The sequence below is a fragment of the Citrobacter sp. CK185 genome, assembly GCF_030333565.1.
Taxonomy (GTDB): domain Bacteria; phylum Pseudomonadota; class Gammaproteobacteria; order Enterobacterales; family Enterobacteriaceae; genus Citrobacter_B; species Citrobacter_B koseri.
Map to the genome: position 1 here is coordinate 1 of NZ_JAOWFR010000022.1, position 406,565 is coordinate 406,565.

A 406,565-nucleotide genomic window follows, 5' to 3' on the forward strand; every position below is an offset into this window, starting at 1 on the left:
TTTCCTTTGACTCAACACGAGGAATTCCAATGAAGCCTTACAACGCCAATCCCAACTACGTCATGAACGGTCCTCTCCTGGAGGACATAAACGCCCACATGGAAGCGATGTTTCAGCGTTTTGCTAAGCTGTTACCCTTCAGGATTGATTTTGCTTACCGGAAAAACACTGCCAGTTTCGGGCATGCCTGTAAACACACTATGTGTACAGAAATCCGTCACCTGCTTGCCGAAACAGAAAACGCCCTGGCAGGTTTTTACTGGGTGATGGAATACACGCCGAAGAAAGGTCTGCATATCCATTTACTCGGTTATCTGAACGGGCAATATCACCAGAACCCTTACCTGCTCTCCCGAACGATGGGGAATATCTGGAAAAGTGCAACCGAAGGAGACGGATACCACTACCTGTGCCGGACTAAAGAGAATTACCCGGTCCGAGTCGACCAGGTTATCCACTATACCGATACCCCTGCAATTAAAGCCCTGCGGTATGCCATCAGCTATCTCGCGAAAGTTAAACAGAAAGAGAATGGCCTGATTCTGGGGCGAAGTACGGTACCGGATAAAAGCAGCAGGGGCAGGCCGCGGCAGGGCTGAATGTCTGCAACCGTTACGATGTTAAATTTGTACCTGCATCAGCATGCCCGACATGACCACAACCCGGTAAAAGCATGGCCTTCTGCTCTGCGGCTGCAATGAAGTACCACCGCGCCAACTGACGGGACGACCACGATGCAGGAGATGATCATTTTTTACGTCAGTGCACCATAATGTGACAACTAACAGACAGTCACGACTGCTAACGCAGACTTACTCCCCTTCTGATACTTCTTAACTGACCCGCCATTCACACCCTGACCACACTGCCCGGACCGGGACGGCTGACGCCTGCGTGTTGTCTGGCGGTAAGGAACAATACTATGTACGCAAAATCCTTTATCGCTCTCGATGGTAATGGTCGTCTGATTGGTGCACGTACCGCGCAGACAGCCCCTTATGACCGCTATACATGCCACCTCTGCGGCAGCACGCTGCAATACCATCCAGAATACGACACGGAGCGCCCATGGTTTGAACATATCAGCCACAACTTGACGGAAAATGGACAGCAACATTGCCCTTACGCAAAGCCTGACAAGAATGAGATTAGATTGGTACATCGTTTGCGAATATTTGTGCCTAACGTCACCCCTATAGTGTTAAGAGACAGCTGGCATTGTTCGCTATGTGATTCAGATTATCATGGGGAACGTTACTGCCTTAGCTGCCAAACAGGGCGTTTTAGCCTCAAGCTGAGAGCAGAATCATGCTATGTGTGATGCCCTACCAGCAGTGGAACAGCCCTTCAACTCTGGCTAAACATAGTAACCACTGGAACCTCCGTTGCAGATTAAGTCGTTTCTCCAGCTCGACTCTCAGGCATGTTGACTATGGTTTCCTGGGAAAATAAGTTATTATTTCTATAATTCCGGAAATATAGAAATGAGATGCAAATGGAGCTTTCGAAAGCAGCAGAAACCCTGAAAGAACTGGGTCATCCTACGCGCCTGAGCTTGTATAGAGAGCTGGTTAAAGCCGGGCATGAAGGTCTACCGGTTGGTGAGCTGCAGAAGCGGCTCGAAATCCCAGCGTCTACGCTGAGCCATCATCTTTCCTCGTTGATATCAGTTTCTCTGATACGGCAGGAACGTCAGGGTAGAACGCTCTTTTGCCATGCTCGATATGAAAACCTTGAGGCTCTGATTGCCTTCCTGACAGAAGAATGCTGCTCAGGGACTGACGACTGCCTCACCATGCCCCAGAAGACGGAGAAGTAAAATGACAGGTGATCTTAAGAATGTTGATTCGGGTTTGTTCGACACTTCAATCACAGAGGCAAGATTAGGTGTCCCTGCCGTTCCTCATCCTCCGCGAATCCTCATGTTGTACGGCTCTGTGCGCGAACGTTCCTACAGCCGACTGGCAACGGAAGAAGCGGCAAGGTTACTGACCGCAATGGGCGCAGACGTGCGGATCTTCAATCCTTCTGGCTTGCCTCTTCCTGATGATGCACCTGACTCGCATCCTAAAGTCATGGAACTGCGCGAGCTGGTTCGTTGGTCCGAAGGGATGGTGTGGTGTTCCCCTGAACGCCATGGTGCGATGACCGGCATCATGAAGGCCCAGATTGATTGGATACCGTTATCAGAAGGTGCAGTTCGCCCTTCGCAAGGTAAGACGCTGGCCGTAATGCAGGTCTGCGGTGGCTCTCAGTCTTTCAATGCCGTAAACCAGATGCGCATTCTTGGCCGCTGGATGCGGATGATCACCATCCCGAATCAGTCCTCTGTCGCAAAAGCCTGGCAGGAGTTTGATGAAGATGGACGCATGAAGCCGTCGTCTTATTACGACCGGATCGTGGATGTGATGGAAGAACTGGTGAAATTTACTCTGCTGACCCGAGGTAACTTAGCCTATCTCGTTAATCGCTACAGCGAACGGAAAGAGTCTGCAGAAGAACTTTCCCGGCGGGTTAATCAGAGCAAAATTTGAGGGCGGGTATGAGTGATGTAACAGCATTCAACAACTGCATGAGCGTGTTCTGGCGACAACATGAAGCAGAACTCTCTCGTTTTCTGACATCAAAGACTGGCGATAGCGAAAAAGCAGCTGACCTTCTGCAAGAGCTATTCCTGCGTGCACGTGCTCATTCAGACAGTTTCTGCGAGATGGAGAATCCGCGAGCCTGGCTGTATCGGGTGGCGAGGAATCTGCTGATTGATGAGTACCGCACCACCAGGGAGTTTGTTGAGCTGGAAGAAGTTACCCCATTAACAGACGCATCCCCTGATGCAATCTCAACGCTGGGTATTTGCCTGCCTGAAACATTACAGGCTTTACCCGAAGATGAGCGGTGGTTGATTGAAGAGTCCGACCTTAACCGGCGTCCCCAGCAGTCTCTGGCCGATGAACTGGGAATCACGCTTACGGCGTTTAAATCCCGTCTGCTTCGGGCCAGAAAGCACCTGAAAGAAACGATGACAGAACTTTGTCAGATTGAGGCGGATGACACGTCTCCCGTCTGCTGCCACAAAAAAATGAATTAATCGCGCATCTTTTTCCCACCACCTTCGTTTACCTCAGTGTAAAGCCAATCGACTAAACACTGAGGTAAACAGTCCATGTCAAAAATTGAGATCTTTGAAGCTGCAGGCTGCTGCGCAACCAGTAGCGTTGTGGTCAGTGACGAAGCCGTCAAATGGAACGCCAGCGCCGAATGGGCAAAAAAAAATGGCGTCGATATTCAGCGCTACAGCCTTGCGAAAAACCCGCAGCAGTTCCTGAATAACCCTGTCATCAAAGAGTTTCTGAACACTTCGGGACTAGAGTCCCTTCCAGTGACCTTGCTCGACGGCAAGCTCGTAATGGCAGGCAAACTCCCGACTCGTGAAGATATCGCCCGTTGGGCCGGTATTCAGCTTCCTCAGGACTGGAGTGAAGACAGCACGCAACCAAGCTGCTGCTGCATTCCACGTATGCCTTAATTACAGAGGAGCTATCACTGATGAATATGCCATTTTTAAAAGACATTCCCCCGTTCATCTTCTTCACCGGTAAAGGTGGAGTAGGTAAAACATCTCTGGCCTGTGCTACTGCGGTATGGCTGGCCGATCAGGGCAAGAGAACACTTCTGGTGAGTACCGATCCGGCTTCCAATGTCGGTCAGGTATTTAGCCAGACTATCGGCCACCGAATAACAGATATCAGTACCGTCCAAAATCTTGCGGCGATGGAAGTTGACCCGATGGCTGCTGCACAAGCCTATCGTGACCGAGTGCTCGACCCGGTTCGCGGGCTGATGTCAGCCGAGGTGGTAAGCAGCATTGAAGAACAGCTTTCAGGTTCATGCACCACGGAAATCGCGGCATTTGATGAGTTTACAGGTCTTCTTACCAACCATGAGCTGCGGGAAAAGTATGACCATATCGTATTTGATACTGCGCCAACCGGTCATACAATCCGTATGCTTGAGTTGCCGGGGGCCTGGAGCGGTTATCTCGAAGCGAACCCTGATGCCGCCGCTAACCTCGGGCCGCTGGTGGGGCTGGAGAAACAACAGCACCAGTACTCAGACGCGGTTAAGGCGCTCTCTGATGCTGCACTCACGCGTCTGGTTCTGGTTGCCCGCGCCCAGGCTTCGACACTAAAAGAGGTTTCCCATACGCATGATGAGCTGTCTGCTATCGGTTTGCAGCATCAACACCTTGCCATTAATGGTGTCTTGCCACCATTTGTGGGTGAAAATGATCCGCTGGCGCAAAGTATTTTGGCTCGGGAGGGAAAAGCACTACTTGCTATGCCAGAGAATCTGGCGAACCTTCCCCGCTCGCAGCTGTTTCTGAAGCCATTTAATCTGGTCGGTCTGGAAGCCCTGCGGGAGCTATTTACGGAGAGCAAAGCCTCACCGGTTCTCGCTGCTACCACGCTGAATGCTCTGGATTTACCGAAACTTGCCTCGCTGGTAGATGAACTCAGCCAGACAGGTAAAGGGCTGATAATGACGATGGGTAAAGGCGGAGTGGGTAAAACGACCGTAGCGGCCTCGGTAGCGGTATCGCTGGCTAAGCGCGGTCACAAGGTCCACTTGACCACATCCGACCCGGCAGCTCATCTGTCTTATACGCTGGATGGCTCGCTACCAAATCTTCAGGTCAGCCGTATCGACCCGAAGGTAGAGACAGAGCGCTATCGCCGCTTTGTTCTGGAAAATCAGGGGAAAGGGTTAGATGCAGAAGGGCTGGCGGTGCTGGAGGAAGATCTCCGCTCACCCTGTACTGAAGAGATCGCCGTCTTCCAGGCATTCTCGCGGATCATCAAAGAGGCCGATGACCATTTTGTCATTATGGACACAGCGCCAACGGGTCACACGCTTCTGCTACTGGATGCAACAGGAGCCTATCACTGGGAAATGGTGCGCCAGATGGGGCAAACGCATGATCATGTGTTGACGCCAATGATGCAATTGCAGGACCCGGAGAAGACGAAGGTGATTATCGTGACGCTTGCCGAAACGACACCTGTACTGGAAGCAGCAAACCTGCAGCAGGATTTGCGTCGGGCCGGAATTGAACCATGGGCATGGGTAATCAATAGCAGTCTGGCTGCTGCGAAACCGTCCTCACCGTTCCTCGTAACCCGAGCCAGTCGCGAACTGCCGCTGATAAATGACGTTACAGAGCAGTTTGCAAAGCGTATTGCATTAACACCACTGCAGAACGAAGAACCAGTGGGTGCGGCTCTGCTGGCAAAAATGGCAGACTAATAGATGGGGCTGCGGCCCCATCTTCTGTAGCCAAACTTTTGCTTATACAGATTATAAGTTTAAGTGCTTAACCTGCTGTCGCGAATTCCGGTAGTTTGTAAAACACCATTACTGGAGCAATTCGATGCACATTATCAAAGCTGAAGAACAGCACATTACCGCGATACGCAATATCTATGCTCACCATGTTCTGCATGGTACAGGTAGCTTCGAAACCGAACCTCCGGATACGCAGGAAATGCTTAACCGACTGAGGAGCATTCAGTCTCGAGGATTCCCATGGTATGTCGCCCTGCAGGGCGATACGATCATCGGCTACTGTTATATTTCCCGTTACCGCGAACGCCATGCTTATCGGTTCACGGTTGAAAATTCGATATATATTGATCCGGCTTATCAGCGACAGGGGGTCGGAAAAGCACTGCTCGATCATGCATTAAAATGGGCCGAATCTCAGGGATATCGTCAGATGATTGCTGTTGTGGGTGACAGCGCTAACGTCGCTTCTGTTGCGCTGCATATTCGCGCAGGATTTACTGAAATAGGCACATTAAAGGACATTGGTTTCAAACATGGCCGCTGGCTTGACACGGTTTTGCTGCAAATGAAACTTGGTGAAGGGAATAGTACTCTGCCAGAAGATTCAGATCTTATGCTCTGAGGCAGGAATAAGGGGGCGTCTGCCCCCTTTATGTTTATTTCAATCGCTTACCTGTTTCATCAACGACTTTCTCGCCGTCTTCCTTAGCAAATGCGCCTTTTTGCGCATCCGGAAGAATATCCAGTACCACTTCGGAAGGGCGGCAAAGGCGCGTTCCCAACGGTGTCACCACAATCGGGCGGTTAATCAGGATCGGATGCTGAAGCATAAAGTCGATGAGCTGGTCGTCAGTAAATTTATCTTCTGCAAGACCCAGTTCCTCATACGGCTCGACGTTCTTACGCAGCAAAGCACGGACGGAAATGCCCATATCCGCAATGAGTTTGACCAGCTCATCGCGTGAAGGTGGAGTCTCAAGGTAAAGAATAACGGTCGGCTCGATACCGCTGTTGCGGATCATCTCCAGCGTATTACGCGACGTGCCGCAGGCTGGGTTGTGATAAATGGTGATGTTGCTCATATCAGTATCTCATTACAAAGTGAAAGAGAGACGTAGCGCCAGCGCTGCCAGCGTTACAAACAGCACAGGCAGAGTCATGACGATCCCGGTGCGGAAATAGTATCCCCAGGTGATGGTCATATTCTTCTGTGAAAGGACATGCAGCCAAAGCAGCGTTGCCAGGCTACCAATCGGTGTGATTTTCGGCCCCAGATCGCAGCCAATCACGTTGGCATAGATCATCACCTCTTTGATAACGCCTGTTGCGGTGCTGCCATCAATAGAGAGAGCGCCAACCAGCACGGTAGGCATGTTGTTCATGATGGAAGACAGGAAAGCCGTCAGGAAGCCGGTACCAAACGTCGCAGCCCAAAGTCCTTTCTCTGCCAGTACGTTCAGTACGCCAGAGAGATAATCTGTTAGACCGGCGTTACGCAGGCCATAGACCACCAGATACATCCCCAGAGAGAAGATGACGATCTGCCATGGCGCACCGCGAAGCACTTTGCCAGTGTTAATGGCATGGCCTCGTTTCGCCACCGCAAACAGAATGGCAGCCCCTACAGCAGCAATCGCGCTTACCGGGATACCCAACGGCTCAAGGACGAAAAAGCCAACCAGAAGAAGGATCAACACGATCCAACCGGTTCTGAAGGTTGCCAGATCTTTAATCGCTTTTGCCGGTGCTTTCAGACGAGCCAGGTCGTAAGTCGGCGGAATATCTTTGCGGAAGAGCAGATGCAGCATCACCAGCGTGGCGATAATGGCGGCGATATCCACCGGCACCATAACAGATGCATATTCCGTGAACCCCAGACCGAAGAAATCAGCCGATACGATATTCACCAGGTTCGACACGATAAGCGGCAAGCTGGCCGTATCGGCAATAAACCCGGCGGCCATGACAAATGCCAGTGTCGCGCCTTTGCTGAACCCTAATGCCAGTAGCATGGCGATGACTATCGGCGTCAAAATAAGTGCCGCACCATCGTTGGCAAACAGTGCCGCCACAGCTGCGCCGAGCAGGACGATATAGGTAAAGAGCAAACGGCCACGACCGTTACCCCAGCGGGAAACGTGCAGCGCTGCCCATTCGAAAAAGCCGGACTCATCAAGCAGCAGGCTGATAATAATTACGGCAATAAAGGTCGCCGTCGCGTTCCAGACGATATTCCACACCACCGGAATATCGCCCACATGCACAACGCCAGATATCAGAGCCAGACCCGCGCCCAGCATTGCACTCCAGCCGATCCCTAATCCCTTTGGTTGCCAGATAACCAAAACAATGGTCAGGACAAAAATAGCGCCTGCCAGTAACATAAAACCTCCTGACAGGGCGACTTTGCCGCCCTGTATATGCAAAAAAATTAACTCATCAACTCTCTGAGCTTTTCAATACCAGCGGGCTCTGACGCCAGCACCGGAACAAGCGCTATACGGTTAGCGTACTGATTCTTAACAGCCTCAATCTGAGGCTGTTCCTGATGAGCGCGCTGGCAAAGCAACGGAGAACGCGTATCCGCAATGGAAAGGCTGTTATTGATAATCCAGCCCCACGGATGAATTCCCGCTCTTTCAAGATCAGCCTGCAGGTTTGCCGCTTCCAGCACCGGTGTGGTTTCAGGAAGCGTAACCAGCAGAACTTTGGTTCGTTCCGGGTCCTGAAGCTGCATCATGGGGGTAGTAAAATGACCTTTACTCCCCATTTTTTTGGCAATCTCTCGGTGGTAAGCCCCGGTCGCATCCAGCAGCAACAGCGTGTGTCCGGTAGGGGCGGTATCCATAACAACATAGCGCTTACCCGCTTCACGAATCACGCGGGAGAAGGCCTGAAACACGGCAATTTCTTCAGTACAGGGAGAGCGTAAATCCTCTTCCAGTAGCCGTTTCCCTGCTTCGTCCAGATCTCTTCCCTTCGTCTCAAGAACATGCTGGCGATAGCGTTCGGTTTCATCGTGAGGGTTGATGCGGCTGACCTGCAGATTTTTGAGGCTGCCGTTCAGCGTTGTACTCAGGTGCGCAGCAGGATCAGAGGTCGTGAGATGCACGTCAAATCCTATGTCTGCCAGCCTGACGGCGATGGCAGCAGCCATCGTGGTTTTCCCTACGCCACCTTTGCCCATCAGCATAATCAGGCCGTGTTCACTGCGAGCGATATCATCGACCAGGCCAGAGAGCGATAAGTTTTCAGGCGTGTACAGGACGTTCGTTACCGGGAGCGGTAATGCCTCAGAACGGGTATCCAGCAGTCCCTTCAATGCTGAAACACCAACCATATTGACTGGCTGTAGTAATAGGGTATCTGTCGGTAGCTCAGATAAACCGGCAGGAAGATTTGCCAGTGCCTCCTGCTCACGTTGCCATATCGCAGCGGCCAGGGCGTCATATTCAGTTTCGGCTTTAGGCAGCACACCATTAATCACCAGATACTGGTTTTTCAGGCCAATTGCAGCCAGTTCTTCATGGGTGCGGGCGACTTCCTGCAGCGTAGATTTTTGCAGTCGTGAAACCAGAACCAGGCGGGTACGTTCAGGATCGGATAACGCCTCTACTGCATGAGCATACTGCTCACGCTGCTTTTCCAGCCCGGCCATTGGGCCAAGACAGGAAGCACCATCTGGATTACTTTCAATGAAGCTACTCCAGGCACCGGGAAGCTGGAGAAGGCGAATCGTGTGGCCCGTCGGCGCTGTATCAAAAATGATGTGATCGAAGCGGGTCAGCAGGGAAGCGTCAGTCAATAAGCCGGTGAACTCATCAAACGCTGCAATCTCAGTGGTACAGGCTCCTGAAAGCTGCTCGCTGATACTGTCAACAACATCATCAGGCAGAAGACCTTTGATAGGATCAACGATTCTGGCGCGGTATTGCTGGGCAGCTTCCTGCGGGTCAATCTCCAGAGCAGAAAGCCCAGGAACTGCCGTTACAGGGTGAATGGTGTTACCGATAGCCTGATCGAATACCTGGCCGACATTGGAGGCCGGATCGGTACTGATCAGCAAAACCCGCTTACCCTGTTCGGCAAGGCGGATAGCCGTCGCGCAGGAAATAGAAGTTTTTCCTACACCTCCCTTACCGGTAAAAAACAGGTAAGGCGGGATATTCTGTAAGAATTTCATATGTCCTCCTGACATATTCAGCAACAGGAAGTATTACCACCACAGCAGCTGGTGGGAGCTAACCCTATCTTCTCCAGCGGAATACCGAACCAGCGAGCCAGCTCAGCACGTTTTGGGTATCGCCCTGCCATCACCGTTTCACCGTTCAACAGCAGTAGCGGAAGTCCTTCAGCTCCAGATGCTTCGAGGAATGCTTTCGCTTTCTCGTTCTGAACAAAGCTCATGGGCTGCTGCGCCAGGTTGTAACGTTCAACCTGTACGCCACGTCCTTTCAGCCACTGCACATCAGCAGAAAAATCAACCAGAACCTGATCGACATCTGAGCCACATACGCCGGTACTGCAGCACATTGCCGGGTCAAACACCGTTAACGTCTTCATTCTGAATACCTCACATTCGAAAAATCATATATGTTCAGGCAAATTTTTTAGATGCAAACAGCCTTACCACTACCAGAGCAGTTTGCCGATGCCAGCTTACGGGCGATGGCCTGTACGTCGTCCTGTTGGCTTAACCAAGCCTGCTCAATTACCTGAGCAGCCCAGAAAGAAATATGCGGAGATAAGCGGTAATGAACCCATTTCCCCTGCTTGCGATCCAGCAATAGGCCACTTTCCCGAAGCATTGCCAGATGGCGGGAGATCTTGGGCTGTGACTGTTCTAGCGCAGTGCAAAGGTCGCACACGCACAGCTCTCCCATCTCTCTAAGCAGCAGTACGATCCCTAGACGGGTTTCATCGGAGAGGTTTTTGAAGAGTTGTAAGGATGTTAGTGACATCTGGCCTCCTGTCCTATTGAAGTTAGGATACTCCCATAAGGACCAAAATCAATATTCACATTCGAAAAAACATATGTGTTATTTAGAAGGATTTTTTTTGCTAACGATCAATAATTACGGCTAACACACTAAAATCTAGTGAATTAAAGTGTTATACAGTTCCTAGAATACACACTTCATTGTTGGTTTAGCTGGCTTATGCGCCAAGGAATAGAATGTGATAAAAAAGATTAAAATCTCAGGTTACAGAATCTACAAGCAATTGATTTTAGAGCCAAATTCAAAGCTCAACCTGATAGTTGGGGGGAATGAGGTTGGAAAATCAACCCTAATGGAAGCAATAGCCTTAGCGCTAACAGGCAGAATCAACGGAAAAGGAGCTAATGATGAATTAAATCCGTATTGGTTTAATACAGAGCTAGTCGCTGATTTTGTTGAAAGAAGACAAAGAGGTGAAAACATTAGTCTACCTGAGATTAAAATTGAGCTCTTTTTTGATAATACGCCAGAATTACAAAATCTATGTGGAGCTATTAATAGCGACCATCCAACAAATGCATGCCCTGGTGTATTATTCCATGTACTGCCCAATAGTGAATATAATGAGGAGATAGAGCAATGGCTTATAAGCCCTACTAAAATATTACCTGTAGAATTCTACCGTATAGAATGGCGTTCTTTTGCTGATGAGAAACTTCTCAATAGGCCTCGGCAATTAACAACTGCCATCATAGATTCTAAAACTGTTAGGTCCTCCACATCAATCGACTATCATTTAAGGCAAATAATTAATGATCATCTTGCTCCAATAGAAAGGGCAAAAATATCCTTATCGTACAGACAAGTTAAAGCATCTATGGCCGGAGGTGTACTTGGTGATATCAATGAAAGAATAAGCAAATTAAATGCCTCATTACATGATAAAACCATCATTTTAGATATGGATCAAAGTAGTCGAACCTCTTGGGAAGGCGTTGTATCCCCTCATGTCAATGAGGTCCCTTTTTCTATGTCTGGGCAAGGTCAACAAGCTGCCATCAAAATTTCTCTGTCTATGGGACGTCACGCTGAAAAGACAAAATTTGTGATGATAGAAGAACCAGAGAACCATCTTTCACATACCAGTTTATCAACACTACTTTCTCGAATCGAAAAGTTATCCAGTACTAGTCAGCAATTGTTCATTACAACGCATAGTACTTTCGTATTGAATAGACTCGGACTAGATTCGTTAATTTTAATTGGCAATGAATCTGTAAGCAGAATCAATGGCCTATCTCCAGATACTGTTTCTTATTTCCAGAAACTGCCTGGTTACGACACACTCAGAATGGTCTTGGCAAAAAAAGTGGTATTGGTCGAAGGCCCATCTGACGAAATAATTTTCGAACGTTTTTTCAAAGATACATACCAGCTGCGCCCTATGGAGGTCGGTATTGATGTTATAAGCATGAGGGGACTATCACTAGCAAAATGTTTGGAGTTATGTGCCGCTCTCGATAGGCCTGTTGCCTCTCTCCGAGATAACGATGGAATTTCACCAGAAGATCTTGCGCTCCCAGTTCAAGGATGGCTGAAAAAAAACAGAAGAGAGCTATTTATTGGAAGTGTAGTTTCAGGGACAACATTAGAGCCACAACTAATTCACCACAATGGTGAAAAGTTACTTCGTGAAGTATTAAACATAGAAGATAGAGCAGATCTTTTAACATGGATGAGTAGAGAAAAAACAGAAGGGGCCTTGAGAATTTCGGTCTCAAAAAAGGCACTCACACCACCTAAATACATGAGCGATGCGATAAGGTTTATTTATGAACAATGAGTTAATCTTGGCTGTAGCAGGTTCAAGAAAAACACAAGGAATCATTGATCATTGTGCGAGAATAGATGGTCAAAAAAGAGTATTAGTTTTAACATTTACTCAATTCAACCAAAATGAAATTCGCAATCGGTTATCTCATTGTGCAGGAAACAGCTCACATATTGAAGTGCTTGGGTGGTACACTTTTTTAATCCGACATTTTGCCAAACCGTTCCTCCCCTATAAATTCCCTGGACAAAGAATTTTGGGATTTAACTTTGATGGAAGGCCATACATGATGGCAAAGGGTATCAACAGATTTTTAGATAAAAACAACCATGCTTACGCTTGTGAGCTAGCTCGACTAAGTGCAGAACTGATTAATGCAAGCCAAGGGGCATTAATTTTTAGACTTGAATCTATGTATGATGAAATACTTATTGATGAAGTTCAGGATTTGAGCGGCTACGATTTAGACATATTAGATTCTTTGTTAGCAACGGCTATCAATTTGAAAATGGTTGGAGACATGCGGCAAGCTGTTCTTTCAACCAATCCAAGAGGAAGTAAGCATAAAAAATATCAAAATACTAATATGCTTTCTTGGTTTTTGGAAAGAGAAGAGAAAGGAATAATAAAGATAATTGAACGTTTTACAACCTGGAGATGTCATCATTTAATATCTGATTACGCCGATACTATTTTTTCACCTGAATGGGGTTTTCCTAAAACAAAATCTGAAAATCACACTGTTACATGTCATGATGGGGTTTTTCTTGTAATGAAGGAGCATGTTGAAGATTACATCAAAGCATTTAAACCGCAATGCTTGAGAAACTCAAAAAGCAGCGGTAAGGCCTATAATTTCGATTTTATTAATTTCAAAGCATCTAAAGGTTCAACTTTTGAACGAATCCTAATAATTCCGACCTCAGGAATTGAAGCCTTTATTCAGAAAAATGAGTATCTTGAAAGCACTGCAGCCGCAACATTTTACGTAGCAGTTACAAGAGCTCAGCAAAGCGTGGCAATCGTTGTAGGGAAGCCTGGTCAATCAAAATTACCGATATGGAAACCGTAATTCTTAATATATTAAATAGGTGAATTTTGTTCATATGTTAAATTAAAACAATAGCAAAAGAGATAAGATTAATAATGAAATTTGTCAAACTCATTGCAAGAATAAATATTAATAGCTTTTTTATCACCCCAACTTGAGAGGAGAATATATTAAATTTACCCTTAGCTTCAGATAAATCTACAGAGTCTAACTCTGCTTCAAAACGATTAAGCAACCCTAAAAACTCATCTCTTGTTATATTTAAAAAACTCAATTGAAATTTAACTGTGAAGTATGTTGTAAAAAGCACAAACAAAGCAACAAAAAAAGTCCCTGAATTCAACAAGATATCCTGCACTATACTATCTGGATTATTTTTTATCGCAGTAAACGTTAAAACTGTAGATGCAGGAATTGCTAATGACCTTGTTAGGGATTCAGTAAGAACGGTGTTTATTTTTGATAAATAATCCCTAAACTTTTCTTCATACTCTTTTCTTATCTTTTCGAAACTAAATCCGACTGCAAAAGCATGATAGTTTTCTTCAAAACGTTCAACAAATATCGAAAATCGTTTCAATATCGTTCTAAATCGGAAATCAATATCTTTATTAGATGTAAAAGAATATATAGTATTTGATAGAATTTTATTTTTTTCTTCTTTGTGATCCTCGCTCTCCATTAATTTCATTAATTTAGAAAAGCCATCCAAATCATAGTCTAAATCATTAAAATCATATTGCAATGTAACAAATGATTTTCTGGCACCAAGAAATGTACAAGAGTTACCATCACTATCATCAGATGAGTTAACTAAAACATCCCAAACTCGACTTATTTGTATGTAATGCAGCACTTTACCTTTTACTATTTCATCTGGGTATAACTCTATCTTTCCTTCGGGTGATCTCAGTAATATAAATTTTTCTTTAGCCTTAGGGTTTAAATTTATCGCCTCGTTTAGATCTTTATAAATAGCCATCCCCAAAGAGCGTAGATGATTCATATCCACACTTACGATCATTGTGAAATTTTTATCAAAAAACTTTGCATTAAAATTTTCCAAATCAACAAATTCTTTTTTTAGATCACCTCTATCTTTTATCGAAAAGATTGAACTTATTAATGACACTCGACTATATTCAAGGCAAAATAAGTAATTATCTAAATTTAATTGTATAAGTCCTTGGGCAAGATCTCCCTCAAAGTAGTATGTTTCAAACCGCTTAAAAAGCAGTGTTATATGCTCAAGTACATCGCAAGAATAGCCAATCATTTAACCATCCTTATTTTACATTTTCTCTTTTATCGAGCTCGGCTTTAAGATCTATCGGAATTTCTGTAAACAGTAATCCTTTATCACTATAGAATACTTTAGAACCCAATAAGTCAGAATCGAAACTAATACTCATTTTTTTCGTTTTTCCCTTATAACGAACAAGCCCTCTTAACTCACTTTTATCAATACTGACCTCAAAGCTTAAATTAAATGGCTCATTTTGAATGATTTCAAGAAGAAATCCATCATTTTCTGGAAAAAGGAATCGCCCTAAATTCTCAACATTAACTTTACCTTCTTCATTAATATTATCTCTACAGTATGAGTTCGCTAATATTAACTTTTCATTTATAGCATCTAAATCATCAATATAAAGATCATCACAACATTTTTTTATAGCACTTACGAGTGTTGCTGTTTCAATCTTCGATGCAGTAAATTCCTTGCAACCAATAAAACGAGAAAAGTAGTCTCTCATTTCAGAATTTCGTCCTATCCTAAATGAAATAAATCTTTCGGCCAACCCCTCAGACCATGCTGTTAGATTTATTCTTGCACCAAGATGAAGACGATCAAGATCTAAGCGCTCAATATACTTGAAAGAGAGATTTTCTAAAATCATCCCCTGAGTTTCTTGTAAAGTGACGATAGATAAGAATCTGTTCCCGTTGGTTTCATAGTTAAAAAAAACAATATATCCTGGTTTGGCTGCTTTACCTGAACCCTGATTTAACTCATCCAATAAAAGATAAGACATTTCAACCGTCATTTTTCTGAAATCAACAAACTCTTTTTGCTCATCATAGTTTCTTTCAAGTGTCTGCTCAAATTTTGTAAGTCCACCTTCTTGATCAAAAAAACCTGACTTAAGCCCAGTTTTATTAAATAAATTAAGAAGCGTAATCCCCACTTCGTCGGTGATCTCATCAAGGTTATTTTCCGCAGGCCGAGGTTTAAGTGATGCATGTTTCCCTGCGTCTCGCGTAAACTGATGAACAATAAATCTTTTTATTTTCGCCATGTTATTATTAAATTCCTCATTTAACTTCCACCCAAAGTGGTGGTACAGATTTTACATTTATAACGCCATTCATTATCAAATATTATTGATATATTATCTAAAACTGTGAGCCACATTATATTTAATATCTAATCTGACTCACAAAACAATATACAAACTAACCAATTGATTTAAATATAAAATCCCCATACCACTGCATCATCTCCTTCCTCCCCTCCAGATATTGAGCATGGTTATACGTTCCACGAATTGAGTTCTTATCGACGTGAGCCAGTTGTAACTCAATCCAGGCCGAGTTGAATCCCTGCTCATGCAAAATGGTACTCATCGTGTGGCGGAATCCATGCCCTGTAACGCGCCCGGCATAGCCGATACGCCTTACCAACACAGTTAATGCCATATCACTCATCGGTTTCTTAGGATTATTACGTCCTGGGAACAGCAACGTTCCTGCCCCAGTCATGGGTTTAAGCTGATTAAGCAGGTCAATTGCCTGGCTTGATAACGGAACCAGATGAGGTCGGCGCATTTTCATTCGCTCTGCTGGTACGTTCCAAACCTTCCGCTCAAAATCAAACTCCTGCCACTCCGCTTGCCTCAATTCCCCAGGCCTTACTCCAGTCAAAATAAGTAATTGCATCGCAATCTTAACAATCACACTACCGGCATAGGTATTCAGAGTCCGAAGAAACTCAGGCAGTTCATCCTGGGTTAAAAAAGCATAATGCTCTTTCTCATGAGGAGTCACGGCGCTGGCTAGATCAGGTGCTGGATTGTACTCGGCCCTGCCGGTCACAACGGCATACTTCCAGACCTCTCCACAACGCTGGCGAACCTTGCGGACTTTCTCTGTTGCCCCTCGTGCTTCTATCTTAGAAAGGACTGCAAGCAACTCCATCGGCTTGATATCTTTGATTGGCCGGTGACCGATATAAGGAAACACATCCTTTTCAAAGGTTCTCAGCATCTCTTCACGGTAGGAGACAGACCAGCGGTCATAGCGGCGCTGATACCACTCCCGCGTGATAGCCTCAAATGAGTTTTCTGCGTCTTGTTGACGACTAAGTTTTTCAATTTTTCGTTCAAGAGAAGGATCGTTGCCAGCCGCTAATGTCCTTTTTGCATCCTCACGCTTACTTCTGGCCTCAGCTAAAGAAACATCGGGGTAAACGCCAATAGCGAGCAGCTTCTCTTTACCTAGCGAACGGTATTTGAGTCGCCAGTATCTTTTACCGTTGGGATTAACCAGAAGGTAAAGACCACCACCATCAGCGAGTTTGTAAGGCTTATCTTTAGGTTTTGCAGTTTCAACCTGACGAGCTGTCAGCTTCATTGGGGGTACCTCTCAGCAGGGGGTACAATTATACCCCCATCCATACCCCCACATTGAGCTTGACCTTGGGGGAGTACAATTGAGTTCCATAGACTAATAGAATGCTATAACCGCTGATTTATCAAGGAAAAGTTGAGTTTGGTAGACTTCAGGGGAGTTGAGTTTGGAGCGGGCGAAGGGAATCGAACCCTCGTATAGAGCTTGGGAAGCTCTCGTTCTACCATTGAACTACGCCCGCTTCGAGATGCGTAAGGCATTATAAACCTTACGCTCTTATTGACAAGGTGCTTGCTCACTGACTGGCGATTAATTCACCGTCAGCATTTTGGTTTGCTCCCCTGCGGCGGTAAATAACGCAGCGGATCAATCGCTGTTGCGCGGTAGCGAATCTGGAAGTGCAAGCGAACGGAATCCGCATCAGTGCTCCCCATTGTGGCAATTTTCTGCCCGGCTTTCACGCTCTGCCCGTTGTTAACTAACAGCGTGTCGTTGTGGGCATAAGCGGTGATGTAATCCTCATTATGTTTAATCATGATGAGGTTCCCGTAACCGCGTAACTGGTTGCCGACATAAACCACCTTCCCTGCCCCTGCCGCATAAATCGGCGTGCCGCGCGCGGCGGATATATCAATGCCTTTGTTGCCGCCTTCCGCCGTTGAATAAGGCAAAATGACTTTGCCGCTGGCAGGCCAGCGCCAGCAACGTTGCCCTACCGGAGGCCAGGAAGATTGCGGCACAGAAGAGGACGGTCTGACTGCCGCCGTTTTCGTAGAGGATTTCGCCGTGGTCGCACGCGATGAACCGGAACGCTTTGCCCCTCCGCCCAGTTTCAGTTTTTGCCCTACCTCAATGGTGTAAGGCGGGGAAATACCGTTCAGGCGGGCAAGTTCTTTCACGCTGGTTCCCGTCGTGCGCGAAATGCGGTAGAGCGTATCTCCCCGCTTAACGGTATAGACGGAACCCGAATCAGAAGATTGATTGCTGGAGCAGCCCGCTAAAAGCAAGCCTGCACAAAGCAGCATCACAATACTCAGGCTCTTGTTGTTCAGGCGTCCTGCACTCAAAACTATTCCTCGCAACATTTCAAACGCCTTATCATAGCAGCCAAAAGCCAGATGCCCAATGTATTGCCATCGGTGTCACGATATCTCCTTCTTGCCACCGCTACTTTTGGTAATGCCTTTCCACCCTATATAGACTACGCTAGTTGCCAGAGTATATGGCTTGCAGCAGTATGCGGCTATTTTCATATTCAGGAGTTTTTATGACCGGGGAACATGTCATATTGCTGGATGAGCAGGGTAATCCTGACGGCATACTGGAGAAATATGCGGCTCATACCTCTGATACCCTTTTACATCTCGCCTTCTCATGCTGGTTGTTTAACGCGCAGGGGCAATTGCTGGTCACTCGCCGCTCGCTCAGTAAAAAAGCGTGGCCGGGAGTCTGGACCAACTCAGTATGCGGACACCCACAGCAGGGAGAAAGCACTGAAGCGGCAATTATCCGACGCAGCCGTTATGAGCTTGGCGTCGAAATTACCAACCTGACGCCCGTCTATCCAGATTTTCGCTATCGGGCAACTGACCCGAATGGCATCGTGGAAAATGAGGTCTGTCCGGTATACGCCGCGCAGGTGACCAGCGCGCTACAGGTAAACCCGGATGAAGTGATGGACTACCAGTGGAGCGGCCTGGAAACCGTACTGCAAGCATTGAGCGCGGCGCCGTGGGCGTTCAGTCCGTGGATGGTGTTGCAGGCGTCTGACGACCAAGCGCGTGAGTTGTTGCGGGAGTATAACCAGGGGTAATTTACTGGCTTTGTGCCCGGTGGCGCTACGCTTACCGGGCCTACAGAGGTGCAAAACGTAGGCCGGATAAGGCAAAGCCGCCATCCGGCATCTCACGTCTTATTTTACCGGACGCATCGCCGGGAACAGAATCACGTCGCGGATGGTGTGGCTGTTGGTGAACAGCATTACCATGCGGTCGATACCAATTCCCAGACCCGCTGTCGGCGGCAGGCCGTGCTCCAGAGCGGTAACGTAGTCTTCGTCGTAGAACATCGCTTCGTCGTCACCGGCTTCTTTCGCGTTAACCTGATCCTGGAAACGCTGCGCCTGATCTTCTGCATCGTTCAGCTCGCTAAAGCCGTTACCGATTTCACGGCCGCCGATGAAGAATTCAAAGCGGTCGGTGATTTCCGGGTTCACGTCGTTACGGCGCGCCAGCGGAGAAACCTCTGCCGGATATTCGGTAATGAAGGTCGGCTGAATCAGGTGCGCTTCCGCCACTTCTTCGAAGATCTCAGTTACGATGCGGCCCAGACCCCAGCTTTTCTCAACCTTGATGCCGATAGATTCAGCGATCGCTTTGGCGGAGTCGAAGTTATCCAGATCGGCCATATCCGTTTCAGGACGGTATTTCTTGATAGCCTCGCGCATGGTCAGTTTTTCGAACGGCTTGCCGAAGTCGAACACTTCATCGCCGTAAGGCACTTCAGTTTTGCCCAGAATATCCTGCGCCAGCGTACGGAACAGCGATTCAGTCAGTTCGATCAGGTCTTTATAGTCCGCATACGCCATATAGAGTTCCATCATGGTGAACTCTGGGTTATGACGAACGGAGATCCCTTCGTTACGGAAGTTACGGTTGATTTCGAACACACGCTCGAAGCCACCAACTACCAGACGCTTCAGGTACAGTTCCGGCGCGATACGCAGGTACATGTCCAGATCCAGCGCGTTGTGATGGGTGATAAACGGACGCGCTGCCGCACCGCCAGGAATCACTTGCATCATCGGAGTTTCCACTTCCATAAAGCCGCGGCCCACCATGAACTGACGAATACCCGCCATAATCTGTGAACGGACTTTAAAGGTGTTACGGGATTCATCGTTAGAGATGAGATCCAGGTAACGCTGGCGATAGCGCGCTTCCTGATCCTGCAAGCCGTGGAATTTATCCGGCAGCGGACGAAGCGCTTTGGTCAGCAGCCGCAGTTCGGTGCAGTGGATGGACAGCTCACCGGTTTTGGTCTTGAACAGCTTCCCTTTCGCGCCGAGGATATCGCCCAGATCCCATTTTTTGAACTGCTCGTTGTAAACGCCTTCCGGCAGATCGTCACGGGCAACGTACAGCTGAATACGGCCGCCGACATCCTGCAACGTAACGAAAGACGCTTTACCCATAATACGACGGGTCATCATACGGCCCGCAACGGACACTTCGATGTTCAGCGCTTCCAGTTCTTCGTTCTCTTTCGCGTCGAAGTCAGCGTGCAGTTGGTCTGAGGTGTGATCGCGACGAAAATCATTCGGGAACGGAATACCCTGCTCGCGCAGGCTAGCCAGCTTCTCGCGGCGCGTTTTCAGTTCATTGTTAAGATCGGTTACCGCGTCAGCGCCCTGTGCGTGTTGTTCAGACATGTTGGTTCCTCATAACCCTGCTTTCAAACTTGCTTCGATAAATTGATCCAGGCTGCCATCCAGCACCGCCTGCGTGTTGCGGGTCTCAACCCCGGTACGCAAGTCTTTAATGCGGGAGTCATCAAGGACATAAGAACGAATCTGGCTGCCCCAGCCGATGTCGGATTTGTTATCTTCCATCGCCTGTTTCTCGGCATTTTTCTTCTGCATCTCCAGTTCATAAAGCTTCGCTTTCATCTGCTTCATGGCCTGGTCTTTGTTTTTGTGCTGGGAACGGTCGTTCTGGCACTGCGTCACAATCCCGGTCGGGATGTGCGTAATACGTACCGCAGATTCTGTACGGTTAACGTGCTGACCGCCCGCGCCGGATGCGCGATAAACGTCGATACGCAGGTCTGCCGGGTTGATCTCGATATCAATATCATCGTCAACTTCCGGGTAGACGAACGCGGAGCTGAACGAGGTATGACGACGACCGCCGGAATCGAACGGGCTCTTACGCACCAGGCGATGGACGCCGGTTTCGGTACGCAGCCAGCCATAGGCGTATTCGCCGGAAATCTTGATGGTGACGGATTTGATCCCCGCGACTTCACCTTCAGACTCTTCAATAATTTCGGTTTTAAAGCCGCGCGCTTCTGCCCAGCGCAGATACATACGCTCCAGCATGCTTGCCCAGTCCTGCGCTTCAGTACCGCCGGAACCTGCCTGAATATCGAGGTAGCAATCCGCGCTGTCATACTCACCGGAGAACATACGACGGAATTCCAGCTGCGCCAGCTTTTCTTCCAGCGTATCGAGTTCAGCTACGGCTTCGTTAAAGGTTTCTTCGTCGTCGGCTTCTACAGCCAGCTCCAGCAGCCCGGAAACATCTTCCAGACCCTGAGTCATTTGGTCGAGGGTGTCGACAATCGCTTCAAGGGAGGAACGCTCTTTGCCCAGCGCCTGCGCGCGTTCGGGTTCGTTCCAGACATCCGGCTGTTCCAGCTCGGCGTTTACTTCTTCCAGACGCTCTTTCTTGGCATCGTAGTCAAAGATACCCCCTAAGAACGTCAGAGCGTTCCGTGAGGTCCTGAATGCGGTTATTTACCGGGTTAATTTCAAACATGGTCTGATTTCTTTTATTGGACTAGTCAAAATGCAGTGATAAGAGCGGAATTCTACCGGATTCGCGCTCTCATTAATATACTGTTGTCAATTTGGCCAGAGGTGATCAATGATCAGCTGTAGGCTACGGTTGCCGCGAAACTCATTGATATCCAGCTTATAGGCAAGCTGAACTTCGCGTACGCCGTTATCCGGCCAGCAGGCGGTATCAACGTTAAACGCAATGCCGTCCAGCAGCGGGCCGCCGCCAACCGGTTCGACCATCACTTTCAGGTGGCGTTCGCCGACCAGCCGCTGCTGCAACAGGCGAAAACGTCCGTCAAACAGCGGTTCCGGGAACATCTGCCCCCACGGCCCTGCGTCACGCAGCAGTTGCGCCACTTCCATCGTCATCTCAGCCACGCTCAGCGGGCCATCAGAAACCACTTCGCCCTGTAGCAGCGATGGGTCGAGCCACTCGGTCACCAGCTCGCCAAAACGCTGCTGGAAATGTTCAAACTGCGCCTCTTCCAGTGACAATCCTGCCGCCATCGCATGGCCGCCGAATTTGAGCATCATCCTCGGATACAGCGTATCCAGACGCTCCAGCGCATCGCGCATATGCAGCCCCTGAATGGAACGACCGGAACCTTTCAGCGTACCGTCACCGGCGGGCGCAAAGGCAATCACCGGGCGATGGAAGCGCTCTTTAATGCGCGAAGCCAGAATGCCGACCACGCCCTGATGCCATTCTGGATGATACATCGCCAGGCCGCCTGGCAGCGTTTCACGGCTGCGTTCCAGTTTCTCGCACAGGGTCAGCGCTTCCGCCTGCATCCCCTGTTCGATCTCTTTACGCGTCTGGTTCAGCGCATCCAGTTCATTCGCCAGCACCCGCGCTTCACCGATGTTATCGCACAGCAGCAACGCCACGCCGACGGACATATCATCCAGCCGCCCTGCGGCATTCAGACGCGGCCCCAGCGCAAAGCCTAAATCGCTGGCCGCCAGCTTCTGCGGATCGCGGTTCGACACCTCAAGCAGCGCCTTAATGCCTGGGCGACATTTTCCGGCGCGGATACGGCTCAACCCCTGCCACGTCAGGATGCGGTTATTGGCGTCCAGCGGCACCACGTCCGCCACCGTGCCTAACGCGACCAGGTCGAGCAATTCCGCCAGATTCGGCGGCGTAATGCCACGCTCATCAAACCAGCCTTTATCACGCAGGAAAGTGCGCAGCGCCAGCATCAGATAGAACGCCACGCCAACGCCTGCCAGCGACTTCGACGGGAAATCGCAATCTCGCAGATTCGGGTTAATGATGGCTTCTGCGTCAGGTAGCGTATCGCCCGGCAGGTGGTGATCGGTCACCACCACCGGAATCCCCAACGCTCTGGCATGTTCCACACCGGTATGAGAAGAGATACCGTTATCCACCGTCACAATCAGCTGCGCGCCGCGGGCATGCGCCTGATCGACCACTTCCGGGCTTAATCCGTAGCCGTCTTCAAAACGGTTTGGCACCAGGTAGCTGATATTGTTACAGCCCAGCGAACGCATACCGAGGACGCTAAGCGCCGTACTGGTGGCGCCATCCGCGTCAAAATCGCCCACGACGACGATGCGAGTCCCCTCGCGAAACGCGTTATAGAGGATCTCAACCGCCTTTTCGACGCCGCTAAGCTGCTGCCACGGCAGCATCCCTTTTACGCTACGCTCCAGCTCCTGCGCGCTGCGTACGCCCCGGCTGGCGTATAAACGGCGCAGCAGCGGCGGCAGGTCAGCAGGCAGCTCAGCTGTCTCGTCGGCCTCACGCCGACGAAGTTGTATCTGTTGTTTCACGCGAATTATTTACCGCTGGTCTGTTTCTGGTGCGCGTCAAGGAACGCCTTCATCTCTTTCGGCCCCTGATAGCCAGGCACCACATAGCCGTTACTCAGCACAATCGCTGGCGTGCCGCTCACGCCGAACTGCACGCCCAGCGCATAATGATTGGCGATATCGATATCGCAGGTGGCGGCTTTCACGCCTTTGCCCGCCATCGCGTCATCAAAGGCTTTGTTTCGGTCTTTCGCGCACCAGATGGACTTCATATCCTGCTCGGCCTGGCTTTCCAGCCCCTGGCGCGGGAAGGCCAGATAACGCACGGTAATCCCCAGCGCGTTGTAGTCTTTCATCTCTTCATGCAGCTTGTGACAGTAGCCGCAGGTGATGTCGGTAAAGATGGTGATGACGTGTTTTTCCTGCGGCGCTTTGTAAACAATCATCTCTTTTTCCAGCGCATTCAGGTGTTTCATCAGCAACTGATTGGTGACATTTACCGGCGACGCGCCGCTGACGTCATACATCGGCCCCTGAATAATATGCTTGCCATCGTCGGTGACGTACAGCACGCCGCTGTTGGTCAGCACGGTTTTCATGCCTGCAACCGGCGCGGGTTGAATTTCCGTGCTCTGCACGCCCAGCTTAGTCAGCGACTGGTGAATGGCTGCATCGTCCGCATGGACCATTCCCGAAAATGCCGCTGCCAGCAGGGTGAACATCATAAAACGTTTTTTCATAACCTATCCTTTCCTGTCAGCACTCACGCTCGCGGGTGATGCTGTTGATGAAGTTGACGCAAGCGCTCCGTTGCGACATGAGTATAAATTTGTGTGGTCGAGAGATCGCTATGCCCAAGCAGCATCTGTACAACGCGTAAGTCAGCGCCATGATTCAGCAAATGGGTGGCGAAAGCGTGACGCAAAACGTGCGGCGACAGCTTTTCGCTGTCGATTCCCGCCAGCACGGCATAGTGTTTAATGCGGTGCCAGAAGGTCTGACGCGTCATTTGTTGCGCCCGCTGGCTGGGAAATAAAACGTCAATCGACACGCCGTTCAGCAGCCACGGGCGCCCGTGCTCCAGATACGTCTCCAGCCAGTACACCGCCTCTTCGCCCAACGGCACCAGACGTTCTTTATTGCCTTTACCGATAACCCGCACGACGCCCTGGCGCAAACTGATATCGCTCATGGTCAGCCCGACCAGCTCAGAAACGCGCAGGCCCGTCGCATACAGCACTTCCAGCATTGCTTTGTCGCGTAATTCCAGCGGTTGGTCAACAACTGGCGACTGTAATAATCTCTCAACTTGTGCTTCGCTGAGATCTTTTGGCAAACGCTGCGGAAGTTTGGGCGACGCGAGCTGCGCGCTCGGATCGTCCTCACGAAATTTTTCACGGTACAGATGCTGAAAGAAGCGCCGCGTAGCGCTCAACAACCGTGCGGAACTGGTGGCTTTATACCCGCCATCCATACGTTCCGCCAGCAGCGTTTGTAAATCATCGCTCTGCACCGTCGCCAGCGTTTTTCCACGATGATGCAACCATTCGACCACCATCGACAAGTCGCGCCGATACGCGCTCAGCGTATTTTCCGCCAGATTACGCTCCAGCCACAGGGCATCGAGAAACTGCTCGATACGCGCCAGATCCTTATCCATCTCGGGCCCCTCTGCGTGTTAAATCAACGCCATTATGCCTGAAGCCGACGCCTTTCTGGTACACTAGCCGCATCGTCATCGCAAGAATCGAGAGCAGTACGTCATGAATATCGGCCTTTTTTATGGTTCCAGCACCTGCTATACCGAAATGGCAGCGGAAAAAATTCGCGACATTATTGGCCCGGAACTGGTCACATTACACAACCTCAAGGATGACTCTCCGACCTTAATGGAGCAGTACGATGTGCTCATTTTAGGCATTCCGACCTGGGATTTTGGTGAAATACAGGAAGACTGGGAAGCCGTCTGGAATCAACTGGACGATCTCAAGCTGGAAGGCAAAATTGTCGCGCTCTACGGCATGGGCGACCAGTTGGGCTACGGCGAGTGGTTCCTGGATGCGCTGGGTATGCTGCATGACAAACTTGTCACCAAAGGCGTTAAATTTGTCGGCTACTGGCCTACCGAAGGCTATGAGTTCACCAGTCCGAAACCGGTCATTGCCGATGGGCAACTTTTTGTCGGCCTGGCGCTGGATGAAACCAACCAGTACGATCTCAGCGATGAGCGCATCCAGGCCTGGTGCGAGCAAATTCTCGGTGAGATGGCAGAGCACTATTCCTGCTGACCGTTTTGCCGGATAGCGGCGTGAACGCCCTGTCCGGCCTGCATGGCGCACCGAACCGTAGGCCTTAAAGCTGCGCGCCATCAGGCCTTCGTTGGCGTTACCCCTGCGTCGCCTGTTGCAGCATTAACCGCCGTAAATCCCGCCACTCGGCGTCATCCATGCTGTCCGCCGCCAGCCACAAGTGCTGACGCTTCCCGCTGTCGGCGCGCAAACGCAGCATCATGCCGGTTTTAAGCATCCAGGGCGGGCCCTGAATCGTCCAGTCTTGCCCTTGCCAACGTAAACGCCCATCCATCAGCAGTTTAATTTCGCCCTGCCGGGTATTAATCCGCCGCTGACTGCGCACACAGTCGAACACCACCAGCGAAAGCAATATCAGCCAGAGCGGCGTGTAGCTCAATGGCCAGGGCATCAATAAAACCAATGCGGCGACAAGCCCATGAATGAGCAAAGAGAGCCATTGTGCGCGCCAGGAGACGCGTAAATCAGATTGCCACAGGACCACGTTCCCGATTCCGTGTCTGGATGAGTTTCACCATTTGTTCCAGCTCTGCATCACCCGGTTTACCGTGGTTCATCAACCAGTTAAATAAATCAGGATCGTCGCATTCCAGCAAACGAACAAAGATGCATTTTTCTTCATCGCTTAAGTTATCGTACTCATGTTCGAAAAACGGCATGATGGAAATGTCGAGCTCACGCATACCGCGACGGCATGCCCAATGAATACGTGCTTTGTTATTAATATCCATGTTCTTCTTCCTGTCTCGCGAAAATGAAGTACCCGGCTATTGTAACGTGTTTTTCATGTTCTTTTACGGGAATCTCCATAAACGGAAGCATGATCGGCAAATAAAACCACATTAAGTCAAAGGGTTCATCGATTTTGCATCGCGCCTCGCAAAGCGGGCGATAAGGCACAAATGGGATGTTTAAACCGCTTGCAATGGGCTATAGCTCTTTTACCATTAGTCACTATTACTGCGTTAAGCAAATCAGGACATTATTATGGCTTTTACACCTTTTCCTCCTCGTCAACCGTCCGCGTCAGCCCGTTTGCCTCTGACGCTGATCACTCTCGATGACTGGGCGCTGGCCTCGATCACCGGCGCCGACAGCGAGAAGTATATGCAAGGTCAGGTCACCGCGGACGTCAACCAGCTTACCGAACAGCAACACTTACTGGTCGCCCATTGCGATGCAAAAGGGAAGATGTGGAGCAACCTGCGTCTGTTCCGCGACGGCGACGGTTTTGCCTGGATTGAACGCCGCAGTCTGCGTGAGGCCCAACTGACCGAGCTGAAAAAATACGCCGTGTTCTCTAAAGTCGCGATCGTGCCTGACGATGAGCGTGTTCTGCTCGGTATCGCTGGTTTTCAGGCTCGCGCAGCGCTGGCAAATATCTTTAGCGAGTTACCAAACAGCGAAAAACAGGTCGTGAGCGAAGGGGCGTCCACCCTGCTTTGGTTTGAACATCCGGCGGAACGTTTTCTGCTGATTACGGATGTCGCCACGGCTGAATCCCTGACTGAAAAACTGCGTGGCGAAGCGGCGCTGAACAACAGCCAGCAGTGGCTGGCGCTGGATATTGAAGCGGGCATTCCGGTCATTGACTCCGCGAACAGCGGGCAATTTATACCGCAGGCAACCAACCTACAGGCGCTGGGCGGCATCAGCTTTAAGAAAGGCTGCTACAGCGGGCAGGAGATGGTCGCCCGGGCAAAATTCCGCGGTGCGAACAAACGCGCGCTCTGGTCTCTGGCAGGTAAAGCCAGCCGCGTACCGGAAGCCGGAGAAGATCTGGAGTTGCAGATGGGTGAGAACTGGCGTCGTACCGGCACCATTCTTGCGGCAGTGCAACTGGATGACGGCCAGGTTCTGGTGCAGGTGGTCATGAACAACGATATGGAAGCTGACAGCGTATTTCGCGTACGCGATGATGCGAATACCCTGCACATCGTACCGCTGCCCTATTCGCTGGAAGAGTGAAAAGAATAACGCCTGATGGCGCTGCGCTTATCAGGCCTACGGTTCAGTACGCCATGTAGGCCGGATAAGGTATTAGCCGCCATCCGGCAGTTGGGTTTCAGGCCCCATCCCTCGTAGGCCGGATAAGGCGTAGCCGCCATCCGGCAACAGTGTGTCAGACCTGCCCTACATACAGATAGATCGCCAGAAAGTGGCACACGCTGCCGCCCAGCACGAACCCGTGCCAGATTGCATGGTTATAGGGAATGCGTTTGCAGACGTAGAAAATCACGCCTAGCGAATAGACCACGCCGCCGACCGCCAGCAGCGTCACGCCTCCCGCCGCCAGTTTGATCGCCAGTTGATAAACCACAATCAGCGACAGCCACCCCATCGTTAAATACGTTACCAGCGAGAGAACCTTAAACCGGTGGGCAATAGTCAGCTTGAATAAAATACCGAGCAGCGCCAGGCTCCAGATGACAATCATCAGCCCACGCGCCAGCGGCGAATCCAGCCCCACCAGCAAAAACGGCGTATAGGTTCCGGCAATCAGCAGATAGATAGCGCAGTGGTCGAATTTTTTCAGCCAGATCTTCGCCCGCTGATGCGGAATCGCGTGGTAGAGGGTTGAAGCAAGAAACAGCAGGATCATGCTGCCGCCGTACAGGCTGTAGCTGGTAATGGCCGTTGCACTGGCATTCGCGTCTACCGCCTGAACCAGTAACAGCACCAGACCGACAATACCAAACACCAACCCAATACCGTGGCTGATGCTATTGGCAATTTCCTCTGCCAGCGAATATCCCTGTGCGATTAATGGTTTCTGCACCATAGCTTACTCCAAAGAACGTTCACAATCGTGATAGCGTTCCTAGCGTAACTGAGAATGGTTCCAGTGAACACCTGTTAGCTAAAATAAATATCAACTTAAGATTAATCCTTGTAAATCATGATGTTGAAACTTACTTTTCAACTAACAGTTGTCCATTAAAATCAAAGGCATTTAAAATCAATCACATAAAATTGCGTCTGATCCGGGTAAATCCCGGCAATCACATGTTTAAGTTCTTCAAGCGTCATGTTTTCCTGCCGGGCATGTTTTTCCGTCAGCGTGTCCAGCGTGACGGTTGAAGTGCCAACAACCTCAATTGTGCAGAAGTAACCCTCATCTTCGAAGCGTCCAACCCGTAGAATATCCCCGGCTTTGAAGTGTGATTCGGACTCGTCACGAATGGTGATAGTTTTGCGTCCGGCCAGAATGTCATCCTGGAAACGCTGAAAAAAAGTGATGTCATTTGGCTGCATGTTATTATTCCCTGTAGATGAAGTCTGATGAGTGAGTTTTGCCATTGTGAGTATGTTCTCCCACGCTGCCATCGCCAGTCTCAACAATCTTGAGATGCTGGTCTACAACTATGTCATCAAAAACCGTGACAAAGTCATGTACATGACCATTCGCGAACTGGCTGATGCCGTGGGCGTTTCCACCACCACCGTACTGCGCTTTTGTCGCAAACTTCACTGTGACGGCTACTCTGAATTCCGCGTGCGCTTTAAATTATATTTAGAGCAGGATGAGCCGCAACAGGCTAATTTTGGCGCCAGCGAAATTATCAGTTTCTTTAAAAGCGTCAATAACGATGAGTTTGATAAATTACTCGATCAGGCTGTCGATATCATTTTATCTTCCGAACGTATTATATTTGTCGGCGCAGGAACTTCCGGCGCGCTGGCAAAATATGGTGCACGTTTTTTCTCTAACGTCGGGAAATTCAGTAATCATATTGACGATCCTTATTTTCCGGTCACCAACGATATGGCAAAAAACGCGCTGGCGATTGTGCTTTCAGTATCGGGAGAGACTGCGGAGATCCTGCGCTTTGCCAGCCAGTTCAGCCTGCACAACTGCAAAGTGCTGTCGATTACCAGCCATGAACACTCGGCGCTGGCAAAGCTGGCCGATTTTAATCTCTCCTGGCATGTACCACAAACCCGTATTGCTGGCGTTTATGATATTACAACGCAGATCCCCGTTATCTATATTCTTGAATCATTAGGCCGTAAGCTGGCGAAAAAATTAGCGTAAAAAAACAATTTGTTTTTTGGGCGTAACAAATTACACCAACGCTATTTTGTTATATCGTGACTTTTTGCCTTCCTTTGTTAGACTCAAAACCAGATTGTATTAATTTGAGATTGAGCAACAATGAAAAAACTCACCTTACCAAAAGATTTCTTATGGGGCGGCGCAGTTGCCGCTCATCAGGTTGAAGGCGGCTGGAACAAAGGCGGCAAAGGGCCGAGCATCTGTGATGTGCTGACCGGCGGAGCGCATGGCGTACCGCGTGAAATCACCCGACAGGTCGTAGCGGGTAAATATTATCCGAACCATGAAGCGGTCGATTTTTACGGTCACTATAAAGAAGACATTAAGCTGTTCGCCGAGATGGGGTTTAAATGCTTTCGCACCTCCATCGCCTGGACCCGCATTTTCCCGCAGGGTGACGAGACGCAACCGAACGAAGAAGGGCTGAAATTCTACGATGATATGTTCGATGAGTTGCTCAGATACAACATCGAACCGGTCATCACCCTCTCCCACTTTGAAATGCCGCTGCATCTGGTACAGCAATACGGCGGCTGGACCAACCGTAAAGTGGTGGATTTCTTCGTCCGCTTCGCGGAGGTGGTATTTGAGCGCTACAAGCACAAAGTCAAATACTGGATGACCTTCAACGAGATCAACAACCAGCGCAACTGGCGCGCGCCGCTGTTTGGCTACTGCTGTTCTGGCGTGGTGTATACCGAGCATGAAAACCCGGAAGAAACCATGTATCAGGTGCTGCATCACCAGTTCGTCGCCAGCGCGCTGGCGGTAAAGGCGGCACGCCGCATCAACCCGGAGATGAAGGTCGGCTGTATGCTGGCGATGGTCGCGCTCTATCCGTTTTCCTGTAAGCCGGAAGATGTCATGTTCGCGCAGGAATCCATGCGTGAGCGCTATGTGTTTACCGACGTTCAGCTACGCGGCTACTACCCGTCTTACGTGCTGAACGAATGGGAACGTCGCGGCTTTAACATCAACATGGACGCTGGCGACGCGGAGATTCTGCGCGAAGGCACCTGCGATTACCTTGGCTTCAGCTATTACATGACTAACGCAGTAAAAGCGGAAGGCGGTAGCGGCGATGCCATTTCCGGCTTCGAGGGCAGCGTGCCGAATCCGCACGTCAAAGCCTCCGACTGGGGCTGGCAGATTGACCCGGTCGGCCTGCGTTATTCCCTGTGCGAGCTGTATGAACGCTACCAGAAGCCGCTGTTTATTGTGGAAAATGGGTTTGGCGCCTACGACAAAGTGGAAGAAGACGGCAGCATCAACGACGATTACCGCATCGACTATCTGCGTGCTCACGTAGAAGAGATGATGAAAGCGGTGACGTATGATGGCGTGGATCTGATGGGCTATACGCCGTGGGGCTGCATCGATTGCGTGTCATTCACGACCGGACAATACAGCAAACGTTACGGTTTTATTTACGTGAACAAGCATGACGACGGCAGCGGCGATATGGCGCGCTCGCGGAAGAAAAGTTTTACCTGGTATAAAGAGGTTATCGCCAGCAACGGCGAGAAGCTGTAATTTTTTGCCGGATGGCGGCTAATACCTTATCCGGCCTACAAGTTCTGTCTCCGAATAAAAAAAAGCCGGGTAGCGCTTGCGCTTACCCGGCCTACAGTATGGCAGAGAGATTACTGATATTCGCTCATCGGTACGCAGGAGCAGAACAGGTTACGGTCGCCGTAAACGTCATCAAGGCGTTTCACGGTCGGCCAGTACTTGTTCGTTACCCCCGCCGGGAACACCGCGACTTCACGGCTGTATCCGTGGTTCCACTCCGCGACCAGCTCATTCTGCGTGTGCGGCGCGTTAACCAGCGGGTTATCCTCCAGCGGCCACTCACCGGCTTTCACGCGATCGATTTCCGCGCGAATCGCCAGCATCGCATTGATAAAGCGATCCAGCTCCATCTTGCTTTCAGACTCCGTCGGTTCAACCATCAGCGTTCCCGCCACCGGGAACGACATGGTCGGCGCGTGGAAGCCGTAGTCGATCAAACGCTTGGCAATATCCAGCTCGCTGATGCCGGTCTCTTCTTTCAGCGGGCGGATGTCGAGAATACACTCGTGCGCCACGCGGCCATCGCGACCGGTATACAGCACCGGATACGCGTCTTTCAGGCGGCTGGCGATATAGTTGGCGTTCAGAATCGCCACCTGGCTCGCCTGCTTCAGCCCTTCCGCGCCCATCATGCGGATGTACATCCAGCTGATCGGCAGAATGGATGCGCTGCCGAACGGTGCGGCGGACACCGCGCCCTGACGGGTCAGCATCCCTTCGATCTGCACCACGCTGTGACCCGGAACAAACGGCGCCAGATGTGATTTCACGCCGATCGGCCCCATACCCGGGCCGCCGCCGCCGTGCGGAATGCAGAAGGTTTTATGCAGGTTGAGGTGTGAAACATCCGCGCCGATGAAGCCCGGAGAGGTAATGCCAACCTGCGCGTTCATGTTTGCGCCATCGAGGTATACCTGGCCGCCGAACTGATGCACGATCTCACACACTTCACGAATGGTTTCTTCGTACACGCCGTGGGTGGATGGGTAAGTCACCATGATGCAGGAGAGATTGTCACCCGCCTGCTCGGCTTTAGCGCGCAGATCCGCCAGATCGATGTTGCCGTTCTTATCGCATGCGACCACCACCACCTGCATACCCGCCATCTGTGCGGAAGCCGGGTTGGTGCCGTGAGCGGAGGCCGGGATCAGACAGATATCGCGATGCCCGTCGTTGCGGCTTTCATGATAATGACGAATCGCCAGCAGGCCCGCGTATTCGCCCTGCGCGCCGGAGTTCGGCTGCATGCACACGGCGTCATAGCCCGTCAGTTTCACCAGCCAGTCAGAAAGCTGGTTGATCATCTGATGATACCCTTCCGCCTGATCTGCCGGGCAGAACGGATGCAGTTCCGCAAATTCCGGCCAGGTGATGGGGATCATCTCCGCCGCCGCGTTCAGCTTCATGGTACAGGAACCCAGCGGGATCATTGCCTGGTTCAGCGCCAGATCTTTACGCTCCAGCGAGTGCATGTAGCGCATCATCTCCGTTTCGCTGTGATAACGGTTGAACACCGGGTACGTCAGGATCGCGTCATCACGCAGCATACTCTCCTGGATAGAGCGGCTATCGTGCGCCACGTCTTTATCCAGCGTATCAATGTTCAGACCGTGGTCGTCACCCAGCAGCACAGAGAACAGTTGCAGCACGTTTTCGCGGGTTGTCGTTTCATCCAGCGTGATGCCGACAGCATTGTGGATGTCGCTGCGCAGGTTGATCTCTGCGACCTCCGCGCGCGCCAGGACAGCGGCTTTATCGGCCACCTCTACGCACAGGGTGTCGAAGTAATGCGCATGGCGCAGTTTCAGCCCTTTTTGTTGCAGGCCCGCCGCCAGAATGTCGGTCAGGCGGTGAATGCGATTAGCAATGCGCTTCAGCCCAACCGGACCGTGATAAACGGCATACAGGCTGGCGATGTTGGCCAGCAGCACCTGCGAAGTACAAATATTGGAGTTCGCTTTCTCGCGACGGATATGCTGCTCGCGAGTCTGCATTGCCATGCGCAGTGCGGTATTGCCCGCCGCATCTTTCGATACGCCGATAATACGGCCCGGCATGGAACGTTTGAATTCATCTTTGGCAGCAAAGAACGCCGCGTGTGGGCCGCCGTAGCCCATCGGTACGCCGAAGCGTTGCGCAGAGCCGAACACAATGTCCGCGCCCTGTTTACCCGGCGCCGTCAGCAGCACCAGCGCCATAAAATCGGCGGCTACGCTGACGACAACTTTACGTGACTTCAGTTCGTTAATCAGCGCGCTGTAGTCGTGGACTTCACCGGTGGTGCCAACCTGCTGCAACAGCACGCCGAACACATCCTGGTGATCCAGCACTTTTTCCGCGTCATCGACGATCACATCAAAACCGAAGGTCTCCGCGCGGGTGCGCACGACGTCCAGCGTTTGCGGGTGAACGTCAGAGGCGACAAAGAAACGGTTGGCGTTTTTCAGTTTACTGATGCGTTTTGCCATCGCCATCGCTTCTGCGGCAGCGGTTGCTTCATCCAGCAACGAAGCAGAGGCCATATCCAGCCCGGTCAGATCCAGCGTCACCTGCTGGAAATTCAGCAGCGCTTCCAGACGCCCCTGCGAAACTTCCGGCTGATAAGGCGTATACGCGGTGTACCAGCCCGGATTTTCCAGCATATTGCGCAGGATAACCGGCGGCAGCTGCACCGCGGTATAACCCATGCCAATGTAAGACGTGAAGCGCTTGTTGCGACCGGCAATCGCTTTTAATTCGGCCAGCGCGGCGTATTCCGTCGCCGCTTCACCTACCTGCGGCGGCGTGGCAAGCTGAATGTCTTTCGGCACAATCTGGCCGATCAGCGCGTTTAACGACTCGGCGCCAACGGTATTCAGCATCTCTTGCTGCTGTGCGGCGTCCGGTCCAATGTGGCGTTCAATGAAAGCGCCGCTGTTTTCAAGCTGGCTTAGCGTCTGTGTCATGGGCGATGGTTCCTGAAACGTGCAGTGAATCGTGATTGTCTCTGGCTCAATTGCCCGGTGGCGCTAACGCTTACCGGGCCTACGCGTGCGAAAACGAATACGCAAAATCATTCACGTTGCAGGACGGCGGCGACGCAGAGAACCCCCAGGAGCTTACATAAGTAAGTGACTGGGGTGAGCGAGGAAGCCAACACACCTGCTGCGTGAAGGATGAAGCGTATTTATTCGTCTTCTAACAATGCTTCGTATGCGGTTGCATCCAGCAGCGAGTCGATTTCGCTTTCGTCGCTGGCTTTGATTTTGAAGATCCAGCCACCCGCATACGGCTCGCTGTTGACCAGTTCAGGGGAGTCGCTGAGCGCGTCGTTTACCGCCACAATCTCACCGCTCACCGGCGCATAAATGTCAGAAGCGGCTTTTACCGATTCTGCTACCGCGCAGTCATCGCCCGCCGCAACGGTGGCGCCGACGTCTGGCAGATCGACAAAAACCATATCACCCAGCAATTCCTGAGCGTGTTCCGTGATGCCAACCGTGTAAGTACCGTCTGCTTCTTTGCGCAGCCATTCGTGTTCTTTGCTGTATTTCAGTTCTACAGGTACGTTGCTCATCAATAAATCTCCAAAAAAGGATGAATCACGCGACGGCTTTGCCGTTACGCACAAAAACAGGTTTAGTGACTTTTACTGGCATTTCGCGGTTGCGGATCTGCACGATCGCCGTCTCGCCAATACCCGCCGGAACGCGCGCCAGCGCAATGCTGTAGCCCAGCGTTGGAGAGAAAGTGCCGCTGGTGATAACGCCTTCCAGCTGATTCCCCTGGGCATCGGTAAAGCGTACCGGCAGTTCATTACGCAGTACGCCTTTCTCGGTCATAACCAGACCCACCAGTTGTTCGGTGCCTTTTTCACGCTGGACTTCCAGCGCCTCGCGACCAATAAAATCGCGATCGGCCGGTTCCCAGGCGATGGTCCAGCCCATATTCGCCGCCAGCGGAGAGACGCCTTCATCCATCTCCTGACCATACAGGTTCATACCCGCTTCCAGACGCAGCGTATCGCGCGCGCCCAGGCCACACGGCTTCACGCCGGATTCCACCAGCGCACGCCAGAAATCCGCCGCCTTTTCGTTTGGCATCGCAATTTCATAGCCTGCTTCGCCGGTATAACCGGTTGTTGCAATAAACAGATCGCCTGCCTGCACGCCAAAGAACGGTTTCATGCCTGCCACCGCCTTGCGCTGTTCTTCAGTAAACAGCGTGGCCGCTTTCGCCTGCGCATTCGGCCCCTGTACCGCAATCAGCGACAGGTCGTCACGAACGGTGATGTCGATGGCGTAAGGTTCGGCGTGTTGAGTAATCCAGGAGAGGTCTTTTTCGCGGGTGGCGGAGTTTACAACGAGGCGGAAGAAATCTTCAGTGAAGTAATAGACAATCAGGTCATCTATCACGCCGCCCGAGGCATTGAGCATACCAGAGTAGAGGGCTTTACCAGTCTTTGTGAGTTTCGCCACGTCATTCGCCAGCAGATAACGCAAAAACTCCCGGGTGCGGCTGCCGCGTAGATCGACGATGGTCATATGCGACACATCAAACATACCGGCATCAGTGCGAACTGCATGGTGCTCATCAAGTTGAGAACCATAGTGCAGCGGCATCATCCAGCCATGGAAATCCACCATGCGCGCGCCACAAAGCGTGTGTTGTTCGTATAAAGGAGTCTGTTGAGCCATCTTGTCCTCATTGAATAAGCGGGGCTTACAACCATTTCATGGTGAAATCTTCGCCACGAAACCCGGCGTCGCAGCCACTCCAGGGCTTCGACGCAAACGTTCTCTTTTACCTGAACTTACCACCGAAGCAGACGCTAAACCATAAGGCAAAATTAACCATCACATTAGCTTATGGCCAAAAAACGCCAAACCCACCTCAGCATAAAAAACCATGAAATAAACAAAAAACCTCCATAAACGATAATCAAATACGCAACCACCCCGCACACATCAATATTAAATGTGGAAAAAATGTCAAAAATGACGATAGTTGAAAATCGTAATATTAAAAAAACTAATGCGAAAAGAGAGGTGAAATTAGATTATTTCAAATGAGGAAAGCGTCCCGGCGCGAAGGCCGGGAGAGGAAAATGTGACGGGTTTCAAACTCTCAGAAGCAGGAGGGAAATGCTTAGCGGAGCCACTCAGGCAGATCGTTCAATCCCATCGCCTGACGAATCAGTTGCGGTTTTACGCCCGGGAGAGTATCGGCCAGTTTCAGACCAATATCGCGCAGCAATTTCTTCGCCGGGTTCTCTCCGGCAAACAGTTCGCGAAAACCTTGCATACCTGCCAGCATCATCGCGGCGCTGTGCTTACGGCTGCGCTCGTAACGACGCAAATAGAGGTATTGACCAATGTCTTTGCCCTGGCGTTGCAGACGTTTGAGTTCATCGATCAACTCTGCGGCGTCCATAAAGCCGAGGTTCACCCCTTGCCCCGCCAGAGGATGGATGGTATGTGCGGCGTCGCCCACCAGCGCCAGCCGGTGTGCGGCAAACTGACGCGCATAGCGTCCCGTCAGCGGGAACACCTGGCGTTCACTCTCAACGCGGCATAAGCCGAGGCGGTTATCAAACGCGACGTTCAGCGCCCGGTTGAACGCATCCTCACTCGCCTGCTGCATATGCTCAGCGTCCTGCGGAGACAGCGACCAGACAATGGAACACAGATGCGGATCGCTTAATGGCAGGAACGCCAGGATGCCTTCGCCATGAAACGCCTGACGCGCAACGGCGCCGTGCGCTTCTTCGGTGCGGATGGTCGCCACCAGCGCATGATGACGGTAATCCCAGAAGGTCAGCGGAATATCCGCTTTGTTGCGCAGCCAGGAGTTCGCGCCGTCTGCGCCAATCACCAGCCTTGCCGTCAGCATCGCGCCATCTTTCAGGGTCAGGAAGGTTTCATTTTCTCCCCAGGCGACCTGCTGCAATTCAGCCGGCGCCATCAGGGTAATATCCGCTGACTGCTGCGCCTTTTGCCATAGCGCGTAGTGGATCACCGAATTTTCAATGATGTGCCCCAGGTGGCTGTATCCCATGCTTTTGTCATCAAACTCGATGCGGCCAAAGCTGTCTTTATCCCAGACTTCCATACCGTGATAGCAGCTTGCGCGGCGAGCAAGAATGTCTGACCAGACCCCAAGACGCGTAAGCAGTTTTTCACTGGCGGCATTGATAGCCGACACGCGTAATGCCGGGGGAGCGTCGCTCGCCAGCGGCTGTGGAACGCGCTGTTCCAGAACGGCAACGCGTAAACCGCTGCCCTGCAAACCGCAGGCGACAGCCAGGCCTACCATGCCTCCGCCAACAATGGCTACATCAACACTTTGCACTGTGTACTCCTGAAAATAGGACAATCAAAAACCGTAGGCCGGATAAGGCAAAGCCACCATCCGGCATTACATTACTTCCGCGGCATTGCCTGATGGCGCTGCGCTAATCAGACCTACTTCTTTATTCCGACCTACCGGTGAATTATCGTGCGACCCAGCCCAACGTCCGTTTTGCCAACGTGTCGCGAAGGGGAGGCAATAACTCCATCGCCATTAAGCCGACGTTGCGCCCGGCAACCAGCGGCGCCCAGCGGTTAGCAAACAGATGCACCAGGCTATCCGTTATGCCAACCGTCGCCTCTCTGTCAGCCTGACGGCGCGACTGGTACTCAGAAAGCACACCGTACTCGCCGACGTCCGCCCCAGACTCATGCGCCTGCACCAGCGTTTCGGCAAGGCTCATCACATCGCGCAGCCCCAGGTTAAACCCTTGCCCGGCGATAGGATGCAGCGTCTGCGCCGCATTGCCGACCAGCACGGTGCGATGGGTTATCGCTTTGGCCGCCGTGGTGAGCGCTAACGGATAAGCGCTGCGCTTACCCGCATGGGTGATACGTCCCAGCCGCCAGCCAAACGCCGACTGTAGCTCATGGCAAAAGCGTTCATCCGACCAGCGCATGATCTCATCGCGCTGTTCAAGCGGATGGCACCACACCAGCGAACAGCGACCTTCGGACATCGGCAACATCGCCAGCGGGCCGTGTTGGGTAAAGCGTTCAAACGCACGTCCGTCATGCAGGGTAGCGGTCGCAACATTGGCAATCACCGCCAGTTGTTCATAAGGCTGCTGCTGCCAGTCCACGCCGCAGGCGGTCGCCAGGGCGGAGTGCGTACCGTCGGCCGCCACCACGACATGACCAGAAATCACGTCGCCGTTTTCCAGAGTGACATTCACCTTTTCTTGCGTCCGCGCCACGCTGGCAACGCGATCCGGGCAATGCAGCGTCACGCCCGGCGCTTTGCGCAACAGCGCAAACAGTCGCTGACCGACATCATGCAGCTCCACAACCTGCCCCAACGCAGCGATGCTGTAATCCTGCGCGTCCAGAGTGACAAAACCGGCATGGCCGCGATCGCTGACATGTACCGTGTTGATCGCCGTTGCGCAATCAGCAATCGCCTGCCAGACGCCAATCCGCGCCAGTTGCTGACAGGAGCCTGCCGCCAGCGCGATCGCCCGGGCGTCGAACCCGGGATGCGCGGCGGTTTCAGGCGCGCTCGCTTCAATCAGGTGCACGGCCAGTTTGCCGTGGCTGAGCTGAGAAAGCGCCAGCGCCAGCGTCGCGCCCACCATACCGCCGCCAACAATAATCACGCTCATAGCTGACGCGCCGCCCCCATTAAGGCTTCAATATCGTCCGCTTTTTTCACCACGCTGGCGGTCAGGTTTTCGTTGCCCGTTTCCGTAATGACGATGTCATCTTCAATACGGATGCCGATGCCGCGATACGCTTCCGGCACGTCGGCGTCCGGCGCGATGTACAGACCCGGCTCAACGGTGAGCACCATACCCGGCTCCAGCACGCGGGAGCGATCCTGCCCGTAAACGCCAACATCGTGTACGTCCAGCCCCAGCCAGTGGCTAAGACCATGCATAAAGAATGGACGATGGGCGTTTTCCGCGATCAACTGCTCCACGTCGCCCTGCAAAATGCCCAGATTCACCAGCCCCGCGATCATGATGCGCACCACTTCTCCCGTGACCTCCTGGATAGACGTTCCCGGACGAAACAGGCGTAAGCTGGTTTCCAGCGACGCCAGCACGATATCGTAGATTTCGCGCTGGGCGGGCGTAAATTTGCCGTTCACCGGGAAAGTACGCGTAATGTCGCCAGCATAACCTTTGTATTCGCATCCGGCGTCGATCAACACCAGATCGCCGTCGCGCATTTCGCTTTCATTTTCGGTGTAGTGGAGGATGCAGCCGTTCTCACCGCTGCCGACAATGGTGTTATAGGACGGATAGCGCGCGCCGTGACGGTTAAATTCGTGGTGAATTTCACCTTCCAGTTGATATTCGAACATCCCCGGACGGCATTTTTTCATTGCGCGGGTATGCGCCAGCGCGCTGATCTCGCCCGCGCGACGCATGACGGCAATCTCTTCCGGCGATTTAAACAGGCGCATCTCGTGCACCATTGGCCGCCAGTCGGTCATCGTCGCTGGTGCAGTCAGGTTCTGTCGGGAACCTCTACGCAGTTTATCCAGCGCGGCGAAAACAATCTCGTCGGCATACGCATATTCGCCCTGCGCGTGGTAAACCACGTCAAGGCCATTGAGTAACTGATAAAGCTGCTGGTTGATTTCGCTGAACGCCAGCGCGCGATCCACGCCCAGTTTTTCCGGCGCGGCGTCCTGCCCCAGGCGGCGGCCAAACCAGATCTCCGCCGTCAGATCGCGAACGCGGTTAAACAAAACGCTGTGGTTATGAGTGTCATCGCTTTTAATCAGCACCAGCACCGCTTCCGGTTCGTTAAAACCGGTGAAATACCAGAAATCACTACTCTGGCGATACGGATATTCACTGTCCGCGCTGCGCGTGGCTTCCTGAGCTGCAAAAATCAACGCGGCGCTGCCCGGCTGCATTTGCGCCAGTAATGCCTGGCGGCGACGCTGATACTCCTGCTGAGATATATCGCTCATAACACTCTCCATTGCGTTTACGTTCTTAGTGCAGAGTCGGTTTCTGGACTTCCGGCGCCGTCGGCTGCTGACGCGTAAAGGTGTCGTGGCACAGCAGCGCCGCAACCCGCACATATTCGATGATCTCTTCGAGCGACATCTCCAGCTCTTCCTGATCTTCGTCTTCGTCATAACCGAGCTGGGCGATGTTGCGCAGATCGTCAATGGCTTCACCGGTTTCGCCGGTCACTTTATCCAGCTTAGGCTGCGTGACGCCAAGCCCCAGTAAAAAGTGGTTAACCCAGCCGGCCAGCGCATCAGCGCGATCGAACACGCTCACGTCGTCGCCTTCAGGCAGAAAAAGCTGAAAAAGGAAGCCGTCGTCTTCCAGCGCGTCGCTGGTTGCCGCATGCATTTTACGCAGCGCCTGCGCCAGTTCGTGACCAAAGGCCAGCCCCTCGTTCGTCAGGTCGTGCAACAGCGGCTGCCATGAGCTGTCGTTGTTGCCGCCGCAAATCATCCCACTGATCAAACCGTGCATTTCGGCCGGGGTTAACCCCGTCCCCTGTTGGTTCAAAAACTGGTTCATTTCGTTGTAACCAGGCATTTCGTTCTGTATAGACATAAGCATTCGTCATCAAAGGGAGGATATTCATGATATGCTACCACTTTGGACCCTGGTGAACCAGAAAAGGGCTTGTATCTTCACACCGGGGTAGCTATAGTGTCGCCCCTTCGCCGACCCAGGGTCTGGAGGCGAAGGCAGCGCAGTCAATCAGCAGGAAGGTGGCATGTCTGCACAACCCGTCGATATCCAAATTTTTGGCCGTTCACTCCGCGTGAATTGCCCGCCTGAACAAAGGGATGCGTTGAATCAGGCTGCGGACGATCTGAATCAGCGGTTGCAAGATCTAAAAGTTCGCACTAGAGTCACAAATACTGAGCAGCTGGTTTTCATTGCCGCATTGAACATCAGCTATGAATTAACTCAGGAAAAAGCGAAGACCCGCGACTACGCGGCGAGCATGGAACAACGAATTCGGATGCTTCAACAGACCATTGAACAGGCGTTGCTTGATCAGGGTCGCATAACCGAAAAAACGGGCCAAAACTTTGAATAACACTTTTCGGTTTACTATGGTAGAGTGACCGTGAAGACAAAATTTCTCTGAGATGTTTGCAAGCGGGCCAGTCCCCTGAGCCGATATTTCATACCACAAGAATGTGGCGCTCCATGGTTGGTGAGCATGCTCGGCTAGTCCGAGAAGCCTTAAAACCGTGACGACGCATTCACCTTGAACCAAGGGTTCAAGGGTTACAGCCTGCGGCGGCATCTCGGAGATTCCCCTTCTACCTGGCGACAGCCATGACGCAACTTCCTGAACTTCTTTTATCCCGACAAGAAATCCGCCAGATGATTCGGCAACGTCGCCGTACGCTGACGTCTCAACAGCAAACCGCGTTCGGTCAACAGGCCGCCACCAGAATGCTTGCTTATCCTCCCGTAGTTCTTGCCCACACCGTCGCGGTGTTTCTTTCATTTGATGGCGAGCTGGACACGCAACCCTTGATTGAGCAGCTCTGGCGCGCGGGAAAACGCGTGTATTTACCGGTTCTCCATCCGTTCAGCCCCGGCAATTTGCTGTTTCTGCATTATCATCCGCAAAGCTCGCTGGTGATGAATCGTCTGAAAATTCAGGAACCGAAGCTGGACGTGCGCGACGTGCTGCCGCTCTCTCAGTTAGATGTGCTGGTTACACCGTTAGTCGCTTTCGACGAAGACGGCCAGCGTCTGGGAATGGGCGGCGGGTTCTACGACAGAACGTTGCAGAACTGGCGACAGCATAAGATCCAACCGGTGGGTTATGCGCACGATTGTCAGTTAGTGGAAAAGTTGCCTGTCGAAGAGTGGGATATCCCGCTGCCTGCGGTGGTGACGCCGTCAAAAGTGTGGGAGTGGCCGCAGTGAATTGCCTGATGGCGCTCGCTTACCCGGCCTACGAACCGATCTCACAGGCCGGGTGAGGCATAGCCGCCACCCGGCACAGTATACAAATTAGTACAGCAGACGAGCGCGAATCGTACCCGGTAGCGCTTTCATCGCCAGCAGGGCTTTCTCCGCCACATCTTCATCCGCTTCGATATCAATCACCACGTAACCGACCTGGGCAGACGTTTGCAGATACTGCGCGGCGATGTTAACGCCCTGCTCGGCAAAAATCTGGTTAAGCGCGGTCAGCACGCCTGGACGATTTTCATGGATGTGCATCAGACGACGACCGCCGTGCAGCGGCAGGGAGACTTCCGGGAAGTTCACCGCAGACAGCGTAGAGCCGTTATCAGAATACTTCGTCAGTTTGCCCGCCACTTCAAGGCCGATGTTCTCCTGCGCTTCCTGGGTAGAGCCGCCGATATGCGGCGTCAGAAGCACATTGTCGAATTCACATAGCGGAGAAGTAAACGGATCGCTGTTGGTCGCAGGTTCCGTCGGGAACACGTCGATAGCTGCGCCCGCCAGGTGTTTGCTCGCCAGCGCATCGCACAGCGCCGGGATGTCCACCACCGTACCGCGAGACGCGTTGATCAGCAGCGCGCCCGGTTTCATCAGTGCGATTTCCGTCGCGCCCATCATATTTTTGGTGGAGGCGTTTTCCGGCACATGCAGGCTCACAACGTCGCTCATGTTCAGCAGATCGGAAAGATGCTGTACCTGGGTCGCGTTGCCCAGCGGCAGTTTGTTTTCAATATCGTAGAAGAAGACGTGCATGCCCAGCGATTCCGCCAGAATGCCCAACTGCGTGCCAATGTGGCCGTAACCGATGATCCCCAGCTTTTTGCCGCGCGCTTCAAACGAACCGGCCGCCAGTTTGTTCCACACGCCACGGTGCGCTTTCGCGTTCGCTTCCGGCACGCCGCGAAGCAGCAGCAGCAGCTCGCCAATCACCAACTCCGCAACAGAACGCGTGTTGGAGAACGGCGCGTTAAACACGGGGATTCCGCGTTTTGCCGCTGCGCTCAGATCAACCTGGTTGGTGCCGATGCAGAAACATCCAATCGCCACCAGTTTCTCTGCGGCGTCAATCACATCTTCGGTCAGATGGGTTCGGGATCGCAGGCCAATGAAATGGGCATCACGGATGGACTCTTTCAACTGCTCAGTATCCAGAGCGCCTTTGTGAAATTCGATGTTGGTATAACCTGCCGCGCGAAGGTTTTCGAGTGCCTTTTGGTGCACACCTTCAACCAGCAGAAATTTAATCTTGTCTTTCTCCAGTGATACCTTTGCCATTTCCCCGACCCTGTCTTTTTATCGAAACTGATGTGTTGTATGTGGATTTGTATCCGCCTTTCAACATATCAAAAAAAACTATTGCGGCAATATGAACGTTTGCGTCGCCACTCTGAAGAAATATCATTCAGCGTGAAATGGCAGAGGAAAATGCTGGGGATAAGATTTTCTTTGGAGAGATCGGCAGGGCAACACCCAAAACGTGACACAAGTCACCAAATTTGCCCTGCCAAATTTTTTTAACGCGGGATGAATCACCCTCGCCAGATCATTTTACGATAGTTTTTACGCCGTCTGCCGTACCAATCAGCGCCACATCCGCGCCACGGTTGGCGAACAGGCCGACGGTCACGACGCCCGGAATGGCGTTAATCGCGTTTTCCATCGCGATCGGATCAAGAATTTCCATGCCGTATACGTCGAGGATCACATTGCCGTTATCAGTGACTACGCCCTGACGGTACTCAGGACGACCGCCCAGCTTCACTAACTGGCGTGCGACAGCGCTGCGCGCCATCGGGATCACTTCCACCGGCAGCGGGAATTTACCCAGAATATCGACCTCTTTGGAGGCATCCGCGATGCAGATGAATTTCTTCGCCACCGAAGCAATGATTTTCTCACGCGTCAACGCCGCGCCGCCGCCTTTAATCATCTGCATGTGGCCGTTGATCTCATCCGCGCCATCAACATAGACGCCCAGGCTGTCCACTTCGTTCAGATCGAAAACGGTAATGCCGAGGCTCTTGAGTTTTTCAGTAGATGCATCCGAGCTGGACACCGCCCCTTCAATCTGACCTTTCATTGTGCCCAGCGCATCAATAAAGTGCGCGGCTGTTGAACCGGTACCTACGCCCACAATGGTGCCGGGCTGTACATACTGAAGTGCCGCCCATCCTACTGCTTTTTTCAGTTCATCCTGCGTCATGATCGTTTCGCCTGTGGTGTGAAAATTCAGGCGCATTATAGATCATTGTGCGAAAAAATCCCTCCGACCCCGCTCGCAAGCGGCGGATTTCGTCTGTACCTGAGTGAAATTTATGTCATAGTGCGGGATAAGAAAAATTTCAGGAGTACCTCAGAGCAATGAAACGTCCAGACTACAGAACACTACAAGCGCTGGATGCGGTGATTCGTGAACGGGGATTTGAACGCGCCGCACAGAAGTTGTGCATCACACAATCCGCTGTCTCACAACGCATAAAACAGCTTGAGAATATGTTTGGGCAACCGCTGCTGGTACGTACCGTTCCGCCGCGTCCTACCGAACAAGGACAAAAATTGCTGGCGCTGCTGCGTCAGGTAGAGCTACTGGAAGATGAGTGGCTTGGCGATGAGCAAACCGGCTCCACGCCGCTGCTGCTGTCGCTGGCGGTCAACGCCGACAGTCTGGCGACCTGGCTGCTTCCGGCGCTGGCGCCGGTTCTGGCCGACTCGCCTATTCGCCTCAATTTGCAGGTGGAAGATGAAACCCGCACCCAGGAACGTCTGCGTCGCGGCGAAGTGGTTGGCGCGGTGAGTATTCAGCACCAGGCGCTGCCAAGCTGCCTGGTAGACAAACTTGGCGCGCTCGACTATCTGTTCGTGGGATCAAAACCCTTCGCCGAGCGCTACTTCCCCAACGGCGTCACCCGTTCCGCGCTGCTGAAAGCGCCCGCAGTGGCGTTTGACCATCTGGACGACATGCACCAGGCCTTTTTACAGCAGAACTTCGATTTACCGCCGGGCAGCGTGCCGTGCCATATCGTTAACTCTTCCGAAGCCTTCGTACAGCTCGCGCGTCAGGGTACCACCTGCTGTATGATCCCGCATTTGCAGATCGAGAAAGAGCTGGAGAGCGGTGAGCTAATCGATTTAACGCCGGGCCTGTTCCAGCGTCGGATGCTCTACTGGCACCGTTTCGCGCCGGAAAGCCGTATGATGCGCAACGTGACTGACGCGCTGCTGGAGTATGGGCATAAGGTTTTAAGGCAGGATTAACGCGCCGTGCCTGATGGCGCTACGCTTATCAGGCCTACAGGTTATTTTGTAGGCCGGATAAGGCGTTTACGCCGCCATCCGGCAATTTGCCCGGGGCGCTGCGCTTGCCGGGCCTACGATGGTTTGTAGGCCGGATAAGACGTTTCAACAACGCTTACTGTGCTTTCGTCTCTGCTGCTGGTTCTAACTGGAACACCACATCGACCTGATCAGCAAACTGAATTGTCGGCTGCTCATAGGTTTCCTGGGCCGACACCGCAGGCGCCGCGTCCGCTTTCATCATTCGCACCACCGGGCTCGGCTGATAATTAGAAACGTGGTAACGCACGCTATAAACCGGCCCCAGCTTGCTGTTAAAGCCCGCAGCCAGTTGCTCAGCCTGGTGAACCGCGTCGTCAATCGCCGCTTTACGCGCTTTATCTTTATAGGCATCCGGTTGCGCAACGCCTAATGACACCGACCGGATCTCATTCAGACCCGCTTTCAGCGCGCCATCCAGCAGAGAGTTGAGTTTGTCCAGCTGGCGCAGCGTAACTTCAACGGTTCGCACCGCGCGGTAGCCTTTCAGCACACTTTTACCATTCTGGTAGTCATAGTCCGGCTGAGTGCGCAGGTTTGCAGAGCTGATGTCTTTCTTGGCAATCTGATTTTGTTCAAGGAAAGAAAGGTATTGCGCAACACGCTCATCGGCCTGTTTCTTGGCGGAAGCGGCATCCTTTGCCGACACATTGACTTCAATCGCCAGGGTGGCAATGTCAGGCGTCGCATCCACGCTTGCCGTCCCGGAAGTCACGATGTGCGGTCCATTCGGCAACTCATTTGCCTGTACCGGGATTGCGCTAAATCCGACTAATGCCGCAAGGGCCATCACTTTGAACTTCACTGTCGCTCCTCCATGTTACGTTAATCGCCCTGAAACTCAGGGCGCATGCAGGCAAGCTTAGCGGGTATCTGCGCGTTGTCCATCAGACAACGCTTAGTTGAACAATGCGTGAACGTGTGCAACCCCTTCTTTTGCCAGTTGAAAAGCGATAAACCACATCACCAGCCCTACCAGAGTATTGATGATACGCTGGGCTTTGGCGGTACGCAGTCGCGGCGCCAGCCAGGCGGCCAGCAGCGCCAGACCGAAGAACCACAGGAAAGAGGCGCTGACGGTTCCCAAAGCGAACCAACGCTTCGGCTCCATATCCAGTTGCCCGCCCAGGCTACCCAGTACCACGAAAGTGTCCAGATAAACGTGCGGATTCAGCCACGTCACCGCCAGCATCGTGGCGATGATTTTCCAGCGCCCCTGCTTCATCACCTCGGCGCTGGCCAGTTCCAGGTTGCTGCTCATTGCCGTTTTTAACGCGCCAAAGCCGTACCACAATAAAAACGCCACACCGCCCCAGGTCACTAACGCCATCAGCCAGGGGGACTGCATGAGCAATGCGCTGCCGCCAAAGATACCTGCGCAGATAAGCACTAAATCGCTGATCGCGCAAAGCAGCGCAATCATGATGTGATACTGCCGACGAATCCCCTGATTCATCACAAACGCATTCTGCGGGCCGAGCGGCAGGATCATGGCCGCGCCAAGCGCAAGACCTTGAAAATAATAAGATATCACGATAATTATTCCGAACTGTTTCTCTTAAGCGCAGACTATAGCGCGAGAGAATCATTAGCGGAAATTGATAATTTTAATCGCAGATTAGGGGAATTAATAAAGGGGGAAGGAAATGCCGGATGGCGGCTAACGCCTTATCCGGCCTACAAAACAAACCTGTAGGCCCGGTAAGCGACAGCGCCACCGGGCGAAACGGCAAACGGCTTATTCCGCGTTTTCTTTCACTCGTTTGAAATTCACGTCCATCTGCGGATACGGGAAGCTAATGCCTGCGGCATCGAACTCACGTTTAATACGTTCCAGCACATCCCAGTAAACATTTTGCAGATCGCCGCTTTTACTCCATGCGCGCACCACGAAATTAATGGAGGAGGCGCCCAGCTCATTCAGGCGCACCGTCATTTCACGGTCTTTCAGAATACGCTCGTCGGACTGGATAATATCGGTCAGGATTTTTTTCACCTGGTCGATATCAGAGTCATACGCCACGCCAATGATAAATTCGTTACGACGCACCGGCTCACGGGAAAAGTTAATGATATTTCCGGCAATAATCTTGCCATTCGGGATCACCACAATTTTGCCGTCCACGGTACGCATGGTGGTCGAAAAAATTTGTACGTTCAGTACCGTACCCGCGACGCCGCCGAGATCGACATATTCTCCCGCGCGGAAAGGACGGAACATCACCAGCAGTACGCCTGCCGCGAGGTTAGACAAAGAACCTTGTAAGGCCAGACCGACCGCTAAACCGGCGGCACCCAACACAGCGATAACGGAAGCCGTTTGTACGCCAACGCGCCCCAGAGCGGCAATCAGCGTAAAGGCAATAATGCCGTAACGCACCAGCGCAGACAGGAAGTCAGCCACGGTCGCATCAATATGGCGCGCCAGCATCAGGCGATTAACGGTATTGGAAACAATACGCGCCACGATCATCCCGATGATGATGATAGCGATAGCCGCAACGATGTTAACCGCATAACTCAGCAGCAGCTCCTGGTTGCGCACCAGCCAGGTGCCCGCACCATTTATGCTGTCGACAACATTCAAATCTTCCATTCAATATTCCTTGGTCATATCAAAAAAACGCAAATGAGATCATTCTCACGAAAACGACCTTTTAAAGGTAAACAAAAACAGTCGAATATGCCATTTTTCAACATGATCCCATCAAGGAAACGCGCAGCGTTAATACTCCGCAGGTCGATCGACCATTCTGAGAAATCCGCTCACTAATGCACTCTTCTGCTTAAAGACGTCGGCGATTTCACTCACCACTTTTCCGCTGCCCGCATTCTTCCAGGCGATAGAAAGCGGCGAAGGCTGGCGTGGATTGACCACTGAGCGGGCAACCAGCGCCCCGGACTCGACATACGGACGGCACAATCGCTCCGGTAAAAAACCGACGCCGAGGCCGCTTAAATGGCAGGCCAGCTTGGTGCTGAGATCTGGAACCTTGATCTCCTTTTGTCCGCTCAGCAACCAGGCAACACGGCGCGTCAGCGTTCGCGAAGTATCTTCAATATTAATGGCGGGGTAACGGCGCAGCATATCGTCAGACAATACCGGCGCAGGATGGCTCGCCAAAGGATGACTTTGCGCCACCACAAACTGCCAGCTGATATCCCCCAGCGGCAGCAGAGAGATGTTATTGGAGAGCGACTCCGAGCCCGTCACGCCAATCGCTAACTGGAAGTCGTCATACAAAAGCGAATCCCACACGCCCATGTAGACCTGACGGGAAATTTGAAAACGGGTAAACGGAAACTGTTGATGTAACCACGTCAGTAAGTCCGCCGTGGTCTGCGGCTGATACAGCAGGTTATTGATAACGATATTCACCTGCCGCTCAACGCCTGCGTTGATCTGCTGAAGCTCGTCCGGCATTGCATCCAGCCAGTTAAGCCACTGGCGGCAATGCTCAAGCAGGTGCTGCCCGGCAAGAGTCAGGCTGACCGATCGGGTCGTACGTAAAAAGAGCTGCGTTCCCACCTGCTCCTCCAGCGTTTTTATGCGATAGCTGATCGCCGCTGGCGTTTTATGTAGCGAGCTGGCCGCGCGGGAAAAGCTCTCCGTCTCCGCAACCCGAATAAATGTGCGTATTGTTTCCTGATCGAGCATGCCTTCCCCTTGAGTCGACCATCTGTAACCACCGTTGCGCTATTGCTATCCCCAGTAATGTATCGGCGCCTGAAGTGTGTCCAACCGCGAGCAAACGCTGAATCGCGGGCTGCGGGTCGCGCCCTGACTGTAAACGGCGCATCACCTTCAGCACCGGTATTGAAAATTCCCCCATTCTGGCGCTGTTCAGATAACTGCAACTTACCGATGTTGTAAGTTGCGCAAGCTGATCCGCCGGAGGTAAGAAATGCCCCAGCCGCGCAGAAAACCCGGCGGCATACAGCACGGCAAGCATACCCGTCAGCATATCATCGCCGCTGGGCGTCAGTCCTGGCCCGCACCCGATAAGCCAGCGCCAGTCTGGCATCATGCCATGATGCCAGCATGCAAGCTGCTTAATTATTTCAGGATAGTGCGGCATAGCCGTCAGCGGTTGATTTAACGCCCCGGAGAAGCCGCTGCGTTGCGTACAGAATGAGAGATCGACAGGAGCGACAGCAGCAGAACTCAGCGACACACGAAGTATGCGACGAGGGTCAAGCATTATGCCCTGCCCCCACAGGGTGTTCCCCTGTTTGATGAGTCGTTCAACATGGGCCACGCGGGAAAACTGCGCGGTGCTCAGTAACACGCCCGTCGGCCCCATTCCTTTCCCATAGCGAAACAGCGTCAACAGCTCGCCACCGGAATGGCAAAAGTTAATCGCCTGCGAGAAGCGGCTGTGTAACGACCACTCACCATCGGGAAGTCGATAAAGTCCGGCACAGGCCAGGGGATTGATAATGCTCATCGGTACACTCCAGTATGCCGGATGGCGGCGTAAACGCCTTTACAGCATTGCCAGACCGTAGGCCCGGTAAGCGTTGCGCCACCGGGCAAAGCGATTACGCCGTGATGTGATGCAACTCCGCCAGCGCTTCCAGCGCTTTTTCAAAGCAAAGCAGCGGAGCGCGTACGGTTCCCGCCCCCACCTGCCCAATTCCCGCTTCACGATGGGCAATACCGGTATTAATCAGCGGCGTGATCCCCGTTTCAACAACGCGGCGAATATCCAGCCCCAGGCAGGCTCCCCTGAAATCCCAGGACGGAATCTGGAACAGCGGATTGCTGGACAGATAGATTTCGGCCATCTCTTCCGACGTTTCCAGCGCCGCCCCCATACCGCCTGCGCCGACAAAACGCGTTACGCCAGGCGCGGCAATCATTGCCGCGCCGCCGATCCCCAGCGTTTCCGTGATGGCGCTGTCGCCAATATCCGGGTTCGCATCGGCCTGACTGTAACCGGTAAAAAACAGCCCCTGCGGCGTGTTCACCGGCGCGGTAAACCAACGGTCGCCGGTGCCGCTTACGCGAATACCAAAGTCGCGACCGTTACGCGTCATGGCCGTAACGACCGATCCGGCTTTAATTTCCGCCGCCGCATCCATCACCGCTTTACTGTAGGCCATCGCCAGGTTGAGGAAGAACTGGTCGGTGACACTGAGGAATTGCAGCACATCAATGATTTCAGCCTTCGGACGATCCAGTCCGGCGATCACCGGCGACAACGTGCGCAGCAGCAAAGAAGAGGCGGCAATATTACGCTGGTGGAACTCATCCCCCATAGTGATCGCCTGCGCCATCAGCGCCGTCAGATCGACGCCGTTTTCCATCCGCGAGAGCGCTTCCTGCAACACCGGCGCCAGCACATCACGCATCCAGCGCAGGCGTTTCTGGACGTCATCGCCGTAAGCGCCGAAACGCATCACTTTGCCGATCCCTTCATTAAGGTTGCAGCAGGACAAGTTGCCATGCACCACGTCACGCACCACCAGCACCGGCATACTGGCGGAGGTGATACCGCCCATCGGCCCCACCGCGCCCACATGATGACAAGGAATAAACGCCACCTCACCTTGTTCCAGCATGCGTACGGCCTCTTCCTCACTGGCCGCCCAGCCTTCAAACAGCGACGCGCCGATACAGGCGCCGCGCATCGGGCCGGTCATCTCTTCCCAGGCGATCGGCGGGCCGGCGTGCAGTAATTTACGTCCAGACGCTAATTCGGCCACCGCGTCTTTCGCCGGGCGTACCGCAACCCAATGTGGGCGCGCGGCTTTGATTCGTTCAATAATGGCTTCGTTGGCCTGTGCAATAGATGAATACATATCCGTACCTCTGAACTTAATGTAACTGTTTGAGTAGACTGGCGAGACGGGCGTTGCCACCGGCAACGGGCGCCCACTGATAATGCACAACCGGCGTACCGCTGCTTTGCAGATCCAGCGCGAAGCTGCGCAACCCGGCGTTGATGACCTGCACGCCATCAAGAAGCGCGCTATGTGCTTGCGGTATACCGCGCTCCTGATGGCGTGTAAGACTGATGGCGAGCAGGACGGCTTCTTCCAGCGTTTCCACCACCGCAATCCCGGCCTCGCGAAGTTTTTCCGCCTGCCCGCTGCGCCCCTGCGGGTCGGCATCAGTACCGGTCAGGGTGGCAATCACCACCAGCGGCGCGGCGCGTTTGGCGCGCACTTGCTCTATCGCCTCAACGACCGCTCCCGCCGGGTCGGCACAAGCGCCATAGCCCAGCACCACATCCAGCAGCAGCACACCCACTGCCGGCATTGCAGTCAGTTTTTCGATTTCAATACTGCGGGTTGTTGGATCAATCATCGGATGAGGTCTGCCCAGGGTGTAACTGTCATCACCAAGGTCGACAATGCGATGGCCGCCAGCCTCCAGCATCACGCCCTGGTCGTGGCTTTCGCTGACGGGGACGCCCAGCCCGGCGGAGAGCAGCATGGCGGCTTCGGCTGCCAGCGTGCCCCCGGCGTACAGGCCATAAATACCTTTCCCTGCCACTTCCGGCTGAATCCGTCGCTGTTGCGCCACGCGCATCAGCAGCACCGCCAGTTGGGCGGCATCCGACAAGGAGTTCGCCAGCCAGACGTTACCTTCACGGCGCTGTTCCGGTTGACGCCCGAGGAACAACGCGACCACCGGTTTCCCCACGTTTTGCATGGCCGCAATGATGCGGGTTCGCACCTGCGGCGACGGCGGTTTGGAGACAAAAGCAATCACCCGCGTGGCGTCATCCGCAGCCAGCATGTCAAGCGCGGTCAGTGCGCTGATGCCGCCCACTTCCGCGCTCAGGTCGCGCCCGCCCAGACCTATTGCATGGCTGATTCCCTGCTGATGCAGCGCAATCTGCGACGTCACTTCCTGAATCCCCGTCCCCGATGCGCCAATTACGCCAATCCCGCCTTCAGGCAGTACGTTGGCAAACGCCAGCGGACTTCCGGCAATCATCGCCGTGCCACAGTCAGGCCCCATCACAATCAACCCCCGCTCGCGCGCCATTGTTTTCAGCTCGACTTCCTGTTCCAGCGGCACGTTATCGGAAAACAGCATCACGTTTTTATTCGCCAGCAGCCCCTCTCTGGCAACCGATGCGGCATATTCCCCGGCAACGGAAACTAACAGCAGATTGGCCTGGGGTAATTTTTGACATGCGCTCTCCCAGCGGCGCGCTTTAATCAACTGGTGCGAGCTGCCCGAGGCATTCGTCATCGCATTCAGTTCTTTCTCCAGTTGCTCACGAATCAAATCCAGAATGCCGGGCTGTTCGCCTTCGGTTCGCACCGCCACGCAAATATCGTTTGGCGTGGCATCGGCAAAATCGTCATGCCAGAACCCGGTTGAATCCAGCATCGACTTATTCGCTGGCGTGCCCATCATCACCGAGACCTGATCAACTTCCGGGCATTCACTGAGTTTTCGGGAAATAATCATCAGGCTGACGGAGTCCTGAAAACTTCCCTTTTTAATAAAGGCGTAAATCATTACCGCTACCTCTTTATGTGCGTTTTTCTTTTAAAAACAACATGGCGAATAAACCGACAGCCAGCAGCGCGGCTGAAACATAGAAACTGGAAGCCAGACTTCCGGTGATATCACGCGCTGCGCCTGCAATAATGGGTGCCAGAATGGATGAACTCATGCCGATAAAATTAAATAAGCCAAATGCCGTGCTGTAATTATTTTCATCGACGCTATCCGCCACCAGAGCGACCAGCACCGGGTCCAGCGCCAGTTTCCCGACAAGGCCATAAACGCACAGAGCGATAATGACGCCGGTCATATTTGGCATCCAGATAATTGACAGCATGCTGAGAATGGCAACGGGCACCAGGAACATAATTAATGGTTTACGCTTACCCAGTTTGTCAGACAGGCTGGAGAATAACAGCGCGCCAGGAATTGAAATCCACGCCACCAGCGAAGAAATAAATCCGGTTTCACTGCCCGCGATGCCACGTTCACTTTGCAGATAATAGGGAAGCCAGGTCAGAATAACGAAGAAACCAAACAGGCTACAGAACACCATAATATAGGTGATAATTAAATTACGGTTTTTCAGAAGGTCGCTGAAATTCCCTTTTTTTACCGGTTTGCCATCGGCTTCGGCCGTGCGCTTCTTCTCTTTCACAAACAACCAGATCGCAATCCCAACCAGCACGGAGGGGATCGCCATCGCGTAAAATGGCATACGCCATGAATACCCCTGGTCGTACACCAGCCAACTGGAGGTCATCAGGCCCAGCGCAATACCAAAGGCCATCCCGCTATTGATGATGGCGCTGCCCAGCGAACGGTATTTTTTGGGGATCTGCTCGGAAGACAAGCCATACTGCGGGCCATAGTAAGTCCCTTCCCCCGCTCCCGTAACCACGCGGGCAAACAGCAGCGTATACCAGCTTTTCGCCCAACCGGTGACGGCGGTGAATACGCCAAAAAGAATAAACCCCGGCACCAGCACTTTCTTTTTGCCAATCTTATCGCCCAGAATGCCTGCCGGAACCTGAAGCAAAGCATAAGAAAAATAGAAAACTGAATTAAGAATACCTAATTGCGTACCACTTAAGCCAAATTCTTTTTCCAGTTCTCCCATTACCGGATTGAGTATCGTGCGGTCAGCGTACATAAAAATCCACCCTAACCAGAACAGGAAAACGGTGACCCACCAGGCCGGTATTCCTCTTTTATTCGTGACCTCAGTCACTTCATATGATCCAGACATAAGCAATCTCCCGGTAATATTTACCGCTGAACACCTCATGCTATCTGACATGATACGTGAGGTTTGATGTTTTAACTGAGGCTACCTTATCGGGGGAAAAATCCATTTCATTTGAACAAAATCACACAAAATCCATTGTTATAAATTCCTGGGAACTGACCGCTGCATTATTAAAAAAAGTCTAATAATCATTTTTAAAACAATTTAAATAAAAGAGATAAAAACGCTAAGGATTAGCGAGATATTTTTGTGGGTAAATGAGCTGTCGGTTACATCACATTATGAAAATAACAAGACGATATTTTTACCGCGAGATATTTCGCACAATGAGGTCATCATGAAAAAGAAAATCGTCATTGCCCTTGGCGGCAATGCGTTATTACAGCGCGGAGAAATTCTTAGCGCGGAAAATCAGCAGCGTAGCATTCAGGTATTCGCCAGAATGGCATCCATACTGGCCCGGGATTATCAACTGGTGATTGTTCACGGCAACGGCCCGCAGGTGGGTCTGCTGGCGTTACAGAATGCGGCCTGTACAGACTCCCCCGCCTGGCCGCTGGATATTCTGGTCGCCGAAAGCCAGGGAATGATCGGTTTTGCTATCGCTCAGGAACTGGCGTCATGCACCGGCGGCGCGCCTGTCACAACGCTGATGACCCGTGTGGCGGTCGATCTGCGAGATGACGCCTTTGCAACGCCCGGCAAGTATATCGGCCCGGTATATCAACCGGCGCAGCAGGCGGAGCTGGAAGCGCGCTACGGCTGGCTGATGAAAGCTGATGGCAACTATATTCGTCGGGTTGTTCCCTCTCCAACGCCATTAAAAATTCTCGACAGTGACGCAATACAAACGTTGATAGATGCCGGACATACGGTAATTTGCTGCGGTGGCGGCGGCATTCCGGTTATCGCACAAGACGAGGGATATCAGGGAGTCGAAGCGGTCATTGATAAAGATTTAACGGCCTCGGTGCTGGCGCAGTCTCTCCACGCCGATCATCTGTTGATCCTGACGGATGCGGACGCTGTGTATGAGAACTGGGGAACACCACAGGCGCGCGCGCTGCGCCATGCAACGGTGGAAGAACTGGCGCCGTTCGCCGCCCCCGATGGTGCGATGGGCCCCAAAGCCGCAGCGGTGATGCAGTTTGTTAAACAGACCGGGAACACTGCGTTTATCGGCGCGCTAAAAGATGCGCCACAGATTCTGGCGGGGGAAAAAGGCACCTGCGTGACGCGGTAAACCTCTTTTTGCCGGATGGCGACGCGAAAGCGTCTTATCCGGCCTACGGGAAGCACGGTTGCCAATCGTAGTCGCCATCCGGCAAAAAAAATGGCTTCCCGAAGGAAGCCATCTTTACAATCAGCAGGCTGAATTACAGAACGTCAATCGCGTTCAGTTCTTTGAAAGCCTGTTCCAGACGCGCGATCATGGAAGTCTGGCCGGCACGCAGCCATACGCGCGGATCGTAGTATTTCTTGTTCGGCTGATCTTCGCCTTTCGGGTTGCCCAACTGACCCTGAAGATACGCTTCGTTATCTTTGTAATACTTCAGAACACCTTCCCAGGTCGCCCATTGGGTATCGGTATCGATGTTCATTTTGATTACGCCGTAGCTTACGGAGTCTTTGATTTCCTGAGCGGTAGAACCGGAACCACCGTGGAATACGAAGTTCAGGCTGTTGTGCGGCAGGTTGTGTTTCTTAGAAACATATTCCTGAGAGTCGCGCAGGATGGTCGGGGTCAGAACCACGTTACCCGGTTTGTAAACACCGTGTACGTTACCGAAGGAAGCTGCGATGGTGAAACGCGGGCTGATTTTGCTCAGCTCAGTGTATGCGTAATCAACGTCTTCCGGCTGGGTGTACAGTGCAGAAGCGTCCATGTGGCTGTTGTCCACGCCGTCTTCTTCACCACCGGTGCAACCCAGTTCGATTTCCAGAGTCATGCCCATTTTGGCCATGCGCGCCAGGTATTTGGAGCAGATTTCGATGTTCTCTTCCAGAGACTCTTCAGACAGGTCGATCATGTGAGAAGAGAACAGCGGCTTACCGGTCGCAGCGAAGTGTTTTTCACCCGCGTCCAGCAGACCGTCGATCCACGGCAGCAGTTTCTTCGCGCAGTGGTCGGTGTGCAGAATTACCGGAACACCGTAGTGTTCAGCCATCTGGTGAACGTGATGCGCGCCAGAGATAGCGCCCAGGATTGCCGCGCCCTGAGGAACGTCGGTTTTCACGCCTTTACCCGCGATAAAGGAAGCGCCACCGTTGGAGAACTGGACGATGACCGGCGCTTTAACTTTCGCAGCGGTTTCCAGAACGGCGTTGATGGAATCGGTGCCCACGCAGTTAACTGCTGGCAGAGCAAAGTTGTTTTCTTTTGCTACCTGGAACACTTTCTGTACGTCATCACCAGTAATTACGCCTGGTTTTACGAAATCAAAAATTTTAGACATGTTTCGTTGTCCTGTATCGTCGGGCCTTAGAAAAAACACGGGCCGCCCTGAATGTCAGCACGGCAATAAATCAACGGGCAGGAATCCCTGCCCGTAACGATTACTTCTTAGCGCGCTCTTCGAGCATTGCTACTGCTGGCAGCACTTTGCCTTCCACGAATTCGAGGAATGCGCCGCCGCCAGTGGAGATGTAGGAGATTTTGTCAGCAATGCCGAACAGGTCGATTGCCGCCAGAGTGTCGCCGCCGCCTGCGATGGAGAACGCTTCGCTGTCTGCGATCGCGTTGGCAACAATTTCGGTGCCTTTACGGAAGTTCGGGAATTCGAACACGCCAACCGGGCCGTTCCACAGAATGGTTTTCGCATTCTTCAGGATGTCAGCCAGTTTCTCAGCGGAGGTATCGCCCAGGTCCAGAATCTGCTCGTCGTCTTTGATATCGTTAACAGATTTCAGGGTCGCGGTAGCGGTTTCGGAGAACTCGGTTGCTACGCGTACGTCAGTTGGAACCGGGATATCACAGGTGGTCAGCAGGCGTTTCGCTTCGTCAACCAGGTCAGCTTCGTACAGGGATTTGCCCACATTGTGGCCCTGAGCGGCAACGAAGGTGTTCGCGATGCCGCCGCCAACGATCAGCTGGTCAGCGATTTTGGACAGGGAGTCCAGAACGGTCAGTTTGGTAGACACTTTAGAACCGCCAACGATAGCCACCATCGGGCGAGCCGGTTCTTTCAGCGCTTTACCCAGCGCATCCAGTTCTGCCGCCAGCAGCGGACCTGCGCAAGCGACGTCGGCGAATTTACCGATACCGTGGGTAGAAGCCTGAGCGCGGTGCGCAGTACCGAAAGCGTCCATCACGAATACGTCGCACAGCGCAGCGTATTTCTTAGACAGGGCTTCGTCGTCTTTCTTCTCGCCTTTGTTAAAGCGAACGTTTTCCAGAACCACCAGTTCACCAGCAGCCACTTCAACGCCGTCCAGGTAATCTTTTACCAGGCGAACCGGATTGGACAGTTTGTCTTTCAGGTAGTTAACAACCGGCAGCAGAGAGAATTCTTCGTTGTACTCGCCTTCGGTAGGACGACCCAGGTGGGAAGTAACCATCACTTTCGCACCCTGTTTCAGGGCCAGTTCGATGGTCGGCAGGGAAGCGCGAATACGCGCGTCGCTGGTTACTTTCCCTTCTTTAACTGGAACGTTCAGATCCGCACGGATAAAAACACGTTTACCAGCAAGATCCAGATCGGTCATCTTAATTACAGACATGGTGAATCCTCTCATTGATTCATAAAGTTTTGCAGACGTCATGCGCTTCATCCTTTTGAAGGATTTTGCGCATGGAATGTCCTACTTGAAACCAACTGCGGCCATCGCTAACGTCGTGTCGAGCATTCGGTTAGCAAAGCCCCATTCATTATCGCACCAGACCAATGTCTTGATCAGGTGGGCGCCACTGACCCGTGTCTGGGTGCCATCAACGATGGCGCTATGCGGGTCGTGGTTGAAATCTATCGAGACCAACGGCAATTCCGTATAGTCAACTATACCATGAAATGCCCCATGTGCTGCTTTTTGCAGCAACTGGTTGACTTCATTGGCTTTTACCGGCTTTTTCACCGTCACGCTTAAGTCGATCGCCGTCACATTTATGGTCGGTACGCGTACCGCAATCGCCTCAAAACGGTCGTTGAACTGCGGGAAAATTCGCGTAATGCCCGCCGCCAGTTTGGTATCAACCGGAATAATCGACTGGCTGGCGGCGCGGGTGCGTCGCAGATCGGAATGGTACGCGTCGATCACCTGCTGATCGTGCATGGCGGAGTGGATCGTCGTGACGGTTCCCGACTCAATGCCGTATGCATCATCTAACAATTTAATGACGGGGATGATGCAATTCGTGGTACAGGACGCATTCGATACGATGCGGTGTTCCGCACGCAATTGCTCCTGGTTCACGCCAAACACGACGGTGGCGTCAAGATCGTGGCTGCCGGGATGTGAAAAGAGCACTTTTTTCGCGCCAGCGGCAAGATGCGCCTCGCCGTGTTCACGATTACCGTACACGCCCGTGCAATCCAGCACGACATCAATACTCAGTTCGCGCCAGGGCAGCGCATCCAGCGTTCGCTCGTGCAAAATGCGAATCGTGTCGTCGCCGACGATGAGCTGCTCGCGCTCCTGGCGAACATCCCATGCAAAACGTCCATGGCTGGTGTCATATTTCAACAAATGCGCCATGCCCGCGGCATCCGCAAGTTCGTTGATTGCCACCACGCTGATTTCCGCCCGGCGTCCTGATTCATACAAAGCACGAACCACGTTACGCCCGATGCGACCAAAGCCATTAATCGCTACGCGTACGGTCATAGGTCTCCTGCAAGGCTATCCCGATTCAGATGAGGCTGACAGAGTAATCCAGCAAATCGTCGAGGAAAACCTTACCTGTCGCAAACTGCGACTGATTGATTATTTGTCGAACATTTAATCGACTGAAACGCTTCAGCTAGAATAAGCGAAACGAGGAATAAAAGGAATGATTGTCCAGTCAAAGAAGCCAGTTATCTGACCTGCATCACACTTTCGCCCCCTTCAGCGCCCGATTTATTCCATATTCCAGAATGGCGAATAAGCGTAGCAATATCTTTTCGTTGCCGCGTCACAAATCCTGATTTATATCAGGAAGTACGTGAGCCAGCGTCTATATTATCAGCGCTACGTCCGAGTCTCGGAGTCCCCAAACCATGACAATGCCGCCAGTTCCCTCATCTGCCGCACGCTTTTATGCGCTGCGCCTGCTTCCCTGCCAGGAAGTTTTTTCACAACTACACGCGTTCGTCCAACAGCACCAACTGCGCGCCGCGTGGATAGCCGGGTGTACCGGCAGCCTGACTGACGTCGCGCTGCGATTCGCCGGGCAAGAGGAAACCACCCTGCTCACCGGAACGTATGAGGTCATCTCCCTGAACGGCACGCTGGAACTCACTGGCGAACACCTTCATCTCTCTGTTTCCGACCCAAAAGGCGCAATGCTGGGCGGCCATATGATGGCAGGCTGTACCGTTCGCACCACGCTTGAGCTAGTCATCGGAGAGCTTAACGCGCTGGCGTTTAGCCGCCAGCCCTGCGCTGTTTCCGGTTATGAAGAACTGGTTATCTCACCCCGTTAACGTTTCACTCAGTAAGAGGTTTTCTATGGCGCATCGCCAGTTTTCCAGCCAGTCCCTGGCTTTGATCGTGATTGCTATCGCCATCAATATGATCGGCGGACAGCTCATCAGCATGTTGAAGTTACCGGTTTTCCTCGACTCCATCGGGACGTTGATCAGCGCCGTCCTGCTCGGCCCGATTGTCGGCATGTTAACCGGGTTGCTCACCAACGTACTCTGGGGATTATTAACCGATCCCATCGCCGCCGCCTTTGCGCCGGTCGCGATGGTGATTGGTCTGGTCGCCGGTTGGCTGGCGCGTGCCGGATGGTTTCGCACCCTGCCAAAAGTGGTGGCCAGCGGCGTGGTGATTACGCTGGCGGTCACAGTTGTCGCCGTGCCGCTGCGAACCACGCTGTTTGGCGGTGTGACCGGAAGCGGCGCCGACCTGTTTGTCGCCTGGATGCACTCTGTCGGTCAGAACCTGGTGGAGTCCGTTGCGATTACCGTCCTGGGGGCGAATCTGGTCGATAAAATCCTGACCGCGATTATCGTCTGGGTGCTGTTGCGCCAGTTGCCATTACGCACCACGCGCCATTTCCCAACGATGTCGCCCGTGCGCTAATGCACCCTTTTACCTCGTTAACGCTCTGGGCGCTGGCCGCCTGCACCACGCTGCTGCTTCCTGCCGGCATGGCGCTCACGCTGTACAGCGCGGCGACGTTTCTCTGTTTACTGGGGATAAGCGCCACGCGCCCGCGGGCGAAATATGTCGCGTGGCTGATGTTTTCTCTGGGATTCGGCCTGTGGCTGGTACACGGAGGCTGGCTGACCGAGTGGATCAGCGGCCAGCCGCGCGATCCGCAACGCTGGCAACACGCCGTCACGCTCTGGCTACGGATTCTGGCGATAGTCTCCACCTCACAGTTGTGGATGCAGTACGTGCCGGTTCGCCAGTTTATTCGCGCCCTGTTCGCCTCACGCCTGCCGCCGGGCATCGCCTACCTGTTTGCCGGCCCACTGCTGGTTGTCGAACAGCTAAAACGCCAGTTGTCGATCATTCATGAAGCCCAGCGCGCCCGCGGCGTGCCGCTGGACGAACGTTGGTATCAGCGACTTCGCGCCATGCCTGCGCTTATCGTTCCGTTAACGCACAATGCGCTCAACGATCTGGCGGTTCGCGGCGCGGCATTGGATATGCGGGCGTTTCGTTTACATCGCCGTCGCACCACATTGTGGGCGCCGGAGGACAGCGCCCGGCAACGGGTCGCACGCTACAGCATGATACTGGCGATGCTGGTCGAAACCGGAGTGTGGATATGGTTACGCTAGAGCAGTTCCGTTATCACCCGACACATGCGACGCGCGCCCCGCTGTGCTTCGATTTTCATTACGACACGCCCGGTATCGTGGCGATTTTTGGCAATAACGGCAGCGGAAAAAGTACGCTGGCGCAGTTAATGGCGGGCTGGTTTCCCGATTTTCTTCCCGGCACGATCGACGGCAAAGGCGAACTGTTATGCACGCCCATAGGGCAGCGCTCCCTGGCGGAACACGCGCAAACCATCCAGCTTGTCCAGCAGTCGCCCTGGCTGCAACTTTCCGGCTGTACCTTCAGCGTGGAGGAAGAGATCGCGTTCGGCCCGGAAAACCTTGCGCTCAGCGAGGCGGAGATCCTGCGCCGCGTTGATGCCGCGCTCTCGCTGACGGAATGCCAGCCATTGCGTCATCGCCACCCGGGTACGCTCTCCGGCGGGGAAACTCAGCGAGTGGTGATTGCCAGTGCACTCGCTATGCAGCCGAAACTGTTGATTCTTGATGAAGCGTTCAGCCGTTTAACAGCTCAAGCCACGGCGCTGCTGCTGACGCGTTTACAGGACTGGGCGCATACGCAACAGGCGTTAATCATTCTTTTTGAGCGTGACCCCGCCCCCTTTCTCGCCTATTGCGATCGCACATGGCAGTTGCACAACGAAGGATTATCTTTACGATGCTGACGCTAGAACAGGTGACTTTTCGCTGGCCGGGCGCCGCTACTCCCTGCCTTCACGATATCTCACTGACGCTGAACGCAGGGGAATGGCTGGCGCTGACCGGTGATAACGGCGCGGGGAAATCGACGCTTCTGCGCATCATGGCTGGCTTACTCACTCCGTCATCCGGCGACGTGCTGCTTCAGGGAACGCCGATTGCGCAACGCAAAAACCGCGAACGCGCGCAGATTCTCGGCGTGCTGTTTCAGGAAGCGGAAAACCAGCTTTTTCACAGTAATGTCGCCGAAGAGGTCGCTTTTGGCTTGCGGCTACAAAAGTTGCCGCCGACCGAAATTGCGCAACGCACCGCTACGGCGCTGAAATTATGCGCTCTGGAAGAGGTCGCGGATATGCATCCGTTAGATCTTCATACGGCGCAACGCCGTATGGTCGCCGTTGCCAGTCTTGACGTCATGAGACCAGCAATTCTGATGCTTGATGAACCCAGCCGGGATTTTGACGCCCACTGGCTGGCAATCTTTGAAAACTGGCTCGCGGTTTGCCGACAACGGGGAACCAGCGTGGTGGCGATCAGTCATGACGCCGCTTTTACGCAGCGCCATTTTTCCAGGGTGGTTCGTCTGCATAACGGAGCCATTACTGAGGCTCGTCAGGCAACGCCTGTGCAAGACGATACTCACCCTTTGCCGTCATCTCTAACGTAAGACTCGCAGGTAAGCTGTTTTCCAGCACCCGACAAACGTTAGGCCCGTCGGTACGGTCAAAAAATATCTGCGCCTGCTCTTCGCTCAGTCCTCCTGCCTGTTTACGTGCGATTAAACGGCCGCGCAGCACATCGGCAGGCGCACGGATAAACAGTGAATAATCGCAATACTGCCGTAGCTCGCGCCAGGACGGCGCGTTATACAACAGCCAGTTTCCTTCAATAATAACGACAGGCGCCGTCACCTGAATGGCATTTTCGACAGGGTCATGCAACTGGCGATCATATTGAGGCCAGGTTGCATTCTGCTCATGGAGCTGACGTAAATTACTCGCCAGTTTTTCAACGTTAAAGGTTTCAGGAGCACCTTTAGCGGCGCGCAGTTCATGCTCATCCAGCCAGCGATTATAATGATGGAAGCCATCCATCGGCAGCGTCTGGATCGTCGGTAATTCTGGATCGTTACGCGACAGATATTCCCAGAAGGTGGTGAGCGTTGACTTTCCTGTTCCTGGCGGGGCGCTCAGAAAAATAACGGTGCGGCGCTCAGGTGTTTTCGCGTTTAATGTTGCCAGATGCCGTAACAGCGGTTTATGGACATTTTCTACTTCATCGTCATCATACCAGGCGTCGGTCATCAGCCCATTAATCTGGAGCGATATTTTCACGGTGTTAATTCCCTTAATATCGTCGTTACCGCTAAAGCCAGCCCGGTTTTGATCATGGTGACAAAACGTATTTCTGAATAGATGGCGAAATCTGCAAACTTCATTGATTTCAACGAATTGTAGAGTGTAGCATTCGTCGTTATGCTATTGACGTTACTCATAAAATCCCAGGTGATATCATCAGAAAAACGGGGGATTTCACGCTGTTCACGTAAATACTGATAAAACTGAGAAAAGTGAATCACATCGGCATACAGCCATTTATCCATTTTTCCCAACGCATAAATCAAACGTATTGCCACATCAATGTCATCAAGCGGGCCGCTTTGAGCCAGTAACGGCTTCACTGCATATTCGACGATTTCTTCATCGTTATTGACGAATAATGACGGCAGAAAATTTTTGATGGCCTGCAACAGGATGTCATTTGCGGTTGCCATAAACGAAAGTAAATTATCCTGAGCGTCCAGTTGCTCAAGTACATCATCTTCTGTCAACGTCGTCATGCGTTTCTCGATAAATCACCAGCAATGCAGAGAGTCTATTATATTACACGTTCGATCGATGCCGCCGATCAGTAATGTTTGCGTACTGACGCCATTTTCCGTTTTCTGCACGCCATGTAACAGATCGCCTCCCGTTACGCCCGTTGCTGAAAACAGAATATCCTGGCTTCCCACGAGTTCATCCAGCGTATAAACCCGGTTCACCGCTACCCCCATTTGCTTACAGCGGCGTAACTCATCGTTCGCGATCAATCGGTGTTCCGCCGTTTCACCTTTCGCCTGACAAAAGTCAATCAACTCAGCCTGCATATCACCATCAAGCGCCTTCACGGCGCAGGCTGATATCACCCCTTCCGGCGCGCCGCCAATAGCGTACATCACATCGAACGGATGATGTTGCTGGCAGGTTAATACGCTGGCGGCGACATCGCCATCCGGCAAGGCAAACACCTTGACGCCAAGCTGCGCGGCCTGCTGAATAACCGCCTGATGGCGCGGTTTATCCAGCGTCGCCATACGCAACGACGTGAGCGGCTTATTCAGCGCAGCGGCAATATTACTCAGGTTCTCTTCCAGCGATAACGCGAGGTTAATCGCCCCTTTCGCCTGACGGTTAACCACCAGTTTGCGCATATACATGTCAGGCGCATGCAGCAGGCTCCCCTGCGGCGCCAGCGCCATCACGGACAACGCATTATTCTGCCCCATCGCCACCATGCGCGTTCCCTCAATCGGGTCGACGGCGATATCCACGCTCGGCCCTGTCCCGGTTCCGACCTCTTCACCGATATACAACATCGGTGCATGGTCGATTTCGCCTTCGCCGATAACAATTTTGCCCCGCATGGCGACTTCATTTAATGACTGACGCATGGCTGTCACCGCCAGTCCATCGATTTTGTTTTTATCGCCGCATCCGGTTTGCGGCCAGGCAGCAAGCGCTGCCTGTTCCGTAATCCGAAAAAGCGGCCACGCCAGAGACATCATGCCGCCGCCTCCCCAATATCTACGCCAAACTGCGCCAGCAAATATCTCTCCGCGTTTTCATTCCAGATGCCGTGCGTCTCTTCAACCAGACGCGCCAGCGCTTTGAATAACGGGTCGGTTTTTCCTTTTTCGGCAAAATCGGCGATAGCGGTCAGCGGCATGGTCACACCGTTATAAATGAGTTTTTTCCCGCCCGGAATATTGGGCAGGTTAAGCACCGTTTCCGGGACGGCATCCAGCCCGCCAATGTGCGTTACCATAAATGAAGGCTGTAGTTGCCCTGTGGCGCTCAACGCAATGGCCTCTTTCATGTCATCAGTCGAACCGCCGGACGTTCCCACAACATGGGTACTGTTGTAATGCACGTTGTAGAAGTTAAACGGAACCTTAAAATCTTTATCCGTTGGGCCCGCGAAAAAGTTCAGACAACCGTCTTCAGCCAGCAGTGTATCGGCCATTTCCACCACCGCCGGGACGGCGGCGTAAACGAAAACGTCATCGAAACCCGCATCTTCCGTTAGCGCACGCAGTTTTGCCGTCGGGTTTTCCATGCCGCAGGTATTCACATAAACAAGCTCAATCCCCTTCGCCGCCGCCAGCTCGACCGGCAGCAGTTTTTTCGCTTGTGACAGACGGGCTTCATCAATATCGACCACCACCACTCGCGAAGGCTGGATACCACCGTTGATGGCATAATCAATGGCGCCGATCCCCATCGGCCCGGCACACGCCAGAAGCGCAATATTACCGCCGGGTTTCACCCCCATACGGTGCTCATAAACATAAGGCGTCGTGTGGTAGTTCGCATTGTATGCGCCGATAATACAGCACATGGGTTCTGCCAGTGACGCCGCCGCGAAATAAGAGCCGTGATACGGTAAAACACAGCCGAGGTTAATCGCCAGCTCAGGAATAATCATATACGTCGCATTGCCGCCAAAATATTCATAGCTATATCCCGCTGAATATCCGCTGGGCAACCCCATCGCCGGTTGCAACACAAAACGTTGTCCCTTTTTATATTTATCGGTCAGGTTTTTCCCCACCTCAACAATAATACCTGCGCACTCATGACCAGTAATAACCGGGTGATTATCTAAGTCATCAGGCACACGTTTATGCTCGCTACCTAACGTGGCGGCTTTCCATGTCGATAAACACACGCTGTCTGATATTACACTCACTAACAGTTCATTATCTGTAATTTCAGGCAATTCAAACTCGCGGATGCGAACATCCTGCTTACCATAAATAGCAGCTACTTTGGTCTTCATAGTTACTCCGAAAAATTGATGATGCTAATCCGCGATGAGTTTTTTAAATAATTCATCCAGCAGTGGGTCACCGATGTAATTTTTAATTAACACCGTGGGCTTATTACTCACACGCTTAACGCGGCCCTCAAGGCTGGCATGCGTCACGATAATATCGGCGTCATCAGGAACATTTTCGATAGCATGATGAGCCACCGCAATCACCAGACCGGCTTTCTCCAGACGCTTACGGAATGTCGTTGCCCCCATCGCGCTGGAACCCATTCCGGCATCGCAGACAAAAGCGATACGTTTAATATTCTTATAAGAAAATGCGCCTTCCTGTTTCATTGCTTTCACGGCTTTCGCAGACTCTGCGAAATGGTCTTCTTCATTCTCCGTTTCAACGCTCTTTTCCATTTTCAGGATGATCGAAGTCACGATGAAGGTCACCAGCGTTCCCGCCGTTACACCCGCGATCGTAGCCAGGAAAGATCCTTTCGGCGTCAGCGCAAGGTACGCGAAAATCGAACCCGGACTTGGGCCTGCAACCAGTCCGCCGCCTAACAGATTAAATACCCAGGTTCCCGTCATCCCGCCAGCGATCATCGCAATCAGCGTTAACGGTTTCATCAATACATACGGGAAGTACAGCTCGTGAATCCCCCCCAGGAAGTGGATGATCATCGCTCCCGGCGCGGATTTTTTGCTCATACCACGGCCAAAGAAGGTAAAGCCCAGCAGCAGCCCTAATCCCGGGCCAGGGTTAGAGGCCACCATGAAGAAAATCGATTTCCCCGTCTCCGACGCCTGTTGCATCCCCAACGGGTAATAGACGCCCTGATCAATCGCGTTATTCAGAAAGAGAATTTTCGCGGGTTCGTTAATAAGCGACAGCAGCGGCAGATAACCGGCATGCACCAGCGATTCAATACACTCTTTCACAAAATTATTCGCGATGAGCACTGCCGGGCCAATCACCTCAAACCCCAGCAGGCACAGGAGCATCCCGGCAATACCCAGAGAGAAGTTATTAATCACCATCTCAAAGCCAGCGGGAATACGCTTGTCCAGCAGTCGGTCGATATGTTTAATCACCAGTCCACCAAGTGGCCCCATGATCATTGAGCCGAGGAACATAGGAATATCCGCGCCGATAATGACGCCAATCGTACCAATTCCCCCCATCACCGCGCCTCGTTTCCCACCCACCAGATGGCCGCCAGTAGAACCGATCATTACTGGCAGCAAATAGGTGATCATAGGGCCAACTATTTTGGCGAAATGTTCATTCGGTAGCCAACCGGTTGGAATAAATAAGGCAGTAATAAACCCCCAGGCAATAAATGCGCCGATATTGGGAATGACCATTGCAGTCAAAAAGCCCCCAAAAGCCTGGACCTTTGCACGAGCAGACTTGTGTTCCATAATAATATCCTGTAGAGGAGAAATTAATTATGCGCGAGCAATAATATCCGCTAGCTGTTTTTCAGATGTCGCTGTTAACAACTCAGTAAGAATTTCATCTTCACATAATAATTCACTTAACGCCTGAATAGCGCCAATGTGAGAGTCCGCATCTGCGGCGGATAAACCGATTAATAGTTTGATCGGATCATCTTTTGTAAACTTCACTTCTTGCCGGAGGAGTGTTAACGACATCCCCGTTTTTAAAGCACCACATTCAGGGCGCGCATGCGGCATTGCGACGCCTGGCGCCAGAATATAATAAGGTCCATTGGTTAATGTGGACTCTTTAATGGCCTGAATATACCGTGAGTTAACATAATCATGAGAAAGCAGAGAGGACATGGAAAAATCAATTGCTTCGCGCCAGTCAGTCGCTGCATTTTTTATTGCTATTGACGATTCAGGGAAATAATCAATCAGCCGCATAAATTATCCTTATTTATATAGGGTACTGCTTATCGTTAAAAACAAAATACTCGCGCGGCAAAGCGAAATCAATCGAGGGGAAAAATGCGAAGAAGGAGAAAGTGTTTTTTTAGAACTCAATAAAAACAGATAGTTAAAAACATAAAAATAAAAAGCAACTGCATTTATGTGCTATTTATCACAATTACATCAAATCACTAAATATCAAATATGTGAATTAGATCATATATAGCCACTTGTCTGAACGAAATTATTTATAATTCCTTTATAAAAAACGGGCCGCCTGAGCGACCCGTTCGGAGTTGTATCGTGATTACAGCAGTTCTTTTGCTTTCGCGACAACGTTATCAACGGTAAAGCCGAACTCTTCGAACAGCAGCTCAGCAGGCGCAGACTCACCGAAGGTGGTCATGCCGACGATAGCGCCATTCAGGCCCACGTATTTGAACCAGTAGTCAGCGATACCCGCTTCTACTGCCACGCGAGCGGAAACCGCTTTCGGCAGTACGGCTTCACGGTAAGCGGCATCCTGCTTGTCGAACGCGTCGGTAGACGGCATGGAGACCACGCGCGCTTTCACGCCTTCGGCAGACAGTTTGTCCCATGCGGCAACGGCCAGCTCAACTTCAGAACCGGTTGCGATGAAGATCAGTTCCGGCTGACCGGCGCAATCTTTCAGCACATAACCACCGCGTGCGATGTTCGCCAGCTGCTCTTCGGTACGTTCCTGCTGCGCCAGATTCTGACGGGAGAGGATCAGCGCGGTCGGGCCGTCCTGACGCTCAACGCCGTATTTCCACGCCACTGCGGATTCAACCTGGTCACACGGACGCCAGGTGCTCATGTTCGGCGTTACGCGCAGAGAAGCCACCTGCTCTACCGGCTGGTGAGTCGGGCCATCTTCGCCCAGACCGATGGAGTCGTGGGTGTAGACCATCACCTGGCGCTGTTTCATCAGCGCAGCCATACGCACCGCGTTACGGGCATATTCCACGAACATCAGGAAGGTAGAGGTGTACGGCAGGAAACCACCGTGCAGGGAGATGCCATTAGCGATGGCGGTCATACCGAACTCGCGCACGCCGTAATGGATGTAGTTACCCGCAGCATCTTCGTTGATGGCTTTAGAACCCGACCACAGGGTCAGGTTGCTTGGCGCCAGGTCAGCGGAACCGCCGAGGAACTCAGGCAGCAGCGGCCCAAACGCTTCAATCGCATTCTGAGACGCTTTACGGCTGGCGATTTTCGCCGGGTTAGCCTGCAACTTAGCGATAAATTCATTCGCTTTCGCGTCGAAGTCAGACGGCATTTCGCCTTTCATACGACGGGTAAATTCAGCGGCTTCCTGCGGGAAGGCTTTTGCATAGGCGGCGAATTTCTCATTCCAGACCGCTTCTTTTGCCTGACCGGCTTCTTTCGCATCCCACTGCGCATAGATTTCAGACGGGATTTCGAACGGCGCGTATTTCCAGCCCAGCTGTTCGCGGGTCAGTGCGATTTCAGCATCGCCCAGCGGCGCGCCGTGAGAGTCGTGCGTACCCGCTTTGTTCGGGGAACCGAAACCGATGATGGTTTTGCACATCAGCAGGGACGGTTTGTCAGTAACGGCGCGCGCTTCTTCAACCGCGCGTTTAATCGCTTCAGCATCGTGACCGTCGATACCGCGCACAACGTGCCAGCCGTAGGCTTCGAAACGTTTAGCGGTGTCATCAGTGAACCAGCCTTCAACGTGGCCATCGATAGAGATACCGTTGTCATCGTAGAACGCGATCAGTTTGCCCAGCTTCAGCGTTCCTGCCAGAGAGCAGACTTCATGGGAAATACCTTCCATCATGCAGCCATCGCCCATGAAGGCATAGGTGAAGTGATCCACGATATCGTGGCCTGGACGGTTGAACTGCGCCGCCAGTGTTTTTTCCGCAATCGCCATACCGACCGCGTTCGCAATCCCCTGGCCCAGCGGGCCGGTGGTGGTTTCAACACCTGCGGTGTAACCCACTTCCGGGTGGCCCGGCGTTTTGGAGTGCAGCTGACGGAAGTTTTGCAGCTCAGACATCGGCAGGTCATAGCCGGTGAGGTGCAGCAGGCTGTAGATCAGCATGGAGCCGTGGCCGTTAGACAGCACGAAGCGGTCACGGTCAGCCCAGGAAGGGTTCTGCGGGTTGTGGTTCAGGAAATCACGCCACAGGACTTCGGCAATGTCAGCCATACCCATAGGGGCACCCGGGTGACCGGATTTGGCTTTCTGTACTGCGTCCATGCTCAGCGCACGAATAGCATTGGCAAGCTCTTTACGTGAGGACATTTTGACTCCAGATCGGATGATGAAGGCCATGCCCTTAACGACTTGACGACAGCGCGTTTTGGGCTACGCCGGAAAAAAGTGCCAACAATGTAACCCAAGCCGCGAGCCATGTACATGGAGCATCCTTTCGCCGCTTCAGAAATCTCCGGATCGTGTTCGCATGTTGCGCAATCTGCTCACCCCCTTGTCGTTCTTTTCTTTATACTTAGCGTGGCGCTGGTTCATCGACACAAGGCGCACTTTTAGAACAATCCTGATTTCGTGCGGAAGAGAAAACATGAAAATTCGCGCTTTACTGCTTGCTATGAGCATGGCGACGGTTCTGACCGGTTGCCAGAATATGGACTCCAATGGACTGCTCGCTTCAGGTGCAGGCGCTTTTCAGGCTTACAGCCTTAGTGATGAGCAAGTAAAAGCGCTCAGCGACCAGGCATGTACGGAAATGGACAGCAAGGCGACGATCGCCCCGGCCAGCAGCGAATACGCGAAGCGACTGACCAAAATCGCCTCTGCGCTCGGCGACAATATCAACGGCCAGCCGGTGAATTACAAAGTCTATGTGGCGAAAGACGTTAACGCGTTTGCAATGGCGAACGGCTGTATCCGCGTCTATAGCGGCCTGATGGACATCATGACCGATAACGAAGTGGAGGCGGTCATCGGCCACGAAATGGGACACGTTGCGCTCGGCCATGTGAAGAAAGGGATGCAGGTTGCGCTGGGGACTAACGCGGTTCGCGCCGCAGCCGCTTCCGCTGGCGGTATTGTCGGCAGTCTGTCGCAGTCGCAGTTGGGCGATCTTGGCGAGAAACTGGTGAACTCACAGTTCTCCCAGCGCCAGGAGTCCGAAGCGGATGATTACTCCTATGAGTTGTTGCGCAAACGCGGCATCAGTCCGGCCGGTCTGGCAACCAGCTTTGAGAAACTGGCGAAACTGGAAGCGGGACGTCAAAGCTCCATGTTTGACGATCACCCGGCCTCCGCCGAACGTGCCCAGCATATTCGCGACCGAATGGCGGCAGACGGTATTAAATAAAAACGAGAGCAACATGTAGCTCTTGTTAGCTGTTCCGTTCGCCTTATGTTCGTTACCTGCCTGAAACCATAGCATTTGCGAACGTGTTAAGGAGGCTCGTCGCCGCCTCCTTAACAATCCTGGCTCCCGGCGGGAAAATTGTTGCTTCGCAATACCCTCCGCTTATTCCTCCAGGCTACCGGGCGGGCGCGAGGTAGCGTCCCTGCAAAACGCGCCCTGAACCCGCATCCATGCGGGTTCCTCCGGCCTTACGGAAACACGTCGGCAATTTTCAGCCGGACCCGCCCACACCTGACCATTTCCACGGTTTTTTTTTAACAGCAAAACCGGTGCGGCTGAAAATCAGAGCATTGCAGCAATGCCCCTGTTCCGGCTGAAAATCGATGAGACGTTGACGGCTGACCGGGTCCGCCCGCAAGGACGCGGGCGGAGGGGACGGCCTGCCGGGACGCAGGCTCGGCCCCGACCCGAAAGGCAGACGGAATAAGGCGAATGAACCGCGCAGCGGCGATTTTCCTTGCCGGAGAGCCTGGGTTGCAAGGGAGGCGGCGGCGAGCCTCCCTTGCACGTTCACGAGTACTGAGTTTTCAGAGTAATGTTGAACATCAGGTGAACGGAAACAATCTTCCTGGCTAAATATTCTCCCGGCAGACAGAATAGCGTTCAAATGGTAATTCCCCCCCATTCTTATAACGCATAAATTGATAACTTAAGCGCACAGAACGTTAAATATCAGAATATAAACAGTAGCGATATATTCGACGTTTTATTCTCTGATAGAGGATTATTTTAGTATTTATATTCCCCGGCATGTTTTATCACTTTTTTTAACGCCACAGACAAAATATAAAATAGTCCAGCCCCGATATGGCCGGCACGCCAACGGCTGTAAGCCTTTGTCACAAAATGTTTGCAATCAATAATTATTCAGGTAACTATCCGTAACGCAGCAATTCAATTTGATATTATCCATAAAGAGAAGTTCCCTCAGTGAAAAAAGAAATATCGTTAATCGCATTAAGTTTATTCGCCGCATTGCCTGCCATTGCCAGCCAACAATCCGACAGCCAGGGTTTTGTTAATGACAGCCATTTAAATCTCTTTTTACGCAACGCCTGGATTAACCGTGATTATCAGGGTGGCGTACAGGACAAAGCCGAATGGGGCCAGGGCATTGTCGCCACCTTTGAATCCGGCTATACCGAAGGTCTGATCGGCTTTGGCGTTGACGGTATTGCGCAGTATGGCGTGCGTCTGGACGGCGGCCGTGGCCGCAGTGGCGCAGGCGGTATCGACTTCTTCAAACAAGACAGCGACGGCCGCGCGAAATCCGATCTGGCAAAATTTGGCGCAACCGCCAAAATGCGCATCTCCAACACCGTCCTGAGCTACGGCAACCAGCGTCCGCAGCTCCCGATCGTCTACGCCGACGATTCCCGTCTGCTGTTTGAAAGCTTCACCGGCACCATGTTGACCTCCAGAGAGATCGACGGTCTGGAGATTAATGCCGGTTACTTCACCGACGAGCAGCGCAAAAGCGACGACCGCCACAACAGCGGCCTGAAAAGCCTCTCTTTCGGCGGCGCGAGCTACCAGTTTAACGATCAGTTCAGCGGCGCCCTGTATGCCTCGCACGTCGAAGATGTGCTGAACAAACAGTATCTGGGGCTGAACTTCAAACAGCCTTTCAGCACCGGACAGCAGCTGGTGCTGGACTTCAACGGCTACAACTCACGTCTGGATTCCGGTTACGCCGATAGCCTGAATACTGGCCGCAGCAACAGCATCTGGAGCCTGGCGGCAAGTTATATCTGGGATATTCATACCTTTAAAGTGGCGTATCAGCAAAGCAGCGGCAGCACCGGTTATCACTACGGCAGCTATCGCGATCAGGGCGGCGTCGGCGATGGCGGCAACACCATCTGGCTGGCGAACTCTTACTGGTCTGATTTTAACGGTGAAGACGAACGTTCCTGGCAGGCGTCATATGGACTGGATTTTGCCGGTCTCGGTTTACCGGGGCTGAGCTGGACAACCGCTTATGTTCGCGGCGATAACATCAAAACATCGGCAACCAGCAACGGCAAAGAGCACGAGTGGTTCAACCAGGTGCAATACCAGGTTCAGGACGGCATGGCGAAAGACCTGAAACTGAAGCTGCGCTATTCCGTATTACGCGTGTCCAGCAACGCCAGCGACTATAACGTCAGCGGCAACGAGATTCGCGCTTACGTGGAATATCCGTTTAACATCTTTTAAGTTAAAACCCCTCTCCTGATGACGGAGAGGGGAAGCACTTATTCGCCTTTTTTCGCCGCCTGAATGTAGAGCATTTCCAGCGCCAGGGTCGCCGCAGCCAGCGCGGTGATTTCGGACTGGTCATAAGCCGGAGCCACTTCCACTACGTCCATCCCGACGATGTTCAGATCTTTCAGACCGCGCACCAGTTTAATGGCGCGATCGGAAGTCAGGCCGCCGATCACCGGTGTCCCTGTGCCCGGTGCGAACGCCGGGTCCAGACAGTCGATATCAAAGGTCAGGTAGACCGGCATATCGCCAACGATCTGATTAACCTGCGCGATGATGTCATCCACGCCGCGATCGTTCACCTGGCAGGCATCCAGCACGGTGAAACCGTTGTCTTTATCAAATTCAGTACGAATACCAATCTGCACGGAGTGGTTCGGGTCAATCAACCCCTCTTTCGGCGCAGTGTAGAACATGGTGCCGTGATCAAACTCGCAGCCGTTCGCGTAGGTGTCGGTATGCGCGTCAAAATGCACCAGCGCCATTTTGCCAAAGTGCTTTGCATGAGCGCGCAGCAGCGGCAGGGTCACGAAGTGGTCGCCGCCGAAGGAGAGCATACGTTTACCGGCTGACAGCAGTTTCTCCGCATGCGCCTGCAATTTTTCACTCATCTCGCGCGCGTCGCCAAACGCATAGACCAGGTCACCGCAGTCCACAACGTTCAGGCGCTCGCGCATGTCGAAGTTCCACGGGAAGCGGTTGTGCTCCCAGGCCAGGTTAGTGGAAACCTGACGGATTGCCGCCGGGCCGTGGCGGCCGCCCGCACGACCGGAAGTCGCCATATCAAACGGTACGCCGGTGATAACCCAGTCGGCGTCGCTGTCATAAGGCTGGAAATTCAGCGGCAGACGCAGAAAGCCAAAGGCGTTGGAAACCAGGGAGTTATCGTACTGATGACCTAAAGTGCTCATGTCCTGACCTCTTTTAAAGTCGATACATTAAAAACAGATGAAAAAAAATCCCCTCCGCGTCGTTAAACCCGACGAGGAAGGGATTGATTCGTAAATCGCTTATTGGGGCGAATTATCGCCGTTAATTCATACGGGTTCAAGTGAGTATAGCATTCTGCCGGATGGCGGCTTCGCCGTATCCGGCCTACATTCGTAGGCCCGGTAAGCGCAGCGCCACCGGGCATCAGCGGCTACTCGTCTTCCAGGTAAGTGTACCCGTACAGCCCCGTCTCAAACTCTTCGAGGAACTGCTGTTGCAGCGCATCGTCCAGACCGGTCTGTTTCACCTGATCGCGGAAGTGGGTCAGCAGCGTGTTCGGATCGAGCTGTACGTATTGCAGCATATCCGCCACGGTGTCCCCTTCGTCAGACAGCTCAACTTCCACGCTGCCATCCGGGAAGACAAACACGTCAACCGCTTCGGTGTCGCCGAACAGGTTGTGCATGTTGCCAAGGATCTCCTGATAGGCGCCGACCATAAAGAAACCGAGCATCGGCGGGTTCTCTGGATCGTACTCCGGCATCGGCATAGTGGTGGCGATGCCGTCACCGTCGATGTAGTGATCGATCGCGCCATCGGAATCACAGGTGATGTCCAGCAGCACCGCGCGGCGCTCAGGCACCTGATCCAGCCCTTCTAGCGGCAGCACCGGGAACAGTTGATCGATACCCCACGCATCCGGCATTGACTGGAACAGCGAGAAGTTGACGTACATTTTGTCCGCCATACGCTCCTGCAACTCATCGATGATCGGACGATGCGCACGGTTCTGCGGGTCCAGCTGTTTCTGTACTTCGTGGCACATGCTCAGGTAAAGCTGTTCCGCCCAGGCGCGTTCCTGCAAACTGAACGTCCCGGAAGAGTAGCCAATGTGAATGTCGTGCAGGTCCATCTGGCTGTCGTGTAGCCATTCACGCAGCGAGCGACGGGTGCCCGGCTCGTGCATCTCCTGCCAGGTTTCCCACATGCTCTGCAACGCGCGCGGCGCGTCGTCGGCAGGCGCGGTGGGCACGGTATATTCGTTACGCTCCACGCCGATGATGTTCGATACCAGCACGGTATGGTGCGCAGTTACCGCACGGCCAGACTCGGTGATCACCGTTGGGTGCGGCAGACCGTGTTCTTCACACGCGTCGCCAATCGCCCAGATGATGTTGTTGGCGTATTCGTTCAGGCCGTAGTTCACGGAGCAATCAGACTGCGAGCGGGTTCCTTCGTAATCCACGCCCAGACCGCCGCCGACGTCGAAACACTGAATGTTGACGCCCAGCTTATGCAATTCAACGTAGAAACGGGCGGATTCGCGCACGCCGGTGGCAATGTCGCGGATATTCGCCATCTGCGAACCGAGGTGGAAATGCAGCAGTTGCAGGCTGTCCAGTCGCCCGGCTTCACGCAGGGTTTCAACCAGTTGCAACACCTGCGTCGCCGCCAGGCCGAATTTGGATTTTTCGCCGCCGGAAGACTGCCATTTACCGGAACCCTGCGAGGCCAGACGCGCACGCACGCCCAGGCGCGGGATCACGTTCAGACGCTCGGCTTCATCCAGCACGATAGCGATTTCTGACATCTTCTCGATGACCAGGTAGACCTTGTGGCCCATCTTTTCGCCAATCAGCGCCAGACGGATGTATTCACGGTCTTTGTAGCCGTTACAGACGATCACGCTGCGGGTCATTCCGGCGTGCGCCAGAACCGCCATCAGCTCCGCCTTCGAACCGGCTTCCAGCCCCAGCGGTTCGCCGGAGTGAATCAGCGATTCAATCACCCGGCGGTGCTGGTTGACCTTGATCGGATAAACGAGGAAGTAGTCGCCGTTATAACCGTAGGATTCACGCGCGCGTTTAAACGCCGCGTTAATGGAGCGCAGACGGTGTTGCAGGATCTGCGGGAAGCAGAACAACGCAGGCAGACGCTGGCCTTGCGCTTCGCGAGCTTTCACCAGTTTGGCGAGATCGACGCGCGCCTGAGGTACGTCAGGGTCCGGGCACACGCTGATGTGTCCCAGTTCGTTGACGTCGTAGTAGTTATTGCCCCACCAGGCAATATTGTAAGTACGCAGCATCTTGCTGGCTTCCTGGGAGCTCATTGCAACCTCCTGCATGGAGCGTAGTACACCCTGTTCGCCTGCTGACGAAGGCGAACCCATAGACATGTCGTCAGACATAGCGAACCTCAAATTTTATTAACAAGTGTAAAACAGTTGACTACTATCGCAATCCGTAGACGCGATAACAACCCATAAACAGACGTATTTTCCAGCAGATAGTGCTGACGCTCCGCCTGCGCGACCGGTTTCTTTTTCATATCATTGTAAAACACGTAACCGAACTTAAGTATGACGGTTCGGCGAAACCACGAGAAAACTCTTGTTTCAACAAGAGCGCCCTTGTTCAGTCTTCCGTTACCGACCGGCTCTGGAGTCCTGAGAAGCGCCGAGATGGGTATAACATCGGCAGGTATGCAAAGCAGAGATGCAGATTGCGGGGGACATGCGCACACCAGAACGGTGCGACAGATTCAGCAGAATACAACGGTTCATTATCTCGTATCACCTCCACGGCCGCCCCGTAAGACAAGCCTTTAAGCCAAAGCAACGTTTTAGCCCGGCTGGAAGTGGCGACACGAGGAATCCGTCGTGTGCTTTTTAGTATGAGCCGCGCGCCGCGTTTTATACCGACAAGAGGGGAAAAATGCAAAGCATAAATGCGCACATTGCCAGCAGTGTCCTGAAAAATTTCCAGTCGTGTTTTCAACGCAACGAGAGTTGATTCAAAAAAAACTGGAAATCGGGTGAAGAAGTGACCTAAAATAGCCATCCAGATGTTAATCCATCCATACTGATTAACACTCAGACTGCCAGTGTCATCAACCTGCAAGCCTTGGTAGAATCCTCTGCTTTGGCTATTCCACACAACAGTTTGAGCTAACCAAATTCTCCTTAGGTGAAATAAAACATGGCAAAACACCTTTTTACGTCCGAGTCCGTATCAGAAGGGCATCCTGACAAAATTGCTGACCAAATCTCTGATGCCGTGCTGGATGCGATCCTGGAACAGGATCCGAAAGCGCGCGTCGCATGCGAAACCTACGTTAAAACCGGTATGGTTTTAGTTGGCGGTGAGATCACGACCAGCGCATGGGTTGATATCGAAGAGATCACCCGTAACACGGTCCGTGAGATTGGCTATGTGCATTCCGACATGGGCTTTGACGCCAACTCTTGCGCCGTGCTGAGCGCTATCGGCAAACAGTCCCCGGATATCAACCAGGGCGTTGACCGTGCCGATCCGCTGGAACAGGGCGCGGGCGACCAGGGCCTGATGTTCGGTTACGCGACCAATGAAACTGACGTGCTGATGCCAGCGCCGATCACCTACGCGCACCGTCTGGTACAGCGTCAGGCTGAAGTGCGTAAAAACGGCACGCTGCCGTGGCTGCGCCCGGATGCGAAAAGCCAGGTCACTTTCCAGTATGACGACGGCAAAATTGTCGGCATCGACGCGGTAGTGCTGTCTACTCAGCACGCTGAAGAAATTGACCAGAAATCGCTTCAGGAAGCGGTGATGGAAGAGATCATCAAGCCGATCCTGCCGTCAGAATGGCTGAACGCGTCGACGAAATTCTTCATCAACCCAACCGGTCGTTTTGTTATCGGCGGCCCGATGGGCGACTGCGGTCTGACCGGTCGTAAGATTATCGTGGATACCTACGGCGGTATGGCGCGTCACGGCGGCGGCGCATTCTCCGGTAAGGACCCGTCTAAGGTTGACCGTTCCGCAGCCTACGCCGCGCGTTATGTTGCGAAAAACATCGTTGCCGCAGGTCTGGCTGACCGTTGTGAGATTCAGGTTTCTTACGCTATCGGCGTGGCTGAACCGACCTCTATCATGGTTGAAACCTTCGGTACTGAAAAAGTGCCTTCTGAACAACTGACCCTGCTGGTACGCGAGTTCTTCGACCTGCGTCCGTACGGCCTGATTCAGATGCTGGATCTGCTGCACCCGATCTACAAAGAAACCGCTGCATACGGTCACTTTGGCCGCGAACATTTCCCGTGGGAAAAAACCGACAAGGCGCAGCTGCTGCGTGATGCCGCAGGTCTGAAGTAATTTACTGACGTTGCTTTTTTTAAGGCCAGCCTCGTGCTGGCCTTTTGTATTTGTGCGCGCATCTTTTGCCCGGAGTCGCTTCGCTTGCACGGGCCTACGGGTTCTGTCGTTTTGGCATAGCCGTCACCCGACGATTAATGAAACCGTTTACTCTCCATTCTATAAGCCACGCGTTGAAAATAATCCTTTTTCATGATCGTTTTTCTTCTGACGTTACATTTTTTTCAGTTAAGTCTTAAATGTGCGCATTCGTGATACAAACTGCCTCACTTACCTCTATGTTTTCAAAGTATTAATTACTTTCACCATAAAATGTTAGTGTAAACGATTACACTAACGTGATTTTAATCACATATTTTTACGGGCTACTCACCTACCCTTAGCATCAACAAAACTGGCAACCCAACCGGAGGCATCATGCCTGACAATAAAAAACAGGGGCGTTCAAACAAGGCCATGACATTTTTTGTCTGCTTTCTTGCAGCCCTGGCAGGATTACTTTTTGGCCTGGATATCGGCGTTATCGCCGGTGCTTTACCCTTCATCACTGACGAATTCCAGATTACCGCGCACACTCAGGAGTGGGTGGTCAGTTCGATGATGTTCGGCGCCGCCGTCGGTGCCGTCGGCAGCGGCTGGCTCTCCTTCAAATTAGGTCGTAAGAAAAGCCTGATGATCGGCGCGATCCTGTTTGTGGCCGGTTCGCTGTTTTCCGCCGCCGCGCCTAACGTTGAGGTGCTGATCGTTTCCCGCGTGCTGTTAGGCCTGGCCGTTGGCGTCGCGTCCTACACCGCCCCGCTGTACCTGTCTGAGATCGCGCCGGAGAAAATTCGCGGCAGTATGATCTCCATGTACCAGTTGATGATCACCATCGGTATTCTTGGCGCCTATCTGTCTGACACCGCGTTCAGCTACAGCGGCGCATGGCGCTGGATGCTGGGCGTGATCATCATTCCGGCCATTCTGCTGCTGATCGGCGTGTTCTTCCTGCCGGACAGCCCGCGCTGGTTCGCGGCGAAACGTCGCTTTATTGATGCCGAACGCGTACTGCTGCGCCTGCGCGATACCAGCGCAGAAGCCAAACGCGAGCTGGATGAGATCCGTGAAAGTCTGCAAGTAAAACAGAGCGGCTGGGCGCTGTTTAAAGAGAACAGCAACTTCCGTCGCGCGGTGTTCCTCGGGGTGCTTTTGCAGGTGATGCAACAGTTCACCGGGATGAACGTCATCATGTACTACGCGCCGAAAATCTTTGAACTGGCAGGTTATACCAATACCACCGAGCAGATGTGGGGCACCGTTATCGTTGGTCTGACGAACGTGCTGGCCACCTTTATCGCTATCGGCCTGGTAGACCGCTGGGGGCGTAAACCAACGCTGACGCTGGGCTTCCTGGTCATGGCTATCGGCATGGGCACTCTCGGCACCATGATGCATATCGGCATTCACTCGCCGTCAGCGCAATACTTCGCTATCGCCATGCTGCTGATGTTTATCATCGGGTTCGCGATGAGCGCCGGCCCGCTGATTTGGGTACTGTGCTCTGAAATTCAGCCGCTGAAGGGCCGCGATTTCGGTATCACCTGCTCTACCGCCACCAACTGGATCGCCAATATGATCGTCGGCGCAACGTTCCTGACCATGCTCAACACGCTGGGCAACGCAAACACCTTCTGGGTCTATGCCGGTCTGAACCTGTTCTTCATCATCCTGACCATCTGGCTGGTTCCTGAAACCAAACACGTCTCTCTGGAACACATTGAACGTAACCTGATGAAAGGCCGTAAGCTACGCGAAATCGGCGCTCACAACTAACGCTGATAATTAGCGGTAAGTGCCCGATGGCGTAAGCTTATCGGGCCTACTGCACTCAGTTGAACGCAGCGCGGTTTGTCGGCCGCCATCCGGCAAAACTTAGCGGGGTGAAGCGTCCCTCTTGCAGTCTCCATCACCTCCCATTATCCTCTGTCGTTATGAAAACCTCCCGTCTCCCTATCGCTGTCCAGCAAGCCGTCATGCGCAGCCTGCGGGAAAAACTCGCCCAGGCCAATCTCAAACTGGAACGTCTTTACCCGGAACCCAGGCTGGTTTATCAACAACGTGGAACTACCGCGGGAACAGCATGGCTACAAACCTACGAAATCCGTCTCAATCCTGTGCTATTGATGGAAAACGTCGACGCGTTCGTTAATGAAGTGGTGCCCCATGAACTGGCGCATTTGCTGGTCTGGAAACATTTTGGCCGGGTTGCGCCGCACGGCAAAGAGTGGAAATGGATGATGGAAAGCGTACTGGGCGTCCCTGCCAGACGCACGCATCAGTTTGAACTGCAATCCGTTCGCCGCAATACCTTTACCTACCGCTGTAAATGCCAGCAGCATCAGCTCACCGTGCGCCGCCATAATCGCATCGTGCGCGGTGAAGCCACCTACCGCTGCGTTCACTGCGGCGAACCGCTTATTGCTGAATAATCGCCAGAATAATCAGGAACTTTTCTGATCTGCCTGATTGCATACAAGAACAACTTTCGCTACGTTGCGGGCTCGTTTTGACACGGAGTTCGTGATGTACCGTAATTTCTCTTTTGCCGCAGCGTTGTTGGCGATGATGCTCTCAGGACAGGTGCTGGCTACAGGCATCAACAGTTTTTCTCAGGCCAAAACCGCCGGGGTCAAAGTCAACGCCGATGTTCCCGGTGATTTCTACTGCGGGTGTAAAATTAACTGGCAGGGTAAAAAAGGCGTCGTGGATCTCGCCTCCTGCGGCTATAAAGTCCGAAAAAATGAAAACCGCGCCAGCCGCATTGAATGGGAACACGTCGTGCCCGCCTGGCAGTTCGGCCACCAGCGTCAGTGCTGGCAGGACGGCGGGCGAAAAAACTGTGCGAAAGATCCTGTCTACCGCAAGATGGAGAGCGACATGCACAATCTGCAACCCGCCGTCGGCGAGGTGAATGGCGATCGCGGCAACTTCATGTACAGCCAGTGGAATGGCGGCGAAGGTCAGTACGGCCAGTGCGCCATGAAGGTCAATTTCAAGGAAAAAATCGCCGAACCGCCTGCTCGCGCCCGTGGTGCGATCGCCCGTACCTACTTTTATATGCGCGATCAGTACAATCTGACGCTCTCCCGTCAGCAAACGCAGCTTTTCAACGCCTGGAACAAGCTGTATCCGGTCACGGACTGGGAGTGCGAGCGCGACGAACGCATCGCCAGGGTACAAGGGAACCACAATCCATACGTGCAACGCGCTTGCCAGGCGCAAAAGAGCTAACCTACACTAGCGGGAATATTTTTAACCCAGCCCCACGCGATCAGATGGCGTGGGGAGATGACGCGGATTTTTCTATTATGCGCATTCCCCGCATTTATCACCCTGAACCCATCACATCCGGCAGCCAGTTCTCCCTGTGTGAAGACGCCGCCAACCATATCGGACGCGTGCTGCGTATGGGGCCTGGCCAGGCGCTCCAGCTGTTTGACGGCAGCAATCAGGTGTTTGACGCCGAGATAACCAACGCCAGCAAAAAAAGCGTCGATGTAAAAGTGCTCAGCGCCACCCTCGACGATCGTGAATCCCCGCTGCATATTCACCTCGGCCAGGTGATGTCGCGCGGCGAAAAAATGGAATTCACTATCCAGAAATCGATCGAACTGGGTGTAAGCCTCATTACGCCACTTTTTTCTGAGCGCTGCGGCGTTAAACTGGACAGCGAACGTCTGAACAAGAAGCGCCAGCAGTGGCAAAAAATCGCTATCGCCGCCTGCGAACAGTGCGGTCGTAACCGGGTGCCGGAAATTCGCCCGGCAATGGATCTGGAAGCCTGGTGCGCCGAACAGGACGAGGGGCTGAAACTGAACCTTCACCCGCGCGCCAGCGCCAGTATCAACACCCTGCCGCTCCCCGTGGAGCGCGTGCGCCTGTTGATTGGCCCGGAAGGCGGTTTGTCGGCAGATGAAATCGCCATGACCGCCCGCTACCAGTTTACTGATATCCTGTTAGGACCTCGCGTTCTGCGTACTGAGACAACTGCGCTCACCGCCATTACCGCGCTACAGGTGCGTTTTGGCGATCTGGGCTAACGGAGAAGAACAATGATCAAGCTCGGCATCGTGATGGATCCCATCGCAAGCATCAACATCAAGAAAGATTCCAGCTTCGCTATGCTGCTGGAAGCACAACGTCGTGGCTACGAACTTCATTACATGGAGATGGCCGATCTGTATTTGATCAACGGTGAGGCTCGCGCCCGCACGCGTACCCTGAGCGTAGAGCAGAACTATGACAACTGGTATACGTTCAACGACGAGCAGGATCTGCCGCTGGCCGATCTGGACGTCATCCTGATGCGTAAAGATCCGCCGTTCGATACCGAATTTATCTACGCCACTTATATTCTGGAGCGCGCGGAAGAGAAAGGCGCGCTGATCGTCAATAAGCCCCAGAGCCTGCGCGACTGCAACGAAAAACTGTTCACCGCCTGGTTCTCCGACCTGACGCCGGAAACGCTGGTCACGCGTAACAAAGCGCAGCTGAAAGCCTTCTGGCAGAAGCACAGCGACATCATTCTCAAGCCGCTGGACGGCATGGGCGGCGCGTCTATCTTCCGCGTGAAGGAAGGCGACCCCAACCTCGGCGTGATCGCCGAAACGCTGACCGAACATGGCACCCGCTATTGCATGGCGCAGAACTACCTGCCTGCCATTAAAGACGGCGACAAACGCGTGCTGGTTGTTGACGGCGAACCCGTTCCGTACTGCCTGGCGCGGATTCCGCAGGGCGGCGAGACCCGTGGCAACCTGGCGGCCGGTGGTCGCGGCGAACCGCGCCCGCTTACCGACAGCGACTGGGAAATCGCCCGCCGCATTGGCCCAACCCTGAAAGCGAAGGGGCTGATTTTTGTGGGTCTGGATATCATCGGCGATCGTCTGACGGAAATTAACGTCACCAGCCCAACCTGTATTCGTGAGATCGAAGCGGAATTTCCCGTCTCTATTACCGGTATGCTGATGGATGCCATTGAGGCGCGTTTGCAGAAGTAAATTAGTTGCCGGATGACGACGCCTTCGCGTCTTATCCGGCCTGGAATTTCACCCCACAGGCCGGATAAGACGAAACTGCCATCCGGCAAAGCTATTTTCAGAGGGTGACATCTTCGCGCTTTCCCCACATACTGGACGCTGTTGCTTTTTTGAACCCGGATACAGAACCTCTGACAATGAATTTACAGCATCACTTTCTTATTGCCATGCCTGCTCTCCAGGACCCAATTTTCCGCCGCTCCGTGGTGTACATTTGCGAACACAATGAAGATGGCGCAATGGGGATTATCATTAATAAGCCTCTGGAAAATCTACAGATTGAAGGGATTCTGGAAAAACTGAAGATTACGCCTGAACCGCGCGATCCGGCGATTCGTCTGGATAAAGCCGTAATGCTCGGCGGACCGCTGGCGGAAGATCGGGGATTTATTTTACATACCCCGCCCTCCCGCTTTTCGTCCAGTATTCGTATTTCTGACAATACGGTGATCACCACGTCCCGCGACGTGCTGGAGACGTTAGGCACACCGGAGCAACCCTCTGAGGTGCTGGTGGCGCTGGGTTATTCATCATGGGATAAAGGTCAACTGGAGCAAGAGCTGATGGATAATGCCTGGCTCACGGCCCCTGCCGATCTCAATATTCTGTTCAAAACGCCGATTGCCGACCGCTGGCGCGACGCGGCCAAATTAATCGGAATTGATATTCTGACCATGCCTGGCGTGGCGGGGCATGCCTGATGAGCGGAACCTTACTCGCATTTGATTTCGGCACCAAAAGTATCGGCGTAGCGATAGGACAGCGCATCACCGGCACCGCCCGCGCGCTGCCAGCGATAAAAGCGCAGGACGGAACGCCAGACTGGAACATTATCGAGCGTTTGCTGAAAGAGTGGCAGCCGGATGAAATTATTGTCGGGCTACCGCTCAATATGGATGGCACAGAGCAGCCCCTCACCGCTCGCGCCCGCAAGTTCGCCAACCGCATTCATGGCCGTTTTGGCGTATCGGTTACGCTGCATGACGAACGCCTGAGCACCGTAGAAGCGCGCTCTGGCCTGTTTGAACAGGGCGGTTATCGCGCACTCAACAAAGGCAAAGTGGATTCCGCCTCGGCCGTCATCATCCTCGAAAGCTATTTCGAGCAGGGTTACTGAAGCGAATTGCCTGATGGCGCGCAGCGTTAAGACCGACAAATTAGCTTCCATATCAACGCCTGATGGCGCTTCGCTTATCAGGCCTACGGGCACGCTTGTAGGCCGGATAAGGCCATCGGCCGCCATCCGGCACAACCGTTCGCTAAAGCCTGCCCTGCGCCTGCCGCTGTTGCAGACTCTGGGCAAACGTCTGCATCCCCGCCTGTTGGCTGGTCTGAATAACGCCGGGCAACTGGTGAATCTTCCCCTCCCGAATAAGATTGCCAACCGCTGGCGTGTTGATGAGCAGTTCGAATAACGCCACGCGTCCGTCCTGCCTGTCGGTTTCCAGCTTCTGCGACAACACGGCGCGCAGGCTGCCCGCAAGTTGACTGCGTACCGGATCTTTCTCCTGCGCCGGAAAGGAGTCGACCAGCCGCTCTACCGCCTGTGCCGCGCCGCGCGTATGTAGCGTCGCCAATACCAGATGCCCCGTTTCCGCCGTCGTCAGCGCCAGGCGAATAGTCTCGCTGTCGCGCAGTTCGCCTAATAAAATCACATCCGGATCTTCACGCAGCGCAGCGCGTAACCCGGCGGCAAAGGAGCGACAGTGTACGCCAACCTCCCGCTGCTGAATCAGGCAGCGCTGGCTGGTATGGCGGTACTCAATAGGATCTTCCAGCGTCAGAATATGACCATCGAGATGCTGGTTGAGGTATTCCACCATTGCCGCCAGCGTGGTGGATTTCCCGCTTCCCGTCGCCCCGGTCACCAGAATCAGTCCGTTCTCGCCGCCAAGGAGCGCGGGTAGCGCGGCTGGCGTCTGGAGCGCGTCCAGTTGCGGGCACGTAGTGGGCAACAACCGCAGCGCCAGCGATGCGCCCTGCTCGTGATGAAAAGCGCTGGCGCGTAACCGCAGTCCGCCCGGCAGCGACACCGCAAAGTCGAGCTGACCATCCGCCTGCCACGCCCGGAGCTGCGCGTCGTTAAGCCATTGTGACAGCAAAACCTCGACATTCGGGCTGCTAAACGGGGCTATTTCCACTTTTCCCCGTTTACGCCAGCGTGCAGGCCATGCGTTGCACAGGTGTAGATCCGAGACGTTATGCTTTACACTAAGGGCCACTATTTCTTCCATATCCATACGAACATCCTCGGAAAATGAACGATATCGCGCATAACCTGGCACATGTCCGGGACAAAATCTCAGCCGCCGCGACGCGTTGCGGGCGGTCTTCAGAAGAAGTTACGCTGCTTGCAGTGAGTAAAACCAAGCCTGCGAGCGCCATCGCAGAAGCCATCGCGGTCGGGCAGCGGGCGTTTGGCGAAAACTATGTTCAGGAAGGGGTAGAGAAAATTCGCCACTTCAAAGAAAGCGGCGTCGAAGGGCTGCAATGGCACTTTATTGGCCCCTTGCAGTCCAACAAAAGTCGTCTGGTGGCAGAGCATTTTGACTGGTGCCATACGATCGATCGTCTGCGTATCGCCGCCCGTCTGAGCGAACAGCGCCCGGCAGATCTGCCGCCGCTGAACGTGCTGATTCAAATTAATATCAGCGATGAGAACAGCAAGTCCGGGATTCCGCTTACGGAACTGGACGCTCTGGCGGCAAGCGTGGTTGAGCTTCCCGGTATCAGGCTGCGCGGACTGATGGCGATCCCCGCCCCTGAGTCAGATTATGTAAGGCAGTTTGAAGTTGCACGCCAAATGGCTGTAGCATTTGCCGGGCTGAAAACGCGCTATCCTGGCGTTGATACCCTTTCTCTGGGTATGTCGGATGATATGGACGCCGCAATTGCGGCAGGTAGCACGATGGTGCGCATCGGCACCGCTATTTTTGGTGCGCGTGATTACACAAAAAATTAAGGAAAACTGAGGAACGCCATGAAGACGTTGACCTTCCTGCTCTCAACGGTAATTGAACTGTATACCATGGTGCTATTGTTGCGCGTATGGATGCAGTGGGCTCGCTGTGATTTTTACAACCCTTTCTCACAGTTTGTGGTGAAAGCGACTCAACCCATTATCGGGCCGCTGCGTCGTATTATTCCGCCAATGGGGCCGATTGATAGCGCCTCCATGCTGTTGGCATTTATTCTGAGCTTTATCAAAGCGATAGTGCTTTTCATGGTCGTGACGTTCCAGCCGATTATCTGGATCGCCGCCATACTTATCGTCCTGAAAACCATCGGCCTGCTGATTTTCTGGGTACTGCTGGTGATGGCGATCATGAGCTGGGTGAGCCAGGGCCGCAGCCCGATTGAATACGTTCTGCTTCAACTGGCGGACCCTTTGCTACGCCCGATTCGTCGTCTGCTCCCTTCGATGGGCGGCATCGACTTCTCGCCGATGATCCTGGTTCTGCTGCTGTATGTTATCAACATGGGCATCGCTGAAGTCTTACAGGCGACAGGCAATATGCTGCTGCCGGGGCTGTGGATGGCGCTATGAGTGCCGTTACACCCTGCGCTGACGGTCTGATTTTACGGCTCTATATTCAGCCGAAAGCCAGCCGTGACAGTATTGTGGGTTTACATGGCGACGAAGTGAAAGTCGCCATTACCGCCCCGCCGGTTGATGGCCAGGCCAACAGCCATCTGGTGAAGTTTCTTGGCAAACAATTCCGCGTGGCGAAAAGCCAGGTCGTCATTGAAAAGGGCGAACTGGGCCGCCACAAACAGGTTAAAATCATTCATCCGCAACAGATCCCGCCAGAAATCGCGGCGTTAACTGATTAGGTATCCTATGCAAAAAGTTGTCCTCGCTACCGGCAATGCCGGTAAAGTGCGTGAGCTTGCCTCACTGTTGAGCGATTTTGGGCTTGATGTCATCGCGCAAACCGAACTGGGCGTTGATTCAGCCGAAGAGACCGGTCTGACGTTCATCGAAAATGCGATCCTGAAAGCGCGTCATGCCGCAAAAGCTACCGGTCTGCCCGCCATTGCCGACGACTCCGGCCTGGCCGTTGATGCGCTGGGTGGCGCGCCGGGTATTTACTCCGCCCGTTATTCCGGCGAAGACGCCACCGACCAGCGTAATCTGGAAAAACTGTTGCATACCTTGCGGGAGGTGCCGGATGAGAAGCGCCAGGCGCGTTTCCACTGCGTGCTGGTCTACATGCGCCATGCAGAAGACCCGACGCCGCTGGTGTGCCACGGAAGCTGGCCAGGAATGATTACCCGCGAAGCGGCGGGCAATGGCGGTTTCGGCTATGACCCTATTTTCTTTGTTCCGTCTGAAGGTAAAACGGCAGCTGAGTTAACCCGTGAAGAAAAAAGCGCGATCTCCCACCGTGGGCAGGCGCTGAAGCTGCTGCTGGACGCCTTACGCAATGGTTAAGCTGCCGCCGCTGAGTCTTTATATTCACATCCCGTGGTGCGTGCAGAAATGCCCGTACTGCGATTTCAACTCGCATGCGCTGAAAGGCGAAGTGCCGCACGATGATTATGTTCAGCACCTGCTGAGCGATCTCGATACCAACGTGGCATATGCGCAGGGACGCGAAGTAAAGACCATTTTTATTGGCGGCGGTACGCCGAGCCTGCTCTCAGGCCCGGCAATGCAAACGCTGCTGGACGGCGTGCGGGCGCGCCTGCCGCTGGCGGCGGATGCAGAAATCACGATGGAGGCGAATCCGGGGACGGTAGAGGCCGACCGTTTCGTTGATTACCAACGCGCCGGGGTAAACCGTATCTCCATCGGCGTGCAGAGTTTTAGTGAACCGAAGCTAAAACGCCTCGGGCGCATTCACGGCCCGGAAGAGGCGAAGCGGGCAGCGAATCTGGCGAGCAGTCTGGGGCTGCGCAGCTTCAACCTGGACCTGATGCACGGCCTGCCGGATCAAACGCTGGAAGAGGCGCTGGGCGACCTGCGCCAGGCCATCGCGCTCAATCCGCCGCATCTGTCGTGGTATCAGTTGACTATCGAACCTAACACGCTGTTCGGCTCACGCCCGCCGGTATTGCCAGACGATGACGCGCTGTGGGATATCTTCGAGCAAGGCCACCAGTTGCTGACGGCGGCAGGTTATCAGCAGTACGAAACCTCCGCGTATGCCAGGCCGGGTTATCAGTGTCAGCACAATCTGAACTACTGGCGCTTTGGCGATTACCTCGGAATTGGCTGCGGCGCGCACGGTAAAGTGACCTTCCCGGACGGGCGCATCCTGCGCACCACCAAAACGCGTCACCCGCGCGGTTATATGCAGGGGCGCTATCTGGAAAGCCAGCGTGATGTCGAACAGGCCGACAAGCCGTTTGAGTTCTTTATGAACCGTTTTCGGTTACTGGAAGCGGCTCCCCGGGCAGAGTTTACGCAGTATACCGGGCTTGCCGAAGCGGTAATTCGTAAGCAGCTCGACGAGGCCATCGCCCAGAGGTATCTCACCGAATGCGAGCAGCACTGGCAGATTACCCAACACGGCAAGCTGTTTTTAAACTCCCTTCTGGAGCTGTTTCTGGCGGAGTGATGGCGGGGGAAGATGTAGGCCGGATAAGGCCTTGAGCCGCCATCCGGCAAATTGCCTGATGGCGCTGCGCTTATCAGGCCTACAGGGTTAGGGCGATAAGCGCAGCCACCTTCACCGATTAATACTGATTAAACATCGTCTGGATCTGTTGCGGATCTTTGGTTTGCGTCAGCGCCAGTTGCAACAGCACGCGCGCTTTTTGCGGGTTCAACGAACCGGAAGCGACAAACCCGTATTTCGCGTCATCGACTTCAGCATCCTGCGTGGTGGCGCCAGTCGGTACACGAGAAGAACGCACGACAACCGTGCCTTTATGCGCAGCAGTCGCCAGCGTATCGAAAACCGTTTTGTACAGGTTGCCGTTACCCACACCCGCGCTCACTATCCCTTCGTAACCCGCATCCACCAGCGCTTTCGCCGGCAGATCGGACGCATTCGCGTAATTATAAATAATCCCGACTTTCGGCAGCTCAGTCAGCTTAGAAACGTCAAACGGCGTGGAAGTGGTGTGCTTGCGCGCTGGCGTACGCTGATAATCGATTTTACCGTTGTGAATGTAGCCCAGCGGCCCGTAATTCACAGACTTGAAGGTGGCGACATCGGTGGTATTGGTCTTGGTGACGTCACGGCCGTCCAGCACAGTGTCGTTCATCACCACCAGTACGCCGCGATTCGCGGACGCTTTATCCGCCGCAGTAACCACGGCGTTATAGAGGTTGAACGGGCCGTCGGCGCTCATTGACGTCGACGGACGCATCGCCCCGACCAGCACTACCGGTTTATTACACTTGACGGTCAGGTCGAGGAAATAAGCCGTCTCTTCCATCGTATCAGTACCGTGGGTGATCACGAAGCCATCGGTGTTATCGCAGTCGGTATTGATTTTCTTCGCCAGCGTTAACCAGACTTCATCGTTCATATCCTGCGAACCGATATTGACGACCTGCTCACCTTTTACAACTGCAATATCCTTTAACTGAGGCACCGCGTCCACCAGGCTTTCGACGCCAACTTTACCCGCCGTATAATTTGATTTTGTCGCGGAGTCACCGCCACCGGCAATGGTTCCCCCGGTCGCCAGAATAGTGACATTCGGCAAAGCCAGCGCCGCGCCGCTGCAACCCATTACCAGAGCGGCGAGTACCGTTTTCCTGAAAAACTCCATGTTATTTCTCCAGTTACGTGAATTTGACGCATTATCCCAATGTCGAAGATGAATAATGTGACGTCTTCCAATTAACCAGATAAATATCTTTTTACGTTTGTGGTTTTTAGAGATGGATATCAAAACGGCGGGGTATGACAACATAAAACGGCACAGCAGGCGCTGTGCCATAGACAAGAGTTTTATTTCAGGCTGCTCACCAGCGCTTTGCGGCTGTCTTCCAGCGTCACAACGCGACTGCACACATCTTTGCCGAACTGCTGGAAGTCTTTTTCCTGATTCTTCCATTCATTCTGAATCGACGTTTGCAGACCGCCGAGGCTACCCAGCACGCCCTGCAACGGATTACCGCCACCTTTGAGCACCGCTTTCGCGCCCATTTCGTTGATGCTGTCCTGCAAAATGCCGCCCATCGCCTGATTCACCAGTTGCTGGCCGTCGGCGCGCACCTGATCAATCGCCTTGTAGTGGAAGGTCAGGCCGTCAGTACGATGCTCAATGATGCGGTTCATCTGCTCTTTCAGTTGTGCATCGAGCTTGGTCAATCGACCACGCATATTGCTGCTTTCGCCCACTTCCTGCGCGATGATTTTATCCAGCGCCACGCGGCCTTTCTCGACGCGGCTTCTGGCGCCCTCATCGATCCACGGCAGCGCGCTGCGCAATTCCGCCTGGTAATCTTTCGCCTGTTCGCGCTGCGCGGCGCTAAGGGTGTACTGTTTGCCGTTAAACATTACGTTGCCGTCCGGCGCGATCACCAGGTTGCCGTTTTCGCCTTTTACCTGAACCGTTTGCGGGCTGAGAATCACATCGTCACGCGGAGTGACGCTGCATTGATAATCTGCGTGTGCGGCCATCGCCGTCAACGAAAGAACTGCCGCCAGCAGCGTTTTGCGCATCATAACTTTCCCTCAAGACAAATCGGGCCAGCAAATGCTGGCCCCGTATGCTTTATTAGTCCCACCAAACGTCGAAAAGTTCGCTGGTGCGCACGTCTTCAAGTTTGTGTTCTTCCAGCCACTTACGCACAATCGCCTGATGTTCTTCGGTGCATTTGCCGATTTCCTGCATGCAGATCAGCCCTTCCCAGGACAGATAACCGCTGCCGTCAAACGCCAGTTTATTTGGCTCAATAACGTCATTGATAAAGTCATCGACAATTTTATCAACCTGCTCTTCAGAAGTGCCTTCCGGGAAACGCCATGCAACCGAAAACCCTAATTCCTGGAATTCGTCGATATGCATTTTTTTACGCAAACGACGACTACGGTTCTTTGCCATTATTTCACCCTCTCGAACATTAAGTCCCATACGCCGTGGCCAAGACGATGACCACGTTGTTCAAATTTGGTTACCGGGCGCGATTCCGGGCGCGGTACATAATCGTTACTCTCTGACAGGTTTTTGTACCCGTCGATGGAGGACATCACTTCCAGCATATGCTCCGCATAGGCTTCCCAGTCGGTCGCCATATGGAACACACCGCCCAGCTTCAGTTTGCTTTTCACCAGTTCGGCAAACGGAACCTGAACGATACGGCGTTTATTATGACGCGCTTTATGCCACGGGTCAGGGAAAAAGAGCTGAACCATCGATAAAGAATTGTCAGGAATCATTTTATGCAGCACTTCAACCGCGTCATGACACATCACACGCAGGTTCCCCACGCCTTCTTCGTGCGCAGACGCCAGACATGCGCCAACGCCAGGCGAATGCACTTCAATACCGAGGAAATTTTGTTCCGGGCGGGCTTTCGCCATCGCCACCAGCGAGGCGCCCATACCAAAACCAATCTCAAGCGTAACCGGCGCGTCGCGGCCAAACAGCGTGGCGAAATCCACCGGTTCTTCGCTGAATTCAACGCCCATCACCGGCCAGTAGTTTTCCAGCGCGTGTTCCTGCCCTTTCGTCAGTCGCCCCTGGCGACGAACAAAGCTACGAATTCGGCGCAACGGGCGGCCGTTTTCATCAAATTCCGGTGAAATGACGTCGTTCTTCATAAAAGTTAAGTCTGCTTGTGATTGAGTTCCGAAAACGGGCATTATCCAAAGTTAGTTGCCGGATGCAAGTAAAGGAAGAGAGTGATCACAGGAAAGTTCCGGTTTACACCTCGTTGCCTCTGTGCTGCAATCTTGCCCCCAGCAATTTTAAAGCGATGACCATGCAAGCGTCTCAATTTTCGGCTCAGGTTTTGGGCTGGTACGATAAATACGGGCGGAAAACCCTGCCCTGGCAAATTGACAAGACGCCCTACAAAGTATGGCTCTCGGAAGTGATGTTGCAACAGACGCAGGTTGCGACAGTTATCCCCTATTTCGAACGTTTTATGTCGCACTTTCCAACGGTGACGGATTTAGCCAACGCGCCGCTGGATGAGGTTCTGCATTTGTGGACGGGCCTCGGCTACTACGCCCGCGCGCGCAATCTGCATAAGGCGGCGCAACAGGTGGCGACGCGGCACGGCGGCCGGTTCCCGGAAACGTTCGACGAGGTCGCCGCCCTGCCTGGCGTAGGCCGCTCCACCGCCGGCGCGGTTCTCTCGCTCTCTTTGGATAAACATTTTCCGATTCTCGACGGCAATGTTAAACGCGTGCTGGCACGCTGCTATGCTGTCAGCGGCTGGCCGGGGAAAAAAGAGGTTGAGAAACGGCTGTGGGATCTGAGCGAACAGGTTACGCCTGCCAACGGCGTGGCGCGTTTTAACCAGGCGATGATGGATTTAGGCGCTATGGTGTGTACGCGCTCCAGGCCGAAATGTTCGCTGTGCCCGCTCCAGAATGGCTGCGTTGCCGCCGCGAACGAGAGCTGGTCGCTGTACCCCGGTAAGAAGCCAAAACAGACGCTGCCGGAGCGTACAGGCTATTTTTTGCTGTTGCAGCATAATGACGACGTGTTTCTGGCGCAGCGTCCGCCGAGCGGCTTATGGGGCGGATTATACTGTTTTCCTCAGTTTGAGGATGAAGATGACTTGCGTCAGTGGCTGGCGCAACGGCATATTCAGGCCGATAATCTCTGTCAACTTAATGCTTTTCGCCACACGTTTAGCCATTTCCACTTAGATATTGTGCCTATGTGGCTTCCCGTGTCTTCATTCACCGAGTGCATGGATGAAGGCAACGCGCTCTGGTATAACTTAGCGCAACCGCCGTCGGTCGGACTGGCGGCCCCCGTGGAGCGTTTGTTACAGCAGTTACGTACTGGCGCGCCGGTTTGAGCACCCCGGTCGATAAAGAGGATTTTTTATGAGCAGAACCATTTTTTGTACTTTCCTGCAACGTGAAGCGGAAGGCCAGGATTTTCAGCTGTACCCGGGCGAACTGGGGAAACGCATCTACAACGAGATCTCTAAAGAAGCGTGGGCGCAGTGGCAGCATAAGCAAACCATGCTGATCAACGAAAAGAAACTCAACATGATGAACGTCGAGCACCGCAAACTGCTGGAGCAGGAGATGATCAACTTCCTGTTTGAAGGGAAAGACGTGCATATTGAAGGCTATACGCCGGAAGAGAAAAAATAAGCATCTCTTGCTGGCAATCTCGTAGGCCGGATAAGGTGCTTGCACCGCCATCCGGCAAAACGATACAACAACAAACACAACACGCACTCCCGGAATGATGAAAAAATTTTTCGCGCTTGCTCTTGTTGCGCCGTTGCTCATCTCCTGTTCCAGTTCGACCAAAAAAGGCGATACCTATAATGAAGCCTGGGTCAAGGATACCAACGGTTTTGATATTCTGATGGGGCAGTTTGCCCATAACATTGAGAATCTGTGGGGGTTCAAGGAAGTGTTGATCGCGGGTCCGAAGGACTACGTGAAGTACACTGACCAGTATCAGACCCGCAGCCACATCAACTTTGACGACGGTACCATCACCGTCGAAACCATTGCCGGAACAGAGCCCGCCGCGCACCTGCGTCGCGCGATCATCAAGACGCTGTTAATGGGCGACGATCCCGGTTCGGTCGACCTCTACTCCGACGTCGATGATATTCAGATCTCCAGAGAGCCGTTCCTGTATGGTCAGGTGGTCGATAATACCGGGCAACCCATTCGCTGGGAGGGACGCGCAACCAACTTCGCTGACTATCTGCTGAAAACGCGTCTTAAGAGTCGCAGTAACGGTCTGCGCATCATCTACAGCGTGACGATCAATCTGGTGCCGAACCACCTGGATAAACGTGCGCATAAATATGTTGGCATGGTTCGCCAGGCCTCACGCAAATACGGCGTTGATGAGTCGCTGATTCTGGCGATTATGCAAACCGAGTCCTCTTTCAACCCGTATGCGGTCAGCCGTTCCGACGCGCTGGGGCTGATGCAGGTAGTACAGCACACCGCCGGGAAAGACGTATTCCGTTCACAGGGGAAATCGGGCACGCCAGGCCGCAGTTTCCTGTTCGATCCTGCCAGCAACATTGATACCGGCACCGCTTATCTGGCGATGCTCAACAATGTCTATTTAGGCGGCATTGATAATCCAACATCGCGTCGTTACGCGGTGATCACCGCCTATAACGGCGGTGCAGGCAGCGTGCTGCGCGTTTTCTCTAACGATAAGGTTCAGGCGGCAAACATTATCAACAGTATGTCCCCGGGCGATGTGTACCAGACATTAACCACGCGACATCCTTCTGCGGAATCGCGTCGCTATCTGTATAAGGTCAATGCCACCCAGAAATCCTACCGTCGGAAGTAATCTCGCCGTTCCCGCCCCCGATCGCACTGGGGCGGGAAGGCCGAAAAGTGTTAACTCCATCACTCTTTTGCTTTGCAATTAGAAATTGTTTGCAAATATTTGTCACAGGTAACAAAAAATACCCTTTCCTCATTGATAGAATCACATCATATTGCAACGGCAAATGTGCCTTTTAAAACATTCATCCGCTATATGGTGTGAGGAAATTAACATGAATCTTAAGCTGCAGCTGAAAGTCCTCTCCTTTCTGCAGTTCTGCCTGTGGGGAAGCTGGCTTACCACCCTCGGCTCATATATGTTTGTCACCCTTAAATTCGACGGTGCATCCATCGGTGCTGTGTATAGCTCGCTGGGGATTGCCGCCGTCTTTATGCCCACGCTGTTAGGGATTGTGGCCGACAAATGGTTGAGTGCGAAATGGGTATACGCCATTTGCCACGTCGTTGGCGCTGCAACATTGTTCATGGCTGCCGAAGTGACCACGCCAGGCGCCATGTTCTTTGTGATCTTGCTTAACTCGCTGGCCTATATGCCAACGTTAGGGTTGATCAACACCATCTCCTACTACCGCCTGCAATCCGCAGGGATGGACATCGTCACCGACTTCCCGCCTATTCGTATCTGGGGCACCATCGGCTTTATTATGGCGATGTGGGGCGTAAGCTTCTCTGGCTTTGAACTGAGCCATATGCAGCTGTACATCGGCGCGGCGCTTTCCGTCATTCTGGTACTGTTTACGCTTACGCTGCCGCACATTCCGGTTGCCAGACAGCAGAAGAACCAAAGCTGGACTTCAATGCTGGGGCTGGATGCTTTCGCGCTGTTCAAAAACAAACGCATGGCGATTTTCTTTATCTTCTCCATGATGCTGGGCGCCGAGCTGCAAATTACCAATATGTTCGGTAACACCTTCCTGCACAGCTTTGATAAAGATCCGCTGTTCGCCAGCAGCTTTATCGTGCAGCATGCCTCGGTCATGATGTCGATTTCGCAAATTTCCGAGACGCTGTTCATCCTGACCATTCCGTTCTTCTTAAGCCGTTACGGTATTAAGAACGTCATGCTGATCAGTATCGTGGCCTGGATGCTGCGCTTTGGCCTGTTCGCTTATGGCGACCCAACGCCGTTCGGTACCGTGCTGCTGGTTCTGTCGATGATTGTTTATGGCTGCGCCTTCGACTTCTTCAACATCTCCGGTTCGGTGTTTGTGGAAAAAGAGGTACGCCCTGAAATCCGCGCCAGTGCGCAGGGCATGTTCCTGATGATGACTAACGGCTTCGGTTGTATCCTTGGCGGCGTCGTGAGCGGTAAAGTGGTGGAACACTACACCCTGAACGGCATTACCGACTGGCAGACCGTGTGGCTGATTTTCGCAGGCTACTCTCTGGTTCTGGCCTTTGCGTTCGTGGCGCTGTTTAAATACAAACACGTTCGCGTTCCGGCAGGCGCGCAGACTATCGCGCATTAATCTTTACGCCGGATGGCGCTAATGCTTATCCGGCCTACAAGGGAGTCGCCCCATAGGCCGGATAACGCGAACTTATTTCAGCACATAGCCATACAGACGTTTAATCCCATCGGCATCAGTTTCGCTGTAAACTCCCTGCAACTCAGGCGAGAAGCCGGGTAGCAAATTGACGCCCTCTTCCAGCGCCAGGAAGTAGCGCTGCACCGCCCCACCCCACACTTCACCCGGCACGACGCACAGCACGCCCGGAGGATATGGCAGCGCACCTTCTGCCGCGATACGCCCTTCAGCGTCACGAATACGAACTAACTCAACATCGCCGCGAATAAAAGCGCTATTGGCATCCTGCGGATTCATCGCCACCGCAGGCAGGCTCTCTTTGCGGAACATCGCTTTTTGCAGATCTTTCACGTCAAAACTGACGTACAGATCGTGCATCTCCTGGCATAACTGGCGCAGGGTGTAGTCGCGGTAACGTACCGGATATTTGTTAAAGATGGTCGGCAGCACATCCGCCAGCGGCGTGTCGTCTTCGATATGTTGTTCGAACTGGGCCAGCATCGCCACCAGTTGCGCCATTTTGGCTTCGCTTTCGGCAGGCGTCAGCAGGAACAAAATCGAGTTGAGATCGCATTTTTCCGGCACGATGCCGTTCTCACGCAGATAGTGCGCCAGAATGGTGGCCGGGATACCAAAGTCGGTATAGCGCCCGGTTTCAGCATCAATGCCCGGCGTGGTCAGCAGCAGTTTGCACGGATCGACAAAATACTGATCCTCCGCATAGCCTGCAAAGCCATGCCATTTCGCCCCGGGTTCAAAGCTGAAGAAGCGTCGATCGCTGGCAATCAGTTCCGTTGGATGATCCTGCCACGGTTTACCGTCCACAAGCGGCGGAATGAATGGCTGAAGCAGTTTGCAGCGGGCGAGTATCGCCTTGCGCGCCTCGATGCCCAGCGCCACGCACTCTGCCCACAGGCGGCGACCGCTCTCCCCTTCATGGATTTTGGCATTGACATCCAGCGCAGCAAACAACGGGTAGAACGGACTGGTGGAAGCATGCAGCATAAAGGCGTTATTCAGGCGCTTGTGCGGGCAAAAACGCGCCTGACCGCGAATGTGGTTGTCCTTTTTGTGAATCTGCGAGGTTTGCGAGAAACCAGCCTGCTGCTTGTGTACCGACTGCGTAACAAAAATTCCCGGATCGTTTTCGTTCAGCGCCAGCAGTAGCGGCGAACCGTCCGCCATCATCGGAATAAATTGCTCATACCCGACCCAGGCGGAGTCAAACAGGATGTAATCACACAGACTGCCGATTTTGTCGATGACCTGACGGGCGTTGTAGATCGTGCCGTCATACGTCCCCAGTTGAATGACGGCCAGACGAAACGGGCGCGGCCGATCGGCTTTCTGCGGGGCGACCTCGCGGATCTGCTCACGCAGGTATGCCTCGTCAAAACAGTGCTCATCAATGCCGCCGATAAAACCAAACGGGTTACGCGCGGCTTCGAGATAGACCGGCGTGGCGCCCGCCTGAATCAACGCCCCGTGGTGGTTTGATTTATGGTTGTTACGATCGAACAGCACCAGATCGCCGCGCGTCAGCAGCGCGTTGGTCACAACCTTATTCGCCGCCGAGGTGCCATTCAGCACGAAATACGTTTTATCCGCATGAAAGACTTTCGCCGCAAACTTCTGCGCATGCTTGGCCGATCCCTCATGAATGAGCAGATCCCCCAGCTTTACGTCGGCGTTGCACATATCCGCCCGAAAGAGGTTTTCGCCGAAGAAGTCATAAAAATGCCGACCGGCCGGGTGTTTTCTGAAAAACTCACCGTGCTGATGGCCCGGGCAGGCAAAGGTGCTGTTACCCATATCGACATACTGGGTCAGCGTGTCATAAAACGGCGGCAGCAGATTCTCTTCATAACGGCAGGCGGCCGACTCCAGTTCCAGCCAGTCCTGCGCGTTGCCGCTTATCACCGCCTCAACACCGGCAGGCGCATCAACATGATCGTCAGAGAGAATAAACACCGGCAAATGAAAACCGGTGCGTTTAAGCAATGCCAGGATGCCGCTGCGACTATCCGCAACGGTAATGACGACTGCCGCGACATCAGTAAAGTCAGTGCCGTCCAGCGCCACCACATGGCGGTGGGTAGACAGGCGGGAGACCAGTTCACCACTGGCGGCAATATTCATTGATTTCATAAGCGCAAAAACCCGTTTCGGGAGAATAGAAGTCCCGGGCAAGGTAACATTACCCTGCCCCACGAAATGTTGGGTCAAACTGGTCACCAGCTCCGACCGCCAGACATCAGTAAAAGCAGACAGCCTCTGATCTTACTGTTGTCCCGCAGTGAGCGTGCGCTGCCCTCACCGCATGGTGAGAGAATGAAGGGAGATCAAAGAAAGGGGCAATCGTCGCGCAGAAAGGCGAAGTTGAAGGCGATGTAAGGGTAATATGGTCATCCCAGGCAGCCCCGTACAAACAGGAGAAAATTCGCGCAATCATGGCACCTTTCCCCTGGGGGCGCAAGATCAAATCCCGGACATACGCGCCATCGACAAACGCGCATAATGCGTGATATTCGGGGCATAATAATGCAATCAGATAAAACAAATAACAGGAGCGACTGTGGTAATCGGGCCTTTTATTAACGCCAGCGCCGTTTTAGCTGGAGGCGTGCTTGGCGCGCTTCTCAGCCAGCGTTTACCGGAACGGATTCGTGTCTCAATGACCTCTATTTTCGGGCTGGCATCGCTGGGGATCGGTATTTTACTGGTCATAAAATGCGCTAATCTTCCGGTGATGGTTCTGGCAACAATCATCGGCGCGCTTATCGGCGAGTTTTGTTACCTGGAAAAAGGCATCAACACGGCGGTGACGAAAGCGCAGCAACTGATTAAGAAACCGGGGAAGAAAGCCGTCCACGACATCTTTATTCAGAACTATGTCGCCATTATTGTTCTTTTTTGCGCCAGCGGAACCGGCATTTTCGGCGCGATGCATGAAGGCATGACCGGCGACCCGAGCATTCTCATCGCAAAATCGTTTCTCGATTTCTTCACGGCCATGATCTTCGCCTGCTCGCTGGGAGTCGCCGTCGCCGTTATTTCCGCCCCTATGTTGGTTATCCAGCTATTGCTCGCCACCTGCGCGGCCTTAATTTTACCGCTCACCACCCCGGCGATGATGGCAGATTTTAGTGCCGTAGGCGGATTACTGCTGCTGGCGACCGGTCTACGTATTTGCGGAATCAAGATGTTTGCGGTGGTCAATATGCTCCCCGCCCTGCTCCTGGCGATGCCGCTTTCCGCCGCGTGGACCGCGTTTTTTGCCTGAAAATGCGTGCAATACCAACAATCTGGTGATAGATTGTGCAGTCTGCATGGATTTGAAGAAATTTCGTTGACGAAACGAAGCGAATCGGTTTTAATGCGCCCCGTTGCCCGGATAGCTCAGTCGGTAGAGCAGGGGATTGAAAATCCCCGTGTCCTTGGTTCGATTCCGAGTCCGGGCACCAAATTCATATCAACGGACCTCCACGGAGGTCCGTTTTTGCTATTCCTCTTCCTTTGGCTCATAACTGTCTTCCCCATGTTCACATGAACACCGCCGTTGCCTCTGACAGCGACAACAGCGTTTGCATTGGTCGATTCAAATTGTTAGCGACCCGGAGACAGCTTTGCACCATGCCAGAAACTGGCTCCTTGTTTTGAAACCTGCCTTTTTTCTAATATTCGATTGATGGGTATATACCGTTTTTCTGCTTATTCTTGTCATTAGACGAACTCCTGGCATGCTGTCAGAATATTTCATCAACCGAATGATACCGAGTTCCCTTAATGTTAATTCACTGATGAGCTGGCAGTATCGACATGTTTCATCAGATTTTCTTTGTAGCGTACATTTTAACGCCTCACGAATATCTGAAGTATTATCCTGCAACGATATAGTTCCGCAGGAAGATATTCCCCACGAACTAAGTGGTATAATCACAACATCATCAGATAACTGTCGGCAGTAACATGCAGTGATCAAATCAATATCTTGCACAAATAACATTCTTCTTTGTTCTGTTGCAGGAATAATGGATTTAACCAGTTCATTTAAGCCTGACAGCGCGAATTGATCTAATGGCGTTGTTATCATATTGAAAAAACCTATAGGCTGAAGGCCCCCTATGGGGCCTTTACTGATACGGCACACGAAAGTTAAAACTCATAGCGCATGCTAATACCGCCACCCGTGTCACGGTAATTATCGCTGCCGAAGCGGGAACTCACGCCAACCTGTACGCTCAGCTTCTCTATCAGGCTGGCTTCAACACCCAGCTTAGCTTCTCCAATGTCCTTACGGCCCTCGTCGTACAGCGTCACGTCATCCATTCTGACCCCACTTTTCTCACTGTTATGCAGCCAGTTCGCTGCCAGGTAAGGTTTCCAGACGCTCTCCTTACCGGAGCGATGTTCCATAAAGGCCTTCACGCCCAACCGGGACTGCGTATTATTTTCACCCTTACCAGCTACTCGAGTTCCGTTAGTTTCACGGTGCTCATCCATCGTCACCCCGCTCCACACCACCTGTGCCTGTGGCTGGATGAAGACATCATTATGTTTATCTCCCCACAGATGGAATGTATATCCGCCCTCAACTGAGGCCAGCAGGCCATCCGAGTCATACTTCTCTTTCGCAAGTCCTTTTCCCTGCACTTCGTTGTCATACCACGCATATTGCAGCCATGTGTCGATATACGCGCCAGTACGCTGATCCGCATTCCTGAACCAGGTTCCGTATAGCCCAACGCTGTAGCCGCTGACGTTTCCTTCTGAGCGATAACCCGTCAGGGAGGAGTCCGTGGTACTGTGGCTGCTGCCGTAGCCGGCCATCAAACCAGTCCGCCAGATGTCCGTGCCGGTGTAGGTGCCGCTGGCAATATCACCGCCCATCTGGATGACATAGCGATTCTCGTCCGTATTGAGTTGACCGCTGCTGTCCCGGCTGTCAAGGTGTCGCCCTTCCGTACGTATCCACATACTGGTCAGCTTCTTTTCACCAGTGAACGGATCGGTGTACATGCGGTCACCGCCACGGTCCTCAAGCCTGGTCATGAACATCTCATTTGCCGCTGCGAGGTTGGTCATGTAACTACCGGCCTCCGGGCGGGAGATGCTGGTATTCGGGAATACAGGTGGTGACGGTGGTTCTGTCGGATCAACCGGCCCTATTGGGTCCACAGGTTCTGTCGGATCAACCGGCTCTGTTGGGTCTACGGGTTCTGTCGGGTCAACCGGCTCTGTTGGGTCCACAGGTTCTGTGCTGCTGGTCAGGTACCAGTTATTACTGTTACCTCCATTGCCGCCCTGCACAAGGTTATAATCATAAGCGCCGGCAACAATACGACCGCGCTGGATAAATTGACCATCTGAATTACCATCAACGCGAATAATCTCAATGCCTTCGACAGTTTGAGCGCCTTGCCCACCCAGATTATTTACTGTTACGTAGCTGCTACCGTCTGTATCACCTGTGATATGCATACTATCTGTAATAGAAGCATCGCCTGCCAGCTGAGAATTAAAGACCAGAGTTCCTCCCTGACCATGATAATCACCATCGACAGTCAACGTAGTGCCAGCAGATGAAGCGGCTTCATTCATGTAAATGGTACCATCGTGATAGACAGTACCCACCGTTTGAGCATAACCATTTAGATCGAGAACACCATCTTTACCGATGTTAAAATCAGAACCAGCACTAAATGCGTTATCGCTACCAGCGCGTAAATACCCACCATGAAGATTAGTGTTTCCTGTGTAGTCATTACCACCCTGTAAAGTCGTCGAACCACTCCAGATATTTACCGTCCCGTCACCTGTAATTTGGGAAAGAAATTTATAATCATCGCTGGTATGTGAGAAATTGATCATACCAGCTCCATTGCCAAACTTAATAACTCTGGAGTTAACGTAACCTGGGGCGCTGTTGTTACCTATATTCAACACACCGTTACTGCCTTGCTGATCCGCAATCAAAAACTCACTGGTAGTATTTATCTCGCCACCATCTGAAACAGTCATTATTGCCGATCCAGATTGAGCAAGAGTCAGAGAGTTAGTACTCAGGGAAGAGTTTTGACCAGAAACATTTATTTCACCATGCCCCCCTAAGACGCTTGACAAAAGACGAAAAGATGTAACAATACCACCATTAGTAATATTAAGTACCCCATCACCTCCTGCCCGCTCACCGACTATCGCTATTGTCCCCGGCCCAAAAACATTGACTCTCGAGTTGTCAACATTAACAATCCCTTGCCCCATCGTGTAACCAATATATAAATAAGTGGTACTGACCTCAGAATTGCGGATATCCAGCTGCCCGGTCCCCCGATTAGTACCCACAAGGATCGCCTCAGTCGACAGACTGGACTCACTAAGAGTCCCATGGCCGTTACCATACAGATAACCAATTAACAGATTTTTTGTATTAATTTCTGAAGATACTGCGTTAAGAAATCCAGTATATTCCGTACTCCCGCCGCCAACTGTAATTTCAGAGGCATCGACTGTTGCATTTAAAAGGGAGAGTCTTCCTGTCAAGCTCTCCCCTCCAAGGTCCGGTTCGGCAATGCCTACGCGAAGCGTGTTGGCGACGACGAGCTTCGCATCATTAACGGCAAGGTGATAGTTATTATCAATACTACTGACTGAGATATCATCAGTAATTATTGGAAAGTGTCCATTAGGACCATCTATATATACCTCATCATTTTCGCCAGGCAATATTCCGATATCCCAGTTTTGGCTATCTGACCAGTCACTGGTATTTCCTGTCCAATAGACAGGAGCAGCTTCTGCTCCTACAGACAACACAAAAGAGACAGCACAACTCAGATACTTCTTTTTCACAATTACTCTCACTCCAGACAAAAGAGACGACTATTGCTTGATAGTCATCAATCCGAAAAAAAATTACAGATAATTACTGCAACGACAGCTAAATCATAAATGAAAACATGTCTCATATAATCTGTAGCAATAATATTATAATCTCACACAATTGTTGGATTTAATTGCAGCAACATTTGACATTTTCACTTCTTAGTTATTAAGAACAGTTATAACTCCATTAGCTAACATGCTGTTTATTAAAACAGTAAAGCCCTTGATATCTCTGGGTCGCAACAAAGATTGCGGAGATGCTGGACATGACTGTTAAATTTCCGCCCTATTACTCCTGTGATATTTCGTAAAGTAGTCTATTTATATGTAAAGCTAGCATGAACCAGATACAAAGCACTGTGGTAAAGTATCAAGCCAGTTTATTAACATCAGGATACAGGAATAATATAGCGATATTCAGTAAATCTGTTATGAGTTAAAAAACATTCCAGATCCCAATTACAGTTCCATCCGGTGAATAATTCCGACATACTTTTCATGTTAGCTGACAACGCTATATAGAAAGGGTTAACAAACATTCCCTCTGCATAAAAACAGGCTATTTTATTTGAGTGTAAGCAAAATTCAGCATTCTCCAGTCCAGCAATACCATCAGGTTGTTCTGCTAATCCAACAAAATATTTTATATCTACTTCTCTCTCGCTTCGCCATGAAGGTGAATATTGGGAAGTGGCATAATAATGCTCGGGTGTATATCCCAGATGTTGAAAGAACTTTTTCCTAAAACGCTTCCGCTGATTGAAGTGCGGTTTATCAAAATCAATAGCATCTACACTATAGTTAAAATATTGACCGTATAATCTGATACTGGCATTATCAATCATACTGATAGTTTTAATTTCACATGGAATCTTAAACACTTCGGCCTTTGCAATCGTGTTGCTGACATTTAAAACTCCTTTTCTCCTGAAATCCTGGGGGGAAACCCCAAAAGTATTTTTAAAAGAACGTGAAAAGGCACTTATTGAATTAAACTTTAAAACCTCAGAAATATATCCAACACTGGCTCTGGTAAAACATAGAAATACGCCAGCCTTAAACATTCGTCGACCACGAACATATTTTGATAATGAATCACCGGTAATATCTTTAAATACTTTTTGTAAGTAGCTACTGCTATACCCGGATTTTTGACTAAGCAATTCTATCGTTAACTCTTCGGAAAGGTGATCTTCGATCCACTGCAACAATGCATGCACATGTATTAAATAATTTACATTCATAATACCTCCCATCAGGCAATGAGGTGGCGTAATTATTAGTATAGCTCACTAATCCCCATTTTGATTTTCATTATATTGGTTCCCGATAACAGAGTTCATTAGCCCAGAAACAGATCTCTCAAGTTAGAAAACAAGGATGGCAATGCAACCAAACATAGTAATTACATCCGGTTGCGTTCGCTGATTAATATTAATGATCAAGATAAATATAATGCATCCAGCTTGTCATACGCAAAAGCACCTTACGTAATACGGAAACATGCGAGAAATGTTCCGAATATGCAGCTACCTGCGCAGAAACACCGTCGGGTAACACATCAATATATTCATTATGTTCAAGTTCAATAGTTACCATCACCCCATCCATTGCCGGTGTAACGGTTAGTGCCTGTAGTGTGCCCTCGGCCTGGTAAGCTCCCCCGGCACAACAGGAAGAATACTCATTAATTTCCCTTCAAACACTTTTCCTGGCAGGGCGTTAAACACGACTTCAGCTTCGTCACCAGGTTTCAGACGCAACAATGAGTTCTGACGAAACTGCGCTACAACCTGTCGTTTCTGTTCCGGGATGAAGACCATCACGGGACGAAGCGGTAATGAAGACGCATATGTGCCGGGCTGAATCAACAACTGAGTGACGTATCCATTTCCAGGGGCCCGGACGATTGTTTGTGCAAGATTATATTTCGCTTCAGCAAGTTGCGCTCTCAGACTAACAATCTGGGACTGTTCGCCATTTACCTTACTGTCCAGTTGACTCTGAATCTGAGCCTGTTCGGCAACAGAAGCTTTTACTACTGCATCCTGAGACAGATAACTTTGTCGGGCATTGTCTATATCTCTTTCAGAAAAGGGATTTACCTTAGCCTGGCTCCCCTTCACATAGCGTTGATAATCTTTATAAAGACGGTCGCGTTCAACTGAGACTCGTATGGTATTTTCCTGAGCTTCAGACAACTGGGCCTTTAGTACCTCAACATTATGGATGGCCGTGACTAAATCTGCCTGTAAACGCTCGACGCGAGACTGATATTTATCAGGCTCAATTTTAAAAAGTACTTCTCCTTTTTTAATTAGTTGATTTGGTTTGTCAATGACTTCAATTACCCTTCCCGTAACCTGAGGGATCACAGGAACAGAAATCACTGCTTTTTGGGCAGTAAATGTATAGGGATGGTTATAGTTCATTAATAAAATAAGCCCACTAACCAGCCCTATACCGCCCAGAGCAGCTGACGAAAGTGTCCACTGATTTACTGGTATCCTGAATAATTTAAAAACTGTCCATGCCAGTGCAATATAGGTCAGTATAATAAGCAAATCCACAATTAAATCTCCGATGATTCTTTATCTATTTTGTTATGTGTTTTATTTACCAATGTCTCCAGATCTGCAATACGTTTTGTTAATGCGTCTATATCAGGATTTCTTTCAGACTGAGCGGCATTCGCCTGCATGCCCCACCCACGTTCTGGTTGATAGAGCGTGGCCCAGATCCACAAAAAAGGCCAGATGATATGCAGTGTAAACAAGCTAACCCAGCCAGCTGTATGGATCGCGTCAGCATGAGGATGATTACGTTTTTTTGCAATAATATAAGGAATATCATGAATCATGATGACCCCATAAAAAATTATCAGGAATACAAAAAACAGCATTCCTAAAGAGAAATAGTTCAGGAACATACACCCTCACTGAATTATATTTTAAAAATGTAATTAACTACATTATTTCAAATAAATGGATTCTCAGTTTATAGCTAAGGTACTTATGATGGCGCTACAATGAAATAAAATATCCAGGGCCGTAGCCCTGTTCTTGTCTACAACATAACCCAAAATTACAGGTTAAAAACAGCTGCATCGGAAGCCATTTTATCAATCACCGCTTTCAAATCATCAACTGTAAGTAACTGGTTACTGTTCGGAAGATCTTTACCCTGCCCCTTTCTCAGCACTTTAGCTACGGCATTTCCACTTTGTGAATCAATCAATTCACCTTCAAAGTAGAGTCTGGTTTCCTGAGTCCTGTATCCGCTAATTACCTGTGTTCCTGCCAGCACCATCGCTATCGGGATTACCTCATAAAACTGTAATCCCATATTACTGGTATCAACAGCAGTAATTGCCCCTCTGAAGATCAAGGTGCCAGAGCCTGGTTTATCAACCAGCATAAAGCGCTTTGCGGCGGCTGTTTTCATACTCTGATTAGTGTAATCCAGAATCCCCTGTAGAACAGCTTCACCTACCTGAGTTGATGAGCGAGGCTCAGGATAATAGACAACAGGTTCATAAATAATTTTGGAATAATTTTCCAGATGAGCATTAGAATCGATCCAGCGCATAACTGGCACACCGGTAGTAGAAATGGCTGGTTTCAAGGATGAATAATCCTTCAGGAACCCTGAATATTGCTCTGGTTTTACTCTGTCATTTGCACAACCAGTTAGTAATGATGTTACCACTATGATGGTAGCAACATATTTCATACTCATTATAACCTCCATGAAAATAATCCTGTGTTGTGTGCTTCCCGGTTCAGACTGATTGAACAAATAAAAGAAGAATAGAAAACAGGAATAAATAATAATATATAAAGTTACATAACATAATTACTTTTTTGGGATACAGACACACAGCCCCGAGCCTTTAAAATAACGTATCATATTGATTTAAATGAAATAAATTCATATATACAGATGTTTTCATACCACAAATTCCCATACAAAAAAGTTGAAAATGTAAAATCGAACTTTTCAACGCCAGAGAATATCTGATAGCTGGAGAATAATAACTCCCGATATCTCCTGGTAGCCATATCCCGGCTTAAAGCCGGATAAATCAAATTCATCTACTCATCTTTTGACAGCGCGTCCATTGCAGATGTGGCTGCACCAACGCCCGGCAGAGCCCCAGATCCGCTACCGACCCGTCGATCACAGCAGTACGTCTGGTAGCCAATGACCACCTGAGTCATCACGATATAAATCCATCTCCCGTCTCGTTTAGGCTATTATCGTTAGTATATATTGTATTCAGAATGACAACTTTCAGGATGAATATGAGTAAGTTACGCACTGCAATTATCGTGGATGATCATCCCCTCGCGCGTCTGGCTATCCGTGGAGTGCTGGAGAAACAGCGCATTACTGTAATCAACGAATATGAAGACGGGGCGACTGCGCTGGAAGCGTTAACAAAAACGGCTGCGGATATTGTTGTCGTGGATGTCGAGATCCCCGGAGTGAATGGCGTCGAACTGGTAGAAAAGCTCAGAGCACGGCAGTTCACCGGAGTGCTGATCGTCGTGTCCGCGAAAAACGATCGTTACTACAGCAAACGTTGCGCTCAGGTGGGCGCTAACGCTTTCATCAGTAAAAAACAGGATATGGAAAACATTCTGGCCGCCATTAACGCAGCGCAAAATGGTTATAGCTATTTTCCTTTTTTCCTTGAAGCCCCCTCAGTTGCGTTAACCGATGCACAACGCCTGGAATCCCTCTCGGCACAGGAGATGAAGGTGATGGGCTATATGCTTAATGGTCTTGATAATTCACAAATTGGCGATGCAATGCATATCAGCAGCAAAACGGTCAGCACCTATAAAACACGGTTAATGGAAAAGTTAGGCTGCAAATCATTAATTGAGCTGCTCTCATTTGCCCACCAAAATAAGCTGACCTGATGATGAATAAATGGCCCATATTCGTGCTCATTGTTTTATCGATTACCGGGCGTGGCGTTCATGCCCAGGATGAGCTACCCGTTGAGCTGGAGTTGTCGGGCTACAATTACATTACGCCGGTTCCTGTTTATCTGAGTGAGGATGATAAGCGCTGGCTGAAGCAGAAAAAAACGCTTAAGGTTGCGGTTTATCAACCAGAGCAATCGCCCCTCGTGCAGACCACGCTTACAGGACGTTACCGTGGGATGAATGCCGATTATCTTGCGCTGATTCAGCATTCACTCAACACCCACATCAGCGTGACGGCCTGGAAAAATCAGGAATCGGCAATTCATGCGCTGAAAGCGGGCGAAGTCGATATGGTATTGACCGGTCTGGAGAGTCGCCCTTTCACCGAAGAAGGCATTCTGTCCTCGCAGCCGCTGGTACATTCCTGGCCAAATTTAGTGACGTCGTTAGCCAATGTCATGGTTCCCTTGCAGAGTGCGCAAAGCACCCGTGTCGCTACTGTGAATCACTATCCTGATGAGGGGTTTATTCAGCAGTCATTTCCTAACGCAGAGATCATCAATTATCCCACCTATCAGGAAGCGCTCAGCTCCGTCGCGCATGGGCAAAACGCCTGGTTTGTTGGCGACTCACTGACAACCAGTACCTGGCTATCGCAGGAATTTAGCCTCGCGTTGACGACGGTGAAATACTGGCCTGAACCACAGAAAAAAAGCGCCTTTTTATTTTTGCCAACGCAGGAACGTCTGCTGACAATTGTGAATAACACGCTCAGCGCCATCGATGAAAATGTGCATGGGCAAATAGCCCAGTCAATGATCGATAAAGGCAATCTGTCCTTTCTGTTAGAGCCGCTTAACCTGACCAACCGAGAGAAACAGTGGCTGAAAAGTCATAGCACACTGCGTGTCATCATTAACCCGTGGTTTGCGCCTTACACTATGGTCGACAGTAACCAGGAAACGCGGGGCGTGGTGGGGGATATCCTGAATCTGATCGGTCTGCAAACCGGTATGCAGTTTGAAACCATTGTCGTCAAATCGAACGAAGAAATGGTTTCTGAAATGAAGAAAAACAACTGGCATATTGTGCAGGCCGCAACCTACGACTTGAGCCGTGAAAACGCGCTCTCCTTTACCCATCCCTTTATTACCACCCAATTCGTCACCGTTGTCAGAAAAGAGAATACGCAGGAGACCACGCTACGGGCGGGGATGAGTGTGGCGATCGGCGCCGACCACGCGTTACTGGAAAAGCTTAAAGCCCAACACCCCGGCATCCAATGGAAAGAGGTGGAAAACTCCAGCGTAGCCTTGAATCTCGTGGCGACGGGAAAGGTGGACGCGGCCATTTCAAATCAGCTGACGGCCCGCTATATGAGCGAGCATTATTATCCCGATCAGCTCGCCTGGCTCCCGATTGCTGGTGAAGCGCCGGCGGCAATCAGTTTTGCCGTTCCCCGTTCCGAACCGGAACTTCGGCAGATCCTGGACAAAGCCCTGGATGATATCCCGCAAAAAGAGATTTTCCAGATCGTCAGTAAATGGATACGCCTGCCGGACGTCAAAATTGATACCTGGGAGTTGTATAACAGACCGTTTTATCTGGTGGCGATACTGGCGACGTTGCTGGTGGTGAGCAGCTTGCTGTGGGCCGTTTACCTGTCGCGGAAAGTCCGCCAAAGGAAACGTTCTCAACGCTTACTGGAGGCGGAACGAAACAAGGCACAGCAAGCCAATGAAGAGAAGCGGGAGTTTCTTTCCCATATGAGCCACGAGATCCGAACGCCGGTCAGTGCAATTATGGGATTTCTGGAACTCTTGCAGCTCTCCCCCGCTCGCTTCAGCCCTGAGGATAAAGCATCGGTGGATCAGGCTGCCCAGGCCTCGCGATCATTGTTAAAACTGATTGGCGAGATCCTCGATCTGGAAAAGATTGAATCAGGACTCTTAGACACCGTTCCGCAGTGGGTAAATGTTGATGCTCTGATAAAAGAAAAAATGACGCTGTTTAGCGCACTGGCGGCCCAAAAAGGGATCGACCTGCGTTATGACTCGCAGCTGGACCCGCAAGAGGCGATGCTTCTGGACCCCCAATTGCTGGGGCAGGTACTCACCAACCTCATTGGCAACGCGGTTAAATTTACGCAGCAAGGGTATGTCAGGATTTCGGCGACAAAGTCCAACGCGATGCTGGCGCTCTCGGTAAGTGACTCCGGTCCGGGTATTAGCACTGAAGAACAGAACCGTTTATTCACCGCCTTTAGTCAGGGGAAAGCGGGTAAGCATCATCGCGGTTCGGGCCTGGGGTTAGCGATCAGCCGGGCATTGATGACGCAAATGGGGGGAACCATCGCGCTGCAAAGCGAAATAAACCGTGGAACCACCCTGACGCTGAACCTGCCCGTGCAAACCTCGCGTGATATCACGCCGGTATCTATTGACGCGCCCCCGCCCCCTCCCGTTATTCAGGGGACGCTGCGGGTATTAATCGTTGACGATCATCCCTCCAGTCGACTGCTCCTGAAACGCCAGCTTGCAACGTCAGGTATTGTTGCGGATGAAGCCGAAAACGGCGAAGAGGCCTTACGACACCTTCAGCAACAGCATTATGATTTGCTTATTACCGATCTCAATATGCCCACAATGGACGGCATTGAACTTACCCGTCAGGTACGGAAATTTAATCGCGACCTCACCATCTGGGGGTTGACCGCCTCAGCGCAAGAACATGAACGCGAACGCTGTCTTGCGGCAGGCATGAATGCCTGTATTTTCAAGCCGATTACGTTATCGCAAATCTCGCACTTCCTTTCAGGAATGTGTGAGACAGCCAATACGATGTTTGATATCGAAATGCTGGGTATGCTGGCGCAAGGCAACCGGGCGCTCATGCTTACAGCGTTAAAAGATGCACAGCAGGAGAACCGCCGTGATTTAGTCGCCGCCCGACAAGCGGCGCATACTGAAGATTATCTGACCGTGAAGCGCCATATTCATCGCATTAACGGGACTGCCCAACTGCTGGGCGTTAAGGCATTGATGAAAGTAGCGCAGTCGCTGGAAGACAAACTACCTGACGCCATTTCCGCCGCAGACCTTGCCACAGACCTTGATCGCATCGACGCCTTACTTGATGAATTAGATCAGGCTATCGCAACATTCATTCCATAACCTTCCTACACGCGTAGGCGGCGCCTGACAGAAAAATAAGGTGCCGCTGATGTTGTCCCGTTGTTAACCAGGTAAAATTAGCCTTGTTCTGACGGAATATATTTCGTTAATTAAACCTGGGATATTTCCTAAGAAAAATCCATTTTTACCGTCATTTCAAGTTTCAACTATCAAATGACATCAAACCATTAAACCACACCTATCAATAGCGATAGTGTTAAATTTCATCTTTATGGCACATAAATAGTTTTTTATTTCAATAAAGACGGCAATCACTGGATCGTTGTTCTTTTGAAAGGGAACAAATAGAAGAAACGATCGTTTTTATGATTATATTCGAAATCCATTATTTTTGTGGTGTCATCTGATTTTATTTTCTGTAAATTTCACAAAGAAACATGAGGTGAATTTCTGGCGTTAAATAACCAAAGAGGGCATGCCAAAAAGGGAAGTTTTATGGATTTGTCAAACTCCGTTTTTTCTGATGATTATTTTTTTATCGTCGGTATCAGTACGCTGTTAACATCGGAGTTGATTGATGAAAATTACTACATAGTAGATGTTGAGACAACAAACCTCCTGCAGGTTAAAGAGCATTTTTTTGCAGACAGGAAGATTATTGCGTTTATAAGCAATGATCTTGACTACTATGCATTAAAACATCTACGGAGTATTACGTTTGTTGATAAGCGAAGCCGACTTAATGAAATTCTGTCCTGCCTGTTTGTCAATGATTCCCGATATATTTATCGGGTGAAGTACACGCTTTCAATGCGAGAAAGCGAAGTGCTCTCATGTATGCAAAAAGGGCTTGATGCGAATGAGATTGGTAAACAATTAGGTATGACGGTTAAGACATTTTATGCCCACCGGCGCAGTTTGGTTTTTAAACTTCAGGTCGGCAATCGTATATCTTTGTACCGAACTATCGCACGAGTAGAAAGTTATAAGCAGGACACCTGCGAACACAGTATTTCGTTAATCAGACAATGTCATTCGTCAGATAAGTATTTCACTGGAGGGAATTAGCACATTATTAATTAACATTTAAAGCATCAGTATATTATTTCTTAAATATTAACTTAACTAACTGGATCTTATATGAAAAAGATTGCACTGATTTCCGCGATTTTATCGCTCTCTGTATTTCAGGCGGCAAATGCTGCTGACGGCGTAATTAGTTTTACTGGCAGCATCACCGGTACGGCCTGTGTGGTGGATACCTCCGCGATTGCGCAGCCTGTCAACCTGGGGACTGTCGCGACAACCGCATTCTCAGGCGGTAGCGGAGCAACGGCGGCAGCGAAGCGTTTTAATATTGTGCTGAAATCCTGCCCGGCCAGCATTTCCAACGCCAGTATTCGTTTTGATGGCATCACCGACACGATTAACCCTTCTATTTTAGCGCTGAGCAATGGGCAGACAGCGTCGAATGTTGGTGTCGCGATTTATGAGCAGGACAACTCAACGCTGATCCCCGTGGGTTCCGCATCCTCCAGCGTAGCGCTGGAAGAAGATGTTGATAACACACTGACTTACTTTGCCAAATATATGGCAACCGGCGCTGTTGGCGCGGGTACGGCAAACTCTTCAACCGCGTTTACCGTTATTTACCAGTAAAAGCAGGGCCCTTCGCGGCCCTGAGTAATTCACTCAGGATCTCTTCATGTTTCAGAAAATCTATAAAAAGATTGCCGTTGGTCTTTTGTTTATCTCCGCAACGGCAATAAGCGGTGTGGAAATAGGCGGCACCCGGCTTATTTATAACGGCAGTGGCAATCAGGCGGCAATCAGCGTTAACAATCCAGATAACAAGCCGTATTTAATTCAGTCATGGGTAAGCAAAAGTGAAAATGGCGACGACAGTGACAATGCATTCATCACCACACCGCCTTTGTTCAAATTAAATTCGCAGGCGCAGAATTCAGTACGCGTTATGTTATCAGGCGACACGCTCCCTACGGACAGAGAAAGTGTTTACTGGTTGAATATTAAAGCAATCCCTTCGTCATCACCGGATGCTAAAAATGAATTATTGATTGCGGTCAAAAGTAAAATGAAGCTGTTTTATCGTCCGGCAGGATTAAAAGGCGACCCTTCGCTTGCATATCAGCAGCTAACGTTTTCAAGCGTGGGTGGAAAGTTAAGTGTGCATAACCCCTCGCCGTATAGCGTGTCGCTATACGACATCAAGGTGAATGGGAAACAACTAGCAAAACCTCCAATGGTTTTACCATTTCAAACGGTATCGCTACCTCAGTCGGCGATAACGGGTGGTGAAGTATCGTGGCGTGCGATTAATGACTTCGGAGGCATTACGGCTGAACATAAATTTAAAATGTAGGTTACAAAGCCATGTTTCATGTCAATGCAGTTTCGGGTTTTGCTAAATTAACTCGGTTATCCACACTTATTTATCTGTGTACGCATACTCCTGCTGTGCTGGCTGGCGATTATTTCTCTCCAGATTTTATTGAAACCCGTGGAAATATCCCGCGTGATATTGATATTTCTCGTTTTAATGAAGCTGACGGGCAGGTGCCTGGCGTCTATCACGTTGATGTCTATGTAAATGGAAATTATCTGGCATCACAGGATATTTCATTTATTGACAGTAAGAGTGGGTTAATACCGGTGTTGACTCGTGCAGATCTGGTGCAATGGGGCGTTAAGCGCAATGCACAACCTGAATGGATGCACATGGCAGATACCGCGAACGTTGAACACCTCAGCAAACTGCTTCCCGGCAGCCAGCTTATTTTCCAGTTTGACGGGATGCGCCTGGATCTCTCTGTACCGCAGGAGTATCTACAGCGCGATCCCCGGGGGTCGGTATCGCCTGAGCGGTGGGATGACGGACTGAATATGCTGTTCCTGAACTACAACTTCTCAGGCGCTAACACGCATGGCAGCGACAAGTCGAGTAACGACAGCTATTTGAACCTGCGTAGCGGTATTAACGTTGGGCCCTGGCGATTGCGTCATTACGCCACTTATAACAACAACGATGGCGCTGGTCACTGGAACACCCTTGGCACATCGCTGGAGCGTGACATTAAGGCTCTGAAAAGTCAGTTCAGCATAGGCGATGGCTATACGCAGGCCGGTGTGTTCGACAGCGTGAATTTTCGCGGCGCGCAGCTTTATTCAGATGACAGCATGATGCCGGAAAGCGTCCGTGGTTTTGCTCCCGTGGTACGCGGTATTGCACAAACCAACGCGCAGGTCACCATTCGTCAGGGTGGCAACGTTATCTGGCAATCTTATGTGCCGCCAGGCCCGTTCGCGATTGACGACCTGTACCCGACCACCGCCAGCGGCGATCTGGAAGTGGCGGTACGTGAGGCGGATGGATCGGTGCATCAGTTTATTCAGCCATTTTCCGCGGTGCCGGTGATGCAACGCGAAGGTCAGTTCAAATATGCGCTGGCAGCAGGGAAATATCGCGCGGCAAACAGCAAAGATAAAGAGCCGGAATTTCTACAGGGCACGCTGAGCTACGGTTTACCCTGGGATAGCACGATATATGGCGGCACGCTGGTATCCGCAGATTACTGGGCCGGAGCACTGGGGATCGGAAAAGGGTTCGGTGAATTCGGCTCGCTCTCTTTTGACGCCACTTTCGCCCGTACGCAACTGCCCGGCAAGACAGAAGAAGGCGTGTCGTTACGCGCGCAATACGCCAAAGACTTTGCTTCGACAGGCACCTCATTCAGTTTGATGGGCTATCGCTATTCCTCATCAGGTTTTCGTGATTTCCAGGAAGCGAACGGGGACGTGAATACCTTTCGAATGGGGAGCGACACAATACGTGAAGGCAACAGCTGGCGCTATGAACGGAACAAACGCAGCAAGGCGCAGGTGACGCTGAACCAGCGACTTGGCGACTGGGGAAATATAAACCTCTCCGCCTGGCAACAGGATTACTGGGGCGGCGACACCGAGCGCAGCGTTAACGTGGGTTACAACACCAGCATAAACAATATCAACTACGGCCTGAACTACAGCTATTCACGCGGCCCCTGGCACAATGAAAACGATCATATCGTCTCTCTGACGATGCAGATTCCGCTCTCACGTTTCCTGCCAGACAGCTGGATGACGGTATCCGGGAACAGCAACAAAAAAGGCGATACGACTTCGCAGGTGGGGTTATCCGGTTCAGCGCTGGAAGATAAAAACCTGAGCTGGAACGTGCAGCAGGGCTACAACAGCAAAGGCTCGGATGCGATGGGAAGCGCTTCCGTCAATTACAAAGGCCGTCATGGCGAGTATCAGCTTGGTTACAACTACTCTCGCGATAACCGCCAGATGTCGGTTGGGGCGATGGGCGGCATTGTGGTTCACCCTTACGGCGTCTCGGCCACGCAGCCTCTTGGCGAAACTATGGCACTGGTGAAAGCGGACAACGCGGCGGATGTAAAAGTGGCGAATAACAGCGGGATTTACACCGACAGCAGAGGTTTTGCCGTGGTGCCGTATGTCACGCCGTATCGGCAGAACAGTCTGTCATTGGATACCGCGTCGCTGAACCCGCATACCGATGTGCTGAATGACACCTACACCGTTGTACCGACCAAAGGCGCGCTGGCGCTGGCTGATTACCCTACCGTCACCGGTTATAAGGTCATGCTTCAGTTCACCGGGAAAGAGATTCCGTTTGGCGCGACGACCCGTATTAAAAATCACGACAACATTCCAGAAGGAATGGTTGACGATCGCAAACGCGTCTGGCTCAACGGCGTACCGGAAAAAGGAAGCGTGATCGTTAACTGGGCCGAGGGAAGTTGTCAGGCAACGTATCAGATAACGCAGATCGCTGACAAACCGCAAACAGTCATCGCGCAATGCCACTGATCTGGAGAGAAAGAAAAATGTATCGAATTTTAATCAGCTTAATTTTTACCTCGCTGGGATTATTTTCACACACCGCCCTGGCGTGGAACTGCACTACGGTTACGTCAACAACAACGATCTCACCGCAGAATGTAACTATCTCGCGGGATCTCCCTGTGGGCTCAATAATAGGAACACAGGTTATTACACCGACAATTAATGCCTTTAACTGTTGGGACTCCGCTGAGGGCGTTATATCCAGGCAGATTTTTGGTATCAGAGCCATTGGCACATTCGATTCGTCACTCAACGGGCGTCAGATATACAAAACGAACATTAGCGGCGTGGGGTATTCCCTGTCCGCCGCAACGACAAAATGTGCCGCAGGCATCGTGACCGTTACGGGAAGCAATACCATACGGGGAGACATAAATACCGCTAAGCTCTGTGAAAATATGGCGGGGATGGTGAACAGCAATTTGGATGGCGTGGTTATCGTGACGTTTTATAAGACGGCAGCCGAAACCGGGTCTGGAACCATAACGGCAAGAACCGTGGGATCGCTGGTTATGTTAAATAACGCGCTGCTGTGGCATTCACCCGAATCTTCCGTCAATATCAATGCGTTCACGGTTACCACGCCAGCCTGTAATCTACAAACGACGTTTATCCCCGTAAATATGCAGGACGTGGATAAACAAGCCTTTAATGGCAAAGGCACCACGCCGGGAGACGCACACACGCAGTCTTTCGATCTGCCGATGGTTTGTAATGCCGGAACAAAGGTCAGCGTTAAGATGGAAGGCGATATTTTTGATGCGAGCAAAGGCGTGCTGAAAACCATTGGCGGAAATAATGCCGCCACGGGCGTGGGAATCCAATTACTTTATAACAATCAGCCGATGGCGCTGGGTTCAGATGTCGCTGTTGGCACCTCATCCTCCGGCGGCGGATTCACGGTGCCGCTGAAAGCGCGTTATTACCAGACCGGAGACACCATCACGACCGGTGCAGCGAATGGCGTTTTGTCATTTACCATGACATACCAATAAGACAGTGAGGGGGCGGCAAGACCGAAGCTGAACCACGTCCCCTCGCCATTTATTTTACCGGTTTTCCGTGGCGGTCGCCGGATTACGCAGTTGCCCTATCAGCCGCTGCATGTTGTCCTCACAGGAAATCCCGTCAGGCCGGTTTGCAATACTGGCGATCAGACTCAGCAACTCGCTCTTGCTCTCTTCAAGCTGCTTCTGCATGAGTTCGATCTCCGCGATACGCCTCTCCAGGGATTGTATCAACCCCTCGTGATCCCACTTTTTCTGCTCCTGCGGTAAAAAGCAGCGGATCTGCCCAAGTGAAAAACCGGCACGCTGAGCGTTATCAATAATCTTCAGCAGATTCGCCACCTCCGCCGAATAATTACGATACCCGTTGCTCTGACGCTGAGGAGGACTGATCAGCCCTTCTGCTTCGTAAAACCGAATACGGGAGGGCGTAAGCCCCGTTACTTTTGCCAGTTCACCAATCTTCATACCGTTTACAGACCTCCCTTGACCTTAAAGTTAACTTTAAACTTATACTCTCTAAACGGTCAACAGAAGATCGTTGCCGGACGAGCGCGCAGGCCCTGACGTTTCTCCTTTTTCCGGGAGCCGACGTCCTGGCGCTACGCGCAAGACAAGTCTCTCCCTTTAACAACTTACTGAACCGGAGAAACGATATGGGTTACGTAACAACCAGCGATGGCGTTGACATTTTCTATAAAGACTGGGGACCGAAAGAGGGAAAAGTGATCTTCTTCCACCACGGCTGGCCGCTCTCCAGCGACGACTGGGATGCTCAAATGCTGTTTTTCGTGGACAAGGGGTTCAGGGTCGTCGCGCACGACAGGCGTGGTCATGGACGTTCCAGCCAGGTGTGGGACGGTCATGACATGGATCATTATGCCGATGACGTTGCCGCAGTCGTTAAGCATTTAGGCGTCCAGGGCGCAATGCACGTCGGGCATTCAACCGGCGGTGGCGAGGTCGTGCGCTATATCGTGCGTCACGGCGAGGATAACGTCTCCAGAGCCGTGCTGATCAGCGCAGTTCCGCCATTGATGGTAAAAACCGACAGCAATCCGCAGGGTACGCCCCTGTCGGTGTTTGACGACTTCCAGGCACAGCTGGCCGCCAGTCGGGCGCAGTTCTATTACGATATCCCTGCGGGTCCTTTCTATGGCTACAACCGTCCGGGTTCCAGTCCGTCTGAGGCGGTCATCTGGAACTGGTGGCGTCAGGGAATGATGGGGGGAGCCAAAGCGCACTACGACGGTATCGTCGCGTTCTCGCAGACGGATTTCACGGAAGATCTCAAGCGCATCACTATCCCGGTTCTGGTTATCCACGGCGATGACGATCAGGTCGTTCCCTACCATGATTCCGGCGTACTTTCAGCCGGGCTGCTCAAAAACGGTACGCTGAATACGTACAAGGGAGCCCCGCACGGCATCCCCACCACGCATGCAGATCGGGTCAACGCCGACCTGCTGGCCTTTGTGAATAGCTGATATACCAACCACGACGGATGAGCTGGCAAGGCAATTAGCAAAAAAAGGAGTCGCGGGCGGCTGCATTCCAGTTTAAAACATACGAACCTATGTTGAGGAGTCTGACCATGCTGGATCACCGCCCGAACTCACAGGATGATCGCCTGCGGCAGGACACCGCATCGCTGCGCCACGAAATTACCGCAAAAGTCAGAACATATACCGAACATCAGGAGCGGGTCGTCTGCCCGTTCCCCGGTCTGAGCGTTGCTGAACTCCACGGCCCAATGCCGCCGCTTTCTTATATTTACCAGCCCAGCGTGTCGCTGATCCTCCAGGGAGAAAAGCGCGTCACGTTAGGCGATACGGCCTATGTGTACAACGAATCCCGTTTTCTTCTGACGGCGGTCAATCTGCCAACCGTCGCCGAAGTGATGCAGGCCAGCGCCGAGCGTCCTTTTATATCGCTGTTGCTGGAACTGGATTTATCTGTTGCGCGTGAAGTATTGGTTGATATGGAACAGCACGGCAATGACGTGGGATTCGCAGGCGAAGGACTCTCGCTCAGCCATGCCGACCGCTTTTTATTTGACGCCATACTGCGCTACATCACGCTCGCAGAACGCCCGCAGGATAAGGGGTATATCGGCAACCTGATTCAGCGAGAAATTCTGTATCGCATTTTAACCAGCCCGGCAGGTATGACGCTGCGGGAAACCGTACTAACGGGATCGAGCAGCCAGAGGATATCTTCCGCAATCAACTGGTTACGCACGCACTATTCCCAACCGTTAAAAATGGAGGATCTGGCCGGGATTGCAGGAATGGGCGTTTCGACGCTGCATCACCACTTTCGTCGCATGACCAACATGAGCCCGTTGCAGTATCAGAAGCAATTACGGCTCCATGAAGCCAGACGCCTGTTGTTGTCAGATAATGTGGATGCCTCGACAGCGGCCATCAGAGTGGGTTATGAAAGCGTCAGTCAGTTTCACAGGGAGTACAAACGCCTGTTCGGCATCACGCCAATCGGCGATAAAGTGCAGTCGCTGAAAGGCGCAGAACGCGTCCGGGAAGCGGGAACGTTGACCGGGATACCGCGCTGATACACGCATATCGGACCGCAAAACAGCCGATCCGATATGCGTTGCCTACTGTCAGTTCGACAGTGAAGCCATATCAATCACAAAGCGGTATTTCACATCACCCCGCTCCATACGCTCAAAAGCCTGGTTAATCTGCTGGATATCGATGATCTCACACTCCGGGTACACACCTTTACGGGCGCAGAAATCCAGCATCTCCTGCGTTTGTGCAATCCCGCCAGACGGTGAACCCGTGATGCGACGACGCCCCAGAATCAGCGGCAAGGTGCTGAACCCTTCCATATTCCCCAGATTACCGACAATAACCAGCGCCCCTTCCACATCAAGTAGCTGAACGTAGGGCGAAACATCATGGCGCGTCGGGATGGTGTCAATAATCACATCAAAAGAGGACGCCGCGTTATTCATCGCCTCTGCGGAGGTCGAGAGCAGAACGTGTTCGGCGCCCAGCTCATGCGCCTCTTTCGCTTTTGACTCACTGCGGGTGATAACCGTCACCTCTGCGCCCAAAGCGGCCGCCAGACGAACCGCAAGGTGCCCCAGGCCACCGATGCCAATCACCCCAACGCGCGATCCGGGGCCAACGTTCCAGGTCCGCAGCGGCGAGTAAACGGTGATGCCCGCGCAAAGCAACGGCGCCGCTCTGGCCGGATCAAGGCCTTCCGGCAGATTCAGGACAAACTCCTCGCGAACCACGATATGTTTTGAGTAACCGCCGTAAGTGACGTCTCCTGAGATGCGGTCACGCCCGTTATAGGTCACCGTCGGAAACTCACGGCACATTTGCTCTTCGTGCCTGCGGCACTGATCGCACTCCTGACAGCTATCGACAAGGGTTCCGACCGCCACCTGTTGCCCGACCTGATAACGCGTCACTTTACTGCCGACATCAATCACCCGGCCAATAATTTCGTGTCCGGGAATACAGGGGTAAATCGTCGCGCCCCACTCTTTCCAGTCGTCACGGGTTTGATGCAGATCGCTGTGACAGACGCCTGACCACAGGATCTCGATCGCCACATCATTGGCACGCAATGCGCGTCGTTCAAACGTAAAAGGGGCCAGTGGCGTAGTCGCGTTTAATGCAGCATAACCGATGGTTTTCATAGCAGCTCCAGTTGTTTGTTTTCCACCTGAAACTGTAGCGGCTTGATGAATGGCAGAGTGAGCCTAATCCTGCCGGATGATTGCCTGATACTCCCGACAGAACGTCTGTCACGCATCCCCTGGCATTGAATGGCCAGGGCGGACGCTGGCGCATCACGCCCCGGGCTCTTTTTCAGAAGAGGCTATTCCCCTTTCTCCACAATTAACGGCTCGATATCGCTCTCTTTTTTGATAACCAGCGAATCATCGCCACGCAGACACGTACCGCCATAGTTGCCGCCAACGGTGAAAGTGCAGACCTGAATATACTTCCCGGCCACGTTTGGCAGGCACCACAACTGCTGGTAAATGTTTTTCTGCGCGGCAAATTTCCCACTGGTTTTATCGAGTAACTCTTCCTGATGGCTCACCAGATCGATATTGCTGCCGCAGCGCCCGGCGATCGGTTTCACCGCATAACCGGTGCGCGCCAGTTCGTCATTAACCGTGAAATCGGTATCCAGCAAATAGCGGTGATGCGGGAAGAGCGACCACAGGATAGGCAAAATAGCCTTATTGCCGGGGATCACCGTCCACAGCGGTTCAAACACCAGCACTTCCGGTCGCAATAGCACATCAATCAACCGCACTTCATTTTCAGGATGGCCGGTACGAATCGGCACGGCGGCGTATTCCGTCTCGCTGACTTCACGCACCTGTTCAATTGCGGTTTCCCACGCCCAGGTTTTCCAGACGCAGTTCACCAGGCGGCCATCGCCGTCAATCAACTGACCGGCATCGTCCCAACGCAGCGCATCCAGTCCCCGGAGAATTTTGCTTTCAAACCCGGCCTGGCGCAGCGCCTGCTGCATAAACTGGGCGTGATAGTTCTCCTCAATGTCCTTATCCTGCATGATGTGGACGAAGGGACGCGCGAGGCTGTGTTTCCATGCGCCCGCCAGTTCGTTGATCAACCCTTCCGCCGGATTATGCCCCTTCCCGGTGTAGCCCTTTTCGGCCCAGCGTTCGAGGATCAGCCCCGCTTCGGTATGGCATGATGCGGAATCGGCGTTGTACTCGTACACCTTCAGGCCGCGTTCATCCATACAGAAATCCATACGACCGGTGATCATATGGTGGCGACGACGCTGCCAGGAGAGGCGCAAACGCGGCCAGAGGATTTTCGGAATGTCGAACAGCGCCAGCAGGTTATCGTCTTTCAGCACCTTGTCGGTGGCATGCAGGTACATCAGATGCAGCTCGTTGGTGGCTTTAATCAGCTCCTGCTCGGCGCTTTCCGTAATGGTGAAATACTGATGCGGGTCCTGATTAATCACATGTCCGTTCGCCAGCACATAGGCTTTTTGCAGCGGGTCCCGCTCATCCAGCCATTTGCCGTCAAACTGCCCTTTCTCTTCCAGCCGCGCGCCGCGAATCTTCAGTGAATCGTTGGCGATGTCTGGTTGAGGCAGGCTGTACTGCGTGTCCTCGGTCTGAATCATCCAGCCGAGGATCGTGGTGTCGTCAAAGGTATCGCGCAGGGTATAGCAGCCATTTTCCACCACCATATCCAGCTCGCGGGTCCACTGTTGCCCTGGGGGCAGCGGCGTGTGGATCACATTCTGTTCGGCGATACGGATCTTGTTGTCCAGCAACTGGGTAATGATCGCCACATGGCCGGTATCTTTAAACTCGCCGCCGTTTTGCCAGATAAGCAGCGCGCCAGCGACCGGCGCGCGGGGCGAACCATTGGGGAACGCCTGTAACGGCAGGATGTTGTCGTTCACCACTTCGCGCAGGAAACGCAGCGAGAAGATCTCCCACGCCATGCCGACATCCGTGAACACAACCCCATAATTGAGAAAGAGAAAGCGGCGGGCGAACTCAACGCACTGCCATTTATGGCCCATATACTCATTGCCGATATAGCTGCGAAACGCGGCATCATTGCTGTATTCCCGTGGGTCGAGGGAGCTGTAATCTGAAGAGTAGATTGCTACGCCACCGGGGGCGTAGCCCAATAATGTCCCGAATGGGGCATCCTGACGGGTCGTTCCTTTGCTCATGCACCTTACCTCAAAACAATACAGCCTGAGCAGTATGGCGTGAATTTTTCGCTCTGCTTGCCTGCTCAATAACACTAACCGGACAGAGGTCGATTCATCATACACCTCTACCCGGCCAGACGGCGCACAGAGACAAAAAATTCATAGCGGGAACGATGTTATGTTTTATTGATAACCACCGGCACGCTCTTATAGGCTGGCGTCAGGCTTTCGCTATCGACCGCATCCAGAGACAACAGCACATTCGCTTCCGGCAGATAGGCGCCAATCGATCCTGCCGCCATGTTGTAGATCACGACCGTCAGCCCGCACATCGCGCGATCCTCACAAGGGCGGCCATGATCGTCCAGCGCCTGAATGGTCACCACATCGCCCTGCGCCAGACCGCGCGCTCTGGCTTCCGCCGCATTTAAAAACACGACGTCACGGCGGCCGGTAATGCCGCGATAACGGTCATTCAGGCCATAAATGGTGGTGTTGTACTGATCGTGGCTGCGCAGCGTTGCCAGCAGCAGCGCATCTGCGGGTTGCTGCTGACGCTCAACGGCGCGCTGCTGGCTAACGACAAAGTTGGCTTTGCCATTCCCGGTATGCCACTCACGGCGCGAGGCAGGCGTGTCCATGCGAAATCCGCCCGGCGCGGCAATGCGGGCATTGTAGTCATGAAACGCCGGAATAACGGCTTCAATAGCGTCGCGGATCAGAGCATAGTTTCCCACCATCTCTTCCCAGTTCACCGGCGAACGCGTAAGCGTGGCGCGTGCCATTCCCGCCACAATCGCAGGTTCCGATTTCAGCCACGGCGAAGCCGGTTTCAGAGAGCCGCAGGAGGCGTGCACCATCGACATCGAATCCTCGACGGTGACGGACTGAATCCCCGTCGCCTGAAGGTCGCGCTCCGTTCTGCCCAACGCGGGCAGCAGATAGTTATGCTTCGCCAGCAGCAGGTGCGAGCGGTTCAGTTTGGTTGCCACATGCACCTGCATATCCAGCTTTTGCATCGCCGCAAACGTCCGCTGCGGCTGCGGCATCGCCACGGCCAGATTGCCGCCCATGCAGATTAACGCCTTAGCCTCGCCCCGCTCTATCGCCCGAATGCTCTCCACGCTGGCGCGGCCGTGTTGACGAGGAACGGTAATGGCAAAACGCGCTTCAAGGCGTTGCAGGAAGGCGTCCGACGCTGCTTCGTTAATCCCTACCGAACGGTCGCCCTGCACATTGGAATGCCCACGCAACGGGCAGATACCCGCGCCCGGCTTTCCGATATTGCCTTTCAGCAACAGCAGGTTAACCAGTTGCTGCACATTCCCGGTGCCGTTTTTATGCTGGGTGATCCCCAGGCCGTAGCAAATGATGGTGGCGCGCGATTTATTGTAGCTGTGCGCTAAATCTTCCATCTGGCTGCGCGTCAGACCTGAATCCGCTTCCAGTTCCGCCCAGTGGCACTGGCGCAGGTCATCATACAGCGCCTGATAACCGGCGGTATGCGCAGCAATAAACTCATGATCGAGGCAAGGCTGCTGGTTTAGCAGCACCCGCGCCTCATCCATTTCAATCAGCGCCTTCATCATGCCTTTGAGCAACGACGCATCGCCGCCCATTTTCACCTGGTAGTAGCTGCTGCTGAGTTCGGTCGCCTGGCCGGTGAGCATCTCTTTAGGGCTTTGCGGGAAGCTAAAGCGTTCAAGTCCTCGCTCCGCCAGCGGATTGATAGCGATAATTTTGGCGCCGCGCTTTGCCACATCGCGCAGCGTGGTCAGCATACGAGGATGGTTGGTTCCCGGATTATGCCCGATGCAAATCACCAGATCGCAGTGGTCAAAATCCGCCAGTTCAACGGTGCCTTTCCCCAGACCAATAGCGCGCGTCAGCCCTGCGCTGGTCGGGCCGTGGCACATATTGGAACAGTCCGGGAAGTTGTTGCTGCCGTATTCGCGGGCAAACAGCTGATACAGGAACGCCGCTTCATTCGAGGTTCTGCCGGAGGTATAAAACTCTACCTGTTCCGGGGAATCGTAGCTGCGCAGGCGTTCGCCGATTTCCTGAAACGCGATGTCCCATTCCACGGCTTGCCAGGTATCGGTTACGGCATCATATTTCATCGGGTGCGTCAGGCGGCCAATATTTTCCAGCTCGTAATCACTGTACTGCCATAAGGTGGACACCGGATGACGACGGAAAAACGCCGGTGAGGCTTTCTTGCTGGTGGTTTCCCAGGAGACCGCTTTGACGCCATTCTCACAAAGTTCCATCGGCGCCCGATGGCCAGGGTCAGGCCATGCGCAGCCAGGGCAGTCAAAGCCTTTGACCTGATTCATTTTGAACATCGCGATAATATCGCGCGTGACGGCCTTTTGGGAAAACACCGACGCAGAGACCGCCTTCACGGCTCCCCAGCCGCCCGCCGGGCCCTGATAACCGCTTACTCCTGGAACACCATTTTTCATTGTTACTGCTTATTCACTGCCAATTTTTAATGGCGAGTACGGTAACAATTTCCGCTTGATATTGATTTCCTCTTGATGGAGTACAGGCGGGCTACAATTAACGAGTTATATTGTGTTCCCCTTCCAGCGAAAAAACCGGCGCTTAATGTCCCAATCTGTTAAACCGCATGGCCTCCGACTGCTACACTGCTTCAACACACCAACCCAGAAGGCAGGTCAACATGTCAGAGAATACTTATCAACCCGCAAAAGTATGGACGTGGGATAAATCCGCAGGCGGCGGCGCATTCGCCAATATCAACCGTCCCGTTTCTGGCCCGACTCACGACAAGACGTTGCCCGTCGGCAAGCATCCGCTACAGCTCTACTCCCTGGGAACGCCAAACGGCCAGAAAGTGACCATCATGCTGGAGGAGTTGCTGGCGCAGGGCGTGACGGGCGCAGAGTATGACGCCTGGCTGATTCGCATTGGCGACGGCGATCAGTTCTCCAGCGGTTTTGTCGATGTGAACCCAAACTCAAAAATCCCGGCGCTGCGCGACCACTCGCAGAACCCGCCGCTGCGTGTCTTTGAGTCCGGCGCAATTCTGCTCTACCTGGCGGAAAAATTTGGTTATTTCCTGCCGCAGGATCTCGCTAAACGTACCGAAACCCTGAACTGGTTGTTCTGGCTCCAGGGGGCGGCGCCGTTCCTCGGCGGCGGCTTTGGTCACTTCTACAACTACGCGCCGGTGAAAATAGAGTACGCGATCAACCGTTTTACGATGGAAGCCAAGCGTCTGCTGGACGTGCTGGATAAGCAGCTGGCGCGTCATCCGTATGTGGCGGGCGATGAGTACACCATTGCCGATATGGCTATCTGGCCGTGGTTTGGCAATGTCGTGCTCGGTAACGTGTATGACGCCGCAGAATTTCTGGATGCGGGAAGCTATAAGCACGTACAGCGCTGGGCGAAAGAGATTGCGGAACGCCCGGCGGTCAAACGCGGACGCATTGTGAACCGCACCAACGTGCCGCTCAACGAGCAGCTTCATGAGCGTCACGACGCCAGCGACTTCGACACACAAACCGAAGATAAGCGTCAGAGCTAAACCGTGATGCCGGATGAGATTTTAATGTCGCCATCAGGCGTTATATTGCCTGATGGCGCTCCGCTTATCAGGCCCACGGGTTTGTGATAGTCGGCGTTTAATTAAACCCATGTTGCACGAGAATCAGTCCTGCCGGAGTGGAAAGCAGAAATTCGGCAAGCGGTTTTCCGCGCGCCGTCAGACAGGCAAACGCGTACTCAGCGATCGGATTATACGGTTCAGGAATATCAACCACGCGCAGGGTACTGATTTGCCGCAGTCTGGGGGCATAGCTGGCATAACCAATAAAAACATCCGTGTGATCGTGGTCGATTAACCATTGCGCCGCCAGCGCTCCGGCGGGAAGCGGCAAAGAATCCCGGCCGCCGACCAGCGCCACAGCACGCGAGCGGATCGCCTCGCCGTCGGCTCCCATTCGCGAAAAAAGCTGTTGCGTGTAATCACCGGAAGGATCGCAGCCCGGCGTTGATGTGCCAATTCGCAGATCCTCGCGCATCAGCAACGACCGCCAGTTGTCGCCCTCCCGCATAGCGTCAGCACGCACGGTCAGGCAGAGGCGATTCAGCGCAAAGGACGAAACCGACAGCGCCCGCCCGCTCGCCAGCAGCGCCTGCGGATGCGCCACATTAGCCGAGGCGAAAAAGTCGCACGGCTCACCGGCTTCAATCCGTTCACGCAGCAATCCCGCCGGGCCAAAATCACAGCGGATCGTCTCTGCCTGAAAACAGGCCATTAGCGGTTGCCAGACGGCACGCAGGCTGCCTGCGGCAAGGATTTTCATCAGTCAACGCCCTGATAGTCAGTGCGATAAAAACGCTGATACCAGTCATTCGCGACCTTGCGCATATCAATATCCTGGAATTTCTGCGGATAGAGTTTTTTCGCCATCCACAGCTCGCCAATGCCCATCGCTTCCGGCATCGGATAGCCCCAGGCCTTCGCGTAGTCCGGCATCAGATAGACACGATGATTTTTCACCGCATCAATCACCTGCCACTGCGGGCTTTGCAGGATCTCATCCACCACTTTCGGATAGCGATCCTGAACAAAAATCACCTGCGGATTCCAGGCGATAACCTGTTCCATTGCGACCTGCTTAAAGCCTTTAATGGTCGATGCCGCCACGTTCAACGCCCCCGCGTGCGCCATCATCAGGCCAGTATATTTACCGGAGCCGTAGGTGGTCAGTTCCGGGTTCGCCATATAGGCGCGAACGCGTTGATCTTCCGGGATGTTTTTCAGGCGATCGCTCACCATCTTGCGCCCCTCATCCGTTGCGGCAATCAGCGCTTTTGCTTCGTCAGGTTTATTGACGATATCGCCAATCAGCGTGATCCCTTCACGCAACCCTTGATCGTAAGCCTGCTCTTCATCCGTCATTGTCGGGTTCATTTTAGCCTGTTCGCCCGCCGCATCATGGCGCAGAGAAATCGCCACCACCGAAATACCCAGGCTGCTGATTTTGTCGATCATTTCCTGCGGCGCATAGTTAGTGACAAACACCACCTGCGGATGCAGCGCGACCAGTTTTTCCGCATCAACGTGGGTTAAATCACCCAACGCGGCTTTCGTTGTCAGCTCCGGCGCCAGGCGGACATAACCGTCGCCAAGCTGTTGTTTCCAGTTCGCCATCACGCCAACAATTTTGTCGGTAGCATTCATCTGCACCAGCAAATTCAGCGTTTGATGCTGGAGTACCACCACGCGATCCACCGTATCCGGGACGGTAACCTGGCGACCAATCTGATCGGTAAACGTACGCTCGGCCTGAGCCATAAACGGCAGGGAAAAAAGCAACGCCAGCAGGGAGAGCTGGCGTAAGGATTTAAACATGGGAGATGTCCTCACAATCGATATATATATTAGTATACAACGATTGCAAGGCCGCTTGATAGATTGCCTTCAGGGATTATCAGGCGCTGGTAACGTCATACTCCATTCGGCGTAGCGCGTCTAATGTGGCTTTGGCTTCTTCTTCATCAATGATGCTCATGGCAAATCCCACATGCACCAGCACCCACTGCCCCACCAGCGTTGCAGGGCTGTCTTCGCAGATCAGGGCAATATTCACATCACGCTTGATGCCGCACACTTCAACCTGCGCAAGCTGGTGAATATCTTCACCAACGGACAGAACCTGTCCCGGGACTCCAATACACATAGTTAACCACCTGGACGTTATTCCACTTCAATACTTTTCACTTTCAGCGAGTCGCCGGTATCCACCCGTAGGCGATCGCCCTGACAGTGTGGGCACTGCGCGTCATGCTGCGTGATTTCAACCGCCTGGCTGCAATCCCAGCACCACGCCTGAGCGGGTTTATAGTCGATGTGCAACGCACACCCCTGCGCGAGCGTACCCTGGCAAACGATATCAAAGCTGAAGCGCACGGCGCTCTCTTCAACGCACGAGAGCGCGCCAATTTCCAGCCATACGCCGGTGACTCGCGTCACGCCATGCTGTTCCGCCTGCTGCTGGATAATCTCAACCGCGCTCTGGCACAGGGACAGCTCATGCATGCTCGCCGCTCCGGCGTCCAAACAGCAACGCACGACGCCCTGCCAGCTGCGGCGCATCGGGATCTCTGACCGGCAGCGACAGCAGCATCCGCGCGCAGTCGTCCGCCAGACGCATCCCCTCCTGCGCCGACATACCGTGATTGAGCGGCGACATCAGCGAGCAGGAGAGGTATTGCGAAACCCCGTCCAGTTCGCCAACGGTAAAGGTCATCGCGCCATACGGCAGACGCAATCCGAGTTTTTCACTGACTTTGCGTACCGGCCAGAGCTGATCGGGGCCGGGGAAAATCAGCGCGCTCAGCATCCACGGCGCGATCACGCTGCCCGTCCACTGCCCTTCAAACAGGGTGAAGTCAGAGACATACACCGGCATATTCGGGTGCAAAAACGAGAGATCGTGCATTGAACGTCGGGCAATCTCTTCAAACGCCGCCTGAACCTGCATTCTCGGGGAGGACGGGAACCCTGAAATCTCCTCAGACATGCGCAGCCTCCCGTGGAATAGCCTCAACGCCTGACTCGCGCAGCGCGGCAAGAACCTGCGCCAGAGCAGGTTCAATCATCGCTTCAACCGTTGGCGTCAGGCCGATATGCGGCTCCAGCGATTCCGGGATCACGCCGATCAGCGTCAGCTTTTTCGGAAACTCGCCAGTGAAGCGCAGGGCCGACAGAACGTCGGCCAGGCCAAGCTGATGCGGTGAGATTTTGTTGGTGAACAACGCAGGCACCTCATCATCACGCAGGATCATAAGGGTTCCCGGCGTGTTCTTTCTCGACACAATGGCGTCCGCGATGATCAGGTGATCTCTGTCCGCCATATCGCCGAGAAGCTCCATTCCCGCCGTGCCGCCATCAAGGATCTCCACGAAATCCGGCAGGATGTACCGCTGTTCTAATGCTTCAACGATACGCACCCCGATGGCTTCATCGGTCAGCAAAATATTGCCGACCCCTAACACTAAAATCCGCATTACAGAACCTTAACTGAGACGACTTCGTTCCCGTCAGCGTCCACTACGTGCACCGCGCACGCCATGCAAGGGTCGAAGGAGTGAATGGTACGCACCACTTCCAGCGGTTTTTCTGGATCGGCGATCGGCGTCCCCACCAGCGACTGCTCGTACGGCCCCACTTCATCGTTAAAGTTACGCGGACCGGAGTTCCAGGTGGACGGAACCACCGCCTGGTAGTTGCTGATAATGCCGTCTTTAATGACCATCCAGTGAGAAAGCATACCGCGCGGCGCCTCAAGGAAGCCCACCCCTTTAAACTCACCCGTCGCCGGGATATCCGGTTTGACGAACGTGGTGTGGTCGCCTTTCCCGATATTGGCGATCAGCGCGCTGTACTGATTTTGCAGAATACCCTGCAATTCGCAGCAGTGAACGGTGCGGCCAATGATACGCCCCAGCGTGGAGTGCAGTTGCGCCACTTCCAGCGTTTTACCGGTCAGTTTCTGGTAGATCGCGATGATTTCATTCAGTTTGGCCTTCGTGGACTCGCGTCCCGCCGCCAGTTTAACCAGCATATTGGCCAGCGGCCCCACTTCAACGGTTTTGCCGTAAAAGGTCGGGGACTTAACCCACGAGTATTTACCGTCATCAGACCAACCGGTGTATTCCGGGACGGTAGTCCCTTCCCACGGTTCCTGCGGCGCTTCGTCTTTGTACCAGGCGTGCTTCGCGCTCTCCTGAATCCCTTTAATCAGGTATTCATCGGAATGCGAGGCGATCGGGCGATACGTCGACAGATCCGCATTCTGGATATAGCCGCCAGGGAACAGGAAGCTGCCGTTTTTACCGTCGGTCGGAAATTCCGGCGCGCTCAGGTAGTTAACCGCGCCTTTACCGCGTTCCAGCCATTCTGGATAGAACGCCGCGATTACCGCCGTATCCACCTTGTAAACCTGCTCAACAAAGTCGCTTAGCTTGTCGATGAAGGACTTGATGTACATCAGGCGTTCAAGGTTCAGCACGCCGAGACCGTCGAGGTTGATCGGGTTCGCCACCCCGCCCACCGCTAGGTTCTGGATGTGCGGCGTTTTACCGCCCAGCAGCGCCACCACGCGGTTGGCGTCACGCTGGCATTCCAGCGCTTGCAGATAGTGCGCGACCGCAATCAGGTTCACTTCCGGCGGCAGTTTCATCGCCGGGTGTCCCCAGTAGCCGTTAGCGAAAATCCCTAACTGGCCGCTGGCAACGAGGTCTTTGATCTTGTTCTGCACCTTCGTGAACTCTTCCGCGCTATTCAGGTGCCAGCTCGACACGCCGTTCAACAGCGCCGACGCTTTCGCCGGATCGGCCTTCAGCGCAGAGGTGATATCCACCCAGTCCAGCGCAGAAAGCTGGTAGAAGTGCACAATATGGTCATGGGTAGTATGCGCCGCCAGAATGATGTTACGGATGTACTGCGCATTGACCGGAACGTCAATCTTCAGCGCGCTCTCCGCCGCACGAACGGAAGAGATCGCGTGGGTCGTGGTACATACGCCACAGATACGCTGCACAATCATCCAGGCATCGCGCGGATCGCGATTCTTCACGATCTCTTCCATGCCGCGCCACATGGTGCCGGATGCCCATGCTTTTGACACCACACCGTTCTCGATTTCGCAGTCGATGCGTAAATGACCCTCAATACGGGTTACCGGATCAATAGTAATTCTCTGGCTCATGCTTTGCTCGCCTCATGACGATTGTGATCGTTTTGTTTTAATGGAGGAAGTATCGGCAGTAGACGAATGAGTAAGATGTATGCACAAATCTCAATAGCCACAAAACCAATAGAAATCAGCAGTTCTTCCCAGGTGGGAAAGTAGTGGTAGCCGCCGCCGGGATTGAACGCCACCAGCGAGTAGGACATACGCCACGTTGCGCAGCCCAGCAGCATACTGAGGGCGGACAGATACAACATCCGCGAGTCGCCGCGCAGTTTCGGCAGACGGAGCACCACCAGCGGGAAGACCATCAGCAGGACTTCAACCCAGAACAGCAAGGAGTAGTAGTCACCGGCAAACGCATAAGAGAGCTTGTCGCGGTAAATCAGTTCACCAAAACGGCACACGAGGAACAGCGCGATGAAAACGCTGATAGTACCGGTCAGCTTGATAAACAAACTTTTCTCATCCGGGCCGTTGCCTTTTAAGCCGCTCTGCACCAGAGAGCCTTCAAAAATAACGATGGAAAAGCCCATGATGAAAGCGGTGAACAATGAGAACAACGGCAGCATTTCATAGCTCTGCCACAGCGGATGTACTTTAATACCGGCGGCAATCATCAACGATCCCATTGACGACTGGTGCATGGTCGGCAGCAACGCCCCGAGGGCGATAACAAAGAACATCACTTTGTTCAGACGCTTAAGCGAGACTTTCCAGCCCAGGCGTTCAAACAGCGCGGGGGCAAACTCCAGCGCCATCACGCCGATGTAGATGGTCATACAGACCGCCGTTTCAAACAGCACCGAGTTCACATTGAAGTGCCCTGGGATGTAGAAATACGGCAGGTTCCAGTAACGACCAACGTCAATGGTGATCGACAGCCCGCCCAAAGAGTAACCGAACAGGCTTGCCAGCAGCGCCGGGCGCACCAGCGGATGGTATTGCCCCCGGTTGAAGACATACACCGCCCACGCCAGCGCCCAACCGCCGCACGCGAAGCCGGTGCCGATCAGCAGGTCAAAAGCGATCCACACGCCCCAGGGGAAGCCGCCGTTCAGATCGGAGACCGATCCCAGCCCGAAGACCAGACGTTTCACAATGAGAAGCATGCACAGGACGACAAGCGGCCCGAAGATGATGATCGGTTTACTGATTATTTTCCCGCCCAGCGGTTTAGGATCATGACTCATGATCGTCTCCTCCGTCGTGATGCTCGTTTTTCGTGTTACGACGAACCATCACGGTTAAGCCCGCCAGCACAGCCAGTGGCAGCATCATGCCTTTATACAGGGTGTGTTGAATGTGTTCAGAACGCGCGCCAGTTGACAGATCGGCCAGTTGAGGGAGATCCAGATTCTGGTAAGGAACGCCGGTCAGCACCAGCACCTGCGTGCCGCCGCCCTCTTTTTCACCGTACAGATGCGGGTAATACTTCGGTACGGTATGCAGATACGTATCGCCAGTCTGCAACGTCTGGCGCGGATAGTGGTATTCGCTGCCAGGCTTCAGCGCCAGGCGCTTTTGCGCCTCCGCCATCAGCTCTTCTCGCGTACCAAAAATCACCGCGCCCGCCGGACATACCTCAACGCACCCCGGCAGACCGCCTTTGTCCAGGCGTTCAACGCCCTTCTGGTTGCACAGTTCACACTTGTGCAGCGCGCCAAACGGGTTGTTGTAGTCGTATTTCGGCACGTTGTACGGGCAGGCGACCATGCAGTAGCGACAGCCGGTACAGACGTCTTTGTTGTAATGAACGATGCCGGTTTTCGGGTCTTTCTTCAGCGCGGATACCGGGCAAACGGAGACGCAGTTAGGGTCAACGCAGTGCATACACTGTTTCTTAATGTACGCGTAGCCGTTCTCTGTCTGATCTTTATTGACGCCACTTCCGCTATGCCACACCTGAATGATGTTATTGGTGTAAGGAGACAGCTTGTCGTTATTCGACCAGGTTTGCGCCCCTTCCGGGTTACGCGCCGGGAAGTTGATATCCTGGCATTTGGTCACACACGCCTGACAGCCCACGCACAGCGTCGAGTCATACAGCATCCCCAGGGAACCCGGGATAGGCGGACGGTTTTCCGCAGCCGCATGGCTGATGGACGGCGACGCGCCCAGCAGCAATGCCCCGCCAGAGGCTGCTTTAATAAAGTTACGTCTGTTCACGGTTATTCTCCCCGTGAGTCAGCGTTATCTTTCTTCTGCTGACGCCCCAGTTCACGTACCGCCATCACGCTGACACCGGCAACCAGCCCAACCACGCCGCCAAGCAGCCCAACGGCGCCTGCGGAAATGTGGCCACCCTCTTTCAGGTTGACATCCGGCTTCTCGGAACGCGGGGTTTGATTTTCCACATGGGCGAGTTGGTGGATGCCTTTATGAAAGCCAACGCCTTCCTCGTTACAGCCGTAGCAGGGGTGTCCAATCGCCACCGGCCATACGCCGCCGACATCGCAGAACTGCAACGTCGAACAGTTGCCGTAGGTTTCAGGCCCTTTACAGCCCAGATGGTAGAGGCACCAGCCTTCACGGTGGCCTTCATCGCCGAACTCTTTGGCGAAGCGACCGGCGTCAAAATGCGGGCGGCGTTCGCAGTGTTCGTGAATCAGACGGCCATAAGCGAAGGTTGGACGGTTTTTGGCATCCAGCTTCGGCGGTTTACCGTAAGTGATGATGTGGGCAACCGTTGCCAGGAAGTTATGCGGGTTCGGCGGGCAGCCCGGGATATTGATAACGGTTTTGCCCGGCAGGACTTCCTGCAACCCGACGGCGCCGGTCGGGTTCACGCCAGCGGCAGCGACGCCGCCCCACGCGGAACAGGAGCCGATCGCGATAATCGCCGCCGCGCCTTCCGCCGCCTTGCGGATGTGATCCACAATCGGCTCGCCGGCAACCATGCAGTAAATACCGTTATCTTTTAATGGGATGGAACCATCGACAACCAACACATACTGCCCTTTATACTTCTCCAGAGCGTTATGCTTGTTCTCTTCAACCTGATGGCCGAAGGCGGCGGAGAGGACCTCGTGGTACTCCAGAGAGATCGTTTCCAGAACGAGGTTTTCTACCGTTGGGTGGGTCGCGCGAAGGAGCGATTCGGTACATCCCGTACATTCCTGAGCGCCGATCCAGACGACGGGCGGGCGCTGCGGACGGGAAACCGATTCGGCCATTTCTGCGGCGGCTTTGCTACTGAGCCCCATGGTTGCGGCCAGTGCTGCACAAAGCTTCATGAAATCACGACGATTAACGCCGTGAGAAGTGATGAGAGTATTATCTCCAGTCATTTTATTGTTATTCCGTTGCAAAGACCTGGCTCTATTTTGCACCGTTCACAAATAACTTATTGCGATCGGCGCGCCATTTACCACACTTTCTTTATGGTTATTGAACCATGATACTTTGACGGAACAACAAAACGAAGGAGTAAGACAATAGTGTAATTAATTAAACCGGGGTAATACCCCCTTCGGATCAATTTTCGAGACGATAACCCGCCATAAAGAACCGGATAGTCGTATTCGATTGATTCTCCCGAAAGAAGTCCATCACCATATCTTTGTCCAGGCCATAACGGCGCGTCAGAATCCCCGCTTCCCAGGCGCTTAATTGTCGATCGCCGGTTTTTTCAAACATGCGATGCGAAAATCCTAATACGAATCCGCGCTTATAATCAGAACAAAAACCCGCCACGTTACGCGCGCTATCGGCACACGTTGCGTTTAATCCGGCCATCAGGCCCTTACCAAAATGATTGTCCATGATACCTCCAATCGCTATATAATAAATTATATAGCGATTTTTTAAGCGAACGCCAGAGGTATCACATACTTTTTTTTACCGGATCAGAAGGCGACCCATTCATCGCCTGACTTCGCGGCAGACGCCCCACGCGGACTGGCTGGAGAGACCGTTTTCGCCGGGCTGGTTTGCGCGTCATTATGAGAAAGCCGGAACTGTTGCACAGAGCGTTGCAGCTCTTCCGTTTGCCGTTCCAGCGCCGCGGCTGCCGCAGAAACTTGCTCCACCAGCGCGGCGTTTTGTTGGGTCACGCTGTCCATCTGGGTTATCGCCACGCCAACCTGAGAGATCCCTTTGCTTTGTTCCTCGGAAGCGGCGGCGATCTGCTTCATGATGGTGGTGACTTCAGTTACTCCGCGCAGAATGGCCTCCATTGTCGCGCCCGTCTCCTGCACCAGCTGCGCACCCTGCTCGACGCGACGCACGGATTCAGCGATCAGCGTTTCAATCTCTTTGGCGGCCCCGGCGCTACGGCTGGCCAGATTACGCACTTCACCGGCGACGACCGCAAACCCACGCCCTTGTTCACCGGCTCTGGCGGCTTCAACGGCGGCATTCAGCGCCAGAATATTGGTCTGGAAGGCAATACTGTTGATGACATTCGTAATTTCGGCGATCTGTCTGGAGCTGGCTGAAATACCGTCCATCGTCTCGACCACCTCAGAAACCAGCGTGCCGCCTTTTCCAGCCGTCGCGGAAGCGGCATCAGCAAGCTGACTGGCCTGGCGCGCATTATCCGCATTCAATTTCACCGTCGCGGTGAGCTGTTCCATGCTTGCAGCTGTCTCTTCCAGCGCCGCTGCCTGCTCTTCCGTACGGGAAGAGAGATCGTTGTTACCGCTGGAGATCTCTGTCGCGCCGCGCCAGATATTGTCACTGCCTGAACGAATCGAACTGACCGCTTCCCGCAGGCTATCCTGCATCGCGCTCAGTAGCGGCACCAGACGACCGACACAGTTACGGCCAAACTCTTCAATCGGCTGGCTCAGATCGCCTTGCGCAATCTGGCGGAACTGTTGGCGAATGCGCGCCAGCGGTTTCACTAACATCGTGACCAGGTAACGGTCGGTAAAGAAGAGAATCACAATTCCCAGAATAACGGCGGTGATAATCAGGGTGCGGATAATTGACGTTTTGCCGTCCACCATCACGCGGGTGCTGTCCAGCATCGTGCCGGCCGCGCTGTTAAAACGTTCTGCGCTGGCGCCGAAGGCGCGGCTCAGAGCGGGGGTGACATTATTAGCCTGTTCTGCAAATTCGGTGAGCGTACCCTGCTGCGCCAGTTGCATCTGCGGCGCGACGCCCTTATCAAGCAACGCCTGCCAGTTTGCCAATACCGCAGCGGCGATCTCCGGGTCCATCGGCCCTGGAGAGAGCGTTTTCATCTCTTCCAGCTTTTTGCTCATATTGTCCAGCGCCTGCTGTACTGGCACAAAATCGGGCGTACCGCCGCCGATTTTAACGTCCATCGCACGGCTTAAACGCGTGACAAAACGAAAATACTGATCGTTCCCCTGACTTAGCACCGTCATCTGACGCACAATATGACGATCGATATCATTCCCTTCCGCCACTTTAGATAATGCATGGACGCTGAATAAACCAACGCCCGACCAAAGAAGACAGAAGAGCCCCAATATTGTCAGCATGACAATACGAATAGTGAAGTTTTGCAGCAAACGCATAAGAATTTCCTTGCCGTACTTGAGGGATTCGCCATCAGGCGACACTTATCCTCGTTATCGGCAGAGAATGCAGAATATATACTTTCTTTATTGTTTTTTTACTTAACTAAGTATACGAATCATCGTCAGCACGCTATTCCTGTGAATGCTTATAAAGCATAACGGCATTATTATGCCGCAAAGCAATATGCCGCACCTGAAATAATCGTTTGTTTTTCATTGTAAATATTTCTCAAACCAGGCCAGAGTGCGCGCCCAGGCCAGATCCGCTGCGGCCTTATCATAGCGGGGAGTCGAATCATTATGAAAACCATGATTCACCCCAGGATAGATATACGCTTCATAGACTTTATTATTCGCCTTCAGCGCCGTTTCGTAGGCAGGCCAGCCTTCATTAATTGAGGTATCTAACTCGGCGTAATGTAATAATAAAGGCGCATTAATTTTAGGTACATCTGACGCCGGAGCCTGACGACCATAAAAAGGAACGGCGCACGCCAGTTCTGGATAGGCCACCGCCGCCGCATTTGATACGCCGCCGCCATAGCAGAATCCCGTAATAGCCACTTTTCCACTGGCCGCCGGATGACGCTGCATAAACTCAATCGCGGCAAAGAAATCATTCATTAATTTTGTGGGATCAACCTGCTGCTGTAATTCCCGCCCCTTATCGTCATTACCGGGGTATCCGCCTACTGAGCTTAATCCATCAGGCGCCAGCGCAATATAACCCGCTTTCGCCACGCGTCGTGCGACATCCTCAATATAGGGATTCAGCCCCCTGTTCTCGTGTACGACCACGACCGCAGGCGTTTTACCCGTCGCCTTCGCCGGTTTTACCAGATAGCCGCGCACCTCGCCATGCCCGTTCGGTGACGGATACGTAATGTATTCCGGCAAAATGTCCGGGTCGGTAAATTCCACCTGCACCGCCAGCGCGTAATTCGGCTTCAGGAGATTAAACAGCGCAAGCGCGGTCACGCCGCCGACGGCATACTTTGCCGCGAGGTTAAGAAACTCGCGTTTAGAGATTTTTCCATGTGCATAGTAGTCATAGTAATCGAGCAACTCCTGCGGAAAGTCTTTGGCAGTCAGACGCGGCATAGTTTCACTCCTGAGTTGATGTTTTTTTAAGCAAAGCATAACGACGTGTTTTTGCCCAATTTTTCGCATCAATGTGACCTGACGAACGGGATAAACTCCGCTGAGCCGCTAGAATAGAAACGTTGTTTTGAAATTCACTTTCTCTAAGGAGATGACATGGCCTGGTTAGCCAACCCCGAACGTTATGAGCAGATGCTTTATCGCTACTGCGGTAAAAGCGGTTTGCGTTTACCCGCGCTATCGCTGGGTTTGTGGCACAGTTTCGGCCACGTTCAGGCGCTGGATTCACAGCGTGCGCTGCTGCGTAAAGCCTTTGATTCAGGCATCACCCATTTTGATTTAGCCAATAACTACGGCCCGCCGCCGGGAAGCGCAGAAGAGAACTTTGGCCGTTTGCTGCGGGAAGATTTTGCGCCGTATCGCGATGAGCTGATCGTTTCCACCAAAGCGGGTTATGACATGTGGCCTGGGCCATACGGCTCCGGCGGGTCGCGTAAGTACCTGCTCGCCAGCCTCGATCAGAGCCTGAAGCGGATGGGGCTGGACTATGTCGATATCTTCTATTCCCACCGTGTCGATGAAAACACGCCAATGGAAGAGACCGCATCCGCGCTGGCGCAGGCGGTACAAAGCGGTAAGGCGCTTTACGTCGGCATCTCCTCCTATTCGCCTGAGCGAACTCAACGAATGGCGGAACTGCTGCGCGAATGGAAAATCCCGCTGCTGATTCATCAGCCGTCCTACAATCTGCTCAACCGCTGGGTGGATAAAAGCGGCCTGCTGGATACGCTGGCGGCCAACGGCATGGGTTGCATTGCGTTCACACCGCTGGCTCAGGGATTGTTAACCGGAAAATACTTAAACGGTATCCCGGAAGGTTCACGTATGCAGCGTGAAGGGAAAAAAGTTCGCGGTCTGACGGAGAATATGCTGACGGAAGCGAATCTGAACAGCCTGCGTTTACTCAATGAGATGGCGCAACGTCGCGGCCAGTCAATGGCGCAGATGGCGCTTAGCTGGCTGTTGAAAGATAATCGCGTAACGTCGGTGCTGATCGGCGCCAGTCGACCAGAGCAGCTGGAAGAAAATGTGCAGGCGTTGTCGAACCTGACATTCAGCGCTGACGAGTTAGCGCAAATCGATAAACATGTCGCGGACGGCGAGCTGAACCTCTGGCAAGCCTCATCGGATAAATAACGCTTTCGGGCACGCGCGCCGGGTGGCGGTCTCGCCTTACCCGGCCAACGTCAGGCACATTTATTAAACCTCTTCCGGTTTGATTAGCGGCCGCTGATATTCAGGCCACACCAGAGCAACCAGGGAGGGATACGCCTCCAGGCTAAATTCCCGGAAACATTGCCGCAAGTTAAGCACATCCAGATCGGAATGCGGAACTTTTTCCCCGTTCAGACAACGCTTTTTAACGTTGTCATAATATTTATAGACCGCAGAGTTGAGATCGCTGCAACGGCGCTGCGCATCAAATAACCCCGGCGTTCCGTTTAGTTCCGCCATCGTCATCCGCTTTATCGTTGCGTGAAGAAAATCAATATATTCGTGATTGACTCGCCAGTACCATACCGGTGTAATAGTATTCATGAGCGACGAAAAATGATCTTCGCCCTCCTCTTTGGACAAGGGTTCCGCTTGATTTACTGGATTAGACGCCTCAGCAGAGCGCTGTTTATTAAATTCGTGCATCAAGAAAAGCACGCCGCCAGTGAGTAATAGCAGAGTGATAATAGAATAAAAAATGCTGTTCATATGCCGACTCCATTTTTTTTGATTTTAAAATTACACCATGCTATTGTCAACGAGACCTGCCTTATAAAAAACAATATACTATTGATAGTAAAGGACATTCCAACATGCTTCCCGAGCATCTTGTGCCGACTCGTTTTCATTTATCTGCCTCGCCAGGCGATGCTGAGACCGTAGAAAATAGTGAAAATTTGACTCAGGGAAAGAAAACGCTGAGCGATTACGAGCCAGATATTTTAATTAGCGCCACACCGACTGGTCAATCTAAAAACATGTTACTTGAAGAACGTGACCGTCATTTAAAAGACCGGCTTTATCGCGTAGCTAAAATTGAGACGTTTGCTCGTCTTATTAATAGCCTACAGGCGGAAGGCGATGTTGATGCTCAGGCATTAAGTAAAATTCTGGCAGATGCCACAACAAAAATAAACGATCACGGCAATGAAATTTGGCTTAATCTCATAACCAGAGAGAAAAACTCTCCCGTTTTTTATTCTCTGGAAGAGAAATAATATGAAAGACGTTGAAGATAATAATGTTTATTTAGCTTTAGATAATAATAAAAGCGATGAATTTATCTTAAAGCAAAATCTTAAAGCGCTTATCGCCAATAAAAACGCGACCCTTGAACAGGTGGCGCAGGAGATCGTGTCGATTCCCGCCGCGTTAGTGCGGCTGAAATGGCAAAATCGCCGTGAAATCTATGCGCTCCAGGTCAAAGAAGAGATCTACGGTTCGGTTATCAATACGATTATTGAGCAACATCCCGAGATGCGGGACAAAATCATGGCGCGCCTGGAGAGCACATATCAACACTTACTGGCGCGAGAAACGGCGACCCTGCGCCTGACCCGTAAGCTATCCGATGGCGATTACCGAACGACCAATATCACCACCGTCGCGCTGAATGAAAAACGTTTTCCCACGACGAAGTAATCTGGCGAATCAGCAATCCCAGCGATTGCCGCATCATGCAGGCCTGGTAAGCGCAGCGCCATCAGGCAATAAAAAAAACCGGGTACGGCTTGCGCCCTACCCGGCCTGTCTGTCAGCCCATCAGCAACAACGATTACTTCGCTTTTGCGACCTCTTCACCCACGAGACCAATTTTCAGGTAACCCGCCTGGTGCAGCGTATCCATCACTTTCATCATTGTTTCATAATCAACGGTTTTATCCGCACGGAAGAAGATCGTCGTGTCTTTCTTCCCTTCGGTTAACGCGTTCAGCTCGCCGATCATGGTTTCATCCGTTACCTGATCGTTGCCGATAAACATGCTGTTGTCGGCCTTCACGGACAGATAAACCGGTTTTTCCGGGCGCGGCTGCGGGGTGCTGGTGGACGCAGGAAGATTCACCTTCACGTCCACCGTTGCCAGCGGCGCGGCCACCATAAAGATAATCAGCAGAACCAGCATGACGTCGATAAACGGCGTCACGTTGATTTCATGCATTTCACCGTTATCGTCCAGATTTTCATTAAGACGCATTGCCATGGAACATTATCCTACACGTAATTTCTGCGCGGTACGTACCGGCTGAGCGGAAGCGCTCGCGTTCAGATCCAGATCGCGGCTTTGCAGCAACAGAATCTGTGCCGCCACGTCGCCCAGCGTCGCTTTGTAGCTGCCGATCTGACGTGCGAAAATGTTGTAAATCACGACCGCAGGGATTGCCGCGACCAGGCCGATCGCCGTAGCCAGCAACGCTTCCGCGATACCCGGCGCGACAACCGCGAGGTTGGTGGTCTGGGTTTGCGCGATGCCGATGAAGCTGTTCATGATGCCCCATACCGTACCAAACAGACCGACAAACGGAGAGATGGCGCCGATGGTCGCCAGGTAGCCATTGCCGCGTCCCATATGACGGCCAACCGCCGCTACGCGACGCTCCAGGCGGAACCCGGTACGCTCTTTAATACCTTCGTTGTCTTCACTGCCTTCCGACAGTTCCAGCTCGTTCTGCGCTTCATAGAGCAACTGTGAGCTTAAACTTTTCGCCGCGAATGCGGAGGCAATATTGCTGGCCTGGTCTAAAGAACGCGCTTCAGCCAGCTGCTGTTGTTCACGCTTGAGCCGACGCTTCTGCGTAAAGAACTCAAGACTCTTACTGAAGAAGATAGCCCAGGTGACTACTGACGCCAGAATCAGACCAATCATCACGCACTTAACCACGATGTCGGCGTGCTGATACATACCCCAGACGGAGAGATCCGTCTGCATCAAATTATTACCCACTCTGTATCTCCAGGACGCAAATCACAAATTCTGAGCGTAATAATATCAAAACGACGTCGAATTGATAGTCGTTCTCATTACTATTTACATAGTGCCGCACCTTTGGTTTCTTTTCCTTGCGCTTACGCAGTAAAAAAGTCACCAGATGTCATTTTGAGAAAATTTTCTGCTTTATGCCGATTCTTCAGGATGCGTCACTCATCATTCATGATAGTTTAGACATCCAGACGTATAAAAATGGGTACTCCAACATGGCAGAAAAACATCTTGAAACCAAACTGGTGAGCGCAGGACGCAGCAAAAAATACACGCTGGGATCGGTGAACAGCGTCATTCAGCGCGCCTCCTCGCTGGTATTTGACACCGTAGAAGCCAAAAAGCACGCCACCCGCAACCGCGCCAATGGCGAGCTTTTCTATGGACGTCGCGGAACGCTAACCCATTTTTCGCTACAGGAAGCCATGTGCGAACTGGAAGGCGGCGCCGGATGCGCGCTCTTCCCCTGCGGCGCGGCGGCTGTCGCCAACACGATTCTGGCCTTTGTGGAACAGGGCGATCACGTCCTGATGACCAACACCGCTTACGAACCCAGTCAGGATTTTTGCACCAAAGTTCTCGCCAGACTCGGCGTGACGACCGGCTGGTTTGATCCGCTGGTCGGCGCGGATATCGTGAAGCATATTCAGCCCAATACGAAAGTAGTGTTTCTCGAATCTCCTGGCTCCATCACGATGGAAGTGCATGACATCCCGGCGATTGTCGGCGCGGTAAGACGCGTTGCGCCAGACGCTGTCATTATGATTGATAACACCTGGGCGGCGGGCGTGCTGTTTAAAGCGCTGGATTTCGGGATCGATATCTCCATCCAGGCAGGAACGAAATACCTGATTGGTCACTCGGATGCGATGGTCGGCACGGCCGTGTCTAATGCGCGTTGTTGGGAGCAATTACGCGAAAACGCCTATCTGATGGGGCAAATGCTGGACGCGGATACCGCTTATATGACCAGCCGTGGGCTACGTACGCTGGGCGTGCGCTTGCGCCAGCATCATGAAAGCAGCCTGAAAGTCGCCGAGTGGCTGGCGAATCACCCTCAGGTCGCCCGCGTTAATCATCCCGCCCTTCCTGGCAGCAAAGGCCACGAATTCTGGAAGCGCGATTTCACGGGCAGCAGCGGGTTGTTCTCGTTTGTGCTGAATAAAAGGCTGAGTAATGAGGCGCTTTCCGCTTATCTGGATAATTTCAGCTTGTTCAGCATGGCCTACTCCTGGGGCGGCTTTGAATCCTTAATTCTGCCTAACCAGCCGGAACATATCGCCGCCATTCGTCCCGAAGGCGACGTTGATTTCACCGGCACGCTGATCCGTTTGCACATCGGTTTAGAGAATGTTGACGATCTGATTGCAGATTTAGCCGCAGGATTCACGCGTATTGTGTAAAGTTTCCGGTCATGGACAGAATTGCAGACACTCCGGGCAGAAAAGTCTGCATTTGTTGCGTCCGGGATCAAGGCATCCCGGGCAATTCAGGAGTACAATAGCCCCATAAACGCGGTTCCACAGGAAAGTCCATGGCTGTCATTCAAGATATTATCGCTGCGCTCTGGCAACACGATTTTGCCGCGCTGGCGGACCCACACGTTGTTAGCGTTGTCTACTTTGTGATGTTTGCCACGCTATTTTTAGAAAATGGCCTGCTCCCGGCCTCTTTTTTACCCGGAGACAGCCTGCTCTTACTGGCAGGCGCGCTGGTTGCACAAGGTGTCATGGACTTTGTCCCCACGATCCTTATTCTGACGACAGCTGCCAGTCTCGGCTGCTGGCTGAGCTATATTCAGGGGCGCTGGCTGGGAAATACGCAAACGGTGAAAGGCTGGCTGGCGCAGCTTCCCGTTAAATACCATCAGCGCGCGACCTGTATGTTCGACCGGCACGGCCTGCTGGCGCTGCTTGCCGGGCGCTTTCTGGCGTTTGTGCGCACCCTGCTGCCCACAATGGCGGGGATTTCAGGGCTGTCCAGTCGCCGGTTTCAGTTTTTTAACTGGCTGAGCGGGCTGCTGTGGGTCGGCGTGGTGACCAGTTTCGGCTACGCGCTCAGCATGATCCCGTTCGTGAAACGTCATGAAGATCAGGTGATGACGTTTTTGATGATCCTGCCGATTGCCCTGCTGGCCGCCGGTTTGATCGGCACATTATTCGTCGTGATCAAGAAGAAGTATTGCAGCGCCTGATTTGCTGATTGCCGGATGGCGCTTACGCTTATCCGGCTTACACATGATTAGCTTCCCTGCATCATTCTCATTCGTGCCGCATCCTCCCCCGGCGTTACGCCAAAATAGCGTTTGAACTCCCGACTGAACTGCGACGCGCTCTCGTAGCCAACGCGCATCGCAGCGGCGCTGGCTTTCATCCCGTCGTGAATGATCATCATCCGCGCTTTATGCAGACGATAGGTTTTCAGGTACTGCAACGGCGAGGTACTGGTAACGGATTTAAAATTATGATGGAACGCCGAGACGCTCATGTTGGCTTCCGCCGCCAGTTGCTCAACGTTCAGGTTCTCGGTGTATTTGGTTTCAATCCGCTTCAGCACCCGGCTAATCAGGCTGAAATGGGTCTGGCGGCTGACCAGCGCCAGCAGCGCGCCGCCACGCGGCCCCATCAGAACGTGATACAGAATTTCGCGAATAATCTGTTTCCCCAGAATACGCGCATCCAGCGGCCTTTCCATCACATCTAACAGGCGTTCCGCCGCACAAAGAATGTCATCCGACAGCGTGGCGGAGTTAATCCCGCTTGCCGCCATCGACGGTTGAAACAGATCGTCCTCGCCAATGTCCATCAGCAACTCCTGCAATTGCAGGATATCAACATTCAGACGAATCCCCGCAAGCGGTACTTCCGGCGTCGCATAAGTTTCACATTCAAAGGGTAAAGGTACTGTCAGCAGCAGATATTCATTGGCATCGTACTGAAATACGCGTTCATTGATATAACCGATCTTATGCCCCGAAAAGAGAAATATGATGCCAGGCTGATACATCACAGGCGTGCGCAACCCCGGCTCCGTGCCGTAGAGCAGACGCACGTCGGGCAGGCAGTCATTCAGGTTATTTTGATTGTTTATCAGCTGCTTAATTTTATCTGTCAGCAACAGGCAGATGGCTTCACGGTTCATGGCGCGCTTTTTTCTCATCGGTTTACGACGCGTTGATTGTGCGCAAATTTATCTTTTTTCTCCAGCGCTCTGGAGAAATGGGCAAGACATTGGCAGAAATGAGCATTGAGAGGAAGGCGGCTGGCGACCACAATGTTCACCATCAGGCAGACATTCGCCTGCCCACTTTTTTACCCACATAAGGGAACGAGCAATGAACAACTTTAATCTGCATACCCCAACCCGCATTCTGTTTGGTAAAGGCGCGATTGCCGATCTGCGCGATCAAATCCCTCAGGGCGCCCGCGTATTGATCACCTACGGCGGCGGCAGCGTGAAAAAGACCGGCGTACTGGATCAGGTACATGACGCGCTGAAAGGTCTGGACGTGCTGGAATTTGGCGGCATCGAGCCAAACCCGTCTTATGAAACGCTGATGAACGCCGTCAACATTGTACGTGATGAGAAAGTGACGTTCCTGCTGGCGGTCGGCGGCGGTTCCGTGCTGGATGGCACTAAATTTATCGCGGCGGCGGCGCAATATGACGAAGGCGTGGACCCGTGGCGCATTCTGGAAACTCGCGGCAACGACGTGAAAAGCGCCGTACCGATGGGATCGGTGCTGACGTTGCCGGCAACGGGTTCAGAATCTAACTCCGGGGCGGTAATTTCCCGTAAAACCACCGGCGATAAGCTGGCCTTTATGACGCCGTTCGTCCAACCCGTGTTTGCGGTGCTCGATCCGGTTTATACCTACACCCTGCCGCCGCGCCAGGTTGCTAACGGCGTTGTGGATGCATTCGTTCACACCGTTGAGCAGTATGTCACTTACCCGGTTGACGGAAAAATTCAGGATCGCTTCGCCGAAGGTATCCTGCTGACGCTTGTCGAAGAAGGCCCGAAAGCGCTGAAAGAGCCGGAAAACTACGATGTCCGCGCCAACGTAATGTGGGCGGCCACTCAGGCGCTGAACGGTCTGATCGGCGCGGGCGTCCCGCAGGACTGGGCAACGCATATGCTGGGTCATGAGCTGACGGCGATGCACGGCCTTGATCACGCGCAGACGCTGGCTATCGTCCTGCCTGCGCTGTGGAATGAAAAACGCGATACCAAACGCGCCAAACTGTTGCAGTACGCAGAGCGAGTCTGGAATATCACCGACGGTTCCGACGATGCGCGTATTGATGCCGCCATCGCCGCCACCCGCAGCTTCTTTGAGCAAATGGGCGTACCGACTCGCCTGTCTGATTACGGTCTGGACGGCAGTTCCATTCCGGCATTGCTGGCAAAACTGGAAGCGCACGGCGGCACAAATCTGGGTGAACATCAGGACATTACGCTGGATGTCAGCCGTCGAATTTACGAAGCGGCTCGCTAAGGTTTTTTCGCCTCTGGCTTTCGTTTTTGGACATTTCGTCCAGACTTAAGTCACACAACCTCACCGGAGTTTGCTCCGGTGAGATCGCATAAAGGAGGAACGCATGGCTAATCCAACCGTTATCAAGCTACAGGATGGCAACGTAATGCCACAACTGGGCCTGGGAGTCTGGAAGGCAAGCAACGAGGAAGCAATTTCCGCCATTCATAAGGCGCTGGAAGTGGGATATCGCTCCATTGATACCGCTGCGGCGTACAAGAATGAAGAAGGCGTCGGAAAAGCGTTAAAAGATGCCGGTATCGACCGGGAAGAGCTGTTTATTACCACCAAACTGTGGAATGACGATCAGAAACGCCCTCGAGAAGCCTTGCAGGAAAGCCTGGATAAGCTCCAGTTGGATCACCTCGATCTCTATCTGATGCACTGGCCCGTTCCGGCTATCGACCATTATGTTGACGCCTGGGAAGGGATGATTGAACTGCAAAGAGAGGGGCTGGTGAAAAGCATCGGCGTGTGTAACTTCCAGGTAAACCACCTCCAGCGTCTGATCGATGAAACCGGCGTTACACCGGTGATCAACCAGATCGAATTGCATCCGCTGATGCAACAGCGTCAGCTGCATGCCTGGAATGCGACGCACAAGATCCAGACCGAGTCCTGGAGCCCGCTGGCGCAAGGCGGCGCAGGCGTTTTCGATCAGAAAATCATTCGCGATCTGGCGGATAAGTACGGTAAATCTCCGGCGCAAATTGTGATCCGCTGGCATCTGGATAACGGGCTGGTGGTGATCCCTAAATCCGTCACCCCTTCACGTATTGCGGAAAACTTCGACGTCTGGGATTTCCGTCTCGACAAAGACGAATTAAGCGAAGTGGCCAAACTTGACCAGGGTAAACGCCTGGGGCCGGACCCGGATCAGTTCGGCGGCTAACCTTCCTTTCCGGCCCGACATTTCTGTCGGGCTTTTTGACTACCTGGCGGGTTTGGTAGAAAGTGTTGAGTCGGTACGACGCGAATTGTGAACTCAGCAACGGAGAAAAGGAATGAGCTGTATTTTTTGCCAAATCGTTGAGGGTAAAGCCCCCTGCCATAAGATCTGGGAAGACGAGCATCATCTGGCCTTCCTCTCCATCTTCCCGAACACCGACGGTTTTACGGTGGTGATCCCGAAGAAGCATTATCCCAGCTATGCGTTCGACTTGCCGCCGCAGGCACTGGCCGATCTGATGCTTGCCACCCAAAAAGTGGCGAAAAAGCTGGATAACGCCTTCCCGGACGTGGGGCGTACGGGAATGTTTTTTGAAGGATTTGGCGTGGATCATGTGCACAGCAAGCTCAGCCCCATGCACGGCACCGCTAACCTGAGCGAATGGAAGCCTATTGAATCGCGGCAGGCGAAATTCTTTGAACAGTACGAAGGCTATTTGTCATCGCATGACCACGAGCGGGCGGATGACGAAAAACTGGCAGCGCTGGCCGCCAGAATTCGTGAAGCGAACGCGTAATCCGTCTGTTTGCCGGATAGCGGTGCAGGCACCTTATCCGGCAAACAGCTAACGGGTTTAACGTCCGGCTACCTTGCTGCGTTTTTTATTGCCCGCAGGCGTCTGACGCTGATGCGCCACTGGCGTATGCTTAGTCAACGCCGGGCGCGTGTTGCGGTTCTGACGACGGGCTTCACGCATCTCGTCCAGCGTAGGCGCCGGAACCAGACACTCGCGACGACTGCCAATCAGATGCTTTTTCCCCATCTCTTCCAGCGCCTGGCGAATCAGCGGCCAGTTCGCCGGATCGTGGTAACGCAGCAGCGCTTTATGCAGACGACGCTGTTTGTCGCCTCTCGGCACCACCACGTCTTCACTCTTATAGCCAATTTTACCCAGCGGGTTTTTCCCGGTGTAATACATGGTCGTTGAGTTCGCCAGCGGCGACGGATAGAAGTTCTGCACCTGATCCAGACGGAAGCGATGGCGTTTCAACCACAGCGCCAGATTCACCATATCTTCGTCCCGCGTACCGGGGTGCGCAGAGATAAAATACGGGATCAGGTACTGCTCTTTCCCGGCCTGTTTTGAGTAAAGGTCGAACAGTTCTTTGAAGCGATCATAGCTGCCCATGCCCGGCTTCATCATCTTCGACAGCGGCCCTTCTTCGGTATGCTCCGGCGCAATCTTCAGATAGCCGCCCACATGATGGCTCGCCAGCTCTTTGATATAACGCGGATCTTCAACGGCAATGTCGTAACGCACGCCGGAGGCGATCAGGATCTTCTTGATGCCTTTCAGATCGCGGGCGCGGCGATAGAGGTTAATCGTCGGCTCATGGTTGGTATCCATATGCGAGCAGATATCCGGGTACACGCACGACAGGCGGCGGCAGGTTTGTTCCGCGCGCGGCGACTTACAGCGCAGCATATACATGTTGGCCGTCGGCCCGCCGAGATCGGAAATCACGCCGGTAAAGCCCGGTACGGTATCGCGGATCGCTTCGATCTCATTGATGATCGAATCTTCTGAACGGCTCTGAATAATGCGGCCTTCGTGTTCGGTAATCGAGCAGAACGAGCAGCCGCCGAAACACCCGCGCATGATGTTAATCGAGAAGCGGATCATTTCGTAAGCCGGAATGCGGCTGTCACCGTATGCCGGATGCGGCACGCGCTTATACGGCAGCGCAAAAACGCTGTCCATCTCTTCGGTAGAGAGCGGAATGGCGGGCGGGTTGATCCAGATATAGCGATCGCCATGCTTTTGCATCAGCGCACGCGCGCAGCCAGGGTTGGTTTCGTGATGCAGAATACGCGACGCGTGCGCATACAGCACCTTATCGCCCTTCACCTTCTCAAAGGACGGCAGCAGCACGTAGGTTTTCTCCCACGGCTTCGGACGCGGCGGCTGAACGGTCACGGCTTTGGCTTCCTGCTTTTTCGGCGCAACCGGTTTGTTATCCGCGCATGGCAGATCTTCACCATACGGATGGGGGATCGGATCAATTTTCCCCGGCGTATCCAGACGCGTGGAATCAACCCCACTCCAGCCCGGCAGGGCTTCTTTAACAATAATCGCGGTGTTACGCACATCGCGGATCTGGCCGATCGGCTCCCCCATTGCCAGGCGGTGCGCAACTTCAACCAGCGGGCGCTCGCCGTTGCCGAACATCAGCATATCGGCTTTCGCATCCACCAGCACCGAGCGGCGTACGGTATCAGACCAGTAATCATAGTGCGCGGTACGACGCAGGCTGGCTTCAATACCGCCAAGGATCACCGGCACGTCTTTCCAGGCCTCTTTACAGCGCTGGGTATAGACCAGCGTCGCACGATCCGGGCGCTTGCCCGCCACGTTATCCGGCGTATAGGCGTCGTCATGGCGCAGTCGGCGATCGGCGGTATAACGGTTGATCATCGAGTCCATGTTGCCCGCTGTGACGCCGAAAAACAGATTCGGTTTCCCCAGACGCATAAAATCATCTTTGCTGTTCCAGTCCGGCTGGGCAATGATGCCAACACGGAAACCCTGCGCTTCCAGCATACGACCGCAAATCGCCATCCCAAAGCTCGGATGATCGACATACGCATCACCGGTAACCAGAATAATGTCGCAGCTATCCCAGCCAAGTTGATCCATTTCGTCGCGTGACATCGGCAAAAAAGGCGCGGGACCAAAACAGGCCGCCCAGTATTGAGGCCAGGAGAAAAGATCTCTGTCTGGCTGGATCAGGGATATTGCGCTCATAATGCTTCCAAAAAAATGGTAAAAAAATAATCAAAGGCCGGGATTATATGCCGGAACGAAAGAGAAAGGTATTCACTTCTCGCCCTTACGGGCGAGGGAAGATTTACGGCGCCGGGTTCACCAGCATTTGTCCGATAGACCCCCGGTCGGCCATTTCCAGCGTCTGGCTGTTGAAGTAGAACGGGAAGTGCGCCCAGGATGGCTGTCCGTAATAAACCAGCAATTCCACCTGTCCGTCCACCCATACCGTATCTTTCCAGCCCCGATCTTCCGGGAACGGCATGGCGCCATTGACGTTGCGGATCAGGAAAGAGACACCCTCAATATGGAAGGGTTGCGGCATATCGGCGCGAACGGTCCAGCGCTCCCAGGAACCTTGCTGGGCGGTGATATCAATGCGGTTGACGTCCCACAATTGCCCGTTGATGCCGGGATCGTCCCCGAGGCTGATATCCCGGCTGCGAATCGGCGCGCCGCTGACAATCTCCGTGGGCAATAAACGCATCGGCAGGCTGTCAGTCACCAGCGGCAGCAGCCCGGTTGGCCGTAAGGTCAGCACCAGCGTAGAGACCAGAATGCTGGAAGGTTCAAAGAAGCCACGGATGCGATCGACAATACTGGCCGCTTCCCCGCAGGTGATCGACACCTCATCGCCGTTGGTCATATCGACCAGAATTTCCCGGCGTTCACCGGGCGCCAGCGACAGTTGTTTGACGGACACCGGCGCGGGTAAAAGTCCCTGATCGCCAGAAATAACATGCAGCGCGCGACCGTCGCTCATTTGCAACTGGTAACGGCGAGAGTTCGACGCATTCAGCAAGCGCAGTCGTACCCAGCCGCGGGAAACCTCCACGTAAGGACTCTGTGCGCCGTTGACCAGCAGCGTATCGCCAACAAACCCGCCGCTGCCCGGTTCGCTGTACTCCGGCGTACCGAAATTATCCAGTCGCTTATCCTGGATAATGATCGGGAAATCATCCACGCCGTAATGATTGGGGATCGGCAGCGATTTGCTGACCTCATCCTCGATCAGCCACATCCCGGCAAGGCCGTTATAGACCTGCTGCGCGGTACGGTTTGGCGTATTGGCGTGATACCACAGCACGGCGGCGTTCTGACGAATCGGCAATACCGGCGCCCAGTCAGCGTTGGGCGACATCATCCGCGCAGGGCCGCCCATCAGCGGCCCCGGCACCTGCAATCCGCTGACGGTCATGGAGACATTTTCAGTCAGACGGTTGCTGTAGATGAGCTTAACGTCATCCCCTTTCCAGACGCGAATCGTCGGCCCCAGGTAACGCCCGTTAATCCCCCAGACGGGCGCGCGCGTACCCTGCGTAAAGGACCAGTGCGCGCGCTGCAACGTCATAAACAACGGCTGCCCGCGACGGGACTCCAGCAGCGGCGGAACGGGCAGAGGCTGCTGCTGACCGGCTGCATTAGCCTTCAGCGGAACGGCACCGGCACACAGTGCGATCCCCGAAGCCTGAATGAACTGACGCCGACTGAGTGACATATAAGCTCCATTTAAAACAGACAAAGAGTGCGCAGGAAGTCGTTTCCCACAAAAACGCGATCACACTGATTCAGACTTTGCCGGTCGCTTCGCGCTCTGCAATTTCCTGATCGAGTTCTGCAATTTTTTGTTCCATCAACGAGCGGCAATGCGCCGCCAGTTCACGAACCTGATCCTTACCAAACTGGCTGATGTCCACCGGCGGCAGCATCTCTACAATCACCAGACCGTTATTCAGTCGGTTAAGCTTAATTTTATTCGATGTATTGGAAACACACACTGGAATCACCGGAACACCGGCGGCGATAGCGGCATGAAAGGCGCCGGTTTTAAACGGCAGCAGGCCACGGCCACGGCTGCGCGTTCCTTCCGGGAACATCCAGATAGAGATACGGCGCTTTTTAAAATGGCTCACCACTTCTGCGATTGTGCCGTGCGCTTTGGCACGATTATTTCGGTCAATCAACAAGTTACCGGTTAACCAGTACAGCTGGCCAAAAAACGGGATCCAGACCAGGCTCTTTTTGCCGACCGTCACCGTAGGCGGTTGCACAATGTTGGCTGCCGTCACCATATCGTAGTTGTTCTGATGGTTAGCGATATAGATAGCGTTGCCATAGCTTTCGGCATCAGCAGGCTTACGGCACTCCACCTTCAGGCCATAAAGCGGCGCCAGACGGCCAAACATATGGCCAAACGTCGCGACATGCTTCGGGTTACGCGGGCTGAAAAGGCAGTAGATCGAACCGAAAATGCAGACAAGAATGCAGTAAATAACGGTAATGATTAGACGAAAGATATATAGCATAACAACCTCTGAAGGCCTAAGAGCGTCGCATTCTACGTCACCTGATATCAGGTTAGGGCTTTGTTAAGAGCGGCTCTCTGGAAAAGCGTATTGTTAATCGCAATGCGCGAATAAACAACGGTTTTACGGGAAATTTTATTGTTAATCCGGCCTGACAGCATCGTTAAAACCGCAGGCCGGACAAGGCGTTTACGCCGCCATCCGGCACAATGAGATGGCCTGATGGCGCTTAAAATCGCCTTATTCTTCGCTGTCGCCGTCGCGGGCGCGTCGTGGCGAGTCAATCTCAATACGATCGATGCGCTGCAAACCGCGCATCAGCGTACCGCGACGACCGCGCTCGCCGGTCACTTTTTGCAGCTCTTCAGGGCGCAGTTTGATTTTGCGCTTGCCGACATGAATCGTGAGCGTGCTTTGCGGCGGCAGAACGTAGAGCTGGGCCAGCGTATCGTCGCCTCTGGCCGCTTCCGCAGACGGAATGTTGATGATCTTGTTCCCTTTCCCCTTCGACAACTGCGGCAGATCGCTGACCGGGAACATCAACATACGCCCGGCGGCGGTGATCGCCAGCAGCATATCGGTTTCATCTTCAATCACCACCGGCGGCATAACGTGCGCGTTTTCCGGCAACGTGATCAGCGCTTTACCCGCGCGGTTGCGGGCGACCAGATCGTTAAAGGTACAGACGAAACCATAGCCGGCGTCCGAGGCCATCAGCAGTTTCTGCTCATCCCCTTCCATCAGCATATGCTCTACGGTCGCGCCCGGCGGCAGCGTCAGCTTACCGGTCAACGGCTCGCCCTGACCACGCGCCGACGGCAGCGTAATCGGGTCGATGGCGTAGCTGCGCCCGGTCGTGTCGATAAACACCACCGGCTGGTTGCTCTTGCCTTTCGCCGAGGCTTTCCAGCTGTCGCCCGATTTATAGTTCAGACCCTGTGCGTCAATATCATGGCCTTTGGCGCTACGCACCCAGCCCATCTGCGACAGCACGATCGTCACCGGTTCAGACGGCAGCATGTCATGCTCGCTCATCGCTTTAGCTTCTTCACGCTCGCGCAGTGGGGAGCGGCGATCGTCGCCATACGCGTCTGAATCCGCCTGCAACTCTTTCTTCAGCAGGGTGTTCATTTTGCGCTCGGAGGCCAGAATGCCCTGCAATTGATCGCGCTCTTTCGCCAGCTCATCCTGCTCGCCGCGAATCTTCATCTCTTCCAGTTTGGCGAGATGGCGCAGTTTCAGTTCGAGGATGGCTTCGGCCTGGGTTTCCGTGATGCCAAAACGCGACATCAGCGCCGGTTTCGGTTCATCCTCATGGCGGATTATCTCAATCACTTCGTCGATATTGAGAAACGCCACCAGCAAACCTTCCAGAATATGCAGGCGCTTGAGGACTTTCTCCAGACGATAGTTCAGGCGACGACGCACGGTATCGCGACGGAACGCCAGCCATTCGGTCAGGATCTCCAGCAGGTTTTTCACCGCCGGGCGACCGTCCAGACCGATCATGTTCAGGTTGATGCGGTAGCTCTTTTCCAGGTCCGTGGTCGCAAACAGGTGGTTCATCACCTGCTCCATATCCACGCGGTTGGAACGCGGCACGATCACCAGACGGGTCGGATTTTCGTGATCGGACTCGTCGCGCAGATCGTCAACCATCGGCAGCTTTTTGTTCCGCATCTGGGCGGCGATCTGCTCCAGTACGCGAGCGCCGGACACCTGGTGCGGCAGCGCGGTAATCACCACCGCGCCATCTTCTTTTTTCCATACCGCGCGCATACGCACGGAGCCGCGACCATTTTCGTAAATCTTACGGATTTCCGCACGGGAAGTGATGATTTCCGCTTCGGTCGGGTAGTCCGGCCCCTGCACGATATCCAGCACCTGCTCAAGCGTTGTTTTCGGCTGCTCAATCAGGGTGATCGCGGCTTTCGCCACTTCGCGCAGGTTATGCGGCGGAATGTCTGTCGCCATCCCAACGGCGATGCCGGTGGTGCCGTTGAGCAGAATATTGGGCAGACGCGCAGGCAGCATCTTCGGCTCTTGCAGGGTGCCATCAAAGTTCGGCACCCAGTCCGCCGTCCCCTGACCGAGTTCACTCAGCAGGACTTCCGCGTATTTCGACAGACGGGATTCGGTATAACGCATCGCCGCGAAGGATTTCGGATCGTCCGGCGCGCCCCAGTTCCCCTGCCCGTCAACCAGCGGGTAACGGTAAGAGAACGGCTGCGCCATCAGCACCATCGCTTCATAACAGGCGCTGTCGCCGTGCGGATGGTATTTACCCAGCACGTCGCCGACGGTACGGGCGGATTTTTTAAATTTGGCGCTGGCGTTCAGCCCCAGTTCAGACATCGCGTACACGATGCGACGCTGAACCGGCTTCAGTCCGTCACCAATAAACGGCAACGCCCTGTCCATGATGACGTACATGGAGTAGTTCAGATAGGCGTTTTCCGTGAATTCATGCAGCGCAAGGCGCTCTGCCATATCGCTCATTAATCGTGGTTCCTCAACTGTTAGCCTGAACAATAACCCAGTATCCGTCAGGCAATATTGCCGCAGATACTACCTTATCTGGCGCGTTGAGTCACAAAGAAAAAGGGCCGCGAGTGCGGCCCTGATGGGGTTTATTTGGCGACTTTGGTGATTTGCTTCACGTCGATTTCAACGGAATTCCAGTCTTTATCCACTTCGCCCTGGATTTCAACCAGGTCCTGCGGCGTTACGGTAACGCCGTTCCAGCGTTTGTGGTCGATATCGACATTCACCGTCCCGGTGGCATCCTTGAACAGATACAGATCGTCGGAGATACGCTCAACGATGTTACCGCGCAGGGTGACCCAGGCGTCATCACGCATTGATTTCGCGCTTTCTACGGTCGTATTACTCCCGTTCGGGCCAACAAACCCGCCGCCCTGACTTTGCGTCGCCGTCGGGCCAGAAAATCCACCTTGCTGAGCCGCCAGAACCGGAGCGGAACACAACGCCATTACGGCAACCATTGCAGCCAATTTTTTCATGACTCTCTCTCCCTTTTTACGCTGTTTCGTCTCAATTAAATAAGGTAATCCTTAACAACTTCTTAAGGCAAAAAAAGATACTTTTTTTTCTGTACAACGCGCGCCACGACAGGGTTTACTGGCGAGAGAAAGAGTCACCGCAGGGATGAACATATGCGTATTTTACTGGTAGAAGATGACGCGCTGATTGGCGACGGCATCAAGGCGGGTTTAAGCAAAATGGGGTTCAGCGTCGACTGGTTCACCGAAGGTCGTCAGGGTAAAGAAGCGCTCTACAGCGCGCCTTATGATGCGGTGATCCTCGACCTTACGCTACCGGGGATGGACGGGCGGGATATCCTGCGCGAATGGCGTGAACAGGGAAAACGCGAACCCGTACTGATTCTGACGGCGCGCGATGCGCTGGCGGAGCGCGTGGAGGGGCTGCGTCTGGGGGCGGACGACTATCTGTGCAAACCTTTCGCGCTGATTGAAGTCGCCGCCCGCCTGGAGGCGCTGTTACGCCGCGCTAACGGCCAGGTGAGCAACGAACTGCGCCACGGCCAGGTTACGCTCAATCCCGGTAATCTGGTCGCGACGCTGGCAGGCGATCCGCTGCCCCTGAAGCCGAAAGAGTTTGCCCTGCTGGAGCTGCTGATGCGCAACGTCGGGCGCGTGTTGCCGCGTAAGCTCATCGAAGAGAAGCTGTATACCTGGGACGAAGATGTCTCCAGCAATACCATTGAGGTACATGTTCATCATTTACGCCGTAAGCTGGGCAGTGATTTTATCCGCACCGTACACGGGATCGGCTACACCCTGGGCAACCCATGAAACTCACACAACGTCTCAGCCTGCGCGTCAGGCTCACGCTTATTTTTCTGATACTGGCCGCCATCACCTGGGTGGCCTCCAGCTTCGTGGCCTGGAAACAGACGACCGACAACGTCGACGAGCTGTTTGATACCCAGCTCATGCTGTTTGCGAAGCGCCTTATTACTCTGGATGTCAACGAAATCTCGGCGCCTGAACGGATGGCGCAGACGCCGAAAAAATTGAAGCATGGTCATGTCGATGACGATGTGCTGGCCTTTGCGGTGTATACCGCCGACGGCAGAATGGTGCTGAACGATGGCGATAATGGCCGGGATATTCCCTACAGCTACCGTCGGGAAGGTTTTGATGACGGATACCTGAATGGCGATGATGATAAATGGCGTTTTGTCTGGCTGACCTCTGCGGATGGCAAGTACCGTATCGTCGTCGCTCAGGAGCTGGAGTACCGCGAGGATATGGCGCTGGCGATTGTCACCGCGCAGCTAACGCCGTGGCTGATCGCGCTTCCGCTGATGCTGCTCATCCTGATTGTACTGCTTAGCCGGGAACTCAGGCCGCTGAAAAAGCTCGCCCAGGCGCTGCGTTTGCGCTCCCCGGAATCGGAAGAGCCGCTTGACGATAAGGGTGTGCCAAGTGAGGTTCGTCCGTTAGTCAGCGCGCTCAACCAGTTATTTGCCCGTACGCATTCGATGATGGTGCGCGAGCGGCAATTCACGTCGGACGCAGCGCATGAGTTACGCAGCCCGCTCACTGCGCTGAAAGTACAAACCGAGGTGGCGCAGCTCTCGGACGACGACCCGCAGGCGCGTCAAAAAGCGCTCATGCAACTGCATACGGGGATTGAGCGCGCCACGCGCCTGGTGGACCAGCTCTTAACCCTTTCACGGCTCGACTCGCTCGATAACCTGCAAGATGTCGCGGAAGTCTCGCTGGAGGCACTATTGCAATCCGCCGTGATGGATATCTGGCAACCGGCCCAGCAGGCGCATATTGACGTGCGTCTGCACGTTAACGCCCACAACGTCACGCGCACGGGCCAACCGCTGCTGCTCAGCCTGCTGGTGCGCAATTTGCTGGATAACGCCATTCGTTACAGCCCACAGGGCAGCGTGGTGAACGTGACGCTGAATGCCCGGTATTTTACCGTCCGGGATAATGGCCCCGGCGTTTCGCCGGCGGTGCTGGCGCGTATCGGCGAACGATTCTATCGCCCGCCAGGGCAGAGCGTCACCGGCAGTGGTCTGGGTTTGTCGATTGTCCGCCGCATCGCCTCGCTGCATGGGATGAGCGTCTCGTTTGGCAATGCGCCGGAAGGAGGCTTTGAAGCCGTAGTAACCTGGTGATCGCAAGATTATTGCGCAATGAGCAAAAGACTTTGCACATTTTGCTCATTTCACCGGGCCGCTCATCTGCGTAAAATCTGTTTCAAACGCATTCCTGAGAGGACAAATAATGAGCAACATTCTGATTATCAACGGGGCGAAAAAATTTGCGCACTCCAATGGTCAGTTGAACGACACCCTGACCGAAGTGGCGGATGGCCTTCTGCGCGACCTCGGGCATGATGTCAAAATCGTCCGCGCTGAAAGTGATTACGATGTCAAAGCCGAAGTCCAGCACTTCGTCTGGGCTGACGTGGTTATCTGGCAGATGCCTGGCTGGTGGATGGGCGCGCCGTGGACCGTAAAAAAATACATGGATGACGTCTTTACCGAAGGCCACGGTACGCTGTACGCCAGCGATGGCCGCACCCGTTCGGACGCGTCAAAAAAATACGGCTCCGGCGGTCTGATTCAGGGGAAAAAATACATGCTTTCTCTGACCTGGAACGCACCGATGGAGGCTTTCACCGACAACGATCAGTTCTTCCACGGCGTTGGCGTGGATGGCGTATACCTGCCGTTCCACAAGGCCAATCAGTTCCTCGGAATGGAAGCGCTGCCGACCTTTATCACCAATGACGTCATCAAAATGCCGGATGTCCCGCGTTATATCGCAGAATATCGCAAGCATCTGAGCGAGATTTTTGGTTAACTAGTAGCCTGGAATTAGAAGGAGTTAACCATGCTTACTGTCATTGCTGAAATCCGTACCCGTCCAGGTCAACATCACCGTCAGGCGGTACTGGATCAGTTTGCCAAAATCATTCCGACCGTGCTGAAAGAAGAGGGTTGCCACGGCTACGCGCCGATGGTCGATCACGCTGCGGGCGTGGCCTTTCAGACGACCGCACCTGACTCAATCGTGATGGTTGAACAGTGGGAAAGCGTTGCGCATCTCGAAGCGCATTTGCAAACCCCACATATGAAAGCCTACGCCGAAGCCGTTAAAGGCGACGTGCTGGAAACAAGTATCCGTATTCTGGAGTCAGGCGTTTAAGTTTTGCGCTAAATGCCGGATGGCGCTTCGCTTATCCGGCCTACAGCACTACACTAACGCCGGATGGCGCTCCGCTTATCCGGCCTACAGCACTACACTAACGCCGGATGGCGCTCCGCTTATCCGGCCTACAGCACGACAGCGCATTCCCTGAATGTAGGCCCGGTAAACGCAGTGCCACCGGGCAATTCCAGGCAATTCCGGGCAATATGGTTACCAGTACAGCTTCCAGCACTGGGTAAAACGCGTTAACGCTTCCACGTAGAAATAATCCCCCCAGCTAGCACACTCATCGACCCCTTTGTTGCTCGAAAGGTGGTACACCGAATGTTTCAACAGCCCGTTCCCCTTCTCATTTTTCGCCATCAGATAGCGCTTCGTTAGCGATGACATGATTCCCATCGCCCACTGCTGATAACGCTCACGATCCGGATCGGTCACGGGCAGGTGTTTGATCAACTCCAGCAGGCCGCACACGGCAATCGCCGCCGACGAGGCGTCACGCAGCGCGTCTGTCCCCACCAGCGCCAGATCCCAATGGCAGACCGCGTCTTCCGGCAGGCGATTAAGGAAATAGTTCGCCAGCTTTTTCGACAGCGCCACCATCTCTTTGTCGCCCGTGTAGATATAGCTCAGCAGGAAGCCATAAATCCCCCACGCCTGACCGCGCGACCAACATGAATCATCCGCATAACCCTGCTGGGTGTTGCCGTAACGCGGCGCGCCGGTTTTCACATCCATGTAGTAAGTATGGAAGGTGGACGCATCTTCACGAATCAGGTATTTCGCGGCCTGCGCCACATGGGCTTTTGCCGCCTCGGCAAAACGCGGATCGCCCGTCTGCTCGCTCGCCCAGTACAGCAGCGGCAGGTTCATGTTGCAGTCGATGATCATCCGCCCGGCCTGTTCGGGATCGTTAAGATCGCCCCACGCCTGGATAATCTGCGCCTTTTCATGGAAACGCTCCAGTAGCGCTTCCGCCGCCATCAGCGAAAAACCACGCGCATCACGGTTGCCCGTCAGTCGCCAGGCTGCGACGCAGGACAGGGTATAAAGGAACCCCAGATCGTGGGTGTTGGTGTCGTGGCGTCCGGCAATACGCAGGCCAAAAGAACGCACATGTTTTTCCGCCAGTTCACGATATTTCGCCTCGCCGCTCATCTCCCACGCCAGCCACAGCTGCCCGGTCCAGAAGCTGGTGGTCCACTCAACATTGTCAGTTAACGGGTAATAACCGTTAACGCAGGTTTCGGCAGGAAATTTTTCACCGAATTCCGTTAAATGACGGCTAATCAGTTCGAGGACGTGTTCACGCGCGCCGATCATTTCATCCTGAAAAGTTCCGGCGTCAACCGGGCTGCCAGGAAATGCGCGCAACGTTTCCTCAACGATATGATTTAACATATTTCGGTTCCTTCTAAATTAAACCCAATGAAATTTAATGCGCCGTATTATTTTCGGCGATCTCAATAGCAGTACGATGGCGGGATTTACTCTGACATGCCGATAAGGTAAATGCCGAAATAAGCGTAAAGGTCAGCGCAATAATCCCCATGATGATATACGTTTTCTCAAAACCAATTCGGTCATACATTAATCCGGCAGGTGAAGAGATCACCACATTGCCGACATACAGCATCGCCTGATAGCCCAATAAATACATGGTCGCATTGACGCGTTTATCAAAGTGTTCAGCAATGTATTTAAAGACCGAAACCAACAGCAGACAGATTTCCAGACCATACAGCGGCTTCAGTACAGAGATGAGCAGGTGTGAATCACACAGCCCGGAAATAATCAGACGCGCGCCAACCAGCGCCCCCACAATCAACAAACCGCGTTTAGCGCCGATCGCGTTAACAAATAATGGAACCACCATATACATGACAAATTCCATTCCCGACTGCACGGTTCCCAGATAGCCAAACACCGCGTTGCCTTCATGAACGTCAGAGAAGAAGGTGACAAAGTAGCGGGAGAACTGCTGCTCTGCGATAAACATCATCCACGCCACGCCGGCGACGTACAGACAGAACGCCCAGAACTTACGGCTGCGCAACAGCGCGTAGACATCCGCCGGGACGATTTTCTCTTTTGTCAGCACGTCCGCTGCGTTTGCCGCATTCACATTCACTTTCAGACTCAGCAGTACCACCAGCATCACTACCGACGCCACGCTGCCCATAATGAAGTTATACGCCGGAGAGAGGTTAAACAGCAGGCCGGAAAACGACGACGCCACCGCCCACCCCAGCGAGCCCCACATGCGGATTTGGCCAAACTCCATGCCGTTAAGACGGCTGAAGCGGTCAGAGTAGGATTCACAAGCCGCCACGCCAGCATACCAGGCAAAGCTCAGGTAAATCGCGCCGATAACAATGCCCAGCATGGTGTTTGAAAGCAATAATGGCTGATAAACATAAATAAAGAATGGCGCCATTAGTGCCGACATCATCACAACAAAATAGAGCAGGTATTTGCTCATGCCGATTTTATCGAGAATGTAGCCATAAATGGGCTTCAGAATGACCGCAAAAATACCGTTTACCGCAAACACCGTACCAATAACCGTGCCGCTTAGCTGTGCTTTCTGCCCCAGCCAGATGGCCAGTAAACCAATACTGGCAGACCAGGTAAAGAAATAGAGGAATATAAAGCTACTGATTTTATAATATTCAGTTCTGTTATTTGTTGAACAATTTTTCATACCATCCTCGCCAACGTGTAGGGGCCAGAGTTTTATAAAAAGAACGATAACTGGCGTGCGCTTTCTGGTTCGCGAATAACCACCTGGTTATCGTTTATTTGCAGTTGCGGAATTGCCGTATATTTTTTCTGTTGCCCGGAAGCAGAAACCGCGCAACACAGCCAGCTTTCGCCCTGTGCAATTTCTGCGGTAAGCAGTGGAATCGCGGCGCATTGTGCAAACATAATGCTGCTGTTCGGCGGCGTAATAATGCTGTCCGGTTGGCGGGCCAGCGCGGGCGACAGATCGACGATCGTGCTGCATCCGTTTTCCGCCGCCAGGTAGCATCCGCGCTCACTGAGCTGATGCGCCGTTTTCATCACCGCAAAGCCGCCTTCCACGGTTTGCAACGTTCGCGCGCTGTGGATGCGGTGCAGGCGGAGATGCCACTCGCCGAAGGGCGCCAGCCAGGTCTCGACAGTGACGTCATGCCACGGAGACCAGCGGGAAAAAATAAAATTCTCATCGACCCGCACTTCGTCGCAGCGACGGCGGCCACGGAAATAGTTGTCGCCATCCGCCAGCAGCAGCATGGAGTCGCACGCCGCATGTTTAAGGCCATAGCGTCCGCGTTCAATGGTGAAACCAAAACGGCTGGAGTAGGCAAACTTCGTGTATTTCGCTTCGGTGTTAACGTAGTTATTCAGTTCAAGCTGGCCCGAAGTCAGCATCGTGACATGGTCTGAATTCTCACTGTGCTGCAAAATTTGTGCGGCATGGGGAATAACGTGTTTTTCTGCGCATTGCGGCAGCGGGAGTTCTTCGGCCTGCCAGAAGGCGTGATCGTCCGGCAAGGCGAGGATCAAAAAGACCTTCAGCGCCCAGTAAGGGGAGCCCGGCGAGTTGTAATCTTCACACATCGCCAGGTTCGGATAAGCAAACCCCAGCGTCAGAATGCCGTCACGATCGACAATCGGCTGCTGCCACCACCAGCGCAGATGCCGCAGGATCACCCCTTTAATCACGCCCGGCGAGAAGACATCCAGCTCAGCAAACGCCGCCGCGCTCCAGAACGCGACCATCGCAAAGCGATAGGTCAGACTGCGGCCAAACGGTACGGATGCGCCATCTGCTGCCGACATGTAGATAAAATCAGCGGCAAACAGGCGAGCGCGTTCGCGCAGGGTGGCGGCACGGGCAGCATCTTCCGGGTTCAGCGTGGCGTACAACAGCCCGTAAAAATGGAAAGCCATCGAGATGTAGTAATCTTTTGGGCGACCGGGGCCATCGGCATACCAGCCGTCACCCAGGTAGTACGCTTCCATCATCGTAAAACGGCGGTCGATCGCCGCCTGATCGAACGGCAGCCCGGCACGTTTGAAACCCAACTGGACGATAATCGCAAAGTAGTTCCAGTTGCTGTCCGGCATTTGCGCGTCGGTAATCTGGTTTAGCCAGCGATGAACATTCGCCAGTTCCGTTTCGCTGAACTTGTCGGTTAAACGCGTTTGCAACAACGCCAGGCCGAGGCCGTAGGCGGCCATCTCAACCAGGCGCTGATCGTAAGGGTCGGTATCGCCCCAGTAGTGCGGACTGAGTGGATCGGTGCCGAGTTTAATCGCCTGAATATACTTATCAGCAAACGGCACCTCAGCGCCGCCAGCCATCAGAGGAAACAGACCCCATAACGCTCTGGAGAGCCCTTCCATGCAGGCGATATCCACACTGTAGTGCGCGCAGGTGTCACCCAGTGAAAACTGCGCCGCCCCTGCGGGAAACTGTTTATCCAGCGCGCTCAGCATCGTTGTGACGGCGCTGATTACGTCTTCACGGAATGACAATGGATTTGATTTTTCTTCAGTTGCCGACCACATACTCTGCCCCTCTGAATTAAGTGGCTAAAGGATAGTGAATCGCCGACAAGCGGAAATGTTATCTCAATCACACCAATAGAATTAAAATAAAACAGTGATTGAAAAAATTTAAAAACAAGGTTTATAAACCAGAATTCAGCGGCAAAAATTTAAATCTGTTGCACTATGAATGCACCCTCATCTCAGGAACATCTGGAACTGATCGCGCTCAATGACGCCATTGCGTCATTTAGTCGATTATTTGCTAATTCGGTTCGCTATCACCACTGGCATCAGTGTCTGGAGGTGCTGTATGTGGAGGAAGGATTTGGCGTGGTGATCGTCGATCACCAGCAATACACCATGCGGCCAGGTCGATTGTTCTTTTTCCCGCCCTTTACCCTGCATAAAATCATGGTGGATGAGCAGGCGCAAGACCACTACCGCCGAACCATTATTCACCTCGATCAGCATGCGGTACTGAAAGTGCTGCGCGATTTTCCGCTTAATCAACAGCGTCTGCAAAGTCTGACCGTACGTGGCGGCGAGGCCAGAGTATTCGATGTGGCGGATATTCACCCGCACGTTGATTTTCTCTTCAGCCGTTACGAAAAAATGGCAGCGCTCAAGCCGCTTAACGCCGAACAGATTTCCTGCCTGTTATTGAGTTTATTTAGCCTGTTGCCCGAAGATAACGTCAATATGACGGAGATTGGCACCGGAATAGCAAGCCAGGTGATGTTCTGGCTGGATGAGAATTACACCCGTAAATTCAGCCTCAGCGAGCTGGCAGAAGAGTCAGGAAAATCAAAAAGCTACATTTCCCGGCGCTTTCATTTTGAAACCGGTGAAAGCATCCTCAATTACCTCAATACCCTTCGGTTACGCAAAGCCTGCGAAGCGTTGTTACACAGCGAGGAGAGTGTGCGGGAGATTGCCCGACAGGTGGGGTTTTCAGACGTGACGTACTTTATTAGCGCCTTTGGCAAAGGGATTGGCGAAACGCCGTTGCAGTATCGCAAGCGGCATAGACAGTAACGCCGGATGACGCTTCGCTTATCCGGCCTACGGGCACAATGCGAGCGTAGGCCGGATAAGGCATTCAATGGTCGATTACGCGTCGAGATCCGCCATATCGCCTTTTTCCTGCAACCAGTTGCGACGGTCTTCGGAGCGTTTCTTCGCCAGCAGCATATCCATCATGGCGTTGGTACGCTGATCGTCTTCGTCGCTGATAGTGAGCTGCACCAGGCGACGGGTGTTCGGATCGAGCGTGGTTTCACGCAGCTGCATCGGGTTCATTTCACCCAGACCTTTAAAGCGCTGCACGTTCGGCTTGCCTTTCTTACGCTTCAACTGTTCCAGCACGCCCGCTTTCTCTTCTTCCGTCAGCGCATAGTAGACCTCTTTGCCGAGATCGATACGGTACAACGGCGGCAGCGCAACATAGACGTGCCCGTGCTTCACCAGCGTGCGGAAGTGCTTCACAAACAGGGCGCAGAGCAGCGTGGCGATGTGCAGACCATCGGAGTCCGCATCCGCCAGGATACAGATCTTGCCGTAACGCAGCTGGCTCAGATCGTCGCTGTCTGGATCGATGCCGATCGCCACAGAAATATCGTGTACTTCCTGCGATGCCAGCACTTCATCGGAAGAGACTTCCCAGGTGTTGAGGATCTTACCTTTCAGCGGCATGATCGCCTGATATTCACGATCGCGCGCCTGCTTGGCGGAACCGCCCGCCGAGTCCCCTTCCACGAGGAACAGTTCGGTACGATTGAGATCCTGCGCGGTACAGTCCGCCAGTTTACCCGGCAGCGCCGGGCCACTGGTCAGCTTTTTGCGCACTACTTTCTTCGCCGCGCGCAGTCGACGCTGGGCGCTGGAAATGGCCATCTCCGCCAGCAGCTCCGCAGACTGAACGTTCTGATTCAGCCACAGGCTGAAGGCGTCTTTCACCACGCCCGACACAAACGCCGCACACTGGCGCGAAGAGAGACGCTCTTTGGTCTGCCCGGCGAACTGCGGGTCCTGCATCTTCACCGAGAGCACGTAAGCGCAGCGATCCCAGATATCTTCCGCAGACAGCTTCACGCCGCGCGGCAGAATATTGCGGTATTCGCAGAATTCACGCATCGCGTCCAGCAGACCCTGGCGCAGCCCGTTTACATGGGTGCCGCCCTGCATCGTCGGAATCAGGTTAACGTAGCTTTCGGTCAGCAGCTCGCCGCCTTCCGGCAGCCACAGCAGCGCCCAGTCTACGGCTTCCGTATCACCGGCAAAATTACCGATAAACGGTTTTTCAGGAAGGGTCGGCAAGCCGTTAACCGCTTCGCCCAGATAGTCGTTCAGGCCATCCTGATAGCACCAGCGCTGCTCGCTATTGTTGACCTCATCTTTAAAGGTGATTTCAACGCCAGGGCACAGCACCGCTTTCGCTTTCAGGATATGGGTTAAGCGAGAGACGGAAAAACGCGGGCTGTCGAAAAAGGTTTCATCCGGCCAGAAGTGAACGCTGGTGCCGGTATTACGTTTACCGCATGTCCCGACAACCTGAAGATCCTGCACTTTCTCGCCGTTTTCAAAGGCGATGCTATAGACCTGAGCATCACGACGCACGGTGACTTCCACGCGTTTTGACAAGGCGTTGACGACGGAAATCCCCACCCCGTGCAGACCGCCGGAGAACTGGTAGTTCTTGTTGGAGAACTTACCGCCCGCATGCAGTCGGCAGAGGATCAGTTCAACCGCCGGAACGCCCTCTTCCGGGTGGATATCCACTGGCATCCCACGGCCATCATCAATCACTTCCAGTGACTGATCGGCATGTAAAATCACATCCACGCGTTTTGCGTGACCCGCCAGTGCTTCATCCACACTGTTATCAATCACTTCCTGCCCAAGATGGTTCGGGCGGGTTGTATCGGTGTACATCCCCGGGCGGCGGCGTACCGGCTCTAGCCCAGTGAGTACCTCAATGGCATCAGCGTTATAAGTTTGCGTCATGATTTAAATTAGCAATTCGAATTGATTGTCAGAAACTGTGCAGTCCAAGGAAATCGACAATCTGGTTGAAATAATCTTCGAAGCCCGTGAATGCATGGTTTCCGCCCTCGATAACGGTCTGGCGGCAGGAGGCGTAATACGCCACCGCCTGGCGGTAGTCCAACACTTCATCCCCCGTCTGTTGCAGCAACCAGATCAAATCCGGCGCTTCCAGCGGGTCAATCTGCATGACTTTAAGATCGTAAATATGGCGAGACTCTAGCACATATTGCTGCCCGGTGTAGGGGTTCTCGTTCTGACCGAGGTAGTCGGTCAGCAGTTCAAACGGCCGCACCGCCGGGTTCACCACCACCGCAGGCAACATAAAACACTGCGACAGCCAGGTGGCGTAATAGCCGCCCAGCGACGATCCGACGACGCCGAGCGGCGCTCCACCGTGTTCAAGCACGATAGATTCCAGCAACTCTGCCGCATCGGCAGGATACGGCGGCAGTTGCGGCACGATCATCTCAACATGAGGGTGGCGCTCCGCCAGCCAGCTTTTAAGCTGACATGCCTTTGCCGAACGCGGAGAGCTATTAAACCCATGCAGATAAAGAAGCGTAGACATCAGTATCCTTCCGAAGCGGTATCGGGTCGGAATTGAGTCCCCGGCAGACGATGCACTTGCGTTTCCAGAGAACCCTCGGCGTACAGTTCCAGCGTCCGCCAGCCTGGCCCTATCGTGTCCAGCGTGAAGTTCGCGCAGTGCGGCTTGAACTGGACGCAGGTGGACGGCGTCGCCAGCAGGCGGCGGCCATTCCAGTCAAGATCCAGCTCCTGATGAATATGACCGCACAGCAGGTATTTGACGCGTGGATAGTTCGCCAGCACGCTGTCCAGTTCGGCCGCGTTACGCAGGCTGTGCTGATCCAGCCAGCTGCATCCCGAAGGCAATGGATGGTGATGCAGAAGCAGCAAGGTGTGGCGCTCCGGCGCATCGGCAAGTTTGCGCTCCAGCCATTCAAGCTGAAAGTCGCTCAATTCACCATGCGGTACGCCAAAAACCTGGCTATCCAGCAGCAAGATTTGCCATTGATCGCCGATAAACACGCGTTTGGCCGGGGAGATCCCCGCTTCCTGCAACGCGCTGTACATCGCGGGCTGAAAGTCATGGTTACCCGGCAACCAAACGCAAGGCGCGCGAAAGCTTGCGATACCTTCAGCAAAGTGCTGATAGGCCGCAGCCGTTTGATCCTGCGCTAAATCACCTGTCGCCACGATCAGATCGTATTCGTGCTGCCCGGCATGAATCGCATCCAGCACCGCCTGGTAACTTTCCCAGGTATTCACGCCCAGCAGCGTTTCATGTTTTTCGGCAAACAGGTGAGTATCGGTAATTTGTAAGATCCTGACTCTGGCCTCACCAGCCAGAGGAAGGGTTAACAGGCTTTCCAAATGGTGTCCTTAGGTTTCACGACGCTAATAAACCGGAATCGCCATCGCTCCATGTGCTAAACAGTAACGCAGCCAGTCGGCCAGAAACTGATTAATTTGATGCTTTTCGTCGCGTTGATGCAACTTTTTATTTGGATAATCATACCGCGCTTTGAAGCGAAAGATCTGCTGACTTGAACACACTTCGGCCACCATCGCGTCATGGTACAGGCGCACCGTAAGTGACGGCAGGCTCCAGTACGTAATGGCTGGCGCCGTCTGCTCGATCGCAACAAGCGTAGTGTATCGGGTCGATTCAACGATCGTTAACCGATATTGCGCGTTGGCCACCTGATAGCTTACTGTTTCGCCGGGTGCGTCATTGCGCGGCAACAGGCGGCGCAATTGCGAAAAATTAGTTTCGCACAGGCGCATCATTTCAGGGAAGTCAGGTGTGTAACGCTTCATTTTTTCCACTCGTGTTTTAACTCTTGATAGTGCAGTTGCAGCCATTGCAAAGCGATGACAGAAGCCGCGTTGTCGATTTTCCCCTCTTCTACCCACTGGTAAGCCTGCTCCCGACTTACCACATGAACACGAATATCTTCGTTTTCATCGGCCAGACCATGAATCCCGTTTGCGGTCGTGGCATCCACTTCGCCCACTAAAATAGAAAGACGCTCGCTGGTGCCGCCGGGGCTTGCCAGGTAACTCATGACCGGTTTCGTCCGTTTGACCTCAAGTCCGGCCTCTTCCATTGCTTCGCGACGAGCGACCTCCTCAACGGTTTCGCCCTCTTCGATCATCCCGGCGACCATTTCCAGCAACCACGGCGTCTCGCTGGTGTCATACGCCGCGATACGAATCTGTTCGACCAGTACAATTTCGTCGCGCTCAGGGTCAAAGGGTAGCAACACTGCGGCGTGGCCGCGCTCAAAAATTTCGCGTTTCACTTCACCGCTCATTTCACCGTTGAACAGGCGGTGGCGGAAACGATAGAGATCCAGTGAAAAAAAACCGCGATATAGCGTTTCTCGTGCAATAATTTCTACATCGTTTTTGGAGAAAGTCATTGGCGAGTTGTCTGGTTTATGCATTGTGCTGTCCTGGTACCAATAGTGATTAAAATGTGAATTTCAAGGGCGTTTGACTGCCGTTTCAGCGACCTTGTGATAAATTGGTGCAAATTAACGCCGGATGGCACGTAACGCCAACTTTTTGCAGTGGCGGATTCTGCTAGAATCAGCAATTATTTTTACAATTTGATCAGCGCTAAATACTGCTTCACAACAAGGAATGCAAATGAAGAAATTGCTCCCCATCCTTATCGGCCTGAGCCTGACGGGGTTCAGCACACTGAGCCAGGCAGAGAACCTGATGCAAGTTTATCAGCAAGCACGCCTGAGCAACCCGGAATTGCGTAAATCCGCCGCCGATCGCGATGCTGCATTCGAAAAAATTAACGAAGCGCGTAGTCCTTTACTGCCGCAACTGGGTTTAGGTGCCGATTACACCTACAGCAACGGCTATCGTGATGCGAATGGCATCAACTCCAACGCCACCAGCGCCTCTCTGCAATTAACCCAGACCCTTTTTGATATGTCAAAATGGCGCGCGCTGACGTTGCAGGAAAAATCCGCAGGTATCCAGGACGTCACGTTCCAGACCGATCAGCAAACGCTGATCCTCAATACGGCGAGCGCCTACTTTAAAGTCCTGAACGCCATTGACGTTCTCTCTTATACGCAGGCGCAGAAAGAAGCCGTTTATCGTCAGTTAGATCAAACCACCCAGCGTTTTAACGTCGGCCTGGTCGCTATCACTGACGTGCAAAACGCCCGTGCACAATACGATACCGTGCTGGCGAACGAAGTCACCGCCCGCAACAATCTGGATAACGCCGTAGAAGAATTGCGCCAGGTCACTGGTAACTACTACCCGGAACTGGCTTCGCTGAATGTCACGAACTTTAAAACTGACAAGCCGCAGGCCGTTAACGCGCTGCTGAAAGAGGCCGAAAACCGTAACCTGACGCTGTTACAGGCGCGTCTGAGCCAGGATCTGGCGCGCGAGCAAATCCGCCAGGCGCAGGACGGCCATCTGCCAACGCTGGATTTAACCGCTTCTACCGGCGTGTCTGACACCTCTTATAGCGGCTCTAAAACCCATAACAGCACGCAGTATGACGACAGCAATATGGGCCAGAACAAAATCGGCCTGAGCTTCTCGCTGCCGCTGTATCAGGGTGGGATGGTCAACTCTCAGGTGAAACAGGCGCAGTACAACTTTGTTGGCGCGAGCGAACAGCTGGAAAGCGCGCACCGCAGCGTCGTGCAGACCGTGCGCTCTTCCTTCAACAACATTAATGCTTCTATCAGCAGCATTAACGCTTACAAACAGGCCGTTGTTTCCGCGCAAAGCTCTTTGGATGCAAACGAAGCCGGTTATTCCGTGGGTACGCGTACCATTGTTGACGTGCTGGATGCCACCACCGCGCTGTATGAAGCGAAGCAACAACTGGCGAATGCGCGTTATAACTATCTGATTAACCAGCTGAACATCAAGAATGCTCTCGGTACGTTGAACGAGCAGGATCTGGTGGCGCTGAACAATGCGCTGGGTAAACCGATCTCGACATCCCCGGACAACGTCGCGCCGGAAACCCCGCAGCAGGATGCAGCGGCGGATGGCTATAATGCCAGTACGGTTCAGCCTGCTTCAGCACGTTCCACCAGCAGCAACGGTAACAACCCGTTCCGTAACTGATGAATTGCCCGATGGCGCTTCGCTTATTGAGCCTACCTGATTCCAGGCAGGGTAAGCGTCGCGCCACCGGGCGCTAAACCTTGTCTGAACGTAAGGCAACGTAAAGATCCCGCCATTCTGCCGCATTCTCGCCTCTTCTCGCTTCAATTTCGACCAGCCATCCACTATCCTGAGCATTATTTATTGTGTTTACCACTGGGTCCTGGAAGACAAAAATGAAACGGACAAAATCTATACATCACGCCTCGTTCCGCAAAAGCTGGAGCGCACGTCATCTTACTCCGGTTGCGCTGGCGGTTACCGCTGTCTTTATGCTGGCCGGCTGTGAAAAAAGCGACGAAACGGTTTCGCTGTATCAAAACGCCGACGACTGCTCGGCGGCGAACCCGGGCAAAAACGCTGAATGTACGACCGCATTCAACAATGCCCTGAAAGAAGCGGAACGTACCGCGCCGAAATACGCGACGCGTGAAGACTGCGTGGCTGAATTCGGCGAAGGCCAGTGCCAGCAGGCGCCGGCTCAGGCTGGCATGGCGCCGGAAAATCAGGCGCAGGCGCAATCCAGCGGCAGCTTCTGGATGCCGCTGATGGCGGGCTACATGATGGGCCGAATGATGGGCGGCGGCGCGGGCTTTGCTCAGCAACCACTGTTCAGTTCAAAAAACCCGGCCAGCCCGGCCTACGGTAAATACACCGACGCCAGCGGCAAGAACTACGGCGCCGCACAGCCTGGCCGTACCATGACTGTACCGAAAACCGCGATGGCGCCGAAGCCCGCTACAACCACAACCGTTACCCGTGGTGGTTTTGGCGAGTCAGTGGCAAAACAAAGCACGATGCAGCGTAGCGCCACCGGCACCTCGAATCGTTCGATGGGCGGCTAAGACGCATGGAAAGAATCAGTATTACTGAGCGCCCGGACTGGCGCGAGAAAGCCACCGAATACGGTTTTAATTTTCACACGATGTACGGGGAACCGTACTGGTGTGAAGACGCGTACTACAAGCTGACGCTCGACCAGGTTGAGAAGCTGGAAGACGTCACCGCTGAACTGCACCAGATGTGCCTTAAGGTCGTGGAGAAAGTGATCGCCAGCGATGAGCTGATGACGAAGTTTCGCATTCCTAAGCATACCTGGGGCTTTGTACGTCAGTCCTGGCAAACGCAGCAGCCGTCACTCTATTCCCGCCTCGATCTGGCGTGGGATGGCACGGGTGAGCCTAAACTTTTAGAAAATAATGCCGATACGCCGACCTCACTGTATGAGGCCGCGTTTTTCCAGTGGATCTGGCTGGAAGACCAGCTCAATGCGGGCAACCTGCCGGAAGGCAGCGATCAGTTTAACAGTCTGCAAGAAAAGCTGATCGAACGCTTCGCCGAGCTGCGTGAGCAGTATGGCTTCCAACTGCTGCACCTCACCTGCTGTCGCGATACCGTGGAAGATCGCGGGACGATCCAGTATCTACAGGACTGCGCCGCCGAAGCTGAAATCGCCACCGAGTTCCTCTACATTGAAGATATCGGCCTGGGTGAAAAAGGTCAGTTTTCGGACTTGCAGGATCAGGTGATTGCCAATCTGTTTAAGCTCTATCCGTGGGAATTTATGCTGCGTGAAATGTTCTCCACCAAGCTGGAAGATGCTGGCGTTCGCTGGCTGGAACCGGCCTGGAAGAGCATTATCTCCAATAAAGCGCTGCTCCCAATGTTATGGGAAATGTTCCCGGATCACCCTAACCTGCTGCCGGCTTATTTTGCGGAAGATGACTATCCGCAAATGGAAAAATTCGTCGTCAAACCGATCTTCTCGCGTGAAGGCGCTAACGTCTCCATCATTGAGAACGGGAAAACGATCGAAGCGGTGGAAGGCCCTTACGGCGAAGAAGGCATGATTGTGCAGCAGTTCTGTCCGCTGCCGAAGTTTGGCGACAGCTATATGCTGATTGGCAGCTGGTTGATCAACGATCAACCAGCCGGGATCGGTATTCGCGAAGACAGAGCGTTGATCACCCAGGATCTGTCCCGCTTCTACCCGCATATCTTTGTCGAATAGTTTCTTGTGCCGGGTGGCGGCTCCGCCTTACCCGGCCTACAATTCGTGCCGTAGGCCCGACAAGCGTAGCGCCATCGGGCATTAATCATCCCACCTGTACCGACAGCATACTCAGGCTGCCCATCTCGATGCCGTCAACCGGGATCGTCACCGGCTCTTTGCCATCCCATGCGCCTAACACATACAGCAGCGGCAGATAGTGATCCGGCGTTGGGTTCGACAGCGATCCTCCTTCATGATCGAGGTAATTAACCAGCGGATGCTGTTCTACCGGCCCCTGCCATGTCAGATTCGCTTTCACATACTCATTGAATGACGTTGCCCACGGGTAGGGCGTATTCTCGCCATGCCAGCGCGCCGTGCGCAGGTTATGCACCACATTGCCACTGGCGACCAGCATAATGCCTTCGTCCCGCAACGCCGCCAGTTTGCGCCCTGTTTCAAAATGCCAGGCCGCTGGTTTGGTACTGTCGATGCTCAACTGCACCATCGGGATATCCGCATTCGGGTACATCTTGATCAACACGCCCCAGGAGCCGTGATCAAAGCCCCACGCCTCTTTATCCAGCGCGACCGGCGTCGGCGACAGCAACTCAACCAGATGTTGCGCCAGTTCCGGCGAACCGGGCGCAGGATAGTGCGTGTCATACAATGCCTGAGGAAAGCCGCCAAAATCATGGATCGTCTTTGGCGCTTCCATCGCCGTCACGCCCGTCCCTCGCGTGAACCAGTGCGCCGAGACAACGACAATCGCTTTTGGACGCGGCAATGTATCCCCCAGATGCCGCCAGGCGCGGGTATACACATTATCTTCCAGAACGTTCATCGGGCTACCGTGACCTAAAAACAATGCTGGCATACGTGTTGAAGACATGATGATATCCTTACTGAGGGAGTCATTTTGATATCATCACAATACGCTTTTTCGATGGATGAAGAACTCAGATAACCATGATGAAGATCATCAGTTATTTTGAAGGTCAGGTTCGGACAGTTGAATCATAAGGAGTTGTCGATGTCAGTACCTTTAATTCTGACCTTACTGGCGGGCGCCGCCACCTTTATTGGCGCGTTTCTTGGCGTGCTGGGGCAAAAACCGTCCAACCGCGTGCTGGCGTTTTCACTGGGATTCGCCGCAGGCATTATGCTGTTGATCTCGCTGATGGAGATGCTGCCAGCCGCGCTGGCGGCGGACGGCATGTCTCCGGTGCTGGGTTACGGCATGTTTATTATCGGCTTGTTGGGTTATTTCGGTCTCGACAGGCTGCTTCCCCACGCCCACCCACAAGATTTAGTGCAAAAAACCGCGCGCCCTCTCCCCGGCTCGATAAAACGCACCGCCATCCTGCTGACGCTGGGCATCAGTCTGCACAACTTCCCGGAAGGTATCGCCACCTTCGTCACCGCCAGCAGCAACCTCGAATTGGGTTTTGGCATTGCCCTGGCGGTCGCCTTGCACAATATTCCTGAAGGATTAGCGGTCGCCGGGCCAGTCTACGCCGCAACCGGTTCAAAACGGACAGCGATTTTCTGGGCCGGTATCTCCGGGATGGCGGAAATTCTTGGCGGTGTAATGGCGTGGCTTATTCTGGGCAGCCTGATCTCACCGGTCGTTATGGCGTCCATCATGGCCGCCGTCGCGGGAATTATGGTGGCATTATCCGTTGATGAGCTGATGCCGCTGGCAAAAGAGATCGACCCTAATAATAATCCCAGCTACGGCGTACTGTGTGGAATGTCGGTGATGGGGTTGAGTCTTGTCGTGCTTCAGGCGATGGGAATCGGATAACAGAGGCAGCAGGAAGCGCTTATTCCTGCTCTTTGGTCATAACGCGTTCTTCATCATCGCGACGAAGTAATTTATTGCGGATTTCCAGCAGCGCATCTCTGTCCTGCCGAAACGCCTTACAATAGCGTTTCATATGGCAAAAATACCCTACGATCACCAGAAAAATTAAGACGAGCCAATACCAGGCGATAAACATCCTCTTACCCTTAAAATCTAATATTACCAAACAATTAGCGTTATAACCTTTTCTACCTATATTGAGGTAGCCCTATATACTGGCACAGTATGAAATCGAGAATATGATTTTGATCATAGAGAAAAAGGTTGGGCTTTTATTAACAGATGGGATGTTTAAAAAAGCAAAATATAAGGGATAAACGGCGGGATTAATGACCTCTGTAAACACAAAAAACCGAAGCCTGCGAACCGGCTTCGGTTTTTATTATCATCTCATCGCCTGATGGCGCTTCGCTTATCAGGCCTACAGAATTAGCTGGCTTTACGCTCGTGCGCCTGGCGGTAAGCCACCAGATCTTCGATCGTCACTACTGCCATGTTGTGTTTACCGGCAAACGCGATGCATTCCGGCGCGCGCGCCATTGTGCCATCGTCATTCGTCAGCTCGCACAGTACGCCAGCAGGTTTGAACCCGGCCAGCGTCACCAGATCGATGGTGGCTTCAGTATGGCCGCCGCGGGTCAGAACGCCACCCGGCTGCGCGCGCAGCGGGAAAACGTGGCCTGGACGGTGCAGATCGGCAGGTTTCGCGCCATCGGCAATGGCTGCGCGAACGGTCGTTACGCGGTCTGCGGCAGAAACGCCGGTAGTCACGCCTTTTGCGGCTTCAATGGTCACGGTAAAACCGGTGCCGTAGGCGCTGGTATTGTTCTCCACCATCATCGGCAGATCGAGCTGCTTGCGACGATCTTCAGTGATGCACAGACAAACAATGCCGCTGCCGTGGCGAATGGTCAGCGCCATCTGCTCAACGGTCATGGTCTCGGCCGGGAAAATCATATCGCCTTCGTTTTCGCGATCTTCATCGTCAAGCACCATCACACCGCGTCCTTCACGCAGCGCGGATAGCGCATGTTCCACACGTTCAAAAGGCGTACCAAAAGAGGAAAGTAGCGTCTGATTCATGGTAAAAAAACCTCATTAAAATTATGGTTACCAGAATCAGGGCAGTCTTAGGAGTACCGACAAGCGGCAAAAAAATAACGTGAGCGGGCCCATGCCCGACTGGATCGTTACTCTCTCCCATCCGGACTTTAACCGTCGGCCCCGGAATTACACCGGATCTGCTGACCTTCAGATTTGCACCTGAAGCGCTCGCGGGCTTTCAACCTGTCCTTCATCTTTCACGCCGCTGCTGCATTGTCGCAACGCGAAATCTTTTGGACATACGCTGATTTACCGCCGGTGGGGAATTTCGCCCCGCCCTGAGAATAAGCGAGTTAACTATAACGCTATTGATTACCTTCATCAACGCCTTTACTCCGCTAAGCGACACACAATTCTGGTTTATGACGCCTGCATATCGCACTACAATGTGTTCTGACACTTACCAGTTCAGGGAAACCACAATGATTGACCCGAAAAAAATTGAGCAACTCGCTCGTCAGGTTCACGAGTCGATGCCGAAAGGGGTTCGGGAGTTCGGGGAAGATATCGAGAAGAAAATCCGTCAGACGCTGCAATCGCAGCTGACGCGTCTCGATCTGGTGAGCCGTGAAGAGTTTGACGTGCAGACTCAGGTCTTACTGCGCACCCGCGAAAAGCTGGCGCTGCTGGAGCAACGCCTCAGCGAGCTGGAAGCGCGTGAGAAACCTGTAGATGTTAAACCTGCGCCCGCCATCCCACCTGTCGATCCGCAAGAGTAAAAACCACAACGGGCCGTAAGGCCCGTTGATATTTTCAGTGTTCGAGTTCTAGCTTCTTAGCCTGTGTCGCCTGTTGGCAGTAAAGCGCATAGCGTTTGCAAAACCAGCTGCGGTGCGCCTCATCCATATTTCCGGTAACGGCCTGGATATCAACAGGATGGCCCTCAGCCTGCATCCTGGCGAAACTGCGCGCCAGAAAATCAAAATTGTTTAACGAATATACGTTCTTGTCGTTCATCAGCATACCCTCCAGTTATCAAATATCTGTTAAGGCCATATGCTTTTTCTAATTTCAGTATTCTCTTATATGTGTTGAACGGTTGTGCAAAAAGTGCGCATATCAGTTGCCTGACATCACACTTTGGGAACAAGCCAGATGCCCGATGGCGCTGTGCGTATCGGGCCGTCTGTTCAGCGGTTATTTATCGCTGTCTTTCTGGATTTTCTTGATGATATTGGTGGTCGAACAACCGTCTTCGAAGTTAAGCACCAGCACTTCGCCGCCGTTGGCCCAGACTTCTTCGCTACCGGCAATCTCTTCTGGCTTATAGTCACCGCCTTTCACCAGCAGATCCGGCAGCACGCCAGCAATCAGCCGCTGCGGGGTGTCCTCGTCGAAAGAAACCACCCAGTCAACGGACTCCAGCGCACCCAGCACGATCATTCGCTGTTCCAGCGGATTCACAGGGCGAGTTTCGCCTTTCAGACGTTTGGTGGAGGCATCGCTGTTCACCGCGACGATCAGGCGATCGCCCAGCTTGCGGGCGTTCGCCAGGTAAGACACATGTCCGGCATGCAGAATGTCGAAAACGCCGTTGGTCATGACCACTTTCTCGCCGCGTTTACGCGCGCTGGCCACGGCCTGTTTCAGTTCGGCTTCCGTCATCACGCCGAAGCCGGTATCCGCACGACCGCGCACCGCATTTTCCAGTTCGATTGGCGAAACGGTTGATGTTCCCAGTTTACCGACGACAACGCCTGCTGCCGCGTTCGCGAAATAGCAGGCCTCTTCCAGGGAGTTCCCCGCCGCTAATGTGGCCGCCAGTACGCCGATCACCGTATCCCCGGCACCGGTAACGTCATACACTTCCTGCGCCTGGGTCGGCATATGCAGCGGCGCTTTACCCGGTTGCAGCAGCGTCATTCCCTGCTCGGAACGGGTCACCAGCAGCGCAGAAAATTCGAAATCGGCAATCAGCTTCATGCCGCGTTCGACAATCTCTTCTTCACTTTTACATTTACCCGCCACCGCTTCGAACTCAGACAGGTTCGGCGTCAACAGCGTGGCGCCGCGATAACGTTCGAAATCGGTGCCTTTCGGGTCGATCAGCACCGGGACGCCCGCTTTACGCGCAAGCTGAATCATCTGCTGAACGCTGGCCAACGCGCCTTTGGCGTAATCAGACAACACCAGCGCGCCAATTGAGCCCAGCGCCTGGTTAATACGCTCGTGCAATGGCAGCGGATCGACGCCTTCAAAGCCTTCTTCAAAATCCAGGCGAATCAGCTGCTGGTTACGGGAAAGTACACGCAGTTTGGTAATCGTCGGATGCGTAGGCACAGAAACGAAGTCGCATTTTACGTTCACATCCGCCAGCGTTTTGCTCAGCGCGCGCGCCGCATCGTCAATACCGGTCAGACCCACCAGACGCGAATTTGCGCCCAGAGAAGCGATGTTCATCGCCACGTTCGCCGCGCCGCCCGGACGTTCTTCAATGGTGTCCACTTTGACAACGGGCACCGGCGCTTCGGGGGAAATACGGCTGGTCGGCCCGTACCAGTAGCGATCCAGCATCACATCACCAACAACCATGACTCCTGCACGTTCAAACTCTGGCAGCGTTACTTTCATTCCTGTCTCCTGAGAGATTCTCTGAGGGTCTTAAAATTTGCGCGCGATAATAGCACACTTCACCCGGCAACCAGCCACTTCTGCCAGCTTGCCCGTACCAGCGCGCGTTCCTTGCTGAAGCACTCTTGCGCCACATGCCCCGGAAGCTCCTGTAGCGCAAGGTGATGAAGCTCATCGCGCAGCGTGGTATAGGCCAGCGTCAGCGCATGCGCTTCCTGTTCGTCCATAATGTCGTTTTGCGCCAGCAGTTCCAGAATGCGCACGTTATCGGACCAGCGCGTCAGCTTCGGCTTTTCATGCGCATAGCGCAGCACCAGATATTGGGTAATAAATTCAATATCGGTGATCCCGCCTTCGTCGGCTTTGATATCAAAACGATCGCGATGCTTGTTGCCCAGATGCGCGCGCATTTTCTCACGCATTTCGCGCACCTCGGTCTGCAACGTTTTGCCTTCGCGAGCGAGGGTCATGATATCGCGACGCACGGCGTCAAACTGCGAGGTCAGTTGCGGGTCGCCATAAACCACACGGGCGCGCACCAGCGCCTGATGCTCCCATGTCCAGGCTTCGTTTTTCTGATAATCGGCAAAGGCTTCCGCCGACGTGACCAGCATTCCCGCCGCGCCGGACGGGCGCAGCCGCGCGTCCACTTCATACAAGATACCGGAAGAGGTGCGGGTGCTGAACAGGTGCATAATGCGCTGCGCCAGGCGTAAGTAGAACTGGCGGCCGTCGATTTCACGCTCGCCGTCGGTCATCACATCCATTGGGCAATCGTGCAGGAAGATCAGATCAAGATCGGAGCTGTAGCCCAGCTCCCAGCCGCCCAGCTTGCCATAACCCACCACCGCAAACCCGCGTCCGGTGCGCTCAGCAAGGTGCGTCGGCTGCCCATAGCGCGCCACCATTTGCCCCCACGCCTGCTGGACAACGGCGTCAATAATGGCCTCCGCCAGCCAGGTCAGGTGATCGCTGACCTTCATCACTGGCAGCGTACCGGCGATATCCGCCGCCGCAATGCGCAACAGTTGCGTTTGTTTAAACTGGCGCAGCGCTTCCAGCTGCTGCTCTTCGTCATCTTCCGGCACACGCAGCAAATACTGGCGTAACTCATCGCGATAAGCGTCGGTCGCCGTTGGCTGATACAGCGTATTCGGGTCCAGTAGTTCATCGAGCAACAGTGGATAACGCGCCAGCTGGCTCGCCACCATCGGCGAAGCGGCGCACAGCGAAATCAGGTGCTTCAGCGCGCCGGGAAATTCGCTCAGTAATTCAAGGTAGGTGGTACGCGTAACGATCCCCACCAGCAGCGGCGTAATACGCGACAGCGGCACAGAGGCATCTTCGCGCGAGCACACGTCGCTAAGCAGATGCGGCATCAGATGGTCGAGCACCTGCCGCCCGCGCGGGCCAATGGTGCGCTTATCCAGCTCTTTACGAAAGTCGGCGATTAACGCCAGCACGCGTCCGCGATCGTCGTCGGACAGATGCGCCAGCACTGGCGTGGTATCATCTTCCTGTAGCGCATCCTGCCACAGTTCGCGCCAGTGTTCCGACAGCGTATCTTCCTGAGTATCGGTTTCGTCATCGCCAATCAGTTCGTTAAATACCCGACGCACGTTAGCCATGTGCGCCGCCAGAATGTCGGTGAGCTGCGACCAGTCATCCGTGCGCATTCCCCAGGCCAGGCGCGCCCGGTTCAGTTCATCGCCCGGCAGCGTCTGGGTCTGCTCATCATTGATGCTTTGCAGCAGGTTTTCCAGACGGCGCAGGAAGAGATAGGCCGCGCGTAACTGTCCGGCGTCATTTTCTGGCAACAGGTGCAGCGCATCAATCGCGCTCAGCGTCGGCAGCAACGAGCGCGATTGCAGCGAGGGTTCCCGTCCGCCGCGAATCAACTGGAACACCTGCACGATAAACTCAATTTCACGAATACCGCCGGCGCCAAGCTTAATATTGTCTTTCAGACCGCGACGGCGCACTTCACGGGCAATCATCCCTTTCATATTACGCAGGGACTGGATCACGCTGAAATCGATATAGCGGCGGAACACGAAAGGTCGCAACATGGTGCGCAGTTCATCGACATACGCACTGTCGGCAGCGCCCATAATGCGCGCTTTGACCATCGCATAACGCTCCCAGTCGCGCCCTTGTTCCTGGTAATAATCTTCCAGCGCGGCAAAACTCAGCACCAGCGGGCCACTGTCGCCAAACGGGCGCAAGCGCATATCCACCCGGTACACAAAGCCGTCCATCGTCGGCTGGTCCAGCACTTTGATCAAACGCTGCCCCATGCGGGTAAAGAACTGCGCGTTATCCAGCTCGCGCCGACCGCCCCGGGTGGAACCGTGCTCCGGCCAGGCGAAGATCAGATCGATATCCGAGGAGAAATTCAGCTCGCCGCCGCCCAGTTTTCCCATCCCCAGAATCAGCAACGGTTGAGGTACGCCATCATGGTTGCAGGGCGTCCCCCATTCGCGACAGCAGGCGTCATACAACCAGTCGCGCGCGGCGACGATCAACGTTTCCGCCAGATGGCTTAGCTGTTGCAGAATGTTTTCTTCTTCCACCAGCGACAGCGCCTGCGCCCAGGCGATACGTACCATGATGCGGCGACGGAATACGCGAAGCTCACGCATCAGCGCCGCTTCATCAGTCACCTGCGCCAATGCGTCCTGTAACCACGCGGCATAATGCCGCCACTCATCGGCCTGCGGCGGCGCGCTTTCCAGCTCAGTCAGCCACTCGGGATGCGCAATCACGCTGTCCTGCACAAAGTCACTAAATGTAAGTACTGACTTCGCCTGAACGCTAAGCGTGGCTTCAGCCAGGATTTCTGGTAACCGCTCAACCACGGTCTGCCAGTGCTGCTGTAACGGTGAAGAAAGCGGCTTCATTTAAGGTGTGTCCTCAGATGGCTAACTAATCCCGATGAGTGTTGCCGGATGGCGGCGTAACGCCTTATCCGGCCTACAAAACCTGTGCGCCGTAGGCCTGATAAGATGCGCAGCATCGCCATCAGGCGTTACTGGTTATCGTTTTCCGCTATGCAGCCAGAACGGTTCCTGAAAGATCGCCTCATTGCGGAAGTGTTCAATTTCAATGCGCTGCCCTGTCACAATCGCGTGGCGCAGACCCTGCCAGTTCTCCAGCCAGGCCTGTACCGCATTCGCGTCGTAATAACCTGCCAGCAGCAAAATGCTGTCGATATCGCGGGTCAGGCGCGGAAGCTGATCGCGATACCGATCGCCCAACGGCTGCCCGAAAGTCGCTTTCAGCTCCGCCGCATGGCGCGACAGGTGAATATCGGCAAAGCGTTTGAAAGAATCGGCCATTTTCGCCTGCGCTTTGGCATCGAGGAACGGTTGCCAGGCTTTGGTGACCAGCCATTCGGTCAGCGCCAGTTTAGCCATCGCCGTTTGCGTGCTATAGATAGCCGTGATGGCTGAAACCTCAGAGACAAGGGTCGCTTCCGACTGCGTCAGCAAATCGCGTAAGTGAGCGCTTGCTTTACGCGGTACAATGCCGCCAAACAGCATCAGCGCATGGCGAACCAGCCCCATCGCCGCCAGTACATCCGCTTTGGCGGCGTCATTTCCACGCACCCACAGCTCTTCATGGTACTGCCATTGCGACAATGCCAGCTCCAGCGCCGCTTCCAGCCCCTGCTCAATGCTGGCTTTGGCTGGCGCTTTCAGCACCGCAGTAGGTCTGATCCCACGCGGAGCATTCCCCTGCGCCAGATGATATCCCCGTGCGGCCTTGCTCAGGCTGCCCTGACGCAGACCCGCTTGCGATACCAGTTGGTTTGCCAGTTTCAGCACCGCACGGGTCTCGCCGCTTAACAGTTCCAGCTCCAGCTCGCAAATTGGCTCGGCACATTCTCCGGCCTTCACTTCGCCAAGATCGAGCGCGATTTCAATACGGCTGCCGTCAACGTCCACCAGCCATTTCTCACGGTAAAAATCGGTGCTGAACAGCGGCTGCACGCGTGAAGCGAGATCCGCGGGCAGCTCGCCGTTCGGCCAGACCTCCTGCGGGAGCAGTGCGAGATCCAACGTCGGCTCGCTCAGCGCAACATTGTATTCCGGCCGTTGATGCAGGCCCCCCGTAACCCGACCGGCGATTTTCATGGTCATTTCATAACGACCATTCTCGCCACGGATGCGCAGACCCATATCATGTCCACGCAACCACTTGTCCGGCGTTTCGTAGTAAATATTCTGTAACTGGCTGGGCGCATGGTGCTCGCCGCCGAGTGTTTGCAGATGGTCACGCAACGCGTCTACAGCGTCGTGATTAACGATAAACTTTAATTCGATTTCCTGAGCCATTGCCTTGTACTTATGGGTTATGTCACATATGGGAAGAATGACGGCGAACTTAACGCGTTCTTTTTTGTCAGTAGATAGTATTTTGCGCCAAATTGCCATGCAACGAGCAATTTGACGGGCGTAAAAGTTTAAAACAGTGGCAAAGATGACACAGATGATTCCGATTGATGTCGAATGCTTTGCGTAGAGACACTGATGCCACTACTATCGTTCCACTTTTTATGACAAAAACGACAGCCTGATGCCAAAATTACGCCTGATTGGATTAACTTTACTTGCACTTAGCGCCACTGCCGTCTCCCACGCAGAAGAGAAGCGCTATGTCTCTGACGAACTGAATACCTGGGTCCGCAGCGGTCCGGGAGATAATTATCGCCTCGTGGGTACGGTGAATGCCGGCGAGGAAGTGACATTATTACAGACTGACGCCAACACAAATTACGCTCAGGTGAAAGACAGTACAGGTCGTACTGCCTGGATCCCGATGAAAGAGCTGAACAGCTCGCCCAGCCTGCGTATCCGCGTACCGGATCTGGAAAATCAGGTTAAGACGCTGACCGACAAGCTGAACAATATTGATACCACCTGGAATCAGCGCACGGCCGACATGCAGCAAAAAGTGTCGCAAAGCGACAGCGTGATTAACGGGTTGAAAGAAGAAAACCAGAAGCTGAAAAACGAGCTGATCGTGGCGCAGAAGAAAGTCAGCGCCGCCAATCTGCAACTTGATGACAAGCAGCGCACCATCATTATGCAGTGGTTCATGTATGGCGGCGGCGTGCTGGGGCTCGGCCTGCTGCTCGGCCTGGTTCTCCCGCACATGATCCCAAGCCGTAAACGCAAAGACCGCTGGATGAACTAAATCGCCTTCTCTGCCGCACTGACATATGATTAAGGGATGATTTTTTTCAGGAAGGGAAAGTGGCGTGAAGATTTATCTGGTCGGTGGTGCTGTTCGGGATGCGTTGTTAGGGCTACCGGTCAAAGATAAAGATTGGGTGGTGGTTGGCGCCACACCGCAGGAGATGCTTGACGCGGGCTACCAGCAGGTAGGCCGCGATTTTCCCGTGTTTCTTCATCCGCAAACGCGTGAAGAGTATGCGCTGGCGCGCACCGAGCGTAAATCCGGTTCAGGCTATACCGGCTTTACCTGCTATGCCGCGCCGGACGTGACGCTGGAAGAAGACCTGCAACGTCGCGACCTCACCATTAATGCCCTCGCGCAGGATGACGACGGCCATATCGTCGATCCCTACCAGGGGCGTCGCGATCTGGACAATCGCCTGCTGCGCCATGTTTCCCCCGCCTTTAGCGAAGATCCGCTGCGCGTGTTGCGCGTGGCGCGTTTTGCCGCCCGCTACGCGCACCTCAGTTTCCGCATCGCTGATGAAACCCTGGCCTTGATGCGCGACATGACCGCCGCAGGCGAACTGGAACACCTCACGCCGGAGCGCGTATGGAAGGAGACCGAGAACGCCTTAACCACGCGCAATCCGCAGGTTTTCTTTCAGGTGCTGCGCGACTGCGGCGCGCTACGCGTTCTGTTCCCGGAAGTGGACGCGCTGTTTGGCGTTCCGGCTCCGGCAAAGTGGCACCCGGAAATCGATACCGGCATCCACACATTGATGACGTTATCAATGGCCGCCATGCTCAGCCCGAACGTTGATGTGCGTTTCGCCACGCTCTGTCACGACCTTGGCAAAGGGTTGACGCCCAAAGCGCTCTGGCCGCGCCATCATGGTCACGGCCCGGCAGGCGTAAAGCTGGTCGAGCAGTTATGCCAGCGTCTGCGTGTGCCGAATGAGATTCGGGATTTAGCCAAACTGGTGGCGGAATTCCACGATCTCATCCATACCTTCCCGATTTTGCAGCCGAAAACGATCGTGAAGCTGTTCGATTCGATTGACGCCTGGCGTAAGCCGCAGCGCGTAGAGCAAATCGCCCTGACCAGCGAGGCCGACGTGCGCGGTCGTACCGGTTTTGAGGCGTCTGACTATCCGCAAGGCCGCTGGCTGCGCGAAGCGTGGCAGGTCGCGCAGGCGGTGCCGACAAAAGAGGTGGTGGAGGCAGGCTTTAAAGGCGCGGAGATCCGCGAAGAACTCACCAGACGGCGAATTGCAGCGGTGGCTAACTGGAAGGAACGGCGTTGCCCGAAACCCGAGGCGTAAGCTCACCGTTTTGTTGCCGGATGGCGCTCCGCTTATCCGGCCTACAAAATCGAACCGTAGGCCGGATAAGGCGTAAACGCCGCCATCCGGCATCAAGCGTTATCAGAAGAAAACAACGTAGACCGCAGCAGCCACGATAAAGCGGTAAATCGCAAACGGAATGAACGAGATGCGCTTAATCAATTGCAGGAAGGTTTTGATGGCGATCAGCGCCACAATGAACGCAGTCACAAATCCCACGGCGAACATGGGGATATCTTCCACCGTCAGGAACGACCAGCTCTTGTAGAGATCCAACGCCGTCGCGCCCATCATCATCGGAACAGCCAGCAGGAATGAGAATTCCGATGCGGCATAGCGACTCACCCCCATCAACATCCCACCGGAAATGGTCGCGCCGGAACGGGAAAAGCCCGGCCACAGCGCCAGACACTGGAAGCAGCCAATCATAAACGCCTGACGATACGTCATATCGTCCAGGCCCGGCGCGCGCGGCTCTTTCGGCTTCAGGCATTCCGCGGCAATCAGCAGCAGACCGCCCACGACCAGCGCATACATCACGTTAACGGGATTAAACAAAGACTTAATGGTGTCATGGAACACCAGGCCCAGCACCACGGCCGGGATCATCCCCAGCACAATATGCCCTAACGTCAGCCGCCCTTTTCCGGTGCCTTCATGCGGTTGTTTGCCAAAGTGAATGCCGATCAGGCCGAACAAACGCCGCCAGAACATCACCACCACCGCCAGGATCGATCCCAGCTGAATTACCACCTCAAACGTCTCTGCCGTATCGCCTTCAAAACCCAACAGGTGACCAACAATGATCATATGGCCCGTGCTGGAGACGGGCAAAAACTCCGTCAATCCTTCGACCACACCCAAAATTGCCGCCACCAGCAGCGAGTGTATATCGCTCATCAATAAACCCCTAAATCAAAAAAAACGAACAGCAGTTATGACTCCAGCTTTAAGACCCATATATCGCCGTTTGGTTTAAAAACTATGAAGTTAATTATTTTCTTTCAGATTATTGCCACGCTCAATGATAACGCCAACATTCGCCGCACGCGCTACGGCGCCGGGCTTACTGAGCTTGATGCGCACCCACGGAGAGTTAAAGCGGCTGAGCAGCAGATCTGCCACCTCTTCCGCTACGCGTTCGACTAACGCAAAACGGCCGCCCTCCACATGGCTGACTACCGTATCGGCAATGTCGGCATAGCTCAGACAATCCGCAACGTCGTCGCTTCTGGCTGACTTACGGTTGTCCCACGCCATTTCGATATCGAACACCAGTTTCTGTTCGATAGTTTGCTCCCAGTCGTAAACACCGATAGTGGTGATTACCGAAAGTTGCTCTATAAATACAATATCCATCACGACCTGCCTGCTTTTTGGCTAACCCGGATACCACTTCCGGCGAAATATGCGTATTATCCACAGAAGTAGCGTTTAACACGACATTTTCAAAACGGAACAGCTTATGAGTGCAATCGCGCCTGGAATGATCCTCTTCGCGTACCTCTGCGGCTCAATTTCCAGTGCCATTCTGGTCTGCCGCATTGCAGGTTTACCCGACCCGCGTCAGAGTGGCTCCGGTAACCCTGGCGCGACCAATGTGTTACGCATAGGGGGCAAGGGAGCAGCCGTAGCGGTACTGATTTTCGACGTCCTCAAAGGCATGCTGCCGGTCTGGGGCGCTTATGCATTAGGCGTAACCCCTTTCTGGCTGGGCCTGATTGCCATCGCCGCCTGTCTGGGGCACATCTGGCCGGTCTTTTTTGGCTTCAAAGGCGGGAAAGGCGTCGCGACCGCATTCGGCGCGATCGCGCCCATCGGCTGGGACTTAACTGGCGTGATGGCGGGCACCTGGCTGCTGACCGTCTTACTGAGCGGTTACTCGTCATTGGGCGCGATCGTCAGCGCGCTGATTGCGCCATTCTACGTGTGGTGGTTTAAACCCCAGTTCACCTTCCCGGTCTCTATGCTGTCTTGCCTGATTTTGCTGCGCCACCATGACAACATCCAGCGCCTGTGGCGTCGTCAGGAGACGAAGATCTGGACGAAACTCAAGAAGAAGCGCGAGAAAGATCCGCAGTAGTTTTTTGCACCACGCCGTAGGCTGGATAAGGCGAAGCCGCCATCAGGCACATACGCATCGCCGGATGGCGACGCAAAGCGTCTTATCCGGCCTACAGATTGGTTCACCACGCCACCTGATATCCCTCGTCTGGCTTGCCGAGTCGCTTCTGGCACCATGCCGCCAGAAACTCCACACATACCCGTAACTTTACGCTGCGGTACAGCGGTTCCTGATAGACCGCCCAGATATTGGCGCTCTGCGCATACTCCGGCAATACCCTCACCAGTTTACCGCTCGCCAGAAACGGCTGCACATCCCACTCTGAACGCAGCATGATCCCTTTGCCCTCCAGCGCCCACTGCAAAACAATTTCACCGCTATTGGAAGAGAGGTGTCCGGTTACTTTCACTGATTTTTTCTCTTGCCCGTTCCCCAGTTCCCATATGCCGTGGGTCATATCACGTTCTTTTGTCACCAGACAATCATGACCGCTTAATTCTTGTAAGGTTTTCGGCTCAGGATATTTCTGGAGATATGCGGGAGACGCGCATAATATTCTTTTATTCTTTGTTAACAAATGCGCAATATAATAATCAGGAATTTCATCGTTAATCCGAATATCCAGATCGATATTATCCTGTACCAAATCAATTTGCCGATCGAAGAGTTCAAAGTGAACCTGTAATTCAGGATAATTGCGCATCAGGTCGGTAATGGCAGGTGCAATATAACTGCGGCCAAAACCAAAACTACAGCCAATGCGAATCATTCCCTCCGGGCGCGTTTTAATTTGCGTCACCTCATCCACCAGCCGCTGATAGTGCGTGAGGAGCTTCAGCGCATGTTCATAGCAGCGTTGCCCGCTTTCCGTCAGCGCAACACCCCTTGCCGAGCGGTTCAGCAGCGTGGTGGCAAGGGTTGTCTCAAGAATCTGAATCCGTTTCGTCACGAACGCGGGCGTTTGCCCCAGCGCCGCCGCTGCCGCACTAAAGCTTCCCGTATGGACAATTTCAACCAAAACCTGTAGGTCTTTGGCTAAGGGATAGTTGTTCAGCATCTGTCGGTTATCCGTGATTTTAATACACGCAGTGTAAATCTCTTAACGTCGTTAAACCCTGCCTTTGCTCAATTTTCATCACCTTTCTGTGGTGTGATTCACGAACTGTTAATTGCATATACACAGTGACAAAAAATATAAAACCACACCTTTAGTGGTAGTTTACTCCAGAGAATTTATTTCCAGATTAATAAAAGAACTGGAGTTGATATGATGAGCAATCAAAATAACCAAAATGCGGTTACTACGTTGACGGATATTGTCGCTAATTTTACCGCCATGATCTCTACCCGAATGCCCGACGACGTCGTCGATAAATTAAAACAGCTGCGTGATGCCGAAACCTCATCGATGGGAAACATTATCTACCACACGATGTTCGATAACATGCAAAAAGCAATCGACCTGAACCGCCCGGCCTGCCAGGACACGGGTGAAATTATGTTCTTCGTGAAGGTCGGTTCCCGCTTCCCGCTGCTGGGCGAGCTGCAAAGTATTCTTAAGCAGGCCGTGGAAGACGCCACCGTAAAAGCGCCGCTACGCCATAACGCGGTCGAAATTTTCGACGAAGTGAATACCGGCAAAAACACCGGCAGCGGCGTGCCGTGGGTCACCTGGGAGATTATTCCCGATGGCGACGATGCGGAAATTGAAGTTTATATGGCGGGCGGCGGTTGCACGCTGCCGGGGCGTTCCAAAGTGCTGATGCCTTCCGAAGGCTACGAAGGCGTGGTGAAATTCGTCTTTGAAAACATCTCCACGCTGGCGGTCAATGCCTGTCCGCCGGTACTGGTCGGCGTGGGCATCGCAACCTCCGTCGAAACCGCCGCCGTGCTTTCCCGCAAAGCGATTCTGCGCCCGATAGGCACCCGTCATCCGAATCCAAAGGCGGCAGAGCTTGAGCTGCGGCTGGAAGAAGGGCTAAACCGCCTGGGAATCGGCCCACAAGGGCTGACCGGCAACAGCTCGGTGATGGGCGTACACATCGAATCCGCCGCCCGTCATCCGTCAACCATTGGCGTGGCTGTCTCCACCGGCTGCTGGGCGCACCGTCGCGGTACGCTGCTGGTTCATTCTGACCTCTCCTTCGAAAACCTGTCCCACACCCGGAGCGCGTTATGAAAAAGATCCTCACTACCCCGATCAAAGCCGAAGACCTGGAAGATATCCGCGTTGGCGATGTGATCTACCTGACCGGAACGCTGGTGACTTGTCGCGACGTTTGTCACCGCCGCCTGATCGAACTCAAGCGCCCTATTCCTTACGATCTCAATGGCAAAGCGATTTTCCACGCCGGGCCGATTGTGCGTAAAAACGGTGATAAATGGGAGATGGTCTCCGTCGGCCCGACCACCAGCATGCGTATGGAAGCCTTTGAAAAAGAGTTCATTGAGCAGACCGGCGTGAAGCTGGTGGTCGGAAAAGGCGGTATGGGGCCGCTGACCGAAGAAGGCTGCCAGAAATTCAAAGCGCTGCACGTCATCTTCCCGGCTGGCTGCGCGGTGCTGGCGGCAACCCAGGTCGAAGAGATAGAAGAGGTGCACTGGACGGAACTCGGCATGCCGGAATCGCTGTGGGTTTGCCGGGTGAAAGAGTTCGGGCCGCTGATTGTTTCTATCGATACCCACGGCAACAACCTGATCGCCGACAACAAAAAACAGTTCGCCGAGCGTCGCGGTCCCATCGTTGACGAGATCTGCGAGTACGTGCACTACATCAAATAACCCTTCAGGAGAGGCGCTACGCCTCTCCCTTTTCTCAGGGATACGACAATGGCACCTTTATCTGGTTGGTGGCGATACCTGGCTCCACTGGTGGTCATCGCCATTATTGCTGTTTTGCCCGTCCCCACCGGTCTTGAGAGCCACACCTGGCTCTATTTTGCGGTCTTTACCGGCGTCATTGTGGGACTCATTCTGGAACCTGTACCGGGCGCGGTCGTGGCGATGATCGGGATTTCGATCATTGCCGTTCTGTCGCCGTGGCTGCTGTTCAGCCCCGATCAGCTCGCGCAGGAAGGTTTTAAATTTACCGCCAAAGCCCTCTCGTGGGCGGTGTCTGGTTTTTCTAACTCGGTTATCTGGCTGATTTTCGCCGCCTTTATGTTTGGCACCGGCTATGAAAAAACCGGTCTCGGTCGGCGAATTGCGCTGATGCTGGTGAAGAAGATGGGCCATCGCACGCTGTTTCTTGGCTATGCGGTGATGTTTTCCGAGCTGATCCTCGCCCCGGTCACGCCGTCTAACTCCGCGCGCGGCGCCGGGATCATCTACCCGATTATCCGCAACCTGCCGCCGCTCTATAACTCGCAGCCTAACGACGCCAGCTCCCGCTCCATTGGCTCGTATATTATGTGGATGGGCATCACCGCCGACTGCGTTACCAGCGCCATTTTCCTGACGGCGATGGCGCCTAACCTGTTGCTGATTGGCCTGATGAAAAGCGCATCCCATACGGCGCTAAGCTGGGGCGACTGGTTCTTAGGAATGCTGCCGCTAAGCATTCTGCTGGTCTTGCTGGTTCCGTGGCTGGCCTACGTGCTGTATCCGCCGGTACTGAAGTCGGGCGACCAGGTGCCGCGCTGGGCGGAGGCTGAGCTAAAGGAGATGGGCCCGCTCTGCTCGCGCGAGAAAAAGATGCTAGTGCTGATGGTCGGCGCGCTGGTGCTGTGGATCTTCGGCGGCGATTACATTGATGCCGCGATGGTCGGTTACAGCGTGGTGGCACTGATGCTGGTATTACGCATCATCTCCTGGGATGACATCGTCAGCAATAAAGCGGCATGGAACGTTTTCTTCTGGCTGGCTTCGCTGATTACGCTCGCCACCGGACTGAACAATACCGGCTTTATCACCTGGTTTGGCAAACTGCTGGCAAACGGGCTAAGCGGCTATTCGCCGATGATGGTGATGGTCGCGCTCATCGTGGTGTTTTATCTGTTACGCTACTTTTTTGCCAGCGCCACCGCTTATACCTCCGCGCTGGCGCCGATGATGATTGCCGCTGCGCTGGCGATGCCGGACATCCCCTTACCGGTGTTTTGCCTGATGGTCGGCGCCGCCATTGGTCTGGGCAGCATTCTCACCCCCTATGCGACCGGCCCAAGCCCCATCTATTACGGTAGCGGTTATCTGCCGACGGTGGATTACTGGCGGCTGGGCGCTATTTTTGGCCTGATCTTCCTGGTTCTGCTGGTAATAACCGGCCTTGTCTGGATGCCTCTCGTTTTGCTGTAAACCTCGTTGGGGCGGCATGACGCCGCCTCTTTTTTCCATAAGCTTCTCGTATGACCGTTTTCCCGATGCGCTGAGGCATACTTTTTTGTATGCACTCCCCTCACGCTGATAAGGGAAACGCTCTGGACACCGTTGCGCATAAGACTCTCACACGGGGCTGGCAGGCCGAACTGGATCTGCGGTTTACCCGCGCCGCGCATAAAACAGTGCTCACTTCGGCGCGACACGTCGGCCCGCTGACGGTACAGCGTCCGTTTTACCCGGAAGACGACGTTTGCCACCTCTATTTGCTTCATCCGCCGGGCGGTATTGTCGGGGGCGATGAACTCACGATTTCCGCCACGCTTGCAACAGACAGCCATGCGTTAATCACCCAGCCTGGCGCAGGGAAGTTTTACCGCAGTCGCGGCCCTCAGGCGCAGCTGCGGCAGGATTTTTATCTCGCCCCGCAGGCCACGCTGGAGTGGCTGCCGCAGGATACGATCCTTTTTCCCGGCGCGAACGCTAACATCCAGTCGGTCTTTCATCTGGCGCAAGAGAGCCAACTGCTGGCCTGGGATCTGCTCTGTTTGGGGCGACCGGTGATGCAGGAAACCTTCAGCCACGGCACGCTGCGCAACCGCCTGGAAGTATGGCGGGACGGTACGCCGCTATTAATAGAAAGGCTGCACCTTGAGGGAGGAAACCTGCACACCGTCGCCAGACATCCCTGGAGCGGTACGCTGCTCTGTTATCCCGCCACGGAAAAGATGCTGGACGGCGTACGCGAGCAAATTGCCCCCCTCGGCGACTACGCTGGCGCGACGCTGATTGATTCACTGCTGGCCCTGCGCTTCCTCGGGCACGACAACCTGCTTATCCAGCGCGTTATGCGCGCCGTCTGGCAATCCTTACGACCACAACTGACCCAAAAACCGCCATTCCTGCCCCGTATCTGGCAGACATAAGAGAATCACTATGGAACTGACTCCCAGAGAAAAAGACAAGCTGTTGCTCTTTACCGCCGCGCTGGTGGCGGAGCGTCGTCTGGCGCGTGGACTGAAGCTGAACTACCCGGAATCGGTGGCGCTGATCAGCGCTTTCATTATGGAAGGCGCCCGCGACGGCAAAAGCGTGGCGTCACTGATGGAAGACGGTCGCCATGTGTTGACCCGCGATCAGGTGATGGAGGGCGTGCCGGAAATGATCCCGGATATTCAGGTTGAAGCCACCTTTCCAGACGGCTCGAAACTGGTCACCGTTCATAACCCGATCGTATAAAGGAGGAACCATGATTCCAGGCGAATACAGGATCTCCACGGGAAACATCGCGATCAATACAGGCAGAGAAACCTGCACGATCGTGGTTGAGAATCATGGCGATCGCCCGGTTCAGGTCGGATCGCACTATCACTTTTACGAGGTCAACCCCGCATTACGCTTTGACAGGCAAGCCGCACGCGGTTTTCGCCTGAACATCCCCGCAGGCACGGCGGTGCGTTTTGAGCCGGGGCAAAAACGCGAGGTCGAACTGGTGCGCATCGCCGGGGCACAGCGTATTTTTGGTTTTCGCGGCGAGGTAATGGGCTCTCTGGAGGCAGACAATGACTGAGATTTCCCGGCAGGCTTATGCCGACATGTTTGGCCCGACGACCGGCGACCGGGTGCGTCTGGCGGATACCGAACTGTGGATCGAAGTCGAAAACGATCTCACGACCTACGGCGAAGAGGTGAAATTCGGCGGCGGTAAAGTGATCCGCGACGGTATGGGCCAGGGGCAAATGCGTGCTCGCGCGTGTGTGGATCTGGTGATCACCAACGCGCTGATCGTCGATCACTGGGGGATCGTCAAGGCGGACATCGGCATCAAAGACGGCAGGATCTTCGCCATCGGCAAAGCCGGTAACCCGGATATTCAGCCCAACGTGACGATCCCGATTGGCGTCGGCACGGAGGCGATCGCCGGCGAAGGGAAGATCGTTACCGCAGGCGGCGTGGACACGCATATTCACTGGATCTGCCCGCAGCAGGCGGAAGAGGCGCTGGTCTCTGGCGTGACGACCATGATTGGCGGCGGCACCGGCCCGGCGGCGGGCACCAATGCCACCACCTGCACGCCTGGCCCGTGGTACATCGCCCGCATGTTGCAGGCGGCGGACAGCCTGCCGGTGAATATCGGTTTTCTCGGCAAAGGGAATGGCTCGAACCCGGACGCGCTGCGTGAGCAGATTGCCGCCGGCGCGATCGGCCTGAAGATCCACGAGGACTGGGGCGCGACGCCTGCGGCGATCGACTGTGCGCTGACCGTGGCTGAAGAGATGGATATTCAGGTCGCGCTGCACAGCGACACGTTAAACGAGTCCGGTTTCGTCGAGGACACGCTGGCGGCAATTGGCGATCGCACGATCCATACCTTTCATACCGAAGGGGCGGGCGGCGGTCACGCCCCGGATATTATCACCGCCTGCGCGCATCCCCATATCCTCCCCTCCTCCACCAACCCGACGCTGCCTTATACCGTCAACACCATTGACGAGCATCTCGATATGCTGATGGTCTGCCACCATCTCGACCCGGATATCGCCGAAGATGTGGCGTTTGCCGAGTCGCGTATTCGTCGGGAAACCATCGCCGCCGAAGATGTGCTGCACGATCTCGGCGCCTTTTCCCTGACCTCGTCGGATTCCCAGGCGATGGGACGAGTGGGCGAAGTCATTCTGCGAACCTGGCAGGTGGCGCACCGGATGAAAGTACAACGCGGCCCGTTAGCGGAGGAGACGGGCGATAACGACAACCAGCGCGTAAAACGCTACATCGCCAAGTACACGATAAACCCGGCGCTAACCCACGGCATCGCCCATGAGGTCGGTTCTGTTGAGGCGGGAAAGCTGGCGGATCTGGTGCTCTGGTCTCCGGCCTTTTTTGGCGTAAAACCCGCAACACTCATCAAAGGCGGGATGATCGTCTGCGCGCCGATGGGTGATATCAACGCCTCGATTCCTACCCCGCAACCGGTGCATTACCGGCCGATGTTTGGCGCGCTTGGCGCGGCGCGTCATCACTGTCGCCTGACCTTTCTTTCTCAGGCTGCGGTTGAAAACGGCATTGCGCAGCAGCTCAACTTACGCAGCGCCACCGCCGTCGTGAAAGGCTGCCGGACGGTAAAAAAAGCCGACATGATCCACAACAGCCTGCAACCCAACATCACCGTTGACGCCCAGACTTACGAGGTGCGCATTGACGGTGAGCCGATCACCAGCGAACCGGCAGACGTGTTGCCGATGGCCCAGCGTTATTTTTTATTTTGAGGAGACGACATGCTGTATCTGACGCAACGTATTGAAACACCCGCCGCCGTCACGGCAACGCTGACGCTCCCCATTGATGTCCGCGTCAAAAGCCGGGCGAAGGTAGTGCTGGGCGACGGACGCGAAGCCGGTTTACTGCTGCCGCGCGGTTTGCTGTTACGCGGCGGCGATCGCCTGAGCACGGAAGATGGCGCAGAGGTGGTGGAGATCATCGCCGCAAACGAAGCCGTTTCGGTCGTGCGCTGCGCCGATCCGTTCCTGCTCGCCAAAGCCTGCTACCACCTGGGCAACCGCCACGTTCCGCTGCAAATTCTGCCTGACGAGCTGCGCTATCACCACGATCACGTACTCGACGACATGCTGCGCCAGTTCAGCTTAGAGGTGACTTTCGCGCATCTGCCCTTTGAACCGGAGGCGGGGGCATATGCCAGCGAATCTCACGGCCATCACCACGGCCACGCCCACTGATGACTGACGCCAGACAACGGCTACGCCTGATGCAGCTCGCCAGCAGCAGTTTACCGGTGGGATCGTTTACCTGGTCTCAGGGGCTGGAGTGGGCGGTGGAGATCGGCTGGGTGAAAAACGCGGAAGACTTTGCGCACTGGCAAACGCAACAGCTGGAGCAGAACTTTTTTACCGTCGACCTGCCGATTTTCGCCCGGTTGTACCACGCCTGTGAACGGAATGACGTTACCGCCGCTCGCCGCTGGAGCGCATATCTGCTGGCCTGCCGGGAAACCCGGGAACTGCGTGAAGAAGAGCGCAGCCGGGGGGCGGCGTTTACACGCCTGGTGGTGGACTGGGTGCCGGACTGCCCGCAGACGTGGCGTCCGCTTTTTGCCGACAGCCAGCTCTGCGGTATGGCGTGGCTGGGCGTGCGCTGGCGCATCCCGCTGACGGATCTGGCGTTAAGCCTCGGCTACAGCTGGTTAGAAAGCGCGGTGATGGCGGGGGTGAAGCTGGTGCCCTTCGGACAACAGGCGGCGCAGCAGCTCATTCTTTCGCTTTGCGACCATTACGCGCAGGGTATGGCGCAGGCGCTGGCTCGCCCGGATGCGGATCTGGGCTCATCCACGCCGCTGTCCGCCATCGCTTCTGCCCGTCACGAAACACAATATTGCCGATTATTTCGCTCCTGAGGAGACACGATGAACAACTATAAACATCCCCTGCGCGTCGGCGTGGGCGGTCCGGTGGGTTCCGGTAAAACCGCCCTGCTGGAAGCGTTATGCAAAGCGATGCGCGATACGTATCAACTGGCGGTGGTGACTAACGATATTTATACCAAAGAGGATCAGCGCATTCTTACCGAAGCGGGCGCGCTGGCGCCGGAAAGGATTGTCGGCGTGGAAACCGGCGGTTGTCCGCATACCGCCATTCGCGAAGACGCCTCAATGAACCTGGCGGCGGTGGAAGCATTAAGCGAGACATTCGGCAATCTGGATCTGATCTTTGTCGAGAGCGGCGGCGATAACCTGAGCGCCACCTTCAGCCCGGAGCTGGCCGATCTGACGATCTATGTGATCGACGTGGCCGAAGGCGAGAAGATCCCGCGTAAAGGCGGGCCGGGGATCACCAAATCCGATTTTCTGGTGATCAACAAAACGGATCTGGCGCCGTATGTGGGCGCGTCGCTGGAGGTAATGGCGCGCGATACAATGCGCATGCGCGGGGATCGGCCGTGGGCGTTTACCAACCTGAAAGCCGGTGACGGCCTGGCGACGATTATTGCGTTTCTGGAAGATAAAGGGATGTTGCGGGTGTAGCGTTTTTTATCGCCGGGAGGCGGCTTCGCCTGACCCGGTCTACGGTATTGTAAGCCCGGTAAGCGAGCCGCCACCGGGCAAAACATCACGCCGCAGGCAGCTCCGCCAGCGGCCAGCGAGGACGCACGCTCACGCCTAAATCCGCCGTTGCGCCGGCTTTGAAGCGCACCATACCGGCGTAGGCGATCATCGCGCCGTTATCGGTGCAAAACTCTGGCCGCGCGTAGAACACTTCGCCACGCCGTTTTTGCATCATTTCCGCCAGCTTCGCACGCAGCGTGCGGTTGGCGCTCACCCCGCCGGCCATCACCAGACGCTTAAAGCCGGTCTGATCCAGCGCTCGCTTACACTTGATCATCAACGTATCCACCACCGCATCTTCAAACGCACGGGCAATATCGGCGCGGGTCTGTTCATCATCACCGTTGCTGCGGATCGTGTTTGCGGCGAACGTTTTCAGCCCGGAGAAGCTGAAATCCAGCCCAGGACGGTCGGTCATCGGACGCGGAAAGACAAAGCGACCTGCGGTGCCCTGTGCCGCCATTTTCGACAGCATCGGGCCACCAGGGTAATCCAGTCCCAGCAGTTTGGCGGTTTTATCAAACGCTTCACCGGCCGCATCGTCAATGGATTCGCCTAACAGCGCATACTGACCAATCCCGGTCACGCTGATAAGTTGGGTATGACCGCCGGAGACCAGCAGCGCCACGAACGGAAATTCCGGCGGATTGTCTTCCAGCATCGGCGCCAGCAGGTGCCCTTCCATATGGTGTACCGGAATTGCCGGAACATTCCAGGCAAACGCCAGCGAACGGCCAACGGTCGCGCCGACCAGCAGCGCCCCCACCAGACCCGGCCCTGCGGTATAGGCCACGGCATCAATCTCTTTCGCCGTCAGACCCGACTCTTTCAACGCCGCCTGGATCAGCGGTACGGTCTTGCGTACGTGGTCGCGCGAGGCCAGTTCAGGCACTACGCCGCCGTAGTCAGCGTGCAATTTCACCTGACTATACAATTGGTTGGCTAACAGACCTTTTTCGTCGTCGTAAATAGCGATGCCGGTTTCATCGCAGGATGTCTCAATACCCAGTACACGCATGACTTGTTTTACCTCACTCTGATACCGCGCAGTGTAGGGCCAATGCGGGTTGATGTAAAACTTTGTTCGCCCCTGACGACAGCCTCGTGTATACTCCTCACCCTTATAAAAGTCCCTTTCAAAAAAGGCGTCGGTGCTTTACAAAGCAGCAGCAATTGCAGTAAAATTCCGCACCATTTTGAAATAAGCTGGCGCTGATGCCAGCGGCAAACCGATTTAATCAAAGGTGAGAGGCACATGCCGGTAATTAAAGTACGTGAAAACGAGCCGTTCGACGTAGCTCTGCGTCGCTTCAAGCGTTCCTGTGAGAAAGCAGGTGTTCTGGCGGAAGTTCGTCGTCGTGAGTTCTATGAAAAACCGACTACCGAACGTAAGCGCGCTAAAGCTTCAGCAGTGAAACGTCACGCGAAGAAACTGGCTCGCGAAAACGCACGCCGCACTCGTCTGTACTAATGCGTTGAGGGCGTAAGCTCTCGATTCAGACCGAGTTGTAGTTGTAAGGCCGTGCTTCCGAAAGGAATGCGCGGCTTATTTTCGTTTATGCATTGGCATATATACAAAATCATTCAGGATGCGGCAAAGCGGCGCCTGAAAGATGAAGTGTATAAAAGGGGCATATGGCTGGACGAATCCCACGCGTATTTATCAATGACCTGCTGGCACGCACCGACATCATCGATCTGATCGATGCGCGGGTGAAGCTGAAAAAGCAGGGCAAGAATTTTCACGCGTGCTGTCCGTTCCATAACGAAAAAACCCCCTCTTTCACCGTGAACGGTGAAAAACAGTTTTACCACTGCTTTGGCTGCGGCGCACACGGCAACGCGATCGATTTCCTCATGAACTACGACAAGCTCGATTTCGTGGAAACCGTCGAAGAACTGGCTGCAATGCACAACCTGGAAATTCCCTACGAAGCAGGGACAGGTCTTAGCCAGATAGAGCGCCATCAACGGCAAAACCTCTATCAGTTAATGGACGGGCTGAATGCGTTTTATCAACAGTCGCTCGCCCACCCCACAGCAGAGCCTGCGCGCCAATATTTGCAAAAACGCGGCCTTAGCGCTGAAATCGTTCAACGCTTCGCGATTGGTTTCGCTCCGCCAGGCTGGGATAACGCATTAAAACGTTTCGGTAATAATAGCGACAACAGAGCGCTGTTACTGGATGCCGGAATGCTGGTCAACAATGACCAGGGCAGAACCTACGATCGTTTCCGTAATCGGGTGATGTTCCCGATTCGCGATAAACGAGGACGGGTGATTGGTTTTGGTGGTCGCGTACTCGGTAACGATACGCCGAAATACCTGAACTCCCCGGAAACCGATATTTTCCATAAAGGTCGACAGCTGTATGGCCTTTATGAAGCTCAGCAACATAACGCTGAACCGCAGCGGCTGCTTGTTGTTGAAGGCTATATGGACGTTGTCGCGCTGGCGCAGTACGACATTAACTACGCCGTGGCATCGTTGGGGACATCGACAACAGCCGACCATATCCACATGTTATTCCGGGCGACTAACAATGTGATTTGCTGTTATGACGGCGATCGGGCCGGACGCGATGCGGCATGGCGAGCGCTTGAAACGGCAATGCCCTATATCACCGACGGACGGCAGTTGCGTTTTATGTTCCTGCCTGATGGCGAAGACCCGGATACGCTGGTGCGTAAAGAGGGCAAAGAAGCATTCGAAGCACGGATGGAGCAGGCTCTGCCGCTCTCTCTGTTTCTCTTCAATAGCCTCTTGCCGCAGGTTGATTTGAGTACGCCGGATGGAAGTACGCAGCTTGCCGCGCTGGCGCTGCCGCTGATTAACCAGGTTCCCGGAGATACGCACAGGATCCAGCTACGACAGATGCTGGGGCTGAAATTAGGCATCTTTGACGATAGCCAGCTTGACCGCTTAATGCCAAAACAGGCAGAAAGTGGCACGGTACGCCCTGCTCCGCAGCTAAAACGCACGACCATGCGTATACTTATAGGGTTACTGGTACAAAACCCGGATTTGGCGCCGTTAGTACCACCGCTAGGCGGCCTGGATCAAAAAAAGCTGCCCGGGCTTGGCTTATTTGAAGAACTGGTCAACACTTGTTTGTCTCAACCAGGTCTGACCACCGGCCAACTTTTAGAACATTATCGCGGCACAAATAGTGCTGCGACCCTTGAAAAATTGTCGATGTGGGACGATATAGCTGATAAGGACATTGCTGAAAAAACCTTCACCGACTCACTCAACCATATGTTTGATTCGATGCTTAAGCTGCGCCAGGAAGAGTTGATTGCTCGCGATCGCACACACGGTTTAAGCAACGAAGAACGCCGGGAACTCTGGACGCTGAACCAGGAACTGGCCAAAAAATGAATTGATAGACAAAACCATTCAAGTTGTATTAAGGCAGCAAGAGAACGCAGCTAACGCAGAGACAACTTGAAGGATGACGTATTTAACGGCTTAAGTGCCGAATAGCGATCGGGAAGCCCCCGACAGCCGCACTGAGAGGCAGCGGCAAAAATATAAGTACGCCCTCGCTTTAAAGGTTGGCAGATACACCGCCGACACCAATCAAACGAAATAAGTGTGGATACCGTCTTATGGAGCAAAACCCGCAGTCACAGCTGAAGCTTCTTGTCACCCGTGGTAAGGAGCAAGGCTATCTGACCTATGCCGAGGTCAATGACCATCTGCCGGAAGATATCGTCGATTCAGATCAAATCGAAGACATCATCCAAATGATCAACGACATGGGTATTCAGGTGATGGAAGAAGCACCGGATGCCGATGACCTGCTGCTTGCTGAAAACACCAACAACACCGACGAAGACGCGGAAGAAGCTGCTGCTCAAGTTTTATCCAGTGTTGAATCTGAAATCGGTCGTACCACTGACCCGGTACGCATGTACATGCGTGAGATGGGTACGGTTGAACTGTTAACCCGTGAAGGCGAAATCGACATCGCTAAACGTATCGAAGACGGGATCAACCAGGTTCAATGCTCCGTTGCCGAATACCCGGAAGCGATTACTTATCTGCTTGAACAGTACGATCGCGTTGAAGCCGAAGAAGCTCGCCTGTCAGATCTGATCACCGGCTTTGTTGACCCGAACGCTGAAGAAGATATGGCGCCTACCGCCACGCACGTCGGTTCTGAACTCTCTCAGGAAGAGATGGACGACGACGATGATGAAGACGAAGAAGAAGACGACGACAGCAGCGATGACGACAACAGCATCGACCCGGAACTGGCGCGCGAAAAATTCGCAGAGCTGCGTACGCAGTACGAAGTCACCCGTGACACCATCAAAGCGAAAGGTCGCAGCCACGCCGATGCGCAGACCGAAATTCTGAAGCTGTCTGAAGTGTTTAAGCAGTTCCGCCTGGTGCCGAAGCAGTTCGACTACCTGGTGAACAGCATGCGCGTCATGATGGATCGCGTTCGCACGCAAGAACGCCTGATCATGAAGCTCTGCGTTGAGCAGTGCAAAATGCCGAAGAAAAACTTCATCACCCTGTTCACCGGCAACGAAACCAGCGAAACCTGGTTCAATGCCGCCATTGCGATGAACAAGCCGTGGTCCGAAAAGCTGCACGATGTCACTGAAGACGTTCAGCGCAGCCTGCAAAAACTGCAACAGATTGAAGAAGAAACCGGCCTGACCATCGAGCAGGTAAAAGACATCAACCGTCGCATGTCCATCGGCGAAGAGAAAGCCCGCCGTGCGAAGAAAGAGATGGTTGAAGCGAACTTGCGTCTGGTTATCTCTATCGCCAAAAAATACACCAACCGTGGTCTGCAATTCCTGGATCTGATTCAGGAAGGCAACATCGGTCTGATGAAAGCGGTAGACAAGTTCGAATACCGTCGTGGTTACAAATTCTCCACCTATGCCACCTGGTGGATTCGTCAGGCGATCACCCGCTCTATCGCGGATCAGGCGCGCACCATCCGTATTCCGGTGCATATGATTGAGACCATCAACAAACTCAACCGAATCTCCCGCCAGATGCTGCAAGAAATGGGTCGCGAGCCGACGCCAGAAGAGCTGGCCGAGCGCATGCTGATGCCGGAAGACAAGATCCGTAAAGTGCTGAAGATCGCCAAAGAGCCTATCTCCATGGAAACGCCGATCGGCGACGATGAAGATTCGCATCTGGGGGATTTCATCGAGGATACCACCCTCGAGCTGCCGCTGGACTCTGCCACCACCGAGAGCCTGCGTGCCGCAACGCACGACGTGCTGGCTGGCCTGACGGCGCGTGAAGCAAAAGTGCTGCGTATGCGTTTCGGTATTGATATGAACACCGACCATACGCTGGAAGAAGTGGGTAAACAGTTTGACGTTACCCGCGAACGTATCCGTCAGATCGAAGCGAAGGCGCTGCGTAAACTGCGTCACCCGAGCCGTTCTGAAGTGCTGCGTAGCTTCCTGGACGATTAATCTCGCCGCATAAGCATCAACGCCACCGCAAGGTGGCGTTTTTTTACCGCTTACAGCCCATCAACCACCAGCGATTCATCAAGTTCCCGATACGCCTCCACCAGCTTTTCCGTCCTGATGCGATTTAAGCCGCTGGGATTCGGCAACACCCAGATCTGCGTATCGCCAATGGTCATCGTCTGTTTTCCCCACTGCGCGCCGCGCTGGCTAAATCCCTGCTCAAACGCCTGCTTGCCCAGAATCGCCAACGCCGCAGGTTGATAGTGCTCAATCTTCTCAATGAGCTTATGGCCGCCGCTACGCATCTCCTGAAGCTTAACTTCATTCGCCTGCACGGTAGGCCTGTCGACAAATTTGGTAACGCCACAGCGGAAATCCAGCAGATGCTGCGCCTCTTCCGGTTTCAGTTGACGCCCGGTAAATCCGGCAAGGTGGATTACCTTCCAGAAACGGTTGGCAGGATGCGCGAACGGGAACCCTGTCCCCGCAGAAGAGAGGCCGGGATTGATGCCGCAAAATACCACTCTCAGCTCCCGCGCCAGTATGTCCTTAACCATGTTAACTCCTGAACGATACATCAGGCTGAAAGTATAACGGATTGAAAATACGTTGTTTATAAAAACAGCATCCGTACGGTTATGGCTGGATTGCAACACGGAGTTACTTTATAATCCACCGCCACGGCCCCTTAGCTCAGTGGTTAGAGCAGGCGACTCATAATCGCTTGGTCGCTGGTTCAAGTCCAGCAGGGGCCACCAAGTTTTAGCTTTAAAATCATATAATTAGGCCACTCTTGCGAGTGGCTTTTTTGTTTTCTCGTTTTCGAGTGGCGATAAAATGGCGGTAGATTTTATACCGACATTTTCCTGAGCGTATAAAAAAACCGCACACGGCGGGCATTTAGCGGAAATCTTTCAGAGCCACAGTGGCCGCTGACCACCGACAGTCAGGTGCGGCGGTGCCGGGTCGATGCCTCCCGGAGTAACAATAAAGCGCTCTATCGTTTCCATTGTCATAAACGTACAACTACAGTTGATGTCCTGGCACTGGTGGTAGCGCTCTTTCGTGTTTTCGGTTAGATAGCGGCTTGTTCACGCATGTGCGGCATGATGGCACTTCGGACAATGAAACATAACCCGCTCACTATTCTCAAATCGTGAAGAAATGATAATCATCAATTCATTTTTTGTGAATATATTTTATTCATCATCCGATTCCGCGCTGTACTCCACATCAGAGAGTTTAACCTCAAACTCTAAGCCCGTCGTGAAGCCACTATTATTCAGATTGTGAGTCACCTTACTGATTAACCAGTCTATGACGCGCTTAAAGCCGACACGCGTACAGGTGTCTCAGGAAATAAATCAGCCCGACCGAGCGCCAGCGTAATTGAAAACTCCGCAACGCCTCGCTGCAACTTATCCCACTTAGCCCATTCGCCTGCGCTCTGCCGTGCATCACAGCTCACCGATTTACGTTAAACGCAACGTGCTCGCGAGCACCTACATTCCGCCCCCGTTGTTATCCCGTCAGGATTTCAGCCGCTTTGCACTCGACTACCTGGTATTCGGCAACGCCTTTCTTGAGCAGCGCCACAGCGTCACCGGCCAGTTAATCAAACTTCTTGCCTCACCGGCCAAATACACCCGACGTGGGGTCGACGATTCTATATTCGGGTTTGTGGAAAACTTCACTCTACCTCATGAGTTCGCGCCTGATACCGTATTTCACCTGCTGGAGCCCGACATTAATCAGGAGATTTACGGCCTGCCCGAATATCTCAGCGCGCTTAATTCCGCCTGGCTGAATGAATCCGCGACGCCGTTCCGCCGCAAGTATTACCAGAACGGCGCGCACGCGGGTTACATCATGTATGTGACCGACCCGGCGCAGAGTGCGACCGACGTCGAATCGCTGCGCGAGGCGATGCGCAACTCGAAAGGGCTCGGCAACTTTAAGAATCTGTTTTTCTATGCCCCCGGAGGAAAACCGGACGGCATTAAAATCGTGCCACTGAGCGAGGTCGCCACAAAGGATGACTTTTTCAACATCAAGAAAGCCAGCGTAGCCGACCTGATGGACGCCCACCGCGTACCGTTCCAGCTCATGGGCGGCAAGCCCGAGAATATCGGCTCACTCGGCGACGTTGAGAAGGTGGCAAAGGTATTCGTGCGTAACGAGCTGTCACCCCTTCAGGACAGGTTCAGGGAGGTAAACGACTGGCTCGGCATGGAGGTCATCAGGTTCGACAACCCGGAATAATCCCCATCAGGCCGCCAGCATGGCGGCTTTTTCATACCCCTCCACCATCACGCCTCAGACGCGCCATGCGCGCACGACCGCACCCGACCAACGAGCCGACCACAACCACGGCAGCGCCATCACGACGCGCTCAGACGATAATTTTTATTTACGCACCACCGCTGGCGCGCAATGCTTTCCCCGCCACGCCTGCCCGCTTTATGGGGCGGTTTTAATGCAGTTGCATAACCACTCTGGATCCGCGCCAGCTGTGGCGACGCACGGCCAGAACGGGCAACCCCGGCGCATGCAAAACCATGCACCTGTTGCATGCATGGCTAAAATTGAGAATTAATTTGACCAATTAATGATTTCATCCAACCCGGAAAGCAGCGCAGGGAAGTAGCTTTCATCCATTCCCATACTATCACTGACAACTACACTTTCGGCTGGATTTTCCGGTCTGAGGGTTAATGTCAACAGCACGCCTTGCCCTGAGGGTAGTGGTGAAAAAATCAGATTCAACTGATTTTCTGTGCTATCAAAAACCACCTCCTGCGCTTTACCGCTATTCACTAAATTTATATGTAACTCTATGAGTTTATTTTTAAGGGTATTAAGCTCACCGACATTAAACGAAGCCTGATATTGAGATTTTAGCTCAGGAAGTTCGTATTCCACGTAAGTCTGTATCCAGTCATACTCAGGTATGTCGGGCGTATTATCTCGCTCAAAGGGGGTAATCCGTAGTATTTTCTTGCCGTTAATTATTTCAATCATATTCCCCCCATTATTTGTATAAGAAATGAGTTATTGTCCAGTCCTTCTCACGCACCAGAACCTCTAACATGTATTTCTTATAGAAATAGGTTCCTTTTTGGCCTCGATTCTCTACAAGCTTATACATCTCTGCCTCGTAACGAAAAAGTCCGGGGGCCCTTTGAGGATCAGGCATTCTTTTACCGTATCGAATAACTTTTTCCTGTAGTTGCAAAGGAACGTATCGCCCCGGATTAAGCATATGTTTAGCCGGTGTTGCAGTCATCTTGAGGGCACGAGTTGATAAGCCTATTTTAAGGCGACCACGCAAGATGCTAATGGTAGCCTGACTAAGTTTCACCGTTACAGCCGTTTTAACGCTACTTTCCAGCAATGCCTTCCCCACCCGAAAAAGTCGAAATGCACCAAAGGCGATTAAAGCGAGGTCTGTAGGGTCAATAAGAGGAGCTTCTAATGGCGCTTCTTCCATTCTGACAAACACGCCATCGGCATCATAAATTTGCCACAAACCGGGAGCTTGAGCGACGGAATAACCAATACACATCCCACTTTCATCGTCTACGATGGGCTTAGAATTCAGGGGGGGATTGCGGGGGCGAAACTCGAAGTATTCACCTGATGGCAATTTTGACTGGAAGGTGTAAAAACGCCCTGGCTCGCCTGCAATAAATCCACCGGTCATGTCATTATTTCCTTTTTAGCGTTCCTTTAGGCCATCATAAGGAACATTTTTGCTGTAATCTACTTTGTATGGGCCGTATTTGTATGGCTCAGGTTTCTTTTGGCTCGTTGCGATATTCTTTGAGGGTTTTATCTGCGTACTCAAACGTTGGTGTAACCGGCACGCATGGCAGGCAATGAATCTGCGCCAGAAAACCATCAACGAGTGTTGAGTCTTCGGTCAGGTCAGTCGCTCCTACCCGGTAAAAAGTTACACGTTGCGGGCGGCAAAGTACCGTTTGAGTGCGGGATAGATGAGATAAAAACGATTGGCCGTGTCGTGGGTGTATACAGCGAGGTTAAGTGATGACTGTCCGTAAAAATCCGGCTGGCGGTTGGATTTGTGAGATCTACCCAAACGGTGCAAAAGGCAAGCGTATCAGAAAGAAATTCGCTACTAAGGGCGAGGCTCTGGCGTTTGAACAGTACACCGTTCAAACCCCGTGGCAGGAAGAAAAGGAAGACAGGCGCACGTAAAAAGAGCTGGTTGATTCATGGTACAGCGCTCATAGCATTACACTTAAAGACAGTTTGAAACGCCAATTAGCCATGCACCATGCTTTTGAGTGTATGGGCGAACCACTCGCACGCGATTTCGATGCGCAAATGTTTTCCCGCTACCGTGAAAAACGGTTAAAAGGTGAGTATGCCCGTTCAAACAGAGTGAAAGAGGTATCGCCTCGCACGCTTAATCTTGAGCAGGCCTACTTCCGGGCTGTGTTCAATGAGCTAAACCGCCTCGGAGAATGGAAGGGTGAAAACCCACTGAAAAATATGCGACCTTTCCGCACAGAAGAAATGGAAATAGCCTGGCTAACTCACGACCAAATTTCGCAATTGCTCGGAGAGTGTAAACGGCATGACCATCCTGATTTAGAAACCGTGGTCATAATCTGTCTCGCCACTGGCGCCCGGTGGTCTGAGGCCGAGAGTCTGAAAAAAAGCCAGCTCGCGAAATACAAAATCACATTCACCAACACGAAAGGCAGAAAAAACCGCACCGTTCCCATCAGCAAGGAGCTCTACGACTCTCTGCCAGAAGGAAAAAAAAGTCAGTTGTTTAGCGATTGTTATGGCGCATTCCGGTCTGCACTGGAAAGAACAGGCATAGAGTTACCGGCAGGACAACTTACCCATGTTTTACGCCACACCTTCGCCAGTCACTTTATGATGAATGGTGGTAATATTCTGGTTCTTCAACGCATACTCGGTCATACCGATATAAAGATGACGATGCGTTACTCACACTTTGCACCTGATCATTTGGAAGATGCAATTAAACTTAATCCCTTAGATTATAAAAGTTAATTTTTAATGAAATCGAGGGGTAGATATGCCTACCCCTTAACAATGGAATAATACTAACTATCTTTTTTTGCGTTTGCTTTTGCTTTTCTTCTTATTTACTAAAGGTTCCATTTTAAAAATATCATACATATTTACTGACTGATTCATTGGGATATACCCAGAGTGTATTTGAGTAAAGCCTAATTCTTTATTCGGTTCATTTTTAGGGGGAGATGTTTTTGGTTTGTTTTTATCAAACATAGTAATACACTTGGACTGTGCTCTATCGACAAAAACAACCTTATCAAATGGAAAATCAGACTTACTTAACAAATAATTTGTCCATGAAACATGGTAGTCACTGAAATGTTTTTCATCACATCCAAATAACTGACTAAAGACCAATATAATCACCCCATCAAAACCGCCATCATTTTTATAACCATCATATTTATCGCGTTTTTTCTCAATGGCTTCATAAAAATAGTCTTTTCCTATCGCAATTGAAGCTTTTTTCATGGGTTGGGTTGGAACAACTCCATTTATACAATCGTCAATTTGTTGTTGAGTTATATCTCGAGAGAATTTTTCGTCATTGAAGTATTGCAAATCACCTTGTTTATCGACACAAGTTATTTCTATTCCTATGGTTACATCAACACTATCTACTTTTTGTGATAGCCTAATTGCGGCATCAGGCTTGTCTTTCTGCTCATCAATGCGTGTGAAGTCGCCATATAAATCATGTAAGTAACGTTTAGAGGCTTGAAAAACACTATCTTCGATTTTCAACTTATCCATGTGTGCTCCAAAGTCTTGAGGTTCTTGCATAAGATACTCTTTTCTCGATAACGAGACACTAGATTTCAAAGTGGCGATAAAGTGGCGGTAGAAACGGCGAAGAATGGGTAATCTTTGGCAAACAGATGCAAACTATGTCAATGAAAAATAACGTAAACCATTGATTCCCGGTTGTTCTGGTAGGAACTCATAATCGCTTGGTCGCTGGTTCAAGTCCAGCAGGGGCCACCAAATATCAAGGACTTGCGAGAAATCGCAGGTCCTTTTTTCTGGGCGGCCGGAATAGATGCTCCCGAATTGAAGGCGAGAGCATCGGGGCAGATAGATCTTTTTGCGCGTGCTCAGCTTATACCAGTGCCCGAAGCTGCTCACGCATATATAAAGAAAAATATTCAGGGTTTTTAATAAGCACCCGCTCTCCTGACGCAATTTTTTCAGCCCACCCGACCAATTTTTCCGTAAACCCGGCATTCCACCCTTCCCGATCGCCTCGGGCTGCCACATCTTCTGCTCTCGCCGGAACCCCCAACTCGTTCAAATATTTAAAAATCCCCTTGGCTGTACTTTCATCCATTGGGTGTGGGACTGAAGCGGATGTATTCATACCGTTAATGAAATCTAAGGCTTTATCAATGACTGCTGGCATACTTTTATCCTTAAAATTAACCATCTGAAAAACACCTCTCTAATATGCCCCTGGATTGAACTTAATATCAAAGAAATCATTAAATTTATCCTTTTCTTTCAACCAGGTTTCGAGGTGAGTCACAACACCATCCGTCTTCCTCTCCACAGATCAACCAGATAGCCCGCAAGGCTGGAAACAACAAGCGCAGCAAGTGTGGGGGATTAGACGTCTGGTGAGGAGGCGGTCAGTGCCGGGTTCACCGAGAGAAAAAACAAAATTAATTACGCTCCAGTTTGATACGCCTCTAAAAATATGAGTTTCAGTATGAAACACAAATAATGGTCTGTAGAGAAAAGTGTGATCATGTCGAATGACATTAATCAAAAAATACGTCTGGAAGATAATTGCGTTATCAATTGAGCAATTTTTATCCTGTTGACTTAATACCTGAGAGCGACAAAATAAAGAACATGAAATAAAACATTTACCGCCGCGCGATAATTCATCACGGCCTCAGCCCTGTACGTCGTAGCAGGATATGTTATTGGCAGAAACTGCGTTGCGCTGTTTCTCTGAATGCTCATTCGAACCCGGGAAGGTCTTATTATGAGCTATCGTATGTTTGATTATCTGGTGCCAAATGTGAACTTTTTCGGCCCCAATGCCATTTCGGTTGTGGGCGAACGCTGCAAACTGTTGGGCGGGCTGTAACCCGGAAAAATTTGCGGATATCGCCGGGAGCCCCCGGCGAAAGCCGGTCTAGTCGTGATGCTTGCGCTTGAACTGGCTGGCGTCGATGTCGTACTGCTTCATCTTACGCCACAGCGTAGTGCGGCCAATGTTCAGCAAATGAGACATTTCCTGCACCCGTCCGCTGGTGACGCGGGCGGCATGGATAATCGCCTCTTTCTCGATAGCCGTAAACGTCAGGCTGGCGGGTAACAGCGATGATGTCGTATCCATGCCGGGGCGTTCAGAAAACAGATATTCCGGCAGATTACTCAGGCGGATGTGGCCGTTATCGCTGCTGATAGCGATGTTTTCGATGACGCTGTTCAGCTCGAAGTCATTGCCCGGCCAGGAATAGGCCACCAGTTGCGCCAGCGCATCATCATCCACCTTCAGGCTGGTTGAAAAGCGTTTTTTCAGGCCGTTCAGCCGGTTATAGACCAGCGAAGGGATGCTGTTACGCCGCGCGCGCAGCGGAGGAATAATAATTTCAAACGAATGCAGGGCATAGTAAAGCTGACGGCTAAAGCGGTTCTGCTCGACCAGATTCGCCAGATCAACCGTGGTCGTCGCGATCACTTTCACATCCACCGGGATCAGACGTCGCGCGTCAAGGCGGGTTAACACGCCCTGCTTGATCACTTGCAGCAGCGCAGACTGTAACTCCGGCGCCAGATATTCAATTTTTTCCAGAAACAGCGTGCCACCGCTCGCCAGTTCAAGGCGGCTCAGACGACCATTTTCATCATCGGTTGGCGCACTGCCCATAAAATCCTGCCCCAGTACGCTATTGGCATAGAGCTGGCAGTTTACGGCGATATAAGGCCCGCTCGCGCGCTCGCTTTCGTTGTGGATAGCCTGGCTGAGAAGCTCTTTGCCCACTCCTTCTTCACCACACAGCAGAACCGGGAAGCTCCCCCTCGCAGCCTGGCGGCCAAAGTGGATCAACCGACGCGTTTCTGGATCGTCCGTCGACATCTGTTCAAAGGTATGGCTCACTTTCCCCAGTTGACTGGTCATCAACTGGCGCATTTGCTCCACCGGGTGCAGCAGCAGAATAAAGCTGTTGCCCTGCTCCTCAACTATCGGTTTCAGGGTAATGACGGCATCAACAAACTGATGCTGACTTTCAAAAGTCACTTCGACATGGCTCAACCCGCGGGCGTGTTTAATGGCGCGACGCAGCAAGGCAGGCAAATTGACCAGATCATGGATGTTTTTCCCCTGGCTGGCCTGCGTATCCAGATGCAGCATCGTGGCCGCCCGCGCGTTGAGAAACTGCAACACGCCCTGCTCGTTCCACGCCATAACGCCATCGTCCATGCTTTCCAGCAGCCCGTACATCTGATTCAGATGACGATTAGACTCGGCCAACAGGCTATCAGTTAACAGTGAATTTCCCACTTCACGGGCGATCGCCAGCGTCAGCGATAAATCAGAGACTGACTGGTGCTCCACCAGACAGCAGAGCGAAATGGAGCCAAACAGGCGGCCGTGATTATCAAATACCGGGGTTGAGCAGAATGACCACGGGTGCAGCGCCTGTTTAAAATGCTGCTCTCCGGCCGTTTTGGTTGGCTGCCCCGGCATGGTCGCCAGCGACAGCGCACAGCTGCCGATGATGCTTTCCGCACAGTAGCTGCCGTCGAGAAAGCCCAGTTCCGCCAGTTTCTCCAGCGTCCCGGGATCGCCGCAGCGGTTTAAGATACAGGCGGATTCATCCAGGATAAACAGCGCGCAAGGTCGTCCATCCATGAACTCCCAGGCATCTTCCAGCGCAGCCTGGCCTATCGTCAGCAACGCCGTTTTGCGTCGGCAAATCGATTCAAAGGTCAGCCCTTGCGCCTGGTGCGGCGTCTGCCAGGTTTCTCGCTGCATAAACTTGCTGCAACGATGCCATGACTGAGCGATGACGGAAGATACTTCCTTCCCGATGTCCTGCGTCTGAGCCGTCATATCCTTTTCCGCTGTTTTACCATAGACAACCCCTCCGGCCGGAACGGTCAGAGGGGAGGAGAAACTGCCTGTTTATCTCGGGAAGGGAACGTAACTAAAGGCGGATTAACGCGCCAGCCACTGCTGGCCTAACAGATCCGCCGTCAGAATCGCGGCATAAACGCTGTCCGGCGTCACCTCAAACGGCATATTGTGGATGGTTTCGCCTTCCGCGCAGGTCGCTTTCGCCACCGCCTGAATTTTCCCTTCAATGCCGTCTTTCACGCCCATCTGCGCGAGGGTAATCGGCAGCCCCACTTTCTCGCAGAACCCCAGAACGGTTTCGATCTCTTCCATCGGGCTGTTCTGTAATACCAGTTGCGCCAGCGTGCCAAACGCGACCTTTTCGCCGTGATACAAATGGTGGCACTCTTCCAGAATAGTGAAACCGTTGTGAATCGCATGCGCCCCGGCCAGACCGCTGCTCTCAAAGCCAATGCCGCTGAGATAGGTGTTGGCTTCAACGATACGCTCCAGCGCATCAGTCACAACGCCAGCCTGAGCCGCCAGACGCGCTTTTTCACCTTCTGCGAGCAATGTATCATAACACAGGCGCGCCAGGCTCAAGGCCGCCGCCGTAGACTGCCCGCCCGCCATGCTGGTCGCTCTGGCGTCATAGCAGGCTTTCGCTTCAAACCAGGTGGAAAGCGCATCCCCCATCCCGGACACCAGTAAACGCACCGGCGCTTTGGCGATGATTGCCGTGTCCATCACCACCATATCCGGGTTTTTCGGGTAGATCAGATACTCTTCAAACTCGCCCGCTTCGGTATAGATAACCGACAATGCGCTGGTCGGGGCATCGGTGGACGCAATAGTCGGAATAATAACGACCGGCAGTTTCTGGTAGTAGCCAATGGCTTTTGCCGTATCAAGCGTTTTCCCGCCGCCGATCCCCACCACGCCACGGCAGCCTTTTTGTTTCAAAATGGCCATCAGACGGTTGATTTCAACATGGCTGCATTCGCCATTGAAACGTTCTGCGTGGCAACGGATTTTGTGGCTATTCAGGCCATTCAGCACCTTCTCTCCCGCCAGCTTCATGACGAAGTCATCTGCAATCACGAAAAAGCTGTCCGCCAGGTCTTTGGCATATTGACCGAATAAGACAGAAGCATCAGGTCCCTGGAGATATTTGGCTGGAGATTGAATAACTTTTAGCATTCCTGTCATCCTCAAATAAGTGCATGTATTTACATAGTGAGCCCTGGCGTTATCCTGTTTGGCCCTGTGTTAATGGCGAAAACGGAGCGATACCGGAGCGATGCAATCACTGTAGGACGAGGCATCGCCAAAAAAATCTTTCCTCTTTTTGTTCTGAAATGGAACACAGAAAAATTCATCACGTTTCATAGTGGAACAACAAACCCTAAAAAACGGCAGGATTGCGATCCCGATCCGTTCAGCCTTCTCATAATGCGTCTGAAAAAAGGGGAATCATGCGTGGTTTTCGCCGTCGATTGCCGACAAGACAGGAAAATATTTTTCTGTCCGGCCAACTTTTCTGCATGAATAAGCGGGAAAAAGGCGCGCTCCGGCTCGCATTTTGGCTTTTTTCCATCAGAAAACGTTTCATTACGGAACATAAAATAATAATTTCGTTTCGTAATGAAACTCATTTTCCTCAAATTTTTTTCTTCATGAACTCAGCCAGAATCTCCTCATCGCCGACCTGCCCCGCAGCGTCCCGATGATGAGCGCCTCCGCAACCATAATGTGCAGCCGGGGGTGTGTTTTTCCCACTCTCCAGGAACCGTTATGACTCAATTCTTTTTTAACCAGCGACCCCATCTCGTCAATGACGTCATTGAAGGAACGATTATCTCCAGCCCGTGGAACAATCTGGTGCGCCTGGAGAGCGATCCGGCGATTCGTGTCGTGGTTCGCCGCGATCTGAACCGTAACAACGTCGCGGTGATTTCCGGCGGCGGCTCCGGGCACGAACCTGCCCACGTTGGTTTCATCGGGAAAGGCATGTTAACCGCTGCCGTCTGCGGCGATCTGTTTGCCTCCCCCAGCGTCGATGCAGTGCTGACCGCTATTCAGGCGGTCACTGGCGACGCCGGCTGCCTGTTAATCGTAAAAAACTATACCGGCGATCGTCTGAACTTCGGCCTTGCGGCAGAGAAAGCGCGCCGTCTGGGCTACAACGTTGAAATGCTGATTGTCGGGGATGACATTTCGCTGCCAGACAATAAGCACCCGCGCGGTATCGCGGGCACCATTCTGGTTCATAAAGTCGCCGGCTATTTTGCCGAACGCGGCTACAACCTGGCGACCGTCTTGCGTGAAGCGCAGTACGCCGCCAACAATACCGTGAGTCTTGGCGTTGCGATTTCCAGTTGCCATCTGCCGCAGGAGACGGAGAACGCACCACGCCATCATCCTAATCAGTCTGAGCTGGGCATGGGGATCCACGGTGAACCCGGCGCATCAGTCATTGATACCCAAAACAGCGCGCAGATTGTGCGCCTGATGGCCGACAAACTCCTCTCCGCTCTGCCTGAGACCGGTCGTCTGGCGGTGATGGTCAATAACCTTGGCGGCGTCTCCGTCGCGGAAATGGCCATCATCACGCGTGAACTGGCGCGCAGCCCGCTGCATAAACGCATCGACTGGCTTATCGGCCCGGCTTCGCTGGTGACTGCGCTGGATATGAAAGGTTTTTCACTGACGGCAATGGTGCTGGAAGAAAGTATCGAAAAAGCGTTGCTCTCCGGGGTGGAAACCAGCAGTTGGCAAACGCCGGTGCCGCCGCGTGAGATAACCATTATGCCATCCTCACTGCAAAGCGCGCGGGTAGAGTTTCAGCCTTCAGAGAACGCGTTAGTTGCCGGGATTGTTGAGCAAATCACCCGCACGCTGTCCGATCTGGAAATGGATCTTAACGCGCTGGATGCCAAAGTCGGCGACGGCGATACCGGCTCAACCTTTGCGGCAGGCGCGCGTGAAATCGCGGGCCTGCTACACCGCCAGCAGTTGCCGCTCGACCATCTCGCCACGCTGTTCGCACTCATTGGCGAACGCCTGACCGTCGTCATGGGCGGCTCCAGCGGTGTGCTGATGTCCATTTTCTTTACCGCTGCGGGGCAGAAACTGGAGCAAGGCGCCAGTGTGGCGGCAGCGCTGAATACCGGTCTGGCGCAGATGAAGTATTACGGTGGCGCGGATGAAGGCGATCGTACCATGATCGATGCTTTACAGCCGGCCCTGACATCGCTGCTTGCGCAGCCACAGGATCTGCACGCGGCCTTTTCCGCCGCGCAAAATGGCGCAGAACGTACCTGTCAGTCCAGCAAAGCCAACGCCGGACGCGCATCCTACCTCAGCAGCGAAAGCCTGCTTGGCAATATGGACCCTGGCGCACACGCCGTGGCAATGGTGTTTAAAGCGCTGGCGGAAAGTCACAACGCCTGATAGTCAGCAGAAAACCGGGCCCGCTGTGGCCCGGTTAAGCTTCCAGCTATAAGGAATGATTAAGCCGGCTTACGATGCCAGTATGCTGCGGCGCGCACCCGTTGCGGATCAAACTGTTCCGTCTCAAAGCGACGGCTCAGATGCTTAACCACTTTCCCTTCGCCCGTGATCCAGATGAAATAATCCGCCTCCGGCACCGTTAATTGCGCCAGTCGCTCATCAATCGCCTGCTCATCGTGTCCGACCACCCATTCAATGGCAAAGCCATCAAGATGCGCCAGATAATCCTGATATGCGGCATCCTGTACGCTGACCAGCGCCGTAACATGCGGGCGAACGGACAAGCGATCGAGCGCTTCCAGGCGGCGGCACAGCGCTGGCATCCCTGACTCATCGCAGACATAAACCTGATATGCATAGTCTTCCGGCACCACCAGCGATCCACGCGGCCCACCGATGGTGAGCGTGTCGCCTTCGCGAGCGTTTACTGCCCATGTGCTCGCCACGCCGCCGTCGTGAATAAAGAAATCCAGCGCCAGCTCGTGCCGCTCTTCATCATATAAGGGCGTGTAATCGCGGGAAGCAGGACGTACGCCCTCTCCCCAGACAATCCCTTCGTCCGTCACCGTCGGAGGAACGAACAGGCTGCCCGGTTCAGGGAAAAACACTTTGGTGTGATCGTCAAAGCCGCGCGAGCTAAAGCCTTCCAGCGCTTCACCGCCAAGAACAATGCGCTGAAAACCGGCGCTAATACGCTCGACGCGCAGAACGGTAAGTTCACGAAAACGCAGTTCGTTACGAACGCGCTGTGGGTAGCGTGAGGATGTATTTATCATTTTTTCGCCTTCATGCAGATAATACGATATATCTAAATTAAATTTTAAATGATAATGATTGTTAGTTATGAAGATTGCAAGCACTTTTTTGATACAGTAACTTTCGATATATCTCACGATACAAAATAATTTTAATTACTTTAAAATCAATAAATTAAACAAAATAAAAATCGATCGACTTGCAAGATCACAAGTTTTAGATATAAATTAGATATATCTAAATAAAACAGGAGTACATCATGCGACATCATCATGAAGGTTGCGAGAGAGAACATCACCACGGCCATGAACATGGCTGCGAGCACCGTCATGGCCGGGGCGGCGGCGGCGGACGTCGCCAGCGCTTTTTTGGCCACGGCGAACTACGCCTGGTGATTCTGGAAATTTTGACCCGCGAGGCCAGCCACGGTTACGAATTGATTAAAGCCATCGAGAACCTGACGCTGGGCAACTACACCCCAAGCCCAGGCGTGATTTACCCAACGCTGGATTTTCTTCAGGATCAGGAATTTATCACTATCAAAGAAGAGGACGGCGGGCGTAAGCAGATCACCATTACAGAGCAGGGGCAACGGTGGCTGGAAGAGAACCGTGAACACCTGGAGCACATCCACGAACGCGTGAAAGCGCGCTGCGTCGGCTTTGAACTGCGTAAGAACCCGCAGATGAAACGGGCGCTGGACAACTTCAAAGCCGTGTTGGATCTGCGGGTGAATCAGGGCGGGATCAGCGACGCGCAGCTTAAGCAGATCATTGGCGTTATCGATCGCGCGGCGCTGGAAATCAGCCAACTGGATTAAGCAGGCGGTACGTCCTCCGCACGGATGCGGAACACTTTCACGATCTCTTTTAAGTGCCGGGCCTGCTCATTCAGCGACGCCGCTGCCGCAACGGACTCCTCAACCAGACACGAGTTCTGTTGCGTGGTGGCGTCAATCAGCCCAATCGCGCTGTTGATTTGCGAAATCCCATCGGTTTGTTCGCGACTGGCCTGACCGATTTCACGCAGAATCACATCCATCTCTTCAACGTTATCCACCATACCATTAATCAACGCACTGGCTTTTTCCACCAGTTGCATCCCCTCCTGCGTCTGGCTGGTAGAGTCTTCGATCAGGTGGCGGATCTCACTGGCGGACGACGCACTTTTTTGCGCCAGTTGACGAACTTCTCCCGCCACGACCGCGAAGCCACGCCCGTGTTCCCCGGCGCGAGCGGCTTCCACGGCGGCGTTAAGCGCCAGAATGTTGGTCTGGAAGGCAATAGAATCAATCAGGTTGATAATGTCGGACATACGGTTAGAGGTCTCATTTATCACGCGCATTTTTTGCGTGACCTGACGCATCATCTCACCGTTATTTTTCACCACGCTGGCCGCATCGGCAGAAAGATGGGTCGCTTCGCTGGTGTGGTCCGCCGTATTTTTGACGGTGGCGGTAATCTGCTCCATAGAGGCCGCCGTTTGCTCAACAGAACTGGCCTGTTCTTCAGTACGCGCCGCCAGATCCTGGTTGCCCGCGACAATTTGCGCCGCCGCGCTGGAGATATTTTCAGAGCCGTTCTGAACTTCCTGCACGATCACCAGCAGACGGTTTTTCATCTCCATCAGCGCCTGCAACAGCACGCCGGTTTCATCTTTTTGCGCGATATGAATCGTGCGGGTCAAATCCCCCTCCGCAATCGCCCCGGCAAACTGCACGGCGTCATTAAGCGGTCGGGTAATGGAACGTACGATGTACCATCCCATTATCACTCCGGCGGCAATGCTGATAAGCGCCAGGAGAATCAGCTGTGCCCGGTTGGTGCGAAAATCCTGGTCAACCGACGCGCCCGCGTTGCGCATCAACGTATCTTCAATAGCGATCAGCTCCTGTACTTTGGCTTTATACGCCTGCTGTATGTTGACGGTGGTCGTCATCATTTCCTGTATCGCCGCCGGACGATTATGGTTCTGAATTTCCTGCAAAATACGGAACCGGGAGGCCAGATACTGCTGACGCACATCGCGAATTCCGGCGATGATGGCCTTTGAGGCCTCGTCATGACGGCTGGCGGACAGTTCATCGAGCAATACCGTAATGCGCTGGCTAATCGCATCCAGCTGCTTTTGCGACTCCTGGCTCCAGCGCCCTTCTTCATCCAGCAGCATCAGCTGCTGCGTGCTAACGAAATTCTGAAAATTATCGATCAGCAGGTTGGCTTTCACCGTTGTGGGATAATCGTGAGTAATGATGTTCTGCATACTGGTATTCGTTCGATCCAGGCTGAACAACGAAAGGCCAGAACTCACGATCATCAGTACAATAAACAAACCAAACGCAATAAATAATTTCGAACGGATCTTCATGTTATGCAAAAGCATATTTCCCCCTGGAGATTGTTTTTCCTCTATACAGGGTTCGTTATCGGTTACGGCTTCGCTAACTTTATGATATTGATCGTTTTTTATTTCAAGTTATTACGGTAAATAGTTTTCAACGATGAATATCGGCAGACCGATCGTTATACAATTCATTTTTCAGGTTCGGGAAAATGAAGAATCACACAAAATAACGCAGCGGGTTTAAATAAGGAAATAGCTCGAAATGGTAAATATTTAATATGTGCTTAACATTGTTAGCCCAATATTATGACAAAACGCTTATCGGCTTCGATAAGCGTTTGTCGGCAGAAATAAAGGGAATTTGGTTTAATGCAGAACCGTTACCGCGTCTTCCAGACGGCTGGCGCGATGTTTAACCATCGCTGAAACCTGAGCGCTCTCCTCCACCAGCTCGGCATTTTTCTGCGTGATATGGTTTAACTCATCCACGGCACGGGTCAGGCTGGAGAGTCCGTCCGCCTGTTCCAGCGTCGAGTGGCTGATTTGCGCAATAAGCTGAGTGACGTTTTGCACCTGAGCCACAATATCATCCATCGTGCGTCCTGCCGCATGAACCTGTTCGGAGCCGGACTGTACCCGGCTTGCGCTGGCGTCAATGAGCTTACGAATATCATTCGCCGCGCTGGCGCTTCGGCTGGCAAGATGGCGAACCTCCCCGGCGACAACGGCAAATCCTTTACCCTGCTCGCCCGCTCGCGCTGCTTCAACCGCCGCGTTCAGCGCCAGGATATTCGTCTGGAAAGCAATATCGTTAATCAGCGTAGTGATTGTGCCAATCTGCTGCGTGCTGTCAGCGATGTCATCCATCGTTTTAATGACGGTTTCCATCGCCTCTCCGCCCTGCGTCGCCGCACTGCTGGCCGCGCTGGATAATTTATCGGCGGCGGACGCGGTGGTGGAATTTTTCTTCACGGACTCAGCCATCTGGTTCATAGTCGTCACCGTCTGCTGCACATTCTCCACCGTCTGGCGGGTGTGTTTATTCAGATCGTCATTGCCTTTCGCTAACGTCTCGCTGCCGTTTCTGACGCTGGAAACCTGGCTTGAGACATCATTAATCAGCCAGCGGCACATAAGCCCAAGCTGGCCTACCGCGCGCAACATCAGCCCCAGTTCGTCACTACGGTTAAGATGCGATACGCTATTACGCTCGCCCGTTGCGACTTTCAACGCCTGCCGGGCGACATTTTCGATCGGACGCACAATCTGCCATTCAAACACCGCCGTTCCCGCCAGCATCAGCAGGGCGTTCACGAATAGCGCTGGCCACGCAACGCCCATTTGCGCCATCGCCGCCATCAGCACCACGCCCGTTAGCGCCATAACGCTGCGTACACGCCAGCGAATGGGGATTGCCGGCAATTTCCCCAGCCAGCCTTTACGCACCACCAGTCCTTTGTGGATACGTTTGTTGCTGCGGCCTTCATTCAGCGCCTTATACAAAGGCTCAACGGCCGCAATCTCTTCGTCTGTCGCGCGGGTACGAATCGACATATAGCCGGTCACGCGCCCTTCCCGCACCATCGGCACCGCATTCGCCCGCACCCAGTAGTGATCGCCATTCTTCCGTCGGTTTTTCACGATGCCGCTCCACGGCTCACCCTGCCTGAGGGTGTACCACATATCCGCAAACGCGGCTTTCGGCATGTCCGGGTGGCGTACCAGATTATGCGGTTGCGTAAGCAGTTCATTCAGCGTAAAGCCGCTTACCTGAACGAAGGTATCATTTGCATGGGTGATATAGCTTTGCAGGTCAGTTGTGGACATCAGGGTTGTATCATCATCCAGCGGATAATTATGCTGGCTGACGTAGGGATGAGAAGACATGGTTGCGTCCTGTGCAGGTTACTTGAATGTTAACTTTTCTGTCAGATGTTATTTCGGCGATAATTGGTTTATCTTTAGTTGTTAAATTTGATTTAGATCGCAATTTGCGTTTAAACCGTAATATTTGTATGTTTTCTAATTCATTGATTTAAAATACTTTCGTTAAGTAACTATTCAGTTCTGCTATAACTTCCGCCCCATATACGCACACCGCCCGCACCGTTCTGGTGCGACTGCCCGCTGGTCAGCCCCGCTTCCCCCGCACACGCATTGCGCAAAACATCACCAATTGTTAATGAATGAGATTAAATATTGCACACTTGATATTTTCCCTGGTGTTTATCCCGATTTTCATGATCCACGCCGATATGGCGCAATCCCTGCAATACTTAACTCAGTATCATGTGATACGCGAGTTCCGGGAGCACATTTTGAACAGGTTACCTTCCAGCGCATCGGCCCTGGCCTGTAGCGCACACGCACTGAATCTCATTGAAAAGCGAACGCTTGATCATGAGGAAATGAAAGCACTGAACCGAGAGGTGATTGATTACTTCAAAGAGCATGTTAATCCGGGGTTTTTAGAGTATCGAAAATCTGTGACCGCTGGCGGGGATTACGGAGCCGTAGAGTGGCAAGCGGGAAGTCTGAATACGCTTGTCGACACCCAGGGACAGGAGTTTATTGATTGCCTGGGTGGTTTTGGCATTTTCAACGTGGGGCACCGTAATCCAGTTGTCGTATCCGCCGTACAGAATCAACTCGCAAAACAACCTCTGCACAGCCAGGAGTTACTGGACCCGCTCCGGGCCATGCTGGCTAAAACGCTCGCAGCGCTCACGCCTGGAAAACTGAAGTACAGTTTTTTCAGCAACAGCGGCACCGAATCGGTGGAAGCGGCGCTGAAACTGGCGAAAGCGTATCAGTCGCCGCGCGGTAAGTTTACCTTTATCGCTACCAGCGGCGCGTTTCACGGTAAATCGCTGGGGTCGCTTTCCGCCACGGCGAAATCCACGTTCCGCAAGCCGTTTATGCCGCTGCTGCCGGGCTTCCGCCATGTACCGTTTGGCAACATTGAGGCCATGCGTACTGCGCTTAGCGAGTGTAAAAAAACCGGCGACGATGTAGCAGCCGTCATTCTGGAACCAATCCAGGGCGAGGGCGGCGTGATCCTGCCGCCGCAGGGCTATCTGACCGCCGTGCGTAAACTCTGCGATGAGTTTGGCGCCCTGATGATTCTGGATGAAGTCCAGACCGGCATGGGGCGCACCGGTAAGATGTTCGCCTGCGAACATGAAAACGTGCAGCCTGACATTTTATGTCTGGCAAAAGCGTTGGGCGGCGGCGTGATGCCGGTTGGGGCAACCATCGCTACCGAAGAGGTGTTCTCCGTTCTGTTCGATAATCCGTTCCTGCACACCACAACCTTTGGCGGCAACCCGCTGGCCTGTGCGGCAGCATTAGCGACCATTAACGTGTTGCTGGAGCAGAATCTACCGGCACAGGCGGAGCAGAAAGGCGATATGTTGCTGGACGGCTTCCTCCAGCTTGCCAGGGAATACCCTGACCTGGTGCAGGACGCTCGCGGAAAAGGGATGTTGATGGCGATTGAGTTTGTTGACAACGAAATCGGCTACAACTTCGCCAGCGAGATGTTCCGCCAGCGGGTACTGGTTGCCGGGACGCTCAACAACTCGAAAACGATTCGCATCGAACCACCGCTGACATTAACAATTGAGCAGTGTGAACAGGTATTAAAGGCGACCCGCAAGGCTCTGGCGGCGTTACGGGTGAGCGTGGAGGAAACATAACACACCGCCGGATGGCGCTACGCTTATCCGGCCTACAGGAATCCGATCCGTAGGCCGGATAAGACGCGCCAGCATCGCCATCCATGTTCACACAACCACCCGCCTGTAGGCCGGATAAGATGCGCCTGCGTCGCCATCCGGCAGGTTCACACAGCCCGCACACCCGCCTGTAGGCCGGATAAGACGCGCCAGCGTCGCCATCCGGCAAGTTCACACAACCCGCACACCCGCCTGTAGGCCGGATAAGATGCGCCAGCATCGCCATCCGGCAAGTTCACACAACCCGCACGCCCGCCTGTAGGCCGGATAAGACGCGCCAGCGTCGCCATCCGGCAAGTTCACACAACCCGCACGCCCGCAGGCATTACGCGTTCCGGCGTCAGCAATACGCTTTCACTGCCGTCATCGGTTTCGGCGCACAGCAACATGCACTCTGACGTTTCACCACGCATTTTGGCTTTTTGCAGATTGCACAGTACCACCACCGTTTTCCCCATCAGCGCATCCTCACGGTAATAAGGTACGAGGCTGGTTACCGTTTGCAGCGTACGCTCGCCCACATCCACCTGCACAATGTAAAGCTTATCGGCATTATCATGACGCTTTACCTGTACAATCTTTCCAACACGCAGCTCCAGTCGGGCAAAATCCGCAAAGGCCACCGTCTCCATCTTTTTCTCCTTCTGGTAAAAATTTACTAAATCATAGCAATAATTTTTCCAGGCACTGTTCTTAAAAAAGGGGAAATGCTGCGTTTATCACACTCTTTAAGCTGAAATTTACCCCTGGCACGTCAAATAAACGCGCTTTATTTACTGAAAACAGATGCATAGATAAGCACTTCCTTTACAATGAAAAGGCTACTCAGGGGAAAGTCGGAAAAGGTAATCATGGCAACACTTAAAGATATCGCAATTGAAGCTGGCGTATCCCTGGCGACAGTGTCGCGGGTCTTAAACGACGACCCCACGCTGAATGTCAAAGAAGAGACCAAACACCGCATTCTGGAAATCGCGGAAAAGCTGGAGTACAAAACCAGCAGCGCCCGTAAGAGCCAGAATAGTACGGTCAGCCTGCAACACATCCTTGCCATCTACAGTTATCAGCAAGAGCTGGAAATTAACGATCCCTACTATCTGGCAATCCGCCACGGGATTGAGACACAGTGTGAAAAATTGGGGATTGAACTGACCAACTGCTACGAACACAGCGGGTTGCCGGATCTTAAAAACATCACCGGCATTCTCATTGTCGGCAAGCCCTCAGCCGCCTTACGCGACGCCGCCGCCGCGCTGACTGACAATATCTGCTTTATCGACTTTCACGAATCAGGCAGTGAATACGATGCCGTCGATATCGATTTGTCCCGCATCAGCAAAGAGATCATCGACTTTTTCATTGCTCAGGGCGCAACCCGTATCGGTTTTATTGGCGGGGAGGATGAGCCCGGCAAAGCCGATATCCGCGAAGCCGCGTTTGTCGAATATGGCCGCCTGAAGCAGGTCGTGCGTGAAGACGATATCTGGCGCGGTGGTTTTTCCAGTTCATCAGGTTACGAACTGGCGAAACAAATGCTGGCTAAAGCGGATTATCCGCGCGCGCTGTTTGTCGCCTCCGACTCGATAGCCATTGGCGTGTTACGCGCAATCCATGAGCATGGCCTTGAGATCCCGCGCGACATCTCCCTGATAAGCGTGAATGACATTCCGACGGCGCGATTCACCTTCCCACCGCTTTCCACGGTGCGCATTCATTCCGAAATGATGGGCAGCCAGGGCGTAAATCTGGTGTACGAAAAAGCCCGTGACGGGCGTGCACTGCCGCTGCTGGTCTTCGTTCCCAGTAAACTTAAACTGCGCGGCACCAGCCGCTAACTCCCCTTTTCCACCGCCCGGTTTTCCTGATAGCCGGGCGCATTCCGCTTTTCGCCGTTTTTCTTCTCACTGCTTATTTTCGTGATCCAGTTAAAGTAAATCATTTTACCCACTACATTTTAGTAAAAATTTTACTAAAATCATTTCCCATAACGCACACTTACCATCGCCTTGAAGGGTTCCGACTTCGCTCCACAGGGAGGCATTATGAATCGCTGGGAAAACATTCAGCTGACCCACGAAAACAGACTGGCGCCACGCGCCTACTTTTTTTCTTATGACTCAATAGCTCAGGCTCGCACATTCGCCCGCGAAACCAGCAGCTATTTTTTGCCGCTAAGCGGTCAGTGGAACTTTCAGTTCTTCGACCACCCGCTTCAGGTGCCGGAAGCCTTTACCTCAGAGTATATGCGTGACTGGGGAACAATTACCGTTCCGGGGATGTGGCAAATGGAAGGCCACGGCAAGCTGCAATATACCGACGAAGGCTTCCCGTTTCCGATCGATGTGCCGTACGTCCCCAGCGATAACCCCACCGGCGCTTATCAACGCATTTTCACGCTGAGCGAAGGCTGGCAAGGAAAGCAAACGCTGATTAAATTCGACGGCGTCGAAACGTATTTCGAAGTTTATGTGAACGGCCATTATGTGGGATTCAGCAAAGGCAGCCGCCTGACGGCAGAGTTCGACATCAGCGCAGTCGCGAAGACGGGCGACAACCTGTTATGCGTCCGCGTGATGCAGTGGGCAGATTCCACCTATGTTGAAGACCAGGATATGTGGTGGTCGGCGGGCATCTTCCGCGACGTTTATCTGGTTGGTAAACACACCGTCCACATTCAGGACTTCACCGTTCGCACCGATTTTGACGACGATTATCGCAATGCCACCCTCTCCTGCCAGCTGGTTCTGGAAAACCTGACCGCCGACCCGGCAATCGCTTCTCTGGAGTATGCGCTGTTTGACGGTGAGGATGTTGTACATGCAGGCGCCATCAACGCACTGACCATTGACCAGCGCATCAGCACCGACTTTGCTGTTGGCGTTCGCACTCCGCACCAGTGGTCCTCTGAGTCGCCGTATCTCTACCACCTGGTGATGACCCTGAAAGACGCTAACGGCAATACTCTTGAAGTGGTGCCGCAACGCGTGGGCTTTCGCGATATTCAGGTTCGCGACGGGCTGTTTTACATCAACAACCGCTACGTGATGCTGCACGGCGTCAACCGCCACGATAACGATCATCTTAAAGGTCGGGCTGTCGGCATGGATCGCGTTGAAAAAGATCTGCGGTTAATGAAACAACACAACATCAACTCGGTACGAACCGCGCACTACCCTAACGATCCACGTTTCTACGAGCTCTGCGATATCTACGGCCTGTTTGTGATGGCGGAAACTGACGTCGAGTCACACGGATTCGCTAACATCGGCGATATCAGCCGCATCACCGACGACCCGGCGTGGGAAACGGTCTACGTCGAGCGCATCGTGCGCCATATCCATGCGCAGAAAAACCACCCTTCTATCATCATCTGGTCGCTGGGCAACGAATCCGGGTACGGCTGTAATATTCGCGCGATGTACCACGCCGCCAAAGCGCTGGATGACACGCGCCTGATTCACTACGAAGAAGACCGCGACGCCGAAGTGGTGGATATCATCTCCACCATGTATACCCGCGTGCCGCTGATGAACGAGTTTGGTGAGTACCCGCATCCGAAGCCGCGCATCATCTGCGAATACGCCCACGCGATGGGCAACGGCCCCGGCGGACTAACCGAATATCAGAATGTCTTTTACCAGCACGACTGCATTCAGGGGCACTATGTCTGGGAATGGTGCGATCACGGTATCCAGGCGAAAGACGACGATGGCAACGTGTGGTACAAATTTGGCGGCGATTACGGCGACTACCCGAATAACTACAACTTCTGCCTTGATGGTCTGATTTACCCTGACCAGACGCCGGGCCCAGGTCTGAAGGAGTACAAGCAGGTCATTGCACCTGTAAAAATCCACGCGCAGGATCTGGAACGTGGCGAACTGAAAGTAGAAAACAAACTGTGGTTCACCTCCCTTGACGACTATACCCTGCATATTGACGTTCGTGCCGAAGGGGAGACGCTCTCCACGCAGCAGATCAAACTGCGCGACGTCGCGCCGAATAGCGAGGCGTTACTGCACTGCACGTTGCCAGCGCTGGATGGGCGAGAAACGTTTCTTAACGTCACCGTGACCAAAGACTCCCCCACACTCTACAGCGACGCAGGGCATCATATCGCCGCCTGTCAGTTCCCGCTGAAGGCCAGAACGGCGCCTCCTGTACCGTTTAGCCAGCCAAACGCGCGCGCGTTGACGCTGGAAGACGATCGTCTGAGCTGCACCGTGCGCGGCTACAACTTCCATCTGACGTTCTCAAAACTGAACGGGAAGCCAACCGCCTGGAACGTTAATGGTGAAGCGCTGCTGACCCGCGCGCCAAAAATCAATTTCTTTAAGCCGACAATTGATAATCACAAGCAGGAGTTCGAGGGACTCTGGCAACCAAACCATCTGCACATCATGCAGGAGCATCTGCGGACGTTTACCGTCGAGCAAACGGAAGATGCGGTACTGATTACCAACCACACCCTTATTGCTCCGCCGGTATTTGATTTCGGCATGCGCTGTACGTATCGCTGGCGCATTGCGATGGATGGTCAGGTAAACGTCGCGCTTTCCGGCGAACCCTACGGCGAATATCCGCACATTATTCCGTGTATTGGCTTCACGATGGGAATCAATGGCGCCTTCGATCAGGTTGCCTGGTATGGTCGCGGCCCGGGAGAAAACTATGCCGACAGTCAGCAGGCCAACATCATCGACATCTGGCGCTCCACCGTGGATGGCATGTTTGAGAATTACCCGTTCCCGCAGAACAACGGTAATCGCCAGCATGTACGCTGGGCGACGCTAACCAACCGCCACGGCAACGGTCTGCTGGTGGTGCCGCAACGCCCCATCAACTTCAGCGCCTGGCACTACACGCCAGAAAACCTCTTTGCCGCGCAGCACTGCAATGAGTTGCAGCGCTGCGACGACATCACTCTGAATCTGGATCATCAGTTGCTTGGGCTGGGTTCCAACTCCTGGGGAAGCGAAGTGCTCGATTCCTGGCGCGTCTGGTTCCGGTCATTCCGTTATGGCTTTACGTTGCTACCGGTGTCCGGCGGCGAAGCGACCGCCCAGGCTATCGCCAGTCATGCCTTCGGCACGGACTTCTTTTCCACAAATTTGCATAGCGAGAATGAAAAATGAGGCTCCTCGATAACTTAGAACAGTTCCGGCAGGTCTACGCCTCTGGTCGAAAATGGCAGCGCTGCATTGAAGCGATTGAAAATATCGACAACATTCAGCCCGGCGTCGCTCACTCCATCGGGGATTCTCTGACGTATCGCGTGGAAACCGACTCTGCCGCTGATGCGCTGTTTACCGGGCATCGCCGTTACGTTGAAGTGCATTACTACCTGCAAGGGCGACAAAAAATTGAATATGCTGCCAAAGATACGTTGCAGGTCGTTGAATATTATCGCGATGAAACCGATCGCGAATATCTGAAAGGTTGCGGAAACACCGTAGAGGTTCACGAAGGACAGATGGTGATTTGCGACAACCATGAAGCCTACCGTTTTATCTGTAATCACGCTGTAAAAAAAGTCGTACTCAAAGTGACCATTGAAGATGGTTATTTTCATAACAAATAAAAATAACGGGCGGCACCTGTGATGTGCCGCTGACTACCCTACAAAAATCAGGAATCGGAGATGTGTTATGTCTGATACCAAACGTAATACAATCGGCAAGTTCGGCTTACTCTCGCTTACCTTTGCCGCCGTTTACAGTTTTAATAACGTTATCAATAATAATATTGAGCTGGGGCTGGCATCGGCGCCGATGTTTTTCCTGGCAACGATTTTCTACTTTATCCCCTTCTGTTTAATTATTGCAGAATTCGTTTCATTAAATAAAAACTCTGAAGCAGGCGTTTATGCTTGGGTAAAAAGCTCCCTCGGCGGACGCTGGGCATTTATTACCGCCTACACCTATTGGTTCGTTAACTTGTTCTTTTTCACCTCGCTGCTCCCGCGCGTAATTGCCTATGCCTCTTATGCGTTCCTGGGCTACGAATATATTCTGACGCCGGTCGCAACAACCGTATTGAGTATGGTGCTGTTCGCCTTCTCAACCTGGGTTTCCACCAACGGGGCAAAAATGCTGGGGCCAATCACCTCCGTCACCTCCACGCTGATGCTCCTGTTGACGCTTTCCTATATTTTACTGGCCGGTACGGCGCTGGTGGGCGGCGTTCAGCCTGCCGATCCGATCACCGTGGAGGCGATGATCCCAAACGTTAACTGGGCGTTCCTCGGTATTACGACCTGGATCTTTATGGCCGCAGGCGGCGCGGAATCCGTTGCGGTGTATGTTAACGACGTAAAAGGCGGATCAAAATCATTTGTAAAAGTGATCATCCTGGCCGGGATTTTCATCGGTGTGCTTTATTCCATTTCGTCGGTACTGATCAACGTATTCGTGAGCAGTAAAGAGCTGAAATTTACCGGCGGTTCAGTACAGGTCTTCCACGGTCTGGCAGCCTGGTTTGGTCTGCCCGAACTGTTGATAAACCGCTTTGTCGGTCTGGTTTCTTTTACTGCGATGTTCGGCTCCCTGCTGATGTGGACTGCAACGCCGGTTAAAATTTTCTTCTCCGAAATTCCCGCAGGGATTTTTGGCAAAAAAACCGTCGAACTGAATGAAAACGGCGTCCCCGCCCGCGCCGCCTGGATTCAGTTCCTGATTGTCATTCCGTTGATGATTATCCCGATGCTCGGCTCGAATACCGTTCAGGAATTAATGAACACCATCATTAATATGACCGCAGCGGCCTCCATGCTGCCTCCACTGTTTATTATGCTGGCCTACCTGAATCTGCGGGCAAAAATGGAGCACTTACCGCGAGACTTCCGTATGGGATCGCAAAGAACCGGTATTATCGTCGTGTCGATGTTAATTGTTATATTTACCATCGGATTTATTGCCTCCACTTTCCCAACCGGCGGCAATATTATGACCATTGTTTTCTATAACGTGGGCGGTATTGTTATTTTCCTCGGATTCGCCTGGTGGAAATACAGCCGATACATTAAAGGACTCACAAAAGAAGAACAGGATATTGAAGCCGCACCCGCATCAAACATTAATTAACAGATTGATTTCATAACTATAAGAACCATTTTCACATTGGCTATAACAATAAAAAATATTTATTTTGGCTTAGGACAGAAGCATGAAAATGATGAAAAATATTCGCAGGGCAATGATTGCCCTGCCCTTCCTCTGTGTTTTTCCCCTGGCTGCGGAAGACGTTCATCCGGCAGAACACGACGACACAAAAATGCCAGCCGTCACCTCTCCCTCCTTTCGTTTTTACGGCGAGATGGGGCTGGGGGGATATATGGATTTAGAAGGACAGGATAAACATAAATACAGTGACGGCACCTATATTGAAGGCGGCCTGGAGATGAAATACGGCTCATGGTTTGGCCTGATTTATGGCGAAGGCTGGACGGTGCAGGCCGACCATCAGGGGAACGCCTGGGTTCCCGATCATAGCTGGGGCGGGTTCGAAGGCGGTATCAACCGTTTTTATGGCGGTTATCGTACTGATGACGGCACGGAACTGATGCTGAGCCTGCGTCAGGATTCCTCGCTGGATGACCTGCAATGGTGGGGCGATTTTACGCCGGATCTGGGCTACGTCATCCCCAATACCCGTGACATCATGACCGCGATTAAGGTGCAGAATCTGAGCGGCGCCTTCCGTTATAGCGTCACCGCCACGCCAGCCGGGCATCACGATGAGGGGAAAGCCTGGCTCCATTTCGGCAAATACGATCGCTATGACGATAAATACACCTATCCGGCGATGATCAACGGTTATATCCAGTACGATCTTGTCGAAGGCGTCACCTGGATGAACGGTCTGGAAGTTACCGACGGCACCGGGCAACTGTTTCTGACCGGCGTTCTCTCTCCCAACCTGGCCGCCCGCGCCTGGCACCACACTGGTCGCGCCGACGGTCTGGACGTGCCGGGCAGCGAAACCGGCTTTATGGTCAGCGCCATGTACGAAGCGCTAAAAGGCGTTTATCTCTCTACGGCCTACAGCTATGCCAGACACCGGCCAGACCATGCCGCAGACGAAACCACCTCTTTTATGCAGTTTGGCGTCTGGTACGAATACGGCGGCGGGCGTTTCGCCACCGCCTTCGACAGCCGGTTCTATATGCAAAACGCATCTGGCGATCCCAGCGACCAGATTTTCCTGATGCAATATTTCTACTGGTAATAAGGACATGAACACCATGAAAATCACGACGACCCTGACGCCGCTGACCTGCGCTTTACTGATAAGCCTCTCCGCACATGCCGCCACTGCGGACGATTATAAAAATGTCATTAACCGCACCGGCGCGCCGGGCTATATGCATGATTACGATTACGATGATCACCAGCGTTTTAATCCGTTTTTCGATCTCGGCGCGTGGCATGGATACCTGCTGCCAGACAGCAAGGCCACGATGGGCGGCTTTCCCGGCGTCGCACTGCTGACGGAAGAGTACATCAACTTTATGGCCACCCATTTTGACCGTCTGTCGGTGTATCAAAACGGCCAACAGGTTGACTTTGCGCTTGAGGCTTACAGCATTCCCGGCGCGCTGATCCAAAAATTATCCTCAAAGGACGTGCAGGTTGAGATGACGCTGCGCTTCGCCAGTTCGCGCACCGCCCTGCTGGAAACGAAAATCACCAGCAAGACGCCGCTGGATCTGGTGTGGGACGGCGAGTTACTGGAAAAACTGGAAGCGAAAGAGGGAAAAGCGCTCTCCGATAAAACCATTGATGGAGAATACCCGGACTATCAGCGAAAAATCATCGCCACCCGTGATGGTCTGAAAGTCACCTTCGGCAAAGTGCGTTCCACCTGGGATCTGCTCACTTCCGGCGAATCTGAATATCAGATACATAAGTCCCTGCCGACAGACACAAAGGTCAACGGCCACCGCTTTACCAGCAAGGCGCACATCAACGGTTCCACCACGTTTTATACTACCTGGTCGCATCTGCTCACCGCGCAGGAAGTGGATAACGAGCAGGCGCAGATCCGCGACATTCTGGCTCGCCCGGCTGACTATCTCAACGCATCACAAAAACGCTGGGAGGGCTATCTGCAAAAAGGCTTAACCAACCCGGACGCCACGCCAGAACAGACGCGGGTTGCGGTTAAAGCCATTGAAACGCTGAACGGCAACTGGCGCTCGCCAGGCGGCGCGATCAAACACCATACCGTGACGCCATCGGTCACTGGCCGCTGGTTTTCCGGTAATCAGACCTGGCCGTGGGACACCTGGAAGCAGGCCTTTGCGATGGCGCATTTCAACCCGGAAATCGCCAAAGAGAATATTCGCGCCGTCTTCTCCTGGCAGATTCAACCCGACGATCCGCTTCGCCCACAGGATGCAGGTTTCGTTCCCGATCTGATCGCCTGGAACCTCAGCCCGGAACGCGGCGGCGATGGCGGCAACTGGAACGAGCGCAACACCAAGCCAAGCCTTGCGGCATGGTCAGTGATGGAGGTCTACAACGTCACCAAAGACAAAGCCTGGCTTGAAGAGATGTACCCGAAACTGGTGGCATACCATGACTGGTGGCTGCGTAACCGCGATCACAACGGCAATGGCGTCCCGGAATATGGCGCAACCCGCGACAAAGCCCACAATACCGACACCGGCGAAATGCTGTTTACGGTAAAACAGGGCGACAAGGAAGAGACGTTATCCGGGCTGAGAAACTATGCCCGCATCATCAGCGAAGGCCAGTACGACAGCCTGGAAATTCCGGCGCAGGTCGCCGCCTCCTGGGAGTCCGGGCGTGATGACGCCGCAGTGTTCGGTTTTATTGATAAAGCGCAGCTGGATAAATATGTCGCAAACGGCGGCAAACGCAGCGACTGGACGGTGAAATTTGCGGAAAACCGTCGCCAGGACGGCACGCTGCTGGGCTATTCGCTGCGACAGGAGTCAGTCGATCAGGCGAGCTACATGTACAGCGACAACCACTATCTGGCGGAAATGGCGACCCTCCTCAATAAGCCGAACGAGGCGCAGCACTATCGCCAGTTGGCGCAAAAGCTCGCGGATTACATCAACACCTGCATGTTCGATCCGGCAACACACTTCTTCTATGACCTGCGGATTGAAGAAAAGCCGCTGGCAAACGGCTGTGCGGGGAAACCGATCGTTGAGCGTGGCAAGGGGCCGGAAGGCTGGTCGCCGTTGTTTAACGGCGCTGCGACGCAGGCTCACGCCGATGCGGTTGTGAAGGTGATGCTTGACCCGAAAGAGTTCAACACTTTCGTACCACTCGGCACCGCCGCGCTGACTAATCCGGCGTTCGGCGCGGATATTTACTGGCGCGGACGCGTGTGGGTGGATCAGTTCTGGTTCGGATTAAAAGGCATGGCGCGTTACGGCTATCGTGATGATGCGCTGAAGCTGGCGGATACTTTCTTCAGGCATGCGAAAGGGCTGACCGCCGACGGGCCGATTCAGGAAAACTACAACCCGTTGACCGGCGCACAGCAGGGCGCGCCGAACTTCTCCTGGAGCGCCGCGCACCTGTATATGCTGTATAACGACTTCTTCAGGAAACTGTAATCCGAAATGCAATGCCGGATGGCGCTACGCTTATCCGGCCTACAGGAATCCGATCCGTAGGCCGGATAAGACGCGCCAGCGTCGCCATCCGGCAAATTCGTTCTCTGGCCCCGCTCCTTTTTTGAATCCCATCACAATCATCGCATTCCCCTTTTCCCTTTTACGCCGCGACGGCTAAATTATTAACTCATCCGACCACATAACAATAATTTTACATACTGGACACACTTATGAGCTATCCGTCGCTTTTCGCCCCGCTCGATCTGGGTTTTACCCGGCTTAAAAACCGTGTGCTAATGGGTTCGATGCATACCGGGCTGGAGGAATACCCCGATGGCGCCGAACGGCTGGCGGCTTTCTACGCCGAACGTGCGCGGCATGGCGTCGCGCTGATCGTCACCGGGGGGATTGCCCCTGCACTGTCCGGGGTGGGAATGGAAGGCGGCGCTACATTAAATGATGCCAGTCAGCTGCCGCACCACCGCGTGATCACGGACGCCGTTCATGAGGAAGGCGGGAAAATTGCGTTGCAGATCCTGCATACCGGACGCTATAGCTATCAGCCGCATCTGGTCGCCCCTTCGGCGATCCAGGCGCCCATCAACCGTTTTACGCCGCACGAACTCACGCACGATGAAATCCTGCAACTGATTGACGATTTCGCCCACTGCGCCCAGCTGGCGCGGGAAGCGGGTTACGACGGCGTCGAGGTGATGGGTTCGGAAGGCTATCTGATCAACGAATTTCTTACCGTGCGCACGAACCAGCGTGACGATGAATGGGGCGGCGATTACGCCAGGCGTATGCGTTTCGCGGTGGAAGTGGTGCGGGCGGTACGCCAGCGCGTGGGCAGCGATTTTATCATTATCTACCGTCTGTCGATGCTCGACCTGGTGGAAAACGGCGGGACGTTCGACGAAACCGTACAGCTGGCGCAGGCCATTGAAGCGGCTGGCGCGACGATCATCAACACCGGTATTGGCTGGCACGAAGCGCGTATCCCGACGATCGCTACGCCGGTTCCGCGCGGCGCCTTTAGCTGGGTGACGCGCAAACTGAAAGGCCACGTCACCGTTCCGCTGGTCACGACCAACCGGATCAACGATCCGCAAGTAGCGGACGATATTCTGGCGCGCGGCGATGCGGATATGGTGTCGATGGCGCGCCCGTTCCTGGCGGATGCCGAGCTGCTGTCGAAAGCGCAATCAGGGCGGGCGGATGAGATCAACACCTGTATCGGCTGCAACCAGGCCTGTCTGGATCAGATCTTCGTGGGTAAAGTCACCTCTTGCCTGGTGAATCCACGCGCCTGCCACGAAACCAAAATGCCGATAGTTCCGGCTGAACATAAGAAAAGCCTGGCCGTCGTCGGCGCAGGCCCGGCGGGTCTCGCATTTGCCATTAACGCGGCGGCGCGCGGGCACGACGTTACGCTGTTTGATGCCCTGGCCGAGATCGGCGGGCAGTTCAACATCGCTAAACAGATCCCCGGCAAAGAAGAATTTTATGAAACGCTGCGCTATTACCGTCGGATGATCGAAGTGACCGGCGTGACGCTGAAGCTCAACCGGTTTGTCACCGCAGACGATCTGCAACCGTTTGATGAAGCGATCCTCGCTTGCGGGATCGAGCCGCGTAAACCGTCGATCGAGGGCATCGATCACCCGAAAGTGCTGACCTATCTTGAGGTGCTGCGCGATAAAACTCCCGTCGGGAAACGTGTCGCGATTATCGGCTGCGGCGGGATTGGTTTTGATACCGCGATGTACCTCAGCCAGCCAGGCGATCCCAGCAGCCAGAGCATTGCCGAGTTCTGCGTGGAATGGGGGATCGACACCAGCCTGCAACAGCCCGGCGGGTTACGCCCGGAAGGGCCGCATCTGTCTCGCAGCCCACGTCAGATTGTGATGCTACAGCGTAAAGCCAGTAAACCCGGTCAGGGGCTGGGGAAAACCACCGGCTGGATCCATCGCGCAACGCTGTTGTCCCGCGGCGTAAAAATGATCCCGGCGGTCAGTTATCAGAAGATCGACGATGACGGATTGCACGTATTGATCAACGGCGAACCGCAGCTTCTGAACGTCGATCATGTCGTGATCTGCGCGGGGCAGGAGCCACGGCGCGAACTGGCGGAGCCGCTGCGCGCGTCAGGGAAAACGGTACACCTGATTGGCGGATGCGACGTGGCGATGGAGCTGGATGCGCGGCGGGCAATTGCGCAGGGAACAAAATTAGCGCTGGCGATTTAAGGGCATTGCCTGATGGCGCTACGCTTATCCGGCCTACGGGGTAGCACGTTGTAGGCCGGATAAGGCGTGTTAGCCGCCATCCGGCACACGCTATTAGCGGCGGCGACCAGTTTTGACCGCTTTCAACACCACGAATTTGTTATTGGTGGCGATGGTGGTGCAGTTACCGAAAATCTTCTTCAGCTTGTGGAAATAATCCAGGTGACGGTTAGCCACAATGTACAGCTCGCCGTTGATCTTCAGGCAACGGCGCGCATGGTGGAACATCTCCCAGGCAACGTTATCCGTCAGCGCATGTTTCTGATGGAACGGCGGGTTGCACAGCACGGCGTTAAAGCGGAAAGGCTCCACGCCGGACAAAGCGTTGTTAATCATAAACTCGCAGCGATCCAACGCTTCCGGCATGTTGGTTTCCACATTCAAACGGCTGGACGCGACCGCCATCGGCGATTCATCGACAAACACGACGCTCGCCTGAGGGTTCTTCGCCAGCAGCGTCAGGCCAATCACGCCATTGCCGCAGCCGAGATCGACGATCTCCCCTTCCAGATTTTCCGGTAAATGCTGCATAAAGAAGCGCGCGCCGATATCCAGGCCGGTACGCGAGAAAACGTTCGCATGATTGTGGATAGTCCAGTCGGTGCCGTCCAGTTTCCAGCTCAGCGTCTGCGGCGCATCCGCCAGTTCAGGCTTACTGAAGGTACAGTTGATCAGGCGCGCCTTTTTCCAGGCCAGCGTCGTGGTCGTGGGGCCGAGCACTTTTTCGAACAGTTCCAGCGTGGAGGTATGAATGTCACGCGCCTTTGCTCCCGCAATAATACGGGTCTGCGGAGTCACGACCTGGCGCAACGCGCGCAATTGTTGCTCCAGCAGCGCCAGCGTTTTCGGCACCTTAATCAACACGACGCCCGGCGCCGGCGGGTACGCGGCGGTGCTGTCGAGAAACTTCACGCTGGATTCGGCGATATCGTTGTGGCGTAAATTTTCGCGCGTCGCCAGCTCGCTTAAATACGAGTCGCCGATGCTGTATGGTGTATGCTCAGCCAGCGCGCAGCTTAATGCGCCAAAGGCATCATTCAGGATCAGCAGCGAGCCGCTGATTTCCGTGTCGTCTAACTGTTGCAGCAGATATTCATCCGCCGCTTCCCACGCCTGAAGTGGGTTAACGTCATCCGTTTCCGGGAAACGTTTCAGTGTCAGTGAACGGAAACCGTTGTCTACGTGGCTCATCGGCCCTCCTGAATGGTAAAATTTCGCTGTTATCCCTGAAAGGGTGCGTGAGTATACTCTTTTTTTAGATTTAATTTGGGGCTTTGATGGGTCAACTTACTTATCTCCACGGCTACCCGGAGAATTTACTGTCTCAGGTACGCACGCTCATTGCTGAACAGCGTCTGGGCGCAGTGCTGGAAAAACGCTATCCGGGAACGCATGATTTTGCGACCGATAAAGCGCTCTGGCAGTATACCCAGGATCTGAAAAGCCAGTTTCTGCGTAACGCCCCGCCGATCAACAAAGTGATGTATGACAACAAGATCCATGTGCTGAAAAATGCGCTGGGGCTGCATACCGCCGTTTCGCGCGTACAGGGCGGCAAGCTGAAGGCGAAAGCCGAGATCCGCGTCGCTACCGTGTTTCGCAATGCGCCGGAACCTTTTCTGCGAATGATCGTGGTTCACGAACTGGCGCATCTGAAAGAGAAAGAGCACAACAAAGCGTTTTATCAACTGTGCTGCCATATGGAGCCGCAGTACCACCAGCTTGAGTTTGATACCCGCCTGTGGTTAACGCATCTTTCGTTAAAGCAATCTGAGCAGTAGCGCACTGGCTTTGTCATAAAGGCATGCTAAATTGACGAAAGAATCCCTTTATGGAGCCTGAAGGCGTTTATGATACGTTTCGCTGTTATTGGCACAAACTGGATCACCCGCCAGTTTGTCGATGCCGCCCATGAAACCGGCAAATATAAGTTAACCGCAGTCTATTCCCGTCGCCTCGAACAGGCGCAAACCTTCGCCAATGATTATCCCGTCGAGCATTTATTCACTTCGCTTGAAGCAATGGCGCAAAGCGACGCCATTGATGCGGTGTATATCGCCAGCCCGAACTCGCTGCATTTCCCCCAGACTCAGCTCTTTTTAAGCCACAAAAAGCATGTGATCTGCGAGAAGCCGCTGGCCTCGAATCTGGCCGAAGTCGACGCTGCCATCGCGTGCGCGCGTGAAAATCAGGTCGTCCTGTTCGAAGCCTTTAAAACCGCCAGCCTGCCTAATTTTCAGTTGCTACAGCAGTCGCTGCCGAAAGCAGGAAGAATGCGCAAAGCCCTTATCAACTACTGCCAGTATTCTTCGCGCTACCAGCGCTATCTGGACGGCGAAAACCCCAATACCTTTAATCCGGCCTTCTCGAATGGCTCCATTATGGATATCGGTTTTTACTGTCTGGCGTCAGCGGTTGCGCTCTGGGGAGAACCGCAAAACGTTCAGGCGTCCGCCAGTCTGCTGGAAAGCGGTGTCGATGCGCATGGCGTGGCGGTGCTGGATTACGGCGACTTCAGCGTCACCCTACAGCATTCCAAAGTGAGTGATTCCGTACTGCCCAGCGAAATCCAGGGCGAAGCCGGTTCTCTGGTCATCGAGAAAATTTCGGAATGTCAGAAAGTGTGCTTCATTCCACGCGGCGGAAAAACGCAGGATTTATCCGTTCCTCAGCATATCAATACGATGCTGTATGAGGCGGAACGCTTTGCACACCTGGTCGAGACCAACGAGGTGAACCATCCCGAGCTGACCGTCAGCCGTATCACGGCCAAACTGCTCACGGAGATTCGTCGGCAGACGGGTGTCGTCTTCCCCGCTGATGACGCCACAGCGTAAAACAATGTAAAACAGATGTAACAGGCCATTGACTGATCGTATGGCCTGTCATATTTTGTTACGTGCAAAGGGGAGTAACTTCATTGTCGGCCGATCGTCATTACGATGTGTGAAAAACCACATCCGGTCGCCGGGCAATAAGAAAGTGATGTGCCTTCATGTCTTTGATTGATGACGAAGCCGATTCGCCATCACCCGTGGAGTGAGTACATATCACTTTCTTGTTGTAAGTGAGACCTTGCCGGAAGGCGAGGTCTATGCATATAAAAAGCAGCGGCTGACGTCTTTCGACGTTGGCCGTTTTTTTTATGTGTAAGGAAATTCTATGAATACTGTCGGCACACCGTTGTTATGGGGCGGATTCGCTGTCGTTGTGGTGATTATGCTGGCTATCGACCTTCTGTTGCAGGGGCGTCGTGGCGTACATACGATGTCCATGAAGCAGGCGGCGGCCTGGTCTCTGGTCTGGGTGACGCTTTCACTGCTGTTCAACGCCGCCTTCTGGTGGTATCTGGCGGAGACCCAGGGCCGGGCGGTGGCCGATCCGCAGGCGCTGGCGTTTCTCACCGGTTATCTGATCGAAAAATCGCTGGCCGTTGATAACGTCTTTGTCTGGCTGATGCTGTTCAGCTACTTCTCTGTTCCGCCTGCCCTGCAACGCCGGGTTCTGGTGTATGGCGTACTTGGCGCCATTGTTCTGCGTACGATTATGATTTTCGCCGGTAGCTGGCTGATCGCCCAGTTCGACTGGATACTGTACCTGTTCGGCGCTTTCCTGCTGTTTACGGGCGTGAAGATGGCGCTGGTGAAAGAGGACGAATCCGGCATCGGCGACAAACCGCTGGTTCGCTGGCTGCGTAGCCACCTTCGCATGACCGATACCATCGAAAACGAGCATTTCTTTGTGCGTAAGAATGGCTTGCTGTTCGTGACGCCGCTGATGCTGGTTCTGATTCTGGTGGAACTGAGCGATGTGATTTTCGCCGTCGATAGCATTCCGGCCATCTTTGCCGTGACTACCGACCCGTTCATCGTCCTGACCTCCAACCTGTTTGCGATCCTGGGTCTGCGCGCCATGTACTTCCTGCTGGCAGGGGTAGCAGAGCGCTTCTCGATGCTCAAATATGGTCTGGCCGTCATTCTGGTCTTTATCGGTATTAAGATGCTGATCGTCGATTTCTACCACATTCCGATCGCCATCTCGCTGGGCGTGGTGTTCAGTATTCTGGTGATCACGCTGATTGTTAACGCGTGGGTAAATCGCCAGAACGATAAAAAGCAGCAGCTACAGTAAGACCCTGCCCGGCAGCGCTATGTCTGCCGGGCTTACAAAAACCACAGTCGTGGGTTGAGTACACGCAGCACTACCCGATAACATGTAAATACTTAGTTAAAAAATATGACGTAGTACGTAAATTCCAGCATTTTACGCTTTCCCAATCCCCATCTTTCCTTATACTCACTCAGGCAAACACTTTGTTACATCCTGAAAGATGCGCCAACAGAGCGTACAAAGGATGAACAACATCACACTGAAAGGATCATGAAATGACTACGCAACGTTCATCGGGGCTACTCCAGCGTTTGGTTCAAGGGAGCCTGGTTAAACAAATTTTAATTGGGCTTATACTGGGAATTTTACTGGCTTTAGTTTCAAAACCTGCCGCAGAGGCAACGGGTCTGCTGGGCACCCTGTTCGTTGGTGCGCTGAAAGCTGTCGCGCCGGTTCTGGTACTGACGCTGGTGATGGCGTCTATCGCCAATCATCAACACGGTCAGAAAACCAATATTCGCCCGATTTTGTGGATGTATCTGCTCGGCACATTTTCAGCCGCGCTGACGGCGGTTGTGGTGAGCTTCCTCTTTCCGTCCACGCTGCAACTGACGACTGGCGCCACGGATATCACGCCGCCGAGCGGCATTGTCCAGGTTATACACGGGCTGCTGATGAGCATCGTTGCGAACCCGATCCATGCGCTGATCAACGCCAACTACATCGGTATTCTGGTGTGGGCTATCGGCCTGGGCTTTGCGCTGCGCCACAGTAATCAAACCACCAAAAATCTGGTGAACGATCTGTCCGACGCCGTCACCTTTATTGTGAAACTGGTGATTCGTTTCGCGCCGATCGGTATCTTTGGCCTGGTCGCCTCAACGCTCGCCACTACGGGCTTCTCAGCGCTGTGGGGCTATGCGCAACTGTTACTGGTGCTGATTGGCTGTATGGCGATTGTGGCGCTGGTCATCAACCCGCTGCTGGTCTTTTTACAGATCCGCCGCAACCCGTATCCGCTGGTTCTCACCTGCCTGCGTGAAAGCGGCGTGACCGCCTTCTTTACCCGTAGCTCCGCTGCAAATATTCCGGTGAATATGTCGCTGTGCGAAAAACTGAATCTGGACAGAGATACCTATTCTGTTTCCATCCCACTGGGAGCAACCGTCAATATGGCCGGTGCGGCAATCACAATTACCGTGCTGACGCTGGCGGCGGTGTATACGCTGGGTATTCCGGTTGATCTGCCGACGGCGCTGCTGCTGAGCGTGGTGGCATCGCTGTGCGCATGCGGCGCTTCCGGCGTGGCGGGCGGTTCACTGCTGCTGATCCCGCTGGCGTGCAACATGTTCGGTATTCCGAACGAAATCGCCATGCAGGTGGTTGCGGTTGGCTTCATTATCGGCGTGTTGCAGGACTCCTGCGAGACCGCAATCAACTCCTCTACCGACGTTATGTTTACCGCCGCAGTATGTCAGGCGGAAGACGCGCGTTTAGCGAAAAGCGCGCTGCGTAGCTAAATAACCACAAGCCTGATGGCGCTATGCGTATCAGGCCTACAACGACTCCCACTCGTAGGCCGGATAAGACGTTTACGTCGCCATCCGGCATTTTTCATTGCCTGATGGCGCTGCGCTTATCAGGCCTACAACAGCCCCACACATAGGCCGGATAAGACGTTTACGTCGCCATCCGGCATTTTTCGTTGCCTGATGGCGCTACGCTTATCAGGCCTACAACGCCCCACACGTAGGCCGGATAAGACGTTTACGTCGCCATCCGGCATTTTTTTACAGCGTTACGCCGCTTTTGAAAATCGCCAGCTCGCGGAAATCATTGCGTTCATTGCAGGTCTGCTTGCCGTTGGCAAACGCCACAATCGTATCCACAAATTCATTCAACAACTGCGGCATCGCCTTACCGTGAATCAACTGCCCGGCGTCAAAATCGATCCAGTGCTTCTTCTTCGCCGCCAGTTCGCTGTTGGTGGCGATCTTCACCGTCGGGACAAACCCGCCATATGGCGTACCGCGGCCGGTACTGAACAGCACCATGTGGCAACCCGCGCCCGCCAGCGCGCTGGTGGCGACCGCATCGTTGCCTGGCGCGCTTAACAGATTCAGACCGCGCGTTTTCAGGCGCTCACCGTAGCGCAGCACATCCACAACCTGGCTGGAACCCGCCTTCTGCGTGCACCCCAGAGACTTGTCTTCCAGCGTCGTAATCCCGCCCGCCTTGTTACCCGGCGACGGATTCTCATAAATCGGCTGGTCGTGAGCGATAAAGTATTGCTTGAAGTCATTGACCATTGTCACCAGTTTTTCAAACGTCTCTTCATCGCGGCAATGGCTCATCAACAGCTGTTCTGCACCGAACATTTCCGGCACTTCCGTCAGCACCGTCGTCCCGCCGTTGGCGATAACATAGTCGGAGAAGCGACCCAGCATCGGGTTCGCGGTAATACCGGACAGCCCATCTGAACCGCCGCATTCCAGACCAAACTTAAGTTCGCTCAGTTTGCCCGGCACGCGTTTGTCATGGCGCATCACGTTATACAGCTGATGCAGATGCTCAACGCCCGCCTCCACTTCATCGTCCTGCTGTTGGCAGGTCATGAAATGAACGCGTTCAGGGTCGAACTCGCCCAGCGTCTCGCGAAAGGCATCCACCTGATTGTTTTCGCAACCCAGTCCAATCACCAGCACCGCCCCCGCATTCGGGTGACGCACCATGTTTTGCAGCATGGTGCGGGTGTTGATGTGATCGTCGCCAAGTTGAGAACAGCCGTAGGTGTGGCTGAAGAGGAAAACGCCGTCAGTTCCTTCGGCATCAAAAGTCTCTTTCAGGAAACGGTTCTGGATCTGCCGCGCAATGCCGTTGACACAGCCGACGGTCGGCAGAATCCACAGCTCATTGCGCACGCCGACATCTCCGTTGGCACGGCGGTAAATCTGTACATCGCGATCCGCCGGTTGTACTTCAGGGGCCTGAAAATCGGGTTGATAGCTGTACTCATCCAAATCGCTGAGGTTAGTCCGGGTATTGTGGGCATGAATATGCTCACCCGCCGCGACGTCCACCAACGTATGGCCGATAGGCAGACCATATTTGATGACGTTCTCCCCCTGCGCAATATCGCGTAAGGCAAACTTATGACCGCGTACGACATCCTGGCGTAGCGTCACGGTATGGTTATCGACGCTGACCTCAGCGCCCTGCGTTAAATCGGCCAACGCTACCGCAACGTTATCCAGCGTATGGATCCTGATGTATTGCATATCAACCCCAGACCTTAGTTCAGTTCAATGGCGAAATAGTCGCGCGCATTGTTGAAGCAGATGTTTCGTACCATTTCACCCAGCAACTGGATATCCGCCGGTGCTTCGCCCGCATTAACCCAGCGGCCTATCATCTGGCACAGGATGCGACGGAAATATTCATGGCGGGTATAAGACAGGAAGCTGCGGCTGTCGGTCAGCATACCGACGAAGCGGCTCAGCAGGCCAAGCTGCGCCAGTTGCGTCATCTGACGCTCCATCCCGTCTTTCTGATCGTTGAACCACCAGCCGGAACCAAACTGCATCTTGCCCGGCATCCCTTCGCCCTGGAAGTTGCCGATCATGGTGCCCAGCACTTCGTTATCACGCGGGTTCAGACAGTACAGGATAGTTTTCGGCAGCAGATTTTCTTCATTCTGCTTGCTCAGCAATTTTGACAGCTCTTCCGCCAGCGGACGATCGTTGATGGAATCGAAGCCGACATCCGGCCCCAGCAGTTTGAACTGGCGCTGATTGTTATTACGCAGCGCGCCGATGTGGTACTGCTGTACCCAACCGCGACGCGCATATTCCGCGCCCAGCCACACCAGTACGGCCGTTTTGAACTGCGCGACCTCATGCTCGCTCAGGGTCTCGCCCGCCAGACGGCGCGCCAGAATGCTGTCCAGTTCAGCGTCGCTGGCTTCAGCAAACATAACGACGTCAAGCGCGTGGTCAGAAACCTTACAGCCGTGGGCGGCAAAGTGATCCAGACGCTGAGTCAGCGCGGCTTGCAGATCGGTGAAGCGGCGAATATCGGTATCCGATACTTCGCCCAGCTTCGTCATGTAATCGCCAAAGGTTGCCTGCTCAATGTTGAACGCTTTATCAGGACGCCAGCTCGGCAGCACTTTAACGGTGAACGTGCTGTCTTTCGCGACCGTGGCGTGGTGCTCCAGCGAATCGACAGGATCGTCGGTAGTGCCGACCATTTTTACATTCATCTGCTGCATGATTCCCCGCGCGGAGAATGCATCCTGCGCCAGCAATTCATTGCAACGATCCCAGATCTCATCTGCCGTCGCAGGCGACAGCAGCTTACCTGTAATACCAAATGGGCGACGCAGTTCAAGGTGCGTCCAGTGATATAACGGGTTGCCGATCGTGTGCGGCACCGTGGCGGCCCAGGCGTCGAACTTCTCACGATCGGACGCATCGCCCGTACACAGACGCTCAGCAACGCCATTGGTGCGCATCGCCCGCCATTTATAGTGGTCGCCTTTCAGCCAGATATCATACAGGTTGTTAAAACGGTAGTTTTCCGCGATCTGCTGCGGCGGCAGGTGGCAATGATAGTCGAAGATGGGCTGATCTTTTGCGTAATCATGGTACAGACGGCGGGCAAACTCGGTATCCAGCAGAAAATCTTCAGTCATAAACGGGGTCATTATCGTCTTCCTCTCAACGAGTGCGTCAGATTGCTTATGTTTTGATGCTGTCAAAGTTATCACACCAATTTCCAGACCCTGAAGATATTTTCGTGAGTTGGATCAATAAAAACCAACAAATAAATTACCCCTAAAAGAGTAAACAGCGCTCCAGGCCGCGCCATTGCTGGTATTTCTAAATCGAAATAATGACCACACTAAGAATCCTGCATTTGTGATGTCACTCACCTTTTGAAGTTGTATGACAAGTTATCTTTCTGGCCGTCGCGATACATAAGCCGACGGAATGCAAAGTTATCGATGGTTAAGACATCGAATTGACCGGTACGGAAACCGAATTAGCACGATGACTCATGGCAACGTTCGGGGCGTACCGGCTTTTTTTCGGTTATCCCGTCGTCAATAACTTCCCCGCTCAGCGCAGGAAGATAACCGCGATTGTTGCGGAAATAACAAAACGATGAGGTTTTACATGCGTAAAATTAAAGGGTTACGTTGGTATATGATTGCACTGGTGACATTAGGCACCGTGCTGGGCTATCTGACGCGTAACACTGTGGCGGCGGCTGCGCCAACGCTGATGGAAGAGTTACACATCTCCACACAACAGTATTCCTATATCATCGCAGCCTATTCTGCTGCTTACACTGTCATGCAACCCGTAGCCGGTTACGTACTGGATGTTCTCGGTACGAAGGTGGGTTACGCCATGTTCGCCGTTCTGTGGGCCGTATTCTGCGGCGCAACCGCACTGGCTGGAAGCTGGGGCGGCCTGGCGCTGGCGCGCGGCGCGGTCGGCGCTGCTGAAGCCGCGATGATCCCGGCTGGCCTGAAAGCCAGCTCTGAATGGTTCCCGGCAAAAGAACGCTCCATTGCGGTCGGCTACTTCAACGTCGGCTCTTCCATCGGCGCGATGATTGCGCCTCCGCTGGTCGTCTGGGCTATCGTGATGCACAGCTGGCAGATGGCGTTTATTATTTCCGGCGTGCTGAGCTTCATCTGGGCAATGGCCTGGCTGGTGTTCTATAAACACCCGCGCGATCAGAAAAAGCTGACGGATGCAGAACGCGACTACATCATTGGCGGTCAGGAAGCGCAGCACAAAGACAATACTGCGAAGAAAATGTCTCTCGCGCAGATCCTGCGTAACCGCCAGTTCTGGGGTATCGCCCTGCCACGTTTCCTGGCGGAACCGGCATGGGGAACCTTCAACGCCTGGATCCCGCTGTTCATGTTTAAAGTGTACGGCTTTAACCTGAAAGAGATCGCCATGTTCGCCTGGATGCCCATGCTGTTTGCCGACTTAGGCTGCATCATCGGCGGTTATCTGCCACCGCTGTTCCAGCGCTGGTTCGGTGTAAACCTGATCGTCTCCCGTAAAATGGTCGTTACCCTGGGCGCGCTGCTGATGATTGGCCCAGGCATGATCGGCCTGTTCACCAGCCCGTATATCGCCATCATGCTGCTTTGCATCGGCGGTTTCGCTCACCAGGCGCTGTCCGGCGCGCTGATTACGCTCTCTTCTGACGTCTTTGGCCGTAATGAAGTGGCTACCGCGAATGGCCTGACCGGGATGTCCGCCTGGCTGGCGAGCACATTGTTTGCTCTGGTGGTCGGCGCGCTGGCTGACACCATCGGCTTCAGCCCGCTGTTCGCGGTACTGGCGGTGTTCGACCTGCTCGGCGCGCTGGTTATCTGGACGGTGCTGCAAAACAAACCGGCCAGCGAGGCGGGGCCAGGGTCGCAGGTCAATCACCCCGCAACGCAAAGTTGACCTGACCTGCGCCATCATCCAACAAGGTTTACTCATCCAAAGCCGCCTGTTAAACAGGCGGCTTTTTCAACGGTACAAGTGGAGCCAGCCTCGCAAAAGTGGTATAACAAATATAGTCTGCCGTCTTATGCCTGGAGCGCATATGGAAATCACCGAACCACGACGTTTGTATCAACAACTTGCTGCTGACCTGAAAGAGCGCATCGAACAGGGCGTCTACCTTGTGGGCGATAAACTCCCTGCCGAACGCTTTATTGCCGATGAGAAAAACGTCAGCCGTACGGTGGTTCGTGAAGCGATTATCATGCTGGAGGTCGAAGGCTACGTAGAAGTCCGCAAAGGTTCCGGCATCCACGTCATTTCAAATCAACCGAAATATTATGTCGCCCCGGATGAAAACCTTGAGTTCGCCAATTATGGCCCGTTCGAACTTCTCCAGGCGCGCCAGTTGATAGAAAGCAATATTGCCGAGTTTGCCGCCACGCAGGTGACGAAACAGGACATCATGAAGCTGATGGAAATCCAGGAGAAAGCGCGTAACGAAAAATGTTTCCGCGACTCCGAATGGGATCTCCAGTTCCATGTGCAGGTCGCGCTGGCGACGCAAAATACCGCGCTGGCCGCCATTGTCGAAAAAATGTGGACTCAGCGCGTACATAACCCGTACTGGAAAAAACTGCACGATCATATTGATTCACGCACCGTCGATAACTGGTGCGACGATCATGACCATATTCTCAAGGCGCTGATTCGCAAAGATCCTCATGCCGCGAAACTGGCAATGTGGCAGCATCTGGAGAACACCAAACAGATGCTGTTTAACGAAACCAGCGACGATTTCGAATTTAATGCCGACCGCTATCTTTTTGCTGAAAATCCCGTTGTTCATCTGGACACCGCCGCTAACGGGGCAAAATAGACAATCTTACGCTGGCAGGCGCATCAGGGCGCCTGTCTGCGACGCCGCTCAGTAAGCGTAAGATATAAAGTGTCAGCCTGTGTAAATCCTCTCGCCACCCACCTTTGTGATAAGCAAAATCATATTTTAACGACGTGCGATTTCTATAACGGACTACGTCGACCTTTGTTACAATTAGATGCATTTTGAATTTTTGTGTGTTAGTGCTTGCTTACTTCACAACTTAACAAGGAATGGTTCAGGCCGCGATTTTGCGCCCGTCCGCAACCCAAGTAAAAAATGAATAATGTTGCGGTATTGCAAACTCAAAAAACCGGCGTGACGTTAACCGATTCTCCAGGAATACTGAATGGAACTACTGACTCAATTACTGAATGCCCTGTGGGCTCAGGATTTTGAAACACTCGCCAACCCTTCCATGATTGGCATGCTTTATTTCGTACTATTTATGATTTTGTTCCTGGAAAATGGGTTGCTTCCTGCCGCCTTTTTACCTGGTGACAGTTTGCTGGTGCTGGTCGGCGTACTTATCGCCAAAGGCGCAATGGGGTTTCCGCAAACGCTCCTGCTGTTAACCGTGGCCGCCAGCCTGGGCTGCTGGGTCAGTTATATTCAGGGGCGATGGCTGGGCAACACGCGTATTGTACAAAACTGGCTGTCGCATCTGCCCGCGCATTATCATCAGCGCGCTCACCATTTGTTCCATAAACATGGCCTGTCCGCGCTGTTAATTGGCCGTTTTATCGCTTTCGTTCGTACCTTGTTACCCACTATCGCGGGTCTGTCCGGCCTTAATAACGCGCGCTTTCAATTCTTTAACTGGATGAGCGGGTTGTTGTGGGTCCTGATCCTGACCTCGCTGGGTTACTTGCTGGGCAAAACGCCTGTATTCCTGAAGTACGAAGACCAACTGATGTCATGTCTGATGCTGCTGCCGGTGGTGCTGCTGGTCTTTGGGCTGGCGGGTTCGCTGGTGGTGCTCTGGAAAAAGAAATACGGAAATCGGGGATAGAGTATGGTGAAACCACGCATAACGCTTCGACAACTGGCCTGGACAACCTCTTTTCTCATGCTGATGAGCGTGCTTTTTCTCGTCTGGTCGACCATTCGCCAGCAGGAATCCACGCTGGCCATTCGCGCCATCCATCAGGGCGTCAGTATGCCGGACGGCTTTTCCATCTGGCATCATCTGGACGCTAACGGCATTCGCTTCAAAAGCATCACGCCACAAAATGACGCGCTGCTCATTACGTTTGACTCCAGCGCGCAAAGCGCGGCGGCTAAGGCCGTGCTGGACAGAACGTTGCCGCATGGCTATATCATCGCCCAACAGAACGGCGACAGCCAGGCCGTACAGTGGTTGACCCGCTTACGGGATAACCCACATCGCTTCGGTTAATGTCCAGGAATCCGAATCATATCACCCACTTTGGTGATTTCGCCGTTTACTGACTATGATTAATAAGGCGGACTTATTGTCCGCCGTGTTATGACCTGGATCATCGTCCCCCGGTAACGGGTTCGAATCACAATGGAAGGTTCAAGAATGAAATACCGCATCGCTTTCGCCATTACCCTTTTCACGCTCAGTGCAGGCAGCTATGCCAATACCCTCTGTCAGGAAAAAGAGCAGGATATACAGAAGGAAATTAGCTACGCCGAAAAGCACAACAACCAGAACCGCATTAATGGTTTGAATAAAGCGCTCAGCGAACTCAGAGCAAACTGCACCGACAGTAAACTGCGTGCTGACCATCAGAAAAAGATCGCAAAACAAAAAGATGAGATTGCTGAACGTCAGCGTGATCTGGTCGAAGCAAAACAAAAAGGCGATGCGGATAAAATTGCGAAACGTGAACGCAAGCTGGCTGAAGCTCAGGATGACCTGAAAAAGCTTGAGGCACGCGACTACTAAGTCAAATCAAACGTTAACGACTCACTCACCTGGAGAAAACTATGTCGAAAGATAACACTACGGAACATCTGCGCGCTGAGTTGAAATCCCTGGCTGATACGCTCGAAGAGGTGCTTAGCTCCTCTGGCGATAAGTCGAAAGAAGAGTTGAGTAAGATTCGTAGCAAAGCCGAGCGTGCGCTGAAAGAAAGCCGCAACCGTCTGGGCGAAACCGGCGATGCGATTGCCAAACAAACCCGCGAAGCCGCAGCACGCGCTGACGACTATGTACGCGAGAACCCGTGGACGGGCGTCGGCATTGGCGCAGCCGTTGGTGTGGTGCTGGGCGTACTGCTGACGCGTCGTTAATTATGGCGGATTCTCATCACGCGCAGGGGCCAGGCAAAAGCGTTCTGGGCATCGGGCAGCGGATTGTCACTATCCTTGTTGAGATGGTAGAAACCCGACTGCGACTGGCGGTTGTGGAACTGGAAGAGGAAAAAGCGAATCTCTTTCAGCTTCTGCTGATGCTGGGGCTGACCATGCTTTTCGCGGCGTTCGGTCTGATGAGCCTGATGGTGCTTATCATCTGGGCGGTTGACCCTCAGTATCGCCTCAATGCAATGATCGCCACCACCGTTGTGTTGCTGGTTCTGGCGCTGATCGGCGGACTCTGGACGTTACACAAAGCCCGCCAGTCAACGCTGTTACGCCATACGCGTCATGAACTGGCTAACGACCGGCAAATTCTGGAGGATGATAAGCCGTGAGCAGTAAAGTCGAACGTCAAAAGCGTAAGGCGTTGCTGCTCAGCCAAATCCAGCAGCAAAGGCTGGACCTTTCAGCCAGTCGTCGCGACTGGCTGGAAGCGACGGACAGCTGGGATCGCGGCTGGAACACGCTGATCAGCCTGCGTTCCTGGGCGCTGGTCGGCAGCAGCGTTATGGCTATCTGGACAATTCGCCACCCGAATCTGCTGGTGCGCTGGGCAAAACGCGGTTTTGGCATCTGGAGCGCCTGGCGGCTGGTCAAAAGCACGATCCGAAAACAGCAGCTGCGCGGCTGATTCCTGCACCCTTCCTCCTCGCCATCCGGCATAACGCCCGATGGCGCTACGCTTATCGGGCCTACGTATTGTTGTTGATCCAATAAGGTGTTTACACCGCCATCCGGCAATCTGTGCCCTGTCACTCAAAATTTTTGAAAATTATTGACAGTTTTCCTTGCTAACAATTGTTACATGTCACGTTTATGATTCTCTCCATCAACCGCAACGACGCGACATTCCGCGTGATTGCACAAAAAATGAAATCAGCAGCCTGAGTGGTTCCCTGGAGAGTAAAATGAAAAAATTAGAAGATGTTGGTGTACTGGTAGCGCGCATTCTGATGCCCATTCTGTTTATCACCGCAGGTTGGGGAAAAATCACCGGTTATGCGGGTACCCAACAATACATGGAAGCGATGGGTGTTCCGGGGTTCCTGTTACCGCTGACTATCCTGCTTGAGTTTGGTGGCGGTCTGGCGATTCTGTTCGGTTTCCTGACCCGTACAACGGCGCTGTTTACCGCAGGCTTTACCCTGCTGACCGCGTTCATCTTCCACAGCAACTTTGCGGAAGGCGTGAACTCACTGATGTTCATGAAAAACCTGACCATCGCAGGCGGTTTCCTGCTGCTGGCCATCACAGGGCCGGGCGCATTCAGCATCGACCGCGTCCTGAATAAAAAGTGGTAAGCACGCTATACTGAATCAAAAAACGAGGGGATATTCTCCTCGTTTTTGCTATCTGGAGGAGAGAGAAAATGGGACAACTGATTGACGGCGTATGGCATGACACCTGGTATGACACCAAGTCTACGGGGGGGAAATTTCAACGTTCTGTATCGGCTTTCCGTAACTGGCTCACCGCTGATGGCGCGCCGGGTCCGACTGGCGAAGGGGGCTTTACCGCCGAAAAAGATCGCTATCACCTGTATGTTTCACTTGCCTGCCCGTGGGCGCATCGCACGCTGATCCTGCGTAAGCTCAAGGGGCTGGAACCGTTTATCTCCGTTTCTGTTGTGAATCCGCTGATGCTGGAGAATGGCTGGACGTTTGATGATAATGTCCCGGCGGCAACCGGTGATACGCTGTATCAACACGAGTTTCTGTATCAACTCTATCTGCATGCCGATCCGCACTACAGCGGTCGCGTCACCGTACCGGTATTGTGGGATAAAAAGAATCACACCATCGTCAGTAATGAATCGGCGGAAATCATTCGTATGTTCAATACCGCATTCGATGCGCTGGGCGCCAAAGCCGGGGATTACTACCCGACGGCCCTGCGCGGAAAAATTGACGAGCTCAATAGCTGGATTTATGACAACGTCAACAACGGCGTGTACAAAGCCGGGTTCGCCACCAGCCAGCAGGCCTATGATGAAGCCGTAGAGAAAGTGTTCGAGTCACTGGCGCGTCTGGAGCAAATCCTGGGGCAGCACCGTTACCTGACCGGCGACCAGTTAACCGAGGCGGACATTCGCCTGTGGACCACGCTGGTGCGTTTTGACCAGGTTTACGTTACGCACTTCAAGTGCGACAAATACCGCATCAGCGATTACCTGAACCTTTATGGTTTCCTGCGCGATATCTGGCAGATGCCCGGCATTGCGGAAACCGTCAACTTCGACCATATCCGTAACCACTACTTCCGTAGCCACAAAACCATCAACCCGACGGGGATTATCTCCATCGGCCCGTTGCAGGATCTCAATGAGCCTCACGGACGCGACGTCCGCTTTGCAAAAGCGGGATAATCCCTTTACGCCGCCACCAGGAAACAGTCTGGTGGCGGCGCTAACTCGCCTTACCCGCCCGATGCATTAAACATTAATCATTCGAATATTTACCACCATTCCATTCACGGCTATTCTTATTTAAAAACAAGTGATTGACCGTATGTTGAGGCGAAAATGGACTGGTATTTAAAAGTATTGAAGAACTATATCGGCTTTGGCGGCCGCGCGCGTCGTAAAGAGTACTGGATGTTTATTCTGGTCAACGTCATTTTTACGTTCGTGTTGGGCGTGCTGGACAAGATGTTCGGCTGGCAACGCGCCGGGGGCGAAGGCGTGCTGACAACCATTTATGGCATTCTGATTTTCTTACCGTGGTGGGCAGTACAGTTCCGTCGGTTGCATGATACCGATCGTTCCGCATGGTGGCTGTTGCTGCTCCTCATCCCTGTTATTGGCTGGCTGGTCATCATCCTCTTTAACTGCCAGAACGGTACGCCAGGCGAAAACCGCTTCGGGCAGGACCCTAAAATTCTGCCCTGAAGTGAAGCCGGTAGATGCCTGATGGCGCTGCGCTTATCAGGCCTACGCGAGCGCCTGCACCACCATCCGGCTAAACCGGGCTTGCGCTCTTATCTGCTGGCAAACAGTTTCGGGATTTCCCGCAGGCACCAGGCTTTCGCCTCGCCCATGCTGTCGCGTCGCCAGGCCATAATAATATCAATTTCACTGGTCGATTCCGGGCTGACGACCCGCAGTCTTCCTTGTGCAATATCCTGTTCGACCAGCGGATACGGCATGGTCGCGACGCCCAGCCCGGCCAGCAAAGCCTGACGTTTGTCTTCAATGGTACTCACCGTCAGGCGCGGCTGTTTGTCCAGCAGCTGCACGGTCAATACCGGTCGCTCGCGGGCGGTATCCGCCACCGCCACACCACGATATTTCACGCGGGTCACTTCAGACAACGGCTCCGGCTCCTGATGAATCGGATGGTCCGGCGCCGCCACGTAGACGTTCATCAGCGTATACAGCTTGCGGGAGTTAATTTCTGACGACGAGCGGAAATGCATATCCGGTGCAATCACAATATCGGCCCGCCCCTGCTCCAGACGCTCCCAGGCGCCCGCCAGCACTTCCGTGATCACCGAAAGCTGGGTGTTGGCTTTCGCGGCCAGTCGGTCAATCAGCGGGAAGAAGGCTGAGGTCGGCACCAGCGCTTCTGTCACCAGCGTCAGGTGCGTTTCCCAACCGCGCGCCAGCGCTTCGGCATCGGTGGTCAGCTTGTCTGCCGCTTCCAGCAATACGCGCCCGCGTTCCAGCAGCATACGCCCCACGTTGGTGAATTTTGTCCGATGGCCGGAGCGGTCAAACAACACCACATCCAGCTCTTCTTCCAGTTTTTGCATGGTGTAGCTGAGCGCGGATGGTACGCGACCTAACTCATCTGCCGCCGCCGCGAAGCTCCCGCGTCGATCTATTGCGTCCATGACGCGTAACGCTTCCAGTGTTAACGCCCTTTCTTTGGCCATATCGTTCTCATTCAGGAAATTTGAACATACCGGGCAGAATATCTGGCTAACAATGCAGCGTCCAGCCCCTTAACATAAAAGGAAGTAAAGAGAGGTCAAGAATTATGATTACTACCCGAACAGCCAAACAGTGCGGACAGGCAGACTACGGATGGTTGCAGGCCCGTTATACCTTCTCCTTTGGACACTACTTCGACCCTAAACTGCTGGGCTATGCCTCCCTGCGCGTACTCAACCAGGAAGTGCTGGCGCCAGGCGCCTCCTTCCAGCCGCGCACCTACCCGAAGGTGGATATTTTAAACCTGATTCTGGAAGGCGAAGCGGAATATCGCGACAGCGAAGGCAATCATGTCCAGGCGAAAGCGGGCGAAGCCCTGCTGCTCGCCACGCAGCCGGGCATTAGCTATAGCGAGCATAATCTCAGTAAAGATAAGTCGCTTACCAGGATGCAGCTATGGCTGGACGCCTGTCCTGAGCGGGAAAACCCGTTGGTACAGAAAACCACGCTAACCGCGAGCAAACAGCAACTCCTCGCCTCCCCGGATGGAGAGCATGACAGCCTGCAATTACGCCAGCAGGTCTGGGTGCACCATATTGCGCTGAAAAAAGGCGAGTCGCTGAGCTTTCAACTGCATGGCCCACGCGCCTATTTGCAGTCGATTCACGGTACGTTTCATGCGGTAACGCATAACGAGGAGCGAGAAGCGCTTACCTGCGGCGACGGCGCATTTATTCGTGATGAAGCTAACATAACGTTAGTTGCCGACACGCCATTGCGCGCTTTACTGATAGATTTGCCTGTGTAGTCAGAAAAAATAAGGGAGTTATGACTGTGAGCAAAAAATCGGCTAAAAAGCATCAATCCGTAACCCAACCCGCAGCACAGGATGCGGCAAACGCGCCCGGGAAGTTTGGCTACGAGGAGATGCTAACCGAACTGGAAGCGATCGTCGCGGATGCAGAGATCCGGTTAGCGGAAGAAGATGAAGCCGCCTGAAAAGGCGGCTTCTGATTATCGACAAACGTAATGCCGGATGGCGGCGTAAACGCCTTATCAGGCCTACGAACGCAAGTTACCGTAGGCCTGATAAGCGCAGCGCCATCAGGCAAACCCGCGCCACAGGGTTAATGCGCCTTACTGGCCATAATTTCGATAACCTGACGGTCGGTTTGCTGCATTGCATGACAGGCCAACGCGCATAAATTCGAAATAGATTGCTCGACGTTATGCGCCACAATCCCTTCGTTGCCGGTTACCGCCGTATCATCCAGCGCCATTAACACCGCTTTCCAGGCCGCAGACGCGCTGGTCGATACCTTCATCGCACAGCTATTCGATGCGCCGTCGCATATCATCCCGCTCACGTCGCCGATCATACTGCTGATCGCCATCGCAATCGTGTTATAGCGGCCATCCATCAGCCACGCCATTCCTGCCGCCGCCCCCATTGCCGCCGTGGTCGCCGCACAGAGCGCTGACAGGCGTGGAAGCTGATGGTGAATGTAGATCGCGCTCAGGTGCGAGAGCATCAGGGCGCGCGCCAGACGTTCGTCATCCGCCCCCACATGCTCCGCCACCACCATTACGGGAACCGTCGCGGTGATCCCCTGATTGCCGGAGCCGGAGTTACTCATGGCTGGCAGCGTCGCGCCGCCCATCCGCGCATCCGAGGCTGCGCTGGTGCGGATCAGGATCGCCGTCGACAGATCGTCCGCCAGCAGACCGCGTGCGCACTGCTTTTGCAACGTCGCCCCGATATGCAGCCCCCAGGTGCCGCGCAATCCTTCCTGCGACAGCGCGCCGTTCAGTCTGGCAGCCTCCAGAATAAAGCGGATTGACGCAAACGGCACCGCATTCACAAACGCCAGAATCTCTTCCAGCGAGGTCTTTGATAAGACCGACAGCGGCGATTCTTGCGCCTCCCCCTGCACGCTTTCGGTCTGCGTAAAGATCACCCCAGTGTGAGTTTCAATGCGCACGATATTGGTGTGCCCGCCGACGATCGTTACGCAGGCCCACGCATCGCCGCTGTACACTTTAGCGCGTGAGAAGAGGATGTCGTCGCATGGCTCCTGCAACATCACCGACACCTTCCCGGCAGCCAGCATCGCTTTCGCATCCGCAATCGCCCCCGAAGAGGCGTTTTTCAACACTTCCAGCCCCGCGCTGGCATCGCCGCCAAGCGCCCCCAGCGCTGCCGCAATGGGAAGCCCAACCATCCCGGTGCCCGGTACGGTGACGCCCAGGCCATTCTTCATCAGGTTCGGCGAGACCCACGCGTCAACGCGTTCAACTTCGCCGTCAAGTTCAGCCGCGGCAACCGCCGCCGCCAGCGCCAGAGAGACAGGTTCCGTACATCCCAGTGCCGGTTTTACCTCTTCCTGTACTGCGAGGATAAAACGCTGCCATAACGGATTTTCTGTAGACTCAAACATAACAACAACCTTACTTTCAGGAAGATCAAGCAAATGCCAGGAACGGAGAAACGCACAGCAGCAAACCCGTGACGATAATCAGATACAGAGACGCGCCCTTGTATTTGTGCAGTGCAGGAACTTTGTAGACCAGCCAGGCCGGGATCAAACATCCCACCATGCCGAAGATCGGGCTACAGATAGAGGTGAAACTCAGCACCGGCGCATTCAGCACAATGGCGCTCCAGGCCAGTAAGATGGCGAAAACCATAATGCCGCGCTGCACGAAGCGTTCGTTAATCTTCTCGACAGGCATTCTGCGGCGCAGCAGGTTCATCACAATTCCCTGAGTCGCTTCGCGAAAGCCTAAGTAAACGCCGAAGAACGCGGTCATAACGGCAAAGATATTCAGGATCACACTGACCACTTTCACCCAGCCCGCACCCGCGCCGCTAATAAACTGCGCGGCGATCGCCAGTGCAGAGATGTTCTGCTCGTAGGCTTTGACCGCTTCGTCATGCCCCATCGCCAGGGTGAAAGAGACTGCGTAGAAAAAGACGGTAACAAACAGAATGCCGAACGCGATGTTCATGGCGCGCAGCGCTTTATGCCGTGCGACCTCAATGGATTTTTCGCGTGAACGATAAGAGATCACCATCGGACTCAAGGTCTGGATAAACAGAATGGAGGTCAGCGTAAACGGCAAGGTGATGATGGCGTTTTTAATCAACAGCGCCATCGGCGGCAGCGCGCCAATGTTGTACAAATGCCACATCCCGATCATTGAGACGCCGAGCGCCGCGACCACCAGCAGTTTAGTCAGCACCATGCCGGTCGAAATCTTGAACAGAAGCTGCTCGCCGCGTGACGAGATCGCCACCAGAATGCAAATCAGCACCAGTCCATAGAACGGGCTGTCGGAGAGCAAACCTTCCGTGACGCCAAAGGTGTGCAGATAAGAGGCGCTGTCGTTAGTGATGGCGGTGGAGTAGACAAACATCCAGATCACCAGCATCACAAAGTAGAGTGCGCCTAACAGGATGCCCCAGTTTTTCCCCAGATAGCCGCTGATGACGCTCGGGTAGTCTTTACATTCCGGGGACTCCGCCAGCGTGTTGATGAACAGGCGCTGGAACAGATACATCGCGGGATAGCCGATAATAGAGGAGAGTAAAAAGACCCACAGCCCCATTAAACCGACCTGCACCGGGAGAAAAACAATCCCCGCGCCGATCGCCATACCAATACTCATGATGACCCAGCCCGTGTCGGTGCTGTCGAATTTAATGGCTTCGCGCCATTCGCTTTCGGTCATCCCTGCCCGGCGCGCCGGAGCTGATGCGTCGAGTATTACGCTGTTATTCGTTGCCGTTTCCATTACGTTCTCGCTTAATATGTAGGTAGAGTTTTTTATTATTTTTCCGTGCCGCATCAAGGCGATACGCGGTACGTCGTGCGCAGGCGAGTTATTGGAGTAGTGAGGGAATCATACGCGCAGGATCAGAGAAAAACTTCACAAACAAACCCCTGTAATTTCTAAAAGTTAAGAAATATTTTCTATTTTACATCCAAATAAAGAATTGAATTTCTATTCTTGAAGCAGATCACAACAAAAAAGGTGCACTAAAGTGCACCTTTTTTATCATGCCATGTTGATTAATTCATTGCCGGATGGCGGCGCTTGCGCCTTCTCCGGCCTGCAAACGTACGTAAACCGTAGGCCTGATAAGCGCAGCGCCATCAGGCACGGCTATTCACCTCAGGTACAAACGACCTTAATCGCCAGCCCACCGCGCGAAGTCTCGCGGTACTTATCGTTCATATCCTTGCCGGTTTCATACATCGTCTCGATCACTTTATCGAGCGACACCCGTGGCTCAGACGTCCGCCGCAGCGCCATTCGCGCCGCATTCACCGCTTTTACCGCATTAATCGCGTTACGTTCAATGCAAGGAATTTGCACCTGCCCGGCCACCGGATCGCAGGTCAATCCCAGGTTGTGCTCCATCGCGATTTCCGCCGCAATGCAAACCTGCGATGGACTACCGCCCAGCAGTTCCGTCAGCCCTGCCGCAGCCATCGAGCAGGCGACGCCAACTTCACCCTGACAGCCCACTTCCGCACCGGAGATAGACGCATTCATCTTATACAGCGCGCCAATCGCGCCCGCAGCCAGCAGATAGCGGGCAATCGAGTTGGCATTCACCGGACGGCGGAACTTATCATAATAGGCCAGTACAGCAGGAATAATGCCGCATGCGCCGTTAGTTGGCGCCGTTACGACCCGTCCTCCTGCCGCGTTCTCTTCGCTGACGGCCAGCGCAAACATGTTGATCCAGTCGATAACGTTCATCGGGTCGCTGGAGAGGCTGTCGCTGGAGACCAGCAGACGCCTTAACGCAACGGCACGACGCGGCACATTCAGCGGCCCCGGCAGTACGCCCTCGGTGTTCATGCCGCGTTCAATCCCGGCGTGCATCACATCCCAGATGCGCGCGAATCCGGCGTCAATCTCCTCTTTGCTGCGCAGCGCCAGCTCGTTTTGCATCATCAGGCCAGAGACCGAAAGCCCGTTTCGCTCACACAGTTTCAGCAGTTCGCTGGCCGAGTGAAAATCATAAGGCACAGGCGTTTCGACATCATGCGCCTGCCCGAAACGCTCCTCTTCGACGATAAACCCGCCGCCGATGGAGTAATAGGTTTTGCTCAATAGCGTCTCTTGCCCGTTCCATGCCGTAATACGCATCCCGTTTTCATGGCGCGGTAGCGTTTCGGCGTGAAAGAGAATGCTGTCTGCTACCGGGAAATCAACAACGTGCGCTCCCTCGGCCACCGGCAGGCGTCCGCTGCGCGTTACGTCTTCAATAAAGGTGGGAATCGCGTCGATATTCACGTTTTGCGGGCTGTTGCCTGCCAGCCCCATCATGATGGCGGTATCCGTCGCATGACCTTTCCCGGTCAGCGATAACGATCCATACAGATCAACCGTAATACGCGTCGTGCGAAGTAAATCACCCTTGCAGGTCAGTTGATCGATAAAACATTTTCCTGCATTCATCGGCCCTACGGTATGGGAGCTGGAAGGTCCAATGCCAATCTTAAAAATATCGAATGCGCTAATCATATCCAGAACCTCGGATTGCCGTTCAGTGGAGACCAGACATCAAATAGTTTCACACTCGTTTTTGGGATCGGGGCGATCCTGACGATCGCCCCGCAGGGGGTTACAGCGTATCGCCACGCACCGCGATAGCTTCAATCTCCAGCTTCACATCCTTCGGCAAACGGGCGACCTGCACACAGCTGCGCGTAGGGTAAGTCGCCTGATGCTCATCAAAGAACTGCTGATACACCTCGTTGATGGTGGTGAAATCGTTCAGATCGGTAATGAACACAGTGGTCTTTACGATATCGCCCACTTTCAGGCCCGCAGCTTCCACAATCGCTTTGACGTTTTCCAGGCTCTGACGCGCCTGATCGACGACATTTTCCGCGACCTCGCCCGTTTGCGGGCATACCGGGATCTGACCTGAGGTCAGCACCATACTGCCCAAATCCACACCCTGTACGTAGGGGCCGATGGCTCCCGGTGCATGTTGGGTGGCAATAATCTTTCTCATAGCGCCTCCGGCGTTATATCGCCTGGGTAAAGGTACGTGAAATCACATCCTGCTGTTGCTCGCGGGTGAGCGCATTAAAGCGCACGGCGTAGCCGGACACGCGGATCGTCAGGTTCGGATAGCTTTCCGGGTGCTCGATGGCATCCAGCAGCATTTCACGGTTCATCACGTTGACGTTCAGGTGCTGGCCGCCTTCCACATGCGCTTCATGATGGAAGTATCCGTCCAGCAGGCCGACCAGATTGGTTTTCCGCACGCCGTCATCTTTGCCCAACGCCGCAGGCACAATGGAGAAGGTGTAGGAAATCCCGTCTTTGGCATAGGTGAACGGCAGTTTCGCGACGGAAGTCAGCGAAGCGACAGCGCCTTTACGGTCACGGCCGTGCATCGGGTTCGCACCCGGCGCGAACGGCGTACCGCCACGACGTCCATCCGGCGTGTTCCCGGTTTTCTGGCCGTACACCACGTTCGAGGTGATGGTCAGAATGGACTGCGTCGGCACCGCGTTGCGGTAGGTTGGCAACACTTTAATTTTCTTCATAAAGCGTTCAACCAGATCGCAGGCAATGCTGTCCACGCGCTCGTCGTTGTTGCCGTACTGCGGATATTCGCCTTCGATGACAAAATCGACTGCCAGCCCGTTGTGGTCGCGCACCGGTTTCACCTTCGCGTACTTGATGGCGGACAGCGAATCCGCCGCCACGGACAGCCCCGCGATGCCGCATGCCATCGTGCGATAAACGTCACGATCGTGCAGCGCCATCAGCGACGCTTCGTAGCTGTACTTGTCGTGCATGTAGTGGATGATATTCAGCGCGCTGATGTACTGCACCGCCAGCCAGTCCATGAAGTGGTCAAGGCTCTCCATCACCGTGTCGTAATCCAGTACTTCATCCATTAATGGCGCCGTTTTCGGCCCGACCTGGATTTTCAGCTTCTCATCCACACCGCCGTTGATTGCATACAGCAGCGTTTTAGCGAGGTTGGCGCGGGCGCCGAAGAACTGCATCTGCTTACCGATGACCATTGGACTGACGCAGCAGGCAATGGCGTAATCATCGCTGTCAAAGTCAGCGCGCATCAGATCGTCATTTTCATACTGCAAAGATGAAGTGACGATCGACACCTGTGCCGCATACTTTTTAAAGGCGACCGGCAGCGCTTCTGACCACAGCACGGTCAGGTTCGGCTCTGGCGCAGGCCCCATCGTGTGCAGGGTATGCAGATAGCGGAAGGAGTTTTTGGTCACCAGCGTGCGGCCATCCAGCCCCATACCGCCGATCACTTCGGTTGCCCAAATCGGATCGCCGGAGAACAGCGTGTCAAATTCCGGCGTGCGCAGGAAGCGCACCATGCGGATCTTCATGATGAAGTGGTCGATCAGTTCCTGCGCCTGTTCTTCCGTTAAGATCCCGGCCTTGAAGTCTCGCTCAATGTAGATGTCGAGGAACGACGCGGTACGGCCCAGCGACATTGCGCCGCCGTTCTGCGATTTCACCGCTGCCAGATAGGCGAAGTAAAGCCACTGGACGGCTTCCTGCGCGTTACGCGCCGGACGGGAGATATCGCAACCGTATTTAGCGGCCATTTCCTGCATTTGCAGCAGCGCACGACGGTGTTCGGCCAGCTCTTCACGCAGGCGAATCGTCGCTTCAAGGTTCTGCCCCCACTCCAGATTTGACTGGAGGTCGGCAAACTGCAACTCACGCTCGCGCACCAGATAACGGATACCGTACAGCGCAACGCGGCGATAGTCGCCGATAATGCGCCCACGGCCGTAGCCATCCGGTAAGCCGGTCAGCACCCCGGATTTACGGCAGCGCAGCATATCCGGCGAATACGCGTCGAATACCCCCTGGTTATGGGTTTTACGCAGCTCGGTAAACTGATATTCAAAATCAGCATCCATTTCACGACCATACGCCTGGAATGAGCTTTTGATCATGTTGATGCCGCCAAACGGATGCAGCGCGCGCTTGAGTGGCTTATCGGTTTGCAAACCGACGATTTTTTCCAGCTCCTGCTCAATATAACCCGCGTCATGGGCAGTAATGGTGGTCGCAATATTGGTATCGAAATCGACTGGCGCATGCGTCGAGTTTTCAATACGAATACCCGCCATAACTTTTTCCCACAATGCGGTAGTCGCAGGCGTGGCTTCCGCGAGGAAGGATTCATCTCCCTCATAGGGCGTATAGTTGTGCTGAATAAAATCACGGACATTAATTTCTTCTTTCCAGTCCGTACCTTTAAAGCCAAGCCAGGCTTCGGCATACAGCATATCGCTGGTATCGATATTTACCTTCATGAAAAATAGTCTCTCTACAGAACAACAATAAATTATGCAAATTCCACAGGTGCGTTAACTTTGCCTAAATGAATAGCGTCGAGGGCAATCATCTTTTCTTCATTCGTTGGAATGACGGCACAAATAACGTTGGTGTCTTTGCTGGAGATAATTCTTTCACCGTGAGAATTAGGCAGGCTATTCATCTCGTGATCTAATTTCACGCCCAGAACAGCCAAATGTTCAATGACCAGACGGCGAATTAACACGGAGTTTTCGCCAATCCCCCCGGTAAAAATAATACCGTCCAGACGGTGTAACGATGCGGCATGCCCGGCAATGTGGCGGGCAATACGGTGCACAAAGGTTTTAATCGCCAGTTGCGCACGTTCATGCCCTTCATGCCAGGCTTTTTCCAGCACACGTAAGTCAGATGACAGACCGGAAATCCCCAGCAAACCAGACTCTTTATTCACCACGCGTTCCATATCGCCCAGCGTCTGGTTGGTTTCGCTGGCAATCCACGCCATCGCGCCGAAGTCCACATCGCCGCTGCGGGTGCCCATCATCAGCCCTTCCAGCGGGGTCATCCCCATAGAGGTATCGACGCTTTGACCGTTACGAACGGCACAGATAGAAGCGCCATTGCCCAGATGCGCGACAACCAGACCCGAGTCCTCTTCCTGTAGCGCAAGAAGGTCATGCGCACGCTGCGAGACATAGCGGTGCGAGGTGCCATGAAAGCCATAGCGCCGGACGCCCAACTCCTCAAAATATTTCCACGGCAAGCCGTACAAATAGGCTTCAGGCGCCATCGTTTGATGGAAGCTGGTATCAAATACCGCCACCTGCTGTACGCCCGGGAAAAGATGCTGCGCCGATTCAATTCCGCTTAAATTGGCGTAATTATGTAACGGCGCTAAAGGAGAAACCCGGCGGATATTCTCGATAACTTCATCCGTAATAATGGCTGATGCCGTAAAGATATTTCCGCCGTGGGCAATACGGTGGCCAATTAAGGCCACGCTGTCGATTAAATTACGTTTTTCCAGTTCAAACGCAATCGCCTTTAATGCGCCTTCGTAGCTGTGGTGAGCCAGCTTAGCTGGCTCTCCTCCATTTACGGATAAAAACGCATCTTCAGAATTAATACCGTCCGCAATTCCTGCCATTAACACATCGCAATGGGTTGCATCCAGTACTGAAAACTTAATGGAAGACGATCCACAGTTAATCACCAGAACTACCGGAAATTCATTCATTTCACTACTCCGCTCATCCTGAGCTAAAGGATTAGAACAGTTTGTACACGATATTCAGGATGGTCAGCAGACCAATCACGGTCACAAACACGTTATCCAGACGACCACGGTATTTCGCCAGTGACGGCGCTTTACGGATGGCGTACATCGGCAGCAGGCAGAGCAGCGAGGCAATGATCGGCGCACCCATTGCTTCAATCAGGTCCAGAATGTTCGGGTTGGCGTATGCCACAACCCAGGTGGAACCCATGATGAAGATCATGCTGATGGTGTTGAGTTTGCCCAGTGAAACTTTGGTTTTATCGCCTTTGTAACCAAACTTCAGCACCAGACCGTTCAGGCCTTCCAGCGTGCCCAGATAGTGACCGAAGAACGATTTGAAGATAGCGACCAGTGCGATGATGGAAGCCCCGTACTCCAGAACCGTAGCAAACGTTGATTTAGTGCCAGACAGCGACGCAAAGTGGTTCGCCAGATATGAGAGCACCGGAATGTTCTGCGCTTTCGCATCCGCCATGTTGGCCGGAGAGAGCGTGAACAGGCAGCTGAAGGCGAAGAACATCACCACGGCCACCATCAGCATGCTGGCGCGGGAGATGATCTGTGAACATTTACGCTCGGTAAATTCACGACCAAAGTCTTTCTCATACTCTTCACGTTTGGAAACCACGAAAGAAGAGACGATAGGCGAGAAGTTAAAGGAGAACACCATGATGGAGATACCCAGCCACACGGTAACCAGAATGCCGTCATGCCCGGTTAACGCGATATTGCTGAGATCCACCTGATCGATAACCGCAGAGTTCCAGTAAGGGATCAGCGACAGAGAGATCAGCACCAGGCTGGCAATGAACGGCCATACCAGGTAGCTCATCACTTTAACCATCAGGTCTTTACCAAACCAGATAACGAAAGCCATCAGCAGCAGCAGGAACAGCGCCACAAAGCCACGGTTAAGCGCCGGCATCTGCAACTGGTTTTCCCAGAAGGTCATAAAGGTGTTGGTAATGGTTACGCCATAAATCCACAGCAGCGGACAGATAGCGAAGAAGTACAGGAACGTGATGACCACGCCGCCTGTTTTACCAAAGTGCTCTTCTACCGTTTCTGTGATGTTGCCGGAAGGGTTAGAACCGGAAAGACACAGGCGCGCCAGCGCACGGTGGCAGTAAAACGCGATGGGGTAGGCCAACACCAGCATCAAAAGAATCGGGATTAGCCCGCCAAACCCTGCGCGAATAGGGAAGAACAACACCCCGGCGCCGATGGCAGTACCAAATAGTCCCAGTGTCCATGTGGTGTCCGATTTACGCCAGGACGACTGTTTTGTCTGGCTGGATACAATGCTATCAGTAGTACTCATATCCTATCCTCAACGAAAAGATTAATAGCCGGGTTTAAGCGTCAACTAAGCCCGTAATTTGCGATACACGAGAAAGATCGATATTGCCGCCAGAAATAATGCTGACCGTTTTTCTGTTCTGGATATAGCTATCTAATTTCCCGCTTAATAATGCGGCACATGCCAGTGCGCCAGCGCCTTCAGTGACGACTTTATTGCGCTGAATTAATGCAATCATGCTGTTACGAATTTCATCTTCGCTGACCAGGACAATGTCATCCACTAATTCACGAACAATCTCATACGTTAAATTACCCGGGCGAGAAACATCACAACCATCCGCCAGGGTGCCGGTCGTTCGGTGAGTGGTTATTTCTCCTGCATGATAAGATGCCGCCATGCCGTGTACGTTTTCGGACTGTACGCCAATAACTTTAATTGTCGGGTTAATGGATTTAATAGCAATCGCGACACCGGCAATCAGACCGCCGCCGCCAATTGGTACAATGACGTTATCGACATCATACAGATCTTCCATAATTTCCAGGCCAATCGTTCCCTGCCCGGCAATCACTTTCGGATCGTCATAAGGTGGAATAAAAATGCGGCCTTCAGTCTCAACAATTTCGCTCACTTTGGCGATGGTATCGTTGAAGTTGTCACCGTGCAGCACCACTTCAGCGGAGTAGTCGCAGGTGGCCGCCACTTTGGACTTCGGCGCGCCTTTCGGCATCACGACTTTGCCGTCGATACCGAGCATCGCGCAGGAGAGAGACACCCCTTGCGCATGGTTACCGGCAGAGCAAGCCACCACGCCTTTACGTTTTTCTTCTTCCGTTAATGAACTGAGTTTGTTAAACGCACCGCGGATTTTAAAAGAGCCCGTGCGTTGCATATTTTCGAACTTAAGGAATATTTCGCCTTTGCAGCGCTCGCTGAAATAGTTAGAGCGCGGCATACCTGTTTTATAAATTTTCCCCGCAAGTCTTTTTTTCGCTTCGAGGATATCTTCAATCGCAACCGGGAGATCGTATGTAATATGCATTATAACCTCTTAACCTGGGTATTAAGGTAAAATAAATAGTCAGTACCAACGTCTGATATTCAGACAGATGGCATCAGTTTTTGATTAAATTAAATTTAATCCGTTACTTAATTTCTATTAATTGCTTTCGTCTGCAACCATTATAAGATGAATATTCTTTGGCTAATTCCACCAAAACCGATGCTGCTTTTTTAATCCGATAATTTTTAGACCAGATCGCGGCATAACGCGCGACCGGTAAGTCTTCCTCTACTGGAATCGTAATAAACTGGTTTGAACCGAATGGAGATGTCATATCGCAGGGAATGACGGTCAGAAAATCAGCATTGAGAACAAGATTATAAATAGTGACAACGGAATCTGTTTTAACGATGTTTTCACTGCTGATGCCATTTCTTTGTAACGTGGTGAGGAGTTCGCTGTAGTAGCCCATATTCGTTTGTGGCAACACCCACTGTTCGTTCTGCAACGATTCCAGTGTGGTGATGCCGGTGCATGTTCGGGACTTACTGGCCACCAGGACAAACTCTGACTCAAAAAGCGGCTCCACGTGTAGATCCTGTAGTTTCATCTCATCACTGAGCGTGCCGATAGCGAAATCCAGGCGTCCGTCGCGAATCGCGGGCAGGAACGAGGAGAGCTGCGCTTCATACATCGACACCTGCGCTTTTGGGAACACCTCTTTAAATTTATGAATCATGTCAGACATAAAGGTAAAGCCAATCAACGAAGGAAAACCAAACGAAACGTCGACCACCGTGTTGCAGGTCATGCTGTTCATCTCGTTCACCATGTTTTTCATTTCACGGGTGATGGATTCAGACCAGGTAAGCAGCACCTGACCTGCGCTGGTTAACGTGACACCGGTATTTTTGCGAACGATTAACTCAACGCCAAAATAGGCCTCAACATCATTGATAATTTTACTTACAGCAGGCTGAGTTAACCCTAACTCTTTTGCGGCAGAACCGATAGAACCACTTCTAATGACTTCCTGAAAGACCACCAAGTGCTGTGTTTTAGGGAGAAGAATAGTATTCATATCGACCTGCACTAATTACTTTGTTGACGGCATGAAGTGTACCAAATAAAGGTTACATGGTTATGTGCGACTACTCACAAATTAACTTACCTTACACTTTGTAAGCTTATTTTTTAAAAAATAAATCATTTATTATCAACAAGTTGAAAGAACACGACTGCACTTTATCATGATTTTTGTCAAAAAATCATGAGGGGATAACAATATTTTATGGCGATAACATATGCGTTTCATTCGCTATTTTACAAATTCGGGAAAGACGATAATTCAATCAATTATCGCATAATTAACACGCAGATTTACGTTTAAATTTAACGGACAATTAATCAAAAATAAGTACAATTACGCCCTTATTGGGATTAAAGATTGTGGCATATCACATTTTTTCTTCTTATTTGTTTGTAAAAAAACATTACACACACGAATATTTAATTCATTTAATACACACCATTATCATTACCAACAATATATTAACACTGTGATTGTCAATTTTTGTAGCGCGTAATTTTGTGATAGCGATCAACAGCCAATCTTTTATCCGGTTAAAAAATCACCACACAGCGTTTTGTGTTAGTGGTCACAGAACAAGAAATATCTTTTGGCGGGGAAATTATGTTACGCAGCGCGATCGGGCACCTTCTGCGGGGAATCCGCCGGATAGCGACGCTCACGCGTCTTATCCGGCCTACCAAAGCGCTCTGCCATCAGGCAGTACCGGGAACCCAAACGCTATGAAAGCAAAAACCCGCCGAAGCGGGTTTTTACATGAAGAGGTGAAACTGACCGATAAGCCGGGTTCTGTCGTGGACAGTCATTCATCTAGGCCAGCAATCGCTCACTGGCTCAAGCAGCCTACCCGGGTTCAGTACGGGCCGTACCTTATGAACCCCTATTTGGCCTTGCTCCGGGTGGAGTTTACCGTGCCGCGAACTGTTACCAGCCGCGCGGTGCGCTCTTACCGCACCCTTTCACCCTTACCTGATCCCGCTTGCGCGGGCCATCGGCGGTTTGCTCTCTGTTGCACTGGTCGTGGGCTTGCGCCCCCCAGGCGTTACCTGGCACCCTGCCCTATGGAGCCCGGACTTTCCTCCCCTCCGCCCGTCTCCCCCGAAAGGGACGACGACGAAGCGGCGACTGTCTGGTCAGCTTCGGCGCGCAGTATAGAGGGTTTGCACGCCATTGTCACCCTGCACTGCGCATTCCTATCGCCAGCGTTGCGGCGATGTTTCGCGAGGCGCGGTAGATATTATCAAACGCGCCGCGAAAGGCTTCATCCAGCGTGCCAATGCGGGTAAGCACGCTGAACACGGCATCAATGCCATGCTGATGCACCACTCCCACATCATGCGTCAGACTCCCCGCGATCCCAATCACTGGCTTATGATACTTTTTCGCCACACTGGCGACGCCTATCGGTACTTTGCCGTGAATACTCTGGCTGTCGATACGCCCTTCGCCGGTGACGACTAACGCGCAGTCGTGGATATGTTCTTCCAGATTGAGCGCCGTGGTGACTATCTCAATGCCGCTGCGTAACTCTGCGCCGAGGAAAGCCATTAAGGCCGCCCCCATCCCGCCAGCCGCGCCCGCGCCGGGGACATTTTCCACATCCACGCGCAGCGACTTTTTAATCATGTCGGCATAATGAGCAAGATTGCCATCCAGTTCATGAATGAGCTTTTCGGTCGCGCCTTTCTGCGGCCCAAAGATTCGCGACGCGCCATTTTCGCCCGTCAGTGGATTGGTCACATCGCAGGCCACCCGGATAGCACACGTTTTTAAACGCGGATCGAGACCAGAGATATCAATCGCATTCAGGCTGTTCAGGCTGCCGCCGCCGTTCCCAATTTCAGTACCGTTCGCATCCGTTAATCGGGCGCCCAGCGCCTGCACCATGCCCGCGCCGCCGTCATTGGTCGCGCTGCCGCCAATGCCGATGATAATGCTTCTGGCACCGTGCTCCAGCGCATGCAGGATCAGCTCTCCGGTGCCGCGCGACGTAGTAATCAACGGATTACGCTTTTCTGGCGGAACCAGCGCCAGCCCGCTGGCCGCCGCCATTTCAATAAACGCGGTGCTGCCGTCCCCGGACATGCCCCAGTTGGCCATGACGGTCTCCCCCAGCGGCCCCGTCACAAAAGCGGTATACTGCGTTCCATGCGTGGCGGCAATCATGGCTTCGACCGTTCCCTCTCCGCCGTCAGCGACCGGGATAGAAACATACTGCGCATCGGGAAAAATTTCCCGGAATCCTTTTTCTATCGCCTGCGCAACTTCAGCGGCAGAAAGGCTTTCTTTATAAGAGTCTGGGGCGATTACGATTTTCATAGTTGTAGCCTGTTACTGCACAACGCCGGATGGCGTTTCACTTATCCGGCCAGGGTCATAGGCCCGGACCGCCGCGCGCGACCGGGCATGACGTCATTAGCGAGCGATTTCCACTTTCGCCAGTTTTTCGTAGTAGCAGGCCAGGGCGCTATGGTCGGCCGAGCCCAGACCATCGGCACGTAGCGCCTGCATCATTTCCATCACGGCGGCGGTCAGCGGCAGTTGCGCGCCTACGCCATGAGAGGTGTCCAGCGCATTCGCCAGATCTTTAATATGCAGATCGATGCGAAAGCCCGGTTTGAAGTTCCGTTCCATCACCATCGGCGCTTTCGCATCCAGCACGGTGCTACCCGCCAGACCGCCGCGAATCGCCTGATACACCAGATCCGGGTTCACCCCCGCTTTGGTCGCCAGCGTCAGCGCTTCAGACATGGCTGCGATGTTCAGCGCGACAATCACCTGGTTAGCCAGTTTGGTCACGTTGCCCGCGCCAATATCACCGGTATGCACCACGGAACCGGCCATTGCTTTTAGCAGATCGTAATATTTATCGAAAATCGCTTTATCGCCGCCGACCATCACCGACAGCGTGCCGTCGATCGCTTTCGGCTCGCCGCCGCTTACCGGCGCATCCAGCATATCGATACCTTTTGCTTTCAGCGCATCGCTGATTTCACGGCTTGCCAGCGGAGCGATAGAGCTCATATCGATCAAAACGGTGCCTGGCTTCGCGCCTTCAATAATGCCGCCTTCGCCCAGCGCCACTTCTTTCACATGCGGCGAGTTCGGCAGCATGGTGATAATCACATCGCACTGTTCGGCAACGGCTTTTGCCGTGGTTGCGGTTTCTGCGCCTGCGGCAATAACTTCGGCAATCGCGTCAGGGTTACGGTCAGAAACCACCAGCGAGTAACCGGCTTTGAGGAGGTTTTTGCTCATTGGTTTACCCATGATGCCCAGGCCAATGAAACCTACTTTCATCGTCATAATCTTCTCTCTCTTGTTTCAGTGGTGGTTATTTCTTAAAGGCGTCAGCCAGCTTTTGCGTGGCGGAGCGGAACACGCCCAAATCGCTCCCCACGGCAACGAACGTCGCGCCCCATTCCAGATAGCGGCGCGCGTCGGCTTCGACCGGCGCCAGAATGCCGCACGGTTTACCGTGGGCTTTGGCGCGGGCAAAGATATGCTGAATGGTTTTCTGTACTTCCGGGTGAGAGGCGTTACCAAGATGACCTAACGCCGCAGCCAGATCGCTTGGGCCGACAAAAATACCGTCAACGCCTTCAGTGGCCGCGATAGCATCAACGTTATCCACCCCCTGCTGGCTTTCGATCTGCACCAGAATGGTGATGTTCTTATTTGACTGGGCAAAGTAATCCGGCACGGTGCCAAACATATTGGCGCGATGGGAAACGGAGACCCCACGGATGCCTTCCGGCGGATAACGCGTCGAGGCCACGGCGCGAACGGCTTCTTCTTCCGTCTCGACAAACGGGATCAGGAAGTTATAGAAACCGATATCCAGCAGACGCTTAATGATGACCGGCTCGTTCGTCGGCACCCGTACCACCGGCGCGCTGGCGCTGCCTTTCAACGCCATCAGTTGTGGAATAAAAGTTGAGATATCGTTCGGCGCATGTTCGCCATCCAGCACCAGCCAGTCAAAACCTGCCAGCCCTAACACTTCCGTACTGATAGGGTTTGCCAGCGCGGACCAACAGCCGATCTGAATGCGTTGCGCTGCCAGCGCAGCTTTAAATTTGTTTGGGAAGATATCGTTACTCATCATTTATACCCTGGATGAATCATTATTTATTTCCGCAATTCCGGGAGATATTTCGATTTGCTCATCTAAGGAATTACGCTGATATTTTATCGATAGCGGATAATGAAAGTCGTGAATCAGTATAATCATACTTACGCCGCTAAACATTGTTGTATTGCTCAATTTTAATATTCACAATGAATAATATTTTGAGCATTTGCACAACGTCATGGGCGGTGATGCACAGATTTGTACATTACTCGCCCAGCTCCCGTACCATCGGGAATAATGGCCGATCGCGATCACATTTTTAAACAAAAACTCCTGGCATTCTTTATTTAGCAGCAACGTATTTTTAATTCTGACAATAAAAAGCAGTTGTTCTCTTTAACACATTTATTATCACCACCTGGCTGGAGAATACTGGACAATGGCCGATATCGAAATTAGACAAGAATCGCCAACCGCGTTTTATATTAAAGTGCATGACACCGATAACGTGGCAATTATTGTTAATGACAATGGTCTGCAAGCCGGAACGCGTTTCCCGGACGGTCTGGCGTTGGTTGAACATATTCCTCAGGGGCATAAAGTGGCGCTGGAGGCGATTCCTGCCCACGGCGAAATCGTGCGTTATGGCGAGGTGATCGGCTATGCCGTTCGCGACATCGCACGCGGCAGCTGGATAGATGAGTCACTGGTTGAGCTACCGAAAGCGCCGCCGTTACACACCCTGCCGCTGGCGACGAAAGTGCCGGAACCGCTGCCGCCGCTGGAAGGCTACACGTTTGAAGGCTACCGCAACGCGGATGGCAGCGTCGGCACCAAGAATCTGCTCGGCATCACCACCAGCGTACACTGCGTGGCGGGCGTCGTGGATTATGTCGTGAAGATCATTGAGCGTGACCTGCTGCCCGGATACCCGAACGTAGACGGCGTTGTCGGTCTGAACCACTTGTACGGCTGCGGCGTGGCGATCAACGCGCCTGCGGCCGTGGTGCCTATCCGCACCATTCATAACATCTCGTTGAACCCGAACTTCGGCGGCGAAGTTATGGTCATCGGCCTTGGCTGTGAAAAACTTCAGCCGGAACGTCTGCTGGAAGGCACGGAAGATGTGAAAGGGATTCCGGTGGACAGCGCCAGTATTGTGCGTTTGCAGGATGAGCAGCACGTCGGCTTTAAGTCGATGGTCGAGGATATTTTGCAGGTGGCCGAACGCCACCTGGCGAAGCTCAACCAGCGCCAGCGTGAAACCTGCCCGGCTTCCGAACTGGTGGTCGGAATGCAGTGCGGCGGCAGCGATGCGTTTTCCGGTGTGACGGCCAACCCGGCGGTGGGTTACGCCTCGGATCTGTTAGTACGTTGCGGCGCGACGGTGATGTTCTCGGAAGTCACCGAAGTCCGTGATGCAATCCACCTTCTCACGCCACGCGCGATTAACGAAGAGGTCGGCAAACGCCTGCTGGAAGAGATGGCCTGGTACGATAATTATCTTGATATGGGGAAAACCGACCGCAGCGCCAACCCGTCGCCAGGCAACAAAAAAGGCGGTCTCGCGAACGTGGTGGAAAAAGCGTTGGGCTCTATCGCAAAATCCGGGCAGAGCGCAATTGTGGAAGTGCTGTCCCCCGGTCAGCGACCGACAAAACGCGGTTTAATTTACGCCGCCACGCCCGCCAGTGATTTTGTCTGCGGCACGCAGCAGGTCGCTTCCGGGATCACCGTCCAGGTGTTCACAACCGGTCGCGGAACGCCATATGGCCTGATGGCGGTTCCGGTAATCAAAATGGCGACCCGCACAGAACTGGCGAATCGCTGGTTTGATTTGATGGACATCAACGCGGGCACCATTGCCACAGGGGAAGAGAGTATTGAGGACGTGGGCTGGAAGCTGTTCCACTTTATTCTGGACGTCGCGAGCGGTCGTAAGAAAACCTTCTCAGACCAATGGGGGCTGCATAACCAGCTGGCCGTGTTTAACCCCGCGCCAGTGACCTGATGACGAAAAAAGGCCGGATGGGATCGCATCGCCATCCGGCCTTTTATAGATAACTGAATTACGCGTTCACCAGAATCACTTCAATACCGCTCTTGCGTAAACCTTCCAGACTGTCGACAGGAATACCTTCATCCACAATGATGGTATGAATACGCTGCGTATCAATGATCTTATGCAGACTGGAGCGGTTAAACTTCGTGGAGTCCGTGACGACAATGATGCGCTCGGCCACTTCACACATCCGGCGGTTAAGTCTGGCTTCATCTTCATTGTGCGTGCTGACGCCACGCTCTAAATCAATGGCATCGACCCCCAGAAACAACATATCGAAATGGTAATTCTGTAGCGACTGCTCTGCCTGGTCACCATAAAATGACTGCGACTGGCGGCGCAGATGCCCACCAGTCATCAGCAGTTCCACTCCCTCAGCTTCCAGCAATGCATTGGCGACATTCATGCCATTGGTCATGGCGATGATATCCGTATGCTGGCGCATCATGCGCGCGATTTCATATGTCGTGGTGCCTGAGTCAAGGATCACCCGGTGTCCGGGTTTAATCAGCGAAACCGCTGCCTGGGCGATACTGCGCTTTACAGCGGTATTGAGTGAACTTTTATCTTCCACCGAAGGCTCAATACCCGGAGTATTGCTGTCGCAAATTAACGCGCCGCCATACGCACGCACGGCAATCCCCTGTTTTTCGAGAAAAGCCAGATCGTTACGGATGGTCACGGTGGAGACGCCGAATAAGACGGAAAGATCGTTAACCTGTACGCTTCCCTGCTGTCGCAACCGCTGGATAATTTGCTCCCGCCTTTCGCTGGTAGCGGTAATGCGCTTATCCGCAGAAGAATCAGTACTGCTCATAAAAAATCCTTTAATCAAATCTTTCGTTTCATTTCGATTTTTCTATTAACGCCTTTCTTTTACTGGAATGCAAGCCCCCATACCTGCAAGCCATAAGACGACGTATCGCTGAAACCTTTCATTATGTTTCTTTTGTGAAACAGATCCGAAAACCAATATCTTTCGTTTTATTTTTATAGCGTCTTGCACCAGTATCAGATGAAACAAAATGAAAGACACTTGTCTTAAGCATTCAACCTGGAGAGGAAAGTGAAACATCTAACAGAAATGGTGGAGCAGCATAAACGAGGGAACACAAATGGGATTTATGCCGTTTGTTCTGCGCATCCACTGGTGCTGGAAGCCGCTATACGTTATGCCCATGCAAACCATACCCCACTGCTGATTGAAGCCACCTCTAACCAGGTTGACCAGTTCGGGGGTTATACCGGCATGACGCCCGCCGATTTTCGCGGCTTTGTTTACCAGCTGGCCGACTCACTTAATTTTCCACAATCACAGTTGATTCTGGGCGGCGATCACCTCGGCCCCAACCGTTGGCAAAATCTGCCTGCCGCCCAGGCGATGGCAAATGCGGATGATTTAATAAAGAGCTACGTGGCGGCCGGGTTTAAAAAGATCCATCTCGATTGCAGCATGTCCTGCGCCAACGATCCGATACCGTTAACCGATGAGATCGTTGCTGAGCGCGCCGCGCGACTGGCGAAGATCGCAGAAGAAACCTGCCGTGAGCATTTTGGCGAATCCGATCTGGTTTACGTGATCGGTACTGAAGTTCCGGTTCCCGGCGGCGCGTATGAGACATTGACTGAACTGGAAGTAACAACACCTGACGCGGCACGAGCCACGCTGGAAGCGCATCGTCATGCATTTGAGAAACAGGGACTGAGCGCCATTTGGCCTCGCATCATCGGGCTGGTTGTACAACCGGGCGTTGAGTTCGACCATACGCATATCATTGATTACCAACCGCAAAAAGCCATCGCGTTGAGTGCAATGGTAGAAGCGTATGACACGCTGGTGTTTGAAGCGCACTCCACGGATTACCAGACGCCACAGTCGCTGCGCCAGCTGGTGAAAGATCACTTTGCGATTCTGAAAGTCGGCCCGGCCCTCACCTTTGCCCTGCGCGAAGCGTTATTCTCGCTGGCCGCAATTGAAGAAGAGCTGTTACCCGCCAAAACCAGCTCTGGTCTGCGCCATGTGCTGGAAAGCGTGATGCTCGATCGCCCGGAATACTGGCAGAGTCACTACCACGGCGACGGCAACGCACGCCGCCTGGCGCGTGGTTATAGTTATTCCGATCGCGTTCGCTATTACTGGCCGGATCAGCAGATTGATGAGGCGTTTGCACGGCTGGTTCGCAACCTGGCGGATGACCCCATTCCACTGCCGCTCATCAGCCAGTATTTGCCGCTACAGTACGCCAGAGTGCGCGAAGGGGATCTCAACGCAACGCCGCGAGAGCTCATTATCAGCCACATTCAGGACGTACTACAGCAGTACCACGCCGCCTGCCAGGGCGTTACATCCCAAAACGCATAACAACGAAGAGGAAACGCTATGCCAAACATTGTATTGAGTCGAATTGACGAACGTTTAATCCACGGCCAGGTCGGCGTGCAGTGGGTTGGGTTTGCGGGGGCAAATCTGGTACTGGTCGCCAATGATGAAGTGGCTGAAGACCCGGTACAGCAAAACCTGATGGAGATGGTGCTGGCGGAGGGGATCGCCGTACGTTTCTGGCCGCTGCAAAAAGTGATCGACAATATCCATCGCGCTGCCGATCGACAGAAAATTCTGCTGGTCTGCAAGTCGCCAGCGGATTTCCTCAAGCTGGTGGAGGGCGGCGTTCCCGTAACACGTATCAATGTAGGCAACATGCACTATGCCAATGGCAAACAACAAATTGCCAAAACGGTTTCTGTCGATGCTAACGATATTACGGCATTTAATGGCCTGAAAACCGCCGGTGTCGAATGCTTCGTACAGGGCGTTCCGACAGAACCCGCTTTGGATCTCTTTAAACTACTCTGAGGGATTCACAATGGAAATCAGTCTGTTGCAGGCTTTTGCGTTGGGTATTCTCGCCTTTATCGCAGGCCTGGATATGTTCAACGGGTTAACGCATATGCACCGTCCGGTGGTGCTTGGGCCGCTGGTCGGCCTGATTCTGGGCGATCTGCATACCGGTATTTTGACGGGTGGTACGCTGGAACTGGTGTGGATGGGCCTGGCACCTTTAGCTGGCGCACAGCCGCCAAACGTGATTATCGGCACGATCGTGGGAACGACGTTTGCGATTACGACCGGCGTGAAACCCGATGTCGCCGTGGGTGTCGCCGTACCGTTTGCCGTCGCCGTACAAATGGGGATTACCTTCCTGTTCTCAGTGATGTCTGGCGTAATGTCCCGATGCGACCGTATGGCGGCTAACGCTGACACCCACGGCATTGAACGAGTCAACTATCTGGCGCTGCTGGCGTTAGGCATCTTCTACTTCCTCTGCGCCTTCCTGCCGATTTACTTTGGGGCGGAACATGCGAAAACCGCCATTGATGTGCTACCGGAACGTCTGATTGACGGGCTTGGCGTCGCAGGCGGCATTATGCCTGCTATCGGTTTCGCCGTACTGCTGAAAATCATGATGAAAAATGTCTATATTCCCTATTTCATCATCGGTTTCGTTGCCGCGGCCTGGCTCAAACTTCCGGTGCTGGCCATCGCCGCTGCGGCCCTCGCAATGGCATTGATCGACCTGCTGCGTAAATCTCCTGAACCGACTCAACCTGCGGCACAGAAAGAGGAATTCGAAGATGGCATCTAATCAAACCACGCTACCAAACGTCTCCGACACTGACGAGACGCTGCTGTCCGGCGTAAACGAAAACGTCTATGAAGACCAAAGTATCGGCACTGAACTGACGAAAAAGGATATCAACCGCGTGGCCTGGCGTTCCATGTTGTTGCAGGCTTCCTTTAACTACGAGCGTATGCAGGCATCTGGCTGGCTGTACGGTTTACTGCCCGCCCTGAAAAAGATCCATACCAACAAACGCGATCTGGCGCGTGCCATGAAAGGCCATATGGGTTTCTTCAACACCCATCCATTTCTGGTGACGTTTGTGATCGGCATTATCCTCGCGATGGAGCGCTCCAAGCAGGATGTGAACAGCATTCAGAGTACCAAAATTGCCGTTGGCGCCCCGCTCGGCGGAATTGGCGATGCGATGTTCTGGCTGACATTGCTGCCCATTTGCGGCGGTATTGGAGCCAGTCTCGCACTGCAAGGTTCTATCCTCGGCGCCGTCGTCTTTATTGTTCTGTTCAACGTGGTTCACCTCGGCCTGCGTTTTGGCCTGGCGCACTATGCTTATCGGATGGGGGTCGCGGCCATTCCGCTTATCAAAGCGAACACCCGGAAAGTGGGTCATGCGGCGTCTATCGTTGGGATGACGGTGATTGGCGCGCTGGTGGCAACCTATGTTCGTCTGAACACCACGCTTGAAATCAAGGCCGGTGATGCGGTTGTTAAATTACAGGCCGATGTTATCGATAAGCTCATGCCCGCGTTTTTACCGCTGGTCTATACCTTGACCATGTTCTGGCTGGTACGCCGCGGCTGGAGCCCGCTACGCCTTATTGGCATCACCGTCGTTTTGGGTGTAGTCGGTAAATTCTGTCACTTCCTGTAAAGACAAAGAGGTTTGAGATGTTAGGCATTATTTTGACGGGGCACGGCGGATTTGCCAGTGGGATGGAAAAAGCGATGAAGCAGATCCTTGGCGAGCAGTCGCAATTTATCGCCATCGACTTCCCGGAAGCATCAACGACCGCGCTGCTCACCTCACAGCTTGAGCAGGCCGTTGATGAACTGGACGACCGGGAGGATATCGTGTTTCTGACTGACCTGTTGGGCGGTACGCCTTTTCGGGTGGCATCAACACTGGCGTTACAGAAACCGGGACGGGAAGTGATCACCGGCACGAATTTACAGCTCCTTCTGGAGATGGTGCTGGAACGCGAAGGATTAACCAGCGAAGCCTTTCGCCAGCAGGCGCTGGAGTGCGGGCATCGCGGCCTGACCAGTCTGGTGGATGAGCTGGGGCGCTGTCGCGAAGAAAACGCCATAGAGGAAGGGATATGAGCCAGTTGCTGCGCGCCCGACGCGTGTTGACCGAGCAGGGCTGGCTTGACGATCACCAACTCCGTATTGAGAAAGGCGTTATTGCGGCAATAGAGCCCGTTCCCCCAGGAATCACAGTGCGTGATGCAGAGCTACTGTGCCCGGCATATATTGATACTCATGTTCACGGTGGCGCAGGTCTGGATGTCATGGACGACGCGCCGGAGACGCTCGATAAACTGGCGTTGCATAAAGCGCGCGAAGGCGTGGGAGGTTGGCTTCCCACGACGGTCACTGCACCGTTGGATGCTATCCGCAATGCGCTGGAACGTATTGCCCGGCGCTGTCAGTCCGGCGGCCCCGGCGCGCAGGTGCTGGGTAGTTATCTGGAAGGTCCCTGGTTCACGCCGCAGAACAAAGGGGCTCATCCGCCTGAACTGTTTCGTGAATTGGATCTTGCCGAGCTGGACGACCTGATAGCCGTCTCACAGAACACCTTGCGCATCATCGCGCTGGCGCCGGAAAAACCTGGCGCACTGCAAGCAATTCAACATCTCAAACAACGCGGCGTACGCGTCATGTTAGGCCATAGCGCGGCAACGTACGAACAGACCTGCGCCGCATTTGATGCCGGTGCAGACGGGCTGGTGCATTGTTTTAACGGTATGAGTGGATTACACCATCGGGAACCAGGAATGGTGGGCGCCGGGTTAACCAATACGCGTGCGTGGCTGGAGCTTATCGCCGACGGGCACCATGTCCATCCTGCGGCACTGCGTCTGTGCTGCGGCTACGCGAAAACGCGGGTTGTATTAATCACCGATGCGATGCGCGCAGCAGGTATGCCTGACGGGCAATATGATATTTGCGGCTACGACGTCGAAATGCGTGGCGGCATTGTACGCACCGCGTCCGGTGGGCTGGCGGGCAGTACGCTCTCGATTGATACCGCCGTGCGAAATATGGTCAAACACGCTGGCGCGACGCCAGAAGAGGCTATCCATATGGCCTCACTGCATCCTGCCCGCCTGCTTGGCATCGATCGTCAGTTGGGATCGATCGAGCCAGGCAAATGCGCCAGCCTCATCGCGCTGGACAATGGCCTGCATCTCCAGCGTGTCTGGATTCAGGGGCAGCCCTTTGCCTTGTAGACCTTTCATTCTCTGTCATATTGGCCTTAGACGTAACGTCATGAGGCCTTTCTTTTTCTTTCGCTAAGGAAATCCTTAGATAACGTAAGTTAAAGCCAACACGTTATATATCAATGAGATAACCACACCCTTCGTTTCACCGATCACATTTTTCGTTTTATTTCACTTTGCATCATTGAACTTTCGATTTCTTTTCTATAGATTTTATTTAACTGAACAGCAGAACAAGTGAAACGAAACGAAAGTCACAGGCACAGTACCAACGGCTGAGTGGAGTTCACAAGACTAAGGACTATGTTATGCCAGAAACTCGCACCTCCGTTACCGGCACCTGGACGGAAGAAGAGATCCGTCAACAACCGGCCAGTTGGATCCGCTCACTCAATAACATCAGCAGTATTCGATCGGCCATTGATCGTTTCCTGACGCCATTGCTGTGCAAAAACGATCTGCGGATCATACTGACCGGCGCAGGCACTTCCGCGTTTATCGGCGATATCATCGCCCCCTGGCTTTCACGCCACACCGGGAAAAACATCACGGCCGTACCCACCACTGACCTCGTCACAAATCCAATGGATTACCTGACGCCCGCACATCCGTTACTGCTGGTCTCCTTCGCCCGCTCCGGCAACAGCCCGGAAAGCGTTGCCGCCGTTGAGCTGGCAAATCAGTTTGTGCCTGAGTGCTATCACCTTTCGATCACCTGCAATGAAGCCGGAAATCTGTATCAAAATGCCGTCGACAGCGATAACGCCTTCGCATTGTTGATGCCTGCTGAAACGCACGATCGCGGCTTTGCGATGACCAGCAGCATCACCACCATGATGGCGAGCTGTCTGGCGGTGTTCGCACCCGATATGATCAACAACCAGACCTTCCGCGATGTTGCGGATCGCTGCCAGACGATCCTCACCTCGCTCGGTGATTTCAGCAAAGGTGTTTTTGGCAATGAGCCCTGGAAACGGATCGTTTACCTCGGTAGTGGCGGGTTACAGGGCGCTGCGCGTGAATCTGCGCTCAAAGTTCTGGAGCTGACAGCCGGTAAGCTGGCTGCATTTTACGACTCGCCGACGGGTTTCCGTCACGGCCCGAAATCGCTGGTTGATAACGAAACGCTGGTCGTGGTGTTTATCTCCAGCCATCCCTACACCCGTCAGTACGATCTCGATCTGTTAGCGGAACTGCGACGCGATCAACAGGCACTGCGCGTCGTCGCAATCGCCGCTGAAAGCGATCCTGTCATCGACGCAGGCCCACATATCCTGCTGCCGCCATCGCGCGCTTTTATTGATACAGAACTGGCTTTCTGCTTCCTGATCTACGCGCAGGTGTTCGCACTCACGCAATCCATCAGCGTCGGAAACACCCCGGACACCCCATCCGCCAGCGGCACGGTTAACCGTGTGGTGCAAGGTGTTGTTATCCATCCCTGGAATGCCTAAGAGGATCGCATCATGAGCATTATTTCCACCAAGTACCTCCTGCAAGATGCCCAGACGAAAGGTTACGCTGTCCCTGCATTCAACATCCATAACGCCGAAACGATCCAGGCGATCCTCGAAGTTTGCAGTGAAATGCAATCCCCCGTGATCCTCGCCGGGACGCCTGGCACCTTTAAGCACATTGCGCTGGAAGAGATCTACGCGCTATGCAGCGCTTACTCCGACAGCTATGACATACCGCTGGCGCTGCATCTCGATCACCATGAGTCGCTGGAAGATATCCGCCGCAAGGTCAATGCCGGCGTACGCAGCGCCATGATCGACGGTAGCCACTTCCCGTTTGAAGAAAACGTGAAGCTGGTGAAATCGGTGGTGGATTTCTGTCACGCGCGCGATTGCAGCGTGGAAGCTGAACTGGGACGTCTGGGCGGCGTGGAAGACGACATGAGCGTCGATGCAGAAAGCGCCTTCCTGACCGATCCGCAGGAAGCGAAACGTTTTGTCGAACTCACCGGTGTCGACAGCCTCGCTGTGGCAATCGGTACTGCACACGGCCTTTACACCAAACGTCCTAAAATCGATTTCCAGCGTCTGGCTGAGATTCGCGAAGTGGTTGATATCCCACTGGTGCTGCACGGCGCAAGCGATGTACCTGATGAGCTGGTGAGACGGGCCATTGAACTCGGCATATGCAAAGTGAACGTTGCAACGGAGTTGAAAATCGCTTTCGCCGCAGCGGTTAAAAAATGGTTCAGTGAAAACCCTGATGGCAACGATCCGCGTTATTACATGCGCGTAGGCATGGATGCGATGAAAGACGTCGTCAGAAGTAAAATAACGGTTTGCGGATCCTACAAAAAGTTACTGCAACCTTCGCATTGTTAATCTTTGTTTTCGAATTGAATCAATAAACATATAAAAACAACTTACTTCGCAATTTCAAAAGGTCATGATTAATTCCTCATGACCTTCATATTATACTGATGAAAATCATGGAGTACTCTACATGACACAGGAAAAGTCCTTTAAATCGAGGTTATGGGAATTCTTTCAAAGCCTGGGTAAAACATTTATGTTCCCCGTATCGCTGCTTGCATTTATGGGGTTATTATTAGGTGTAGGCAGTTCAATTACCAGTCCGTCGACAATAAAAAGCTTTCCATTCCTGGGAGGAGAACTTACCCAATTAACTTTTGGTTTTATTGCAATGGTAGGTGGATTTGCTTTTACTTATTTACCTGTCATGTTTGCTATTGCTATTCCAATGGGAATGGCTAAACGAAATAAAGCCGTTGGCGCTTTTTCAGGTTTTGTCGGCTATATGCTGATGAATATGAGTATCAATTATTACCTGACCGCAACACACCAGATTGCGGATGCCGCGACAATGAAACAGGTCGGGCAATCCATCGTATTAGGCATTCAGACATTAGAGATGGGCGTGCTGGGCGGCATCATCGCTGGCGTTATCACCTATTTCCTGCACGAGCGTTTCCAGGATACCGTCTTGCATGACGCTTTCGCTTTCTTTAGCGGCATTCGTTTCGTCCCTATTATCACCTCGCTGACAATGTCTCTGGTGGGGTTAGCGATTCCATTACTCTGGACCTACGTCGCGATGGGTATTGCCGGTATCGGGCATATCATTCAGAGCACCAGCGTATTTGGCCCATTCTTATACGGTGTAGGCGTGCTGCTGCTCAAGCCTTTCGGCCTTCATCATATCCTGTTAGCTATGGTGCGTTTCACCCCGGCTGGCGGAACGGAGTTCGTTAACGGCCATGAAGTCGCCGGGGCGCTCAATATTTTTTATGCCGAGCTGAAGGCTGGCCTCCCCTTCAGCCCACATGTAACGGCCTTCTTATCTCAGGGCTTTATGCCGACATTTATTTTTGGTTTGCCTGCCGTAGCATATGCTATCTACAGAACGGCCAAACCCGAAAACCGCCCGGTGATTAAAGGACTGTTACTTTCCGGTGTTTTAGTTTCGGTTATCACTGGTATCTCCGAGCCTATTGAATTTTTATTTCTCTTTATTGCCCCAGCGCTGTATGTCTTCCATATTGTAATGTCTGGGTTGGCTTTGATGGTCATGGCAATTCTTGGTGTCACCATTGGTAATACGGACGGCGGCATTCTGGATTTGTTAATTTTCGGTGTGATGCAAGGAACATCAACGAAATGGTATTTATTATTCCCGGTTGGTATCGTTTGGTTTGGGATCTACTTCTTTGTTTTCCGCTGGTACATTCTTAAGCATGATATTAAAACACCTGGCCGTGAGGACTCTTCAGATGATGCAGCCCAGGCTGTTGCAGCAAATACCAAAGCACGCGGCAAATCAAAATATGATCACGGTGTTATTTTGAATGCGCTGGGTGGGAAAGAAAATATCGATTCTCTGGATAACTGTATTACCCGTTTACGCCTGGTGGTGAAAGATATGTCCAAAGTGGATCAACAAACATTAAAAAACGCCGGGGCGCTCTCCGTCGTTGTACTGGATGCGCATAGCGTTCAGGTCATTATTGGGCCACAGGTGCAAAGCGTGAAAACAGGCATTGAAGCCTTAATCTAACAGGAGTCTGGAATGTTCGATTTCGACAGTATCATCGAGCGTCAAAGTGATAAATGCCGCAAGTGGGATCATCCGTTTGTCTGCTCGCGGTTTGGCGCCGTACCAAAAGACTTTATTCCGCTATGGATTGCGGACATGGATTTCACCTCACCTCCTGCGGTGATTGACGGCTTCCAGCGTATCGTCCAGCACGGAACATTTGGCTACACCTACTGTTTCGATGCGTTTTATGACGCGGTCATTACCTTCCAGTATGAGCGCCATCAGGTAAATGTTCAGCGTGACTGGATCACGCTAACCTACGGCACCGTTTCTACACTGCACTACACGGTTCAGGCATTCTGCCAACCGGGCGATAGCGTGATGATGAATACGCCGGTCTATGACCCTTTTGCGATGGCGGCGCAGCGGCAGAATGTGCATGTTCTCGCCAGCCCGCTTCGCGTGGAAGAGAACCGCTATCATCTTGATGTTGAATTGATCGAAGACCAGCTTAAAACGCATCGTCCAAAGCTATGGTTCTTCTGTTCGCCGCATAACCCTTCAGGAAGGATCTGGCGTGCGGATGAGATCCGTCTGGTCTCTGATTTATGCAAACGCTATGGCGTAATCCTGGTCGTTGACGAAGTCCATGCCGAGCACATTCTTGATGGTAAGTTCGTCAGTTGCTTGTCATCGGGGTGCGCCGCACTGGATAACGTTATTGTCCTGACCTCGCCCAACAAAGCTTTCAACTTAGGCGGGCTGAAAACCTCTTATTCCATCATCCCGAATGAGACGCTGAGGCAGCGTTTTCGCCAGCAGCTTGAGAAGAACTCCATCACCTCGCCGAATATCTTCGGTGTCTGGGGAATCATTCTTGCCTATCAGCAGGGGCTTGCATGGCTGGATGCGCTGAATGGATATCTGCGCGGCAACGCCGTATATCTGGCTGACGCCATTAAGACCCACTTTCCCGACTGGAAAATGATGACACCGGAATCGTCATATCTCGCATGGATTGACGTGAGTGCGGATGAGCGCAGCGCAACGCAACTGACACAGCACTTTGCTCAACAGGCAGGAGTGGTGATCGAAGATGGCAGCCACTACGTGCAAAACGGTGAAAACTATTTACGGATTAACTTCGGCACCCAGCGCTATTGGCTGGAACACGCCATCGACAGGATGCTGAAGCATTACTAATCCTTGTACAAACAGTGTTACCCCACCGGGTAACACTGTTTTTCCTCTGATGCGGCCAGCCAGGGCAGTAAATGGCGGCCGCCCGACTTTCACACTTACTCCCCCTGCTGCTCCAGCGCATACTTATACAGCGCGTTCTTTTTCACGCCGTGGATTTCGGCGGCAAGGGCGGCGGCCTTTTTCAGCGGCAATTCCGCCTGTAATAACGCCAGCGTTCGCAGCGCGTCGGCAGGAAGCGCATCGTCCTGGGCTTTGTGCCCTTCGACAATCAGTACCATTTCCCCCTTGCGGCGGTTTTCGTCCTCTTTCACCCATGCCAGCAGTTCGCCGACCGGCGCGCCGTAAATGGTCTCCCAGGTTTTGGTCAGCTCACGCGCCAGCACCACGTAGCGAGATTCTCCCCACACGGCGACCATATCTTCCAGGCTGTCCAGCAAACGGTGTGTGGATTCATAAAAAATCAGCGTCCGTGGTTCTGCTTCAATCGCTTTCAGCGCATCACGGCGGCCTTTCGATTTCGCGGGCAGAAAACCTTCATAGCAAAAACGATCGGACGGCAACCCGGCGGCGCTCAGCGCGGCAATCGCGGCGCACGGTCCCGGCAACGGAACCACACGGATGCCGGCTTCACGACAGGTGCGCACCAGATGGTAACCCGGATCATTGATCAATGGCGTTCCGGCATCAGAAACCAGCGCAATGTTCTGCCCCTCTTTTAGCTTCGCCACCAGCGTCTCGGCTTTTTGCTGCTCATTGTGGTCATGTAAAGCGAACAAACGGGCGTTAATCGCGAAATGTTGTAACAATAGTCCGGTATGACGAGTGTCTTCAGCGGCAATTAAATCAACGGCTTGCAAAACTTCGAGCGCTCGTTGGGTAATATCAGCCAAATTCCCGATAGGAGTAGGTACAATATAGAGTTGGCCCTGAGAATTATCCGCCGATTCGTTTTGTTTCATTGTGTCGTCCGTATTGCCGATTTAATATTGAGCATTGCGTAAAAAATATCACTGGATACAGTATGGTACCCTCAACATTTTCTCGTTTGAAAGCCGCGCGCGCGCTGCCTGTCATTCTGGCAGCATTGATTTTCGCGGGCTGTGGCACCCAGGCGCCGGATCAAAGTGCTGCCCATATGCAGGGCACGGCACAAGCTGATTCCGGCTTTTATCTGCAACAAATGCAGCAAAGTTCAGATGATAGCAAGACCAACTGGCAATTACTCGCCATTCGTGCACTGCTGAAAGAAGGCAAAAGCCAGCATGCCATCGAATTATTCAACCAGTTGCCGCAAAACCTGAACGATGCGCAGCGTCGCGAACAGTCGCTGCTGGCGGTTGAGATCAAACTGGCGCAGAAAGATATCGCCGGCGCGCAGGCGCTGCTGGAAAAACTCACTCCGGCTGATTTGGATCAGAACCAACAGGCGCGTTACTGGCAGGCGAAAATTGATGCCAGCCAGGGCCGCCCTTCTCTTTCACTGCTGCGCGCGTTAATCGCCCAGGAGCCGCTGCTGTCTGCAAAAGACAAGCAGAAGAACATGGACGCCACCTGGCAAGCGCTCTCCTCTATGACCCAGGAACAGGCTCAGGCGCTGGTCATTAACGCAGATGAAAACGTCCTGCAAGGCTGGCTGGATTTACAGCGTGTCTGGTTCGATAACCGTAACGACCCGGACATGATGAAAGCCGGGATTGCTGACTGGCAAAAACGCTATCCGCAAAATCCAGGGGCAAAACTGCTGCCCACGCAACTGGTCAATGTGCAAAGCTTTAAACCGGCTTCCACCAGCAAAATCGCCCTGCTGCTGCCGTTGAACGGCCAGGCCGCCATTTTTGGCCGCACCATTCAGCAAGGTTTTGAAGCGGCGAAAAATCTGGGGACGCAACCGGTGGACGCGCAGCCTGCCACTGCGCCTGTCGCGGAACCGACAGCGTCGGCAGAACCTGCCCAGCAGCAAGCCGCTGACGGCGTCGCCAGCCCTTCCCAGGCGGCGGTGAACGATTTAACCGGCGACGAACAAACGCAGCCTGCCGAACAACCGGTAAGCGCCCCGGCGCAGACCGCTACGGCGAGCGCACCGGCCAACCCTTCCGCTGAACTGAAAATCTACGACACCACCTCTCAACCGCTGGATCAGATCCTCACGCAGGTTCAGCAGGACGGCGCCAGCATTGTTGTCGGGCCGCTGCTGAAAAATAACGTTGAAGAGCTGATCAAAAGCAATACGCCGCTGAATGTCCTGGCGCTTAATCAGCCTGAGAAGGTGCAGAACCACGCCAATATTTGCTACTTTGCCCTCTCACCTGAAGATGAAGCCCGCGACGCGGCGCATCATATTCACGACCAGGGCAAACAAAATCCGCTGTTGCTGATTCCACGCAGCGGGCTGGGCGATCGCGTGGCGAATGCTTTCGCTCAGGAGTGGCAGAAGCTGGGCGGCGGCACGGTGTTGCAGCAGAAATTCGGTTCTACCGCTGAGCTGAGAATGGGCGTCAACGGCGGCTCCGGCATTGCCCTGACGGGCAGCCCTGTCGCCGCCAGCCAGCCCTCACAGCCGGGCGTCACCATTGGCGGCCTGACGATTCCAGCACCACCGACAGACGCGCAGATCACTGGCGGCGGCGGTCGCGTTGACGCGGTCTACATTCTGGCGACGCCGGAAGAGATCGGGTTTATTAAACCGATGATCGCCATGCGTAACGGCAGCCAAAGCGGCGCAACGCTGTACGCCAGCTCGCGCAGCGCGCAGGGCACTTCCGGCCCCGACTTCCGTCTGGAGATGGAAGGCTTGCAGTACAGCGAGATCCCAATGCTGGCCGGTAGCAACATGCCGTTAATGCAGCAGGCGCTCGGCGCCGTACGCAACGACTACTCCCTTGCCCGTATGTACGCGATGGGCGTAGACGCGTGGTCGCTGGCGAACCACTTCTCGCAGATGCGCCAGGTGCCGGGTTTTGAAATTAACGGTAATACCGGGGCGTTAACCGCCACACAGGATTGCGTGATTAACAGGAAGTTATCATGGCTCAAATACCAGCAAGGGCAAATCGTCCCCGCCAGTTAACGAGTAAACAGACCGGCGACGTGTGGGAAGCCGCCGCACGCCGCTGGCTGGAGAGCAAGGGACTGCGTTTTGTTGCCGCCAACGTGCGTGAGCGCGGCGGCGAAATCGATCTGATAATGCGTGACGGAAAAACCACGGTCTTTGTTGAGGTTCGTTATCGCCGCTCGGCACAGTTTGGCGGCGCGGCCGCCAGTGTGACCTGGAGCAAACAACACAAATTATTACAGACCGCCCGCTTGTGGCTTGCTCGCCACAATGGGAGTTTTGATACTGTGGATTGCCGGTTCGATGTGTTAGCCTTCACCGGAAATGATGTTGAGTGGTTTAAGGATGCCTTTAACGACCGCTCATAATTGAAGATTTAAGGATTAGCGTGCTCGATAGAATTAAAGTCTGCTTTACAGAAAGCATTCAAACGCAAATTGCTGCGGCAGAAGCTCTCCCGGATGCAATTTCCCGTGCCGCCATGACGCTGGTTCACTCCCTGCTCAACGGCAACAAAATTCTCTGTTGTGGTAATGGTACTTCCGCCGCCAACGCACAGCATTTTGCTGCCAGCATGATCAACCGTTTTGAAACAGAACGTCCCAGTTTACCCGCTATTGCACTTAATACCGATAATGTGGTCTTAACAGCGATTGCCAACGATCGCCTGCATGATGAAATCTATGCAAAACAGGTCCGTGCGCTGGGCCATGCCGGTGATGTTTTATTGGCGATTTCTACGCGTGGCAACAGTCGCGATATCGTTAAGGCCGTTGAGGCCGCCGTCACTCGGGATATGACCATTGTGGCGTTGACAGGCTATGACGGGGGCGAGCTGGCCGGGTTATTAGGGCCGCAGGATGTTGAAATCCGTATTCCCTCGCACCACAGCGCGCGCATTCAGGAAATGCATATGCTGACGGTAAACTGCTTGTGCGATTTGATCGACAACACGCTTTTCCCTCACCAGGATGATTAAGGAGTACATATGAAGGCATTTTCGCCACTCGCAGTCCTTATTTCTGCGTTGCTGTTGCAAGGTTGCGTCGCTGCCGCGGTGGTTGGAACCGCCGCTGTGGGTACGAAAGCCGCAACCGATCCACGTAGCGTTGGCACCCAGGTGGATGACGGAACCCTGGAGCTGCGCGTAAACAGCGCGCTGTCGAAAGACGAACAAATCAAGAAAGAAGCGCGCATCAACGTAACGGCGTATCAGGGCAAGGTATTACTGGTGGGTCAGTCGCCGAATAGCGAACTCTCCTCGCGGGCAAAACAGATTGCGATGGGTGTCGATGGGGCGACGGAAGTGTATAACGAAATCCGTCAGGGCCAGCCGATTGGTCTTGGTACAGCTTCGAACGATACCTGGATCACCACCAAAGTGCGTTCGCAGCTGTTGACCAGCGATCAGGTGAAATCGTCCAACGTAAAAGTGACGACCGAAAATGGCGAGGTTTTCCTGTTGGGTCTGGTCACCGAGCGTGAATCAAAAGCCGCTGCGGACATCGCCAGCCGGGTCAGCGGTGTGAAACGAGTCACCACCGCCTTTACGTTTATCAAATAACCCGCCGTTTTAGCCGGATGGCGGCTAACGCCTTATCCGGCCTACGGGAAGTACCATTTGTAGGCCCGGTAAGCGCCAGCGCCATCGGGCATTGAGCCGGATGGCGGCTTTGCCTTATCCGGCCTACAGGAAGTGCCGTTTGTAGGCCGGGCAAGCGAAGCGCCCCCGGCATTTCCACTTCACACCAGCGCAATACTTCCCACTATCACCCCAGAAATCGCCACCAGTACGCCTGTAAGCCACAACGCTTTTGCCGGGAAGGCTTTACGCAGCATAATCAGCGACGGCAGACTCACCGCCGGCAAGGTCATCAGCAGCGCCAGAGCAGGCGCGGTTCCCATTCCTGCCAGCATCATCGTTTGTACAATCGGAATCTCTGCGGCGGTAGGGATCACAAACAGGCATCCCGCGACGGCCATCGCAATAACCCACATCAGCGTATTATCAACTGCGCCATCGGCATGCGGGAACAGCCAGACGCGCGCCGCGCCTAATACCAGTACCGCTAGGATATAAACCGGGATCGTACTCCAGAACAGCGACCACAATGCCTTTCCCCAGCGAGCAAAGAATCCGCCCTGCGGTTCAGATACGGTGATCTCCTGAGGAATGTCTACCTGCGGCGACTCTTTCACCCATTTCTGCACCAGCGTCGCCACCACCAGCACCATCGCCAGCCCGGCAACCAGACGAATAGCCGCAAAATGCCAGCCGAGCACAAAGCCCATAAACACCAGCGTTGCCGGGTTTAACAGCGGATTACCCATCCAGAACGCCAGCGCGCCGCCCATAGAAACCTGCTGGCGACGCATTCCCGCCGCCACCGGCGCGGCGCAACAGGTACACATCATGCCAGGCAACGAGAACAGGGTGCCAAACAGCGTGCCGCGAAAACGCGACTGCCCCAGCGTACGTAGCAGCCAGTCGCGCGGGATCAACACCTGAATCAGCGAACCGAGGATCACCCCCAGCACCGCCGCCTTCCAGACCGCGATAAAATAGATCATCGCGTAGTCCCAGGCAGCTCGCCACGGGTTCGCATCCGCCTGCGCCAGAATAGATTTACCGATACTGTGCGTTTCCGCAGCCGTGAAGGCTTTGCCGTAATAAGGCTGCCATTTCACATACCAGAGGCCAACGATAACGACGAGAAAGAAGAGTGCGGGTTTCCACCATTGAAATGGCGTCACCGCCTGAGATGAAGACTGACCAGCCATAGCATTCCCCAGGAAGTTATTGAGACAATTAAGCCCGTGAATACTACGCCTTTGGGAAATGTTTGGAAACGTCGTTTTTTATCGGATGGGGGCAAAATGCCCGGTGGCGCTCGCGCTTATCGGGCCTGGAGAACGCCACGAAATCCCATGTCGGATAAGGCGTTAGCCACCATCCGGCAGTGAACAGATGCTATAACGCCCTTTCCCGCAACCGGGATGAGGTCAGGATGGTAACGCCTTCTTGCTCCGGCGCCAGAGCCTCCTCCAGCATCGCACGCGCCACATCTCTGGCGTCGATGGATTTCCAGTTTCCCGGCAGCAGCCGGAACAGCGGCGCAAACAGCGTTTCATTCATCCGGTGTTTAGCTCTGTCGCCAAGCAACATGGAGGGACGCGCAATCGTCAGGCGCGGCCATTGCTGGGCGATTAACGCCTCTTCCATTTCACCTTTGACCCGGTTATAGAAAAACGGCGATCGCGCATTTGCGCCCATCGCGCTCACGACCAGCATATGTCGGGCGCCCAGCCGCCGCCCCGTCAGCGCGGTATCCACCACCAGCGTATAATCCGCATGAATAAACGCCTCTTTGCTTCCGGCCTCGCGGCGAGTCGTTCCCAGACAGCAAAAAACAATGTCCACCGGATCGGTCACCTGCGCCAGCGCATCGGTCAGTTGAGGATCGTGAGGATTATAAACGCCGACCATATCCGCCAGAGGGCGGCGTGTGGGCGCGGCTATCGAATGAATCCTGGGTTCATTAAGCAACATCCGCAGGAGGTGTCCTCCCACCAGCCCCGTCGCCCCTGTAATTAACACCTGAGTCATCGCGCGCTCCATAACCTCAACCATTCATCTAACTATAGGCTACGGATCGGGCTGCGTAGCCAGTGCATTTTTTTGCCAAATCCCAACGTGTTGTCAGTGAATTTAATTTCATCCAGGCGGATTTCCCATACTGGCGCAGGCAACATTCTGGCGACAGGAAAGCGGCGGAGATAGGCCTGACGCGCCGCATCGCTTTCCTCGCCCTCAAGCTTGCGGATCTCCCCTTTAAACTGTATTCCGCGAATCCGCGCCACCGTTTTCGGCTGACCGTTGACCGTTCCGGCAACGGGCGCGCGCGGGCCGGACATCTGCGCATGGCGCGTTTTCTCTTCCGTGAGTACATAAAACGCAACCTTTTGCGCATCAAACAGATAAAACGCGTTTGCGCACCAGAGTTCGCCCTCATGCTGAACGCACCAGGTGACCACATGCTGCTTTGCCAGCCAGCGGCTTATCGCGGTGAGTGTTTCCATCGTTATTCTCTCTTATACTGGGCATCTGAAAATTAACACGCTAATGGTCATGATGACACCCTGGTATCTGTATCTGATCCGCACCGCAGACAATGCCCTCTACACCGGGATTACGACCGATGTAGCGCGCCGCTATAAGCAGCATCAAAGTGGTAAAGGCGCAAAAGCGTTGCGCGGAAAAGGGGAACTCACCCTGGCGTTTTCGGCGCAGGTCGGCGAGCGCTCGCTTGCCCTGCGCATGGAGTATCGCATCAAGAGACTCACAAAGCGCCAGAAGGAGCGCCTCGTGACAGAAGGTGAAGGGTTTGAGGCGCTACTGGCCAGCCTGCAAACCCCAACGCTTAAAAGCGATTGAAATGGTCGTGGTATTCCACCAGGCCCGTCACGCCGTCCAGCGCGTCTTCTGCCAGGCGGTGTACCTGGAAAGCGCTTTCGGTGCCCGGCCAGCGGCAGTGAAGATCGTAATGCGCCGCCAGTTCAAAACCTAAACGGCTGTACAATGCCGGCTCGCCTAGCGTGACGACCGCCGCATAGCCAAACTCGTTGAGTGAATCCAGTCCTTCGTAGACCAGTTGGCGCGCAAGCCCTTGTCCACGGTAGTTTTCATCTACCGCCAACGGCGCCATTCCCACCCATTGCAGGTCTTCACCCTGTACATCGACCGGACTAAACGCCACATAGCCAACCACCTGACCTTCGTCGTCAGTGGCGACCAGACCCAGCGTCAGGAAGCCATCTTCGCGCAGGTCATGCACCAGCTTCGCTTCCGCATCGCTTTCGAACGTGCGGCGCAGCAAAGCGTCGATACCGGGCGCGTCAATGGGAATTTCAACTCGAATCAGCATGGTTCACCTACCGAGGTCTGTTTGGTTTCTGGCGAGGTTTTCATACCCGCCTCAACAAAATCCGCCAGTTGCAGCAGCATAATGCGTAACGCTTTCGGCATCTGCTCCAGTTCGATGGCGTCCATCAGGTTTTTCACATACAGCCCTAACTCTGTATCGCCTTCAATGACCAGACGACGCTGGAAGAAGAGCGTATCAGGGTCCTGCTTACGCGCCGCAATCATCAACAAGTCGCTGGCATCGGCGCTAAAGCTCACGTCGGCCTCAGCGTTCTGACTGACAATCAGTTTGCCGTTCTCAACAGAGGTGTACCATCTGAGGTCAATATCACGCACCGTAATACTTAACCAACGGCCTTCGAGGAACTCAAGCTCCCCATCTGCCAGCGCCTGACGAAATTGCCAGCTCAGAACCTGTTCCAGAACCTGGCGCTTCAGCGCAAAGGGCGTCAGTTTAACCGGAACACTCATCAGAGACGGGCCAAAATGTACTAAGCGTGAACGCAGTTTATCCAACACGAGCTTTACTCCCTGTTTCAATAATCCCGTTATTTTGCCATATCAGATAAACGACATAGCGGCGTAAATCAACAATTCGATACGAAATTGTTACCCAGTTATAGGTGTAACCAATACGCCTTTAACTGCCTTAAATCAAAAATTGTCGCAGCAAGGTTAACTAAAATCTCTCTTCGTTAACAATTTTGCGGCCTGGACGGCGCAACATTCAGGAATAATTATGGAGCTGCTCTGCCCTGCCGGAAATCTCCCGGCGCTTAAGGCGGCCATTGAGAACGGTGCTGATGCCGTTTATATCGGGCTAAAAGATGATACTAACGCCCGTCACTTCGCCGGTCTTAATTTTACTGAGAAAAAATTGCAGGAAGCGGTGAATTACGTCCATCAACATCGCCGTAAACTGCACATCGCGATTAACACGTTTGCACACCCGGATGGATATGTTCGCTGGCAGCGTGCCGTGGATATGGCGGCGCAACTGGGCGCAGATGCGCTGATCCTGGCCGACCTTGCTATGCTTGAGTATGCAGCAGAACGCTATCCGCATATTGAGCGCCATGTCTCTGTTCAGGCATCGGCAACGAATGAAGAAGCAATTAACTTCTACCATCGCAACTTTGACGTTGCGCGCGTCGTCCTGCCGCGCGTGCTTTCCATTCATCAGGTGAAACAGCTCGCCCGCGTCACGCCCGTGCCGCTGGAGGTCTTCGCCTTCGGCAGCCTGTGCATTATGGCGGAAGGCCGTTGCTACCTCTCCTCTTATCTGACGGGTGAATCCCCCAATACCGTCGGCGCCTGCTCTCCGGCCCGCTTCGTGCGCTGGCAACAGACCCCTCAGGGGCTGGAATCGCGCCTGAACGAGGTGCTCATCGACCGCTATCAGGACGGTGAAAACGCCGGTTATCCAACGCTGTGTAAAGGTCGCTATCTGGTTGATGGCGAGCGCTACCACGCGCTGGAAGAACCTACCAGCCTCAACACGCTGGAACTGCTGCCTGACCTGCTGGCGGCGAATATCGCCTCGGTGAAAATTGAAGGGCGTCAGCGCAGCCCGGCGTATGTCAGCCAGGTGGCAAAAGTGTGGCGTCAGGCGATCGACCGCTGCATGGCCGACCCGCAAAACTTCGTCCCGCAAAGCGCCTGGATGGAGACGCTTGGCTCCATGTCCGAAGGCACTCAGACCACGCTTGGCGCGTATCACCGTAAATGGCAGTGAGAGAAGCAATGAAATATTCCTTAGGGCCGGTGCTTTACTATTGGCCGAAAGAGACGCTGGAAGCATTTTATCAGCAGGCCGCCACCAGCAGCGCCGACGTGATTTACCTTGGCGAAGCGGTATGCAGCAAACGCCGCGCCACCAAAGTGGGCGACTGGCTTGATATGGCGAAATCCCTTGCCGGAAGCGGCAAGCAGGTCGTGCTCTCCACGCTGGCGCTGGTACAGGCCTCCTCTGAATTAGGCGAACTAAAACGCTATGTGGAAAACGGCGACTTCCTGCTGGAGGCCAGCGATCTCGGCGTCGTGAATATGTGCGCCGAGCGCAAGTTGCCGTTTGTCGCCGGTCATGCGCTTAACTGCTATAACGCGGTAACGCTGCGTCTGCTGCTTAAACAGGGCATGGTGCGCTGGTGCATGCCGGTCGAGCTTTCCCGCGACTGGCTGGTGAATCTGCTGAACCAGTGCGATGAGCTCAGCATCCGCAATCAGTTTGAAGTGGAAGTGCTGAGCTACGGTCATCTGCCGCTGGCGTACTCCGCCCGCTGTTTTACCGCACGTTCGGAAGACCGCCCGAAAGACGAGTGTGAAACCTGCTGCATCAAGTACCCGAACGGGCGCAACGTGTTGTCGCAGGAGAATCAGCAGGTGTTCGTGCTTAACGGTATTCAGACCATGAGCGGCTACGTTTATAACCTCGGCAACGAACTGACCTCCATGCAGGGGGTGGTCGACATTGTGCGCCTTTCCCCGCTGAGTACGGAGACATTCGCCATGCTCGACGCCTTCCGCGCCAATGAAAACGGCAGCGCGCCGTTGCCGCTGGCCGCGCACAGCGACTGCAACGGTTACTGGAAACGCCTGGCCGGTCTGGAACTACAGGTGTAACTGAACCTTGCCGGATGGCGGCATAAATGCCTTATCCGGCCTACGGTTGGACTGATAAACTTTTGCCGGATGGCGGCATAAATGCCTTATCCGGCCTACAATGCGTTTGTAGGCCTGATAAGCGAAGCGCCATCAGGCAGTTGATGTTTGCGCCCCGCCTTATACCGCTCACTTTGTTAACAACGGTAATCAAATTTTAATGCAGTATTAAATGATTCACCGACGACAAAGTGAGCCGTTATGACTGACAAAACCATTCCATTCTCGCTGCTGGATCTGGCACCGATCCCCGAAGGCTCCTCTGCGAAAGAGGCCTTCTCACACTCACTGGATCTCGCCCGTCTGGCAGAGCGGCGCGGCTATCACCGCTACTGGCTGGCGGAACATCACAACATGACCGGTATCGCCAGCGCGGCGACATCGGTGCTGATTGGCTATCTGGCCGCCAATACCACCACATTGCATCTGGGTTCTGGCGGGGTGATGCTCCCCAACCACTCGCCGCTGGTTATCGCCGAGCAGTTCGGTACGCTGAATACGCTCTATCCTGGACGGATTGATCTGGGCCTGGGGCGCGCGCCGGGAAGCGATCAGCGCACCATGATGGCGCTACGTCGCCATATGAGCGGCGATATTGATAATTTCCCGCGCGACGTCGCTGAACTGGTGGACTGGTTCGACGCGCGCGATCCCAATCCACATGTACGCCCGGTTCCGGGCTATGGCGAGAAGATCCCGGTGTGGCTGCTGGGTTCCAGCCTGTACGGCGCACAGCTGGCGGCGCAGCGTGGTCTGCCGTTCGCCTTCGCCTCCCACTTCGCGCCCGATATGCTGTTCCAGGCGCTGCATCTCTATCGCACCCAGTTCAAGCCGTCCGCGCGGCTGGAAAAACCGTATGCGATGGTGTGCATCAATATCATCGCCGCTGACAGCAATCGCGATGCGGAATTTCTGTTTACCTCTATGCAGCAGGCGTTTGTGAAACTGCGTCGCGGCGAGACCGGGCAGCTACCCGCGCCAATTCAAAATATGGATCAGTTCTGGTCGCCGTCCGAGCAATATGGCGTGCAGCAGGCGCTGAGCATGTCGCTGGTGGGCGATAAAGCCAAAGTACGTCACGGGCTGGAATCTATTCTGCGCGAAACGCAGGCGGATGAGATTATGGTCAACGGGCAGATTTTCGATCATCAGGCGCGGCTGCATTCGTTTGACCTGGCGATGCAGGTGAAAGAAGAGTTGGTGGGGTAGTACGTTGTTTTGCCCGGTGGCGCTTCGCTTACCGGGCCTACGAGATTGTTCAGGCCGGATAAGGCGTAGCCGCCATCCGGCACAACAAACTTACTGGTACACTGGTAGCAAGTTCACGCTCGACAGAATATGCACCAGCGCGTTGCCGATACCGAATACCAGGATCAGCGCAATCATCGGCTTGCCGCCCCAGACACGGAATTTCGGGCTGCCGAAGCGTTGGCGTGAAGCTCGCGCCAGCAGAGCCGGAACAATGGCTGCCCAGATGGTTGCCGCCAGCCCCGCATAGCCGATAGCATACAGGAACCCGTTCGGCCACAGCAGACCGCCAATCACCGGCGGCAGGAAAGTCAGCAGCGCAGTTTTGAAGCGCCCCAGCGCCGAATCATCAAAACCAAACAGATCCGCCAGATAGTCAAACAGACCGAGCGTCACGCCGAGGAACGAACTCGCCACCGCAAAGTTAGAGAACACCACCAGCAGCAGATCCAGACTGCGGCTGTTCAGTACGCCGCTCAGCGCCTGTACCAGCACATCAATATTACCGCCCTGCTGCGCAATACCGATAAACGCCGGGCGCGGAATATTACCCATCGTACCCAACAGCCAGATGGTATACAGCACCAGCGCCATCAGCGTACCGTACACCAGGCATTTCACGATGGTACGCGGATCTTTACCGTAATACTTCATCAGGCTTGGCACGTTGCCGTGATAACCAAACGACGCCAGGCAAAACGGCAATGTCATCAGCAGGTACGGCGTGTAAGACGCGTTGCTTTCGGCCACGTTAAACAGCGTCGCCGGCGTGACGTGCCCCAGCAGACTGCCGAACGTCAGAAAGAAGGTGATGACTTTCGCGCCCAGCACAATCGCCGTCATCCGGCTAACCGCTTTGGTACTTAACCAGACAACAAAAGCCACCAGCAACGCAAACGCAAAACCTGCCGCCCGCGCCGGAACGTTCAGCGACATTTCAGCAAAGGTATGATGCAGAATCGAGCCGCTCGCCGAGATATAGGCGTAGGTCAGGATATAGAGCACAAAGGCAATAGAGATCCCATTCACCACGTTCCAGCCTTTACCCAGCAGGTCTTTGGTGATGGTGTCAAAGCTGGAACCAATCCGGTAGTTGAGGTTGGCTTCGAGGATCATCAGCCCGGAATGCAGCATACAGAACCAGGTAAACACCAACCCCGCCATCGACCAGAAGAACCACGCACCGGACATGACCACCGGCAGGGAGAACATTCCCGCGCCAATAATGGTGCCGCCGATGATCACCACGCCGCCAAGCAGCGAAGGTGACGTTTGGGTGGTGGTTAGTGTTGCCATTCAGCCCTCTCTCCAGTGAATAATATTGCGACTACATTTTATTGTGTCGCACTGTACCAGTACGCGAGTACAAAGGAAATAAAAAAAGCCCCGATCGCAATCATCGGGGCTGTATATTTTACTTTACGGTGCGAGACCGCGATTTAGCGTGAATTACGCATCACCGCCGAAACGACGACGACCGGTGGAGTCGTCACGACGCGGCGCACGGCCTTCACGACGCTCACCGCTGAAACGACGACCATCACCACGGCCACCTTCACGACGTTCGCCGCCAAAACCACGACCGCCTTCACGACGCTCGCCACCGAAGCTACGACCACCGCCACGACGCTCGTTACCGGAATGCGGTTGCGCATCGCCCAGCAGTTGCATGTTCATCGGCTTGTTCAGGATGCGGGTGCGCGTAAAGTGCTGCAACACCTCACCCGGCATACCTTTCGGCAGCTCAATGGTGGAGTGGGAAGCAAACAGCTTGATGTTACCAATGTAACGGCTGCTGATGTCGCCTTCGTTAGCAATCGCGCCAACGATATGACGCACTTCAACACCGTCATCACGGCCCACTTCAATGCGGTACAGCTGCATATCGCCAACGTCACGACGTTCACGACGCGGGCGATCTTCACGGTCACCACGATCAGCACGCGGGCCACGATCGTTACGATCGCGCGGACCACGGTCATCACGGTCACGGAATTCACGTTTAGGACGCATCGGCGCATCCGGCGGTACGATCAGCGTGCGTTCGCCCTGCGCCATTTTCAGCAGTGCGGCAGCCAGCGTTTCGAGATCCAGCTCTTCGCCTTCTTCGGTCGGCTGGATTTTCGCCAGCAGTGCGCGGTACTGATCCAGATCGCTGCTTTCCAGCTGCTGCTGAACTTTCGCTGCAAATTTTTCCAGACGGCGTTTGCCCAGCAGTTCTGCGTTCGGCAGTTCCACTTCCGGGATGGTCAGCTTCATGGTGCGTTCAATGTTGCGCAGCAGACGACGCTCGCGGTTCTCAACGAACAGCAGCGCGCGGCCAGCACGACCCGCACGACCGGTACGGCCGATACGGTGAACGTAAGACTCGGAGTCCATCGGGATATCGTAGTTTACAACCAGGCTGATGCGCTCAACGTCCAGGCCACGGGCCGCAACGTCAGTTGCAATCAGGATATCCAGACGACCGTCTTTCAGACGCTCCAGAGTCTGCTCACGCAGCGCCTGGTTCATGTCGCCATTCAGCGCGGCGCTGTTGTAACCGCTACGCTCCAGCGCTTCAGCCACTTCCAGGGTCGCATTTTTAGTACGAACGAAGATAATCGCCGCATCAAAATCTTCAGCTTCCAGGAAACGCACCAGCGCTTCGTTTTTACGCATGCCCCAGACAGTCCAGTAGCTCTGGCTGATGTCAGGACGCGTGGTCACGCTGGACTGAATGCGAACTTCCTGCGGCTCTTTCATAAAGCGGCGGGTAATGCGACGAATCGCTTCCGGCATGGTGGCAGAGAACAGTGCGGTCTGATGACCTTCAGGAATCTGCGCCATGATGGTTTCAACGTCTTCGATGAAGCCCATACGCAGCATTTCGTCGGCTTCGTCCAGCACCAGACCGCTCAGTTTAGAGAGATCCAGCGTGCCGCGTTTTAAGTGATCAAGCAGACGTCCCGGCGTACCGACAACGATCTGCGGCCCTTGACGCAGGGCGCGTAACTGCACGTCATAACGCTGGCCGCCGTACAGGGCAACCACGTTCACGCCGCGCATATGTTTAGAGAAATCCGTCATGGCTTCAGCAACCTGAACCGCCAGTTCGCGGGTCGGTGCCAGCACCAGAATCTGAGGTGCCTTCAGCTCAGGATCAAGATTGTTAAGCAGCGGTAAGGAGAACGCTGCGGTTTTGCCGCTACCGGTCTGGGCCATACCCAGAACATCGCGACCGCCCAGCAGATGCGGGATGCACTCTGCCTGGATTGGAGATGGTTTTTCGTAACCCAGATCGTTAAGGGCGTCAAGGATAGGAGCCTTCAGGCCCAGATCTGCAAAAGTGGTTTCGAATTCAGCCATGTAGTACGTGTGCCTCAAAATTAATGGCGGCCAGTCTACATAACTCATCATGAAATTGATCTGCAATTTTCATTGAAAAGTGTGAACCGGCTCAAAGTAGGTGTATTAACGAACAACAACGCCCTCACCCGTGAAGGTGATGGCAATCAAAAAGATTACGGGCTGATGTGTACGTCAGCTATTGCTGGTCCGATTCTGCCAGGTCATCTTGGTCCTGGCCCAGGAGCGATAATTCCAACAATGCGTATCGGTGCTCAACAAAGTTATGAACGTTGTTAGCCACCGCCAGTTTGAACAATGCCGTAGCGTTGTCCAAATCCCCCAGACTTAGGTAATACTTACCTAAATAGAAGTTGGTTTCACTGAGATGCTCAGCGAGCGAGGTGTTATCCGTTGCGTCCGCCTTCAGGCGTTCCATCAGCGTTGCTTCGCTAATGTTGCCCAGGTAGAACTCGACAATGTTCCATCCCCATTGTTCTTTATCCGATTTCTCGAAGCGTTGCTTTAACGCTTCTTTCGCCTGCTTCTCATCGAGCTTCTGCTCAGCGAGATAAAGCCACAGGCTGCGGAAAGGATCATTGGGATCGTCTTGATAAAACGCCAGCAGATCATCTTGCGCTAACTTGTCGCGACCGCCGTAATACAATGCGATACCGCGATTTAAGTACGCGTAGTTGTAAGTTGGATCAAGCTCAAGTACAGAATCAAACGCTTCATAGGCAGCATCAAAATTGCCTGCCTGCGTTAAATAAATGCCTAAGTAATTGAATACTTCAGGCATATCCGGTCGGATTGCCAGCGCTTGTGAAAAATCATTTCGCGCTAATGCCCTCAGACCCAGACTATCATACAACACTCCGCGCTCATATAAAAGCTGTGCGCGTTCGTCATCGGTTAAAGCCCGACTGGCAAGAATTTGTTCCATGCGTGCCAGAATCACTTCCTGCTGCAAAGTCGGTTGCAATGGCACCGCGAGGACTTCACTCTTACGCCAGGCAGAGTTGCTGCATCCTGCCAGCGTGAGTGCTGTCGCAACGAAACACCAGCGCAAAAAAGGCTTCATTTCCCACTCCCGAAGACAACGATTGAATGAACGTCCTGTTCCCCGGTTGCTGACAAGGCGTCCTGCCGGGTCAAAGGCCCTCCGCCAAAGCGGAGGGCAAATGGCAACCTTACTCGCCCTGTTCTGCTGCCGGAGCTTCCGGCGCAGCAGCTGGTTGAGACTGCTCAGTTGCTTCTTTAATGCTCAGACGTACGCGGCCCTGGCGATCAACTTCCAGAACTTTAACCGGTACTTCCTGACCCATTTGCAGGTAATCGGTCACTTTCTCTACGCGCTTGTCAGCGATCTGAGAGATGTGTACCAGACCTTCTTTACCGCCGCCAATGGCAACAAACGCGCCAAAGTCAACGATGCGGGTCACTTTACCATTGTAGATACGGCCCACTTCGATTTCCGCAGTGATCTCTTCGATACGACGGATAGCATGTTTCGCTTTTTCGCCGTCGGTCGCCGCGATCTTCACCGTACCGTCATCTTCGATTTCGATGGTGGTGCCAGTTTCTTCGGTCAGAGCACGGATAACAGAACCGCCCTTACCGATAACGTCTTTGATCTTGTCCGGGTTGATCTTGATGGTGTGGATACGCGGAGCGAACTGAGAAATATCGCCACGCGGCGCGTTGATCGCCTGTTCCATCACGCCCAGGATGTGCAGACGCGCACCTTTTGCCTGGTTCAGCGCAACCTGCATGATCTCTTTGGTGATACCTTCAATTTTGATATCCATCTGCAACGCAGAGATACCGTCGCGGGAACCCGCCACTTTGAAGTCCATATCGCCCAGGTGGTCTTCGTCGCCCAGGATGTCAGACAGAACAACAAAGTTGTCGCCTTCTTTCACCAGACCCATCGCGATACCCGCAACGGCCGCTTTAATCGGCACGCCTGCGTCCATCAGCGCCAGGGAAGCGCCACACACGGAAGCCATAGAGGAAGACCCGTTGGATTCAGTAATTTCAGACACCACGCGAACGGTGTACGGGAATTTGTCCATTTCCGGCATAACTGCCAGAACGCCGCGCTTCGCCAGACGACCGTGACCAATTTCACGACGCTTCGGAGAACCGACCATGCCGGTTTCACCAACGGAGTACGGAGGGAAGTTATAGTGGAACAGGAAGCTGTCAGTGCGTTCGCCCATCAGTTCATCAAGAACCTGCGCGTCACGAGCGGTACCCAGCGTCGCCGTGACCAGCGCCTGCGTTTCGCCACGAGTGAACAGCGCGGAACCGTGAGTACGCGGCAGCACGCCAGTACGCACGTCCAGGCCACGGATCATGTCTTTTTCACGGCCATCAATACGCGGCTCGCCGGCCAGTACGCGGCTACGAACAACGTTTTTCTCGATAGCGTGCAGGATTTCGCCCAGTTCGTTTTCGTCCAGGGTTTCGTCTTCTGCAACCAGCGCAGCGATGGTTTCAGATTTGATCACGTCAACCTGAGCATAACGCTCCTGTTTGTCGGTGATACGGTAAGCGTCGCTCAGGCGAGCTTCGGCCAGTGCAGCAACGCGCGCGTTCAGCACTTCGTTTACCGCTTCCGGCTGCCAGTCCCAACGCGGTTTGCCTGCTTCTTTCACCAGATCGTTGATGTTCTGAATCACAATCTGCTGCTGCTCGTGGCCGAATACCACGGCGCCCAGCATGGTGTCTTCGCTCAGCAGTTCTGCTTCGGATTCAACCATAAGAACAGCCGCTTCAGTACCGGCAACCACCAGGTCCAGCTTACTTTCTTTCAGTTCGTCCTGAGTCGGGTTCAGTACATACTGGTCATTGATATAACCAACACGCGCGGCGCCAATCGGGCCGTTGAACGGAATGCCGGACAGAGACAGCGCGGCAGAAGCACCGATCATCGCGACGATATCCGGGTTAACCTGCGGGTTAACGGAAACGACGGTTGCGATAACCTGAACTTCGTTAACGAAGCCTTCCGGGAACAGCGGACGAACCGGGCGGTCAATCAGACGCGCGATCAGGGTTTCGCCTTCGCTCGGACGGCCTTCACGACGGAAGAAGCTGCCCGGGATACGGCCAGCAGCGTAAGTACGCTCCTGATAGTTAACGGTCAGCGGGAAGAAATCCTGGCCCGGCTTCGCTTTTTTCTGACCAACAACGGTAACGAATACCGCAGTGTCATCCATGCTTACCATAACGGCGGCAGTTGCCTGACGCGCCATCATGCCAGTTTCCAGCGTAACGGTATGCTGACCGTACTGGAATTTACGAACGATCGGATTAAGCAAAATAATACCCTTTCTTAATTTTTGACGGCACACTCAGGCGCCATCGTTAATACCCGATCTTCTGCGCATCCTCGCGACTAATGACAACCCTAACCCATGCTCTTTGGGTGAAGCCTCTCATTAGCCGCGCGAACCTCTGCAACGGAAGATCATCCATAGCAACAATACATTAGTTTCCAGTGAATTGCTGCCGTCTGGTTGAAAAAAGGGGCCATGAAGGCCCCCTCTTTCTGAAACTCGCAAGAATTAGCGACGCAGACCCAGACGCTCGATCAGCGCGGTGTAACGTGCAACATCTTTACGTTTCAGGTAGTCGAGCAGTTTACGACGCTGAGAAACCATGCGCAGCAGACCACGACGGCTGTGGTGATCTTTTTTGTGCTCTGCAAAGTGGCCCTGCAGGTGGTTAATCTGTGCAGTCAGCAGAGCAACCTGAACTTCGGTAGAACCGCTGTCGTTAGTACCACGACCAAACTCAGAAACGATTTTAGCTTTAGCTTCAACGCTTAGAGACATGATGAACTCCAAAAATAATAAAGAATGAAAGGGTGCCAATCTCTAATTCAGCGACCCCATGTAAACGCCGCGCGAACTTGTTAAAAAATTTACGTGACGTTAAGCGGCGGTATTCTACTCGTAGCGTCCTGTTATCGCAAGACGGAGCAGCATTACGCCGGGTACTCAACCACTAACCGACGAGGCGCCACGCGGCCTTCATCGTCGATTTCGCCCATGCCAATAAATTTTTCGTCATCACCTTCCGTCACGCGAACCAGTCCTTCAAGCGGCACGCCTGTCGTCCGTACCGGGTTACCGTTTTTAAAGTAAACCGATGACGTTAAAGGAAGATTGACAACTGGATAGTCCGAAGCCGGACTGTCCATCGGCATCAGCAGCGGATCTAACAGTTGCGCAGCCGGAATATCCTGCCGTTCCGCCTGTTCAACAAGCTCACGTAGCTGTTCCAGCGTGACCATACGGTCAACCGGATATTTACTGACCGCCAGACGTCGCAGGAAGATCACATGCGCGCCACACCCAAGTTTCTCACCCAAATCATCGATAATGGTGCGAATGTAGGTGCCCTTCGAGCAGTGAACCTCCAGTTCCAGTTCATCCCCTTCGTGGCGAATAAACAGCAGTTCGTAAACGGTAATCGGGCGGGCTTCACGGGGAACTTCAATCCCCTGACGCGCATATTCGTAGAGCTTCTTGCCCTGATACTTCAGCGCCGAATACATCGATGGAATCTGCTCGATATCGCCACGGAACGTCTCCAGCGCGGCAGCTAACTGCTCTGCGCTGAAGGTTACCGGACGTTCCTGCACGATTTGACCATCGGCATCGGAGGTGTCGGTACGCTGCCCCAGGCGGGCAATCACGCGGTAACGTTTGTCAGAATCCAGCAGATACTGCGAAAACTTTGTCGCTTCCCCGAGGCAGATGGGCAACATGCCCGTCGCCAGCGGGTCCAGCGCGCCGGTATGTCCGGCACGGTTGGCGTTATAGATGCGTTTTACTTTCTGCAAGACGTCATTGCTGGACATGCCCTGCGGCTTATCCAGCAGCAGGACGCCGTGAATGTCGCGACCACGACGACGAGGACGACTCATTAGTCCTCCTTGCTGTCGTCCGGGTTCACACGACGTTCTTCGTCATGTTTCACCACGTTAGTCACCAGGTTAGACATACGCATCCCTTCAACCAGCGAGTTGTCGTAGAAGAAGGTCAGTTCCGGCACGATACGCAGACGCATCGCTTTCCCCAGCAGGGTACGGATAAAGCCAGACGCTTCCTGCAACGCTTTGATGCCCGCTTTTACCGCGTCTTCATCTTTGTCGTTCAGAAAGGTGACATACACTTTGGCATAGGCCAGATCGCGGGACATCTCCACACCGGAAACGGTGGTCATCATGCCAAGACGCGGATCTTTAATTTCGCGTTGCAGGATGATAGCGATCTCTTTTTGCATTTCCTGGGCTACGCGCTGCGGGCGACCAAATTCTTTCGCCATAATAAATTCTCCAGAATAAAGACAAAAAAGGGGCCAAAAGCCCCTTTTTAAATTTCATGCCGGGTGGCGTGGGCTATAAACTGTAGGCCTGATAAGCATGGCGCCATCAGGCATTACATTGCCGGATGGCGGCGTAAACGCCTTATCCGGCCTACAACCCGGCCGACCTTACGCAATCGTACGTTGGATCTCGATGATCTCGAACACTTCGATCATATCGCCAACGCGAACGTCGTTGTAGTTCTTAACGCCGATACCACATTCCATGCCGTTACGGACTTCGTTAACGTCATCTTTGAAGCGGCGCAGGGATTCCAGCTCGCCTTCGTAGATAACCACGTTGTCGCGCAGTACGCGGATCGGGTTGTGGCGTTTAATCGTACCTTCAGTAACCATACAGCCTGCGACAGCGCCAAATTTCGGTGATTTGAACACGTCACGGACTTCAGCCAGACCAATGATCTGCTGTTTCAGTTCTGGAGACAGCATGCCGCTCATTGCCGCTTTCACTTCGTCGATCAGGTTATAGATGACGGAGTAGTAGCGCAGATCCAGGCTTTCCGCTTCAATCACTTTACGCGCAGAGGCATCGGCACGCACGTTGAAGCCAACCAGGATCGCGTTGGATGCAGCAGCCAGGGTTGCGTCGGTTTCGGTGATACCACCTACGCCGGAACCGATGATCTTCACTTTCACTTCGTCGGTAGACAGTTTCAGTAAAGAGTCGGAGATCGCTTCCACAGAGCCCTGAACGTCCGCTTTCAGTACGATGTTCACTTCATGAACTTCGCCTTCGGTCATGTTAGCGAACATGTTCTCAAGTTTAGATTTCTGCTGACGCGCCAGTTTAACTTCGCGGAATTTACCCTGACGATACAGCGCAACTTCACGGGCTTTCTTCTCGTCACGAACCACGGTCACTTCATCACCGGCAGCCGGAACGCCGGACAGACCCAGGATCTCAACCGGAATGGACGGACCCGCTTCCAGCACTTCCTGACCCAATTCGTTACGCATTGCACGAACGCGGCCATATTCGAAGCCACACAGGACGATGTCGCCTTTGTTCAGCGTACCTTCACGAACCAGGACGGTTGCAACCGGACCACGACCTTTATCCAGGAAGGATTCAATTACCGCGCCGCTCGCCATGCCTTTACGAACTGCTTTCAGTTCGAGGACTTCAGCCTGCAACAGGATTGCATCCAGCAGTTCGTCGATGCCAGTACCCGCTTTTGCAGATACGTGGACGAACTGGCTTTCGCCGCCCCACTCTTCCGGCAGGATGCCGTACTGGGACAGTTCGTTTTTAACACGATCCGGATCGGCTTCTGGCTTATCGATCTTGTTCACCGCAACCACAACCGGCACACCCGCCGCTTTCGCGTGCTGGATAGCTTCGATGGTCTGCGGCATCACGCCGTCGTCTGCCGCCACAACCAGAACAACGATATCCGTTGCCTGCGCACCACGAGCACGCATAGAGGTAAACGCGGCGTGACCCGGGGTATCCAGGAAGGTGATCATACCGTTGTCGGTTTCAACGTGGTAAGCACCGATGTGCTGGGTAATGCCGCCCGCTTCGCCAGAGGCAACTTTCGTAGAACGAATGTAGTCCAGCAGAGAGGTTTTACCGTGGTCAACGTGACCCATGATGGTCACAACCGGAGCACGCGGTTCTGCCGCCGCACCCGTGTCACGGTCGCTCATTACCGCTTCTTCCAGCTCGTTTTCACGACGCAGGATAACTTTGTGGCCCATCTCTTCAGCAACCAGCTGTGCGGTTTCCTGGTCGATGACCTGGTTGATAGTTGCCATCGCGCCCAGTTTCATCATCGCTTTGATGACCTGAGAGCCTTTTACCGCCATCTTGTTCGCCAGCTCGCCAACGGTGATGGTTTCACCAATCACAACGTCACGGTTAACAGCCTGAACCGGTTTCTGGAAGCTCTGTTGCAGAGCAGAACCTTTACGGTTTTTACCGCCTTTACCGCCGCGAACGGCCGCACGGGCTTCTTCACGATCGGCTTTCGATTCAGAGTGTTTGTTGCCTTTTTTCGCCGGACGCGCTGCTTTCGCATTGCGACTACGACCACGGCCGCCTTCAACTTCACGGTCGTTTTCGTCTTCGGCCTGGCGGGCGTGTTGAGACGTGGTAACGTGATAATCGCTGGTGTCTTCAGTCGGTTCCGCGTTATCAGTCCATTTGTTCTCTTCCGCCATGCGGCGAGCTTCTTCTGCTACGCGACGCGCTTCTTCTTCAAGTTTGCGACGCGCTTCTTCTTCCGCTTTACGCTTCAGCTCTGCTGCTTCATTTTCACGGCGGGCTTTTTCGGCCTGGGCGGTCTTGGTCATATCGTCAGTCTGTTGATTGCTCACTTTGTCTTTTTCCGCAGCTTCACGTTTCGCTTTTTCAGCGGCGTCACGTTTAGCTTGTTCTGCGGCCTCACGGTCAGCTTTTTGTTGCGCCTCGCGTTTGGCTGTTTCTTCTGCCTCACGACGGGCTTGCTCTTCCGCTTCACGCTGCGCCTGCTCTTCCGCAGCGAGACGTTCTGTCTCTTGCGGATCGCGTTTCACAAAGGTGCGTTTCTTGCGGACTTCGATTTGTACCGATTTACTTTTTCCACCGGTACCTGGAATATTCAACGTGCTGCGCGTTTTACGTTGCAGCGTCAACTTATCCGGCCCTGAACCATTTTCACGATTCAGGTGCGCCAGTAAAGTCTGTTTTTCTTGTGCGGACACAGAGTCATCAGCAGACTTCGGGATACCGGCATCAGCGAATTGCTGTACCAGGCGATCCACGGAGGTCTGTATCTCTGCGGCCAGCGCTTTTACGGTTACATCTGTCATGCTGTTCCTTCCTGCTACAGTTTATTACGCTTCGTCGCCGAACCAGCAAATATTACGGGCAGCCATAATCAGCTCACCGGCTTTTTCGTCGGTCAACCCTTCGATATCAGCCAGATCATCAATGCCCTGCTCAGCGAGATCTTCCAGCGTACAAACACCACGGGCAGCCAGTTTGAATGCCAGGTCGCGACCCAATCCTTCCAGATTCAGCAGATCGTCAGACGGTTTGTTATCACCAAGGCTTTCTTCCTGGGCCAGTGCCAGAGTGGTCAGTGCGTTTTTGGCACGCTCGCGCAGCGCTTCAACGGTCGGTTCATCCAGCCCGTCGATTTCCAGCAGTTCTTTCATTGGCACGTAGGCCAGTTCTTCCAGCGTCGCGAAACCTTCTTCAACCAGTACGGTTGCGAACTCTTCATCAATATCGAGATATTTGGTGAAGGTATCGATAGCTGCATGTGCTTCAGCCTGATGCTTAGCCTGCAAGTCATCAACCGTCATCACGTTAAGTTCCCAGCCGCTCAGTTGCGCAGCCAGACGGACGTTCTGACCATTACGTCCGATCGCCTGAGCCAGATTACCGGCTTCAACAGCGATATCCATGGTGTGTTTATCTTCATCCACCACGATAGAAGCGACGTCTGCTGGCGCCATCGCGTTAATCACGAACTGCGCCGGGTTATCATCCCACAGGACGATATCGATACGCTCGCCGCCCAGTTCAGTAGAAACGGCCTGAACGCGCGCACCACGCATACCCACACAGGCGCCGACCGGATCGATACGCTTGTCGTTGGTTTTCACCGCGATTTTCGCACGGGAACCCGGATCGCGAGCCGCCGCTTTAATTTCGATGACTTCTTCGCCGATTTCCGGTACTTCAATACGGAACAGCTCGATCAGCATTTCCGGTTTGGAACGCGTCACAAACAGTTGCGCACCACGCGCTTCCGGGCGAACGGAGTACAGAACGCCACGAATACGGTCGCCAGGACGGAAGTTTTCGCGCGGCAGCATATCTTCACGCAGGATCACGGCTTCAGCATTGCTGCCCAGATCCAAAGAGATGTTGTCGCGGTTTACTTTCTTCACCACGCCGGTGATGATTTCGCCTTCGTGCTCGCGGAACTGATCGACCACCATCGCACGCTCGGCTTCACGTACTTTCTGTACGATAACCTGTTTTGCCGTCTGGGTGGTGATACGGTCAAAGGTGACAGATTCAATCTGATCTTCAACGTAGTCGCCCAGGTTCAGGCTTTCGTCTTCAAAACGCGCCGCTTCCAGCGTAATTTCTTTTGTCGGCAGCGTGACTTCTTCTACGATTAACCAACGACGGAAGGTATCGAAATCACCGCTTTTACGATCGATTTGTACGCGAACATCGATCTCTTGTTCGTATTTTTTCTTCGTTGCTGTAGCCAGCGCACTTTCCAGCGCTTCAAAAATCTTCTCGCGTGGCAGCGCTTTCTCATTGGAAACGGCTTCAACAACGGCCAAAATTTCTTTGTTCATCGCGGGCTTTTCACCTCAATCCAGACTATTAAAAGTGGGGAACCAGGTTCGCCTTCTGGATATTACTCAGCGCGAACACTTCATCTTTACCTTCGACTGTGACAGTGATCATTTCACCGTCAACCGCTTTGATAACGCCCTGCCATTTACGACGGTTTTGTACCGCCATACGAAGTACCAGCGTCACTTCTTCACCCAGGAAACGCGCGTAGTGCTCAGCCGTGAACATAGGACGGTCGAGACCTGGCGAGGAGACTTCCAGGTTGTATGCCACAGTGATGGGATCTTCGACATCCAGCACCGCGCTCACCTGGTGACTCACATCAGCACAATCATCAACATTGATGCCATCTTCACTATCAATATAGATGCGCAGTGTGGATGTGCGACCGCGAATAAATTCGATGCCGACCAGTTCGTAACCTAAGGCTTCAACTGGCGCTGTAATCATCTCTGTTAATTTTTGCTCTAATGTGGACAAGCCCACCCCCAAGACATAAAAAAAGGGCCTAAAGCCCAGTTATTCTGTAGTCAGATAACAAAAAACCCCGATAAATCGGGGCTTTAGATAACTGAACCCTATAACCGCAACTGCGGTCTGGAGAACCTTCCGAAAGAATTTTTTTCAAATCCAGCTACGAAGGCCTAAGTCTTCACAGTATATTTGAAAAAGAACTCTAAGGGAAAGTGGTTGCGGGGGCCGGATTTGAACCGACGACCTTCGGGTTATGAGCCCGACGAGCTACCAGGCTGCTCCACCCCGCGCCTGAAACGTGGCAAATTTTACTCGCTTTGGGTAAAAGATGCAAATACTGCTGGGATTTGGTACCGAGGACGGGACGTAAAATCTGCGCGTATTATATTGATTCAATATGCGATATGTCAACCGCGTTAATAATATGCACATGAATGAATACTAACCCGGCCTCCGTTAAGAAGCCGCACCAGTCAGGAAAGAAGCCACCCCATACCGTTTTTTAACGAAATTATCACTAAACTCTTCCTGTCATCCGTAAAAGATGATTAAATGAAAACTCATTTATTTTGCATAAAAATGCACTGAGAGCAGAAAGCCGATCTCTTCATCAGTCTATCAAGCAGGGTTTTATTTATGACGACGATTCTCAAGCATCTTCCGGTAGGTCAACGTATTGGTATCGCTTTTTCCGGCGGCCTGGACACCAGCGCTGCACTGCTGTGGATGCGACAAAAAGGCGCTGTCCCTTATGCATATACTGCGAATCTGGGTCAGCCGGATGAGGATGACTATGACGCCATTCCTCGTCGCGCAATGGAATACGGCGCAGAGAACGCTCGCCTGATTGATTGCCGTAAACAGCTGGTTGCCGAAGGGATCGCCGCGATCCAGTGCGGCGCTTTCCATAACACCACCGGCGGACTGACCTATTTCAACACCACGCCGCTGGGCCGCGCCGTTACCGGCACGATGCTGGTCGCCGCGATGAAGGAAGATGGTGTTAACATCTGGGGCGACGGCAGTACCTATAAAGGAAACGACATCGAGCGTTTCTACCGTTACGGCCTGTTGACCAACGCGGAGCTACAGATTTACAAACCGTGGCTGGATACCGACTTTATTGATGAGCTGGGCGGTCGTCATGAGATGTCCGAGTTTATGATTGCCTGCGGTTTCGACTACAAGATGTCCGTCGAAAAGGCCTATTCCACTGACTCCAACATGCTCGGCGCGACCCATGAAGCCAAAGATCTGGAATTCCTGAACTCCAGCGTCAAGATCGTCAATCCAATCATGGGCGTCAAGTTCTGGGATGAAAACGTGAAAATCCCGGCGGAAGAAGTTACCGTGCGCTTTGAACAGGGGCATCCTGTCGCGTTGAACGGTAAGACCTTCAGCGATGATGTTGAACTGATGCTGGAAGCCAACCGTATCGGCGGCCGTCACGGTCTGGGTATGAGCGATCAGATTGAGAACCGTATCATCGAAGCGAAGAGCCGGGGTATCTATGAAGCGCCGGGGATGGCGCTGCTGCATATTGCCTACGAGCGTCTGCTGACCGGCATCCACAACGAAGACACTATCGAGCAATATCATGCGCATGGCCGTCAGTTAGGCCGCCTGCTGTATCAGGGCCGCTGGTTTGACTCCCAGGCGCTGATGCTGCGTGACGGTCTGCAACGTTGGGTGGCCAGCCAGATTACTGGTGAAGTCACGCTGGAGCTGCGTCGTGGTAACGACTACTCGATCCTGAATACCGTCTCTGACAATCTGACCTACAAACCAGAGCGTCTGACGATGGAAAAAGGTGACTCCGTGTTCTCGCCGGATGACCGTATCGGTCAGTTGACGATGCGCAATCTGGATATCACCGATACGCGTGAAAAACTGTTTGGTTATGCGCAGTCAGGCCTGCTTTCCGCCTCTTCCGTGACAGGTTTGCCGCAGGTTGAGAATCTGGAAAACAAAAGCAAGTAAGTTAACGGACAACGATTAAAGGCCGCATAAGCGGCCTTTTTTGTGGGCGGTGTAGGCCTGATAAACGAAGTGCCATCAGGCACATTACGTAACATGTCGGATGGCGGCGTAAACGCCTTATCCAACCGACAAAAACAAAGTCTATAACCCCCGCGAAATACAGACGAAAAAAAAGACGCTTTTCAGCGTCTTTCTTTAGGAATATTGGTACCGAGGACGGGACTTGAACCCGTAAGCCCTATTGGGCACTACCACCTCAAGGTAGCGTGTCTACCAATTCCACCACCTCGGCACGGAAATCTTAGTGTGGGATATCGCTGCTCGGCTGTGCCGGTGCAACTGGCTGAGTCTGCTCGGTTTTTGCCGGAGCGCTCAGATTTTCCCACTCACTTCCTTTATTGGTCTTGTTGCTGTTGATATTGCCCAGCGCCAGACTGATGATGAAGAACAGCGTTGCCAGCACAGCCGTCATACGGGTCATGAAGTTACCAGAACCACTTGAACCAAACAGCGTAGCGGAAGCGCCTGCTCCAAAGGAGGCTCCCATATCAGCGCCTTTACCTTGCTGTAGCATGATCAAGCCTACCAGGCCAATTGCCACAATAAGGAAAACTACCAAAAGAGCTTCGTACATAATCAACCTGTTCCTTGCGGAGTTGCCGCATACCAATGCTTCAACCAATAAAGCGGGATAATTTACTGTTTCCCACTGAAGCGGGTGTGAATACTAACCAAAGCGAATGACCTTCGCAAGGGCAATTTTAGTGCATTGTATCAACTGCGGAAAAAAACAGCAAAAAGGTCTTTTTCCTGCAACAAAAAGGCGGCAAACGCCGCCTTTTTAGTCACTTATCACCAGGATTAAACCGCTTTTACGGCGTCCGCAATACGATGAGCAAACTCAGTAACCTGCGCTTCATCCTCGCCTTCTACCATTACGCGAATTAACGGTTCAGTACCGGACTTACGCAGCAGCACGCGACCACGATTTCCCAGCGCCGCTTCGACTTCCGCCGTCACCGCCTTAACGTTGTCATTCTCCAGCGGATCGCCGCTACCGGCCGCATAACGTACGTTAACCAGAATCTGCGGGAACATTTTCATGCCGCTGCACAAATCGTGCAGACTCATGTGGTTACGCACCATCGCCGCCAGAACCTGTAGCCCCGCGACAATACCGTCACCGGTGGTGGTTTTATCCAGCAGAATAACGTGGCCGGAGTTTTCCGCCCCAATACGCCAGCCTTTTTCTTGCAGTTTTTCCAGCACGTAGCGGTCGCCGACTTTAGCACGCGCGAACGGAATGCCCAGCTGTTTCAACGCCAGCTCCAGGCCCATGTTGCTCATCAGCGTACCGACTGCGCCACCGCGCAGTTGACCCTGACGCAAACCTTCGCGGGCGATGATATACATGATCTGATCGCCATCGACTTTATTCCCTTCATGGTCAACCATGATCACGCGATCGCCGTCGCCGTCCAGCGCGATCCCTAAATCGGCTTTCTCCGCGATCACGCGCGCCTGTAGCGCACGCACGTCCGTAGCGCCGACTTCTTCATTAATATTGACGCCGTTCGGCTCACAGCCAATCGCAATGACATTCGCACCCAGTTCACGCAGGACGTTCGGTGCAATGTGATAGGTCGCACCGTTGGCGCAATCCACAACAATCTTCAGCTCATTCAGGCTCAGTTCGTTCGGGAACGTACCTTTGCAGAACTCAATGTAGCGCCCCGCAGCATCCACAATACGGCTGGCTTTACCCAGCTCAGAGGAATCCACGCAGGTGATCTCTTTTTCCATCTCTGCTTCAATGGCCTCTTCAACTTCATCAGGCAGTTTGGTGCCGTCAATGGAGAAGAATTTAATCCCGTTGTCATAAAACGGGTTATGCGAAGCGGAGATAACGATCCCGGCCTCTGCACGGAAGGTTCGGGTCAGGTAAGCCACCGCAGGCGTCGGCATCGGGCCGGTAAAAGAGGCAGACAATCCCGCCGCCGCCAGACCGGCTTCCAGCGCAGACTCCAGCATATAGCCAGAAATACGCGTGTCTTTACCGATAATGATTTTACGTGAACCATGACGCGCCAGCACTTTCCCTGCGGCCCAGCCCAGCTTAAGCACAAAGTCAGGAGTAATGGGCGCATCGCCTACACGACCACGGATCCCATCGGTGCCAAAATATTTACGATTACTCATAGCGTTTATTTTCCTTTGCAGACAGGGTGGCTTCTACCACACGCATCGCTTCTACGGTTTCTTTAACGTCATGGACACGAATGATATGCGCCCCCTGCATTGCGGCGATAACCGCACACGCCAGGCTCCCGCTCAAACGATCGGAGGGCCCGACGTTGAGCAACTGACCAATCATCGATTTACGTGACATTCCCACCAGCAGCGGCAGGTTAAAATGATGAAACTCCGCCAGACGTGCCAGTAACGTATAGTTATGGGAGAGATTTTTACCGAAACCGAACCCCGGGTCGAGCAACAATTTCTCTTTTGCGATGCCAGCCCTTTCACAGCGTGCTATTTGGTCAATAAAGTAGCGATTGACCTCCGCAAAAACGTCTTCGTACTTTGGCGCTTCCTGCATTGTTTTAGGCTGCCCTTGCATATGCATCAGGCAGACCGGTAAACCAGTCTCAGCCGCCGCCTCAAGCGCGCCCGGTTCAGAGAGAGAGCGGATGTCGTTGATGATGTGAGCGCCCACTCTTGCCGATTCCCGAATCACCTCCGGTTTTGAGGTATCCACTGAAATCCATACCTCAAAACGCTGGGCGATGGACTCAACTACCGGGATCACGCGTTCCAGTTCTTCTTCAACGCTGACATCCGCCGCTCCCGGTCGCGTTGATTCGCCGCCGACATCAATAATCGTCGCTCCGGCGTTAATCATCAGATTAGCGTGCTTCACCGCCTCCACCAGCGTATTGTGCGTCCCGCCATCGGAGAAAGAATCCGGCGTGACGTTCAGGATGCCCATTACGTGTGGGTGAGAGAGATCCAGCGTGGAGCCCTGGGCGAAGAGTTTCATAGCTAATCCTTCTGATGTTATTTCAAATATAAAAAACCCCGGAGCAAGCCCCAGGGTTTCGGTGAAGCAGAGTCATCAATAACAGATAACTTATTTGTCGCCTAACTGCTCTGACATGGTGTTGCCTGGGTTCGGCGTACGCGGTTCATCAACCGGGCGCGGCGCACGAGGCGTGCCATTGTTGTCAGAGTTGTTGGTGCCGTTCGGATCTTCCCAGCCAGCCGGCGGGCGAACTTCGCGGCGCGCCATCAGGTCATCAATCTGCGGCGCATCGATGGTCTCATACTTCATGAGCGCATCTTTCATTGCATGCAGGATGTCCATATTGTCATTCAGGATCTGACGAGCACGATTGTAGTTACGTTCAATCAGCGCTTTCACTTCCTGGTCGATGATACGCGCGGTTTCATCAGACATGTGTTTGGCTTTCGCAACGCTACGCCCCAGGAACACTTCACCCTCTTCCTCTGCATACAGCAGCGGGCCGAGCTTATCGGAGAAGCCCCACTGGGTGACCATGTTACGCGCCAGGTTAGTCGCGACTTTAATGTCGTTCGACGCACCGGTAGAAACATGCTCTACGCCATAGATGATCTCTTCCGCCAGACGACCGCCGTACAACGTGGAGATCTGGCTTTCCAGTTTCTGACGGCTGGCGCTAATCGCGTCGCCTTCAGGCAGGAAGAAGGTCACACCCAGCGCACGACCGCGCGGAATAATCGTCACTTTATGCACCGGATCGTGCTCTGGAACAAGGCGACCAATAATCGCATGGCCTGCTTCGTGGTAAGCGGTAGATTCTTTCTGCGCTTCCGTCATCACCATGGAGCGACGTTCCGCACCCATCATGATTTTGTCTTTCGCTTTCTCGAACTCAACCATGGATACCACACGCTTGTTGCCACGGGCAGCAAACAGCGCCGCTTCGTTCACAAGGTTCGCCAGATCGGCGCCAGAGAAGCCCGGCGTGCCGCGTGCGATGATTGCCGCATCGATATCCGGCGCCAGCGGTACGCGACGCATATGCACTTTCAGGATCTGCTCACGACCACGCACGTCTGGCAGACCTACCACGACCTGACGGTCGAAACGGCCAGGACGCAGCAGCGCAGGGTCAAGTACGTCTGGACGGTTAGTCGCCGCGATAACGATGATACCTTCGTTACCTTCGAAGCCGTCCATCTCAACCAACATCTGGTTCAATGTCTGTTCACGTTCATCATGACCACCGCCCAGACCCGCGCCACGCTGGCGGCCTACGGCGTCGATTTCATCGATGAAGATAATGCACGGCGCCGCTTTCTTAGCCTGCTCGAACATGTCACGCACACGAGATGCGCCAACACCGACGAACATTTCGACGAAGTCAGAACCGGAAATCGTAAAGAACGGGACTTTCGCTTCGCCTGCAATAGCTTTCGCCAGCAGGGTTTTACCCGTACCCGGAGGGCCGACCATCAGGACGCCTTTCGGGATTTTACCGCCCAGCTTCTGGAAGCGGCTTGGTTCACGCAGATACTCGACCAGCTCAGCCACTTCTTCTTTCGCTTCGTCACAACCTGCGACATCGGCAAAAGTGGTTTTGATCTGATCTTCCGTCAGCATGCGCGCTTTACTCTTACCGAACGACATGGCGCCTTTGCCACCGCCGCCCTGCATCTGACGCATGAAGAAGATCCAGACGCCGATCAGCAACAGCATCGGGAACCAGGAAATAAAGATTGAAGCCAGCAGGCTCGGCTCTTCAGGTGGTTCGCCAACAACCTTGACGTTTTTGGTCAGCAGGTTATCAAGCAGCTTCGGATCGTTAACCGGAATGTAGGTCGTGTAACGGTTACTATCTTTCTTGGTAACGTTGATCTCACGTCCGTTGATACGCGCTTCACGAACCTGGTCCTGGTTGACCTCTTGCAGGAAGGTAGAGTAATCCACCTTACGGCCATTAGACTCGCTGGGCCCAAAGCTCTGGAATACTGACATCAGCACAACGGCAATGACCAGCCAGAGTATTAGGTTTTTCGCCATGTCACTCAAGGGATTAACCTCTTATTACAACTGTGTTAAAAACAGCGTCAGGATACTCTATATCCAGCTTCTTTCAAACTTTCGTCTGAAATCCCCCGGTTATGGTTTTCGCCCGGTCGCTACAATATACACTTCGCGTGAACGCGCACGCGAAGAGTCCGGCTTACGAACTTTAACCTTCGTAAACAGGGAGCGAATTTCCCTTAGGTACTCATCGAAACCTTCGCCCTGGAACACCTTCACTACAAAACTTCCACCTGGCGCCAGCACATCACGACACATTTCTAACGCCAGTTCCACCAGATACATGGCGCGGGGGATATCCACCGCCGGTGTTCCGCTCATGTTTGGTGCCATATCTGACATGACAACTTGTACTTTACTGTCACCCACGCGTTCCAGCAGCGCTTTCATAACAAGTTCATCACGAAAGTCGCCCTGAAGAAAGTCCACACCAACGATAGGATCCATAGGTAAAAGATCGCAAGCGATGATACGGCCTTTGCCGCCAATCTGCGTGACCACATACTGTGACCAGCCTCCTGGCGCAGCACCGAGGTCGACAACTGTCATCCCCGGCTTAAAAAGTTTGTCACTTTGCTGTATTTCATCAAGTTTAAACCAGGCACGGGAACGTAACCCCTTTTTCTGCGCCTGTTGAACATATTTATCGCTAAAGTGTTCCTGAAGCCAGCGACTCGAGCTGGCAGAACGCTTTTTACCTGTCATTTAACTTTCCCGTCGGGGCAATTCATCGTTACCCGTAGCGTAAATTTTTACGCGCTCATTTGGTGATATATGGGAGATGGCGGTAGAATGACCCGTTTTCAATCCCAACGTAAGCAAAAATATACGATGAATCTGAGTACTAAACAAAAACAGCACCTGAAAGGTCTGGCACATCCGCTCAAGCCGGTAGTTATGCTTGGCAACAATGGTTTGACCGAAGGGGTACTGGCCGAGATTGAACAAGCGTTAGAGCACCATGAACTTATCAAGGTGAAGATCGCCTCGGAAGATCGCGAAACCAAAACCTTGATCGTGGAAGCTATCGTACGCGAAACCGGCGCCTGTAACGTACAGGTCATCGGTAAAACGCTGGTACTTTATCGCCCAACTAAAGAACGTAAAATCTCGCTGCCACGCTAAGAATATCCTAAAGTCGAACACAAAATCTGTGTAAAACGAGGGGTTTTCCGCAAGCAGGAGAGCAAAATGCCACGCTCTCTTCGTTGATAAAAGGCCGCATAGCGGCCTTTTTCCTTTCTTTACAATACATCAACATCTTGAGTATTGGGTAATTCTTACAGGTATTCCACCTTAATCACTTCGTATTCCACTTCGCCGCCAGGCGTTTTGATGGTCACGACGTCATCCTGCTCTTTGCCAACCAGGCCGCGCGCGATAGGTGAATTCACGGAAATCAGGTTCTGTTTAAAATCCGCTTCGTCATCGCCGACAATACGCCAGGTCTGCTCTTCATCGTTATCGAGATTCAGAACAGTTACCGTTGCGCCGAAAACAACACGTCCGTTGTTCGGCATCTTCGTCACGTCGATCACCTGCGCATTCGACAGCTTCGCCTCGATATCCTTGATACGTCCTTCGCAGAAACCCTGCTGTTCACGCGCAGCGTGATACTCGGCGTTCTCTTTCAGGTCGCCATGCTCACGCGCTTCCGCGATAGCGGCGATGATTTCAGGACGGCGCACAGATTTCAGAAAATCCAGCTCTTCGCGCAGTTTTTCGGCACCACGTAAAGTCATCGGAATAGCTTGCATTTGTTATACCTCTTGAACATTCCTGTAGGGGGTGATTGACCCCGCCTCGGCTGCTAAGCCTGCTCCGGTATGCGTTCTACCAAAGCCAGAAGCAAAAAAATACCGACCCGGGTACAAAGCCCCAGGTCAGCTACAATTCTCAATTTGATACGTATTTTACCCTGGAGTTCCCTATGGGTCATCGTTTACTTTCCAGGGCATTGCGCCGTAGTATGACGGCTTGTTTCCAGGTTGTTAGCGCGAGATTATGCGATTTTCCAGATTTATCATCGGATTGACCACCAGTATAGCGTTCAGCGTCCAGGCCGCGAATGTTGATGAATACATCAATCAGCTCCCTGATGGGGCCAACCTTGCTTTCATGGCTCAGAAGGTCGGCGCGTCCACGCCCGCGATTGATTACCATAGCCAGCAGATGGCGCTGCCCGCCAGTACGCAAAAAGTGATCACGGCCCTCGCGGCATTGATTCAGCTCGGCCCCGATTTTCGTTTTACCACCACGCTGGAGACAAAAGGCAACGTGGACAATGGCGTCTTAAAAGGGGACTTAGTGGCGCGATTTGGTGCCGATCCGACGCTAAAACGCCAGGATATTCGCAATATGGTCGCGACGCTGAAAAAATCCGGCGTGACGCAAATTGCGGGAAATGTGCTCATCGACACCTCCATTTTCGCCAGCCATGATAAAGCGCCAGGCTGGCCCTGGAATGACATGACGCAATGTTTTAGCGCCCCCCCCGCAGCCGCCATTGTCGATCGCAACTGCTTTTCCATCTCCCTCTACAGCGCGCAAAAACCGAATGACTTAGCGTATATTCGCGTGGCGTCCTATTACCCGGTGACCATGTTCAGTCAGGTTCGCACTCTCCCACGCGGCTCTGCGGAAGCGCAATACTGTGAGCTGGATGTCGTTCCGGGGGATTTAAACCGCTTCACGCTGACAGGCTGTCTGCCGCAGCGCGCCGAACCGTTACCGCTGGCCTTCGCCATTCAGGACGGCGCCAGCTATGCCGGAGCAATCCTGAAAGACGAGTTAAAACAGGCAGGTATTACCTACAGCGGTACGCTGTTACGCCAGACGCAGGTCAACGAACCCGGAACGGTGGTTGCCAGCAAGCAGTCTGCGCCGCTGCATGATTTGCTTAAGATTATGCTGAAAAAATCGGACAACATGATTGCCGATACCGTCTTTCGCATGATCGGCCACGCACGCTTCAACGTCCCCGGCACATGGCGGGCGGGATCTGATGCCGTACGCCAGATCCTGCGTCAGCAGGCTGGCGTTGATATTGGCAATACCATCATCGCTGACGGTTCGGGCCTCTCTCGCCACAACCTGATTGCCCCGGCCACCATGATGCAGGTGCTGCAATACATCGCCCAACACGACAACGAGCTGAACTTTATCTCCATGCTGCCGCTGGCGGGATATGACGGCTCTCTGCAATACCGTGCGGGTCTGCATCAGGCTGGGGTCGATGGTAAAGTTTCGGCGAAAACAGGCTCGCTGCAAGGGGTCTATAATCTGGCGGGATTTATTACAACGGCAAGTGGGCAACGGATGGCGTTTGTTCAGTATCTTTCCGGGTATGCCGTTACGCCAGCTGACCAGCGCAATCGTCGTATTCCGTTAGTACGTTTTGAAAGCCGGTTGTACAAAGATCTTTATCAGAACAACTAGGTGAGGATAGTGCCGGATGGCGCTGACGCTTATCCGGCCTACACACTAGATGGGTCATTTAATTGCCGGATGGCGGCGCTTTGCGCCTTATCCGGCCTACTATCCGTAGGCCCGGTAAGCGTAAGCGCCACCGGGCATTTGAACCAGATTAACGCTTGTAGATGAACTCGACGCCTTCTTCGTCGTCTTCGTCCCAGTCGTCATCCCAGTCATCTTCTGCTTCATCTTCGACTTCAGCGAGCTGCTGACGGTGATAATCGTCCCACATGAACTCCACTTTCTCCGGCTGCTTCGCTTCATCAGCCTGAACGATGGGGTTCTCGATGATAAAGGTCATCACATCCCAGCAGAGATCTTTCACGCCAGTCTGGCTGGCTGCGGAAATCATGTAGTACTTATCTTCCCAGCCCAGCGCCTGCGCGATAGCTTTCGCTTTTTCTTCCGCTTCGGCCTGGTCCAGCAAATCAATTTTGTTGAACACTAACCAGCGCGGCTTAGCAGCCAGATCCTGACTGTATTTTTCCAGTTCGCCGATAATGATACGGGCGTTTTCCACCGGATCGGAACCGTCGATCGGATCGATATCAATAAGGTGCAGCAGTACGCGGCAACGTTCCAGGTGCTTCAGGAAGCGAATCCCCAGACCCGCGCCTTCCGCCGCGCCTTCAATCAGCCCCGGAATATCGGCAACCACAAAGCTCTTTTCGTTGTCCATACGCACAACGCCAAGGCTCGGCACCAGAGTGGTAAACGGATAGTCCGCCACTTTCGGTTTTGCCGCAGATACCGCGCGGATAAAGGTTGATTTACCGGCGTTTGGCATACCCAGCATACCCACGTCCGCCAGCAGCATCAGCTCCAGCATCAAATCGCGCTTATCGCCCGGCGTACCCATCGTTTTCTGACGCGGAGTACGGTTAACAGAGGACTTAAAGCGGGTATTGCCCAGGCCGTGCCAGCCGCCTTTGGCAACCATCAGACGCTGACCGTGTTTGGTCATATCGCCCATGGTTTCGCCGGTGCCCTGATCGATAACACGCGTACCGACAGGCACTTTGATCGTGACATCTTTCCCACGTTTACCGGTGCAGTCACGGCTTGCGCCATTCTGACCACGTTCAGCGCGGAACGATTTTTCAAAGCGGTAATCGATCAGCGTGTTCAGGTTTTCGTCGGCCTCCAGCCAGACGTCGCCGCCATCGCCGCCATCACCGCCATCCGGGCCGCCTTTCGGGATGTATTTTTCGCGGCGGAAGCTCACGCAACCATTGCCGCCATCGCCAGCAACGACCAGAATCGATGCTTCATCAACAAACTTCATTTTACTCTCCGTAAATCATTCGCCTGAGCGGGGTTGCGAAACCACCGTTTCATGCTTGCGTAAACCGCCCCAAATACGATGACCAATGGCGGAATACATCGCGCCCGCAACCACGACAAACGCACCGAGATAACCTAAAAGGTTTAACATCGGTCTGGCGAAGAAATCGGGCCAGGCCATAGATAATAGATCTGAAAATAACAGCGTAAACAGCGGAGTGAGCGTGATTAACGCACTCACCTGCGCTGCCTGCCAACGCGCCATCGCTTCCGCCAGGGCGCCATATCCTACCAGCGTATTCAGCCCACAGAAAATCAAACACGCGAGCTGCCAGTCGCTTAACTGCGAGATAACCCCCGGCTTCGCCAGCGGCAATAACGCAATCGTACATAAAGTGTACAGTAAAAACAGGATCTGCTGTGAGGCCAGACGACGCAATAACACCTTTTGCGCGACGCCATAACTCACCCAGACCGTCGCCGCACCGACCCCAAAGATCACACCCCAGGTGTAATCGGTCAGTTTGGTAAAAATCTCGACCAGACTGGTATTAAAGAACATCACCAGCCCACAAAGCAGCATGAGCGCGCCAATCACCTGCGTGCCGCGCATCTTTTCTTTCAAAATAAAGACGCTGGCGACCATCATGCCAACCGGTGACAGCTGACCGATAACCTGCGATGCCGTCGGACTCAAATATTGCAGGGAAGAGCTGAACAGGATGAAATTCCCGAAAAGTCCACCTGTTGCAATCGCCAGCAACACCAGCCAGCGCGGTTTGCGAAAAATACGCAATGGCGGGAGCTTTCTTTTAACTGCCAGGATCGCGCCGAGGCCGATACTCGCCATTAAAAAGCGATAGAAGACAATGGTTGGAGGTTCCATCACCTCCAGCACCTGCTTCATTGCAATTGGCAAAGCGCCCCAACACATTGCAGTGGTGAGTGCTAAAAGGATGCCAATGCCAGCCTGCTGCTTCATGCCCGTTTTCCCTACAAGAAAATTTTCCGGGTTTTCAATGTAAAAAGCCCCGCAACACGTTGCGGGGCTTTAATCCGTTACCGGACCACGAAGAACTTACTCAGCAACGATGCTGATGTATTTACGGTTGTTCGGGCCTTTAACTTCGAATTTCACTTTACCGTCTGCTTTAGCAAACAGAGTGTGGTCACGACCGCAACCTACGTTAGTGCCAGCGTGGAATTTGGTGCCACGTTGACGAACGATGATGCTACCCGCCAGAACGGTTTCGCCACCGAAACGCTTAACGCCCAGGCGTTTAGCTTCTGAATCGCGACCGTTACGAGTTGAGCCGCCAGCCTTTTTATGTGCCATTTAAATCTCTCCTCAGGTCTTAGGCGCTGATGCCAGTAATTTTCACATCAGTGAACCACTGACGGTGGCCTTGCTGCTTACGATAGTGTTTACGACGACGAAACTTAACGATTTTAACTTTCTCGCCACGACCGTGAGCAACAACTTCAGCTTTGATTACGCCGCCATCAACGAAAGGAACGCCGATTTTGACTTCTTCACCGTTTGCGATCATCAGAACTTCAGCGAACTCAATAGTTTCGCCAGTTGCGATGTCCAGCTTTTCCAGGCGAACGGTCTGACCTTCGCTTACTCGGTGTTGTTTACCACCACTTTGGAAAACCGCGTACATAAAAAACTCCGCTTCCGCGCACGCCTTTTCAATGATTCAGAGTGCGCTATAAATATTCACAATAGGGCGCGAATATTACGCAAAACGCGAGCCTTTGACAAGTGCTACCGTCAATACATGAAGAAAAAAAACACAACGTGTACGGTAACGTTTATCTGCGCCGTTTTTTCAGTACAATCAGCATATATTCCTAACCCTAAACCCTTAGTTATCTCATCCCATGATGAGTTAATCGGGGCGATAAGCCCGGCTTTTGCGATGAATTTAGAAAAAATCAATGAGTTAACCGCGCAAGATATGGCGGGTGTCAATGCGACAATCCTTGAACAGCTCAATTCCGACGTCCAACTGATCAATCAGTTAGGGTATTACATCGTTAGCGGCGGCGGAAAACGTATCCGCCCGATGATTGCCGTACTCGCTGCGCGCGCCGTTGGTTATCAGGAAAATGCGCACGTCACGATCGCTGCCTTAATCGAGTTTATCCACACCGCCACCCTGCTACACGACGATGTTGTGGATGAATCCGATATGCGTCGTGGGAAGGCAACGGCGAATGCGGCATTTGGCAACGCCGCCAGCGTCCTGGTCGGTGATTTTATCTACACCCGCGCGTTCCAGATGATGACCAGCCTTGGCTCGCTGAAAGTGCTGGAGGTAATGTCAGAAGCGGTGAACGTCATCGCCGAAGGCGAAGTGCTGCAACTGATGAACGTCAACGACCCGGACATCACCGAAGAAAATTACATGCGCGTGATTTACAGCAAAACGGCGCGCCTGTTTGAAGCTGCGGCGCAGTGTTCCGGTATTCTTGCAGGCTGCACTCCTGAGCAGGAAAAAGGGTTGCAGGATTATGGTCGTTATCTCGGTACGGCCTTTCAGCTGATTGACGATTTACTCGATTACAGCGCTGATGGCGAGCAGTTAGGTAAAAATGTCGGCGATGACCTCAACGAAGGAAAACCAACGCTGCCGCTGCTGCACGCTATGCGTAACGGTACGCCAGAGCAGGCACAAATGATCCGTACCGCCATTGAACAAGGCAATGGTCGCCACCTTCTGGAACCCGTTCTGGAAGCTATGACCGCCTGCGGTTCACTGGAATGGACGCGTCAGCGTGCAGAAGACGAGGCCGATAAAGCCATCGCCGCCCTACAGATTCTGCCTGATACGCCGTGGCGCGAAGCCCTGATCGGTCTGGCGCACATCGCCGTACAACGCGATCGTTAACCCGCCTTTCTCATCCCGTGCTTTGCGCGGGATGAATCTTTAAGTTCCAGTAAATTCCAGTTACTCATTTCTTTTCCGGCCCTTTTCCCATCGCACGTATGCTGTCACATTTTATGAATATGCATACTCTTTACAGGAACATATTAGAGCAATACTATCACCTGGCGTATAGTATTTCTCACAGGCTGATTATCCAGGCCGCAAGCGACTGACTGACCGAAGGAGTGAGGGAATAATGGAAAATAAACTCATTGACTGGCATCCCGCAGACATCATTGCCGGATTACGTAAAAAAGGGACATCTATGGCGGCGGAATCACGCAAGAATGGATTAAGTTCCTCGACGCTGGCAAACGCCCTGACCCGACCGTGGCCGAAAGGAGAGCTCATCATTGCGAAAGCGCTGGGTACAGAACCCTGGGTGATCTGGCCGTCGCGCTATCATGACCCAGAAACCCATGAGTTCATTGACAGAACGCGTCTGATGCGGGCTCGAAAAGGGAAATAGAGAAGTAAGGAACGGATAACGCTCTGAACAGTAGCCCCCGAACAGGGGCTACCAGTGCATGCGGAAAAAATTACTCGCCTTTCACACGCTCAATATTCGCGCCCAGCGCGCGCAGTTTGTCTTCAATGCGCTCATAGCCACGATCGATGTGATAAATACGATCGACCAGCGTCGTGCCTTCTGCAATGCATCCCGCCAGCACCAGGCTCGCAGACGCACGCAAGTCGGTCGCCATCACCTGCGCCCCGGAAAGTTTTTCAACGCCGTGGCAAATCACGGTGTTGCTCTCGATTTCCGCGTGCGCGCCCATACGGATCAGTTCAGGCACATGCATAAAGCGGTTTTCGAAAATGGTTTCCGTGATGAAGCCCGTCCCTTCCGCGACAAGGTTCAGCAGCGTGAACTGCGCCTGCATATCGGTCGGGAAAGCCGGGTGCGGCGCGGTGCGCACATTCACAGCTTTCGGACGCTGGCCATGCATGTCCAGGCTGATCCAGTCTTCACCGGTTTCAATATCCGCTCCGGCGTCACGCAGTTTAGCCAGTACGGCATCCAGCGTATCCGGCTGCGCGTTACGGCAGACGATTTTACCGCCGGAAATCGCCGCCGCGACCAGGAAGGTGCCGGTTTCAATGCGATCGGGCAGAACACGGTATACGCCGCCGCCCAGACGCTCAACGCCCTCAATGGTAATACGATCGGTGCCCTGACCGCTGATCTTCGCTCCCAACGTCACCAGGAAGTTCGCGGTATCGACGATCTCCGGCTCACGCGCGGCATTTTCAATCACGGTGGTCCCTTCGGCCAGCGTTGCCGCAGACATGATGGTCACCGTCGCACCGACGCTGACTTTGTCCATCACGATATGCGCGCCTTTCAGGCGACCATTAACAGACGCCTTCACATAGCCTTCTTCCAGCTTGATCTCAGCGCCCAGTTGTTCCAGGCCAGTGATGTGCAGATCGACCGGACGCGCGCCGATGGCGCAGCCGCCTGGCAGAGAAACCTGCCCCTGACCAAAACGCGCCACCAGCGGCCCCAGCGCCCAAATCGACGCACGCATGGTTTTTACCAGTTCATAAGGCGCGCAGAAGATGTTGACCTGGCTGGCGTCGATCCAGACAGAACCGTTACGTTCCACTTTCGTTCCAAGCTGGCTGAGCAGTTTCATCGTCGTATCGATGTCTTTCAGCTTTGGAACGTTCTGGATCTCTACCGGCTCTTCTGCCAGCAGCGCCGCGAAAAGGATCGGCAATGCGGCATTTTTAGCGCCTGAAATTGTGACTTCGCCCTGGAGCGTTGTCGGCCCCTGTACACGAAATTTATCCATTATTCTGTTCTCTGTTAAGAATTCATATCTGCTACCGGCGTGTCGCCCGTCGCTCAAAAACCGTTAAGTTTGCGATCGCGTTCCCATTCCGCTGGGGTATACGCTTTGATCGATACGGCATGGATACGGTTATCCGCAATAAACTCCATCAACGGGCCGTAAACAGACTGCTGCTTCTTGACCCGGCTCATGCCGTCAAACATCTCACCCACGGCGATAACCTGAAAGTGACTGCCATCGCCAGAGACGTGGACTTCCTGGAGGGAGAGTGCGCTCATCAGCACGCTCTGAATTTCATGATTTTCCATGGGCTCTTCATTCGTCAAATAGGGAAAACAGCCCAACATCTTAGAGCAAAGTGGCGCTGTCATAAATAAGCAAAAAGCCCAGCTGATAAATCAGGCAAGGCTTTGGTGGCAAATCCCACTTAGGGGTTTTGCCGGATGGCGGCACAAGGCCTTATCCGGCCTACAAAAATTAACGTGGAAGCACGTCAGCAGGCAAATTATAGAGCTTCGCCAGCGTGTAAACCTTCTCGTTTACCCCTTGCAGCGAAACGCTGTTGCCCTGTCGCTTCGCCTGATCGACAAGATGCACCAGTAACGCCAGACCACCGGTATCCACCCGGGAGACCTGGCTCAGATCGATGCAGGTTACGCCTTTCATCGCATCAACGCGCGCATCCCACAGCGGGTTCAGCACGTCCTGGTCCAGCTCTCCCGCTAATGCCAGCGTGTCACCTTCGCGCGTCCAGCTAAGTGACTGCGTCATTATTTTTTCTCTTCCAGCGAAATTTTCTGACGAGAAATTGACTGCAACTGCGCGGTCAGGCCGTCGATGCCTTTAGTACGCAGCAAATCGCTCCACTCATTCTGTTTTGTGGTGATCATGCTGACGCCTTCCGCGATCATGTCATAAGCCTGCCAGTTACCGGTCTGGGTGTTTTTACGCCACTGGAAATCCAGTCGAACCGGAGGACGGCCATTCGGATCGATGATCGTCACGCGGATCGGCACGATGGTCGCATTGCCCAGCGGTTGTTCCGGCGCAATCTGGTAAGTCTGGCCGTGGTACATCGCCAGCGCCTGACCATAAGCCTGTTTCAGGTATTCACGAAACGCCGCGAAATAGGCATCACGCTGCGCCGGCGTCGCCTCCCGGTAGTAACGACCCAGTACCAGCGCGCCCGCGTATTTCACCTGCACATACGGCAGCAGTTCCTGGTCAACGACGTCGCGCAGGTAATCCGGGTTGGCACGGATTTTCGGCTGTTCGTTTTTCAGACGATCGAAGGTTTTCTGCGCCGCCTCATTCATCAATTTATACGGGTTAGTCTGGTCCGCCGCGGTTGCCGCGCTCAACGGTGCAATGACCAGCAGCGCTACCATCATTAATCGCTTAAACATACATCGATTCTCCTGTGATTAATTTGTTGCGCCCGCAGGCGGTGTCGCTTCATTATTGCCTTCAGTTGGCGCTGGCGCATCGCCAGAATTCTTATTGTCGTCCCCTTTACTGTTGTAAAGGAACTGACCAATCATGTCTTCAAGCACCATCGCGGACTTGGTGTCCTGAATAGTGTCGCCATCTTTGAGGATAGACGTTCCCAGTTCAGGATCTTCAAACCCAACGTTTAACGCCAGATATTGCTCCCCCAGGAGACCAGAGGTGCGGATACTCAGCGAACTGGTATCAGGAATGTGGTTATAGCGCTCTTCAATATCCAGCGTGACGCGCGGCAGGTAGGTTTTCGGATCCAGCGAGATATCCGCAACCCGGCCGACAACCACCCCGCCGATGCGCACCGGAGAGCGCGCTTTCAGGCCGCCAATATTGTCGAAGGTCGCATAAATCGTGTAGGTCGGCTCCGTGCGCATTGAGGTGACATTGGCCGCTTTCAGGCAAACAAACAGCGCCGCCAGCAACGCAACCAGCAAGAAGATCCCTACCCAAATTTCACTTTTTTTCGTTTGCATGAACTCAATTCCCAAACATCAGTGCGGTCAACACAAAATCCAGACCCAGAACGGCCAAAGACGAGTGCACAACGGTGCGCGTGGTTGCGCGGCTAATCCCGGCAGAGGTCGGAATCGCGTCATACCCATTGAACAGCGCAATCCACGTTACCGTGATGGCGAACACCACGCTCTTAATCAAACAGTTCACGAGATCCAGACGCCAGTCGACGGCATCCTGCATCGCCGACCAGAAGAAACCGGCATCGATCCCCTTCCAGCTAACGCCAACCAGCGATCCTCCCCAGATGCCAACGGCCACGAAGATAATCGTCAGCAGCGGCAGCGAAATCACCCCCGCCCACAGGCGCGGAGAGATCACCCGGCGCAGCGGATCGACGGCCATCATTTCCATACTGGAGAGCTGCTCAGTCGCTCGCATAAGACCAATTTCCGCAGTCAGCGCAGACCCTGCGCGCCCGGCAAACAGCAACGCCGCGACAACCGGCCCCAGTTCACGCAGCAATGAAAGCGCCACCAGCATACCCAGGCTGGTTTCCGCGCTGTAGGTCGTCAGAACCAGATAGCCCTGCAACCCGAGCACCATGCCGATAAAAACGCCAGAGACGATAATAATGAGCATCGACAAGACGCCCACATTATAGAGCTGACGCACCAGCAGCGGCGCATGCTTGCGAAATTCCGGCTTACCAATCACCGCATTGAATAACATTAACCCGGCACGCCCGAACGTTCTGAGGGTTTTGATCCCCCGGTGTCCAAGCGATGCCAGCGCATTTAACAGCATGAGTGGCTTAACTCCCTGTTTCGAGTAAATCGGAGTGATAATCGCCCGCCGGATAGCGGAACGGAACCGGCCCGTCGGCAATACCGTCCAGGAACTGGCGGACGCGCGGGTCGGCATTTTCTTGCAGTTCCTTCGCGCTACCGTGCGCCACGATTTTTTTGTCCGCCATAATCCAGGCGTGATCCGCGATGCTCAGCACCTCCGGCACATCGTGGGACACGACAACGCAGGTTACGCCCAGCGTGCTGTTCAGTTCTGAAATCAGCTTCACCAGTACGCCCATCGTAATCGGGTCCTGACCCACAAACGGCTCATCGAACATAATGAGGTCGGGTTCCAGCGCAATAGCACGGGCTAATGCCGCACGCCGCGCCATCCCCCCGGACAGTTCAGAGGGCATGAGCTTTGCCGCGCCGCGCAGACCAACGGCTTCCAGTTTCATCATCACCGTGCTTTTCAACAGCGGCGCGGGTAAATTCGTGTGCTCCCGCAGCGGGTAGGCTACGTTATCAAACACGTTCATGTCGGTGAACAGCGCCCCCGACTGAAACAGCATGCTCATCCGTTTTCGTACCGTGTACAACCGCGAGCGAGACATAGCAGGTACGTTTTCGCCATCAAACAGTATTTCCCCGCTATCCGGCGGGATCTGTCCGCCAATCAGTCGTAACAGCGTGGTTTTACCGATCCCCGATGGCCCCATGATCGCCGTGATCTTCCCGCGTGGCACGGTCAGGGAAATATTATCGAAAATGCAGCGGTCGCCACGCGAAAAGCTGACGTCGCGCATATCGACTAAATTCGCCACAGACTGACCCATTGATTCATCCTTTGTATCGCCTTGTTGATCTAAGCATGGCGCTGAATTTAGCCATGAACCCAACATATTTACAGAATATTACCTGCCCTAGTTAGCTAAAGCTGGCATTTGTTTTACTTTTTAGCCGCATAAAGTCAAAATTAAGACTTCGTTACGGCTTCCAGAAGATCCCTCCAGTGGACCGGCGAGTATACCTGAAGAAAGGACTTTAGATGCTTTTAGCTACGGCGCTGTTAATTATTGGTTTACTTCTGGTGGTCTACAGCGCCGATCGTCTGGTGTTTGCCGCATCGATTTTGTGCCGGGCAGTGGGGATTCCTCCGCTCATTATCGGGATGACGGTCGTCAGTATCGGAACATCATTACCGGAGATAATTGTCTCAGTTGCCGCGTCGCTTCACGGGCAACTGGATTTAGCCGTGGGCACCGCGCTCGGCTCCAACATCATCAATATCTTGCTGATTCTGGGCCTGGCGGCGCTGTTTCACCCTTTTACCGTGCATTCTGATGTTTTGCGCCGCGAATTGCCGCTAATGTTATTTGTCAGTGTGCTGGCGGGTTCCGTCCTGCACGATGGCGAGCTGAGCCGTAGCGACGGAATCTTTCTTCTGCTGCTGGCCGTGCTATGGCTGCTGTTCATTGTTAAGATCGCGCGCCTGGCGGAGCGGCAGGGAAATGACAGCCTCACCCGGGAGCAGGTGGCGGAGCTGCCGCGCGAAGGCGGCTTACCCGTCGCGTTTTTGTGGCTGGGTATCGCGCTGATTATTATGCCGATGGCGACGCGGATGGTGGTTGATAACGCCACCGTACTGGCGAACTACTTCGCCATGAGCGAACTGACTATCGGCCTGACGGTAATTGCGATTGGCACCAGCCTGCCGGAGCTGGCGACGGCGATCGCGGGCATCCGCAAAGGTGAAAATGATATCGCCATTGGCAACATTATCGGCGCCAATATTTCCAATATCGCCATCGTACTGGGGCTGCCTGCATTGATTACGCCAGGCGACGTCAACCCGCTGGCGTTTGGGCGTGACTATAGCGTGATGCTGTTAGTGAGCATTGTTTTGGCATTGCTGTGCTGGCGGCGTCCGCGCCAGATTGGTCGGGGCGCAGGCGTGCTGCTGACCGGCGGTTTTATCGTATGGCTGGCGATGCTGTACTGGCTATCGCCGCTTCTTATTGGATAACGGGAAAACGGACTATGTCGCACTTAGCGTTACAACCGGGTTTTGACTTTCAGAAAGCAGGCAAAGACGTCCTGGAGATTGAACGTGAAGGCCTGGCGGAGCTTGATCAATACATCGACCAGAACTTCACGCTCGCCTGTGAAAAAATCTTCTCGTGCACAGGCAAAGTCGTTGTCATGGGGATGGGAAAATCAGGTCATATCGGGCGGAAAATGGCCGCCACCTTTGCCAGCACCGGCACTTCCGCCTTTTTTGTTCACCCGGGCGAGGCCGCGCATGGCGATCTCGGCATGGTCACCTCGCAGGATGTGGTGATCGCGATTTCCAACTCTGGCGAATCCAATGAGATTGCCGCATTAATCCCGGTTCTCAAACGCTTGCAGGTGCCGCTGATTTGTATCACCGGGCGGCCAGAAAGCAGCATGGCGCGTGCGGCGGATGTGCATCTGTGTGTTAAAGTGCCGAAAGAAGCCTGCCCGTTGGGTCTGGCGCCGACCAGCAGCACCACGGCTACGCTGGTCATGGGCGATGCGCTCGCAGTCGCGTTATTAAAAGCCCGCGGCTTTACCGCCGAAGATTTTGCGTTGTCGCATCCGGGCGGCGCACTTGGCCGTAAACTTCTGCTGCGCGTTAACGATATCATGCACACCGGCGATGAAATCCCGCATGTGAATAAAAACGCCAGCCTGCGTGATGCCCTGCTGGAAATTACGCGTAAAAATCTCGGCATGACCGTCATTTGTGATGACACAATGAAGATTGACGGCATCTTTACCGATGGCGACTTGCGTCGTGTTTTCGATATGGGTGTGGATGTTCGCCAGTTAGGGATTGCCGACGTCATGACGCCAGGGGGAATTCGCGTTCGCCCCGGTATTCTCGCCGTTAACGCCCTGAACTTAATGCAGTCCCGTCATATCACCTCCGTTTTGGTTGCTGATGGCGACCAGTTACTGGGTGTGTTACATATGCATGATTTACTGCGTGCAGGCGTAGTGTAGAAACTCAAGGATAAAAGAAATGAGTAAAGCAGGTGCGTCGCTTGCGACCTGTTATGGCCCCGTCAGTACACAGGTTATCACCCAGGCGGAAAACATCCGTCTGCTCATCCTCGATGTGGATGGCGTGCTGTCTGATGGTCTGATTTATATGGGCAACAACGGTGAAGAGCTGAAGGCCTTTAACGTCCGTGATGGCTACGGCATTCGCTGTGCGCTCACTTCCGGGATTGAGGTCGCTATTATTACCGGACGAAAGGCTAAACTTGTAGAAGATCGCTGTGCCACCCTGGGGATCACGCATCTCTATCAGGGGCAGTCGGACAAACTTATCGCGTTTGGCGACCTGCTCGATAAGCTGGGCGTTGCGCCTGAAAATGTGGCTTACGTCGGTGACGATCTGATCGACTGGCCGGTGATGGAAAAAGTGGGTCTGAGCGTTGCGGTCGCTGATGCGCATCCGCTCCTGATCCCCCGCGCCGACTATGTGACGCATATCGCCGGTGGACGCGGCGCGGTGCGGGAAGTGTGCGATCTACTCTTGCTGGCGCAGGGTAAGCTTGATGAGGCCAAAGGGCAATCGATATGAGTAAAACCAGACGTTGGGTTATCATTCTACTGTCGTTGGCCGTACTGGTGTTGATCGGAATTAATCTGGCGGATAAAGACGATCCTGCTCAGGTTGTGGTGAACACCAGCGATCCGACTTATAAGAGCGAGCATACCGATACGGTCGTCTATAGCCCGGAAGGCGCGTTGAACTATCGTCTTATTGCGCAGCACGTTGAATATTATTCAGAACAGGCGCTTTCGTGGTTTACCCAACCGGTATTAACCACCTTTGATAAAGATAAAGTCCCGACATGGTCGATTAAAGCGGATAAGGCGAAATTGACCGAAGACCGGATGCTCTATCTGTATGGTCACGTTGAAGTCAATGCGCTGGCGCCTGACGCTCAACTACGCAGAATCACGACGGATAACGCGACGATCAACCTGGTGACGCAGGATGTCACCTCTGAAGATCTGGTCACGTTATACGGAACAACATTTAACTCCAGCGGACTGAAAATGCGCGGCAACTTACGCAGCAAGAACGCCGAGCTGATTGAAAAGGTTAGAACCTCCTATGAAATTCAAAACAAACAAACTCAGCCTTAATCTTGTGCTTGCCAGCACACTTCTGGCCGCCAGTCTTCCGGCGTTCGCGGTCACCGGCGATACCGAACAACCGATTCATATTGAATCGGACCAGCAGTCACTGGATATGCAGGGTAACGTGGTGACGTTTACCGGAAATGTCGTCGTGACTCAGGGCACCATCAAAATCAATGCCGACAAAGTGGTCGTCACCCGTCCGGGCGGCGAGCAAGGCAAAGAGGTGATCGACGGCTTCGGCAACCCGGCGACGTTTTATCAGATGCAGGACAACGGCAAGCCGGTAAAAGGCCATGCCCAAAAAATGCATTATGAGCTGGCGAAAGATTTCGTCGTCCTGACCGGTAACGCCTACCTGGAGCAGCTCGACAGCAACATCACCGGCGATAAGATCACTTACCTGGTGAAAGAGCAGAAAATGCAGGCGTTCAGCGAAAAAGGCAAACGTGTAACGACGGTTCTGGTGCCGTCGCAGTTGCAGGACAAAAACAAAGACCAGACCCCGGCACAGAAGAAGGGTAACTAATTCGTTATGGCAACATTAACTGCAAAGAATCTTGCGAAAGCCTATAAAGGCCGTCGCGTGGTGGAAGATGTCAGCCTGACCGTGAATTCCGGGGAGATCGTCGGTCTGCTCGGGCCGAACGGCGCAGGCAAAACCACCACCTTCTACATGGTGGTGGGCATTGTGCCACGCGACGCTGGCAACATTATTATTGACGATGAAGACATCAGCCTGCTGCCGCTGCATGCCCGCGCGCGTCGCGGTATTGGCTATTTACCGCAGGAAGCCTCCATTTTCCGCCGTCTGAGCGTGTTTGATAACCTGATGGCGGTGCTGCAAATTCGTGACGATCTCACGACCGAACAGCGTGAAGACCGCGCCAATGAACTGATGGAAGAGTTCCACATCGAGCATCTGCGCGACAGCCTCGGACAAGCGTTGTCCGGCGGTGAACGCCGCCGTGTGGAGATTGCCCGCGCACTGGCCGCAAATCCGAAATTTATCCTGCTGGATGAACCGTTTGCAGGCGTTGACCCGATTTCCGTCATCGACATCAAACGCATTATCGAGCACCTGCGCGACAGCGGCCTCGGCGTTCTGATTACCGACCACAACGTTCGTGAGACGCTGGCGGTGTGTGAACGCGCGTATATTGTCAGCCAGGGGCATCTGATCGCACACGGCACACCGACAGAAATCCTGCAAGACGAGCACGTTAAGCGCGTATACCTTGGGGAAGACTTCAGACTCTGATAGGGTAGAAGACTGCGACGTCACAGCGGGAGAAAACGACTCTGAACATGAAGCAAGGTTTGCAACTCAGGCTCAGCCAACAACTGGCGATGACGCCCCAGCTACAACAGGCCATCCGTCTGTTGCAGTTGTCTACGCTGGAACTTCAGCAGGAACTTCAGCAAGCGCTGGAGAGTAATCCGCTGCTTGAGCAAACCGATCTTCACGATGAAATCGACACGCGCGAAACCCAGGACAACGAAGCCCTGGATACCGCAGACGCGCTCGAACAAAAAGAGATGCCCGAAGAGCTGCCGCTTGACGCCAGCTGGGATGAGATTTACACCGCAGGTACGCCGTCCGGCACCAGCGGCGACTACATCGACGACGAGCTGCCGGTGTACCAGGGCGAAACCACGCAGTCCCTCCAGGACTACCTGATGTGGCAAGTCGGGCTGACTCCGTTCTCGGATACCGATCGCGCGATTGCCACCTCAATTGTCGATGCCGTTGATGATACCGGCTATCTCACCATTTCGCTGGATGACATTCTCGAAAGCATCGGCGATGAAGAGATCGGCCTCGATGAAATAGAAGCGGTACTCAAACGCGTTCAGCGCTTCGATCCCATCGGCGTGGCGGCGAAAGATCTCCGTGACTGCCTGCTGATCCAGCTCTCACAGTTCGATAAATCCACGCCCTGGCTGGAAGACGCCCGGTTGATCATCAGCGATCACCTCGATCTGCTGGCCAATCATGACTTCCGCACCCTGATGCGCGTTACGCGGCTGAAAGAAGAGGTGCTGAAAGAGGCGGTCAATCTTATCCAGTCGCTCGATCCCAGACCGGGTCAGTCTATCCAGACCGGCGAACCTGAATATGTGATCCCGGATGTGCTGGTGCGTAAGCATAACGGTTACTGGATGGTGGAGCTGAACGGCGACAGCATTCCCCGTCTACAGATCAATCAACATTATGCCGCCCTGTGCAACGGCGCGCGTAATGATGCCGACAGCCAGTTCATTCGCAGCAACCTTCAGGATGCGAAGTGGCTGATCAAAAGTCTGGAAAGCCGCAACGACACCCTGTTACGCGTGAGCCGCTGTATTGTTGAGCAGCAGCAGGCCTTCTTCGAGCAAGGCGAAGAGTTTATGAAACCGATGGTGCTGGCGGACATCGCCCAGGCCGTCGAGATGCACGAATCGACGATTTCCCGTGTGACCACGCAGAAGTATCTGCACAGTCCACGCGGCATTTTTGAACTGAAGTATTTCTTTTCCAGCCATGTGAATACCGAAGGCGGAGGCGAAGCCTCTTCCACGGCGATACGTGCGCTGGTGAAGAAATTAATTGCTGCGGAGAACCCCGCGAAGCCGCTGAGCGACAGCAAGTTAACCTCTATGTTGTCGGATCAGGGTATCATGGTGGCGCGCCGCACCGTTGCGAAGTACCGAGAGTCTTTATCCATTCCGCCGTCCAATCAGCGCAAACAGCTGGTTTGAACCAACCGATAAGGAAGACACTATGCAGCTCAACATCACTGGAAATAACGTCGAAATTACTGAAGCCCTGCGCGACTTTGTCTCAACCAAATTCGCCAAACTTGAGCAGTATTTTGACAGGATTAATCAGGTCTACGTTGTTTTGAAAGTGGAGAAGGTAACACACATCTCGGATGCGACACTGCATGTAAACGGTGGCGAAATTCACGCCAGCGCGGAAGGTCAGGATATGTATGCCGCCATTGACGGTTTGATCGATAAACTGGCAAGGCAGCTAACGAAACACAAAGATAAACTGAAACAACACTAATTGTCCGGGCAGTTAGCGAGTGCAGGACGGCCTGTTGTGACGCACAACAGGCCATTTGTACAGTTAGCGCTCCGAATCTGCCTCATCAGGAATCATCCTGATGGAACAGGTTCTTAGGTGAAATTATGACAAATAACGATACGACTCTACAACTGAGCAGCGTACTTAACCAGGAATGTACGCGCAGCGGCGTTCACTGCCAGAGCAAAAAACGTGCGCTGGAGATTATCAGTGAACTGGCGGCAAAACAGCTCAGCCTGCCTCCGCAGGTGGTATTTGAAGCAATCCTGACGCGTGAGAAAATGGGCAGTACCGGCATTGGCAATGGTATCGCCATCCCGCACGGCAAGCTGGAAGAAGATACGCTGCGCGCCGTCGGCGTGTTCGTCCAACTCGAAACGCCTATCGCTTTCGATGCCATTGATAATCAACCGGTCGATCTGCTTTTCGCCCTGCTGGTGCCCGCAGATCAGACCAAAACGCATCTGCATACACTGTCGCTGGTCGCTAAACGTCTGGCGGATAAAACCATCTGCCGCCGTCTGCGCGCCGCGCAGAGTGACGAAGAGCTGTATCAAATCATCACTGACACCGAAGGTGGAAAGGATGAGGCATAACCACCCAATGGCATCTGTTGTGAGGAGAAACGGTACATGGTACTGATGATCGTCAGCGGTCGTTCAGGGTCAGGGAAATCTGTCGCCCTGCGTGCGCTGGAAGATATGGGTTTTTACTGCGTGGACAACCTCCCCGTGGTGCTGTTGCCCGATCTGGCTCGTACGCTGGCCGATCGCCAGATTTCTGCGGCCGTCAGCATTGACGTGCGTAACATGCCTGAGTCCCCTGAAATTTTCGAGCAGGCGATGAACAACCTGCCCGATGCGTTTTCACCACAGCTTCTGTTCCTTGATGCCGATCGCAACACGCTGATTCGCCGTTACAGCGATACGCGCCGTCTGCATCCGCTTTCCAGCAAAAATCTCTCCCTGGAGAGCGCCATCGACCAGGAAAGCGATCTGCTGGAACCGCTGCGTTCCCGCGCCGATCTGATTGTCGATACCTCTGAAATGTCCGTGCATGAACTGGCGGAAATGCTGCGTACCCGTCTGCTGGGCAAACGCGAGCGCGAGCTGACAATGGTGTTCGAGTCCTTCGGCTTCAAGCACGGTATTCCAATCGATGCCGATTATGTTTTTGACGTGCGCTTCCTGCCTAACCCGCACTGGGACCCGAAACTGCGTCCAATGACCGGCCTCGATAAACCGGTTGCGGCATTCCTCGACAGACACACAGAAGTACACAATTTTATCTACCAGACTCGCAGCTATCTTGAGTTATGGTTACCCATGCTGGAGACAAACAACCGTAGCTATCTCACCGTAGCCATCGGCTGTACCGGCGGGAAACACCGTTCGGTGTATATTGCAGAACAGCTGGCAGACTACTTCCGCTCACGCGGTAAGAACGTGCAGTCACGCCATAGAACGCTGGAAAAACGCAAAACATGACCGTGAAGCAGACTGTAGAAGTCACGAACAAGCTGGGTATGCATGCCCGGCCTGCCATGAAACTGTTTGAATTAATGCAGGGTTTTGAGGCCGAAGTGCTGTTACGCAATGATGAAGGCACCGAAGCCGAAGCCAATAGCGTCATTGCCCTGCTGATGCTGGACTCTGCTAAAGGTCGCCAGATAGAAATTGAAGCTACCGGCCCGCAGGAGGTCGAAGCGCTGGCGGCGGTGATCGCGCTGTTCAATTCAGGATTCGACGAAGATTAGGCCATTTCGCTTTCGTCTCTTCCTCTCCCCCAGAAAACGCCACCCGGCGTTTTTTTTATTCCCTCGTCTTTCTGCCTGCGTCGATATTGTACATTCCGTGCGCTTTTCCGTCCTGATTAAACCTTAAGAAAACCTTAAGAGGGGTTGTTTACGTTCTATTTAAGTTGAGCGTTCATACTGGTTCTATTAGCAACATTACCAGGAGATCTCATGATACTTTTATCTGAACAAAATCCCCTGGGCACCGGACGCCATCGTAAATGTTATGCGCATCCGGGCGATGCCCAACGCTGCATTAAGATCATTTACAATGCCGACCGCAGCGGCAAGAAAGAGATCCGCCGTGAGCTGAAATATTACGCGCATCTGTCACGTTACCTGCAAGACTGGAGCGGCATCCCGCGCTATCACGGTACGGTAGAGACCGATTGTGGTACGGGCTACGTCTACGATGTGATAACCGATTTCGATGGCAAACCGTCCGTCACGCTGACTGAATTTGTGGCGCAGTGCCGCAATGACGAAGATGCCGCCGTCCTGCGCCAGTTGCTGAAAACGCTCAAGCGTTATATCTACGATAACCGCATCGTCACCATGACCCTGAAGCCGCAAAATATTCTGTGTCACCGCATTAGCGAATCCGAAGCGATCCCGGTGATCTGCGACAACATCGGCGAGAGCACGCTGATCCCGCTGGCAAGCTGGTCAGCCTGGTTTTGCCATCGCAAACAGGAAAGACAGTGGGAACGGTTGATCGCCCAACCGGGTCTGGTGGCGGCGCTGAAGATGAACCGCCAGGAAGAAGACAAAAGCGCGCTGCCGCTCCCCTCTCTTGAGGCCGCGCGTCAGCACAATCTTAATACAGATGGTTACGCGTCATAAACGATTCGCCGCCCAACTGGCGCATTTGACGCAAAATCCACGCCTGACGGCTACGCACGTAGCCTGAAGGCGCGTTCGCTTTAAAGCGTAAAGGGTTTGGCAGCACCGCCGCTAATAGCGCGGCTTCTGACATACTTAACCGGCTGGCTGGTTTATTAAAATAGCGCTGCGACGCCGCTTCCACGCCAAACACGCCATCGCCAAACTCCGCAATATTCAGGTAGACGGTCAGGATGCGTTTTTTACTCCAGACGGTTTCCAGCCCGACGGTGAGCCCGGCCTCCAGCCCTTTGCGCAGCCAACTGCGGCCATCCCATAAAAAGAGATTCTTCGCCGTTTGCTGAGAAAGCGTGGACGCCCCACGAATTCGGTTTTCATTACGCTCATTGTGCGCCAGCGCCTTCTCAATGGCCGAAACATCAAATCCCCAGTGCTCCGGGAATTTCTGATCTTCCGCCGCAATCACCGCCAGCCCCATCCACGGCGAGATCTCATCCATGCCAGCCCAGTCGGAATGCGCAACATAGCCGAAATCGCCTTGCAGCCACGCGCTAATCTGCCGCTCCACCATCACTGCGGAAAAAGGCACCGGAACGACGCTGAACAGCGCGATGCCGCCGCCCCAAAAAACCGCCAGCACCACAAGGATGCGCAGGAGCAAACGGCGCAGGGACGCCAGCGGAGTGAAACGCCCTTTACTCATTCAGCCAGAACCAGTACGCGAGACACCAGTTTTTCAATGCCGGTCGCCGCCTGTGCAATATCCTGCGCCAGCATGTAAGCAGGCGTGGTGACAATTTTGTTATCTTCATCCACCACAATATCGTCAACCGGACATGGCACATGCTCGGCCCCCATATCTTCCAGCACTTCCGCCGTATCGATATCGGTGCCAATCGTCAGACGAAGCGGGAAACCAAAAATCCTGGGCAGCATTGCCGGGGCAATGCACATAAACCCTAACGGCTTACCCGACTGGTGCATGGCGATTGCCAGCGCGGCCAGGTCGCTATCTACCCGGCACTCACTGCCCTGGCTGGCAAAATTACTCAGGTTTTTCGCCGCGCCAAATCCACCCGGAACAATCAGCGCGTCCAGATCGCTGGAGACCGCCTGGGCGAGTGGACGAATTTCCCCTCGCGTAATGCGCGCGGCTTCGATCAGGACATTTCGCGTCTCCGCCATCGCTTCGCCCGTCAGGTGATTAATCACATCAGCCTGCTGTTTATCCGGCGCAAAGCAGATGGCCTGCGCGCCGCTGCGGGCAATCGCCAGAAGGGTCAGAACGGCTTCATGAATCTCGGCGCCGTCGTATACGCCACATCCACTGAGCACTACGCCAATTTTTTTCATCGTGATGATCCTTTTCGCAACTTACTGAAGCGTATTAATAATTCTGATTAAAATGCTGCGCTTCACACATTTAACTGATTCATGTAACAAAACATTTAAGATTTGCTATCTTAACTGCGTGCGGCCTGAAAAGCAGAGCTGCGCCTGTGTAAAAAACAATCATAACTTACGGCGCAGCCACGATTTCCCTGGTGTTGGCGCAGTATTCGCGCACCCCGGTCAATCCGGGGTCATTTTTTTTCCGCGTTTGCCACCCAGGCTTTCAGCACCGCGACGTCGTGCTGCCACTCCTGCTTCATCTCTTCAAGCCATTCCCCCACGTTATCTTCCCAGGCAGGAAGATCCGGCGACTGAATTTGCTGACCCAGTTGCTGTAGATGACGCAACCCGACGGAGCCCGCCGCGCCTTTAATTTTGTGGCCTTCTTCAACAACGCCTTTGGTATCCCGCGCCGTCAGGTTGGACTCCAGAATGCTTAAGTAACCCGGCATCATTTTTTCGAACACCGCCAGTCCATCCGTAATTAATTTCGGGCCGACCAGTTCGATATACTGCTCTAACATCGGGATATCTAACAACGCTTGCGATTTACTGCTCTCTTCAGATGTCACAGTGCTCTCCTCTTCGTTACGGGTATCCCAGTATTTTTTAATCATGGCGGTTAACGCCGGAACCGACAGCGGCTTGCTCAACACATCATCCATTCCCGCGTCCAGATACTCTTTCTTGTCTTTCAGGACGTTAGCAGTGAGTGCGACCAGCGGCGGTAATTCTTCCCGCGCATAGCGGCGGGTAAGTTCTCTGGAGATATCCAGACCCGTCATATCCGGCAGTTGAATATCCAGCAGCAGCAGATCGTATTCACCCGGGGTGAACATTTCCAGCGCGGCTTTCCCGGTCATCGCCACGTCAACGCTGTTGCCCAGTTTTTCCAGCACTGAACGCGCCACAATGACGTTCAGCTCAATGTCCTCGACCAGCAGCACATGCAGCGCAGGCAGCGGCATGTCATTATCTTCCAGCGTGTCCTCGACCTCTTCCGCCACGGCTGGCGCATGTACGGTTAACGTAAAGACGGAACCTTTACCCGGCTGGCTGGAAACGGTGATGTCGCCGCCCATATTTTTTGCCAGACGGCGCGATACCGCCAGGCCAATCCCGGTCCCCGTCGCGGGTTTACCGCCATGACTGTCTTTCACCTGATAATACATGGCGAAGATTTTATCCTGCTCATCCTGCGGAATACCGATGCCGGAATCTTCCACGTCAAAATGCAGCACATCGCCTTCGTCATAGCGTACGCGCACCGTCACCTGCCCTTGCTGGGTAAACTTCACGGCGTTGCTGATCAGGTTCCACAGAATTTGGCGCAAACGTGTGCCGTCGGTGATCACCTTATGCGGCAGCGGCAACGTCGGATCGAGCACAAAGCGTAGCCCTTTTTGCTGCGCTTGCAGGCCGGAGAGATTCTCCAGATCCGCCATGAAACTGGTGAAATCTACCGGCTGGTTATCCAGTTGGACTTTACGCCGCTCCATCTTATCCATATCAATGATATCGTTGAAAATATTCCCCAACGTGACCGCAGAGACATGGATGGTTTTCAGGTATTTTTCCTGCTCGCTGGTAAGGTCGGTATCCAGCAGAATGCGGCTTAAGCCGACAATGCCGTTCAGCGGCGTACGCAGCTCGTGGCTGATCGTAGAGATAAACGTGGTCTTGTCGCGGCTGGCGCGTTCAAGCGCGTCCTGATAACGCTTACGTTCCGTAATATCGCGCCCAAAGCCCATCAGGCCATGACGTTTACCAACGCGGTCGTAATAGGGCACCTTGCGAATTTCAAAGCACGCTTTGCGCCCGTCCGGGTAATCGAGCCACTGTTCATAGGTCAACGAGACGTTATGGCGGAAGACTTTTTCGTCGGTCTCAATCACTTTTTCCGCCGCTTCGGGAGAATAGACGTCAGCCGGTTTTAAATGGACGAGCTGTTTTTCACTCTTGCCGGTCAGCAGTTCCATCGCGCGGTTACAGCCGGAAAACTCTTTATCCTCATTGCGATAAAAAACCAAATCCGGCGACGCATCGAGGAAAGAGCGTAAGAAAGAGGATTGCTGTTCAAGCTGAATCTGCGTCTCTTCACGCTCCTTGATTTCCACTTTTAGCTGTTCGAAGGTCGACTGGCGCTCAGCCTCCGCTTTTTCGCGATCGGCAATTTCCTGATTAAGCTGAGCAATATTGTCTTTCAGTTGTACCGTGAGTTTGAGATCGCGCTCGCGCATCTCTTCCAGCTTTTGTACCAGCCGTGACAGGCGCTGCCTGGACTCCTCCAGTTGCTCCACCACCACCGACAAGAAATAGACGGCCCAGGGCGTGATTAACAGGCCAAAAAAGATGGAGCGGATGACATCAATACTTTCGACCTGACCATGCAACACCATGGTGACCGCCATCTGCACCACTATCGCCAGCACCACCAGCGCTAATGCCAACAGCATCGAAAAGCGCACCAGACCCAGCTTCATCATCAGGTCGACATAGTATTGCGCCAGCATACGAATTTGCTTCATAGGGGATTCCTTCACGACAACTTCGCACAATAATACTCAATTCTGAGCAGTACGTTGAAAATTGTGCAATAAATGCGGAGGTTATCGGTGAAATGACCGGGTAGGCGGTAGGCCGGATAAGGCATAGCCGCCATCCGGCAATGTGCGCCAGGCTGCCTGATGGCGCTTCGCTTATCAGGCCTACACGCCTACGGATGGTTAGCTCTCCGGCTGCACCCACGGAGTGCCAAGCGCAGAGCCTTGCGCGCCATGTTCGTTAAGATAGCGGTCCAGCTCCACCATACCCGTCCAGCGATTTTCACACCATAGCGGGGCGAGCAACGTCGGACGACGGGCGCTGGCGGAAATGCGATGATAAATAACCTCCGGCGGCGTACGACGAATCATCTCCCCCGCCGTCAGCGTGTACGCCTCCAGCGCAATGCCGTTCAGGCGTCCCGCCTCCCAGGCTTTCGCCATAATGCTGCCTTTTACAATATGCAGCGGGTGCAGCTTAATGCCATCCACGCCCGTTTCCACCACGCGCTCCAGCGTTTGCAGGCATTCCGTCTGCCCTTCGCCGGGTAAACCCACAATCAGATGCGAGCACACTTTCAGCCCGCGTTCGCGCGCCAGTTGGGTGGTTCGCTGATAACAGGCAAAATCATGGCCGCGATTAATACGGCGCAGCGTTTTGTCATGCGCGGTTTGCAATCCCAGTTCCAGCCACACTTCATAGCCCTGGTCTTTATATTCGCAGAGCAGATCGAGCACCGCATCCGGCACACAGTCGGGGCGCGTACCGACGCACAGCCCGACAATACTGGCCTGGCTTACCGCCTGCTGATACATAGAACGCAGCACCTGCACTTCGGCAAAGGTACTGGTGTACGCCTGGAAATAGGCCAGATAACGTTTGGCGCGATTGACCAGATGCGCCTGATGCGCCAGTTGTTCGGCAATAGAGCGATACTGCTGCGCCTCATCGGCGAAAGAGGCGACATTACAGAAAGTACACCCGCCACGTCCGATGGTGCCATCGCGGTTTGGACAGCTAAATCCGCCGTGCAACGTCAGTTTATGAACTTTTTGCCCATAACGACGAGAAAGATCCCCACCAAACATATTGACTAATTTCTGTAACTGCATAATCTGATAGACCGCGCCTTGAAAAGAGGCCAAAGCCTGCCATTTTTAGCCTTTGTCGGCGATGACCTGGATCAATCGCTCCGGCAGGCTTTTATTTATTGCATAATCAAGCAAAATTACCGCAATTTCATTCACTCCATAGCTAATTACTTTTCCTTATAACTGCACACTTTTTTTATCTTCTGATGACACTGGCTAAAAAACAGTATCATGAAATGCCTGCGCCGCTTAAACCAGCATAAAATGCTAAGCATTACGGATAATCAAGGTGAGATAAGGGTTAACAGGCCGTTATGATAGTGAGACAGATCACACTCTCCCCTGCGCTTATGCCGCATCAAATCAATGTAAAAAAGTCATTATTTTCAATACATTCATAAAGTTAATCGACCTATAGCACATTTTTGCATAAATAAGATTGCCATTTGACCTGTGTGTGGATTCCCGATAAGTTGGAAATCCGCTGGAAGCTTTCTGGATGAGCAGCCTGCTCATCATATTTATGCAGTAATTGAGATTCCCTCTTAAACGTATTTACCGATGCGAAAAGGATAAAAGAGGGCGAATGCGAGGTAAGCGTATGATACGCAACCCCCGTCGCCACGCTCTTTCTGTGCCCGTGCGCAATCGGTATCGGATGGGAGTCCCGCAGAGCCTGGGGAGGTTCACTGATATGTTGTACGATAAATCCCTTGAGAGGGATAACTGTGGTTTCGGCCTGATCGCCCACATAGAAGGCGAACCTAGCCACAAGGTAGTGCGTACCGCCATACACGCACTGGCCCGTATGCAGCACCGCGGCGCGATCCTCGCTGACGGTAAAACCGGCGACGGTTGCGGTTTGCTGCTGCAAAAACCCGATCGCTTTTTTCGCATCGTTGCAGAAGAGCGCGGCTGGCGTTTAGCCAAAAACTACGCTGTCGGCATGCTCTTCCTGAATAAGGACCCTGAGCTGACGGCGGCATCACGTCGTATCGTCGAAGAAGAATTACAGCGGGAAACCCTGTCGATTGTGGGCTGGCGCGATGTGCCGACCAACGAAGGTGTCCTCGGTGAAATCGCCCTCTCCTCCCTGCCACGTATTGAGCAAATTTTTGTTAACGCCCCTGCGGGCTGGCGTCCCCGGGATATGGAACGCCGCCTGTTTATCGCCCGCCGCCGCATTGAGAAACGCCTTCAGGACGATAAAGACTTCTACGTTTGTAGCCTGTCGAACCTGGTGAACATCTATAAAGGTCTGTGTATGCCGGCGGATCTGCCGCGCTTCTACCTGGACCTGGCGGATTTGCGTCTGGAATCGGCCATTTGCCTGTTCCACCAGCGCTTCTCCACCAATACCGTGCCGCGCTGGCCACTGGCGCAGCCGTTCCGCTACCTGGCGCACAACGGCGAAATCAACACCATTACCGGCAACCGTCAGTGGGCGCGCGCCCGTACTTATAAATTCCAGACGCCGCTGATCCCGGATTTACAATCCGCCGCGCCGTTCGTCAACGAGACCGGTTCCGACTCCAGCTCGCTGGATAACATGCTGGAACTGCTGCTGGCAGGCGGGATGGACATCGTGCGTGCCATGCGCCTGCTGGTGCCGCCCGCATGGCAGAACAACCCGGATATGGACCCGGATCTGCGCGCCTTCTTTGACTTTAACTCCATGCACATGGAGCCGTGGGATGGCCCGGCGGGCATCGTGATGTCCGACGGTCGTTTCGCTGCCTGTAACCTCGACCGTAACGGTCTGCGTCCGGCGCGCTACGTCATCACCAAAGATAAACTGATCACCTGCGCCTCTGAGGTGGGGATCTGGGACTACCAGCCTGACGAAGTCGTGGAAAAGGGCCGCGTCGGCCCCGGTGAACTGATGGTGATCGACACCCGTGGCGGGCGCATCCTGCACTCTGCGGAAACCGATGACGATCTGAAAAGCCGCCATCCGTATAAAGAGTGGATGGAGAAGAACGTCCGCCGCCTGGTGCCGTTTGAAGATCTGGCCGACGATCAGGTCGGAAACCGCGAGCTGGACGACGACATGCTCGCCAGCTATCAGAAACAGTTTAACTACAGCGCCGAAGAGCTGGATTCCGTCATCCGCGTACTGGGCGAAAACGGCCAGGAAGCGGTCGGTTCAATGGGTGATGATACCCCCTTCGCCGTGCTTTCCAGCCAGCCGCGCATTATTTACGACTACTTCCGCCAGCAGTTTGCGCAGGTGACCAACCCGCCAATCGACCCGCTGCGTGAAGCGCACGTCATGTCGCTGGCCACCAGTATTGGCCGCGAGATGAACGTCTTTTGCGAAGCGGAAGGACAGGCGCACCGTCTGAGCTTTAAATCGCCAATTCTGCTGTACTCCGATTTCAAACAGCTCACTACCATGAAAGAGGAGCATTACCGCGCCGATACGCTGGATATCACCTTCGATGTGACGGAAACCTCGCTCGAAGAAACGGTGAAAGCGCTGTGCGATAAGGCTGAACAGATGGTGCGTAACGGCACCGTCTTGCTGGTGCTCTCTGACCGTAACATCGGGAAAAACCGTTTACCGGTTCCGGCGCCGATGGCTGTCGGGGCGGTACAGACTCGTCTGGTGGATAAGAGCCTGCGCTGCGATGCCAACATCATCGTAGAAACCGCAAGCGCGCGTGACCCGCACCACTTTGCCGTGCTGCTGGGCTTTGGCGCCACGGCGATCTATCCGTATCTCGCCTATGAAACGCTGGGCCGTCTGATCGACACCCAGGCCATCGCCAAAGACTACCGTACCGTGATGCTGAACTACCGTAACGGCATCAATAAAGGTCTGTACAAGATCATGTCCAAAATGGGCATTTCGACCATCGCCTCATACCGCTGCTCCAAACTGTTTGAAGCGGTCGGTCTGCATGACGACGTGGTGAGCCACTGCTTCCAGGGTGTAGTCAGCCGCATTGGCGGCGCCGGTTTTGCCGACTTCCAGCAGGATCTGCTGAACCTCTCGAAACGTGCCTGGCTGGCGCGTAAACCGCTGGATCAGGGCGGCCTGCTGAAATACGTGCACGGCGGCGAATACCACGCCTATAACCCGGATGTGGTGCGCACCCTGCAACAGGCGGTGCAGAGCGGCGAGTACCGCGATTACCAGGCGTATGCCGCGCTTGTTAACGAACGTCCGGCGGCAACGCTGCGCGATCTGCTGGCGCTCAATCCTGGCGATAACGCCATCAGCATCAACGATGTTGAACCGGCAAACGAGCTGTTTAAACGCTTCGATACCGCCGCGATGTCCATCGGCGCGCTGAGCCCGGAAGCGCACGAAGCGCTGGCGGAAGCGATGAACAGCATCGGCGGTAACTCCAACTCCGGCGAAGGCGGCGAAGACCCGGCGCGCTACGGCACCAACAAAGTGTCGCGCATCAAACAGGTCGCTTCCGGCCGCTTCGGCGTAACGCCAGCGTATCTGGTTAATGCTGACGTCATTCAGATTAAAGTCGCTCAGGGCGCGAAGCCGGGCGAAGGCGGCCAGTTGCCGGGTGACAAAGTGACCCCGTACATCGCCAAACTGCGCTATTCCGTACCGGGCGTGACGCTGATTTCTCCGCCACCGCACCACGATATCTACTCTATCGAGGATCTGGCGCAGCTGATTTTCGACCTGAAACAGGTCAACCCGAAAGCGATGATCTCCGTGAAGCTGGTTTCTGAACCGGGCGTCGGCACCATCGCTACCGGCGTGGCGAAAGCCTATGCGGATCTGATCACTATCGCCGGATATGACGGCGGCACCGGCGCCAGCCCGCTCTCTTCCGTGAAATATGCGGGCTGTCCGTGGGAGCTGGGTCTGGTGGAAACCCAGCAGGCGCTGGTGGCTAACGGTCTGCGTCACAAGATTCGTTTGCAGGTGGACGGCGGCCTGAAAACCGGCCTCGACATCATCAAAGCGGCGATTCTCGGCGCGGAGAGCTTTGGCTTCGGCACCGGCCCGATGGTGGCGCTGGGCTGTAAATACCTGCGTATTTGCCACCTGAACAACTGCGCGACGGGCGTGGCGACTCAGGATGACAAACTGCGTAAGAACCACTACCACGGCCTGCCGTTCAAAGTGACCAACTACTTTGAGTTTATCGCCCGCGAAACCCGCGAGCTGATGGCTCAGCTTGGCGTGAAGCGTCTGGTGGATCTGATTGGCCGTACCGACCTGCTGAAAGAGCTGGAAGGGTTTACCGCTAAGCAGCAGAAGCTGGAACTGTCCCGACTGCTGGAAACCGCTGAGCCTCATCCGGGTAAAGCGCTGTACTGCACCGAGCATAACCCGCCGTTTGATAACGGCGTGCTGAACGCGCAACTGCTGCAACAGGCGAAGCCGTTTGTCGATGAACGCCAGAGTAAAACCTTCTGGTTCGACATTCGCAACACCGACCGCTCCGTGGGCGCGTCGCTCTCTGGCTATATCGCTCAGACGCATGGCGATCAGGGGCTGGCCTCTGACCCGATCAAGGCACACTTCAGCGGCACCGCAGGTCAGAGCTTCGGCGTCTGGAACGCGGGCGGCGTGGAGCTGTATTTGACGGGCGATGCCAACGACTACGTCGGTAAAGGCATGGCGGGCGGTCTGCTGGCGGTGCGTCCTCCGGTGGGTTCAGCGTTTCGCAGTCATGAGGCCAGCATCATCGGCAATACCTGTCTGTACGGCGCGACCGGCGGTCGTCTGTATGCGGCGGGCCGCGCGGGCGAACGTTTCGCAGTACGTAACTCCGGGGCCATCACCGTGGTAGAAGGCATTGGCGACAACGGCTGTGAATACATGACGGGCGGTATTGTCTGTGTACTGGGCAAAACGGGCGTTAACTTCGGTGCTGGCATGACGGGCGGCTTCGCCTACGTGCTGGATGAAGACGGCGAGTTCCGCAAACGCGTGAACCCGGAGCTGGTGGAAGTGCTGAACGTCGATGACCTGGCCATCCACGAAGAACATCTGCGCGGTCTGATTACCGAGCATGTGCAGCATACCGGTTCTCAGCGCGGTGAAGAGATCCTGGCTAACTGGTCAGTATTCTCAACCAAATTCGCGCTGGTTAAGCCGAAGTCCAGTGATGTGAAAGCACTGTTGGGTCACCGTAGTCGTAGCGCAGCTGAGCTGCGTGTGCAGGCGCAGTAAGGGGTAGAGCAATGAGTCAGAACGTATACCAATTTATCGACCTGCAACGTGTTGATCCGCCGAAGAAGGCGCTGAAGATCCGCAAAATCGAGTTTGTTGAAATTTACGAACCGTTTTCCGAAGGCCAGGCCAAAGCGCAGGCGGATCGCTGCCTCTCCTGCGGCAACCCGTACTGCGAGTGGAAGTGCCCGGTACATAACTACATCCCGAACTGGCTGAAGCTGGCGAACGAAGGACGTATTTTCGAAGCGGCGGAGTTGTCTCACCAGACCAACACGCTGCCGGAAGTGTGCGGCCGCGTCTGCCCGCAGGATCGTTTGTGCGAGGGCTCCTGTACGCTCAACGACGAGTTCGGCGCAGTGACTATCGGCAACATCGAGCGTTATATCAACGATAAAGCGTTCGAAATGGGCTGGCGCCCGGACATGACTGGCGTGCGTCAGACCGACAAACGCGTGGCGATTATCGGCGCGGGCCCGGCAGGGCTGGCCTGTGCCGACGTACTCACCCGTAACGGCGTGAAGGCGGTGGTCTTTGACCGTCACCCGGAAATCGGCGGTTTGCTGACGTTCGGTATCCCGGCTTTCAAGCTGGAAAAAGAGGTGATGACCCGCCGTCGTGAGATCTTCACCGGCATGGGCATTGAGTTCAAACTGAATACCGAAGTGGGTCGCGACGTGCAGCTGGACGACTTGCTGGCAGAGTACGATGCGGTGTTCCTCGGCGTTGGTACCTATCAATCAATGCGCGGCGGGCTGGAAAACGAAGATGCCGACGGCGTGTTCGATGCCCTGCCGTTCCTGATTGCCAACACCAAACAGATCATGGGCTTTGGCGAAACCACTGACGAACCGTTCGTCAGTATGGAAGGCAAACGCGTCGTGGTACTGGGCGGCGGCGACACCGCGATGGACTGCGTGCGTACCTCGGTTCGCCAGGGCGCGACGCACGTCACCTGCGCCTATCGTCGTGACGAAGAGAACATGCCAGGCTCCAGACGCGAAGTGAAAAACGCGCGCGAAGAAGGGGTCGAATTCCAGTTCAACGTGCAGCCGCTGGGCGTAGAAGTGAATGCCAACGGTAAAGTAAGCGGCGTGAAGATGGTGCGTACCGAAATGGGCGCGCCGGACGCGAAAGGTCGTCGTCGTGCGGAAATCGTCGCCGGTTCCGAGCATGTGATCCCGGCAGATGCGGTGGTAATGGCGTTTGGTTTCCGCCCGCACAGCATGGCGTGGCTGGCGAAACACAGCGTGGAGCTGGACTCCCAGGGGCGGATTATCGCGCCGGAAGGTAATGAAAACGCCTTCCAGACCAGCAACCCGAAAATCTTCGCCGGTGGCGACATCGTGCGAGGCTCGGATCTGGTGGTCACGGCAATTGCCGAAGGCCGTAAAGCGGCAGACGGTATCCTGAATTACCTGGAAGTGTAATACTTCTGGCTCCCCTGCCACAGCCTGACGCTGATGGATGGGGAGCCAATATTTCTCTGCTAAATATATGCGAATTCATTCTTCGAAAGCCGCTCGCAAATACGGCTGTAACTCAATGTAATACACCTCTCCTGGATTGACCGGGATATGCCTGAAGCGTATTGGTAGCGATATATTTTTCATTTCGCAACTATCGCGCCAGGGATGACATGACTGTACCAACACCACTTCAACACGCTGACGATTATCAGCAAATCCATGACGGTATTATTCGATTAGTGGACAATGCCCATACCGAGGCCGTCCGCAGTATTAATGCTTTGATGACGGCAACCTACTGGGAAATCGGCAGGAGAATTGTCGAGTTTGAACAAGGCGGCGAAGCACGAGCGGCTTATGGTATTCAACTCATTGAGCGGTTATCCGCAGATTTAAGCCAGCGCTATAAGCGTGGATTTTCCACCAGGAATCTGTGGCAAATGAGAACATTTTATCTATGTTTTCAGTATATTGAAATTCCGCAGACAGTGTCTGCGGAATCTTCACATTTGATACAACTCGCTAAAGTTTTTCCGCTTCCCTGGTCAGCTTACGTGCGTTTACTATCGGTAAAAAATCCCGATGCCCGCACTTTTTACGAGAAAGAGACGCTACGTAACGGCTGGTCTGTGCGGCAACTCGATCGGCAAATCTCCACCCAGTTCTACGAACGGACGCTACTGTCCCATGACAAATCCGCCATGTTGCAGCAGCCTGCGCCCGCCGAGCCAACAGTCTTGCCGGAGCGAGCCATACGCGACCCGTTCATTCTGGAATTTCTTAACCTGAAGGACGAGTATTCCGAGTCGGATCTCGAAGAGGCGCTGCTCAGTCACCTGATGGACTTTATGCTGGAGCTTGGTGACGATTTTGCTTTTGTCGGCCGCCAGCGCCGATTACGCATAGACGATAGCTGGTTCCGCGTCGATCTGTTGTTCTTCCATCGCCGCTTGCGTTGCCTGTTGCTCGTTGACCTGAAGGTCGGCAAATTCAGTTATGCGGATGCCGGGCAGATGAATATGTACCTGAACTATGCCAAAGAGCACTGGACAATGCCGGGAGAAAACCCGCCCGTCGGGTTGGTTTTGTGCGCAGGAAAAGGCGCGGGGGAAGCGCATTACGCGCTAAACGGCCTGCCGAATACCATCATGGCGAGCGAGTACAAAGTGCAGTTGCCTGACGAAAAACTACTGGCAGATGAGCTCATTCGTTCACAAATAGCACTGACTGCACAGCAAGTTGAATCAACTGAATAACCAATTTACTTTGCACATCAGGAAAAGCACTGCGTCACGAGCTGAATTTTCAACAACTCGACTGACGGGATTATGCACTATCGGGAGATATAAAGCGTTACACCGGATGGCTATAAACCATCCGGTATTTTCATGCCTCTAATAAGCTGGCGCGCACCTTCACCACAGCTTTCTTAATCTCCCCTGACTCGCCAGCCATACACCCGGGCTTATGGGGTTCCCCCGGCATAAACACGGAGAACATCCCCGGTGTCAGCGTAATGGACTGCTGTTCATGGATACGGCGGCAAAGCTGGTAATCCTCTTCACCATGCAGCTCCTCGCATTCGCGCGCTGACCCGACTACGCCGAACAGAATGCGCTCCTCACCCGTCAATAACAGCTGAATGTCGATGTACTGCACATGCAGCTCCGCTTTTTTCTCCTGCGGCGACTGCGTGGCAAACTGCATCACATTCATAAACACATCGTCGCCCTGCAATTCGTAGCGCCCGGGCGTTTTCTCCTGCGGCCTTGCCGCCAGCGCCAGGGTTAACGCATCCAGCAATACCGGATGCAGCCCGGCAGACGGTAACGACTGAATTTCTCCCATCAACATCATTTATCTCCCTGAGCTAACAACGCGGCACCCAGTAGCCCCGCGTCATGTCGGTAATGCGCTGCGCTCAACGCCACCTGATAAACCGCTGGTTCCTGCGCCAGAAAGTGGCGTACCTGCGCCAGATATCCCTCAGCTAACCCTACGCTGCCGCCAATAACCACCTGCTGGCAATCCGTTGTCGCTTTAACATCGGCAATTAACCGCGCGACAACCTGCGCGGAGTGCTGAACCAGACGCACAGCCTGTTCGTTCCCGGCCGCCGCATGTGCAAAGACAGTTCTGGCGTCGCACCCGGCCAGGGAACCCTGCGCCGCTGCCGCGATGCCGCGTCCTGAGGCGATAGCCTCCACACAGCCGCGTCGGCCGCAACCGCAAACCGGCCCCTGCGGATCGGCCAGAGTATGCCCCAGATGCCCGGCCAGACCGCTCATCCCGGTGAGCAATCTGCCGTCGCTCACCACGCCGCCGCCAACGCCGGTCGACACGGTAATAAACACCATATCGCGGACATCAGACGTAAGGGCATGGTATTCCGCCCATGCCGCCGCCTGCGCGTCATTCACCGCCAGCGTCGGCAGACCGGTAAGATCTTCTAACGTCTGCACCAACGGAAAATGCAGCAGACCACCCAGGTTATGCGGATTTATCGCCAGTAGCGCGCCTTCTCTGATAATGCCGGTAGAGGCTATCGCCACCCGCTGCGCGGTCGTTTGCAGCGGTTCAACCAGCACTTTTAGCGCCTCTCGCAGCGCATCCGGCGTTTTGCTGGCGGGGGTCGGCAATTCACGTCGTTCGCGGATGCGTAAATCATCATCCACCCGCGCGGCAGCCAGCTTGGTGCCGCCAATATCGATCGCCAGCGTGCTCATGACGTCGCCTTTTTCAATGCCGTGTTGTACCACTGACAAATATGTTCCAGCCGCGTAATGGCAGATCCCACCGTCACCGCCCACGCGCCGTGACGCATGGCTTCAGCGGCCTGTGCCGGCGTGTTGTAACGCCCCTCGGCAATCACCCGGCATCCGGCATCATGCAGGACGTTGACCAGCGCGAGGTCAGGTTCGTCCGGCGTGTCCGGCGTGGTGTATCCCGACAGCGTGGTGCCGATAATTTCCGCGCCACGCCGCTGACAGGCTAAGCCATCCTCCAGTGACGAGCAGTCGGTCATCGCCAGCAACTGGTGCTGATGAATACGCGCCAGCAGCGCATCGACGGTCGCCGGACGTACACGGTCAGTACCGTCAACCGCAATAATATCCGCCCCGGCCTGTGCCAGCGCATCCACATCCTCAAGGAATGGCGTGATGCGTACCGGGGAGTCGTCAAGGTCACGCTTGAGAATACCGATAATCGGTACGGAGACCAGCGCACGGGTCGCCCGCAAATTGTCCACGCCTTCAATGCGTAGCGCAACGGCGCCAGCCTGCTCCGCCGCCAGCGCCATCGCAGCCACGATGTCCGGTTTATCGAGCGGGCTGCCAGGAACCGGCTGGCAGGAGACAATCAACCCGCCATTGGCGGCAATGTTTTTATCCAGTTGTTCAAGTAACGACATATCCACTTCCTTACGCAGGTCGCCCGGCAAACTGGCCGGGCAAGCCTCATCAGCTTTTGGTTTTTACAAAGGCGCTTTTGTCGCCGCCAAACGGCACGGCCCCGCTGAACGGTTTTCCGTCGATAGCATCATGCATACGTAATGCTTCAGGACGCAGCCAGCGCTGTACGCGAGACGGCATATCCAGCCCAATCAACAGGATCACCACAAAGGTCAGGCTGAAGGAGAGCGATCCCAGCGCGGTGCCCAGATCCAGACGCTGTGCGATCAGCGCCCCGAGGATAGGGGCCAGCGCGCCGCCCAGTGCGCCGACGTTATAGGTAAAGCCCAGACCTGCCGCTCGCTGGTCGGTATCAAAATAACCGCCAATGAGTTTCGGTAAGATCCCGGAGATCCCCTGCCCCAGCATCTGCTGGAAAAACAGTAGCAGACCCAGTACCCAGACGTTTGCGCCGCCAATCGCAAATACCGGAATGATCAGCACCTGGGAAGCCAGCAAACTGCAAACGTAGGCTTTGCGCGTACCCAGCCAGTCGCCGAGGAAACCGCCCACGCAGCAGCCGACTGCCGCCCCAAAGCCGCTAAAGAAAAGCACCTGCGCAACAGTGTGAGGATCGTAAGCCAGTTCAGTTTTCAGATACGTTGGCAACAGCGCCTGAATCGGCCATGAATAGAGGAAAGCAAAGAGCACCACGATCATCAGCATCACGCCCGTTGGCCAGCGCTTGCCGCTGCTTTGCACCATAAAACTGATGAAGATAACGGCGCACAGTAACCCTAACACCGCCACGATCGCCGCGTTTTGCAGGTCGCCCGCAAAGCAGAACCACAGCGCGGTTGCGGCGGCGATCGTCATCAGCACATTGACGATGCGATGTTCGCCCCGGTAGAGAATATCCACCATCGTGCGCACCGGCGCTTTGCCTTCGTGTTTCTCTTTCCAGTCTTCCGCTTCAGGGATATTTTTACGCAGCCAGAGCGCGAAAATGATCGGCAGAATGCCAATGAAGAACAGCGCGCGCCAGCCCCAGACCGGAACCACCAGGCTGTAAACCTGCGCCGCCACGACCGCCCCGACGGAGAAACCGGAAATCAGGAATCCACTGGCTTTATTACGTAAGTGCTTCGGCCAGCTTTCAATGACATAGGTGGCGCTGGAGCCATATTCGCCCGCCATTCCCATACCGATCACCAGACGGGCGATAAACATGGTGGTATAGCCGGGCGCAAAACCGCAGGCCAGCGTCCCCATAGAGAAAAGAATGATACTGGTGACCATCGCCAGACGTCGGCCATAGCGGTCACCCATTGCGCCCAACATCAGCCCGCCAAACCAGCGGGAAATAAACGCCGCCGAGATCAGGCTGGCCGCCTGAACCGTCGTTAACCCAAACTCGCCCTGCACTTCCGTCAGAACAAGAGCAATCAACACAAAATCAAAACCATCAAGCAAATATCCCAGCCAGGCGGCGGAAAATGCCCGCCACTGCGCCCGGTTGAGATGGCGATACCACGGGATATTCTGGGTAGAAGTACTCATTTTTCATTCTCCCGACGATTTTTATTGTCGCTTTACCGGATGGCGGCTTCGCTGCGCCTTACCCGGCCTACGTTTCATATTTTGTAGGCCGGATAAGCGTTAGCGCTATCCGGCAACCGGTCAACCGCGTTCTTGCATTAACTGCTGAGCCAGCGCTTTCAGTTCAGGCAGATACTTCTCATCAACCGGCGCAAACGGCTTACGGCACAGCGGTACGGAGACCACATCCATGTAGTGCAGCACCGTTTTCAGCCCACGGAACACGCCGGTTTTAATGAGCAGATCGATGACCTTATTGCACTCGGTTTGCAGATGCTGCGCTTTCGCTACATCGCCTTCCTGCAAAGCCTTAACAATCCCCTGATAACGCCAGCCCATAATGTTGTAAGTGCTGCCGATGCCCCCGTCTGCGCCTGCCAGCAGACCGGAAGCGAAGATTTCGTCATAACCGTTGTAGAGCACCAGATCAGGATGCGCACGGCGGATCTGCTCCATCTGATAGAGATCGCCGGAGGTTTGTTTCAGCGCGCCAACGCCGGGCAGCGTGACCAGCGTGTTGATTTGCTCCAGCGTCAGCTTCACGCCGCTCAGCGCAGGAATGTTGTACACCACCATCGGTAATCCTTCAGCGGAATCGATAATGGCGCGGTAGTGATCGCAATGCTCTTCAAAGCTAAACGGATAATAAAACGGCGTCACGGCGGAAACGGCATCAAAACCGTAACGATGCGCCGCACTGGCCAGCTGCTGGCTCTCTTCGGTACTGACCGTACCGACATGGGCAATCAGCGTCACTTTGCCCTTCGCCTCTTCCGCCACAATTTCCAGGACCTGCTCTCTTTCTGCGCGACTCTGAACGAACGCTTCTCCGGTCGAGCCGCCGACGTACAGCCCATCAATGCCCTGCGCAATGTTGAAACGCACCAGACGGCACAGACTCTCAATATCCAGTTTCTGCTGGTTATCAAAAGGAGTTAACAACGCTGGCATTACGCCTCGTAAATCTTTTGCCATAACGACCTCTGTCGATGATTAGTGTTATCTGACTACATACCTTTATACCTGTTATACCAGATCAAATAAGCAGCACCCCAGTACAGAACGCACAGAGTGCGATCTACTTCACTAAACGATCGTCAGGATCGCGATCGCTAACGCAATTTTTTCTTTTGATCGAAGGCGTGCCAGGTGGCGGATACGCTATTGAGGTGGGTTTGCAGCGCGCGGTCAGCTTCATCTGGATCGCGCCGACGAATAGCATCGACAATAGCGATATGCTCTTGATAGCTCACGCTATTATGCTCATGTAACTCCTGCCCGGAGACCGCAGGACGCGCAGCGATCAGCCAGTCCAGCAGCGCGACATGAATCGCCATGAAGATCGGATTGCCGGGGATTTCCGCCAGCACGCGGTGAAACTCGACGTCGGAACGAATGAAGAGCGCGTTATCGTCCAGCGACTGGCTGTTGATCTCCAGGGCTTTCGCCAGCAGATCAATTTGCTCATCCGTCGCGTGTTCCGCCGCATAGCGCACAAGGCTTGATTCAAAGAACAGGCGCAGTTGCTCAAAGTGGGCGATACCGCCGGGATGCGAGAGGAAATCTTTCGCCATGCCGGAAAGTTCGCTGATGATGGTATCAGCAGAAGGCCGCGACACGCGGGCGCGTTCACCGTTATTGATTTGCACCAGACCTTTACGCTTGAGCGCGGCAAGCGCTTCACGCACCGACGGGCGGCCCACGTTGAAGAAGGTCATCAACTCCCGCTCAGACGGCAGTTGCTCCCCTTCGCCGAATTCACCGCGACGAATCATCTGCTCCAGTTCTTCTTCTACCATTTCCGACAGTTTTTTACGCGCCAGCGGACGGCTGCGCAAACTACGGCCGATGGTTGGCGGAGAATTTTCTGCTTGCGAATCAAATGCGTTCATAGCGTCCATTATGTAAATCGTCGAGGAAAACGGCAACTAAGGCCATCCTATCACAGGATCGAAAGTGGGGTGAAATCGTGGCTGGCGTGAAAAAAAACAGGCCCTCAGGGCCTGTCTGTCTTGGTTACTTCACTACGCGTAATGCGGGTCGACCACCACGCGGCGGCGGCGGATCGTCATCAGGATTGTTGTCATCGTCATGATCGGGCTTATCACCATCAATCACGGACATGACCGTTTCGCTCTCCGCGCCCGGCGTTACATCGTCATCATTTAAGCTGGCGACGTCTTCATCGTAAGCGGCTTCAGGTTCAAACATTGTGCCTGCGCCGTTTTCACGCGCATAGATCGCCAGTACCGCAGCCAGCGGTACGGAGACCTGGCGTGGGACGCCGCCAAAGCGCGCGTTGAAACGCACTTCGTCGTTGGCCAACTCCAGATTGCCAACCGCACGGGGAGCAATGTTCAGAACAATTTGCCCGTCGCGCGCATATTCCATAGGGACATGCACGCCAGGCAGCGTCACATCCACCACCAGGTGCGGCGTGAGCTGGTTATCCAGCAACCATTCATAGAATGCACGCAGCAAATATGGACGGCGTGGGGATAGCTGTGACAAATCCATACTAATTAACCCCGACCGAGGCGCATTTCACGTTCAGCTTCAGTTAAAGAAGCGAGGAACGAGTCACGTTCAAAGACGCGGGTCATATAGCCTTTCAGCTCTTTAGCGCCCGCACCGCTGAACTCAATACCCAGTTGCGGCAAACGCCACAGCAGCGGCGCCAGATAGCAATCAACCAGGCTGAACTCATCGCTCAGGAAATACGGTTTTTGACCAAACACAGGCGCGATCGCCTGCAACTCTTCACGCAGTTGTTTACGCGCAACGTCAGCTTCAGAAGCGGACCCGTTCACGATGACGTTCATCAGCGTGTACCAGTCTTTTTCGATACGGTGCATGTACAGGCGGCTTTCGCCACGCGCAACCGGGTAAACCGGCATCAGCGGCGGATGAGGGAAACGCTCATCCAGGTATTCCATAATGATGCGAGATTCCCACAGGGTCAGCTCACGATCCACCAGGGTCGGTACGCTCTGACTCGGGTTGAGGTCAATCAGATCCTGAGGTGGGTTATCCTTCTCCACATGCTCGATCTCGAAACTAACACCTTTCTCCGCCAGCACAATGCGGACCTGATGGCTATAGATGTCAGTAGGACCAGAAAACAGCGTCATTACCGAACGTTTGTTGGCAGCGACAGCCATGAAAACCTCCAGGTATATTCAGAATTTTTACTGCTACCAGCCACCGCGTGGCCAGCCAGAAGTTATGTCACCCGCCTGCGGAAAAGTCATTATTGTTCAAAAAGCAAACAAAAAATGAACAATACCCGTTATTTGGGCAGAAAATTGGATGATAGTTTACCAGATTTTGTGACCTTTGTGGTGAGTCGATTCTGGAAATGGGGAAAAAGAGGTGGCAATCAGAGGATTACTTTGGACACACGCGCATTTTTTCCATAAAAAAACCCGCCGAAGCGGGTTTTTTCGCCAATGGTAATCTGCCGGAGCAGAAACCCATTAACGTTTGGAGAACTGCGGACGACGACGTGCTTTACGCAGACCGACTTTCTTACGTTCAACCTGACGAGCGTCACGAGTAACGAAGCCAGCTTTACGCAGTTCAGAACGCAGAGACTCGTCGTACTCCATCAGAGCGCGGGTGATACCGTGACGGATCGCACCAGCCTGACCAGAGATACCACCACCTTTAACAGTGATGTACAGATCCAGTTTCTCAACCATGTCGACCAGTTCCAGCGGCTGACGAACTACCATGCGGGCAGTTTCACGACCGAAGTACTGTTCCAGAGAACGTTGGTTGATAACGATTTTGCCGTTGCCCGGTTTGATGAACACGCGAGCTGCGGAACTTTTGCGGCGACCAGTGCCGTAGTATTGATTTTCAGCCATTGCCTATAATCCCGATTAGATGTCAAGAACTTGCGGTTGCTGTGCCGCGTGGTTGTGCTCGTTGCCAGCGTAAACTTTCAGTTTACGGAACATAGCACGACCCAGCGGGCCTTTTGGCAGCATGCCTTTAACCGCGATTTCAATCACACGCTCAGGACGGCGAGCAATCATCTCTTCAAAGGTCGCTTGTTTGATACCACCGATGTGACCGGTGTGGTGATAGTACACTTTGTCAGTACGCTTGTTGCCGGTTACAGCAACTTTGTCAGCGTTCAGAACGATGATGTAATCACCGGTATCGACGTGCGGAGTGTATTCCGCTTTGTGCTTACCGCGCAGGCGAAGAGCCAGTTCAGTAGCCAGACGGCCCAGAGTTTTACCGGTCGCGTCAACAACGTACCAGTCGCGTTTTACGGTTTCTGGTTTAGCTGTAAAAGTTTTCATTAAAAGCTTACCCAATAGATAGTTACACGTTGGTGAACACCCAAACGTTTTCAATTGTTGAGGTTCACACGACAAAGTCCGGCAAACCTACCCCTTCGAATAGCCAATGCCAGCACACAAAAAGTTTTGGGAAAAAACTTTCTTGTAACGTGGGGTCGCAGGATTATAGAGAAGTCAGGGGCAAAGATCGACCCCTTTTTGTGATTTGCAATGGGTTTTGTGCGGGGCATTTCTGCCGGTCTGATAAGCGAAGCGCCACCAGGCAACCTGCGCCGGATGGCGGAGAAACGCCTTATCCGGCCTACGGCATATGCGAGCGTTTCAGATACTCCTCGCTCTGCATCTCCTGCAAACGCGACAAACAGCGCTGGAACTCAAACTTCAGGCGTTCGCCCTGATAGATCTCATATAAAGGCGCGTCGGCGCTCACCACCAGCTTCACATGGCGCTCGTAGAATTCATCCACCAGCGCGATAAAACGGCGCGCTTCGCTTTCCATCAGCGGCGTCATGACTGGCACATCAAACAGCAGAACCGTGTGGAACAGGCGCGACAGCGCAATATAGTCATGCTGGCTGCGGGCGTCCACGCATAAGGTGATGAAGGAGACCGCCAGCGTCTGGTTTTCCACCCCCATCGTCGGTAACGGACGATGATTCACTTCCAGCGTTGGCGCATTCTCACGTTTCGCACCGGCCAGCGCCAGCCAGAGTTTATCCATCTGTTGCTGCGTTTCGTTATTACGCGGCGAAAGCCACAGATGCGCCTGCGTCAGCGTGCGCAGACGATAATCCACCCCGGCATCCACATTCATGATGTCGCAATGCGCTTTGATAGCGTCGATAGCCGGAAGGAAGCGGGTACGTTGCAGGCCATTGCGGTACAGCTCATCCGGCGGGATGTTCGAGGTCGCCACCAGGGTAATGCCGCGGGCAAACAGCGCTTTCATTAAGCCGCCAAGCAGCATCGCGTCGGTGATGTCGGAAACAAAAAACTCATCAAAGCAGAGCACATCCGTTTCGGCTTTGAAACTGTCGGCAATAATCTCCAGCGGGTCGGTCTGCCCCTGTAGCGCCGTCAGCTCCTCATGCACGCGCAGCATAAAGCGGTGGAAATGCAGACGCTGTTTCCGCTCGCCCGGCAGACTATGATAGAAGAGATCCATCAGCCAGGTTTTCCCTCGCCCGACCCCGCCCCACATATACAGACCACGCACCGGCGCATTCGCTGACGGTTCACGTTTGCCAAGCAGTTTACCGAAACGGGCCATCAGTCCGCCGGTTTGCGGCGCCGGAGGCGTTTTGGCGATCAGCGCCTGGTAAATCGACTCCAGTCGGTTGACCGCATCTTTTTGCACGTCGTCGGGTTGATGGCTGCCATCGTTGAGGGCCTGAAGGTAACGCGATGTGGGGGAAATGCTTTGCATGATGTTATTGTTATTCCTTGAAAATCGATGTGCCGACGTTCACGGCTGACGAAAAAAAGGCCGTTCTACATTACGTGATATAAACACGGGATTCCACTTCTACGGGATTAGCGGTTATAGTGGCATAATCAGGCGCAGGCATGGAGCCTAAAGCCAACACCCTACGGAAACAAAAGACAACGGGAGATGTTCATGACCTGGGAATATGCGCTAATTGGGTTAGTCGTCGGTATCATCATTGGTGCCGTAGCCATGCGTTTTGGTAATCGTAAATTACGCCAACAGCAGGCATTGCAGTACGAACTGGAAAAGAATAAAGCTGAGCTGGAAGAGTATCGTGAAGAGCTGGTCAGCCACTTTGCCCGCAGCGCCGAGCTGCTGGATACCATGGCGCATGATTATCGTCAGCTATATCAGCACATGGCGAAAAGCTCCAGCAGCCTGCTGCCGGAACTGTCTGCGGAATCGAACCCGTTCCGTAACCGTCTGGCGGAGTCTGAAGCCAGTAACGATCAGGCGCCGGTTCAGATGCCGCGTGACTATTCCGAAGGCGCTTCCGGCCTGCTGCGTAGTGGCGCAAAACGCGACTAATCGCACATCGTTAAGAAATTTTTCGGGCGCAGCGATTGCGCCCGTCTCTTCTCTCCTGTCCCAGCTATTATTTAGTCATTAACCTCATTGTTACCAGGCCGAAAATTCAATAACATCAAACTGTTTTGAATCGTCTTTCCGTTCACTCAAGGTACGAGAGCAGGCTCCATGAAAAAACAAACCCCGTTGTTAAGTGCATTAGCGTTAAGTGTCGGGTTAACGCTCTCGGCACCGTTTCAGGCCGTCGCATCGATACCCGCGCAGATTCCCGGTCAGGCGGCGCTCCCTAGTCTCGCGCCAATGCTGGAAAAAGTGCTGCCGGCCGTGATTAGCGTGAAGGTTGAGGGAACCGCGACCCAAAGCCAGAAGGTTCCAGAAGAGTTTAAAAAGTTTTTTGGCGACGAGTTGCCTGATCAACCCTCTCAGCCGTTCGAAGGGTTGGGGTCGGGCGTCATCATTGACGCCGCCAAAGGCTACGTTCTGACCAATAACCATGTCATTAATCAGGCACAGAAGATCAGCGTTCAGTTAAATGACGGACGCGAGTTTGACGCTAAACTGATCGGCAGCGACGACCAGAGCGACATCGCGCTGCTGCAAATCCAGAACGCCAGCAACCTGACGCAAATCGCCATCGCCGACTCCGACAAACTGCGTGTCGGCGACTTTGCCGTCGCGGTAGGCAACCCGTTTGGTCTGGGGCAAACCGCCACCTCCGGCATTGTCTCCGCGCTTGGCCGGAGCGGGCTGAATCTGGAAGGGCTGGAAAACTTTATTCAGACCGACGCCTCGATTAACCGCGGCAACTCCGGCGGCGCGCTGCTGAATCTCAACGGCGAGCTGATCGGCATCAACACCGCTATTCTGGCACCTGGCGGCGGTAGCATCGGCATTGGGTTTGCGATTCCGAGTAATATGGCGCGCACGCTGGCGCAACAGCTGATTCAGTTTGGTGAAATTAAACGCGGCCTGCTGGGAATTAAAGGCATGGAATTGACCGCCGATATCGCCAAAGCCTTCAAGCTGGATGTACAGCGCGGGGCGTTCATCAGCGAAGTGCTCCCGGGTTCAGGTTCCGCGAAAGCGGGTGTGAAATCCGGCGACGTGATCACCAGTCTCAACGGCAAGCCGCTGAGCAGCTTTGCCGAACTGCGCTCACGCATCGCAACGACGGAACCCGGCACGAAAGTGAAGCTCGGTCTGTTACGCGACGGCAAACCGCTAGAAGTCGAAGTCACCCTCGACACCAGCACGTCATCCTCCGCCAGCGCGGAGATGATCGCCCCGGCATTGCAGGGCGCAACGCTGAGCGATGGTCAGTTAAAAGACGGCAATAAAGGCATCAAAATTGATAACGTTGAAAAAAGCAGTCCCGCCGCCCAGGCCGGTTTGCACAAAGATGACGTGATCATTAGCGTTAACCGCGATCGCGTGCACTCGATTGCGGAAATGCGCAAAGTGCTGGAAGCGAAACCGTCGATTATTGCGCTACAGGTCGTACGCGGTAACGAGAACATTTACCTGCTCCTGCGTTAAGTCATCGTTAACCGGACATCAGCCCCACGTGCGATGTCCGGTTAACTCGTGGTATGCTGCTGCCGTTCCCTTTTTTAATGACGCCTCCATCATGTTTGTGAAGATCTTACGTTCGGTCGCAATTGGTCTTATTGTGGGTGCCATTCTGTTGGCGGCCATGCCCTCGCTGCGCAAAATAAATACCCTGACCACACCGCAATTCGACAGCGCGGATGAGACGCCAGCCAGCTATAATTCGGCGGTTCGCCGCGCCGCGCCTGCCGTCGTCAACGTTTATAACCGCAGTATGAACAGCACCACGCATAATCAGCTTGAGATCCGCACGCTGGGATCGGGCGTGATCATGGATCAGCGCGGTTACATCATCACCAATAAGCATGTGATCAACGATGCGGATCAGATCATTGTCGCCCTACAGGATGGACGCGTGTTTGAAGCGCTGCTGGTTGGTTCGGATACGCTGACGGATCTGGCGGTGTTAAAGATTAATGCCACGGGCGGTCTGCCGACAATCCCGATCAACACGAAACGCTCACCGCATATTGGTGATGTGGTTCTGGCCATCGGCAACCCGTATAACCTGGGGCAGACCATTACTCAGGGGATCATCAGCGCCACCGGGCGTATCGGTCTGAACCCGACCGGACGACAAAACTTCCTGCAAACGGACGCCTCCATCAACCACGGTAACTCCGGCGGAGCGCTGGTTAACTCGCTGGGCGAACTGATGGGCATTAACACCCTGTCATTTGATAAGAGTAACGACGGCGAGACGCCGGAAGGGATCGGTTTTGCAATCCCGTTCCAGTTAGCGACCAAGATTATGGATAAGCTGATCCGCGATGGTCGCGTGATTCGCGGTTATATCGGCATCGGTGGGCGAGAAATCGCGCCGCTGCATGCGCAGGGCGCCGGAATGGATCAAATCCAGGGGATTGTGGTCAATGAAGTGTCGCCGGACGGCCCGGCTGCGCAGGCGGGTATTCAGGTCAATGATGTGATCATTTCAGTCAACAACAAACCTGCCGTTTCCGCTCTGGAGACCATGGATCAGGTTGCTGAAATACGTCCAGGTTCGGTGATCCCGGTGATTGTGATGCGTGACGATAAAAAGCTGACGCTCCAGGTCACCATTCAGGAATACCCGGCGACAAATTAACGTAATAAAAAAACCGGAGTCATCTCCGGTTTTTTACTGTGTCTCGGTTAACTTGTAGGCCGGATAAGGTGTTTACACCGCCATCCGGCATTATCGCCAGGCCTGACAGCGACGCAAACGCGTCTTATCCGGCCTGCACAAAAGCGCTTACTTGTTAACGAACTCTTCGCCCAGGGCGATATCTTTTTTCAGCGTATCCAGCATACCTTCCAGCGCATTCTGTTCAAACGCGCTCAGTTTGCCGATAGACTTGCGCTCTTCCACGCCGTTTTTACCCAGCAGCAACGGCTGAGAGAAGAAGCGCGCATACTGGCCGTCACCTTCAACGTAGGCACATTCCACCACGTCCTTCTCGCCTTGCAGCGCGCGCACCAGAGAAAGACCAAAGCGCGCAGCAGCCTGACCCATAGACAGGGTTGCCGATCCGCCGCCAGCCTTCGCTTCAACCACTTCCGTACCCGCATTTTGGATACGTTTGGTCAGGTCAGCCACTTCCTGCTCGGTGAAGCTGACGCCCGGGATCTGCGACAGCAGCGGCAGAATGGTCACGCCAGAGTGACCGCCGATAACCGGAACTTCAACGTCGGTCGGCAGTTTGCCTTTCAGTTCCGCAACAAAGGTGTTGGAGCGGATGATGTCCAGCGTGGTCACGCCAAACAGTTTGTTCTTGTCGTAAACGCCTGCTTTTTTCAGCACTTCAGCAGCGATAGCGACGGTAGTGTTCACCGGGTTGGTGATGATGCCCACACAGGCTTTCGGACAGGTCGTTGCGATCTGTTGTACCAGGTTCTTCACGATACCTGCGTTGACGTTAAACAGGTCGGAACGATCCATACCCGGTTTACGCGCCACGCCAGCCGAGATCAGTACGACGTCTGCGCCTTCAAGCGCCGGGGTCGCGTCTTCGCCGGAGAAACCTTTGATTTTTACTGCTGTAGGGATATGGCTCAAGTCAACGGCCACACCTGGGGTCACTGGAGCGATGTCGTACAGGGAGAGTTCTGAACCTGAAGGCAGTTGGGTTTTTAACAGTAGTGCAAGCGCCTGGCCGATACCGCCGGCAGCGCCGAGGACTGCGACTTTCATCCTAAACTCCTTATTATATTGATAAGCTAAGTGTTTGTTGCTCCGCGGCGGCGACCATAATTCACAAATCCAATGAATACAACCACCACGCGTCAAGAATGCGTAGTCACGCAAATTTGGCTTTTATGCATTTAACTTACGTAATAGAAAAGCTAATTTACGTAATTCAAAAGCGCCTGAACCACAGAACAACTTTCCAACAGGTGCTGACAATATACTCTACTGCCCCTCCAAAACAACATCAATTTGATAACATTTAATTTACTTTTAAGCTTATTTGCGCGCCGTGACGCAGGCATGTTTCTTGATAACGGAATTTGATAGAATTCCGCTCTTTCATAACATTATTTCAGCCTCCGGTGAGGCAGACTGTTTGCATAAAAATTCATCTGTATGCATAATAATGTTGTTTCCATCCTCATATTACGGGTGACTTATGCGAAGCTCGGCTAAACAAGAAGAATTAGTCAAGGCGTTCAAAGCGCTACTCAAAGAAGAAAAATTCAGTTCACAGGGCGAAATCGTCCTCGCGTTACAGGATCAGGGCTTTGATAACATCAACCAGTCCAAGGTCTCGCGCATGCTGACCAAGTTCGGCGCGGTGCGTACCCGCAACGCAAAAATGGAGATGGTCTACTGTCTCCCGGCTGAGCTAGGCGTGCCAACCACCTCCAGCCCTTTAAAGAATCTGGTGTTAGATATCGACTACAACGATGCTGTTGTGGTGATCCATACCAGTCCTGGCGCCGCACAGCTGATCGCGCGTCTGCTGGACTCGCTGGGGAAAGCGGAAGGCATTCTCGGAACCATTGCCGGTGACGACACCATTTTCACCACCCCCGCGAATGGCTTTACGGTGAAAGATCTGTACGAAGCCATTCTGGAACTGTTCGAACAAGAGCTGTAATCCCTTCTCCCCGTCGTTAAGCGCGACGGGGAAAAAACCTGCCGCCACCTCTTCCGCCGTCATTTTTCACTGCCTGTCACTTAACAAATAGTGCGTTTAACCGTCAAAAATCATTTACATGGTGAATGTGCAATGGAAAAAACGCACAAATTGCAAAATTTCATATCCTTATGATTTTATTACATTTAATCTTAATCACACGCTTTTTAACACGTTTTTAATTCCATACGGTTATAAAAAAACAAATCATTAACACACAATAACCCATGAAACCATTAGCGTGGTATTAATTAATCGCGTGATTAGTGTATACTTGATTTTGTGATGAGGGTCACGAAACACAGACCCTAATAAAAGAATTCGACGAGGTAAAAATCATGAAAATCAAAACTACTGTTGCAGCATTAAGCGTTCTGTCCGTTCTCTCTTTTGGCGCATTCGCAGCCGAATCCATCAACGCAGAACAAGCGCAAGGCCGTCAGGCTATCGGCTCTGTTTCCGTAAGCGCTATCGGTTCTTCCCCGATGGATATGCATGAAATGCTGAACAAAAAAGCAGAAGCAAACGGCGCATCCGCCTATCAGATTACTGAAGCACGTAGCGGTGACAACTGGCACGCTACGGCAGAACTTTACAAATAAACCCTCGTCGTCTAGTCCGACGACTTGCCCCCGACTGCCGGGGGCTTTTTTATGTTTGTCGTCACGAATGGCGAACATTAAACCGCAGCTGCCCTTCCAGTTCCTCTTCTGCTTCATCAAACAGCAAAATCAGCGCGCCGTAACGCCTGCGCAGTTTTTCCGGCAGATGAACAAACTCAATCTCCAGCGGCAATGGCAGCACCTCGCTCATGAGAGTATCCCATAGAGAATCAAGATCGCCGACTTTCTCTCTGGCAAGGCCAAACATCCGCGTAAATTCGCGGTAAAAATCGTTCTGGTCTTCTATTTCATCAAAATCAAAGGTATAGATGTTCATAGCCAGCCACCATCCCCGACGCAGTCACATTACAGGCCGCCGATGTGCAGGGTCTTCACTTCCAGAAACTCTTCAAGCCCCAGCACCGATCCTTCACGCCCCAGACCCGACTCTTTCACCCCGCCAAATGGCCCCAGCTCGGTTGATACGGCGCATTCATTAATCCCAATCATGCCGCTTTCAATCGCCTGGGAAACACGGAATACGCGTTGTAAATTTTGCGTGTAGAAGTAAGCCGCCAGGCCAAACGGCGTATTGTTGGCGCGCTGAATGACCTCGTCTTCACTGGTAAAACGAAAGCAGGCCGCGACCGGCCCGAAGGTCTCTTCACTGGCCAGTTTCATCCCATCGCTACAGTCGCCCAGTACAGTGGGCTGCCAGAAATTCCCGCCTAACGAATGCGCTTTAGCACCTGCCAGCACCTTCGCTCCTTTTGCGATAGCGTCCTCAACGTGCTCACGCACTTTATCGACAGCCGCCGGTTCAATCAGCGGGCCGACGATCACGCCCTCCTCCAGACCATTTCCGACCTTCAGTTTTTGTACGGCATCCGCCAGCTTGCGGGTAAATTCGTCATAGACCGACTCATGGATATAGAAACGGTTAACGCTGACGCACACCTGCCCCGCGTTGCGGAATTTATTGGCGATCGCCCCCTGTACCGCAGCGTCAATATCCGCATCGTCAAACACGATATACGGCGCATTGCCCCCCAGTTCCATCGAGACTTTCTTCATCGTGTCAGCCGCGTTACGCACCAGCGTTTTCCCAACGGCGGTCGATCCGGTAAAGGAGATTTTGCGCACCTCGTGGCTGGCCATAATGGCGTCGCTGATCTCTGGGGTATTGCCCGCGACGGCGTTCAGCACGCCGTCAGGTACGCCAGCTTTCTTCGCCAGCGTCAGCAAGGCGAATGCGCTAAGCGGCGTGTTATTCGCCGGTTTAATGACCCCCGTACAGCCTGCCGCCAGCGCCGGGCCTAATTTACGGGTCAACATTGCCATCGGGAAGTTCCACGGCGTAATCGCCGCCACGACGCCAATCGGTTCACGAGTGGCAAAGATCCGCGATCCGGGTTTGATCGGCGGGATTATTTCACCATTCGCCCGCTTGGCCTGTTCAGCAAACCACTGGATGAAACTGGCGGCGTACTCCACTTCGCCTTCCGCCTCTTTCAACGGCTTCCCCTGCTCAGTGGTCATCAGACGGCCCAGCCAGGATTTATGCTCAATGATCAGTTCATACCAGCGATACAGAATGGCCGAGCGCTCTTTTGCCGTTTTGGCCCGCCAGGCAGGGAAGGCTTTTGCCGCCGCCGCAATCGCCTCTTCGGTCTCTTTTTTACCGGCTTTGGCAACGGCGGCTATCGTTTCACCGGTTGCCGGATTAAGAACATCAAAGGTGTTATCCAGCGTTTTCCAAAGTCCATCAACCAGATATCCCGTCTGAAAAAGTTCGTTGTCCTGGAGCGTTTGCATGGTTCTTTCTCCTCCTGATGTCATGTTTTCCGCACGTCAGATAAGTATAGCCACAAAAAAACCGACGCTTTTGGCGTCGGCTCCTGAGTGTTAGTTATCCGTCAAGGCGTGCTGATATTTGTGCAACATGCCGGATAGCCGTTTTACCGGCTCCGTCACCCGTGGCGGCGCTTCCCAGACTCGCAATTTTTCCTGATAGACATCAAGCTCATCCAGCAGTTGTCCAAAGTAGCGCCGACGCTTATCGTCATTTCCGGCTGAAATCACATGATCGGCCGTACGCCGGAGCTGGCGGTGAAAAGCAGATAAATCATGATTGACCGGGATGGGCGCATCACGCAGACGTTGGTGCGCAATGATCATCGTCAGCGCCAGACGAAACTTCGGCAGGTCGCCCGGGAATTTGTTCATTAACAAGAACAACTGCTGATACAGCGCCGGAAGGTGGTTCTCTTTACGGCGCACAACGTTGGTGGTCATTGCAGACACCGCTGCGGAAACGAACTGGTTAAGCAGTACACGTCCGGTTCTGTCGCGTGAATTATCACGAACCAACAGAATGACGATAAACGCCATCATGCACCCCACAATCTGCCCGAGCGCGCTGTCAAGGAACTGGCTGAAGTGGAAGGTCATCGGGTTGTCCAGCACGATGATGTTAATGGTACTGGCCAGCGCCCCCATTGAACCCAGCCGCCGTTTCTGGACTTCGATCCCGAGAAAGAATCCCAGCACCGCCAGGCTCAGACACAGCAGCAACATGCTTTGCTGCGTATTCGGGATGATCACTAAAAAATAGAGCAGGCCCAACGGTAGCGCCGCCAGCGTCCCGTAAATAAAGTCGATTGCGACCATGCGCGGGTTGGGTAAGCGCATCGCCAGCGACGTGACGACCGCAATCATCACCATCGCGCCACTTCCCGACGTCCAGCCCGTCCACAGCCAGAATAAGGTGCCCAGCACACAGGACAGCGTGGTACGCCAGAAGTTAACCATCGCGTGATGTCGCTCGGCAGATTCCACCTTCACGACGGGCTCGCCCTGCAACACTTCCTCTTCCGTCACGCTGATTTTGGCGTTGCCAATCACGCCGCGCTTCAGCAGCAGATAACGCGTCGCCGCACCGGCCCAGGTGTAAAGGGTTACGGGCGTTTCACGTTCGCCGGTCCAGGCAATGATGCGACGCATCCGCTTAAGCTGTTTATGTACGTCCTGCGCGGTTTCGACGGGCGTTTCGAACAGCTCGCGGAAGGTGTCGGTGATCAACTCCGGGTGAGTGTTCTGAATCAGGTATGTTTCACAGGACTGGGTGATCAGCGTCAACGAGAGCGTATTCAGCGCTTTCAGGCGGCGGTTGGCGCGCCCCCAGCGCGATGACTCCATATTGAGATTGCTGCGCATGCCTTCCAGCGCCGCCGTCCGCCGCACCAGATCGCCCCAGGCTTTGTCCACTTCCTCACTGTCGCCGTGCTTAATACACAGCTGCATCAGCTGGTATTGCGCCACCAGCAGGCCGTCGACTTCACGATCCACTTCCTGTTTCACTGAACGCGGCGAAAAGAGCAGATCCGCCATAATGGCGCAGACGATACCAATCACGATCTCGCTGCAACGTTCAACCGCGAACTGCGGCGTCAGTAGTGGCTCCGCCTGAATGGTAATGACGATGATCAGCGCCGTATACCCGGACAGCCCCCATGCATAGGAGTTTTCAACCCGCACCAGCGAGGAGATCCAGGTACAAAATCCCGCCCAGATACAGCACACCAGAATCATTAATAACGGCGCGCGAATCATGGTGATGATAATGGTCAGCGCGGCGATACAGCCAATAAATGTCCCGATGATACGCAGCATCCCGCGATAGCGAATCGCGCCGGAATAGGGTTCCCCGCCGGCGGCGAATGCCGGGCCTGCGGCGACAATCGCGGCGGTCAGCACCGCCCAGCGCGGCGTCTCAAGCTGAAAGTGAAAGCCAACAAACAGCGCCAGGACGATGGCGCATGCCAGTTTTACCGCAAAGCGGATATGCTGGTTGGCAATGGAGAAGATACCCATGGTGATTAACCAAACTCGCGCAGACGGTGCGCCATTTTACGGAAGAAGGAGTCCTGCGTTTCATCACGATCCTGCTTGCCGGTAATCACAACGGTTGCGGTTGTCCCGGCAGGCCACAGGTTGTCCTGCTGATCGTCCAGACGGATACGTACCGGAACACGCTGCGCCAGACGTACCCACTCCAGATTGGAGTCGATGGTCGCCATCCCTTTGGCGTCACGCGTGCTGCTGGCGTTAGTGACCCCAGCCGCCACGCTGTCAACGGTGCCTTTCAACACTTTGTTACTGCCAAGCGGCGTTATCTCTGCGCGATAGCCTGGACGGACGCCTTCCAGTTTGGTCTCTTCCATATAGGCCAGCACGTAGAAAGAGTGCTGTTTCACCAACGCAACCGCCGTTGAGCCACGGGTAATAAACTCGCCGGTGTAGACGTTCAGGTTGGTGACCCAACCGTCAGCAGGGGCGCGAATCACGGTACGTTCGAGGTCTAATTTTGCCAGATCGCGCGTCGCCTGCGCTTTGGCAAGCTGATGTAATACGGTTTGCAGAACGTTATTGGCCTGATCGATCTCTTCACGCGACATCGCCTGGACGCCAAGGCGGTTACGGCGGCCAGCCTCCTGGCGTTTTTCCTGTGCCAGCACCTGGTAGTAGGCAACGTCAGCTTCCGCTTCTTCGAGGGCTTTTTTATAGCGCGGCTGATCGATGGTGAACAGTATCTGGTCTTTCTTCACCAGCTGGTTATCATGCACACTCACGTTGGTGATAAGGCCCGCGACGTCTGGCGCAATGGCAACCACGTCGGCGCTGAAGCGCGCGTCACGCGTCCACGGCGACTCGGTGTAATAGACCCAGGCACGAAAAATTGCGATGAAGGCCAGAATGACCAGTACGAGCGTGATGGCCGTACGAGAGAGTTTTCTTGTTAGTGTTTTCACTTCTACCTCAAACGAACAAGCGCGATATTAAATAGAACAGGCAGCAATACAGCGCGGTATTAAACAGAGCCGGATGCCAGACGAAGTCATAAATGCCGGTTGGAACCAGCATCCGGCGCACCAGCCAGAAAATCGCCAGTGACAAAAGCAATTCGAAAAATATCGGTGGGAAGGAGAGACCAAACACCACGATAACGGGAAACAGACTCATGTTGACCTTGATTTATAAAGAGAGTGCAGGCGATACAGTTTTCAGCCAATGCCACCGCAGGGAAGGGCGTGGAAAGACAGGCGAGAGCGGCATAGCGGTTATTTGAATAATAATATATTAACGTAACTGTTATGCTGTTATCTATAATATGTGATCTAAATCACTTTTAAGCCAGAGTGAATAATGGAAAGATTAAAACGCATGTCGGTGTTCGCCAAAGTCGTTGAATTTGGCTCCTTTACCGCCGCTGCCAGACAGCTACAAATGAGCGTTTCCTCTATCAGCCAGACCGTGGCAAAACTGGAAGATGAGCTACAGGTTAAGCTGCTAAACCGCAGTACGCGCAGCATTGGGCTGACCGAGGCCGGTAAAATTTATTATCAGGGTTGCCGTCGGATGCTGCACGAAGTACAGGATGTCCATGAGCAGCTTTATGCCTTCAACAACACGCCTATCGGCACCCTGCGAATTGGTTGTTCTTCAACCATGGCACAAAATGTCCTCGCCGGGTTAACGGCCAAAATGCTGAAAGAGTACCCTGGCCTGACGGTTAACCTGGTGACCGGCATCCCGGCGCCGGACCTGATCGCCGATGGTCTGGACGTGGTGATTCGCGTCGGTGCGTTGCAGGACTCCAGCCTGTTTTCACGCCGTCTGGGGGCAATGCCGATGGTGGTGTGCGCCGCCAAAAGCTATCTCGCACAATTTGGCGTGCCGGAAAAACCCGCCGACCTCAGCAATCACTCATGGCTGGAATACAGCGTGCGCCCGGATAACGAGTTTGAGTTGATTGCGCCGGAAGGGATCTCCACCCGGCTGATCCCACAAGGACGCTTCGTCACCAACGATCCGATGACGCTCAGCCGCTGGCTGACCGCAGGCGCCGGGATCGCCTACGTTCCGTTGATGTGGGTGATCAATGAGATCAACAGCGGAGATCTGGAGATCCTGCTGCCCCGCTACCAGTCCGATCCACGCCCAGTTTACGCGCTGTATACCGAAAAAGATAAGTTGCCGCTGAAGGTGCAGGTGGTGATTAACTATCTGACAGACTATTTTGTCGATGTCGCGCAGCTATTTCAGGGAATGTACGGTCGGGGAAAAGAGAAGTGATCAGCAGCCCGCCTGTAGAACAGGCAGGCCGGATAAGGCGTTCACGCCGCACCCGGCAAAATGCCCGATAACGTAACGGCGTATCGGGCCTACAAAACGACTTTACGCGGTGCCGCCCACGGTCAGGTTATCCACTTTTAACGTCGGCTGGCCCACGCCTACCGGCAGACTCTGCCCTTCTTTACCGCAGACGCCAACGCCGTTATCCAGTTTCAGATCGTTCCCGACCATAGAGATCTGCTGCATCGCTTCGATACCAGAACCAATCAGCGTCGCCCCTTTCACGGGTTTCGTCACCTTACCGTTTTCGATCAGGTACGCTTCTGAAGTCGAGAACACAAACTTCCCGGAAGTGATATCCACCTGCCCGCCGCCAAAGTTAGGCGCATAGATACCGTATTCCACAGACTCGATAATCTCCTGCGGCGTGGATTTCCCGGCCAGCATATAGGTGTTGGTCATACGCGGCATCGGCAGATGCGCATATGATTCACGACGTCCGTTACCGGTCGGCGCAACGCCCATCAGACGCGCGTTGAGTTTATCCTGCATGTACCCTTTCAGGATGCCGTTTTCAATCAACACGTTGTACTGGCCCGGCGTACCTTCATCATCAATGGCGACCGAACCACGGCGATCGGCGATCGTGCCGTCATCAACCACGGTACACAGTTCGGACGCGACCAGTTCACCGATATGGCCGCTGAACACTGACGTACCGCGACGGTTGAAATCCCCTTCCAGTCCGTGGCCTACCGCTTCGTGCAGCAGCACGCCAGGCCAGCCCGCGCCCAGCACAACGGGTAATGTTCCCGCCGGAGCGGCAACCGCCGACAGATTCACCAGCGCCATGCGCACCGCCTCTTTCGCCCAGGCATCGGCGCGTACTTCACCGTCCAAATCACCTAAGAAAAAGTCATAGCCAAAACGACCGCCACCGCCGCTGGAGCCGCGCTCGCGTTTACCGTCTTCCTCTACCTGCACGCTGACAGACAGACGCACCAGCGGGCGCACATCCGCCGCCAGCGTACCGTCGGTCGCCGCCACCAGAATCAGCTCATACACACCGGTCAGGCTGGCCGTCACTTCCTGTACGCGCTTGTCGGCTTCACGCGCCGCCTTGTCCACGCGACGCAGAATGTCGAGTTTCTCTTCGCGGCTCATGCTCTGTAGCGGGTCAATAGCGGTATAAAGCATCGGGTGCTCTACCGCGCCCAGTGTTTTTACTTTGCCGTCGCCGCTGTCGCGCACGATGGTACGCGCGGCCTGCGCGCTCTGCTCCAGCGCTTGCAGGCTGATCTGATCGGCATAGGCAAACCCTGTTTTTTCACCATTGATAGCGCGCACGCCAACGCCCTGATCGATATTGTAAGAACCATCTTTGATGATGCGATCTTCTAAAACCCAGGATTCGTGATAGCTCGACTGAAAATAGAGATCGCCGTAATCGAGACGGCGTTCGGCCAGTTGGCCCAGAATGGCAAACAAATCCTGATGGTTCAGGCCGTTCGCCGCTAGCAATTGTTCACTTACCAGGTTCAGACTCATCGTTTTGCTACTCGTTAGTTACTGTTGTAGGCCTGATAAGACGCGCCTGCGTCGCCATCAGGCGCTTCAATACCGGACTGCGGTAGAAGTTATGTAGGCCGGATAAGCGCAGCGCCATCCGGCTTTTGCAGTTCGTCATTCATTTCTATTTACTGAGATTGGGGCAATTACTCGCCCCCGTCAAATCATTGCTGGCTTTCTTTACGCGGCTGGCGCAGGACTTCGTTAATCTGCGGTTTGTCTACCGGGCCCGTGATGCGATAGCGCAGAATGGAGACTTTGCTCCACAACGGCCCCAACACTTTACTCGCGGCAAATACCGCCGCCCCGACAATCGGGTTCACCGCAAACGCGGCGGCAACCCCTACCGTGGCGGAGATTTCCGGTGCAACGACGGCTTCAATATCGAGTTCCCGACGCACCAGATTGACAGAACCTTTCATGGCGATGTCGGCCTCCAGCCCATCCACCAGCGTATCGTCAGTGTGCATCACGCCGTCTTTGATCCACGCCGTACTGCGAATAGAGTCAAAGTAGAAACCGTCGCTGAACGTATCGCTGAAATCAAAACGCAGCTTACGCAGCAGTGCGTCAAAACTCAGCAGACGCAGAAGCTGCCCCGCATGACCGGTGCTCAGCTCGGTAATTTCACCTTTCCCCAGGCGGGTACGTAAAATACCATTAAGGGAAGCCTCATCCGGCTGCCAGGGCAGGTTACGCCAGTGTAAGTCATAGTCCACGTTAAACGAGGCGTTGCGGATGGGGGTCGAAACGCCAAAGAATCCCGCTGCGGCATCAATTTTATGGCCGCGCAGTTTCCCCTTCAGCGACGTGCGCTCGCTACCCGGCGTGTTCACCCAGACACCCTCAGCCGTCAGCCGGGAGAAGCCCGTATCCAGCAGCCCGTTACTCAGGGTCAGCGTATTTCCCTGAATCGCGACGTCGCCGTCAATACGCCCATATTTTTGCCCCCACAGCCAGCATTCGACGCAGCGTAACTGCACATCAGGCCAGCCGCGGAAACTGACTCGCTCAAGGGAGGAGAACGGCGAGGTCGCCTGCGCGCCGTCTGTACGCTTCGCCGCGCTCGGGTTGTAATACAGGTATTTGATGTTCGCCTGCCACGGGGCATTATTGCGTATCGCCAGCGTGGCGTTAACCTCGCGCCCCTGCGCTTCGACCTTCTGACCATTCAGCGACGGCTCAGAGACAATGCTCAGGTTATTCCACTGTTGCCCGCCCAGCGACAGCGAAGGCGTTCGTAGCGTCACGCGCTGCGGCAAACTGGTCTTTGCGCCAACGTTATCCGCCGCGCCTTTCTGGAACAGCGCCAGCCACTCTGCGCCATCCATTGCCGGAAGATTAAGCTCAACGCCTTGTCGGTCAGGCAATGTCGGCGTGGTGCGGCTATCCGTTGTCCAGATTGCCCGATCCAGCGTCAGTTTCTGATTCAGCAGCCAGCGGCTGTTAAAGTGATTATTTTTCCCGGCGCTGCCGGTCAGCGCGAAGCTACGCAAGTTACCGTCAGCCTTAATGCTCACCGGCAAGGATTCCCCGGCCTGCTTGTCGAGCGGTGACGGTAAGTGACTGCTCACATTCTTCAGGTCGCCTTTCAGTTCTACGTTGTATGTCGCACCAGAGTGATAAGGAAGCGCAATGCCCACTTTACCGTTCCACGCCATACCGCCGCTTATAGCATCGTTCACCTGCGCAGGTAGCACGCCCATACGGCCCGGCTGCCAGTTGCCGTTAAGGTTGACGTCGACCTGATAGGCCTTTTCCCCTTCATTGGTGGAGAAATCCACGTTCAACGGCTGATTAAACCAGTTTGCCGTTAACGGTTCGCTCTTAAGATTGCCGTTGTTGAAGCTGAACTTACCGCTCAGGTTCTTCAGCGTGCTGTCGAGCGGCTTAATGAACAAACTATTATTACGCAGCGAGACGTCCCCTTTGGCGGTGACCAGCTCGCCATCCAGCGGAATATCAAGATGTAAGCGAGCATTCACATCGCCGTCAATCTGGAGTTGCTCCAGCGTGGCGCCGAGAGAATCTTTCAGCGGCGTGTCGTCAAAATACGGGCCGACCGCTTTACCCGGCCCATTGATATCGGCATCAATCAGCAGCTTTTCTTTGGCATAGTCCGGGATGATCGCGGTCAGATTGCTGGCCTTAACACCGCCCAGATTGACGCTATCCGCCTTCATCCACAGGCCATCGTTCAGGAAGTCCAGCTCAATGTTGAGGTCGGTCAGCGCGGGCCAGTCCGGCTGGAAAGCAAACTTCGCGTTACGCAGCGGCACCAGCACTTCAAACTGACCTTCATTATGTTTGTAGGGGAAAAGATGTGGATTGCCGCCATACACCAGCGTGGCGTTATCCGCTTCGCCGCCCTGAATCGCGCCGCTAAGGTAATCAACCAGCTCTTTGCCCATCAGGTTTTCCGGGAAATAACGCCAGGCCTGTGAACCGTCATCGGTGCTAATCCCCGCCAGAATCCCCAGCCAGGGCTCCTCTCCGGCGGGTTGCAGGTAACGAAAACCGCCGCGCGCATGTACGGCTTTCGCTTTCACGTCGATGTTGCGCCCGTCCAGCTGAAACCCTTTGTCATTCTTCAGCCAGGTGAGCGTCGCCACGCCGTTTTCAATTTCCAGCGGTGCGCGAAAGACGGTTTCATACGGCATTTCGGCCTGCTGCATCGAGGCGGTCAGCGCGCCGTTTTCCACGCTGCCGGACAAGGTGCCGGAGAAGTGTTCCGCGCCCGGTAAGAGCTTCCACTGCTTCCAGGCGAGGTTATCCCACGACGCCTGGAAACGCGTTTTCTCCGTCGCCTGTAGCGGGATATCCAGCGCGAGAGTGTCTATTTTTCCGCGTGGCTGTGTGGCCTGCCAGATGTCGCCCAGCGCAGGCGAGAGTTTCGCAGCCACCGGACGCAGCCCGTCCATATCGGCCAGTTCAAGGTTGCTGGCGCGAATACGCAATTCATCGCTGCGTATGTTGTTCTGACCGCCAACTTCTTGTTCCGGCACCCAGGCCAGCGTTAACGCGCCGCGCGGCCAGGGTTTGCTATCCAGCGTGATACGCGTGTCAGGAATATAAAACTGCCAGCCCGGCTGTTCACGCGTAATGTGCGCGGTCAGGTTATCAACGGAAAGCGTGTGCGAATGATTATCACCCTGCCAGCTCGCGCCGCCCTGCTTAAGCCAGATATCGCCGCTGGAGACTTCGCCTTTCGTGAGCGTCATCCAGCCTTCCAGGCTAAAGCGTGCGGTTTGCAGCGCCACGTTATCCTGCATCCATTTGCCCAGCCACGGCTTCACGTCAATATCGTCGGCCTGTAGCCAGACCCGACCGTTGTTCAGCAGCCCGTCGTCGTCACGCAGATCCATACGAACCTGCATCACGCCATGCTGCCCGGTCAGGCTGGAGAGACTGACCTGACCTTCCGCGCGGTGCCTGTCTTTGCCGTTCAACCAGGTAAGCTGCGGGATCGCCAGTTCGGCTCGCTGGCCTGATAAGGTCAGAAAGCTAATTTGGCTGTCCCGGAGATCGAAGTGATCAAACTGACGCAGGAAAAGATCGCTAATACGGTTGGTTTCAATGCCTTCGTCGCCGTCGCTGCGTTGGATCGGCGTATTGGTGCGGATGTGCAGTTGCCAGAAGGTGAGATCGCGAAACTGCCAGCGCATATGCAACAGGCTTTGCCAGACATCCAGCGCCAGCGTGACGCGCTTTACTGAAAGCTCGCCGCCATCTTTCAAACTGGCATGGATGTCCCGGGCTTCAAGCGTGGGGCCAAAGGTTTGCCAGTTCGCATGCAACTGGCTGGCGGCAACAGGAATACCCGTGGCAGATTCAATTTTGCTGAGGATCGCCGGACGCCAGCTATCCAGATGGGGGAGCGCAAGGCGCAATCCACTGATCAGCAGCGCAACGACGACGACGAGCGCGGCTCCAGTGAGCAGTAATATCCCCGGCAATCGCCTCACGCGTCTCTCCTTGTCTGCCAAAAATGTGACTCACAAACCCGTTATCCGGCCTGGAAACGGCGGTCTTTTACATCATTACGACGTCAAATTGCTCCTGGTTATAGAGCGGTTCAATCTGGACTTTAACTTGCTTGCCGACAAAAATTTCCACCTCTGCCAGCGCGTGCGACTCTTCGCCTTTTAACGTTTCCGCCACCGCTGGAGAGGCATAAACGAGGAAACGATCGGAGTCGTAGGCATGATGCACACGCACGATTTCACGCATAATTTCATAGCAGACGGTTTCCACCGTTTTCACCGTACCGCGTCCATGACACGTTGGACATTCATTGCATAGCACATGTTCCACGCTTTCGCGGGTACGCTTGCGGGTCATCTCTACCAGACCCAGTTGCGAAAAGCCGTTGATGCTGGTTTTCACGCGATCTTTGCTCAGCGCCTGCTCCAGAGAATGCAGTACCCGACGGCGATGATCTTCATTATTCATGTCGATAAAATCGATGATGATGATACCGCCCAGATTGCGCAGACGCAGCTGCCGCGCAATCGCCTGCGTCGCCTCAATATTGGTATTGAAGATCGTGTCATCGAGATTACGGTGCCCGACAAACGCCCCGGTATTGATATCAACGGTGGTCATGGCTTCGGTTTGATCGATAATCAGATAACCGCCGGATTTCAGTTCCACCTTGCGTTCCAGCGCGCGCTGAATCTCATTTTCAACATCAAAGAGATCGAAAATCGGCTGATGACCGCTGTAGTGTTCGAGCTTGCTGGTCATCTCAGGGATATATTCCGCAGTAAATTCCAGCAATGCCTCGTACGTCAGACGCGAATCCACGCGGATTCTGTCCAGCTCGGCATCGGCAAAATCACGCAGTACGCGCTGCGCCAGCGCCAGTTCGCCGTACATCTGATAGCGCGTTTGCGGCCGCTTTTTACGCTCCATGACTTTCGTCCAGACGCGTTTGAGGTAAGCGGCGTCCGACGCCAGATCCTCTTCGCACACCCCTTCCGCCGCCGTACGGATGATAAATCCACCCTGCTCGTCGCAATACTCCGCCACCACCTTCTTCAGGCGTTCACGTTCGGTTTCGCTTTCAATACGCTGAGAAACGCCAACGTGCGACGCGCCGGGCATAAAGACGAGGTAGCGGGAAGGCAGCGTGATGTCCGTCGTCAGGCGCGCGCCTTTGGTGCCAAGCGGATCTTTTACCACCTGCACCATCAGATCCTGCCCCTGACGCACCAGCTCAGAGATGTCGCGTACGGTGAAGTTCTTTTGCTCTTCACCCGCCACGCATTCGGTATGCGGCATAATGTCTGAAGCATGAAGAAACGCGGCTTTCTCCAGTCCAATATCTACAAAAGCCGCCTGCATACCCGGAAGTACACGGCTTACACGGCCTTTGTAGATATTGCCTACGATGCCTCGTCGCGCTTCACGCTCAATATGAATTTCCTGAAGAATACCGCCATCAATGTACGCCACGCGTGTTTCCGATGGCGTTACGTTTACCAACAATTCAGCCGTCATGTTTATCCCTTTTCTCACGCAGTGCGTTAAAATTGCTCAGCAACTCATACGTTTCAACCAGCGGTAAGCCGACCACGGCGTGATAGCTGCCGTTTATCTTCCTGACAAAACAGCCACCCTGCCCCTGAATACCGTATGCTCCAGCTTTATCCATAGGCTCACCGCTGGCGACATAGCCCGCGATGTCCTCATCACTCAGTGTTCTGAACGTCACCTCCGTCACCACCAGACAATCCAGAACGTACTGGCTGTCCGCCAGCGCGACGGCCGTCATCACCTGATGCGTCTGCCCCGACAGTTTGCGCAGCATATGCGCCGCGTGTTCTGCATCGCGCGGTTTCTCCAGCACTTCACCGTTAAGAATCACGATAGTATCGGCGCCCAGCACCGGCAAGTCGCGCGCCGTTTGCGCCACGCCTGCCTGCGCCTTTTCCCGCGCCAGACGGGAGACATACTGTTGCGCGCTTTCGCCTTCGCCACGCGTTTCTTCAATTCCCGTAACGATACGTACAAAAGAGACGCCCAGCTGCGCAAGCAGCTCCTGGCGGCGAGGTGAACCGGAAGCAAGATAAACGTCAGTCATAGAAACCTTTACTGCACAGCAAACTGCTGGCGCACTTTGCGCATCAGCAGGAAAAGCCAGGGCCAGAGCACACCGTTTACTACACTACTCCAGAACACTTCCGGTCTGAAAGAGACGTTGATCACTAAAAACTCGGCCCAGAAAACAATAATGTCCACGACCAGTGAGAGCAATATCACCACCAGCGCCTGTTGCCAGAGCGCCAGGTTACGGAATAGCTGGAATTTCAGTGCAACCAGATAAGCAATGATACTCATCGACAAGGCCCGCACGCCAAGCGTGGAGCCGCTGATCAGATCCAGTATGGCACCCATCACAAAACCTGTACCCACATTTACGCGGTGCGGCAGTGCGAGTATCCAGTACAGCAAGATAAGGAGCACCCAGTTTGGCCGGAAAACGATGATGTCATCCGGCCAGGGCATGATTTGCAGCAATAGCGCAATAAGAAACGAGAGCCAGATAACCCAGCGACCCTGGCTACGATAACTTGCCACTATTGCCCCCCCGTTGCGCGCGTAGCCGACGGTTGTTGAGGCGCGGCAGGCGCCGGGCTAATCCCCGTGGCAGGGTCCGGCATTGGCGCTGGCGGCCCCATCGCATCTGGCGAAGGCAGAACCTGCGGCATCATCTGCATCAGTCGTTCGTTAGCGACGCGATGCACATCTTCCGGCGTCATCGGATTAGCGCCGTTGCGATCGGCTCCCCACAGCAGCAGCAGATAACGCAAACGCTGTAAACCCGCAGTCGGACGCGCCTGAATCACGGTGTAAGCACGTTGGGTGTCCAGCTTGACGGACGAAACCACGCCCACCGGATACCCTTCCGGGAAACGGCCGCCCAGACCCGACGTTACCAGCACATCGCCAACGCGAATGTCGGTGTTTGCCGGTAAATGCTCAAGCTGTAAATCGTCCGTGCAGCCGTTACCGGCGGCAATGACGCGGATATCGTTACGCAGCACCTGAATCGGCAACGCATGTGTCGCATCGCAAATAAGCAGAACGCGGCTGGTCAGTTTCGCCACCGCAACGACCTGGCCCACTACGCCTTTGTCGCTGATGACCGGTTGCCCCTCATAGACCCCATTCACGCTTCCTTTGTCGATCACCACCTGATCGCTGTAAGGATCGTTAACCGTGGAGATGACCTGAGTCACCATTTTTTGTTCGTCCTGACGCAGCGGCGAACCCAGCAGCTCGCGCAAACGCGCGTTCTCCTGTTTGTATTGCCCCAGCATCAGCAATTCGCTGTTTTTCAGCAACAGTTCCTGGCGCAGCGCCCGGTTTTCAAGTTCGAGTTGGTCACGCGAAGCCAGCGTTTGCGACACGCCGTCGAGTAATTCACGGGGACCATTGGAAATAAAGTAGAAAGGGCTGACGGCGGTATCCATGTACGTGCGGATTTGGCTGAACGTCCCCAGGCGGCTGTCGGCTATAATCACGCCGAGCGCCACCAGCACCGCCAGAATAAGGCGAATCTGTAGCGACGGGCCACGGCTAAAAATTGGCTTCATAAGTTTGCGTATTCTCGTATCAGAGTCGGCAGGGTAATCAAACCATCACCCTGCCGGTATCCGATTACTCTTCGCTGAACAGGTCGCCGCCGTGCATATCGATCATTTCCAGCGCCTTGCCGCCGCCGCGCGCCACGCAGGTCAGCGGATCTTCAGCAACAACGACAGGAATGCCGGTTTCTTCCATTAACAGACGATCAAGGTTACGCAGCAGCGCGCCGCCGCCCGTGAGCACCATACCGCGCTCGGAGATATCAGACGCCAGTTCCGGCGGGCACTGTTCCAGCGCAACCATCACCGCGCTCACAATACCGGTCAGCGGCTCCTGCAACGCTTCCAGAATCTCGTTGGAGTTCAGGGTAAAGCCGCGTGGAACGCCTTCCGCCAGGTTACGCCCGCGAACTTCGATTTCACGCACTTCGTCGCCCGGATACGCAGAACCGATTTCGTGTTTGATACGTTCTGCGGTCGCTTCGCCGATCAGAGAACCGTAGTTACGGCGCACGTAATTGATGATCGCTTCGTCGAAGCGGTCGCCGCCAATACGCACAGAAGAAGAGTAAACCACGCCGTTCAGAGAGATAACGGCCACTTCCGTCGTACCGCCACCGATATCGACAACCATTGAACCGGTTGATTCAGACACCGGCAGACCGGCGCCGATTGCCGCAGCCATCGGCTCTTCGATCAGGAACACTTCACGAGCGCCAGCGCCCTGTGCGGATTCACGAATCGCACGACGCTCTACCTGGGTCGCTCCTACCGGTACACACACCAGCACACGAGGGCTTGGACGCATAAAGCTGTTGCTGTGCACTTGTTTGATGAAGTGCTGGAGCATTTTTTCAGTCACGAAGAAGTCAGCGATAACGCCGTCTTTCATCGGGCGAATAGCAGCGATATTGCCCGGCGTACGACCCAGCATCTGCTTCGCATCATGACCTACTGCGGCCACGCTTTTCGGTGAACCGGCACGATCCTGACGAATGGCCACAACGGAAGGCTCATTCAATACGATGCCTTGTCCTTTTACGTAAATGAGGGTATTCGCAGTACCCAGGTCAATGGACAGGTCATTGGAAAACATGCCACGAAATTTTTTCAACATACTAAGGGATAATCCTGAAAGCTGGGGCGGAAAACAAAATCCGCTTACTTTACCAACCACACGCAGCAGCGACAAGGCGCAAAAATCATCTGCTACGGTGAAAATTAGCGCAGTACGTTTCCTTTGTTACAAATCTCTGTCTGGGTCCATCAGAACTGAATACATCAGCAGCAATCCTGGCCTTCATTTGCAACCTGTAAAAGGTCGTTTACCTGCATATTTGCTGCAACAATCTGGCGAGCAGACAAGCACACCCCCATGAGGCACAGCGCGCGTTATTCTACGTGAAAACAAATTAAACGGCAGGTTAAACCGAGTATCTTTGCGAATATTTTTTCACGTTGGTGTCAAGTGGTTGGGAGGAGGCAAAAAAATCCCCCTGTCCGCCCGCCACTCCGCGCCCCGTCAGCGTATGCCACTCGCTACGCGAACGGACGCCTGTCGCGTAAACCTGCGTATGCGTTCCCGTGCAGGCTTCCACCAGGCTCTGTACCAGCAACTGGTTTTCCGTTCGTTTCTCAATGTTTCTTACCAGACTCGGATGAAGTTTCAGTAATTCCACATTAAGTTCTTTAATCCAACTGGTACTCACCAGCGTCAAACCCGCCTGTGTCACTGCGATCCGAACGCCAAGCGCATTCATTAAACGAATAACAGGCTGTAACCGACTGATGTGTTGACAAACATCTGCCTCGGCAAGTTCAAAAATAATACGTTTTCGCTGCGATTTTTCGCACTGCATCAACGTATCACGCAGCCAGCGCTGAAACCGTGGGCGGATCAACGATTCTACCGTTACCTGCATCGCCAGATTTTCCTCCGGCCAGTATTTCAGCAGCGGGATCAAACGGCTAATTTGCAAGCGGTCATACTCTTCCGATAAACCGAACTGCAATACCATCGGCATGTATTCCGCCGAAATCACCTCTTCGGCGCCGTCAAAGATACGGCACATCAGCTCCCGGTGGTGTACACGTCCTTCACGCATTACCGCCGGTTTCTGATAAATCCGCGGCCCGCCCCGGCTGAGCATCTGCTCAATAAGGGTGCGCCAGCGTACATTGCCACGGCCTTTTTCCGGCAGCGAATCGTCATACACCGCCCAACTGTTCCCTCCCTGCAACACGGCATTTCGGGTCGCGGCTTCGGCATGTTCCATCACCTGCTCCGTTGACTGACCGCTACGCCATGCGCAAATGCCGATATGTACCATATCGTCACGATCGAGCTTTTTATTAACCGGTAATGCATCTACCGCTTTTAATAACTGCCCGGCGATGCTCTCCGCTTCTTTCAATGTGCGGTGCGGCAACAGGACGGCAAAGTCGCTGCGGTGGTAGCGCGCCAGCAACGAACCCGGGTAGCGCATAATAAATGTCGACAGCAGATTAATCAGCGCAAACAGCTGTTCTTCCGCGAGATCGCGCCCCCAGCTGTCGTGAAGCAGGTTAAAGTCAGGCAGGCGGATCATCATCACCACGCCATGCGATCCCACTTTTTCCTGATCTTCCAGCAGCGTCGCCAGTTGGTTATCAAAAAACAGGCGATTGCCCAGCCCGGTTTTGACATCCTGCGCCGCATAAGAACGGATAAGCGTATCCAGACGACTGCGCTGTTCGCTGGCAAACTGAATTTCAGACAGCAGCATATCCAACGCGCTGCTGGTACGCGCGGGCCATTCATAGACCGACCCTCGCGCATTCGGCCCGCGTTCGCCGTTCAGAATACGCGTTGCACGAATTTCCAGCAGCTCCTGCCCGGACAGCTGGCGCTGTAGCCAGCGTACCGATAAGAACAAGATGAGAACGATAAAGCCGATCGCCAGCGTGAGCGGCGCGGTGGTCACGAGCGAGTGAAAATAGTTGCCCATCGGGTCCTGAAACACCACATGCAGCGAGGTGCCGGGATGCTTTACCAGCGGAATCGTCAGCTCACGATACAGGTTGTTGCTTCCCGCTGGCCGATAGCTGCTGTTGCGCGAATGGCTATACACCTGGCGGCCATCCTGCAACAAATCGACGCGCACGATATCGACCGATACCATCAGTTCATTAATCTGCGGCGTTAGCGTGACAAAATCAGAGGAGACAAGATGCGTGTCAATAGCGGTGGCGACCGCCTGAATGCGGCTGGTGAATTTATTCTCGATGGCATTGTAAAAACTCAGCGAGCAGCCGATGAGCGTAACGAAGATCGTTAACCCGGTAAGCAGCGTGACAAAGGCTGAGAATTTCGTCGTTAATCGCATCCGTGTGTTAACTCCGACAGTTATAAACGACATGAAAGAGCAACTCTGAACGCGAAGTCCGTTAAATTGCACAGCTCAGCGGGCATACTACCAAATCAGGTCTATCTGGCAATTTATTGCGTTGAATCGGCATCACGTTTTGATTAGCGAGTATAGTCTTCATAAATATTTTTCCAATCCACTATGCAAATTGAGGACAGGTTATGCAGGCTTTGATCTTAGAACAGCAGGACGGTAAAACCCTTGCTTCCGTTCAGACCCTTGAAGAAAGTCGGCTACCGGAAGGGGATGTAACGGTAGATGTCCACTGGTCCAGCCTGAACTATAAAGATGCTCTGGCCATCACCGGGAAAGGGAAAATCATCCGTAACTTTCCGATGATTCCTGGCATCGATTTCGCCGGAACCGTACGCGCCAGTGAAGATCCCCGCTTCCATGCCGGTCAGGAGGTTTTACTGACCGGCTGGGGCGTGGGCGAAAACCACTGGGGCGGTCTGGCTGAGCGCGCCCGCGTAAAAGGCGACTGGCTGGTTGCTCTCCCGAAAGGTCTTGATAGCCGAAATGCGATGATTATCGGCACCGCCGGTTTTACCGCCATGCTGTGCGTGATGGCGCTGGAAGACGCAGGCATTCGTCCTGAAGATGGCGAGATTGTCGTGACCGGCGCCAGCGGCGGCGTGGGCAGCACTGCCGTTGCGTTGCTGCATAAGCTGGGCTACCAGGTTGTGGCCGTGTCAGGACGCGAAAGCACTCACGACTACCTGCGTAGCCTGGGCGCCAACCGCATTCTGGGGCGCGATGAGTTTGCCGAATCCCGCCCGCTGGAAAAACAACTCTGGGCCGGGGCCATCGACACCGTTGGCGATAAAGTGCTGGCGAAAGTGTTGGCGCAGATGAACTACGGCGGCTGCGTTGCGGCCTGTGGTCTGGCGGGCGGCTTCGCGCTCCCCACCACGGTCATGCCGTTTATTCTGCGTAATGTCCGCTTGCAGGGCGTGGATTCCGTGATGACTCCGCCTGCCCGCCGCGCAGAAGCCTGGAAACGCCTGGTCAACGACCTGCCAGCCTCTTTCTATGCGCAAGCTGCAACAGAAATCACGCTGGCAGACGCGCCAAAATTCGCCGATGCCATCATCAATAACCAGGCACAGGGCCGTACGCTGGTGAAGATTGCCTAATCTTCAAATTTTCGTGACATATTCGCGTTAACGTTTCGCCTCCGTCATGCTTAAAAAAACGCATGACGGAGGATGCTATGAAAATGAAAAAACTGACGGAAGCCGACGTAACCGCGGAGTCCGTTTTTATGTTGCAGCGCCGCCAGGTACTGAAAGCTTTAGGCATCAGCGCGGCCGCCCTTTCTCTGCCCGCCACCGCCCAGGCCGACCTGCTGAGCTGGTTTAAAGGCAACGATCGTCCCCCTGCGCCTGCCGGTAAGCCGCTTGATTTCAGCAAACCCGCCGCCTGGCAAAACGACCTCCCGTTAACGCCGGAAAACAAAGTCACCGGCTATAATAATTTCTATGAATTCGGCCTCGATAAAGCAGACCCGGCCGCCAACGCGGGTAGCCTGAAAACCGATCCCTGGACGTTGAAAATTAGCGGCGAAGTGGCGAAACCCTTAACGCTCGATCACGATGCGCTCACGACGCGTTTCCCGCTGGAAGAGCGAATCTATCGTATGCGCTGCGTTGAAGCATGGTCGATGGTGGTTCCCTGGATTGGCTTCCCCTTACATAAACTGCTCGCACTGGTCGAACCCACCAGCAATGCCAACTATGTGGCGTTCGAAACGATCTACGCGCCCGACGATATGCCGGGACAAAAAGACCGCTTTATCGGCGGCGGGCTAAAATACCCTTACGTCGAAGGATTGCGTCTGGACGAGGCAATGCACCCGCTCACGCTGCTGACTGTCGGCGTCTATGGTAAAGCGCTGCCGCCGCAAAACGGCGCGCCCATCCGTCTGACAGTGCCGTGGAAATACGGGTTCAAGGGGATTAAGTCGATCGTCAGTATTAAACTGACCCGCGAACGCCCGCCGACCACCTGGAATCTGGCCGCGCCAAACGAATACGGATTTTACGCCAACGTGAATCCGCACGTTGATCATCCGCGCTGGTCACAGGCGACCGAGCGTTTTATTGGCGCGGGCGGCATTCTGGATGTACAAAGACAGCCGACGCTGCTGTTTAACGGCTATGCCAGTGAAGTGGCGTCTTTATATCGCGGTCTGGATCTGCGGGAGAATTTCTAAGTGCGTCTGACACAAAAACAGATCGTCTGGCTAAAAGTACTGCTGCATCTTGCCGGATTATTACCGTTTCTCTGGCTCGTCTGGGCGGTGAATCAGGAAGGGCTCAGCGCCGATCCGGTCAAAGATATTCAACACTTTACCGGTAGGACAGCGCTGAAATTTTTGCTCGCTACCTTGCTGGTTTCACCGCTGGCGCGCTACGCTAAACAGCCATTATTGATCCGCACCCGCCGCTTGTTAGGGTTATGGTGCTTCGCCTGGGCCACGCTGCATTTAACCAGCTATGCGCTACTTGAACTGGGCATAAATAATCTGGCGCTGCTGGGCCAGGAGTTAATCACTCGTCCTTATTTAACGTTGGGCATTATCAGTTGGTTCATTTTATTCGCCCTTACGTTGACCTCCACGCAGGCGGCGCAACGAAAACTGGGGAAACGCTGGCAACGTTTGCATAACTTCGTTTATCTTGTCGCGATTCTGGCTCCCATTCATTATCTGTGGTCGGTAAAAATTTTATCGCCGCAGCCAGTCATTTATGTCCTGCTGGCGCTGGTGCTTTTAGCCTGGCGCTACAAGACATTTCGCCAGTGGTGGCGGTCGTTTGCGGGCAAAATGCTGTAACGCCTCCGTTATGTGCGGTTTGTTGCAAAACCAGGACTCGCCTTGGGTCTTTACGTGTTAGCAGTTGATAATCTTCCCTGATAAGACCAGTATTTAGCTGCCAAATGCTACGAAATCGTTATAATGTGCGACCTTGGTTTCCCGGACAGGGTTTTTAAGCCGCTGAAAGGGTGACAATCGCGCATCAAAGGTATATTTTGTTTTTTACCGGAGAATCGCAGGAGATAGCTGCACGATGGCCGACAAATTACACATTTTGCTTTTAAACGGTCCGAACCTTAATATGCTCGGCACCCGTGAACCCGATAAGTACGGCACCCTGACATTAACGGAAATTGTTAACCGTTTGAATGCAGAGGCCGACGCGCTGAATGTGACGCTGGATCATTTGCAGTCTAACGCGGAGTACGCACTCATCGACCGTATTCATCAGGCTAAAGACACTGTGGACTATATCCTGATTAATCCGGCCGCGTTTACGCACACCAGTGTTGCGATTCGCGATGCGCTGCTCGCGGTGAGCATCCCGTTTATCGAGATTCACTTGAGCAACGTACATGCGCGGGAACCGTTTCGCCAGCATTCGTATCTTTCCGATATTGCGGCTGGCGTCATTTGCGGATTCGGCGCTGACGGTTACTCATACGCTTTACAGACGGCGGTAAAACGCCTGTCACAATCACACTAAACAAAGAGTACGGAACCCACTCATGGATATTCGTAAGATTAAAAAACTGATCGAGCTGGTTGAAGAATCAGGCATCTCCGAACTGGAAATTTCTGAAGGCGAAGAGTCTGTGCGCATCAGCCGCACCGCGCCAAACGCAGGTTTTCCAGTGATGCAACAAGCTTATGCTGCGCCAATGCAGCAGCCAGCTCTGTCTAACGCTGTCGCTCCGGCGGCTGTTCCAGCAATGGAAGCGCCTGCTGCATCAGCGGAAATCAGTGGTCACATCGTACGTTCCCCAATGGTTGGTACTTTCTACCGCACCCCGAGCCCGGATGCGAAAGCATTCGTCGAAGTCGGTCAGAAAGTTAACGCGGGCGATACCCTGTGCATCGTTGAAGCCATGAAAATGATGAACCAGATCGAAGCCGATAAATCCGGCGTGGTGAAAGCAATTCTGGTCGAAAGTGGTCAGCCGGTAGAATTTGACGAGCCGCTGGTCGTCATCGAATAACGAGGCGAACATGCTGGATAAAATTGTCATCGCCAACCGTGGCGAGATTGCACTGCGTATTCTTCGTGCCTGTAAAGAACTGGGTATCAAGACCGTGGCTGTGCACTCAAGCGCGGATCGCGATTTAAAACACGTATTGCTGGCGGATGAGACGGTCTGTATTGGCCCGGCTCCGTCCGTAAAAAGCTATCTGAACATCCCGGCTATCATCAGCGCCGCTGAAATCACCGGCGCGGTGGCAATCCATCCGGGTTACGGCTTCTTGTCTGAGAACGCCAACTTCGCTGAGCAGGTTGAACGCTCCGGCTTTATCTTCATTGGCCCGAAGGCCGACACCATCCGCCTGATGGGCGATAAAGTGTCCGCAATCAGCGCAATGAAGCAGGCTGGCGTTCCATGCGTACCGGGTTCTGACGGCCCGTTGGGCGACGATATGGATAAAAACCGCGCCATTGCAAAACGCATCGGCTACCCGGTTATTATCAAAGCGTCCGGCGGCGGTGGCGGTCGCGGCATGCGCGTTGTGCGCGGTGATGCCGAACTGGCGCAATCCATTTCCATGACCAAAGCGGAAGCGAAAGCAGCCTTCAGCAATGACATGGTGTACATGGAAAAATACCTGGAAAACCCACGCCACATCGAAATTCAGGTGTTGGCTGACGGTCAGGGTAACGCTATCTATCTGGCAGAACGTGACTGCTCCATGCAGCGTCGTCACCAGAAAGTGGTCGAAGAAGCGCCAGCGCCGGGCATTACCCCGGAACTGCGTCGTTACATCGGCGAGCGCTGCTCCAAAGCGTGTGTCGATATCGGCTATCGCGGAGCAGGTACGTTTGAGTTCCTGTTCGAAAACGGCGAGTTCTATTTCATCGAAATGAACACCCGTATTCAGGTAGAACACCCGGTTACTGAAATGATCACCGGCGTTGACCTGATCAAAGAACAGCTGCGTATCGCTGCGGGCCAGCCGCTGTCCATCAAGCAGGAAGAAGTTGTGGTGAAAGGCCATGCGGTAGAATGCCGTATCAACGCCGAAGACCCGAACACCTTCCTGCCAAGCCCGGGTAAAATCACGCGTTTCCACGCGCCGGGCGGCTTTGGCGTACGCTGGGAGTCCCATATCTACGCGGGTTACACCGTACCGCCGTACTATGACTCCATGATCGGCAAGCTGATCTGCTACGGTGAAAACCGTGACGTGGCGATTGCCCGTATGAAAAACGCATTGCAGGAACTGATCATTGATGGCATCAAAACCAACATTGACCTGCAAACCCGCATCATGAACGACGAGCACTTCCAGCACGGTGGCACCAACATCCACTATCTGGAGAAGAAACTCGGTCTTCAGGAAAAATAAGCGTGCGTTAATTGAAAAAGGCCGGTTTTCCGGCCTTTTGTTTTTTTCCCTCCGGTACATCCCATAAGGTACAATCCCCGCTTTCTTCATCCACAAGGGACAAAAAATGGACACGCGTTTTGTTCAGGCCAACAAAGAGGCGCGTTGGGCGCTGTGGCTGACCCTTCTGTATCTGGCTGCGTGGTTGGTGACTGCTTACTTACCAGGCGCGGCACCCGGCATAACAGGCCTTCCGCACTGGTTTGAAATGGCCTGCCTGCTGACGCCGCTTGTTTTCATTTTACTGTGCTGGGCTATGGTGAAATTTATCTATCGCGACATTCCTCTGGAGGACGATGATGCAGCCTGAAGTCATTCTGCCGCTTATCGCCTATCTGCTGGTGGTGTTTGGTCTGTCGGTCTATGCCATGCGAAAAAGGACGACGGGCACCTTCCTGAATGAGTATTTCCTCGGTAGCCGTTCGATGGGCGGAATTGTATTGGCGATGACGCTGACCGCCACCTACATCAGCGCCAGCTCATTTATCGGCGGCCCGGGCGCGGCCTATAAATACGGCCTGGGCTGGGTATTGCTGGCGATGATCCAGTTACCCGCCGTCTGGCTCTCGCTGGGTATTCTGGGTAAGAAGTTCGCTATTCTGGCGCGGCGCTACAACGCCGTCACCCTTAACGATATGCTGTTTGCCCGCTATCAAAGCCGTCTGCTGGTCTGGCTGGCAAGCCTCAGCCTGCTGGTGGCTTTCGTCGGGGCGATGACCGTACAGTTTATTGGCGGCGCGCGCCTGCTTGAGACCGCAGCGGGCATCCCCTACGAAACAGGGCTGTTAATCTTTGGCGTCAGCATCGCGTTGTATACCGCATTTGGCGGTTTTCGCGCCAGCGTGCTCAACGATACGATGCAGGGCATGGTCATGCTAATTGGCACCATCGTCCTGTTGGTCGGCGTGGTTCATGCGGCAGGAGGGCTCGGACACGCGGTCGAAACCCTGCAAACGATCGACCCGAAACTGGTGACGCCGCAGGGCGCGGATGACATTCTGTCACCGACCTTTATGACCTCATTCTGGGTGCTGGTGTGCTTTGGCGTGATCGGCCTGCCGCATACTGCCGTGCGTTGCATCTCCTATAAAGACAGTAAGGCGGTGCATCGCGGCATTATCATCGGCACGATTGTGGTGGCGATCCTGATGTTCGGTATGCACCTGGCGGGCGCGCTGGGACGGGCGGTGATTCCTGACCTGACCGTACCGGACCTGGTCATTCCAACGCTGATGGTTAAAGTTCTGCCGCCGATTGCCGCCGGCATCTTTCTCGCCGCGCCGATGGCGGCCATTATGTCGACAATCAATGCCCAGTTGCTGCAAAGTTCCGCTACGATCATTAAAGATCTCTATCTGAATATTCGCCCGGAGCAAATGCATAACGAAACTCGCCTGAAGCGGATGTCAGCCATCATCACGCTGCTGTTAGGCGCGTTGCTGCTGCTCGCGGCCTGGAAACCGCCGGAAATGATTATCTGGCTTAACCTGCTGGCTTTCGGCGGCCTGGAAGCGGTGTTCTTATGGCCGCTGGTGCTGGGCCTGTACTGGGAGCGTGCAAACGCGACAGGCGCGCTAAGCGCTATGATCATTGGCGGCGTGTTGTATGCCGTGCTCGCCACCTTTAACGTTCAGTACCTGGGCTTTCACCCCATCGTGCCCTCGCTACTGCTCAGTTTATTGGCTTTTCTGGCCGGAAACCGTTTTGGTTCATCTGCCCAGCAAGCCACCTTATTGACTACTGATAAATAAAGAGTTTTGCCATGCCGTGGATCCAACTGAAACTGAATACGACCGGTACGAACGCCGAAGAACTTAGCGATGCGCTGGTGGAAACCGGCGCGGTCTCTGTGACCTTCCAGGACACGCACGACACGCCGGTATTTGAGCCGCTGCCAGGTGAAACGCGTCTGTGGGGCGATACCGACGTTATCGGCCTGTTCGATGCCGAAACCGACATGAAAGAGGTGGTGGCAATCCTTGAGCATCATCCGCTGCTGGGCGCAGGTTTCGCGCATAAGATTGAGCAACTGGAAGATAAAGACTGGGAACGCGAATGGATGGACAACTTTCACCCGATGCGCTTTGGCGAGCGTCTGTGGATTTGCCCGAGCTGGCGCGATGTACCGGATGAGAACGCCGTCAACGTCATGCTGGACCCGGGTCTGGCCTTCGGTACCGGCACGCATCCCACCACATCCCTCTGCCTGCAATGGCTCGACGGGCTTGATCTGAACGGTAAGACGGTGATCGACTTTGGCTGCGGTTCCGGCATCCTGGCGATTGCCGCATTAAAACTGGGCGCAGCGAAAGCTATCGGGATCGATATCGATCCGCAGGCGATCCAGGCCAGCCGTGATAACGCAGAGCGCAACGGCGTATCTGAGCGTCTGGAGCTCTATCTCCCCAAAGACCAGCCAGAAGCCATGAAAGCCGATGTGGTGGTCGCTAACATCCTGGCTGGCCCATTACGTGAACTGGCCCCGTTAATCAGCGTACTGCCCGTTGAGGGCGGTTTACTGGGGCTTTCCGGCATCCTGGCCAGCCAGGCGGAAAGCGTATGCGAAGCCTATACCGAACTCTTTACGCTCGACCCGGTGGTAGAGAAAGAAGAGTGGTGCCGCATTACCGGTCGTAAAAAATAATCAGTCCTTTCCGGCGTGGTCATCTGGCCACGCCTTTTTCACACGGTTCGCTTTCCTCTCCTGCTCGTCACCGATACAATATTCTTTATAATTGATTGATTTACATAATGTTATTTTGTTTTCAATTCATCGGGTAAATGCATGAAGTTAATTTCTTTGACCACTGTCTTTCTGGCAATCTGTATGATGCCCGTTTCCGTTTCGGCAACTGACTGGAGCTATGAAGGCGACACCTCTCCCGCGCACTGGGGTGAAATCAATAAAGCATACAAACTGTGCCAGACCGGGATGAGCCAGTCCCCTGTTGATATTCTCACCACGAATGAAATCCAGCTCCCGCCGCTTAACGTACAGTACATCGATCGCGCCGACATGCTCCTGAACGTTAACCACACTCTTCAGGCAACAATGAACCCCTATTCTTCTGCTTTCGCTCAGATTGACGATCAGCCTTATGCTTTAGCAGAATTTCATTTTCATGCCCCAAGTGAAAATACCATCAATGGTAAACACTATGCGATGGAGCTGCACCTGACGCACAAAAACCAGGAAGGTGAGATTGCCGTCGTTGCCGTCATGTTTGATATCGGTGAGCCAAATGAGACAATTGAACGTTTATGGCAATCCATCCCGGCAACCCCGGGCGACAGCATACCGTTGCTTTCCCCCGTCGATATCAATCTGCTGTTGCCGGAAGACAGAACCTACTGGCGCTTTAGCGGTTCGTTAACGACGCCTCCCTGTAGCGAAGGCGTAACCTGGATTGTCCTGAAACAGCCTATGACGCTTTCTGCCGGTCAACTGGAAAAATTTCGCCATACGATACACCCTGCCAACAATCGCCCTGTCCAGCCTTTGAATGGCCGCGTCATTAACGAATGGTCGATACCGACGCTTCGCGATCCTGTCCTGAAATGAGGCGGCGATCACACTATGAAACGATAATCTGCTGGTTAAATCAGCAGATTATGTTGTCCAGCCGTCAGCCATAGAAGAAAAAATGAGAAGTTACGCAAAATTGTAAGCGTATAAAAATTCGGCCTCATTTTATAACGCAATGATTTATAAAGTTAATTAATTCTCATCGTTCATCTTAACTGCGATTCTTTGATCCACCTCAGAGGATTGGTCAAAGTTTGGCCTTTCATCTCGTGCAAAAAATGCGTAATATACGCCGCCTTGCAGTCACAGTATGGTCATTTCTTAACTCATGCGCATCGGACAATACCAGCTTAGAAATCGCCTGATCGCAGCGCCCATGGCTGGCATTACTGACAGACCTTTTCGGACGCTGTGCTATGAGATGGGAGCAGGATTGACGGTATCCGAGATGATGTCTTCTAACCCGCAGGTTTGGGAAAGCGACAAATCTCGTTTACGGATGGTGCACGTTGATGAGCCAGGCGTTCGCACGGTGCAAATCGCCGGTAGCGACCCTGTTGAGATGGCCGATGCCGCACGTATTAACGTGGAAAGCGGCGCCCAGATTATTGATATCAATATGGGGTGTCCGGCTAAAAAAGTGAATCGCAAGCTCGCAGGTTCAGCCCTCTTGCAGTACCCGGATTTAGTGAAGTCGATACTAACCGAGGTCGTGAGTGCAGTGGACGTTCCTGTCACCCTGAAGATTCGCACCGGCTGGGCCCCGGAACACCGTAACTGCGTAGAGATTGCCCAACTGGCTGAAGACTGTGGCATTCAGGCTCTGACCATTCATGGACGCACCCGCGCCTGTTTGTTCAATGGAGATGCTGAATACGACAGTATTCGGGCAGTTAAGCAGAAAGTTTCCATTCCGATTATCGCGAATGGCGACATTACTGACCCGCATAAAGCCAGAGCTGTGCTCAACTATACGGGGGCGGATGCCCTGATGATAGGCCGCGCAGCTCAGGGAAGACCCTGGATCTTTCGGGAAATCCAGCATTATCTGGACACTGGGGAGTTGCTACCCCCCCTGCCTTTGGCAGAGGTTAAGCGCTTGCTTTGCGCGCATGTTCGGGAACTGCATGACTTTTATGGCCAGGCAAAAGGGTACCGAATTGCACGTAAACACGTCTCCTGGTATCTCCAGGAGCACGCTCCAAATGACCAGTTTCGGCGCACATTCAACGCCATTGAGGATGCCAGCGAACAGCTGGAGGCGTTGGAGGCATACTTCGAAAATTTTGCGTAATGAAATAAAGAGCTGACAGAACTATGTTCGAACAACGCGTAAATTCTGACGTACTGACCGTTTCTACCGTTAACTCTCAGGATCAGGTGACTCAAAAGCCCCTGCGTGACTCGGTTAAACAGGCACTGAAGAACTATTTTGCTCAACTGAACGGTCAGGATGTTAATGACCTCTATGAGCTGGTACTGGCTGAAGTAGAACAGCCCCTGTTGGACATGGTGATGCAATACACCCGTGGTAACCAGACCCGTGCTGCCCTGATGATGGGCATCAACCGTGGTACGCTGCGTAAAAAATTGAAAAAATACGGCATGAACTAATTTCGATTAGCTAATTGCTTGTTTAAAAAGGCGCTACTCGGCATGGGGAAGCGCCTTTTTTATTCGCGTCAGACAGGAGTTTGTTCATGAATGTCGGATTTGAGCCGCAATATTTTGGCGATGAATCGAAGAAGATCATTCACGGTGATGCGCTTTCAGAATTGAAAAAACTGCCCCCGGAAAGTGCCGATTTAATTTTTGCCGACCCGCCCTACAACATCGGAAAAAATTTTGACGGTCTGGTGGAGTCCTGGGACGAAGAGACCTTTTTGGCCTGGCTGTTTGAATGCATTGATGAGTGCCATCGGGTGCTAAAAAAACACGGCACGATGTACATCATGAACAGCACAGAGAACATGCCCTATCTCGACCTCAAATGCAGGAAACTGTTCGATATCAAAAGCCGCATCATATGGTCGTACGACAGCTCAGGCGTGCAGGCCAAAAAGTATTTTGGCTCAATGTATGAACCCATCCTGATGATGGTAAAAGATGCGAAGAACTATACGTTTAATCGTGATGACATCCTGGTTGAAACCAAAACCGGCGCAAAAAGAGCGTTGATCGATTACCGCAAAAATCCGCCCCAGCCCTACAACACACAAAAAGTCCCCGGAAACGTCTGGGATTTTCCCCGCGTCCGTTACTTAATGGATGAGTATGAGAACCATCCCACGCAAAAACCCAGAGCGCTGTTGAGCCGGATCATCCTGGCCTCCTCAAACCCGGGCGACACGGTGTTAGATCCCTTCGCCGGAAGCTTCACGACGGGCGCCGTAGCCGTGGAAACCGGGCGAAAATTTGTCGGCATCGAAATCAACGATGAATACGTAAAAATGGGCATCAGAAGGCTGAACGTCACCTCTCACTATGCGGAAAACGAACTGGCAAAGGTGAAGAAGCGCAAGACAACAAACCTGTCCAAAAAGAGCCGTATGGCCGAAATGACGGATGCATCTCAGGTGAAGTAAAAGCATTGTAAGTCTGCTTTTCTGCCGCGTTGTTTCGTGTATATTCCTTGCACGCTTGGGCATGAATACACAGGATTTGGCAATGATTCGTAAGTATTGGTGGCTGGTTGTTTTCGCAGTCTCCGTTTTCCTTTTTGACGCATTACTCATGCAGTGGATCGAACTGATGACAACGGAATACGATAAATGCCGCAACATGAATTCGGTTAACCCGCTCAAACTCGTCAACTGCGCCGACCTTGAGTAGTACGCCAGCCAGTTCTATGCAAATTATGCCGACGCACAGTTGGGGATAACCGTTACGCTTCCACGACCGGGTTGTTATTCTGCGTTAATACCATCACATTGCCATTCGGAACTAACATTTTTAATACATTATCCACTAATTGTGGCGCCTGCTTATAGAGATCATAACTGGAAGGATTCATTAACCAGTTCTTTACGATCCCGCTAAAACTGCCATGAAGCACAATTAAATTGACTTCGACATCAAGACCGGTCGCAATCAGTCCTTTATTCATACATTGCTGTAATGCTTCACGCATTATCTGATAACTGAAGCCTATTTTTTCCCGAATATCCTGCTCTGATATCATATCATTATGAAATTCACATTTATGATATAAAATCTGCATTAATGCCTGTTGTCGGGGCACCTCAGCAATATATTGCAAAGCGGCAATCAGTTTTTCACGCAAATTCTGTAGCGGATTATCGCCCCCACACGTTGTTAACCTGTCCTGAATGAGATCGCGTAGCGGCGGTTGCTGACCCCATACCTCATTAAACAACTGCGTCTTGTTCTCAAAATGCCAATAGATAGCGCCCCGCGTAACATTCGCGGCGTCTGCAATGTCGTTTAGCGTGGTGCTGCCGACCCCGTGCAAGGCGAACTGTACGATCGCTGTTTCAATCAAGTGTTGTCGGGTTCTGAGGGCGTCCGCTTTTGTTTTCCTGGCCATAATGAAGTGTGTCTGAAACCGAAGGATGACAGTAAATACTGTTCAGGGATAACGCGCAAATGTATCACTTCATTTTTATTTAAACGAGATCCCTCGTGTATTATTACGCACAATACATCCAAATAAATAATAAATACAAATGAATCAAATAAAACTATTCACCAAAAGAATGTATATTTCTATTTGTGTTAATGAAAGACAGGGTTTTACTTTTCCACCGCATTATGAAACGACAGGATATTAATCTTTTTTTGCTTTTACGTGCCGTGCATGACGACCGGAAATAAGTATTGCTTACATCACGAGCTGATAATTTGTAGGATAGCCAACTGCTATTTTATTTGTGCGCGTTAACGCCTTACCGTTATCCGGTAAATAACGAGCTTCGGTTTTCTAAGGAACAGTAATGACGAAACATGCCAGGTTTGCACTCCTGCCCTCATTCATCATAATCTCCGCTGCGTTACTCGCCGGTTGTAACGATCAGGGAGATACGCAAGCTCACCCTGCTGAGCCGCAAGTCACCGTCCACGTAGTCGAATCTGCCCCCTTAGCGGTGACGACCGAACTACCGGGGCGCACGACGCCATTTCGTATTGCGGAAGTCCGGCCTCAGGTCAGCGGCATTGTACTGAAAAGGAATTTCACCGAAGGTAGCGATATCGAAGCAGGCCAGTCGCTTTATCAGATTGACCCGGCGACTTATCAGGCTGATTACGACAGCGCCAAAGGCGAGCTGGCAAAAAGCGAAGCTGCCGCCGCCATTGCACACTTAACGGTTAAACGCTACGTTCCGCTGGTTGGCACAAAATACATTAGCCAACAAGAGTACGACCAGGCCATCGCCGATGCTCGTCAGGCTGATGCCGCCGTTATCGCCGCAAAAGCCGCAGTAGAAAGCGCGCGCATCAACCTCGCCTACACCAAAGTGACTTCGCCGATCAGCGGCCGCATTGGTAAATCCAGTGTCACCGAAGGCGCGCTGGTAACCAATGGTCAGGCAACCGAACTGGCGACCGTGCAACAGCTTGATCCTATTTACGTTGATGTGACGCAGTCCAGCAGCGATTTTATGCGTCTCAGGCAGTCCGTCGAGCAGGGTAGCCTGCACAAAGACAACACCCGCAGCAACGTCGAGTTGGTAATGGAAAATGGTCAGGCGTACCCGCTGAAAGGCACGCTGCAATTTTCCGACGTTACGGTAGATGAAAGTACCGGTTCTATCACCCTTCGGGCTGTTTTCCCCAATCCTCAGCACACCCTGCTTCCCGGTATGTTTGTCCGCGCGCGAATTGATGAAGGCATTCAGCCCAATGCCATTCTCGTTCCACAGCAGGGCGTAACGCGTACGCCGCGTGGCGATGCGATGGTGATGATCGTCAATGATAAAGATCAGGTTGAAGCGCGCGACGTTATCGCTACTCAGGCGATCGGCGATAAATGGTTAATCAGCAAAGGGTTGCAACCGGGCGACAAAGTTATCGTCAGCGGCTTGCAGAAAGCCCGCCCGGGCGAACAGGTTAAAGCCACCACCGATGCCCCTGCGGCGAATGCAGCGCAATAAGGTAACCGGACATGGCAAACTTTTTTATTAATCGCCCGATTTTTGCCTGGGTTCTGGCCATCATTCTCATGATGGCTGGCGCCCTGGCGATCATGCAGCTGCCCGTTGCGCAGTACCCGACCATCGCGCCGCCCGCCGTTGCGATTTCCGCAACCTACCCGGGAGCGGACGCGCAAACGGTGCAGGATACCGTAACGCAGGTTATCGAACAGAATATGAACGGTATCGATAACCTGATGTATATGTCGTCCACCAGCGACTCGTCCGGTAGCGTAACTATTACGTTGACGTTCCAGTCCGGCACCGACCCGGATATCGCACAGGTTCAGGTACAAAATAAACTGCAACTGGCCATGCCTTTGTTGCCGCAGGAAGTACAGCAGCAAGGTATCAGCGTCGAGAAATCAAGCAGTAGCTTCCTTCTGGTGGCCGGTTTTGTTTCCGACAATAAGAACCTGACGCAGGATGATATTTCCGATTATGTGGCATCTAACGTTAAAGATACCATCAGCCGGACATCCGGCGTCGGCGACGTCCAACTGTTTGGCGCACAGTACGCGATGCGTATCTGGCTCGACAGCAATGCGTTAAACAAATACCAACTGACGCCGTTAGATGTTATTAACCAGCTGAAAACGCAGAACAACCAGATTGCCGCAGGCCAACTGGGCGGGACGCCTTCCATCCCGGGACAGCAGCTTAACGCCTCTATCATCGCGCAAACACGCCTGAAAACGCCTGAAGAGTTTGGCCGCATCACGCTGAAAGTGAATCAGGATGGTTCGATGGTCCATCTTAAAGATGTGGCCCGCATCGAACTGGGCGGCGAAAACTACAACATGGTGACGAAGATTAATGGCCAGGCGGCGACAGGTCTGGGTATTAAGCTGGCAACCGGCGCGAACGCGCTGGATACGGCAGCGGCCATTAAAGCAAAGCTTGCGGAACTACAACCGTTTTTCCCGCAAGGGTTGAAAGTGGTCTACCCGTATGACACCACGCCGTTTGTGAAAATATCGATTCATGAAGTGGTGAAAACGCTGTTTGAAGCAATCATCCTCGTTTTCCTGGTCATGTATCTTTTCCTGCAAAACATACGCGCGACGTTGATACCGACCATTGCGGTGCCGGTTGTACTGCTGGGTACATTCGCCATCCTGGCGGCGTTCGGTTTCTCTATTAATACGTTAACAATGTTCGGGATGGTGCTCGCCATCGGCTTGCTGGTCGATGATGCTATCGTCGTCGTGGAAAACGTCGAACGCGTGATGGTGGAAGAAAAGCTACCGCCCAAAGAAGCGACTCAGAAATCAATGTCGCAGATTCAGGGCGCGCTGGTGGGGATCGCGATGGTGCTTTCCGCCGTATTTGTGCCGATGGCCTTCTTTGGCGGCTCAACTGGCGCAATTTACCGCCAGTTCTCGCTGACTATCGTTTCTGCAATGGCGCTTTCTGTACTGGTTGCGCTCATCCTGACGCCTGCGCTTTGCGCCACGCTGCTTAAGCCTGCGTCTGCCGATCACCATGAAAAGAAAGGTGGCTTCTTCGGGTGGTTTAACACGCTGTTTGAGAAAAGCGTCGGGCATTACAGTAACAGCGTCAGCGGTATTTTGCGCAAGACCGGGCGTTATTTGCTGCTGTATGTCCTTATCGTCGGCGGCATGGCCATTTTGTTCCTGCGCTTACCCACCTCCTTCCTGCCGGAAGAAGATCAGGGCGTATTCATGACGATGGTGCAGTTACCTGCTGGCGCGACGCAGACACGTACGCAGCAAGTGCTGGATCAGATTCAGAACTACTATCTGAACCAGGAAAAAGCCAACGTTGAATCCGTCTTTACCGTGAATGGTTTTAGCTTTAGCGGACAGGGGCAGAACTCCGGTATCGTCTTTATTAGCCTGAAGCCCTGGGAAGAACGCCCCGGCGAAGAAAATGGCGTAGAAGCGATCGTTGCCCGCGCAACCAGGGCATTCAGCCAGATAAAGGATGGTCTTGTCTTCCCGTTCAACCTGCCCGCGATTATTGAGCTGGGTACGGCAACGGGGTTTGACTTTGAACTGATCGATCAGGCGAACCTGGGTCACACGGAGCTCACCAAAGCCCGGAACCAGTTGCTGGGTATGATAAAAGAGCATCCTGACCTGCTGGTTCGCGTACGCCCTAACGGACTGGAAGATACGCCACAGTTCAAGCTGGATGTCGATCAGGAAAAAGCACAGGCTCTGGGAGTCAGCCTGTCAGACATCAACCAGACGATTTCCACCGCGCTTGGCGGCACGTACGTGAATGATTTCATCGATCATGGACGAGTGAAGAAAGTCTATGTCCAGGCGGATGCGCCGTTCCGCATGTTGCCCGGTGACATCAACAATCTGTATGTCCGTAGCGCAAACGGTGAAATGGTTCCGTTCTCCACCTTCAGTTCGGCACGGTGGATTTACGGCTCACCACGTCTGGAACGCTACAACGGTATGCCTTCAATGGAGCTGTTGGGTGAAGCGGCGCCCGGCAGAAGTACCGGGGAAGCGATGGCATTAATGGAAAGCCTGGCGGCAAAATTACCGAACGGTATTGGTCATGACTGGACAGGCATGTCGTATCAGGAGCGCCTCTCCGGCAACCAGGCTCCGGCGTTGTATGCAATCTCACTGATTGTGGTCTTCCTTTGCCTGGCTGCATTGTATGAAAGCTGGTCCATTCCGTTCTCCGTTATGCTCGTCGTACCGCTCGGCGTGGTCGGCGCATTGCTGGCCGCCTCGCTTCGCGGACTGAATAACGACGTTTACTTCCAGGTTGGCCTGCTCACAACCATTGGTCTTTCTGCTAAAAACGCCATCCTGATTGTGGAGTTTGCCAAAGATCTGATGGAGAAAGAGGGACGAGGGTTGATTGAGGCAACGCTTGAAGCGTCGCGTATGCGTTTACGCCCAATCCTGATGACATCTCTGGCGTTCATCCTCGGCGTTATGCCGCTGGTTATCAGTCATGGCGCAGGCAGTGGCGCGCAAAATGCGGTGGGAACAGGGGTTATGGGAGGAATGCTGACGGCGACATTGCTGGCAATCTTCTTCGTTCCGGTCTTCTTTGTGGTCGTGAGACGTCGTTTTAACCGGCATCATGATTAACCACTAAAATTACGGCGCCTTCGGGCGCCTTTTTCCAAAATAATTATCCATTTATGTATTAAAAAGATAGTCATTTATTTTCCCTGCTATTTACCAGACATGCACCACTTAGCCATCCTTTTCTCCATTATTTTTACAATCCACATGAATTGAAATTATTCCACATGCGGGTGCTTTTTTAAGGCGTGATAAAATAGCGCCGGGTTCGCAGCTAGCGGAGCATTCGACTTTGCTGGATGTAGCGAAACGTTTATTTTTGAGGTAACACCATGAAAAGATTAATTCCTGTTGCATTGCTCACAACCTTGCTGGCGGGGTGTGCGCATGACTCTCCTTGCGTTCCGGTTTATGACGACCAGGGTCGTCTGGTTCATACCAATACCTGTATGAAGGGCACCACGCAGGATAACTGGGAAACAGCGGGGGCGATTGCCGGTGGCGCAGCCGCTGTCGCAGGCCTGACGCTGGGGATTGTTGCCCTGACGAAATAGGTTTTATTAAAAGCGCGGCAACCCGCGCTTTTAATATAAGACAAAGCTCTGGACAATCGATTTATTATTAATCATTAATTATAGATTTCTCTCACATATCTACTCTATAAGATTGGCGTTTTTCATTATTCTGTCTTAGTGAAACTGCATTTATCATACTTATCCTGCCGATATTAACGGGCGAAATCGTTATTCCGCACAGCGCCCGTAAATTTAAATATTTTGCTCCAAAATGTGGCTTACGTTTCATTTTCGCACCATTTCAGGGCGCTGCATTTATTTTTTCCTGTCTACACTCTGCATATTGCGTCGAGCATTCGTTCGCAAAACCTGGCACTACCTTTGCTTAAAAGAGTATGGCCAAAGCCACAGACAGGTAAAGACGTTCCAGAACGTCTCTCTATAACGATAATTTCTCCACACAGGATGCATTATGAAAAAGATGATGATAGCCAGCCTGGCTGCGGTCGGCGTGCTGCTTGCTGTTGCAAATCAAGCGCATGCTGGCGCAACACTGGATGCCGTAAAGAAAAAAGGATTCGTACAATGTGGGATCAGTGACGGCCTGCCTGGTTTTTCTTATGCAGATGCAAGCGGTAAATTCACGGGTATTGACGTCGATGTTTGTCGTGGCGTTGCCGCAGCCGTCTTTGGCGATGATACAAAAGTAAAATATACCCCACTCACTGCAAAGGAACGCTTCACCGCCTTGCAATCCGGCGAAGTCGATCTGTTATCCCGTAATACAACCTGGACCTCTTCACGCGACGCAGGTATGGGCATGTCATTCACTGGCGTGACGTATTACGACGGGATTGGTTTCCTGACGCATAACAAAGCGGGGTTAAAAAGCGCTAAAGAGTTGGACGGCGCCACTGTATGTATACAGGCTGGCACGGATACCGAACTGAACGTGGCCGATTATTTTAAAGCCAACAAAATGAAATACACCCCGGTCACTTTTGATCGCTCTGATGAGTCAGCCAAAGCGCTGGAATCGGGCCGCTGTGACACGCTGGCTTCTGACCAGTCTCAGTTATATGCCCTGCGAATCAAGCTGAGCGACCCTGCCGAATGGATCGTCTTGCCTGAAGTCATCTCAAAAGAGCCTCTGGGGCCCGTTGTGCGCCGTGGTGATGATGAGTGGTTCTCTGTCGTCCGCTGGACGCTGTTCGCTATGCTGAATGCTGAAGAAATGGGGATTAACTCGCAGAACGTAGATGAGAAAGCGGCGAATCCGGCAACACCGGACATGGCGCATTTGTTGGGCAAAGAAGGGGATTACGGTAAGGATCTGAAACTGGATAACAAATGGGCCTACAACATCATTAAACAGGTTGGTAACTACGCGGAGATCTTTGAACGTAACGTGGGATCGGAAAGCCCGCTGAAGATCAAACGAGGCCAGAACAATCTCTGGAATAACGGCGGCATTCAGTACGCACCACCCGTACGCTAAGCCGTTGTGATGTAACGGGCGCCGCACCTGCGGCGCTCAGCCCAGAGTTATGGTTACCGAGGTTTTCTTATGTCCCATCGCCGCTCAACCGTGAAAGGAATGCTCTCCTTTTCTAACCCTGCGGTCCGCGCCTGGTTATTTCAAATACTCGCCGTTATTGCGGTTGTCAGTGTTGCGGTCTATTTAATTCATAATACGATTAACAATCTGAGCAGCCGGGGGATTACCTCAGGATTCGCGTTTCTCGATCGCAGCGCCGGGTTCGGTATTGTTCAGCACCTGATCGACTACGAGCAAGGGGATACATATGGCCGCGTCTTTCTGGTCGGCTTGCTCAATACCCTGCTGGTCTCCGCACTGTGTATTGTTTTTGCGTCATTTTTAGGTTTTTTCCTCGGCCTTGCACGCCTGTCGGATAACTGGTTATTGCGTAAGTTATCGACCATTTACATCGAAACCTTTCGCAATATTCCGCCATTGCTGCAAATCTTCTTCTGGTACTTTGCCGTCCTGCGTAATTTACCCGGGCCACGGCAGGCGGTCAGCGCGCTGGATTTGGTTTTTCTGAGTAATCGGGGACTCTATATTCCGGCACCACAGCTGGGTGAAGGCGTTATCGCTTTTTGTGTGGCAATCCTTCTGGCGATCGTCATCTCCACCGGGCTCTTTCGCTTCAATAAAACGTACCAGATTAAGACGGGGCAATTGCGCCGAACATGGCCTACGGCGTTGGCGCTCATCGTGCTATTGCCGGCTGTCGCTCAGTGGCTATTTGGCGCGGCGCTACACTGGGATGTGCCTGAGTTACGCGGGTTTAACTTCCGGGGAGGGATGGCATTAATTCCAGAACTGGCTGCGTTGACGCTGGCGCTTTCGGTATACACCTCGGCATTTATTGCTGAGATCATCCGTTCCGGTATCCAGGCGGTTCCCCACGGCCAGCATGAAGCCGCGCGTTCACTGGGCCTCCCTAATCCGGTAACGCTGCGTCAGGTCATCATTCCCCAGGCACTGCGCGTGATCATTCCTCCATTGACCAGCCAGTATCTGAATATCGTGAAGAACTCATCACTTGCCGCCGCTATCGGCTACCCGGATATGGTTTCCCTGTTTGCCGGAACGGTACTGAACCAGACGGGTCAGGCCATTGAAACCATCGCCATCACCATGTCGGTTTATCTGATCATCAGCCTCAGTATTTCCCTGCTGATGAATATTTATAACCGCCGTATCGCCCTGATTGAGCGCTAAGGAACCATGATGACAAAAGTTCTTCTGTCTCATCCCATGCGCCCGGCCAATAACGGCGCAGGTCGCATAATTTTGTGGGTACGTAAAAATCTCTTTTCCAGTTGGTCCAATAGCCTGCTAACCCTTTTTTGTCTGTGGCTCATGTGGATACTCATTCCCCCCTTGCTGAACTGGGCGTTTCTACAGGCTAACTGGGTGGGTTCGACGCGTGCTGATTGCACGAAGGCGGGTGCCTGCTGGGTATTTATCCACGAACGTTTTGGTCAGTTTATGTATGGGCTTTATCCACATGACCAACGCTGGCGCATCAACCTGGCATTACTTGTTGGTCTGGCCTCCATTGTGCCGATGTTCTGGAAAGCAATGCCCCGTCGCGGGCGCTACATCGCCGCATGGGCGGTTATCTATCCCATTGTTGTCTGGTGGCTGATGTATGGCGGTTTCTTCGGGCTGGAGCGGGTAGAAACGCGGCAATGGGGAGGATTAACACTCACGTTGATCATCGCTTCCGTCGGTATTGCGGGTGCCCTTCCTCTGGGAATTTTGCTGGCGCTGGGCCGTCGCTCTCATATGCCGATCGTTCGGATGCTCTCCGTTATCTTTATCGAGTTCTGGCGAGGCGTACCGTTAATCACCGTGCTGTTTATGTCTTCGGTCATGCTGCCGCTGTTTATGTCGGAAGGAACCAGTATCGACAAACTTATCCGGGCGCTGGTTGGGGTGATCCTTTTTCAGTCTGCCTACGTCGCGGAGGTCGTACGCGGAGGGTTACAGGCATTACCGAAAGGGCAGTATGAGGCCGCGGAATCTCTGGCGCTCGGGTACTGGAAAACCCAGGGACTGGTCATTCTACCCCAGGCGTTGAAGCTGGTGATTCCGGGTCTGGTGAACACCATTATCGCCCTGTTTAAAGATACCAGCCTGGTGATCATTATCGGTTTATTTGACCTTTTCAGTAGCGTTCAGCAGGCGACTGTTGACCCTGCATGGCTGGGGATGTCGACCGAAGGGTATGTTTTTGCCGCACTGATTTACTGGATTTTCTGCTTCAGCATGTCGCGTTACAGCCAGCATCTGGAGAAACGTTTTAACACCGGGCGTACGCCGCACTGAGGATTTTATGAGCCAATTATTAATTCAACCTGCCGACGCGATGATCACGCTGGAAAACGTCAATAAATGGTACGGTCAGTTTCATGTTCTGAAAGACATTAATCTGAACGTGAAACAGGGGGAGCGTATCGTGCTGTGTGGCCCTTCCGGCTCGGGTAAATCCACGACCATTCGCTGTATTAATCATCTGGAGGAACATCAACAAGGGCGTATTGTGGTAGACGGTATTGAACTCAATGAAGACATTCGCAATATCGAGCGGGTAAGACAGGAAGTCGGTATGGTGTTCCAGCACTTCAACCTCTTCCCACATCTGACGGTACTGCAAAACTGTACTCTGGCGCCGATTTGGGTGCGGAAGATGCCAAAGAAAGAAGCTGAAGCACTGGCGATGCATTACCTGGAACGTGTGCGCATCGCTGAGCACGCCCATAAGTTTCCAGGGCAGATTTCCGGCGGGCAACAGCAGCGCGTGGCTATTGCACGTTCGCTATGCATGAAGCCCAAAATTATGCTGTTTGATGAGCCGACTTCCGCGCTGGATCCTGAGATGGTGAAAGAGGTGCTGGATACCATGATTGGTCTGGCACAGTCCGGGATGACAATGCTTTGCGTCACCCACGAAATGGGCTTTGCCCGAACGGTAGCAGACAGGGTGATCTTTATGGATCGCGGTGAAATTGTTGAGCAGGCGCCACCGGAAGAGTTTTTTGCCCATCCTAAATCAGAGCGTACCCGGGCGTTCTTGTCGCAAGTCATTCACTAACTGCCCGGTGGCGCTGCGCTTATCTGGTGGAACGTGAGCCGGATAAGGCACAGCCGCCATCCAGCAGTTCTCAGGGCGCGTAAACGCAAAAAGGCCCGGTCTTTCGACCGGGCCCTTCGCTTGATTTGATGTCTGGCAGTTCCCTACTCTCGCATGGGGAGACCCCACACTACCATCGGCGCTACGGCGTTTCACTTCTGAGTTCGGCATGG

General features: G+C 53.5%; 377 protein-coding genes, 5 tRNA genes, 1 rRNA gene, 2 other RNA genes, 10 pseudogenes and 1 riboswitch. Of the genes and pseudogenes, 188 read left to right on the forward strand and 207 right to left on the reverse strand.

Features of this window, described 5'->3' with window-relative positions; all coding sequences use genetic code 11:
* Window positions 1-29: 29 nt before the first annotated feature.
* From OGV79_RS05725 to OGV79_RS05760, 8 genes are all read left to right on the forward strand, one after another.
* The gene (locus OGV79_RS05725; protein ID WP_048281178.1) at window positions 30-599 is read left to right on the forward strand and encodes a YagK/YfjJ domain-containing protein; all 570 of its coding nucleotides are present in this window, start codon (window positions 30-32) and stop codon (window positions 597-599) included.
* Between the two features lie 323 nt (window positions 600-922).
* Window positions 923-1,321, forward strand: a complete 399-nt coding sequence (locus tag OGV79_RS05730) for a putative zinc ribbon protein (RefSeq protein ID WP_072064994.1) — start codon at window positions 923-925, stop codon at window positions 1,319-1,321.
* Between the two features lie 174 nt (window positions 1,322-1,495).
* Window positions 1,496-1,819, forward strand: coding sequence for an ArsR/SmtB family transcription factor (locus tag OGV79_RS05735; protein ID WP_024273792.1), 324 nt, complete (start codon window positions 1,496-1,498; stop codon window positions 1,817-1,819).
* Window position 1,820: 1 nt separating this feature from the next.
* Entirely contained in the window at window positions 1,821-2,534 is a 714-nt protein-coding gene (arsH, locus tag OGV79_RS05740) for an arsenical resistance protein ArsH (RefSeq protein WP_048281179.1), read from the forward strand.
* An 8-nt stretch (window positions 2,535-2,542) separates the two neighbouring features.
* Window positions 2,543-3,088 (forward strand): sigma-70 family RNA polymerase sigma factor, encoded by a 546-nt coding sequence (locus OGV79_RS05745; RefSeq protein ID WP_286468143.1) that lies wholly within the window; start codon window positions 2,543-2,545, stop codon window positions 3,086-3,088.
* Window positions 3,089-3,163: 75 nt separating this feature from the next.
* Window positions 3,164-3,526 carry an arsenic metallochaperone ArsD family protein gene (locus OGV79_RS05750; protein WP_286468144.1) on the forward strand — a complete coding sequence of 121 codons (363 nt, stop codon included), beginning with the start codon at window positions 3,164-3,166 and terminating at the stop codon, window positions 3,524-3,526.
* 20 nt (window positions 3,527-3,546) lie between these two features.
* On the forward strand, window positions 3,547-5,304 hold the full coding sequence (gene arsA / locus OGV79_RS05755; protein WP_286468145.1) for an arsenical pump-driving ATPase: 1,758 nt from the start codon (window positions 3,547-3,549) through the stop codon (window positions 5,302-5,304).
* Between the two features lie 124 nt (window positions 5,305-5,428).
* Complete coding sequence (locus tag OGV79_RS05760) at window positions 5,429-5,965, forward strand: GNAT family N-acetyltransferase (RefSeq protein ID WP_024273797.1); 537 nt, start codon at window positions 5,429-5,431, stop codon at window positions 5,963-5,965.
* Window positions 5,966-5,999: 34 nt separating this feature from the next.
* Here OGV79_RS05760 and arsC read toward each other — a convergent pair whose 3' ends face one another.
* From arsC to arsR, 5 genes are read right to left on the reverse strand one after another with little or no spacing between them, the layout of a single operon-like run.
* Window positions 6,000-6,425 carry a glutaredoxin-dependent arsenate reductase gene (gene arsC / locus OGV79_RS05765; RefSeq protein WP_286468146.1) on the reverse strand — a complete coding sequence of 142 codons (426 nt, stop codon included), beginning with the start codon at window positions 6,423-6,425 and terminating at the stop codon, window positions 6,000-6,002.
* A 12-nt stretch (window positions 6,426-6,437) separates the two neighbouring features.
* Complete coding sequence (arsB, locus tag OGV79_RS05770; protein WP_286468147.1) at window positions 6,438-7,727, reverse strand: arsenite efflux transporter membrane subunit ArsB; 1,290 nt, start codon at window positions 7,725-7,727, stop codon at window positions 6,438-6,440.
* Between the two features lie 47 nt (window positions 7,728-7,774).
* Entirely contained in the window at window positions 7,775-9,526 is a 1,752-nt protein-coding gene (gene arsA, locus OGV79_RS05775; RefSeq protein WP_286468148.1) for an arsenite efflux transporter ATPase subunit ArsA, read from the reverse strand.
* Window positions 9,527-9,543: 17 nt separating this feature from the next.
* On the reverse strand, window positions 9,544-9,906 hold the full coding sequence (gene arsD / locus OGV79_RS05780; RefSeq protein WP_286468149.1) for an arsenite efflux transporter metallochaperone ArsD: 363 nt from the start codon (window positions 9,904-9,906) through the stop codon (window positions 9,544-9,546).
* Between the two features lie 47 nt (window positions 9,907-9,953).
* The gene (gene arsR, locus OGV79_RS05785; RefSeq protein WP_286468150.1) at window positions 9,954-10,304 is read right to left on the reverse strand and encodes an As(III)-sensing metalloregulatory transcriptional repressor ArsR; all 351 of its coding nucleotides are present in this window, start codon (window positions 10,302-10,304) and stop codon (window positions 9,954-9,956) included.
* Window positions 10,305-10,521: 217 nt separating this feature from the next.
* Between arsR and OGV79_RS05790 the strand changes: the two genes are divergently transcribed.
* The gene (locus tag OGV79_RS05790) at window positions 10,522-12,126 is read left to right on the forward strand and encodes an ATP-dependent nuclease (RefSeq protein ID WP_286468151.1); all 1,605 of its coding nucleotides are present in this window, start codon (window positions 10,522-10,524) and stop codon (window positions 12,124-12,126) included.
* The gene (locus OGV79_RS05795; RefSeq protein ID WP_192502161.1) at window positions 12,116-13,186 is read left to right on the forward strand and encodes a UvrD-helicase domain-containing protein; all 1,071 of its coding nucleotides are present in this window, start codon (window positions 12,116-12,118) and stop codon (window positions 13,184-13,186) included. Before OGV79_RS05790 ends, OGV79_RS05795 begins: the two co-directional genes overlap by 11 nt.
* A gap of 37 nt (window positions 13,187-13,223) precedes the next feature.
* Here the strand turns inward: OGV79_RS05795 and OGV79_RS05800 are convergent, their stop codons facing one another.
* From OGV79_RS05800 to actS, 5 genes are all read right to left on the reverse strand, one after another.
* On the reverse strand, window positions 13,224-14,441 hold the full coding sequence (locus OGV79_RS05800) for a hypothetical protein (RefSeq protein WP_286468152.1): 1,218 nt from the start codon (window positions 14,439-14,441) through the stop codon (window positions 13,224-13,226).
* A gap of 10 nt (window positions 14,442-14,451) precedes the next feature.
* Entirely contained in the window at window positions 14,452-15,465 is a 1,014-nt protein-coding gene (locus OGV79_RS05805; RefSeq protein ID WP_112036844.1) for a nucleoid-associated protein, read from the reverse strand.
* Window positions 15,466-15,622: 157 nt separating this feature from the next.
* The gene (locus tag OGV79_RS05810) at window positions 15,623-16,798 is read right to left on the reverse strand and encodes a tyrosine-type recombinase/integrase (protein WP_142765384.1); all 1,176 of its coding nucleotides are present in this window, start codon (window positions 16,796-16,798) and stop codon (window positions 15,623-15,625) included.
* A 164-nt stretch (window positions 16,799-16,962) separates the two neighbouring features.
* Window positions 16,963-17,036: transfer RNA gene (locus OGV79_RS05815), tRNA-Gly, on the reverse strand.
* 79 nt (window positions 17,037-17,115) lie between these two features.
* A complete protein-coding gene (gene actS, locus OGV79_RS05820) occupies window positions 17,116-17,862 on the reverse strand; it encodes an amidase activator ActS (protein ID WP_058668057.1) in 747 nt (248 codons plus the stop codon).
* Between the two features lie 200 nt (window positions 17,863-18,062).
* Between actS and idi the strand changes: the two genes are divergently transcribed.
* Window positions 18,063-18,608: an isopentenyl-diphosphate Delta-isomerase gene (gene idi / locus OGV79_RS05825; protein WP_071257878.1), complete on the forward strand. Its 546-nt coding sequence runs from the start codon at window positions 18,063-18,065 to the stop codon at window positions 18,606-18,608.
* Window positions 18,609-18,707: 99 nt separating this feature from the next.
* Here idi and lysS read toward each other — a convergent pair whose 3' ends face one another.
* The 5 genes from lysS to xerD all read right to left on the reverse strand — a co-directional run bounded on the left by lysS (window position 18,708) and on the right by xerD (window position 24,792).
* Entirely contained in the window at window positions 18,708-20,225 is a 1,518-nt protein-coding gene (gene lysS / locus OGV79_RS05830; protein WP_012134993.1) for a lysine--tRNA ligase, read from the reverse strand.
* A 9-nt stretch (window positions 20,226-20,234) separates the two neighbouring features.
* Window positions 20,235-21,333, reverse strand: a protein-coding gene (gene prfB / locus OGV79_RS05835; protein WP_096753903.1) for a peptide chain release factor 2 whose coding sequence is annotated in 2 segments (ribosomal slippage) — window positions 20,235-21,257 and window positions 21,259-21,333 — 1,098 coding nt in all. Because the reading frame shifts where the segments join, the coding sequence is not laid out codon by codon here.
* Window positions 21,334-21,419: 86 nt separating this feature from the next.
* The gene (gene recJ, locus OGV79_RS05840; RefSeq protein WP_199976974.1) at window positions 21,420-23,153 is read right to left on the reverse strand and encodes a single-stranded-DNA-specific exonuclease RecJ; all 1,734 of its coding nucleotides are present in this window, start codon (window positions 23,151-23,153) and stop codon (window positions 21,420-21,422) included.
* 5 nt (window positions 23,154-23,158) lie between these two features.
* Window positions 23,159-23,872 (reverse strand): bifunctional protein-disulfide isomerase/oxidoreductase DsbC, encoded by a 714-nt coding sequence (gene dsbC / locus OGV79_RS05845; RefSeq protein WP_114848305.1) that lies wholly within the window; start codon window positions 23,870-23,872, stop codon window positions 23,159-23,161.
* A gap of 23 nt (window positions 23,873-23,895) precedes the next feature.
* Window positions 23,896-24,792 (reverse strand): site-specific tyrosine recombinase XerD, encoded by an 897-nt coding sequence (xerD, locus tag OGV79_RS05850; protein WP_012134998.1) that lies wholly within the window; start codon window positions 24,790-24,792, stop codon window positions 23,896-23,898.
* Window positions 24,793-24,895: 103 nt separating this feature from the next.
* Here xerD and fldB point away from each other — a divergent pair, with 103 nt between their 5' ends.
* Entirely contained in the window at window positions 24,896-25,420 is a 525-nt protein-coding gene (gene fldB / locus OGV79_RS05855) for a flavodoxin FldB (protein WP_012134999.1), read from the forward strand.
* A 97-nt stretch (window positions 25,421-25,517) separates the two neighbouring features.
* On the opposite strand, the gene OGV79_RS05860 is transcribed toward fldB, so the two are convergent.
* Both OGV79_RS05860 and sdhE read right to left on the reverse strand, forming a co-directional pair.
* Window positions 25,518-25,925, reverse strand: a complete 408-nt coding sequence (locus tag OGV79_RS05860) for a protein YgfX (protein ID WP_024130921.1) — start codon at window positions 25,923-25,925, stop codon at window positions 25,518-25,520.
* Window positions 25,906-26,172, reverse strand: a complete 267-nt coding sequence (gene sdhE / locus OGV79_RS05865) for an FAD assembly factor SdhE (protein ID WP_024130922.1) — start codon at window positions 26,170-26,172, stop codon at window positions 25,906-25,908. The genes OGV79_RS05860 and sdhE overlap by 20 nt, the downstream gene beginning before the upstream one ends.
* A 256-nt stretch (window positions 26,173-26,428) precedes the next feature.
* Between sdhE and ygfZ the strand changes: the two genes are divergently transcribed.
* Window positions 26,429-27,409 carry a tRNA-modifying protein YgfZ gene (gene ygfZ, locus OGV79_RS05870; protein WP_199976973.1) on the forward strand — a complete coding sequence of 327 codons (981 nt, stop codon included), beginning with the start codon at window positions 26,429-26,431 and terminating at the stop codon, window positions 27,407-27,409.
* A gap of 154 nt (window positions 27,410-27,563) precedes the next feature.
* Here the strand turns inward: ygfZ and trhA are convergent, their stop codons facing one another.
* Window positions 27,564-28,223: a PAQR family membrane homeostasis protein TrhA gene (trhA, locus tag OGV79_RS05875; RefSeq protein ID WP_012135004.1), complete on the reverse strand. Its 660-nt coding sequence runs from the start codon at window positions 28,221-28,223 to the stop codon at window positions 27,564-27,566.
* 161 nt (window positions 28,224-28,384) lie between these two features.
* Window positions 28,385-28,696 carry a N(4)-acetylcytidine aminohydrolase gene (gene yqfB / locus OGV79_RS05880; protein WP_047461422.1) on the reverse strand — a complete coding sequence of 104 codons (312 nt, stop codon included), beginning with the start codon at window positions 28,694-28,696 and terminating at the stop codon, window positions 28,385-28,387.
* A 52-nt stretch (window positions 28,697-28,748) separates the two neighbouring features.
* On the opposite strand from yqfB, the gene OGV79_RS05885 reads away from it, so the two are divergent.
* Both OGV79_RS05885 and bglA read left to right on the forward strand, forming a co-directional pair.
* Window positions 28,749-29,477 carry a MurR/RpiR family transcriptional regulator gene (locus OGV79_RS05885; protein ID WP_012135006.1) on the forward strand — a complete coding sequence of 243 codons (729 nt, stop codon included), beginning with the start codon at window positions 28,749-28,751 and terminating at the stop codon, window positions 29,475-29,477.
* Window positions 29,478-29,597: 120 nt separating this feature from the next.
* Window positions 29,598-31,031, forward strand: coding sequence for a 6-phospho-beta-glucosidase BglA (bglA, locus tag OGV79_RS05890; protein ID WP_115625884.1), 1,434 nt, complete (start codon window positions 29,598-29,600; stop codon window positions 31,029-31,031).
* Between the two features lie 110 nt (window positions 31,032-31,141).
* On the opposite strand, the gene gcvP is transcribed toward bglA, so the two are convergent.
* From gcvP to ygfB, 7 genes are all read right to left on the reverse strand, one after another.
* Window positions 31,142-34,015: an aminomethyl-transferring glycine dehydrogenase gene (gene gcvP, locus OGV79_RS05895; RefSeq protein WP_286468153.1), complete on the reverse strand. Its 2,874-nt coding sequence runs from the start codon at window positions 34,013-34,015 to the stop codon at window positions 31,142-31,144.
* A 221-nt stretch (window positions 34,016-34,236) separates the two neighbouring features.
* The gene (gene gcvH / locus OGV79_RS05900) at window positions 34,237-34,626 is read right to left on the reverse strand and encodes a glycine cleavage system protein GcvH (protein WP_012135010.1); all 390 of its coding nucleotides are present in this window, start codon (window positions 34,624-34,626) and stop codon (window positions 34,237-34,239) included.
* 25 nt (window positions 34,627-34,651) lie between these two features.
* A complete protein-coding gene (gcvT, locus tag OGV79_RS05905) occupies window positions 34,652-35,746 on the reverse strand; it encodes a glycine cleavage system aminomethyltransferase GcvT (RefSeq protein ID WP_071257874.1) in 1,095 nt (364 codons plus the stop codon).
* 451 nt (window positions 35,747-36,197) lie between these two features.
* Window positions 36,198-37,400, reverse strand: coding sequence for an FAD-dependent 2-octaprenylphenol hydroxylase (gene ubiI / locus OGV79_RS05910; protein ID WP_047461414.1), 1,203 nt, complete (start codon window positions 37,398-37,400; stop codon window positions 36,198-36,200).
* A gap of 142 nt (window positions 37,401-37,542) precedes the next feature.
* Entirely contained in the window at window positions 37,543-38,721 is a 1,179-nt protein-coding gene (gene ubiH / locus OGV79_RS05915) for a 2-octaprenyl-6-methoxyphenyl hydroxylase (RefSeq protein WP_199976970.1), read from the reverse strand.
* A complete protein-coding gene (gene pepP, locus OGV79_RS05920) occupies window positions 38,718-40,043 on the reverse strand; it encodes a Xaa-Pro aminopeptidase (protein WP_199976968.1) in 1,326 nt (441 codons plus the stop codon). The genes ubiH and pepP overlap by 4 nt, the downstream gene beginning before the upstream one ends.
* A 25-nt stretch (window positions 40,044-40,068) precedes the next feature.
* A complete protein-coding gene (ygfB, locus tag OGV79_RS05925) occupies window positions 40,069-40,647 on the reverse strand; it encodes a UPF0149 family protein YgfB (protein ID WP_123907426.1) in 579 nt (192 codons plus the stop codon).
* 166 nt (window positions 40,648-40,813) lie between these two features.
* Between ygfB and zapA the strand changes: the two genes are divergently transcribed.
* The 3 genes from zapA (at window position 40,814) to OGV79_RS05940 (ending at window position 41,991) form a co-directional block, all read left to right on the forward strand.
* Complete coding sequence (gene zapA, locus OGV79_RS05930) at window positions 40,814-41,143, forward strand: cell division protein ZapA (RefSeq protein WP_006686880.1); 330 nt, start codon at window positions 40,814-40,816, stop codon at window positions 41,141-41,143.
* A gap of 41 nt (window positions 41,144-41,184) precedes the next feature.
* Window positions 41,185-41,368: non-coding RNA, 6S RNA (gene ssrS / locus OGV79_RS05935), on the forward strand.
* Window positions 41,369-41,388: 20 nt separating this feature from the next.
* The gene (locus OGV79_RS05940; RefSeq protein ID WP_047461402.1) at window positions 41,389-41,991 is read left to right on the forward strand and encodes a 5-formyltetrahydrofolate cyclo-ligase; all 603 of its coding nucleotides are present in this window, start codon (window positions 41,389-41,391) and stop codon (window positions 41,989-41,991) included.
* Window positions 41,992-42,078: 87 nt separating this feature from the next.
* Here the strand turns inward: OGV79_RS05940 and serA are convergent, their stop codons facing one another.
* A complete protein-coding gene (gene serA, locus OGV79_RS05945) occupies window positions 42,079-43,311 on the reverse strand; it encodes a phosphoglycerate dehydrogenase (protein WP_047461397.1) in 1,233 nt (410 codons plus the stop codon).
* Window positions 43,312-43,579: 268 nt separating this feature from the next.
* Window positions 43,580-44,239: a ribose-5-phosphate isomerase RpiA gene (gene rpiA / locus OGV79_RS05950; protein ID WP_024130929.1), complete on the reverse strand. Its 660-nt coding sequence runs from the start codon at window positions 44,237-44,239 to the stop codon at window positions 43,580-43,582.
* A gap of 158 nt (window positions 44,240-44,397) precedes the next feature.
* On the opposite strand from rpiA, the gene argP reads away from it, so the two are divergent.
* Entirely contained in the window at window positions 44,398-45,291 is an 894-nt protein-coding gene (gene argP, locus OGV79_RS05955; RefSeq protein ID WP_012135021.1) for a DNA-binding transcriptional regulator ArgP, read from the forward strand.
* A 154-nt stretch (window positions 45,292-45,445) separates the two neighbouring features.
* Here the strand turns inward: argP and OGV79_RS05960 are convergent, their stop codons facing one another.
* From OGV79_RS05960 to OGV79_RS05995, 8 genes are all read right to left on the reverse strand, one after another.
* The gene (locus OGV79_RS05960) at window positions 45,446-46,174 is read right to left on the reverse strand and encodes an oxidative stress defense protein (protein WP_012135022.1); all 729 of its coding nucleotides are present in this window, start codon (window positions 46,172-46,174) and stop codon (window positions 45,446-45,448) included.
* Window positions 46,175-46,267: 93 nt separating this feature from the next.
* Window positions 46,268-46,903, reverse strand: coding sequence for an arginine exporter ArgO (argO, locus tag OGV79_RS05965; RefSeq protein ID WP_058668062.1), 636 nt, complete (start codon window positions 46,901-46,903; stop codon window positions 46,268-46,270).
* Between the two features lie 204 nt (window positions 46,904-47,107).
* Window positions 47,108-47,965 (reverse strand): small-conductance mechanosensitive channel MscS, encoded by an 858-nt coding sequence (locus OGV79_RS05970; RefSeq protein WP_012135025.1) that lies wholly within the window; start codon window positions 47,963-47,965, stop codon window positions 47,108-47,110.
* 129 nt (window positions 47,966-48,094) lie between these two features.
* Window positions 48,095-49,027: an HTH-type transcriptional activator AllS gene (gene allS, locus OGV79_RS05975; protein WP_058668063.1), complete on the reverse strand. Its 933-nt coding sequence runs from the start codon at window positions 49,025-49,027 to the stop codon at window positions 48,095-48,097.
* The gene (locus OGV79_RS05980; protein WP_286468154.1) at window positions 48,945-49,817 is read right to left on the reverse strand and encodes an oxamate carbamoyltransferase subunit AllH family protein; all 873 of its coding nucleotides are present in this window, start codon (window positions 49,815-49,817) and stop codon (window positions 48,945-48,947) included. The genes allS and OGV79_RS05980 overlap by 83 nt, the downstream gene beginning before the upstream one ends.
* A gap of 94 nt (window positions 49,818-49,911) precedes the next feature.
* The gene (locus OGV79_RS05985) at window positions 49,912-51,174 is read right to left on the reverse strand and encodes a YlbE family protein (protein WP_058668064.1); all 1,263 of its coding nucleotides are present in this window, start codon (window positions 51,172-51,174) and stop codon (window positions 49,912-49,914) included.
* A gap of 16 nt (window positions 51,175-51,190) precedes the next feature.
* Window positions 51,191-52,852, reverse strand: a complete 1,662-nt coding sequence (locus tag OGV79_RS05990) for an acyl-CoA synthetase FdrA (protein ID WP_286468155.1) — start codon at window positions 52,850-52,852, stop codon at window positions 51,191-51,193.
* Between the two features lie 13 nt (window positions 52,853-52,865).
* Window positions 52,866-54,089 carry an MFS transporter gene (locus OGV79_RS05995; protein WP_012135031.1) on the reverse strand — a complete coding sequence of 408 codons (1,224 nt, stop codon included), beginning with the start codon at window positions 54,087-54,089 and terminating at the stop codon, window positions 52,866-52,868.
* Between the two features lie 337 nt (window positions 54,090-54,426).
* Between OGV79_RS05995 and OGV79_RS06000 the strand changes: the two genes are divergently transcribed.
* Window positions 54,427-55,332 (forward strand): carbamate kinase, encoded by a 906-nt coding sequence (locus tag OGV79_RS06000; RefSeq protein WP_286468156.1) that lies wholly within the window; start codon window positions 54,427-54,429, stop codon window positions 55,330-55,332.
* A 133-nt stretch (window positions 55,333-55,465) separates the two neighbouring features.
* On the opposite strand, the gene fbaA is transcribed toward OGV79_RS06000, so the two are convergent.
* From fbaA to epd, 3 genes are all read right to left on the reverse strand, one after another.
* Entirely contained in the window at window positions 55,466-56,545 is a 1,080-nt protein-coding gene (gene fbaA, locus OGV79_RS06005) for a class II fructose-bisphosphate aldolase (RefSeq protein WP_058668067.1), read from the reverse strand.
* Window positions 56,546-56,645: 100 nt separating this feature from the next.
* The gene (gene pgk, locus OGV79_RS06010; protein WP_024130932.1) at window positions 56,646-57,809 is read right to left on the reverse strand and encodes a phosphoglycerate kinase; all 1,164 of its coding nucleotides are present in this window, start codon (window positions 57,807-57,809) and stop codon (window positions 56,646-56,648) included.
* Window positions 57,810-57,890: 81 nt separating this feature from the next.
* Window positions 57,891-58,910, reverse strand: a complete 1,020-nt coding sequence (epd, locus tag OGV79_RS06015; protein ID WP_012135037.1) for an erythrose-4-phosphate dehydrogenase — start codon at window positions 58,908-58,910, stop codon at window positions 57,891-57,893.
* A gap of 374 nt (window positions 58,911-59,284) precedes the next feature.
* Here epd and OGV79_RS06020 point away from each other — a divergent pair, with 374 nt between their 5' ends.
* Genes OGV79_RS06020 through OGV79_RS06040 form a run of 5 tightly spaced genes read left to right on the forward strand, consistent with a single transcriptional unit; the run spans window position 59,285 to window position 62,387 of the window.
* Entirely contained in the window at window positions 59,285-59,710 is a 426-nt protein-coding gene (locus tag OGV79_RS06020; RefSeq protein ID WP_115625890.1) for a PPC domain-containing DNA-binding protein, read from the forward strand.
* 25 nt (window positions 59,711-59,735) lie between these two features.
* Window positions 59,736-60,314 carry an ECF transporter S component gene (locus OGV79_RS06025; protein ID WP_286468157.1) on the forward strand — a complete coding sequence of 193 codons (579 nt, stop codon included), beginning with the start codon at window positions 59,736-59,738 and terminating at the stop codon, window positions 60,312-60,314.
* Entirely contained in the window at window positions 60,314-61,021 is a 708-nt protein-coding gene (locus OGV79_RS06030) for an energy-coupling factor transporter transmembrane component T (protein ID WP_012135040.1), read from the forward strand. The genes OGV79_RS06025 and OGV79_RS06030 overlap by 1 nt, the downstream gene beginning before the upstream one ends.
* Window positions 61,009-61,686 carry an energy-coupling factor ABC transporter ATP-binding protein gene (locus OGV79_RS06035; protein ID WP_058668070.1) on the forward strand — a complete coding sequence of 226 codons (678 nt, stop codon included), beginning with the start codon at window positions 61,009-61,011 and terminating at the stop codon, window positions 61,684-61,686. Before OGV79_RS06030 ends, OGV79_RS06035 begins: the two co-directional genes overlap by 13 nt.
* A complete protein-coding gene (locus tag OGV79_RS06040) occupies window positions 61,680-62,387 on the forward strand; it encodes an ABC transporter ATP-binding protein (protein ID WP_286450541.1) in 708 nt (235 codons plus the stop codon). Before OGV79_RS06035 ends, OGV79_RS06040 begins: the two co-directional genes overlap by 7 nt.
* Here OGV79_RS06040 and OGV79_RS06045 read toward each other — a convergent pair.
* The 7 genes from OGV79_RS06045 to tkt form a co-directional block, all read right to left on the reverse strand.
* Entirely contained in the window at window positions 62,320-63,054 is a 735-nt protein-coding gene (locus OGV79_RS06045) for a nucleoside/nucleotide kinase family protein (RefSeq protein ID WP_047461376.1), read from the reverse strand. The genes OGV79_RS06040 and OGV79_RS06045 overlap by 68 nt on opposite strands.
* Window positions 63,051-63,560, reverse strand: a complete 510-nt coding sequence (locus OGV79_RS06050) for an MltR family transcriptional regulator (RefSeq protein ID WP_047461374.1) — start codon at window positions 63,558-63,560, stop codon at window positions 63,051-63,053. Before OGV79_RS06050 ends, OGV79_RS06045 begins: the two co-directional genes overlap by 4 nt.
* 15 nt (window positions 63,561-63,575) lie before the next feature.
* On the reverse strand, window positions 63,576-64,547 hold the full coding sequence (gene glpX, locus OGV79_RS06055) for a class II fructose-bisphosphatase (protein ID WP_058668073.1): 972 nt from the start codon (window positions 64,545-64,547) through the stop codon (window positions 63,576-63,578).
* Window positions 64,544-65,821 (reverse strand): zinc-binding dehydrogenase, encoded by a 1,278-nt coding sequence (locus OGV79_RS06060; protein ID WP_286468158.1) that lies wholly within the window; start codon window positions 65,819-65,821, stop codon window positions 64,544-64,546. Before OGV79_RS06060 ends, glpX begins: the two co-directional genes overlap by 4 nt.
* Window positions 65,822-65,845: 24 nt before the next feature.
* A complete protein-coding gene (locus OGV79_RS06065) occupies window positions 65,846-67,228 on the reverse strand; it encodes a PTS mannitol transporter subunit IIBC (protein ID WP_012135047.1) in 1,383 nt (460 codons plus the stop codon).
* 27 nt (window positions 67,229-67,255) lie between these two features.
* Entirely contained in the window at window positions 67,256-67,696 is a 441-nt protein-coding gene (gene cmtB / locus OGV79_RS06070) for a PTS mannitol transporter subunit IIA (protein WP_012135048.1), read from the reverse strand.
* 313 nt (window positions 67,697-68,009) lie between these two features.
* On the reverse strand, window positions 68,010-70,001 hold the full coding sequence (gene tkt / locus OGV79_RS06075; RefSeq protein ID WP_049010273.1) for a transketolase: 1,992 nt from the start codon (window positions 69,999-70,001) through the stop codon (window positions 68,010-68,012).
* A gap of 277 nt (window positions 70,002-70,278) precedes the next feature.
* Between tkt and loiP the strand changes: the two genes are divergently transcribed.
* Complete coding sequence (gene loiP / locus OGV79_RS06080; RefSeq protein WP_198448533.1) at window positions 70,279-71,037, forward strand: metalloprotease LoiP; 759 nt, start codon at window positions 70,279-70,281, stop codon at window positions 71,035-71,037.
* Between the two features lie 990 nt (window positions 71,038-72,027).
* Entirely contained in the window at window positions 72,028-73,296 is a 1,269-nt protein-coding gene (locus OGV79_RS06085; protein ID WP_012135053.1) for an OprD family outer membrane porin, read from the forward strand.
* A gap of 38 nt (window positions 73,297-73,334) precedes the next feature.
* On the opposite strand, the gene speB is transcribed toward OGV79_RS06085, so the two are convergent.
* The 4 genes from speB to yqgG all read right to left on the reverse strand — a co-directional run bounded on the left by speB (window position 73,335) and on the right by yqgG (window position 76,837).
* The gene (gene speB, locus OGV79_RS06090) at window positions 73,335-74,255 is read right to left on the reverse strand and encodes an agmatinase (protein WP_012135054.1); all 921 of its coding nucleotides are present in this window, start codon (window positions 74,253-74,255) and stop codon (window positions 73,335-73,337) included.
* A 230-nt stretch (window positions 74,256-74,485) separates the two neighbouring features.
* Complete coding sequence (gene speA / locus OGV79_RS06095) at window positions 74,486-76,462, reverse strand: biosynthetic arginine decarboxylase (RefSeq protein WP_024130934.1); 1,977 nt, start codon at window positions 76,460-76,462, stop codon at window positions 74,486-74,488.
* A gap of 8 nt (window positions 76,463-76,470) precedes the next feature.
* Window positions 76,471-76,602 (reverse strand): acid stress response protein YqgB, encoded by a 132-nt coding sequence (gene yqgB, locus OGV79_RS06100; RefSeq protein WP_047463939.1) that lies wholly within the window; start codon window positions 76,600-76,602, stop codon window positions 76,471-76,473.
* Window positions 76,603-76,699: 97 nt separating this feature from the next.
* Window positions 76,700-76,837 carry a small protein YqgG gene (gene yqgG / locus OGV79_RS06105; protein WP_269475138.1) on the reverse strand — a complete coding sequence of 46 codons (138 nt, stop codon included), beginning with the start codon at window positions 76,835-76,837 and terminating at the stop codon, window positions 76,700-76,702.
* Between the two features lie 415 nt (window positions 76,838-77,252).
* Here yqgG and metK point away from each other — a divergent pair, with 415 nt between their 5' ends.
* From metK to ruvX, 8 genes are all read left to right on the forward strand, one after another.
* Entirely contained in the window at window positions 77,253-78,407 is a 1,155-nt protein-coding gene (metK, locus tag OGV79_RS06110) for a methionine adenosyltransferase (RefSeq protein ID WP_012135057.1), read from the forward strand.
* A gap of 417 nt (window positions 78,408-78,824) precedes the next feature.
* Window positions 78,825-80,219: a galactose/proton symporter gene (gene galP, locus OGV79_RS06115; RefSeq protein WP_060815922.1), complete on the forward strand. Its 1,395-nt coding sequence runs from the start codon at window positions 78,825-78,827 to the stop codon at window positions 80,217-80,219.
* Window positions 80,220-80,377: 158 nt separating this feature from the next.
* A complete protein-coding gene (locus OGV79_RS06120) occupies window positions 80,378-80,875 on the forward strand; it encodes a SprT family zinc-dependent metalloprotease (RefSeq protein ID WP_286468159.1) in 498 nt (165 codons plus the stop codon).
* A gap of 94 nt (window positions 80,876-80,969) precedes the next feature.
* The gene (gene endA / locus OGV79_RS06125; RefSeq protein WP_012135060.1) at window positions 80,970-81,677 is read left to right on the forward strand and encodes a deoxyribonuclease I; all 708 of its coding nucleotides are present in this window, start codon (window positions 80,970-80,972) and stop codon (window positions 81,675-81,677) included.
* Window positions 81,678-81,754: 77 nt separating this feature from the next.
* A complete protein-coding gene (gene rsmE, locus OGV79_RS06130; protein ID WP_047463935.1) occupies window positions 81,755-82,486 on the forward strand; it encodes a 16S rRNA (uracil(1498)-N(3))-methyltransferase in 732 nt (243 codons plus the stop codon).
* A 12-nt stretch (window positions 82,487-82,498) separates the two neighbouring features.
* Window positions 82,499-83,446 (forward strand): glutathione synthase, encoded by a 948-nt coding sequence (gene gshB / locus OGV79_RS06135; RefSeq protein ID WP_012135062.1) that lies wholly within the window; start codon window positions 82,499-82,501, stop codon window positions 83,444-83,446.
* 176 nt (window positions 83,447-83,622) lie between these two features.
* Window positions 83,623-84,186, forward strand: a complete 564-nt coding sequence (locus OGV79_RS06140; protein ID WP_012135063.1) for a YqgE/AlgH family protein — start codon at window positions 83,623-83,625, stop codon at window positions 84,184-84,186.
* A complete protein-coding gene (gene ruvX / locus OGV79_RS06145; RefSeq protein ID WP_114848321.1) occupies window positions 84,186-84,602 on the forward strand; it encodes a Holliday junction resolvase RuvX in 417 nt (138 codons plus the stop codon). The genes OGV79_RS06140 and ruvX overlap by 1 nt, the downstream gene beginning before the upstream one ends.
* Before the next feature lie 142 nt (window positions 84,603-84,744).
* On the opposite strand, the gene OGV79_RS06150 is transcribed toward ruvX, so the two are convergent.
* The gene (locus tag OGV79_RS06150) at window positions 84,745-85,725 is read right to left on the reverse strand and encodes a type IV pilus twitching motility protein PilT (RefSeq protein WP_286468160.1); all 981 of its coding nucleotides are present in this window, start codon (window positions 85,723-85,725) and stop codon (window positions 84,745-84,747) included.
* Window positions 85,726-85,742: 17 nt separating this feature from the next.
* Here OGV79_RS06150 and OGV79_RS06155 point away from each other — a divergent pair, with 17 nt between their 5' ends.
* Genes OGV79_RS06155 through hemW form a run of 5 tightly spaced genes read left to right on the forward strand, consistent with a single transcriptional unit; the run spans window position 85,743 to window position 89,049 of the window.
* The gene (locus OGV79_RS06155) at window positions 85,743-86,447 is read left to right on the forward strand and encodes a YggS family pyridoxal phosphate-dependent enzyme (protein WP_115625896.1); all 705 of its coding nucleotides are present in this window, start codon (window positions 85,743-85,745) and stop codon (window positions 86,445-86,447) included.
* 18 nt (window positions 86,448-86,465) lie between these two features.
* Complete coding sequence (locus OGV79_RS06160; protein WP_012135068.1) at window positions 86,466-87,032, forward strand: YggT family protein; 567 nt, start codon at window positions 86,466-86,468, stop codon at window positions 87,030-87,032.
* The gene (gene yggU, locus OGV79_RS06165) at window positions 87,029-87,319 is read left to right on the forward strand and encodes a DUF167 family protein YggU (protein ID WP_012135069.1); all 291 of its coding nucleotides are present in this window, start codon (window positions 87,029-87,031) and stop codon (window positions 87,317-87,319) included. The genes OGV79_RS06160 and yggU overlap by 4 nt, the downstream gene beginning before the upstream one ends.
* A gap of 7 nt (window positions 87,320-87,326) precedes the next feature.
* Entirely contained in the window at window positions 87,327-87,920 is a 594-nt protein-coding gene (locus OGV79_RS06170) for an XTP/dITP diphosphatase (protein ID WP_012135070.1), read from the forward strand.
* A complete protein-coding gene (gene hemW / locus OGV79_RS06175; protein WP_286468161.1) occupies window positions 87,913-89,049 on the forward strand; it encodes a radical SAM family heme chaperone HemW in 1,137 nt (378 codons plus the stop codon). Before OGV79_RS06170 ends, hemW begins: the two co-directional genes overlap by 8 nt.
* A gap of 118 nt (window positions 89,050-89,167) precedes the next feature.
* On the opposite strand, the gene ansB is transcribed toward hemW, so the two are convergent.
* The 4 genes from ansB to trmB form a co-directional block, all read right to left on the reverse strand.
* On the reverse strand, window positions 89,168-90,214 hold the full coding sequence (ansB, locus tag OGV79_RS06180; protein WP_049010789.1) for an L-asparaginase 2: 1,047 nt from the start codon (window positions 90,212-90,214) through the stop codon (window positions 89,168-89,170).
* 182 nt (window positions 90,215-90,396) lie between these two features.
* Window positions 90,397-91,116: a YggN family protein gene (locus OGV79_RS06185; protein ID WP_012135073.1), complete on the reverse strand. Its 720-nt coding sequence runs from the start codon at window positions 91,114-91,116 to the stop codon at window positions 90,397-90,399.
* 52 nt (window positions 91,117-91,168) lie between these two features.
* Entirely contained in the window at window positions 91,169-91,495 is a 327-nt protein-coding gene (locus tag OGV79_RS06190; protein WP_012135074.1) for a YggL family protein, read from the reverse strand.
* On the reverse strand, window positions 91,495-92,214 hold the full coding sequence (gene trmB, locus OGV79_RS06195) for a tRNA (guanosine(46)-N7)-methyltransferase TrmB (RefSeq protein WP_024130937.1): 720 nt from the start codon (window positions 92,212-92,214) through the stop codon (window positions 91,495-91,497). Before trmB ends, OGV79_RS06190 begins: the two co-directional genes overlap by 1 nt.
* 161 nt (window positions 92,215-92,375) lie before the next feature.
* Between trmB and mutY the strand changes: the two genes are divergently transcribed.
* The 4 genes from mutY (at window position 92,376) to OGV79_RS06215 (ending at window position 96,380) form a co-directional block, all read left to right on the forward strand.
* Window positions 92,376-93,428 (forward strand): A/G-specific adenine glycosylase, encoded by a 1,053-nt coding sequence (mutY, locus tag OGV79_RS06200; protein ID WP_286468162.1) that lies wholly within the window; start codon window positions 92,376-92,378, stop codon window positions 93,426-93,428.
* A 28-nt stretch (window positions 93,429-93,456) separates the two neighbouring features.
* Window positions 93,457-93,732 carry an oxidative damage protection protein gene (locus OGV79_RS06205; RefSeq protein WP_012135077.1) on the forward strand — a complete coding sequence of 92 codons (276 nt, stop codon included), beginning with the start codon at window positions 93,457-93,459 and terminating at the stop codon, window positions 93,730-93,732.
* A gap of 97 nt (window positions 93,733-93,829) precedes the next feature.
* A complete protein-coding gene (mltC, locus tag OGV79_RS06210; RefSeq protein ID WP_065422798.1) occupies window positions 93,830-94,912 on the forward strand; it encodes a membrane-bound lytic murein transglycosylase MltC in 1,083 nt (360 codons plus the stop codon).
* 211 nt (window positions 94,913-95,123) lie between these two features.
* On the forward strand, window positions 95,124-96,380 hold the full coding sequence (locus OGV79_RS06215) for a nucleoside permease (RefSeq protein WP_049010794.1): 1,257 nt from the start codon (window positions 95,124-95,126) through the stop codon (window positions 96,378-96,380).
* 72 nt (window positions 96,381-96,452) lie between these two features.
* Here the strand turns inward: OGV79_RS06215 and OGV79_RS06220 are convergent, their stop codons facing one another.
* A complete protein-coding gene (locus OGV79_RS06220; protein WP_286468164.1) occupies window positions 96,453-98,588 on the reverse strand; it encodes an ornithine decarboxylase in 2,136 nt (711 codons plus the stop codon).
* A 427-nt stretch (window positions 98,589-99,015) separates the two neighbouring features.
* Between OGV79_RS06220 and OGV79_RS06225 the strand changes: the two genes are divergently transcribed.
* Window positions 99,016-99,723 carry a DUF554 domain-containing protein gene (locus OGV79_RS06225; protein ID WP_286468165.1) on the forward strand — a complete coding sequence of 236 codons (708 nt, stop codon included), beginning with the start codon at window positions 99,016-99,018 and terminating at the stop codon, window positions 99,721-99,723.
* 105 nt (window positions 99,724-99,828) lie between these two features.
* Window positions 99,829-99,904 (forward strand) — tRNA-Phe (locus OGV79_RS06230).
* A gap of 134 nt (window positions 99,905-100,038) precedes the next feature.
* On the opposite strand, the gene OGV79_RS06235 is transcribed toward OGV79_RS06230, so the two are convergent.
* The 6 genes and pseudogenes from OGV79_RS06235 to OGV79_RS06260 form a co-directional block, all read right to left on the reverse strand.
* The gene (locus OGV79_RS06235) at window positions 100,039-100,533 is read right to left on the reverse strand and encodes a helix-turn-helix transcriptional regulator (RefSeq protein ID WP_123907424.1); all 495 of its coding nucleotides are present in this window, start codon (window positions 100,531-100,533) and stop codon (window positions 100,039-100,041) included.
* Window positions 100,534-100,595: 62 nt separating this feature from the next.
* Complete coding sequence (locus OGV79_RS06240; RefSeq protein WP_286468166.1) at window positions 100,596-103,292, reverse strand: autotransporter outer membrane beta-barrel domain-containing protein; 2,697 nt, start codon at window positions 103,290-103,292, stop codon at window positions 100,596-100,598.
* A gap of 422 nt (window positions 103,293-103,714) precedes the next feature.
* Window positions 103,715-104,569 carry a helix-turn-helix domain-containing protein gene (locus OGV79_RS06245; protein ID WP_286468167.1) on the reverse strand — a complete coding sequence of 285 codons (855 nt, stop codon included), beginning with the start codon at window positions 104,567-104,569 and terminating at the stop codon, window positions 103,715-103,717.
* 190 nt (window positions 104,570-104,759) lie between these two features.
* Window positions 104,760-105,895: pseudogene (locus OGV79_RS06250) on the reverse strand (HlyD family secretion protein).
* A 2-nt stretch (window positions 105,896-105,897) separates the two neighbouring features.
* The gene (locus OGV79_RS06255; RefSeq protein WP_286468169.1) at window positions 105,898-106,254 is read right to left on the reverse strand and encodes a DUF3302 domain-containing protein; all 357 of its coding nucleotides are present in this window, start codon (window positions 106,252-106,254) and stop codon (window positions 105,898-105,900) included.
* 155 nt (window positions 106,255-106,409) lie between these two features.
* Window positions 106,410-107,063, reverse strand: a complete 654-nt coding sequence (locus tag OGV79_RS06260; protein WP_286468170.1) for a DUF3313 domain-containing protein — start codon at window positions 107,061-107,063, stop codon at window positions 106,410-106,412.
* Window positions 107,064-107,629: 566 nt separating this feature from the next.
* Here OGV79_RS06260 and evgA point away from each other — a divergent pair.
* The 7 genes from evgA (at window position 107,630) to OGV79_RS06295 (ending at window position 117,323) form a co-directional block, all read left to right on the forward strand.
* Window positions 107,630-108,253: an acid-sensing system DNA-binding response regulator EvgA gene (gene evgA, locus OGV79_RS06265; protein WP_371320451.1), complete on the forward strand. Its 624-nt coding sequence runs from the start codon at window positions 107,630-107,632 to the stop codon at window positions 108,251-108,253.
* Window positions 108,253-111,435 (forward strand): response regulator, encoded by a 3,183-nt coding sequence (locus OGV79_RS06270; RefSeq protein WP_286468171.1) that lies wholly within the window; start codon window positions 108,253-108,255, stop codon window positions 111,433-111,435. The genes evgA and OGV79_RS06270 overlap by 1 nt, the downstream gene beginning before the upstream one ends.
* Window positions 111,436-111,891: 456 nt before the next feature.
* Entirely contained in the window at window positions 111,892-112,464 is a 573-nt protein-coding gene (locus tag OGV79_RS06275; RefSeq protein WP_012135108.1) for a helix-turn-helix transcriptional regulator, read from the forward strand.
* Between the two features lie 72 nt (window positions 112,465-112,536).
* Window positions 112,537-113,055, forward strand: coding sequence for a fimbrial protein (locus OGV79_RS06280; protein WP_012135109.1), 519 nt, complete (start codon window positions 112,537-112,539; stop codon window positions 113,053-113,055).
* Between the two features lie 46 nt (window positions 113,056-113,101).
* On the forward strand, window positions 113,102-113,779 hold the full coding sequence (locus OGV79_RS06285) for a fimbrial biogenesis chaperone (protein ID WP_286468173.1): 678 nt from the start codon (window positions 113,102-113,104) through the stop codon (window positions 113,777-113,779).
* Between the two features lie 95 nt (window positions 113,780-113,874).
* A complete protein-coding gene (locus OGV79_RS06290; protein WP_286468174.1) occupies window positions 113,875-116,292 on the forward strand; it encodes a fimbria/pilus outer membrane usher protein in 2,418 nt (805 codons plus the stop codon).
* The gene (locus OGV79_RS06295) at window positions 116,283-117,323 is read left to right on the forward strand and encodes a fimbrial protein (protein ID WP_223849107.1); all 1,041 of its coding nucleotides are present in this window, start codon (window positions 116,283-116,285) and stop codon (window positions 117,321-117,323) included. Before OGV79_RS06290 ends, OGV79_RS06295 begins: the two co-directional genes overlap by 10 nt.
* A gap of 54 nt (window positions 117,324-117,377) precedes the next feature.
* Here OGV79_RS06295 and OGV79_RS06300 read toward each other — a convergent pair whose 3' ends face one another.
* The gene (locus OGV79_RS06300) at window positions 117,378-117,803 is read right to left on the reverse strand and encodes a MerR family transcriptional regulator (protein WP_104868190.1); all 426 of its coding nucleotides are present in this window, start codon (window positions 117,801-117,803) and stop codon (window positions 117,378-117,380) included.
* A gap of 188 nt (window positions 117,804-117,991) precedes the next feature.
* Here OGV79_RS06300 and OGV79_RS06305 point away from each other — a divergent pair, with 188 nt between their 5' ends.
* Complete coding sequence (locus OGV79_RS06305) at window positions 117,992-118,822, forward strand: alpha/beta fold hydrolase (RefSeq protein ID WP_275055533.1); 831 nt, start codon at window positions 117,992-117,994, stop codon at window positions 118,820-118,822.
* A gap of 107 nt (window positions 118,823-118,929) precedes the next feature.
* Window positions 118,930-119,907 carry an AraC family transcriptional regulator gene (locus tag OGV79_RS06310; protein ID WP_225622014.1) on the forward strand — a complete coding sequence of 326 codons (978 nt, stop codon included), beginning with the start codon at window positions 118,930-118,932 and terminating at the stop codon, window positions 119,905-119,907.
* A 51-nt stretch (window positions 119,908-119,958) separates the two neighbouring features.
* On the opposite strand, the gene OGV79_RS06315 is transcribed toward OGV79_RS06310, so the two are convergent.
* From OGV79_RS06315 to OGV79_RS06325, 3 genes are all read right to left on the reverse strand, one after another.
* The gene (locus tag OGV79_RS06315; RefSeq protein WP_012135116.1) at window positions 119,959-121,014 is read right to left on the reverse strand and encodes an NAD(P)-dependent alcohol dehydrogenase; all 1,056 of its coding nucleotides are present in this window, start codon (window positions 121,012-121,014) and stop codon (window positions 119,959-119,961) included.
* A gap of 182 nt (window positions 121,015-121,196) precedes the next feature.
* Window positions 121,197-123,059 carry a bifunctional glutathionylspermidine amidase/synthase gene (gss, locus tag OGV79_RS06320; protein WP_286468175.1) on the reverse strand — a complete coding sequence of 621 codons (1,863 nt, stop codon included), beginning with the start codon at window positions 123,057-123,059 and terminating at the stop codon, window positions 121,197-121,199.
* 158 nt (window positions 123,060-123,217) lie between these two features.
* Complete coding sequence (locus OGV79_RS06325; protein WP_286468176.1) at window positions 123,218-125,506, reverse strand: FdhF/YdeP family oxidoreductase; 2,289 nt, start codon at window positions 125,504-125,506, stop codon at window positions 123,218-123,220.
* Window positions 125,507-125,727: 221 nt separating this feature from the next.
* Between OGV79_RS06325 and yghU the strand changes: the two genes are divergently transcribed.
* The gene (gene yghU, locus OGV79_RS06330; protein WP_286468177.1) at window positions 125,728-126,597 is read left to right on the forward strand and encodes a glutathione-dependent disulfide-bond oxidoreductase; all 870 of its coding nucleotides are present in this window, start codon (window positions 125,728-125,730) and stop codon (window positions 126,595-126,597) included.
* Window positions 126,598-126,694: 97 nt separating this feature from the next.
* Here yghU and OGV79_RS06335 read toward each other — a convergent pair whose 3' ends face one another.
* The 13 genes from OGV79_RS06335 to yghX all read right to left on the reverse strand — a co-directional run bounded on the left by OGV79_RS06335 (window position 126,695) and on the right by yghX (window position 138,366).
* Window positions 126,695-127,378 carry a molybdate ABC transporter substrate-binding protein gene (locus tag OGV79_RS06335; RefSeq protein ID WP_286468178.1) on the reverse strand — a complete coding sequence of 228 codons (684 nt, stop codon included), beginning with the start codon at window positions 127,376-127,378 and terminating at the stop codon, window positions 126,695-126,697.
* Window positions 127,378-128,430, reverse strand: a complete 1,053-nt coding sequence (locus OGV79_RS06340) for an ABC transporter substrate-binding protein (RefSeq protein WP_199972195.1) — start codon at window positions 128,428-128,430, stop codon at window positions 127,378-127,380. Before OGV79_RS06340 ends, OGV79_RS06335 begins: the two co-directional genes overlap by 1 nt.
* A 79-nt stretch (window positions 128,431-128,509) precedes the next feature.
* The gene (gene hybG, locus OGV79_RS06345) at window positions 128,510-128,758 is read right to left on the reverse strand and encodes a hydrogenase maturation factor HybG (protein WP_012135123.1); all 249 of its coding nucleotides are present in this window, start codon (window positions 128,756-128,758) and stop codon (window positions 128,510-128,512) included.
* A 17-nt stretch (window positions 128,759-128,775) separates the two neighbouring features.
* Window positions 128,776-129,117 carry a hydrogenase maturation nickel metallochaperone HypA gene (gene hypA, locus OGV79_RS06350; RefSeq protein ID WP_012135124.1) on the reverse strand — a complete coding sequence of 114 codons (342 nt, stop codon included), beginning with the start codon at window positions 129,115-129,117 and terminating at the stop codon, window positions 128,776-128,778.
* On the reverse strand, window positions 129,110-129,601 hold the full coding sequence (gene hybE, locus OGV79_RS06355; protein WP_199972196.1) for a hydrogenase-2 assembly chaperone: 492 nt from the start codon (window positions 129,599-129,601) through the stop codon (window positions 129,110-129,112). The genes hypA and hybE overlap by 8 nt, the downstream gene beginning before the upstream one ends.
* Entirely contained in the window at window positions 129,594-130,088 is a 495-nt protein-coding gene (locus OGV79_RS06360; RefSeq protein ID WP_058668111.1) for a HyaD/HybD family hydrogenase maturation endopeptidase, read from the reverse strand. Before OGV79_RS06360 ends, hybE begins: the two co-directional genes overlap by 8 nt.
* Window positions 130,088-131,791 carry a hydrogenase 2 large subunit gene (hybC, locus tag OGV79_RS06365; protein ID WP_012135127.1) on the reverse strand — a complete coding sequence of 568 codons (1,704 nt, stop codon included), beginning with the start codon at window positions 131,789-131,791 and terminating at the stop codon, window positions 130,088-130,090. The genes OGV79_RS06360 and hybC overlap by 1 nt, the downstream gene beginning before the upstream one ends.
* On the reverse strand, window positions 131,788-132,966 hold the full coding sequence (hybB, locus tag OGV79_RS06370) for a Ni/Fe-hydrogenase cytochrome b subunit (RefSeq protein WP_012135128.1): 1,179 nt from the start codon (window positions 132,964-132,966) through the stop codon (window positions 131,788-131,790). Before hybB ends, hybC begins: the two co-directional genes overlap by 4 nt.
* Window positions 132,956-133,942 carry a hydrogenase 2 operon protein HybA gene (gene hybA / locus OGV79_RS06375; RefSeq protein ID WP_024130950.1) on the reverse strand — a complete coding sequence of 329 codons (987 nt, stop codon included), beginning with the start codon at window positions 133,940-133,942 and terminating at the stop codon, window positions 132,956-132,958. The genes hybB and hybA overlap by 11 nt, the downstream gene beginning before the upstream one ends.
* Before the next feature lie 2 nt (window positions 133,943-133,944).
* On the reverse strand, window positions 133,945-135,063 hold the full coding sequence (hybO, locus tag OGV79_RS06380; protein WP_012135130.1) for a hydrogenase 2 small subunit: 1,119 nt from the start codon (window positions 135,061-135,063) through the stop codon (window positions 133,945-133,947).
* Window positions 135,064-135,250: 187 nt separating this feature from the next.
* Entirely contained in the window at window positions 135,251-135,538 is a 288-nt protein-coding gene (locus OGV79_RS06385) for a DUF2623 family protein (protein ID WP_012135131.1), read from the reverse strand.
* Window positions 135,539-135,621: 83 nt separating this feature from the next.
* Window positions 135,622-137,262 (reverse strand): methyl-accepting chemotaxis protein, encoded by a 1,641-nt coding sequence (locus OGV79_RS06390; protein WP_115608839.1) that lies wholly within the window; start codon window positions 137,260-137,262, stop codon window positions 135,622-135,624.
* Window positions 137,263-137,478: 216 nt separating this feature from the next.
* Window positions 137,479-138,366: a YghX family hydrolase gene (yghX, locus tag OGV79_RS06395; protein WP_047461196.1), complete on the reverse strand. Its 888-nt coding sequence runs from the start codon at window positions 138,364-138,366 to the stop codon at window positions 137,479-137,481.
* A 156-nt stretch (window positions 138,367-138,522) separates the two neighbouring features.
* On the opposite strand from yghX, the gene OGV79_RS06400 reads away from it, so the two are divergent.
* Window positions 138,523-139,563 carry an aldo/keto reductase gene (locus OGV79_RS06400; protein ID WP_047461193.1) on the forward strand — a complete coding sequence of 347 codons (1,041 nt, stop codon included), beginning with the start codon at window positions 138,523-138,525 and terminating at the stop codon, window positions 139,561-139,563.
* 63 nt (window positions 139,564-139,626) lie between these two features.
* Here the strand turns inward: OGV79_RS06400 and OGV79_RS06405 are convergent, their stop codons facing one another.
* On the reverse strand, window positions 139,627-140,130 hold the full coding sequence (locus tag OGV79_RS06405) for an ESA_00282 family adhesion-associated protein (protein WP_275147588.1): 504 nt from the start codon (window positions 140,128-140,130) through the stop codon (window positions 139,627-139,629).
* 104 nt (window positions 140,131-140,234) lie between these two features.
* Between OGV79_RS06405 and OGV79_RS06410 the strand changes: the two genes are divergently transcribed.
* On the forward strand, window positions 140,235-140,639 hold the full coding sequence (locus tag OGV79_RS06410) for a hypothetical protein (RefSeq protein WP_012135137.1): 405 nt from the start codon (window positions 140,235-140,237) through the stop codon (window positions 140,637-140,639).
* A 1-nt stretch (window position 140,640) separates the two neighbouring features.
* Window positions 140,641-141,063 (forward strand): hypothetical protein, encoded by a 423-nt coding sequence (locus tag OGV79_RS06415; protein WP_047461188.1) that lies wholly within the window; start codon window positions 140,641-140,643, stop codon window positions 141,061-141,063.
* A 133-nt stretch (window positions 141,064-141,196) separates the two neighbouring features.
* On the opposite strand, the gene exbD is transcribed toward OGV79_RS06415, so the two are convergent.
* The gene (exbD, locus tag OGV79_RS06420; protein WP_012135139.1) at window positions 141,197-141,622 is read right to left on the reverse strand and encodes a TonB system transport protein ExbD; all 426 of its coding nucleotides are present in this window, start codon (window positions 141,620-141,622) and stop codon (window positions 141,197-141,199) included.
* A 6-nt stretch (window positions 141,623-141,628) separates the two neighbouring features.
* Window positions 141,629-142,363 (reverse strand): tol-pal system-associated acyl-CoA thioesterase, encoded by a 735-nt coding sequence (exbB, locus tag OGV79_RS06425; protein WP_024130953.1) that lies wholly within the window; start codon window positions 142,361-142,363, stop codon window positions 141,629-141,631.
* A gap of 251 nt (window positions 142,364-142,614) precedes the next feature.
* On the opposite strand from exbB, the gene metC reads away from it, so the two are divergent.
* The gene (gene metC, locus OGV79_RS06430; protein ID WP_024130955.1) at window positions 142,615-143,802 is read left to right on the forward strand and encodes a cystathionine beta-lyase; all 1,188 of its coding nucleotides are present in this window, start codon (window positions 142,615-142,617) and stop codon (window positions 143,800-143,802) included.
* Between the two features lie 131 nt (window positions 143,803-143,933).
* On the forward strand, window positions 143,934-144,593 hold the full coding sequence (gene yghB, locus OGV79_RS06435; RefSeq protein ID WP_012135142.1) for a DedA family general envelope maintenance protein YghB: 660 nt from the start codon (window positions 143,934-143,936) through the stop codon (window positions 144,591-144,593).
* A 47-nt stretch (window positions 144,594-144,640) separates the two neighbouring features.
* Here yghB and OGV79_RS06440 read toward each other — a convergent pair whose 3' ends face one another.
* Window positions 144,641-145,540 carry an AraC family transcriptional regulator gene (locus OGV79_RS06440; protein WP_137675730.1) on the reverse strand — a complete coding sequence of 300 codons (900 nt, stop codon included), beginning with the start codon at window positions 145,538-145,540 and terminating at the stop codon, window positions 144,641-144,643.
* 193 nt (window positions 145,541-145,733) lie between these two features.
* On the opposite strand from OGV79_RS06440, the gene yqhD reads away from it, so the two are divergent.
* From yqhD to OGV79_RS06455, 3 genes are all read left to right on the forward strand, one after another.
* Window positions 145,734-146,897, forward strand: coding sequence for an alcohol dehydrogenase (gene yqhD, locus OGV79_RS06445; protein ID WP_134769047.1), 1,164 nt, complete (start codon window positions 145,734-145,736; stop codon window positions 146,895-146,897).
* 103 nt (window positions 146,898-147,000) lie between these two features.
* Window positions 147,001-147,828, forward strand: coding sequence for a 2,5-didehydrogluconate reductase DkgA (gene dkgA, locus OGV79_RS06450; protein WP_012135146.1), 828 nt, complete (start codon window positions 147,001-147,003; stop codon window positions 147,826-147,828).
* A 112-nt stretch (window positions 147,829-147,940) separates the two neighbouring features.
* Entirely contained in the window at window positions 147,941-148,402 is a 462-nt protein-coding gene (locus OGV79_RS06455) for an HIT family protein (protein WP_012135147.1), read from the forward strand.
* 57 nt (window positions 148,403-148,459) lie between these two features.
* On the opposite strand, the gene OGV79_RS06460 is transcribed toward OGV79_RS06455, so the two are convergent.
* From OGV79_RS06460 to OGV79_RS06480, 5 genes are all read right to left on the reverse strand, one after another.
* The gene (locus tag OGV79_RS06460; RefSeq protein WP_047461183.1) at window positions 148,460-150,631 is read right to left on the reverse strand and encodes a YgiQ family radical SAM protein; all 2,172 of its coding nucleotides are present in this window, start codon (window positions 150,629-150,631) and stop codon (window positions 148,460-148,462) included.
* A gap of 103 nt (window positions 150,632-150,734) precedes the next feature.
* Entirely contained in the window at window positions 150,735-152,147 is a 1,413-nt protein-coding gene (gene ftsP / locus OGV79_RS06465; RefSeq protein WP_012135149.1) for a cell division protein FtsP, read from the reverse strand.
* A 70-nt stretch (window positions 152,148-152,217) separates the two neighbouring features.
* On the reverse strand, window positions 152,218-152,955 hold the full coding sequence (gene plsC, locus OGV79_RS06470) for a 1-acylglycerol-3-phosphate O-acyltransferase (RefSeq protein WP_047461176.1): 738 nt from the start codon (window positions 152,953-152,955) through the stop codon (window positions 152,218-152,220).
* A gap of 240 nt (window positions 152,956-153,195) precedes the next feature.
* A complete protein-coding gene (parC, locus tag OGV79_RS06475) occupies window positions 153,196-155,454 on the reverse strand; it encodes a DNA topoisomerase IV subunit A (protein ID WP_012135151.1) in 2,259 nt (752 codons plus the stop codon).
* A 131-nt stretch (window positions 155,455-155,585) separates the two neighbouring features.
* Window positions 155,586-155,978 (reverse strand): YgiW/YdeI family stress tolerance OB fold protein, encoded by a 393-nt coding sequence (locus OGV79_RS06480; protein ID WP_012135152.1) that lies wholly within the window; start codon window positions 155,976-155,978, stop codon window positions 155,586-155,588.
* Window positions 155,979-156,131: 153 nt separating this feature from the next.
* Here OGV79_RS06480 and qseB point away from each other — a divergent pair, with 153 nt between their 5' ends.
* The 4 genes from qseB (at window position 156,132) to OGV79_RS06500 (ending at window position 159,173) form a co-directional block, all read left to right on the forward strand.
* The gene (gene qseB, locus OGV79_RS06485; RefSeq protein WP_012135153.1) at window positions 156,132-156,791 is read left to right on the forward strand and encodes a quorum sensing response regulator transcription factor QseB; all 660 of its coding nucleotides are present in this window, start codon (window positions 156,132-156,134) and stop codon (window positions 156,789-156,791) included.
* Window positions 156,788-158,137 carry a quorum sensing histidine kinase QseC gene (gene qseC, locus OGV79_RS06490; RefSeq protein ID WP_012135154.1) on the forward strand — a complete coding sequence of 450 codons (1,350 nt, stop codon included), beginning with the start codon at window positions 156,788-156,790 and terminating at the stop codon, window positions 158,135-158,137. Before qseB ends, qseC begins: the two co-directional genes overlap by 4 nt.
* A 109-nt stretch (window positions 158,138-158,246) precedes the next feature.
* The gene (locus tag OGV79_RS06495) at window positions 158,247-158,828 is read left to right on the forward strand and encodes an NAD(P)H-dependent oxidoreductase (RefSeq protein ID WP_047461170.1); all 582 of its coding nucleotides are present in this window, start codon (window positions 158,247-158,249) and stop codon (window positions 158,826-158,828) included.
* Between the two features lie 30 nt (window positions 158,829-158,858).
* Window positions 158,859-159,173 carry a putative quinol monooxygenase gene (locus OGV79_RS06500; RefSeq protein ID WP_012135156.1) on the forward strand — a complete coding sequence of 105 codons (315 nt, stop codon included), beginning with the start codon at window positions 158,859-158,861 and terminating at the stop codon, window positions 159,171-159,173.
* 213 nt (window positions 159,174-159,386) lie between these two features.
* Here the strand turns inward: OGV79_RS06500 and OGV79_RS06505 are convergent, their stop codons facing one another.
* The 3 genes from OGV79_RS06505 to OGV79_RS06515 are packed head-to-tail and all read right to left on the reverse strand — an operon-like array spanning window position 159,387 to window position 163,733.
* Complete coding sequence (locus OGV79_RS06505; RefSeq protein ID WP_112001547.1) at window positions 159,387-160,577, reverse strand: glycoside hydrolase family 88 protein; 1,191 nt, start codon at window positions 160,575-160,577, stop codon at window positions 159,387-159,389.
* A gap of 34 nt (window positions 160,578-160,611) precedes the next feature.
* Entirely contained in the window at window positions 160,612-161,880 is a 1,269-nt protein-coding gene (locus OGV79_RS06510) for an oligosaccharide MFS transporter (protein WP_012135158.1), read from the reverse strand.
* 32 nt (window positions 161,881-161,912) lie between these two features.
* On the reverse strand, window positions 161,913-163,733 hold the full coding sequence (locus OGV79_RS06515; protein ID WP_200075974.1) for a DUF2264 domain-containing protein: 1,821 nt from the start codon (window positions 163,731-163,733) through the stop codon (window positions 161,913-161,915).
* Between the two features lie 165 nt (window positions 163,734-163,898).
* On the opposite strand from OGV79_RS06515, the gene OGV79_RS06520 reads away from it, so the two are divergent.
* Window positions 163,899-164,750, forward strand: a complete 852-nt coding sequence (locus OGV79_RS06520) for a helix-turn-helix transcriptional regulator (protein WP_012135160.1) — start codon at window positions 163,899-163,901, stop codon at window positions 164,748-164,750.
* A 75-nt stretch (window positions 164,751-164,825) separates the two neighbouring features.
* Here the strand turns inward: OGV79_RS06520 and parE are convergent, their stop codons facing one another.
* The 5 genes from parE to nudF are packed head-to-tail and all read right to left on the reverse strand — an operon-like array spanning window position 164,826 to window position 169,231.
* A complete protein-coding gene (gene parE / locus OGV79_RS06525; protein ID WP_012135161.1) occupies window positions 164,826-166,718 on the reverse strand; it encodes a DNA topoisomerase IV subunit B in 1,893 nt (630 codons plus the stop codon).
* Window positions 166,719-166,746: 28 nt separating this feature from the next.
* Entirely contained in the window at window positions 166,747-167,328 is a 582-nt protein-coding gene (yqiA, locus tag OGV79_RS06530; RefSeq protein WP_012135162.1) for an esterase YqiA, read from the reverse strand.
* Window positions 167,328-168,155, reverse strand: a complete 828-nt coding sequence (gene cpdA / locus OGV79_RS06535; RefSeq protein WP_012135163.1) for a 3',5'-cyclic-AMP phosphodiesterase — start codon at window positions 168,153-168,155, stop codon at window positions 167,328-167,330. Before cpdA ends, yqiA begins: the two co-directional genes overlap by 1 nt.
* A 24-nt stretch (window positions 168,156-168,179) precedes the next feature.
* Entirely contained in the window at window positions 168,180-168,602 is a 423-nt protein-coding gene (locus OGV79_RS06540; RefSeq protein WP_012135164.1) for a DUF1249 family protein, read from the reverse strand.
* The gene (gene nudF, locus OGV79_RS06545; RefSeq protein ID WP_024130957.1) at window positions 168,599-169,231 is read right to left on the reverse strand and encodes an ADP-ribose diphosphatase; all 633 of its coding nucleotides are present in this window, start codon (window positions 169,229-169,231) and stop codon (window positions 168,599-168,601) included. Before nudF ends, OGV79_RS06540 begins: the two co-directional genes overlap by 4 nt.
* A gap of 199 nt (window positions 169,232-169,430) precedes the next feature.
* Here nudF and tolC point away from each other — a divergent pair, with 199 nt between their 5' ends.
* From tolC to OGV79_RS06560, 3 genes are all read left to right on the forward strand, one after another.
* Window positions 169,431-170,900 (forward strand): outer membrane channel protein TolC, encoded by a 1,470-nt coding sequence (tolC, locus tag OGV79_RS06550; RefSeq protein ID WP_012135166.1) that lies wholly within the window; start codon window positions 169,431-169,433, stop codon window positions 170,898-170,900.
* Window positions 170,901-171,115: 215 nt separating this feature from the next.
* On the forward strand, window positions 171,116-171,784 hold the full coding sequence (locus OGV79_RS06555; protein ID WP_012135168.1) for a DUF1190 family protein: 669 nt from the start codon (window positions 171,116-171,118) through the stop codon (window positions 171,782-171,784).
* 5 nt (window positions 171,785-171,789) lie between these two features.
* Window positions 171,790-172,950, forward strand: a complete 1,161-nt coding sequence (locus OGV79_RS06560) for a glutathionylspermidine synthase family protein (RefSeq protein WP_012135169.1) — start codon at window positions 171,790-171,792, stop codon at window positions 172,948-172,950.
* A gap of 85 nt (window positions 172,951-173,035) precedes the next feature.
* Here the strand turns inward: OGV79_RS06560 and ygiD are convergent, their stop codons facing one another.
* Window positions 173,036-173,824 (reverse strand): 4,5-DOPA-extradiol-dioxygenase, encoded by a 789-nt coding sequence (gene ygiD, locus OGV79_RS06565; protein ID WP_047461156.1) that lies wholly within the window; start codon window positions 173,822-173,824, stop codon window positions 173,036-173,038.
* Between the two features lie 141 nt (window positions 173,825-173,965).
* Here ygiD and zupT point away from each other — a divergent pair, with 141 nt between their 5' ends.
* Window positions 173,966-174,739 carry a zinc transporter ZupT gene (gene zupT / locus OGV79_RS06570; protein WP_024130960.1) on the forward strand — a complete coding sequence of 258 codons (774 nt, stop codon included), beginning with the start codon at window positions 173,966-173,968 and terminating at the stop codon, window positions 174,737-174,739.
* 19 nt (window positions 174,740-174,758) lie between these two features.
* Here zupT and OGV79_RS06575 read toward each other — a convergent pair whose 3' ends face one another.
* Window positions 174,759-174,935: a hypothetical protein gene (locus OGV79_RS06575; protein WP_012135172.1), complete on the reverse strand. Its 177-nt coding sequence runs from the start codon at window positions 174,933-174,935 to the stop codon at window positions 174,759-174,761.
* A 293-nt stretch (window positions 174,936-175,228) separates the two neighbouring features.
* Window positions 175,229-175,882 carry a 3,4-dihydroxy-2-butanone-4-phosphate synthase gene (ribB, locus tag OGV79_RS06580; RefSeq protein ID WP_012135173.1) on the reverse strand — a complete coding sequence of 218 codons (654 nt, stop codon included), beginning with the start codon at window positions 175,880-175,882 and terminating at the stop codon, window positions 175,229-175,231.
* 105 nt (window positions 175,883-175,987) lie between these two features.
* Window positions 175,988-176,193: riboswitch (FMN riboswitch) on the reverse strand.
* 132 nt (window positions 176,194-176,325) lie between these two features.
* Here ribB and ubiK point away from each other — a divergent pair.
* Window positions 176,326-176,622 (forward strand): ubiquinone biosynthesis accessory factor UbiK, encoded by a 297-nt coding sequence (gene ubiK / locus OGV79_RS06585; RefSeq protein WP_024130961.1) that lies wholly within the window; start codon window positions 176,326-176,328, stop codon window positions 176,620-176,622.
* A gap of 34 nt (window positions 176,623-176,656) precedes the next feature.
* On the opposite strand, the gene glgS is transcribed toward ubiK, so the two are convergent.
* The 4 genes from glgS to OGV79_RS06605 all read right to left on the reverse strand — a co-directional run bounded on the left by glgS (window position 176,657) and on the right by OGV79_RS06605 (window position 182,811).
* Window positions 176,657-176,866, reverse strand: a complete 210-nt coding sequence (glgS, locus tag OGV79_RS06590) for a cell surface composition regulator GlgS (protein ID WP_012135175.1) — start codon at window positions 176,864-176,866, stop codon at window positions 176,657-176,659.
* 174 nt (window positions 176,867-177,040) lie between these two features.
* On the reverse strand, window positions 177,041-178,474 hold the full coding sequence (hldE, locus tag OGV79_RS06595; protein ID WP_012135177.1) for a bifunctional D-glycero-beta-D-manno-heptose-7-phosphate kinase/D-glycero-beta-D-manno-heptose 1-phosphate adenylyltransferase HldE: 1,434 nt from the start codon (window positions 178,472-178,474) through the stop codon (window positions 177,041-177,043).
* Between the two features lie 59 nt (window positions 178,475-178,533).
* Window positions 178,534-181,374: a bifunctional [glutamate--ammonia ligase]-adenylyl-L-tyrosine phosphorylase/[glutamate--ammonia-ligase] adenylyltransferase gene (glnE, locus tag OGV79_RS06600; RefSeq protein WP_286468180.1), complete on the reverse strand. Its 2,841-nt coding sequence runs from the start codon at window positions 181,372-181,374 to the stop codon at window positions 178,534-178,536.
* A 135-nt stretch (window positions 181,375-181,509) separates the two neighbouring features.
* Window positions 181,510-182,811, reverse strand: a complete 1,302-nt coding sequence (locus tag OGV79_RS06605; RefSeq protein WP_104868174.1) for a CYTH domain-containing protein — start codon at window positions 182,809-182,811, stop codon at window positions 181,510-181,512.
* A 241-nt stretch (window positions 182,812-183,052) separates the two neighbouring features.
* Between OGV79_RS06605 and OGV79_RS06610 the strand changes: the two genes are divergently transcribed.
* Both OGV79_RS06610 and OGV79_RS06615 read left to right on the forward strand, forming a co-directional pair.
* Window positions 183,053-183,673, forward strand: a complete 621-nt coding sequence (locus OGV79_RS06610) for a TIGR04211 family SH3 domain-containing protein (RefSeq protein WP_012135182.1) — start codon at window positions 183,053-183,055, stop codon at window positions 183,671-183,673.
* 64 nt (window positions 183,674-183,737) lie between these two features.
* Complete coding sequence (locus OGV79_RS06615) at window positions 183,738-184,979, forward strand: multifunctional CCA addition/repair protein (protein WP_058668122.1); 1,242 nt, start codon at window positions 183,738-183,740, stop codon at window positions 184,977-184,979.
* A 102-nt stretch (window positions 184,980-185,081) separates the two neighbouring features.
* On the opposite strand, the gene bacA is transcribed toward OGV79_RS06615, so the two are convergent.
* Entirely contained in the window at window positions 185,082-185,900 is an 819-nt protein-coding gene (bacA, locus tag OGV79_RS06620; protein ID WP_012135186.1) for an undecaprenyl-diphosphate phosphatase, read from the reverse strand.
* A 90-nt stretch (window positions 185,901-185,990) separates the two neighbouring features.
* A complete protein-coding gene (folB, locus tag OGV79_RS06625) occupies window positions 185,991-186,359 on the reverse strand; it encodes a bifunctional dihydroneopterin aldolase/7,8-dihydroneopterin epimerase (protein WP_012135187.1) in 369 nt (122 codons plus the stop codon).
* 106 nt (window positions 186,360-186,465) lie between these two features.
* Between folB and plsY the strand changes: the two genes are divergently transcribed.
* Window positions 186,466-187,083 (forward strand): glycerol-3-phosphate 1-O-acyltransferase PlsY, encoded by a 618-nt coding sequence (gene plsY, locus OGV79_RS06630; RefSeq protein WP_012135188.1) that lies wholly within the window; start codon window positions 186,466-186,468, stop codon window positions 187,081-187,083.
* A gap of 103 nt (window positions 187,084-187,186) precedes the next feature.
* Here plsY and ttdR read toward each other — a convergent pair whose 3' ends face one another.
* Entirely contained in the window at window positions 187,187-188,122 is a 936-nt protein-coding gene (gene ttdR / locus OGV79_RS06635; protein ID WP_012135189.1) for an L-tartrate utilization transcriptional activator TtdR, read from the reverse strand.
* Between the two features lie 210 nt (window positions 188,123-188,332).
* Between ttdR and ttdA the strand changes: the two genes are divergently transcribed.
* The 10 genes from ttdA to ureG all read left to right on the forward strand — a co-directional run bounded on the left by ttdA (window position 188,333) and on the right by ureG (window position 196,414).
* Window positions 188,333-189,244, forward strand: a complete 912-nt coding sequence (gene ttdA, locus OGV79_RS06640) for a L(+)-tartrate dehydratase subunit alpha (RefSeq protein WP_012135190.1) — start codon at window positions 188,333-188,335, stop codon at window positions 189,242-189,244.
* On the forward strand, window positions 189,241-189,846 hold the full coding sequence (gene ttdB / locus OGV79_RS06645; RefSeq protein WP_012135191.1) for a L(+)-tartrate dehydratase subunit beta: 606 nt from the start codon (window positions 189,241-189,243) through the stop codon (window positions 189,844-189,846). Before ttdA ends, ttdB begins: the two co-directional genes overlap by 4 nt.
* A gap of 48 nt (window positions 189,847-189,894) precedes the next feature.
* Window positions 189,895-191,358: an anion permease gene (locus OGV79_RS06650; RefSeq protein ID WP_199976900.1), complete on the forward strand. Its 1,464-nt coding sequence runs from the start codon at window positions 189,895-189,897 to the stop codon at window positions 191,356-191,358.
* Between the two features lie 89 nt (window positions 191,359-191,447).
* The gene (locus OGV79_RS06655) at window positions 191,448-192,305 is read left to right on the forward strand and encodes an urease accessory protein UreD (protein ID WP_199972207.1); all 858 of its coding nucleotides are present in this window, start codon (window positions 191,448-191,450) and stop codon (window positions 192,303-192,305) included.
* Window positions 192,306-192,315: 10 nt separating this feature from the next.
* Window positions 192,316-192,618 (forward strand): urease subunit gamma, encoded by a 303-nt coding sequence (locus OGV79_RS06660; RefSeq protein ID WP_042289336.1) that lies wholly within the window; start codon window positions 192,316-192,318, stop codon window positions 192,616-192,618.
* 10 nt (window positions 192,619-192,628) lie between these two features.
* Window positions 192,629-192,949, forward strand: a complete 321-nt coding sequence (locus OGV79_RS06665) for an urease subunit beta (RefSeq protein WP_115608825.1) — start codon at window positions 192,629-192,631, stop codon at window positions 192,947-192,949.
* On the forward strand, window positions 192,942-194,645 hold the full coding sequence (gene ureC / locus OGV79_RS06670; protein WP_047461135.1) for an urease subunit alpha: 1,704 nt from the start codon (window positions 192,942-192,944) through the stop codon (window positions 194,643-194,645). The genes OGV79_RS06665 and ureC overlap by 8 nt, the downstream gene beginning before the upstream one ends.
* Window positions 194,646-194,654: 9 nt before the next feature.
* Complete coding sequence (gene ureE / locus OGV79_RS06675; RefSeq protein ID WP_012135197.1) at window positions 194,655-195,113, forward strand: urease accessory protein UreE; 459 nt, start codon at window positions 194,655-194,657, stop codon at window positions 195,111-195,113.
* A complete protein-coding gene (locus OGV79_RS06680) occupies window positions 195,113-195,787 on the forward strand; it encodes an urease accessory protein UreF (RefSeq protein ID WP_115181094.1) in 675 nt (224 codons plus the stop codon). Before ureE ends, OGV79_RS06680 begins: the two co-directional genes overlap by 1 nt.
* A gap of 9 nt (window positions 195,788-195,796) precedes the next feature.
* Window positions 195,797-196,414, forward strand: a complete 618-nt coding sequence (gene ureG / locus OGV79_RS06685; protein WP_114848347.1) for an urease accessory protein UreG — start codon at window positions 195,797-195,799, stop codon at window positions 196,412-196,414.
* Window positions 196,415-196,499: 85 nt separating this feature from the next.
* Here the strand turns inward: ureG and tsaD are convergent, their stop codons facing one another.
* Window positions 196,500-197,513 (reverse strand): tRNA (adenosine(37)-N6)-threonylcarbamoyltransferase complex transferase subunit TsaD, encoded by a 1,014-nt coding sequence (gene tsaD / locus OGV79_RS06690; protein ID WP_047461129.1) that lies wholly within the window; start codon window positions 197,511-197,513, stop codon window positions 196,500-196,502.
* A gap of 237 nt (window positions 197,514-197,750) precedes the next feature.
* Here tsaD and rpsU point away from each other — a divergent pair, with 237 nt between their 5' ends.
* From rpsU to rpoD, 3 genes are all read left to right on the forward strand, one after another.
* Window positions 197,751-197,966: a 30S ribosomal protein S21 gene (gene rpsU / locus OGV79_RS06695; protein WP_001144069.1), complete on the forward strand. Its 216-nt coding sequence runs from the start codon at window positions 197,751-197,753 to the stop codon at window positions 197,964-197,966.
* Between the two features lie 164 nt (window positions 197,967-198,130).
* Entirely contained in the window at window positions 198,131-199,876 is a 1,746-nt protein-coding gene (gene dnaG, locus OGV79_RS06700) for a DNA primase (protein WP_012135203.1), read from the forward strand.
* Between the two features lie 200 nt (window positions 199,877-200,076).
* Entirely contained in the window at window positions 200,077-201,951 is a 1,875-nt protein-coding gene (gene rpoD, locus OGV79_RS06705; RefSeq protein ID WP_286468208.1) for an RNA polymerase sigma factor RpoD, read from the forward strand.
* A gap of 50 nt (window positions 201,952-202,001) precedes the next feature.
* Here the strand turns inward: rpoD and mug are convergent, their stop codons facing one another.
* Complete coding sequence (mug, locus tag OGV79_RS06710) at window positions 202,002-202,508, reverse strand: G/U mismatch-specific DNA glycosylase (RefSeq protein ID WP_012135205.1); 507 nt, start codon at window positions 202,506-202,508, stop codon at window positions 202,002-202,004.
* Between the two features lie 125 nt (window positions 202,509-202,633).
* Between mug and OGV79_RS06715 the strand changes: the two genes are divergently transcribed.
* Window positions 202,634-202,709 (forward strand) — tRNA-Ile (locus tag OGV79_RS06715).
* A 156-nt stretch (window positions 202,710-202,865) separates the two neighbouring features.
* Here the strand turns inward: OGV79_RS06715 and OGV79_RS06720 are convergent.
* Both OGV79_RS06720 and OGV79_RS06725 read right to left on the reverse strand, forming a co-directional pair.
* A pseudogene (locus OGV79_RS06720) lies at window positions 202,866-203,084 on the reverse strand (DNA-binding transcriptional regulator).
* A gap of 66 nt (window positions 203,085-203,150) precedes the next feature.
* Window positions 203,151-203,383: pseudogene (locus OGV79_RS06725) on the reverse strand (phage late control D family protein); the annotation flags it as partial.
* An 8-nt stretch (window positions 203,384-203,391) separates the two neighbouring features.
* Between OGV79_RS06725 and OGV79_RS06730 the strand changes: the two are divergent.
* A pseudogene (locus OGV79_RS06730) lies at window positions 203,392-204,213 on the forward strand (phage portal protein); the annotation flags it as partial.
* A gap of 330 nt (window positions 204,214-204,543) precedes the next feature.
* Here OGV79_RS06730 and OGV79_RS06740 read toward each other — a convergent pair.
* The 3 genes and pseudogenes from OGV79_RS06740 to OGV79_RS21685 form a co-directional block, all read right to left on the reverse strand.
* Window positions 204,544-204,972 (reverse strand): WapI family immunity protein, encoded by a 429-nt coding sequence (locus OGV79_RS06740; RefSeq protein ID WP_110493787.1) that lies wholly within the window; start codon window positions 204,970-204,972, stop codon window positions 204,544-204,546.
* 10 nt (window positions 204,973-204,982) lie between these two features.
* Window positions 204,983-205,654, reverse strand: a complete 672-nt coding sequence (locus OGV79_RS06745) for a hypothetical protein (RefSeq protein ID WP_233596904.1) — start codon at window positions 205,652-205,654, stop codon at window positions 204,983-204,985.
* 112 nt (window positions 205,655-205,766) lie between these two features.
* A pseudogene (locus tag OGV79_RS21685) lies at window positions 205,767-205,883 on the reverse strand (phage regulatory CII family protein); the annotation flags it as partial.
* On the opposite strand from OGV79_RS21685, the pseudogene OGV79_RS06755 reads away from it, so the two are divergent.
* A pseudogene (locus tag OGV79_RS06755) lies at window positions 205,883-205,999 on the forward strand (Repressor protein CI); the annotation flags it as partial. The pseudogenes OGV79_RS21685 and OGV79_RS06755 overlap by 1 nt on opposite strands.
* Window positions 205,999-207,000 (forward strand): annotated as a pseudogene (locus OGV79_RS06760) (phage integrase). The pseudogenes OGV79_RS06755 and OGV79_RS06760, both read left to right, overlap by 1 nt.
* Before the next feature lie 57 nt (window positions 207,001-207,057).
* On the opposite strand, the gene OGV79_RS06765 reads toward OGV79_RS06760, so the two are convergent.
* Together OGV79_RS06765 and OGV79_RS06770 are read right to left on the reverse strand one after the other, a co-directional pair.
* The gene (locus OGV79_RS06765; RefSeq protein ID WP_233644188.1) at window positions 207,058-207,810 is read right to left on the reverse strand and encodes a hypothetical protein; all 753 of its coding nucleotides are present in this window, start codon (window positions 207,808-207,810) and stop codon (window positions 207,058-207,060) included.
* 316 nt (window positions 207,811-208,126) lie between these two features.
* Entirely contained in the window at window positions 208,127-208,426 is a 300-nt protein-coding gene (locus OGV79_RS06770) for a DUF1889 family protein (RefSeq protein WP_024130967.1), read from the reverse strand.
* A 588-nt stretch (window positions 208,427-209,014) separates the two neighbouring features.
* On the opposite strand from OGV79_RS06770, the pseudogene OGV79_RS06775 reads away from it, so the two are divergent.
* A pseudogene (locus OGV79_RS06775) lies at window positions 209,015-209,113 on the forward strand (hypothetical protein); the annotation flags it as partial.
* A gap of 54 nt (window positions 209,114-209,167) precedes the next feature.
* Here OGV79_RS06775 and dhaR read toward each other — a convergent pair.
* Together dhaR and OGV79_RS06785 are read right to left on the reverse strand one after the other, a co-directional pair.
* On the reverse strand, window positions 209,168-211,093 hold the full coding sequence (gene dhaR, locus OGV79_RS06780; protein WP_047461122.1) for a dihydroxyacetone kinase operon transcriptional regulator DhaR: 1,926 nt from the start codon (window positions 211,091-211,093) through the stop codon (window positions 209,168-209,170).
* Window positions 211,094-211,198: 105 nt separating this feature from the next.
* Window positions 211,199-212,296 carry a glycerol dehydrogenase gene (locus OGV79_RS06785; protein WP_286468182.1) on the reverse strand — a complete coding sequence of 366 codons (1,098 nt, stop codon included), beginning with the start codon at window positions 212,294-212,296 and terminating at the stop codon, window positions 211,199-211,201.
* 594 nt (window positions 212,297-212,890) lie between these two features.
* On the opposite strand from OGV79_RS06785, the gene OGV79_RS06790 reads away from it, so the two are divergent.
* Window positions 212,891-214,549 (forward strand): glycerone kinase, encoded by a 1,659-nt coding sequence (locus OGV79_RS06790; RefSeq protein ID WP_286468183.1) that lies wholly within the window; start codon window positions 212,891-212,893, stop codon window positions 214,547-214,549.
* 59 nt (window positions 214,550-214,608) lie between these two features.
* Here the strand turns inward: OGV79_RS06790 and OGV79_RS06795 are convergent, their stop codons facing one another.
* Complete coding sequence (locus OGV79_RS06795; RefSeq protein ID WP_286468184.1) at window positions 214,609-215,385, reverse strand: siderophore-interacting protein; 777 nt, start codon at window positions 215,383-215,385, stop codon at window positions 214,609-214,611.
* 239 nt (window positions 215,386-215,624) lie between these two features.
* Between OGV79_RS06795 and OGV79_RS06800 the strand changes: the two genes are divergently transcribed.
* Entirely contained in the window at window positions 215,625-216,185 is a 561-nt protein-coding gene (locus OGV79_RS06800) for a PadR family transcriptional regulator (RefSeq protein WP_047461113.1), read from the forward strand.
* On the opposite strand, the gene OGV79_RS06805 is transcribed toward OGV79_RS06800, so the two are convergent.
* Both OGV79_RS06805 and OGV79_RS06810 read right to left on the reverse strand, forming a co-directional pair.
* A complete protein-coding gene (locus OGV79_RS06805) occupies window positions 216,182-217,747 on the reverse strand; it encodes a methyl-accepting chemotaxis protein (RefSeq protein WP_286468185.1) in 1,566 nt (521 codons plus the stop codon). The two genes, OGV79_RS06800 and OGV79_RS06805, sit on opposite strands and share 4 nt — an antisense overlap.
* Window positions 217,748-218,074: 327 nt before the next feature.
* Window positions 218,075-219,595, reverse strand: a complete 1,521-nt coding sequence (locus OGV79_RS06810; protein WP_049010696.1) for a methyl-accepting chemotaxis protein — start codon at window positions 219,593-219,595, stop codon at window positions 218,075-218,077.
* A 431-nt stretch (window positions 219,596-220,026) separates the two neighbouring features.
* Between OGV79_RS06810 and ygjG the strand changes: the two genes are divergently transcribed.
* Complete coding sequence (ygjG, locus tag OGV79_RS06815; RefSeq protein WP_111925746.1) at window positions 220,027-221,406, forward strand: putrescine aminotransferase; 1,380 nt, start codon at window positions 220,027-220,029, stop codon at window positions 221,404-221,406.
* Between the two features lie 338 nt (window positions 221,407-221,744).
* On the opposite strand, the gene OGV79_RS06820 is transcribed toward ygjG, so the two are convergent.
* Window positions 221,745-222,077: a tRNA-binding protein gene (locus tag OGV79_RS06820; RefSeq protein ID WP_049009430.1), complete on the reverse strand. Its 333-nt coding sequence runs from the start codon at window positions 222,075-222,077 to the stop codon at window positions 221,745-221,747.
* A 219-nt stretch (window positions 222,078-222,296) separates the two neighbouring features.
* On the opposite strand from OGV79_RS06820, the gene ebgR reads away from it, so the two are divergent.
* The 7 genes from ebgR to OGV79_RS06855 all read left to right on the forward strand — a co-directional run bounded on the left by ebgR (window position 222,297) and on the right by OGV79_RS06855 (window position 234,288).
* Window positions 222,297-223,280: a transcriptional regulator EbgR gene (ebgR, locus tag OGV79_RS06825; RefSeq protein ID WP_049009429.1), complete on the forward strand. Its 984-nt coding sequence runs from the start codon at window positions 222,297-222,299 to the stop codon at window positions 223,278-223,280.
* A 207-nt stretch (window positions 223,281-223,487) separates the two neighbouring features.
* Window positions 223,488-226,580 carry a beta-galactosidase subunit alpha gene (gene ebgA, locus OGV79_RS06830; protein WP_286468186.1) on the forward strand — a complete coding sequence of 1,031 codons (3,093 nt, stop codon included), beginning with the start codon at window positions 223,488-223,490 and terminating at the stop codon, window positions 226,578-226,580.
* Entirely contained in the window at window positions 226,577-227,026 is a 450-nt protein-coding gene (locus tag OGV79_RS06835; RefSeq protein WP_049009427.1) for a beta-galactosidase subunit beta, read from the forward strand. Before ebgA ends, OGV79_RS06835 begins: the two co-directional genes overlap by 4 nt.
* A gap of 67 nt (window positions 227,027-227,093) precedes the next feature.
* Complete coding sequence (locus OGV79_RS06840; protein ID WP_104868161.1) at window positions 227,094-228,527, forward strand: amino acid permease; 1,434 nt, start codon at window positions 227,094-227,096, stop codon at window positions 228,525-228,527.
* 88 nt (window positions 228,528-228,615) lie between these two features.
* Window positions 228,616-229,671 (forward strand): protein YgjJ, encoded by a 1,056-nt coding sequence (gene ygjJ, locus OGV79_RS06845; protein WP_373561836.1) that lies wholly within the window; start codon window positions 228,616-228,618, stop codon window positions 229,669-229,671.
* A gap of 16 nt (window positions 229,672-229,687) precedes the next feature.
* A complete protein-coding gene (gene ygjK, locus OGV79_RS06850; RefSeq protein ID WP_286468187.1) occupies window positions 229,688-232,039 on the forward strand; it encodes an alpha-glucosidase in 2,352 nt (783 codons plus the stop codon).
* A gap of 230 nt (window positions 232,040-232,269) precedes the next feature.
* Window positions 232,270-234,288 (forward strand): NADPH-dependent 2,4-dienoyl-CoA reductase, encoded by a 2,019-nt coding sequence (locus OGV79_RS06855; protein ID WP_047461103.1) that lies wholly within the window; start codon window positions 232,270-232,272, stop codon window positions 234,286-234,288.
* Between the two features lie 93 nt (window positions 234,289-234,381).
* Here the strand turns inward: OGV79_RS06855 and rlmG are convergent, their stop codons facing one another.
* The gene (gene rlmG, locus OGV79_RS06860) at window positions 234,382-235,518 is read right to left on the reverse strand and encodes a 23S rRNA (guanine(1835)-N(2))-methyltransferase RlmG (protein WP_286468188.1); all 1,137 of its coding nucleotides are present in this window, start codon (window positions 235,516-235,518) and stop codon (window positions 234,382-234,384) included.
* An 86-nt stretch (window positions 235,519-235,604) separates the two neighbouring features.
* Between rlmG and OGV79_RS06865 the strand changes: the two genes are divergently transcribed.
* The 4 genes from OGV79_RS06865 (at window position 235,605) to sstT (ending at window position 239,957) form a co-directional block, all read left to right on the forward strand.
* A complete protein-coding gene (locus OGV79_RS06865; RefSeq protein WP_012135226.1) occupies window positions 235,605-236,108 on the forward strand; it encodes a M48 metallopeptidase family protein in 504 nt (167 codons plus the stop codon).
* Between the two features lie 69 nt (window positions 236,109-236,177).
* Window positions 236,178-237,164 carry a Gfo/Idh/MocA family protein gene (locus OGV79_RS06870; protein WP_012135227.1) on the forward strand — a complete coding sequence of 329 codons (987 nt, stop codon included), beginning with the start codon at window positions 236,178-236,180 and terminating at the stop codon, window positions 237,162-237,164.
* Window positions 237,165-237,489: 325 nt separating this feature from the next.
* Window positions 237,490-238,458: a TerC family protein gene (locus tag OGV79_RS06875; protein ID WP_012135228.1), complete on the forward strand. Its 969-nt coding sequence runs from the start codon at window positions 237,490-237,492 to the stop codon at window positions 238,456-238,458.
* Between the two features lie 254 nt (window positions 238,459-238,712).
* Complete coding sequence (gene sstT, locus OGV79_RS06880; protein ID WP_012135229.1) at window positions 238,713-239,957, forward strand: serine/threonine transporter SstT; 1,245 nt, start codon at window positions 238,713-238,715, stop codon at window positions 239,955-239,957.
* 270 nt (window positions 239,958-240,227) lie between these two features.
* On the opposite strand, the gene OGV79_RS06885 is transcribed toward sstT, so the two are convergent.
* On the reverse strand, window positions 240,228-241,715 hold the full coding sequence (locus OGV79_RS06885) for a UxaA family hydrolase (RefSeq protein WP_012135230.1): 1,488 nt from the start codon (window positions 241,713-241,715) through the stop codon (window positions 240,228-240,230).
* 14 nt (window positions 241,716-241,729) lie between these two features.
* Window positions 241,730-243,142 (reverse strand): glucuronate isomerase, encoded by a 1,413-nt coding sequence (uxaC, locus tag OGV79_RS06890; protein WP_115625942.1) that lies wholly within the window; start codon window positions 243,140-243,142, stop codon window positions 241,730-241,732.
* A gap of 472 nt (window positions 243,143-243,614) precedes the next feature.
* Between uxaC and OGV79_RS06895 the strand changes: the two genes are divergently transcribed.
* The 11 genes and pseudogenes from OGV79_RS06895 to OGV79_RS06945 all read left to right on the forward strand — a co-directional run bounded on the left by OGV79_RS06895 (window position 243,615) and on the right by OGV79_RS06945 (window position 251,050).
* Window positions 243,615-244,916, forward strand: coding sequence for an MFS transporter (locus tag OGV79_RS06895; protein WP_047463898.1), 1,302 nt, complete (start codon window positions 243,615-243,617; stop codon window positions 244,914-244,916).
* Window positions 244,917-245,058: 142 nt separating this feature from the next.
* Entirely contained in the window at window positions 245,059-245,835 is a 777-nt protein-coding gene (exuR, locus tag OGV79_RS06900) for a transcriptional regulator ExuR (RefSeq protein WP_012135233.1), read from the forward strand.
* 349 nt (window positions 245,836-246,184) lie between these two features.
* Window positions 246,185-246,847, forward strand: coding sequence for a DedA family general envelope maintenance protein YqjA (gene yqjA, locus OGV79_RS06905; RefSeq protein WP_012135234.1), 663 nt, complete (start codon window positions 246,185-246,187; stop codon window positions 246,845-246,847).
* 3 nt (window positions 246,848-246,850) lie between these two features.
* Window positions 246,851-247,234, forward strand: coding sequence for an EnvZ/OmpR regulon moderator MzrA (gene mzrA, locus OGV79_RS06910; protein WP_153257880.1), 384 nt, complete (start codon window positions 246,851-246,853; stop codon window positions 247,232-247,234).
* Between the two features lie 147 nt (window positions 247,235-247,381).
* Window positions 247,382-247,750: a DUF1090 domain-containing protein gene (locus OGV79_RS06915; protein WP_049010354.1), complete on the forward strand. Its 369-nt coding sequence runs from the start codon at window positions 247,382-247,384 to the stop codon at window positions 247,748-247,750.
* A gap of 41 nt (window positions 247,751-247,791) precedes the next feature.
* Window positions 247,792-248,097: an ElaB/YgaM/YqjD family protein gene (locus OGV79_RS06920; protein ID WP_012135237.1), complete on the forward strand. Its 306-nt coding sequence runs from the start codon at window positions 247,792-247,794 to the stop codon at window positions 248,095-248,097.
* Window positions 248,098-248,099: 2 nt separating this feature from the next.
* A pseudogene (locus OGV79_RS06925) lies at window positions 248,100-248,505 on the forward strand (phage holin family protein).
* Window positions 248,495-248,794 carry a YqjK-like family protein gene (locus OGV79_RS06930; protein WP_286449084.1) on the forward strand — a complete coding sequence of 100 codons (300 nt, stop codon included), beginning with the start codon at window positions 248,495-248,497 and terminating at the stop codon, window positions 248,792-248,794. The pseudogene OGV79_RS06925 and the gene OGV79_RS06930 overlap by 11 nt, the downstream one beginning before the upstream one ends.
* 277 nt (window positions 248,795-249,071) lie before the next feature.
* Complete coding sequence (locus OGV79_RS06935; protein ID WP_012135240.1) at window positions 249,072-249,464, forward strand: DoxX family protein; 393 nt, start codon at window positions 249,072-249,074, stop codon at window positions 249,462-249,464.
* Between the two features lie 68 nt (window positions 249,465-249,532).
* Window positions 249,533-250,528, forward strand: coding sequence for a glutathione S-transferase family protein (locus OGV79_RS06940; RefSeq protein WP_286468190.1), 996 nt, complete (start codon window positions 249,533-249,535; stop codon window positions 250,526-250,528).
* Between the two features lie 156 nt (window positions 250,529-250,684).
* The gene (locus OGV79_RS06945; protein WP_012135242.1) at window positions 250,685-251,050 is read left to right on the forward strand and encodes a DUF805 domain-containing protein; all 366 of its coding nucleotides are present in this window, start codon (window positions 250,685-250,687) and stop codon (window positions 251,048-251,050) included.
* A gap of 89 nt (window positions 251,051-251,139) precedes the next feature.
* Here the strand turns inward: OGV79_RS06945 and yhaJ are convergent, their stop codons facing one another.
* Window positions 251,140-252,036 (reverse strand): DNA-binding transcriptional regulator YhaJ, encoded by an 897-nt coding sequence (yhaJ, locus tag OGV79_RS06950; RefSeq protein ID WP_012135243.1) that lies wholly within the window; start codon window positions 252,034-252,036, stop codon window positions 251,140-251,142.
* A 104-nt stretch (window positions 252,037-252,140) separates the two neighbouring features.
* Here yhaJ and OGV79_RS06955 point away from each other — a divergent pair, with 104 nt between their 5' ends.
* Both OGV79_RS06955 and OGV79_RS06960 read left to right on the forward strand, forming a co-directional pair.
* Window positions 252,141-252,842 carry a pirin family protein gene (locus OGV79_RS06955; protein WP_110493768.1) on the forward strand — a complete coding sequence of 234 codons (702 nt, stop codon included), beginning with the start codon at window positions 252,141-252,143 and terminating at the stop codon, window positions 252,840-252,842.
* A 26-nt stretch (window positions 252,843-252,868) separates the two neighbouring features.
* Window positions 252,869-253,033, forward strand: coding sequence for a protein YhaL (locus OGV79_RS06960; protein WP_047463896.1), 165 nt, complete (start codon window positions 252,869-252,871; stop codon window positions 253,031-253,033).
* 20 nt (window positions 253,034-253,053) lie between these two features.
* Here the strand turns inward: OGV79_RS06960 and OGV79_RS21690 are convergent.
* From OGV79_RS21690 to garL, 14 genes and pseudogenes are all read right to left on the reverse strand, one after another.
* Window positions 253,054-253,146, reverse strand: a pseudogene (locus OGV79_RS21690) (hypothetical protein); the annotation flags it as partial.
* Window positions 253,147-253,161: 15 nt separating this feature from the next.
* Entirely contained in the window at window positions 253,162-254,472 is a 1,311-nt protein-coding gene (locus tag OGV79_RS06965; protein ID WP_071257772.1) for an L-cysteine desulfidase family protein, read from the reverse strand.
* 25 nt (window positions 254,473-254,497) lie between these two features.
* Window positions 254,498-255,829 carry an SLC5/6 family protein gene (locus OGV79_RS06970; protein ID WP_024130973.1) on the reverse strand — a complete coding sequence of 444 codons (1,332 nt, stop codon included), beginning with the start codon at window positions 255,827-255,829 and terminating at the stop codon, window positions 254,498-254,500.
* A gap of 381 nt (window positions 255,830-256,210) precedes the next feature.
* A complete protein-coding gene (gene tdcG, locus OGV79_RS06975) occupies window positions 256,211-257,575 on the reverse strand; it encodes an L-serine ammonia-lyase (RefSeq protein WP_286468192.1) in 1,365 nt (454 codons plus the stop codon).
* 100 nt (window positions 257,576-257,675) lie between these two features.
* Window positions 257,676-258,071, reverse strand: a complete 396-nt coding sequence (locus tag OGV79_RS06980; RefSeq protein ID WP_012135250.1) for an enamine/imine deaminase — start codon at window positions 258,069-258,071, stop codon at window positions 257,676-257,678.
* Window positions 258,072-258,084: 13 nt separating this feature from the next.
* Complete coding sequence (gene pflB / locus OGV79_RS06985; protein ID WP_112001527.1) at window positions 258,085-260,379, reverse strand: formate C-acetyltransferase; 2,295 nt, start codon at window positions 260,377-260,379, stop codon at window positions 258,085-258,087.
* A gap of 32 nt (window positions 260,380-260,411) precedes the next feature.
* Window positions 260,412-261,620: a propionate kinase gene (gene tdcD / locus OGV79_RS06990; RefSeq protein WP_024130974.1), complete on the reverse strand. Its 1,209-nt coding sequence runs from the start codon at window positions 261,618-261,620 to the stop codon at window positions 260,412-260,414.
* Window positions 261,621-261,651: 31 nt separating this feature from the next.
* Window positions 261,652-262,983 carry a threonine/serine transporter TdcC gene (tdcC, locus tag OGV79_RS06995; protein WP_012135253.1) on the reverse strand — a complete coding sequence of 444 codons (1,332 nt, stop codon included), beginning with the start codon at window positions 262,981-262,983 and terminating at the stop codon, window positions 261,652-261,654.
* Between the two features lie 34 nt (window positions 262,984-263,017).
* A complete protein-coding gene (gene tdcB, locus OGV79_RS07000; RefSeq protein ID WP_012135254.1) occupies window positions 263,018-264,007 on the reverse strand; it encodes a bifunctional threonine ammonia-lyase/L-serine ammonia-lyase TdcB in 990 nt (329 codons plus the stop codon).
* Window positions 264,008-264,110: 103 nt separating this feature from the next.
* The gene (gene tdcA / locus OGV79_RS07005; RefSeq protein ID WP_047461068.1) at window positions 264,111-265,049 is read right to left on the reverse strand and encodes a transcriptional regulator TdcA; all 939 of its coding nucleotides are present in this window, start codon (window positions 265,047-265,049) and stop codon (window positions 264,111-264,113) included.
* A 771-nt stretch (window positions 265,050-265,820) separates the two neighbouring features.
* Window positions 265,821-266,199: RNase P RNA component class A (rnpB, locus tag OGV79_RS07010), an RNA gene on the reverse strand.
* 32 nt (window positions 266,200-266,231) lie between these two features.
* Window positions 266,232-267,377, reverse strand: coding sequence for a glycerate 2-kinase (gene garK, locus OGV79_RS07015; protein WP_058668141.1), 1,146 nt, complete (start codon window positions 267,375-267,377; stop codon window positions 266,232-266,234).
* A gap of 96 nt (window positions 267,378-267,473) precedes the next feature.
* Window positions 267,474-268,364, reverse strand: a complete 891-nt coding sequence (garR, locus tag OGV79_RS07020; protein ID WP_115625947.1) for a 2-hydroxy-3-oxopropionate reductase — start codon at window positions 268,362-268,364, stop codon at window positions 267,474-267,476.
* 28 nt (window positions 268,365-268,392) lie between these two features.
* Window positions 268,393-269,163 carry a 2-dehydro-3-deoxyglucarate aldolase gene (gene garL / locus OGV79_RS07025; RefSeq protein ID WP_024130976.1) on the reverse strand — a complete coding sequence of 257 codons (771 nt, stop codon included), beginning with the start codon at window positions 269,161-269,163 and terminating at the stop codon, window positions 268,393-268,395.
* Window positions 269,164-269,572: 409 nt separating this feature from the next.
* On the opposite strand from garL, the gene garD reads away from it, so the two are divergent.
* The gene (gene garD, locus OGV79_RS07030) at window positions 269,573-271,144 is read left to right on the forward strand and encodes a galactarate dehydratase (protein WP_012135264.1); all 1,572 of its coding nucleotides are present in this window, start codon (window positions 269,573-269,575) and stop codon (window positions 271,142-271,144) included.
* Window positions 271,145-271,202: 58 nt separating this feature from the next.
* Here the strand turns inward: garD and OGV79_RS07035 are convergent, their stop codons facing one another.
* Window positions 271,203-272,012, reverse strand: a complete 810-nt coding sequence (locus tag OGV79_RS07035) for a DeoR family transcriptional regulator (protein WP_012135265.1) — start codon at window positions 272,010-272,012, stop codon at window positions 271,203-271,205.
* Window positions 272,013-272,261: 249 nt separating this feature from the next.
* On the opposite strand from OGV79_RS07035, the gene kbaZ reads away from it, so the two are divergent.
* The 10 genes from kbaZ (at window position 272,262) to OGV79_RS07085 (ending at window position 282,497) form a co-directional block, all read left to right on the forward strand.
* A complete protein-coding gene (gene kbaZ / locus OGV79_RS07040) occupies window positions 272,262-273,557 on the forward strand; it encodes a tagatose-bisphosphate aldolase subunit KbaZ (RefSeq protein WP_286468193.1) in 1,296 nt (431 codons plus the stop codon).
* An 18-nt stretch (window positions 273,558-273,575) separates the two neighbouring features.
* Window positions 273,576-274,049: a PTS N-acetylgalactosamine transporter subunit IIB gene (agaV, locus tag OGV79_RS07045; RefSeq protein ID WP_012135267.1), complete on the forward strand. Its 474-nt coding sequence runs from the start codon at window positions 273,576-273,578 to the stop codon at window positions 274,047-274,049.
* 10 nt (window positions 274,050-274,059) lie between these two features.
* Window positions 274,060-274,839 (forward strand): PTS N-acetylgalactosamine transporter subunit IIC, encoded by a 780-nt coding sequence (agaW, locus tag OGV79_RS07050; RefSeq protein ID WP_012135268.1) that lies wholly within the window; start codon window positions 274,060-274,062, stop codon window positions 274,837-274,839.
* Window positions 274,829-275,707, forward strand: coding sequence for a PTS N-acetylgalactosamine transporter subunit IID (gene agaE / locus OGV79_RS07055; RefSeq protein WP_012135269.1), 879 nt, complete (start codon window positions 274,829-274,831; stop codon window positions 275,705-275,707). Before agaW ends, agaE begins: the two co-directional genes overlap by 11 nt.
* A gap of 17 nt (window positions 275,708-275,724) precedes the next feature.
* Complete coding sequence (agaF, locus tag OGV79_RS07060; protein ID WP_049008851.1) at window positions 275,725-276,159, forward strand: PTS galactosamine/N-acetylgalactosamine transporter subunit IIA; 435 nt, start codon at window positions 275,725-275,727, stop codon at window positions 276,157-276,159.
* On the forward strand, window positions 276,156-277,289 hold the full coding sequence (nagA, locus tag OGV79_RS07065) for an N-acetylglucosamine-6-phosphate deacetylase (protein WP_286468195.1): 1,134 nt from the start codon (window positions 276,156-276,158) through the stop codon (window positions 277,287-277,289). The genes agaF and nagA overlap by 4 nt, the downstream gene beginning before the upstream one ends.
* A 299-nt stretch (window positions 277,290-277,588) precedes the next feature.
* A complete protein-coding gene (locus tag OGV79_RS07070) occupies window positions 277,589-278,734 on the forward strand; it encodes an AgaS family sugar isomerase (protein WP_104868150.1) in 1,146 nt (381 codons plus the stop codon).
* Between the two features lie 12 nt (window positions 278,735-278,746).
* Window positions 278,747-279,619, forward strand: coding sequence for a tagatose-bisphosphate aldolase subunit KbaY (kbaY, locus tag OGV79_RS07075; RefSeq protein ID WP_275147644.1), 873 nt, complete (start codon window positions 278,747-278,749; stop codon window positions 279,617-279,619).
* 121 nt (window positions 279,620-279,740) lie between these two features.
* On the forward strand, window positions 279,741-281,312 hold the full coding sequence (malX, locus tag OGV79_RS07080) for a maltose/glucose-specific PTS transporter subunit IIBC (protein WP_130028099.1): 1,572 nt from the start codon (window positions 279,741-279,743) through the stop codon (window positions 281,310-281,312).
* A 12-nt stretch (window positions 281,313-281,324) separates the two neighbouring features.
* A complete protein-coding gene (locus OGV79_RS07085; RefSeq protein WP_110493759.1) occupies window positions 281,325-282,497 on the forward strand; it encodes a MalY/PatB family protein in 1,173 nt (390 codons plus the stop codon).
* 95 nt (window positions 282,498-282,592) lie between these two features.
* On the opposite strand, the gene rsmI is transcribed toward OGV79_RS07085, so the two are convergent.
* The gene (rsmI, locus tag OGV79_RS07090) at window positions 282,593-283,456 is read right to left on the reverse strand and encodes a 16S rRNA (cytidine(1402)-2'-O)-methyltransferase (RefSeq protein WP_047461036.1); all 864 of its coding nucleotides are present in this window, start codon (window positions 283,454-283,456) and stop codon (window positions 282,593-282,595) included.
* A gap of 62 nt (window positions 283,457-283,518) precedes the next feature.
* Between rsmI and OGV79_RS07095 the strand changes: the two genes are divergently transcribed.
* From OGV79_RS07095 to dolP, 4 genes are read left to right on the forward strand one after another with little or no spacing between them, the layout of a single operon-like run.
* Window positions 283,519-285,564 carry a penicillin-binding protein activator gene (locus OGV79_RS07095; RefSeq protein ID WP_286468196.1) on the forward strand — a complete coding sequence of 682 codons (2,046 nt, stop codon included), beginning with the start codon at window positions 283,519-283,521 and terminating at the stop codon, window positions 285,562-285,564.
* Window positions 285,522-285,917: a YraN family protein gene (locus OGV79_RS07100; RefSeq protein ID WP_047461029.1), complete on the forward strand. Its 396-nt coding sequence runs from the start codon at window positions 285,522-285,524 to the stop codon at window positions 285,915-285,917. The genes OGV79_RS07095 and OGV79_RS07100 overlap by 43 nt, the downstream gene beginning before the upstream one ends.
* A gap of 20 nt (window positions 285,918-285,937) precedes the next feature.
* Window positions 285,938-286,528 (forward strand): DnaA initiator-associating protein DiaA, encoded by a 591-nt coding sequence (gene diaA, locus OGV79_RS07105; RefSeq protein ID WP_012135279.1) that lies wholly within the window; start codon window positions 285,938-285,940, stop codon window positions 286,526-286,528.
* 9 nt (window positions 286,529-286,537) lie between these two features.
* On the forward strand, window positions 286,538-287,113 hold the full coding sequence (dolP, locus tag OGV79_RS07110) for a division/outer membrane stress-associated lipid-binding lipoprotein (RefSeq protein WP_012135280.1): 576 nt from the start codon (window positions 286,538-286,540) through the stop codon (window positions 287,111-287,113).
* Window positions 287,114-287,292: 179 nt separating this feature from the next.
* Here dolP and OGV79_RS07115 read toward each other — a convergent pair whose 3' ends face one another.
* From OGV79_RS07115 to OGV79_RS07125, 3 genes are all read right to left on the reverse strand, one after another.
* The gene (locus OGV79_RS07115) at window positions 287,293-288,330 is read right to left on the reverse strand and encodes a permease (protein WP_110493757.1); all 1,038 of its coding nucleotides are present in this window, start codon (window positions 288,328-288,330) and stop codon (window positions 287,293-287,295) included.
* Between the two features lie 190 nt (window positions 288,331-288,520).
* The gene (locus OGV79_RS07120) at window positions 288,521-289,156 is read right to left on the reverse strand and encodes an NAD(P)H-binding protein (RefSeq protein ID WP_058668149.1); all 636 of its coding nucleotides are present in this window, start codon (window positions 289,154-289,156) and stop codon (window positions 288,521-288,523) included.
* A 32-nt stretch (window positions 289,157-289,188) separates the two neighbouring features.
* Window positions 289,189-289,629, reverse strand: coding sequence for a YhbP family protein (locus tag OGV79_RS07125; RefSeq protein WP_012135284.1), 441 nt, complete (start codon window positions 289,627-289,629; stop codon window positions 289,189-289,191).
* Between the two features lie 52 nt (window positions 289,630-289,681).
* Between OGV79_RS07125 and OGV79_RS07130 the strand changes: the two genes are divergently transcribed.
* Window positions 289,682-289,984 (forward strand): GIY-YIG nuclease family protein, encoded by a 303-nt coding sequence (locus OGV79_RS07130; RefSeq protein WP_024130980.1) that lies wholly within the window; start codon window positions 289,682-289,684, stop codon window positions 289,982-289,984.
* Here the strand turns inward: OGV79_RS07130 and OGV79_RS07135 are convergent.
* A complete protein-coding gene (locus OGV79_RS07135) occupies window positions 289,971-290,474 on the reverse strand; it encodes a GNAT family N-acetyltransferase (protein ID WP_286468197.1) in 504 nt (167 codons plus the stop codon). The genes OGV79_RS07130 and OGV79_RS07135 overlap by 14 nt on opposite strands.
* Window positions 290,468-290,992 carry a ubiquinone anaerobic biosynthesis accessory factor UbiT gene (gene ubiT, locus OGV79_RS07140; RefSeq protein ID WP_071257756.1) on the reverse strand — a complete coding sequence of 175 codons (525 nt, stop codon included), beginning with the start codon at window positions 290,990-290,992 and terminating at the stop codon, window positions 290,468-290,470. Before ubiT ends, OGV79_RS07135 begins: the two co-directional genes overlap by 7 nt.
* Before the next feature lie 220 nt (window positions 290,993-291,212).
* On the opposite strand from ubiT, the gene ubiU reads away from it, so the two are divergent.
* The 3 genes from ubiU (at window position 291,213) to OGV79_RS07155 (ending at window position 294,343) form a co-directional block, all read left to right on the forward strand.
* Window positions 291,213-292,208, forward strand: a complete 996-nt coding sequence (gene ubiU, locus OGV79_RS07145) for a ubiquinone anaerobic biosynthesis protein UbiU (RefSeq protein WP_012135289.1) — start codon at window positions 291,213-291,215, stop codon at window positions 292,206-292,208.
* Window positions 292,209-292,216: 8 nt separating this feature from the next.
* On the forward strand, window positions 292,217-293,095 hold the full coding sequence (locus tag OGV79_RS07150) for a U32 family peptidase (RefSeq protein ID WP_286468198.1): 879 nt from the start codon (window positions 292,217-292,219) through the stop codon (window positions 293,093-293,095).
* A 240-nt stretch (window positions 293,096-293,335) separates the two neighbouring features.
* A complete protein-coding gene (locus tag OGV79_RS07155; RefSeq protein ID WP_047461014.1) occupies window positions 293,336-294,343 on the forward strand; it encodes a luciferase-like monooxygenase in 1,008 nt (335 codons plus the stop codon).
* A gap of 90 nt (window positions 294,344-294,433) precedes the next feature.
* On the opposite strand, the gene mtr is transcribed toward OGV79_RS07155, so the two are convergent.
* From mtr to OGV79_RS07215, 12 genes are all read right to left on the reverse strand, one after another.
* Window positions 294,434-295,678: a tryptophan permease gene (mtr, locus tag OGV79_RS07160; RefSeq protein ID WP_114848367.1), complete on the reverse strand. Its 1,245-nt coding sequence runs from the start codon at window positions 295,676-295,678 to the stop codon at window positions 294,434-294,436.
* A gap of 153 nt (window positions 295,679-295,831) precedes the next feature.
* Entirely contained in the window at window positions 295,832-297,730 is a 1,899-nt protein-coding gene (deaD, locus tag OGV79_RS07165; RefSeq protein WP_024130983.1) for an ATP-dependent RNA helicase DeaD, read from the reverse strand.
* Window positions 297,723-297,803: a protein YrbN gene (gene yrbN, locus OGV79_RS07170; RefSeq protein WP_010723222.1), complete on the reverse strand. Its 81-nt coding sequence runs from the start codon at window positions 297,801-297,803 to the stop codon at window positions 297,723-297,725. The genes deaD and yrbN overlap by 8 nt, the downstream gene beginning before the upstream one ends.
* A gap of 105 nt (window positions 297,804-297,908) precedes the next feature.
* Window positions 297,909-298,793 carry a lipoprotein NlpI gene (gene nlpI, locus OGV79_RS07175; RefSeq protein ID WP_012135296.1) on the reverse strand — a complete coding sequence of 295 codons (885 nt, stop codon included), beginning with the start codon at window positions 298,791-298,793 and terminating at the stop codon, window positions 297,909-297,911.
* 109 nt (window positions 298,794-298,902) lie between these two features.
* Window positions 298,903-301,038 (reverse strand): polyribonucleotide nucleotidyltransferase, encoded by a 2,136-nt coding sequence (gene pnp / locus OGV79_RS07180; protein ID WP_286468199.1) that lies wholly within the window; start codon window positions 301,036-301,038, stop codon window positions 298,903-298,905.
* Window positions 301,039-301,284: 246 nt separating this feature from the next.
* Window positions 301,285-301,554 (reverse strand): 30S ribosomal protein S15, encoded by a 270-nt coding sequence (gene rpsO / locus OGV79_RS07185; RefSeq protein WP_003861789.1) that lies wholly within the window; start codon window positions 301,552-301,554, stop codon window positions 301,285-301,287.
* A 152-nt stretch (window positions 301,555-301,706) separates the two neighbouring features.
* Window positions 301,707-302,651 (reverse strand): tRNA pseudouridine(55) synthase TruB, encoded by a 945-nt coding sequence (gene truB, locus OGV79_RS07190; protein WP_012135299.1) that lies wholly within the window; start codon window positions 302,649-302,651, stop codon window positions 301,707-301,709.
* Window positions 302,651-303,052 (reverse strand): 30S ribosome-binding factor RbfA, encoded by a 402-nt coding sequence (rbfA, locus tag OGV79_RS07195; RefSeq protein WP_001040203.1) that lies wholly within the window; start codon window positions 303,050-303,052, stop codon window positions 302,651-302,653. Before rbfA ends, truB begins: the two co-directional genes overlap by 1 nt.
* 168 nt (window positions 303,053-303,220) lie before the next feature.
* Entirely contained in the window at window positions 303,221-305,905 is a 2,685-nt protein-coding gene (gene infB / locus OGV79_RS07200) for a translation initiation factor IF-2 (protein ID WP_012135301.1), read from the reverse strand.
* Window positions 305,906-305,929: 24 nt separating this feature from the next.
* Window positions 305,930-307,417 (reverse strand): transcription termination factor NusA, encoded by a 1,488-nt coding sequence (gene nusA, locus OGV79_RS07205; protein WP_012135303.1) that lies wholly within the window; start codon window positions 307,415-307,417, stop codon window positions 305,930-305,932.
* 28 nt (window positions 307,418-307,445) lie between these two features.
* Entirely contained in the window at window positions 307,446-307,898 is a 453-nt protein-coding gene (gene rimP / locus OGV79_RS07210) for a ribosome maturation factor RimP (protein ID WP_012135304.1), read from the reverse strand.
* Between the two features lie 207 nt (window positions 307,899-308,105).
* A tRNA-Met gene (locus OGV79_RS07215) sits at window positions 308,106-308,182 on the reverse strand.
* Window positions 308,183-308,528: 346 nt separating this feature from the next.
* Here OGV79_RS07215 and argG point away from each other — a divergent pair.
* Window positions 308,529-309,872 carry an argininosuccinate synthase gene (gene argG, locus OGV79_RS07220; protein WP_286468200.1) on the forward strand — a complete coding sequence of 448 codons (1,344 nt, stop codon included), beginning with the start codon at window positions 308,529-308,531 and terminating at the stop codon, window positions 309,870-309,872.
* Between the two features lie 205 nt (window positions 309,873-310,077).
* Here the strand turns inward: argG and OGV79_RS07225 are convergent.
* The 6 genes from OGV79_RS07225 to rlmE form a co-directional block, all read right to left on the reverse strand.
* Window positions 310,078-310,164 (reverse strand) — tRNA-Leu (locus tag OGV79_RS07225).
* A gap of 9 nt (window positions 310,165-310,173) precedes the next feature.
* A complete protein-coding gene (secG, locus tag OGV79_RS07230) occupies window positions 310,174-310,506 on the reverse strand; it encodes a preprotein translocase subunit SecG (protein ID WP_012135307.1) in 333 nt (110 codons plus the stop codon).
* A gap of 227 nt (window positions 310,507-310,733) precedes the next feature.
* Complete coding sequence (glmM, locus tag OGV79_RS07235) at window positions 310,734-312,071, reverse strand: phosphoglucosamine mutase (RefSeq protein WP_012135308.1); 1,338 nt, start codon at window positions 312,069-312,071, stop codon at window positions 310,734-310,736.
* Window positions 312,064-312,912: a dihydropteroate synthase gene (gene folP / locus OGV79_RS07240; RefSeq protein WP_058668151.1), complete on the reverse strand. Its 849-nt coding sequence runs from the start codon at window positions 312,910-312,912 to the stop codon at window positions 312,064-312,066. The genes glmM and folP overlap by 8 nt, the downstream gene beginning before the upstream one ends.
* 90 nt (window positions 312,913-313,002) lie before the next feature.
* Window positions 313,003-314,937: an ATP-dependent zinc metalloprotease FtsH gene (ftsH, locus tag OGV79_RS07245; RefSeq protein ID WP_012135310.1), complete on the reverse strand. Its 1,935-nt coding sequence runs from the start codon at window positions 314,935-314,937 to the stop codon at window positions 313,003-313,005.
* A 99-nt stretch (window positions 314,938-315,036) separates the two neighbouring features.
* Window positions 315,037-315,666 carry a 23S rRNA (uridine(2552)-2'-O)-methyltransferase RlmE gene (rlmE, locus tag OGV79_RS07250; RefSeq protein WP_000145975.1) on the reverse strand — a complete coding sequence of 210 codons (630 nt, stop codon included), beginning with the start codon at window positions 315,664-315,666 and terminating at the stop codon, window positions 315,037-315,039.
* A 126-nt stretch (window positions 315,667-315,792) separates the two neighbouring features.
* On the opposite strand from rlmE, the gene yhbY reads away from it, so the two are divergent.
* Entirely contained in the window at window positions 315,793-316,086 is a 294-nt protein-coding gene (gene yhbY, locus OGV79_RS07255) for a ribosome assembly RNA-binding protein YhbY (protein ID WP_004139797.1), read from the forward strand.
* Window positions 316,087-316,241: 155 nt separating this feature from the next.
* On the opposite strand, the gene greA is transcribed toward yhbY, so the two are convergent.
* A complete protein-coding gene (gene greA, locus OGV79_RS07260; protein WP_012135312.1) occupies window positions 316,242-316,718 on the reverse strand; it encodes a transcription elongation factor GreA in 477 nt (158 codons plus the stop codon).
* Window positions 316,719-316,965: 247 nt separating this feature from the next.
* Between greA and dacB the strand changes: the two genes are divergently transcribed.
* Window positions 316,966-318,399, forward strand: a complete 1,434-nt coding sequence (dacB, locus tag OGV79_RS07265) for a serine-type D-Ala-D-Ala carboxypeptidase (RefSeq protein WP_049010979.1) — start codon at window positions 316,966-316,968, stop codon at window positions 318,397-318,399.
* Between the two features lie 148 nt (window positions 318,400-318,547).
* On the opposite strand, the gene cgtA is transcribed toward dacB, so the two are convergent.
* From cgtA to rplU, 4 genes are all read right to left on the reverse strand, one after another.
* A complete protein-coding gene (gene cgtA, locus OGV79_RS07270; protein ID WP_012135316.1) occupies window positions 318,548-319,720 on the reverse strand; it encodes an Obg family GTPase CgtA in 1,173 nt (390 codons plus the stop codon).
* 15 nt (window positions 319,721-319,735) lie between these two features.
* Window positions 319,736-320,701, reverse strand: a complete 966-nt coding sequence (locus OGV79_RS07275) for a DMT family transporter (RefSeq protein WP_012135318.1) — start codon at window positions 320,699-320,701, stop codon at window positions 319,736-319,738.
* 96 nt (window positions 320,702-320,797) lie between these two features.
* The gene (gene rpmA / locus OGV79_RS07280; protein ID WP_012135319.1) at window positions 320,798-321,055 is read right to left on the reverse strand and encodes a 50S ribosomal protein L27; all 258 of its coding nucleotides are present in this window, start codon (window positions 321,053-321,055) and stop codon (window positions 320,798-320,800) included.
* Window positions 321,056-321,074: 19 nt separating this feature from the next.
* Window positions 321,075-321,386 (reverse strand): 50S ribosomal protein L21, encoded by a 312-nt coding sequence (gene rplU / locus OGV79_RS07285; RefSeq protein ID WP_000271396.1) that lies wholly within the window; start codon window positions 321,384-321,386, stop codon window positions 321,075-321,077.
* Between the two features lie 258 nt (window positions 321,387-321,644).
* Between rplU and ispB the strand changes: the two genes are divergently transcribed.
* Window positions 321,645-322,616, forward strand: a complete 972-nt coding sequence (ispB, locus tag OGV79_RS07290; protein WP_047460989.1) for an octaprenyl diphosphate synthase — start codon at window positions 321,645-321,647, stop codon at window positions 322,614-322,616.
* Between the two features lie 235 nt (window positions 322,617-322,851).
* A complete protein-coding gene (gene sfsB, locus OGV79_RS07295) occupies window positions 322,852-323,124 on the forward strand; it encodes a DNA-binding transcriptional regulator SfsB (RefSeq protein ID WP_012135321.1) in 273 nt (90 codons plus the stop codon).
* A gap of 70 nt (window positions 323,125-323,194) precedes the next feature.
* Here the strand turns inward: sfsB and murA are convergent, their stop codons facing one another.
* From murA to mlaF, 7 genes are all read right to left on the reverse strand, one after another.
* A complete protein-coding gene (murA, locus tag OGV79_RS07300) occupies window positions 323,195-324,454 on the reverse strand; it encodes a UDP-N-acetylglucosamine 1-carboxyvinyltransferase (protein WP_012135322.1) in 1,260 nt (419 codons plus the stop codon).
* 53 nt (window positions 324,455-324,507) lie between these two features.
* A complete protein-coding gene (ibaG, locus tag OGV79_RS07305) occupies window positions 324,508-324,762 on the reverse strand; it encodes a BolA family iron metabolism protein IbaG (RefSeq protein ID WP_024130986.1) in 255 nt (84 codons plus the stop codon).
* Between the two features lie 169 nt (window positions 324,763-324,931).
* Entirely contained in the window at window positions 324,932-325,225 is a 294-nt protein-coding gene (mlaB, locus tag OGV79_RS07310; RefSeq protein ID WP_049010395.1) for a lipid asymmetry maintenance protein MlaB, read from the reverse strand.
* Entirely contained in the window at window positions 325,225-325,860 is a 636-nt protein-coding gene (gene mlaC / locus OGV79_RS07315; RefSeq protein WP_012135325.1) for a phospholipid-binding protein MlaC, read from the reverse strand. Before mlaC ends, mlaB begins: the two co-directional genes overlap by 1 nt.
* Before the next feature lie 18 nt (window positions 325,861-325,878).
* Window positions 325,879-326,430 (reverse strand): outer membrane lipid asymmetry maintenance protein MlaD, encoded by a 552-nt coding sequence (gene mlaD, locus OGV79_RS07320; protein WP_012135326.1) that lies wholly within the window; start codon window positions 326,428-326,430, stop codon window positions 325,879-325,881.
* Window positions 326,431-326,434: 4 nt separating this feature from the next.
* The gene (gene mlaE, locus OGV79_RS07325; RefSeq protein WP_047460983.1) at window positions 326,435-327,217 is read right to left on the reverse strand and encodes a lipid asymmetry maintenance ABC transporter permease subunit MlaE; all 783 of its coding nucleotides are present in this window, start codon (window positions 327,215-327,217) and stop codon (window positions 326,435-326,437) included.
* A 7-nt stretch (window positions 327,218-327,224) separates the two neighbouring features.
* Window positions 327,225-328,037: a phospholipid ABC transporter ATP-binding protein MlaF gene (mlaF, locus tag OGV79_RS07330; RefSeq protein ID WP_012135328.1), complete on the reverse strand. Its 813-nt coding sequence runs from the start codon at window positions 328,035-328,037 to the stop codon at window positions 327,225-327,227.
* Between the two features lie 212 nt (window positions 328,038-328,249).
* Between mlaF and OGV79_RS07335 the strand changes: the two genes are divergently transcribed.
* The 12 genes from OGV79_RS07335 (at window position 328,250) to yrbL (ending at window position 337,091) form a co-directional block, all read left to right on the forward strand.
* Entirely contained in the window at window positions 328,250-329,227 is a 978-nt protein-coding gene (locus tag OGV79_RS07335) for a calcium/sodium antiporter (RefSeq protein WP_012135329.1), read from the forward strand.
* 14 nt (window positions 329,228-329,241) lie between these two features.
* A complete protein-coding gene (gene kdsD, locus OGV79_RS07340) occupies window positions 329,242-330,228 on the forward strand; it encodes an arabinose-5-phosphate isomerase KdsD (RefSeq protein ID WP_012135330.1) in 987 nt (328 codons plus the stop codon).
* Window positions 330,229-330,247: 19 nt separating this feature from the next.
* Window positions 330,248-330,814 (forward strand): 3-deoxy-manno-octulosonate-8-phosphatase KdsC, encoded by a 567-nt coding sequence (gene kdsC, locus OGV79_RS07345; RefSeq protein ID WP_199976859.1) that lies wholly within the window; start codon window positions 330,248-330,250, stop codon window positions 330,812-330,814.
* Window positions 330,811-331,386: an LPS export ABC transporter periplasmic protein LptC gene (gene lptC / locus OGV79_RS07350; RefSeq protein WP_012135332.1), complete on the forward strand. Its 576-nt coding sequence runs from the start codon at window positions 330,811-330,813 to the stop codon at window positions 331,384-331,386. Before kdsC ends, lptC begins: the two co-directional genes overlap by 4 nt.
* On the forward strand, window positions 331,355-331,909 hold the full coding sequence (gene lptA, locus OGV79_RS07355) for a lipopolysaccharide ABC transporter substrate-binding protein LptA (protein WP_047460976.1): 555 nt from the start codon (window positions 331,355-331,357) through the stop codon (window positions 331,907-331,909). The genes lptC and lptA overlap by 32 nt, the downstream gene beginning before the upstream one ends.
* A 6-nt stretch (window positions 331,910-331,915) precedes the next feature.
* Window positions 331,916-332,641, forward strand: a complete 726-nt coding sequence (gene lptB / locus OGV79_RS07360) for an LPS export ABC transporter ATP-binding protein (RefSeq protein ID WP_012135334.1) — start codon at window positions 331,916-331,918, stop codon at window positions 332,639-332,641.
* Between the two features lie 47 nt (window positions 332,642-332,688).
* Window positions 332,689-334,122, forward strand: coding sequence for an RNA polymerase factor sigma-54 (gene rpoN, locus OGV79_RS07365; RefSeq protein ID WP_012135335.1), 1,434 nt, complete (start codon window positions 332,689-332,691; stop codon window positions 334,120-334,122).
* A 22-nt stretch (window positions 334,123-334,144) separates the two neighbouring features.
* A complete protein-coding gene (gene hpf, locus OGV79_RS07370) occupies window positions 334,145-334,432 on the forward strand; it encodes a ribosome hibernation promoting factor (RefSeq protein ID WP_012135336.1) in 288 nt (95 codons plus the stop codon).
* Window positions 334,433-334,557: 125 nt separating this feature from the next.
* Window positions 334,558-335,049 carry a PTS IIA-like nitrogen regulatory protein PtsN gene (gene ptsN / locus OGV79_RS07375; RefSeq protein WP_012135337.1) on the forward strand — a complete coding sequence of 164 codons (492 nt, stop codon included), beginning with the start codon at window positions 334,558-334,560 and terminating at the stop codon, window positions 335,047-335,049.
* Between the two features lie 36 nt (window positions 335,050-335,085).
* Window positions 335,086-335,940: an RNase adapter RapZ gene (rapZ, locus tag OGV79_RS07380; RefSeq protein WP_012135338.1), complete on the forward strand. Its 855-nt coding sequence runs from the start codon at window positions 335,086-335,088 to the stop codon at window positions 335,938-335,940.
* Window positions 335,937-336,209: a PTS phosphocarrier protein NPr gene (gene npr, locus OGV79_RS07385; protein ID WP_012135339.1), complete on the forward strand. Its 273-nt coding sequence runs from the start codon at window positions 335,937-335,939 to the stop codon at window positions 336,207-336,209. Before rapZ ends, npr begins: the two co-directional genes overlap by 4 nt.
* Window positions 336,210-336,419: 210 nt before the next feature.
* Window positions 336,420-337,091 carry a PhoP regulatory network protein YrbL gene (yrbL, locus tag OGV79_RS07390; protein ID WP_199976857.1) on the forward strand — a complete coding sequence of 224 codons (672 nt, stop codon included), beginning with the start codon at window positions 336,420-336,422 and terminating at the stop codon, window positions 337,089-337,091.
* Here yrbL and mtgA read toward each other — a convergent pair.
* The 4 genes from mtgA to mnmL form a co-directional block, all read right to left on the reverse strand.
* Window positions 337,066-337,794 (reverse strand): monofunctional biosynthetic peptidoglycan transglycosylase, encoded by a 729-nt coding sequence (gene mtgA / locus OGV79_RS07395; RefSeq protein ID WP_047460963.1) that lies wholly within the window; start codon window positions 337,792-337,794, stop codon window positions 337,066-337,068. The two genes, yrbL and mtgA, sit on opposite strands and share 26 nt — an antisense overlap.
* Entirely contained in the window at window positions 337,791-338,444 is a 654-nt protein-coding gene (elbB, locus tag OGV79_RS07400; RefSeq protein ID WP_012135342.1) for an isoprenoid biosynthesis glyoxalase ElbB, read from the reverse strand. Before elbB ends, mtgA begins: the two co-directional genes overlap by 4 nt.
* Window positions 338,445-338,674: 230 nt before the next feature.
* Window positions 338,675-341,011, reverse strand: a complete 2,337-nt coding sequence (gene arcB, locus OGV79_RS07405; protein WP_286468201.1) for an aerobic respiration two-component sensor histidine kinase ArcB — start codon at window positions 341,009-341,011, stop codon at window positions 338,675-338,677.
* Window positions 341,012-341,209: 198 nt separating this feature from the next.
* Complete coding sequence (mnmL, locus tag OGV79_RS07410) at window positions 341,210-342,139, reverse strand: tRNA modification radical SAM protein MnmL/YtqA (RefSeq protein ID WP_275155138.1); 930 nt, start codon at window positions 342,137-342,139, stop codon at window positions 341,210-341,212.
* Between the two features lie 673 nt (window positions 342,140-342,812).
* On the opposite strand from mnmL, the gene gltB reads away from it, so the two are divergent.
* The 3 genes from gltB (at window position 342,813) to OGV79_RS07425 (ending at window position 349,998) form a co-directional block, all read left to right on the forward strand.
* A complete protein-coding gene (gene gltB, locus OGV79_RS07415) occupies window positions 342,813-347,273 on the forward strand; it encodes a glutamate synthase large subunit (protein ID WP_286468202.1) in 4,461 nt (1,486 codons plus the stop codon).
* Window positions 347,274-347,284: 11 nt separating this feature from the next.
* Window positions 347,285-348,703 (forward strand): glutamate synthase subunit GltD, encoded by a 1,419-nt coding sequence (gene gltD, locus OGV79_RS07420; protein WP_012135351.1) that lies wholly within the window; start codon window positions 347,285-347,287, stop codon window positions 348,701-348,703.
* 209 nt (window positions 348,704-348,912) lie between these two features.
* Window positions 348,913-349,998: a PDDEXK nuclease domain-containing protein gene (locus OGV79_RS07425; protein ID WP_115608792.1), complete on the forward strand. Its 1,086-nt coding sequence runs from the start codon at window positions 348,913-348,915 to the stop codon at window positions 349,996-349,998.
* Between the two features lie 130 nt (window positions 349,999-350,128).
* On the opposite strand, the gene nanQ is transcribed toward OGV79_RS07425, so the two are convergent.
* The 11 genes from nanQ to zapE all read right to left on the reverse strand — a co-directional run bounded on the left by nanQ (window position 350,129) and on the right by zapE (window position 359,472).
* Entirely contained in the window at window positions 350,129-350,596 is a 468-nt protein-coding gene (gene nanQ / locus OGV79_RS07430) for an N-acetylneuraminate anomerase (RefSeq protein WP_104869099.1), read from the reverse strand.
* Entirely contained in the window at window positions 350,596-351,468 is an 873-nt protein-coding gene (gene nanK, locus OGV79_RS07435) for an N-acetylmannosamine kinase (protein ID WP_114848373.1), read from the reverse strand. The genes nanQ and nanK overlap by 1 nt, the downstream gene beginning before the upstream one ends.
* Entirely contained in the window at window positions 351,465-352,154 is a 690-nt protein-coding gene (locus OGV79_RS07440) for an N-acetylmannosamine-6-phosphate 2-epimerase (RefSeq protein ID WP_024130990.1), read from the reverse strand. Before OGV79_RS07440 ends, nanK begins: the two co-directional genes overlap by 4 nt.
* Window positions 352,155-352,203: 49 nt before the next feature.
* Window positions 352,204-353,694 carry a sialic acid transporter NanT gene (gene nanT / locus OGV79_RS07445; protein WP_130028090.1) on the reverse strand — a complete coding sequence of 497 codons (1,491 nt, stop codon included), beginning with the start codon at window positions 353,692-353,694 and terminating at the stop codon, window positions 352,204-352,206.
* Window positions 353,695-353,814: 120 nt separating this feature from the next.
* A complete protein-coding gene (nanA, locus tag OGV79_RS07450; RefSeq protein WP_286468203.1) occupies window positions 353,815-354,708 on the reverse strand; it encodes an N-acetylneuraminate lyase in 894 nt (297 codons plus the stop codon).
* Window positions 354,709-354,845: 137 nt separating this feature from the next.
* Window positions 354,846-355,634 (reverse strand): transcriptional regulator NanR, encoded by a 789-nt coding sequence (nanR, locus tag OGV79_RS07455; protein ID WP_012135359.1) that lies wholly within the window; start codon window positions 355,632-355,634, stop codon window positions 354,846-354,848.
* Window positions 355,635-355,749: 115 nt separating this feature from the next.
* Complete coding sequence (gene sspB / locus OGV79_RS07460; protein ID WP_012135360.1) at window positions 355,750-356,250, reverse strand: ClpXP protease specificity-enhancing factor; 501 nt, start codon at window positions 356,248-356,250, stop codon at window positions 355,750-355,752.
* 5 nt (window positions 356,251-356,255) lie between these two features.
* Window positions 356,256-356,894 carry a stringent starvation protein SspA gene (gene sspA, locus OGV79_RS07465; protein WP_012135361.1) on the reverse strand — a complete coding sequence of 213 codons (639 nt, stop codon included), beginning with the start codon at window positions 356,892-356,894 and terminating at the stop codon, window positions 356,256-356,258.
* Window positions 356,895-357,209: 315 nt separating this feature from the next.
* A complete protein-coding gene (rpsI, locus tag OGV79_RS07470) occupies window positions 357,210-357,602 on the reverse strand; it encodes a 30S ribosomal protein S9 (protein WP_000829818.1) in 393 nt (130 codons plus the stop codon).
* Between the two features lie 15 nt (window positions 357,603-357,617).
* On the reverse strand, window positions 357,618-358,046 hold the full coding sequence (gene rplM, locus OGV79_RS07475; protein ID WP_000847556.1) for a 50S ribosomal protein L13: 429 nt from the start codon (window positions 358,044-358,046) through the stop codon (window positions 357,618-357,620).
* Between the two features lie 301 nt (window positions 358,047-358,347).
* Window positions 358,348-359,472, reverse strand: a complete 1,125-nt coding sequence (gene zapE, locus OGV79_RS07480; protein ID WP_286468204.1) for a cell division protein ZapE — start codon at window positions 359,470-359,472, stop codon at window positions 358,348-358,350.
* A 192-nt stretch (window positions 359,473-359,664) separates the two neighbouring features.
* Here zapE and zapG point away from each other — a divergent pair, with 192 nt between their 5' ends.
* From zapG to degS, 3 genes are all read left to right on the forward strand, one after another.
* The gene (gene zapG, locus OGV79_RS07485) at window positions 359,665-360,063 is read left to right on the forward strand and encodes a Z-ring associated protein ZapG (RefSeq protein WP_042292056.1); all 399 of its coding nucleotides are present in this window, start codon (window positions 359,665-359,667) and stop codon (window positions 360,061-360,063) included.
* A gap of 168 nt (window positions 360,064-360,231) precedes the next feature.
* Window positions 360,232-361,599: a serine endoprotease DegQ gene (gene degQ / locus OGV79_RS07490; protein WP_058668160.1), complete on the forward strand. Its 1,368-nt coding sequence runs from the start codon at window positions 360,232-360,234 to the stop codon at window positions 361,597-361,599.
* A 91-nt stretch (window positions 361,600-361,690) separates the two neighbouring features.
* Window positions 361,691-362,758 (forward strand): outer membrane-stress sensor serine endopeptidase DegS, encoded by a 1,068-nt coding sequence (degS, locus tag OGV79_RS07495; RefSeq protein ID WP_012135367.1) that lies wholly within the window; start codon window positions 361,691-361,693, stop codon window positions 362,756-362,758.
* A gap of 147 nt (window positions 362,759-362,905) precedes the next feature.
* Here degS and mdh read toward each other — a convergent pair whose 3' ends face one another.
* A complete protein-coding gene (gene mdh, locus OGV79_RS07500; protein ID WP_012135368.1) occupies window positions 362,906-363,844 on the reverse strand; it encodes a malate dehydrogenase in 939 nt (312 codons plus the stop codon).
* Between the two features lie 436 nt (window positions 363,845-364,280).
* Between mdh and argR the strand changes: the two genes are divergently transcribed.
* Complete coding sequence (gene argR / locus OGV79_RS07505; RefSeq protein WP_012135369.1) at window positions 364,281-364,751, forward strand: transcriptional regulator ArgR; 471 nt, start codon at window positions 364,281-364,283, stop codon at window positions 364,749-364,751.
* 377 nt (window positions 364,752-365,128) lie between these two features.
* Window positions 365,129-365,392: a peroxide/acid stress response protein YhcN gene (gene yhcN, locus OGV79_RS07510; protein ID WP_012135371.1), complete on the forward strand. Its 264-nt coding sequence runs from the start codon at window positions 365,129-365,131 to the stop codon at window positions 365,390-365,392.
* Between the two features lie 61 nt (window positions 365,393-365,453).
* Here yhcN and OGV79_RS07515 read toward each other — a convergent pair whose 3' ends face one another.
* The 5 genes from OGV79_RS07515 to aaeX form a co-directional block, all read right to left on the reverse strand.
* Entirely contained in the window at window positions 365,454-365,729 is a 276-nt protein-coding gene (locus tag OGV79_RS07515; protein ID WP_047460936.1) for a barstar family protein, read from the reverse strand.
* A gap of 29 nt (window positions 365,730-365,758) precedes the next feature.
* On the reverse strand, window positions 365,759-367,207 hold the full coding sequence (locus OGV79_RS07520) for an NAD-dependent succinate-semialdehyde dehydrogenase (protein WP_110493746.1): 1,449 nt from the start codon (window positions 367,205-367,207) through the stop codon (window positions 365,759-365,761).
* A 90-nt stretch (window positions 367,208-367,297) separates the two neighbouring features.
* The gene (aaeB, locus tag OGV79_RS07525) at window positions 367,298-369,265 is read right to left on the reverse strand and encodes a p-hydroxybenzoic acid efflux pump subunit AaeB (protein ID WP_012135374.1); all 1,968 of its coding nucleotides are present in this window, start codon (window positions 369,263-369,265) and stop codon (window positions 367,298-367,300) included.
* 5 nt (window positions 369,266-369,270) lie between these two features.
* Complete coding sequence (gene aaeA, locus OGV79_RS07530) at window positions 369,271-370,203, reverse strand: p-hydroxybenzoic acid efflux pump subunit AaeA (protein ID WP_012135375.1); 933 nt, start codon at window positions 370,201-370,203, stop codon at window positions 369,271-369,273.
* Between the two features lie 7 nt (window positions 370,204-370,210).
* Window positions 370,211-370,414: a p-hydroxybenzoic acid efflux pump operon protein AaeX gene (gene aaeX, locus OGV79_RS07535; protein WP_000051840.1), complete on the reverse strand. Its 204-nt coding sequence runs from the start codon at window positions 370,412-370,414 to the stop codon at window positions 370,211-370,213.
* A gap of 183 nt (window positions 370,415-370,597) precedes the next feature.
* Between aaeX and aaeR the strand changes: the two genes are divergently transcribed.
* On the forward strand, window positions 370,598-371,527 hold the full coding sequence (gene aaeR / locus OGV79_RS07540; RefSeq protein ID WP_047460928.1) for an HTH-type transcriptional activator AaeR: 930 nt from the start codon (window positions 370,598-370,600) through the stop codon (window positions 371,525-371,527).
* A gap of 102 nt (window positions 371,528-371,629) precedes the next feature.
* On the opposite strand, the gene tldD is transcribed toward aaeR, so the two are convergent.
* The 8 genes from tldD to csrD form a co-directional block, all read right to left on the reverse strand.
* Window positions 371,630-373,075, reverse strand: coding sequence for a metalloprotease TldD (tldD, locus tag OGV79_RS07545; RefSeq protein ID WP_047460926.1), 1,446 nt, complete (start codon window positions 373,073-373,075; stop codon window positions 371,630-371,632).
* A gap of 185 nt (window positions 373,076-373,260) precedes the next feature.
* Window positions 373,261-377,061 carry an AsmA2 domain-containing protein YhdP gene (yhdP, locus tag OGV79_RS07550; RefSeq protein WP_115625962.1) on the reverse strand — a complete coding sequence of 1,267 codons (3,801 nt, stop codon included), beginning with the start codon at window positions 377,059-377,061 and terminating at the stop codon, window positions 373,261-373,263.
* Window positions 377,062-377,128: 67 nt separating this feature from the next.
* Window positions 377,129-378,598 (reverse strand): ribonuclease G, encoded by a 1,470-nt coding sequence (rng, locus tag OGV79_RS07555; RefSeq protein WP_012135381.1) that lies wholly within the window; start codon window positions 378,596-378,598, stop codon window positions 377,129-377,131.
* A complete protein-coding gene (locus OGV79_RS07560) occupies window positions 378,588-379,181 on the reverse strand; it encodes a Maf family protein (protein WP_012135382.1) in 594 nt (197 codons plus the stop codon). The genes rng and OGV79_RS07560 overlap by 11 nt, the downstream gene beginning before the upstream one ends.
* A gap of 8 nt (window positions 379,182-379,189) precedes the next feature.
* Window positions 379,190-379,678, reverse strand: coding sequence for a rod shape-determining protein MreD (gene mreD / locus OGV79_RS07565; RefSeq protein ID WP_012135383.1), 489 nt, complete (start codon window positions 379,676-379,678; stop codon window positions 379,190-379,192).
* The gene (gene mreC, locus OGV79_RS07570) at window positions 379,678-380,697 is read right to left on the reverse strand and encodes a rod shape-determining protein MreC (protein ID WP_012135384.1); all 1,020 of its coding nucleotides are present in this window, start codon (window positions 380,695-380,697) and stop codon (window positions 379,678-379,680) included. Before mreC ends, mreD begins: the two co-directional genes overlap by 1 nt.
* Before the next feature lie 64 nt (window positions 380,698-380,761).
* Window positions 380,762-381,805, reverse strand: a complete 1,044-nt coding sequence (gene mreB, locus OGV79_RS07575; protein ID WP_286468205.1) for a rod shape-determining protein MreB — start codon at window positions 381,803-381,805, stop codon at window positions 380,762-380,764.
* Between the two features lie 307 nt (window positions 381,806-382,112).
* Window positions 382,113-384,053 carry an RNase E specificity factor CsrD gene (gene csrD, locus OGV79_RS07580; RefSeq protein WP_047460917.1) on the reverse strand — a complete coding sequence of 647 codons (1,941 nt, stop codon included), beginning with the start codon at window positions 384,051-384,053 and terminating at the stop codon, window positions 382,113-382,115.
* Window positions 384,054-384,256: 203 nt separating this feature from the next.
* Between csrD and acuI the strand changes: the two genes are divergently transcribed.
* The 14 genes from acuI to OGV79_RS07650 all read left to right on the forward strand — a co-directional run bounded on the left by acuI (window position 384,257) and on the right by OGV79_RS07650 (window position 395,869).
* Window positions 384,257-385,231 carry an acrylyl-CoA reductase (NADPH) gene (acuI, locus tag OGV79_RS07585; protein ID WP_047460914.1) on the forward strand — a complete coding sequence of 325 codons (975 nt, stop codon included), beginning with the start codon at window positions 384,257-384,259 and terminating at the stop codon, window positions 385,229-385,231.
* Between the two features lie 77 nt (window positions 385,232-385,308).
* Complete coding sequence (gene msrP / locus OGV79_RS07590) at window positions 385,309-386,310, forward strand: protein-methionine-sulfoxide reductase catalytic subunit MsrP (RefSeq protein ID WP_024130995.1); 1,002 nt, start codon at window positions 385,309-385,311, stop codon at window positions 386,308-386,310.
* Window positions 386,311-386,931, forward strand: coding sequence for a protein-methionine-sulfoxide reductase heme-binding subunit MsrQ (gene msrQ / locus OGV79_RS07595; RefSeq protein WP_286468206.1), 621 nt, complete (start codon window positions 386,311-386,313; stop codon window positions 386,929-386,931).
* Window positions 386,932-387,166: 235 nt separating this feature from the next.
* A complete protein-coding gene (gene aroQ / locus OGV79_RS07600) occupies window positions 387,167-387,619 on the forward strand; it encodes a type II 3-dehydroquinate dehydratase (RefSeq protein ID WP_012135390.1) in 453 nt (150 codons plus the stop codon).
* A 22-nt stretch (window positions 387,620-387,641) separates the two neighbouring features.
* Window positions 387,642-388,112 carry an acetyl-CoA carboxylase biotin carboxyl carrier protein gene (gene accB, locus OGV79_RS07605; RefSeq protein ID WP_012135391.1) on the forward strand — a complete coding sequence of 157 codons (471 nt, stop codon included), beginning with the start codon at window positions 387,642-387,644 and terminating at the stop codon, window positions 388,110-388,112.
* Window positions 388,113-388,122: 10 nt separating this feature from the next.
* Window positions 388,123-389,472 (forward strand): acetyl-CoA carboxylase biotin carboxylase subunit, encoded by a 1,350-nt coding sequence (accC, locus tag OGV79_RS07610; protein ID WP_012135392.1) that lies wholly within the window; start codon window positions 388,123-388,125, stop codon window positions 389,470-389,472.
* 106 nt (window positions 389,473-389,578) lie between these two features.
* Window positions 389,579-389,821, forward strand: coding sequence for a YhdT family protein (locus OGV79_RS07615; RefSeq protein WP_012135393.1), 243 nt, complete (start codon window positions 389,579-389,581; stop codon window positions 389,819-389,821).
* Complete coding sequence (gene panF, locus OGV79_RS07620) at window positions 389,811-391,262, forward strand: sodium/pantothenate symporter (protein WP_024130996.1); 1,452 nt, start codon at window positions 389,811-389,813, stop codon at window positions 391,260-391,262. Before OGV79_RS07615 ends, panF begins: the two co-directional genes overlap by 11 nt.
* Window positions 391,263-391,273: 11 nt before the next feature.
* Window positions 391,274-392,155, forward strand: a complete 882-nt coding sequence (prmA, locus tag OGV79_RS07625) for a 50S ribosomal protein L11 methyltransferase (RefSeq protein ID WP_047460904.1) — start codon at window positions 391,274-391,276, stop codon at window positions 392,153-392,155.
* 141 nt (window positions 392,156-392,296) lie between these two features.
* Window positions 392,297-393,073, forward strand: a complete 777-nt coding sequence (locus OGV79_RS07630) for a carbonic anhydrase (RefSeq protein WP_286468207.1) — start codon at window positions 392,297-392,299, stop codon at window positions 393,071-393,073.
* A gap of 292 nt (window positions 393,074-393,365) precedes the next feature.
* The gene (dusB, locus tag OGV79_RS07635) at window positions 393,366-394,331 is read left to right on the forward strand and encodes a tRNA dihydrouridine synthase DusB (protein ID WP_047460900.1); all 966 of its coding nucleotides are present in this window, start codon (window positions 393,366-393,368) and stop codon (window positions 394,329-394,331) included.
* 23 nt (window positions 394,332-394,354) lie between these two features.
* Window positions 394,355-394,651, forward strand: coding sequence for a DNA-binding transcriptional regulator Fis (fis, locus tag OGV79_RS07640; protein ID WP_000462905.1), 297 nt, complete (start codon window positions 394,355-394,357; stop codon window positions 394,649-394,651).
* A gap of 86 nt (window positions 394,652-394,737) precedes the next feature.
* Entirely contained in the window at window positions 394,738-395,622 is an 885-nt protein-coding gene (yhdJ, locus tag OGV79_RS07645; RefSeq protein ID WP_104868121.1) for an adenine-specific DNA-methyltransferase, read from the forward strand.
* 82 nt (window positions 395,623-395,704) lie between these two features.
* The gene (locus OGV79_RS07650; RefSeq protein WP_047460895.1) at window positions 395,705-395,869 is read left to right on the forward strand and encodes a DUF2556 family protein; all 165 of its coding nucleotides are present in this window, start codon (window positions 395,705-395,707) and stop codon (window positions 395,867-395,869) included.
* 52 nt (window positions 395,870-395,921) lie between these two features.
* On the opposite strand, the gene envR is transcribed toward OGV79_RS07650, so the two are convergent.
* Complete coding sequence (envR, locus tag OGV79_RS07655; RefSeq protein WP_058668170.1) at window positions 395,922-396,584, reverse strand: acrEF/envCD operon transcriptional regulator; 663 nt, start codon at window positions 396,582-396,584, stop codon at window positions 395,922-395,924.
* A gap of 406 nt (window positions 396,585-396,990) precedes the next feature.
* Here envR and OGV79_RS07660 point away from each other — a divergent pair, with 406 nt between their 5' ends.
* From OGV79_RS07660 to OGV79_RS07690, 7 genes are all read left to right on the forward strand, one after another.
* Window positions 396,991-398,148: an efflux RND transporter periplasmic adaptor subunit gene (locus tag OGV79_RS07660; RefSeq protein WP_047460889.1), complete on the forward strand. Its 1,158-nt coding sequence runs from the start codon at window positions 396,991-396,993 to the stop codon at window positions 398,146-398,148.
* Between the two features lie 11 nt (window positions 398,149-398,159).
* Window positions 398,160-401,273 (forward strand): efflux RND transporter permease subunit, encoded by a 3,114-nt coding sequence (locus OGV79_RS07665; RefSeq protein ID WP_012135402.1) that lies wholly within the window; start codon window positions 398,160-398,162, stop codon window positions 401,271-401,273.
* 269 nt (window positions 401,274-401,542) lie between these two features.
* Window positions 401,543-401,764 (forward strand): putative periplasmic lipoprotein, encoded by a 222-nt coding sequence (locus OGV79_RS07670; RefSeq protein WP_012135403.1) that lies wholly within the window; start codon window positions 401,543-401,545, stop codon window positions 401,762-401,764.
* 433 nt (window positions 401,765-402,197) lie between these two features.
* Complete coding sequence (locus tag OGV79_RS07675) at window positions 402,198-403,223, forward strand: amino acid ABC transporter substrate-binding protein (protein WP_012135405.1); 1,026 nt, start codon at window positions 402,198-402,200, stop codon at window positions 403,221-403,223.
* A gap of 69 nt (window positions 403,224-403,292) precedes the next feature.
* Window positions 403,293-404,474: an amino acid ABC transporter permease gene (locus OGV79_RS07680; RefSeq protein WP_115608772.1), complete on the forward strand. Its 1,182-nt coding sequence runs from the start codon at window positions 403,293-403,295 to the stop codon at window positions 404,472-404,474.
* A gap of 9 nt (window positions 404,475-404,483) precedes the next feature.
* Complete coding sequence (locus OGV79_RS07685) at window positions 404,484-405,587, forward strand: amino acid ABC transporter permease (RefSeq protein ID WP_049010076.1); 1,104 nt, start codon at window positions 404,484-404,486, stop codon at window positions 405,585-405,587.
* Window positions 405,588-405,594: 7 nt separating this feature from the next.
* Complete coding sequence (locus tag OGV79_RS07690; protein ID WP_012135408.1) at window positions 405,595-406,353, forward strand: amino acid ABC transporter ATP-binding protein; 759 nt, start codon at window positions 405,595-405,597, stop codon at window positions 406,351-406,353.
* A gap of 130 nt (window positions 406,354-406,483) precedes the next feature.
* On the opposite strand, the gene rrf is transcribed toward OGV79_RS07690, so the two are convergent.
* A 5S ribosomal RNA gene (gene rrf / locus OGV79_RS21695) occupies window positions 406,484-406,565 on the reverse strand; the annotation flags it as partial.

Coding starts and splice junctions, on each gene's coding strand:
- ruvX (WP_114848321.1), top strand. CDS start 84,186: ATGAGCGGAACCTTACTCGCATTTGATTTCGGCACCAAAAGTATCGGC.
- gltB (WP_286468202.1), top strand. CDS start 342,813: ATGTTGTACGATAAATCCCTTGAGAGGGATAACTGTGGTTTCGGCCTG.
- metC (WP_024130955.1), top strand. CDS start 142,615: ATGGCAGAAAAACATCTTGAAACCAAACTGGTGAGCGCAGGACGCAGC.
- mnmL (WP_275155138.1), bottom strand. CDS start 342,139: ATGCAGTTACAGAAATTAGTCAATATGTTTGGTGGGGATCTTTCTCGT.
- yghU (WP_286468177.1), top strand. CDS start 125,728: ATGTCAGAGAATACTTATCAACCCGCAAAAGTATGGACGTGGGATAAA.
- OGV79_RS05990 (WP_286468155.1), bottom strand. CDS start 52,852: ATGATTTACGCCTTTATTAAAAAGGGAAGTTTTCAGGACTCCGTCAGC.
- dusB (WP_047460900.1), top strand. CDS start 393,366: ATGCGCATCGGACAATACCAGCTTAGAAATCGCCTGATCGCAGCGCCC.
- mltC (WP_065422798.1), top strand. CDS start 93,830: ATGAAAAAATTTTTCGCGCTTGCTCTTGTTGCGCCGTTGCTCATCTCC.
- OGV79_RS06665 (WP_115608825.1), top strand. CDS start 192,629: ATGATTCCAGGCGAATACAGGATCTCCACGGGAAACATCGCGATCAAT.
- hypA (WP_012135124.1), bottom strand. CDS start 129,117: ATGCATGAGCTGTCCCTGTGCCAGAGCGCGGTTGAGATTATCCAGCAG.
- agaV (WP_012135267.1), top strand. CDS start 273,576: ATGCCAAACATTGTATTGAGTCGAATTGACGAACGTTTAATCCACGGC.
- acuI (WP_047460914.1), top strand. CDS start 384,257: ATGCAGGCTTTGATCTTAGAACAGCAGGACGGTAAAACCCTTGCTTCC.
- dacB (WP_049010979.1), top strand. CDS start 316,966: ATGCGATTTTCCAGATTTATCATCGGATTGACCACCAGTATAGCGTTC.
- OGV79_RS06020 (WP_115625890.1), top strand. CDS start 59,285: ATGACAATGCCGCCAGTTCCCTCATCTGCCGCACGCTTTTATGCGCTG.
- OGV79_RS06510 (WP_012135158.1), bottom strand. CDS start 161,880: ATGAAAAATTGTTCAACAAATAACAGAACTGAATATTATAAAATCAGT.
- OGV79_RS06555 (WP_012135168.1), top strand. CDS start 171,116: ATGAAACGGACAAAATCTATACATCACGCCTCGTTCCGCAAAAGCTGG.
- OGV79_RS06035 (WP_058668070.1), top strand. CDS start 61,009: ATGGTTACGCTAGAGCAGTTCCGTTATCACCCGACACATGCGACGCGC.
- mzrA (WP_153257880.1), top strand. CDS start 246,851: ATGGTGAAACCACGCATAACGCTTCGACAACTGGCCTGGACAACCTCT.
- OGV79_RS07070 (WP_104868150.1), top strand. CDS start 277,589: ATGCCAGAAACTCGCACCTCCGTTACCGGCACCTGGACGGAAGAAGAG.
- OGV79_RS06245 (WP_286468167.1), bottom strand. CDS start 104,569: ATGAATGTAAATTATTTAATACATGTGCATGCATTGTTGCAGTGGATC.
- argG (WP_286468200.1), top strand. CDS start 308,529: ATGACGACGATTCTCAAGCATCTTCCGGTAGGTCAACGTATTGGTATC.
- rpsU (WP_001144069.1), top strand. CDS start 197,751: ATGCCGGTAATTAAAGTACGTGAAAACGAGCCGTTCGACGTAGCTCTG.
- plsY (WP_012135188.1), top strand. CDS start 186,466: ATGAGTGCAATCGCGCCTGGAATGATCCTCTTCGCGTACCTCTGCGGC.
- OGV79_RS06305 (WP_275055533.1), top strand. CDS start 117,992: ATGGGTTACGTAACAACCAGCGATGGCGTTGACATTTTCTATAAAGAC.
- OGV79_RS06560 (WP_012135169.1), top strand. CDS start 171,790: ATGGAAAGAATCAGTATTACTGAGCGCCCGGACTGGCGCGAGAAAGCC.
- degQ (WP_058668160.1), top strand. CDS start 360,232: ATGAAAAAACAAACCCCGTTGTTAAGTGCATTAGCGTTAAGTGTCGGG.
- OGV79_RS07095 (WP_286468196.1), top strand. CDS start 283,519: ATGGTACCCTCAACATTTTCTCGTTTGAAAGCCGCGCGCGCGCTGCCT.
- OGV79_RS07685 (WP_049010076.1), top strand. CDS start 404,484: ATGACAAAAGTTCTTCTGTCTCATCCCATGCGCCCGGCCAATAACGGC.
- zapE (WP_286468204.1), bottom strand. CDS start 359,472: ATGCAAAGCATTTCCCCCACATCGCGTTACCTTCAGGCCCTCAACGAT.
- mlaB (WP_049010395.1), bottom strand. CDS start 325,225: ATGACGCAGTCACTTAGCTGGACGCGCGAAGGTGACACGCTGGCATTA.
- OGV79_RS06285 (WP_286468173.1), top strand. CDS start 113,102: ATGTTTCAGAAAATCTATAAAAAGATTGCCGTTGGTCTTTTGTTTATC.
- OGV79_RS05805 (WP_112036844.1), bottom strand. CDS start 15,465: ATGGCGAAAATAAAAAGATTTATTGTTCATCAGTTTACGCGAGACGCA.
- hybO (WP_012135130.1), bottom strand. CDS start 135,063: ATGACTGGAGATAATACTCTCATCACTTCTCACGGCGTTAATCGTCGT.
- OGV79_RS06410 (WP_012135137.1), top strand. CDS start 140,235: ATGCTTCCCGAGCATCTTGTGCCGACTCGTTTTCATTTATCTGCCTCG.
- arsA (WP_286468145.1), top strand. CDS start 3,547: ATGAATATGCCATTTTTAAAAGACATTCCCCCGTTCATCTTCTTCACC.
- ftsH (WP_012135310.1), bottom strand. CDS start 314,937: ATGGCGAAAAACCTAATACTCTGGCTGGTCATTGCCGTTGTGCTGATG.
- cmtB (WP_012135048.1), bottom strand. CDS start 67,696: ATGCGGCTGATTGATTATTTCCCTGAATCGTCAATAGCAATAAAAAAT.
- rlmG (WP_286468188.1), bottom strand. CDS start 235,518: ATGAGCCACGTAGACAACGGTTTCCGTTCACTGACACTGAAACGTTTC.
- OGV79_RS07335 (WP_012135329.1), top strand. CDS start 328,250: ATGCTTTTAGCTACGGCGCTGTTAATTATTGGTTTACTTCTGGTGGTC.
- accC (WP_012135392.1), top strand. CDS start 388,123: ATGCTGGATAAAATTGTCATCGCCAACCGTGGCGAGATTGCACTGCGT.
- mreC (WP_012135384.1), bottom strand. CDS start 380,697: ATGAAGCCAATTTTTAGCCGTGGCCCGTCGCTACAGATTCGCCTTATT.
- arsD (WP_286468149.1), bottom strand. CDS start 9,906: ATGAAGACGTTAACGGTGTTTGACCCGGCAATGTGCTGCAGTACCGGC.
- zapA (WP_006686880.1), top strand. CDS start 40,814: ATGTCTGCACAACCCGTCGATATCCAAATTTTTGGCCGTTCACTCCGC.
- yqiA (WP_012135162.1), bottom strand. CDS start 167,328: ATGTCTACGCTTCTTTATCTGCATGGGTTTAATAGCTCTCCGCGTTCG.
- OGV79_RS06050 (WP_047461374.1), bottom strand. CDS start 63,560: ATGACGACGTTGACAGAAGATGATGTACTTGAGCAACTGGACGCTCAG.
- ureE (WP_012135197.1), top strand. CDS start 194,655: ATGCTGTATCTGACGCAACGTATTGAAACACCCGCCGCCGTCACGGCA.
- ttdB (WP_012135191.1), top strand. CDS start 189,241: ATGAAAAAGATCCTCACTACCCCGATCAAAGCCGAAGACCTGGAAGAT.
- garD (WP_012135264.1), top strand. CDS start 269,573: ATGGCCGATATCGAAATTAGACAAGAATCGCCAACCGCGTTTTATATT.
- OGV79_RS06895 (WP_047463898.1), top strand. CDS start 243,615: ATGCGTAAAATTAAAGGGTTACGTTGGTATATGATTGCACTGGTGACA.
- qseB (WP_012135153.1), top strand. CDS start 156,132: ATGCGTATTTTACTGGTAGAAGATGACGCGCTGATTGGCGACGGCATC.
- arsB (WP_286468147.1), bottom strand. CDS start 7,727: ATGTTACTGGCAGGCGCTATTTTTGTCCTGACCATTGTTTTGGTTATC.
- gcvH (WP_012135010.1), bottom strand. CDS start 34,626: ATGAGCAACGTACCTGTAGAACTGAAATACAGCAAAGAACACGAATGG.
- agaF (WP_049008851.1), top strand. CDS start 275,725: ATGTTAGGCATTATTTTGACGGGGCACGGCGGATTTGCCAGTGGGATG.
- OGV79_RS05725 (WP_048281178.1), top strand. CDS start 30: ATGAAGCCTTACAACGCCAATCCCAACTACGTCATGAACGGTCCTCTC.
- epd (WP_012135037.1), bottom strand. CDS start 58,910: ATGACCGTACGCGTAGCGATTAATGGCTTTGGTCGCATCGGGCGTAAC.
- dhaR (WP_047461122.1), bottom strand. CDS start 211,093: ATGACGGCTCAGACGCAGGACATCGGGAAGGAAGTATCTTCCGTCATC.
- OGV79_RS06160 (WP_012135068.1), top strand. CDS start 86,466: ATGAAGACGTTGACCTTCCTGCTCTCAACGGTAATTGAACTGTATACC.
- rpoN (WP_012135335.1), top strand. CDS start 332,689: ATGAAGCAAGGTTTGCAACTCAGGCTCAGCCAACAACTGGCGATGACG.
- dsbC (WP_114848305.1), bottom strand. CDS start 23,872: ATGAAAAAACGTTTTATGATGTTCACCCTGCTGGCAGCGGCATTTTCG.
- nanK (WP_114848373.1), bottom strand. CDS start 351,468: ATGAGCACGCTGGCGATCGATATTGGCGGCACCAAGCTGGCTGCCGCG.
- yhdJ (WP_104868121.1), top strand. CDS start 394,738: ATGAATGTCGGATTTGAGCCGCAATATTTTGGCGATGAATCGAAGAAG.
- OGV79_RS06000 (WP_286468156.1), top strand. CDS start 54,427: ATGAAAAAGAAAATCGTCATTGCCCTTGGCGGCAATGCGTTATTACAG.
- OGV79_RS07630 (WP_286468207.1), top strand. CDS start 392,297: ATGAAGTTAATTTCTTTGACCACTGTCTTTCTGGCAATCTGTATGATG.
- aaeB (WP_012135374.1), bottom strand. CDS start 369,265: ATGGGTATCTTCTCCATTGCCAACCAGCATATCCGCTTTGCGGTAAAA.
- OGV79_RS06795 (WP_286468184.1), bottom strand. CDS start 215,385: ATGATAAATACATCCTCACGCTACCCACAGCGCGTTCGTAACGAACTG.
- mtr (WP_114848367.1), bottom strand. CDS start 295,678: ATGGCAACACTAACCACCACCCAAACGTCACCTTCGCTGCTTGGCGGC.
- OGV79_RS07275 (WP_012135318.1), bottom strand. CDS start 320,701: ATGAAGCAGCAGGCTGGCATTGGCATCCTTTTAGCACTCACCACTGCA.
- ebgA (WP_286468186.1), top strand. CDS start 223,488: ATGAATCGCTGGGAAAACATTCAGCTGACCCACGAAAACAGACTGGCG.
- mutY (WP_286468162.1), top strand. CDS start 92,376: ATGCAAGCGTCTCAATTTTCGGCTCAGGTTTTGGGCTGGTACGATAAA.
- yrbN (WP_010723222.1), bottom strand. CDS start 297,803: ATGAAAATTGCAGATCAATTTCATGATGAGTTATGTAGACTGGCCGCC.
- OGV79_RS06215 (WP_049010794.1), top strand. CDS start 95,124: ATGAATCTTAAGCTGCAGCTGAAAGTCCTCTCCTTTCTGCAGTTCTGC.
- glmM (WP_012135308.1), bottom strand. CDS start 312,071: ATGAGTAATCGTAAATATTTTGGCACCGATGGGATCCGTGGTCGTGTA.
- envR (WP_058668170.1), bottom strand. CDS start 396,584: ATGGCCAGGAAAACAAAAGCGGACGCCCTCAGAACCCGACAACACTTG.
- arsC (WP_286468146.1), bottom strand. CDS start 6,425: ATGAGCAACATCACCATTTATCACAACCCAGCCTGCGGCACGTCGCGT.
- tkt (WP_049010273.1), bottom strand. CDS start 70,001: ATGTCCTCACGTAAAGAGCTTGCCAATGCTATTCGTGCGCTGAGCATG.
- bglA (WP_115625884.1), top strand. CDS start 29,598: ATGAAAAAACTCACCTTACCAAAAGATTTCTTATGGGGCGGCGCAGTT.
- hybE (WP_199972196.1), bottom strand. CDS start 129,601: ATGTCTGAGGAGATTTCAGGGTTCCCGTCCTCCCCGAGAATGCAGGTT.
- OGV79_RS06220 (WP_286468164.1), bottom strand. CDS start 98,588: ATGAAATCAATGAATATTGCCGCCAGTGGTGAACTGGTCTCCCGCCTG.
- OGV79_RS06340 (WP_199972195.1), bottom strand. CDS start 128,430: ATGTTTAAATCCTTACGCCAGCTCTCCCTGCTGGCGTTGCTTTTTTCC.
- argP (WP_012135021.1), top strand. CDS start 44,398: ATGAAACGTCCAGACTACAGAACACTACAAGCGCTGGATGCGGTGATT.
- OGV79_RS06840 (WP_104868161.1), top strand. CDS start 227,094: ATGTCTGATACCAAACGTAATACAATCGGCAAGTTCGGCTTACTCTCG.
- OGV79_RS06835 (WP_049009427.1), top strand. CDS start 226,577: ATGAGGCTCCTCGATAACTTAGAACAGTTCCGGCAGGTCTACGCCTCT.
- arsH (WP_048281179.1), top strand. CDS start 1,821: ATGACAGGTGATCTTAAGAATGTTGATTCGGGTTTGTTCGACACTTCA.
- arsA (WP_286468148.1), bottom strand. CDS start 9,526: ATGAAATTCTTACAGAATATCCCGCCTTACCTGTTTTTTACCGGTAAG.
- exbD (WP_012135139.1), bottom strand. CDS start 141,622: ATGGCAATGCGTCTTAATGAAAATCTGGACGATAACGGTGAAATGCAT.
- nagA (WP_286468195.1), top strand. CDS start 276,156: ATGAGCCAGTTGCTGCGCGCCCGACGCGTGTTGACCGAGCAGGGCTGG.
- kbaY (WP_275147644.1), top strand. CDS start 278,747: ATGAGCATTATTTCCACCAAGTACCTCCTGCAAGATGCCCAGACGAAA.
- OGV79_RS05795 (WP_192502161.1), top strand. CDS start 12,116: ATGAACAATGAGTTAATCTTGGCTGTAGCAGGTTCAAGAAAAACACAA.
- OGV79_RS07150 (WP_286468198.1), top strand. CDS start 292,217: ATGAAATATTCCTTAGGGCCGGTGCTTTACTATTGGCCGAAAGAGACG.
- metK (WP_012135057.1), top strand. CDS start 77,253: ATGGCAAAACACCTTTTTACGTCCGAGTCCGTATCAGAAGGGCATCCT.
- folB (WP_012135187.1), bottom strand. CDS start 186,359: ATGGATATTGTATTTATAGAGCAACTTTCGGTAATCACCACTATCGGT.
- OGV79_RS06170 (WP_012135070.1), top strand. CDS start 87,327: ATGCAAAAAGTTGTCCTCGCTACCGGCAATGCCGGTAAAGTGCGTGAG.
- OGV79_RS06295 (WP_223849107.1), top strand. CDS start 116,283: ATGCCACTGATCTGGAGAGAAAGAAAAATGTATCGAATTTTAATCAGC.
- gss (WP_286468175.1), bottom strand. CDS start 123,059: ATGAGCAAAGGAACGACCCGTCAGGATGCCCCATTCGGGACATTATTG.
- ygfZ (WP_199976973.1), top strand. CDS start 26,429: ATGGCTTTTACACCTTTTCCTCCTCGTCAACCGTCCGCGTCAGCCCGT.
- OGV79_RS06790 (WP_286468183.1), top strand. CDS start 212,891: ATGACTCAATTCTTTTTTAACCAGCGACCCCATCTCGTCAATGACGTC.
- endA (WP_012135060.1), top strand. CDS start 80,970: ATGTACCGTAATTTCTCTTTTGCCGCAGCGTTGTTGGCGATGATGCTC.
- tsaD (WP_047461129.1), bottom strand. CDS start 197,513: ATGCGTGTACTGGGTATTGAGACATCCTGCGATGAAACCGGCATCGCT.
- fis (WP_000462905.1), top strand. CDS start 394,355: ATGTTCGAACAACGCGTAAATTCTGACGTACTGACCGTTTCTACCGTT.
- OGV79_RS06660 (WP_042289336.1), top strand. CDS start 192,316: ATGGAACTGACTCCCAGAGAAAAAGACAAGCTGTTGCTCTTTACCGCC.
- OGV79_RS06970 (WP_024130973.1), bottom strand. CDS start 255,829: ATGGAAACGGCAACGAATAACAGCGTAATACTCGACGCATCAGCTCCG.
- OGV79_RS06785 (WP_286468182.1), bottom strand. CDS start 212,296: ATGCTAAAAGTTATTCAATCTCCAGCCAAATATCTCCAGGGACCTGAT.
- OGV79_RS06140 (WP_012135063.1), top strand. CDS start 83,623: ATGAATTTACAGCATCACTTTCTTATTGCCATGCCTGCTCTCCAGGAC.
- yqfB (WP_047461422.1), bottom strand. CDS start 28,696: ATGCAGCCAAATGACATCACTTTTTTTCAGCGTTTCCAGGATGACATT.
- OGV79_RS06335 (WP_286468178.1), bottom strand. CDS start 127,378: ATGAAAATCCTTGCCGCAGGCAGCCTGCGTGCCGTCTGGCAACCGCTA.
- OGV79_RS06865 (WP_012135226.1), top strand. CDS start 235,605: ATGGGTCAACTTACTTATCTCCACGGCTACCCGGAGAATTTACTGTCT.
- evgA (WP_371320451.1), top strand. CDS start 107,630: ATGAGTAAGTTACGCACTGCAATTATCGTGGATGATCATCCCCTCGCG.
- arcB (WP_286468201.1), bottom strand. CDS start 341,011: ATGAAGCAAATTCGTATGCTGGCGCAATACTATGTCGACCTGATGATG.
- nlpI (WP_012135296.1), bottom strand. CDS start 298,793: ATGAAGCCTTTTTTGCGCTGGTGTTTCGTTGCGACAGCACTCACGCTG.
- greA (WP_012135312.1), bottom strand. CDS start 316,718: ATGCAAGCTATTCCGATGACTTTACGTGGTGCCGAAAAACTGCGCGAA.
- deaD (WP_024130983.1), bottom strand. CDS start 297,730: ATGGCTGAATTCGAAACCACTTTTGCAGATCTGGGCCTGAAGGCTCCT.
- msrP (WP_024130995.1), top strand. CDS start 385,309: ATGAAAATGAAAAAACTGACGGAAGCCGACGTAACCGCGGAGTCCGTT.
- OGV79_RS05760 (WP_024273797.1), top strand. CDS start 5,429: ATGCACATTATCAAAGCTGAAGAACAGCACATTACCGCGATACGCAAT.
- OGV79_RS06740 (WP_110493787.1), bottom strand. CDS start 204,972: ATGATTGAAATAATTAACGGCAAGAAAATACTACGGATTACCCCCTTT.
- OGV79_RS06440 (WP_137675730.1), bottom strand. CDS start 145,540: ATGAACCGTGAAGCCATCTGCCTGTTGCTGACAGATAAAATTAAGCAG.
- gcvP (WP_286468153.1), bottom strand. CDS start 34,015: ATGACACAGACGCTAAGCCAGCTTGAAAACAGCGGCGCTTTCATTGAA.
- rsmI (WP_047461036.1), bottom strand. CDS start 283,456: ATGAAACAAAACGAATCGGCGGATAATTCTCAGGGCCAACTCTATATT.
- OGV79_RS06770 (WP_024130967.1), bottom strand. CDS start 208,426: ATGCCAGCAGTCATTGATAAAGCCTTAGATTTCATTAACGGTATGAAT.
- nusA (WP_012135303.1), bottom strand. CDS start 307,417: ATGAACAAAGAAATTTTGGCCGTTGTTGAAGCCGTTTCCAATGAGAAA.
- OGV79_RS07100 (WP_047461029.1), top strand. CDS start 285,522: ATGGCTCAAATACCAGCAAGGGCAAATCGTCCCCGCCAGTTAACGAGT.
- OGV79_RS06065 (WP_012135047.1), bottom strand. CDS start 67,228: ATGGAACACAAGTCTGCTCGTGCAAAGGTCCAGGCTTTTGGGGGCTTT.
- speA (WP_024130934.1), bottom strand. CDS start 76,462: ATGTCTGACGACATGTCTATGGGTTCGCCTTCGTCAGCAGGCGAACAG.
- OGV79_RS06280 (WP_012135109.1), top strand. CDS start 112,537: ATGAAAAAGATTGCACTGATTTCCGCGATTTTATCGCTCTCTGTATTT.
- OGV79_RS06255 (WP_286468169.1), bottom strand. CDS start 106,254: ATGTTCCTGAACTATTTCTCTTTAGGAATGCTGTTTTTTGTATTCCTG.
- OGV79_RS05745 (WP_286468143.1), top strand. CDS start 2,543: ATGAGTGATGTAACAGCATTCAACAACTGCATGAGCGTGTTCTGGCGA.
- rsmE (WP_047463935.1), top strand. CDS start 81,755: ATGCGCATTCCCCGCATTTATCACCCTGAACCCATCACATCCGGCAGC.
- OGV79_RS06030 (WP_012135040.1), top strand. CDS start 60,314: ATGCACCCTTTTACCTCGTTAACGCTCTGGGCGCTGGCCGCCTGCACC.
- parE (WP_012135161.1), bottom strand. CDS start 166,718: ATGACGCAAACTTATAACGCTGATGCCATTGAGGTACTCACTGGGCTA.
- ibaG (WP_024130986.1), bottom strand. CDS start 324,762: ATGGAAAATCATGAAATTCAGAGCGTGCTGATGAGCGCACTCTCCCTC.
- rpiA (WP_024130929.1), bottom strand. CDS start 44,239: ATGACGCAGGATGAACTGAAAAAAGCAGTAGGATGGGCGGCACTTCAG.
- OGV79_RS07515 (WP_047460936.1), bottom strand. CDS start 365,729: ATGAACATCTATACCTTTGATTTTGATGAAATAGAAGACCAGAACGAT.
- sspA (WP_012135361.1), bottom strand. CDS start 356,894: ATGGCTGTCGCTGCCAACAAACGTTCGGTAATGACGCTGTTTTCTGGT.
- tdcC (WP_012135253.1), bottom strand. CDS start 262,983: ATGAGTACTACTGATAGCATTGTATCCAGCCAGACAAAACAGTCGTCC.
- accB (WP_012135391.1), top strand. CDS start 387,642: ATGGATATTCGTAAGATTAAAAAACTGATCGAGCTGGTTGAAGAATCA.
- lptA (WP_047460976.1), top strand. CDS start 331,355: ATGAAATTCAAAACAAACAAACTCAGCCTTAATCTTGTGCTTGCCAGC.
- arsR (WP_286468150.1), bottom strand. CDS start 10,304: ATGTCACTAACATCCTTACAACTCTTCAAAAACCTCTCCGATGAAACC.
- OGV79_RS06940 (WP_286468190.1), top strand. CDS start 249,533: ATGGGACAACTGATTGACGGCGTATGGCATGACACCTGGTATGACACC.
- zupT (WP_024130960.1), top strand. CDS start 173,966: ATGTCAGTACCTTTAATTCTGACCTTACTGGCGGGCGCCGCCACCTTT.
- yhaJ (WP_012135243.1), bottom strand. CDS start 252,036: ATGGCCAAAGAAAGGGCGTTAACACTGGAAGCGTTACGCGTCATGGAC.
- OGV79_RS05980 (WP_286468154.1), bottom strand. CDS start 49,817: ATGAGCATTATCAATCCCCTGGCCTGTGCCGGACTTTATCGACTTCCC.
- rlmE (WP_000145975.1), bottom strand. CDS start 315,666: ATGACAGGTAAAAAGCGTTCTGCCAGCTCGAGTCGCTGGCTTCAGGAA.
- OGV79_RS06965 (WP_071257772.1), bottom strand. CDS start 254,472: ATGTTTGAGTCTACAGAAAATCCGTTATGGCAGCGTTTTATCCTCGCA.
- OGV79_RS07615 (WP_012135393.1), top strand. CDS start 389,579: ATGGACACGCGTTTTGTTCAGGCCAACAAAGAGGCGCGTTGGGCGCTG.
- OGV79_RS05970 (WP_012135025.1), bottom strand. CDS start 47,965: ATGGAAGATTTGAATGTTGTCGACAGCATAAATGGTGCGGGCACCTGG.
- bacA (WP_012135186.1), bottom strand. CDS start 185,900: ATGAGCGATATACACTCGCTGCTGGTGGCGGCAATTTTGGGTGTGGTC.
- dkgA (WP_012135146.1), top strand. CDS start 147,001: ATGGCTAATCCAACCGTTATCAAGCTACAGGATGGCAACGTAATGCCA.
- OGV79_RS06915 (WP_049010354.1), top strand. CDS start 247,382: ATGAAATACCGCATCGCTTTCGCCATTACCCTTTTCACGCTCAGTGCA.
- agaW (WP_012135268.1), top strand. CDS start 274,060: ATGGAAATCAGTCTGTTGCAGGCTTTTGCGTTGGGTATTCTCGCCTTT.
- hldE (WP_012135177.1), bottom strand. CDS start 178,474: ATGAAAGTAACGCTGCCAGAGTTTGAACGTGCAGGAGTCATGGTTGTT.
- garK (WP_058668141.1), bottom strand. CDS start 267,377: ATGAAAATCGTAATCGCCCCAGACTCTTATAAAGAAAGCCTTTCTGCC.
- sdhE (WP_024130922.1), bottom strand. CDS start 26,172: ATGGATATTAATAACAAAGCACGTATTCATTGGGCATGCCGTCGCGGT.
- glpX (WP_058668073.1), bottom strand. CDS start 64,547: ATGATGTCTCTGGCGTGGCCGCTTTTTCGGATTACGGAACAGGCAGCG.
- nudF (WP_024130957.1), bottom strand. CDS start 169,231: ATGCATAAACCAGACAACTCGCCAATGACTTTCTCCAAAAACGATGTA.
- hemW (WP_286468161.1), top strand. CDS start 87,913: ATGGTTAAGCTGCCGCCGCTGAGTCTTTATATTCACATCCCGTGGTGC.
- OGV79_RS07125 (WP_012135284.1), bottom strand. CDS start 289,629: ATGGAAACACTCACCGCGATAAGCCGCTGGCTGGCAAAGCAGCATGTG.
- elbB (WP_012135342.1), bottom strand. CDS start 338,444: ATGAAAAAAATTGGCGTAGTGCTCAGTGGATGTGGCGTATACGACGGC.
- yghX (WP_047461196.1), bottom strand. CDS start 138,366: ATGCCGCGTCTGACTGCCAAAGACTTTCCGCAGGAGTTGCTCGATTAC.
- lptB (WP_012135334.1), top strand. CDS start 331,916: ATGGCAACATTAACTGCAAAGAATCTTGCGAAAGCCTATAAAGGCCGT.
- OGV79_RS07085 (WP_110493759.1), top strand. CDS start 281,325: ATGTTCGATTTCGACAGTATCATCGAGCGTCAAAGTGATAAATGCCGC.
- OGV79_RS06385 (WP_012135131.1), bottom strand. CDS start 135,538: ATGGACAATCATTTTGGTAAGGGCCTGATGGCCGGATTAAACGCAACG.
- lysS (WP_012134993.1), bottom strand. CDS start 20,225: ATGTCTGAACAACACGCACAGGGCGCTGACGCGGTAACCGATCTTAAC.
- OGV79_RS05730 (WP_072064994.1), top strand. CDS start 923: ATGTACGCAAAATCCTTTATCGCTCTCGATGGTAATGGTCGTCTGATT.
- OGV79_RS06575 (WP_012135172.1), bottom strand. CDS start 174,935: ATGTTTATCGCCTGGTATTGGCTCGTCTTAATTTTTCTGGTGATCGTA.
- ftsP (WP_012135149.1), bottom strand. CDS start 152,147: ATGTCACTCAGTCGGCGTCAGTTCATTCAGGCTTCGGGGATCGCACTG.
- mlaE (WP_047460983.1), bottom strand. CDS start 327,217: ATGCTGTTAAATGCGCTGGCATCGCTTGGACACCGGGGGATCAAAACC.
- OGV79_RS05750 (WP_286468144.1), top strand. CDS start 3,164: ATGTCAAAAATTGAGATCTTTGAAGCTGCAGGCTGCTGCGCAACCAGT.
- nanA (WP_286468203.1), bottom strand. CDS start 354,708: ATGGCAAAAGATTTACGAGGCGTAATGCCAGCGTTGTTAACTCCTTTT.
- rplM (WP_000847556.1), bottom strand. CDS start 358,046: ATGAAAACTTTTACAGCTAAACCAGAAACCGTAAAACGCGACTGGTAC.
- tdcB (WP_012135254.1), bottom strand. CDS start 264,007: ATGCATATTACATACGATCTCCCGGTTGCGATTGAAGATATCCTCGAA.
- mreB (WP_286468205.1), bottom strand. CDS start 381,805: ATGTTGAAAAAATTTCGTGGCATGTTTTCCAATGACCTGTCCATTGAC.
- pgk (WP_024130932.1), bottom strand. CDS start 57,809: ATGTCTGTAATTAAGATGACCGATCTGGATCTTGCTGGTAAACGTGTT.
- OGV79_RS06455 (WP_012135147.1), top strand. CDS start 147,941: ATGAGCTGTATTTTTTGCCAAATCGTTGAGGGTAAAGCCCCCTGCCAT.
- ubiK (WP_024130961.1), top strand. CDS start 176,326: ATGATTGACCCGAAAAAAATTGAGCAACTCGCTCGTCAGGTTCACGAG.
- OGV79_RS07690 (WP_012135408.1), top strand. CDS start 405,595: ATGAGCCAATTATTAATTCAACCTGCCGACGCGATGATCACGCTGGAA.
- rbfA (WP_001040203.1), bottom strand. CDS start 303,052: ATGGCGAAAGAATTTGGTCGCCCGCAGCGCGTAGCCCAGGAAATGCAA.
- yqjA (WP_012135234.1), top strand. CDS start 246,185: ATGGAACTACTGACTCAATTACTGAATGCCCTGTGGGCTCAGGATTTT.
- OGV79_RS06310 (WP_225622014.1), top strand. CDS start 118,930: ATGCTGGATCACCGCCCGAACTCACAGGATGATCGCCTGCGGCAGGAC.
- zapG (WP_042292056.1), top strand. CDS start 359,665: ATGACCTGGGAATATGCGCTAATTGGGTTAGTCGTCGGTATCATCATT.
- OGV79_RS06400 (WP_047461193.1), top strand. CDS start 138,523: ATGGCCTGGTTAGCCAACCCCGAACGTTATGAGCAGATGCTTTATCGC.
- OGV79_RS07520 (WP_110493746.1), bottom strand. CDS start 367,207: ATGCAAACGCTCCAGGACAACGAACTTTTTCAGACGGGATATCTGGTT.
- ribB (WP_012135173.1), bottom strand. CDS start 175,882: ATGAATCAGACGCTACTTTCCTCTTTTGGTACGCCTTTTGAACGTGTG.
- OGV79_RS05800 (WP_286468152.1), bottom strand. CDS start 14,441: ATGATTGGCTATTCTTGCGATGTACTTGAGCATATAACACTGCTTTTT.
- yhcN (WP_012135371.1), top strand. CDS start 365,129: ATGAAAATCAAAACTACTGTTGCAGCATTAAGCGTTCTGTCCGTTCTC.
- OGV79_RS06515 (WP_200075974.1), bottom strand. CDS start 163,733: ATGTGGTCGGCAACTGAAGAAAAATCAAATCCATTGTCATTCCGTGAA.
- mlaC (WP_012135325.1), bottom strand. CDS start 325,860: ATGTTTAAGCGATTAATGATGGTAGCGCTGCTGGTCATTGCACCGTTG.
- garL (WP_024130976.1), bottom strand. CDS start 269,163: ATGAGTAACGATATCTTCCCAAACAAATTTAAAGCTGCGCTGGCAGCG.
- OGV79_RS06120 (WP_286468159.1), top strand. CDS start 80,378: ATGAAAACCTCCCGTCTCCCTATCGCTGTCCAGCAAGCCGTCATGCGC.
- OGV79_RS06820 (WP_049009430.1), bottom strand. CDS start 222,077: ATGGAGACGGTGGCCTTTGCGGATTTTGCCCGACTGGAGCTGCGTGTT.
- mlaD (WP_012135326.1), bottom strand. CDS start 326,430: ATGCAAACGAAAAAAAGTGAAATTTGGGTAGGGATCTTCTTGCTGGTT.
- OGV79_RS06270 (WP_286468171.1), top strand. CDS start 108,253: ATGATGAATAAATGGCCCATATTCGTGCTCATTGTTTTATCGATTACC.
- OGV79_RS06325 (WP_286468176.1), bottom strand. CDS start 125,506: ATGAAAAATGGTGTTCCAGGAGTAAGCGGTTATCAGGGCCCGGCGGGC.
- OGV79_RS06260 (WP_286468170.1), bottom strand. CDS start 107,063: ATGAGTATGAAATATGTTGCTACCATCATAGTGGTAACATCATTACTA.
- ubiH (WP_199976970.1), bottom strand. CDS start 38,721: ATGAGCGTGATTATTGTTGGCGGCGGTATGGTGGGCGCGACGCTGGCG.
- ygiD (WP_047461156.1), bottom strand. CDS start 173,824: ATGTCTTCAACACGTATGCCAGCATTGTTTTTAGGTCACGGTAGCCCG.
- OGV79_RS07115 (WP_110493757.1), bottom strand. CDS start 288,330: ATGGCTGGTCAGTCTTCATCTCAGGCGGTGACGCCATTTCAATGGTGG.
- argR (WP_012135369.1), top strand. CDS start 364,281: ATGCGAAGCTCGGCTAAACAAGAAGAATTAGTCAAGGCGTTCAAAGCG.
- glgS (WP_012135175.1), bottom strand. CDS start 176,866: ATGCTGATGAACGACAAGAACGTATATTCGTTAAACAATTTTGATTTT.
- mug (WP_012135205.1), bottom strand. CDS start 202,508: ATGGTTAAGGACATACTGGCGCGGGAGCTGAGAGTGGTATTTTGCGGC.
- lptC (WP_012135332.1), top strand. CDS start 330,811: ATGAGTAAAACCAGACGTTGGGTTATCATTCTACTGTCGTTGGCCGTA.
- OGV79_RS07425 (WP_115608792.1), top strand. CDS start 348,913: ATGACTGTACCAACACCACTTCAACACGCTGACGATTATCAGCAAATC.
- OGV79_RS06360 (WP_058668111.1), bottom strand. CDS start 130,088: ATGCGGATTTTAGTGTTAGGGGTCGGCAATATTTTGCTGACCGATGAA.
- rapZ (WP_012135338.1), top strand. CDS start 335,086: ATGGTACTGATGATCGTCAGCGGTCGTTCAGGGTCAGGGAAATCTGTC.
- uxaC (WP_115625942.1), bottom strand. CDS start 243,142: ATGACCCCGTTTATGACTGAAGATTTTCTGCTGGATACCGAGTTTGCC.
- rpsI (WP_000829818.1), bottom strand. CDS start 357,602: ATGGCTGAAAATCAATACTACGGCACTGGTCGCCGCAAAAGTTCCGCA.
- aaeR (WP_047460928.1), top strand. CDS start 370,598: ATGGAAAGATTAAAACGCATGTCGGTGTTCGCCAAAGTCGTTGAATTT.
- ygjJ (WP_373561836.1), top strand. CDS start 228,616: ATGATGAAAAATATTCGCAGGGCAATGATTGCCCTGCCCTTCCTCTGT.
- OGV79_RS07035 (WP_012135265.1), bottom strand. CDS start 272,012: ATGAGCAGTACTGATTCTTCTGCGGATAAGCGCATTACCGCTACCAGC.
- yggU (WP_012135069.1), top strand. CDS start 87,029: ATGAGTGCCGTTACACCCTGCGCTGACGGTCTGATTTTACGGCTCTAT.
- malX (WP_130028099.1), top strand. CDS start 279,741: ATGACACAGGAAAAGTCCTTTAAATCGAGGTTATGGGAATTCTTTCAA.
- infB (WP_012135301.1), bottom strand. CDS start 305,905: ATGACAGATGTAACCGTAAAAGCGCTGGCCGCAGAGATACAGACCTCC.
- dnaG (WP_012135203.1), top strand. CDS start 198,131: ATGGCTGGACGAATCCCACGCGTATTTATCAATGACCTGCTGGCACGC.
- OGV79_RS06190 (WP_012135074.1), bottom strand. CDS start 91,495: ATGGCAAAGAACCGTAGTCGTCGTTTGCGTAAAAAAATGCATATCGAC.
- gcvT (WP_071257874.1), bottom strand. CDS start 35,746: ATGGCTCAACAGACTCCTTTATACGAACAACACACGCTTTGTGGCGCG.
- OGV79_RS06235 (WP_123907424.1), bottom strand. CDS start 100,533: ATGATAACAACGCCATTAGATCAATTCGCGCTGTCAGGCTTAAATGAA.
- galP (WP_060815922.1), top strand. CDS start 78,825: ATGCCTGACAATAAAAAACAGGGGCGTTCAAACAAGGCCATGACATTT.
- OGV79_RS06415 (WP_047461188.1), top strand. CDS start 140,641: ATGAAAGACGTTGAAGATAATAATGTTTATTTAGCTTTAGATAATAAT.
- sstT (WP_012135229.1), top strand. CDS start 238,713: ATGACTACGCAACGTTCATCGGGGCTACTCCAGCGTTTGGTTCAAGGG.
- mdh (WP_012135368.1), bottom strand. CDS start 363,844: ATGAAAGTCGCAGTCCTCGGCGCTGCCGGCGGTATCGGCCAGGCGCTT.
- OGV79_RS06875 (WP_012135228.1), top strand. CDS start 237,490: ATGAATACTGTCGGCACACCGTTGTTATGGGGCGGATTCGCTGTCGTT.
- OGV79_RS07560 (WP_012135382.1), bottom strand. CDS start 379,181: ATGACTGACGTTTATCTTGCTTCCGGTTCACCTCGCCGCCAGGAGCTG.
- kdsC (WP_199976859.1), top strand. CDS start 330,248: ATGAGTAAAGCAGGTGCGTCGCTTGCGACCTGTTATGGCCCCGTCAGT.
- idi (WP_071257878.1), top strand. CDS start 18,063: ATGACCGGGGAACATGTCATATTGCTGGATGAGCAGGGTAATCCTGAC.
- folP (WP_058668151.1), bottom strand. CDS start 312,912: ATGAAACTCTTCGCCCAGGGCTCCACGCTGGATCTCTCTCACCCACAC.
- ebgR (WP_049009429.1), top strand. CDS start 222,297: ATGGCAACACTTAAAGATATCGCAATTGAAGCTGGCGTATCCCTGGCG.
- truB (WP_012135299.1), bottom strand. CDS start 302,651: ATGAGTCGTCCTCGTCGTCGTGGTCGCGACATTCACGGCGTCCTGCTG.
- sfsB (WP_012135321.1), top strand. CDS start 322,852: ATGGAAAATAAACTCATTGACTGGCATCCCGCAGACATCATTGCCGGA.
- hybB (WP_012135128.1), bottom strand. CDS start 132,966: ATGAGTCATGATCCTAAACCGCTGGGCGGGAAAATAATCAGTAAACCG.
- OGV79_RS06025 (WP_286468157.1), top strand. CDS start 59,736: ATGGCGCATCGCCAGTTTTCCAGCCAGTCCCTGGCTTTGATCGTGATT.
- pflB (WP_112001527.1), bottom strand. CDS start 260,379: ATGAAGGTAAATATCGATACCAGCGATATGCTGTATGCCGAAGCCTGG.
- OGV79_RS07665 (WP_012135402.1), top strand. CDS start 398,160: ATGGCAAACTTTTTTATTAATCGCCCGATTTTTGCCTGGGTTCTGGCC.
- OGV79_RS06315 (WP_012135116.1), bottom strand. CDS start 121,014: ATGAAAACCATCGGTTATGCTGCATTAAACGCGACTACGCCACTGGCC.
- OGV79_RS05735 (WP_024273792.1), top strand. CDS start 1,496: ATGGAGCTTTCGAAAGCAGCAGAAACCCTGAAAGAACTGGGTCATCCT.
- tdcD (WP_024130974.1), bottom strand. CDS start 261,620: ATGAATGAATTTCCGGTAGTTCTGGTGATTAACTGTGGATCGTCTTCC.
- parC (WP_012135151.1), bottom strand. CDS start 155,454: ATGAGCGATATGGCAGAGCGCCTTGCGCTGCATGAATTCACGGAAAAC.
- OGV79_RS06150 (WP_286468160.1), bottom strand. CDS start 85,725: ATGGATATGGAAGAAATAGTGGCCCTTAGTGTAAAGCATAACGTCTCG.
- ttdA (WP_012135190.1), top strand. CDS start 188,333: ATGATGAGCAATCAAAATAACCAAAATGCGGTTACTACGTTGACGGAT.
- OGV79_RS06405 (WP_275147588.1), bottom strand. CDS start 140,130: ATGAACAGCATTTTTTATTCTATTATCACTCTGCTATTACTCACTGGC.
- cgtA (WP_012135316.1), bottom strand. CDS start 319,720: ATGAAGTTTGTTGATGAAGCATCGATTCTGGTCGTTGCTGGCGATGGC.
- OGV79_RS07680 (WP_115608772.1), top strand. CDS start 403,293: ATGTCCCATCGCCGCTCAACCGTGAAAGGAATGCTCTCCTTTTCTAAC.
- allS (WP_058668063.1), bottom strand. CDS start 49,027: ATGCTCGATCAGGAAACAATACGCACATTTATTCGGGTTGCGGAGACG.
- tdcG (WP_286468192.1), bottom strand. CDS start 257,575: ATGATTAGCGCATTCGATATTTTTAAGATTGGCATTGGACCTTCCAGC.
- degS (WP_012135367.1), top strand. CDS start 361,691: ATGTTTGTGAAGATCTTACGTTCGGTCGCAATTGGTCTTATTGTGGGT.
- OGV79_RS06520 (WP_012135160.1), top strand. CDS start 163,899: ATGAATGCACCCTCATCTCAGGAACATCTGGAACTGATCGCGCTCAAT.
- gshB (WP_012135062.1), top strand. CDS start 82,499: ATGATCAAGCTCGGCATCGTGATGGATCCCATCGCAAGCATCAACATC.
- loiP (WP_198448533.1), top strand. CDS start 70,279: ATGAAAATTCGCGCTTTACTGCTTGCTATGAGCATGGCGACGGTTCTG.
- kdsD (WP_012135330.1), top strand. CDS start 329,242: ATGTCGCACTTAGCGTTACAACCGGGTTTTGACTTTCAGAAAGCAGGC.
- OGV79_RS06800 (WP_047461113.1), top strand. CDS start 215,625: ATGCGACATCATCATGAAGGTTGCGAGAGAGAACATCACCACGGCCAT.
- OGV79_RS06745 (WP_233596904.1), bottom strand. CDS start 205,654: ATGACCGGTGGATTTATTGCAGGCGAGCCAGGGCGTTTTTACACCTTC.
- ygfB (WP_123907426.1), bottom strand. CDS start 40,647: ATGTCTATACAGAACGAAATGCCTGGTTACAACGAAATGAACCAGTTT.
- ispB (WP_047460989.1), top strand. CDS start 321,645: ATGAATTTAGAAAAAATCAATGAGTTAACCGCGCAAGATATGGCGGGT.
- ureG (WP_114848347.1), top strand. CDS start 195,797: ATGAACAACTATAAACATCCCCTGCGCGTCGGCGTGGGCGGTCCGGTG.
- yrbL (WP_199976857.1), top strand. CDS start 336,420: ATGATACTTTTATCTGAACAAAATCCCCTGGGCACCGGACGCCATCGT.
- OGV79_RS06060 (WP_286468158.1), bottom strand. CDS start 65,821: ATGAAGACCAAAGTAGCTGCTATTTATGGTAAGCAGGATGTTCGCATC.
- OGV79_RS06650 (WP_199976900.1), top strand. CDS start 189,895: ATGGCACCTTTATCTGGTTGGTGGCGATACCTGGCTCCACTGGTGGTC.
- aaeX (WP_000051840.1), bottom strand. CDS start 370,414: ATGAGTCTGTTTCCCGTTATCGTGGTGTTTGGTCTCTCCTTCCCACCG.
- OGV79_RS07675 (WP_012135405.1), top strand. CDS start 402,198: ATGAAAAAGATGATGATAGCCAGCCTGGCTGCGGTCGGCGTGCTGCTT.
- agaE (WP_012135269.1), top strand. CDS start 274,829: ATGGCATCTAATCAAACCACGCTACCAAACGTCTCCGACACTGACGAG.
- OGV79_RS06505 (WP_112001547.1), bottom strand. CDS start 160,577: ATGTTAAATCATATCGTTGAGGAAACGTTGCGCGCATTTCCTGGCAGC.
- rplU (WP_000271396.1), bottom strand. CDS start 321,386: ATGTACGCGGTTTTCCAAAGTGGTGGTAAACAACACCGAGTAAGCGAA.
- ptsN (WP_012135337.1), top strand. CDS start 334,558: ATGACAAATAACGATACGACTCTACAACTGAGCAGCGTACTTAACCAG.
- aroQ (WP_012135390.1), top strand. CDS start 387,167: ATGGCCGACAAATTACACATTTTGCTTTTAAACGGTCCGAACCTTAAT.
- OGV79_RS05985 (WP_058668064.1), bottom strand. CDS start 51,174: ATGTATTCATCTATTGCACAGGCCAACGAAGCCATTATTGAACGAATC.
- OGV79_RS06155 (WP_115625896.1), top strand. CDS start 85,743: ATGAACGATATCGCGCATAACCTGGCACATGTCCGGGACAAAATCTCA.
- ubiU (WP_012135289.1), top strand. CDS start 291,213: ATGGAGCTGCTCTGCCCTGCCGGAAATCTCCCGGCGCTTAAGGCGGCC.
- OGV79_RS06495 (WP_047461170.1), top strand. CDS start 158,247: ATGAGCAACATTCTGATTATCAACGGGGCGAAAAAATTTGCGCACTCC.
- murA (WP_012135322.1), bottom strand. CDS start 324,454: ATGGATAAATTTCGTGTACAGGGGCCGACAACGCTCCAGGGCGAAGTC.
- hybG (WP_012135123.1), bottom strand. CDS start 128,758: ATGTGTATTGGAGTCCCGGGACAGGTTCTGTCCGTTGGTGAAGATATT.
- OGV79_RS06205 (WP_012135077.1), top strand. CDS start 93,457: ATGAGCAGAACCATTTTTTGTACTTTCCTGCAACGTGAAGCGGAAGGC.
- yqhD (WP_134769047.1), top strand. CDS start 145,734: ATGAACAACTTTAATCTGCATACCCCAACCCGCATTCTGTTTGGTAAA.
- OGV79_RS07120 (WP_058668149.1), bottom strand. CDS start 289,156: ATGACTCAGGTGTTAATTACAGGGGCGACGGGGCTGGTGGGAGGACAC.
- OGV79_RS07440 (WP_024130990.1), bottom strand. CDS start 352,154: ATGTCGTTACTTGAACAACTGGATAAAAACATTGCCGCCAATGGCGGG.
- OGV79_RS06765 (WP_233644188.1), bottom strand. CDS start 207,810: ATGCAAGAACCTCAAGACTTTGGAGCACACATGGATAAGTTGAAAATC.
- fbaA (WP_058668067.1), bottom strand. CDS start 56,545: ATGTCTAAAATTTTTGATTTCGTAAAACCAGGCGTAATTACTGGTGAT.
- OGV79_RS06870 (WP_012135227.1), top strand. CDS start 236,178: ATGATACGTTTCGCTGTTATTGGCACAAACTGGATCACCCGCCAGTTT.
- yqgG (WP_269475138.1), bottom strand. CDS start 76,837: ATGAACCGTTGTATTCTGCTGAATCTGTCGCACCGTTCTGGTGTGCGC.
- rpmA (WP_012135319.1), bottom strand. CDS start 321,055: ATGGCACATAAAAAGGCTGGCGGCTCAACTCGTAACGGTCGCGATTCA.
- hpf (WP_012135336.1), top strand. CDS start 334,145: ATGCAGCTCAACATCACTGGAAATAACGTCGAAATTACTGAAGCCCTG.
- OGV79_RS06185 (WP_012135073.1), bottom strand. CDS start 91,116: ATGATGCGCAAAACGCTGCTGGCGGCAGTTCTTTCGTTGACGGCGATG.
- OGV79_RS06390 (WP_115608839.1), bottom strand. CDS start 137,262: ATGCGTTTGCTGCAAAACTTCACTATTCGTATTGTCATGCTGACAATA.
- OGV79_RS06945 (WP_012135242.1), top strand. CDS start 250,685: ATGGACTGGTATTTAAAAGTATTGAAGAACTATATCGGCTTTGGCGGC.
- OGV79_RS06980 (WP_012135250.1), bottom strand. CDS start 258,071: ATGAGAAAGATTATTGCCACCCAACATGCACCGGGAGCCATCGGCCCC.
- OGV79_RS06885 (WP_012135230.1), bottom strand. CDS start 241,715: ATGCAATACATCAGGATCCATACGCTGGATAACGTTGCGGTAGCGTTG.
- OGV79_RS05995 (WP_012135031.1), bottom strand. CDS start 54,089: ATGTCTGGATCATATGAAGTGACTGAGGTCACGAATAAAAGAGGAATA.
- OGV79_RS06955 (WP_110493768.1), top strand. CDS start 252,141: ATGATTACTACCCGAACAGCCAAACAGTGCGGACAGGCAGACTACGGA.
- ureC (WP_047461135.1), top strand. CDS start 192,942: ATGACTGAGATTTCCCGGCAGGCTTATGCCGACATGTTTGGCCCGACG.
- trmB (WP_024130937.1), bottom strand. CDS start 92,214: ATGAAGAACGACGTCATTTCACCGGAATTTGATGAAAACGGCCGCCCG.
- nanQ (WP_104869099.1), bottom strand. CDS start 350,596: ATGTTGATGGGAGAAATTCAGTCGTTACCGTCTGCCGGGCTGCATCCG.
- hybC (WP_012135127.1), bottom strand. CDS start 131,791: ATGAGCCAGAGAATTACTATTGATCCGGTAACCCGTATTGAGGGTCAT.
- OGV79_RS07135 (WP_286468197.1), bottom strand. CDS start 290,474: ATGCTGATTCGAGTTGAAATTCCCATTGACGCGCCCGGTATCGACGCT.
- OGV79_RS07155 (WP_047461014.1), top strand. CDS start 293,336: ATGACTGACAAAACCATTCCATTCTCGCTGCTGGATCTGGCACCGATC.
- OGV79_RS06655 (WP_199972207.1), top strand. CDS start 191,448: ATGCACTCCCCTCACGCTGATAAGGGAAACGCTCTGGACACCGTTGCG.
- speB (WP_012135054.1), bottom strand. CDS start 74,255: ATGAGCACTTTAGGTCATCAGTACGATAACTCCCTGGTTTCCAACGCC.
- nanT (WP_130028090.1), bottom strand. CDS start 353,694: ATGAGTACTTCTACCCAGAATATCCCGTGGTATCGCCATCTCAACCGG.
- yhbY (WP_004139797.1), top strand. CDS start 315,793: ATGAATCTGAGTACTAAACAAAAACAGCACCTGAAAGGTCTGGCACAT.
- OGV79_RS06540 (WP_012135164.1), bottom strand. CDS start 168,602: ATGAAGCGTTACACACCTGACTTCCCTGAAATGATGCGCCTGTGCGAA.
- serA (WP_047461397.1), bottom strand. CDS start 43,311: ATGGCAAAGGTATCACTGGAGAAAGACAAGATTAAATTTCTGCTGGTT.
- csrD (WP_047460917.1), bottom strand. CDS start 384,053: ATGCGATTAACGACGAAATTCTCAGCCTTTGTCACGCTGCTTACCGGG.
- OGV79_RS06040 (WP_286450541.1), top strand. CDS start 61,680: ATGCTGACGCTAGAACAGGTGACTTTTCGCTGGCCGGGCGCCGCTACT.
- trhA (WP_012135004.1), bottom strand. CDS start 28,223: ATGGTGCAGAAACCATTAATCGCACAGGGATATTCGCTGGCAGAGGAA.
- glnE (WP_286468180.1), bottom strand. CDS start 181,374: ATGAAGCCGCTTTCTTCACCGTTACAGCAGCACTGGCAGACCGTGGTT.
- sspB (WP_012135360.1), bottom strand. CDS start 356,250: ATGGATTTGTCACAGCTATCCCCACGCCGTCCATATTTGCTGCGTGCA.
- dolP (WP_012135280.1), top strand. CDS start 286,538: ATGAAGGCATTTTCGCCACTCGCAGTCCTTATTTCTGCGTTGCTGTTG.
- OGV79_RS06610 (WP_012135182.1), top strand. CDS start 183,053: ATGCCAAAATTACGCCTGATTGGATTAACTTTACTTGCACTTAGCGCC.
- mtgA (WP_047460963.1), bottom strand. CDS start 337,794: ATGAGTAAAGGGCGTTTCACTCCGCTGGCGTCCCTGCGCCGTTTGCTC.
- fldB (WP_012134999.1), top strand. CDS start 24,896: ATGAATATCGGCCTTTTTTATGGTTCCAGCACCTGCTATACCGAAATG.
- OGV79_RS06805 (WP_286468185.1), bottom strand. CDS start 217,747: ATGCTTTTGCATAACATGAAGATCCGTTCGAAATTATTTATTGCGTTT.
- ansB (WP_049010789.1), bottom strand. CDS start 90,214: ATGGAGTTTTTCAGGAAAACGGTACTCGCCGCTCTGGTAATGGGTTGC.
- OGV79_RS06300 (WP_104868190.1), bottom strand. CDS start 117,803: ATGAAGATTGGTGAACTGGCAAAAGTAACGGGGCTTACGCCCTCCCGT.
- OGV79_RS07130 (WP_024130980.1), top strand. CDS start 289,682: ATGACACCCTGGTATCTGTATCTGATCCGCACCGCAGACAATGCCCTC.
- OGV79_RS07660 (WP_047460889.1), top strand. CDS start 396,991: ATGACGAAACATGCCAGGTTTGCACTCCTGCCCTCATTCATCATAATC.
- tldD (WP_047460926.1), bottom strand. CDS start 373,075: ATGAGTCTGAACCTGGTAAGTGAACAATTGCTAGCGGCGAACGGCCTG.
- OGV79_RS05940 (WP_047461402.1), top strand. CDS start 41,389: ATGACGCAACTTCCTGAACTTCTTTTATCCCGACAAGAAATCCGCCAG.
- ygjK (WP_286468187.1), top strand. CDS start 229,688: ATGAAAATCACGACGACCCTGACGCCGCTGACCTGCGCTTTACTGATA.
- pepP (WP_199976968.1), bottom strand. CDS start 40,043: ATGAGCGATATATCTCAGCAGGAGTATCAGCGTCGCCGCCAGGCATTA.
- mlaF (WP_012135328.1), bottom strand. CDS start 328,037: ATGGGTCAGTCTGTGGCGAATTTAGTCGATATGCGCGACGTCAGCTTT.
- OGV79_RS07650 (WP_047460895.1), top strand. CDS start 395,705: ATGATTCGTAAGTATTGGTGGCTGGTTGTTTTCGCAGTCTCCGTTTTC.
- rng (WP_012135381.1), bottom strand. CDS start 378,598: ATGACGGCTGAATTGTTGGTAAACGTAACGCCATCGGAAACACGCGTG.
- OGV79_RS06460 (WP_047461183.1), bottom strand. CDS start 150,631: ATGAGCGCAATATCCCTGATCCAGCCAGACAGAGATCTTTTCTCCTGG.
- rpsO (WP_003861789.1), bottom strand. CDS start 301,554: ATGTCTCTAAGCGTTGAAGCTAAAGCTAAAATCGTTTCTGAGTTTGGT.
- OGV79_RS06810 (WP_049010696.1), bottom strand. CDS start 219,595: ATGTCTTCTCATCCCTACGTCAGCCAGCATAATTATCCGCTGGATGAT.
- xerD (WP_012134998.1), bottom strand. CDS start 24,792: ATGGATAAGGATCTGGCGCGTATCGAGCAGTTTCTCGATGCCCTGTGG.
- ttdR (WP_012135189.1), bottom strand. CDS start 188,122: ATGCTGAACAACTATCCCTTAGCCAAAGACCTACAGGTTTTGGTTGAA.
- gltD (WP_012135351.1), top strand. CDS start 347,285: ATGAGTCAGAACGTATACCAATTTATCGACCTGCAACGTGTTGATCCG.
- tdcA (WP_047461068.1), bottom strand. CDS start 265,049: ATGAATACTATTCTTCTCCCTAAAACACAGCACTTGGTGGTCTTTCAG.
- OGV79_RS07670 (WP_012135403.1), top strand. CDS start 401,543: ATGAAAAGATTAATTCCTGTTGCATTGCTCACAACCTTGCTGGCGGGG.
- nanR (WP_012135359.1), bottom strand. CDS start 355,634: ATGGACGCTATGAACGCATTTGATTCGCAAGCAGAAAATTCTCCGCCA.
- yqgB (WP_047463939.1), bottom strand. CDS start 76,602: ATGAAAAAGAAACCGGTCGCGCAGGCGGAGCGTCAGCACTATCTGCTG.
- OGV79_RS06920 (WP_012135237.1), top strand. CDS start 247,792: ATGTCGAAAGATAACACTACGGAACATCTGCGCGCTGAGTTGAAATCC.
- OGV79_RS06855 (WP_047461103.1), top strand. CDS start 232,270: ATGAGCTATCCGTCGCTTTTCGCCCCGCTCGATCTGGGTTTTACCCGG.
- plsC (WP_047461176.1), bottom strand. CDS start 152,955: ATGCTATATATCTTTCGTCTAATCATTACCGTTATTTACTGCATTCTT.
- OGV79_RS05885 (WP_012135006.1), top strand. CDS start 28,749: ATGTTCTCCCACGCTGCCATCGCCAGTCTCAACAATCTTGAGATGCTG.
- OGV79_RS05810 (WP_142765384.1), bottom strand. CDS start 16,798: ATGAAGCTGACAGCTCGTCAGGTTGAAACTGCAAAACCTAAAGATAAG.
- garR (WP_115625947.1), bottom strand. CDS start 268,364: ATGACGATGAAAGTAGGTTTCATTGGCCTGGGCATCATGGGTAAACCA.
- secG (WP_012135307.1), bottom strand. CDS start 310,506: ATGTACGAAGCTCTTTTGGTAGTTTTCCTTATTGTGGCAATTGGCCTG.
- panF (WP_024130996.1), top strand. CDS start 389,811: ATGCAGCCTGAAGTCATTCTGCCGCTTATCGCCTATCTGCTGGTGGTG.
- prmA (WP_047460904.1), top strand. CDS start 391,274: ATGCCGTGGATCCAACTGAAACTGAATACGACCGGTACGAACGCCGAA.
- exuR (WP_012135233.1), top strand. CDS start 245,059: ATGGAAATCACCGAACCACGACGTTTGTATCAACAACTTGCTGCTGAC.
- OGV79_RS06275 (WP_012135108.1), top strand. CDS start 111,892: ATGGATTTGTCAAACTCCGTTTTTTCTGATGATTATTTTTTTATCGTC.
- qseC (WP_012135154.1), top strand. CDS start 156,788: ATGAAACTCACACAACGTCTCAGCCTGCGCGTCAGGCTCACGCTTATT.
- OGV79_RS06935 (WP_012135240.1), top strand. CDS start 249,072: ATGAAAAAATTAGAAGATGTTGGTGTACTGGTAGCGCGCATTCTGATG.
- OGV79_RS06500 (WP_012135156.1), top strand. CDS start 158,859: ATGCTTACTGTCATTGCTGAAATCCGTACCCGTCCAGGTCAACATCAC.
- OGV79_RS06605 (WP_104868174.1), bottom strand. CDS start 182,811: ATGGCTCAGGAAATCGAATTAAAGTTTATCGTTAATCACGACGCTGTA.
- OGV79_RS06680 (WP_115181094.1), top strand. CDS start 195,113: ATGACTGACGCCAGACAACGGCTACGCCTGATGCAGCTCGCCAGCAGC.
- tolC (WP_012135166.1), top strand. CDS start 169,431: ATGCAAATGAAGAAATTGCTCCCCATCCTTATCGGCCTGAGCCTGACG.
- yghB (WP_012135142.1), top strand. CDS start 143,934: ATGGCTGTCATTCAAGATATTATCGCTGCGCTCTGGCAACACGATTTT.
- OGV79_RS06480 (WP_012135152.1), bottom strand. CDS start 155,978: ATGAAAAAATTGGCTGCAATGGTTGCCGTAATGGCGTTGTGTTCCGCT.
- npr (WP_012135339.1), top strand. CDS start 335,937: ATGACCGTGAAGCAGACTGTAGAAGTCACGAACAAGCTGGGTATGCAT.